The sequence below is a fragment of the Stutzerimonas tarimensis genome, from assembly GCF_042648805.1.
In the GTDB taxonomy this organism is placed as follows: Bacteria; Pseudomonadota; Gammaproteobacteria; order Pseudomonadales; family Pseudomonadaceae; genus Azomonas; species Azomonas tarimensis.
This window is the reverse complement of sequence record NZ_JBHRXZ010000022.1, coordinates 167568-513384: the sequence shown is the minus strand read 5'-3', so window position 1 is coordinate 513384 and position 345817 is coordinate 167568. Positions and strand designations below refer to the sequence as shown.

At 64.6% G+C, this 345817-nt stretch carries 321 protein-coding genes, 4 pseudogenes and 3 riboswitches (1 of these 328 running past the window's edge); of the genes and pseudogenes, 165 read left to right on the top strand and 160 right to left on the bottom strand.

Features of this window, described 5'->3' with window-relative positions; translation table 11 throughout:
* Positions 1–128: 128 nt before the first annotated feature.
* The 5 genes from ACFOMF_RS11550 to glnE all read right to left on the bottom strand — a co-directional run bounded on the left by ACFOMF_RS11550 (position 129) and on the right by glnE (position 7285).
* Entirely contained in the window at positions 129–1250 is a 1122-nt protein-coding gene (locus ACFOMF_RS11550) for a glycosyltransferase family 4 protein (RefSeq protein ID WP_386364933.1), read from the bottom strand.
* On the bottom strand, positions 1250–2251 hold the full coding sequence (gene waaC, locus ACFOMF_RS11545) for a lipopolysaccharide heptosyltransferase I (protein WP_386364931.1): 1002 nt from the start codon (positions 2249–2251) through the stop codon (positions 1250–1252). Before waaC ends, ACFOMF_RS11550 begins: the two co-directional genes overlap by 1 nt.
* Positions 2252–3286, bottom strand: coding sequence for a lipopolysaccharide heptosyltransferase II (gene waaF, locus ACFOMF_RS11540; RefSeq protein ID WP_386364930.1), 1035 nt, complete (start codon positions 3284–3286; stop codon positions 2252–2254).
* 84 nt (positions 3287–3370) lie between these two features.
* Entirely contained in the window at positions 3371–4294 is a 924-nt protein-coding gene (gene ilvE / locus ACFOMF_RS11535) for a branched-chain-amino-acid transaminase (protein WP_386364928.1), read from the bottom strand.
* Positions 4295–4342: 48 nt separating this feature from the next.
* A complete protein-coding gene (gene glnE / locus ACFOMF_RS11530; protein WP_386364926.1) occupies positions 4343–7285 on the bottom strand; it encodes a bifunctional [glutamate--ammonia ligase]-adenylyl-L-tyrosine phosphorylase/[glutamate--ammonia-ligase] adenylyltransferase in 2943 nt (980 codons plus the stop codon).
* A gap of 256 nt (positions 7286–7541) precedes the next feature.
* On the opposite strand from glnE, the gene aceE reads away from it, so the two are divergent.
* From aceE to msrA, 4 genes are all read left to right on the top strand, one after another.
* Positions 7542–10190 carry a pyruvate dehydrogenase (acetyl-transferring), homodimeric type gene (gene aceE, locus ACFOMF_RS11525; protein ID WP_386364924.1) on the top strand — a complete coding sequence of 883 codons (2649 nt, stop codon included), beginning with the start codon at positions 7542–7544 and terminating at the stop codon, positions 10188–10190.
* Positions 10191–10201: 11 nt separating this feature from the next.
* Complete coding sequence (gene aceF / locus ACFOMF_RS11520; protein ID WP_386364922.1) at positions 10202–11869, top strand: dihydrolipoyllysine-residue acetyltransferase; 1668 nt, start codon at positions 10202–10204, stop codon at positions 11867–11869.
* Positions 11870–12108: 239 nt separating this feature from the next.
* The gene (locus ACFOMF_RS11515) at positions 12109–14775 is read left to right on the top strand and encodes a putative bifunctional diguanylate cyclase/phosphodiesterase (protein WP_386365820.1); all 2667 of its coding nucleotides are present in this window, start codon (positions 12109–12111) and stop codon (positions 14773–14775) included.
* Between the two features lie 82 nt (positions 14776–14857).
* A complete protein-coding gene (gene msrA / locus ACFOMF_RS11510) occupies positions 14858–15505 on the top strand; it encodes a peptide-methionine (S)-S-oxide reductase MsrA (protein WP_386364920.1) in 648 nt (215 codons plus the stop codon).
* A gap of 41 nt (positions 15506–15546) precedes the next feature.
* On the opposite strand, the gene ACFOMF_RS11505 is transcribed toward msrA, so the two are convergent.
* Together ACFOMF_RS11505 and ACFOMF_RS11500 are read right to left on the bottom strand one after the other, a co-directional pair.
* Positions 15547–16062 carry a hypothetical protein gene (locus tag ACFOMF_RS11505; protein ID WP_386364918.1) on the bottom strand — a complete coding sequence of 172 codons (516 nt, stop codon included), beginning with the start codon at positions 16060–16062 and terminating at the stop codon, positions 15547–15549.
* A 182-nt stretch (positions 16063–16244) separates the two neighbouring features.
* Positions 16245–16778 carry a glycine cleavage system protein R gene (locus ACFOMF_RS11500; RefSeq protein ID WP_386364916.1) on the bottom strand — a complete coding sequence of 178 codons (534 nt, stop codon included), beginning with the start codon at positions 16776–16778 and terminating at the stop codon, positions 16245–16247.
* Positions 16779–17052: 274 nt separating this feature from the next.
* Here ACFOMF_RS11500 and ACFOMF_RS11495 point away from each other — a divergent pair, with 274 nt between their 5' ends.
* The 3 genes from ACFOMF_RS11495 (at position 17053) to ACFOMF_RS11485 (ending at position 22069) form a co-directional block, all read left to right on the top strand.
* On the top strand, positions 17053–19230 hold the full coding sequence (locus tag ACFOMF_RS11495; RefSeq protein ID WP_386364914.1) for a malate synthase G: 2178 nt from the start codon (positions 17053–17055) through the stop codon (positions 19228–19230).
* Between the two features lie 197 nt (positions 19231–19427).
* Positions 19428–21365 (top strand): putative nucleotidyltransferase substrate binding domain-containing protein, encoded by a 1938-nt coding sequence (locus ACFOMF_RS11490; RefSeq protein ID WP_386364912.1) that lies wholly within the window; start codon positions 19428–19430, stop codon positions 21363–21365.
* Positions 21362–22069 (top strand): 3'-5' exonuclease, encoded by a 708-nt coding sequence (locus tag ACFOMF_RS11485; protein ID WP_386364910.1) that lies wholly within the window; start codon positions 21362–21364, stop codon positions 22067–22069. Before ACFOMF_RS11490 ends, ACFOMF_RS11485 begins: the two co-directional genes overlap by 4 nt.
* Before the next feature lie 245 nt (positions 22070–22314).
* Here ACFOMF_RS11485 and ACFOMF_RS11480 read toward each other — a convergent pair whose 3' ends face one another.
* The 4 genes from ACFOMF_RS11480 to rloA2 all read right to left on the bottom strand — a co-directional run bounded on the left by ACFOMF_RS11480 (position 22315) and on the right by rloA2 (position 26275).
* The gene (locus ACFOMF_RS11480) at positions 22315–22833 is read right to left on the bottom strand and encodes a hypothetical protein (protein ID WP_386364908.1); all 519 of its coding nucleotides are present in this window, start codon (positions 22831–22833) and stop codon (positions 22315–22317) included.
* 101 nt (positions 22834–22934) lie between these two features.
* Positions 22935–24704 (bottom strand): sodium:solute symporter family protein, encoded by a 1770-nt coding sequence (locus ACFOMF_RS11475; protein ID WP_386364906.1) that lies wholly within the window; start codon positions 24702–24704, stop codon positions 22935–22937.
* Between the two features lie 6 nt (positions 24705–24710).
* Complete coding sequence (locus ACFOMF_RS11470) at positions 24711–24971, bottom strand: DUF4212 domain-containing protein (RefSeq protein ID WP_386364903.1); 261 nt, start codon at positions 24969–24971, stop codon at positions 24711–24713.
* Between the two features lie 767 nt (positions 24972–25738).
* Positions 25739–26275 (bottom strand): retropepsin-like aspartic peptidase RloA2, encoded by a 537-nt coding sequence (gene rloA2, locus ACFOMF_RS11465; protein ID WP_386364901.1) that lies wholly within the window; start codon positions 26273–26275, stop codon positions 25739–25741.
* A gap of 129 nt (positions 26276–26404) precedes the next feature.
* Between rloA2 and ACFOMF_RS11460 the strand changes: the two genes are divergently transcribed.
* The 3 genes from ACFOMF_RS11460 (at position 26405) to yccS (ending at position 31180) form a co-directional block, all read left to right on the top strand.
* Complete coding sequence (locus tag ACFOMF_RS11460; protein ID WP_386364899.1) at positions 26405–27304, top strand: acyltransferase; 900 nt, start codon at positions 26405–26407, stop codon at positions 27302–27304.
* Positions 27305–27376: 72 nt separating this feature from the next.
* Positions 27377–28756 (top strand): ATP-dependent RNA helicase DbpA, encoded by a 1380-nt coding sequence (dbpA, locus tag ACFOMF_RS11455; protein ID WP_386364896.1) that lies wholly within the window; start codon positions 27377–27379, stop codon positions 28754–28756.
* A 246-nt stretch (positions 28757–29002) separates the two neighbouring features.
* On the top strand, positions 29003–31180 hold the full coding sequence (gene yccS, locus ACFOMF_RS11450) for a YccS family putative transporter (protein WP_386364894.1): 2178 nt from the start codon (positions 29003–29005) through the stop codon (positions 31178–31180).
* Between the two features lie 17 nt (positions 31181–31197).
* Here the strand turns inward: yccS and ACFOMF_RS11445 are convergent, their stop codons facing one another.
* From ACFOMF_RS11445 to ACFOMF_RS11430, 4 genes are all read right to left on the bottom strand, one after another.
* Positions 31198–31380 (bottom strand): hypothetical protein, encoded by a 183-nt coding sequence (locus tag ACFOMF_RS11445; protein WP_386364892.1) that lies wholly within the window; start codon positions 31378–31380, stop codon positions 31198–31200.
* 64 nt (positions 31381–31444) lie between these two features.
* Positions 31445–31786: a hypothetical protein gene (locus ACFOMF_RS11440; RefSeq protein ID WP_386364890.1), complete on the bottom strand. Its 342-nt coding sequence runs from the start codon at positions 31784–31786 to the stop codon at positions 31445–31447.
* Between the two features lie 193 nt (positions 31787–31979).
* Positions 31980–32444 carry a hemerythrin domain-containing protein gene (locus ACFOMF_RS11435; RefSeq protein WP_386364888.1) on the bottom strand — a complete coding sequence of 155 codons (465 nt, stop codon included), beginning with the start codon at positions 32442–32444 and terminating at the stop codon, positions 31980–31982.
* Positions 32445–32485: 41 nt separating this feature from the next.
* Positions 32486–32764 carry a DUF3509 domain-containing protein gene (locus ACFOMF_RS11430; RefSeq protein WP_386364886.1) on the bottom strand — a complete coding sequence of 93 codons (279 nt, stop codon included), beginning with the start codon at positions 32762–32764 and terminating at the stop codon, positions 32486–32488.
* Positions 32765–33143: 379 nt separating this feature from the next.
* Between ACFOMF_RS11430 and ACFOMF_RS11425 the strand changes: the two genes are divergently transcribed.
* On the top strand, positions 33144–33518 hold the full coding sequence (locus tag ACFOMF_RS11425) for a response regulator (RefSeq protein ID WP_386364884.1): 375 nt from the start codon (positions 33144–33146) through the stop codon (positions 33516–33518).
* A gap of 46 nt (positions 33519–33564) precedes the next feature.
* Here the strand turns inward: ACFOMF_RS11425 and fba are convergent, their stop codons facing one another.
* The 6 genes from fba to tkt form a co-directional block, all read right to left on the bottom strand.
* Entirely contained in the window at positions 33565–34629 is a 1065-nt protein-coding gene (gene fba, locus ACFOMF_RS11420) for a class II fructose-bisphosphate aldolase (protein WP_386364881.1), read from the bottom strand.
* A gap of 114 nt (positions 34630–34743) precedes the next feature.
* Entirely contained in the window at positions 34744–35085 is a 342-nt protein-coding gene (locus ACFOMF_RS11415; protein ID WP_386364879.1) for a hypothetical protein, read from the bottom strand.
* A complete protein-coding gene (locus ACFOMF_RS11410) occupies positions 35082–35270 on the bottom strand; it encodes a hypothetical protein (RefSeq protein WP_386364877.1) in 189 nt (62 codons plus the stop codon). Before ACFOMF_RS11410 ends, ACFOMF_RS11415 begins: the two co-directional genes overlap by 4 nt.
* 32 nt (positions 35271–35302) lie before the next feature.
* Positions 35303–36466, bottom strand: coding sequence for a phosphoglycerate kinase (locus ACFOMF_RS11405; RefSeq protein WP_386364875.1), 1164 nt, complete (start codon positions 36464–36466; stop codon positions 35303–35305).
* 45 nt (positions 36467–36511) lie between these two features.
* Positions 36512–37558, bottom strand: a complete 1047-nt coding sequence (gene epd / locus ACFOMF_RS11400; RefSeq protein ID WP_386364873.1) for an erythrose-4-phosphate dehydrogenase — start codon at positions 37556–37558, stop codon at positions 36512–36514.
* Positions 37559–37647: 89 nt separating this feature from the next.
* The gene (gene tkt / locus ACFOMF_RS11395; RefSeq protein WP_386364871.1) at positions 37648–39645 is read right to left on the bottom strand and encodes a transketolase; all 1998 of its coding nucleotides are present in this window, start codon (positions 39643–39645) and stop codon (positions 37648–37650) included.
* Between the two features lie 259 nt (positions 39646–39904).
* Here tkt and ACFOMF_RS11390 point away from each other — a divergent pair, with 259 nt between their 5' ends.
* Together ACFOMF_RS11390 and metK are read left to right on the top strand one after the other, a co-directional pair.
* Complete coding sequence (locus ACFOMF_RS11390) at positions 39905–40921, top strand: ArsR/SmtB family transcription factor (RefSeq protein ID WP_386364868.1); 1017 nt, start codon at positions 39905–39907, stop codon at positions 40919–40921.
* Positions 40918–42108 carry a methionine adenosyltransferase gene (gene metK, locus ACFOMF_RS11385; RefSeq protein WP_386364866.1) on the top strand — a complete coding sequence of 397 codons (1191 nt, stop codon included), beginning with the start codon at positions 40918–40920 and terminating at the stop codon, positions 42106–42108. The genes ACFOMF_RS11390 and metK overlap by 4 nt, the downstream gene beginning before the upstream one ends.
* Positions 42109–42221: 113 nt before the next feature.
* On the opposite strand, the gene ACFOMF_RS11380 is transcribed toward metK, so the two are convergent.
* Together ACFOMF_RS11380 and ACFOMF_RS11375 are read right to left on the bottom strand one after the other, a co-directional pair.
* Entirely contained in the window at positions 42222–42983 is a 762-nt protein-coding gene (locus tag ACFOMF_RS11380) for an ABC transporter permease (protein ID WP_386364864.1), read from the bottom strand.
* A 2-nt stretch (positions 42984–42985) separates the two neighbouring features.
* On the bottom strand, positions 42986–43909 hold the full coding sequence (locus tag ACFOMF_RS11375) for an ABC transporter ATP-binding protein (RefSeq protein ID WP_386364862.1): 924 nt from the start codon (positions 43907–43909) through the stop codon (positions 42986–42988).
* Positions 43910–44041: 132 nt separating this feature from the next.
* Here ACFOMF_RS11375 and ligB point away from each other — a divergent pair.
* Positions 44042–45708, top strand: a pseudogene (gene ligB / locus ACFOMF_RS11370) (NAD-dependent DNA ligase LigB).
* Between the two features lie 16 nt (positions 45709–45724).
* On the opposite strand, the gene ACFOMF_RS11365 reads toward ligB, so the two are convergent.
* Positions 45725–46171, bottom strand: coding sequence for a c-type cytochrome (locus ACFOMF_RS11365; RefSeq protein ID WP_386364859.1), 447 nt, complete (start codon positions 46169–46171; stop codon positions 45725–45727).
* 165 nt (positions 46172–46336) lie between these two features.
* Positions 46337–46434: riboswitch (S-adenosyl-L-homocysteine riboswitch) on the top strand.
* A gap of 24 nt (positions 46435–46458) precedes the next feature.
* On the opposite strand from ACFOMF_RS11365, the gene ahcY reads away from it, so the two are divergent.
* Both ahcY and metF read left to right on the top strand, forming a co-directional pair.
* Positions 46459–47865, top strand: coding sequence for an adenosylhomocysteinase (gene ahcY / locus ACFOMF_RS11360; protein WP_386364857.1), 1407 nt, complete (start codon positions 46459–46461; stop codon positions 47863–47865).
* Positions 47866–48086: 221 nt separating this feature from the next.
* A complete protein-coding gene (gene metF / locus ACFOMF_RS11355; RefSeq protein WP_386364855.1) occupies positions 48087–48938 on the top strand; it encodes a methylenetetrahydrofolate reductase [NAD(P)H] in 852 nt (283 codons plus the stop codon).
* 21 nt (positions 48939–48959) lie between these two features.
* Here metF and ACFOMF_RS11350 read toward each other — a convergent pair whose 3' ends face one another.
* Positions 48960–49088, bottom strand: a complete 129-nt coding sequence (locus tag ACFOMF_RS11350; protein WP_386364853.1) for a hypothetical protein — start codon at positions 49086–49088, stop codon at positions 48960–48962.
* Between the two features lie 156 nt (positions 49089–49244).
* Here ACFOMF_RS11350 and ACFOMF_RS11345 point away from each other — a divergent pair, with 156 nt between their 5' ends.
* Positions 49245–51161 carry a DEAD/DEAH box helicase gene (locus ACFOMF_RS11345; RefSeq protein WP_386364850.1) on the top strand — a complete coding sequence of 639 codons (1917 nt, stop codon included), beginning with the start codon at positions 49245–49247 and terminating at the stop codon, positions 51159–51161.
* A 310-nt stretch (positions 51162–51471) separates the two neighbouring features.
* On the opposite strand, the gene ACFOMF_RS11340 is transcribed toward ACFOMF_RS11345, so the two are convergent.
* The 11 genes from ACFOMF_RS11340 to ACFOMF_RS11290 form a co-directional block, all read right to left on the bottom strand.
* Positions 51472–52014, bottom strand: coding sequence for a flavodoxin (locus ACFOMF_RS11340; RefSeq protein ID WP_386364848.1), 543 nt, complete (start codon positions 52012–52014; stop codon positions 51472–51474).
* 185 nt (positions 52015–52199) lie between these two features.
* A complete protein-coding gene (gene clpX, locus ACFOMF_RS11335; RefSeq protein ID WP_386364846.1) occupies positions 52200–53540 on the bottom strand; it encodes an ATP-dependent Clp protease ATP-binding subunit ClpX in 1341 nt (446 codons plus the stop codon).
* Entirely contained in the window at positions 53533–54411 is an 879-nt protein-coding gene (gene nifM, locus ACFOMF_RS11330) for a nitrogen fixation protein NifM (protein ID WP_386364844.1), read from the bottom strand. Before nifM ends, clpX begins: the two co-directional genes overlap by 8 nt.
* Entirely contained in the window at positions 54404–54874 is a 471-nt protein-coding gene (locus ACFOMF_RS11325; protein WP_386364842.1) for a nitrogen fixation protein NifZ, read from the bottom strand. The genes nifM and ACFOMF_RS11325 overlap by 8 nt, the downstream gene beginning before the upstream one ends.
* A 14-nt stretch (positions 54875–54888) precedes the next feature.
* Positions 54889–55236: a nitrogenase-stabilizing/protective protein NifW gene (gene nifW / locus ACFOMF_RS11320; RefSeq protein WP_386364840.1), complete on the bottom strand. Its 348-nt coding sequence runs from the start codon at positions 55234–55236 to the stop codon at positions 54889–54891.
* Complete coding sequence (locus ACFOMF_RS11315; protein ID WP_386364837.1) at positions 55233–55772, bottom strand: hypothetical protein; 540 nt, start codon at positions 55770–55772, stop codon at positions 55233–55235. Before ACFOMF_RS11315 ends, nifW begins: the two co-directional genes overlap by 4 nt.
* An 11-nt stretch (positions 55773–55783) precedes the next feature.
* Positions 55784–56569, bottom strand: a complete 786-nt coding sequence (cysE, locus tag ACFOMF_RS11310) for a serine O-acetyltransferase (RefSeq protein ID WP_386364835.1) — start codon at positions 56567–56569, stop codon at positions 55784–55786.
* Positions 56566–57723: a homocitrate synthase gene (gene nifV / locus ACFOMF_RS11305; protein ID WP_386364833.1), complete on the bottom strand. Its 1158-nt coding sequence runs from the start codon at positions 57721–57723 to the stop codon at positions 56566–56568. Before nifV ends, cysE begins: the two co-directional genes overlap by 4 nt.
* A gap of 29 nt (positions 57724–57752) precedes the next feature.
* Positions 57753–58961 carry a cysteine desulfurase NifS gene (nifS, locus tag ACFOMF_RS11300; RefSeq protein ID WP_386364831.1) on the bottom strand — a complete coding sequence of 403 codons (1209 nt, stop codon included), beginning with the start codon at positions 58959–58961 and terminating at the stop codon, positions 57753–57755.
* Between the two features lies 1 nt (position 58962).
* The gene (gene nifU, locus ACFOMF_RS11295; protein ID WP_386364828.1) at positions 58963–59928 is read right to left on the bottom strand and encodes a Fe-S cluster assembly protein NifU; all 966 of its coding nucleotides are present in this window, start codon (positions 59926–59928) and stop codon (positions 58963–58965) included.
* Between the two features lie 60 nt (positions 59929–59988).
* On the bottom strand, positions 59989–60312 hold the full coding sequence (locus ACFOMF_RS11290; protein ID WP_386364826.1) for a HesB/IscA family protein: 324 nt from the start codon (positions 60310–60312) through the stop codon (positions 59989–59991).
* Positions 60313–60865: 553 nt separating this feature from the next.
* Between ACFOMF_RS11290 and ACFOMF_RS11285 the strand changes: the two genes are divergently transcribed.
* Entirely contained in the window at positions 60866–61084 is a 219-nt protein-coding gene (locus ACFOMF_RS11285) for a Nif11-like leader peptide family natural product precursor (RefSeq protein ID WP_386364824.1), read from the top strand.
* 44 nt (positions 61085–61128) lie between these two features.
* Here ACFOMF_RS11285 and ACFOMF_RS11280 read toward each other — a convergent pair whose 3' ends face one another.
* The 18 genes from ACFOMF_RS11280 to nifH all read right to left on the bottom strand — a co-directional run bounded on the left by ACFOMF_RS11280 (position 61129) and on the right by nifH (position 74475).
* Positions 61129–61551, bottom strand: coding sequence for a hypothetical protein (locus ACFOMF_RS11280; protein ID WP_386364822.1), 423 nt, complete (start codon positions 61549–61551; stop codon positions 61129–61131).
* Positions 61548–62294, bottom strand: a complete 747-nt coding sequence (locus ACFOMF_RS11275) for a Rossmann-like domain-containing protein (RefSeq protein WP_386364820.1) — start codon at positions 62292–62294, stop codon at positions 61548–61550. Before ACFOMF_RS11275 ends, ACFOMF_RS11280 begins: the two co-directional genes overlap by 4 nt.
* Positions 62291–62662: a hypothetical protein gene (locus ACFOMF_RS11270; protein WP_386364818.1), complete on the bottom strand. Its 372-nt coding sequence runs from the start codon at positions 62660–62662 to the stop codon at positions 62291–62293. Before ACFOMF_RS11270 ends, ACFOMF_RS11275 begins: the two co-directional genes overlap by 4 nt.
* A complete protein-coding gene (locus ACFOMF_RS11265; RefSeq protein WP_386364816.1) occupies positions 62662–63162 on the bottom strand; it encodes a hypothetical protein in 501 nt (166 codons plus the stop codon). The genes ACFOMF_RS11270 and ACFOMF_RS11265 overlap by 1 nt, the downstream gene beginning before the upstream one ends.
* A 5-nt stretch (positions 63163–63167) precedes the next feature.
* Entirely contained in the window at positions 63168–63488 is a 321-nt protein-coding gene (locus tag ACFOMF_RS11260; RefSeq protein WP_386364814.1) for a (2Fe-2S) ferredoxin domain-containing protein, read from the bottom strand.
* Between the two features lie 10 nt (positions 63489–63498).
* Positions 63499–63804 (bottom strand): ferredoxin III, nif-specific, encoded by a 306-nt coding sequence (gene fdxB, locus ACFOMF_RS11255; RefSeq protein WP_386364812.1) that lies wholly within the window; start codon positions 63802–63804, stop codon positions 63499–63501.
* A 109-nt stretch (positions 63805–63913) separates the two neighbouring features.
* Positions 63914–64123, bottom strand: coding sequence for a CCE_0567 family metalloprotein (locus tag ACFOMF_RS11250; RefSeq protein ID WP_386364809.1), 210 nt, complete (start codon positions 64121–64123; stop codon positions 63914–63916).
* A 17-nt stretch (positions 64124–64140) separates the two neighbouring features.
* On the bottom strand, positions 64141–64620 hold the full coding sequence (locus ACFOMF_RS11245) for a NifX-associated nitrogen fixation protein (RefSeq protein WP_386364807.1): 480 nt from the start codon (positions 64618–64620) through the stop codon (positions 64141–64143).
* Positions 64621–64674: 54 nt separating this feature from the next.
* Positions 64675–65151: a NifB/NifX family molybdenum-iron cluster-binding protein gene (locus ACFOMF_RS11240; protein WP_386364805.1), complete on the bottom strand. Its 477-nt coding sequence runs from the start codon at positions 65149–65151 to the stop codon at positions 64675–64677.
* Positions 65152–65154: 3 nt separating this feature from the next.
* On the bottom strand, positions 65155–66531 hold the full coding sequence (gene nifN, locus ACFOMF_RS11235) for a nitrogenase iron-molybdenum cofactor biosynthesis protein NifN (RefSeq protein ID WP_386364803.1): 1377 nt from the start codon (positions 66529–66531) through the stop codon (positions 65155–65157).
* A 10-nt stretch (positions 66532–66541) separates the two neighbouring features.
* Positions 66542–67963, bottom strand: a complete 1422-nt coding sequence (gene nifE / locus ACFOMF_RS11230; RefSeq protein ID WP_386365818.1) for a nitrogenase iron-molybdenum cofactor biosynthesis protein NifE — start codon at positions 67961–67963, stop codon at positions 66542–66544.
* 222 nt (positions 67964–68185) lie between these two features.
* Positions 68186–68920 carry a 4Fe4S-binding leucine-rich repeat protein gene (locus ACFOMF_RS11225; protein WP_386364801.1) on the bottom strand — a complete coding sequence of 245 codons (735 nt, stop codon included), beginning with the start codon at positions 68918–68920 and terminating at the stop codon, positions 68186–68188.
* Between the two features lie 6 nt (positions 68921–68926).
* A complete protein-coding gene (locus tag ACFOMF_RS11220) occupies positions 68927–69196 on the bottom strand; it encodes a DUF6129 family protein (RefSeq protein WP_386364799.1) in 270 nt (89 codons plus the stop codon).
* A gap of 9 nt (positions 69197–69205) precedes the next feature.
* Positions 69206–69961 (bottom strand): dinitrogenase iron-molybdenum cofactor N-terminal domain-containing protein, encoded by a 756-nt coding sequence (locus ACFOMF_RS11215; protein ID WP_386364797.1) that lies wholly within the window; start codon positions 69959–69961, stop codon positions 69206–69208.
* Positions 69962–69997: 36 nt separating this feature from the next.
* A complete protein-coding gene (gene nifT, locus ACFOMF_RS11210) occupies positions 69998–70216 on the bottom strand; it encodes a putative nitrogen fixation protein NifT (protein WP_386364795.1) in 219 nt (72 codons plus the stop codon).
* A gap of 103 nt (positions 70217–70319) precedes the next feature.
* A complete protein-coding gene (nifK, locus tag ACFOMF_RS11205; protein ID WP_386364793.1) occupies positions 70320–71891 on the bottom strand; it encodes a nitrogenase molybdenum-iron protein subunit beta in 1572 nt (523 codons plus the stop codon).
* A gap of 101 nt (positions 71892–71992) precedes the next feature.
* Positions 71993–73474 carry a nitrogenase molybdenum-iron protein alpha chain gene (nifD, locus tag ACFOMF_RS11200; RefSeq protein ID WP_386364791.1) on the bottom strand — a complete coding sequence of 494 codons (1482 nt, stop codon included), beginning with the start codon at positions 73472–73474 and terminating at the stop codon, positions 71993–71995.
* Between the two features lie 119 nt (positions 73475–73593).
* Entirely contained in the window at positions 73594–74475 is an 882-nt protein-coding gene (gene nifH / locus ACFOMF_RS11195; RefSeq protein ID WP_386364789.1) for a nitrogenase iron protein, read from the bottom strand.
* Positions 74476–74904: 429 nt separating this feature from the next.
* Here nifH and ACFOMF_RS11190 point away from each other — a divergent pair, with 429 nt between their 5' ends.
* Together ACFOMF_RS11190 and ACFOMF_RS11185 are read left to right on the top strand one after the other, a co-directional pair.
* The gene (locus tag ACFOMF_RS11190) at positions 74905–75750 is read left to right on the top strand and encodes an SIR2 family protein (protein ID WP_386364787.1); all 846 of its coding nucleotides are present in this window, start codon (positions 74905–74907) and stop codon (positions 75748–75750) included.
* 24 nt (positions 75751–75774) lie between these two features.
* Positions 75775–76338, top strand: a complete 564-nt coding sequence (locus ACFOMF_RS11185) for a hypothetical protein (RefSeq protein ID WP_386364785.1) — start codon at positions 75775–75777, stop codon at positions 76336–76338.
* Positions 76339–76432: 94 nt separating this feature from the next.
* On the opposite strand, the gene ACFOMF_RS11180 is transcribed toward ACFOMF_RS11185, so the two are convergent.
* The 9 genes from ACFOMF_RS11180 to rsxA are packed head-to-tail and all read right to left on the bottom strand — an operon-like array spanning position 76433 to position 82938.
* Entirely contained in the window at positions 76433–76828 is a 396-nt protein-coding gene (locus ACFOMF_RS11180) for a NifB/NifX family molybdenum-iron cluster-binding protein (RefSeq protein ID WP_386364783.1), read from the bottom strand.
* Entirely contained in the window at positions 76825–77556 is a 732-nt protein-coding gene (locus tag ACFOMF_RS11175) for a dinitrogenase iron-molybdenum cofactor biosynthesis protein (RefSeq protein ID WP_386364781.1), read from the bottom strand. The genes ACFOMF_RS11180 and ACFOMF_RS11175 overlap by 4 nt, the downstream gene beginning before the upstream one ends.
* An 18-nt stretch (positions 77557–77574) precedes the next feature.
* Positions 77575–77838 (bottom strand): RnfH family protein, encoded by a 264-nt coding sequence (locus ACFOMF_RS11170; protein WP_386364779.1) that lies wholly within the window; start codon positions 77836–77838, stop codon positions 77575–77577.
* A gap of 28 nt (positions 77839–77866) precedes the next feature.
* Positions 77867–78553 (bottom strand): electron transport complex subunit E, encoded by a 687-nt coding sequence (locus ACFOMF_RS11165; protein ID WP_386364777.1) that lies wholly within the window; start codon positions 78551–78553, stop codon positions 77867–77869.
* A complete protein-coding gene (gene rsxG / locus ACFOMF_RS11160; RefSeq protein WP_386364775.1) occupies positions 78550–79233 on the bottom strand; it encodes an electron transport complex subunit RsxG in 684 nt (227 codons plus the stop codon). Before rsxG ends, ACFOMF_RS11165 begins: the two co-directional genes overlap by 4 nt.
* Positions 79230–80330 carry an RnfABCDGE type electron transport complex subunit D gene (locus ACFOMF_RS11155; protein WP_386364773.1) on the bottom strand — a complete coding sequence of 367 codons (1101 nt, stop codon included), beginning with the start codon at positions 80328–80330 and terminating at the stop codon, positions 79230–79232. Before ACFOMF_RS11155 ends, rsxG begins: the two co-directional genes overlap by 4 nt.
* Entirely contained in the window at positions 80327–81784 is a 1458-nt protein-coding gene (gene rsxC / locus ACFOMF_RS11150; RefSeq protein WP_386364771.1) for an electron transport complex subunit RsxC, read from the bottom strand. Before rsxC ends, ACFOMF_RS11155 begins: the two co-directional genes overlap by 4 nt.
* Positions 81785–81803: 19 nt before the next feature.
* On the bottom strand, positions 81804–82328 hold the full coding sequence (locus ACFOMF_RS11145) for an RnfABCDGE type electron transport complex subunit B (protein ID WP_386364769.1): 525 nt from the start codon (positions 82326–82328) through the stop codon (positions 81804–81806).
* A gap of 37 nt (positions 82329–82365) precedes the next feature.
* On the bottom strand, positions 82366–82938 hold the full coding sequence (gene rsxA, locus ACFOMF_RS11140; protein WP_386364767.1) for an electron transport complex subunit RsxA: 573 nt from the start codon (positions 82936–82938) through the stop codon (positions 82366–82368).
* 437 nt (positions 82939–83375) lie between these two features.
* Here rsxA and nifL point away from each other — a divergent pair, with 437 nt between their 5' ends.
* The 8 genes from nifL to grxD all read left to right on the top strand — a co-directional run bounded on the left by nifL (position 83376) and on the right by grxD (position 90289).
* The gene (nifL, locus tag ACFOMF_RS11135; RefSeq protein WP_386364765.1) at positions 83376–84935 is read left to right on the top strand and encodes a nitrogen fixation negative regulator NifL; all 1560 of its coding nucleotides are present in this window, start codon (positions 83376–83378) and stop codon (positions 84933–84935) included.
* 18 nt (positions 84936–84953) lie between these two features.
* Entirely contained in the window at positions 84954–86525 is a 1572-nt protein-coding gene (gene nifA / locus ACFOMF_RS11130) for a nif-specific transcriptional activator NifA (RefSeq protein WP_386364763.1), read from the top strand.
* A gap of 221 nt (positions 86526–86746) precedes the next feature.
* Positions 86747–88258, top strand: a complete 1512-nt coding sequence (nifB, locus tag ACFOMF_RS11125) for a nitrogenase cofactor biosynthesis protein NifB (protein WP_386364762.1) — start codon at positions 86747–86749, stop codon at positions 88256–88258.
* A 37-nt stretch (positions 88259–88295) separates the two neighbouring features.
* The gene (locus tag ACFOMF_RS11120) at positions 88296–88574 is read left to right on the top strand and encodes a 4Fe-4S binding protein (protein ID WP_386364761.1); all 279 of its coding nucleotides are present in this window, start codon (positions 88296–88298) and stop codon (positions 88572–88574) included.
* Positions 88575–88584: 10 nt separating this feature from the next.
* Positions 88585–89025: an ArsC/Spx/MgsR family protein gene (locus tag ACFOMF_RS11115; RefSeq protein ID WP_386364759.1), complete on the top strand. Its 441-nt coding sequence runs from the start codon at positions 88585–88587 to the stop codon at positions 89023–89025.
* Positions 89026–89595, top strand: a complete 570-nt coding sequence (locus ACFOMF_RS11110; protein ID WP_386364758.1) for a nitrogen fixation protein NifQ — start codon at positions 89026–89028, stop codon at positions 89593–89595. It begins immediately after the preceding gene.
* Positions 89592–89948, top strand: a complete 357-nt coding sequence (locus tag ACFOMF_RS11105) for a thiosulfate sulfurtransferase GlpE (RefSeq protein WP_386364756.1) — start codon at positions 89592–89594, stop codon at positions 89946–89948. Before ACFOMF_RS11110 ends, ACFOMF_RS11105 begins: the two co-directional genes overlap by 4 nt.
* 14 nt (positions 89949–89962) lie before the next feature.
* The gene (gene grxD, locus ACFOMF_RS11100; protein WP_386364754.1) at positions 89963–90289 is read left to right on the top strand and encodes a Grx4 family monothiol glutaredoxin; all 327 of its coding nucleotides are present in this window, start codon (positions 89963–89965) and stop codon (positions 90287–90289) included.
* Between the two features lie 67 nt (positions 90290–90356).
* On the opposite strand, the gene ACFOMF_RS11095 is transcribed toward grxD, so the two are convergent.
* The 5 genes from ACFOMF_RS11095 to ACFOMF_RS11075 form a co-directional block, all read right to left on the bottom strand.
* A complete protein-coding gene (locus ACFOMF_RS11095) occupies positions 90357–91754 on the bottom strand; it encodes an efflux transporter outer membrane subunit (RefSeq protein ID WP_386364752.1) in 1398 nt (465 codons plus the stop codon).
* Positions 91751–94879, bottom strand: a complete 3129-nt coding sequence (locus tag ACFOMF_RS11090) for an efflux RND transporter permease subunit (RefSeq protein ID WP_386364749.1) — start codon at positions 94877–94879, stop codon at positions 91751–91753. The genes ACFOMF_RS11095 and ACFOMF_RS11090 overlap by 4 nt, the downstream gene beginning before the upstream one ends.
* Before the next feature lie 12 nt (positions 94880–94891).
* Positions 94892–96043 carry an efflux RND transporter periplasmic adaptor subunit gene (locus tag ACFOMF_RS11085; RefSeq protein WP_386364747.1) on the bottom strand — a complete coding sequence of 384 codons (1152 nt, stop codon included), beginning with the start codon at positions 96041–96043 and terminating at the stop codon, positions 94892–94894.
* A 192-nt stretch (positions 96044–96235) separates the two neighbouring features.
* Positions 96236–96811: a YceI family protein gene (locus ACFOMF_RS11080; RefSeq protein WP_386364745.1), complete on the bottom strand. Its 576-nt coding sequence runs from the start codon at positions 96809–96811 to the stop codon at positions 96236–96238.
* 17 nt (positions 96812–96828) lie between these two features.
* Positions 96829–97383: a cytochrome b gene (locus ACFOMF_RS11075; RefSeq protein ID WP_386364743.1), complete on the bottom strand. Its 555-nt coding sequence runs from the start codon at positions 97381–97383 to the stop codon at positions 96829–96831.
* Between the two features lie 154 nt (positions 97384–97537).
* Here ACFOMF_RS11075 and ACFOMF_RS11070 point away from each other — a divergent pair, with 154 nt between their 5' ends.
* Both ACFOMF_RS11070 and ACFOMF_RS11065 read left to right on the top strand, forming a co-directional pair.
* Positions 97538–98944, top strand: a complete 1407-nt coding sequence (locus ACFOMF_RS11070; protein ID WP_386364741.1) for an adenosylmethionine--8-amino-7-oxononanoate transaminase — start codon at positions 97538–97540, stop codon at positions 98942–98944.
* Between the two features lie 83 nt (positions 98945–99027).
* Entirely contained in the window at positions 99028–99747 is a 720-nt protein-coding gene (locus ACFOMF_RS11065) for a 16S rRNA (uracil(1498)-N(3))-methyltransferase (RefSeq protein WP_386364739.1), read from the top strand.
* A 43-nt stretch (positions 99748–99790) separates the two neighbouring features.
* On the opposite strand, the gene ACFOMF_RS11060 is transcribed toward ACFOMF_RS11065, so the two are convergent.
* The 8 genes from ACFOMF_RS11060 to pilG all read right to left on the bottom strand — a co-directional run bounded on the left by ACFOMF_RS11060 (position 99791) and on the right by pilG (position 112165).
* On the bottom strand, positions 99791–100261 hold the full coding sequence (locus ACFOMF_RS11060; protein WP_386364737.1) for a chemotaxis protein CheW: 471 nt from the start codon (positions 100259–100261) through the stop codon (positions 99791–99793).
* Positions 100258–101310: a chemotaxis protein CheB gene (locus tag ACFOMF_RS11055; protein WP_386364735.1), complete on the bottom strand. Its 1053-nt coding sequence runs from the start codon at positions 101308–101310 to the stop codon at positions 100258–100260. Before ACFOMF_RS11055 ends, ACFOMF_RS11060 begins: the two co-directional genes overlap by 4 nt.
* Positions 101303–107734 (bottom strand): Hpt domain-containing protein, encoded by a 6432-nt coding sequence (locus ACFOMF_RS11050; protein WP_386365816.1) that lies wholly within the window; start codon positions 107732–107734, stop codon positions 101303–101305. The genes ACFOMF_RS11055 and ACFOMF_RS11050 overlap by 8 nt, the downstream gene beginning before the upstream one ends.
* A gap of 11 nt (positions 107735–107745) precedes the next feature.
* Positions 107746–108615 (bottom strand): CheR family methyltransferase, encoded by an 870-nt coding sequence (locus ACFOMF_RS11045; protein WP_386364733.1) that lies wholly within the window; start codon positions 108613–108615, stop codon positions 107746–107748.
* A gap of 56 nt (positions 108616–108671) precedes the next feature.
* Positions 108672–110723 (bottom strand): methyl-accepting chemotaxis protein, encoded by a 2052-nt coding sequence (locus ACFOMF_RS11040; RefSeq protein WP_386364731.1) that lies wholly within the window; start codon positions 110721–110723, stop codon positions 108672–108674.
* Positions 110724–110792: 69 nt separating this feature from the next.
* Positions 110793–111329 carry a chemotaxis protein CheW gene (locus ACFOMF_RS11035; RefSeq protein ID WP_386364729.1) on the bottom strand — a complete coding sequence of 179 codons (537 nt, stop codon included), beginning with the start codon at positions 111327–111329 and terminating at the stop codon, positions 110793–110795.
* Positions 111330–111349: 20 nt separating this feature from the next.
* Entirely contained in the window at positions 111350–111715 is a 366-nt protein-coding gene (gene pilH / locus ACFOMF_RS11030; RefSeq protein WP_386364727.1) for a twitching motility response regulator PilH, read from the bottom strand.
* A gap of 42 nt (positions 111716–111757) precedes the next feature.
* Positions 111758–112165, bottom strand: coding sequence for a twitching motility response regulator PilG (gene pilG / locus ACFOMF_RS11025; RefSeq protein ID WP_386364725.1), 408 nt, complete (start codon positions 112163–112165; stop codon positions 111758–111760).
* A 236-nt stretch (positions 112166–112401) separates the two neighbouring features.
* Here pilG and gshB point away from each other — a divergent pair, with 236 nt between their 5' ends.
* The 7 genes from gshB to ACFOMF_RS10990 all read left to right on the top strand — a co-directional run bounded on the left by gshB (position 112402) and on the right by ACFOMF_RS10990 (position 118258).
* Positions 112402–113352, top strand: a complete 951-nt coding sequence (gshB, locus tag ACFOMF_RS11020; RefSeq protein WP_386364723.1) for a glutathione synthase — start codon at positions 112402–112404, stop codon at positions 113350–113352.
* Between the two features lie 154 nt (positions 113353–113506).
* Positions 113507–114403, top strand: a complete 897-nt coding sequence (locus ACFOMF_RS11015; protein ID WP_386364721.1) for an energy transducer TonB — start codon at positions 113507–113509, stop codon at positions 114401–114403.
* A 50-nt stretch (positions 114404–114453) separates the two neighbouring features.
* Positions 114454–115023: a YqgE/AlgH family protein gene (locus ACFOMF_RS11010; protein ID WP_386364720.1), complete on the top strand. Its 570-nt coding sequence runs from the start codon at positions 114454–114456 to the stop codon at positions 115021–115023.
* The gene (gene ruvX / locus ACFOMF_RS11005; protein ID WP_386364717.1) at positions 115020–115445 is read left to right on the top strand and encodes a Holliday junction resolvase RuvX; all 426 of its coding nucleotides are present in this window, start codon (positions 115020–115022) and stop codon (positions 115443–115445) included. The genes ACFOMF_RS11010 and ruvX overlap by 4 nt, the downstream gene beginning before the upstream one ends.
* Positions 115446–115455: 10 nt before the next feature.
* Positions 115456–115965: a bifunctional pyr operon transcriptional regulator/uracil phosphoribosyltransferase PyrR gene (gene pyrR, locus ACFOMF_RS11000; protein WP_386364715.1), complete on the top strand. Its 510-nt coding sequence runs from the start codon at positions 115456–115458 to the stop codon at positions 115963–115965.
* An 11-nt stretch (positions 115966–115976) separates the two neighbouring features.
* Complete coding sequence (locus ACFOMF_RS10995; RefSeq protein WP_386364713.1) at positions 115977–116987, top strand: aspartate carbamoyltransferase catalytic subunit; 1011 nt, start codon at positions 115977–115979, stop codon at positions 116985–116987.
* The gene (locus tag ACFOMF_RS10990; RefSeq protein WP_386365815.1) at positions 116984–118258 is read left to right on the top strand and encodes a dihydroorotase; all 1275 of its coding nucleotides are present in this window, start codon (positions 116984–116986) and stop codon (positions 118256–118258) included. The genes ACFOMF_RS10995 and ACFOMF_RS10990 overlap by 4 nt, the downstream gene beginning before the upstream one ends.
* Positions 118259–118293: 35 nt before the next feature.
* Here the strand turns inward: ACFOMF_RS10990 and ACFOMF_RS10985 are convergent, their stop codons facing one another.
* The gene (locus tag ACFOMF_RS10985; protein WP_386364711.1) at positions 118294–118701 is read right to left on the bottom strand and encodes an NINE protein; all 408 of its coding nucleotides are present in this window, start codon (positions 118699–118701) and stop codon (positions 118294–118296) included.
* A gap of 104 nt (positions 118702–118805) precedes the next feature.
* Between ACFOMF_RS10985 and ACFOMF_RS10980 the strand changes: the two genes are divergently transcribed.
* Both ACFOMF_RS10980 and ACFOMF_RS10975 read left to right on the top strand, forming a co-directional pair.
* Positions 118806–120020 (top strand): putative DNA modification/repair radical SAM protein, encoded by a 1215-nt coding sequence (locus ACFOMF_RS10980; protein WP_386364709.1) that lies wholly within the window; start codon positions 118806–118808, stop codon positions 120018–120020.
* On the top strand, positions 120020–120913 hold the full coding sequence (locus ACFOMF_RS10975) for a TIGR03915 family putative DNA repair protein (protein ID WP_386364707.1): 894 nt from the start codon (positions 120020–120022) through the stop codon (positions 120911–120913). The genes ACFOMF_RS10980 and ACFOMF_RS10975 overlap by 1 nt, the downstream gene beginning before the upstream one ends.
* Here ACFOMF_RS10975 and ACFOMF_RS10970 read toward each other — a convergent pair.
* Positions 120867–122012 (bottom strand): PilT/PilU family type 4a pilus ATPase, encoded by a 1146-nt coding sequence (locus tag ACFOMF_RS10970; RefSeq protein WP_386364705.1) that lies wholly within the window; start codon positions 122010–122012, stop codon positions 120867–120869. The genes ACFOMF_RS10975 and ACFOMF_RS10970 overlap by 47 nt on opposite strands.
* A 39-nt stretch (positions 122013–122051) precedes the next feature.
* Positions 122052–123086, bottom strand: coding sequence for a type IV pilus twitching motility protein PilT (locus ACFOMF_RS10965; RefSeq protein ID WP_386364704.1), 1035 nt, complete (start codon positions 123084–123086; stop codon positions 122052–122054).
* A gap of 65 nt (positions 123087–123151) precedes the next feature.
* On the opposite strand from ACFOMF_RS10965, the gene ACFOMF_RS10960 reads away from it, so the two are divergent.
* The 10 genes from ACFOMF_RS10960 to ACFOMF_RS10915 all read left to right on the top strand — a co-directional run bounded on the left by ACFOMF_RS10960 (position 123152) and on the right by ACFOMF_RS10915 (position 130895).
* Positions 123152–123865 carry a YggS family pyridoxal phosphate-dependent enzyme gene (locus tag ACFOMF_RS10960; protein ID WP_386364702.1) on the top strand — a complete coding sequence of 238 codons (714 nt, stop codon included), beginning with the start codon at positions 123152–123154 and terminating at the stop codon, positions 123863–123865.
* Positions 123862–124680, top strand: a complete 819-nt coding sequence (proC, locus tag ACFOMF_RS10955) for a pyrroline-5-carboxylate reductase (RefSeq protein ID WP_386364700.1) — start codon at positions 123862–123864, stop codon at positions 124678–124680. Before ACFOMF_RS10960 ends, proC begins: the two co-directional genes overlap by 4 nt.
* Positions 124681–124692: 12 nt before the next feature.
* Positions 124693–125283, top strand: coding sequence for a YggT family protein (locus ACFOMF_RS10950; RefSeq protein WP_386364698.1), 591 nt, complete (start codon positions 124693–124695; stop codon positions 125281–125283).
* Between the two features lie 107 nt (positions 125284–125390).
* Positions 125391–126530 (top strand): homoserine O-succinyltransferase MetX, encoded by a 1140-nt coding sequence (gene metX, locus ACFOMF_RS10945; RefSeq protein ID WP_386364696.1) that lies wholly within the window; start codon positions 125391–125393, stop codon positions 126528–126530.
* Between the two features lie 9 nt (positions 126531–126539).
* Positions 126540–127148 carry a methionine biosynthesis protein MetW gene (gene metW / locus ACFOMF_RS10940; protein ID WP_386364695.1) on the top strand — a complete coding sequence of 203 codons (609 nt, stop codon included), beginning with the start codon at positions 126540–126542 and terminating at the stop codon, positions 127146–127148.
* Between the two features lie 26 nt (positions 127149–127174).
* A complete protein-coding gene (locus ACFOMF_RS10935) occupies positions 127175–127591 on the top strand; it encodes a DUF4426 domain-containing protein (protein WP_386364693.1) in 417 nt (138 codons plus the stop codon).
* The gene (rdgB, locus tag ACFOMF_RS10930; protein ID WP_386364691.1) at positions 127588–128187 is read left to right on the top strand and encodes an RdgB/HAM1 family non-canonical purine NTP pyrophosphatase; all 600 of its coding nucleotides are present in this window, start codon (positions 127588–127590) and stop codon (positions 128185–128187) included. Before ACFOMF_RS10935 ends, rdgB begins: the two co-directional genes overlap by 4 nt.
* Positions 128188–128261: 74 nt before the next feature.
* Positions 128262–129398, top strand: coding sequence for a radical SAM family heme chaperone HemW (gene hemW / locus ACFOMF_RS10925; protein ID WP_386364689.1), 1137 nt, complete (start codon positions 128262–128264; stop codon positions 129396–129398).
* Positions 129399–129407: 9 nt separating this feature from the next.
* Positions 129408–129731, top strand: a complete 324-nt coding sequence (locus ACFOMF_RS10920; protein WP_386364687.1) for a DUF3392 domain-containing protein — start codon at positions 129408–129410, stop codon at positions 129729–129731.
* A gap of 69 nt (positions 129732–129800) precedes the next feature.
* Entirely contained in the window at positions 129801–130895 is a 1095-nt protein-coding gene (locus tag ACFOMF_RS10915) for a PilT/PilU family type 4a pilus ATPase (RefSeq protein WP_386364685.1), read from the top strand.
* Between the two features lie 8 nt (positions 130896–130903).
* Here the strand turns inward: ACFOMF_RS10915 and ACFOMF_RS10910 are convergent, their stop codons facing one another.
* The 3 genes from ACFOMF_RS10910 to ACFOMF_RS10900 form a co-directional block, all read right to left on the bottom strand.
* Positions 130904–131083 (bottom strand): oxidoreductase-like domain-containing protein, encoded by a 180-nt coding sequence (locus tag ACFOMF_RS10910; RefSeq protein ID WP_386364683.1) that lies wholly within the window; start codon positions 131081–131083, stop codon positions 130904–130906.
* Complete coding sequence (locus tag ACFOMF_RS10905) at positions 131080–133656, bottom strand: TRAP transporter permease (protein ID WP_386364682.1); 2577 nt, start codon at positions 133654–133656, stop codon at positions 131080–131082. Before ACFOMF_RS10905 ends, ACFOMF_RS10910 begins: the two co-directional genes overlap by 4 nt.
* A 122-nt stretch (positions 133657–133778) precedes the next feature.
* Entirely contained in the window at positions 133779–134744 is a 966-nt protein-coding gene (locus ACFOMF_RS10900; RefSeq protein WP_386364680.1) for a TAXI family TRAP transporter solute-binding subunit, read from the bottom strand.
* A 588-nt stretch (positions 134745–135332) separates the two neighbouring features.
* Here ACFOMF_RS10900 and ACFOMF_RS10895 point away from each other — a divergent pair.
* The 3 genes from ACFOMF_RS10895 (at position 135333) to ACFOMF_RS10885 (ending at position 141584) form a co-directional block, all read left to right on the top strand.
* On the top strand, positions 135333–137570 hold the full coding sequence (locus tag ACFOMF_RS10895) for an EAL domain-containing protein (RefSeq protein ID WP_386364678.1): 2238 nt from the start codon (positions 135333–135335) through the stop codon (positions 137568–137570).
* Positions 137571–137590: 20 nt separating this feature from the next.
* Positions 137591–139225, top strand: coding sequence for a methyl-accepting chemotaxis protein (locus tag ACFOMF_RS10890; RefSeq protein WP_386364676.1), 1635 nt, complete (start codon positions 137591–137593; stop codon positions 139223–139225).
* 127 nt (positions 139226–139352) lie between these two features.
* Complete coding sequence (locus ACFOMF_RS10885; protein WP_386364674.1) at positions 139353–141584, top strand: putative bifunctional diguanylate cyclase/phosphodiesterase; 2232 nt, start codon at positions 139353–139355, stop codon at positions 141582–141584.
* Here the strand turns inward: ACFOMF_RS10885 and ACFOMF_RS10880 are convergent.
* A complete protein-coding gene (locus ACFOMF_RS10880; protein WP_386364672.1) occupies positions 141581–142810 on the bottom strand; it encodes a nucleoside recognition domain-containing protein in 1230 nt (409 codons plus the stop codon). The genes ACFOMF_RS10885 and ACFOMF_RS10880 overlap by 4 nt on opposite strands.
* Positions 142811–142997: 187 nt before the next feature.
* On the opposite strand from ACFOMF_RS10880, the gene ACFOMF_RS10875 reads away from it, so the two are divergent.
* Together ACFOMF_RS10875 and ACFOMF_RS10870 are read left to right on the top strand one after the other, a co-directional pair.
* On the top strand, positions 142998–144404 hold the full coding sequence (locus ACFOMF_RS10875) for an iron-containing redox enzyme family protein (RefSeq protein ID WP_386364670.1): 1407 nt from the start codon (positions 142998–143000) through the stop codon (positions 144402–144404).
* Complete coding sequence (locus ACFOMF_RS10870) at positions 144397–145332, top strand: methyltransferase (protein ID WP_386364668.1); 936 nt, start codon at positions 144397–144399, stop codon at positions 145330–145332. Before ACFOMF_RS10875 ends, ACFOMF_RS10870 begins: the two co-directional genes overlap by 8 nt.
* Positions 145333–145369: 37 nt before the next feature.
* Here ACFOMF_RS10870 and ACFOMF_RS10865 read toward each other — a convergent pair whose 3' ends face one another.
* The 3 genes from ACFOMF_RS10865 to ACFOMF_RS10855 form a co-directional block, all read right to left on the bottom strand.
* Complete coding sequence (locus ACFOMF_RS10865) at positions 145370–145900, bottom strand: transcriptional regulator (RefSeq protein WP_386364666.1); 531 nt, start codon at positions 145898–145900, stop codon at positions 145370–145372.
* Between the two features lie 10 nt (positions 145901–145910).
* On the bottom strand, positions 145911–147083 hold the full coding sequence (locus tag ACFOMF_RS10860) for a zinc-dependent alcohol dehydrogenase (RefSeq protein ID WP_386364664.1): 1173 nt from the start codon (positions 147081–147083) through the stop codon (positions 145911–145913).
* 153 nt (positions 147084–147236) lie between these two features.
* Positions 147237–148103, bottom strand: coding sequence for an NAD-dependent epimerase/dehydratase family protein (locus tag ACFOMF_RS10855; protein WP_386364663.1), 867 nt, complete (start codon positions 148101–148103; stop codon positions 147237–147239).
* A gap of 81 nt (positions 148104–148184) precedes the next feature.
* Between ACFOMF_RS10855 and ACFOMF_RS10850 the strand changes: the two genes are divergently transcribed.
* The 3 genes from ACFOMF_RS10850 to ACFOMF_RS10840 all read left to right on the top strand — a co-directional run bounded on the left by ACFOMF_RS10850 (position 148185) and on the right by ACFOMF_RS10840 (position 152676).
* Positions 148185–149114 (top strand): hydrogen peroxide-inducible genes activator, encoded by a 930-nt coding sequence (locus ACFOMF_RS10850; RefSeq protein ID WP_386364661.1) that lies wholly within the window; start codon positions 148185–148187, stop codon positions 149112–149114.
* A gap of 1 nt (position 149115) precedes the next feature.
* Positions 149116–151191, top strand: coding sequence for an ATP-dependent DNA helicase RecG (gene recG / locus ACFOMF_RS10845; protein WP_386364659.1), 2076 nt, complete (start codon positions 149116–149118; stop codon positions 151189–151191).
* A gap of 78 nt (positions 151192–151269) precedes the next feature.
* The gene (locus tag ACFOMF_RS10840) at positions 151270–152676 is read left to right on the top strand and encodes an aminoacyl-tRNA deacylase and HDOD domain-containing protein (protein ID WP_386364657.1); all 1407 of its coding nucleotides are present in this window, start codon (positions 151270–151272) and stop codon (positions 152674–152676) included.
* A 51-nt stretch (positions 152677–152727) separates the two neighbouring features.
* Here ACFOMF_RS10840 and ACFOMF_RS10835 read toward each other — a convergent pair whose 3' ends face one another.
* The 3 genes from ACFOMF_RS10835 to ACFOMF_RS10825 all read right to left on the bottom strand — a co-directional run bounded on the left by ACFOMF_RS10835 (position 152728) and on the right by ACFOMF_RS10825 (position 153867).
* On the bottom strand, positions 152728–152898 hold the full coding sequence (locus ACFOMF_RS10835) for a DUF1328 domain-containing protein (RefSeq protein WP_386364655.1): 171 nt from the start codon (positions 152896–152898) through the stop codon (positions 152728–152730).
* 142 nt (positions 152899–153040) lie between these two features.
* Entirely contained in the window at positions 153041–153280 is a 240-nt protein-coding gene (locus tag ACFOMF_RS10830; protein ID WP_386364653.1) for a hypothetical protein, read from the bottom strand.
* Between the two features lie 155 nt (positions 153281–153435).
* Complete coding sequence (locus ACFOMF_RS10825; RefSeq protein ID WP_386364651.1) at positions 153436–153867, bottom strand: ferritin-like domain-containing protein; 432 nt, start codon at positions 153865–153867, stop codon at positions 153436–153438.
* 362 nt (positions 153868–154229) lie between these two features.
* Here ACFOMF_RS10825 and algB point away from each other — a divergent pair, with 362 nt between their 5' ends.
* Together algB and ACFOMF_RS10815 are read left to right on the top strand one after the other, a co-directional pair.
* Positions 154230–155576 carry a sigma-54-dependent response regulator transcription factor AlgB gene (algB, locus tag ACFOMF_RS10820; protein WP_386364649.1) on the top strand — a complete coding sequence of 449 codons (1347 nt, stop codon included), beginning with the start codon at positions 154230–154232 and terminating at the stop codon, positions 155574–155576.
* Positions 155573–157360: an ATP-binding protein gene (locus tag ACFOMF_RS10815; protein WP_386364647.1), complete on the top strand. Its 1788-nt coding sequence runs from the start codon at positions 155573–155575 to the stop codon at positions 157358–157360. Before algB ends, ACFOMF_RS10815 begins: the two co-directional genes overlap by 4 nt.
* Before the next feature lie 27 nt (positions 157361–157387).
* Here ACFOMF_RS10815 and ACFOMF_RS10810 read toward each other — a convergent pair whose 3' ends face one another.
* The 5 genes from ACFOMF_RS10810 to ACFOMF_RS10790 all read right to left on the bottom strand — a co-directional run bounded on the left by ACFOMF_RS10810 (position 157388) and on the right by ACFOMF_RS10790 (position 162343).
* Entirely contained in the window at positions 157388–158164 is a 777-nt protein-coding gene (locus ACFOMF_RS10810; protein ID WP_386364646.1) for an N-acetylmuramoyl-L-alanine amidase, read from the bottom strand.
* Positions 158165–158258: 94 nt separating this feature from the next.
* Positions 158259–160052, bottom strand: coding sequence for a GGDEF domain-containing protein (locus ACFOMF_RS10805; protein WP_386364644.1), 1794 nt, complete (start codon positions 160050–160052; stop codon positions 158259–158261).
* Complete coding sequence (locus tag ACFOMF_RS10800; protein WP_386364642.1) at positions 160049–160912, bottom strand: endonuclease/exonuclease/phosphatase family protein; 864 nt, start codon at positions 160910–160912, stop codon at positions 160049–160051. Before ACFOMF_RS10800 ends, ACFOMF_RS10805 begins: the two co-directional genes overlap by 4 nt.
* A 7-nt stretch (positions 160913–160919) precedes the next feature.
* Positions 160920–161549, bottom strand: a complete 630-nt coding sequence (locus ACFOMF_RS10795) for a thiol:disulfide interchange protein DsbA/DsbL (protein WP_386364640.1) — start codon at positions 161547–161549, stop codon at positions 160920–160922.
* A gap of 161 nt (positions 161550–161710) precedes the next feature.
* Positions 161711–162343, bottom strand: a complete 633-nt coding sequence (locus ACFOMF_RS10790) for a c-type cytochrome (RefSeq protein ID WP_386364638.1) — start codon at positions 162341–162343, stop codon at positions 161711–161713.
* A gap of 208 nt (positions 162344–162551) precedes the next feature.
* Between ACFOMF_RS10790 and yihA the strand changes: the two genes are divergently transcribed.
* Positions 162552–163196 (top strand): ribosome biogenesis GTP-binding protein YihA/YsxC, encoded by a 645-nt coding sequence (gene yihA, locus ACFOMF_RS10785; protein ID WP_386364636.1) that lies wholly within the window; start codon positions 162552–162554, stop codon positions 163194–163196.
* 110 nt (positions 163197–163306) lie between these two features.
* Here the strand turns inward: yihA and rpoH are convergent, their stop codons facing one another.
* The 4 genes from rpoH to ftsY form a co-directional block, all read right to left on the bottom strand.
* Positions 163307–164161, bottom strand: coding sequence for an RNA polymerase sigma factor RpoH (rpoH, locus tag ACFOMF_RS10780; RefSeq protein ID WP_386364634.1), 855 nt, complete (start codon positions 164159–164161; stop codon positions 163307–163309).
* Between the two features lie 112 nt (positions 164162–164273).
* A complete protein-coding gene (gene ftsX, locus ACFOMF_RS10775; RefSeq protein WP_386364632.1) occupies positions 164274–165281 on the bottom strand; it encodes a permease-like cell division protein FtsX in 1008 nt (335 codons plus the stop codon).
* Positions 165278–165949 (bottom strand): cell division ATP-binding protein FtsE, encoded by a 672-nt coding sequence (ftsE, locus tag ACFOMF_RS10770; RefSeq protein WP_386364630.1) that lies wholly within the window; start codon positions 165947–165949, stop codon positions 165278–165280. Before ftsE ends, ftsX begins: the two co-directional genes overlap by 4 nt.
* 60 nt (positions 165950–166009) lie before the next feature.
* Complete coding sequence (gene ftsY, locus ACFOMF_RS10765; RefSeq protein WP_386364628.1) at positions 166010–167275, bottom strand: signal recognition particle-docking protein FtsY; 1266 nt, start codon at positions 167273–167275, stop codon at positions 166010–166012.
* A gap of 187 nt (positions 167276–167462) precedes the next feature.
* Here ftsY and ACFOMF_RS10760 point away from each other — a divergent pair, with 187 nt between their 5' ends.
* From ACFOMF_RS10760 to ggt, 6 genes are all read left to right on the top strand, one after another.
* Entirely contained in the window at positions 167463–168806 is a 1344-nt protein-coding gene (locus ACFOMF_RS10760) for a M16 family metallopeptidase (protein WP_386364625.1), read from the top strand.
* Positions 168799–170262, top strand: coding sequence for a M16 family metallopeptidase (locus ACFOMF_RS10755; RefSeq protein WP_386364623.1), 1464 nt, complete (start codon positions 168799–168801; stop codon positions 170260–170262). Before ACFOMF_RS10760 ends, ACFOMF_RS10755 begins: the two co-directional genes overlap by 8 nt.
* Positions 170262–170867, top strand: a complete 606-nt coding sequence (gene rsmD / locus ACFOMF_RS10750) for a 16S rRNA (guanine(966)-N(2))-methyltransferase RsmD (protein WP_386364622.1) — start codon at positions 170262–170264, stop codon at positions 170865–170867. Before ACFOMF_RS10755 ends, rsmD begins: the two co-directional genes overlap by 1 nt.
* Positions 170868–170934: 67 nt before the next feature.
* A complete protein-coding gene (gene coaD / locus ACFOMF_RS10745) occupies positions 170935–171420 on the top strand; it encodes a pantetheine-phosphate adenylyltransferase (protein WP_386364620.1) in 486 nt (161 codons plus the stop codon).
* 108 nt (positions 171421–171528) lie between these two features.
* On the top strand, positions 171529–171780 hold the full coding sequence (locus ACFOMF_RS10740; RefSeq protein WP_386364618.1) for a YfhL family 4Fe-4S dicluster ferredoxin: 252 nt from the start codon (positions 171529–171531) through the stop codon (positions 171778–171780).
* Positions 171780–173477, top strand: coding sequence for a gamma-glutamyltransferase (gene ggt, locus ACFOMF_RS10735; RefSeq protein WP_386364616.1), 1698 nt, complete (start codon positions 171780–171782; stop codon positions 173475–173477). Before ACFOMF_RS10740 ends, ggt begins: the two co-directional genes overlap by 1 nt.
* A gap of 2 nt (positions 173478–173479) precedes the next feature.
* On the opposite strand, the gene ACFOMF_RS10730 is transcribed toward ggt, so the two are convergent.
* The 3 genes from ACFOMF_RS10730 to mutM form a co-directional block, all read right to left on the bottom strand.
* Positions 173480–175342, bottom strand: coding sequence for a Na/Pi cotransporter family protein (locus ACFOMF_RS10730; protein ID WP_386365813.1), 1863 nt, complete (start codon positions 175340–175342; stop codon positions 173480–173482).
* Between the two features lie 46 nt (positions 175343–175388).
* Positions 175389–175733, bottom strand: coding sequence for a multidrug transporter (locus ACFOMF_RS10725; RefSeq protein ID WP_386364614.1), 345 nt, complete (start codon positions 175731–175733; stop codon positions 175389–175391).
* A gap of 87 nt (positions 175734–175820) precedes the next feature.
* Positions 175821–176633: a bifunctional DNA-formamidopyrimidine glycosylase/DNA-(apurinic or apyrimidinic site) lyase gene (mutM, locus tag ACFOMF_RS10720; protein WP_386364612.1), complete on the bottom strand. Its 813-nt coding sequence runs from the start codon at positions 176631–176633 to the stop codon at positions 175821–175823.
* A 167-nt stretch (positions 176634–176800) separates the two neighbouring features.
* Here mutM and ACFOMF_RS10715 point away from each other — a divergent pair, with 167 nt between their 5' ends.
* The 4 genes from ACFOMF_RS10715 (at position 176801) to ACFOMF_RS10700 (ending at position 180919) form a co-directional block, all read left to right on the top strand.
* On the top strand, positions 176801–177343 hold the full coding sequence (locus ACFOMF_RS10715) for a type 1 glutamine amidotransferase domain-containing protein (RefSeq protein WP_386364610.1): 543 nt from the start codon (positions 176801–176803) through the stop codon (positions 177341–177343).
* 131 nt (positions 177344–177474) lie between these two features.
* Positions 177475–178164 (top strand): phosphate regulon transcriptional regulator PhoB, encoded by a 690-nt coding sequence (gene phoB, locus ACFOMF_RS10710; protein WP_386364608.1) that lies wholly within the window; start codon positions 177475–177477, stop codon positions 178162–178164.
* 54 nt (positions 178165–178218) lie between these two features.
* Positions 178219–179559, top strand: a complete 1341-nt coding sequence (phoR, locus tag ACFOMF_RS10705; protein WP_386365806.1) for a phosphate regulon sensor histidine kinase PhoR — start codon at positions 178219–178221, stop codon at positions 179557–179559.
* A 70-nt stretch (positions 179560–179629) separates the two neighbouring features.
* Complete coding sequence (locus ACFOMF_RS10700; protein ID WP_386364606.1) at positions 179630–180919, top strand: hemolysin family protein; 1290 nt, start codon at positions 179630–179632, stop codon at positions 180917–180919.
* Positions 180920–180924: 5 nt separating this feature from the next.
* Here ACFOMF_RS10700 and ACFOMF_RS10695 read toward each other — a convergent pair whose 3' ends face one another.
* Positions 180925–181377 (bottom strand): bacteriohemerythrin, encoded by a 453-nt coding sequence (locus tag ACFOMF_RS10695; RefSeq protein ID WP_386364604.1) that lies wholly within the window; start codon positions 181375–181377, stop codon positions 180925–180927.
* Positions 181378–181624: 247 nt separating this feature from the next.
* Here ACFOMF_RS10695 and ACFOMF_RS10690 point away from each other — a divergent pair, with 247 nt between their 5' ends.
* The 4 genes from ACFOMF_RS10690 (at position 181625) to ACFOMF_RS10675 (ending at position 189223) form a co-directional block, all read left to right on the top strand.
* Positions 181625–183367, top strand: a complete 1743-nt coding sequence (locus ACFOMF_RS10690) for an alpha-amylase family glycosyl hydrolase (protein ID WP_386364602.1) — start codon at positions 181625–181627, stop codon at positions 183365–183367.
* Positions 183368–183397: 30 nt separating this feature from the next.
* Complete coding sequence (locus tag ACFOMF_RS10685; RefSeq protein ID WP_386364600.1) at positions 183398–185050, top strand: alpha-glucosidase; 1653 nt, start codon at positions 183398–183400, stop codon at positions 185048–185050.
* Between the two features lie 645 nt (positions 185051–185695).
* Positions 185696–186376: a response regulator transcription factor gene (locus ACFOMF_RS10680; RefSeq protein WP_386364598.1), complete on the top strand. Its 681-nt coding sequence runs from the start codon at positions 185696–185698 to the stop codon at positions 186374–186376.
* Between the two features lie 78 nt (positions 186377–186454).
* Positions 186455–189223, top strand: a complete 2769-nt coding sequence (locus ACFOMF_RS10675; protein WP_386364596.1) for a putative bifunctional diguanylate cyclase/phosphodiesterase — start codon at positions 186455–186457, stop codon at positions 189221–189223.
* Between the two features lie 226 nt (positions 189224–189449).
* On the opposite strand, the gene ACFOMF_RS10670 is transcribed toward ACFOMF_RS10675, so the two are convergent.
* Both ACFOMF_RS10670 and ACFOMF_RS10665 read right to left on the bottom strand, forming a co-directional pair.
* The gene (locus tag ACFOMF_RS10670) at positions 189450–189593 is read right to left on the bottom strand and encodes a hypothetical protein (protein ID WP_386364595.1); all 144 of its coding nucleotides are present in this window, start codon (positions 189591–189593) and stop codon (positions 189450–189452) included.
* 141 nt (positions 189594–189734) lie between these two features.
* A complete protein-coding gene (locus tag ACFOMF_RS10665) occupies positions 189735–190490 on the bottom strand; it encodes an SDR family NAD(P)-dependent oxidoreductase (protein WP_386364593.1) in 756 nt (251 codons plus the stop codon).
* Positions 190491–190757: 267 nt separating this feature from the next.
* Positions 190758–190858: riboswitch (guanidine-I (ykkC/yxkD leader) on the top strand.
* 166 nt (positions 190859–191024) lie between these two features.
* On the opposite strand from ACFOMF_RS10665, the gene ACFOMF_RS10660 reads away from it, so the two are divergent.
* From ACFOMF_RS10660 to ACFOMF_RS10580, 17 genes are all read left to right on the top strand, one after another.
* Positions 191025–191840: an ABC transporter permease gene (locus tag ACFOMF_RS10660; RefSeq protein WP_386364592.1), complete on the top strand. Its 816-nt coding sequence runs from the start codon at positions 191025–191027 to the stop codon at positions 191838–191840.
* A complete protein-coding gene (locus ACFOMF_RS10655; protein WP_386364590.1) occupies positions 191837–192667 on the top strand; it encodes an ABC transporter ATP-binding protein in 831 nt (276 codons plus the stop codon). The genes ACFOMF_RS10660 and ACFOMF_RS10655 overlap by 4 nt, the downstream gene beginning before the upstream one ends.
* The gene (locus ACFOMF_RS10650) at positions 192667–193398 is read left to right on the top strand and encodes an urea amidolyase associated protein UAAP1 (protein WP_386364588.1); all 732 of its coding nucleotides are present in this window, start codon (positions 192667–192669) and stop codon (positions 193396–193398) included. The genes ACFOMF_RS10655 and ACFOMF_RS10650 overlap by 1 nt, the downstream gene beginning before the upstream one ends.
* Positions 193399–193538: 140 nt before the next feature.
* Positions 193539–194174, top strand: a complete 636-nt coding sequence (locus ACFOMF_RS10645) for an urea amidolyase associated protein UAAP2 (protein ID WP_386364586.1) — start codon at positions 193539–193541, stop codon at positions 194172–194174.
* Positions 194175–194346: 172 nt separating this feature from the next.
* Positions 194347–198144 carry an urea carboxylase gene (locus tag ACFOMF_RS10640; RefSeq protein ID WP_386364584.1) on the top strand — a complete coding sequence of 1266 codons (3798 nt, stop codon included), beginning with the start codon at positions 194347–194349 and terminating at the stop codon, positions 198142–198144.
* A 134-nt stretch (positions 198145–198278) separates the two neighbouring features.
* Positions 198279–200084 (top strand): allophanate hydrolase, encoded by a 1806-nt coding sequence (gene atzF / locus ACFOMF_RS10635; RefSeq protein ID WP_386364582.1) that lies wholly within the window; start codon positions 198279–198281, stop codon positions 200082–200084.
* 523 nt (positions 200085–200607) lie between these two features.
* Positions 200608–200711, top strand: a riboswitch (guanidine-I (ykkC/yxkD leader).
* 47 nt (positions 200712–200758) lie between these two features.
* The gene (locus tag ACFOMF_RS10630; RefSeq protein WP_386364580.1) at positions 200759–201760 is read left to right on the top strand and encodes an ABC transporter substrate-binding protein; all 1002 of its coding nucleotides are present in this window, start codon (positions 200759–200761) and stop codon (positions 201758–201760) included.
* Between the two features lie 48 nt (positions 201761–201808).
* Entirely contained in the window at positions 201809–202834 is a 1026-nt protein-coding gene (locus ACFOMF_RS10625; RefSeq protein WP_386364578.1) for a fatty acid desaturase family protein, read from the top strand.
* Positions 202835–202836: 2 nt separating this feature from the next.
* Positions 202837–203622 (top strand): SDR family NAD(P)-dependent oxidoreductase, encoded by a 786-nt coding sequence (locus ACFOMF_RS10620; protein ID WP_386364576.1) that lies wholly within the window; start codon positions 202837–202839, stop codon positions 203620–203622.
* Complete coding sequence (locus tag ACFOMF_RS10615) at positions 203622–204377, top strand: SDR family NAD(P)-dependent oxidoreductase (RefSeq protein ID WP_386364574.1); 756 nt, start codon at positions 203622–203624, stop codon at positions 204375–204377. Before ACFOMF_RS10620 ends, ACFOMF_RS10615 begins: the two co-directional genes overlap by 1 nt.
* Complete coding sequence (locus tag ACFOMF_RS10610) at positions 204374–205255, top strand: DMT family transporter (protein WP_386364572.1); 882 nt, start codon at positions 204374–204376, stop codon at positions 205253–205255. Before ACFOMF_RS10615 ends, ACFOMF_RS10610 begins: the two co-directional genes overlap by 4 nt.
* Positions 205252–206034, top strand: a complete 783-nt coding sequence (locus tag ACFOMF_RS10605; RefSeq protein WP_386364570.1) for a creatininase — start codon at positions 205252–205254, stop codon at positions 206032–206034. The genes ACFOMF_RS10610 and ACFOMF_RS10605 overlap by 4 nt, the downstream gene beginning before the upstream one ends.
* Positions 206031–206687, top strand: coding sequence for a cysteine hydrolase family protein (locus ACFOMF_RS10600; RefSeq protein WP_386364568.1), 657 nt, complete (start codon positions 206031–206033; stop codon positions 206685–206687). Before ACFOMF_RS10605 ends, ACFOMF_RS10600 begins: the two co-directional genes overlap by 4 nt.
* On the top strand, positions 206684–207460 hold the full coding sequence (locus ACFOMF_RS10595; protein ID WP_386364567.1) for an N-acyl homoserine lactonase family protein: 777 nt from the start codon (positions 206684–206686) through the stop codon (positions 207458–207460). Before ACFOMF_RS10600 ends, ACFOMF_RS10595 begins: the two co-directional genes overlap by 4 nt.
* Entirely contained in the window at positions 207457–208260 is an 804-nt protein-coding gene (locus ACFOMF_RS10590) for a hypothetical protein (RefSeq protein WP_386364565.1), read from the top strand. Before ACFOMF_RS10595 ends, ACFOMF_RS10590 begins: the two co-directional genes overlap by 4 nt.
* Positions 208257–209141, top strand: a complete 885-nt coding sequence (locus tag ACFOMF_RS10585) for an ABC transporter permease (RefSeq protein ID WP_386364563.1) — start codon at positions 208257–208259, stop codon at positions 209139–209141. The genes ACFOMF_RS10590 and ACFOMF_RS10585 overlap by 4 nt, the downstream gene beginning before the upstream one ends.
* A gap of 3 nt (positions 209142–209144) precedes the next feature.
* Positions 209145–209987 (top strand): ABC transporter ATP-binding protein, encoded by an 843-nt coding sequence (locus ACFOMF_RS10580; RefSeq protein WP_386364561.1) that lies wholly within the window; start codon positions 209145–209147, stop codon positions 209985–209987.
* Positions 209988–210091: 104 nt separating this feature from the next.
* Here ACFOMF_RS10580 and ACFOMF_RS10575 read toward each other — a convergent pair whose 3' ends face one another.
* Positions 210092–210550 (bottom strand): ATPase, encoded by a 459-nt coding sequence (locus tag ACFOMF_RS10575; protein WP_386364559.1) that lies wholly within the window; start codon positions 210548–210550, stop codon positions 210092–210094.
* Between the two features lie 392 nt (positions 210551–210942).
* Here ACFOMF_RS10575 and ACFOMF_RS10570 point away from each other — a divergent pair, with 392 nt between their 5' ends.
* Positions 210943–211149: a hypothetical protein gene (locus ACFOMF_RS10570; RefSeq protein ID WP_386364557.1), complete on the top strand. Its 207-nt coding sequence runs from the start codon at positions 210943–210945 to the stop codon at positions 211147–211149.
* Positions 211150–211344: 195 nt separating this feature from the next.
* Here ACFOMF_RS10570 and amt read toward each other — a convergent pair whose 3' ends face one another.
* Positions 211345–214746: an ammonium transporter gene (amt, locus tag ACFOMF_RS10565; RefSeq protein WP_386364555.1), complete on the bottom strand. Its 3402-nt coding sequence runs from the start codon at positions 214744–214746 to the stop codon at positions 211345–211347.
* Between the two features lie 334 nt (positions 214747–215080).
* Here amt and ACFOMF_RS10560 point away from each other — a divergent pair, with 334 nt between their 5' ends.
* Positions 215081–215533 carry a PAS domain S-box protein gene (locus ACFOMF_RS10560; protein ID WP_386364553.1) on the top strand — a complete coding sequence of 151 codons (453 nt, stop codon included), beginning with the start codon at positions 215081–215083 and terminating at the stop codon, positions 215531–215533.
* Here the strand turns inward: ACFOMF_RS10560 and ACFOMF_RS10555 are convergent, their stop codons facing one another.
* The 3 genes and pseudogenes from ACFOMF_RS10555 to ACFOMF_RS10545 form a co-directional block, all read right to left on the bottom strand.
* A complete protein-coding gene (locus ACFOMF_RS10555; protein WP_386364551.1) occupies positions 215534–216490 on the bottom strand; it encodes a MerR family transcriptional regulator in 957 nt (318 codons plus the stop codon). It lies immediately after the preceding gene.
* A 61-nt stretch (positions 216491–216551) separates the two neighbouring features.
* Entirely contained in the window at positions 216552–217577 is a 1026-nt protein-coding gene (hemH, locus tag ACFOMF_RS10550; RefSeq protein ID WP_386364549.1) for a ferrochelatase, read from the bottom strand.
* A 30-nt stretch (positions 217578–217607) separates the two neighbouring features.
* A pseudogene (locus ACFOMF_RS10545) lies at positions 217608–217980 on the bottom strand (DUF1731 domain-containing protein); the annotation flags it as partial.
* A gap of 251 nt (positions 217981–218231) precedes the next feature.
* On the opposite strand from ACFOMF_RS10545, the gene ACFOMF_RS10540 reads away from it, so the two are divergent.
* The 7 genes from ACFOMF_RS10540 (at position 218232) to ACFOMF_RS10510 (ending at position 225741) form a co-directional block, all read left to right on the top strand.
* A complete protein-coding gene (locus ACFOMF_RS10540) occupies positions 218232–219224 on the top strand; it encodes an NAD(P)/FAD-dependent oxidoreductase (protein WP_386364547.1) in 993 nt (330 codons plus the stop codon).
* A 124-nt stretch (positions 219225–219348) separates the two neighbouring features.
* Complete coding sequence (locus ACFOMF_RS10535; RefSeq protein WP_386364545.1) at positions 219349–220311, top strand: YbgA family protein; 963 nt, start codon at positions 219349–219351, stop codon at positions 220309–220311.
* Between the two features lie 2 nt (positions 220312–220313).
* Positions 220314–221246, top strand: coding sequence for a MerR family transcriptional regulator (locus ACFOMF_RS10530; protein WP_386364543.1), 933 nt, complete (start codon positions 220314–220316; stop codon positions 221244–221246).
* Between the two features lie 95 nt (positions 221247–221341).
* Complete coding sequence (locus ACFOMF_RS10525; RefSeq protein WP_386364541.1) at positions 221342–222637, top strand: NAD(P)/FAD-dependent oxidoreductase; 1296 nt, start codon at positions 221342–221344, stop codon at positions 222635–222637.
* Positions 222638–222670: 33 nt separating this feature from the next.
* Complete coding sequence (locus ACFOMF_RS10520; protein WP_386365804.1) at positions 222671–223828, top strand: efflux RND transporter periplasmic adaptor subunit; 1158 nt, start codon at positions 222671–222673, stop codon at positions 223826–223828.
* Between the two features lies 1 nt (position 223829).
* Entirely contained in the window at positions 223830–225056 is a 1227-nt protein-coding gene (locus tag ACFOMF_RS10515; protein ID WP_386364539.1) for an ABC transporter permease, read from the top strand.
* Positions 225049–225741, top strand: a complete 693-nt coding sequence (locus tag ACFOMF_RS10510; protein ID WP_386364537.1) for an ABC transporter ATP-binding protein — start codon at positions 225049–225051, stop codon at positions 225739–225741. The genes ACFOMF_RS10515 and ACFOMF_RS10510 overlap by 8 nt, the downstream gene beginning before the upstream one ends.
* Positions 225742–225747: 6 nt before the next feature.
* Here ACFOMF_RS10510 and ACFOMF_RS10505 read toward each other — a convergent pair whose 3' ends face one another.
* Complete coding sequence (locus ACFOMF_RS10505) at positions 225748–226671, bottom strand: LysR substrate-binding domain-containing protein (RefSeq protein WP_386364535.1); 924 nt, start codon at positions 226669–226671, stop codon at positions 225748–225750.
* A 166-nt stretch (positions 226672–226837) separates the two neighbouring features.
* On the opposite strand from ACFOMF_RS10505, the gene ACFOMF_RS10500 reads away from it, so the two are divergent.
* The 22 genes from ACFOMF_RS10500 (at position 226838) to ACFOMF_RS10395 (ending at position 247264) form a co-directional block, all read left to right on the top strand.
* A complete protein-coding gene (locus ACFOMF_RS10500) occupies positions 226838–228262 on the top strand; it encodes an aspartate ammonia-lyase (protein WP_386364533.1) in 1425 nt (474 codons plus the stop codon).
* Between the two features lie 368 nt (positions 228263–228630).
* Positions 228631–229482 (top strand): ABC transporter ATP-binding protein, encoded by an 852-nt coding sequence (locus ACFOMF_RS10495; protein WP_386364531.1) that lies wholly within the window; start codon positions 228631–228633, stop codon positions 229480–229482.
* A 26-nt stretch (positions 229483–229508) separates the two neighbouring features.
* Positions 229509–230516, top strand: a complete 1008-nt coding sequence (locus ACFOMF_RS10490) for an ABC transporter substrate-binding protein (RefSeq protein WP_386364529.1) — start codon at positions 229509–229511, stop codon at positions 230514–230516.
* A 30-nt stretch (positions 230517–230546) separates the two neighbouring features.
* Positions 230547–231323, top strand: coding sequence for an ABC transporter permease (locus tag ACFOMF_RS10485; RefSeq protein WP_386364527.1), 777 nt, complete (start codon positions 230547–230549; stop codon positions 231321–231323).
* Positions 231324–231333: 10 nt separating this feature from the next.
* Positions 231334–232089: an SDR family oxidoreductase gene (locus ACFOMF_RS10480; protein WP_386364525.1), complete on the top strand. Its 756-nt coding sequence runs from the start codon at positions 231334–231336 to the stop codon at positions 232087–232089.
* Positions 232090–232103: 14 nt separating this feature from the next.
* A complete protein-coding gene (locus tag ACFOMF_RS10475; RefSeq protein ID WP_386364523.1) occupies positions 232104–232640 on the top strand; it encodes a cupin domain-containing protein in 537 nt (178 codons plus the stop codon).
* A 5-nt stretch (positions 232641–232645) separates the two neighbouring features.
* Positions 232646–233530 carry an alpha/beta fold hydrolase gene (locus tag ACFOMF_RS10470; RefSeq protein WP_386364521.1) on the top strand — a complete coding sequence of 295 codons (885 nt, stop codon included), beginning with the start codon at positions 232646–232648 and terminating at the stop codon, positions 233528–233530.
* The gene (locus ACFOMF_RS10465) at positions 233527–234348 is read left to right on the top strand and encodes an IclR family transcriptional regulator (protein WP_386364519.1); all 822 of its coding nucleotides are present in this window, start codon (positions 233527–233529) and stop codon (positions 234346–234348) included. The genes ACFOMF_RS10470 and ACFOMF_RS10465 overlap by 4 nt, the downstream gene beginning before the upstream one ends.
* Positions 234349–234350: 2 nt before the next feature.
* Positions 234351–235148 carry an SDR family oxidoreductase gene (locus tag ACFOMF_RS10460; RefSeq protein WP_386364517.1) on the top strand — a complete coding sequence of 266 codons (798 nt, stop codon included), beginning with the start codon at positions 234351–234353 and terminating at the stop codon, positions 235146–235148.
* Positions 235141–236838 (top strand): thiamine pyrophosphate-binding protein, encoded by a 1698-nt coding sequence (locus ACFOMF_RS10455; protein WP_386364515.1) that lies wholly within the window; start codon positions 235141–235143, stop codon positions 236836–236838. Before ACFOMF_RS10460 ends, ACFOMF_RS10455 begins: the two co-directional genes overlap by 8 nt.
* A gap of 11 nt (positions 236839–236849) precedes the next feature.
* Positions 236850–237653, top strand: a complete 804-nt coding sequence (locus ACFOMF_RS10450; protein WP_386364513.1) for an aspartate dehydrogenase — start codon at positions 236850–236852, stop codon at positions 237651–237653.
* Positions 237654–237661: 8 nt separating this feature from the next.
* Positions 237662–239146 (top strand): aldehyde dehydrogenase, encoded by a 1485-nt coding sequence (locus tag ACFOMF_RS10445; RefSeq protein ID WP_386364512.1) that lies wholly within the window; start codon positions 237662–237664, stop codon positions 239144–239146.
* Positions 239143–240123, top strand: a complete 981-nt coding sequence (locus ACFOMF_RS10440; protein WP_386364510.1) for a VOC family protein — start codon at positions 239143–239145, stop codon at positions 240121–240123. The genes ACFOMF_RS10445 and ACFOMF_RS10440 overlap by 4 nt, the downstream gene beginning before the upstream one ends.
* Positions 240120–240437: a hypothetical protein gene (locus ACFOMF_RS10435; RefSeq protein WP_386364508.1), complete on the top strand. Its 318-nt coding sequence runs from the start codon at positions 240120–240122 to the stop codon at positions 240435–240437. The genes ACFOMF_RS10440 and ACFOMF_RS10435 overlap by 4 nt, the downstream gene beginning before the upstream one ends.
* Position 240438: 1 nt before the next feature.
* Positions 240439–240660 (top strand): recombinase-like helix-turn-helix domain-containing protein, encoded by a 222-nt coding sequence (locus tag ACFOMF_RS10430; RefSeq protein ID WP_386364507.1) that lies wholly within the window; start codon positions 240439–240441, stop codon positions 240658–240660.
* Positions 240661–240670: 10 nt separating this feature from the next.
* Positions 240671–241702, top strand: coding sequence for a Rieske 2Fe-2S domain-containing protein (locus ACFOMF_RS10425; RefSeq protein ID WP_386364505.1), 1032 nt, complete (start codon positions 240671–240673; stop codon positions 241700–241702).
* A complete protein-coding gene (locus ACFOMF_RS10420; protein ID WP_386364503.1) occupies positions 241699–242133 on the top strand; it encodes a Rid family hydrolase in 435 nt (144 codons plus the stop codon). The genes ACFOMF_RS10425 and ACFOMF_RS10420 overlap by 4 nt, the downstream gene beginning before the upstream one ends.
* Before the next feature lie 11 nt (positions 242134–242144).
* Positions 242145–243101, top strand: a complete 957-nt coding sequence (locus tag ACFOMF_RS10415; protein ID WP_386364501.1) for a PDR/VanB family oxidoreductase — start codon at positions 242145–242147, stop codon at positions 243099–243101.
* Positions 243102–243626: 525 nt separating this feature from the next.
* Positions 243627–244892, top strand: coding sequence for a hypothetical protein (locus ACFOMF_RS10410; protein WP_386364499.1), 1266 nt, complete (start codon positions 243627–243629; stop codon positions 244890–244892).
* 207 nt (positions 244893–245099) lie between these two features.
* Positions 245100–246050 (top strand): LysR family transcriptional regulator, encoded by a 951-nt coding sequence (locus ACFOMF_RS10405; RefSeq protein WP_386364497.1) that lies wholly within the window; start codon positions 245100–245102, stop codon positions 246048–246050.
* A gap of 17 nt (positions 246051–246067) precedes the next feature.
* Positions 246068–246742 carry a DUF1028 domain-containing protein gene (locus ACFOMF_RS10400; protein ID WP_386364495.1) on the top strand — a complete coding sequence of 225 codons (675 nt, stop codon included), beginning with the start codon at positions 246068–246070 and terminating at the stop codon, positions 246740–246742.
* Positions 246743–246832: 90 nt separating this feature from the next.
* Positions 246833–247264, top strand: coding sequence for an HPF/RaiA family ribosome-associated protein (locus ACFOMF_RS10395; RefSeq protein WP_386364493.1), 432 nt, complete (start codon positions 246833–246835; stop codon positions 247262–247264).
* Positions 247265–247268: 4 nt separating this feature from the next.
* Here the strand turns inward: ACFOMF_RS10395 and ACFOMF_RS10390 are convergent, their stop codons facing one another.
* Positions 247269–247721, bottom strand: a complete 453-nt coding sequence (locus ACFOMF_RS10390) for a DUF1810 domain-containing protein (RefSeq protein WP_386364491.1) — start codon at positions 247719–247721, stop codon at positions 247269–247271.
* A 103-nt stretch (positions 247722–247824) separates the two neighbouring features.
* Here ACFOMF_RS10390 and ACFOMF_RS10385 point away from each other — a divergent pair, with 103 nt between their 5' ends.
* The 5 genes from ACFOMF_RS10385 (at position 247825) to ACFOMF_RS10365 (ending at position 253891) form a co-directional block, all read left to right on the top strand.
* A complete protein-coding gene (locus tag ACFOMF_RS10385; protein ID WP_386364489.1) occupies positions 247825–250245 on the top strand; it encodes a membrane-bound PQQ-dependent dehydrogenase, glucose/quinate/shikimate family in 2421 nt (806 codons plus the stop codon).
* Between the two features lie 150 nt (positions 250246–250395).
* Entirely contained in the window at positions 250396–251751 is a 1356-nt protein-coding gene (locus ACFOMF_RS10380) for an NfeD family protein (RefSeq protein WP_386364487.1), read from the top strand.
* The gene (locus ACFOMF_RS10375) at positions 251751–252506 is read left to right on the top strand and encodes a slipin family protein (RefSeq protein WP_386365801.1); all 756 of its coding nucleotides are present in this window, start codon (positions 251751–251753) and stop codon (positions 252504–252506) included. Before ACFOMF_RS10380 ends, ACFOMF_RS10375 begins: the two co-directional genes overlap by 1 nt.
* A gap of 70 nt (positions 252507–252576) precedes the next feature.
* On the top strand, positions 252577–253596 hold the full coding sequence (locus ACFOMF_RS10370) for an SDR family oxidoreductase (RefSeq protein WP_386364485.1): 1020 nt from the start codon (positions 252577–252579) through the stop codon (positions 253594–253596).
* Positions 253597–253639: 43 nt separating this feature from the next.
* Complete coding sequence (locus tag ACFOMF_RS10365; protein WP_386364483.1) at positions 253640–253891, top strand: hypothetical protein; 252 nt, start codon at positions 253640–253642, stop codon at positions 253889–253891.
* On the opposite strand, the gene ACFOMF_RS10360 is transcribed toward ACFOMF_RS10365, so the two are convergent.
* On the bottom strand, positions 253888–256275 hold the full coding sequence (locus ACFOMF_RS10360) for a hybrid sensor histidine kinase/response regulator (protein WP_386364481.1): 2388 nt from the start codon (positions 256273–256275) through the stop codon (positions 253888–253890). The genes ACFOMF_RS10365 and ACFOMF_RS10360 overlap by 4 nt on opposite strands.
* A gap of 201 nt (positions 256276–256476) precedes the next feature.
* On the opposite strand from ACFOMF_RS10360, the gene cls reads away from it, so the two are divergent.
* Positions 256477–257916: a cardiolipin synthase gene (cls, locus tag ACFOMF_RS10355; RefSeq protein ID WP_386364479.1), complete on the top strand. Its 1440-nt coding sequence runs from the start codon at positions 256477–256479 to the stop codon at positions 257914–257916.
* A gap of 35 nt (positions 257917–257951) precedes the next feature.
* Here the strand turns inward: cls and ACFOMF_RS10350 are convergent, their stop codons facing one another.
* The 4 genes from ACFOMF_RS10350 to ACFOMF_RS10335 all read right to left on the bottom strand — a co-directional run bounded on the left by ACFOMF_RS10350 (position 257952) and on the right by ACFOMF_RS10335 (position 262693).
* Positions 257952–258482, bottom strand: coding sequence for a Dps family protein (locus tag ACFOMF_RS10350; RefSeq protein WP_386364477.1), 531 nt, complete (start codon positions 258480–258482; stop codon positions 257952–257954).
* Between the two features lie 229 nt (positions 258483–258711).
* The gene (gene rep, locus ACFOMF_RS10345) at positions 258712–260721 is read right to left on the bottom strand and encodes a DNA helicase Rep (RefSeq protein ID WP_386364475.1); all 2010 of its coding nucleotides are present in this window, start codon (positions 260719–260721) and stop codon (positions 258712–258714) included.
* A 157-nt stretch (positions 260722–260878) separates the two neighbouring features.
* Positions 260879–262372 (bottom strand): YifB family Mg chelatase-like AAA ATPase, encoded by a 1494-nt coding sequence (locus tag ACFOMF_RS10340; RefSeq protein WP_386364473.1) that lies wholly within the window; start codon positions 262370–262372, stop codon positions 260879–260881.
* A 39-nt stretch (positions 262373–262411) separates the two neighbouring features.
* A complete protein-coding gene (locus tag ACFOMF_RS10335) occupies positions 262412–262693 on the bottom strand; it encodes an accessory factor UbiK family protein (RefSeq protein WP_386364471.1) in 282 nt (93 codons plus the stop codon).
* A 400-nt stretch (positions 262694–263093) separates the two neighbouring features.
* On the opposite strand from ACFOMF_RS10335, the gene glnK reads away from it, so the two are divergent.
* From glnK to sutA, 4 genes are all read left to right on the top strand, one after another.
* On the top strand, positions 263094–263432 hold the full coding sequence (gene glnK / locus ACFOMF_RS10330; RefSeq protein ID WP_386364469.1) for a P-II family nitrogen regulator: 339 nt from the start codon (positions 263094–263096) through the stop codon (positions 263430–263432).
* A gap of 543 nt (positions 263433–263975) precedes the next feature.
* Entirely contained in the window at positions 263976–265232 is a 1257-nt protein-coding gene (locus tag ACFOMF_RS10325; protein WP_386364467.1) for an ammonium transporter, read from the top strand.
* A 98-nt stretch (positions 265233–265330) separates the two neighbouring features.
* On the top strand, positions 265331–265753 hold the full coding sequence (locus tag ACFOMF_RS10320) for a secondary thiamine-phosphate synthase enzyme YjbQ (protein WP_386364465.1): 423 nt from the start codon (positions 265331–265333) through the stop codon (positions 265751–265753).
* A gap of 67 nt (positions 265754–265820) precedes the next feature.
* Positions 265821–266144, top strand: a complete 324-nt coding sequence (gene sutA, locus ACFOMF_RS10315; protein ID WP_386364463.1) for a transcriptional regulator SutA — start codon at positions 265821–265823, stop codon at positions 266142–266144.
* Positions 266145–266249: 105 nt separating this feature from the next.
* On the opposite strand, the gene ACFOMF_RS10310 is transcribed toward sutA, so the two are convergent.
* From ACFOMF_RS10310 to lptM, 6 genes are all read right to left on the bottom strand, one after another.
* Complete coding sequence (locus ACFOMF_RS10310; RefSeq protein ID WP_386364461.1) at positions 266250–266945, bottom strand: HAD family hydrolase; 696 nt, start codon at positions 266943–266945, stop codon at positions 266250–266252.
* Positions 266946–267016: 71 nt separating this feature from the next.
* A complete protein-coding gene (gene xerC, locus ACFOMF_RS10305) occupies positions 267017–267910 on the bottom strand; it encodes a tyrosine recombinase XerC (protein WP_386364459.1) in 894 nt (297 codons plus the stop codon).
* Positions 267911–268020: 110 nt separating this feature from the next.
* Positions 268021–268701, bottom strand: a complete 681-nt coding sequence (locus ACFOMF_RS10300; RefSeq protein ID WP_386364457.1) for a DUF484 family protein — start codon at positions 268699–268701, stop codon at positions 268021–268023.
* Positions 268698–269528: a diaminopimelate epimerase gene (gene dapF, locus ACFOMF_RS10295; RefSeq protein WP_386364455.1), complete on the bottom strand. Its 831-nt coding sequence runs from the start codon at positions 269526–269528 to the stop codon at positions 268698–268700. Before dapF ends, ACFOMF_RS10300 begins: the two co-directional genes overlap by 4 nt.
* A gap of 4 nt (positions 269529–269532) precedes the next feature.
* Positions 269533–270780 carry a diaminopimelate decarboxylase gene (lysA, locus tag ACFOMF_RS10290; RefSeq protein WP_386364453.1) on the bottom strand — a complete coding sequence of 416 codons (1248 nt, stop codon included), beginning with the start codon at positions 270778–270780 and terminating at the stop codon, positions 269533–269535.
* Positions 270781–270789: 9 nt separating this feature from the next.
* Entirely contained in the window at positions 270790–270915 is a 126-nt protein-coding gene (gene lptM / locus ACFOMF_RS10285) for an LPS translocon maturation chaperone LptM (RefSeq protein WP_386364451.1), read from the bottom strand.
* A gap of 158 nt (positions 270916–271073) precedes the next feature.
* Between lptM and cyaY the strand changes: the two genes are divergently transcribed.
* Together cyaY and rnk are read left to right on the top strand one after the other, a co-directional pair.
* Entirely contained in the window at positions 271074–271406 is a 333-nt protein-coding gene (cyaY, locus tag ACFOMF_RS10280; protein ID WP_386364449.1) for an iron donor protein CyaY, read from the top strand.
* 157 nt (positions 271407–271563) lie between these two features.
* Positions 271564–271965, top strand: coding sequence for a nucleoside diphosphate kinase regulator (rnk, locus tag ACFOMF_RS10275; protein WP_386364447.1), 402 nt, complete (start codon positions 271564–271566; stop codon positions 271963–271965).
* Here rnk and ACFOMF_RS10270 read toward each other — a convergent pair.
* Complete coding sequence (locus tag ACFOMF_RS10270; RefSeq protein ID WP_386364445.1) at positions 271959–274763, bottom strand: class I adenylate cyclase; 2805 nt, start codon at positions 274761–274763, stop codon at positions 271959–271961. The genes rnk and ACFOMF_RS10270 overlap by 7 nt on opposite strands.
* A gap of 577 nt (positions 274764–275340) precedes the next feature.
* Between ACFOMF_RS10270 and ectA the strand changes: the two are divergent.
* The 6 genes and pseudogenes from ectA to ACFOMF_RS10240 all read left to right on the top strand — a co-directional run.
* Positions 275341–275847: pseudogene (gene ectA, locus ACFOMF_RS10265) on the top strand (diaminobutyrate acetyltransferase); the annotation flags it as partial.
* Positions 275848–276165: 318 nt separating this feature from the next.
* Positions 276166–277446, top strand: a complete 1281-nt coding sequence (gene ectB / locus ACFOMF_RS10260; RefSeq protein WP_386364443.1) for a diaminobutyrate--2-oxoglutarate transaminase — start codon at positions 276166–276168, stop codon at positions 277444–277446.
* A gap of 26 nt (positions 277447–277472) precedes the next feature.
* The gene (locus ACFOMF_RS10255) at positions 277473–277865 is read left to right on the top strand and encodes an ectoine synthase (RefSeq protein ID WP_386364441.1); all 393 of its coding nucleotides are present in this window, start codon (positions 277473–277475) and stop codon (positions 277863–277865) included.
* Positions 277866–277974: 109 nt separating this feature from the next.
* Positions 277975–278883 carry an ectoine hydroxylase gene (thpD, locus tag ACFOMF_RS10250; RefSeq protein WP_386365799.1) on the top strand — a complete coding sequence of 303 codons (909 nt, stop codon included), beginning with the start codon at positions 277975–277977 and terminating at the stop codon, positions 278881–278883.
* 69 nt (positions 278884–278952) lie between these two features.
* Positions 278953–280380: an aspartate kinase gene (locus ACFOMF_RS10245; RefSeq protein WP_386364440.1), complete on the top strand. Its 1428-nt coding sequence runs from the start codon at positions 278953–278955 to the stop codon at positions 280378–280380.
* A gap of 116 nt (positions 280381–280496) precedes the next feature.
* On the top strand, positions 280497–280712 hold the full coding sequence (locus ACFOMF_RS10240) for a dodecin (RefSeq protein WP_386364438.1): 216 nt from the start codon (positions 280497–280499) through the stop codon (positions 280710–280712).
* 52 nt (positions 280713–280764) lie between these two features.
* On the opposite strand, the gene ACFOMF_RS10235 is transcribed toward ACFOMF_RS10240, so the two are convergent.
* A complete protein-coding gene (locus tag ACFOMF_RS10235; RefSeq protein ID WP_386364436.1) occupies positions 280765–282093 on the bottom strand; it encodes an MFS transporter in 1329 nt (442 codons plus the stop codon).
* 196 nt (positions 282094–282289) lie between these two features.
* On the opposite strand from ACFOMF_RS10235, the gene uvrD reads away from it, so the two are divergent.
* The 9 genes from uvrD to ACFOMF_RS10190 all read left to right on the top strand — a co-directional run bounded on the left by uvrD (position 282290) and on the right by ACFOMF_RS10190 (position 294357).
* On the top strand, positions 282290–284473 hold the full coding sequence (gene uvrD, locus ACFOMF_RS10230) for a DNA helicase II (protein WP_386364434.1): 2184 nt from the start codon (positions 282290–282292) through the stop codon (positions 284471–284473).
* A gap of 61 nt (positions 284474–284534) precedes the next feature.
* Entirely contained in the window at positions 284535–285620 is a 1086-nt protein-coding gene (locus ACFOMF_RS10225) for a TRAP transporter substrate-binding protein (protein WP_386364432.1), read from the top strand.
* Positions 285621–285726: 106 nt separating this feature from the next.
* Positions 285727–286575: a Tim44 domain-containing protein gene (locus ACFOMF_RS10220; protein WP_386364430.1), complete on the top strand. Its 849-nt coding sequence runs from the start codon at positions 285727–285729 to the stop codon at positions 286573–286575.
* Between the two features lie 174 nt (positions 286576–286749).
* Entirely contained in the window at positions 286750–288543 is a 1794-nt protein-coding gene (locus tag ACFOMF_RS10215; protein ID WP_386364428.1) for a sensor histidine kinase, read from the top strand.
* 86 nt (positions 288544–288629) lie between these two features.
* On the top strand, positions 288630–289967 hold the full coding sequence (locus ACFOMF_RS10210; RefSeq protein WP_386364426.1) for a sigma-54-dependent transcriptional regulator: 1338 nt from the start codon (positions 288630–288632) through the stop codon (positions 289965–289967).
* 368 nt (positions 289968–290335) lie between these two features.
* On the top strand, positions 290336–291289 hold the full coding sequence (locus tag ACFOMF_RS10205; RefSeq protein WP_386364424.1) for a TAXI family TRAP transporter solute-binding subunit: 954 nt from the start codon (positions 290336–290338) through the stop codon (positions 291287–291289).
* 64 nt (positions 291290–291353) lie between these two features.
* Positions 291354–293381 carry a TRAP transporter permease gene (locus ACFOMF_RS10200; RefSeq protein WP_386364422.1) on the top strand — a complete coding sequence of 676 codons (2028 nt, stop codon included), beginning with the start codon at positions 291354–291356 and terminating at the stop codon, positions 293379–293381.
* Positions 293378–293761 (top strand): DUF1850 domain-containing protein, encoded by a 384-nt coding sequence (locus ACFOMF_RS10195; protein ID WP_386364420.1) that lies wholly within the window; start codon positions 293378–293380, stop codon positions 293759–293761. The genes ACFOMF_RS10200 and ACFOMF_RS10195 overlap by 4 nt, the downstream gene beginning before the upstream one ends.
* 77 nt (positions 293762–293838) lie before the next feature.
* Positions 293839–294357 carry a DUF3617 domain-containing protein gene (locus ACFOMF_RS10190; RefSeq protein ID WP_386364419.1) on the top strand — a complete coding sequence of 173 codons (519 nt, stop codon included), beginning with the start codon at positions 293839–293841 and terminating at the stop codon, positions 294355–294357.
* 22 nt (positions 294358–294379) lie between these two features.
* Here ACFOMF_RS10190 and ACFOMF_RS10185 read toward each other — a convergent pair whose 3' ends face one another.
* Positions 294380–294736, bottom strand: coding sequence for an NADH:ubiquinone oxidoreductase (locus ACFOMF_RS10185; RefSeq protein ID WP_386364417.1), 357 nt, complete (start codon positions 294734–294736; stop codon positions 294380–294382).
* A gap of 62 nt (positions 294737–294798) precedes the next feature.
* Between ACFOMF_RS10185 and ACFOMF_RS10180 the strand changes: the two are divergent.
* Positions 294799–295746, top strand: a pseudogene (locus ACFOMF_RS10180) (CobW family GTP-binding protein); the annotation flags it as partial.
* A 10-nt stretch (positions 295747–295756) separates the two neighbouring features.
* Here the strand turns inward: ACFOMF_RS10180 and ACFOMF_RS10175 are convergent.
* Both ACFOMF_RS10175 and ACFOMF_RS10170 read right to left on the bottom strand, forming a co-directional pair.
* Entirely contained in the window at positions 295757–296161 is a 405-nt protein-coding gene (locus tag ACFOMF_RS10175) for a DUF3301 domain-containing protein (protein ID WP_386364415.1), read from the bottom strand.
* 37 nt (positions 296162–296198) lie between these two features.
* Positions 296199–296606: an SMI1/KNR4 family protein gene (locus ACFOMF_RS10170; protein ID WP_386364413.1), complete on the bottom strand. Its 408-nt coding sequence runs from the start codon at positions 296604–296606 to the stop codon at positions 296199–296201.
* A gap of 343 nt (positions 296607–296949) precedes the next feature.
* Here ACFOMF_RS10170 and ACFOMF_RS10165 point away from each other — a divergent pair, with 343 nt between their 5' ends.
* On the top strand, positions 296950–297807 hold the full coding sequence (locus ACFOMF_RS10165; protein ID WP_386364411.1) for a hypothetical protein: 858 nt from the start codon (positions 296950–296952) through the stop codon (positions 297805–297807).
* Between the two features lie 3 nt (positions 297808–297810).
* Here the strand turns inward: ACFOMF_RS10165 and glmS are convergent, their stop codons facing one another.
* The 28 genes from glmS to rpmH all read right to left on the bottom strand — a co-directional run bounded on the left by glmS (position 297811) and on the right by rpmH (position 323852).
* Positions 297811–299646, bottom strand: a complete 1836-nt coding sequence (glmS, locus tag ACFOMF_RS10160; RefSeq protein ID WP_386364409.1) for a glutamine--fructose-6-phosphate transaminase (isomerizing) — start codon at positions 299644–299646, stop codon at positions 297811–297813.
* Positions 299647–299656: 10 nt separating this feature from the next.
* On the bottom strand, positions 299657–300433 hold the full coding sequence (locus ACFOMF_RS10155) for a DeoR/GlpR family DNA-binding transcription regulator (protein WP_386364407.1): 777 nt from the start codon (positions 300431–300433) through the stop codon (positions 299657–299659).
* A 138-nt stretch (positions 300434–300571) separates the two neighbouring features.
* Positions 300572–301933 carry a bifunctional UDP-N-acetylglucosamine diphosphorylase/glucosamine-1-phosphate N-acetyltransferase GlmU gene (gene glmU, locus ACFOMF_RS10150; protein ID WP_386364405.1) on the bottom strand — a complete coding sequence of 454 codons (1362 nt, stop codon included), beginning with the start codon at positions 301931–301933 and terminating at the stop codon, positions 300572–300574.
* 165 nt (positions 301934–302098) lie between these two features.
* Complete coding sequence (locus ACFOMF_RS10145; RefSeq protein WP_386365797.1) at positions 302099–302521, bottom strand: F0F1 ATP synthase subunit epsilon; 423 nt, start codon at positions 302519–302521, stop codon at positions 302099–302101.
* Positions 302522–302603: 82 nt separating this feature from the next.
* Entirely contained in the window at positions 302604–303980 is a 1377-nt protein-coding gene (gene atpD, locus ACFOMF_RS10140; RefSeq protein WP_386364403.1) for a F0F1 ATP synthase subunit beta, read from the bottom strand.
* Between the two features lie 30 nt (positions 303981–304010).
* Complete coding sequence (gene atpG / locus ACFOMF_RS10135) at positions 304011–304871, bottom strand: F0F1 ATP synthase subunit gamma (RefSeq protein ID WP_386364401.1); 861 nt, start codon at positions 304869–304871, stop codon at positions 304011–304013.
* A 50-nt stretch (positions 304872–304921) separates the two neighbouring features.
* Positions 304922–306466, bottom strand: a complete 1545-nt coding sequence (gene atpA, locus ACFOMF_RS10130; protein ID WP_386364399.1) for a F0F1 ATP synthase subunit alpha — start codon at positions 306464–306466, stop codon at positions 304922–304924.
* Between the two features lie 15 nt (positions 306467–306481).
* On the bottom strand, positions 306482–307015 hold the full coding sequence (locus ACFOMF_RS10125) for a F0F1 ATP synthase subunit delta (RefSeq protein ID WP_386364397.1): 534 nt from the start codon (positions 307013–307015) through the stop codon (positions 306482–306484).
* Between the two features lie 15 nt (positions 307016–307030).
* A complete protein-coding gene (locus ACFOMF_RS10120) occupies positions 307031–307501 on the bottom strand; it encodes a F0F1 ATP synthase subunit B (RefSeq protein ID WP_386364395.1) in 471 nt (156 codons plus the stop codon).
* An 87-nt stretch (positions 307502–307588) separates the two neighbouring features.
* Positions 307589–307825, bottom strand: a complete 237-nt coding sequence (atpE, locus tag ACFOMF_RS10115) for a F0F1 ATP synthase subunit C (RefSeq protein WP_377812835.1) — start codon at positions 307823–307825, stop codon at positions 307589–307591.
* A gap of 72 nt (positions 307826–307897) precedes the next feature.
* Complete coding sequence (atpB, locus tag ACFOMF_RS10110; RefSeq protein WP_386364393.1) at positions 307898–308734, bottom strand: F0F1 ATP synthase subunit A; 837 nt, start codon at positions 308732–308734, stop codon at positions 307898–307900.
* Between the two features lie 16 nt (positions 308735–308750).
* Positions 308751–309149, bottom strand: a complete 399-nt coding sequence (locus tag ACFOMF_RS10105; RefSeq protein WP_386365795.1) for a F0F1 ATP synthase subunit I — start codon at positions 309147–309149, stop codon at positions 308751–308753.
* A gap of 130 nt (positions 309150–309279) precedes the next feature.
* A complete protein-coding gene (locus tag ACFOMF_RS10100; protein WP_386364391.1) occupies positions 309280–310152 on the bottom strand; it encodes a ParB/RepB/Spo0J family partition protein in 873 nt (290 codons plus the stop codon).
* A gap of 8 nt (positions 310153–310160) precedes the next feature.
* Positions 310161–310946 carry a ParA family protein gene (locus tag ACFOMF_RS10095; RefSeq protein ID WP_386364389.1) on the bottom strand — a complete coding sequence of 262 codons (786 nt, stop codon included), beginning with the start codon at positions 310944–310946 and terminating at the stop codon, positions 310161–310163.
* An 18-nt stretch (positions 310947–310964) separates the two neighbouring features.
* A complete protein-coding gene (gene rsmG, locus ACFOMF_RS10090; protein ID WP_386364387.1) occupies positions 310965–311606 on the bottom strand; it encodes a 16S rRNA (guanine(527)-N(7))-methyltransferase RsmG in 642 nt (213 codons plus the stop codon).
* Entirely contained in the window at positions 311606–313498 is a 1893-nt protein-coding gene (mnmG, locus tag ACFOMF_RS10085) for a tRNA uridine-5-carboxymethylaminomethyl(34) synthesis enzyme MnmG (protein WP_386365793.1), read from the bottom strand. The genes rsmG and mnmG overlap by 1 nt, the downstream gene beginning before the upstream one ends.
* A gap of 518 nt (positions 313499–314016) precedes the next feature.
* Positions 314017–314436 (bottom strand): monovalent cation/H(+) antiporter subunit G, encoded by a 420-nt coding sequence (gene mnhG, locus ACFOMF_RS10080; RefSeq protein ID WP_386364385.1) that lies wholly within the window; start codon positions 314434–314436, stop codon positions 314017–314019.
* Positions 314433–314726: a monovalent cation/H+ antiporter complex subunit F gene (locus tag ACFOMF_RS10075; RefSeq protein WP_386364383.1), complete on the bottom strand. Its 294-nt coding sequence runs from the start codon at positions 314724–314726 to the stop codon at positions 314433–314435. The genes mnhG and ACFOMF_RS10075 overlap by 4 nt, the downstream gene beginning before the upstream one ends.
* Positions 314720–315067 carry a Na+/H+ antiporter subunit E gene (locus ACFOMF_RS10070; protein ID WP_386364381.1) on the bottom strand — a complete coding sequence of 116 codons (348 nt, stop codon included), beginning with the start codon at positions 315065–315067 and terminating at the stop codon, positions 314720–314722. The genes ACFOMF_RS10075 and ACFOMF_RS10070 overlap by 7 nt, the downstream gene beginning before the upstream one ends.
* Positions 315067–316584, bottom strand: a complete 1518-nt coding sequence (locus ACFOMF_RS10065; protein ID WP_386364379.1) for a Na+/H+ antiporter subunit D — start codon at positions 316582–316584, stop codon at positions 315067–315069. Before ACFOMF_RS10065 ends, ACFOMF_RS10070 begins: the two co-directional genes overlap by 1 nt.
* The gene (locus ACFOMF_RS10060; protein ID WP_386364377.1) at positions 316581–316964 is read right to left on the bottom strand and encodes an NADH-quinone oxidoreductase subunit K; all 384 of its coding nucleotides are present in this window, start codon (positions 316962–316964) and stop codon (positions 316581–316583) included. The genes ACFOMF_RS10065 and ACFOMF_RS10060 overlap by 4 nt, the downstream gene beginning before the upstream one ends.
* Before the next feature lies 1 nt (position 316965).
* A complete protein-coding gene (locus tag ACFOMF_RS10055; RefSeq protein ID WP_386365791.1) occupies positions 316966–317355 on the bottom strand; it encodes an MnhB domain-containing protein in 390 nt (129 codons plus the stop codon).
* 8 nt (positions 317356–317363) lie between these two features.
* Positions 317364–319670 (bottom strand): hydrogen gas-evolving membrane-bound hydrogenase subunit E, encoded by a 2307-nt coding sequence (gene mbhE, locus ACFOMF_RS10050; protein ID WP_386364376.1) that lies wholly within the window; start codon positions 319668–319670, stop codon positions 317364–317366.
* 289 nt (positions 319671–319959) lie between these two features.
* Positions 319960–321327: a tRNA uridine-5-carboxymethylaminomethyl(34) synthesis GTPase MnmE gene (mnmE, locus tag ACFOMF_RS10045; RefSeq protein WP_386364374.1), complete on the bottom strand. Its 1368-nt coding sequence runs from the start codon at positions 321325–321327 to the stop codon at positions 319960–319962.
* Between the two features lie 64 nt (positions 321328–321391).
* Positions 321392–323062 (bottom strand): membrane protein insertase YidC, encoded by a 1671-nt coding sequence (yidC, locus tag ACFOMF_RS10040; protein WP_386364372.1) that lies wholly within the window; start codon positions 323060–323062, stop codon positions 321392–321394.
* 4 nt (positions 323063–323066) lie between these two features.
* Positions 323067–323312 (bottom strand): membrane protein insertion efficiency factor YidD, encoded by a 246-nt coding sequence (gene yidD, locus ACFOMF_RS10035; RefSeq protein WP_386364370.1) that lies wholly within the window; start codon positions 323310–323312, stop codon positions 323067–323069.
* Positions 323305–323700 (bottom strand): ribonuclease P protein component, encoded by a 396-nt coding sequence (rnpA, locus tag ACFOMF_RS10030; protein ID WP_386364368.1) that lies wholly within the window; start codon positions 323698–323700, stop codon positions 323305–323307. The genes yidD and rnpA overlap by 8 nt, the downstream gene beginning before the upstream one ends.
* 17 nt (positions 323701–323717) lie before the next feature.
* Positions 323718–323852: a 50S ribosomal protein L34 gene (gene rpmH / locus ACFOMF_RS10025; protein WP_144572581.1), complete on the bottom strand. Its 135-nt coding sequence runs from the start codon at positions 323850–323852 to the stop codon at positions 323718–323720.
* 554 nt (positions 323853–324406) lie between these two features.
* On the opposite strand from rpmH, the gene dnaA reads away from it, so the two are divergent.
* The 4 genes from dnaA to gyrB are packed head-to-tail and all read left to right on the top strand — an operon-like array spanning position 324407 to position 330567.
* Positions 324407–325894 carry a chromosomal replication initiator protein DnaA gene (gene dnaA, locus ACFOMF_RS10020; protein ID WP_386364365.1) on the top strand — a complete coding sequence of 496 codons (1488 nt, stop codon included), beginning with the start codon at positions 324407–324409 and terminating at the stop codon, positions 325892–325894.
* 32 nt (positions 325895–325926) lie between these two features.
* On the top strand, positions 325927–327030 hold the full coding sequence (dnaN, locus tag ACFOMF_RS10015; protein ID WP_386364363.1) for a DNA polymerase III subunit beta: 1104 nt from the start codon (positions 325927–325929) through the stop codon (positions 327028–327030).
* A 10-nt stretch (positions 327031–327040) separates the two neighbouring features.
* Positions 327041–328153, top strand: a complete 1113-nt coding sequence (recF, locus tag ACFOMF_RS10010; protein WP_386364361.1) for a DNA replication/repair protein RecF — start codon at positions 327041–327043, stop codon at positions 328151–328153.
* The gene (gene gyrB, locus ACFOMF_RS10005; protein ID WP_386364359.1) at positions 328150–330567 is read left to right on the top strand and encodes a DNA topoisomerase (ATP-hydrolyzing) subunit B; all 2418 of its coding nucleotides are present in this window, start codon (positions 328150–328152) and stop codon (positions 330565–330567) included. Before recF ends, gyrB begins: the two co-directional genes overlap by 4 nt.
* A 55-nt stretch (positions 330568–330622) precedes the next feature.
* Here gyrB and ACFOMF_RS10000 read toward each other — a convergent pair whose 3' ends face one another.
* Together ACFOMF_RS10000 and ACFOMF_RS09995 are read right to left on the bottom strand one after the other, a co-directional pair.
* Positions 330623–332020 (bottom strand): sensor histidine kinase, encoded by a 1398-nt coding sequence (locus tag ACFOMF_RS10000; protein WP_386364357.1) that lies wholly within the window; start codon positions 332018–332020, stop codon positions 330623–330625.
* Positions 332010–332684, bottom strand: a complete 675-nt coding sequence (locus tag ACFOMF_RS09995; RefSeq protein ID WP_386364355.1) for a response regulator — start codon at positions 332682–332684, stop codon at positions 332010–332012. Before ACFOMF_RS09995 ends, ACFOMF_RS10000 begins: the two co-directional genes overlap by 11 nt.
* A 182-nt stretch (positions 332685–332866) precedes the next feature.
* Between ACFOMF_RS09995 and ACFOMF_RS09990 the strand changes: the two genes are divergently transcribed.
* The 5 genes from ACFOMF_RS09990 to ACFOMF_RS09970 all read left to right on the top strand — a co-directional run bounded on the left by ACFOMF_RS09990 (position 332867) and on the right by ACFOMF_RS09970 (position 338200).
* A complete protein-coding gene (locus ACFOMF_RS09990; protein WP_386364353.1) occupies positions 332867–334135 on the top strand; it encodes an OprD family porin in 1269 nt (422 codons plus the stop codon).
* Positions 334136–334168: 33 nt separating this feature from the next.
* Positions 334169–335143, top strand: a complete 975-nt coding sequence (locus ACFOMF_RS09985; protein WP_386364351.1) for a tripartite tricarboxylate transporter substrate binding protein — start codon at positions 334169–334171, stop codon at positions 335141–335143.
* 74 nt (positions 335144–335217) lie between these two features.
* A complete protein-coding gene (locus tag ACFOMF_RS09980) occupies positions 335218–335661 on the top strand; it encodes a tripartite tricarboxylate transporter TctB family protein (RefSeq protein ID WP_386364349.1) in 444 nt (147 codons plus the stop codon).
* A 1-nt stretch (position 335662) separates the two neighbouring features.
* On the top strand, positions 335663–337180 hold the full coding sequence (locus ACFOMF_RS09975) for a tripartite tricarboxylate transporter permease (RefSeq protein WP_386364348.1): 1518 nt from the start codon (positions 335663–335665) through the stop codon (positions 337178–337180).
* A 3-nt stretch (positions 337181–337183) separates the two neighbouring features.
* Entirely contained in the window at positions 337184–338200 is a 1017-nt protein-coding gene (locus tag ACFOMF_RS09970) for an AbrB family transcriptional regulator (protein WP_386364346.1), read from the top strand.
* On the opposite strand, the gene ACFOMF_RS09965 is transcribed toward ACFOMF_RS09970, so the two are convergent.
* Positions 338194–338751, bottom strand: a complete 558-nt coding sequence (locus ACFOMF_RS09965) for a YfaZ family outer membrane protein (protein ID WP_386364344.1) — start codon at positions 338749–338751, stop codon at positions 338194–338196. The two genes, ACFOMF_RS09970 and ACFOMF_RS09965, sit on opposite strands and share 7 nt — an antisense overlap.
* A gap of 91 nt (positions 338752–338842) precedes the next feature.
* Positions 338843–339802 (bottom strand): zinc ABC transporter substrate-binding protein, encoded by a 960-nt coding sequence (locus ACFOMF_RS09960; RefSeq protein ID WP_386364342.1) that lies wholly within the window; start codon positions 339800–339802, stop codon positions 338843–338845.
* Between the two features lie 96 nt (positions 339803–339898).
* On the opposite strand from ACFOMF_RS09960, the gene ACFOMF_RS09955 reads away from it, so the two are divergent.
* The 3 genes from ACFOMF_RS09955 to znuB are packed head-to-tail and all read left to right on the top strand — an operon-like array spanning position 339899 to position 341935.
* Entirely contained in the window at positions 339899–340384 is a 486-nt protein-coding gene (locus ACFOMF_RS09955) for a Fur family transcriptional regulator (protein WP_386364340.1), read from the top strand.
* Positions 340381–341157, top strand: coding sequence for a zinc ABC transporter ATP-binding protein ZnuC (znuC, locus tag ACFOMF_RS09950; RefSeq protein WP_386364338.1), 777 nt, complete (start codon positions 340381–340383; stop codon positions 341155–341157). The genes ACFOMF_RS09955 and znuC overlap by 4 nt, the downstream gene beginning before the upstream one ends.
* Positions 341150–341935, top strand: coding sequence for a zinc ABC transporter permease subunit ZnuB (gene znuB, locus ACFOMF_RS09945; RefSeq protein ID WP_386365789.1), 786 nt, complete (start codon positions 341150–341152; stop codon positions 341933–341935). Before znuC ends, znuB begins: the two co-directional genes overlap by 8 nt.
* A gap of 41 nt (positions 341936–341976) precedes the next feature.
* Here znuB and katE read toward each other — a convergent pair whose 3' ends face one another.
* Positions 341977–344145 (bottom strand): catalase HPII, encoded by a 2169-nt coding sequence (gene katE, locus ACFOMF_RS09940; RefSeq protein WP_386364336.1) that lies wholly within the window; start codon positions 344143–344145, stop codon positions 341977–341979.
* 188 nt (positions 344146–344333) lie between these two features.
* On the opposite strand from katE, the gene ACFOMF_RS09935 reads away from it, so the two are divergent.
* Positions 344334–345341, top strand: a complete 1008-nt coding sequence (locus ACFOMF_RS09935) for a methionine ABC transporter ATP-binding protein (RefSeq protein WP_386365787.1) — start codon at positions 344334–344336, stop codon at positions 345339–345341.
* Positions 345341–345817, top strand: the 5' portion of a protein-coding gene (locus tag ACFOMF_RS09930; protein ID WP_386364334.1) for a methionine ABC transporter permease. Its footprint extends 189 nt past the window's final position; 477 of the gene's 666 nt are visible here — the first part of the coding sequence; it begins with the start codon at positions 345341–345343; its stop codon lies beyond the right edge, outside the window. The genes ACFOMF_RS09935 and ACFOMF_RS09930 overlap by 1 nt, the downstream gene beginning before the upstream one ends.

Genomic DNA, 345817 nt, shown 5'->3' with positions numbered 1-345817 from the left:
GCGTAATCCGACAACGGAGGTAATGGCCAGGCGCATGGGCGTCGGGTTACGCCTGCGGCTAACCCGACCTACAAGAGCAGTGCAGGTCGGATTAGCGAAGCGTAATCCGACGGCAGCAGCTGCCGGCCTCATGCCCCCTCCCCCAGGATCACGTCAGCCGCGCGCTCGGGCATGGAGTACAAATCGGCGCTCTCGGCATAGGCCAGCCCGCTGTGCGACCAGGCGGCACGTGCGCCGTCATCGGCAAGCATCTCGGCCAGCATCCGGTCCAGGGTCTCCTGGCGGAACGGGCTGGGCACCACCCGGCCGCACGGGGCCTCATCGATGTAATGCGCGTAGCCGCAGACCTCGCTGGTGAGCACCGGCAGCCCCGCCACCAGGGCTTCCAGCAGCACGGTCCCGGTGTTCTCGTTGTAGGCCGGATGAATCAGCAGGTCCGCCCCCAGCAGAAAGCGCGGCACATCGCTGCGACCCCTGAGGATCTCGACCCGATCGCCGATGCCCAGCGAGCGGATCTGCAGCAAGAAGGGCTTGGGGTCGTCCTGGCCGATGACGATCAATCGGGTACGCTTCTTCAACTCCCGCGGCAGCGCGGCGATGGCCTTCAGCGTGCGATCCAGTCCTTTGGTCTTGAAGCCTGAGCCGATCTGCACGACCAGGAGGTCATCGTCGGCGAGGCCGAATTCGCGGCGAAACTCGCTACGAATGTCCGCCGCGTTGTCCGGGGCCCGCCGGTCGAGGGCGATGCCTGGCGGCAACAGGTGAAAGCGCTCGGCGGGGGTCGCGTAGTGCTTGACGAACAGGGGCTGCTGGACTTCGGAGATCATCAGGACGTCGGTGCCGGCTTCCGGCGCGAACACCGCCCGCTCGTAGGCGGCGAAATGCTTGTAGCGCCCCCACTTGCGGTACAGCGGGTGCCGCAGGGTCTGGGCCTTGTCCTCGAAGCAGGGGTCGGCGGCGTAGTAAACGTCCAGCCCCGGCATCTTGTTGAAGCCCACCACCCGATCCACCGGCCGTTCGGCCAGATCGGCCTCGACCCAGGCAGTGAAGCGCTCGTTGCGGGTGTGGTTGAAGATGGCCTTGACCGGCGCGATCAGCACCTCGAAGCCATCCGGCACCTCGCCTTCCCAGATCATCGCGTAGACGCGGATAGCGTGCCCGCGACGCTGGCACTCCTGGGCGATGCGCATGAAGTCGCGCTGCAGCCCGCCGAACGGGAAGTACTTGTAGAGAACGAAGGCCAGCTGCATCAGGGCAGATCCGGTGCGCGCAGCAGCAGCTTGAGCTCACCGGCCACCTGCTCGGCCAGGAGAGTCTCGAAACACGGCTTCTGGCGATCGCCGGAGCCCGCGTTGGGGCCGCTGGCGCACAGGTGGACCTGCGAGCGTCCATAGGCACCGACCCGCGTCGGCACTGTCGGGCCGTACAGCGACACCGTGGGCACATCCAGCGCGGCGGCCAGATGCCCGAGGCCGGTATCTACCGCGACACAGGCTCGGGCGCTGGCGATGACCTTGGCGATGCCGGCGAGGCTCAGCCTGGGCAGCACCGAGACCAGCTCCAGACCTTCGGCGACGCGCTCGGCGCGGGCTCTCTCCTCGTCGCTGCTCCAGGGCAGGCGGATCGGCCAGCCAAAGGCGCACATGCGCTCGGCGAGGTCGCGCCATTGCGCTTCCGGCCAGTGCTTGCTGGGCCAGGTGGTTCCATGCAGGAACAAGAGGTAAGGCTCGCTTTCGCGATCGGCCAGTTGCTCGCGATCCAGGCCGTAGTCGCCCAGCTCGGCGGACGGCTGGTAACCCAGTGCCTGACCGAACAATTGGCGTACCCGCTCGATGGCGTGCTGCTCGCGGGAGACGAAATAGGTCTGGTCATAGAAGCGGCAGGCCAGCGGCTCGCGCACCGAATCTCGGTTGAACCCGGCCACTGGCGCGCGGCCGTAACGGGTCAGCCAGGCGCTCTTGAGCAGGCCCTGGGCATCGATCACCAGATCATAGTGGCTATCCTGGAGGCGCTCGCGAAAGCGTTTCCACTCATCCGAAAAGAGGCTTCTGAGGGGCTGCTTGCGCCAACGCCGGATGGCCACCGGCAGCACGTTGGCCACCGCCGGATGCCAGGCGGGAATCTCCGCGAAGCCTTCCTCGACTACCCAGTCGAAGCGAATGTCCGGCAGCGCCCGCAGGGCGTCGGTAAGTGCCGGCAGGGTATGAATCACATCGCCCAGGGACGACGTCTTGATCAGCAGTACTCTCAATCAGCGAACCTCAATCGTTTGCGGCAACAGGCGATCCAGGGCCATGGACACCTGTTCGGGCCGAAGGTCGCGCAAACAATTGTAGTGACCGAAGCGGCAGGTGCGGTCGAAACAGGGGCTGCAGTCCAGGCCCAGCCGGACCACTTCGACCTGCTCGGCCAGCGGCGGGGTAAAGCCGGGCGAGGTGGAGCCATAGACCGCCACCAGGGGTCGGCCAAGCGCGGCGGCCACATGCATCAGCCCTGAATCGTTGGAAACCACCGCATCGGCGCAGGACAACAGGTCGATCGCCTCGGCCAGGCTGGTTTCTCCCGCCAGGTTGTAGCTTTCCTCGCGCAGGCCGGGAATCAGCCGCTCGCGGATCTGCTCGCCGACCGGATGATCGCTCTTGGAGCCGAACAACCAGACCTGCCAGCCGTCGCGAATGCGCTGCTCGGCAACTTCGGCATAATGCTCGGCCGGCCAGCGCTTGGCCTCGCCGAATTCGGCACCCGGGCAGAGCGCCAGCACCGGCCGGTCCAGGGCCAGACCAAAGCGCGCCAGGGTGGCCTCGCGACCGGCCGGCTCGACCACCAGATTCGGCCGGGGATAGGGTTTGGCCAGCACCGCGCCGGGCTCGTAGGCGAGCGCCATGAAGCGCTCGATCATCAATGGATAGCGCGTCTTGCTCAGCAGACGGATGTCGTTTAGCAGCACGTAGCGCATCTCGCCGCGCCAGCCGGTGCGTGTGGGAATGCCTGCGAGAAACGGCACCAGGGCCGACTTCAGCGAATTGGGTAGCACGATGGCCTGGTCGTAGCGGCCACGCAGGTCGCTGGCGATCCGGCGCCGGGTATCCAGGTCGAGCACGCCATGGCCCACCGGAAAACCAATGGCCTCGCGCACCTCGGGCATCCGCTCGAGGATCGGCCGACTCCAGTCCGGCGCCAGTACGTCGATTGCACAGCCAGGATGGCGCTGTTTGAGGCAGACGAACAGGGTCTGCGCCATCACCATGTCGCCTACCCAGCTGGGACCTACGATAAGAATCTTCATAAAGGCAGCTTCATGCTGCAAGCCTCAAGCTGCAAGCAAAAGCAGCTCGGGACCGCTTGCAGCTTGCAGCCTGTGGCTCGCAGCTTACCTGACCAGGGTCCGCCATTCGGGATGCGAGTCCGTCTTGCCGGTCACGAGGTCGAAGTAGGCCTTCTGCAGCTTCTCGGTCACAGGTCCACGGCGGCCGGGCCCGATCAGGCGGCCGTCGACTTCACGGATCGGGGTCACTTCAGCGGCAGTGCCGGTGAAGAAGGCCTCGTCCGAAATGTAGACTTCATCGCGGGTGATGCGTTTCTCGACCACCTTGATTCCGTGCTCGGCCGCCAGGGTAAGCACTGTGTCGCGGGTGATGCCGTTGAGGCAGGAGGTGACTTCCGGGGTGTAGATCACGCCGTTCTTCACCAGGAAGATGTTCTCGCCCGAGCCCTCGGCCACGTAGCCTTCCGGATCGAGCATCAGCGCCTCGTCGGCACCGCCCGAAATGGCTTCCTGCAGCGCCAGCATCGAGTTGATGTAGGCACCGTTGGACTTGGCACGGGTCATGCTGATGTTGACGTGGTGCCGGGTAAAGGAGCTGGTGCGGACCTTGATGCCCAGCTCCAGCGCTTCGTCGCCCATGTAGGCGCCCCAGTGCCAGGCGGCGACGATCACGTGGACCTTCAGCCCGCTGGCGCGCAGGCCCATGCCTTCGGATCCGTAGAACACCATGGGGCGGATGTAGGCGCTTTCCAGGTCGTTCTCGCGAACGGCGGCGCGGGTGGCCTCGTTGATCTCCTCGCGGGTGAACGGCATCTTCATGTTCATGATGTGCGCCGAATCGAACAGGCGATCGGTGTGCGCCTGCAGGCGGAAGATCGCCGTCCCGGCCGGGGTGTTGTAGGCACGCACCCCTTCGAACACACCCATGCCGTAATGCAGGGTGTGGGTCAGCACATGGGTGGTCGCGTCGCGCCACTGCACCAGTTCACCGTCATACCAGATGACGCCATCGCGGTCGGCCATCGACATTTTCTTGCCCGCTCCTCAAAAATTCTCTTTGTCAGGTTAGCGCCGGGGCTAGCAGAGCCCCAGCTTGCGCCAGATGCGCATGACCGCCTGACGCTCGTCGTGGAATTGGTCCCCGCTCACCACCCCGGGCTGTTTCTGCAGCGATAGCCTGTGGGCAGCGGCCCGGTAGGCCTTGTAGGCCTCCTGCAGCAACCGCACCTCTTCGCCGGGAAGTAGCCCGACCTGTTCGAGGCCGTCGAGGATGCGGATGTTGTCGGTGTAGCGCAGTAGCTCCGGATGCTGGTGCGACCACGCGAGAGCCGCGTATTGCACCATAAATTCGATATCGACGATACCACCGGCATCGTGCTTCAGGTTGAACGGGACGTCCGCGCTGAAGGCGTTGGCGCCCATGCCCGCCGCCGTGATCCGGGTACCCAGATTGTCGCGCATCTTGGCGCGCATCTCGCACACTTCCCGGCGCAACTTGCCGTTGTCGTGCGGGTGGCGCAGCACCGCATCGCGGACCTGCTTGAAGTCCTCTCCCAGTCGGGCACAGCCAGCCAGCATCCGGGCACGGACCAGCGCCTGATGCTCCCAGGTCCAGGCCTTCTCGTTCTGGTACTCGCGGTAGGCGCTGAGCGAGGTGACCAGCAGCCCGGAGGCCCCGGAAGGCCGCAGGCGCATGTCCACTTCGTAGAGCTGCCCGGAAGTGGTGTGGGTGGTCAGCAGGTGGATGATGCGCTGACCCAGCCGCATGAAGAACTGGGCGCCGTCGATCGCCTTGGGACCGTCGGTTTCAGCGACCGGATCGCCATCGTGGATGAACACCAGGTCAAGGTCCGAGCCATGCCCGAGCTCGATGCCACCGACCTTGCCGTAGCCAACGATGATGAAGGCATTGTCGCACAGGCTGCCGTCGCGATGACGAGGCCGACCGTAGCGCGCCACCACGTTGCGCCAGGCCAGCGACAGCACCTGGCCGAGAATCGCTTCGGCCAGCCTGGTGAGGTAGTCGCTGACCTTCATCAGCGGCAGGGTTCCGACGATTTCCGAAGCAGCCACCCGCAGGCTGTGCGCCAGCTTGAAGTGCCGCAAGGCTTCCATCTGCTGCTCGAGGTCGTCTTCGGGGATGCGCATCAGGCGCTCGTTCAATTCGGCGAACAGCTCCGGCGCTTCCGGCGGGTTGTACAGCTTGCCCTCGTTCAACAGCTCATCGAGCAGTAGCGGGTAACGAGCGATCTGCTCGGCGATCCAGGGGCTGCCACCGCACAGCGTCAACAACCGCTGCAGCGCGCCCGGGTTCTCGGTCAGCAGCACCAGATAGGCCGAGCGGCGGGCCACCGCCTCGACCAGCGGCAACACCCGCTCGAGCACCAGATCCGGGTCTGACTGCTCCACCAGCAGCGCCAGCAGGCGCGGCGCAAAGGTGTCCAGGCGCTCGCGCCCCAGGCGCTGCATGCTGCGCACATGGCTGCCGTTGCGCAGTCCCTGGAGCCGCTCGCAGGCCTTGCGGGCATCACGGAAACCGGCCTCGGCCAGCTCCCGGCACGCCGTCTCGTCGTCCAGCTCGCCCTGCCACAGCGGCAGCCAGCCGGCAGTCTGCTCCTGTTCCGGCGCCTGGGCAGCGTCGTCGGGATCGGCGATGACCTGCTGGAAATGCCAGTCGATCCGGCCGCGCCAATAGCCCAGTTGCTGCATGAAAGCGCCCCAGTCGGGATAGCCCATCATGAAGGCGACACGCTGACGATCGAGCTCGCCATCGGGCAGCATCTGCGTCTGGCGGTCGGCGATGGCCTGCAGCGCGTGCTCGACGTAACGCAGAAAGCGGTAACCGGCGGCCAGCTCGGCCACTGCCTGGGCCGGGATATAGCCCTGCCCTTCCAGCGTCGTCAGTACGCCCAGCAACGGCCGCTGCTGCAGGCTGAGGTCGCGTCCGCCATGGATGAGCTGGAAGGCCTGGGCGATGAATTCCACCTCGCGGATACCGCCGGCGCCGAGCTTGATGTTCTCCGACATCCCCTTGCGCCGCACCTCCTGCTGGATTAGCTGCTTCATGTTGCGCAGCGCCTCGATGGCGGAAAAATCCAGGTAGCGCCGATAGACGAAGGGCCGCAGCATCTCCAGCAAGACCCGCCCCGCCTCCGGATCGCCGCCGACCACCCGTGCCTTGATCATCGCGTAGCGTTCCCAGTCGCGCCCCTGATCCTGGTAGTACTGCTCCAGCGCATTGAAGCTGAACACCAAGGGCCCGGACGAGCCGTAAGGACGCAGGCGCATGTCCACCCTGAACACGAAACCGTCCGGGGTCACCGCGTCCAGCGCCTTGATCAGCTTCTGGCCGAGCCGGATGAAGAATTCCTGGTTATCCAGCGAGCGCCGCGCTCCTTCGGTTTCTCCACCCTCGGGGTAGCCGAAGATGAGGTCGATGTCCGAGGAGAGATTCAGCTCGTGGGCGCCGAGCTTGCCCATGCCGAGCACCACCATGTGCTGCGCCTCGCCGCTGCGCCGCCCGATCGGTGTGCCGTACTGCTGGCACAGGCGTGGGTAGAGCCAGCCATAGGTCAGGTCGATGCAGCAGTCGGCCAGGTCGGTGAGGTCCCGACAGGTTTCCGCCAGGTCAGCCTGGCGACTGAGGTCGCGCCAGACGATGCGCAGCTGATGACGGTTACGAAAACGCCGCAACGCCTGCGCCAGTCCGTCCTCGTCAGCGCAGGCATCGAGCGCCTGGCGCAGCGCCTCGCGCAGCTCGCCAGGGACCAGGCTGCGCTCGAGCAACCCCTGCTCGGCAAGCGCCAACACCATCCGGGGATCTCGGCTAACCTGATCCAGAGCGAAATCGCTGGCGGCACAGACCCGCGCAAAGCTTTCCCGCCGCGCCGACGGCCAGGCCTCGAAGCGAGCCTGCAAGGTCTCCGTCGGACCAGCCGCATCGGCAAGGAACACCTCTTCGGCACGGCTGACAAAAGGCAGTAGCGCCGTCGGCAAGTCGATCAGCGAAGGCAGGGTCATCGGATCATCCTCGATTGGCCGCTCTGCGGCGGTCTGAAGGGGCTGGGACAGGACCCCGAGCATTGAAAGCCGGCGCCATCGTGTAGTTTCACTACGGAGGAGGTGGCGAGAGGGCTGAAATCAGCCGAGTTTTGTAGTAAAACTACAGAGCTGGTCACACGCCGGCATTTCGCCAAGAACATATCCGCACGGCTCACAAAGCCGCACGCGAATCCAGGCTTTCGATTCTGTAAGCCTTTCTGCCCTGGAGCAAGCCATGCAAGACCTCGATCCCGTCGAAACCCAGGAATGGCTGGACGCCCTCGAATCCGTCCTCGACCGTGAAGGTGAGGACCGCGCTCATTACCTGCTGACCCGCATGAGTGAACTGGCGACCCGTAGCGGTACGCCGCTGCCTTATGGGATTACCACGCCCTACCGCAACACCATCCCCGTGACTCACGAGGCACGGATGCCCGGCGACCTGTTCATGGAGCGACGCATTCGCTCGCTGGTCCGCTGGAACGCCTTGGCAATGGTGATGCGCGCGAACATGCAGGACCCGGACCTGGGTGGGCATATCTCCACCTTCGCCTCCAGCGCCACCCTGTACGACATCGGCTTCAACTACTTCTTCCAGGCGCCAACCGAAGAGCATGGCGGCGACCTGATCTACTACCAGGGCCACGCCTCGCCCGGCATCTACGCCCGCGCCTTCCTTGAAGGCCGGCTGACCGAAGAGCAGATGAACAACTTCCGCCAGGAAGTGGACGGCAAGGGTCTCTCGTCCTATCCGCACCCCTACCTGATGCCGGACTTCTGGCAGTTCCCCACCGTCTCCATGGGCCTTGGTCCGATCCAGGCGATCTACCAGGCACGCTTCATGAAGTACCTGGAGAACCGCGGCTTCATCCCTGCCGGCAAGCAGCGGGTGTGGTGCTTCATCGGCGACGGCGAGTGCGACGAGCCGGAAACCCTCGGCGCGATTTCCCTGGCCGGCCGCGAGAACCTCGACAACCTGGTGTTCGTCATCAACTGCAACCTTCAGCGCCTCGACGGCCCGGTCCGCGGCAACAGCAAGATCATCCAGGAACTGGAAGGCGTGTTCAAAGGCGCCAACTGGAACGTCAACAAGGTGATCTGGGGCCGCCTGTGGGATTCGCTGTTCGCCATAGACGATGACGGCCGCATGCAGCGCCGCATGGACGAGGCCATCGACGGCGAATACCAGAACTACAAGGCCAAGGACGGCGCCTATGTGCGCAAGCACTTCTTCGGCAAGGACCCCGAGCTGCTAAAGCGCGTGGAAGACCTGTCCGACGAAGAGATCTGGAAGCTCAACCGCGGCGGCCATGACCCCTACAAGGTCTATGCGGCCTATCACCAGGCGGTCAATCACAAGGGCCAGCCGACGGTCATCCTGGCACACACCATCAAGGGCTACGGCACCGGAGCGGGTGAGGCGAAGAATACCGCGCACAACACCAAGAAGGTCGATATCGACAGCCTCAAGCTGTTCCGCGACCGTTTCAACATCCCGCTCAACGACTCCGAGCTGGGTGAGCTGCCGTTCTACCGTCCGGCCGAAGACAGCGCCGAGATGAAATACCTTCGCAAGTGCCGGGACAAACTCGGCGGCTCGCTGCCTCAGCGTCGCAGCAAGAGCATCAGCATCCCGACGCCGCCGCTGGAGACCCTCAAGGCCGTGCTCGACGGCTCCGGTGATCGTGAGATCTCCACCACCATGGCCTTCGGCCGCATCCTCGGTTCGCTGGTCAAGGACAAGGACCTGGGCAAGCGCATCGTCCCGATCCTGGCAGACGAGGCGCGCACCTTCGGCATGGAGGGCATGTTCCGCCAGCTGGGGATCTATTCCCCGGTGGGTCAGCTGTACGAGCCGGTCGACCGTGACCAGGTGATGTACTACCGCGAGGCGAAAGACGGCCAGATCCTCCAGGAGGGGCTCAACGAGGCCGGTGCCATGTCCAGCTGGATCGCCGCGGGCACCGCCTACAGCAACTACAACACCCCGATGCTGCCGGTCTACATCTTCTATTCGATGTTCGGCTTCCAGCGTATCGGCGACCTGGCCTGGGCGGCCGGAGACAGCCAGGCGCGCGGCTTCCTGCTGGGCGGCACCTCCGGGCGCACCACCCTCAACGGCGAGGGTCTGCAGCACGAGGACGGCCACAGCCACATCCTCGCCAGCACCATTCCCAACGTGCGCAGCTACGACCCGACCTACGCCTACGAGCTGGCGGTGATCATGCGTCAGGGCATCCTCGAGATGATGGAGCAGCAGAAGAGCGTCTACTACTACATCACCGTGATGAACGAGAACTACCAGCAGCCGGCCATGCCCGAGGGTGTCGAGGAAGGCATCATCAAGGGCATGTACCTGCTGGAGGAAGACAAGCGCGACGCCGCCCATCATGTGCAGCTGCTCGGCTGCGGCTCCATCCTGCGCGAAGTGCGCGAAGCGGCGAAGATCCTCCGCGAGGACTACAACATCGCCGCGGATATCTGGAGCGTGCCCAGCTTCAACGAGCTGCGCCGCGATGGCCTGGCGGTGGACCGCTGGAACCGTCTGCATCCGGGCGAAAAGCCACGCAAGAGCTACGTGGAGCAGTGTCTGTCAGGCCGCCAGGGCCCGGTGATCGCCTCCACCGACTACATGAAGTTGTTTGCCGACCAGATCCGCCAGTGGGTCCCGGTCCGCGAGTACAAGGTGCTCGGCACCGACGGCTTCGGCCGCAGCGACACCCGCCGCAAGCTGCGCCACTTCTTCGAGGTGGATCGTCAATGGGTGGTGCTTGCCGCGCTGGAAGCGCTCGTCGACCGCGGCGACATCGAAGCCAGGGTGCTGGGTGAAGCCATCACCCGTTTCGGCATCGACCCTGACAAGACCAACCCCCTGGACTGCTGAGGAGACGCACCATGAGCGAAATGATACGCGTACCCGATATCGGCAGCGGCGAGGGCGAGGTCATCGAGATCTTCGTCAAGGTCGGCGACACCCTGGCCGCAGACCAGAGCATCCTGACCCTCGAATCGGACAAGGCCAGCATGGAGATCCCGGCCCCCAAGGCCGGCGTGGTGAAGAGCCTCAAGGTCAAGCTTGGCGACCGCCTGAAGGAAGGCGACGAACTGCTCGAACTCGAGATCGAGGGCGACGAGGCCGCTGCGCCGTCGGCGGCCGAGCCGTCCGGCGCAGCCAGTGGCGGGCCCGCCGACGAGGTCGAAGCGCCCACTCCGCCCGGCGACACCAACCCCTCGGCCTCGGCCGAAGAGGAACAGCCGCAAGGCGGTGAGTCGCAGGAGATTCGCATCCCGGATATCGGCTCCTCGGGCGAGGCCAACGTCATCGAGATCTCGGTCAAGCCTGGCGACAGCATCGACGCCGAACAGTCGCTGATCACCCTCGAGTCCGACAAGGCCAGCATGGAGATTCCCGCGCCCAGGGCCGGTGTGGTGGAGAAGGTGGCGCTCAAGGTTGGCGACAAGGCCAGCACTGGCGACCTGATCCTAACCCTCAAGGTCAGCGGCAGCGCCCCGGCCCCCGCGCCGCAGGCCCCGGCCGAGGCGCCGGCCGAGGCGCCGCAGCAGCAGGTCGCGCCGAACAAGCAGGGCGTCAGCGAGAGCAAGGCAGCCCCGGCTCAGCCCCCGGCCGCCGCGCCCCGCGGTGACGGCCGCAAGGTGCATGCCGGACCGGCTGTACGCATGACCGCGAGGGAGTTTGGCGTCGACCTCGCCGATGTCCAGGGCACCGGCCCCAAGGGCCGTATCCTCAAGGAAGACGTGCAGGCGCACGTACAGGCGATGATGAAGCAGGCCAAGGCGGCCCCTGCCTCCGGTGCCAGCGGCGGTGCCGGCATCCCGCCGGTGCCGGAGGTGGACTTCAGCAAGTTCGGCGAAGTCGAAGAGGTCAAGATGACCCGCCTGATGCAGGTCGGCGCCGCCAATCTGCACCGCAGCTGGCTCAACGTGCCCCACGTGACCCAGTTCGATTCGGCCGACATCACCGAGATGGAAGCCTTCCGCGTGGCGCAGAAGGCCGTTGCCGAAAAGGCCGGGGTCAAGCTGACCGTGCTGCCGATCCTGCTCAAGGCCTGCGCGCACCTGCTCAGGGAAATGCCGGACTTCAACAGCTCGCTGGCTCCCGGCGGCCAGGCGCTGATCCGCAAGAAGTACGTGCACCTGGGCTTTGCCGTGGATACCCCGGAGGGCCTGCTGGTCCCGGTGATTCGCGACGTCGACAAGAAAAGCCTGCTGCAGCTGGCAGCCGAGGCAGCGGAGCTGGCCGACAAGGCACGCAACAAGAAGCTGTCGGGCGACGCCATGCAGGGTGCCTGCTTTACCATCTCCAGCCTCGGACATATCGGCGGCACCGGCTTTACGCCGATCGTCAATGCCCCTGAAGTGGCCATCCTCGGAGTATCCAAGGCCACGATGCAGCCGGTCTGGGACGGCAAGGCCTTCGCGCCACGCCTGATGCTGCCCCTGTCACTGTCCTATGATCACCGAGTGATCAACGGAGCGGCGGCGGCGCGCTTCACCAAACGGCTCGGAGAGCTGCTGGAGGACATCCGCACCCTCCTGCTCTGATAGAGCACTGGATCAACCCCGCTTTGGCGGGGTTTTCCTTGCCCGACGGGCTGACCGCGACAACCGCTTCGATCCCCTTCGCCAGGCTTTTCCGGCATCCGCCCCGAAAGCGGAAAAATGATGGTCATCAGTTATTTGCGCCGCTTGTCAGGGTTTGGCTCATGAGGCAACCTTGGCCGCCGATATACGGAACTCAAGGCACCGGACCTTTCGGGAAAACCGTGGAAAGCAACCACTCGATCAAAGCCCATCCCGACTCCATCGCCGTGAAGGTGGCCGAGGTCGCGCCCCATGAGCCCGTTCCGTCCCGGCTCGGCATGCTGCGCTTCGAGCGGCTGAACGATGCCAGCTGGGCCATGCTTTTCCTCGACCCCGAATGCGAGTCCCAGCTGGGATTGCCGGCCAGCGAGCTCTGCTCGCTCACAGGCTTCGTCTTTGCCAGCCTGATGGAACCGGCCGCCCGCTATGACCTGCATGACGAGATCCAGGCGCAGCTGGCCGCCTCGGCCTGCTATCGCATCCGCTATCGGCTGCATGGCACGGCTGGGATCATGGACATCGTCGAGGCCGGCGAGCAGATCCTGCAATACGGCCGTTCCATGCTGCACGGATACCTGATGGTCTGTGCGCGCGAGCCGGAACACTCGATCGCCAGTGCCGGTCTGCAACAGACCACCGTCGCCTTCGAGCTGCCGCACCTGCAAGACGACTACCTGCGCCACCTCAGCCGCTCCCGTGCGCAGCAGAACCTGATCGCCCGACTCGCGCGTCATCGCTACGGTGAGGATCCGCTGCGCGAGGCCGCCGCGCTGATCACCGAAGCCGCCAGCGAAGCCTATGCCGTCGCCTATGCCAGCATCTGGCTTATCGAAGACTGGAAGTTCCATGCGGTGAATCACCACCGCCGCGACGGCGAAATCGACGGCGGGCCTGACAGCTTCGACGGTGCTGACTGCCCCGGCTATGTGCGGGCCTTGCAGGATTCGCGAGTGGTCGAGGTCCGCGACGTGCACAATGACCCGCGCACCCGCGAGTTCACCGCCGGCCTGCAGATGCGCAATGTCGGCGCCACCCTCGAAGCCGGCATCCGCAACGGCGGCGAGCTGGTCGGCGTGCTGCGTCTGGAGCACATCGGCACGCCGCGCGACTGGCACATCGATGAAATCGCCTTTGCCGGCGAGCTGGCCGACCACTTCGCCCAGGTCATGGCCAACCGGCAGCGCAGCGACGCCACCCACTCGCTGCACCTGTTCCAGCGCGCCGTGGAGCAGACCTCCAGCGCCTTTCTACTGGTCGACCGCGACGGGCGCATCGAGTACGCCAATCCGAGCTTCACCAGCATCACCCAGTACAGCCCCGACGAGGTCCAGGGCTGCAATCTGAGCGAACTGCCCGCATTGGAGAGCCTTGGCGACATCCTTCGCGAGGCAGGCTCCACCCTGGCTCGCAACAGCAACTGGCAGGGCGAGTTTCACGGACGACGCAAGAACCACGATCCCTACTGGGGGCGGCTTTCGATCTCCAAGGTATTCGATGAAAACGACCGGCTCTCGCACTTCATCGTCATCTACGAGGACATCACCGAAAACAAGCTGGCCCAGCAGCGCATCGAGCGCTTGTCCTACACCGACAACCTCACCGGGCTGGTCAACCGCACCTGCTTCATCCATAACCTCGAGCAGCGTTTCGCCGAGACGACCGAGCCCAGGCTACTGCTCCTGCTCGTGGACATCGACAACTTCAAGCGCATCAACGACAGTCTCGGCCACCGCATCGGCGACAAGCTGCTGGCCAAGCTGGCCCGACGGCTGAGCAACTGCCTGGACATGCAGGGCGTGGTCGCCCGCTTCGCCAGCAACGAATTCGCCGTACTGCTCGACGACCTGGACCCCGAAGGCAGCCTGCATCTGGCCCAGCACGTCCTGCGCACCCTGGACAAGCCGCTGTACATCGAGAACCACCTGATCAGTGTCAGCGGCTCGGTGGGCCTCGCCTGCGCGCCCCACCACGGTCCCGACCCGCAGACCCTGATGAAGCACGCCGGCCTCGCCCTGCACAAAGCCAAGGCCAACGGCAAGAACCAGGTGCAGGTCTTCACCGAGGCGTTGAACGCCGAAGCCGATTTCAAGCTCTTCCTGGAAAACAGCCTGCGCCGGGCGCTGGCCCAGGACGAGCTGGAAGTCTTCTACCAGCCCAAGATCTGCCTGCGCAGCGGTCGGCTGCTGGGGCTCGAAGCCCTGCTGCGCTGGAACCATCCGGAAAAGGGCAGGATCCGCCCGGACGAGTTCATTGGCGTAGCCGAGGAGACCGGGCTGATCATCCCGATCGGCAAATGGGCTGCCCGCCAGGCCTGTCGCATGGCGCGCGCGCTGATGAGCCATGACCTCGGCGAGTTGCAGATGGCGATCAACCTTTCGCCTCGCCAGTTCGCCGACCCCAGCCTGGTCAGCTCGCTTGCCGACATCCTCCATGAAGAAGGCCTGCCCCCTGCGCTGCTGGAGATCGAGCTCACCGAAAGCCTTCTGCTCGACGCCACCGAAACCACACGACAGCAGCTCAACGAGCTCAAGGCCATGGGCCTGAGCCTGGCGATGGACGACTTCGGCACGGGCTACTCGTCGCTGAGCTACCTGAAAAAATTCCCCATCGACGTGATCAAGATCGATCGCAGCTTCATCAAGGACATTCCCGGTAACCAGGACGACATGGAGATCACCTCGGCGGTGATCGCCATGGCCCGCAACCTCAAGCTCCGGGTGGTCGCCGAAGGTATAGAGACAAGCCAGCAGCTGGTCTTTCTGCGCAAGCACCGCTGCGATATCGGCCAGGGCTACCTGTTCGACAAGCCTATTCCCAGCGGCGAGCTGATCGAAGGGCTGCGCCGGTATCAGCGTGCCGGGCGATAGCAGGGAGGCTGGAACCGTATCTGCCCGGCCTACTCGAAACTGCTCCAGGCTTCTGTCACCGCAACCTGATCCCGAGGTCCCCATGGTTCTCCGTTCACAGATTCTCGTTCACAAGCAGTCGTTGCCCACGCCCGAGCAGGCACTGCCGGGGCGGGAGACGCCGATGGCGGTTCCCGAGCGCCATTACCTCAACGGCAATCCTCTGCAACCGCCATTCCCGGCAGGCCTGCAGCAGGCGATCTTTGCCCTGGGCTGCTTCTGGGGTGCCGAGCGACGCTTCTGGGAACAGCCAGGCGTCTGGACCACCGCGGTCGGCTATGCCGGTGGCCACACACCCAACCCCACCTATGACGAAGTCTGCTCCGGGCTCACCGGGCACACCGAGGCGGTGCTCGTGGTGTTCGATCCGCAACAGATCAGTTACGAGACGCTGCTGAAGGTATTCTGGGAAGCGCACAACCCGACCCAGGGCATGCGCCAGGGCAACGACATCGGAACTCAGTACCGTTCGGCAGTCTATTGGCTCGACGAGACGCAACGCGAGCAGGCCGAAAACAGCCGGCTCCGCTTTCAGCAGGCGCTGGATGGAGAAGGTCTTGGAGAGATCACCACGGAAGTCGCCGAAGCGCCGCGGTTCTACTATGCCGAGGCCTATCACCAGCAATACCTGGTGAAAAACCCGGGGGGTTACTGCGGACTGGGTGGCACCGGCGTCTGCCTGCCAGCTTAGAAGGCACAACGCGGTGCCAGGTGGCACCGCGTTGCCTCAGGTCAGAAGTTGTAGCCCAGACCCACGCTGTAGAAGAACATGCCATCGTCATAGCGGTCACGCGCATCGCTGCCGCTGCGGAACAGGAACTGGTATTCCACCAGACCCTGGATGAATACGTTATCCATGACCCAGTGCTTGACACCCAGCTCCGGCCCGGCCGCCATGGTGTTGCGTACGCCCTCGCCATAGATGGCACCAAGGCTCACACCCACTACCGGGCGAGTGTTACCCGTGCCGAAGTGATAGGAGTAGAAGAACCGGGTCGAACCGTCGAACTTGACGCTCTCGCCGCTCTGGTCACGTGCGTTGATGGTTTGACGAACACCCCACATGTTGGCGTCGTCCATGTAGGTACCCCAGCTGCCCTGCAGGGCCATGGTGGTATCGTTGAAGTCGTGGTCGCTGCTACCCGAACCGCTCAGGGTAATCTCCTGCTGGCCAGCCACGGGAACGGCAAGCGCAACGGCAGGGCACAGGGCGGCGAGGAGTAGGGAAGATTTGAACAGCTTGTTCATGGACTATGCCTCTTGTCGCTGAAGGGAAACGCAAAATCACAATGCGTGTTTCAAGGGACAAGAGAGCCTCCAAGCTGTTCACACTTTTTTCATGAATGTTGCCTATCTAATTGATGAACAAGCGCAACAGCAAAAAAGTGCCATCATTATTGCCGCTCGGTTTTCGCAATAATGACAGGCAGTTACGGCGCTCCGCGGTATTCCGAGGGCTGCAGCTGCAGTTCGACCATCAGGTCGTCGGCCAGCGTTTCCAGATGCGTCTGCAGCTCCCCCAGAGAGACTTCTGAAGGCACCGCCAGCCTGGCCCTGGCATGAAACAACGGCTCGCCCGACATGGGTGCGGGCAGGACGTCGGTGTCCAGGCTTTCGAGGTTGACCCGGTGCTCGGCCAACAGCCGCGTAATCTCGCGAATGATGCCCGGACGGTCATTGCCGACCAGCTCCAGCAGGATCGCCTGGGCCTGGGCGGGCGTACTCGGCCCGGCGCCGGCCAGCAGGACGCGGATGCCCTGTTGCTCCAGCTCCTTGAGGCCGTCGATCAGTCCAGGCTGACGATCCGGCATGACACCGATGCGCAGGATGCCGGCGAACTGCCCAGCCATATGGGCCATGCGACTATCGAGCCAGTTGCCGCCGTGTTCGGTGATGCACTTGGCGATGCGTTCGACCAGGCCCGGCTGGTCTTCGGCGATTACGGTCACTACCAGATGGTCCATGCTGTACTCCCGGAATTCAACGTTTCAGGTATAGCTCAGATCTCCTGACGGCGCCGGGCAGAGGGGCTTCGACCATCGGATGAGGACCAAAGGCGGCTCCTGTTTTTCCGACACTGTTCATGTAGTATTCCCCGCCGAGCACTACAAAAAGCGCTCCGCACCGCCCTTGGGGCGACCGTGACGGCAAGCTGCCTGCCTGCTTCATGGTGGATGCGGAACCTTCCGGGGCTGGCCGCCAGGCCTGCCACAAGTCGAAGCACAAGTGAGGCAATAGATGACTGAGCGCGTTCAAGTCGGTGGCCTGCAGGTCGCCAAAGTCCTGTTCGACTTCGTGAACAACGAAGCCATACCCGGCACCGGCCTGACCGCCGACGCCTTCTGGGCCGGCGCAGCAGCGGTGATCCATGATCTCGCCCCGAAGAACCGCGCACTGCTGGCCAAGCGGGACGACATCCAGGCGCAGATCGATGCCTGGCACCAGGCGCGCGCCAGCCAGGCTCACGACCCGGTCGCCTACAAGGCCTTCCTGCAGGACATCGGATACCTGCTGCCGGAACCGGAAGACTTCAGCGCCACCACGGAGAACGTCGACGAGGAAATCGCGCGCATGGCCGGCCCACAGCTGGTGGTGCCGGTGATGAACGCCCGCTTCGCCCTGAACGCCGCCAACGCCCGCTGGGGTTCCCTTTATGACGCGCTCTACGGCACCGACGCCATCCCCGAAGAAGGCGGCGCACAGAAGGGCCCGGGCTACAACGAAGTACGCGGCGCCAAGGTCATTGCCTATGGCCGCGACTTCCTCGATCAGGCCGCTGCACTGGAAGGCGCGTCGCACAAGGACGCTGCCGGCTACCGCGTCGAAGACGGCAAGCTGGTCGTGGCACTGACCAGCGGCCCCATCACCGGCCTGCAGAACCCGGCGCAGTTCGTCGGCTTCCAGGGCGACGCCGGTGCACCCAGGGCGGTGCTGCTCAAGCACAACGGCCTGCACTTCGAAATCCAGATCGACCGCAGCAACATGATCGGCCAGACCGATGCGGCCGGGGTCAAGGACATCCTGATGGAAGCCGCGTTGACCACCATCATGGATTGCGAGGATTCCATCGCCGCCGTGGACGCCGACGACAAGGTCGTGGTCTACAAGAACTGGCTGGGCCTGATGAAAGGCGACCTGTCCGAACAGGTCAGCAAGGGTGGCAGCAGCTTTACCCGGACCATGAACCCGGACCGCGAGTACACCGCGGCTGACGGCGGCGGCCTGACCCTGCACGGTCGCTCGCTGCTGTTCGTACGCAACGTCGGTCACCTGATGACCAACGACGCCATCATCGACAAGGATGGCAATGAGGTGCCGGAAGGCATCATGGACGGCCTGTGCACCAGCCTGGTCGCGATGCACAACCTCAACGGCAACAGCAGCCGCAAGAACAGCCGCACCGGCTCGGTGTACATCGTCAAGCCAAAGATGCACGGCCCTGAAGAAGTCGCTTTCACCAACGAACTGTTCGGCCGCGTCGAAGAGGCGCTCGGCCTGCCGCGCAACACCCTGAAGGTCGGCATCATGGACGAGGAGCGCCGCACCACGGTCAACCTCAAGGCTTGCATCAAGGCCGCCCGCGAGCGCGTGGTGTTCATCAACACCGGCTTCCTCGACCGCACCGGCGACGAGCTGCACACCTCCATGGAAGCCGGCCCGATGATCCGCAAGGGCGAGATGAAGAACGCCGCCTGGATCAAGGCCTACGAAAACTGGAACGTCGATAACGGCCTGGCTTGCGGCCTGCAGGGTCGCGCGCAGATCGGCAAGGGCATGTGGGCCATGCCGGACCTGATGGCAGCGATGCTCGAGCAGAAGATCGGTCACCCCATGGCCGGCGCCAACACCGCCTGGGTCCCCTCGCCCACCGCTGCTGCGCTGCATGCCCTGCACTACCATCAGGTCGACGTGTTCGCCCGTCAGCAGGAACTGGCCAAGCGCGAACGTGCCTCGCTGGACGACATCCTCAGCATCCCGCTGGCCGCCGATAGCAACTGGTCGGCAGGCGAGATCCAGCAAGAGCTGGACAACAACGCCCAGGGCATCCTCGGCTATGTGGTGCGCTGGATCGACCAGGGCGTCGGCTGCTCCAAGGTGCCTGACATCAACGACATCGGCTTGATGGAAGACCGCGCTACCCTGCGCATCTCCAGCCAGCACATCGCCAACTGGCTGCGCCATGGCATCTGCTCCAGGGAGCAGGTGATGGAAACACTCCAGCGCATGGCTGCCGTGGTGGACCGCCAGAACGACGGCGACCCGCTGTATCGTCCGATGGCGCCGAACTTCGACGACAGCGTGGCCTTCCAGGCCGCCGTGGAACTCGTGGTCGAGGGCACCAGGCAGCCCAACGGCTACACCGAGCCGGTCCTGCACCGCCGCCGCCGCGAAGCCAAGGCCAAGTACGGCTGCTGAGTTCGCCAAGGCCTGCATGAGGGCCGCCCCGGTAAACCGGGGCGGCCCTTTTCGTTTGCAAGGTACTCCGACCGTCGCCTTGACGCTCATGGCGCCCGGCTTTTCAGCTTGTCGTCGCCCCCATCTAGACTTACGTCGAATGGGCGCTATCTCCCAGCCCGGAGACCATTGGCCACTAACCATAAGGAAGGCGAGCCATGAGCAAAGCCAACGCTTTCGCCGAGGCCGGAAAGACTGCGGTCCTGCAGAACATTCACGGCACCATGGATTTCTTGCAGAAGTATCCGCCCTTCAATCAGATGGAGAAGACCCAGCTCGCCTTCCTGGTAGAGAATTGCCAGCTCCGCTTCTATGCCCAGGGTGACTGCATCGTGTCTCCCGAGGACGGCCCGGTAGAACACTTCTACATCGTCAAGCAGGGACGGGTGCATGGGCAGCGCCCGCATTCCAGCAAGCGCGGCACGGAAACCACCTTTGAAGTCATTGTTGGCGAATGCTTTCCGATGGCCGCCCTGATGGGCGAGCGCGCCACGCGGACCGCGCACCTGGCCGCCGAAGACACCTTCTGCCTGGCGCTGAACAAGACAGCCTTCGTCAAGCTGGTATCGATTTCCAGCGCCTTCCGCGAATTTGCCATCCGCGGCGTCAGCAGCCTGCTCGACCTGGTCAACCAGCAGGCGCAGATGCGCGCCGTGGAAAGCCTCGGCGAACAGTATTCGCTCGAGACCAAGATCGGCGAGCTCGCGCTTCATCACCCGGTCTCCTGTTCGCCCGAGTTGCCGCTGGCCACCGCCATCGGCCTGATGCACGAGCAAAACGTGGGCAGCATCGTCATCGTCGTGGAAGACGACCATCCGCGGGGCATCTTCACCCTGCGCGACCTGCGCAGGGTCATCGGCACCGGTGTCACCGACCTGACCACGCCGATCAGCGAGTTCATGACCCGCGAGCCTTTCTGGCTACCACCAGACGCCACCGCCTTCGACGCCGCCATCGCCATGACCGAGCGTCATATCGCCCATGTCTGCGTGGTGGCCAATGGGCGATTGAGCGGCGTCATTTCCGAGCGTGACCTGTTCTCCCTGCAGCGGGTCGACCTCGTCCATCTGGCGCAGACCATACGCCATGCCGAACGGGTCGACGCGCTGGTGACGCTACGGACGAGGATTCGGCAACTGGTGGACAACATGCTGGCCCACGGCGCGTCGTCCACCCAGATCACCCACATCGTGACGGTACTCAACGATCACACCGTGTACCGAGTGATCGAGCTGGCCATCCGGGACATGGGTGATCCCGGCGTGCCTTTTACCTGGCTGTGCTTTGGCAGCGAGGGCCGTAGCGAGCAGACACTGTTTACCGATCAGGACAACGGCATTCTCTTCGAGGCCAGGGATGGCGCCGAAGCCGCCGCCATCCGAGGCCGTCTGCTACCGCTGGCCGAGCGTATCAACCGGGACCTGGATACCTGCGGCTTCTCGCTGTGCAAGGGTAACGTCATGGCCAGCAACCCCGAGCTGTGCCTGTCCCGCCGCGAGTGGTCCCGGCGCTTTCGCTCGATGGTCGAGGAGACCACGCCGGAGAATCTGCTGGGGAGCAACATATACTTCGACCTGCGCCCGATCTGGGGACCGCCCGAGGGCTGCGAGCAATTGCGCCAGGAAATTCTCGAGAACGTCGAGACCACCAGTATCTTCCAGCGCCTGATGGCGGAGAATGCCCTGCGCAACCGCCCACCCGTAGGCCGCTTCCGTGACTTCGTGGTTTCGCGCAAGGGTAACGACAAGGCCGCCACCCTGGATCTCAAGGTTCAGGGCCTGACGCCCTTCGTCGACGGTGCCCGGGTGCTTTCGCTGGCCAACGGCATCGAGGCGACCAACACCCTCGATCGCCTGCGCCAGCTGTCCGCTGCCGGCGTCATCGGCGCCAAGGACGGCTCAGCCTATGAAGAGGCCTATCAGTTCATCCAGCAGACCCGCATGCAGCATCACCAGCAACAGGCGCGCGATGGTCAGCCCTTCTCCAATCGCCTGGATCCGGATACGCTCAACGTGCTCGATCGGCGCATCCTGCGCGAATCCTTTCGCCAGGCCCAGCGCCTCCAGGCCAGCCTGGCCCTGCGCTATCAACTATGAACATGTCCTGGTTCAGCCCACGCGGTCCCAAGCTCACGCCCGAGCAGCAGCAACGCGTCGCCGAGCTGCCACGGCCCGACCGGTTGGACACGGCCAAGCTGCGCGACCGACGGCTGGTGGTCCTCGACCTCGAAACCACTGGCCTGCACCTCAAGCGTGACCTGGTCATATCAATCGGCGCCGTCACCATCGAAGACGGCGCAATCGATTTCTCCCAGCAGTTCGAGTGCACCCTGTGCCGCCAGGTCAAGTTCACCGAGAGCGTGCTGATCCACGGCATCGCACCGAGCGCACTGGCAGACGGCCTGCCACCTGCGGAGGCGCTGCTCAGCTTCATGGAATTCGCCGGCGACTGCGTCTTTCTTGCCTTCCATTCGCCGTTCGATCAGCGCATGCTGGCCCGCGCCCTGAAGAGCGAATTGGGCTACAACCTCGAACACAGCTTTCTCGACGTCGCCGACCTGGCACCGATGCTGTTCCCGGAAGCCCTGATTCATCGGGGCGGCCTGGATCACTGGCTCGATCATTTCAAGATCCACATACCGCAACGCCATAACGCCTCCGCAGATGCAATGGCCACCGCGGAAATCGCCCTGATCCTGATGAATCGAGCCCAGCGCATGGGGCTGGATCGGGTAGACGAAATGGCTCAGCGACTCAGATGCTGGCAACGCGCCCGCAAGGCCTCTCTCAGCTCGATCTGAGTACATTCGGTCTCGGCAGTACACAGGCCAGGCCTTGGCAACTGCGGGAACGGACACCTCACCTCAACGGCAGGCGCCTGAACCCGCCGCCCTATTGCAGGAGCCCTATCCTGGGCTCTGCCTTGCACTGTCTGCCTCAAGTCCACCTGCACCCACGCCAAACACCGACCGCCACGCTTCGGGCGAGGCTCGCACCTGGTCCAACAACTGGGCCACCGGAGAAGCGGCCCGCGTGGGTCCGCTAGCTAGCGATCAGTAAGACAAAGGGCCTGATAAAGCGGGTCGTTCTCGTCCAGCTCGGTCAAGGTGCTGAACCGTGCCTGGCCTTCCTCGTTGAGCCTGAACATGGCCTTCTCGTCGCAGAGCAGCTGATAGGGGCTGCTGGTAACCGTCGAGATCAGGTGCTGCTTTTCGAAACGGTAGAGGACAAACCGGGCCATACGGCCATTCTCGGTATCAGTGATTTGCGCATTCGCACCGTCGAGCACCGTGTAGGCCATGGGCATGGGAAGCGCCATGGTCCATGGACGCCAGAGCATCTCGCCCTCCTCGCTTGAAACCACCATGGAGTCTGCCGGTAGGCGCGCTTGCTTGGTTTCAAACCAAGTGTATTCGTAGTGGATCGTATAGAAGAGCATCCCCAGGCCGGCAAAGGCCGGGATGATCCATTTTGGCAGGCGTTTGCGCGTCAGGGAGCGCAGTATCAGCGCAATACCTGCCCCCGCAAGCGCGGCGCAGAACGCGGCAATCAGGTGCCAGATCATATTCGACTTCCTTAAAAAAATCGGGCTTCCAAATGGAAGCCCGATTTTTGTCTCAACCGTCGGGCCAGATTTCTGGATCTGGCTTCAGGCCATATTATCGCTTAGTGATCAAGCGCGATACCAGCACCTTTCGGGGTACGTACGCTTTCGACCAGGTCTTGGATCTCCTGCGGCGGAGCCTCGGTAGCCATCGATACGGCGTAAGCCACGGCGAAGTTCAGCATTGCACCCACGGCACCGAAGGCCTGCGGGGAGATACCGAACATCCAGTTGTCAGGCGTGTTGACGAGAGTCGCAGTGCCCGGAATGAAGAACCAGCCGAGATACAGGAAGATGTACACGGCGGTGCTCACCACACCAACCAGCATTCCCGCGACCGCACCCTTGCTGTTCACGCGCTTGGAGAAGATCCCCATCATCAGCGCCGGGAACAGGCTCGCTGCGGCAAGACCGAACGCCAGTGCCACCACCTGGGCCGCGAAGCCCGGCGGATTCAGACCCAGATAGGTAGCGAGAATGATTGCAGCCGTCATGGACAGACGCGCCGCCAGCATCTCGTTTTTCTCGCTGATCTTCGGATTGATGAGGGTCTTGATCAGGTCATGACTGATGGCCGAGGAGATGGCCAGCAGAAGGCCGGCAGCCGTGGACAGCGCCGCCGCGATGGCACCGGCCGCGATCAGACCGATGACCCAGGACGGCAGGTTGGCGATTTCCGGGTTGGCCAGCACGATGATGTCGTTATTGACGGTCAGCTCGTTGCCGTTCCAGCCACGTTCCTGCGCAGTGGGGGCGAAGGCGGCGTTGGCGTCGTTGTACATCTGGATACGACCATCGCCGTTCTTGTCTTCCCAGGAGATCAGACCGGTCTCTTCCCAGGTCTGGATCCAGCCCGGACGCTCGTCGTACAGCAGCGCTTCGGCCTGGGTGCCTTCCGGATAGATGGTAGTCACCAGGTTCAGGCGAGCCATGGAGGCAACGGCCGGAGCGGTCAGGTACAGCATGGCGATGAAGACCAAGGTCCAGCCAGCCGACCAGCGAGCGTCAGCCACTTTCGGTACGGTGAAGAAGCGAATGATGACGTGCGGAAGGCCGGCGGTACCGATCATCAGCGACAGGGTGAACAGGAACATGTTCAGCTTGTTGTCGACATCGGCAGTGTACTCGGCGAAGCCCAGGTCACGCACGACGGTATCCAGCCTTTCCAGCAGCGGCATACCGGATTCGACGTGGGTGCCGAACATGCCGAACATCGGGATCGGATTGCCAGTCAGTTGCATGGCGATGAACACCGCCGGAATGGTGTAGGCAATGATCAGTACGATGTACTGCGCCACCTGGGTGTATGTGATGCCCTTCATGCCGCCGAATACCGCATAGGCGAACACGATCGCGGCAGCGATCCAGATACCGGCGGAGTTGCTCACTTCGAGGAAGCGGGAGAAGGCCACGCCGGCACCGGACATCTGGCCGATCACGTAGGTCACGGAGATGAGGATCAGACAGATCACCGCAACCAGGCGCGCACCACGGCTGTAGAAACGGTCACCGATGAAATCCGGCACGGTGAACTTGCCGAACTTGCGGAGGTAGGGCGCCAGCAGCATGGCCAGCAGCACGTAGCCGCCAGTCCAGCCCATCAGGTAGACCGAGGTGCCATAGCCACCGGCCGCGATGATACCCGCCATGGAAATGAAGGACGCTGCGGACATCCAGTCCGCCGCCGTAGCCATACCGTTGGTTACCGGGTGCACGCCCCCACCGGCTACGTAGAACTCCTTGGTCGATCCAGCTCGGGCCCAGACCGCGATCCCGATATAGAGCACGAAGGAGGCGCCCACGAACAACATGTTGATCCAATACTGACTCATGCTGGCTTACTCCTCGACCCCGAATTCCTTGTCCAGTTTGTTCAGCCGCCACGCATAGTGGAAGATGATCGCAATGAACGTGATGATGGAACCCTGTTGAGCGAACCAGAACCCCAGATCTGTTCCGCCTACCGGTATACCGGATAGCAACGGGCGCAAGAGGATGCCAAAGCCATATGAGACAAGAGCCCAGACCACCAGGCTCCATGTTATGAGACGAACATTCGCCTTCCAGTACGCAGCAGCATTGTTCTTATCGTCGGCCATCGCCGTTCTCCGCCTTTATTGTAATTGCGAGTGAAGGAAACCCACACATTGAATGTAACAAAGATCTCAAGCCAAATGAAAGCCCCGACTTTAGTCTGACGGAGGCCCTAAGACGCGTCTGAGCCGTTGAAGAACGGCCTTACGCCATCAACCTTGTTGACTATTCCTTGGAGGCTTCAAGGCCATTCAGCGAATGTATTCAGAGGTCGCAGCGCCCGGGATTAGCGGCGAGGGACCGACTCACTCACCCAACGGTCAATAATTGACCAGCCAGCCGAGCGTAAGCCGCCGGCTGGCATAGAATGGATTTTCCGCGAGTAGTTATTGATATGACAGGCCATCGATTTATGGATATCAATGTAAACTTCATGACAAATAGTGCACCCTGATAAAGCAACCCTGAACAATTAATAACGATTGGACAACTTCTTCACGGATAATCATCGCCACGATAATTACATGAATGACCCTTCGTTAAAATTTGATGATCAGAGAGATGAGACTACCCACGACCGAATATGCCTTTCAGGACTAATTCCACCTGCAGGCATTGGCGGGAGTATTCCCGGTCGCAGAGGTCAGCAATGCCGCCAGGATCAGCGAGACATCTCAGGCGAGGGAAAAGCGAATGCTTCATCGGGTACGACCCGAGCGCGCCTTGCTGACGCAGACACCGCAGACGACAAGCCAGCCAAGAGAATGGCGAAGAGCGATTTTCAGCAAGCTCCCGGCCGGCCAGCATGGGCAGGGTGGCGGCCGGGGTCCGTTCAGCAGTCGGGCCGGCCGGCGGTATACTTCTGCGTGGAATAGACCGCGGCGTCCAGCTGGCGCAGCGCGGTAGCGCCGACCAGCAGCGGATAGGTGAAGCGTGAGCGATCGGTGAGGTTGACTTCGGTCTCGATCAGGCGGTCGCCAATGCACAGCTCCATCTCGATCACCGGACGCTCAGCCATGTCCGCGCCACGCTCGATGTCGGTGTCATCCTCGGGGTCGCTGCGCTCCTCGGCGCGGGTCTTGATCTGGCTGATGCGCACCATGGGCTGCTCGTAGAGGGTGTCGTCCATTCCCTCGATGGCCAGGCGAAAGCGCACCCAGTCTTCCCCGTCGCGCTCGAAGCGTTCGATGTCGCGTGCCGACAGCGAGGCCGTCATGGCGCCAGTGTCCATCTTGGCCTTCAGGGTCTTGCCCAGCTGGTCCAGGCGGATGTTCTCGTAGCGCCCATACAGGTGCGGTTGGGTTTGCGCGACCGTGGTGGTCGCGACGGCCAGGCTCAAGAGCCCCAGCAAAGCGGACGTACGTAGCAAGACAGCCTCCTCGAATGCAATTGGCTGCCCATGCGACCGGCGGCAGGCCGCGGCGGTTCGATTCGGGTTGCGGACGGCGGCTGCAAAAGTGTTGCTATTATGTGCGGCCGTGTCGTTCCCGGAGGTTCCATGCGCCGCCTGGCCACAGGACTCGCCGTCTTGCTGCTGCTGTCGCTCAATACGTTGATCCTGGTCTGCCCTCTGCTGGTGCTGGGACTGCTCAAGCTCCTGCCCTGGCCGCCCCTGCGGCGGCGCTGCAGCGAGGCGGTGACGCATGTCGCGGAAACCTGGGCCGCCATTGGTCAACGCATCTTCGCCTGGCTGACGCCTACCCGCTGGGAGATACGCGGCAGTGTCGAGCTGCGCTCCGATCGGGGCTATCTGCTGGTCTGCAATCACCAGTCCTGGGTCGACATCCCGGCGCTGATCGAGGCGTTCAACCGCCAGATCCCGTTCTTTCGCTTCTTCCTCAAACAGGAACTGGTATGGGTACCCTTCCTTGGCCCGGCCTTCTGGGCGCTGGATTACCCTTTCATGAAGCGGCACTCCAAGAGGGTACTCGAGCGCAATCCGCACCTGCGCGGGGCCGACCTCGCAGCGGCCCGGCGCGCCTGCCAGAAATTTCGCGACCATCCGGTCACAGTGGTCAACTATCTCGAAGGGACCCGCTTCACGCCGGCCAAGCATCAGCAGCAGGCCTCGCCATACCGCCACCTGCTCAAGCCCAAGGCCGGTGGCGTGGCCTATGTGCTGGCCACCCTCGGTGACCAGCTCGACGCCATTCTGGACGTGACCCTGGTGTACCCCGAGGGCCGGATCCCCGGGTTCTGGGCGCTGCTCAGTGGCCAGGTTTCGCATGTGGTCATCGATGTGCGTCAGCGCAAGCTGGATCCGTCGCTCTGGCAGGGCGACTACGGCAACGACCCGGCCTTTCGCGCACGCATGCAGGAGTGGGTGAGCCAGTTGTGGCATGAGAAGGACGAGCGGATCGCGGCCATCCTCGCCGAGCAGCGCAAAACCTCGCCCTGACGCCGACGGCCGGCCGCGGGGGCGTGGCAGGCCTGCTAAACTTCGCGGCCATCTCCCGCCGAAGACTCTGCCGTGGCCAGCCCAGCCTTTTCCTCGCTCTCCATTTCCCCCGCCATGCTCGTCAACCTCGAGACGCTCGGCTATCTGGCGATGACCCCGATCCAGGCGCAGAGCCTGCCGCTGGCACTGGCCGGCCGCGACCTGATCGCCCAGGCCAAGACTGGCAGCGGCAAGACGGTGGCCTTCGGCATTGCCCTGCTGGCCCCACTGAACCCCAGGTTCTTTGGTTGTCAGGCGCTGGTGCTGTGCCCAACCCGCGAACTGGCCGATCAGGTGGCCAAGGAAATCCGCCGCCTGGCGCGGGCCGCAGACAACATCAAGGTGCTCACACTGTCCGGCGGGGTGCCCATCGGCCCGCAGATCGGTTCGCTGGAGCACGGCGCGCACGTGGTGGTCGGCACGCCGGGGCGGATTCAGGAACACCTGCGCAAGGGCACCCTGGTGCTCGACGGACTGAACAGCCTGGTACTGGACGAAGCCGACCGCATGCTCGACATGGGCTTCTACGACAGCATTGCCGAGATCATCGAGCAGACGCCCGCGAGGCGTCAGACGCTGCTGTTCTCCGCCACCTATCCGGCCGGCATCGAACAGCTGGCGGCTCGCTTCATGCGTCAGCCGCAGCGGATCGAGGTGGCCTCGCAGCATGACGACAGCCAGATCGAACAGCGCTTCTACGAAATCGAGCCGGCGCAACGGCTGGAAAGCGTGGCGCGGCTGTTGCGGCATTTCCGCCCCGCTTCCAGCGTCGCGTTCTGCCACACCCGGCAACAATGCCAGGAGCTGGTGGACTACCTTCAAGGCCAAAGAATCAGCGCCGCGCCGTTGCACGGCGACCTGGAACAGCGCGAGCGCGACCAGGTGCTGGCAATGTTCGCCAATCGCAGCCTGAGCGTACTGGTCGCCACTGACGTGGCGGCGCGCGGGCTGGACATCGCCGGCCTCGAAGCGGTGATCAATGTCGAACTCTCCCGTGACCCGGAAGTGCATGTGCATCGAATCGGCCGTAGTGGCCGGGCCGGCGAAAAGGGGCTGGCGCTGTCACTGGTCGCCCCGGCCGAAGCCGCCCGGGCGCAGGCGGTGGAACGCCTGCAGGGTGCCCCGCTGCGTTGGTGCGACCCGGCCTCGCTCCAGCCTGCCGACAGCGGACCGCTGCTGCCGCCGATGACCACCCTGTGCATTGGCGCCGGGCGCAAGGAAAAACTGCGTCCGGGCGACATTCTCGGCGCGCTCACGGGTGAGGCCGGCCTCGTCGGGGCTCAGGTGGGCAAGATCGCTCTGTTCGACCACCAGGCCTATGTCGCGGTGGAGCGTGGCGTGGCACGTCAGGCGCTGAAGCGGCTCAGCGAGGGAAAGGTCAAGGGGCGGTCGTTGCGGGTGCGCGAGGTCTGAGCCAACGCTGAAAAGCCGACGCGCGAGTGCTTCGCAAGAAAGGCCGGGCTAGAGGTCGCCCAGTCTTTCGCAGGGGTGACATCTGGATGGTTTGCTTGGTGCCGGGCCATTGATGCCCACCGCAGACGGCATTCCGATTAACGAACCATGGCAATCCTGTGATGCGGGGCCGATGCGACGCCCAGCGAGACGATTCGGCTGCGCTGTGACATGCTCAGGACTCCAGTCACTTCCCCCGACCTGTACATGCCAGCCCCTTCGTTTCGCCAGTCCCTGCGCCGCCTGTGGGCGCTGGAAAAGTTCGGATACAGCCTGCGCGTATTCATCGCCCTGGCCTGCAGCATGGGCCTGTCCTGGCACCTGGCGCAGCCGGGGCTGGTGATACCGCTGTTTCTCGGCATCATCGCCAGCGCCCTGGCGGAAACCGATGACAGCTGGCGCGGACGCCTGCAGGCCCTGCTGGTGACCCTGGTGTGCTTTTCGGTCGCAGCGGTATCGGTGGAGCTGCTCTTCCCCTACCCGCTCCTGTTTGCCCTGGGACTGGCCTGCGCGACCTTCTCCCTGGTGATGCTCGGGGCGCTCGGCGAGCGCTATGCGACCATCGCCCAGGCCACCCTGATCCTCTCGGTTTACAGCATGATCGCGGTGGATCAGCGCGGCGGCGTAACCCCGCAGCTATGGCTGGAGCCGTTGCTGCTGGTGGCCGGTGCTGCCTGGTACGGGCTGTTGTCGGTGGTGTGGAATGCGCTGTTTTCCCATCAGCCGGTGCAGCAAAGCCTGGCCAAGGTCTATCGCGAGCTGTCGCGCTACCTGCGGCTCAAGGCAGCCCTGTTCGAGCCCCTGCGTCAGCTCAATGTCAGCGAGCGGCGCCTGGAGCTGGCGCGGCAGAACGGCCGGGTGGTGGCCGCGATGAACGGGGCGAAGGAAACCCTCCTGCACCGGATAGGCCAGTCGCGCGGAAGCGCTGAGCTGAACCATTACCTCAAGCTGTATTTTCTCGCCCAGGACCTGCACGAGCGGGCCAGCTCCTCGCACTACCCCTACCAGGCACTGGCCGAAGCCTTCTTTCACAGCGACGTGCTGTTTCGCTGCCAGCAGTTGCTGCGGGTGCAATCGAACAGCTGCAGCGCGCTCGCCGAAGCCATTCGCCTGCATCAGCCGTTCCACCATACGGGCGATGCCGGCAATGCGGCGATGGAAGACCTGCAGGCCTCGCTCGACTACCTCCGCGCGCAGCAGAACCCGGCCTGGCGCGGACTGCTGCGCTCGCTACGGGCGCTGGCAGGCAATCTCCAGGCGGTGCAGGCCCAACTGGCCAGCGCCAGCGACCCGGAAGGGCTCAGCGGCGAGCAAGACAGCAGTCTGCTGGACCGCCAGCCGCACAGCCTGCGCGAAGGGGCACGGCGCATCCGTGAGCAGCTCACACCCACATCGCTGCTGTTTCGCCATGCCCTGCGCATGACCCTGGCGCTGCTCTGCGGTTACGCCGTCCTGCATGCGATCCACCCCGAGCAGGGTTACTGGGTGCTGCTGACCACAGTGTTTGTCTGCCAACCGAACTACGGGGCCACACGAATCAAGCTGGTGCAGCGCATCAGCGGCACGGTAATGGGCCTGATTACCGGCTGGGCCCTGTTCAACCTGTTTCCCGCCGCGCAGATCCAGGCGCTGTTCGCCGTGGTCGCCGGGGTGGTGTTTTTCGCCACACGCAGCACGCGCTACACCCTGGCGACGGCTGCGATCACCCTGATGGTGCTGTTCTGCTTCAACCAGGTCGGAGACGGTTATGGCCTGATCTGGCCAAGACTGGTGGACACCCTGCTCGGCAGCCTGATCGCCGCCGCCGCGGTCTTCCTGGTCCTGCCTGACTGGCAGGGCCGGCGGCTGAACCGGGTGCTGGGTGCCACGCTGGGCTGCAGTGCCGGCTACCTGCGCCAGATCATGGGTCAGTACGACACCGGCAAGCGCGATGACCTGGCCTATCGCCTGGCCCGACGCAATGCCCACAACGCTGACGCCGCGCTGTCCACCACCCTGTCGAACATGCTGCTCGAGCCTGGGCATTTCCGTCGCGACGCAGAGGCCGGGTTTCGCTTTCTGACGCATTCCAATGCGCTGCTGAGCTACCTGTCAGCCTTGGGTGCGCACCGTGAAAGCCTGGCCGACGATGCCAGCGACGCCCTGCTCGATGAGACGGCGGCGCAGCTGGCGGCCAGCCTGGACGGGTTGGCGGTCGCCTTGCAGGAGAACCGACCGATCGACAGTGAGAGCGCCGAGGACGAAGCCCTGGCAACGCGCCTGGAACAGATGCCGGAGGACACCGATGACGGCCACCGGCTGGTGCAGACGCAGCTGTTACTGATCGCCCGCCAGTTGCAGGCCCTCCGCCACGCGGTGCAGCCGCTGATCAAGGCACACGCCTGATCGCCGACGGCTGTGGATCACTCGTTGGGCTGGCTGGCGGGAGAATGGTGGTCGCGAGGGCCGGCGGGCTCAGCGGTGGTGTCATAGTACTGCTGGGGATTGTCAGTCACGTTGTCCATGGCCGATTCCTCTTCTTCCCGACCGCAGCCGGCGAGGGCCAGCCCCAGGCCTGCGCATAACACAAGCATCGTGGCTTTCATCAGACATCTCCAAAATGATGCGGGCCGCAGAAGCGGCCCGCCCGTGGCTCGAAACAGCTACGCCTCAGTTGGCGGGCGTGCCGGTCCCAGTAGTGTTCGGCGCAGTGCCCTCGCCCGAGGCGGTGCCCAGACCACTGCCACTGTCGTCGGTCGGCGGGTTCATGGTAGCTCCAGTACCTGCGCCAGTATCCAGGCCGGTCCCGGTGCCGGTACCAGTGCCCGGTGCGGGCTCGTACTCGGTGGCGCCAGTATCATCAGCCGGTGGCATCGCTGGGTCGGCCGACTGGGGCGAGCCCGGCTCCATCGTCGTGGCTGGAGGCGGTGTCACTTCATCGGGCTCGTCGTTACCACAACCAACCAGGACGAGACTGAGTACCGCAGGTGCAACGAAATAGGCAAGACGCATAGATTCTTCTCCTTTGTAGCGAGGGACGCCGTTATTGTCGGCAACTCAATGACACTCAGGAAGATGGACCCTTTCCCGCGGCCAGAGTGCCCCAGCGGCACCAAAACCGGCACCCTGGGCAGAACAGGGGGAGAAAACCGCAGAGAGGTGACCCAGAGGTGCAGGGGGGCGATCGGCCACCCCACACGGATGGTCAATGGGTGGTGTAACCCTTGCGAAGATCCTTCTTCAGCGCCAGCATCTGCGCGCCGAGGGCTTCGAGGCGCTGCTCGTCGAACAGCTCCTGCGCCTGGGGGAAGAGTTTTTCCTCCTCTTCCTCGATATGGTGCTCGAGCAGCTCCTTGCACACCTTCACCCGGCCAGCGAATTCAAGACTGCCTGGCTCGGTTTCCTTGAGGTCCGGCAACACCAGTGAATCCACTGTCCGGTGTTCTTCCTTGGCCTCGTGGTACATCACTTCCTGTTCCTTCCGGCCAGCCTGCTTGAACGCCGGATAGAGGATTTCTTCTTCCAGGCGGGTGTGGATCACGAGTTCCATTTCGAGCTTCTGCAGCAATTCCGTGCGAGTCTTGACTGCTCGCTCGGTCGTATCAGAGAGGCGGTTGAGGATGTCCTTGACCCGCTCATGATCTTCGACCAGCAGTTCTATCGCATTCATGTCGGTTTACCTCATCGGCTAGACGGAGGCCCGCAGGAGGTTCAGCGGTACTCGTAGGTGGGCAAGGCAGTGCGGCTCTGGCTTTGCAGGTGTGCAATGGCAGGCGACATGCCTGCTTCCAGTGCCAGGTCACGGCGGATCGAACTGATGACCCACTCGAGCTGAAGCGCGGAGCTGGCCTGGCCCGGCGAAATGGCACGGCGCACAATGTCCTGACCGTCGTGGCGAAGCGTCAGCAATATGCCACTATCGGGGCGCTTGTCGGTGACCACATCAAACTCGGGGAAGGCGGCAGTGAGCATGTTCGTAACGTTAGGCATTTATGATTCTCCAGTACAGGGTGACGCTGTCCTGCCTGATACAGCAGTGTTCATGCCAACTTTCTAAATAAATAATTATCCATTTAAATCAATGACTTACTTTACCTCACATACTCCGCTTATCGTGCAAAACGCATGACACCCGACCTGTTGGCATGCAATCTGCCGAAAAATTCAGCCATCTTGGCCAAGGTTAACCCGTCGCCTGGAGAGGACCGATCCAGAGCAGATGTCACGACCTCTCCGCAAGCTGCATTCAGATGCAGACCCCTGGACCCCAGGCATTCAGCATGAAACTTGCTACAGCGCGCCAACTCAAACATTTGGCGACACCTCGTTACGAGCCGAATGCCGCCTTGCACCCCCTTGAGATGACCCTATGACAGCTGCAGCAAAAGTCGTCCTGATCGTCGAGGATGAACCACCCATCCTGACCCTGCTCGCGGACTACCTGGCCGCCGAGGGGTATCAGGTTCTGGAGGCCGAGAGCTCGACCCGCGCCTTCGAGATCCTTGCCACCAAGCCGCATCTCGACCTGCTGGTGACCGACTTCCGGTTGCCCGACGGGGTGACGGGAGTAATGATTGCTGAGCCTGCTCTCAAGCTCCGACCGGATCTCAAGGTGATCTTCATCAGTGGTTATCCGATCGAGATCTACGAAAGCGGTAGCCCGATCGCGCACTCGGCGCCGGTGCTGTCCAAGCCCTTTTCTCTGGAAACCTTGCGCAATCAGATTCAGAAATTGCTCGCCTGAAACGCGACGCGGGCGCCTGGGCGCCCGCGTCGGTCCGGCTCAGGGCTCAGTTGACCTTTGGATCAAGCTCGCCGCTGGCGTAGCGCATGGACATGGCGTCCAGTGAGATGGGCTTGATCTTGCTGGCATTGCCGGCGGTACCGAAAGCCTCGTAACGAGCGATGCATACGTCGCGCATGGCGCTGACCGTCTTTGCCAGATACTTGCGCGGGTCGAATTCGGCTGGGTGCTTGGCCATGAATTCGCGGATCGCCCCGGTGGAGGCCAGCCGCAGATCAGTATCGATGTTCACCTTGCGCACGCCGTACTTGATCCCTTCTACGATTTCCTCGACCGGCACGCCGTAGGTCTCACCGATGTCGCCACCGTACTCGTTGATGATCTGCAACCACTCCTGAGGAACCGAAGAGGAGCCATGCATGACCAGGTGAGTACCGGGAATACGCGCGTGGATCTCCTTGATGCGCTGGATCGACAGGGTGTCGCCAGTTGGCGGCTTGCTGAACTTGTAGGCGCCGTGGCTGGTGCCGATGGCGATGGCCAGCGCGTCCACGCCGGTCTTGGCGACGAAATCGGCGGCTTCTTCCGGATCGGTCAGCAACTGACTGTGATCGAGAACGCCTTCGGCACCGACACCGTCTTCTTCACCGGCCATGCCGGTTTCCAGGCTGCCCAGGCAACCCAGCTCGCCCTCCACCGACACGCCGCAGGCATGGGCCATCTCGACGGTCTGACGGGTGACGCGCACGTTGTATTCGTAGTCGGCGGGCGTCTTGCCGTCTTCGCCCAGCGAGCCGTCCATCATCACCGAGGAAAAGCCAAGCTGGATCGAGCGCTGGCAGATCGCTGGGCTGGTGCCGTGATCCTGGTGCATGACCACCGGAATGTGCGGCCATTCTTCCACCGCAGCGAGAATCAGGTGGCGCAGGAAAGGTGCGCCGGCATATTTGCGCGCCCCGGCCGAGGCCTGGACGATCACCGGAGAATCGGTCTTGTCAGCCGCTTCCATGATTGCGCGCATCTGCTCGAGGTTGTTGACGTTGAAGGCCGGCACGCCGTAGCCGAATTCGGCGGCGTGATCGAGCAACTGGCGCATGCTGATGAGTGCCATGATTTCCTTTCTCCCGGTTGGGTCGTGTATCAAATAAAGCCTGCCCCAAGGGCCGGCACTGTTCAAGCACCGCGCCGGTCGGCGCGGCATGGGGCCGGGGAATCGCGATTGCGGTCAAAAGTTGAACAGCGAAGCCCTGCAGCCCCGAGCGATCACGCGATCATCCGACAGCCGAAACACCAGGGCGTCGGTCCCCCGGTCGTGGAAGGCAATGATGCCATCACTATAGAAAGTTCCCTGGATGGCAGGTTCCTTTTGCAGGCGTTGAATCTGGCCCTCGGCACCGACCCGCAACTCGATGAACTGCCGCTCGGCGTCGGGGTGACGCCATTCGATGAAGTCCGGCTGTTCACAGACCCAACGGGTGAAGCGAGCGTCCGGCCCGGCGTCCCAATGAGAACAACCAGCAAGCACGGACACGGCGCCCCCGAGAAGCAGTCCTTTGAGCAGGCTCAACAGTCGAAATCCTCCACAACGGGTAATTCGGGATCGGCTGTGCTGCGCACACCAGGCGTCTGTCCGTCCTGCACGGAGGGATCGGCCGCCACTGGCGGCACGAAGACTTCACAGGCGCTATCCGGGGTCCGCCCCCCGGCACAGCCAGCGACCGCGACAACGGCCAGCAGCAGGGCGATACGCATGCTGTCTCTCCCGGAGCGAGCGACGAAGGCGCTCATTGCGCGGCGCGCTGTTCCAGCATCTCGACCGCCGGCAACACCTTGCCCTCGACGAACTCGAGGAAGGCGCCACCTCCGGTGGAGATGTAGGAGATCTGCTCGGCCACGCCGTATTTGTCGATCGCCGCCAGGGTGTCGCCACCGCCCGCGATGGAAAACGCCGGGCTATCGGCGATTGCCTTGGCCAGGGTCTGGGTGCCGGCGCCGAACTGTTCGAATTCGAACACGCCCACTGGGCCGTTCCAGAGGATGGTCTTGCTCGACTTGAGCAGCTCGGCAAACTGCGCCGCAGTCTCCGGGCCGATGTCGAGGATCATGTCGTCATCCTCCACGTCGTCGATGGCCTTGACCGTGGCCACGGCGTCTTCGGCGAAGGCCTTGGCCACCACCACGTCCATCGGCAACGGAACACTGACCTTGGCCGCGATGGCCTTGGCGGTGTCGACCAGATCGGCTTCGTAAAGCGACTTGCCGACCTTGTGCCCGGCTGCGGCAAGGAAAGTGTTGGCGATGCCGCCGCCCACGATCAGTTGATCGCAGATCTCCGACAGGGAGGTCAGGACATCAAGCTTGGTCGACACCTTGGAACCGGCCACGATGGCCGCCATGGGCTTGGCCGGATTGCCCAGCGCCTTGCCCAGGGCCTCCAGCTCGGCCGCCAGCAGAGGACCCGCGCAGGCCACCTTGGCGAACTTGCCAACCCCATGGGTGGAGCCCTGGGCGCGATGCGCGGTACCGAAGGCGTCCATCACGAACACGTCGCACAGCGCCGCGTACTGCTGTGCCAGGTCATCGGTGTTCTTTTTCTCTCCCTTGTTGAAGCGCACGTTCTCCAGCAGCACCAGATCGCCTGCCTTCACCTCCACGCCGCCCAGGTAGTCCTTGACCAGCGGCACCTCGCGGCCGAGCGCCTTGGCCAGGTAGTCGGCCACCGGCTGCAGGCTGTCCGCCTCGCTGTAGATGCCCTCTTCCGGACGACCCAGGTGCGAGCAGACCAGCACCGCCGCGCCCTTTTCCAGCGCCAGCTTGATGGTCGGCAGCGAGGCCAGGATGCGCGCATCGCTCTTCACCACGCCATCCTTCACCGGCACGTTGAGATCCTCGCGGATCAGCACGCGCTTGCCCTGGAGGTCGAGGTCGGTCATTTTCAGTACGGTCATCTTGATTTCCTTATTTTCCCTAATCGAAATGCGGTGATATCCAGCTCAGCGACGGCGGTGGGCGACCTGCAGGTAGTGCTCCGCCACTTCCAGCATGCGGTTGGCGAAGCCCCATTCGTTATCGAACCAGGCCAGCAGGTTCACCAGCCTCGGCCCGACCACATGGGTGAGGCTGCCATCGACGATGGCCGAATGCGGGTCGTGGTTGAAGTCACAACTGGCGTGGGGCAGCTCGGTGTAGGCGACAAGGCCCTGAAGCGGCCCCGCTTCGGCGGCTTCACGCAGGATCCGGTTGACCTCTTGCGCGTCGGTGTCACGTGCGGTCTGCAGGGTGATGTCCAGGCAGGACACATTAACCGTGGGCACCCGCACGGCTTTGGCCCGAATCCGTCCCGAGAGTTCCGGCAGCAGTCGTTCAATGCCTCTCGCCAGACCGGTGGATACCGGAATCACCGACTGGAACGCCGAGCGCGTACGGCGGAGGTCTTCATGGTGATAGGCATCGATCACCGGCTGATCATTCATCGCCGAGTGGATGGTGGTGATGGAAACGTGTTCGAGACCCAGGGCACCATCGAGCAGCTTGAGCAGCGGCACGCCGCAGTTGGTGGTACAGGACGCGTTGGACACCAGCCGCTCGCAGCCCTCCAGGCGCTGCTGGTTGATGCCCATCACCACCGTGGCATCCACATCCGCCTCGCTGGCCATCGGCTGGGAGAACAGCACCCGCGGCGCCCCGGCCGCCAGGAAGCGCTCACCGTCGGCACGGGTGTGATACACGCCGGAGCATTCCAGCACCAAGTCGATCGCCAATGCCCGCCAGTCGATCGACTCGGGTTCCGCCTCGCGTAGTACCCGCACGCATCGCCCGTTCAGGTGCAGGCTATCGCCGGCTACCCTCACATCGCCGGGGAAACGGCCATGGGTAGAGTCGAAACGGGTGAGGTATTCGAGACTGGCCATGTCGGCAAGATCGTTCAGCGCAACGATCTCGAACGGAAATCCCGCCCCGCGCTCGTGATAGGCACGCAGCACGCAGCGGCCGATGCGGCCGTAGCCGTTGAGGGCAACGCGGTAGGGGGGGGAAATCATAAAAGCAGCTCCAAGCTGCAAGCCTCAAGCTGCAAGCCGGTCCGTGCCGCTTTTACTTGCAGCTTGTGGCTTGCAGCTTGCCGCTTGACCTAGTCCTCTAGCAGCTCGTCCGCCACCGCGAGGATGTTGTCGAGGGTAAAGCCGAAGTGCTCGAACAGCTGCGCGGCCGGGGCCGACTCGCCGTAGGTGGTCATGCCGATCACGCGACCTTCGAGGCCGACGTACTTGTACCAATAATCGGCATGGGCTGCCTCGATGGCGATCCGCGCGCTGACTTCCAGGGGCAGTACGTGCTGCTTCCAGGCCGCGTCCTGGACTTCGAACAGACTGGTGCAGGGCATCGACACCACGCGGACCTGGCGACCCTCGGCGGTCAGCTTATCGTAGGCCTGTACCGCCAGCCCTACTTCGGAGCCGGTCGCGATGAGGATCAGCTCGGGTTCTCCGGCGCAGCCCTTGAGGATATAGCCGCCGCGGGCGATGGCCGCCTCGGTCTCGTTGTCGCGGATGTGGTATGGCAGGTTCTGGCGCGAGAAGATCAGCGCGCTGGGGCCGTCCTTGCGCTCCACGGCGTGTTTCCAGGCGACGGCGGATTCCACGGTGTCGGCCGGGCGCCAGGTGTCCAGATTCGGAGTCATGCGCAGGCTGGCCAGCTGCTCGACCGGCTGGTGGGTGGGGCCGTCTTCGCCCAGACCGATGGAGTCGTGGGTGAAGACATAGATCACCCGCTGCCTCATCAAGGCCGACATGCGCACCGCGTTGCGGGCGTATTCCATGAACATCAGGAAGGTGGCGCCATAGGGAATCAGGCCGCCGTGCAAGGCGATACCGTTCATCATGGCACTCATGCCGAACTCGCGGACGCCGTAGTACATGTAGTTGCCGGACGCATCCTCGGCGACTACCGGCTTGACGCCCTTCCACAGGGTCAGGTTGGAGCCGGCCAGGTCCGCCGAGCCGCCCAGCAGTTCCGGAAGCAGCGGGCCGAAGGCGTTCAGGCAGTTCTGGCTGGCCTTGCGACTGGCGATGGTTTCGCCCTTGCCGGCGACTTCACGGATGAAGGCCGAGGCCTTTTCAGAAAAATCGGCCGGCAGCTCGCCGGCCATGCGCCGCTTGAACTCGGCGGCCAGTTCCGGATAAGCCTCGGCGTAGGCGGCAAAGCGGACATTCCACTGGTCCTGTGCCTGGGCACCAGCGGGGCGGGCATCCCATTCGGCATAGATATCGGCCGGGATCTCGAACGGGCCATGGCTCCAGTTCAGCGCGGCGCGAGTCAGGGCGATCTCTTCCTCGCCCAGAGCGGAACCGTGGCTTTCTTCCTTGCCCTGCTTGTTCGGCGAGCCGAAGCCGATCACGGTCTTGCAGCAGATCAGCGTTGGCTGGTCGCTCTTGCGGGCGGTTTCCAGGGCCATCTTGATCTCTTCGGCATCGTGGCCGTCGACGTTGCGGATCACCTGCCAGCCGTAGGCCTCGAAACGCTTGGGGGTGTCATCGGTAAACCAGCCATGGACCTCGCCATCGATGGAGATGCCGTTGTCATCGTAGAAGGCGATCAGCTTGTTCAGTCCCAGAGTGCCCGCAAGCGAGCATACCTCATGGGAAAGACCTTCCATCATGCAGCCATCGCCGAGGAACACGTAGGTGAAGTGGTCGACGATGCTGTGGCCGTCGCGGTTGAACTGGGCTGCCATGATCTTTTCCGCGACCGCCATGCCCACCGCGTTGGCGATGCCCTGCCCCAGCGGACCGGTGGTGGTCTCGACGCCTGGCGCATAGCCGAGCTCGGGATGGCCAGGGGTCTTGCTGTGCAGCTGGCGGAAGCTCTTCAGGTCATCGATGGAGAGGTCGTAGCCGGTCAGGTGCAACAGTGAATAGATCAGCATCGATCCATGGCCGTTGGACAGGACGAAACGGTCGCGATCCGCCCACTGAGGGTCGCTCGGGTTGTGCTTGAGGTAGTCGCACCAGAGCACCTCGGCGATATCCGCCATGCCCATGGGGGCGCCGGGATGGCCACTGTTGGCTTTCTGCACGGCGTCCATGCTCAGTGCGCGGATGGCATTGGCTCGCTCACGACGGCTGGGCATCGAGAATCTCCTGCGGGGGAAGGCTGAATCGAAAAGGGGCGGTATTTTCGCCCATGCACCCCTGGCGGGGCAACAAAAGCGCAAAGACGCAAAAGCCGGGGGAAAGCGCTGGAGGCTGAAGGCTGAACGAAGGCCTTGCCGCAATCGTCCAGTCTCCGGCTCCAGCACCCTCGTCGCGCGGCCCGACGGGCTGGCGTATATCAAAACTTTTTGATACAGCCATTGCTGCGTCCGCAGCGCGAGTCTAGACTTCGCCCCCATGAGCCTGCGTGCCCCCCAGCTTCGTTTCGAGCCCTCAGATCAGCTCGCCGCCCTGTGCAAGGCCGGCGGCGATCCGTTGCGGCTGAACATCCTGCGGGCGCTGGCCAGCGATTCGTTCGGCGTGCTGGAACTGGCGCAGATTTTCGACATCAGCCAGTCGGGGATGAGCCACCACCTCAAGGTGCTGGCCCAGGCGGGGCTGGTGGCGACTCGGCGGGAAGGCAACGCGATCTTCTATCGCCGCGAGCTGGCGGCAGCCGAGGGGACAGGTAGTGCCCTGCATGCCGGCCTGCTGGCAGACGTCGATCGACTGCCCCTGCCGGAGCCCCTTCGCGGCCGTATCGGCCAGGTGCATGCCCGGCGCAGCGCGGCCAGCGAAGACTTCTTCGCACGCATGGCCGGCAGTTTCCAGGCCCGCCAGGACCTGATCGCCGGACTCCCGCAGTACCGCGACAGCTTGCTGGCGCTGCTCGATGCGCTGGACCTGGGCGCTGGCGCCTCGGCGCTGGAGGTCGGCCCGGGCGATGGTGCGCTGCTGCCGGAGCTGTCTCGCCGCTTTGCCAGCGTCACCGCGGTGGACAACAGCCCGGCGATGCTCGATCTGGCCCGGCAACATTGCGCCAGCCAGCAGCTGGACAACGTGCAACTGCAGCTTGCCGATGCCCTGCTGGACGATTGCCCACGGGCAGACTGCGTGGTGCTGAACATGGTGCTGCACCACCTGCCGGCGCCGGGCGAGGCGATGAGACAACTGGCGCGGCTGGTCAAGCCAGGCGGAAGCCTGCTGGTCACCGAGCTGTGCCGCCACAACCAGAGTTGGGCCAGGGAGGCCTGCGGCGATGTCTGGTTGGGGTTCGAACAGGACGATCTGGCCCGATGGGCCGATGCCGCGGGGCTCACGCCCGGCGAGAGCCTCTACATTGGCTTGAAGAACGGTTTTCAGATCCAGGCGCGGCACTTTTCCCGACCACTGACGACCCCCTCACCCACCGGTAAACAGGAAACCGATAGATGAGCGAATACTCGATTTTCACCTCCGAGTCCGTGTCCGAAGGGCACCCGGACAAGATCGCCGACCAGATCTCCGATGCGGTGCTCGACGCCATCATCGCCGAGGACAAGCACGCCCGCGTGGCCTGCGAAACGCTGGTCAAGACCGGCGTGGCCATCGTCGCCGGTGAAGTCAGCACCAGCGCCTGGGTCGACCTGGAGCAGCTGGTGCGCGATGTCATCATCGACATCGGCTACAACAGCTCGGAAGTGGGCTTCGACGGCGCCACCTGCGGCATGATCAACATCATCGGCAAGCAGTCGGTGGACATCGCCCAGGGCGTCGACCGCAGCAAGCCGGAAGACCAGGGCGCCGGCGACCAGGGCCTGATGTTCGGCTACGCCAGCAACGAAACCGACGTGCTGATGCCGGCGCCGATCTGCTTCTCCCACCGTCTGGTCGAGCGCCAGGCCGAGGCGCGCAAGTCCGGCCTGCTGCCCTGGCTGCGCCCGGATGCCAAGAGCCAGGTCACCTGCCGCTACGAGAACGGCAAGGTGGTCGGCATCGACGCGGTGGTACTTTCCACCCAGCACGGTCCCGAGGTGCAGCAGGCCGACCTGCGCGAAGCGGTGATGGAGCTGATCGTCAAGCACACCCTGCCGGCCGAGCTGCTGCACAAGGACACCCAGTACCACATCAACCCGACCGGCCAGTTCATCATCGGTGGCCCGGTGGGCGACTGCGGACTGACCGGGCGCAAGATCATCGTCGACACCTACGGCGGCATGGCCCGCCACGGCGGTGGCGCCTTCTCCGGCAAGGACCCGTCCAAGGTCGACCGCTCGGCGGCCTACGCCGGTCGCTACGTGGCCAAGAACATCGTCGCCGCCGGTCTCGCCGACCGCTGCGAGATCCAGGTCTCCTACGCCATCGGCGTGGCCCAGCCCACCTCCATCTCGCTGAACACCTTCGGCACCGGCAAGATCAGCGACGAACAGATCATCGGGCTGGTCCGCGAGCACTTCGACCTGCGCCCGTACGCCATCACCCGCATGCTCGACCTGCTGCACCCGATGTACAAGGCCACCGCCGCCTATGGCCACTTCGGCCGCCACCCCTATGAAATGACGGTGGGGGACGACACCTTCACCGCCTTCACCTGGGAGCGCACCGACAAGGCTGACGCCCTGCGCGACGCCGCCGGACTGTAAAAGCGGCCGCAAGCGAAAGCCCCGCCGACGTATGTCGAGCGGGGCTTTCTGCATTTCGTGGTCGGGCGGCCACTGAAGAGTGGCTGGGCGTTGCTGCCCAGGGGTTGAAGCGGCTATTGCTTCAAGCGATAACCCGTGCGGAAGATCCAGCCGATGATCACCAGACACAAGACCATGAATCCCAGGGTCATACCCAGGCTGATCGCCGGGTTGACGTCGGATACCCCATAGAAGCTCCAGCGAAACCCGCTGATCAGGTAGACTACCGGGTTGAGCAGAGCAATCTTCTGCCACATCTCAGGCAGCATTTCGATCGAATAGAAGCTTCCGCCAAGAAACGCCAGCGGCGTGACGATCAGTGCCGGGACGATCTGCAGCTTCTCCCAGCCATTGGCCCAGATGCCGATGATGAAGCCGAACAGGCTGAAGGTGACCGCGGTAAGTATCAGAAACAGCGCCATCCACAGGGGGTGCTGGATCTCGTAGGCCACGAACAGCCGCGCCGTTACCAGAATCAGCAGCCCCAGGATCACCGACTTGGTGGCCGCGGCACCGACATAGCCGATAAGGATCTCGAACCAGGACACAGGAGCCGACAGTACCTCGTAGATGGTCCCGGCGTAGCGCGGCATGTAGATGCCGAACGAGGCGTTGGAAATACTCTCGCTGAGCAACATCATCATGATCAGCCCCGGCACGATGAAGGCGCCGTAGCTGACTCCGTGCACCGCGTTCATGTTGGCGCCGATGGCCGCGCCGAAGACCACGAAATACAGCGACGTCGAGATGATCGGGGTAGCGATGCTCTGCGCCAGGGTGCGCCAGGCGCGGGACAGCTCGAACAGGTAGATGGCGCGGACAGCGTAACGGTTCATGGTCAGTCGTTCCTCACCAGGCTGACGAAGATTTCCTCCAGCGAGCTTTCCCTGGTCTGAAGGTCGCGGTAGTCGATGTCGTGTTCGGCGAGGCGGCGCAGCAGCTCGGCGATACCCGTCTGCTCACGCTGGGTGTCGAAGGTGAACACCAGCGACTGCCCATCCTCGATCAGCTCCAGCGGTTCGTCGGCCAGCTCCGCCGGAATGCTCGCCAGCGGCCGCTGCAGATGGAGGATGAGCTGCTTGCGGCCGAGCTGCTTCATCAGCCGGTCCTTGTCTTCCACCAGAATGATCTGGCCTTGGCGGATCACCCCGATGCGGTCGGCCATCTCTTCGGCCTCCTCGATGTAGTGGGTGGTGAGGATGATGGTCACCCCGCGCTCGCGCAGCCTCCGCACCATGGCCCACATGTCGCGGCGCAGCTCCACGTCCACCCCGGCGGTGGGCTCGTCGAGAAACAGCACGGTAGGCTCGTGGGACAGCGCCTTGGCGATCATCACCCGACGCTTCATGCCGCCCGACAGCTCGTTGATGCGTGCGCCGCGCTTCTCCCACAGCGACAGGTCGCGCAACAGCTGTTCGAGATAGGCATCGTCCGGGGCCTTGCCGAACAGCCCGCGGGAAAAGCGCACCGTCGCCCAGACGCTCTCGAAGCCTTCATTGAAGAGTTCCTGTGGGACCAGGCCGATCCGCGAGCGCGCCGCACGGTAGTCACGGATGATGTCGTGACCATCCACCAGAACCCGGCCGCCGCCTGGATTGACGATGCCGCAGACGATGCTGATCAGGGTGGTCTTGCCGGCCCCGTTGGGGCCGAGCAGCGCGAAGATCTCGCCCTGGCGGATCTCCAGGTCGATCTGCTTCAGGGCGGGATGACCCGAAGCGTAGGTCTTGGTGAGCTGTTCGATGGTAATGATGGGACGCAAGAAAGGACGACCTCCGGTAAGGATCCCGCAAGGGATGGCGCGGGCAGCATGGCGGAGCTTGCGGCGCGACACAGTCGCCCCGCCCAAAGCTCGTCAGAATACTCCTCCCAGTCGAGCAAGGATGCTCCTGAGATGCGCCATCTGATACTTCTGCCGCTGCTACTGTTCCATTCATCGTTGGCGCTCGCCATTTGCCCGGACTGGAGCGACGCCCACGCCGAGGCCGAGATCGGCCGCCTGGCGAAGCAGATCGCTGCCTGGGACCAAGCCTACCACCGCGACGGACTTTCGCCGGTGGCCGATGAACTCTACGACGGCGCCCGCGCCCGCCTCGGCGGTTGGCAAGCCTGCCATCCGGGGGTTCAAATCCCCCCGCCCGACCCACTCGTCTCGGTGGGCGGCAAGACGCGGCATCCCGTCGTGCAGACCGGCCTGGCCAAGCTGTCCGGCGCCGAGGCCGCCCGGCACTGGATGGCGAGCCGGGACGACCTGTGGATCCAGCCCAAGGTGGACGGCGTGGCCGTGACCCTCGAATACCACGAGGGACGCCTGCAGCGGGTGATCAGCCGGGGCGACGGCGAGCGCGGCCAGGACTGGACTGCCAACGCCCGCGCGGTTCCGGCTATCCCGCAGCGCCTTGCGCAGGCTCGATCGGTGGTGCTGCAGGGCGAGCTGTACTGGAGACTGCAAAGTCATGTCCAGGCTGCAGGAGGCGGTGCCGGCGCGCGCAGCCGCGTCGCCGGGGCAATGATGCGCCAGGCACTCGACGGCGTGACCGGCGCCGGTATCGGCCTGTTCGTCTGGGACTGGCCCGACGGCCCGGAGGAGATGCCGGCACGCCTGAGCGGGCTGGCCGCGCTGGGGCTGGGCGAAGGTCTGAGCTACACCCAGTCGATCACCAGCCTCGAGCAGGCACAGCGCTGGCGAGAACACTGGTACCGCTCGCCGTTGCCCTTCGCCAGCGACGGCGTGGTGCTGCGACAGGGCAAGCGTCCGCCCGGCCACCACTGGCAGGCCGCGCCACCGGCCTGGGCGGCAGCCTGGAAATATCCGCCACGCACGGCACTGGCCGAGGTACGCGGCGTCGACTTCAGCATTGGCCGCAGCGGGCGAATCACGCCCGTGCTCGAGTTGGCGCCGGTGCAGCTCGACGACCGCCGCGTCACCCGGATCAGCCTGGGCTCGCTGCGCCGCTGGCAGGAACTGGACGTGGGCCCGGGTGATCAGGTCGCCATCAGCCTTGCCGGGCAGACCATACCGCGGCTGGATTCGGTGATCTGGCGAACGTCACAGCGCAAGGCGGTCATGGCCCCGGACGCGAGCGCCTATCACCGCCTCAGTTGTCTGACGCCCCGCGCCGGCTGCGAACAACAGTACCTGGCCCGCCTGACCTGGCTCAGCGATCGTCAGGCACTGGACCTGCCGGGGCTCGGCCGCGGCACCTGGCAGGCACTCATGGAGGCGGGGCTCGCGGGCGGACTGGTGGACTGGCTGTCACTCGAGCCCGAGCAATTGACCGAGGCGCTGGGGCCGGCGCGCGGGCAGAGCCTGACAGAAAATCTGCAACTGGCCCGCCAACGCCCCTTCGCCCGCTGGCTGAGCGCTCTCGGCGTTCCCCTGGAGCTTCGTCTGGCAGCCGATGACAATTGGCAGGCCCTGGCCGCCGCAGCCAGGACGACTGGCAACGCCAGCCCGGGGTGGGTGCGGTACGCGCCGCTGGGCTACACGCCTTCTTCAATCACCCGGAGCTCAGCCGCCTGAGCCTCAAGCTGGCTGCCGCCGGCATCGATGGATTCTGAAGGCCCAGGGGCACCGTCAGTAGACGCGGAATTCCTGATGGCAGCGCTCACAGCTGTCCTCGACCCTCTGGAAGGCCGGCGCCACCACCCGTGGCGCCGGCCGCTGGGCCTGGGTCAGCTCGCGCAGGGCAGCGGTGGTGGCCTCCAGCTCGCGGGCCAGCTCGGTAAAGCGCTCCTGGCGCTGCCAGACCTCATCGCGGGCATCGCTCTGCGCCTCGCGAACCTCCGGGTAATGCTGCCAGGGCTGGCGAGAAACGTCGTCCAGTCGCACCGCACCGGAGGCAAAGGCCTCGGCGCTGAAGGCCAGGCGTCCACGCAACATCCCGCCCATGTCCTCCTTGACCTCGAGCATCTCCTGGAAAATCGCCTTGCGCTGGCCCAGGGGCGAGTCGGGGTCGACGCGGTCACAGCCTGCCAGCGTCAGCGCAACGGCCACCAACGCACCGGAAAACAAGCCTTTCATAGTCCCTCACTCATCTCGGCGGAAGCGGGATTATCCTCGCAGGCTGGCCAGGGGCAAAGCGCCCATGTGCAACATCAGAAGACGCCAGCGCTTGGGTCCGCCGCACAGTCCCGCTATACTTGGCAGGCTTCACATGGACGGCTCCGCCCGCGCCATGCCCGCCACCCATCCGAGGGGCGCTGCAGCAGGCCCTGTGCTACACAGAGCGCTTGTCAGGCTCGGATGGGGCGTTTCCCAGAACGCATCAACGGCGCCCATTCGCACTTTACGAATGGAGACACTCTTCAATGAGCGCTGTCATGACGCCTGCCGATTTCACCGACTACAAGGTCGCCGACATCTCCCTGGCCGCCTGGGGTCGCCGCGAGATCATCATCGCCGAGTCGGAAATGCCCGCGCTGATGGGCCTGCGCCAGAAGTACGCCGCCGAGCAGCCGCTGGCCGGGGCGAAGATCCTCGGCTGCATCCACATGACCATCCAGACCGCCGTACTGATCGAGACCCTGATCGCCCTGGGCGCCGAAGTCCGCTGGTCCAGCTGCAATATCTTCTCCACCCAGGATCAGGCCGCCGCCGCCATCGCCGCGGCCGGTGTCCCGGTGTTCGCCTGGAAGGGCGAGACCGAAGAAGAGTACGAGTGGTGCATCGAGCAGACCATCCTCAAGGGTGGCCAGCCGTGGGACGCCAATATGATCCTCGACGACGGCGGCGACCTGACCCAGATCCTGCATGACAAGTATCCGCAGGCCCTCGAGCGCATCCACGGCGTCACCGAGGAAACCACCACTGGCGTGCATCGCCTGATGGACATGTTGAAGGACGGCACCCTGAAAGTGCCGGCGATCAACGTCAATGACTCGGTCACCAAGAGCAAGAACGACAACAAGTACGGCTGCCGCCACAGCCTCAACGACGCCATCAAGCGCGCCACCGACCACCTGCTGTCCGGCAAGCAGGCGCTGGTGATCGGCTATGGCGACGTGGGCAAGGGCTCGGCGCAGTCCCTGCGCCAGGAAGGCATGATCGTCAAGGTCAGCGAAGTCGACCCGATCTGCGCCATGCAGGCCTGCATGGACGGCTTCGAGCTGGTGTCCCCGTACAAGGACGGCCTGAACGACGGCACCGACGGCTGCGTCGACACTGCCCTGCTGGGCAAGATCGACCTGATCGTCACCACCACCGGCAACGTCAACGTCTGTGATGCGCCCATGCTCAAAGGGCTGAAGAAGCGCGCCGTGGTGTGCAACATCGGTCACTTCGACAACGAGATCGACACCGCCTTCATGCGCGCCAGCTGGGGCTGGGAAGAGGTCAAGCCGCAGGTGCACAAGATCCACCGCACCGGCAAGACTGTCGACCCGGCCAATGACGACTACCTGATCCTGCTCGCCGAAGGCCGGCTGGTGAACCTGGGCAACGCCACCGGCCACCCCAGCCGGATCATGGACGGCTCCTTCGCCAACCAGGTGCTGGCGCAGATCCACCTCTACAACGAGAAATTCGCCGACCTGCCGGTATCCGAGAAGAGCGTCCACGTCACCGTCATGGTCTTGCCGAAAAAGCTCGACGAAGAAGTCGCGGCCGAGATGGTCAAGGGCTTCGGGGGCGTCCTGACCCGCCTGACCCCGAAGCAGGCCGACTACATCGGCGTCGAGGTGGAAGGGCCGTTCAAGCCCGACAGCTATCGCTATTGATGCGTAGGATGGAAAACGCAAAGCGCTTTTCCACCTGGCCGAGCGTCTGGTGGAAAGGGCCTGCAGCCGTTTCCACCCTACCCAAGCCGCAGGCGGCCAGAGGCTGAAGCGGGACGACAGGGCAGCGCCATGCTGCCGTCTCGTTCCCTCCTGGTCTCTGGCCGCCCGCGATAAGAAGGTTACGGGCAGACTTTCGCCCGACTGCTTCTCTGGATTCGCCCATGAGCACATCCCCTCGCCCTTCCATCAGCTTCGAGTTCTTTCCGACCAAGACCGAAGCCGGGCATGAAAAACTGATTGCCACGGCCCGTCGGCTGGCCGAGCACCAACCGGATTTCTTCTCCTGCACCTATGGTGCCGGAGGGTCCACGCGCGACCGTACCCTCAACACCGTGCTCCAGCTCGATGGGGAGGTGAAGGTTCCCACCGCGCCGCATCTGTCCTGTGTCGGAGACACCCGCGAGGAGTTGCGCCAGCTGCTCGAAACCTATCGCCAGGCCGGCATACGCCGCATCGTTGCCCTGCGCGGCGACCTGCCTTCTGGCATGGGCATGGCAAGCGGCGAGCTGCGCTACGCCAACGAGCTGGTGGAGTTCATCCGCAGCGAAACCGGGGATCACTTCCACATCGAGGTCGCCGCCTATCCGGAAATGCATCCCCAGGCCCGCAACCTCGAGCAGGACCTGGCCAACTTCGCCCGCAAGGCGAACGCCGGGGCCGACAGCGCGATCACCCAGTACTTCTTCAATGCCGACAGCTACTTCTACTTTGTCGAGCGCGTGCGCAAGCTGGGCGTGGAGATCCCGGTGGTACCAGGCATCATGCCGATCACCAACTACAGCAAGCTCGCCCGGTTTTCCGACGCCTGCGGCGCCGAACTGCCGCGCTGGGTACGCAAGCAGCTGGAGGCCTACGCCGATGATATCGACAGCATCCAGGCGTTCGGCGAACAAGTGATCACCGAGATGTGCGAACGCCTGCTGGCCGGCGGCGCGCCAGGACTGCACTTCTATACGCTGAACCAGGCCGAAGCTAGCCTGGCGATCTGGAACAACCTGGGCCTCTCGCGCTGAAACCTTTTGCCGGGTTTTCATTCAGTGCTTGGCAAAGCGGGCATAGCCGTGCAGTATCAGCGCCTTCACTCCTTGTGCGGCTGCCGGCCCGCTACCCTTGCGGTTGAACCAGGCAGCCCGGGGAGTGTCGTAATATCGCGGGGTTGACACACTCTGTTATACTCCGCACTCCCGCCAGGCTTGCGCCCGGATGCCGCCAATTCTTGAGTCAGCGGCACGACCGGACGGGACAGTGCCCAGAGGCACGCACATCCAGCCAGGCATGATCGTCCCTGGGCCCAACGCCCCCATAAGACAGGATCTCGCATGTCCTTTGCTTCCCTCGGTCTCTCCGAGGCTTTAGCCGGTGCCGTCGAGGCTGCCGGCTACACCCAGCCTACCCCTGTGCAACAGCGGGCCATTCCCGCCGTGTTGCAACGACGCGACCTCATGGTCGCCGCCCAGACGGGCACCGGCAAGACCGGTGGCTTCGCGCTGCCCGTCCTCGAATTACTGTTTCCCGGCGGTCACCCTGACCGGGCCCAGCGCCATGGCCCTCGCCAGGCGCGGGTCCTGGTGCTGACCCCGACCCGCGAGCTGGCCGCCCAGGTACACGACAGTTTCCAGCTCTATGCCCGTGACCTGCCACTGGCCAGCGCCTGCATCTTCGGCGGCGTGGGCGTCAACCCACAGGTGCAACTGCTCTCCAAGGGCGTCGACGTGCTGGTCGCCTGCCCAGGCCGCCTGCTGGATCTGGCCGGCCAAGGCGCCGTGGATCTCTCCCATGTAGAGATCCTGGTGCTCGATGAAGCCGACCGTATGCTCGACATGGGTTTCATTCACGATGTGAAGAAGGTACTGGCGAAACTGCCGGCCAAGCGCCAGAACCTGTTGTTCTCCGCCACCTTCTCCCAGGACATCATCAATCTTGCCGGCAAGCTCCTGCACGAGCCCGAGCGCATCGAGGTGACCCCGGCCAATACCACGGTGGAGCGCATCGAGCAGCGCGTCTATCGCCTGCCCGCCGCCCACAAACGCGCCCTGCTGGCTCATCTGGTGACCCAGGGTGCATGGGAACAGGTGCTGGTCTTCACCCGTACCAAACACGGTGCCAACCGCCTCGCCGAGTATCTCGAGAAGCAAGGCCTGACCGCCGCGGCCATCCATGGCAACAAGAGCCAGAATGCCCGGACACGTGCCCTGGCAGACTTCAAGGACGGTAGCGTTCGGGTACTCGTAGCCACCGACATCGCCGCTCGCGGGCTGGATATCGACCAGTTGCCCCACGTGGTCAACTACGAACTTCCGAACGTCGAGGAAGACTATGTCCACCGTATCGGCCGTACCGGTCGGGCCGGACGCAGCGGCGAAGCCATTTCGCTGGTGGCGCCGGACGAGGAGAAACTGCTGCGCAACATCGAGCGCCTGACTCGCCAGCAGATCGCCGATGGCGACTCGCTGGGCTTCGACCCAACCACCCTGGAAGCCGAGCCCAAGGAAAATCGCCCGCCGCGTGGCGAAACCAGCGTACCGAGAGAAAGCCGCGAGCGCCGCCCCAACGGGCGACAGGGAAAGCCGGCAGCCAAGTCCAAGCCTGCCAGCGAAGCCGCTGGCGAGAGCGGGGGCGAACCAGGCGCGAAAAGCAAACGCCGCAATCGCCGGGGCAAAAGCAAGGGCGCCCAGGCCTCCGGGGCCACAGATGCACCCCTCTTGAAGGTGAGCGAAACGTTGTCGCCTGCTATTCCGCTCGATCGCGCGCCTGACGAGTTTCTCGATGACGAAGTGGATAACTTCGGCAACAGCGTCGATTACGTCAGCCCTTATCAGAACCAGAAAGGCAAGGACCGTGGCCGCCGTCCCGCCGCTGGCGCCACCCCTGCCGCCAGTGCCGCGGTACCGACGCGACGCCGCAACGGACAGGCGCAAGCTCAGGGCCAGGCTCAGGGAGCGGCCAATGGCAAGCGTCCAGCCAAGGCCCGCAACGGCCAGTCGCAGGCTGGCGGCCAGGGTCGCTCCGGAGGTCCGCGGCGCCCGCGTGGCGAAGAGCGTCAGCTGACCCCCTTCGAGTCCACCGGACGCAAGGACACGGCAGCACCCAGCACGCGCCAGCCTGTGATCGTGCGCAAGGAGTCCAAGCTGGACCGGCTGCCCAGCCTGGAGCAACTGGAGCAACTCGAACAGCTGGACCGTCAGCCCGGACGCAATCGCAGTGAAAAACCCGCGTTGCTGACGCGCAACCACTGATGTCCTCGACGGTCCGCCCCGGGCCGTCACTGTCGCCAGCGGCCAGGCTTCATCCGGAAGGATGGTCGGGCCGCAAGCGGCACCTCTCTGCTTGAACGCCTCCGACAGGGCTCCGGCACGGAGCGGTCGGAACAGTCTCGAGCACTACCCTTTACCTGCGCGTTCCTGAGCCGCCTTGGCCACGTTCGGCCTGCGGATTGCTAGTGGGCAGTGCGTAGTAGAAGACGGAAAAGATGAAGGATGCCGTTGACCGCGTGGCTGCGCACGCCGGAAGAGGGGCCCCCGGGTATGGCCCGGGGCCGGGTGCAGCTCAGACGGTAAGGTCGAAATCCGCGGCGATCAGCTTCAGCCAGGCGCTCAAGCGCTCTTCGGTCAGGTTGCTCTGGTTGTCCAGATCCAGCGCCAGTCCGACGAACTTGCCATCGACCACAGCTTCGGAATGTTCGAACTCGTAGCCCTCGGTGGGCCAGGCACCCACGACCTTGCCACCGCGCTCGACAACGAAATCATGAAGCTCTTTCATTGCGTCGAGAAACTCATCGGGGTAACCCACCTGGTCGCCCAGGCCATACAGGGCGACGGTCTTGCCGGAAAAGTCGGCACTTTCCAGCTGGGGCAGAAACTCTTCCCAGCTTTCGTTCTCGCAATCGGCCGACAGGCCAGGGAGCTCACCCTCGCCGAGGGTCGGGGTGCCGAGTATCAGGAACTGGTACTTGGCGATGTCGTCGGGCGTGGCCTTGTTGACGTTCATCGGGTCCGCGATCGTTTCTTCGTCGAAGCGCTTCTTGATCATCTTCGCGACTTTGCGGGTTTTACCGGTGTTGGTGCCGAAGAAAAGTCCAATCCTGGCCATAATCAACCTCTGGCTGCGTGTAGTCGTAGTCGGGTTGCCAGCGGCTTGCGCCAGGCTGGCTCCTGAGGGTAGAGCAAGAGGCAGGCCACCCGCGAATGGCTAGTTAACCTATTGTTTTACAAAGACTATTCTTGTAGCGACGACCAAGCTGTCGCAAAACGGACAGCTGACACCGTCGATTGATGTCATCTTTGCGACAGCTCGGCGGTCAGCTTGGCCTGGGCAGTACTCTCCTCCGGGGACGGCATGGAGAAAGACGCATCGTCCTCATCACCGGGCTCGGCGATACGAGTCGCCACCGTCAGGCGCTGCACACCGCCTTCCTGCTCAGCCAGATCCAGTGTGCAGGCCCGCAGGCCAGGCATCGACGGCATATCGAACATGGTCTTTTGCAGCGCGCCTTCGAGCACCGCTCGCAGCCCCCGCGCACCCGTCTTGCGCGTCAACGCCTGGTCGGCGATGTAGTCCAGCGCCGCATCGGTGATTTCCAGGGTCACGCCCTGGTAAGCGAACAGTTGCTTGTACTGCTTCACCAGCGCGTTGCGCGGCTCGGTGAGAATCCGCAGCAAGGTGGCGTGATCCAGTTCCTGAAGAAAGGTAATGATCGGGAAGCGACCGATGAATTCGGGAATCAGGCCGAATTCATGCAGGTCGTCAGGCAACAGCGAGGACAGCAGTTCGTTGATGCTGGGAGCTTTCTGTTTTGGCGCGGTATGGAAACCGATGCTGGTGTCCTTGGGTTGCAGACGTGACGAAACCAGCGCCTCAAGACCCGGAAAGGCTCCGCCGGCGATGAACAGGATGTTGCGGGTGTCGATCACCTGCTCCTCGTTCTGCTCGTTGCGCCGCCCGGACTTGCTGATGCGCATCTCGCTGCCTTCGACCATCTTCAGCAACGCCTGCTGGACGCCCTCGCCGGAGATGTCCCGCACCGCGGTACCTCCCCCGCTGCGGCGGGCAAGCTTGTCCACCTCGTCGATGTAAACGATACCCCACTGGGCCTGCTGGACATCGCCGTCGGCCGCATCGAGCAATCGGGCGATGATGCTGTCCACATCGTCGCCAACGTAGCCGGCCTGGGTCAGGGTGGTCGCATCCGCCGAGGCAAAGGGCACCCCGAGGATCCTGGCCAGGGTGCGCACCAGCAGCGTCTTGCCGGTGCCCGAAGGGCCCGCCATGAGGATGTTTGATTTCTCCAGCTCAACCTCTTCGCTCAGGTGGCACACCGGATCGCGATCGCAGTTGAGCAGGCGCAGGTAATGGTTGTACACGGCGACCGACAGGGTCTCCTTGGCCTCCTCCTGGCCGATGACCGATTCGTCCAGATGTTTCTTGTACTCGGCCGGAGTACGCAACTGCGGGGCGAGCTCCTGGCTTTTGCGCCGCTGGCCCCAACTGTTGACCACCTGATGGGCGAGTTTTACGCAGGCTTCGCAGATGCGACCGTCATTGCCGGCGATCAGCGGTACCGTTGCGCTTTTTTCCGCGCCACAGAACGAGCAGCAGGGGTTCTCGGTATCAGCCATGGGCCAGTTCCTCCAAAGGTGCGGATTTTTCCAGCAGGGTTTCCAGCCATTGCCGCTGGCGTGCCTGGCGCTGCCGCGACTGCAGCCAGTCCCGTAGCCGCGGCAGTACCTCTTCGAGCGGCATGCGCCCGCTCGGGGTAATGGCCTCGCAGAGCATCAGGTGAAAGCCCATCGGCGACTCGACCGTCGGGCTGATCTCGCCCTCTTTGAGTCCGAACAGACAATCTTCCAGCTGCGGGTAAAGGGTCCCCCGCTTGACGTCCCCCAGGGTCCCGCCCTGCAACGACGTAGGGCATTCCGAATGCTTCATTGCCTGCTCGGCGAAACGTTCGGGCTTGTTGCCCAGTCGGTGGGCGATGGCCTGGATACGGGTACGGGACGCCTCGCGGGTGTTCTCGGGAAATTCCGGGTTGATCGTCAGCAGGATATGCCGGGCGCGACGGGTTTCCGGCCGATCGAACTGCTCGATGTGGCTGAAGTAGTAGAGGCTGACATCGGTATCGCTGATTTCGGGTGCCCCGGTGCTGATGCGCTCCAGCACTGCCTCGACCTTGAGCTCGCGAGCCAGCAGGTTGCTGACCCCTTCGACATCCAGCCCCTGGTGCTCCAGGGCCATGGACAGGGCTGCCTCGTCCTCGTAGCGTTCTCCGATGCTCTTCCAGGCATGGCGGACCTGCGACTCGGGAATGACCACCCCGATGGCCTCGGGGCTGCGCAACACCGCCTCTTCGATCTCGAGCTGGCGGGCCACGATGCGTTCGGCCTGTTTCTGCTGTTTATCGTCTAGCGCCCGAGGTTCGCAGCCGAAGCGGTCAAGCGATACCCGCAGCAGCCGGTAGCGGCGTTCCGGACCTGCCGTCTGCTCACTCATGGTCTACCCCCGCCGCTGCCGCATCGACCATCGCCAGGCTCGGCTCGGGAATCTGCAGGATACGTCCGTCACTGAAGTGCACGTGGTATTGCACACCGTCGGGCAGATCACGCAGGACCTTCTCGATGGTGCCGACCTGGCCTCGTTCGACCACCACCTCGCCCCCGATGGCGAAACTGCGCAGCGCAACGACCTTGTCACGAAACTCGAACAGGTTGGGCACCCAGGGATCGGAAGCCAGGATCAGCTCCTCCTCCCTGCAGCCAACCGTGCGAGCGTCATCGATGAAATGAACGCGATAGATCAATTGGTCCTGAAGATAGGTACCGACGTCGTAAACACACCCCACCGCGCCGCGCCGGATGAGCAACTCCCCGACTTCCTTTCCCGGATAGGTGCCGTCGTTACGTACGTTGCGGATCAGTCGAACCGACTCGCCATACTCGAATTGCGGCTGGGTCATCTGTTACCTCCCGCTCAGCCAAGCAGTTGGTCAAGGGGCACGAAGGTGCTCTGCGGATCATTGCGCTTGAACACCTTCAGGACCTTTTCCGTTTGCGCGTCGGAGTTGACGAAGTCGCTGTAGGCGCGCACCAGCAGTTGTCGGTAGACCGCGGCGCGCGGCTCGTCGGCGAGCTCTTCAAGGTCAGGCGCCTGGCTCAGATAGTCGTGGTACCGCTGCATGATGTGGAGCCGATTGATATGCACCACGGTCTGGTCGAACGGCACATCGAAGAACTCGAGAAAGTCCTCGGCCGAGACCAGATCCTCCATGGCGTCATCCAGAGACAGGTCGGATTCCGGGGAAAAGCGTTGTACGGTCATGGTCGTATCTCCGCGGTAGCCGCAGTTGGGAAGGTAAAGATTTGCGCGTTGTGGCCCGCCAGCACTTCTAGAAGCAACCTGGCACCGAGCCGGTTGTCCGCGTCCAGCTCGACCACTTTCAACAGCATGGTCTTGCCCTGTTCGAAGCGGCCCATGCGCAGGCTCAGGTAGCCCCCGCCCTTGAGCGCCAGCAGATAGAAGCGCAACAGGCCGAAGCCGCGCTCGGCCGCATCCACCAGATGATCACCGGTGATGTCTCCCCAGTACGGCGGCAAGCCGATCCGCGGGGCGACGATGTCCATCACTCGCTGCGCGACGCCAAGTGCATCGGCGTAACGGTGCTGGTAGTAGTAAAAGCGATACAGCCCGACCAGTACCGTGAGGTTTTCAGGTGCAAGGGCCTGCGCCTGGAGCAGTGGCGCTTCTGCGGTACCCTGGCTGTACTGGTCGCTGGCAGTATCGAGGCAGGCGGCCACCTCGGGAGCCAGAGGCTCATCGAAATAGAGGCCGCTGCCGTCGAAATCCTGTAGATCCATGTCCGGTCTCCTCAGTCCAGCAGGTTGCCGACACGCCGCGGTTCGACTGAGCCTGAGGAAGCGGCTCCGCCCGAGCAGTCGGTTTCACAGATGCTGTTGTCGACGCTGCAGCCGAGAAAGTACTGTTGCTGGCTACCGGCCGGGACCAGGCCACCCGCCTCCAGCTTCTTTTCCAGACCGTCGATGCGATCGAGCAGGCAGGCGATGGCCTTGCCTACGGGATCGGGGATCAGGTGATGATCGAGGTCGATGCCATAGGGGTTGACCGTGCCGGCCTCCCGCAGCTTGACCACCTTGCCGGGAATGCCCACCACCGTGCAGCTGTCCGGCACATCGGCCACCACCACGGAATTGGCCCCGACCCGTGCGTTGTTGCCTACTGTGATAGGTCCGAGCACCTTGGCCCCCGCGCCGACCAGAACGCCGTCACCCAGCGTCGGGTGGCGCTTGCCCTTGCGCCAGCTGGTGCCGCCCAACGTTACCCCGTGGTAAAGGGTCACGTCCCGCCCGACCTCGGCGGTTTCGCCGATCACCACGCAGGCACCGTGATCGATAAAGAAACGCGGTCCGATCGTTGCCCCGGGGTGGATGTCGACATTGCTCACCAGGCGCGCGATGAAGGACAGCAACCGGGCGGCGTAGCGCCATTGCCGCCGCCAGAGCCGGTTACTCAGGCGATAGAGGAGGATTGCATGCACGCCCGGGTAGGTGGTCAGCACCTCGAAGGTGGTCCTTGCCGCTGGGTCACGCTCGAACACGCAGCGGATGTCGTCACGCCATTCCGATAGAAGACTCATGCAATACCTCCTGCAGCCAGCGCGTGGGGCGAGGTCTGCTCGCACAACTGGCGGTAGAAATCCTGCAAATCGGCGGACTGCGGACTGCGCTTGTTACAGGTCGAAAAGAGACGAATACGGCCCAGCAGTAGCTGGCTCTGCACCTCGTCCAGCTCGATCCCCAGCGCCAGGTAGCTCGATCGCACCATATGCGCACCCGAGTGCTTGCCCAGGACGAGGCTGTGACTGCGCCCGACCTCATCGGGATTGAGGCCTTCGTAGTTGCCGCGGTACTTGAGCAAGCCATCGACGTGGATGCCCGCCTCGTGGGTGAAAACACCCGCCCCGACAACGCTTTTCTGCCAGGCCACCTGGCGGCCCGAGGCTTTTTCCACCAGAGCCGAGATGGCCGGAATACCCAGCGTATCGATGCCGGTGTCGATGCCGTGGAGTTGCTTCAGGGCCAGGACGCATTCTTCCAGCGGCGCGTTGCCGGCTCGCTCGCCGAGCCCGTTGACCGTGGTATTGATATGGCTGGCGCCCCCCTTCACCGCAGCCAAGGTATTGGCCGTGGCGAGACCGAAATCGTCGTGGGCATGGACTTCCAGCTCCATGTCCAGACGCTGGCGCAAGAAGCTGAACCGGTCGAACATGGCGAACGGTTCCATGATGCCCACCGTGTCGGCGAAGCGCAGGCGGCGTGCCCCGGCCGCCTGGGCCACTTCCGCCACCCGCACGACAAACTCCAGGTCGGCCCGCGAGGCATCCTCGCAGCCCAGGCACACCTCGAAGCCCGCCATGCGCGCCTCGCTGACCAAGCGCGCCACTTCGAGCAGGGCCCAGTCGCGATCCTTGGCCAGCTTGTGGCGCAGCATCAGATCCGACACCGGCAGCGAGAGGTCCAGCATGTGTGCCCCTGAAGCCCGTGCCGCCTGCAGATCGATGTCACACAGACGACACCAGGCCAGGAGTCGCGAGGGGAGTTTCAGCGAGGCGATGGCGCGCATCACCTCCTGCTCTTCGTCCCCCATGCTGGGAATACCGATCTCCAGCTCCGGCACGCCCAGCGCCGCCAGGGCACGAGCGATGGCGATCTTTTCATCCGCGTTGAAGGCGACGCCGGCACTCTGTTCGCCGTCGCGCAGGGTCGTGTCGTCGATGGTCACCGTGCTCATGTTTGATCCCCCATGCGGGTTGGAGAGACTCAGGCGTAGACCGGGGCGAACTCCTTGCCAGGCTCCTCGACGGGGCCGTCGCCTTTCCAGTACGGCGACATCTTGCGCAGCTGCGCGACGATCGGCGGCACTTCGCGGATCACGTGGTCGACCTCTTCTTCGGTGGTGTAGCGCGACAGCGAGAAGCGAACCGTGCCGTGAGCGGCGGTGTAGGGAATGTCCATGGCCCGCATCACGTGGGAAGGCTCGAGCGAACCGGAGGTGCAGGCCGACCCGCTGGAGGCGGCAATGCCCACCTTGTTCAGCAGCAGCAGGATGGCCTCGCCTTCGATGTATTCGAAGGCAATGTTCGCCGTGTTCGGCAGGCGGTTGTCGGGGTCACCGGTCACGAAGGCGTAAGGCACGGCGGCGAGGATGCCGGCTTCGAGCTTGTCACGCAGGCGCTTGACCTCGGTGTTCTCATGTTCCATGAACTGCATCGCGCGCTCGCAAGCCACACCGAGGCCGACGACAGAGGCGGCATTCTCGGTACCGGCACGACGACCGCGCTCCTGGTGACCACCGCGCAGCAGCGGACGGAAGCGCGTACCCCGGCGCAGGTAGAGCACGCCGATGCCCTTGGGCGCGTGCAACTTGTGGCCCGACAGCGAAAGCATATGAATCGAGCTGTTCTTCAGATCGATCGGCACCTTGCCCACCGCCTGCACCGCGTCGGTATGGAACTGGATACCGGCCTCATCGGCCATCCGCGCCATCTCTTCCACCGGGAACAGCGTGCCGGTCTCGTTGTTCGCCCACATCACCGACACCAGTGCCACGTCGTCGGTCAGCAGGGCGGCATAGGCTTCCAGGTCGAGTCGGCCCTTCTTGTCCACTTCCAGCTTGTGGATGGTGTAACCCTCGCCCGCGAGATAATCGCAGAGGGTCAGCACGGCCGGATGCTCGACCGTGGTGGTGATCACCGTCTTGCGCTCAGGTTGAGCCTTGAGCGCCGAGAGGATCGCGGTCGAGTCCGCCTCGGTGCCGCAGGAGGTAAAGATGATCTCGGAGTCATGCTCGGCACCGAGCAGTTTCTGCACACTCTGGCGGGCCTTCTTCAAAGCACCGCCAACCTTGCTGCCAAAGCTGTGCAGCGAGGAGGGGTTGCCGAACTGCTCGGTGAAGAAAGGAAGCATGGCCTCGACGACTTCGTCATCGACGCGGGTGGTGGCGTTGTTGTCGAGATATACGTTCAGCATGTCACACCCCTGCGAGTTGTGCGTGGGCTGGAGAGCTCACCGGAATGACCTTGACGAATTCACCGAGCTCCTCGATGAGCCGTTGCTGGATACCGCTGAGGGTCATGCTGGCCATCTGGCACCCGGTGCAGGCACCGGTCAGCTTGACGTAGACGTTCTTGCCATCGACATCCAGCAGCTCGACGTCACCGTTGTCGCGCTGCAGGGTTGGCCTGATCGACTCGAGCACGGTTTCGATGCGGCGGATACGCTGCAGGTTGGTCATCTTCGGCGCAGCGGCGACAGCTGGCGCGGGCGCAGCCTCGGGCGCCGACGCGGCAGGAGCGGACGCATCAAGCGGCACGATCTTCTTCTTTGCCGCCTTGGCCTTAGTGCCAGCAGGGACAAAGATCTCGCCGCGCGCGGCCAGCTCCTCGGTGAGCACTTCTTCGATCTTCTCGTGGCAGGCCGAACAGCCGCCACCCGCCTTGGTGAAGTTGGTCACATCTTCGATGCTGGACAGCCGGTTGGCGCGTATGGTCTCGCGAACCATCACGTCGTCGATGGCGAAGCACTTGCAGATCAGCGCGCCCTCTTCGTGATCGTCTTCGATCTCTTCGCCACGGTAGTTGGCCACGGCGGCCTGCAGCGCTTCACGTCCCATGACCGAGCAGTGCATCTTTTCCGGAGGCAGGCCGTCGAGAAAGTCGGCAATATCCTGATTACTGATCTTCAGCGCCTCATCGACAGTAAGCCCCTTGACCATCTCGGTCAGTGCCGAAGACGACGCGATGGCCGAGCCACAGCCAAAGGTCTGGAAACCCGCGTCGAGAATGATGTCGGTGGCCGGGTCGACTTTAAGGGTCAGCCGCAACGCATCGCCGCAGCTCAGCGAGCCCACGTCGCCGACGGCATTGGCCTCCTCCACTGCCCCAGCGTTCTTGGGGTTGTAGAAATGTTCCTTAACTTTTTCCGAGTAATCCCACATGACGGCTTGTCTCCCGATAAGTCTGAAGGGGGTGCCGGGCGCTCCGGCAACCTCAGGGTGCTAGCAGGCGAAGGACTTGCCGCAGCCGCAGCTGTTGCTGGCGTTAGGGTTGGTAAAGGTGAAGCCGCTGCCTTCCATGCTTTCGACGAAGTCCATGGTCACGCCGGTCAGCAGGGGAGCGCTGGTCTCATCCACCAGCAGGGTGATCCCGCCGCAGTCGACAGACTGGTCGCCATCGCTGCCGGCTTCTTCAAGCTTGAGGCTGTACTTGAGGCCGGAGCAGCCGCCGCCCTCGACCCGGATCCGCAAGCCTGCGACCGGCTTGTCCAGGCTGGTCATGAAGCGGTTGACGGCCGCCATTGCACTGTCTGTCAGGGTAATCATCGGCATGTCTCCTAGGCTGGTGGCTGCTGAGCAACCTGTGACTAGGCTGGTGCAACCGCCATGCCACACCCTCCCTTCATGACAAACCGCCCGGAGATCAACGGGTTGGGACTATCCACTGGCTGTAGTAGCTGTCATGAACGAGACCTGCCTGGGTTCAATGTCGCCTTTAGTACAAAGTCGGGGCCCGACCGCGGCGACAAAGTCAGGCGCTCGGCCTGTCCAGCCCGGACGACTCGCTAATTGACGAGGTCCCTTTGCCCTTCTCCTAGGTGCAAGGGGCCTGACCGCCTGTCAGCTTTGTACCTCCAGTCGGGCATTTGTCGGCTTCCGAACAATTAGATTCTATCTAACTAGTTGATAGTTAAGCTTTTTTATTGGCACCGAGGTTGCACGTAGGCTTGGCCAGGCCTAACGAGGCGGTACGCACGGAACGGGATGACCCAGGCAGGCAAGCGGGACGGCGAAGCTATGCCCAGCGTCCTCCTGCGTTATCCGAGAGCCTGCGGATGTCCTCCGGCCCGGCATTCCCTAACAGATAGAGACCAGCCGCATGTCCATTAAAGAAATCAAAGCCTTTTCGGAAAAGGCCCGCGCCGATGAAGCCCTGGGTGAGCAACTGAAAGCGTGCCAGAAGGTACGGGAGATGATCGGTCTCGCCCGTGACCAGGGATTCGAGATCCAGGAGGACTCGCTCTATCCGCCGAACGAGCCTCAGTTCACCGAGGACCAGCTGTCAGAGCGCCTGATCAAGGCTTTGCTGCGCGCCTGATCCACTGCGGGAGCCGCCACAGACGTGCCGGCTTCCGACCTGACTCAGCCGATCAGCACCTCATAGGCCCGGCGCAGGACTTCCCGGTCGAGCCAGGGCATGCCAACGCTCTGCGGCAGCTGAATCCAGCGGGTCCGCGGCGGCGGTTCGACAAGATCGTAGCCAGGTAATGCCGCCAGGTAGATGGCAACGAGTTCCCCCGGCGTTTCCATATGCAGGTGAAAGGCGTCGACCCATTCCAGGTCGACGTTGACCCCAAGCATTCCCTGCAATTCACGCAGGGCCATCGCAGGGTGGCTCTGGACGACCGGCCCCTGTTCGGATTCCGACACGACCGCCAAGCGCGGTAACGCCCGTGGCAGCAGGACACCGCCTTGCTCCGGCACCAGAAAGTGCAGGCGCGCACTGACAGGATGTTTGTGACAAAGCAGCACGCGCCAGGCGGCCGCCGGATCGTTACGGGTCATGCCGTGAACTCCAGCAAGGCATATTCGACAGGGCCTTGGAACAGTCGTGTTCCACCGCCCTCGGCAATAACCTGGCGCGCCGCAACGGGATCGAGTACGCGGACGCCGGCCAGGTAATCGACGCCATAGGCTTGCCAACCGGCAAGCCAAGGCAGGCTCGGCCCCATCAGTACCACCTGAGCATGGGCGGACAGTTCGAGGAGCCGGGGCAATGTCTTGTTCAGCAGGCTGCTGGCAGTGAGAAACACCCAGTCGGCCTGGGGAAGCAGGTACTCGGCTGCCGTGTCAGGCAAATCCTGTTCCCCCGGACGGCGTTCCAGGCAGGAATAGGGCAGGTCATGCCACAGCCTGTCCAGGCCAGGGTACCGGCCTATGACTACCACCCTTCTGCCCTGCAGGCGCGAGCGGAAATGGGCGAAAACCGCCAACTGTCCGGGTACGTCCAGCTGCAGCGCGCGCGCCTCGTCGAGACAGCCCGCCATGCGGTGGCTGGCATTGAAGACCGCCAACCCCACGGCAGCCTCGGCTTCGTTCCAAGAGAGGAGCCAGGGCCGCAGCCTGTCGCTGCCCTGCCCCCTGAGCGTCCCAGACCAGGGCAGCGTCCGGGGTGCCTGACTCGGACTGAAGGCAAAGCCCATACGCCCTGCCACAACCGCCGAGGTCCAGGAGAGCCCCATGGTTACCTCATCGACAGGGGCAACCGAGCTGGCCTCGGCCAGCAGCCAGTCGTACAGCGGCGTCATTCGGCGAGCGCCGGTAGCAAACGAAGCTCGCTTTTCAAGGCGCCGGGGTTGCCCCATGCGGTCACCGCCTCGACCACCCACCCGGCCTTGCCCGGGTGCGCCGCGAGCACGTCGAATTCCGCGAAGAGCATGTCGCTGGCATAGACCAGCACCGTTCCCAGCAACCCGCCCGATCCGCTGCGCCACTCGAGATACAGCCCGAGGCTGTGATCGAAGGGATCTTCGCGCAACTCGCTCCGCGTAGGTTCGATCCGATCCGGCAACGGGGAACTGAGCCCGGCCTGCCGCAGGCAGGCATCCATTTCGTCCCAGAGTTCTTCCATGAGTCCCTGCGTCTGCTCGAGACGCACTTGCAGTGTCGAGCGCATCAGGCTGCATCCTCGAAAAACGAACGGGCGATGTAGAGGAAGGCGCCACCGCCAATCTCATCGGACGGATCGAGCTCGTGCAATTTTTCAAGCACGCTGCGCGCTTGAAGGACCTTTTCCCGACGCAACCGGATCACACCAAGGGCCTTGAGGCTGAACAGAAAAAGCCGTTCTGCACCCTGCCGCCTGCTCCAGTCGGCCGACCCGGGTCCCAGCCGCCGGTAGTTCCGCTCGAATCCGCCCACGCGAGCCGCCGATCGCATCGCCTGCCAGACCGCCGCCTCCGCTTCAGGGTAGCGCTTGGCCACAAAGTAGAACTTGTAGAGCCCGATATGCGCATCAGGCTGCTCCGGCCACCGCTCCCTGGCCTCCAGCAGCAACGCCTCCACCGACTCGGGGGTTTCGGCACACAGGGCGTTATTCAACAGATAGCGCAGCGCCGCCGGTGTGTCACCGGAAAAGAACGCACGCCCCGAATCGAACAGCAGCACTTCTGCCATGGCTGTTACCAGAGCTCCGCAGGCGTGGCTTTGTCGGCAAAGATCTCACCGGCAAGCATGCTCTTGACGATGGCCACTGCATCCTCGTTCTCCACCCAGCTGTACATCTGTGAGCCAGGATAGATCAGCACGTTGGCGCCGGCCTGGCAGGGGCCGATGCAGCCCGTGCGGGTCAGTGCCACCCGGTTGTTCAGGTTGTTCTGGATCAGCACCTGGGCAAAGGCGTCAAACAGCCGGTCGGCGCCCTTGGCACCACAGCTGCCCCGTGGGTGACCCTCCGGACGATGCTGACCGCAGACGAAGATATGAAATTCGGGCTTGGCCATGATGTTCTCCTCAGCCCGCCAGGGCTTCATGGGTGTGGCACTGCTTGGGGCAGACCCTGGCGCAGGACACACATCCGATGCAGTCAAGTCCGTCATCCTTGATGGTCATCACCATCATTTCGTCGTCCTCGTCGTAGAAATCATCTTCGTCCGGGTCGATGAGGCTCGCGCGCTCCACCAGGGTGAAGACGTCACGCGGACAGACCTTGTAGCAGCGACCGCAGCCGATGCAGCTCTGCGGATCCAGCGCGGTGACGAATTCGGGGATCCATTCGGCTCCCCCTCGGGTAAGCCCGGTTATCTTGGCATTGGCCATGGGTTTTCTCCTTCGCACCACCTACGGCGTGGCGCAGCGCTAACGGTATGTGTCGGCGGGCTTGAAGCCCGCTCTCTTTGATCCTGTCGCCTCGCCAGGCCAGTGCCCGTCAGGCGCCCCCCGCTTCTTCCAGCCGTGCCTTGGCGCTGGCCCAGTCGCGGCAGGCCTGGTGGGTCTGGCGCGCCAGCTCCGGCAGGGTGTCGTAATCAGTCAGGAGACGATCCTCCACAAGGTCATGAATCTGCGATGCCCACTCGGTGGCAATGCGCTTCTTCTGGCTGACGTCCTTTTTCAGTGCCTTCAGTTCGTCTTCGCTCATGATTCCCCCCTCTTGCCTCAGATCTCTGCGACGAGACGATGCTCGTTGACCAATGCAGTGGCCTTGCCCATCAGTTTCTGCGCCTCTGCGCTCATGGCCTCGAGCGACTCGAAGCCGAAGCGATGGACGTCACGCAAGGTCTTGTCCAGGGCGACCAGCTTGCCGACCACGATCAGGGCGCGACCGAAGCCTTCGTGACCAATGTTGATCACCGGCACCGCCATCAGCCCGGTTTCCCGCTCGATCAGTTGCGCCAGCGCGTTGTAGAAGGCCTTGACGCGCGACAGGGTGGTCTCGTCCGGGTCGCCCACAACGGGGATGGCGCGACGGCGCTCCTTGGTCAACACCAGGGGATCCAGCACCTTGGCATCGCTCCAGGTGTCGTAGGTGCCATAGCCATCCATGGCCCGCAGCTGGATGATCATCTGCCGGACGATCGGATCCTGAAGGGCCTTGTCGTCATCCTGGACAACCTGTTGGATTTGCTCTTCGTACATGTCGTAGCCCTCGTTGAGAATTTGTGGATGTCTGAGTAGCTGGCAGTCGAGGCGTCACTCTTCCCAGCAGTCGGAAGCCATGCTGTCGAAACGACGGCTGTCGGGACCCTGGCTGCGCCTGATCGCCTTGGCTAGCCAGGTCGACGGGCCCTCGTTGAGCTCGGCCTGGAGGGTCTCGATCAGCTCATCGATCCGCACGGCCTCGACCACCTTCACCGGCTGCACCCCGATGGCCAGCAGCTGGCGCACCGCCGAGGCGCCACAGGCGCGGCAGTACACGGCGATGCAGCCTTCAAGCAGCGCGAGCTTGTGAGCCAGCTTGTCTTCATCGCCGTCCTGGTCGAGCTCACCAAACTCGATGACCGATAGCAGCAGGGCACGCTCGGGATTCACGCCATAGATCGAAAAGGACCGGGACGAACCGAAATGCTGGTCCACCGATTCGCGGTCCGAGCTTGCGAAGGCGACTTTCAGCAGCGTGCCGTCGTCGCCGTCGGCCATGACCTGAAGTTGTCGGGTCGGGCTGGGCATTGACTAGTGCCTCCGTAGCGGCTGTTCATCAACCGGCTTCTGCGCATAGATCGAGTGATAGGCCTGGATACCCTGGTGGTGCTCGACCAGCAGGTTGGCCATGTCGAACAGTGCCTGCCTGGTGGCGCGGTACCCGCACCAGCAGCGCTGGAAACCGCCGAGCAGGTCGTATTGGGGAAAGCCCATGCGCAGCAGCGGAACACCCATGCGCTGGGCACAGGCCAGGGCGTGGCTGTTGCCCAGTATCAGTTGTGCCTGGCCGGTCCCCGCGGCGGCTTCCAGATCCTCGAGATCGCCAATCTGTATGCAGTCGAGCGGCGACTCGGCGAGCGACGTGGCGCGGGCGGGCACCACCGCGGCGACGGTTTTCGCGCCCATGCCTCGCAACAGGCTGTCGAACCCCAGCAGCAGATCGGGATCCGCCGCAATCGCGACCCGCGAATCGCCGAGCATGAAGTGCGTGTCGAGCATGGCGTCCTGCAGTTGCCGACGCTGACGCTGCCAGCGCTCGGGGACCGCCTGGCCGCTGATTTCCGCCAGCGCCATCATCCAGGCGTCCACCGCATCGAGGCCGATCAGCAGGCCAAAACGACGGTCGGGTACACCGGTACGCGCCGCCAGGGCGTCAGCCGCCGCCGCCAGGCTCTGACCAACCACCAGGGTAGCCGCGCTCTGGCCGGCACAGCGCAACTCTTCAACCTCCAGGCCGCCGGTGGTGAGAGGGTTGAACCGGGCGTCATCCAGATGCCCGTCGAGCGATCCGGACAGGTCAGGGATGAGCAAGGGCCTGAGGCCGAAGCTCTCGATACTTTCGGCGATGAACTCCAGGTCGCCGGGGGTGAGGTTGGCGCCACAGAGGACATTGACCTGGCGAGGGCGCTGGCCGACACGGGTACGATCCTCAGGCACCAGCGTGTCGATGATCGCCTTGACCGTGGTGGCGAAGCCGCTCTCGAAACTGCCGGAGAAATCCGGGGTGTGGACCGGGACGATGGCCACGTGGTCGAACTCGTCGTACTCCCGGCGAAAATCGTGGATCGCCCGGGCCATGTCGCATCCCTGGGTCTCGGCCAGTCCGGTGCTGACCAGCCCGATCACTGCCGGCTCCTGCTTTTCACAGATGGTCTTGAGCGCCTCGACAATATTGTCATCGGCGCCCATCACCGAACTCACCTGGTCCATGGCAGTGGTCTGCAGCGGCACGGGCTCGCGGAAGTGACGCACGAAGAACACCTTGGCAAAGGCCGTGCAGCCCGCTGAACCATGCATCAGCGGCATCGCCCGGCGCATGCCCAGAAAGGCCAGCGCACCCCCCATGGTCTGGCTGGCCTTCAGCGGGCTGACAGCCAGAGCCTTCTTGCGATTGAGTATCTCGGCCATGCGCGTCTCCTCAACCCCGGGCAGCTTGCAGCGGATGGGCGACCGAGGCGTCGGCCCTGACCTCCCAGGGCGCCGGCCGGCGCACGGCTTCCCACACCGGGCTCTCCAGCGTCAGGCAAAGCTGGCGCACCAGCTCGAGCATGCCGTCATAGCCGGCGTAGCCGAATTCCCGCTCCTGGTTGATATCGAGAAAGGGAATCCGTCCCTTGAGCGCGGTGTACATGTTGCGCCCCCCCGCGATGAGGATGTCGGCGCGGTACTCCTCTACGGTCTTCAGCAGCACCCGCGGATTACCCTCGTCGAGCATCTTGACGTCGTCGCCCATCAGTTCGCGGATGCGCGCCTTGTCTTCCTCGGTCGACTTCTTGGTACCGGTGGCCACCACCTTCATGCCCAGATCCTGCAGGGCGGAGATCACTGACCAGGATTTCACCCCCCCGGTATAGAGCAGTACGCGCTTGCCCTGGAGGCGCTCGCGCCACGGCTCGAGCGCCTGCCGGATACGGCTTTCCTCTCGTTCGATCAACGCCTCGGTGCGCGTGGTCAGGTCGTCGTCACCGATCAGCCGGGCGAAATCCCGGAGCGACTGGGAGGTATCTGTGATGCCGTAGAAGCTGCCCTCGAACCAGGGCGTGCCGAAGCGCTCCTGCAACTTGCGCGCGACGTTCAGCATGGCCTTGGAACACACCATCATGTTCACCTCGGCGGCGTGCATGGACTGCACCTCGCGGAACCGCGCATCCCCGGAGAGTGTGCAGAGCACTCGCAGGCCCAGCTCGTCAAGCAGTGGCAGGACGTGCCAGAACTCGCCAGCGATGTTGTATTCGCCGATCAGGTTGACGTCATGCACGCGAATGCCTTCTCGCTCGCTGCTCGACGGCAGCGGATCAGGGTCGCGGGTACCTATCACATGCTTGACCATGGCGTCGCCGGCAATGCGGTTACCCAGGTTCTTGGTCCCGTAGAAGCCGGCAGCGTCCACCGGCACCACAGGCGTATCGAAGTGTTCGCTGGCCGCCTTGCAGATGGCATCGATATCGTCGCCAATCAGCGCCGGCACGCAGGTGTTGTAGACAAATACCGCGGGCGGCGAATAGGACGCAATTGCCTGCTTGATGGCATGAAACAGACGTTTTTCGGCCTGCCCCATGATCACGTCCTGTTCGGTGAGATCGGTGGTCATCCCGATCCGGTACAACTCCGGCCCGCTGGAACGAGTGCCGCGGTTGTCCCAGGAGCTACCGGCGCAGGCGATGGGCCCGTGAACGATATGGGCGACGTCTGCAATAGGCAGCAAGGCGATCTGCGCACCGTCGAAGGCGCAACCGCCGTCAGTGGCGCCGGGCTTGGGCTTGGCACAACCGGATTTCTCCTTCTTGTTGTGTTCGCAGGCCGGCTCGTCCATCAGCTCGGCAATTTCCTTGGCTTTCATCGCGTACCCCTCTCGTTCGTCGGTGTCGCATACGATGAGCAGCTGCAAGGCCTATACCATCGACCAATACATTGATTTAAAAGGCCTTTCTAACCGAACGGATTGTCGTAAAGCGCTCGCCCTGTCAGCTTTAGGACATGGACTTGCGCAAGGGCGAGGGACGCCGCGATATCCACGCAGCAAAAAGCCGCCCGCAGGCGGCCTTGTGAAACCTCTCTGGGCTCAGCCGAGCGCGAGTCGCTCCTCAATGGCCCGGCGCACCTCGGGGTCTGGGTCGTCCAGCCGCGTGATGGCCTCTAGCGGCGCGTTTTCCACGGCGGCCAGGCGCACCGTCCAGTCCGGATCGGTCAAGAGCTGCACAACGTCCTCGCCCTGCAGCCTGGAAGCGACAATGCGGCGGATTTCGGGCTCTGGGTCATGCGCCATGAGGCCGAGGCTTTCCTCGGGCAGCCGCTTGGCAACGAATTTGCGGACCTGGCGATCCTCATCGCGCATGAAGCGGAACAAGCGTCCCGGCGCGATGCGCTGGACCACGTAGGCGCGCACCAGATAGTCACGGTCGCTTGCCATCTGTTCAAGCTGCTCGAGCGGCAGCCGATCGGCAACGGTGATCCGCACCTCGCGATCCTCATCGAACATCAGCGGTGACAGTTGCTCACGGGGCAACCGGTAGGCGACGGCGCGCCGGACCACCTCGTCGGGGTCGCGGATCAGCGCCGTCAAGGTATCGACCGGAGCGTAGCGCACGGCGATCGCGCGGCGTTCCCAGAACGGATCGGCCAGGTACTGAACGGCGAGCTGAGGATTGTTACGGAAGAATCGGTCGATCTGCCTGCCGCTTTCTACCCGGACACAGCTATCGGCCGGCGTACAGCGCCCCGCCAGCAGCAGGTTGATCCGGTACGCGCATTTGCGGCAATCGCCTACCGGGGTGGTATCCTCGCCTCGATCTTGCATGGTACCTCAATCCTCGATGATTTCGGCCAGGACCACCCCTGACGCGATGTCGGGGTCATTGGTCAGTGTCGAGCAATGGTTGGCGGAGTTGACCAGATAGACGTTGAACCCGGCTCGCTCCGCGTAGGGCTTGGCGTTGACCGACACATCGTCGTCCATGCAGGTGTTGAAGTGGACACCTGGGTAGGCGGCACGAAGCCTGGTCAGCAATGTCTCGTCCAGGGACGCCTGCTCGACCGTACGGATGACTTCATCGAGTTGCGCTTGGTTGATCATGGCGGTTCCTCATGAGCAGTGATTACTGGTGAAACGGACACGCTCGTCTGGCTTGACGCCCATGGCCTTGGCCAGCCAGGGCGGCGGGGCGGTGGCGAGTACGCGCTGCAACTCGCCGACGATCTCGCGGGCAAAAAGCGGTGCAGGAAGTTTGACTGGGTGCACACCCGCACGAATGACCTTGGCGGCGGCAGGCCCGCCGATGCTCAGCGTATAGAGCAGTTGGCAGTCGGCAATCAGCAGCGCCCGGCAACCGTGGCGATCGCCATCCTCGGGACAGGGCCCAGGCTCGCGGATGTCGATGAGCCGGCTTTCGCGAGGAGATATCTGGTAGATCAGAAAGCGTGCGCAAGTGCTGAAGATCCCATCGAGGCTCTCGCCATTGTCGGATGAGCAGGCAATCCTCACCGAGTCGGGCAACTCGCCATCACGATAGGGTACAGGGGTGGGCAGGGGCGCCTCGGGCATGCTGACCCCCCTCCCCTTTAGCAGTCCGAGGGCACTCTGCAGCTGTCGCTCGGTCAGCGCGAGGGGCAAGTCTTCGCCGGCGGCGTCGAGCAGCCGAGCCCTGAGTCTCGACGCGCGTAGCTTGGCCAGGCGCGTTTCGGTTATGGGCTCACCAACCGCCGCGATGACTGCACGTAGCAGCCTGGCGGTATCGACGTCACGCAACGCGCGTGCTGCCAGGGCGATGCGCAATGCCAGGTGGGCAGGCAGACGCGCCTGCCGGTGGGTTGATCGGGTGGCCGCGGAAGGGCGAGACATGTGCGATCCCTCCTAAGTGCGTTGCACCTTCTACATTCAGGCTTCGCTGACTCGCTTGGCGCGGAGCGTAATGGGCAGATGCGGCTCGGGGACAGGCTCGAGAAAATAGATCGAACCATCGGCCAGGGTCACTTCACCGCCCCATTGCTCCGGCGAATCGTGCTCCATGGAAACGATGATTTCTTCCAGATCCTTTTTCGGCACGTAGAAGGTCAGCTGACCCTGTGGGTTACGGCGGATCATCACGCTGGGCATGGGAATCTCTCCAAACGGGTGCGCCGGTGATCAAGACGCTGACCACCAAGCGTAATGCCGGAGCGGCAGGAGCCGCTCCGGCGAGTACCAACAACAGCTGGACTTAGCGAACCAGGTCGTAGTTGTAGTCGGTGGTCTGCATGCCGCGGGTTTCTTCGTCGAGGCGCTCGAGGATCGCGTTGACGATGGTGGTCAGCATCTGCATGGCGCCTTCGTAGCCCAGGGTGGTCTGGCGGTGCAGGTGGTGACGGTCGAAGATCGGGAAACCGAGACGGATCAGCGGTACCTCGAACTCCTTGCCCTTGTGCAAAGTGTCGCGCTGGATGAACTTGCCGTAGCTGTTGCCGATCATGAAGTCCGGCTTGTTGGTGAACACCAGCGAACGCATGTGCCAGAGGTCCTTGCCGATATAGACAGTGCAGTTCTGACCATACGGAGACTCGGCGAGGATCGCGTCCAGAGCTTTCTTCCAGCGCTTGTTGCCGTTGTTGGCGAGGATGTGGGTCGGCTCGGCACCCAGCTCCAGCAGGAACTTGGCCATGCCCATGACGAAGTCAGGATCGCCCCAAAGGGCAAACTTCTTGCCATGCATCCAGGTGTGGGAGTCGGTCATCATGTCGACCAGGCGACCACGTTCCTTGGTCAGGCTCTCGGGGATCGGCCGACCGCTGACTTCGCTGACTTTCATCAGGAATTCGTCGGTCCAGTCCAGGCCCATCGGGATGCTGAGCTTCGGTACTTCCTGCTTCCAGGTGCCTTCGACCAGTTTCTTGGTCTTTTCCAGCTGCCAGGGTTGCAGCAGGAGGGTGGTGATGGCGTTCGGCGCGTCCTTCATCTCTTCCTGAGTGGTGCCGCCCGAATACATGCGGAAGTGGCCGTCAGCCGGGGTATCCAGCACTTCTTCCGGATCGGAGAGGAAGCTGTAGTCGACACCCATTTCCGACATCATGCGCTTGATGACGCGGAAGTTGCCCAGGTAAGTCTCAAAACCTGGAACCACGTTCACCTTCTTGTTGCTGCCCACTACCTTGCTGTCCATGTCTTTCAAGGTGAAGTAACGGGCGATACCTTCGAACATGTTGTCCCAGCCAGTCACATGGCTGCCGACAAAGCTCGGAGTATGGGCGAAGGGCACCGGGTACTCGTCGGGAATGTACCCATCTTTCTTGGTGTTGTTGATGAACGCGTTGAGGTCGTCACCGATGACCTCGGCCATGCAGGTGGTGGACACGGCGATCATGTCGGGCTTGTAGGTTTCCCGGCAGTTCTGCAGGCCGTCCTTCATGTTCTGCTGGCCACCGAATACCGCGGCGTCTTCAGTCATGGAGTCCGAAACACAGGAGATCGGCTCTTTGAAGTGACGGTTGAAGTAGGTACGGAAGTACGCCACGCAACCTTGCGACCCGTGCACATAGGGCATGGTGTTCTCGAAGCCCAGGGCGCAGAGCACCGAGCCCAGCGGCTGGCAGGCCTTGGCCGGGTTGACGGTCAGGGCCTCGCGCTGGAAGTTCAGCTCCTGATATTCCAGGGTAGTGGTCCACTGGAAGACTTCGTCGATCTTTTCCTGGGAATGCTTTTCCTCGAAGCCATCGCGCTTCTTGGCAAGCATCTCCTTGTATTCATCGTCGCGGAACAGCGGGTAGCTCGGCTTGATATTATCGACTTGCTGGCTCATGACTTTCTCCTTCGCCTCACTTATCTGTGAACGGCGATAACGGATGTCGGCAGCGACCGGCCAGGCCGGCCGCCGCGGACGTTACGTGAACGACACTGCTATCAGGCGCTGGCGGCCACTTTCTCGACTGCTTCTTCAGTCTTCTTCCAGGGCGCCTGCAGCTTGTTCCAGCACGGATTGTTCAGGGTCATGTCCATGTCACGGGCAAAGATGGCGAAGCCATCGAAGCCGTGGTACGGGCCCGAATAATCCCAGGAGTGCATCTGGCGGAAAGGCACGCCCATCTTCTGGAAGATGTACTTTTCCTTGATGCCGGAGCCGATCAGGTCAGGCTTGATCTTCTTCACGAACTCTTCGAATTCGTAGCCAGTGACATCGTCGTACAGCAGGGTGGCCGAGCCCATTTCCTTCATCGTACGGTCGTAGTCGTCGTTATGGCCGAACTCATAACCGGTACCGACCACTTCCATGCCCAGGTCCTCGTAGGAACCAATGACGTGGCGCGGGCGCAGGCCGCCGATGTACAGCATGACGCGCTTGCCTTCCAGGCGCGGACGGTACTTGGCGATGACCGCGTCCCACTCCGGCTTGTACTTGGCGATGACTTCTTCACACTTGGCCTTGATGCTGTCGTCGAAGTGCGCAGCGATGGCGCGCAGGGACTCGACGGTCTTGGTCGGGCCGAAGAAGTTGTATTCCATCCATGGGATACCGTACTTCTCTTCCATGTGACGGGAGATGTAGTTCATCGAGCGGTAGCAGTGAACCAGGTTCAGCTTGACCTTGGGGGTCAGCTCCATCTCGGAGATGGTGCCGTCACCGGACCACTGAGCCACGACGCGCAGGCCCATTTCTTCGAGCAGGATGCGCGACGACCAGGCGTCACCACCGATGTTGTAGTCGCCGATCACGGCTACGTCGTAAGGGGTCACGGCAAAGCTGTTGTCGTCGTCGCGCTTGTCGAGGACCCAGTCACGCACGGCGTCGTTGGCGATGTGGTGACCCAGCGACTGGGAAACGCCACGGAAGCCTTCGCAACGAACCGGAACGACGGTGGTTTCGTGCTCGGCAGCCTTTTTCTTGGCCACGGCTTCGATGTCGTCACCGATCAGGCCGATCGGGCACTCGGACTGGATGGAGATGCCCTTGTTCAGCGGGAACAGGCCTTCGATCTCGTCGATCAGCTTGGCCAGCTTCTTGTCGCCGCCGAATACGATGTCCTTCTCCTGGAAGTCCGAGGTGAAGTTCATGGTGACGAAAGCGTTCACACCGGTAGTGCCGATGTAATAGTTACGACGGCCGGCACGCGAATACTGGCCGCAACCCACCGGACCATGGGAGATGTGGATCATGTCCTTGATCGGACCCCAGACCACACCCTTGGAGCCTGCATAGGCGCAACCACGGATGGTCATCAGACCCGGCTGGGACTTCTTGTTGGACGTGATGCACTTCTTCGATTGTTCCAGGGTCGGATCATTCGGTGCCAGGTGCTTGGCACGGTCCTTACGGGCTTTCTCGGGATAAACTTCCAGGACTTCCTGGATGAGGGATTCGACCTCTTCGCGCGACATACCGGACATGGGTATGACTCCTCTAACCTAGCGTTCAATTGCGGGAAACGGGTGTCGCACTGCAGGGGGACAGCGCGACACTCCGGCAGGGCCCATCTGCCCTGCCCCGTCCTTCTGAAGCGGTGCGATCAGCCCACTGCTTCGTCAGCAGCGGTCTTGCCGACGATGCTCATGTCTTCCTCATCCATGATGCCGAACTCCATCAGCAGAGCTTCGAGCTCGTCCATGGTGATAGGCGTCGGGATGATGAGCTTCTTGTTGTCGACGATCTTGCTGGCGAGTGCACGGTACTCGTCGGCCTGCTTGGCAGCCGGGTCGTACTCGATCACGGTCATGCGGCGGATTTCAGCGCGCTGCACGACATTGTCACGCGGAACGAAGTGGATCATCTGAGTGCCCAGCTTTTCAGCCAGCGCCATGATCAGCTCGTCTTCACGATCGGTGTTACGGCTGTTGCAGATCAGCCCGGCCAGACGCACGCTACCGGAGTTGGCGTACTTCACGATGCCCTTGGAAATGTTGTTGGCCGCGTACATGGCCATCATTTCGCCGGAGCAGACGATGTAGATTTCCTGAGCCTTGTTTTCGCGGATCGGCATGGCGAAGCCGCCGCAGACCACGTCGCCCAGTACGTCGTAGAACACGAAGTCGAGGTCTTCTTCGTAGGCGCCTTCTTCCTCGAGGAAGTTGATGGCGGTGATTACGCCGCGGCCGGCGCAGCCAACACCCGGCTCAGGGCCGCCCGACTCGACGCAACGAACGCCGCCGTAACCGCTCTTGAGCACGTCTTCGAGCTCGAGATCTTCAACGGTGCCGGCCTCAGCAGCCATCTCCATGATGGTGTTCTGAGCCTTGGAGTGCAGAATCAGGCGAGTCGAGTCGGCTTTGGGGTCACAGCCGACGATCATCACTTTCTTGCCGGATTCGGCGAGAGCTGCGACGAGGTTCTGAGTGGTAGTCGACTTACCGATCCCACCCTTGCCGTAGATAGCGCATTGACGCATTGCCATAATTGAGTTCCTCAGGTTTCGTTGCCACTTCATCAGTGGGCCGTAGGCACAAACAAGCCCGCGCCTTTCCAGAAGTGCAGCGTTCGTGCCACGCCTTGGCGAGGAACCTTAACCTGCTGATTTGTGTGGACTTATAACCCCCTCTCGGTCTCTGGCAGGCAGTGCGATACATAACAATCCGCGCCTGCTGTACGCCGCAATGGCGACAAAACAACAATGGACATGTCAGCCGACGGGCCTTATTGACACCGCCATTGGAGTGATGTGGCAAACCCGACAATTTGTCGCGATTGGCAGTACTGCTGATCGACTCAACAATCGAGGTCATCCAAAAAAACATTTCATAACAATGGGTTAACTGTTATTTGTGACTGGCTTACATATTGCGTAGTGCTCCTGCCGAATCACGCCTTCGAGCAGGAGAGACCAGTGAGCACTAGTTACGAGGAAATCCTCGCCGGGCTGGAAGCCGGCAATGTCGTTCCCTATCTGGGACCGGGTGTTTTGAAAGGGGTATTGCGCCCATCCAGCGGCGAGCAGGTTCCCGCTGACAATGAAAGCCTCATCCTGGCGATGACCGGGGGGCAGCCTATGTCGCCCCGGCTTATGTACGAGTTCCCCCGGGCGGCCATGCACCTGGAGAACAAGAAGGGGCGCAGTTTCATCGAGCGCTTTCTCAGCGACATCTATGGCGGAGCAGGCTGGACACCGGGGCCGGCGCATCGCTGGCTTGCCAGTCTGCAACTGCCCTATCTGATCGACTGCAACCGCGACACCCTGATGCAGCAGTGTTATGCGGATCGCCGGCACGTTCTGGTGGTGGGCTGCGCACGCTTGACGGGAACCCACTACCGGTTCGAGCTGTACGAATGGGACCTCGAGCAGTATCGGCCGATCACCCATGAAACTGCCGACCCCAGCCTACCAGTGCTTTTCAAGCCACACGGCACTCCCCTGCCCAAACCCACCTTCGTGGCCAGCGATGCCGACTTCGTCGACTACATCACCGAGCTCATGGGCGGCTTCGCCGTGCCCGCCTGGATCAAGGCCAAGCGCCGGGGGCTTCGCTACCTATTCCTGGGCATGCACTTCAACCGTGACACCGAACGCATGGTCATGAGCGATCTCATTCACGACGCGGCGGACACGGCCGGCTGGGCGCTGATACCCGATGCCACGCCCAAGGAACATAAGGTTTGCAACCGCAAATCCCTGGAGCTGATCGACGCCGACTGGCCGAAGCTGCTCGAAACCGCAACCCAGGCGGTAGCCTGAATACCATCAACCGAGGAAGTACCCATGCTGCTCAAATCTTATGAATCCAAGTCGCTGCTCTGCAACGTCAGTGTCAACGGTGCCACCACCCAACCCGAGGTGGACGCATTCCGTGGTGATCTGGTGCTTGAAGAAGGCGAAGTCGCCGACGCTTCCGGACGCCGCCTGCCGCCCACCGCGGTCGTCAAACAGGCCTCGGTACTGATCCGGCAGGACAAGATCGCCATGGTCAGCGGCATTCTGGTGAGCGTTGCCCATTTCCCGCTGTTCGTGGAACGCTACAGCAGTGATCTGGCCGCCGCGCCGAGCCTGCTGTTCTATGTCGAAAACCTGACCAAGCCGGTGGTGACCGAAGTCGGTGGCGTCAGCGCCGTTCTCTATCCGCATGCCGAAGGTGCGGCCTGGAACACCCTGATGGACGATCTCCGTCTGGACAAGGAAGACTTCAAGGGACAGACCGCCGAGGACAAGGTCATCACCATGGCCGACGCCCTGGCCGACTTCAAACCGAAAGCGGAAAGCTGCAGTTTCGAGCAGGCCCTGGGCTTGGTGATGACTCATCAGCGCGAGCACCGTGGACCGGTCTGATCGGACCGAAGATGAAAAACCCCACCTCAAGGTGGGGTTTTTTTGTCAGACCGCTCACAGGCTGCGGCTGTCGACTGAGCATTTTCCGTTTCGGCTAGTGCTGATGCCCCTCGCCACCGCAGCCGGGGTCCTCATGAGGCAGACCGGGAGACAGCTCACCTGCCAGCCAGGCTCGCACGGCCACGGCCGGCTCGACCTCGTCCGTGCAGAGCAACTCGACGCCACGCTCGGCGAGCCGCCGAATCACCCCATCACCCGCGCTGGCGGCAATGGCGACATCAATGGCATGCAGCGGATGCCGTTCGGGGAAATCGCAGACATGCCATTCATGCAGGCAGGCGTGCTCGGCCAGCACCAGTGAATAAGCGCTTTCCGGCGCCTCGCCGGGCCAGACGTCGAATACTTCCCAGCGATGTGCGCGGCCGGCGTGGGAGGCAATCTTGCCCTGGCGATCGGTGGCGACCGCCACCAGGCGTCGGGATTCGTTCATGGCAGTGCGGCCTCATCGCCGGACAGGGCGAAGCGAACCCGCTCCTCGGCCGAGGCTCCGAGTGCCTTGGCCAGCCAGGGTGGCGGGGAACCGGCCATGACCTGCTGCAGTTCGCCAATGACCCCCCGCGCGGTACCGCCCTGGATCTTTTTCATCGGATAGATGCCGGCGCGAACCACCTTGGCCGCTGCCGGGCCGCCCACCGACACGACGTAGAGCACCTGACAGTCCTTGATCAGGTCGACCCGGAAGGCATTTCGATCCTCGGAGAAATCGGCTTCGAAGGCAGAGCGCACGTCAACCAGATGGATCTCTTCGGCGCTCACCTGATAGACCAGGAAGCGCAGGCATGAGCCGAAGTGACCATCAAGACTTTCTCCCGAATTGGAGGCTACCGCCACGCGGATCGAGCGCGGGGGAAGCTCGGCGAGCTCGACAGGTTGCGGCAGGTCCTCGCCCTTGCTTTCCCCCCAGAGAATGCGGACCGCCTCCTTGATGGCGGGCAAACCAATACCGATGTCTTCACCGTCCTCTTCACCGTCGGCACTGGCGAAGCCGGTCTTCAGATCGGTGACGGTGACCGTCTGCAAGCTCTCCTCGGTCAGCGGACCGACGATGCGCTGCTGCAACATATCAAGCAACTGGGCCAGACTGATGCCGGGCAATGCCCGGGCAGCCAGTGCGATGCGCAGGGCGGTCTCGCGGCTCAGTGTTTCAGGGGTGTCCATCAGCGGCCTCCTCGGCGACTAGTCGTCATCGTCATCATCATCGTCATCGAGCACCCGCGTGATGCGCTGGTAGACCTCCACGCGGTCGCCTTCCTTCAACAGGCTGTCGAGCTTCACGAATTTGCCGTAGACACCCACCTTCTGTTTTTTCAGGTCGATGTCCGGGCAGTAACGCAGCAGCCCGGATTGCTCGATGGCCTGCTCCACACTGCAGCCGTCGTCCACCCGGCAATTAAGCAGCACCGGTTGGTGTGCCGCGGCATACACCACGGAAATCTTCATGATTCACTCCTTGCTCGGGCCGCGGCCGTCACTGCAGCACCACCAGCTCTCCATGGCTCCTGCTGCGACGCTCGGCACGTCGGCGATCGACCACGCGCTTGAAGGCCAGCAGGAAGCCGAGAACGATAAAGGCGCCTGGCGGCAGGATGGCCAGCAGGATGCCCTGAAAGTCAGGCAGCAGGGTCAGTTCCATCCAGTGAAAGTGCTCACCCAGGAGCAACGACGCACCGGCGAACAGGGTGCCGCTGCCGAGGATTTCACGAACCCCGCCGATCACAATCAGCACCCAGGTAAAGCCGAGCCCCATGCCCAGTCCATCGATCATTGAGGGCAGCACCGGGTTCTTGCTGCAAAAGGACTCGGCCCGGCCTAGAACCGCGCAGTTGGTGACGATCAGTGCGATGAACAGCCCGAGCACCTTGTACATCTCGTGCATCCAGGCGTTCATGGCCATGTCGATCATCGTCACGACGCCGGCGATGATGCCGATCATCAAGGGGTTGCGCACCGCCGGTGAAATCGTGTGACGGAGCGAAGAAATGATCGCGTTGGTGATGATCAGCACCAGCGTGGTCGCCAGGCCCATGCCGAGCCCGTTGGTGGCCGTGGTGGTCACCGCCAGTGCCGGGCAGAGCGCCAACAGCTGGACCAACGCGACGTTGTAGCTCCACAGCGCCTCGGTGAAATAGCGCCAGTGACTCTTTTGTTCGCTCATGGCCGTACCTCCTCCTGCGAAATGGCCTCGGCCTGCCGAGCCTGGAACTGAAGTGCCTGCAAGACGCCGCGGACAACCGCTCGCGGGGTAATGGTTGCGCCGGCGAACTGATCGAAGCGGCCACCGTCCTTTTTCACCGCCCACTCATTCAGCGGGGTGTTGCTCAGGGACAAACCGTCGAAACCGGTCATCCAGTCGCTGCGGCTGATCTCGATGCGATCGGCGAGGCCCGGAGTTTCCTTGTGGCTGAGCACCCTGACGCCGAGCACCCGGCCTTCGGTATCGATCGCGATGAGCTGGTCGATGGCGCCGCCGTAGCCCGGTGTGCTCACCTGAAAGGCTATGGCGGTCAACATTCCATCCAGACGCGCCGGATACACCTCCAGCCTGCCAAGTTCCGGATCGTCAAGGGTCAGTGACTCTTCCAGCGGGTGGTTGTCATACAGCGCATCGGGTAGCACCTGACGCATCACCGCCATGCGGTCCTGCAGGCGCTCGTAGGCAATCCGCTCATGGGTCACCTGATTGCCCAGCAGCAGCAACAAGGCCACAAGTGCGCAGACCAGCCCGAGGGACATGGCCTGGTATTCGATCCTCCCCCGCCACTGTTCGAACCGGGAGGTACGAGGCTCGCTGGGCTGCTCGGCAGCCGCCTCTGCGGGGTTGCTCATCTCGCTCATGTGCGGTCGACCTCTTTCACCGTGTTGGTCCACTTCGCCGGTACCAGTGGCTTGCCACGCGCGGTGCGACCGTACACGCGAGGCCGACAGTAACGGTCGATCAGCGGTGTGAAGGCATTCATGAACAGCACCGCGAAGGCCACGGCTTCCGGAAAGGCTCCCCAGCTGCGGATCACGAAAACCACCGTGCCACAGCCGATGCCGAAGATCAGGCGGCCGGCACGGCTGATCGGCGAAGTCACAGGGTCGGTCGCGATGAACAGCGCCCCGAGCAGCAGGCCGCCACTGATCAGGTGGAACATACCGCCAGGGTAACGGTCCGGGTTGACTTGGTGAGCAATGGCCGACAGCACCACGGTGGACAGGAGCATGCTCACCGGGATTTCCCAGTGGATGATCCGCAGCACCAGAAGCCACAGCCCGCCTAGCAGGATCAGCAGACCCGAGGTCTCGCCCAGGCTGCCAGCCGTGGAACCGAGCAAGGCCTGCAGCAGCGAAAACCCATCGGCAAGAATCTCCGGCACCACGCGCTCCAGCGTGAGTTCGGTCTGCAGGTGCCCGAGCGCGGTGGCACCCGTCATGCCGTCGGCGAGTTCCGCGCCGGCAAAAGTGATACGCAGCCCCTCGAGAAAACCGGGCGCGCCGTCGCTACCAAGCGGCGCCGGCAGTGCCCAGGTGGTCATCTGCAGGGGAAAGGCGATGAGCAAGGCCACCCGCGCCAGCATGGCCGGATTGAAAATGTTCTGGCCGACGCCGCCATACAGATGCTTGCCTACACCGATGGCGAACACGCTGCCGCCCACAGCGATCCACCAGGGTGCCCACGGCGGCAGAGAGAGCGCCAGCAACCAGCCAGTGAGCAGCGCCGTGCCATCGAGCAGACGCCGCATGGGTTGCCCCAGCAGGCGCAGGCAGACTGCCTCGGTCGCCAGGGCGCTCAGGCAGGTGACCAGCCAGAGGTTGATGGCTGGCCAGCCAAACAGGTAGAGGCCCCACAGGGTCGCCGGAGTCAGGGCCAGGCAGACATGCAGCATGATCCGGTCGACCGAGGATCGGTCATGGGCAAAGGGCCCCGCAGCGATGGGTTGCACGCTCATGATTCCACCTCGTTGGCTGGCTTCGCCTTGCGCTTCTTCGCTGCCTTGGCGGCGGCCTTCGCCGCTTCCTCTTCGGCCAGGCGGGCCGCGCGTGCTTCGCTCATCTGCTTGATATGCTCGGTCTTGCGGGCCGCGGCCCTGCGCTCGTCGAGCTGGCCGCTGGCGTACTGGAAGTACTGCACCAGGGGGATGTGGGAGGGGCAGACGTAGGAGCAGCATCCACAGAGGATGCAGTCCTTGAGACCGCTCTGACTGGCACCGTCGAAATCGTCGACCCGCGCATGGGCCGCCATTTCCAGCGGTGTCAGCCCCATCGGGCAAGCATCTACGCAGCGCGCACAGCGGATGCAGGGTGAACTCTCGGCACGAGGGAGCTCGTGCTTGCCCAGAGCCAATAGCCCGGTTGCACCCTTGATCACCGGAACCTGGGCCGATGGCAGCACCACCCCCATCATCGGCCCGCCGAGCAACAGTTGCTCCGGTGGCCGGACCAGCCCGCCACAGGCGTCGAGCAGCTGCTGCGCCGGGGTGCCGATCAATGCCTCGATGTTGCGTGGGCCGCTGACGCAGCTGCCGGCCACGGTAATCACCCTGGATATCAGCGGACGGCCATGGCGCAAGGCCTGCTGGATGGCATACACCGTGCCCGCGTTGTGCACCAGTACGCCGACATCGGTGCTACGCCCGCCGGCCGGCACCTCACGGCCGGTGACCTCACGTATCAGTTGCTTGGCCGAGCCCATCGGGTAGAGCGCTGGAACCGCCTGGACCTCCACGGCGCCAAAGGGCTCCGCGGCGGCGCGCATCGCGGCGAGTGCGGCGGGCTTGTTGTCCTCGATGGCGATGACGATGCCGTAGGCGCGCAGGATATGCTGGATCAGCCGCGCCCCGTCGACGATGGCGGCGGCGCGCTCGCGCATCAGCCGGTCGTCGCAGGTCAGGTAGGGCTCGCACTCGCTACCGTTGACCAGCACGGTCTTGATTTCATGCTTGGCGCCCTGCCTGAGCTTCACCGCTGCCGGAAATATCGCTCCGCCGAGACCGACCACACCCGCTTCGGCGACACGGTTGGCCAGCACCTCCGGCGCCACCGCGAAGGGATCTTCGGGCGGGTCGAGATCGATCCAGCGGTCTTCGCCATCGCACTCGAGGACAAAGCCATTGGCCAACAGCCCGGAGGGATGGGGCGCGGCGATCGGCCCAAGCTCGAGGATCCGCCCGGAGCTGGGTGCATGCACCGGCGCGGAAACCTCCGAGGGCGATGCGGCGAGCAACTGGCCCTTGAGCACATAGTCACCCGGCCTGACCAATGGTAGCGCTTCGGCCCCGGCATGCTGGCGCAACGGCAGGAACAGCCGCGGCGCCAAGGGCAACTGGGCGATACTCAGCGCAGCCGAGCGGTCCTTGTGGCCAGCGGGGTGGACACCGCCACGGATACGGGAGAGGTTGAACATGACAGACTCCGTGGTCGGCTCAGGCGGCCTGGGGCTTGGCCCAGCGCCAGTTGTCCAGGCTCTTTTCCTGGGGCGACAGCGAGATGCAGTCTTCCGGACAGGCGTCCAGGCACTTGCTGCAACCGGTACAGGCGCTGTTCAGCACCAGATGGATCTGGCCGCTGGCTCCCACGATCGCGTCCGTCGGGCAGGCGCGGTAGCAGCGAGTACAGCCGGTGCACTCCGCCGCATTGATGCGGGCCAGCATGGGTTCGCCCATGGCACTGGCATCCAGGGAAACGCCCAGCAGGCCAGCGAGCTTCTCGGCCAGAACCACGCCCCCAGGCGGGCAGCAGGTGACTGCGGCGCTACCCTCGACCAGTGCCGTGGCTGCCGGCCCGCAGCCTGGAAAACCGCACTGTCCGCACTGACTGCCGGGCATCAAGGCCTCGACTTCCTTTATCAAGGGATTTTCATCAGTGACCGCGAAGCAGCGGGCCGCAAAGCCCAGACCCGCCCCGAGCAGGATGCCCATCGCTGCCAGCACCAGGATCGCCGTAAGCATTTCGCCTCCTCGCCAGCCTGGGGCCGGCTCTTGGTTTCTAGATCAGGCCGCTAAAGCCCATGAATGCCATGGCCAGCAGGCCAGCAGTGACAAACGCGATGGGGGGACCGGAAAAGGCCGCCGGTACCTGCGCCAGTGCCAGGCGCTCGCGCAGCCCGGCAAAGATGACCATTACCAGCGAAAACCCCATGGCCGAGCCCAGGCCGAACAACGCCGCCTCGCCCAGGCTGTGCTGGTCGCGGAAGCTGATCAGGGGCACGCCCAGCACGGCACAATTGGTGGTGATCAGGGGAAGGAAGATGCCCAGTGAGCGATAGAGGGGCGGGCTCAGCTTGCGAATCGCCATCTCGATGAACTGCACCAGGGTCGCGATGACGAGGATGTAGGAAAGGATGCGCAGGAATCCTATGCCCAGCGGGTCGAGCACATAGTTCTCGAGAAGCCAGGCGCAGACCGCGCCAAGGGTCATCACCAGCGTGGTCGCGGCGCTCATCCCTACCGAGGGGTCCAGCTTGTTGGACACCCCCATGAAGGGGCATAGCCCCAGGAAGTAGACCAGCACCACGTTGTTCACCAGCACGGTGGCGATCAAGAACAGCACATATTCCATGGTGCCCCACCCTCTTGGCTCGACCAGGTTGGTGCGTCGCCTTCGGGACGCCGCACGCTTTGAGTGAGTGCATCAAGCATGCCATGGCTTATAACGCCTCCACCGCCGACGGCCCGGCGCGAAAAACTTGATCTGGATCAAGGAAGGCGGTGAAAAACAAGGCCGATTGAGGGACAACTGCCCGGCGGTTGTCCGCTTTACGACAACCACTGGAGGATGACCCGGCGTTAATTGTGGGATTTAGCACAGATTTCCCTCCACACCGCCCCGGCAGCGGTTCGTAGAAGGCGTTAGCGCGGCTCGGGAGCGAATAACCGGGTCTCCGAAGCGAGGCACATTACTTGCAACTGCCCGTTTTGCCTGCACCGCCCTCGACTGCGCCTCGCGCAGGTGCGATTTCGCGTTCGCCGGTACCCGTGAATAGACGAGGCTAGAGCATGACCCAGGCCAAACCGACCCTGAGCAAGGACGACGAACCGCCCCGCGGTGCCAATGACCAGCTTCTCCCCGAGGTCTTTCGCCAGACGGTGGAGCACGCCCCCATCGCCATCTCCATCACCGATCTCAAAGCCAACATTCTTTATGCCAATCGCGCCTTCAGTCAGATCACGGGCTACACCCCGGAGGAGGTGGTCGGCAAGAACGAGGCTGTGCTGTCCAACGGCACCACTCCGCGCCTCGTATACCAGGCCCTGTGGGGCCGCCTTGGCCAGCGCAAGGCCTGGTCCGGCGTGCTGGTCAACAGACGCAAGGATGAAAGCCTCTACCTTGCCGAGCTGACCGTCGCCCCGGTGCTCAGCGAGGCGGGCGAGCCGGTCTACTACCTGGGCATGCACCGCGACACCAGCGACCTGCACGAGCTCGAGCAGCGCGTGCACAACCAGCGGCTGATGATCGAGGCGGTGGTCAACGCGGCGCCGGCCGCCATGGTCGTCCTTGATTGCAGCTACCGGGTGGTCCTGTCCAACCCGAGTTTCTGCCGGCTCGCCGAGGACCTGGTGGAGGACCGCGCCAGCGACAGCCTGGTGGCCCTGCTCAAGGAAAACCTAAGTACCCACTTCGAAGCACTGGAGACCCGCGGACGTCCGTTTTCCGGCAAGGAGATCAGCTTCGACCTGGGCGGTCGCTCATCGCGCTGGCTGTCATGCCATGGCATGGCCATTCACATCGAGGACGAGCAGGCCCATGTGTTCTTTGCACCCGGCGAGGAGCGCTACCTGCTCCTGACCATCAATGACATATCCGATCTGCGCCAGAAGCAGGAGGACTCCCGCCTGCATGCGCTCAAGGCGCTGCTGGCCGAGGAGGAGTTGCTCGATGGAATGCGCGAGACGTTCAATGGCGCCATCCATCGCCTGCAGGGTCCGGTCAACCTGATCAGCGCGGCGACCCGCATGCTCGAGCGCCGGCTCGGCGACAAGGCCGATAACGATCCGGTGCTCAGCGCCATGCGCGAAGCGAGCGCGGCCGGGCTGGAAGCCCTGGAGAGCCTCAGCGGCTCGATCCCGGTTCGCATGGACGAGGCCAAGATGCCGGTCAACCTCAACCAGCTGATTCGGGAAGTGATCACCATGAACACCGACCAGCTGCTGGCCCAAGGGATTGTCGTCGACTGGCAGCCGGCCATGCGCCTGCCCTGGGTCATGGGCGCCGAGAGCGGCCTGCGCGGCATGCTCAAGCACCTGGTGGACAATGCCATCGATGCCATGAGCCACAGCGCCGGCAATCGCCGCGAACTCTTCATCAGCACCCGGGTGGACAACGGCAAACTCGTTCGTGTGGAGATCACCGACTCAGGTCCAGGCATTCCTCCCGAGTTGGAGCTCAAGGTCTTCGAGCCCTTCTTCAGCACCAAGCCCCCCCATCGCGGCGCACGAGGCATGGGCCTTTCGATGGTCCATGAAATCGTCAGCAAGCACGCCGGCATGGTGCATTTCGACAGCAGCTACACCGACGGTTGCCGCGTCATCGTCGAACTGCCGTTCTCGGCCACCTGATCAGCGCAAGGGAAGCTCATGACAGCATCGTCCCCGCAGTATTCGCCAAGACCGACCCAGGTCGAGCTCTATGACGGCCAGCTGCAGGCCTTGGCCAGCATCGCCCGCACTCTGGCCCGAGTGCAGCAGATCGAGGATGTGTTCGGCCAGATCCTCACCGTCCTGCACAACGATCTTGGCCTGCTCCATGGCATGGTGTCCATCGTCGACCCGAAGAACGGCTCCGTTCAGGTGGGCGCCATCCATACCGACTCCACCGCGCAGTCCTCGGCCAGCGAGGGCGCTCGCTACCGTAGCGGCGAAGGCATCATCGGCCATGTCCTCAAGCATGGTGACAGCGTCACCCTTGGCCGCATTTCATCAGACCCGCGCTTTCTCGACCGGCTCGCCATCTATGACCTGGAGCTGCCGTTCATAGCGGTGCCGATCAAGGATCAGCTAGGCCAGACCATCGGCGTGTTTGCCGCCCAGCCAGCCAATCGCGCCGACGAAACACTCCCCGACCGTACCCGCTTCATGGAGATCGTCGCCAACCTGCTGTCGCAAAACGTGCGCCTGCTGGTAAATATCGAGGACGGCCGAGAGGTCGCCGATGAGCGCGACGAGCTGCGCCGGGAGGTCCGCGCCAAGTACGGCTTCGAAAACATGGTGGTCGGACACACCGCCAGCATGCGTCGGGTGTTCGACCAGATCCGTCGCGTCGCCAAGTGGAACAGCACGGTACTCATCCTTGGCGAATCAGGCACCGGCAAGGAGCTGATCGCCAGCGCCATCCATTACAACTCGCCGCGCTCCCATCGACCGCTGGTACGCCTCAACTGCGCTGCGCTGCCCGAGACGCTGCTGGAATCCGAGCTCTTCGGCCATGAGAAAGGCGCCTTTACCGGGGCCGTCAAACAGCGCAAGGGCCGTTTCGAGCAGGCCGATGGCGGGACCCTGTTTCTCGACGAGATCGGTGAAATCTCCCCCATGTTCCAGGCCAAGCTCCTGCGTGTGCTCCAAGAAGGCGAGTTCGAGCGGGTCGGTGGCAACCAGACGGTCAGGGTCAATGTGCGGATCGTTGCCGCCACCAACCGCGACCTCGAGAGCGAAGTGGAGAAGGGCGCGTTTCGTGAAGACCTCTATTACCGCCTGAACGTCATGGCGATCCGCGTGCCGCCGTTGCGCGAGCGCACCGCGGACATTCCGGAGCTGGCCGATTTTCTGCTGAGCAAGATCTCTCAGCAGCAAGGTCGACCTGTCACCATCACCGACAGCGCCATCCGAGTGCTGATGGCCCACCGCTGGCCGGGCAACGTGCGCGAACTGGAGAATTGCCTGGAACGCTCGGCCATCATGAGCGAGGACGGGACCATCACCCGGGATGCCATTTCCCTCACTGGCGACGACCAGGAAAGCCAGCCGATGGTCCTCGCCCCGTTGCCGGATGTCGATCTTTCAGAAGGTGGTCTGGATGATCGCGAGCGCGTCATCGCGGCTCTGGAGCAGGCGGGCTGGGTCAAGGCCAAGGCCGCCCGGCTGCTCAACATGACCCCCCGCCAGATTGCCTACCGGATCCAGACCCTCAACATCAATATGCGCAAGATCTGAACCGCACGCCAGCACCCGGGTGCTGGCGATACGCGCATAACCTTACAATAAATGTGTGTTAATTACCCTACAGAGCCGACTTCGATAACTCGAAAGTTTGTCCATAGCACAACAAACCACCACTAAATCCATAGCTGTTCGCCTTTTAAATCAAAAACTTAAAAAACAGGCACGGTGATTGCTCTGGTTTATTCACCAGACTCTCTCATCGGAGAACGAACATGGAACTGAGCGTAATTGGGCAAAACGAAGCCGAGCATGCAGCCGCCAGCGGATGCTCCTCCGGCAGCTGTGGTAGCAGTGATGATCAGCTTTCTCACCTGCCTGACGACATCCGCGAGAAGGTGCACAACCATCCCTGCTACTCCGAGGACGCTCACCACTATTTCGCCCGTATGCACGTGGCGGTGGCGCCGGCCTGCAACATCCAGTGCCACTACTGCAACCGCAAATACGATTGCGCCAATGAGTCGCGCCCGGGCGTCGTGTCCGAGCTGATGACCCCCGACCAGGCCGTGAAGAAGGTCAAGGCCGTGGCCGCCACCATTCCGCAGATGACCGTGCTGGGCATCGCCGGGCCTGGTGACCCCCTGGCCAACCCCGAGCGCACCTTCGACACCTTCCGCCAGCTCAGCGAGCAGGCGCCGGACATCAAGCTCTGCGTGTCCACCAACGGCCTGGCCCTGCCCGACGCGGTCGAGGAACTGGCCAAGCACAACATCGACCATGTGACCATCACCATCAACTGCGTGGACCCCGAAGTCGGTGCCAAGATCTACCCCTGGATCTACTGGAACAACAAGCGCATTCGGGGAGCCAAGGCTGCCAAGATCCTCATCGAGCGCCAGCAGAAAGGTCTAGAGATGCTCGTCGAGCGCGGCATTCTGGTAAAGGTCAACTCGGTGCTGATCCCAGGCGTCAACGACGAACACCTCAAGGAGGTCAGCCGGATCGTCAAGGCCAAGGGCGCCTTCCTGCACAACGTCATGCCATTGATCGCCGAGGCCGAGCACGGCACCTTCTTTGGCGTGATGGGTCAGCGCAGCCCCGAGCCCGAGGAGCTGCAGGACCTGCAGGATGCCTGCGCCGGTGACATGAACATGATGCGCCATTGCCGGCAGTGCCGCGCCGACGCGGTCGGCCTGCTCGGCGAGGACCGGGGCGACGAATTCACCATGGACAAGATCGAGACAATGGAGATCGACTACGAAGCCGCCATGGTCAAGCGCGCCGCGATCCACGCGGCCATCAAGGAGGAACTCGACGAGAAAGCCGCGAAGAAGGCCCGCCTGGCCTCCCTTTCGGTTCCCTCCCATAACGGCGCGTCCGCCAGGAAGTACCGCCCGGTACTGATGGCCGTGGCAACCAGTGGCGGCGGCCTGATCAACCAGCACTTCGGTCATGCCAAGGAGTTTCTGGTGTACGAGGCCTCATCCGAAGGCGTGCGTTTCATCAGCCATCGCAAGGTCGACCAGTTCTGTGTCGGCAATGACACCTGCGGCGAAAAGGAGAGCGCGCTGTCCGGCAGCATCCGCTCGCTCAAGGGTTGCGAGGCGGTGCTCTGCTCGAAGATCGGTTACGAGCCCTGGGGCGACCTCGAGGCCGCCGGCATCCAGCCCAATGGCGAACATGCCATGGAGCCCATCGAGGAAGCGGTGATGGCGGTGTATCAGGAAATGATCGCAGCCGGTCAGCTCGACGAAGACAAACCCCTGATGAAGGCCAACGCCTGAGCGGGCAACCTGAATGATCGACACCGGGAGGTGCAACATGGCACTGAAGATTGTGGACGCCTGCGTAAGCTGCCACGCCTGCGCGGCGGTTTGCCCCAGCGAAGCGATCTACAAGGGTGAAAGCCACTTCAAGATCAACCCGCGCAAGTGTACCGAGTGCGAGGACGACTACGCCGAGCAGCAATGCGCAAGCATCTGCCCGATCGAAGGCGCCATCCTGCTCTCCAGCGGGGAGTGGGCCAACCCGCAGGGCTCGCTTACCGGCATCCCGCCCGAGCGGCTGGCCGAGGCCATGCGCGAAATCCAGGCTCGCTGAGGGCGCCATCATGTGTTGCATCGTCTTCTACGAAAAACCCGGCTGCGCCACCAATCGCTTGCAAAAGCAGCTGTTGCGCGCCACCGGGCTGCAGTTGGACGTGAAGGATCTGCTCAGCGAGCCCTGGACGGGCGAACGGCTGCGACCCTTCTTCGGGGAAAAGCCGGTCGCGGAGTGGTTCAACCCCTCGGCGCCAGCCATCAAGTATGGCGAGCTCGACCCCAGCGCGCTGACTGCCGAGCAGGCGATCGACCTGATGCTCGACCAGCCCATTCTCATCCGCCGGCCGCTCATCCGCTACGGCGAGCATTTCATGGTGGGCTTCGACCTTGCCACCATGAGCCGCGAGCTGCCTTGCAAAGGCAAGTTTCCTTCCGAGCCCGACCACCTCGATAGCTGTTCGATGGGACACGGAACCCGGGTTGGTTGCCTGATCGTGGACGGCGAGTAAATGAGTGGGCAAGCGCTGGTCCGAGGGGATGCGATGCCTGTCGAAGGCAGGCAGGGCGTCAATGCAGCCTGGCTGGGCGAGATTCTCCAGGCCCAGCGCCAGGGGCGCACCTGTCTTCCCTTGCTGTTGGGGCTGAGCCAGGAAGAATTTGACTCGCGGGTCGGCCCGCTGGCCTGCACATCGACCGCGCTAGCGCCTGACCGCGAAAAGGACGTGCTGCGCCAGGAACTGCTGGACCTGCGCCGGGACGAATGGAGCGAGCTTCGAGCCCTGCTGCTTGCCGGACGGGCCGGTAATGACCCGGACGAAGCCGTGATGGCCTCGGTCGTGTCGGCGGCCTGCCTGGGAGGCGATCACCTCTGGCGCGACCTGGGCCTTCCGTCGCGGCTCGAACTGCATGCCTTGTTGACCCATAACTTCCCGCTGCTGGCCAGCCGCAACCTGAACAACATGCGCTGGAAGAAATTTTTCTACAAGCAGCTATGCGAACAGGACGGCGGTTATGTCTGCCGCTCCCCCAGCTGCGAACAATGTCCCACTTATCACGACTGTTTCGGAGAAGAATCATGAGCGGGTACAAACGCATCAGCGTGGCAGAAGCCGAGCTGCTTCTGTCCGAACACGACAATGTCATGCTGCTGGACATGCGCGACGCGCTGACCTACTGCCAGAACCATGACCCGCGGGCGATCCACCTGAGCGACCTGAACCTGCGGACCATGCTCAAGAGCACTCCCAGGGACATGCACTTGGTGATCTGCTGCTATCACGGTCATGCCAGCCAGGACATGGCCGCCCTGTTCGCCGAGTTCGATTTCGACAACATCTACAGCCTCGACGGAGGCTATGCCGCCTGGCAGGCCCGCCCTGGCCAACGCTACCGAACCCCGGCCGAGCGCATCCCTGCCTCGATCTACCACTGAAAGGAGTTGCCGCCATGCAGGTACTGGACACCGCAGCCCGCATCAACCAGCAGATCGCCGAGAACCCGGTGATCCTGTACATGAAAGGGACCCCAGAAGCACCGGAATGCGGCTTCTCACGTCAGGTCGTGGAAACGCTGAAACAGATCGGCCAGCCCTACGCCTTCGTAAACGTGCTCGCCGCTCCGCACATTCGCGAGAAGCTGCCGCAGATTTCCCAGTGGCCGACCTTTCCCCAACTGTTCGTCAAGGGTGAACTGGTCGGCGGCTGCGACATCGTACTCGGCCTGCACAGCGAAGGCAGCCTCAAGGAGCTGCTCGAATCCGCCAACGCAGCCTGACGCCGCTTAATGATCCGCACTCTGGTGTGCGCGAAAGAGCCGGCGCCCTGCCGGCTCTTCCGCCAACTCAAAGTGCCGGATCCGCTTCGGCGTACCAGCCACCGCCCAACGCCTTGAACAACTCCACCTCGCTGCTCAGTTGGGCCAGCTGATCGAGAATCAGTTGCTGCTGGGCATCGAAGAGCTGACGCTGGGCGTCTAGCAGTAGCAGATAGCTGTCCACACCGGTGCGATAGCGGCGTTCGGCGAGCCGGTAGTAGTCCTGGCTGGTTTCCACCAGGGCGCGCTGCGCCTGCACCTGACGGGCATAGGTTACTCGTGCGGCTAGGCCATCGCTGACCTCGCGGAAGGCGACCTGTATCGCCTGCTCGTAGCGGGCAATCTGGGCGTCCCGACTGAGTTCGGCGTAGTCGACGCTCGCCCGCAGTTGCCCAGCGGTAAAGATCGGCACGCTGATGCTGGGCAGGAACGACCAGTAACCCGAGCCGCCGTCGAACAGGCCCGACAGTTCGTTGCTGGCGGTGCCGGCCGCACCGGTCAAACCGATACGCGGGAAGAACGCGGCGCGTGCGGCACCGATGTTGGCGTTGGCGGCCTTGAGCGCATGCTCGGCCTGGAGGATGTCCGGCCGCTGGGTCAGCAGCGTCGAGGACAGCCCCACCGGAAGGTCCGCCAGTTGCAGACGCTCCTGATCCCAACCTGGCTCGATATCTTCCGGAATGCCGCGCCCAAGCAGCAGCACCAGAGCGTTGCGATCCAGCGCGACCTGCCGGCTGTAGCGCTCGAAAGCCACCCGTGCACTGTCCACTGCGCTGCGCGCCTGGCTGAGGTCGAGCGCCGAGGCGACGCCGACGTCAAAGCTGCGCTGTGTCAGGCGCAGGCTGTGCTCGTAGGCATCCAGGGTCTCGCGCGTCAGGCGCAGCAGCGTCTGGTCGGCCTGCCAGGTGAGCCAGGCGTTGGCTACGCTCGCCACCAGCGCCACCTGGGTGCTGCGCTGCGCCGCCTCGCTGGCAAAGTACTGCTCCAGCGCCTGCTCGCGCAGGCTGGCGATGCGGCCAAACAGATCGAGTTCCCACGACACACCCAGGGTCGCGCTGTACTGGTTGCCTACGGTGGCCTCGCCGGAAGGGCTCAACGACCCGGGGGTACGGCTGCGACTGCCCGCCGCGTCGGCACTGATCAGCGGCCAGCGATCCGCCCGCTGGATCCGGTACAACGCCTGATAGGCCTGCAGATTCAGCGCAGCGACCCGCAGGTCACGATTTTCTGCCAGGGCGATCTCCACCAGACGGTGCAACGCCGGATCCTGGAAGAAATCGCGCCAGCCCGGAACCGCCTCAGTCGTGGCGGCGGCCTGCTCAGTCGGCAGCTCCACCGGCAGCGTCGGACGCTGGTACTCGGGAATCATCGAACAGCCGCCCAGCGCTACCGCCAGCAGCGAAAGGGCCATGACCGAAGCTTTCACTGCGGATCCTCCTTGCTCGCGCCCTTTGGTCGCTTGCGGATTGAATTGACCAGGACAAAGAACAGCGGCACCCAGAAGATGGCCAGCAGCGTGGCCGTGACCATACCGCCGATGACGCCGGTTCCGATGGCATGGGCGCTGCCGGCGCCGGCCCCGCTGGCCAGGGTCAGCGGCAGGACGCCCAGGCTGAAGGCGAGCGAGGTCATCAGGATCGGTCGCAGACGCATCCGGCAGGCGCGCACGGCCGCATCGAACAGGCTCATGCCCTGCTGGTGCAGGTCTTTGGCGAACTCCACGATCAGGATGCCGTTCTTGGCGGTCAGGCCGATGGTGGTCAGCAGGCCGACCTGGAAGAACACGTCATTGGACAGGCCCCTGCCAAGGGTCGCGATGAGCGCACCGATAACGCCGAGCGGCACCGCCAGCATGACCGCGAAGGGAATAGACCAGCTCTCGTAGAGCGCCGCCAGGCAGAGAAACACCACCAGCAGCGACAGCGCGTAGAGTGCCGGCGCCTGGTTGCCGGACAGCCGCTCCTCGAACGACAACCCGGTCCAGGAAAAGCCGATGCCAGGCGGCAGTTTCGCGGCGATCTCCTCGACCGCGGCCATGGCATCGCCGGTGCTGCGCCCTGGCGCCGCCTCGCCAAGGATCTCCTGGGCCGGCACGCCATTGTAGCGCGCCAGCTTTGGCGGGCCGTAGATCCACTCTCCGCTGGCGAAGGCTGTGAAAGGCACCATCTGTCCGGCATCGTTGCGCACGTACCACTTGGCGAAATCTTCCGGATTCATGCGCGAATCGGCCTCGCCCTGCATGAACACCCGCTTCACTCGGCCACGGTCGATGAAGTCATTGACATAGGTCGAGGCCCAACCAGCGGCAAGGGTCTCGTTGATCGAACTCAGCGGCACCCCGAGGATGCGCGCCTGCTCATCATCGATGATCAGACGGAACTGCGGCTCGTCGTTGAGGCCGTTGGGCCGTACGCCGGCCAGCGCCGGATGCTGGGCGGCCATGCCGAGGAACTGGTTGCGTGCGTTCATCAGGGCTTCGTGGCCGAGCCCGGCGCGGTCCTCGATGAACAGGTTGAAGCCTGTCGCGTTGCCCAGCTCGATCACTGCCGGCGGCGCGAAGGCAAAGACCATGGCGTCGCGGAAGTCGCCGAAGCGCGCCTGGGCCCGCTGAGCCAGGGCGAACACGCTGTCCTCGGGTCGGGTGCGCTCCTCCCAGGGTTTCAGGCCAACGAAAGCCATTCCCGAATTCTGCCCGCGGCCGGCGAAGTTGAAGCCGGTGATGGTGAATACCGAGCGCACCACGTCGCTCTCCTCGGTCAGCAGATAGTCACGCACCGCATCCACGGTCTGCTTGGTACGCTCGGCGGTCGAGCCCGGCGGCGTCTGGATCTGGGTGAACAGCACGCCCTGATCCTCGTTTGGCAGAAAGGCCCCCGGCAAACGCGTGAAAAGCACTGCCAGCAGCGCAACGATGGCGACATAGACCAGCAGGAAGGGCACCTTGCGTCGCAACATGCCGCCGACGCCGCGCTCATAGAGGCTCGCACCCCGATCAAAGCTGCGGTTGAACCAGCCGAAGAAACCCCGCTTGGCCGCGTGATGACCCTTGGGGATCGGCTTTAGCAGGGTGGCGCAGAGCGCCGGGGTGAAGATCAGTGCCACCAGCACCGACAGGGTCATGGCCGAGGCGATGGTGATGGCGAACTGCCGATAGATGATGCCGGTTGAGCCGGAAAAGAACGCCATGGGGACAAACACTGCCGACAGCACCAGGCCGATGCCCACCAGGGCACCCTGGATCTGCCCCATGGACTTGCGGGTGGCCTCCAGCGGCGAGAGCCCCTCTTCGGCCATGACCCGCTCGACGTTCTCCACTACCACGATGGCATCGTCCACCAGCAGGCCGATCGCCAGCACCATGGCGAACATGGTGAGGGTGTTGACGCTGAAACCAAAAGCGGCAAGCACGGCAAAGGTGCCCAACAGCACCACCGGAACCGCCAGTGTCGGGATCAGGGTCGCGCGGAAGTTCTGCAGGAACAGGTACATGACCAGGAACACCAGCACGATCGCCTCGAACAGCGTGTACACCACTGTCATGATCGAGGCAGACACCACGGGCGAGGTGTCATAGGGGTACATCACCTCGACCCCGGCCGGCATGAAGGGGGTGATATCAGCCATGGTCGCCCGGATCGCGCGGGCGGTGTCCAGTGCATTGGCGCCCGTGGCCAGACGGATGCCGATACCGGCGGCGGGCATGCCGTTGTACTCGGACACGATGCTGGCGTTCTGCTCGCCCAGTTCCACCCGGGCGACATCGCCGAGGCGCACCTGGGAGCCGTCGGGCTGCACCTTGAGCAGGATGTCGCGAAACTCTTCGGGGGTCTGCAGCCGGGTCTTGCCGATGATGGTGGCGGTCAGCTGCTGTCCGGGCGAGGCCGGCAGCCCGCCCAGTTGCCCGGACGATACCTGCACGTTCTGCGCGCGGATGGCGTTGCCCACATCGGTGGTGGTCAGCTGATAGTTGTTCAGCTTCAGCGGATCCAGCCAGATGCGCATGGCGTAGGGCGCACCGAAGACCTGGAAGTCCCCCACCCCACTGGTACGCGAGATGGGGTCCTGTACCGAGGACACGATGAAGTCGCCGAGATCGGCGCGGGTCAGGCTGCCATCGCTGGATACCAGCGCCAGCACCATCAGAAAGCCCGAGGCGGCCTTGGTGACGCGGATGCCCTGCTGCTGGACCTCCTGGGGAAGCAGGGGCGTCGCCAGCTGCAGCTTGTTCTGCACCTGAACCTGGGCGATATCCGGGTTGGTGCCCTGCTCGAAGGTGACGGTGATGCTCATGCTGCCATCGCTGTTGCTCTGCGAGGAGATGTAGCGCAAGCCGTCGATACCGCTCATCTGCTGCTCGATCACCTGTACCACGGTGTCCTGCACCGTCTGCGCCGAGGCGCCGGGGTACTGGACCGAGATGGCCACCGCCGGCGCGGCGATGCTGGGGTACTGGTTGACCGGCAGATTGAGGATGGAAAGGCCGCCGATGAGCATGACCAGCAGCGCGAGAACCCAGGCAAAGATCGGCCTGTCGATGAAATACCCTGGCATTGACGAGGCCTCTTAGTCTTGGTCTTGCCCCAGGGGCTCGACGCCCCCGGCGCTGGGGCCGACATTGCGGGCCGGGACAGCCCTGACCTCAACGCCTGGCTGGATGAACTGCAACCCCTCGGTGATCAGCCGATCACCGGCGGCAAGGCCTTCGCTGATCAGCCAGCGGTTGCCCAGGGCGCGCTCGGTCCTGACTTGGCGAAGCTCGACCTGCTCGCTGGCGTTCACCACCAAGGCGGTCGCATCGCCCGTGGGCGTCCGGGTGATGCCCTGCTGCGGCGCCAGAATCGCCCCGTCGCGGATGCCTTCGATCAGTTGGGCCCGCACGAACATGCCTGGCAGCAACTGGCGATCCGGATTGGGGAACACGGCGCGCAAGGTCACCGAGCCGGTGCCCTCGTCCACCGATACCTCGGAGAACTCGAGTCGCCCCTGCTGGCTGTAGCGACTGCCGTCGTCGAACAGCAGGGTAACCGCGGCGGCATTCTCACCGGCCTTCTGCAGACGCCCCTCGGCCAGGTCACGACGCATGCGCATCAGCTCGCGGGCGGGCTGGGTGACGTCCACATAGATGGGGTCGAGCTGGCGGATGGTGGCCAGCGGGCCCGCCTGGCCATTGCTGACCAGCGCACCCTCGCTCACTTCCGAGCGGCCAATAGTGCCGTCGATCGGCGCCCGCACCTGGGTGTAGCGCAGATCGATGCGTGCTCGCTCCAGGCTTGCCTCGGCCTGCAGCCGGGCGGCGGTCGCCTCGTCGTAGGCCTGGCGGCTGACGGCCTGCTCACGCACCAGCAACTCGTAGCGCTCGGCCAGCGACCTGCTCGAGGCCAGGGTCGCCTCGGCGGTCTTCAGCGCGGACTCGTAGATGGCCTGATCGATCTGGTACAGCTGCTCGCCGGCGGCCACCTCGGCGCCCTCGGTGAACAGCCGCTTCTGGATGATCCCGTCGACCTGCGGACGGACCTCGGCAATCCGGTACGGGCGGGTACGGCCAGGCAGCTCGGTGGTCAGTTCCAGTTGCTCGGCCTGCAGGGTGACGACGCCCACCTGCGGAGCCTGTTGCTGCTGGGCGGGTTGCGGGGCTTCCTGCTCCTGACAGCCACCGAGCATGGCAGCCACGGCCAATAGAAACAGGGCAGCGGATGCTGACTTGACAGAATGCATGGAAACCTCATGACAGGCGCGCGAAGCCGTGGGAAAGCCTCGCCAGATACGAACGGAAGCGCGAATATACTTACATCCAAGCCTGTTTGTAAACGATCTTTTCAGGCTGAATGCGCATTGTTTGCACTTTGCGTGTGCGCTCAAACGAAAGACGCCGGTCAGGGACCGGCGTCAGGCGAAACGCGCGAGCAGCTACTGACGAATACCCTCGACCGAAATGATCAGTTCGACGCTCTGCGCAGCCGGACCAAGATCACCCTTGATGTCGAAATCCTTCAGTACGAGCGTGGTGTGTCCTTCGAATCCGGCACGGTAGCCACCCCAGGGATCCTGCCCTTCACCAATGAAGCGGGCCGCGATGGTCACCGGGCGGGTAACGCCGTTAAGGGTCAGATCGCCGGTGATGTCGGCGGTGCCTTCCCCGGTCGGCTCGACGCCAGTGGACTTGAAGGTGGCGGTGGGGTGCTGGCTGGCGTTGAGGAAATCCGCGCTGCGCAGGTGACGATCACGCTCGGCGTGGTTGCTGTCGATGCTCGCGGTATTCAGCGTGACCTGCACGCTGCTCGCCTCGGGTTGCTCGGCATCGAAGCTGAAGGCGCCGTCGAAGTCGCGGAAGGTGCCGTACAGCCAGCTGTAGCCCAGGTGGCTGATCTTGAAATTGACGAAAGCATGCTGACCTTCCTTGTCGATGATGTAATCGGCAGCCATTGCCTGACCGGCAAAAAGTGCAGAACCCAGCGCAAGCGCGGCGATTGATTTCTTGAACATGATTTTCTCTTCTGTAGTTAACGAAGGGTGTCGCGCCCGAGCATGCGGACCAGTGTCGGGTCGCGATCGATGAAGTGATGTTTCAGCGCCGCCAGCGCATGCAATCCCACCAGCAGCAACAGCGCCCAGGCCAGGATTTCGTGAATGCTGCCGGCGAGATCGGCCTGGCCAGGCAGCCCCGATACCAGGGCAGGCACTTCGAACCAGCCGAACACGCTGACCGGGCGCCCGTTGGCCGTGGAGATCAGGTAGCCGGAAATCATCAGGGCAAACAGTCCCAGGTAGAGCCCGCCGTGCACCGCGCGGGTCAGCAACCTGATGCCGGGCGGTGCAGGCAGCGGGGCCGGACCCGTACTGAGCAGGCGCCACAGCAGTCGCAGCAGCATGAGCGCGAACAGCAGCATGCCGACGCTTTTGTGCCAGTGCGGCGCCGTCTGGTACCAATCGCTGTAGTAGTTCAGGCCGACCATCCAGTATCCGAGCGCGAAGAGCCCCAGGAACGCAACTGCGATCGACCAGTGAAGGATGATGCTGGTCAGGCCATATCTACCTTCTGAATTGCACCACTGCATTAGTACTGTTCCTGATTGGTGGACCCAGCGTAGCGGGCCGGCTTATCGAGAAGAATGGAAAATCACGCTCGAATAGATCGACCCAGCCGATCGGATTCGGGTCAGCGGTGTGTCCGTCTGCTAGTCTGTCCCGCTGTTGAAAAGGAGCTGCGCCATGAGCCAAAACCAAGCCTGGATGCAACGCGATCTGGATGTTCTCTGGCATCCCTGTACCCAGATGAAGGACCACGAGCAGCTGCCGCTGGTCCCGATCCGTCGCGCCGAAGGTGTCTGGCTGGAGGATTTCGATGGCAAGCGCTACCTCGATGCGGTCAGCTCCTGGTGGGTCAACGTGTTCGGCCATGCCAACCCGCGGATCAATGCCCGCGTGCGCGAGCAGCTCGACAGCCTCGAGCACGTGATGCTGGCCGGCTTCAGCCATGCCCCGGTGATCGAACTGTCCGAACGCCTGGTGCAGCTCACCCCGCCCGGACTGGAGCGAGTGTTCTATGCCGACAACGGCTCGGCCGGCATAGAAGTGTCATTGAAGATGAGTTTTCACTACTGGCGCAACTGCGGCAGGCCGGAAAAGAAGCGCTTCGTCACCCTGAGCAACAGCTACCACGGCGAGACCATGGCAGCCATGGCCGTCGGCGACGTCGCGCTCTTCACCGAAACCTACAAGCCGCTGCTGATGGATACCTTCAAGGTTCCGAGTCCCGACTGCTACTACCGCGCCGAAGGGGTGAGCTGGGCCGAGCATTCGCGGCAGATGTTCAGCTACATGGAGCAGTGCCTTGCGGCGCATCATGGAGAAATTTCCGCGGTGATCGTGGAGCCCTTGATCCAGGGCGCCGGCGGCATGCGCATGTACGATCCGGTGTACCTGACGCTGTTGCGCGAAGCCTGCGATCGCTACTCGGTTCATCTGATCCTTGACGAGATCGCCGTCGGTTTCGGCCGCACCGGCACCCTGTTCGCCTGCGAGCAGGCCGGGATCACGCCGGACTTCCTGGTACTGTCCAAGGCGCTGACCGGCGGCTACCTGCCCATGGCCGCGGTGCTCACCACCGATCGTGTCTACCAGGCGTTCTACGACGACTACACCTCGCTGCGCGCCTTTCTCCACTCACACACCTACACCGGCAACCCGCTGGCCTGCGCCGCGGCGCTGGCGACCCTCGACATCTTCGAAACCGACGATGTCATCGAGTCCAACCGGCAACTGGCGGTACACATGGGCCGCGCCTGCGCGCACCTGGCCGAGCATCCACATGTGGCCGAGGTTCGGCAGACCGGCATGGCGCTGGCCATCGAGATGGTGCAGGACAAACAGGGCAAGGTCGCCTACCCCTGGCAGGAGCGACGCGGGCTGAGCGTCTACCGCCACGCACTCGATCGCGGGGCCCTGTTGCGCCCGCTGGGTAGCGTGGTCTATCTGCTGCCTCCCTATGTCATCACCCCCGAGGAAATCAGTTTTCTCGCCGAGGTGGCCACCGAAGGCATCGACCTGGCGACCCGGCAGACCCTGAGCGTCAGTGTGCCAGCCAGCGCGCCCTTGCATTTTCGCGACCCGGGCTGAGCTCGCCAGAGCAGGCCCTGGCTGGACAGAGGCTGCTGCCCTCGGCACCATCCCCGGGCCTTTCACCACCGGTAGCTCCAGCCATGCGCCTGTCCCGTCTGTTCATCGATGCCCCCCTAGCCCTCGGCGAGCTCAGCCTGCCGGAGCCGCAAGCGCATTACCTTGCCCGGGTTCTGCGTCTGAACGCCGGTGCCCCCCTGCAATGCTTTGACGGCAGCGGCCGGGAATTTCGCGGGGAGGTGGTCGAGGTGGGCAAGAAGCAGGTCAGGGCGGTCCTGGTCGAAGCGTTCGCCGGCTTGCCCGAGTCACCGCTGAAGATCCATCTGGGCCAGGGTCTGTCCCGCGGCGAGCGCATGGACTGGGCGATCCAGAAGGCCACTGAGCTGGGGGTCACACAGATCACACCGTTGTTCAGCGAGCGCTGCGAGGTGCGCCTGAAGGATGAGCGAGGCGAAAAGCGGCTCGCCCACTGGCGCCAGGTGGCCATCAGCGCCTGCGAACAATGCGGACGCTCGGTGCTGCCGGAGATTCACCCTCCGCAGGTCCTGGGCGAATGGCAGCGGCAGGTGGAGGCCGATCTCAAGCTCGTGCTGCACCCGGTTGCCGAGCCCCTGAGCGGGCAGCCCAGGCCCACCCGGCTGGCTTTTCTCATAGGCCCCGAAGGAGGGCTTTCCGAAGCCGAAGTGCAGCAGGCGGTGGCAGCAGGCTTCAGTCCTGCACGGCTTGGCCCGCGTGTATTGCGTACCGAAACTGCGCCCGTGGTTGCGCTGAGTGTGGCGCAGCAGCTCTGGGGAGATTTCTGACCGTCCGGACTGAGTCCGTGGTCGGCCCCAGGTGCGTCCGCCTCTATAGCAGACCCGCTTGTGCCAGCTTCTCCTCGAGGCCGACCAGATCTGGAATCCGCGCCTCGATCTCGCCCACCTGCACTGCGTCGAGCTCCAGCGGATGCAACGCACCAGTCGAACGCGCCAGGTCGGTATCCAGGCGGACCGAACGCGGAATACCCTGCACCAGCAAGGCGATGAACTTGACCTGCGCACGCCCGCCGAGGGCATTGAGCACCGCGATGCGCGGTGCAGCGCCAAGCACAGGCCGCCCGCCACAGACTGCCTCGAACGACAGCAGGGGCAGGCGCAGCTCACGCCAGGCCACCTGGCCAAGCACCCAGCCTGGCATGCCCTCGAAGGGCGTGGGCGCGCGGTAAGGGATCAGCTCCGCGACCACCACGTTGGGCAAAAGCAGGTTGCGGTCGGCCAACGGCAGAAGCAATCCGGTGAGGCTGTCCGCGGCTTCGCGTCGTACGCGGCTCTGGCTCATGGTTCGTTCTCCAGCAGGGAAACGCCGGTTTCCGCCTGTTCGGCGAACAGGTCGACCAGCGCCTGGGCGAGTTCACGCGGCGCCGCGCTCAGACTGCTGTAGCCGCCTTCGCGCAGGCTGTCGGACATGCTCGAGCAGACGCAGCTGTCGGCCCTCTGGGTCCAAATGATCCCGCCCTGGCGCCGGACATAGGCGGCTGCGGCGCTGCCATCGCTGCCCATGCCGCTGAAGGCGATGACACCGCAGCGGGCGCCGAAGCGCTGGGCAAGGTTGAGCATCAGCTGGTCCACCGAAGGGCTGTAGGGTTCTGGCCAGGGCCGGCCGGTCAGCACCATCAGGTCCCGCTCGGCAAAATCCAGCTCCTGGGTGATGGGTGCTACCACGACTTCACCACAGCGCACCGCCTCGCCGGGCCGGGCTAGGCCGACCTGCCACTGGCTGTGCCGTCCAACCGCCTGCGGCAGGCGCTCCTCGAAAGCTGCGTCGATATGCTGGGCATAGACGAAACCCACCGGCAGGCCGGCCGGTAGCGCATCGAGAAAGGCCTTCACCGCCTCGGGACCGCCCATCGAGGCCGCCAGCAGCCAGACCCGCGGCGCCGGCTCGCCCTGCGCCCGGGGCGCCTCTGCCAGGGCGAGCGGCAACGCCAGGCGGGTCGGCGCCGACTGGTCGCCGAGCAGTACATCAAGGCTCGGCCCCACCGCCTGGGCGGGATCCCCGACCAGGCGCTTGACCTTGCCGATCAGCCGCCGCTCCCAGCGCGGGTAATGCTCCGAATGCCGCTCGGGCGCATGTCCTTCGCCGAAAAGCACCGGAACCCCGGTGTGTTCCAGCAGGGCATCGACGACCGGCAACTCTTCGGTGTGGGCCAGCTCCACCAGCCAGAGGTCGGTGGCGCAATCGGCCAGGTCGCCTTCCTCCAACCGGGATGGATCGCTGTTGAAGACCACGGTGTAACCGTTCGCGCCGAGCGCTTGCTGCAGCACATGGCGCTGCAGAGAGGTGTCGGCAATAACCGCAATGCGGGCAACAGAGGTATGTTCAGTCATGTTTTTCAGCGACCAGCCGGTGGATGGCCTCGAGCAGCACGCTTTCCTGGTAGGGCTTGCCGAGGTATTCGTTGACACCCAGACCCATCGCCCGCTCGCGGTGCTTTTCGCCGGTGCGGGAGGTGATCATGATGATCGGCAGGTCCTTCAGGCGCTCGTCGTGCCTTACCAGGGTCGCCACCTCGAAGCCGTCCATGCGCGGCATCTCGATGTCGAGCAGCATGATATCGGGACGATGCTCCTGGAGCTGGCTGATCGCATCGGCGCCGTCCTTGGCGGTCAGCACGTTCATTCCCTGGCGCTCCAGCAGGCGACCGGTCACCTTGCGCACCGTGACCGAGTCGTCGACCACCATCACCAGGGTCGGCCGCTCGCCTTCGGCCTCGTCATCGGCGTCGTCGCCATCCAGCCAATGGCGGTCGGTGAGTACCTGCCGCGCCTGCTGGGCACGGATGGTCGCCACCAGATCGAGAATGACCACCACCCGGCCGTCACCGAGGATGGTCGCACCGGAAATCCCGGGAACGGCCGCAAATTGCGGCCCGAGCCCCTTGACCACGATTTCACGCGAGCCGGCCAGGCTGTCCACCTGAACGGCAATGCTGTACTCGCCGGAGCGCAGCAGGACCACCGGCAGCGGCAGGGTCTGACCCACCAGTTTGGGCTGTTGCCCTGTCCCCAGCAGGTCACCGAGATAACGCAGCTCATAAGCGCGATCGGCATATTCGAAGCGCGGCGCACCGGGCTGGTAGAGCGTCTGTAGCCGCTGCGGCGAGATCCGCACGATGCCTTCGATGGTGCTCAAGGGAATGGCATAGAGGTCTTCCCCGGCATTCACCATCAGTGCCCGGTTAACCGAAACGGTAAACGGCAGGCGAATCAGGAAACGCGTGCCCTGGCCCAGGCGCGACTCGATGGACATCGAGCCGCCGAGCTGCTTGACCTCGGAATTCACCACGTCGAGCCCGACGCCGCGTCCGGAAATCTGCGTGACCTTTTTCGCGGTGGAAAAGCCTGCCGCGAGAATGAACTGCAGGACCTCCTCGTCGGCCAGCGCCCGATCGGCCGGCAGCAGGCAGCGCTCGCGGGCCTTGCGGCGGACCGCTTCCAGGTCGATGCCACCGCCATCGTCGGAGAGGCTGAGAAGGATGTCAGCGCCTTCGCGCTGCAGATCCAGGCGGATCGAGCCTTGCTCCGGCTTGCCGGCTCCCCGGCGCTGTTCCCGCGACTCGATCCCGTGATCGACTGCATTGCGCAACATGTGTTCGAGCGGCGCGATGATGCGCTCCAGCACGCTGCGATCCATCTCGCCCTCGGCGTTCCCGGCGACAAATTCCACCTGTTTGCCCAGCTCGGCGGACACCTGCCGCACGAGACGGCGCAGACGCGGCACGACCCGGTCGAAGGGAACCATGCGGGTGCGCATGAGGCCCTCCTGCAACTCGGTGTTGACCCTCGCCTGCTGCAGCAGCAGGGTTTCCGCGTCGCGACTGCGCGCCGCCAGGGTTTCCTTCAGGTCCAGGAGGTCCGATGCCGATTCGAACAAGGCGCGCGACAACTGCTGCAACTGGGAATGGCGGTCCATTTCCAGCGGATCGAAGTCCTCGTAGCCTGCCCGCTCACCCTCGGCGTGGTAGCGGCTGAGGATCTGCGCCTGGGTTTCGGTGTCCAGTCGGCGCAACTGGTCGCGAACCCGCTCGATGGTGGCGTCCATTTCACTGAGGGTGAAACTGAAATCGCTGACCTGCTGCTCGACCCGACCACGGAAGATCGATGTTTCCCCCGCCAGGTTGACCAGCCCTTCGAGCAGGTCCGCGGGCACCCGGACCATTTCCTGCGGCGCGCGACTCGCCGCCGCCTGCTCGGCAGCCTGTTGAGCGAGCCGTACGAAGGGCAATACCTTGGCCACCTGGGCCTGAACCTCCTGGGCAGGCGCCATGAGCGGCTGCAAGCCTGCCGCCGCATCTGCCTCTGCACCCGCAGTTGCCTCCGGAGCCTGGGCCTGAGCCTGGGCCGTACCGGCGTCAGTCGAGTCAGGCTCGACCGCAGCCGACCTTCTGCTGACGGGCTCCTGCGCCTGCTCAAGCTGTACTGGGGCGGTCGGTTCTCGCTCGACCGTCGTCGCCAGCGCGGACTCGCCACCGCTGCGAAACGCACGGATTGCCAGCAGCTCGGCATGACCATCCGGCACGGCCTGTCGCAGCCGCAGGCAATCGAGCATGTCGATCAGGCGATCGTGGCTGGCCTGCAGCAGGCCACACAGTGCCGAGCCGGGCGGGTGCTGCCGGTTGTACAGCCCCTCGTAGACGAATTCGAGCTCGTGGGCGAGATCGCCGATGGCCGTGATTTCGGCCATGCGCGCGCCGCCCTTGAGCGTGTGCAGGTCACGCTGAAGCGAGTGCAGTTCGCCCAGAACCTCAGGTGCCTCTATCCAGCGCTGCAAAGCCTGGCCGGCACTGTCGAGGATGTCGAAGGCCTCCTCCAGGAAAACCTCGACGAGCTCCTGGTCTCCCTCATCTTTCTGCTGGGGCCCGGACACTGCGTCCTGGACTGCCGCCGCCGGCTCGGCCGGTTCGGCTTCGTCGACACGGAAGAAATCCGGAACCGGGACGGCCTGCGCTGCCGGGACCGCGACGGTACCCCGGCGATAGGCCTCGATCGCCGTTACGAGACTGCGGTCCTGGCCGGGCATCCGCCCTGCCTGCAGTGATTCGATCTGGGCTGCCAGACGATCGTGCGCTTGCTGCAACAGCAGGTTCAGGTCGGCCGAGCCGGCGTAGCGGCCGTCAAGCAAGCCTTCGTAAAGGAATTCGAGTTCGTGGGCGAGGTCGCCCACCGACACGATCCCTGCCATGCGCGCGCCGCCCTTGAGGGTGTGAAGATCGCGTTGCAGTGATGCGAGAGGCGATTTCTCCTCGGGTTCGCCGAGCCAGTACTCAAGGCTCTGGCCTGCGGATTCCAACAGGTCGACCGCCTCTTCGAGGAAGATCTCGACCATCTCCTGATCGAGGTCCGCGGCTTCGGCTTCTGCACCTGCACCTGCACCTGCACCTGCGGGCGACTCCGCCGGCAGCACAAGTAGTTCCAGCAACTCTTCCGCTGGCGCTGGCGTTTGCGCGTGGAAGTCCTCCAGGCGACGCAGCAGTTCCTCCTGGACACTGGCCTGCAGGCCGGCTGCGACCTCGTCCATCATGCCAGCCAAGGCCTCATGCCCCGCCTCGGCCAGGTCGAGGAACTGCGCACCTGGCCGAACCCCGCGTTCGCCCACGGCGGCATAGTGCTGCTGCAGGGCATGGCACAGCGACTCGATCTGCGGCAGCTCGGCGACCTGTGCGCCGCGTTCCAGCGAGGCCAGCTCACCCACCAGATCGGTCAACTCGGCGGCTTCGGCCGGCCGCTGGCGCCAGCGCTGCAGCACGTCCTCGACATCCAGGGAGCTATTCATCGCCGCCATGAGAAAGCGCGACACCCGGCCGACCTCACGCTGCTGATCCCCTGTCGAGCGTGGCTCGGCGCTCAGCTCCCCCAGGCGGGACAGGTGCAGCGCCTGAATCCTTGCCTTGAGTTCCTCGGCCAGGGTTTTCGGCAACAACGGCTGGACATCGAGGCGCTCGAGAGCCTGACGCAACAGGCTGGCCGCGTCGCGCAGCAGCTCCACATCGATCAGGTCGAAACGAATCAGGTTGTTCTTGTATTCCTTGGCCAGTTTTTCGAGCGGGGTGACGATCTCGGCGATCGGCAGGATGCCCGCCATGTGCGCGCTGCCCTTGAGCGTGTGCAAGGCTCGCTGCAGGCCATCGCTGACCGGCTGTGGCAACTGTTGGTCGCACTGCGCGAGGAAGGCGTCGACCGCATCGAGGTGGGCCTCGGCCTCATTGCGGAAGATCTCTACGAGCTGGGGATCCAGCGCCTCAACAACTGGCCGGCCGTGTGGCTGCCGGGTCTCGGAATCCTGCCCATCTGCCTGCTGAAGCTCCAGCGCTACCGCCCTGTCTGGCTCGAACTCGACCGGAAGTTCCGCCCCTGGCACATCTGACGGGCTGCTGGGCGTCTCGCCGGCCAGTGCGATCGTCTCGCCCCGCGCCAGGGCGTGGGCCGCCTCGGCGAGGGCGTCGACATCGGCGCGCTGGCACTGCTGGCGAGCGGCGAATTCGTCCACCAGCGATGACAACAGATCCACCACGCGCTGCAGCAGTACCCGCAAGGGCTCGTTGGGCTGGACGCTCTTGTCCAGAACCCTATTGAGCAGATTCTCCACCGACCAGGAGAGTTCGCCGATAATCAGCGCACGCACCATGCGGCCACTACCCTTGAGGGTATGGAAGGCTCGCCGCACCTCGGTAAGCGCCTCGCCATCGCCAGGCTCGGCGAACCAGGCGGGGAGGTACTCGTTGATCGTCTCGAGGACCTCACCGGCCTCTTCGATGAAGACTTCCAGCAACTCCTCGTCCACAGGCTCCTCGCCACCGGGAGGCGGAAGGATCGCGGGCGGGGTCGAAATCGCCGGGGGATTGATCGCCGGCTCAGACACAGCCAGTACAGCGGCCAGAACGAGCTCGGCTTCGGCTTCGGCTTCGGCTTCGGTATGGTGAGGCGACGCGGCCGCGATAGCCAGCTCGGCCAGTTCTGGACTCGGCACCTCCACGGGCGCCATGGCACCCTCGGCCTCGATGGTCGCAGACGCCGCCAGCGGCGCTTCAGACAGACTGCCGGTCGCCATCATGGCGGGGCCGAACGCGGCCAGGCCGTAGCCCAGCGCAGCCAGGCTTTCTTCAGCCACGTCGAGAATGTGGTCACCCTGGCTGGAACGGTCGTCGTTCAGGCGCTCCAGGTAGTACTCGACGCTGGTAATGGCATCGGCGAGGGTGTCCAGATTCTGCCAACTGGGTATTGCGCGACGCGCCAGTATCTCTTCGAGTATGTATCGCTGCGAGGCGTCCAGCAGGGCAGCGGCGCGCTCAAGCGGGATCATCCCCAGCCCGCCGCGGGCTTGCCCAAGCAGACCCGGCACCTTTTCCAGATGCTCATGGTTCCATTGCGAGGCGATGAACTCGATGATCGCGTCCTTGGCGTCACTCAGGGCACTGCGTGCCTCTTTCACCACCAACTGGTGGATCTGCCCCACGTCGGTGGTGGGCAGCCGGTTTTCCGCGCCGCCCTCTTCGCTGCCCGGCCCGCCGGCCATCCCGGCAAGCGTCGCCTCGACATAGAGCAGGGCGCCGGCGATATCCATCAGAATCGCGTCGCCGACCTCGCGCTGGCCGCTGGCCAGCGCCTGGACCAACGCGTACTGATCCAGGATGATCTTGCGCGGCTGACCGAAACTGAGAATCGCCAGGGTATCGCTGATCTGCTTCAACGGCTGCTGCAGGGCAGCCAGTTCGGACAGGCTCTGGCGATCGCCGCGCACGAACAGATCGAGGCTGTCCTTGACGCGCACGAGCTCCTCGCAGAGTACCCCGACCACCGAACGCAGGGTCTCGCGGTCGGGACCTGCGAGCTGAGCCCGCTGTTCGTTTACCGCACTGCTGTCGAACAGGGCGTCGTCCAGGCGATAGCGCTCCTTGAGGGCCCCCAATCTGGGCGTGGCAGCAGGCGCCTTGGCTACGTAGAAGAGCAGGTTGCGCACAAGCCCGTCCGGGGGCCTGCGGTTGAAGCCCTCCACCCCCAGCTCACTGAGCAGCTTGAGTTCCCTGTCCACCTCCCGGAGAAGATTGCGCACCGAGCTGCTGAGCGTCACGCAACCGTCGATCATGCCCTCCACCAGACCTGCCGAGGCGGCCCAGAGCAACCCCAGAGGCGCGTTCTGCGACAGATTCTCCAGGCGATTGAATACTTTGGACATGTAGCCGAGATTGACCGCCACCTCCTGATTGCGGATGACCGCGACCAGCGCGACCTGCAGCATCTGGCGCATTTTTCGCAGCAGCGTCGGTAGCTCGCCTGCCTCTAGCCGGAGCAGGGCATCCGCCGCCAGTGGCAGGGGTAGATCACCCAGGTCCGGCGTGAACAGACTGGTTTCCGAGAGCAACCTTTCCCCACGTACGGCGCGCAGGTCGTTGAGCAAGGGCATGACGATCAGCGGCAGATCTCGGCGCGCGGCCTGGATATGGTCGAGATAGAGCGGCAGCTGCAGGATGGCCTGCATCAGCAGTTCCAGCGCCTCGCTGCGGTTGGCCACGCGCTCATCCAGCAGAGCCCGGGCCAGCCGCTCGATTTCCTCGGCCAGCAGTGCCGCACCGTAGAACTCGACCATCTGCAGGGTGCCGTGGACTTGGTGGGCATAGGTCAGGCAGAAGCGCATGCGCGTCACATCCTGCGGGTTGTCCACATAGGCTTCGAGCGCCTGGCGCGCCTGTGTCAGTGTCTCGGCAATTTCGCCTTTCACCCATTCCAGGGCGACATAATCATGCCGATCACCCATAGCGACTCCGCTCATTGTTTCTTCCGGGTAAAGGCCAGGACCTGATCGTCCGCCACTGGCAGCATCGTCTCATGCTGCCAGTCGACCGCCTCGCCGACGCCTATGACCAGCAACCCGCCCGGCGCAAGCCGCTCGGCCAGATGGTTGAGGATTTCGTGACGGCGCCAGCGGTGGAAATAGATCAACAGGTTCTGACAAAAAATGACGTCCATGCCAGCCATTGGCGCCTTCGCCAGGTCCAGCACGTTCAGACGCGCAAAGCAGAGCCGCTCGGCCAGGCTGTCGACTACTTGCAGTCGGCCGTCGGCCTGCGGATTGAAATAGGTTTCCAGCATCGACGGCTCGACCTGAGTCAGGCGCGATGGCGGGTATAGCCCTTTGCGCGCGCGGCTCAGGGCACTGAGACTGATGTCGGTTGCGGTCACACCGAAGCGTGGCTCCTGCCCCCGTGCCCGCAGCAGGCTATCGGCCTGCATCGCCAGCGAATATGCCTCCTCGCCCGTGGCGCAGCCGACGCTCCAGAGCGACCAGGGGCGCGGTACGCCCTGATCCTGCTCGAGCCGGTCCTCCAGATAGCGTGCCAGCCGCGCGAATGACGATGAATGACGAAAGCAGCGGGTCTCCTGCACGGTCAGGCGATCCAGCAGGGTCACCCACTCGACCGCCCCCCGCGGCCCTTCGGTGACCTGTCGGTAATAGCTGGCGTAGTCCTCGATACCCAGCTCACGCATACGCGCCGTGAGATTGGTGAGCAGGAAGCTACGCCGCTGCGGCGACACGACGATGCCAGTGCGCCGCTCGAGCAGCTCCTGCCAGTCGTTGAAGTCCGCGGATGACATGTCGGCCAGGGGTTTGATCGCCCAGGCATCGCGTGTGTGCATGCCAAGCCCCTTTCGCATGAGTCACAGGCGGCAGCGCTTGGGCTGCCGCCGCCAAGTCAGGCCTGGTCCTGGCTGTTGGGAAGGGCGAAACCCGAAACCGAGCGACGCATGTCGGTAGCCAGCTTCGCCAGGTTCCCGATGCTTCGGGCGGTCGCTGTGGTGCCGGCCGAGGTCTGCGAGGTGATTTCCTGGATGACGTTCATGGTGTTGGAGATGTGACCGGCTGACGACGCCTGCTGGCGCGCCGCATTGGAGATGTTCTGGATCAACGCTGCCAGGGTACGCGAGACCTTTTCGATGTCTTCGAGCGCCACGCCCGCGTCCTGCGCCAGGCGCGCTCCGCGTACCACCTCCGAAGTGGTCTGCTCCATGGAGAAGACCGCCTCGTTGGTGTCGTTCTGAATCGCCTTGACCAGCGACTCGATCTGCTTGGTTGCTGCGGAAGAGCGCTCAGCGAGACGCTGAACCTCGTCGGCGACCACCGCGAAGCCGCGGCCGGCGTCTCCGGCCATGGAAGCCTGGATCGCCGCATTCAGTGCGAGAATGTTGGTCTGGTCAGCAATGTCATTGATCAGGCTGACGATGTCGCCGATCTCCTGGGAAGATTCGCCGAGACGCTTGATCCGCTTGGACGTGTCCTGGATCTGCTCACGGATGTTGTCCATGCCGGTAATGGTGTTGTGCACCACTTCGTTGCCCTTGTTGGCGATCGCTACCGACCGCTCGGCTACCGCGGAAGATTCCGAGGCGTTGGCCGACACCTGGTCAATGGAGACCGCCATTTCGTTGATCGCCGCGGAAGCTCCGGCGATTTCCTGGGCCTGGTGCTCGGACGCCTCGGCGAGATGCATCGCGGTCGCCTGGCTTTCCTGTGCCGCGCCTGCCACCTGCACAGCGGTCTGGTTGATCGTCTGTACCAGGTCTCGCAGTTGGTCGATGGAGTAGTTGATCGAGTCGGCGATGGCACCGGTGAAGTCTTCGGTCACGGTGGCGGTCACGGTCAGGTCGCCGTCGGCGAGGTCGGCGATCTCGTCGAGCAGACGAAGGATCGCGGCCTGGTTCCGCTCGTTCTTCTCGGCGGTCTCCTGCAAGCGGCGCCGAGCTTCGCGAACGAACACCAGACCAATGAGGATCACCGAGCCCAGCGCCAGGGCACCCAGGGCATAGCCGGCAATCACGTTCAGGTTACGACCCTGGGCACGGGCTTCGAAACCCTGGTTGAGGGCCGAAGTGCTCTGCAGCAGCGCGTCCGAAACGCCAAAGATCGCATTGGCCGACTCCCGGACCCGCAGTAGTTCGGCCGAAGTCCCGAGGATCTCGTCCACTGACTCGGACACGAAGCGGAACAACCGGCCCACTTCTTCGAGCCGCGCGCGGGCTTCGGCGTTCACGACCCGGGCGATACCCATGGATTCGCTGCCTTCGTTCATCGCCAGGGCGACCCGCCCGAACTGCTGGGCATCACGGCCGAACATGTCCGCAGCCTGAAGTGCGTCATGGTCACCGGCCAGGACACGGTTGACCGAGGCAAGAATACGCTCGGCCAGCAGCGACTGACGCTGAGCCACGGCGACCTGGCTACCCGGTGCGCCGCTCTCGACGAGGATGTCGACGATCTCTTCGTACTCGAGCTGCAGTTGCGGCACGGTTTCGGCCATGGTTTCTGCCAGGGCCTGCAGCGAAAGCAGCGCGGCCTGGTTGGCGAGGATGGATTCGGCATTGGTACGCAGCACGTCCCAGTTCCGCTGCACCGCGTCCAGCTGTGGGCGCAGCGATTCCGGCGCGGCGGGCAGGCCGATGGCCGGGTTGCCGTTGAGGATTGCGTTCCAGCGCGTCTGGAACTCGCCGCGCGCAGCGCTCAGGGCTGCGAAGGCGCCCTGGGTACCACCAGCGGCCTCGACTGCGTTCGAAGCGATCTGCTGGGAAATCACCCGCAGCTCGCCGGCGTTGGCAATGTACTCGTTGTCGTAGTTCGTCTGAGTACTGATGTAGGCGAAGTTCGCGAACAGGAGCACCATCGAGGCAATAAGGGTGATGAACAGCACGGCGACGAGCGAGTTGCTCTTCATCCCCGCCAAAAGCGCATTTGCATCCAGCTTCTTATTCATAACCGGCCCCCGCCTGGACCTTATAACTATCCATCGAACTACAAACCGGCCAGCAGGCCGGCCACCAGATCAGATCGCTACGCCGAGAAACCCGGAGTGCTTGGCCAGCGCGTGTGGGCTGAACACCAGCCAGGGCCGCTCACGCTGGAAAACGCCGTGCAGAAACGGCCGGATCGCCCCCTCCACATGGGGGAGCAACTCCGAAAACGCCTCTACCGGAAAATGTTGCATGCCGAACACCTCGTCCACCGTCAGCCCGGCGAACACTTCCTGGTGGTCCACCACCAGGACGCGCCGCTGCTTACGCAGCGGTGACAGCTCCAACCCGAAATATCCGCAGAGGTCGATGACCGGCAGCAGGCGCCCCCGCACGTTGGAAACACCCTTGACCCAGGTCTTCACGCCCGGCAGCTGGGTGTATCGCGGTTCATGCAGGACCTCGCCGACCTCCCCCATCGGCGCGACATAGCAACGCCCGCCCATGCGAAACCCGATACCGGACCAGGTCTGCACCGTTTCCTGCTGCGAGGGCAAGCCCACCGCCAGAGAGCGACAGCGGCTGTCGATTGCGAGCAGCCGCTGGAAAGGCGTCGATGTGTCGGACATACAGCTCCCTTGCCGGCCCGTCAGCCTGCCAGTACGGACCCCAGCGTCTTCAGCAGGGTCACTTCGTCGACCGGCTTGGTCAGGTAATCCTTCGCGCCCTGGCGCTTGCCCCAGACCTTGTCGGTTTCCTGATCCTTCGTGGTCACGATGATCACCGGAATATGGCTGGTATCTGCATCCTTGGTCAGCTGGCGCGTCGCCTGAAAGCCGTTAAGGCCCGGCATGACGATATCCATGAGCACCGCATCGGGCTTTTCCTGGCGAGCCAGGGCAACGCCGTCCGCCCCGTTCTCGGCTTTCAATACCTGATGGCCATGCTTTTCAAGCATGGCGCTCAGCTTGTACATCTCCGTCGGAGAGTCATCAACAATCAGAACGCGAGCCATTTTTTCTCCGCTTTAGCGCATCACCGGCGACCGGCCTAAACTTCAGGATACGGGCTCGACCGGCGCAAAATCCGGTACATGAGCCTTGATGGCGCCGAGCAACTCTTCCTTGCTGAACGGCTTGGTAAGGTATTGATCCGAACCGACGATACGTCCCTTGGCCTTGTCGAAAAGACCGTCCTTGGACGAGAGCATGATCACCGGCGTGGATTTGAATGCGCTGTTGTTCTTGATCAGCGCGCAGGTCTGATAGCCGTCGAGTCGCGGCATCATGATGTCGACAAAGATGATTCGGGGATGGGTATCGGCGATCTTGGCCAGCGCATCGAAGCCGTCCACAGCCGTCACCACGTCACAACCTACCTTCTTCAACAGTGTTTCCGCGGTGCGACGAATCGTTTTCGAGTCATCGATCACCATGACTTTCAAGCCTTGGGAGTGCTGTTCCATTTCGCCCTGCCATCGCCTCGGTGAGTAGTACTTCTTGATCGCTATCACAGTGCGCCAAAGGCCCGCCGCTAGTGGGCTACACTCAAATGCGAGGCCTTTGTAGCACACTCTCATGATGCAGGCTATCTACCCTGAAACGGCCTGTAATTTTCCTTGACCGAGCGCAAAGCCAGCGCCAATCTTCGGCAACTTTTTCATTTTCGGCGGACATCCGGACCGCCTCAGGGAGGCCTTCCATGACCGTTCGCGTCGGGGTCATCATGGACCCAATCGCACAAATCTCTTTCAAGAAGGACAGCACGCTCGCCATGCTGCTGGCCGCTCAGGAGAAGGGCTGGTCCGTCCATTACATGGAGCAGCGCGACCTCTATCAACTCGGCGGTGAAGTGCGTGCCCGCATGCGCCAGCTGGAGGTCTTCAACGACCCTGCGCGCTGGTTCGAGCTGGGCACCGAGATCGATGGCGCCCTGAGCGAGCTGGACGTCATCCTCATGCGCAAGGACCCCCCATTCAACAGCGAGTACATCTACGCCACCTACCTGCTTGAACTGGCCGAGCAGGCAGGAGTACTGGTGGTCAACCGGCCGCAAAGCCTGCGTGACTGCAACGAGAAACTGTTTGCCACCCGTTTCCCCGACTGCATGCCGCCTACCCTGGTGAGCCGCCGAGCCGATATCTTGCGCGACTTCGCCCTGGTCCATCGTGACGTCATTCTCAAACCTCTGGATGAAATGGGCGGTGCGTCGATTTTTCGCCATCGCGAGGGTGATCCCAACCTCTCGGTGATCCTGGAAACCCTGACCCTCCATGGCAGCCGGCAGATCATGGCGCAACGCTACGTGCCGGCGATCAGCGCCGGCGACAAGCGCATCCTGATGATCGATGGCGAGCCCGTGCCCTACTGTCTGGCGCGGATTCCTGCAGCCGGCGAAACCCGTGGAAACCTGGCTGCCGGCGGGCGCGGCGTGGCGCAACCGCTTTCCGAGCGCGACCGCGAGATCGCCGCGATCGTCGGCCCGGAACTGCGCCGGCGTGGCTTGCTGTTCGTCGGTCTCGACGTCATCGGCGACTACCTCACCGAGATCAACGTGACCAGCCCGACCTGCATCCGCGAGATCGACAATGCCTTCGGCACCGGCATCGGCGAGCGCCTCATGCAGGCCATCGAGGCACGACTCCAGCGCTAGGGCTTCAGGGTGCGGCGGCAGGCCCCAGCGCCCGCTGCCGCCTCGATAGTTCCCAGGTGATCTCGTCGGTTTTCCTGCCGTACCGGACCTGATTCATGGACTTGCCCCTGGCGCTCGGGCAGACTTCGCCGCTGATCAGCCCACTCGATTTCGCATGAACGCAGCCCCTATCCCCTCTGCCGTCACACCTGCCGCCGTCAGCTCGGGGAGCCGGCTCGGTTTCACCCTGTTCATGGCCGCCGTGCTGCACCTGGTGGTGATCCTGGGCGTCGGCTTCACCTTCGAGCAGCCCGCCTCGGTCAGCCGCACCCTGGAAATCACGCTATCCACGTTCCGCAGCGAGGAAAAGCCGCGCGAAGCCGATTACCTGGCTCAGGACAACCAGCTGGGCAGCGGTCAGCTGGAAGAAAAGGCTTCACCGAAGACGACCGAACAGGCGCCTTTCCAGGACACCGAGGTACGTCGCGTCACGCCCGACGGCGCGCCGCCGCAGCGTACCGAGCCGGAGACGCCGCGCGCCGCGGTGACCACCCAGGCACGCCAGCCGCAACAGGCACCCAGTCGTACGGAGCAGGCGCCACCGACACCGCAGAGCCAACCCCAGCCATCGTTCGACAGCTCGCAGTTGAGCGCCGAAATCTCCAGCCTCGAGGCGGAGCTGGCCCAGGAGCGCGAACGCTACGCCAAGCGCCCACGAGTCAGCCGGCAGAACAGCGCAGCGACCATGCGCGATGTCAGCGCCTGGTACCGCGACGAGTGGCGCAAGAAAGTCGAGCGGATCGGCAACCTGAACTACCCCGACGAGGCCCGTCGCCAGCAGATTCATGGCAGCCTGCGGCTGCTGGTGAGTATCAAGAGTGACGGTACCGTCGCCGAGTTGCAGATCCTCGAATCCTCGGGCCACCCGGTGCTCGACGCCGCGGCGATGCGTATCGTGCGGCTAGCCTCGCCCTTCGCTCCTTTTACCGGCGAGCTGGCCAGTACTTTCGACCAGGTGGAGATCATCCGGACCTGGCGCTTCGAGCGCGGCGATCGCCTGTCGAGCCAGTGATCGGCGCGTGGCCTGTAGCCTGCAGGCGGCGCAGGCCTTAAGCTAGCCCGATGAAAAACACCGAGCCCCGCTATCTCAGGCACCACTTCCTGATCGCCATGCCGCAGATGGCTGATTCGAACTTCGCGCAGACGCTGATCTATCTCGTCGAGCACGGCGCAGAAGGCGCAATGGGCCTGATCGTCAACCGGCCGAGCGGTCTGAATCTGGCCGAGGTGCTCGAGCAATTGCGTCCGGATGACGAATATTCCCCCTTGTGCCGCAGCCTGCCGATTTTCTCCGGCGGCCCGGTTCACACCGACCGCGGCTTTGTCCTGCACCCCGCCGGCCCTTCTTTTCTCGCCACCCTGGAGCTCGGTGCGCTGAGCCTGTCCACTTCCCAGGACGTGCTGTTCTCCATCGCCGACGGCCTCGGCCCGGAACGCCACCTGATCGCCCTCGGCTACGCTGGCTGGGAAGCTGGCCAGCTCGATGCCGAACTGGCCGGGAATGCCTGGCTGACCTGCCCGGTGGACGAAGAAATCCTTTTCGAACTGCCCTACGACAGGCGTCTCGATGCGGCGGCCCGCTCGCTTGGCGTCGACCTCAGCCTGCTCAGCCCCCAGGCAGGGCATGCATGAGCAAGCCACGATTGCTGCTGGGGTTCGATTACGGTACTCGCCAGATCGGCGTGGCCGTGGGGCAGGCGGTCACGGGGCAGGCCCGCGAACTCTGCACCTTGAGGGCACAGAACGGCGTTCCCGACTGGTCCCGCCTGGAAGGTCTGCTGCGCGAATGGCAGCCCGACGCCCTGGTGGTGGGCCTGCCGCTGAACATGGACGGTACGGCCAGCGAGATGAGCGAGCGTGCGCAGAAATTCGCACGGCGCCTCGCCGGCCGCTTCAACCTGCCCGTGCACACCCAGGACGAGCGCCTGACTACCTACGAAGCCAAGGGCGAACGCATGCGCCAGGGCCAGCACGGCGGCTACCGGGAACGCCCGGTTGACGCGCTTGCCGCGGCCCTGCTGCTGGAAAGCTGGCTGGCTGAACATTCCTCCTGAGGAGCCCCGCATGACCCTGCCCAATCCCGAGCAACTGCTCCCCGACATGGCGAGGGCGCTCATTCGCCACCTCGATACCCGTGGCATCGCCGATGCGCGCTTCATCGGCATCCACACCGGCGGCGTATGGGTGGCGCAGGCGCTGCTTGCCACGCTCGAGCGTGACGATCCGCTGGGCATGCTCGACGTCTCGTTCTATCGCGACGACTTCACCCAGAATGGGCTACATCCCCAGGTGCGGCCTTCGGCTCTGCCGTTCGAGATCGAGGGCCAGCACCTGGTGCTTATCGACGACGTACTGATGAGCGGCCGAACCATACGCGCGGCCCTGAACGAGCTGTTCGATTATGGCCGTCCCGCCAGCGTGACCCTGGTCTGCCTGCTCGACCTGGACTCGCGGGAATTGCCCATCCGTCCTGACGTGGTCGGGGCGACCCTGTCGCTGGCAGCCGACGAGCGGGTAAAATTGCTGGGCCCTGCCCCCCTCGCCCTTGAACTCAAACACCTCACCCGCCAATGAGGCCCCTCGCGATGTCGCCGATCGACACCCAGCGTCCGCTGCAACTGAACGACCAAGGCCAGCTGCGCCATTTTCTTTCGCTCGACGGGCTGCCGCGAGCTCTGCTCACCGAGATTCTCGACACCGCCGACTCCTTTCTCGAAGTCGGCTCGCGCGCGGTGAAGAAGGTTCCGCTGCTGCGCGGCAAGACGGTGTGCAATGTATTCTTCGAGAACTCGACGCGCACCCGCACCACCTTCGAGCTGGCCGCGCAGCGGCTTTCCGCGGATGTCATCAGCCTGAACGTCTCGACATCCTCGACCAGCAAGGGCGAGACCCTGTTCGATACGCTGCGCAACCTGGAGGCAATGGCCGCCGACATGTTCGTGGTGCGCCACAGCGACTCCGGCGCGGCGCACTTCATCGCCGAGCATGTGTGCCCTGAGGTGGCGATCATCAATGGCGGCGACGGCCGCCATGCCCACCCCACCCAGGGCATGCTCGACATGCTGACCATTCGCCGTCACAAGGGGAATTTCGAGCAGCTTTCAGTGGCCATCGTTGGCGATATCCTGCACTCGCGGGTGGCGCGCTCGAACATGCTGGCGCTCAAGGGACTCGGTTGCCCCGACATCCGGGTCATCGCGCCCAGGACCCTCCTGCCGATCGGCCTGGAGCAATACGGGGTGCGGGTCTTCCATGACGCCAACGAAGGGCTCAAGGACGTCGACGTGGTGATCATGCTGCGTCTGCAGCGCGAGCGCATGCAGGGCGGACTGCTGCCCAGCCAGGGCGAGTTCTACCGCCTCTACGGACTCACCACCCAGCGTCTGGCGCTGGCCAAGCCGGACGCCATCGTCATGCACCCTGGCCCGATCAACCGGGGCGTGGAGATCGAGTCGGCGGTGGCCGACGGCAGCCAGTCGGTGATTCTCAATCAGGTCACCTACGGCATCGCCATCCGCATGGCGGTCATGTCCATGGCCATGAGCGGCCAGGCTACCCAGCGGCAGATCAATCAGGAAGTCGAGGAGCAGAACTGATGCGTACCCGAATCCTCGGTGGCCGGGTCATCGATCCCGCCAGCGGCCTGGACCAGTGCAGCGATCTATACCTGCAGGATGGACGCATTGTCGGCCTCGGCGAGGCACCCGCCGGGTTCGAGGCTGAGCAGAGCCTCGACGCGTCCGGGCTGGTGGTGGCACCAGGCCTGGTGGACCTGGCCGTGGCGCTGCGTGAACCGGGCTATACCCGCAAGGGCAATATCGCCAGCGAAACCCTGGCCGCCGCCGCCGGCGGCGTAACCAGCCTGTGCTGCCTGCCGTTTACCCGGCCGGTACTGGACACCCCGGCGGTGGTCGACCTGATCCTCGAGCGCGCCGAAGCCTGTGGCTACGCACGGGTACTTCCCATCGGCGCGCTGAGCAAGGGGCTCGAGGGCGAGCAACTGGCAGAGCTGGTGACCTTGCGCGACGCCGGCTGCGTGGCCTTCGGCAACGGACTGGTGCCGTTCGGTAGCAACCGCAACCTCAAGCGCGCGCTCGAATATGCCGCCACCTTCGACCTCAGGGTGATCCTGCACTCCCAGGACAGCGACCTGGCCGCTGGCGGCCTCGCCCACGATGGCGCCGCCGCGAGTTTCTGCGGCCTTGCCGGTATTCCAGAAAGCGCCGAAACCGTTGCCCTGGCGCGCCATCTTCTGCTCGCCGAGGAAGCCGGTACGCGGGTCCACTTCAGCCAGATCACCAGCGCCCGCGGTGCCGAAATGATCGCCGCAGCCCAGGCCCGCGGCCTGCCGGTCAGCGCCGACGTCGCCATGTACCAGCTCATCCTCACCGACGAGGCGCTGCACGGGTTTTCCAGTCTCTACCACGTGCAGCCACCGCTGCGCACCCGGGCCGACCGGGACGGTCTGCGCGAAGCCGTCAAGGCCGGAGTCATCTCGGCGATATCCAGTCACCACCAGCCCCACGAGGCCGACGCCAAGCTTGCGCCGTTCGGCGAGACCGAGCCCGGGATCAGCAGCGTGGAGATCCTTCTGCCCCTGGCCATGACCCTGGTAGAAGACGGCCTGCTCGACCTCCCCACCCTGCTGGCGCGCCTGACCTCGGGACCGGCCGCTGCGCTGGGACTTCCCGCTGGCCAACTGGCGGTCGGCGCGCCCGCCGACCTGGTCCTGTTCGACCCGGCGGCCTCCACCCTGGTCGGTGAGCGCTGGCTATCCCGGGGTCGCAACTGCCCCTTCCTCGACCACTGCCTGCCAGGTGCCGTGCGCCACACCCTGCTCGCCGGCCGCACCACCTACGCCGGCTGAGGAATCCGGGCGTCCTGGACAGGGCGCCCGAGTCCTCAACCCAGGCGCTGGACGTTGCGCTCGGAAAGCTGGTTGTTCAGCGTCCAGAAATCATAGAGCACGCCCAAAAAGAACAGCCCGCCGGTAAACAGGTAGAGGATCCCGGTGATCCACTTGCCCTGGTACATCCGATGCACCCCGAATACGCCGAGAAAGGTGAGCAGAATCCAGGCGATGTTGTAGTCGATCGGTCCGGAAAAGAAGCGCTCGTCAGCTTCCCGGTTCATTGCCGGAATCAGGAACAGATCGATGATCCAGCCAATGAACAGCAGACCCAGGGTGAAAAACCAGATCGTGCCCGTGATCGGCTTGCCGTAGTAGAAACGGTGAGCACCGAGAAAGCCGAAAATCCACAACAGGTAACCCATGATCTTGCTGTGTGTGTCCTGGGTCTGCAGTTGCATAGCGAATCCTTCTGAGGGTGACGGGCGACAGTCGGTTCCGACTTTGACTTGTCAGCGGCGGCAAGGATCCTGATACTGTAGATATATACAGTACGAGAAACTCGATGCAGCTCGCCGACAAGCTCATGGTGCTGGCCGATGCCGCCAAGTATGACGCCTCCTGCGCCAGCAGTGGTGCGCCGCGCCGCAGTTCCCGTGGCCGCAGCGGTCTGGGCGCCACCAATGGCACCGGCATCTGCCATAGTTTCACCCCCGACGGCCGCTGCATATCGCTACTCAAGGTGCTGCTGACCAATTTCTGCCTGTACGACTGCCAGTACTGCATCAACCGCCGCAGCAGCAGCGTACCGAGGGCCCGCTTCCTGCCGGAAGAGGTCGTCACCCTTACACTGGACTTCTATCGGCGAAACCTGATCAGTGGCCTGTTTCTCAGCTCCGGGATCATCCGCTCGGCGGACTACACCATGGAGCAACTGGTGCAGGTGGCGCGCCTGCTGCGCGAAACCCATGAATTTCGCGGCTATATCCACCTCAAGACCATTCCCGATGCTGATCCGGGATTGATCGCCCTGGCCGGCCGCTACGCCGACCGTCTCAGCGTCAACGTCGAGCTTCCTACCGAAGCCGGGCTTGGCCGCCTCGCTCCGGAAAAGGACGGACGCAGCATCCGCCAGGCCATGCGGCAGATCCACCTCGGCGGGAAGGAAGCCGCCGCCGAAACCCGGGCGCCGCGTTTCGCCCCGGCTGGACAAAGCACCCAGATGATCGTCGGCGCCGACGACGCCAGCGACCGCATCATTCTCACCAGCGCCGAGCAGCTGTACCGAGGCTATGGGCTCAAGCGCGTCTATTACTCGGCGTTCAGCCCGATCCCGGGCAGCCCTGATTCAGTACCCTTGCAACCCCCTCCGCTGCTGCGCGAGCACCGCCTGTACCAGGCCGACTTCCTGATGCGAGGCTATGGCTTCGAAGCGTCCGAGCTTCTCGGCGAGACCCACGAGCTGGCCTTGGACATCGACCCGAAACTGGGCTGGGCCCTGCGCAACCGCGATCAGTTCCCGGTCGACCTCAATCGCGCCGAGCCCAGGCTGATCGCCCGGGTGCCAGGCATTGGCGTACGCAACGCCAAGCGCCTCACCGAGCTGCGTCGGCTGCGGCAAATTCGCTACGATGATCTGGTTCGCCTGCGCTGCTCGATGGACAAGCTCAAGCCCTTCGTGGTGGTTCAGGACTATCGCCCGCGCACGTTGGACGGGGCCGAGTCGAGTCGTCTGCACCTGCGCCTGCGAGAACCCTCCGGGCAGCTGGGGCTGTGGTGATGCGGCGGATAAGGGTCGACGGTCACTTCGATGCCTGGCGGGACCAGGCGCGCCTGCTGCTGGCCGAGCGGGTGCCACCCGAGGCGCTATGCTGGCAGTCCAGGGAGGACGCCGACGATATCTTTGCCGGCCTGGCCAGCAGTGTGGCACAGACGTCACCCGCCGCCGGGATCCGGCTGCCGCGCGCAGTGCTGGCGCGGTTGCAGGAGGCGGCACGCTACCGCGCCGAGGACCGCTGGGCCTTTCTCTACCGGGTGCTCTGGCGCTATCTGGAAGGTGATCACAGCGTGTTGCTGCCCGGCGACGTCGACGGCTCGCGGCTTGAGCAGCGCATTCGCAACGTACGCCGCGAAGCGCACCAGATGCAGGCTTTCGTGCGTTTCGAGCGGCGCGCGTGGCCCGACGGCAGCGAGCAGTACGTCGCCTGGTACGAGCCTCGTCATGACGTGCTGGACCTGCTCGGCGAGCACATGAGCGCCCGCCTCGGCCGCACCTCCTGGCTGATCGCCACGCCCGACGCCGGGTTGCGCGGCGTAGGCGGCGCCTGGGACTATCGCGCGCCATGCCCGGAGCCCTGGCGCGCGCTGGCGCAGGACAAATCTTTACCCGAGCCCAGCGGTGACCTGTGGCTGGCCTATTACGCAAGCACCTTCAATCCTGCGCGGGTCAACGAAAAGCTGCTGGCCAGCCACCTGCCGCGCCAGCTCTGGCGCCATCTGCCGGAGGGCGTGTTGATCGGCGGCCTGATCCGTCAGGCTCGATTGGGAGGGCAGCGCGACGGACAGAGCGCCGCAGTGGGCGCCAGACCCGGACGCACCATACCGGCAGCGCCTCCGGGCAAAGGCTCTAGCGGAAGTGCCGGCCGTTGTCGGTGTCCGAGGCTTCCAGGCTGAGCTGATCGGCAATGCCGGAGAGGTGCTCGCCGTCGGTTTCCGAGCCCAGCTTGATCATCAGGCGCAGGTCGTTGGCCGAGTCGGCATGGGCCAGAGCATCCTCGTAAGTGATCTCGCCCTGGTTGTAGAGGTTGTACAGCGCCATGTCGAAGGTCTGCATGCCATGTTCGGCCGAGCGCTTCATCAGGCCCTTGAGCTCATGGACTTCGCCCTTGCGGATGAGATCGGCGACGAGCGGGGTGTTGATCAGCACTTCGATCACCCCGCGCCGACCCTTGCCATCGGGCGTCGGCACCAGCTGCTGCGCGACGATCGCCTTGAGGTTGAGTGACAGGTCCATCCAAACCTGATTCTGCCGGTCGGCCGGAAAGAAATTGATGATCCGGTCCAGCGCCTGGTTGGCGTTGTTGGCATGTAGGGTGGCAAGGCACAGATGGCCGGTCTCGGCAAAGGCGACGGCGTAGTCCATGGTTTCGCGGGCCCGAACCTCGCCGATCATGATCACATCGGGGGCCTGACGCAGGGTATTCTTCAGCGCCACCTCGAAGGACTCGGTATCGAGGCCGACCTCGCGCTGGGTGACGATGCAGCTCTGGTGCTGGTGGAGGAACTCGATGGGGTCTTCGATGGTGATGATGTGGCCGCTGGTGTTGCGGTTGCGATAACCGATCATCGCCGCCAGGGAGGTCGACTTGCCGGTGCCGGTGGCGCCGACGAACAGCACGAGGCCGCGCTTGGTCAGTGAAAGCGCCTTGAGCACCTCGGGCAGCTTGAGCTCCTCGAGGGTCGGGATACTGGTCTCGATCCGCCGCAGGACCATGCCCACCAGGTTGCGCTGGTAGAAGGCGCTGACCCGGAAGCGGCCGATACCGCGCGCACTGATGGCGAAGTTGCACTCGTGATGTTCGGCGAATTCCCGCCGCTGCTGCTCACTCATGATGCCCAGCACGGTCTCACGGGTCATTTCCGGCGACATCGAGGTCTTGCTGACAGGCAGCACCGTGCCGTTCACCTTCATCGAGGGCGGCACGCCGGCGGTGATGAACAGGTCGGACCCGCCCTTTTCCACCATCAGGCGCAGCAGTTTTTCAAATTCCATGCGATGCTCTCACCTGCCAGGGCGTATGGCCCGTTGCAATTAGAAGTTTTCAGGAGTCTTGGCTTTTTCGCGGGCGCTTTCCTTGCTGATCAGGCCCTTGCTCAGCAGTCCCTTGAGGCAGGAGTCGAGCGTCTGCATGCCCAGCGCGCCGCCAGTCTGGATCGCCGAGTACATCTGCGCGACCTTGTCCTCGCGGATCAGGTTACGAATGGCCGGGGTCCCGATCATGATCTCATGGGCCGCCACGCGGCCGCCGCCGACCTTTTTCACCAGGGTCTGGGAAATCACCGCCTGCAGGGATTCGGACAGCATCGAGCGGACCATGGATTTTTCCGTCGCCGGGAAGACGTCGACCACCCGGTCGATGGTCTTGGCCGCGGAAGTGGTATGCAGGGTGCCGAACACCAGGTGACCGGTTTCCGCGGCAGTCAGCGCCAAGCGGATGGTTTCGAGATCACGCATCTCACCGACGAGGATGATGTCAGGGTCTTCCCGCAGGGCTGAACGCAGGGCCTCGGCAAAGCCCAGGGTGTCGCGGTGCACCTCGCGCTGGTTGACCAGGCACTTCTTCGACTCGTGGACGAATTCGATCGGATCCTCGATGGTGAGGATGTGGTGGTACTTGTTGCTGTTGATGTAGTCGAGCATCGCCGCCAGCGTGGTGGACTTGCCCGAGCCGGTAGGTCCGGTCATCAGCACCAGCCCGCGAGGCACGTCGGAAACCTTGCGAAACACCTCGCCCATGCCCAGGTCGTCCATGCTCAGGACCCTGGAGGGAATGGTCCGGAACACCGCGCCTGCGCCACGGTTATGGTTGAACGCGTTGACCCGGAAGCGAGCCACGCCCGGTATTTCAAAGGAGAAGTCGGTCTCCAGAAACTCCTCGAAGCCCTTGCGCTGCTTGTCATTCATGATGTCGTAGATCAACGCGTGCACCTGCTTGTGCTCCAGCGGCGGCAGGTTGATCCGACGCACGTCGCCGTCGACCCGAATCATGGGCGGTAGCCCGGCAGAGAGGTGCAGATCCGACGCACCCTGCTTGGCGCTGAAGGCCAGCAGCTCAGTGATATCCATGGGACTCCCCAATTACAAGCAAGCAGGTAGAATGCCGCGCAGACCTTGGCGGCAGGGCGGGATTAATGTCCACGATAGTGATGAATTTTGCAAAGGTCGTCACACGGATCCGTGAGGCGGAGCAAGCTGAGGCACGGCAAAGCGGATCAACGGCCTTGCTGGCGGTCAGCAAGACCCAGCCCGCCGCGGCGATTCGCGCGGCGCATGCGGCCGGGCAGCTGGACTTCGGCGAGAACTACCTGCAGGAGGCCCTGGACAAACAGGTCGAACTGCGCGACCTGCCGCTGACCTGGCACTTCATCGGCCCTCTGCAATCGAACAAGACCCGCGCCGTCGCCGAGCATTTTGCCTGGGTCCATTCGCTGGATCGGCTGAAGATCGCCGAACGCCTGTCCGCCCAGCGCCCGGCGGACCTGCCGCCGTTGAATGTCTGCCTGCAGGTCAACCTCAGTGACGAACACAGCAAGTCAGGCTGCCGAACCGACGAGACGGCCGCCCTGGCCCGCCAGATCGCGGCACTGCCGCGGCTGAAGCTGCGCGGCCTGATGGCCATCCCGGCACCGAGCGAGGATCCGCTCGAGCAGCGCGCCGCCTTCGCCCGCCTGCGCCAGCTGAAGGAATCGCTGCCCCCCGAACTGTCGCTGGATACGCTGTCGATGGGCATGAGCCAGGACCTCGAAGCGGCCATCGCCGAAGGCGCCACCTGGGTTCGTGTCGGTACCGCCCTGTTCGGCGCCCGTGAGTACGGGCAACCCTCCCCAACCAAGGAATCTCCATGAGCCAACCCCGCATCACCTTTATCGGCGCCGGCAACATGGCCGCCAGCCTGATCGGTGGCCTGCGCGCCCAGGGCGTGCCCGCCGAGCGCATCCAGGCCAGCGACCCCGGCGCCGAGTGCCGCGAACGGATCGCCGCCGAGCACGGTATCGCCACCTTCGAGAGCAACCACGAGGCCGTGAGCGGTGCCGACATCGTGGTGCTTTCGGTCAAGCCCCAGGTCATGAAAGCGGTTTGCCAGGACCTCGCCGGCTCGCTGCCCGAGCAGGCCCTGATCGTATCCATCGCTGCCGGCATCAGCTGCGCCAGCCTTGAAAACTGGCTGGGCCCGCGCGCCCTTGTACGCTGCATGCCCAATACCCCATCGCTCGTGCGCCAGGGCGTCAGCGGGCTGTATGCCAACCCCCAGGTCAGCACAGAGCAGCGCCAGCAGACCGAGCAACTACTATCTGCCGTGGGCCTGGCCCTGTGGCTGGACGAGGAAGTCCTGATCGACGCAGTCACTGCAGTTTCCGGCAGCGGCCCGGCCTACTTTTTCCTCATGATGCAAGCCATGACCAGTGCCGGCGAGGCCCTGGGCCTGCCCCGCGAAACCGCCGCCCTACTGGCCGCGCATACCGCCCTTGGCGCCGGACGCATGGCCTGCGAAAGCGGCGTGGCGCCCGACGAGTTGCGTCGTCGCGTCACCTCGCCGAACGGAACGACCGAAGCGGCGATCAAAGCTTTTCAGGCCGGAGGCTTCGAACCCCTGGTGGAACAAGCCGTGCGAGCCGCCGCGCAGCGCTCGGCCGAGCTGGCCCAGCAGTTGGGTCAATAAAAGGAGAGATAGATGAATGGTTTGAACAGTGCCGGCATTCTCATCGTACAGACGCTTGGTAGCCTGTACCTGATCATCGTGCTGCTGCGCTTCATCCTGCAGCTGGTGCGTGCCGACTTCTACAATCCGCTGAGTCAGTTCATCGTGCGCGCGACGCACCCGCTGCTGCGGCCCCTGCGGCGGATCATCCCGAGCGTGGGCGGCCTGGATCTGGCGACCCTGGTACTCGCGCTGCTGGTTCAGATGGTGCTCATGGGTGCCCTGCTGATGCTGGCCTACGGCACCATTGGCAATCCACTGCAGCTGCTGGTCTGGTCTCTGATCGGTATCACCGGCACCTTCCTCAAGATCTTCTTCTTCGCCCTGATCATCAGCGTGATTCTCTCCTGGGTAGCCCAGGGCAGTCACAACCCAGGGGCGCTGCTGGTACATCAGATCTGCGAGCCGGTACTGGTGCCTTTCCGGCGCTTCCTGCCGAGCCTGGGCGGGCTCGACCTGTCGCCGATCTTCGCTTTCCTCGCCCTGCGCCTGCTGGACATGCTGGTGGTGAACAACCTGGCGGTGATGGCCAACATGCCGCCGCTGCTGCAACGGCTGATCTAGACCCCGGGCTTTCCCCGGCCCACAGGGCGGGGAAAGCGATTTCCGGGTGAATTGCGCCGCGCCAGACAGTAGACTCTGCCGCCTTCCCATTGCCTCGAGCAGGATCGATGCCCACTGCATTTGCCGCCGATTCGGTCGGTCTGGTGAGCCCGCAAACCGCCTCCTTCGACGAACCCCTCGCGCTGGCCTGCGGTCGCCTGCTCGGCAGCTACGAGCTGATCTACGAAACCTACGGCCAACTCAATGCCAGCCGCAGCAATGCCGTGCTGATCTGCCACGCTCTGTCCGGCCACCATCACGCCGCCGGCTACCACAGCCCTCAAGACCGCAAACCCGGCTGGTGGGACAGTTGCATCGGGCCTGGCAAGCCGATCGACACGAACCGCTTTTTCGTCGTCGCGCTGAACAATCTGGGCGGCTGCAACGGCTCGACCGGCCCGAGCAGCCTCAATCCAGCGACCGGCAAACCCTACGGCGCCGACTTTCCCATGGTCACCGTGGAGGATTGGGTGCACAGCCAGGCCCGGCTCGCCGATCGCCTGGGTATCAGCCAGTGGGCTGCAGTGGTGGGGGGCAGCCTCGGCGGCATGCAGGCGCTGCAGTGGACCATCAGCTATCCCGAGCGGGTTCGCCACTGCCTGGCCATTGCTACCGCGCCGCGGCTATCGGCACAGAACATCGCCTTCAACGAGGTGGCGCGCCAGGCGATCCTGTCGGACCCCGAGTTTCATGGCGGGCACTTCCAGGAGAGGGGAGTGATTCCGCGCCGCGGGTTGATGCTGGCGCGCATGGTGGGACACATCACCTACCTGTCCGATGACGCCATGGGCAGCAAGTTCGGTCGCGACCTGAAGAACGACAAGCTCAACTACGACTTCACCAATGTCGAGTTCCAGGTGGAAAGCTACCTGCGTTATCAGGGCGAAGAGTTTTCCGCACGTTTCGACGCCAACACCTACCTGCTTATGACCAAGGCGCTGGACTATTTCGACCCGGCACAGGCCCACGACGGCGACCTGGCAGCGACTCTGGCCCCCGCCCAGGCGGATTTCCTGCTGCTGTCCTTCACCACCGACTGGCGATTCTCGCCGGCTCGCTCGCGGGAAATCGTCGATGCCCTGGTCGCAGCGGGCAAGAACGTCAGCTACCTTGAAATTGAGGCGGCCCACGGTCACGACGCCTTCCTGTTGCCGATTCCTCGCTACCTGCAGGCGTTCACCCGCTACATGAACCGCATTGTCGTATAGGAATCTGCCATGCGCGCCGATCTAGACATCATTCAGGACTGGATTCCGGCCGGCAGCCGCGTTCTCGACCTCGGCTGCGGCAACGGCGAGCTGCTGGCCTGGCTGCACGACCACAAGGAGGTCAAGGGTTACGGCCTGGAGATCGATTCGGACAACATCGCCCGCTGCATCGAGCGAGGGGTCAATGTGATCGAGCAGGATCTCGACAAGGGCCTCGGCAACTTCGCCAGTGACAGTTTCGACGTCGTGGTGATGAGCCAAGCCCTGCAGGCGGTACATTTTCCCGACCAGCTCCTGCGCGAGATGCTCAGGGTCGGCCGTGAGTGCGTCATCACCTTTCCCAATTTCGGCCACTGGCGCTGCCGCTCTCACCTCACCGTCAAGGGCCGGATGCCGGTCTCGGATTTCCTGCCCTATACCTGGTACAACACGCCGAACATCCATTTCTGCACGTTCAGGGACTTCGAGAACCTGTGCCGCTCATTGAGCATCGAGGTCAAGGATCGACTGGCGGTGGACCGCAAGCATCGTCACGGGTGGGCCAGCAGACTCTGGCCCAACCTGCTTGGCGAGATCGGCATCTACCGTATCGCGGGGGCCATCGCGGTTCGCCCCTGAAACGACAACAACCGGAGGATTTCCTCATGAAAAGCGCTCTTATCGCTCTGTTCGCCCTGTTCATGGCGCTGCCCGCCTTCGCCGAACGCAAACAGACCTTTGGTGACTACGACATCCACTACATCGCCTTCCATTCGAGCTTTCTGACACCCGAGATCGCGTCGGCCGCAGGACTGGTCCGCAGCCGCACCCAGGGCGTGCTCAACGTTGCGGTGCAGGAAAGCGGCAAACCCGTTACCGCCCAGGTAAGCGGCACCATGACCAACCTGCTCGGCCAGCAGCGCAACCTCAACTTCCGCCAGGTCCGTGAAGACGAGGCGGTCTACTACCTGACCCAGTTCCCCATCGACACCCAGGAACTGCTGCGCTTTCAGCTCAACGTCCACCCTTCCGGTGGCCGTCCGATCAACATTCAGTTCGAACAGGAAGTCTTCCCCGAGTGAGTCGCCCCATCAGCGAACTGGTTCTGGCCAGTCATAACAAGGGCAAGCTGCGTGAACTGCAGGCCATGCTCGGCTCCGCCATCCGCGTCCGACCGGTCAGCGAGTTCAGTGACATCGAGCCGGAAGAGACCGGCCTGAGCTTTGTCGAGAACGCCATCCTCAAGGCCCGCCATGCGGCCAGGGTATCCGGACTGCCGGCCCTGGCCGATGACTCGGGCCTGGCGGTGGACGCCCTCGGCGGCGCGCCCGGTATCTACTCGGCACGTTATGCCGATGGCGGGGGCGATGCGGCAAACAACGCCAAGCTGCTCGACGCGCTCCGCGAGGTGCCCGACGCCGAGCGCGGCGCCCAGTTCGTCTGCGCCCTGGCCCTGCTGCTGCACCCCGAAGACCCGCTGCCGATCCTCTGTGAAGGGCTCTGGCACGGCAGCATCCTCCATGCGCCGCGCGGTGAGCAGGGTTTCGGCTATGACCCGCTGTTTCTGGTAGCAGAACTGGGCTGTTCCAGCGCCGAACTGCCGGCCGCGGAAAAGAACCGGATCAGTCATCGAGCGCGGGCGATGGAGCAGTTGAAGGCGCGGCTGGGAATCGCGTGAAAACAGCCGCAAGCCACAAGCCACAAACCACAAGTAAAAGCAGCGAGAACCGCTCGAGGCCTGAGGCTTGTAGCTTGCTGCTCCCTCCGCTGGCGGCCTACGTGCACATCCCCTGGTGCGTGCGCAAGTGCCCGTACTGCGACTTCAACTCCCACGCCGCCGGCCCGTCGCTGCCCGAAGAGGAGTACGTCGCCGCCGTTCTCGCTGACCTGGGCGAAGAGCTGGAAGCTGCACAGGATCGCAAGCTCGTCTCGATCTTCTTTGGTGGCGGCACCCCCAGTCTATTTTCTCCGCGGGCGCTGGGGCAGATATTGGACGGGCTTGAGCGCCGGATCGGCTTCGTCGATGACATCGAAATCACCCTGGAGGCCAACCCCGGCACCTTCGAGCAGGCCAAGTTTCGCGACTACCGGGCGCTAGGCATCAATCGGCTGTCGATCGGCGTGCAGAGCTTCCAGGCCGACAAGCTCAAGGCACTGGGGCGCATTCATGACGGCGAGGAAGCCATCCGCGCCGCCGACATGGCCCGCGCCGCCGGCTTCCACAACTTCAACCTCGACCTCATGCACGGTTTGCCCGACCAGTCGCTGGACGATGCGCTAGGCGACCTGGCCATCGCCATCGCCCAGGAGCCGACGCATCTGTCGTGGTACCAACTGACGCTCGAGCCCAACACCCTGTTCTGGAGCCAGCCGCCGGTGCTCCCCGAAGACGACATCCTGTGGGACATTCAGGAGGCCGGCCAGGCCCTGCTCGCCGGGCACGGCTATGCCCAGTACGAAACCTCGGCCTATGCCCAGCCCGGCCGGCAGGCGCGGCACAACCGGAATTACTGGACCTTCGGCGATTTCCTCGGACTCGGCGCCGGTGCCCACGGCAAGCTGACCGGTGTCGATGGGCTGATTCGCCGTCGCTGGAAGACCCGCCTGCCGAAGGACTACCTTGACCCAACCAAGGCCTTCTGTGCCGGAGGCAAGGTGCTGGAGGCGCACGAGCTGCCATTCGAGTTTCTGATGAACGCGTTGCGCCTCACCGAAGGCGTGGCGGCCACGCTGTTCATCGAACGTACCGGCTTGCCGCTGGAGGCGCTGGCGGAGGGCCGGCAGCGGGCCGAACGCCAGGGATTGCTCGAGCCCGACCCGCAGCGTCTGGCCGCCACGCCACGCGGACAGCTTTTTCTCAACGACCTGTTACAACACTTCTTGTCCTAAGGACCCGGCATGGATCTGCTGCTTGAACTCATCGTTTCCCTGTCGCGCTGGAGCCGCGGCCACCTCTACGACATCTCCCTGGCCATCATGGCTTCGCTGCTGGTGATCTTCGGTCCCGCCATCAATCAATGGGTGCAGCGGCAGGTCGGAGGCTTCAACTTCGTGTTCCGCACCCTGGTATTCATCCTGCTGTGCGCGGCAGGTTACGGCCTGGCGATGATCTACCTGACCCCCTGGCTGATGCGCGGGCTCGGCCAGTTCAACAACTACACCCTGTCGCCGGTGCTGCTGCTGGTCTTCATCGTCATCGGCGTGCTCGCGGACCGGCGCTGAGCGCCTCGCCGTTGCCGCCGGACGCCGGCTGCACCATGATCGCCGGACAATGGAACAAGAGGCCCGACCATGGCAGGTGTACCCGACCTTTCTCCGCTGCTGCGCCTGCTCGTCGAGCAGGGCGGCTCCGACCTGTTCCTGAGCGTGGGAGCGCCGCCCTTCATCAGGCGCGAGGGAGCATCCCGGCCGGTAGACATGCCTCCCTTGCCGCCCGAGGCAGTGCGCCAGTTGGTCTACCCCTTGCTCAGCGAGGCTCAACGCGCCGAATTCGAGCGCGAGCTCGAGCTCAACCTGGCGATCAGTCTTGCTGGCATCGGCCGCTTTCGCTTCAACCTCTACTACCAGCGGGGCGAGGTCACGCTGGTCGCCCGGCACGTCAAGGACCGGATCCCCAGCGCTGCCGAACTCGGCTTGCCCCAGACGCTGGAAAAGCTCGCCCTGCGCGATCGCGGGCTGATCCTCGTGGTCGGCGCGGCGGGCTCGGGCAAGTCCACCACCCTCGCCTCAATGATCGATCACCGCAACCGTCACAAGTACGGTCACATCCTCTGTATCGAGGACCCCATCGAGTTCATGCATACGCACCAGCGCTGTATCGTCGATCAGCGCGAGGTGGGTCTCGACACCCACAGCTTCGAGGCAGCCCTGCGCAACGTCCTGCGTGAAACACCGGACGTCATCATGCTGGGCGAGGTGCGTGACCAGCAGACCATGCAGCAGGCGCTGCATTACGCCGAGACCGGCCATCTGTGCCTGGCCACGCTGCACGCCACCGGTTCGCTGCAGGCCATCGAACGGGTGGTGCATTTCTTTCCCGAGCATGCGCGCGGCCAGATGCTCGCGGACCTCGCGCAGAACCTGCTTGCCATCGTTGCCCAGCGGCTGGTGCCTGGGCGCCAGAAGGGGCGAGTGGCCGCGGTGGAGCTGCTGCTGAGCACCCCTTACCTGCGTGACCTGATCAAGCGCGACAGGCTGCACGAGTTGCGCGAGGCGATCGCCAATGCGCCGGAGCCCGGCCTGCAGACATTCGACCAGCATCTGTTCCGCCTGCTCGAAGCCGAACGCATCAGTCCGGAACAGGCCCTGCGTCATGCCGACTCACGCACCGATCTGGGCCTGCGCATGCAGCTGGAGCTGGGCATCCTTGCCAGGACAGAGCCCTAGCCAGACCGCTATTGCTCTCGCTGGCGCGCCCGCCACTCGGCCAGCGCCTGCTCGTAGCGGGCACGGGCTTCGTAGTAGTCGGTCCAGATGCAGGCGTCACCGCATTCACTTTCACAGCATTCGCCGTCCGCGGGCGGCGAGGGAGGCGACGGAGGCTCGGCCCTCGGGTCGTCGCAAAGCGTCTTCATCTCATCTCCACTGGTTCGCCAGTCGGCACGGCACGCCGGCGCCGCTGCAGCCAGACCACCAGGCACAGCAGCAAGAAGCCCGGGATCCACATCAGTTCCTTGGTCCAGCGGTCGGTGGGGGCGCGCACCGCCAGGATCTCTTGATCGAAGGCGAGCCCGGCCTGCTCGGCAGGGCTGCCGAAGGCAACGTTGTCGATCAGCTGCCGACCGTCCTCTTCATAGAGCTGGATACCCAGCCGTTCCAGGCGTTCCTCGCCGGTCTCGCCCTGCGGTATCGGCAGCAGCAGGGTGAACTCCCGCGGGTCGCCCACCTCGTTCTCGCCAAGCACCCTGAGCCGCAGCTGGCTGTCGGCATCCACTGCAGCCAGGGCCTGGGCCAGTTCGGTGGGCGGGATGTCCCGGTAGGGATCGTGCAGCATGTCCATCCAGAATCCCGGACGGAACAGGGTAAAGGCGACAAGCAACAGCACCAGGCTCTCATACCAGCGGCTACGCACCAGGAAGTATCCCTGGGTGGCCGCCGTGAAGATCAGCAAGGCCAGGGTCGCGACCACGAAGATCAACACGCCATGCCAGAAATCCACCTCGATCAGCAGAAGATCGGTGTTGAAGATGAACAGGAATGGCAGTACCGCGGTACGCAGGCTGTAGTAGAAGGCGGCAAAGCCAGTACGGATGGGGTCGCCCTTGGAGACCGCCGCCGCAGCGAAGGAGGCCAAACCCACCGGCGGCGTCACATCGGCCATGATGCCGAAGTAGAAGACGAACAGGTGCACCGCGATCAGCGGGACGATCAGTCCGTTCTGCTGCCCGAGGGCCACCACCACCGGCGCCAGCAGGCTGGACACCACGATGTAGTTGGCGGTGGTTGGCAGGCCCATGCCCAGGATCAGGCTGAGCAGCGCGGTCAGGATCAGCATCAGCAGCAGGTTGCCCATCGACAGCAGCTCGACCAGATCGGCGAGCACCAGCCCTACCCCCGTCTGCGATACCGCGCCGACGATGATCCCCGCCGCGGCGGTGGCGATGCCGATACCGATCATGTTGCGCGCGCCGGCGATCAGCCCTTCGCGCAGATCGACCAGGCCGTCGACCACCCCACCGTGGGTCTTGCCGCCATCGCCACGCAACAGGCTGAGCAGCGGGCGCTGGGTGACGAGAATGAACACCAGCATTACCGTGCCATAGAAGGCTGAAAGACCAGGGGACAGCCGCTCGACCATCAGGCACCAGACCAGCACCACCACCGGCAGCAGGAAGTGAAGGCCCGACAGGAGTACCGGCCGCGCCTGGGGCAAGTCGTCCAGGGGTTTATCGGGATCCTCCGCCGGCAGCGGCGGGTTACTGGCGGCCACCTTCAGCAAGACCAGATAGGTCAGCGCCAGCAGCCCGCCGATGACCCAGATCGCTGCGCTGCCAAGGGCGGGCTTGAGCCAACCCAGGCCATAGTAGACCGCCAGCGACAAACCGCAGATCAGCGCCGCGCCAAAGGCAAAGCCGGCCAGGCGGGTCAGCCACGGCTTGGGCACGCGCTGTCCGATCGGCTGCAGGCCCAGCTTGAGGGACTCCAGATGGACAATGTAGAGCAGCGCGATATAGGAAATCGCCGCGGGCAGGAAGGCGTGCTTGATGATCTCCACATAGGGCAGCCCGACGTACTCGACCATGAGAAAGGCGGCGGCTCCCATCACTGGCGGCATGATCTGTCCGTTAACCGACGAGGCGACCTCCACCGCCCCGGCCTTTTCCTTGCTGAAGCCTGTTCGTTTCATCATCGGGATGGTGAAGGTGCCGGTGGTCACCACGTTGGCGATCGAGGATCCGGAGATCAGTCCGGTCATCCCCGACGCCACGACCGCCGCCTTGGCCGGGCCCCCGCGATAATGCCCGAGCAGGCTGAATGCCAGCTGGATGAAATAGTGGCCTGCGCCGGCTCGCTCGAGCAGCGCACCAAAGAGCACGAACAGGAAGACAAAACTTGTGGACACGCCCAGGGCAATACCGAACACACCTTCGGTGGTGATCCACTGATGGTTGGCCAGGGCGTTCAGGCTGACCCCACGATGGGCCAGTATGCCAGGCATGTAGGGGCCTGCCAGGCTGTAGAGCAGGAAGACCAGTGCGATGATCGCCAGCGGCGGGCCAAGCGCCCGGCGCGTGGCCTCCAGCAGCAGGGGAATGCCGACGCAGGCGGTGACCAGATCAGAGGTGGTCAGGCTGCCGGGACGCTGGGCGAGCTGCTGGTAGAAGATGAACAGGTAGGCCGCAGTGGCCGCCGCCACCAGCCCGAGCGCGATATCCGTCAGTGGCACCCGGTTGCGAGGCGAGCGACGAAACGCGGGATAGACCAGAAAGGCGAGAAACAGGGCAAAGGCCAGGTGAATCGAGCGGGTTTCGGTATCGTTCAGCACCCCGAAACGAAAGATGAACGGCAGCGGCGAGGCGATCCACAACTGGAACAGTGACCAGGCCAGCGCCACCATGGCGATCACCTGGGCCATCGCACCTTCTGGAAGGCGCGCGCCCACATCCTTGGCGATGAGTTCCTCAGTGGAGAGGTGCTTGTCTGTCATGCGAATCTACCCGACGGCATTTGAACACGGCAAAGCTCGCACTGCGCCGGTCGCGGCGGGCGAGCTTTTCGTGGCAGAGGAAAAAGCAGGGGCCGCCCCGCTGGAGGCGGCCACCGGCTGACTCAGAGCCAGCCGCGTTCCTTGTAATAGCGCTCGGCACCTTCGTGCAGCGGGGCGGTGAGCCCCACCTGGATCATGTCTTCAGGCTCGAGCTCGGCAAACGCCGGGTGCAGCCGCTTGAAGCGGTCAATGTTCTCGAACACGGCCTTGACCAGCTGATAGACGGTTTCGGCGTCGACCGCTTCGGTGGTCGAAAGCACCGCCTTGCCACCGATCGACGGGGTAGGCTGGTCATTGCCGCGGTACAGCCCGCCGGGAATTTCCGCCTGGGTGTAGTAGGTCTTGTCTTCGAGCAGCTTGTCGATGTCCGGACCGGTGACCGGCACCAGCACGGCGTCGACCGTGGTGCTCGCTTCCTGCAGGGCGCCGTTCGGGTGGCCGACAAAGTAGGTCATCGCGTCGATGTTGTTGTCGCTGAGGGCGCTGGCCTGCTCGGCCGGACGCAACTCGGCAGCCAGGGCGAACGCTGAGCGGTCCCAGCCCTTGACGCGCATGATCTCTTCCAGCGTGTCGCGCTGACCGGAGCCCGGATTACCGATGTTGACGCGCTTGCCACGCAAGTCATCGAAGGAGCGGATATTGGCGTCGCGCCGGGCGAGAATGGTGAACACCTCGCTCTGCAACGAGAACACCGCGCGCAGATTGTCCATCGCACCCGCCGCGGCGAAAGGCTCGACCCCCTCCTTGGCTTTGTACTGATGGTCGGACTGCATGATGCCGAAGGTGAATTCGCCGCTACGCAGCCCGTTCACGTTGGCGACGCCGCCACCGCTGGCCGGTGCGTTGCACTTGAGGTTTTCGGCATTACGGTTGACGAACCGGCAGATCGACTGGCCCGCCACGTAGTACACACCGGTCTGCCCGCCGGTACCTATGGTCACGAAACGTTCCTGGGCCTGCGCTGCGCCGCCCATTACCGCACCCGCCAGAGTGGCGGAAAGAATCCATGCCAGGGATTTGGCTTTCATCGAGGGGTGACTCCTTCTGTTCAAAAAGCGATTCCTCCGCGCGCCCGACGCACCACGGAGCGGCGTTTCCCAAGACGAAAACTCCGCGGTTAGCGCCGAGTTTTCACTGTTGAACTGCGCGTTAGCATAGACCCATTTCTCATTTTGTAAGCAGAAACGGCGCTTGGAAGCCTGCGATTGGTCAGCGCTTTTGAGCTCAGGTCCGAAAGGCATGCATGTTGCTTTCATCTCTTCATCCCATGCTGACAAGATCATGCACTTCCGGCTCTCATCCATCATAGCTTTTGTCTTACAAATGTTCGCTTTCCGACAACCACGGCACCAGCTGTGAATCACGCCGCATAGTTGGACAGAGGAAACTACCGTTCAGTGGATAAAGATTAAAAAAGCGCTTTCACTGTACGGATAGCGAGGTTTAAATTAGACATAACATGTACATATAGAGCGACCTGTATAAGCCAAGGTGTTACCCGATCATGCGAGCAGGCTGGCATTCAGCTTGCTGTAATAGCCAAGCGCCAGCTCAATGCGCAGTCTCTTGACTGCCGAGCAGCAATGACCGACGGAGTGTGTCGGAAGGGGTTTCACATGAAAGGGCTTGCGCCTGAACTGGACGAGCTGATTGCACGGATCGGCCTGGATGACGATGACGTCAGGCTTCGCAGCCGCTTCCTGGATATGCAGCCGCAAGACCTGGAGCGGATGAATCAGGCGTCCGCCATGCTTGAGGACAGCCACAGGGATTTTATTGACCGCCTCTACCGGCACCTTGAGCACTTCGAGCCCATGGCGCGCATCCTGCGCGACCCGACCACGCTGCAGCGCCTCAAAACCCGTCAGCAAGAGTATTACCAACAGCTCTGGAGCGGTCCTTACGGCAATGACTACCTGCGCGACCGGTTGCACATCGGCTTGGTACACCAGCGCGTCGGCATCGGTCTGAAGTGGTATCTCGGCGCCTATCGCCTGTATCTGGATCACATGCTCGAACTGCTCGGCGGGGGCGAGTCGCTGGACACCTTCCGTAGCCTGCTCAAGGCCGTGTTCTTCGACATCAGCCTGGCCGCCGATACCTACACCGCCGCCCAGCATCGCGCCCTGGAGCAGAGCGAGGCACGCTTTGCCCGGGCACTGCGCGGTGCCAACGACGGCATCTGGGACTGGGATGTGGCGCACGACCGGCTCTATCTGTCGAGTCGCTGGACCGACATGCTCGGCTTCGACCACGACAGCTTCGGCGACAGCAGCGCCTGCTGGTTCAGCCGCGTCCACCAGGACGACCTGCCAGGCCTGCACCAAGCCATCCAGGCGCATCTGGCGGGCGAGAGCAGCTCGCTCCACTACGAGTACCGCATCCGCAAGCACAACGGTCAGTATCTCTGGGTACTCGTGCGCGGCGTGCTGGAACCGGGCAGCCAGCGCATGGCCGGCTCGCAGACGGACATCAGCCAGAACAAGGAAGTGGAGCAGCAACTGCGCCACGCCGCTCGTCACGACCCGCTCACTGGCCTGGCCAACAGGACGCGCCTGGAAGAACTGCTCGGCCAGAGCCTGCAACGCCAGCGCATGAACCATGCACGTCACAGCGCGGTGCTCTTTGTCGACCTGGACCGCTTCAAGCTGATCAACGACAGCCTCGGTCATGCCATCGGCGACGAGGTACTGGTCGAGGTCGCCCATCGGCTCAAGCGCTGCCTGCGCGTTGGCGACCACCTGATCCGCTTCGGCGGCGACGAGTTTGTCGCCCTGCTCAATGACCTGTCCTGCCTGGAGGACGCCGACCGGATCGCCCAGCGCATGCTCGACGCCCTCTACCAGCCACTGCACGTCCAGGAAAAGCCATTGATGGTGTCGGCGAGCATCGGCATCGCTCTGCTCGACGCCGACGCCCAATCCAACGTACTGCAGGCCGCCGACCTGGCGCTCTACCGCGCCAAGGCCTCCGGCAAGGCGCAGTTTGCCCGCTACAGCGACGAGCTGCGCAGCCATGCCGACCATCGACTGCGCCTCGAGAGCGCGCTGGGCCTGGCGCTGCGTAACGGGGAGTTCGAACTGCACTATCAGCCGATCTGCCACATCGACGGGGTGCCGCGGGTGGTCGGTGTGGAAGCCCTGTTGCGCTGGCACAGCGATTCCGGCCTGGTCCCTCCCACGGAGTTCATCCCCATTCTCGAAGAGTCGGGATTGATCGTACCGGTCGGAGAATGGGTCCTTCGCGAGAGTTGTCGACAGACCCGCGCCTGGCAGCTCACCGGCCACGAGCCCTTGTACTGCTCGGTCAATCTGTCCAGCCGGCAGCTGCACCAGCCGGAATTCGCCAGATGCCTGGCATCCATTCTCGAGGAAACCGGCCTGCCACCAACCTCGCTGATCCTGGAGATCACCGAGAGCCTGCTCATGCAGGACACCGCCGACACCCTCATGAGCCTGCGCGAGATCGCCGCTTTGGGCGTGCGCCTGGCCCTGGACGACTTCGGCACCGGCTATTGCTCGCTGGGCTATCTCACCCGATTTCCACTGCACATCCTCAAGGTGGATCGCAGCTTCATCGATGGCGCACCCAGCAATCCGGAGCTCGGCACCATCAGCCGGGCAATCATAGGCCTGGGTACCAACCTCGGCCTGCAGGTCATCGCCGAAGGCGTCGAAGACACGCCACATCTGGATTTTCTGCGCACGGAGGGCTGCTCCTACGCCCAGGGGTTCTGGTTCAGCCGACCGCGCCCGGCAAAGGAGCTGCAAGGGCTCCTGGACGGCAATGAGCGCCCTCACGGCGGCAACCTTAACGGGGAGACGCCCTGCAAGCTGGCTGCAGGCAACCACTAGTCTTACGGGAGCACCATGCGATGAGAAGCAAGCGTTCAGTCACCGGGCGCGCGGTCAGGGTCGCGGCCGACGCCAACATCCTCTCCACCACCGACCTGCAGGGCAACATTACCTATATCAATCGCGACTTCATCGAGATCAGCGGCTTCGAGGAACAGGAGCTGCTGGGTGCCAGCCACAATATCGTGCGTCATCCGGACATGCCGCCGGCGGCCTTTGCCGACATGTGGCGCGCGCTGCGTTCCGGCCGCTCGTGGATGGGCCTGGTGAAGAACCGCTGCAAGAACGGCGATCACTACTGGGTGAGCGCCTACGCCACGCCCGTGGTCCGCGACGGCCAGACGGTCGAGTACCAGTCGGTCAGGACCCAGGCCAGCCCGATGCTGACCGAACGTGCGGAAAAACTCTATGCCGAACTTCGCCAAGGCAAACAACCCCGAGGCATCAGGCGGGCTCGCCTGAGCCTGGCGCAGCGGCTCAGCCTCTGCTGTGCGCTGCCGCCGCTCGTCGGCGGCGCCCTGCTCGGGCTGAGCGGCGCCGTGCCGCTGCTCGCTGCCACTGTTGGCGGACTGGGACTTGCGGCTCTGCTGGCGGCGATCATCGGCCTCGCCCTGCGGCCGTTGCAGCAGCTCACACGCCAGGCGCTGAAGATCAGCGACAACCCGCTCTGCCAGTTCGCCTATACCGGCCGCAACGATGAGTTCGGCACCCTCTCCTTCGCCCTGCTCAGCCAGCAGGCCGAAGCCGGGGCCATGGTCGGGCGCATTGCCGACTCGGCCAGCCAGCTGAACCGCAGCGCCACCGAACTGGTGGCCGCGGTGGATAGCAGCGGCGAGGCCAACCTACGCCAGCAGAGCGAGACCGACATGGTCGCCAGTGCCATTGAACAGATGGCCGCCAGCGTCCAGGAGGTCGCGCGCCATGCTCAGCTCAGCGCGTCCGCAGCCAGCGAGGCCGACAGCGAAACCGACAGCGGCCTGCGCCTGGTGGAGGAAAACCGCCGAGCGATCGCCTCGCTGGCCGGTGAGGTGCAACGCAGCAATGAGGTGATTCACCAGCTCGACCAGCACAGCCAGGAGATCAACAGGGTGCTGGAAGTGATCCAGAGCATTGCCGAGCAGACCAACCTGCTGGCCCTCAACGCGGCAATCGAGGCGGCCCGGGCCGGCGAGGCCGGACGCGGCTTCGCCGTGGTGGCTGACGAAGTCCGTGGTCTCGCCTCGCGCACCCAGCAGTCCACCGCCGAGATCCACACCATCATCAGCAGCCTGCAGCAGGGCACCGGCAATGCGGTGATCGCCATGCAGCGCAGCCAGCAGCAGGCCGAGGCCAGCGTCGAGCAAGCGCTGAAGGCGGCCCGCGCGCTGGAGGGCATCAACCAGCGGGTCGGCCAGATCAGCGAGATGAACGTGCAGATCGCCACGGCGGTGGAAGAACAGAGCGCGGTGGGCGACGACATCCAGCGCAACCTCTGCGGAATTCGCCAGGCCACCGAGTGCAATGTCGCCGCCGGCAGCCAGAGCCGCGGCAGCGCCAGCGAGGTGGCGGTGATGGCCGAGCGCCTGCAATTGTTGGTCGATCAGTTCCGCGGCCTGGCCGCGGCGGAGACCATGGTTGCGTCTGCTGCGAAACCGGTCACCGAACCTAGGCTTTAGACCAATAGCGCCGCGACGGGAATGTGCAAGGATGAGCAGGATGGGTCGCCCTGGACAGCTGCGGCCCGGCAGCGGTACGACAACAATAACAAGGTCAGGCTGCGTGGAAGCAGCCTCTGGGGTACCTATGGAAATCCAATCCCAACTGGACGAACTCGTCTCGCGCATCGGCCTGGACGAGAGCGACCTCGCCACCCGACGCCGCTTTCTGGAAATGCAGGATGCCGATCAGAAGCGCATGAACCAAGCCGCCGACGGGCTCGAAGACAGTCACGCGAGCTTCGTCGAGCGACTCTACCGGCACCTCGAAGACTTCGAACCGATGGCTGGCGTGCTGCGCGACCCGGCAACCCTGCAGCGGCTCAAGAAGCGTCAGGAAGAGTACTACCGGCAGCTTTGGTCCGGGCCCTATGGCGAAGCCTACCTGCGCGACCGGCTGCACATCGGGCTGGTCCACCAGCGGGTCGGCATCGGCCTGAAATGGTACCTGGGCGCCTATCGCCTCTACCTTGACCACATGATCGAGCAACTGCTGCCAGCGGGCGAGAAGGGCGAGCTCCTGCGCAGCCTGCTCAAGTCGGTGTTCTTCGACATGAGCCTGGCCGCCGATACCTACACCGCCGCGCAACATCGCGCCCTGGAGCAGAGCGAGGCTCGCTTCTCACGTGCCCTGCGCGGCGCCAACGATGGCATCTGGGACTGGGACGTCGACAACGACCGTCTCTACGTCTCGCGCCGCTGGACCGACATGCTGGGGTGCGAGCGCGACAGTTTCGGCGACGGCAGCGCCAGTTGGTTCAGCCGGGTGCACCAGGACGACCTGCCCGGCCTGCGCCAGGCCATCGAGGCCCACCTGCGTGGCGACAGTGCCTCGCTTCATCATGAATACCGCATCCGCAAGCACAACGGGCAATACCTCTGGGTGCTGGTGCGCGGCGTCGCCGAGGAGTCCGACGGTTCGCGGCGCATGGCCGGCTCGCAGACCGACATCAGTCACAGCAAGCGCGTCGAGCAGCAACTGCGCCATGCCGCCCGCCACGACCCCCTGACTGGCCTGGCCAACCGCACCCGTCTCGACGAGTTGCTGCAGCGCCAGCACAGCAAGCCGTCTGATGACCGGGTCGCCGCCCTGCTGTTTGTCGATCTCGATCGTTTCAAGCTCATCAACGACAGCCTCGGCCACGCCGTGGGTGACCAGGTGCTGGTGGAGGTGGCACAACGTCTGGAAGGCTGCCTGCGCCAGGGCGACCATCTGATCCGCTTTGGCGGCGACGAGTTCGTCGCGGTACTCAACGACCTCGGCACCCTGGAAGATGCCGAGGGCGTGGCCCAGCGCATGCTTGATTGCCTACGCCAGCCTCTGTGCGCCGGCGGCCGGTCGCTGGCGGTAACCATCAGCATCGGCATCGCCCCGCTGGAAGAACAGGACGCCACTGCGCTCGCCGCCGCCGACCTCGCGCTGTACCGCGCCAAGGCTTCAGGCAAGGCCCAGTTCGCCCGCTACAGCCACGACTTGAGCAGCCAGGCACAACGACAGCTGGCGATGCAGAGCGACCTCTACCAGGCGCTCGAGCAAGGCGAGTTCGATCTGCACTTTCAGCCCATCTTTCGCATCGGCGACGAGGCCCCGCACATGGTCGGGTTCGAGAGCCTGCTGCGCTGGCCGCATGGCCAGCGTCAGATGATACCGACCGAGTTCATCCCGAGCCTGGAAGAGTCCGGGCTGATCGTACCGGTGGGCGAATGGGTGCTGCGGGAAAGCTGCCGACAGGCCCGCGCCTGGCAGCTTTCCGGGCATCCGCGGCTGTACTGCTCGGTCAACCTGTCGAGCCGACAGTTGCAGCAGCCTGAATTCGCCTCGCGCCTGGCCGGGATCCTGCGCCAGACCGGCCTGGCGCCGGCCTCGCTAATTCTCGAGATCACCGAGCGGCTGCTGATGCAAAACAGCCCGGAAACCCAGGCCAACCTGAGCAAGCTGGCCAGCCTGGGCGTACGCCTGGCGCTTGACGACTTTGGTACTGGCTACTGTTCGCTGGGATATCTGAGCCGCTTTCCGCTGCATATCCTCAAGGTCGACCGCAGCTTCATCGGGGGCGCCACCCACCAGCCCGAACTCACCGCCATCAGCCGGGCGATCATTGGCCTGGGCCACGATCTGGGGCTCGAGGTCATTGCCGAGGGCGTCGAGGAGGAGGCCCAGCTGGCGTTTCTCCGCGAGGAGGGCTGCCGGCTGGCCCAGGGTTTCTGGCTGAGTCATCCGCTGACCGCGGCAGACATGCAACAGTTGCTGCAACAACCCAATGGCGAACCGGCACGGGCGCCCCGCTTCCATGCGGGCTCGGCGCAGGGACGAGGCTAGCCGAAAAACCAGTAGCAGACGCCGATGGCTGCAACGATGCCGCTAAGGTCGGCCACCAGCGCGCAGCCCACTGCATGACGGGCGCGCTGGATGCCCACCGCGCCAAAGTACACCGCCAGCACATAGAAGGTGGTTTCGGTGCTTCCCTGAACGGTGGCGGCCACCAGCGCCGGAAAGCTGTCGACCCCAAAGTTCTGCATGGTCTCGATGAGCATCGCCCGCGCACCACTGCCGGAGAACGGCTTGACCATCGCCGTGGGCAATGCGTCGACGAAGCGGGTGTCCCAGCCCAGCGCCTCGACCGCGACGCGGATCGCGTCCAGCCCGAAGTCCAGTGCTCCGGACGCGCGCAGCACGCCGATGGCGCAGAGCATGGCCACCAGATAGGGCAACAGGCTTTTCGCCACGTCGAAGCCCTCTCGGGCGCCCTCGACGAAGCTGTCGAACACCTGCACCTTGCGCAACGCGCCCACCAGCACGAAGGTCAGGATCAGGCCGAACAGTGTCAGGTTGCCGAGCAACGAGGAAAGCGACGCCAGGGCGGTGGCCGAGAGCGTCGCCAGCAGCGCCATGAAGCCGGCCAGCAGCAGCACGCCTGGAACCAGATAGGCCAGCACCACCGGGTCCCACAGGCGCAGCCGCTGCATCAGCGCCACCGACAGCAGCCCGGCCGTGGAGGAGGCGAAGGTGGCCAGCAGGATCGGCAGGAAAACCAGGGTCGGGTCTTCGGCGCCCTGCTGCACCCGGTACATGAAGATCGATACCGGCAGCAGCGTCAGCGACGAGGTGTTGAGCACCAGGAAGAGAATCTGCGCATTGCTTGCCGTGGTGCTGCTGCCGTTGAGGTCCTGCAACGCGCGCATCGCCTTGAGCCCGATGGGCGTGGCGGCGTTGTCCAGCCCGAGACCGTTGGCGGCGAAGTTCAGGGTGATCAGGCCGAGCGCCGGATGGCCCGGCGGCACCTCGGGCATCAGGCGGCGGAACAGCGGTCCCAGCAGGCGCGCCAGCACTTCGATCATCCCGGCCTTTTCGGCGATGCGCAGAAAGCCCAGCCACAGGGTCAAGGTGCCGAACAGGAGGATCATCACCTCCACCGACAGCTTGGCCATGGCGAACAGGCTTTCCACCATGGCGGCGAATACTTCCGCCTCGCCGCCCACCAGCCAGCGCGCCAGCGCTGCCACGGCCGCGACCACGAAAAACCCCAGCCAGAGGCCGTTAAGCATGGACTACTCCTGTCGGCGATGCGCAAATTGCCGGCGATGATAAAGGCCCCAGCCCCATCCGCACAGACGAAACGGCCGCTACGCACTCCGCCTGGCCGATGGCCGCTCGGCAGGACTGGATGAACTTACCCGCCGCCGCAAGCGCCCAACAGGTAATGGGAATTCGCCCTGACGACCGCCAAGAACGATGCCGACCACTCTTTACAGCCTGCCGTCCCATGCCGTGCCCCTGCGAGGCGCGGAAGATCCCAGAGCCCTGTACTTCGACCTGCTGCAGCCAGCGCCGGACAACCGCGCCCGCGACCGCGCTGCGGATTTTCTCGATGCCCAGCTGGCCCTCGGCCAATGCCAGCCCTGCGACCTGCCGGAGGATCCTGCCGAGCTGGATGCCTGGGTGGAGCGCAACACCCGTGAAGTGGGCCGCCAGTATCGTGCCTATCTGGAAGGTCGGCGGGCAGGCCAGCCACGCCGCTTCTTCAGTACCCGGGCCCACGCGCAGCATTTTCTGCAGGGGGTAGCCCCTACCAAGCTGGTGGATGGCGCCTGGCTATACGGCCTGCTGGGGCACTGGCGCGACGGACGTTTTACCGGGCTGATCCAGACCTACCTCGAAGAGCTCGGCGAAGGCGACCCGGCACTCAACCATGTGGTGCTCTACCGCCAGTTGCTGGCGAGGCTGGGCGGTGAGCACTGGCGAAACCTGGACGCCACCCACTTCATCCAGGGTGTGATCCAGCTGGCCCTGGCCGAGCACGCCGGGCAGTACCTGCCGGAGGTGATCGGCTTCAATCTCGGTTACGAACAGTTGCCCCTGCACCTGCTGATCACTGCCTACGAGTTGAACGAGCTGGGGATCGACCCCTACTACTTCACCCTGCATGTCACAGTCGACAACGCCCATACCGGTCATGCCCAAAAGGCCCTGCAGGCGGTACGCGACGCCTGGCCGCAGATGGGTGACGGCGCGGCGTTCTACCAGCGGGTTCGCAATGGCTACAACCTGAACGCACTGGGGGCCAGCACAGTGTCGGTGATCGCCGCCTTCGACCCTTTCGAGGAAGTGGTCAGGCTGCTGCAAGCCAAATGCCCGGTAGGCAGTCTGCTACATTCGGACTATTGCCGCTTCGACGGCCGTACCGTCAACCAGTGGCTGGCCGAACCCGAGCTGATTCCCCAGTTTCTTGACCAGCTGCAACGGCGCGGCTGGATCAAACGCCACCAGGACCCGGCCGAGAGTCGTTTCTGGCAGTTGTTCGAAGGCGAGCGGGCGCCGATGTTCGGGGTTTTCGATGCCCATGAACGCCAGCTCATCCATGACTGGATCGCCGGTGACTGGCTTCCGGACCAGGGCAAGCGTTGCCCGCCACGGCTGGGTGTGCCCCGGGCGGAAGGAGCGAAGGGCAAGCCGTCCGCTGACGACTTCGACGAAGAGGCGCGACTGCTGCAGCAGGAAGTGGCTCGCCTGAAGAGCCGCGAGGCACGCCTGCAGCGGCTGCTGCCGTTGCTTGCCCCCCGTCACCATCATCGCCCCGCCGGCTTGCTCGCTACACAGCTGTTCGCCCGCGCCTTCAACGGACTGGAGACTCATGGATAATCAGGATCAGGCGCTGCTCGAACTGGCACAGGCGCTACGCGGGCAAGACTACCAGTTCGTCACCCCCTCGCCGCTGACCCATGCCCGGGTCAACCAGCGGCCGGAGAACCAGCTCGCCCGTGATCTGGCCGGCGTGTTCGGCTGGAGCCGCCCCTTCTACCCCGACCTGCTGCCGGCGGATCTCTATACGCTGATGCGCCAGGCCGAAGCGATCGAGCCCTGCGGCGAGCTTTTTCGCGCGCGGTATCGGCTCTCCAGCCTGGCTGGCGAACTGCTCTGGCATTCCGCCTACCCGACCCACCAGGTGGATGCGGTGTTCTTCGGGCCCGACACCTATCGCTTCGCCCAGGCCATCGAGACCTGCCTGCGGACGGGGAGGCCGATGCGCCGAGTGGCCGACGTCGGCTGCGGGTCCGGGGCCGGCGCCATTCTTGCCGCCCGCGCCCTCCCGGACGCCGAGGTGCTGGCGCTGGACATCAATCCCGAGGCCTTGCGCCTGACCCGCATCAATGCCCGGCTGGCCGGTGTGTCGAACCTCCAGGCACGGCACAGCGACCTGCTGCAGGACGTGCCCGGCGAGTTCGACCTGTTGCTGGCGAACCCACCTTATCTGGTGGACCCGGACCAGCGCGCCTACCGCCACGGTGGCGGGCCGCTGGGGGCAGGCCTGTCGCTGGCCATCGTCGAGGCCGCGCAGCAGCGCCTGTCCCCAGGCGGATCGCTGCTGCTCTACACCGGTGTGGCAATGCGTGACAACGGCGACCCGTTCCGCGAGGCAGTTCGAAGGCTTTGCGAAAACCAGCCGGTCCGCTGGAGTTATCGGGAAGTCGATCCGGACGTATTTGGAGAGGAACTGCTGGCTGGAGCCTACGTCGATTGCGACCGCATCGCCGCGGTGGTACTGACACTCGGGCGCAGCCCCGATTAGGCTCTGACGGGGCACCCTGCCTCGCCAGAGCCTTGGATCAGTGCCGTGTTTCACTCAGGGGTATCTGGTAGCCATTGGGATGCGCGCGATCGGTACCGAAGGCTGGCTCCACCAGCCCGCGCATGCTGTCTGCTGCGTCGGGAAAACCGCTACGGTCGCTGTAATCCCACTCCTCCACCGGCCGCCGTTCGGCACGCAGGTCAGCCGCGCACTTGAGATCGATCGCAGCCACCCCGGCCACTGTTCCAGCGGCGATCAGCGCATTGGTAGGCTTGTCGCCATACGCGGAGCTCCAGCCCAGCACCGCAAGGTCCAGCGCGTCGCCGCCCAGGCGGCCATACATCCAGGGCTTGGGATCGCGACTGTAGAGCAGCCCCACCCCGGTCGCAATTTCGCGAATGCCACAGGCGCGAATCAGCCCGCGTTGCTCGGGGATGCCCAGCAGGCGGGAGATCGGGCCGGGCATCAACAGCTCGGCCAGTCCCAGCCCGAGGCTGAACCAGCCCAGGCCACGCGCGGTGTGGTGGGCACTCATGTCATGGTGGGTTACGTGTCGGGTCGTGCTCATGGCGCTGTCCTCACGGCTTGAGAACGACTTTGATGCAGCCGTCCTGCTTTTCACGGAAGATTTTGTACATCTCGGGCCCCTGCTCCAGGCTGACGGTATGGGTGATCACGAAACTCGGATCGATCTGCCCTTCCTGAATGCGTTCGAGCAGGTCATCGGTCCAGCGATTGACGTGGGTCTGGCCCATGCGAAAGGTCAGCCCCTTGTTCATCGCCGCACCGAAGGGAATCTTGTCCAGCAGCCCGCCATAGACTCCGGGTATCGACAGGATGCCGCCGGGCCGGCAGACATAGATCATTTCCCGCAGGACATGCGGCCGGTCGGTCTCCATCATCGCGGCCTGCTTGACCCGGTCGTACATGGAATCGAGCGAGCGCGAAGCGTGTGCCTCCATGCCCACCGCGTCGATGCACTTCTCCGGCCCCTTGCCCTTGGTCAGCTCCTGCAGCCGCTCGATGACGCTTTCCTCATCGAAGTTGATCGGTATCGCACCACCGGCCTGGGCCATGGACAGCCGCTCCGGCACGTTGTCGATGCAGACCACCTGGCGTGCGCCCATCAGCACGGCGCTGCGCACGCAGAACTGCCCGACCGGGCCGGCACCCCAGACCACGACGGTGTCGCTGGGCTCGATCTCGCACTGCGCGGCGGCCTGCCAGCCGGTCGGCAGGATGTCGCCGAGAAACAGCACCTGCTCATCGCTGAGTCCGTCGGGGATCACCACCGGTCCCACATCGGCATAGGGCACCCGCACATACTCGGCCTGGCCGCCGGCGTAGCCGCCGGTGAGATGGGTGTAGCCGTAGAGCCCGGCGGTGGAGTGACCGAACACCTTGTCCGCCACGCTCTTGTTGCGGTTGCTGCGCTCGCAGACCGAGAAGTTGCCCTTGCGGCACTGGTCGCAGTCGCCGCAGACGATGGTGAAGGGCACCACCACCCGGTCACCCACCTTGAGCTTCTTGTTGTCCTTGCCGACCTCCATCACCTCGCCCATGAACTCGTGGCCCATGATGTCGCCGTGCTTCATGCCCGGCATGAAGCCATCATAAAGGTGCAGGTCGGAGCCGCAGATGGCGCAGGAACTGACCTTGACGATAGCGTCGCGGCCATCCTCGATGGTCGGATCGGGAAGGTGGTTGTCGCAGCGGATGTCTTTCTTGCCATGCCAGCGGAGGGCTTTCATTAGAGGGGAGTCTCCTGTCGGTGAGTCCACACGCCGCGAATATCCTTCGTGCGATCCATCCCCTGTCGGCCGTGGCCGAACGCGGCGCATGCGATACCTTTTTAGTACCCCACCGGCGAAGCAGAGTTGCAGCACACCGACCAGCCGGCCCCTTCAGTCCGGCGCAAGCGCGTCGATAAGCCCGCCATAGCCCTCTCGGTAGCTCGGATAGCGTGGTGTCCAGCCCGCATCCCGGGCCAGGTCGTTGCGGCAACGCTTGCTGCCGACACGGCGCAGCGGTCGCGGCTCGACGGCCTCGCTGACCCCCAGCCGCTCGCGCAGCCAGTCGACCACTTCGTGCAGCGGAGCCGGTGCGTCGTCCACCCCCAGGTAGACCGGCGCCAGCGCCTGACCGGCCGCGTCGGCTTGCAGCAGCAGTGCCAGCAGGGCGGCGGCGTCATCGACATGGATGCGATTGCCATACAAGGGCGGCTGCTGCGCCACCCGATAACCCTGGCGCACCTGGTCGATCAGACGTCGCCGGCCCGGTCCGTAGAGGCCACTCAGGCGTACCACGCTGGCGGGCAGGCCACTGCCCAGTGCCAACTGCTCGGCCTCCAGCATCACCTGTCCGGAAAAGCCCTGGGGCTCGGTGGGCGACGACTCGTCGACCCATTCCCCGTCCTGCTGGCCATAGACGCCCGTGCTTGAGACGAACAGCAGACGCGCCGGGCGCTGACCTCTCTGCTCCAGCCAGCCCAGCACATGGCGCAATCCGTCCACATAGGCCTGGTGGTAACCGGCTTCGTCGTGCTGGCTGGCCGCGGCGGCATACACCAGATAATCCAGCCTGCCCGCAGGCCAGCCCGATGGGCACAGGTGATCCTGGAGATCGCCGGCCACGGCGGCAATCGGCACGGAGATCTGCGCGGCCTGGCGACGCAGGCCCAGCACTTCCCAGCCGGCGGCGCAGAGCCGTCCACCGAGGCGGCTGCCGACATCTCCACAGCCGGCGATCATCAGACGGGGGGACGCGCTCATGGGGTTCCTCGAGGTCGGCCCGACGGTTGGTTCCGCCAGTGCTAAAGGCTATGCTTGCGGCGAAGCTAATGGATACTCGCTATGACACTGACAGAACTGCGCTATATAGTCACGCTCGCCCAGGAGCAGCACTTCGGGCGGGCAGCCGAACGTTGCCATGTCAGCCAGCCCACCTTGTCGGTGGGCGTCAAGAAGCTCGAGGACGAACTCGGCATACTGATCTTCGAACGCACCAAGAGTGCCGTGCGCCTGACGCCCGTCGGCGAAGGCATCGTTACCCAGGCACAAAAGGTCTTGGAACAGGCACAGAGCATTCGCGAGCTGGCCCAGGCCGGCAAGAACCAGCTGGCCACGCCGCTCAAGCTCGGCGCGATCTATACCATCGGGCCCTACCTGTTCCCCCATCTGATTCCGCAACTGCACCGGGTCGCCCCGGACATGCCGTTGTACATCGAGGAAAACTTCACCCACGTGCTGCGTGACAAGCTGCGCACCGGCGAGCTGGACGCGATCATCATCGCCCTGCCGTTCCAGGAAGCCGACGTGCTGACGCTGCCACTGTATGACGAGCCGTTCTGCGTACTGATGCCCTCCGGACATCCCTGGACGCGCCTCGAGGCCGTCCCCAGCGAAATGCTCAACGACAAGAGCCTGCTGCTGCTTGGCGAAGGACACTGTTTTCGCGACCAGGTGCTTGAAGCCTGCCCCGCCGGCCGCAAGGGCGACCAGGCCCAGCACACCACGGTCGAGTCCAGCTCGCTGGAAACCATCCGTCACATGGTCGCCTCCGGCCTTGGCGTTTCGGTGTTGCCGCTGTCGGCGGTCGACAGCCACCATTACTCGCCGGGGGTCATCGAAATACGGCCGATGGCCGCGCCGGTGCCCTTCCGCACCGTGGCCATCGCCTGGCGCGCCAGCTTCCCGCGACCCAAGGCGATCGAGATCCTGGCCGATTCGCTGCGCCTCTGTTCGATCGGCAAGCCTCCGGCCGCCGCGGTAAAAAAGAGCTGAAATGTCAGACCTCTCGGTCGTGCCGGTCACCGCGCTCAAGGGCGTCGGCGCGGCCCTGGCGGAAAAACTCGCGCGGGTCGGCCTGGAGACCTTGCAGGACGTGCTCTTCCACCTGCCGTTGCGCTATCAGGACCGCACCCGGATCAGCCCCATCGGCGCCCTGCGGCCGGGTGAGGACGCGGTGGTGGAAGGCATTGTCGGCGGTGCGGATATCGTCATGGGACGGCGCCGCAGTCTGCTGGTACGCCTGCAGGATGGCAGCGGCACCCTGAGCCTGCGTTTCTATTATTTCAATCAGGCTCAGAAGGAAGCGCTCAAGCGCGGCACCTCGCTACGCTGCTACGGCGAAGTGCGCCCTGGGGCTTCCGGACTGGAGATCTATCATCCGGAATACCGGGTACTCAGCGGCGACGAGCCCTTGCCGGTGGCGCAGACCCTGACGCCCATCTATCCCACCACCGAAGGCCTCACCCAGCAGCGCCTGCGCGACCTGAGCGATCAGGCGCTGGCACGGCTCGGCCCGCAGAGCCTGCCCGACTGGCTACCGGCCGAGCTGGCCGACCAGTATCGACTCGGCCCGCTGGACCAGGCGATTCGTTACCTGCACCGGCCGCCGCCGGACGCCGACCTCGAGGAACTGGCCGAAGGTCGTCACTGGGCCCAGCACCGCCTGGCTTTCGAAGAGCTGCTCACCCATCAACTGTCGTTGCAACGATTGCGCGACAGCGTACGCGCCCAGGAGGCGCCGGTGCTGCCGCTGCCCAGCCGTCTGCCGTCGCGCTTTCTGGCCAATCTCGGCTTTTCTCCTACCGGTGCGCAGCAGCGGGTCGGGGCGGAAATCGCCTATGACCTCAGCCAGCCGCGGCCGATGTTGCGGTTGGTGCAGGGCGACGTGGGGGCGGGCAAGACGGTGGTCGCGGCACTCGCCGCCCTGCAGGCGCTGGAAGCGGGCTATCAGGTGGCCCTGATGGCACCCACCGAGCTTCTCGCCGAGCAACATTTCCTCAATTTCAGCCGCTGGCTGGAGCCGCTGGGTATCGACATCGCCTGGCTCGCCGGCAAGCTCAAGGGCAAGGCCCGAGCGGCTTCGCTGGAGCGGATCGCCGGGGGCTGCCCGATGGTGGTCGGCACCCATGCGCTGTTCCAGAACGAGGTGCGCTTTCGCAATCTGGCACTGGTGATCATCGACGAACAGCATCGCTTTGGGGTGCAGCAGCGGCTGGCGCTGCGACAAAAAGGTATCGAGGGCCGACTTTGCCCACATCAGTTGATCATGACGGCCACACCGATTCCGCGCACCCTGGCGATGAGCGCCTATGCTGACCTCGACACCTCCATCCTCGACGAACTGCCCCCTGGGAGGACCCCTGTCAACACCCTGGCGATCGCCGATAGCCGGCGCCTGGAAGTGGTCGAGCGGGTCCGCGCCGCCTGCGCCGAGGGCCGCCAGGCCTACTGGGTCTGCACCCTGATCGAAGAGTCCGAGGAGTTGACCTGCCAGGCCGCGGAGACCACTTTCGAAGAGCTCTCCAGCGCCCTGGGTGAACTCTCGGTAGGGCTGATCCACGGCCGCCTGAAGCCGGCCGAAAAAGCCGAGCTCATGGAGCGCTTCAAGCAGAACCAGATCCAGCTGCTGGTGGCCACCACGGTGATCGAAGTCGGCGTCGATGTGCCCAACGCCAGCCTGATGATCCTCGAGAACCCCGAACGCCTCGGACTGGCGCAGCTGCACCAGTTGCGTGGGCGGGTCGGCCGCGGCAGCACCGCCAGTCATTGCGTGCTGCTCTACCACGCTCCGCTGTCGCAGATGGGCCGGGAGCGGCTGGCGATCATGCGGGAAACCTGCGACGGCTTCGTCATTGCCGAAAAGGATCTCGAACTGCGTGGCCCCGGTGAAATGCTCGGCACCCGTCAGACCGGCCTGCTGCAGTTCAAAGTGGCCGACCTCATGCGTGACGCTGCGCTCCTGCCGGAGGTGCGCGACGCAGCCGAGCATCTACTGCACCGCTGGCCCGCGCATGCCAGCCCACTACTGGCCCGCTGGCTGCGTCACGGACAGCAATACGGGCAGGTATGACGTTCCGTCGGGTTTGCAGCGCCAGGCCAATGGCGGCCGGTATACTCGGCCCTGCACCCCACCCGTGGACGCCGCCCCATGAATCTTGCCCTCGATAGCCAGTCGCCAGCGGATATCCCCCAGCTGGTCCAGCAGATCCTTGACCAGCTCGGACTGAACAAACAGATCCGTACCGATGAGGTTGGCCTTGCGAATGGGCAGAAGGTTCAGAGCGCACTGCTGGGCGACGCCATTGGAACGCTTCTGGTGCTCTATCCCCGGGACAGCCTGCTCGATCTCGCCCGGCTGGCCGAGCTGACCGGCCGGCAGCTCACGCCGGTAGGCCCCGAACAACTGCGCCAGTTGCTTGGCCGCCATGGCCTCGAGGTCCTGCCGAGCCTGCCGCTGCCCAACGGCTCGCCCTGCCTGTACGAGGCTCGCCTCGCCGAGCAGTCGGTTCTGTGGCTGGCTTCCGGTCAGCGCGACCTTCTACTGGAAACCACTGGAGACGGCTTCAGGCGGCTGCTCGACAAAGGCAGTGCCGGCCGTTTCGGCGTGCCGCTGAGCAGCATACGTCCCAACCTCGACCGTCCCCACGATGACCGGCAGGAAATCACCCGCGCAGTGGAGACCTTCACCGCCCGACGGATTCGCCAGCGCCTTGAAGAAACCCTGGAAATCCCGCCGCTGCCTCAGACCGCCAACCGCATCATCAAGCTACGGGTCGACCCCAAGGCCTCGGTGGACGACGTGACCGACGTGGTGGAGACCGACCCGGCGCTGGCGGCGCAGGTGGTCAGCTGGGCCGCATCGCCCTATTACGGCGCCCCCGGCAAGATCCGCTCGGTGGAAGACGCCATCGTCCGCGTGCTCGGCTTCGACTTGGTGATCAACCTGGCGCTGGGCCTGGCCCTGGGCAAGAGGCTGAGCCTGCCCAAGGACGAGCCGCAGCAGGCGACGCCGTACTGGCAACAGGCAATCTACACCGCTGCGGTGGTCGACGGGCTGCTGCGGAGCATGCCGCGGGCCCTGCGACCCGAGCCCGGCCTGGGTTACCTGGGAGGCTTGCTGCACAACTTCGGATATCTGGTGCTCGCACATGTGTTTCCGCCGCATTTCGCCTTGTTTCGCCAGCACCGCGAGGTCAATCCGCACCTGCATCACAGCCTGATCGAACAGCACCTGCTGGGAATCAGCCGCGAGCAGATCGGCAGTTGGTTGATGCGCCACTGGGGCATGCCGGAAGAACTTTGCGTGGCCCTGCGCTTCCAGCAGGACCCCCATTACCAGGGCGAGCATGCGGCCTACGCCAACCTGATCTGCCTGGCAGTGCGCCTACTGGGCAAGCGAGGAATTGGAAGTGACCCGGTTGGCGAGATCCCCGGCGAACTCTATGCACGCCTGGGTATCGATCCGGAGAAGGCGGAGAATGCGTTGGACAAGGTTCTGGATGCAGAAGCAGCCTTGCGCGAGATGGCTCGCCAGATGAATGGTCCGTCGCGCTGATCCAAGGTAAAGCTGCCCCTCCTTGGGGAGGGGCCAGGTGTCGACCCACCGCTACGGACGCGGACCTCGGCCACGGCCCATGATCAGCGACACGACGAACAGGACCAGGAACAGCACGAACAATACCTGGGCGATGCCCGAAGCCGTACCGGCAATGCCACCAAAACCCAATACTGCTGCAATGATCGCGATGATCAGAAAGGTGATAGCCCAACTCAACATGGTGTCTCTCCTCTTCGGTTCGAACGTTCGGCAGCGCGGACTGGCCTGCCTGTCTAATGCGTCCTTGCCCGGTCAGAGGTTTCCGACTGGATCAGCGTCTGCCCTGCGGCTCCGCTCGACTGGCCTGGCCAGCCTCCTTCAATCAGAACACCCAGCGCTGCGAGGCCTCATTGACTCGTGTTTCCTCGAGCCGGTAATCGTCCACGCTTAACTGGTTGATCTGCATCGGTTGAGCATCGTGAAGACGATTTCGTTCCACCCTTTCGCCCGACATCTGCTCCAACGGCTGCGCTACCGGATCACCGGCCACGAGCAACAGGCCCACCACGGCTGCGGTGAAAAAACCCTGACTGGCTAGAGAAGTGCGGATCTGGCGTTTCATGGCGGCGCGCCTCCAAAATGCTTTGGTCATATCCAAGCAGGCTTCGTGCCAATCTATCATTCCCTTTAAAATCAACAACTTAAATCTTATTTCTGATAACAATCGGTGGAATCTGCACGACTGGTGTTTTTATCACCGGGCGTTCTGCATGATTCCTAATGGAGGCTGTGCTTGAGCTGCTGCATGCGCGAGTGGCATGCGCGCAGCCGCGGCAGTTCGGTAGCCAGCAGGGCCCGCACATCCGGCTCGGCGCCTTCCAGCGCATCCTCGAAGGCGTGCAGGATCCGGTCTTCCACTTCCTCGAGCTGGTCGACATAGGCCACTCGGGGGTCGCCGCCGAGCTTGGTCTTGGTATCCATATAGAGTTCGCGCAGCTTGCCTACCATGGTTCCGCCCTGGGACACCTTCTTGTGGTCTGCTGCCAGCTTGACCGACAGGGCCTGAATCACCTGGGTCTTCGCCTGGGCCATGTCACGGAACAGATGCTGCAACTCAACGTCCTTCACCTCCTCGCAGGCGTGCTGGTAGAAGCGCTGGCCGTCGCGGGTGATCTCGATGAGCTCGTTCAATTCGCTGGTGGAAGTCATGGCAGTTCTCCGTCTTGGCTGGATAATCCGGAACGGGTCCGGCTCCCGATGCGTTACACCTCGCAAGTCACGTGCCATCGAGCCGGCGAACCGCGCTACGCCCGCCTGATGCGCCCGCACGCCCACCTACCGCTTCGCTGAGATTTTGCAGGCTGCAGGATCGGCCCGCACGGGTCGTGCAACTTGCAAGAAAATTCGGAGACTAAGTGCAGCGGACAGCGCAACGGTGGCCAGGTGCCTGTGCCTCCCATGGTCCTGCCGCCTGATCGGCCGCCGCCCCCCCGACGACCGTTCGGAGGTAAGATGTCCTGTTTTTCGAGGGCATCCATTCGGGCCCTTCCCTTGGCACATTTGGAGCATTCATGGAGCAATCGACGGATATCGGCGGCCGGATACTGCTGGTGGATGACGAGGCCGCCATCCTGCGCACGTTCCGCTACTGCCTGGAGGATCGCGGCTACAGCGTGGCGACTGCCGCCAGTGCCGCGCAGGCTGATGCGCTGCTGCAGCGGCAGGTGTTCGATCTGTGTTTTCTCGACCTGCGCCTGGGAGACGAGAACGGGCTCGACGTGTTGCAGCAGATGATGGTCGTGGCCCCCTGGATGCGGGTGGTGATCGTGACCGCCCATTCGGCGGTGGACACCGCGGTCGACGCCATCCAGGCCGGCGCGGCGGACTATCTGGTCAAGCCCTGCAGCCCCGAACAGCTGCGCCTGGCGGCAGCCAAGCAACTCGAGGTCCGCCACATGGCGGCACGGCTCGAAGCGCTGGAAGACGAGATCCGCAAGCGCAACGACGTGATCGGATCGAACAGCCCGGCCATGATGGCCGTACTGGAAACCGCCCGGCAGGTGGCCGACACCGACGCCAACATTCTCATCCTGGGTGAATCGGGCACCGGCAAGGGCGAGCTTGCCCACGCCATCCACAATTGGAGTCGTCGGGCGAAAAAGACCTTCGTGACCATCAACTGCCCCTCGCTGTCGGCGGACCTGATGGAGAGCGAGCTCTTTGGCCACAACCGTGGCGCTTTTACCGGGGCGACGGAAAACACCCTGGGGCGGGTCAACCAGGCCGACGGCGGTACGCTCTTTCTCGACGAGATCGGCGACTTTCCCCTGGCTCTACAGCCCAAGCTGCTGCGTTTCATTCAGGACAAGGAGTACGAGCGCATCGGCGACCCGGTCACCCGCCGCGCCGATGTGCGGATCCTTGCAGCAACCAACCTGAAACTCGAGGACATGGTCCGCGAGGGCCGCTTTCGCGAAGACCTGCTGTATCGCCTGAACGTGATCACCCTCACCGTGCCGCCCCTGCGCGAGCGCCCGGAAGACGTGATCGCCCTGGCCGAGCGCTTTCTGGCACACTTCGTGAAGAACTACGGCCGCCCCGCGCGCGGCTTTGGCGAGGCGGCAGTCGCCGCACTGAAGGCCTACCGCTGGACCGGAAACGTGCGCGAACTACGCAACGTGATCGAGCGCGCCAGCATCATCTGTCCGCAACAGGTCATCGAGGTCAGCCATCTCGGCCTGGGTGAGCAAGTGGTCAACAATGCGCCCCGCGTCGGAGAGGCACTAAGCCTCGAGGAGCTTGAAAAGGCCCATATCGCTGGGGTCCTGGCCGCTGCCGAGACGCTCGAGCAGGCAGCCCGGACCCTTGGCATCGATGCGTCCACCCTGTATCGGAAACGCAAGCAGTACGGTCTATGAAGTTGCAGATGAAACTGAGGACCCGCCTGTTCCTGGGGTTCTCGGCACTGATGACGGTTGCTCTGCTCGGCCTGACGCTGGCCCTGGTCAGCGTCCTGCAGATGGCCAAGAGCCAGGAACGGTTGATCAATGACAGTTTCGGCATCATCGAAATCAACCAGAACCTGCGCCAGTCCCTGGAGCAACACATCACCCTGCTGATTCGCCGACAGAACGACCGCCCACAGGACAAGGCGGTGCAGCAGAATTTTCTCAATACCCTCACCCAGGGGCTGAGCGAAGCCCATGACGAGAGTGAGCGGCGAGCCTACCGGGCAATCGGCGATGCCTATTCGGACTTCATCCATCAGCTCAGCTTTCCCCGCACCACCACCTGGCAACTGGGGCAGGACGACGAGCTGACCCTGTCACTGCAGCGCGTCCGCGACCTGATGCGCGACATGCAGAGCGACGCCTACGAGCGCATCCGCCACACCGAGAGCGCCGGCCGGGACCGCGCGCTGCTGGTGGCCAGCGTCCTGGGCCTTACTGGAGTGGCAGTACTGCTGGTCGGCTTCGTGACGGCCCATGGCTTCGCCCGCCGCTTCGGCGATCCCATCGAACGCCTCTCCGGGGCTGCCGACCGAATCGGCAGAGGCGATTTCGACATTACCCTGCCCAATTCGCCGATCGCCGAGCTGTCATCGCTGATCCGCCGCTTCGGCCTCATGGCCCAGGCCCTGCATCAGTTCCAGCAAACCAACGTGGAGGCTCTGGTCAACGGCCAGCAGCGTCTGCAGGCGCTGCTCGACAGCATCGATGACGGCCTGCTGATCATCGATCGCCAGGGTCGGCTGGAGCATGCCAACCCCGTGGCCCAGCGCCAACTCGCCTGGGAAAACGAATACCTGGGCTCGACCCTCGGGCAGGCGCTGGGCTACCCGGAACTCGACGAGGCCGCCCAGCAGGTCCTGCATGACCGCCCACTGGCTCAGCCACCACGCGACCTGGACATCGAGGCCGACGGCGAGCGGCGCCTGCTGAGCTGGCGATTGAGCCCAGTCAGTCATCATGATGGCCGCATCAGCGGCGCGGTGATGGTGCTGCACGATGTCACCGATCAGCGCAACTTCGAACGGGTACGCAACGAGTTCGTGCTGCGCGCCTCGCATGAGTTGCGCACTCCGGTCACCGGCATCCAGATGGCCTTCAGCCTGTTGCGCGAGCGCCTGAAATTTCCTCCTGACAGCCGCGAATCCGACCTGCTGCTCACCGTACACGATGAAATGCAGCGGCTGGTGCGGTTGATCAATGACCTGCTGGACTTCTCCCGCTACCAGAGCGGTCAGCAGAAGCTGGAGCTGATGCCTTGCGATATCCCTGCACTGCTCACCGAGGCCCGCGAGCGTTTCGAGTCGCAGGCGGCCGAACGCGGCATCGAACTGGACCTGGAGATTCAGCCCGAACTACCCAACCTGCTTCTCGACCGGGGCCAGATGGAGCGAGTTCTCGACAACCTGCTGACCAATGCCCTGCGCCATACCCCTGACGATGGCGTGGTGCGACTGCAGGCGCGGCGGCATGGCGACCGCCTGATCATGAGCGTCGAGGACAATGGTGAAGGCATTCCCTACAGCCAGCAGGCGCGCATCTTCGAGCCCTTCGTGCAGATCGGTCGGCGCCACGGCGGCGCCGGGCTGGGGCTGGCGTTATGCAAGGAAATCGCCCAGCTCCATGGTGGCCGCATCGGCGTGCATTCGCGCATTGGCCACGGCACCATTTTCTATATCGCCCTGCCCATCTAGGGCGTCCTGGAACCGACGCGGAGCGCCTCAGCGCCCCGCGTTGAGTACGGCCAGCATCGCCGCGGTCTGGGCGTCGGGCTGGCCATCGAAGCGTTCGGGCCGAAAGCGCATCTGGAACGCGGCGATCACACTGCGCGTCTCCTCATCGAACTCGCCGTGACGCGGCACCCGGTAACCAAAGGCCGCCAGTTGCTCCTGATACCAGGCGATCGTCGGCGGCTCGGCGGCAAAGCCTGGCTGCGCTGCGGCCACCTGCTGCGCGTCCGGCCATAGCGCCAGACCCGCCTCGGCCAGCCGCTGCCAGGGAAACAGCGGACCGGGATCGACCTTGCGCTGCGGCGCGATGTCGCTGTGACCGACCACGGCGCCAGGCTCGAGACCGTGACGGGTCAGAATGTCACGCAACAGCACGATGAGGTTGTCGATCTGCTGCTCGGAGTAGGGATACCAGAGACGTCCTTCAGGGGTATCGACGAACCCCGGGTTGACCAACTCGATGCCGATGGATGTGGCATTCAGCCAGGTACGACCGTTCCACTCACTGTCGCCGGCATGCCAGGCCCGGCGATCCTCCTCCACCAGCCTGTAGACGGTGGCCGGGGAGGAACCGATCAAGTAGTGGCTGCTCACGCCGTTCCCCGTCAGGATCGCCAGCGAGCGCTCGAGGTCGGCGGAGGTATAGTGCATGATGACAAACTGCACGCGGCTGTCGTGCCCGACAGAGGGATGGCTGGTGTCGATGCGCAGGCCACTGGCGCAGCCGGTCAACAACAGCAGGGCCAAGGCCAGGGCAACAGCTTTCATCGGACGACCTCCGGTAGGACTAGACGGCAACTCGAAGGGCGCGAGTATACCTGCAGTGCCGGCGACTCAGCCGGTGGCTGCGTGAGGAGATCTTTCAGCCATCCTCGATCCGGTTGCGTCCGCCATGCTTGGCCCGGTAAAGCGCCTGATCGGCTCGCTCGAAGGCGGTCTCGGCATCGTCCGCCCCGGCGAAGGCGGTCAACCCGACCGATACGGTGATCCGCAGGCGCTCACCCTTGAAATGGAAGGGACACTCCTCGATGGCGCCCCGAAGAGCCTCCAGCAGTTGGCAGCCGGCCTCCAGGGGGGTCGAAGGCATCAGCAGGACGAATTCCTCACCGCCAAAGCGGGCAAGAAAGTCGCTCTTGCGCAACCGCTGTTGCCAGGTGCTGGCAATGATCTTGAGCACCCGATCGCCGGCCATGTGACCGAAGGAATCATTGATCCGCTTGAAGTGGTCCACATCCAGCACTGCCAGCAGCAAGTCGCCACCGTAGCGCTGCCAGCGCACAAGCTCGATATCCAGCCGCTCGTTCCAGGCGGCGCGGTTGGGCAGTCCGGTGAGGCTGTCGAGCAGGGCCTTGCGTCGTTGTTCGTCGAGATTGCCCTGCAGCACCTGGGTGGTGCGTTCCATGCTCGACAGGCGCTCGCTCATCTGGCGCAGGCGTGAGCCGAGCAGTTGCTCGTGTTCGAGCCGCTGGCGCTGGTAGCTGTCGATGGTAGTCAGCAGGCCATCGAGGCGTGCCTCCGCGACCTCCTGCAGCGCCGCCAGGCTGGTCGCCTGGGACACCGAGGCCTGCAGACCGCCCATCTGCTGCCGCAACTCCACATCCAGCGAAGCGCCCATCTCCCGGCCTTTGGCATGGCCGTCGTCCAGATCGGACAGGCTGTGCTGCATGGTCGAGAGCCGCTCGTTGAGCTGACGCAGGTAATTCTGAAAATCCTGCTGCCCAAGGGCATTAAGTGCACGAAACAGAACCGCCAGGTCGTCGAGCACAGGAATCAGCTCGTACCAGTTCAACCGTGCCTGGATCCTTTCACGCAGTGCCTCGGCCTGTGCCTGATACTGCTCCGGCAGGCGCAGGTCTTCGAGCATACCGGACAGGGTGGCCTGGATGCGCTCGGCCACCTGACTGTACGGCGGTTCGGCAACGAGCGAAGGAGGCACGGCGGAGGCCAAATCCTCGCGCAGCGGGGTAGCCAGCCAGGCCACCGGGAATGGCAAGGTATCGAGAAACACCGCTGCCGGTTGAGAGAGATTGACCGGGGTTGGCGCCCGAGCCAGGGGGAAGTCAGGCTGAACAGCGGGCGCGCCTGGCGCAGGCGATACCTCCAGATCAGGGGCAGCTTCACCTTCGGCAAGCAGGTTGCGTGTGCCGAACAGCCGCTGCAGGAAACTGCTGCGTGCCGGATCGGCGTCCTCCGACTGGCTCAGCGCCCGTCCCTGCAACTCGCTCAGCTCGTGCAGCAAGAGTTGCAGCTCGGCAGACTGCGTCACCCCATTGTCGATACGTTTGTCGAGCGCCTTCAGGGCCCGCCGCTCGTGCCCTTGCAAGGCCCGCTGGCGCAGCTGTTCGACCAGGCGATGCAGCGACTGCGCCATCTGTCCGGCGCGGTCCTGGCGACGCCGCTCGGCGGTCAATACCGCTTTCTCCAGACGCGGTACAAGCTCGGCCAGAGCCGAGTCGAGCGCGCCCTGGCGCAGCAGTTCGCGTAACTCCTCGAGGCAACCGTCCACACCCTGGTCCCGGCCTTCCGCTGCCATGCTGGCGCGAACCAGGCTACGCCGCATCAGGTCGACCCTGGTGGCCCAAAGGGCTTCGAGCTGCTCGAGCTGTTCCAGCGTCTGCAGGTATTTGCCTTTCCAGGAGGTGGTTTCGTCGCTCATCCGTGAGACACCGTGGTGAGGGGTTGGGCATGTCTTGCAGTTACATCGGGCAAGCGGATCTCAACGGCCACCGGGAGGTGGTCAGAGATCGGCTGCGCCAGCACCTCGACTCGCTCGAGCGCGAGGCTCGGGCTGAGCAATATGTGGTCCAGGCAGCGCTGAGGCTGCCAGCTGGGAAAGGTGGCTTCGACCTGAGGCGCGAGCAGGCCGAGGTCGCGCAACGGTGAATGTTCGATCAGATCGGTGGCATGGGTGTTCATGTCGCCCATCAACACCACATGCGGGCAGTCGCCGAGCAGCTCGCGGATGTAGGCCAGTTGCCGGGTGCGGGTACGAGGTCCGAGGGCCAGATGCATCATCACCACCATCAGCGCGTCCGTGCTCCGGCCAAAGCGCATGACGATCGCACCTCGTCCCGCCGGCCCCGGCAGCGGATGGTCTTCGAGCCCGCAGGGCTCGAGACGGCTGAGCACGCCGTTGCTGTGCTGGGCGAACTGGCCGAGGTTGCGGTTGAGCTGCTGGTACCAGTAGGGGAAGGCACCGAGCTGGGCGAGATGCTCCACCTGATTGAGATAGCCGGAGCGCAGGCTACCGCCGTCGACTTCCTGCAGCGCCACCAGGTCGTAGCCCGTGAGCACTTCGCCGATGCGCTGAAGGTTCGTCGCCCGTCCCGCATGGGGCAGCAGGTGCTGCCAGCTGCGGGTCAGGTAGTGGTGGTAACCCTGGGTGCTGATGCCGACCTGGATGTTGAAGCTCAGCAGGCGCAGATGTCCATTGGCTGGCAGGCCGCTCGCGTCCAGGGGCAGGCAGTTGACCCTGCCCTGGCGAACCTGACGAGGCGTACTCCACCGGCGCAGCATGGGCGGATCACCGCGCCGCGCGTTCTTTATCGATCAGATAGTCGGCCACTTCCAGGGTCCGCTGGGGGCCGCCGGCCGATCCCAGGTCGAAACGGTACTTGCCATTCACCACCATCACCGGCACCCCGGTGATCTGGTAGGCCATGCCTTGACGCTTGGCTTTTTCCGTTGCGCTCCTGACGCCGAAGGAATTGAAGGTCTTGAGGAAAGCCTCGCGCTCGACCCCGTGATCGACCAGCAAATCGGCCATCGCCTCGGGAGTAGCGAGTTTCTTGCCGTCACGGTGCATGGCGGCGAATACAGCCTGGTGCACTTCCTCACCGACGTTCATCGCCTCCAGGGCGATGAACAGCTGGCCGTGCAGGTTCCAGACGCCACCGAACATCGCGGGGATGCGGCGGAATATCACGTCTTCGGGCAGTTGTTCGGCCCAGGGATGGACCACTGGCTCGAACTGGTAGCAATGCGGGCAGCCGTACCAGAACAGCTCCACCACCTCGATCTTGTCGGCATCGATGGTCGGAACCGGATTACGCAGTTCGACGTACTCCTTGCCGGCCTGGAATTCCTCGGCCTGGGCCAGTTGACCGATGAGACCGGCCGCCGCTAGCACGACACCAAGCATGAGTTTGCGCATGTCTGACTCCTGAGTGAAAAGGCACCCGTGGCATTGGGCAGGGTGTGAGCGATGGTAACCGCAGCCCACGGGCGCCGGGGCGCATCATTGTAACGAGGGCAGAAACAAAAAAGGCGACCCGGCTCACGGCCGGGTCGCCCTTTTTCAACCACTTGTCAGGATCAGTGCAGACCCTGGATGTAGCTCGACAGGGCCTCGATGTCGCGGTTGCTCAACTTGGCGGCAATGGTGCGCATGATCATGGCTTCGCCGTCGTTGTAGCGGTCGCCTTCACGGAAATCGGTGAGCTGCTTGGCGGTATAGGCCGCATGCTGACCGGCCAGGCGCGGATAGGCCGCCAGGGTGTTGCCGGCACCGTCAGGCGCGTGGCAGCCAATGCAGGCCGGCATGCCCAGTTCGAGGTTGCCGCCACGGAACAGCTGCTCGCCATGGGCGACCAGCTCAGGGTCGGCAAAGCCGGTGGTTGCCGCCTGACTGGCATAGAAGGCAGCGATGTCGGCCAGGTCCTGGTCGCTCATCGGGTCGAGCATGCCGGTCATTTCCAGCACGGTACGACCTACGCCAGGCTGGGCACCCGGCGTGCTGCCCGCCTTGATGTCCTGCAGTTGCTTGAGCAGATAACGCTCGCCCTGGCCAGCCAGTTTGGGGAAGTTCGGTGCGGGACTGTTGCCATCCATGCCATGGCAGGCGGAGCATACCGCGACCTTGTTCTGACCGGCTTCGGCGTCTCCAGCCGCGTGGGCCATACCGGTGATTCCCAGGGTCAACAGCAGACTCACGAGTACTTTGTTCATCAGCTCATCCAACGGCTAAGGTTTTGAAAGGATAAGTGCGTCCTGAGCGGTCGCCGCGCAAGAGGGCGGCAGGTCCAGACGACCGACCGCAACGCTGGCTGTCGCCTGGCGGACCAAAGCGCACATAAAAACTGCGGCATTATATACTGATAGTGCCAAAACGGAAATGAACCGTTGACGCACCCTGCGCACCCCACCGGAATGTCCGATGCCTCCGAAAAATCCCATACTGGGCCTGTGCCAACAGGCCTCCTTTGTCATCAGCGCTGCCAAGGTCGATCAGTGTCCGCCGGACGAAGGCCTGGAAATCGCCTTCGCCGGCCGTTCCAACGCCGGCAAGTCCAGCGCGATGAACACCCTTACCCATGCCAACCTGGCGCGAACCTCCAAGACCCCGGGCCGCACTCAGTTGCTCAATTTCTTTCGCCTCGACGATCAGCGACGCCTGGTGGATCTCCCGGGCTACGGCTTCGCCAAGGTACCCATTCCGTTGAAACAGCACTGGCAGCGGCACCTGGAAGCCTATCTGGGAAGCCGCGAGAGCCTTGCCGGGGTGTTTCTGATGATGGATGTCAGGCATCCGCTGACCGACTTCGACCGGATGATGCTGGACTGGGCGCAGGCAAGTGAAATGCCCCTGCATATCCTGCTGACCAAGGCCGACAAGCTGGCCTTCGGCGCCGCCAAGAATGCACTGCTCAAGGTGCAGCGCGAATTGCACCAGCAATGGGGCGACACGGCCAGCGTGCAACTGTTTTCCGCGCCGAAGCGCCAGGGTATCGAAGAGGCTCAGGCAGTCATGGCCACCTGGCTCGGACTCATGGACGACACTGGGAGCCTGGAAGAGAGCTGAACCGCCTGAGGTCAGACTTGCCTGGCGCGAAGGCCGGTCGAGCACTCAATGACAAAAGGCCCGGTGTCTCCACCACACCGAGCCTTTTGTCAGCTACCGGCCGCAGCTGCTCAGGCCGCCAATGAGCCCTTGAGCTTGTTCAAGGCGTTCTTTTCAAGCTGCCGGATACGCTCGGCCGAGACTTTGTATTTGGCCGCCAGCTCATGCAAGGTGGCCTTGTCATCACTCAACCAGCGCTGCTGGAGAATGTCGCGACTGCGCTCGTCCAGCGCGTCCAGCGCTTCCTGCAGGTTGCCGGTGGAATTCTCGCTCCAGTCGGCGTCCTCCAGCTGACGCGCCGGGTCGTAGCGATGGTCCTCCAGGTAATGTGCGGGCGACTGGTAGGCACTGTCGTCGTCGGCTTCCGCGGCCGGATCGAAGGCCATGTCCTGGCCGGTCAGACGGCTTTCCATCTCGCGCACTTCGTGGGGTTCGACACCCAGGCTGTCCGCCACGGCGTTCACTTCGTCATTGTTGAGCCAGGCGAGGCGCTTCTTCTGGCTGCGCAGATTGAAGAACAGCTTGCGCTGCGCCTTGGTGGTGGCGACCTTGACGATGCGCCAGTTGCGCAGGACGAACTCGTGAATCTCGGCGCGGATCCAGTGCACGGCAAAGGACACCAGGCGCACGCCCATCTCCGGATTGAAGCGCTTGACCGCCTTCATGAGACCGACATTGCCTTCCTGGATCAGATCGGCCTGGGCCAGCCCATAGCCGGAATAACTGCGTGCGATGTGGACCACGAAGCGCAGGTGCGCGAGCACCAGTTGGCGGGCTGCATCCAGATCCTGCTGATAATACAGCCGGTCGGCGAGCTCCCGCTCCTGCTCCACGGTCAGCAAGGGCAGGCTGTTGACCGTCTGTACATAGGCCTCGAGATTGCCCCCGGGGACCAGCGCCTGAACAGGTTGCAAAGACGTTGTCATGCAATTCCTCCTACTGACGAACTGCGGCAGTTTAGCATTGGCCCATGAGACTTCAAGGCTGTGGATAAGTTCCCCCAGCCCGCGGCTTCCCGGCCCAAGCAGAAGCGCCCAATCACCGCGGGGCCAGCTCGCGCAGGTGTCTCGCCACTGCCAGCCAGGCGCCGATGTAACCCAGTAGGATGGCACCGACCACCAGCGATACGCCGTCGTCCACCGGCACCCCGAACAGGCCGAAATCGCTCCCGTACAGCCCTGCCAGATCGATCACCGCCTCATCCAGCCAGGCCATGCCGTAAGCGAGGAGCAGCCAGGCCAGCAAGCCGGCCCCCAGGCCATAGAGCGCGCCCATGTAGAGAAAGGGGCGGCGCACGTAGCCATCGGTACCGCCCACGAGCTTGACCACTTCGATCTCCGTACGGCGATTCTCGATGTGCAAGCGGATGGTGTTGCCGATCACCAACAGCAAGGTGGCGATAAGGAGCAGGCTGAGGCCGAACACAAAGCGGTCGCCCAGACGCAGGATGGCGGTCAGCCGCTCGACCCAGAGCAAGTCGAGCTGCGCCAGCTCGACGTCCGGCAGTTCCGCCAGCTCTGCGCGCAGCGCTTCCAGCTGTGCTCGGTCCACCTCATGCGGGGTGACCAGCACCACGCCTGGCAAGGGGTTTTCCGGCAGTTCGCGCAGCACCTCGCCAAGACCTGCCAACTGCTGAAATTCCTCGAGCGCCTGGTCGCGGCTGATCCACTGCGCCTCGGCCACCTCGGGCATCTCGGCGATGCGCTCGCGCAATGCCGCCCCCTCCAGAGCCTCGGCGTCCATACTGAGAAACAGCGAAATCTGCGCGGCACGCTGCCAGGAGCCGCCCAGCCGCTCGACGTTGTCCAGCAGCAGCGCCAGGCCCATGGGCAGGCTCAGCGCCACGGCCATCACCAGGCAGGTGAACAGACTGCCGATGGGGTGCTTGCCCAGGCGCTTGAGGCTGTCCACCAGGCTTGCCCGATGGCTCTCCAGCCAGGCACGCAGCAGGCCACGAAAATCCAATTCGTCGTCGGGCCGGTCCGGCTCCGGCTGCGAGCCAGCGCCGATTCGCTCGGCTACCCGCGGCGTACGCGTCGCGCTCATTGCCCTGCCTCCCCATCTGCGATCAGGCGCCCGCGCTGCAGCGTCAGCATCCGGTGCCGCATGCGTGCGATCAGCGCCAGGTCGTGGCTGGCGATCAGCACCGTAGTACCCAGCCGGTTGATGTCCTCGAACACACCCATGATCTCTGCAGCCAGCCGTGGGTCGAGGTTGCCCGTGGGCTCATCGGCCAGCAGCAGGGCCGGGCGATGCACCACGGCGCGGGCGATACCGACCCGCTGCTGCTGCCCCGTGGAAAGGTCCGCCGGGTACTGGTCGGCCTTGTCGTGCAGGCTGACGCGATCCAGCGCGGCCATCACGCGCTTGGCGATCTCATCCTTGGACAAGCCGAGGATCTGCAGCGGCAGCGCGGCGTTATCGAACACCGTGCGATCAAACAGCAACTGGTGGTTCTGGAAGACCACTCCGATCTGCCGGCGCAGGAAGGGAATCTGCGAACTGGTGATGCGCGACAGATCCTGTCCCGCCAGCAGCAGCTGACCGGTGGTGGGCCGCTCCATGGCCAGCAGCAGCCGCAACAGGGTGCTTTTGCCGGCGCCGGAATGGCCGGTGACGAACAGGAATTCGCCCCGCGGAACGTGGAACGACAACTCATGAATCCCGACATGGCCATTTGGATAGCGCTTGCCGACCTGTTCGAAGCGAATCATCCGCAAGGGGTCCTTGTGCTCAGGTTTCGGGGCACGCCTGCCAGAAGGCTTCTGACCTGCTCACACCGACTCCTTGTCAGCGAACAGCGCCTTGACGAAGGCATCCGCCTGGAAGGTGCGCAGATCGTCGATGCCTTCGCCGACGCCAATGTAGCGGATCGGCAGGCCAAACTGCTTGGCCAGCGCGAAGATCACACCGCCCTTGGCCGTGCCGTCCAGCTTGGTCAGGGCCAGGCCGGTCAGTTCGACGGCCTGGTTGAATTGCCGGGTCTGGTTGATGGCGTTCTGTCCGGTCCCGGCGTCGAGCACCAGCAGGACTTCGTGAGGGGCGCTGCCGTCGAGCTTGCCGATCACCCGGCGCACTTTCTTGAGCTCCTCCATGAGGTTGTCCTTGGTGTGCAGCCGGCCGGCGGTATCGGCGATCAGCACGTCGGCGCCGCGCGCCTTGGCCGCCTGCACGGCATCGAAGATCACCGAGGCAGAATCGGCACCGGTGTGCTGGGCGATCACCGGAATGCGGTTACGCTCGCCCCACACCTGCAACTGCTCCACGGCAGCGGCGCGAAAGGTATCGCCCGCCGCGAGCATCACCTTGTTGCCTTCGTTCTGCAGCTTTTTCGCCAATTTGCCAATGGTGGTGGTCTTGCCAACGCCGTTGACCCCCACCACCAGGATGACGTACGGCTGCTTGTCCGACTCGACCTCCAAAGGCTCCTCGACCGGACGCAACAGCTCGGTGAGCTCCTCCTGCAGCGCCTTGTACAGGGCCCCGCTGTCGGCCAGTTCCTTGCGGGCGATGCGCCGGGTCAGGTTGCCGACGATGGCCGTGGTCGCCTCGACGCCGACATCCGCCAGCAGCAGGCGCGTCTCCAGTTCGTCCAGCAGGTCGTCGTCGATGGCCTTCTTGCCGAGGAACAGGCCGGCCATGCCCTCGCCGATGCTGGCGCTGGTCTTGGACAGTCCCTGGCGCAGCCTGGCAAAGAAGCCTTGTCGCACCGGCTCTTCCTGCACGGGCGCCGGCTCCGGCGCGGCGGGAACGGCCGCCTCGAATGGCGTCCACGCGGCACGCGCGGGCTCGGGTTCTGGTACCGGCTCGGGCTCGGGCTCGGGCTCGGGCTCGGGGATAGTGTCAGCAATCGTCTCGAAGAGCGGCTCGGCTTGTACGGCCGGCGCCTCATCGAGCGGGCGCTCCTCCGCCGCGGGTTCGCTACCCGCCTGTGGCTGCTCATCATTATCCTGTGGCTGACTTTTCCTGCGGAACCAGCCGAACAAGCCTTTCTTCTCGCCGGATTCCGGCGCCTTCTTGTCGTCGTTTGAACCAAACATGCAGGGGCTTTCTCAGAGGGCGATAGGCCGGCGAGAGGCCGCCGACAGATAGCCGTTATCCTAACATCTCTCCTGCGCAGGTGCGCTAAACGCAGCCCGCGCAGGAGAGACGCTTGCCAGATGCGCCTTCACCAGTACCATGAGGCCTGCCGCCTGCGGCAACCCACTGACAGAACAGGCTCTCAAGATGATCCAACTGCTACGCACGCTGGTCGCCGTTCTATGCCTGAGCGGGACAGCGATCGCGTCTGACCTGCAACCAACCCACGAATTCACTCTCGACAACGGCCTGAAGGTGATCGTGCGCGAGGACCACCGCGCCCCGGTGGTGGTGTCACAGCTCTGGTACAAGGTGGGCTCGAGCTATGAGACACCCGGGCGCACCGGCCTTTCGCACATGCTCGAACATATGATGTTCAAGGGCAGCGAAAAGCTGGGACCCGGCGAGGCTTCGCGGATCCTGCGCGAACTGGGCGCGCAGGAAAACGCCTTCACCAGCAATGACTTCACGGCCTATTACCAGGTCCTGGCGCGCGACCGGCTGGCAGTGGCCTTCGAACTCGAGGCCGACCGGCTGGCCAGCCTGCGGCTGAGCGAGGACGAATTCCTCCGTGAGCTGGAAGTGGTCAAGGAAGAACGCCGCCTGCGCACCGACGACCGCCCCAGCTCGCTGGCGTTCGAGCGCTTTCGCACGCTCGCCTACCCTGCCAGCGGCTACCGCAACCCCACCATCGGCTGGATGAGCGACCTCGAGCGCATGACCGTCGAGGACACTCGCGACTGGTTCCAGGCCTGGTACGCCCCCAACAATGCCACCCTGGTCGTCGTCGGTGACGTGACCCTTGCCGAGGTGCGTGGGCTTGCCGCGCGATACTTCGGCCCCATCGAGGCGCGCGCCCTGCAGCCGGCCAAACAGCCGGTGGAACTGGCCGAACCCGGTGAGCGGCGGCTGCGCATGCATGTGCGGACCCAGTTGCCGAGCCTGATGATGGCATTCAACGTGCCGGCGCTGGCGACCGGCGCGGACCCACGCCAGATTCATGCACTGCGGCTGCTGTCCGCCCTGCTCGACGGCGGCTCCAGCGCGCGCCTGGCGACACGACTGGAGCGCGGCGAGGAGCTGGTCACCGGAGCCTCGGCCTGGTACGACGCACATACCCGCGGCGACAGCCTGTTCGTGCTCAGCGCATCGCCCAACGTCCAGCGCGGGCACAGCCTGGAAGACGTCGAGGCAGGCCTGTGGCGCGAGCTCGACGCCCTTCGCCAGACGCCCCCTGACGCGGCGGAACTGGAGCGCGTCCGCGCCCAGGTCATCGCCGGCCTGGTATTCGAGCGCGACTCCATCACCCAGCAGGCCACCGCGATCGGTCGCCTGGAATCGGTGGGATTGTCCTGGCGCCTGATGGACGAGGAGCTGCAGGCCCTGGAAGCGATTACTCCGGAGGACATCCAGTCTGCCGCCCAGACCTTCTTTACCCGTTCCCGGATGACCGTCGCCCATGTCCTGCCGCTGGAGGCCGAGAATGAATAAGCGCCCCGCCCTGTTCCTGCTGGCCGCGGCCCTCCTGGCCCTCGCCGGCTGCCAGAGCCCCTCGCCGGTGGCGACCGACCCCGGCCTGAGCGAGCTGGCCGCGCGCCTGGAGAGTCTCGCCGGCCTCGGCGACCAGACCCTCGCCCGTCGCGATCTGGAGATCCACAGCTGGAAAACCGTCGAAGGCGCCCAAGTGCTCTTCGTCGAGGCTCGCGAGCTGCCGATGTTCGATCTGCGCCTGACCTTTGCCGCCGGCAGCAGCCAGGATGGCGGCGTGCCTGGCCTGGCGAGCCTCACCAACGCCATGCTCGACGAAGGCGTGCCCGGCCGTGACGCCACCGCCATCGCCCAGGGCTTCGAGGAGCTTGGCGCGAGCTTTGGCAAGGGCGCCTACCGCGACATGGGGGTGCTCAGTCTGCGCAGCCTGAGCGACCCGGCCAGACGCGAACCCGCCCTGGCGTTGTTCAGCCAGGTGGCCGGCCAGCCCAGCTTTCCTGCCGACTCGCTCGCGCGGATCAAGAACCAGCTCATGGCCGGCTTCGAGATGCAAAAGCAGAACCCGGGACGCCTGGCCAGCCTGGCTCTGTTCGAGAGTCTCTACGACGAGCACCCCTACGGCCATCCAAGCGAAGGCACTCCGGCCTCGGTCCCCGCCATCGCCGTCGAGCAGCTGCGCGCCTTCCACCGCCGCGCCTACAGCGCCGGCAACGCCGTCATTGCCCTGATCGGCGATCTCGATCGCGAAGAAGCGCAAGCCATCGCCAGCCAGGTGTCGGCTGCGCTGCCCCAGGACTCGCCGCCCGGACCGCTGGCACAGCCGCGCCGCCCGGAAGGCAGCCGCCAGCACATCGAGTTCCCCTCCCAGCAGACCCACCTGATGCTCGCCCAGCTCGGCGTGCCGCGCGGCCATCCCGATTACCCGGCGCTGTATCTGGGCAATCAGATCCTGGGCGGCGGCGGCTTTGGTACCCGGTTGATGGAAGAGGTAAGGGAAAAGCGCGGCCTCACCTATGGCATCTACTCGGGCTTCACCCCGATGCGGGCGGCCGGGCCGTTCATGATCAGCGTGCAGACCCGCGCCGACATGGCCGAGGGCACTCTCGAGCTGGTGCAGGCACTGGTCCGCGAGTTTCTTGCCGAAGGCCCCACCGAAGCCGAGCTGGAGCGTGCCAAACGGGAAACCGCGGGAAGCTTTCCGCTGTCCACCGCAAGCAACGCCGATATCGTCGGCCAGCTCGGCAGCATCGGCTTTTACGGGCTGCCCCTGGGTTACCTGGAGGACTTCATGCGAGACGTGCAGGCGGTATCCGCCGAGGACATCCGCGCCGCGATGAACCGCCACCTTTCAGCCGAGGACTTTACCGTGGTCAGCGTCGGACCAAGCGTGACGCAACTGCCGTTGCCGCCCCCAAGCAACGAGCCTCGCGAACTGCCCTCGGGCGTACCGGAGCATTGATGGTGGCCAAATCCTCGCTCTATCCTGATGCCCACGGCGGCACCGGCCAGCTGCGGATCATCGGCGGCAGCTGGCGCAGCCGGCGCTTCACCTTTCCCGACGCCGAAGGCCTGCGGCCGACCCCTGACCGGGTGCGCGAAACCCTGTTCAACTGGCTGGCCCCTTACCTCTCCGGCGCCAGGGTGCTCGACCCTTTCGTCGGCAGCGGCGCCCTTTATCTGGAAGCCCTGTCGCGCGGGGCGAGCATGGCCATGGCGCTGGATGTCAATGCCAATGCCATCGCCAGCCTGCGCAAGCACCTCGACACCCTGAGCTGTGGCAACGGCCAGCTGTTGCAGAGCGATGCCATGCGCTACCTGGAGAATCAATCGGCCAGCATCTTCGACCTGGTGTTTCTCGACCCGCCGTTCAACCGTAATCTGCTCGGGCCGGTCTGCGAACTGCTCGAGCGCAAGGGCTGGCTGGCCGAGCACGCGTGGATCTATACCGAAAGCGAGGCGCCCCCCTCAGGCCTAGGCCTGCCGGGCAACTGGCGGCTGCACCGGGAGAAGAAGGCCGGACAGGTGCACTACGCACTCTGGCAGCGCGGCCCGACGCCGGCCTGACCGCCCCTTTTTTGCGCATCGCCGCCCAAGCCGCTACCATCCCGCTCTCAAACGCCAGGACGTCGTGATGAACCGAGTGCTGTATCCAGGAACCTTCGATCCCATGACCCGGGGCCATGCCGACCTGGTCGAGCGCGCGTCGCGTCTGTTCGACCACGTAATCATCGCCGTCGCGGCCAGTCCGAAAAAGAATCCGCTGTTTCCGCTGGAGCAGCGGGTCGAGTTGGCACGAGCGGTTACCGGACACCTGCCAAACGTGGAAGTAGTCGGCTTCAGTACGCTTCTGGCGCATTTCGTCAAGGAAAAACAGGCCAACGTGCTTGTTCGTGGCCTGCGCGCGGTATCCGACTTCGAGTACGAGTTCCAGTTGGCGAACATGAACCGCCAGCTTGCGCCTGGCGTAGAGAGCCTGTTTCTGACACCGGCAGAGCAATATTCCTACATTTCCTCGACCATGGTGCGCGAGATCGCTTCGCTGGGCGGTGACGTCAGCAACTTCGTTCATCCGCTGGTCGCCGACGCCCTGACCGAACGTCTGCTCAAGCGCAGCTGAGTGCCTCCCCGCCGGGTGCGCAGGACGCCCGGTTACGGCACAATCAGCCGCCTTTTCTTGTCTGATCCTGTTGAGTAGTGCCGTGGCCCGACCACGGCTGGAGTAACCATGGCCCTGATCATCACCGATGATTGCATCAACTGCGACGTTTGCGAGCCCGAGTGCCCGAACGGCGCGATTTCCCAGGGAGAGGAGATCTATGTGATCGACCCCAACCTGTGCACAGAGTGCGTCGGTCACTACGACGAGCCACAGTGCCAGCAGGTTTGTCCGGTCGACTGCATTCCGCTGGACGAAACCCGAGTCGAGAGCCGCGACGAGCTCATGGAAAAGTACCTGATCATCACCGGCAAGGCCTGATGCCGCCACGCCTGTATCGGGTCTGCTGGCGGACATTCACCGCGCTGCTGGGCCTGGCCCTGCTGCTGCCTGCCCTGGCTGTTCGCGCCGAAGCGCCTGGTCAGGGTGCCGTGGCCACCGCCCACCCGCTCGCCAGCGAAGCCGGCCGCGAGATCCTCACCACCGGCGGCAATGCCTACGATGCCGCGATCGCCATCAGTGCCGCGCTGGCAGTGGTCGAGCCGTACGGCTCGGGGATCGGCGGCGGTGGTTTCTTTCTGCTGCGTGAGGCCGGCGAGTCACCGCGCTATCGCTTTCTCGATGCCCGCGAGCGCGCGCCACTGGCGGCCACGCCCGACACCTACTGGCGCGATGGTGAAGTCCGGCGCGACCTGCTGCTCAATGGCCCGCTCGCCGCGGCCATACCGGGCCTGCCTGCGGCACTGGTGGAGCTGGCCGAGCAGCATGGTCGCCTGCCGCTGGCGCAAAGCCTGGCTCCGGCGATACGCCTCGCGCACCAGGGGTTTATGGTCGACCCGGTGTATCGACAGCGCGCCGGCTGGCGCCTGGCGGCGCTGCGCGACGATGCCGAGAGCGCGCGCCTGTTCCTGCTCGACGGCGAGCTGCCGCCGGTTGGCCATCTACTGCGCCAGCCGGAGCTGGGCGAAACCCTGGCGCGCCTCGGCGCCGAAGGCCGCGCCGGTTTCTACGCCGGCCCGCTGGCCGAAGCCCTGGTGAATGGCGTGCGCAAGGCAGGTGGCATCTGGACCCTGGAAGACCTGGCGAGCTATCGCACCGTCGAGCGCGAGCCGCTGCAGTTCAAGCTGCGCAGTGGGCAGACGCTGATCAGTGCGCCTCCACCCTCTGCCGGCGGGTTGATCCTGGCCCAGAGCCTCGGTTTACTGGAGCGCCTGGACTGGCACCGGGCCGGGCCGCTGGAGGAAGCGCACCTGGTCATCGAAGCGCTGCGCCGCGCCTATCGCGATCGCAGCCTGCTGGGCGATCCGGATTTCGTCGAGGCGCCCCTGGAACGACTGCTGGCTCCTGACTACCTCGACAGGCTCGCCGCCAGCATCACCCGGCAGCGTGCCACGCCGAACGCCGAGCTGGCGCCGGGCGCGCCCTGGGAAGAGCCCGAGCACACCACCCACTTTACCGTCATGGACGGCGACGGCCATGCGGTGGCGGCCACCCTGTCGCTGAACTTCATGTTTGGCGCGGCCTTCAGCGTGCCGGGAACCGGCGTGGTGCTGAACAACGAGATGGACGACTTTGCCGCTGACATCAGCGCCAGCAATGCGTACGAGCTGCGCGGCAGCGCCGCCAACGCCATTGTCGGCGGCAAGCGCCCCCTGTCGAGCATGAGCCCCACCTTTGTCGAAGGCCCGGATGGCTTCGCCAGCTTCGGCACGCCTGGTGGCAGCCGCATACCGAGCATGGTGCTGTTGTCGGTGCTCTCGCACCTGCGCGGCGAGCCGCCCGAGCGCTGGGTCGCGGTCCCGCGCTACCACCACCAGTATCTGCCCGATCGGGTCGATCACGAAGCCGGCTCGTTCAGCGCCGAACAGGCCAGCGCGCTGGAGGCGCTGGGCCATGAGCTCAGACCCATGCAACGCGCCTATGGCAATCAGCAGGTCATCCACTGGGACAAGCGCAGCGGACAGGTCGAGGCGGCCAGCGATCCACGCCTGATAGGGCGGGCATTGGTGGTCGATTAATCCTACAGGCGGATCAGCGGCCCGTCCTCATCGGCCAGCGGCGTCCGCCACACCTCTGAGGCCTGATCAGCCGCGCCCTTGCCGACGGCTACCACGTTGCGCAGGCTCTGGATGATGCGGCTGGCATAACCGAGGTCGTTCATCAGCGAACTGGCCGCCAGGCCATCGAGACGACGCTCACGCACCTCGGCGAACAGCCGCGCGCGGAACCGGCGGTCGTATTCGGCAGCCTGGCCGTCGAGCCACTCCAGCCGGCTGGTCAGCAGATGCCCGGGCAGATCCAGGCGAGCCACCTCGCGGATTTCCCGTAGCGCCCAGAGCAACTGCCGACGCAGCTCGAGGTAATGCTCGTGAACGAGAGAATGCTCGTCGCCCAGGTAGTGGCCAAGGTTCTTCTGCAGGTGCTTGGCGTCCTTCACCGCATCCACCAGATGCAGCGCCACTACCTGGCAGGTGACCCAGAAACTCTGCTGCGCCTCCACCTGGGCCGCATCCAGGTGACTGATGAAACTCAGCAGGTCGGCATACACGCCCTTGATGTAACGCCGATAGAGCTGCTCGGCGTCCAGCGCCTCGGGTCCGGGCCGAGCCCGTAGCAGCGACTCGTCCACCTGCGCCCGGCTCAACTGATCGACCGGCTGATAGAGGGCATGACAGATCACCTCGAGACTCAGCCGCTCGAGATGACGCAACTCCAGCACCGCCGCCTGCGCCGCTGATTCCGCCGAGGCCAGTGCCGCCTCGTTGAGATAGCGCGCATGCACCACCTCGGCATCGAGAGCGGCACCGGCCAGGGTATCGCCAATCAGCACCTGGGGCTCCGGGCGGTCGGCCAGCAGGCGCTCGAGCAGGGCCGCCAGCCGCCGCTGCCAAGGCCAGAACAGCGAAACCCCAATGATGTTGAACAGGCTCTGGAACAGGGCCAGCTGGATCAGCTCGCTGCCGCCCAGGGTCGTCACCGAGGCCTCGACCAACCAACTGAGCGGGCGCAACAGGCTGAACACCACCAGCGCGGTGGTGACATTGAACAGCACATGCGCCAGGGCCAGGCGCTGGCCGCTGCGATTGCCGCCAAGCATGCCGACGATGGCGGTACTCACGCTGGTCCCCACATTGGCGCCGATCGCCAGGGTCAACGCTTGCCAGAGCTCGATCTGGCCGCTGGCGAGCGCCGCCAGCGTGAGCATGAGGGTGGCATGGCTGGACTGCAGCACCACGGTGGCCAGCAGACCGATGCCGACGAACAGCAACTGCCCCGAGCCGCCAGTCCAGTGCCCGCCACTGAGGTCGAAACCGCTGCCGAGGCCATCGAAACCGGCGCGCAACTGGTCGATGGCGAGAAAGATGAAGGCCACACCAAGCACGATCCGCCCGGCGGCCTTGCTTCGGGGGCCGAAGAAACCGGCCAGCACGCCGAGGACCAGCAAGGGCAGCGCCAGCGGAGAAAGACTGAAGTTCTGGCCGACCAGCGCCAGCAGCCAGATGCCGGTGGTCGAGCCCAGGTTGGCACCGAAGATGACGGCGATGCCTCCGGCGAGACCGATCAGGCCGGTGCTGATGAAGGCGATGGTCAACAGCGAAACCAGCGAGGAGGACTGCAGCAGGGTGGTGCCGACCAAGCCGAACAGCAGGCTCTTGAGCGGGCTGGCGGTGCTGCGTGCCAACAGTCGCTCCAGTTGCCCCCCGGCCATCTGCCGCAAGCCTTCTTCCAGGCACTGCATGCCGAACAGGAACAACGCCAGGCCGGCGCACAGCTGCAGCCAGTCGGCGCTGAACCAGAAGCTCGTCGCCAGGCCGACGAACAGCAGGGCCGGCACCACCAGCGCCAGTTGCTTGCGCAGCGAGGACTTCGAAACAGGTGGCATCAACGACACGGAGCTCAAGGTCCGCATCCTTCAAAGCCGCGAAGGATCACCGCGCGCCGGGTCCCGGATGGCTGCTGCTGCAGCCGAGGCAGCGAGCGAAGGCTTCGCGACCCGGCTCGGCGATCAGCGCTTCGGCAGCCTCGCCGACATTGCCACCCAGGGCGGTGAAGGGCAGGCTGACGATGAAGGCTCCGGTTCCGACCAGGGTCGCGGCGATCAACAGCGGACGCGCGATCAGCAGGTCGCCCATCATGGCGAAGCCACGGGGCGCTTCAGCCGTGTACAGGGGGTCGCCACTGACGTTGCTGGTGGTCGACTGGGCATGGGCAGGCAGCGACGCCAGCGCAGTGGTCATCGCCAGAGCGACGGCGGCGGAACGGAACAGATTCATGGTGCGGTCCTTCAGCGTGATCTGACAGAGGATTAACTATACCAGTGGCGCTTCGTTTGTCAGCGTGACCCCTATCAATCCCTTGTCTCAGCGCTGGCAGCGTCCGCAATAGACGCTGGCACGCTGGCCCAGGCGAATCTCCCGCAAGGTCGAGCCACACTGCTTGCAGAAGCCCCCCGCCCGCCCGTAGACGAACAGCTCCTGCTGAAAATAGCCTGGCTTGCCGTCCCCGCCGACAAAGTCGCGCAGGGTGGTGCCGCCGCGCTCGATGGCCTGGGCCAGCACCCGCCGGATCTCCTCGGCAAGCCTCGCGTAGCGCGCCCGGGAAATCGATCCGGCGGCGCGCCGGGGGTCGATGCCGGCGGCGAACAGTGCCTCGCTGGCGTAGATGTTGCCCACTCCGACCACCACGGCGTTGTCCATGATGAATGGCTTGACCGCCATGCGGCGCCCCCGGGACAACCGGTACAGACGCTCACCGTCGAAGTCGTCACCCAGCGGTTCGGGACCGAGCCCGGCCAGCAGCACATGCGCGAGCGGCTCCTCGCTCCACAGCCAGGCGCCGAACCGGCGAGGATCGGTGTAGCGCAGCCGCTTGCCGCCTTCCAGCAGCAGATCGACATGGTCGTGCTTGCCGACGGGCTGCTCGCTCGCCACCAGCCGCAGGCTGCCTGACATCCCCAGGTGGACGATCAGGCAACCCGTTTCGGCGCGAATCAGCAGGTATTTGGCACGTCGCTCCACCGCCAGGATGCGCTGACCGGAGAGCCTCGTATCAAGGTCCTCGGGAATCGGCCAGCGCAATCGCCGTTCGCGTATCAGGACCTGCTCGACGCGCTGGCCAAGCAGGTGGGACTCGATGCCCCGGCGGGTGGTTTCGACTTCTGGAAGTTCGGGCATGACGCATGAACGGGCAGCAAGGGGCCGCAAAACATAGCAGCAAGCTCTGGCAACCGCGAGCGTCCGTCGGATCGACCGGCAGCGCTGCCGAACTCTCCGGGCGCGATCATGATCCGAACTTCACCCTGCCCACCCCGGGCGACCCATCGGTACGGAGATACAGCTTCATGAGTAACGACCTCAGCGGTAAACGCGTGGCGATTCTGGTAACCGACGGCTTCGAGCAGGTCGAACTGACTGCCCCAAAGGAGGCCCTGGAGCAAGCCGGCGCGCAGACCGACATCATTTCCGCCGCGGGCGGCGAAGTGACGGGCTGGAACCACACCACGCCCGCCGACAGCTTCGCCGTGGACAAGACCTTCGACAGCGTGAATGCCGATCAATATGACGCCGTGCTGCTGCCAGGCGGCGTGGTCAACGGCGACACCATCCGCACCAACACTACGGCCCAGCAGCTGCTGCGCCATGTGGCTGCGGCCAACAAGCCGATCGCCGTGATCTGCCACGGCGCCTGGATCCTCAGCTCGGCCGGCCTGGTCAAGGGACGCAAGATGACCAGCTGGCCCTCGCTGGCCGACGACTTGCGCAACGCCGGCGCCCTCTGGGTGGATGAGCAGGTGGTGGTCGACGGCGGGCTGATCAGCAGCCGCAAGCCGGATGACCTGCCTGCCTTCAACGAAGCCCTGATCCGCGTGCTCGGCGCGGCCTGAATCCACACCTCATCCTCTGGAAGCGCCCCCGGGCGCCTCCAGCCTCGGCGGCACTCACGCTTGCTGTCACATCTCTGCAATAATTTCGTTATCTAATCCGGTCGACCAGAAAAGCGGACCGAGGATCGACCATGAACGGCAAGAGCATCCTGATCGTCGACGACGAAGCGCCGATTCGCGAGATGATCGCCGTTGCGCTGGAGATGGCAGGATATGAATGCCTCGAGGCGGACAACACCCAGCAGGCCCACGCCCTGGTGATCGACCGCCGTCCCGATCTCATCCTGCTTGACTGGATGCTCCCTGGCCTCAGTGGCATCGAACTGGCGCGCCGTCTCAAACGGGACGAGATGACCCAACACACCCCCATCATCATGCTTACCGCCAAGGCCGACGAGGACAACAAGATCCAGGGTCTGGAGGTGGGCGCGGACGATTACATCACCAAGCCGTTCTCCCCGCGCGAACTCGTGGCGCGGCTGAAAGCGGTACTGCGGCGCACCGGCGCAGTGGACAGCGAGTCGCCGATCGAGGTCAACGGCCTGGTGCTCGATCCGCTCAGCCACCGCGTGACCATTGACGGGCAGCCCGCCGAGATGGGGCCCACCGAGTACCGCCTGCTGCAGTTCTTCATGACCCATCAGGAACGTGCCTACACCCGCAGCCAACTGCTCGATCAGGTCTGGGGTGGCAATGTCTATGTCGAGGAGCGCACCGTGGATGTGCACATCCGCCGCCTGCGCAAGGCCCTTGGCGAAACCTACGAAAATCTCGTGCAGACGGTGCGGGGAACGGGCTATCGCTTTTCGACCAAGAACTGACGCCCGTTCATGTCGCTGCCGCCGACCGTGGACGCCGGGTCCGGGCTCGGGACGATGAACCGGGACTGGCGCGTCGTGCTCGCCCGCCGATTGCTGCTGGTCGCCGCCGGCGGCCTCTTGCTGGGTCTGGTCACGGGCTATTACGGCTGGTCCATGGCGCTGTGCGTGGCGCTCTATCTCGCCTGGGTGCTGGCCCAACTGGTCCGCCTGCATGCCTGGCTCAAGCGCCAGGACTTTCATGAGCCCCCGCCCGAGAGCAACGGACTCTGGGGCGAGGTGTTCGACAGTCTGTACCGGCAGCAACGCCAGCACCAGCAGGCCCGCGCCGCGCTGCAGGCGATCATCGATCGTGCACAGGAATCGACCGCAGCGTTGAAGGAGGCGGTGATCGTTATGGACCGTCACGGCAACCTGGAGTGGTGCAACAATGCGGCACAGCAGTTGCTCGGGCTGACCCAGGGCGACGCTGGCCAGCCGGTCACCAACCTGGTACGCCACCCGGCGTTCAAGGACTACTACGACCGCGGCCGTTACCAGGATCCGCTGGAGCTGGCATCACCCATCAACGCCCGCCTGCGCCTGCAGTTCACCCTGACCCGTTTTGGCAACAACGAGCACCTGATGCTGGTGCGCGACGTCACCCGGTTGCATCTGCTTGAGCAGATGCGCAAGGATTTCGTGGCCAACGTCTCCCATGAGCTGCGCACTCCCCTGACGGTGATCTCCGGTTATCTTGAAACCCTGCTCGCCCACAGCGACAGCCTGGAGCCGCGCTGGCTCAAGCCGCTGCAGCGGATGGAGCAGCAGAGCGAGCGCATGAAGCATCTGCTCGAAGACCTGCTGCTGCTGGCCAAGCTCGAAGCAACCGCGCATTCGGCAAACGCCCAGCCGGTGGCGGTTGCCCCACTGCTGCAGCTGATCCGGCGCGACGCGCAGTCGCTGTCGGCCGACAAGGCCCACCAGATCGAGCTGGAGGCCGATCCGCTGCTGTGGCTCAAGGGCAGTGAAGCCGAATTGCGCAGCGCTTTCTCCAACCTGGTGTTCAACGCCGTGAAGTACACCCCGGCCGGGGGGCATATCCAGATCCGCTGGTGGGGCGACGAGCACGGCGCGCATCTGAGCGTGCGCGACGACGGCATCGGCATCGAACCCAGGCACCTGCCGCGCCTGACCGAGCGCTTCTATCGGGTCGACTCCAGCCGGGCCAGCCACACCGGCGGAACCGGGCTCGGTCTGGCCATCGTCAAGCATGTCCTGCTGCGCCATCAGGGGCGTCTGGACGTGGAAAGCGCGCCGGGCGAGGGCAGCCGGTTCAGCTGTCACTTCCCACCGCACCAGCTGGCCGAACCGGGCATGCCCGCATGCGACACGCGCGAGGCCGATCCGACCAAATGAACATCCGAGGCTTGCATTCGCGCTCGCCGAGCCTCATCTTCGAAGCTTCTCCGGTCACCTGCCTCCGCCGATGGACCCCTACCCCGGTTACGCTGCTTCCTCCTTTTTCGGCCCCTCCGGGCTGATGCTCGCGGCCCTGCTCCTGCTGTCACTCAATGCCTTCTTCGTCGCCGCCGGCTTCGCACTGATCCGACTTCGCTCGGCAGACACTCCGGTCGACGAACACCGCTATGCACCGCTGCTGCGCAGTGTGCGGGCGCGCCTCGATACCTACCTCAGCGCCTGCCAGCTGGGCATCAGTCTCGCTTCCCTGGCCCTGGGCTGGATCGCCGCCCCGGCTCTGGCCGGCTTGTTCGAGCCCCTGCTGTCCGGCCTGGGCATCAGTTCGCCAGCGGTCGTTCATGGCGTTGCACTGGGGATCGCCTTTCTCAGCGTGGCCCTGCTGCACATCCTTCTCGGTGAGCGCTGGCCCCGCCTGCTGGCGATCAAGGCGCCGGCGCGCCTGTCGCTGTGGAGCCTGGCGCCGCTGTGGCTGTTCTACTGGCTCAGCTATCCGGCCCTGGCCCTGCTCAACCTGGGCAGCCGCCAGGCACAGACGCCCGCCGCCAACGGTCGCGGCGCGGAACTGAACCTCGCTGTCGAGCGCGATCCAGCCGACAGGGAAACGCGCGTGCTGGCTTCGGCCGCGGAAATGGCGCAGCTGGACGTGGTCGACTGGATCAACTCGCGGGAGGACCTGGTCTACCTTGAGCGCAAGGCACCATTGGAAGAGGTGTTCAGCCTGTTCCGGCGGCACAAGTACAGCCGCTATCCGATCTTTGACGAGAGCATCGGCGAGTTCACCGGCATCCTGCACATCAAGGACCTGCTGCTGCACCTCTCGCTGCTGGAGATGCTGCCTTCAGCGCTGAAACTCGACGACCTCGCCCACCCCATCGAGCGCATCTCCAAGCACATGCCGCTGGCCGCGCTGCTCGAGCAGTTCCGCCAGGGCCGCTCGCACTTCGCCCTGGTCGAGGAAGCCGACGGCAAGGTGATCGGCTACCTGACCATGGAGGACGTGCTCGAGGCGCTGGTGGGCGACATCCAGGACGAACACCGCAAGGCCGAACGTGGCGTGGTCGCCTATCAGCCCGGCAAGCTGCTGGTGCGTGGCGACACACCGCTGTTCAAGGTGGAGCGGCTGCTGGGGATCAATCTCGACCACATCGAGGCCGATACCCTGGCCGGCCTGATCTACGACAGCCTCAAGCGCATGCCCGAGGAAGACGAAGTGCTTGAAGTGGCAGGACTGCGCATCATCCTCAAGAAAATGCGCGGACCCAAGGTAGTCCTGGCCAAGGTACTCAGGGTCGCCTGACGCCTCTAGCGGAAGAAGCGGCTGAGCCAGCCGCGCCCCTTGCGCTCCTTCTCCTTGATGATGTGCTGCATGTTTTCCTTTACCGCACCCACGTAGTCGGCATCATCGCGCTTGATGTGATTGACCAGCCAGGCGCTGAGCATGCCGTGCACTTCTTCGGTCACGTCCTGGCCTGCCTCGAAATTCGCCACATACTCCTTGGCCCGCCGGGTGAAAAGCTCGTGCACCTTGCGATGCGGCTTGGCGAAGCGGTATCCCGCCTCCTCCTGGAGGTTTTCCTCGAAGGCGAAGTGGGAAATGGTGTAGTCGAGCAGCTCGTGGAGCACCTTGCCGACCCCGGCCCGGTCGCCGGAGCGGTCTACCTCTTCAAGCTGATTGATGTAGTCGACGATCTTTCGATGCTGCTGGTCGATCAGCTCGATGCCGGTATCGAGCTCCGCAGTCCACACGAGGGCCATGGTCGGATTCCTTGGCTGATTGGAAATACCGACCCTCCGGTCGCGGGCAGGCCGAACCGGGAGGGAGGTGATGGGAGAGAGAAAGAGCAGCGCTTATACCCCTGCGCTGAACTTGCTGGCAGCACGTCGGCCGAAAGGTTTGACCCAGATCAACGATGTGCGGATACAGAACGACAGTTACGCGACACGGGTCTCGTTTCAATCCCTGCGTCTGTAGCGCGCCTCCCCAAGAGGAGCCCCTCCGACAATGCCAGCCACAGCCCGCCCCTGGTGGCGTGACGCCTGTGTCACCCGCCGCGCCTCACTCACCCCCGCCAGTGACGCTACCCGGCGCAATGTGGAGTGGTGGGACAACGCGGTCATCTACCAGATTTCGCCTTGGAGCTTTCAGGACAGCAACGGCGACGGCATCGGTGACCTGCCCGGCATCATCGACCGCCTGGACTACATCGACTCGCTGGGCGTAGACGCCATCTGGCTGACGCCGATCTTCGCCTCGCCCATGGACGATCTGGGCTACGACATCACCGAACTGCGTGAAATTTCCCCACTGTTCGGCAGCATGAACGACTTCCAGCGATTGCTCGACCTGGTCCATGACCGTGGCATGCGGCTGGTGCTCGACATGGTCTGGAACCACACCTCCGAGGCCCACGCCTGGTTCAGGGAAAGCCGCTCGAGTCGCGACAACCCGAAAGCGGACTGGTACGTCTGGGCCGATCCGGCGGCAGATGGGGCCCCACCCAACAACTGGCTGTCATCTTTTTCCGGCGACACCGCCTGGCACTACGACGAAACCCGCCAGCAGTATTACCTGGCCAATTTCCTGCCGAGCCAACCGGATCTGAACTGGTACAACGAAGCCGTGCGCGCCGAGGTACTGGACTGCGCCCGCTTCTGGCTCGAGCTGGGCATCGACGGCATGCGTCTGGACGCGGTTAACTTCTTCTGCCACGACCCGAGCCTGAGCGACAACCCGCTGCGCGGTGACAGCGACCCCCTGCCCCACGGCATCGACCCGGACAACCCGCTGGCAAAACAGATTTTCTGCAACAGTTTCTGCCGCCCGGAAACCCTCGACCTGCTGGCTCCGCTGCGCGAGCTGGTGGACCAATACCCGGGGGTGATGCTGCTGGGCGAGGTGATCGAGGCGGATGATTCGATCGAGCTCGCCGCCCAATACACCCGTGGTGACAAGCGCCTGCACCTGGCCTACCACGGCGGCTTGCTGTTCCACGAGCGGATGAGCGCCGGACGCCTGCGTGAGGTGGTTGGCCATGCACTCGAGCGCTTTGGCGATGACGGTGCCTGCTGGATCGTCGGCAACCACGACTTCGGCCGGCTGCACTCGCAATGGCAGGCCAACGAGGCCAACTATCCCCAGGAGTTCTATCGGATGATGGCGGCGGTGCTGCTGGCGCTGCCCGGCGCATTCTGCCTCTGGCAAGGCGATGAGCTGGGCATGAACGAAGCGCGCATTCCCGAGGACATTTCCCCGCAGGCGCTCAGGGATCCATTCGGGCGCACCATGTATCCGCGTCTCAAGGGCCGCGATGGCTCGCGCACCCCCATGCCCTGGAGCGATGCCCAGCCCAACGCCGGCTTCACGGACGCCGAGGCGCCCTGGCTGCCTATCCCCGAAGCGCACCTGCGATGCGCCGCCAACGGTCAGCAGGCCAATCCCGAATCCATCCTCAGCCACTGGCGGCGCCTGCTGCACTGGCGTCGGCTGCAGCCGGCTCTGCAAACCGGAAGCACCCGTCTGCTCGACCTTGGCGACTCCTTGCTCACGCTGCTGCGCGAAGACAGCGAACAACGGCTGCTGTGCGTGTTCAACATTTCCGACGCGCCGGCCCGGGCCGACCTCGGCGGCTTCGGCGCGCTCGTACCGGCGCAGGGCCTGGGCTACCACGACCGCGCCGGGCCCGTGGTGGAGCTGCGCCCCTGGGGCGTGCTGCTCGCCGATCTGCCGCCCGGACCTTCTCTCTAGTACTCCATCCGACTCAAGCGAGGATTGCGCATGACTCAGGACTGGCGTAGCGACGTCGCCATCTACCAGATCTACCCCCGCAGCTTCCAGGATTCCGACGGTGATGGCATCGGCGATCTGGAAGGTATTCGCCAGCGCCTGCCTTATGTGGCGGCGCTGGGCGTCGACGCGGTGTGGATCAGCCCCTTCGTCCGCTCCCCGATGAAGGATTTCGGCTACGACGTGGAGGATTTTTGCGACATCGAACCGATGTTCGGCGATCTGGAAACCTTCGATGCCCTCGTCGCGGACGCCCACGCCCTCGGCCTGCGGGTGATCATGGATCAGGTCTGGAATCACACGTCCGACCGGCACCCCTGGTTCCAGGAGAGTCGCCGCAACCGCGACAACCCCAAGGCCGATTGGTACGTCTGGGAAGACCCGGCCGCCGATGGCGGTCCGCCGAACAACTGGCGCGCCACCTTTGGCGGCAGCGCCTGGGCTTTCGACGAAAGCCGTCGGCAGTACTACCTGCATAATTTTCTCGAATCCCAGCCCGACCTGAACTGGTACAACCCGGCGGTGCGCGACGCGATACGGGAGGTCGGTCGCTTCTGGCTGGATCGCGGCGTGGATGGCTTCCGCCTCGACGTGATCAACTTCATCTGCCACGATCGCAGCCTCGCCGACAACCCCGAGCGCCCCACCGGCATCCCGCGGCCGGCCGGCGCCGGACGGACCGACCCCTACTTCGACCGAATCAACCGCGGCACCGTCTGTCGGCCGGAAAACCTCGGCATGCTCAGTGAGATCCGCCAGATGGCCGACCACTACCCCGGCACCCTGCTGCTGGGCGAAATCTCCTCCGCCGAGGACAGCCTTGCCGACGCTGCCGGCTACGTAGCCAACGGCCGTCTGCACCTGGCCTACAACGCCTCGCTGATCAGCGACGAGCCCTTCACCGCCGAGGGTCTGTACCGCCTGCTCGGTCGCAGCCTCGAACTCTTCCCGCACAACCGCCTGTGCTGGACCTTCGGTACCCACGACTTCCCGCGCCTCAAGGGCCGCTGGTCACAGCACAGCCTGCTCGAGCCCGACCTCGCGCATCGCCTGGACGTACTGCTCGCCTCGCTGCTGGTGGGCCTGCCGGGCGCCTGCTGCATCTACCAGGGCGACGAACTGGGCCTGACCCAGGCGCAACTGGCCTTCGAAGACCTGCGCGACCCCTACGGCATCGCCAACTGGCCAAACATCCATGGCCGTGATGGCTGCCGCACGCCGATGCCCTGGAGTACCGGCCAGGCCCACGCCGGGTTCACCGAGGGCGCGCGCCCCTGGCTACCGATGCCCGCCGAGCACCTGCCATTGGCGGTGGACCGGCAGCAGGCCGAGGCCGGCTCGTTGCTCAACGAGTACCGCCGGCTGCTGCAATGGCGTCGCAACGTGCCGGCCATGCGCGGCGGCGAGACCCGGCTGTTTCCGGTTCAGGGCGATGTCCTGGCGCTGGAGCGCGGCGAGGGTGGCGAACGCATCCTTTGCGCTTACAACCTCAGCGACGAACCGGCCTCCCTGGCGCTGCACCGGCTGCATGACGAGGCCCGCCGTTACAGCCTCTGCGAGGAAATCTCCCCCGGAGTGGAACTGCACGAGCGGACCCTGCAACTGCCGCCCTTCGGCGCGGCCTTCGTACTGGCGCCAAGGTAGCGGCTCAGCCGCATCGACCAGCAGACTCATCCCCTGCCTCGGCAGATCCTGCAGGAGCCGCGGCGCCTCGAAGCAGGCCTGGCCGAGAGTGATCGGCCCCGGGGCGATGGAGAGAAAGCTTTCATGGAGCCTTCAGGGTAGGCAAGGTTGTCTGGCACAGAACCAGATCGGCTCGCCTGAGTTCGCCGACAGGCCGGATCCGGATGGGTGATCGACCGCCCGGCTTAATCCGTTCGGCGGATTCGTGGCCTGGCCATCTTTGGATTTACGTCACAAAAACCGCTCTATTTCGCGCATTCCGCTTCCCGGGCATAATCCACGACTTCCATAATCACCAACAACCAGACGAATGACATTGAGGCAACGGCCTCGCTCGGTAGAATTCTCTCCGGCCGCGCCCCTGGCTGGGTGTGACGACCGCAGCCTTAGAGCATTGCCGGTGCCTCGTGTTCTGAAAGCCATCCCGGATCGCCCGGACGATACCTCCCTTGGCGGCGACGTCCCGCGGCACGTGATCCTGTCCTCCTTCACATGTTGTCGACCGATCCCCCGTGATCGGCCGCTGCGCTGGTCATGCGCGACGGAGAGGCAACAACCGGGAGAGGGCAGGTAGAGACCCGGACCGGGCTGGCGAAACCCGCCGCAATGAAAGCGAGGTCTGATGTGGTAAAGCGAGTGGCACTGGTCGATGACCATGCCGTTGTACGAGCGGGGCTGAAAGCCCTGGTGGAAGATCAGCCCGGCTATCGGGTAGTGGCAGAGGGTATTGATGGTGCCGATGTGGAGTGCATCCTCAGCGAGGTGCGCCCGGACATCCTGCTGCTGGATCTCAGCATGGCACAGGTCAGCGGTCTCGACGCGCTGCGTCAGTGGCGCGACCTGCTGCCGGAGGTGCAGATTCTCGCCCTGTCGATGCATGCCTGCGCCGATTATGTGCTTGCCGCCCTGAAATTCGGCGCCCAGGGCTATTTGCTCAAGGACGCCGCTCCTCACGAATTGCCACTGGCACTGCGCGCACTCTCCCGGAACCAGGCCTACCTCAGCCCAGGCATCTCTCGAACGGTCATCCAGTCCGCGGTGATCGCGCCTGCGCCGGGCACGCCCCGACCGCCACCGCCGCCCAGCCCGCTGACCCCAAGGCAGACCGAGATCCTTCGACTCATCTGCCGCGGCTGCTCGACCCGCACCATTGCCGAAGGCCTCGGCCTCAGCGTGAAAACAGTGGATGCCCACCGGGCGCAGATGATGGAGCGCCTCGGCTTGCGCGACATACCCTCTCTGGTGCTCTATGCCCTGCGCCAGGGCCTGGTGAGTCTGGACGACTGAGGCTAGGGGTTTTCCCGATGGCCGCGCTCGTCCCTAGCACCGACACTTATAGCGTTGTCGATGAATACGAGCGATTGCATGACCCGGCCTGCAGCCGACACCTTTCTGGACCGCTATCTCGCTCGCCACCTGCCGCGCCGGCGGCCGGTGGAGGGCTCGTGGCTGAGTCTGCTTTGCCTGCTGGTCGGCGCCCTGCTCTGCCTGGCCAGCGGGACCTCTACCGCCCTGCTGCCGCTGTGGGTGTTCGCCCTTGCCCTCGCCGCTGGCCAGTATGCTTGGCCCATGCTGCTGGGCGGACTGATCCTTGGCGCGGCGGCCGTGCCCTGGGTGATGGCGCATGGGCTGTTGCCGATCCCCGAGGCTGAACACCTGGCGCTGACCTTTCTAGCCGGGGTCGCTGGCTTTGGCACCGGCGGAATGCTGCGACTGGGCCAGCGCCTCCGCGAAGTGAAAGTCGAAGCCTCTCTTCTGCGCCAGCACGCCAAGGCCTGGACCGCTGCTCCGGGCAGCCGCAGTGAAAATCTCGGGCTGGACGGCATCCGCCACGCCAGCTGCGAGGCCGGCCGAGACCTGGACGCCATCGCGGGTCATTGGCTGGACACCTGGCAAGGCGAATCGGCAGTACCCGCGCAGCGCGCCCTGGACCAGGCCCGGCGCGGCCAATGGAGCCGTTTCAGCGGGGACTGCGGATCACCCTCCGGGCCACCGAGACGCCGTGAGGTGCTGCTGGTTCCGGTGTTTGGCGCGGGCGAGCGAGTCGAATCGCTGCTGGCGCTCTCGCGGGACACCAGCGGGCCTGGCGAACGCGCAGACGGTGCGCTGTCCGAACTGGCGGAGCTGCTCGACCACCTGGACGAGGCCCTGGTGAGCCTGGACCCGCAGGGCCGGATCGTGGCACTGAATGCCTGCGCGGAAAGGCTGTTCGGCCAGCGGCAGCCCCAGTTGCACCAGCAGTCGCTATGGAACCTCTGTCCCGACATGATAGGCAGCGCCTGTTTCGAAGCCGTGCGCCAGGTACTGGAAGACCGCCAACCACGACGAATCCAGGCACGCCTGGACAGCCTCTCCGGCTGGTTCCGGGTGGCGATCCATCCCCGCCACGAGGGCGTCAGCCTGGCGTTCAGTGACATCAGCGACCAGGTCACCGCGCTGCAGCGTAGCCAGGCGAGCGAGGCCAGGCTGCGCGAGATTGTCGAACTGCTGCCGCACGTGTTCTGGGTTTTCGATCTGGCCGAGCAACGTCTCACCTATGTCAGCCCCGCGTTCGAAAAAATCTGGGGACTGGCGCCTGAGCACCTCTACCAGGAGCTGGGCGCCTGGCTGGCGTTGGTGCACCCGGATGACCGCCTGGCTGCTCAGGGCTTTTACAAGCAGGTGCTTTCCGGCTGCGAGCAGGCGGAAATCGAATACCGTTCCCAGGGTGCATCGGGTGAGACCCTGTGGATACGCAACCGCGCCTTTGCCCTGAAAGACGGCGAACGGCCGTCTGGCCGTATCGTCGGCATAGCCGAAAACGTCACCGAGGCGCTGTCCTACCGCGACCGCCTGCATACGCTGTCCTATTACGACCCCTTGAGCGGGCTACCCAACCGCCGCCAGTTCGCCCGTCACCTGGAACTGGCCTGCGTCCAGGCCAAACGTGACGAGCACGAGCTGCTGGTACTGGTCATCACCGTCGAGCGGATCCGCTGGATCCAGCAATGCCTGGGCCCCAGTGCCAAGGACGACTTGATCGTACAGCTCACCCAGCGTTTCACCAGCGCCCTGGGACCGCATGGCTACCTGGCGCGAATAGGCAGCGAGCTGTTTGGCGTCCTGCTGAGCAGTGATGAAGAGCGCGGGCTGGCACAGTCGCTGATCGAAGAACTGCTGCAGTCCCTGAACGCCCGTTTTCGCCTGCAGGGCGAGTCGATCAAGCTCAGCGCGTGCATCGGCGTCGCGCGTTTTCCTGGTGATGGCGAAAACGCCGAGGTGCTGGTAAAGAATGCCATTGCCACCGCCTTTGCCCTGCAGCATGCCGGCGGCGGCGGCTTCCAGTTCTCGCATCCGGATCAGATGCAGCAGAACCTCGATGCGCTCAAGCTTGAAGGAGAACTGGAGCGGGCAGTGGAGCAGGGTGAGTTCGTGCTCTTCTATCAGCCCAAGCTGGGACTGGCTGAACAGCGGCTGTGTGGTGCCGAGGCGCTGATCCGCTGGCAACACCCCGAGCACGGCCTGGTCTCGCCGTTGCGCTTCGTTCACCTGCTCGAGGACAGCGGGCTGATCGTGCCGGCTGGTATGTGGTGCATCGACCAGGCATTGGCGCAACTGGCCACCTGGCGCCGCCAGGGTGTGGGCTCCTTTGTCGTGGCGGTCAACGTGTCGATCCGGCAGCTGCAGCCGGAGCTGGTGGATCACGTACGGGCGTCGCTCACCAGGCACGGCATCGAACCCGACAGCCTGACCCTGGAACTCACCGAGTCGATCATGCATCAGGTCAACGGCGCCACCGCTACGGTGAATGCGCTCAAGGCCATGGGGGTCCGCATCGCGGTGGACGACTTCGGCACCGGCTACGCGACCCTCGGCAGTCTGCGCTCCTTCGTGCCCGACATCGTCAAGGTGGACAAGAGCTTTCTCGAAGGGATGATGACCGATGCCGCAGACCTGGCGATCGTGCGCAGCGTGATCGACATGGCTCATGCGCTGAACATGACGGTGGTTGCCGAAGGGGTGGAATGCGAAGAGCAGAAGGCCATGCTCGAACAACTCAACTGCGACCAGATCCAGGGCTACCTGCTCAGCCCGCCATTGCCGCCCCAGGCCTTTGCCGAGCGGTTCCTGGACCGAACCCCTACACCGGGCTGACTGAGCGCGACGCGCCTGTATCCACGGCTCAGGGGCCCGGCCCGGAAAAGCACGGTTCAGGCTGCGCCAATCCCGACGATCCGGATGCTGCTCGGACAGGTCGATCAGCAGAGAAACGGCAGCCTGGGTCGAGATGTAAAAAGGGGGCTGGTCGGCCTGGGTCCATGCCTCTGCTGCTAGAAGGTTGGAGTGGCCGATGAGCCCCCGAAAAGGGCAACGGACGGCTTCAGCGAGCCGAGGTGGTGAGTTGCGGCTGCGTATCGCTCTGGAGACGACCCGCGACGATCTCGACCTTCTGACCTACCGTGTATGCCTGCCGCGGAGAGCGGATGTAGCTGATGTTCTGTCGCAGATCAACATCAGGATCCATGCCAGCGCCACAGCCCCCGAAACTCAGGGCTTTAGTGATCCAGATCAATGAAATTGCCCGCTTTGCGACAAACCAGGCGCATCACCATGCGAACAATGTGGACTAGTGGCCACCACCGCTCGCCCACATCAGCAAGCCCTCTCAGTCCCGGTCCACTGCAAATCCTGCCCAGGCCTGGCGGGTCGGCATGATCTCCAGACGGTTGATGTTGATGTGCGCCGGCAGGGTCGCGACGTAGAAGATCTGCTCGGCGATGTCTTCGGCGGTCAGCGGGGTGGTGCTGCCATAGAGGGCATCGGACGCGGCCTGGTTGCCCTTGGTCCTCACCAGGGTGAATTCGGTCTCGGCCATGCCCGGCTCGATGTCGGTGACCCGCACGCCAGTGCCCAGCAGATCGCAGCGCAGGCTCAGCGAGAACTGCCGGACGAAGGCCTTGGTCGCCCCGTAGACATGGCTGCCCGGGTAAGGCCAGGAGCCCGCCACCGAGCCGATGTTGACGATGCTGGCGCCCTGGCCAATGGCGATCAGGCTGTTGATCAACGCGTGGGTCACATTCACCAGGCCGGTGCAATTGGTGTCGATCATGGTGTGCCAGTCAGCCAGATCGACATCCTGAGCCTTCTCCGGCGCCAGCGCGAGGCCCGCGTTGTTGACCAGGCAGGTCACCGCACGGAACGGCTCCGGTAGTTCGGCCACCGCCTGTTTAACCGCATCGGCGTCGCGCACGTCGAGGGTCACGATATGGGTAGGAACCCCGAGCTCACCCTGAAGCGCCTCGAGCCGCTCGGTGCGACGTCCGGTCAGGACCAGCGACCAGCCCGCCTCGGCGAAGCGGCGGGCAGCGGCGCGGCCGAATCCGGATGTCGCGCCAGTGATGAAGGCAATCTTGTCTGTCATTTCGATTTCTCTGCTCGAACTAATATACCGGCCAGGCTGGCCGGGGATCTTGGTAGGACCGCATGTTGCCGCGAACCGCTGCTTCAGGCCAGCGCGCCACAACTCGCCCCCTTTTGAGGCATCGATATTCTAGCCGCACCGATCAGGCGCACCCCCAGGTGTACAATTGCCACCAAAAGGTCGTCGCAGAAGGCTCGGGTGTTCTGGCACGGGCTCTGCATTGGAAAACGCGTAGGACGCTGCGGCTCATGGACGAGCCAAGAATCCGAAATGGCCGACTAGGGTTCCGGCTCGCCAGAGGCGAGTGACTGGTCCGAGAGTTGGCGACCTCCAGTGAGGTTACACGGCGGGATAAAAGCCCGGGAGATCTGCGTAGATGTGCGCGCAGCTCCTACTGCTTTGTCTGTCATCACTGGAGGGTCTGATCATGTCTCGTTCCGGCAGCCACCTGGCCCCAGCGCCATTGCATTGCCCGAACCTCCCTTGCCGCACCATTGCCATCAGCGCAATCGGATGCCTACCGGGGGTCATTCCATGCGCCTGATCAACCGCCGTCCCGGCCGCCCGGGCTGGCTGATGCTGGCCATCCTGCCGTTCGCCCTGCTGGCCTTTCTCTACCTCAGCGCCTCGGCTCAACGCCTGGCGGAGAACCCCCGCGACAAGCTGTTGCCCAGCGTGAGCCAGATGGCCGAGGCGGTGGACCGCATGGCCTTCACCCCCGACCGGCGCACCGGCGAGTACCTGATGTGGAACGACACGGCCGCCAGCCTCAAGCGCCTCGGCATGGGCCTGGGCATCGCCGCGCTGATCGGCCTGTGCGTCGGCATCATGGCCGGCACCCTGCCGCTGTTCAGCGCCTCGCTGTCGCCGCTGCTGACGGTGCTGTCGATGGTGCCGCCGCTGGCGATCCTTCCGATCCTGTTCATCGTCTTCGGCCTCGGCGAGCTGTCCAAGGTGATGCTCATCGTTATCGGCATCACCCCGGTATTGGCCCGCGACCTGGAACAGCGCGCCCGCGAACTGCCGCCCGAGCTGCTGATCAAGGCGCAGACCCTGGGCGCCAACACCTGGACGCTGATTCTGCGGGTGGTGTTGCCGCAACTGATGCCGCGCCTGCTGATCGCCCTGCGCCTGGTACTGGGGTCGGCCTGGCTGTTTCTGATCGCCGCCGAAGCGATCGCCTCCACCGACGGCCTCGGCTACCGCATCTTCTTGGTCCGCCGCTACATGTCGATGGACGTGATCCTGCCCTACGTGGCCTGGATCACCCTGCTGGCCTGGGCCATGGACTTCAGCCTGCGCCGTCTGACCCGGGCGCTGTTCCCCTGGTACGAAGGAGCCAAGGCATGAGCAAGCAGACCATGAGCACAGGCAAGCCCTTCATCCAGGTGAAGAATGTCTGGCAGGAATATGGCGACCAGACCGTGCTGGAGCGACTCGACCTGAACATCGCCGAGGGCGAGTTCTGCACCCTGGTGGGCGCCTCCGGCTGCGGCAAGTCCACCTTCCTGCGCATGCTGCTGGGCCAGGAACGCCCCAGCCGCGGCGAGATCCTGCTGGATGGCTCGCCCATTGCGGCCGAGCCGGACGCCAGCCGCGGCGTGGTGTTCCAGCGCTACTCGGTGTTTCCGCATCTCTCGGTGCTGGACAACGTGGCCATCGGCCTGGAACTGCCCAGAGCCCCGTTGCTCGGCCGCCTGCTCGGTGGCGCCAAGCGCCGCGCCCGGGAAGAAGCGGCGACGATGCTGGAAAAGGTCGGCCTCGGCCAGTCGCTGAAGAAATACCCCGAGCAGTTGTCCGGCGGCATGCAACAGCGCCTGGCCATCGCCCAGGCGCTGATCATGAAGCCGCGGGTGCTGCTGCTGGACGAGCCCTTCGGCGCGCTGGACCCGGGCATTCGCAAGGACATGCACGCACTCCTTCTCGACCTCTGGAACGAGAGCCGGCTGACGGTGTTCATGGTCACCCACGACCTCTCGGAGGGCTTCACCCTTGGCACCCGCCTGATGGTCTTCGACCGTCCCCGCATGGACCCCCATGCGCCCGGCGCCTATGGCGCCCGCATCACCTACGACATTCCCCTGAATGAAGACCGCCGCGCCGCCCGCGCCGCTGTCGAGAGCCTTCCGGCCACTGTGACCGACCATCTGAACAACCTTGCTCAAGGAGCCCGCTGATGAGTGCTTCCCTCGCCCTTCGCCCCACGCTTTACGAGGAAACCGTGCCTGGCGGCGGCCATACTTCCTTTGTCCTCAAGCGCGGCCAACTGCTGCGCCTGACCGATCTCCAGGGCGGCGCCAACGTCAGTCTGATGCTGCTCAACGCCCATGAAAAAAGCGAACGGCTGAACCTGCCAGACACACTCAAGGGCCAGCACACCGCGAAACTCAGCGCCGGCCACTGCCTGTATTCGGACATGGGCAGGGTATTGGCGGCCATCACAGCCGACACCTGTGGCTGGCACGACAGCTTCGGCGGCGTGCTGAACGCTGAAGAAGTCACAGAGAAGTATGGCGAAGGCCGCTACGGGGAATTGCGCAACGGCTTCTTCCGCAACGGCACGGACAACCTGCTGGTGGAAATGGGCAAGTGGAACCTGAACGTCCAGGACCTGCTGATGGTGCTCAACCTGTTCAGCAAGGTCACCGTGGATGAAGCCGGCGGCTTCGCCTTCCAGAACGGCAACAGCAAGGCCGGTGATTACGTCGAGTTCTATGCGCCGATGGACACGCTGGTGATTCTCACCGCCCTGCAGCACCCGATGGACCCGAACCCCGCCTACGCGCCGAAGCCGGTGCACCTCAGCTGGCACAAGGTGGAGAGCGATGGCATCAGCGTGCTCTGCCGCACCTCGCGCCCGGAAAACGGCCGCGCCTTCCACAACACCGAACGGCTTTATCTGGCATGAGCGGTTCATCCCTGAACCGCTCATGCGACGCCCGTCGCGGCGCATGTCCGCGACGGGCTCCCACCGAATCGCAGGCGATTCGCGTGCAGCACATCCTGCGCTGCCGGACCGCTGACGCAGCAGCCTGAAGGAGACCGACCATGACTATCGTAGAAAGCAGCCTGCACCCCGAAACCGCCAGCTTCCGCCATGTGATTCCGGCCGGTGAGCCCTATCTCTTCGAAGTGAAGGCCGGCCAGACCCTGCGCCTGCTCGATCTGGAAGGCAACCAGGCGGTGGACACCCTGTTCTTCAGCGCGACCAATCCCCGCGAACGCTACGACCCGCAGCGCACCCTGCGTCGGCAGAACAAGGTCTACCTCACCAGCGGCACGGTGCTCTATTCCAACCTCGGCAATCCGCTCTTGACCATCACCGCCGACTCCTGCGGCCGCCACGACACCCTCGGCGGCGCCTGCGCCCAGGAGAGCAACGTGGTGCGCTACGCAATGGACAAGCGTTACATGCACAGCTGCCGCGACAATTTCCTGCGTGCCAGCCTGCACGACGGCCGTTTGGAGAAGCGCGACATCGGCGCCAACATCAATTTCTTCATGAACGTGCCGGTGACCGTCGACGGCGGCCTGACCTTCGAAGATGGCATCTCCGCCCCCGGCAAGTACGTGGAATTGCGCGCAGAGATGGACGTGATCGTGCTGATCTCCAACTGCCCGCAGCTGAACAACCCGTGCAACGGGTGGAATCCGACGCCGGCGGAAGTGTTGGTCTGGGACTAGAACGCACTACCCCGTAGGAGCGAGCTTGCTCGCGAACTGGCTCGACACCGAAGCAAAAGGCTTCGCGAGCAAGCTCGCTCCTACAGTTCGGCATTGAGCTCAGCCACGGACGACCGTGGCGAAGAACGAATATAAGGCGGGACGGCCCGCCCAGCCCTTCGAGGGTACCGCAATGTTTGAAAAGCTCCTGATCGCCAACCGCGGCGCCATCGCCTGCCGCATCCTGCGCACCCTGAAGGCGCTGAACTGCCGGGGCGTGGCCGTGTATTCCGAGGCCGACGCCGCCAGCCTGCATATCCAGCAGGCCGACGAGGCCCACAGCCTGGGCGAAGGTCCGGCGTCGAGCACCTACTTGGTGGTGGAAAAGGTCCTCGGCATCGCCCGGGAGACCGGCGCGAAAGCGATCCACCCCGGCTACGGCTTTCTCTCGGAGAACGCCGCGTTCGCCGAGGCCTGCGAAGCCTCCGGCATCGCCTTCGTCGGCCCGACGCCGGAACAGCTGCGAGTGTTCGGCCTCAAGCACACCGCCCGTGCCCTGGCCAAACAGCACGGCGTACCGCTGCTCGAAGGCACCGAACTGCTGGAAAGCCTCGACGCCGCGCTGAAGGCCGGCGAGGCGGTTGGCTATCCCGTGATGCTGAAAAGCACCGCCGGCGGCGGCGGCATCGGCATGCGCGTGTGCCGCTCGGCCGAGGAACTGTCGGATGCCTTCGAGGCGGTCAAGCGGCTGGGGCAGAACAACTTCAGCGATGCCGGCGTGTTCATCGAGAAGTACATCGAACGGGCGCGCCATCTGGAAGTGCAGGTGTTCGGCGATGGCCAGGGCGGGGTGATCGCCCTCGGCGTGCGCGACTGCTCGGTGCAGCGGCGCAACCAGAAGGTGCTGGAGGAAACCCCGGCGCCCAACCTGCCGGCCGGCATGGCCGAGACGCTGTGCGAGGCGGCGATCAAGCTGGCCAGGGCGGTCAGCTACCGCAGCGCCGGCACCGTGGAGTTCGTCTACGACACCGAGGCCGAGCATTTCTATTTCCTCGAAGTGAATACCCGCCTGCAGGTCGAGCACGGCGTCACCGAACAGGTCTGGGGCGTCGATCTGGTGCGCTGGATGATCGAGCTGGCCGCCGGCGACCTGCCGCCACTGGCCGAACTGGCCAAGGGTTTGAGGCCCAGCGGCCATGCGATCCAGGCGCGCCTGTATGCCGAGGATCCGGGTCGCGACTTCCAGCCAAGCCCGGGTCTCTTGACCGCCGCGGCCTTCCCCGAAGCCGACGGCCGGGCCCTGCGCATCGACACCTGGGTGGAAGCGGGCTGCGAGATCCCGCCGTATTTCGACCCGATGATCGCCAAAGTCATCACCTGGGCACCGGAGCGCGAGGCGGCCCGCACGGCGCTGGATGAAGCCCTGGGCGATTCGCTGCTCTACGGCGTGGAGACCAACCGCGACTATCTGCGGCAAATCCTCGCCTATGCGCCCTTCGCCGAAGGCAACCCCTGGACCCGCTGCCTGGAAGGCCTGATTTATCGGGCGACCACTTTCGAGGTCATCGGCGCCGGCACCCAGACCACCGTGCAAGACTTCCCCGGCCGCCAGGGCTACTGGGCGGTCGGCGTGCCGCCCTCCGGCCCGATGGACAACCGCGCCCTGCGCCTGGGCAATGCCCTGCTGGGCAACCCGGCCGATGCGGCGGGGCTGGAAATCACCATGAGCGGGCCGACCCTGCGCTTCAACACCGATGCGGTGGTGGCAGTGACTGGTGCCGAGCTTCCGCTGAAGCTGGATGATGTCGAACAGCCAATGTGCACCGCACTGCTGGTCAAGGCCGGCAGCATCCTGACCATCGGCACCCTCTTCGGAGCCGGTGCGCGCAGCTATCTCTGCGTGCGTGGCGGCATTCAGGTGCCGAATTACCTTGGCAGCAAGAGCACCTTCACCCTCGGCCAGTTCGGCGGCCACGCCGGCCGCGCCCTGCGTGCTGGCGACGTGCTGCACCTGGCCCCGCTGACCGATGACTCGACGGGCGCCTCGCTGCCCGCCGAGCGGTGCAGTGAACTGCCCGCGGTTCGCACGCTACGGGTGATCTACGGCCCCCACGGCGCGCCGGAATATTTCACCGAAGGCTATATCGAGACCTTCTTCGCCACCGACTGGGAAGTGCACTTCAACTCCAGCCGCACCGGCGTGCGGCTGATCGGCCCGAAACCCGAATGGGTCCGGGAGAGCGGCGGCGAGGCCGGTCTGCACCCCTCGAACATCCACGACAACCCCTACGCCATCGGCGCGGTGGACTTCACCGGCGACATGCCGGTGATCCTCGGCCCGGACGGCCCGAGCCTGGGCGGCTTCGTCTGCCCGGTGACCATCATCGAGGCCGACCTCTGGCAGTTGGGTCAGCTCAAGGCCGGCGACAAGGTGCGCTTCGTGCCGGTGGATGTGGCGACTGCGCGGATGCTGGCGAAGGCGCTGGATGAGGAATGCACCACGTTTGCCCGTAGGAGCGAGGGCGGCGCCGTAGCCCTTGCTCGCGAACCGGTCAACCCCGGAGCGGAATCGTTCGCGAGCGAGCTCGCTCCTACAGCTCTCACCTCCCCTATCGTGCTCGACCTGGGCCAGGACGACACCCGTCTGGTCGCCCGTCTCTCCGGCGACACGCACCTTTTGCTGGAAATCGGCCAGCCGGAACTGGACCTGGTGCTGCGCTTCCGCGGTCACGCGCTGATGCAGGCTATGGAAAGAGCGTTCGGACTGGGTCAGGGCGTAGCGAGCGCAGGCGAGGCAAGGAAAAACTCGGCGAGGAAGCGGAGCTTGCATGTGGCAAATGAGCATTCCGAGTCGAGTTTTGACGCAGCATCGGCAAGCGCAGTAGCCATGGCGCAGTTCGAGTCAGGGGTGATCGATCTGACACCCGGCATCCGCTCCCTGCAGGTGCACTACCAGCCGGAAACCCTGCCGCTGGCGACCCTACTCGAATGCGTCGCCGGCCTCTGGGACGCGGTGTGCGCCGCGCAGGACCTCAAGGTCCCCTCGCGCATCGTCCACCTGCCGCTGTCCTGGGACGACCCGGCCTGCCAACTGGCGATCGAGAAGTACATGACCACGGTGCGCAAGGATGCCCCCTGGTGTCCGAGCAACCTGGAGTTCATCCGCCGCATCAACGATCTGGAAAACCTCGACGCCGTGTACCGCACGGTGTTCGAGGCCAGCTACCTGGTGATGGGCCTGGGCGACGTCTACCTCGGCGCACCGGTGGCCACCCCGCTGGACCCGCGGCACCGTCTGGTAACCACCAAGTACAACCCGGCGCGGACCTGGACGGCCGAAAACTCGGTCGGCATCGGCGGCGCCTACATGTGCGTCTACGGCATGGAAGGCCCGGGCGGCTACCAGTTCGTCGGCCGCACCCTGCAGATGTGGAACCGCTACCGCGCGGTCGACGCGTTCGGCGGGCAGCCCTGGCTGCTGCGCTTCTTCGACCAGATCCGCTTCTACCCGGTCTCGGCGGATGAATTGATGAAAATCCGCCGCGACTTCCCGCTGGGGCGTTATCCCCTGCGCATCGAAGAGACCGAGCTGCGCCTTTCCGACTATCAGGACTTCCTGGCCAGCGAGGCCGAAGGCATCGACGCCTTCCGCATCCAGCAGCGCGCGGCCTTCGACGCCGAGCGCCAGCGCTGGATCGAATCCGGCCAGGCGCATTTCGAGAGCGAGGAAGTTACCGTCGATCTCGGCGAGGACGCCCCGCTCGGGCATGGCCAGCACGGCATCGAAAGCCATATCGCCGGCAATCTCTGGCAGGTATCGGTGAGCGAAGGCGAGACGGTCAGCGCCGGCGACGTACTGGTCATTCTCGAAAGCATGAAGATGGAAATCCCCTTGACCGCGCCAGTCGGCGGCGTGGTGAAGGAAGTCCGCGTGCAACCCGGCTCGCCCGTGCGCGCCGGCCAGCGCGTGGTGGTGATCGAGGAAGCGTAGGGTGATCACGCCTCACCGATCCACCAACCGGCCCACCGGGCCGGTCCGAACACTTACGGTGGAAAAGGCTCCGCCGTTTTCCACCCTACGACGCCGGGGCGACCGAACGCCCGGCCAGAGACCAAGGACACGCCATGACCACGACTTTCGACTTGCGCCTCGACACCCTGCGCGCCGCCTATGGTGAAGGCACCACCACCCCGCGCCGGCTGATTCTCGACCTGCGTGAAAAGGCCTCCGAACTCAACGGCGAGTTCAACGCCTTCATCCATCTGCTAAGCGCCGCCGAGCTCGAGCCGTACCTCGCCGTACTCGATGGCAAATCCGCAAATGAGCTGCCGCTCTACGGCATCCCCTTCGCCATCAAGGACAACATCGACCTCGCCGGCATCCCGACCACGGCCGCCTGCCCGGCCTTCGCCTACACCCCGGACACCAGTGCCACCCTCGTCGAGCAACTGATCGCCCTGGGCGCGGTGCCTCTGGGCAAGGCCAACCTGGACCAGTTCGCCACCGGCCTCAACGGCACCCGCTCACCCTATGGCGAGTGCCGCAACAGCGTGCATCCAGACTACCCCTCCGGCGGTTCCAGCGCCGGTTCCTCGCTGGCCGTGGCGCTGGGGCTGTGCAGCTTCGCCCTGGGCACCGACACTGCCGGTTCCGGCCGCGTACCGGCCGCGCTGAACAACCTGGTGGGGCTCAAAGCCAGCAAGGGACTGATTTCCACCGCCGGCCTGGTTCCCGCCTGTCGCACCCTGGACTGCATCACTTATTTCACCGCCACCGCCGCCGAGGCGAGCCAGTTGCTGGCGCTGACGGCAAGACTCGACCCCAGGGACGAGTACAGCCGCGCCAATCCGCTGTGGAACGACGGCTCGGCCTTTGGTCAGGTGAAATCCTTCCGCTTCGGCGTGCCGAAGGGCTTGGAGTTCCTCGGCTGCCCGGAAAGCCCCGAGCTGTTCGCCGCCACGGTCGAACAGCTGAAGGCAGTCGGTGGCGAGCCGGTGGAGATCGACTTTTCGCCCTTCCTCGAAGCCGCGGGGCTGCTCTATGAGGGCCCATGGGTGGCCGAGCGCTACAGCGTCGCCGGCGAGCTGATCGAGCAGAACCCCGAGGCGGTGCTCCCGGTAATCCGCGCCGTGCTGGAAAAGGCACCGGGCACCACCGCCGTCGGGCTGTTCCGTGCCCAGTACCGCCTGCAGCAGCTCAAGGCCATCTGCGACCGGATCATGGCCGAGGTGGATTGCGTTCTGACCCCCGCCTACCCGCGCCCGGTCACCCTGGACGAATTGCATGCCGAACCGGTCAAGCGCAATTCGGATCTCGGCTACTACACCAACTTCATGAACATGCTGGACTACGCTGCGGTGGCGTTGCCGGCCGGCGTCATGGGCAACGGCCTGCCCTGGGGCGTGACCCTGTTCGGCCGGGTGTTCACCGACCAATACCTGTTGAGCCTGGCCGATGCCCTGCAGCGCCAGACCCAGCTTCCCCTCGTCGGCGGCAATGCGATCAACACCCCGGCGCCGAAAAACCCCGCGCGCAACGACAAGGCTCGCGTGGTGGTCTGCGGCGCGCATCTGGACGGCCTGCCGCTCAACTGGCAGCTCAGGCAGCGCGGCGGCCGGCTGCTGGAGGCGACTACCAGCAGCCTGGCCTATAAGCTCTATGCACTGGCCGGCGGCCCGCTGCTGCGCCCGGGCATGGTCCGTGTGGCCGAGGATGGCGCGGCCATCGCCGTGGAAGTCTGGGAGCTGCCAAGCAGTGAACTGGGCTCCTTCCTCACCGGCATCCCCGCGCCCTTGGGCCTGGGCAAGGTGGAACTGGCAGACGGGCGCTGGGAAACCGGCTTCATTTGCGATGCCTACGGCCTGGAAGGCGCCGAGGACATTACCCGCTTCGGCGGCTGGAAAGCCTGGCTGGAGCAGCGAAACGGGTAAGGCTTCTGTCGGATTACGCTTCGCTAATCCGACCTACGAGGTGCGGGGGGCGTCGGATTACGCTTCGCTAATCCGACCTACGAGGTGCGGGGGCGTCGGATTACGCTTCGCTAATCCGACCTACGGATCGGGCACCCTTTCGTAGGTCGGATTAGCCGCAGGCGTAATCCGACGGGCCGGGCATACCTTTCGTAGCCAGGTTAGCCGCAGGCGTAATCCGACGGGCCGGGCATACCTTTCGTAGCCAGGTTAGCCGCAGGTGTAACCCGACGAGGCCGCGCGTTCAGGCACCAGCAAGCGGCAGCATGCTCCATCCTGGTACAAGCGGCGGGCGCCTGGGCCTGAAGCGGGGCGGGTAAAATCCTGATGGCGACTGTCCCGCACCTTTAAATTTTTCCACAACATACTGATTTTAAAGAATAATCCTATTTTTACCGGCTGCTTGGCATGCTTGATGCTCAGTTCAAGCAAACGGGATGAGTCGCCTACAGGCGCTCATGACGCTTGGCACACTGGAGCAACACCAGAGGCGAACTAGGGTTCCGGCTTACATGGAGTAGGCGCTGGTCCGAGAGTTTTCCGGTTCCATGGAAAGGAACTACACGGCGGGATAAAAGCCCGGGAGACGCGATGTCATCCCGTGCCCGAAATTCCAACGTGTAGGAGTCACCGCCATGACGCTGTTCCGTTCCTTCAACAAGTCCCTGATGGCCGCCGGCCTCGCCGCTGCCGCCGTGTTCGCGCCCGTTGCCGCCCAGGCGGTGGAGAAGATGAGGGTCGCCACCGTCGTCTGGGCGGGCTATGGACCCTTCTACGTGGCCGACAAGCTGGACCTGTTCAAGCCCCACGGCCTCGAACTGGACCTGCAGTTCTTCAACGATCCGGCGCTCATCCCCACCGCCATGGCCAGCCGTTCGGTGGACGGTGGCATGCTGACCTACGACCAGGTGGTGAGCTCGGTGGCCCGAGGCCTCAAGCATCGGGTGGTGATGCCCATCGACTTCTCCAACGGCGGTGACGCCATTGTCGCGGACGCCTCGATCAATTCGATCGAGGACTTCAGGGGCAAGAAAGTGGGTTACAACCCGCTGTCGCCATCCGATTTCCTGCTCGCCTACGCCCTGCAGCAGAACGGCATGAGCAAGTCCGACATCGCCGAGATCAACATGACCCCCGAAGGCATTCCCGGCGCCATGGCGTCCGGCGGCCTGCCGGTGGGCGTGACCTACGAGCCCAACGTGTCGCAGATCCTTTCCATGGGTGGCGGCGACAAGTTCAAGGTGGTGTTCTCCTCCAGCGACGCCCCCGGCCTGATCACTGACGTGCTGGTGTTCGACGAGGCGGTGATCGCGAGGAAACCTGAAGCCATCAAGGCGATGATGAAGGGCTACCTGGACGGCCTGCAGTACATGCAGGACAACCCGGACAAGGCCGCCGAGATCGTCGGCGAAGTGCTCGGCGTTTCCGCCGAGGAAGCGAAAGAGCAGATGGCCGGCGCCTACAACATCCCGCTGGCGGAGATGGGCCAGAGCTTCGTCGAATCGGCCGACACCCACTCGTTCTACGGCAGCGGCGCGATCATCGCCAAGCTGCTGCTGGATAACGGTGAGATTCCGCGCGTTCCCGATTTTGGCGCGACCTACGACGCGCAGTTCGTCAACGCCCTTTCCGAGTAATACGCCAGGAGGCGCCGGCTCCAGGCCGGCCCTCACCGGAGGTTGTTCATGGCCATCGCTGCCAAAAAGAAACCCCTGTTCCGCTATGCCGATGGCCTGCTGCCCAACAGCCTGGCCATGGCCTACACCCTGACCGCCTGGTTCGGCGGCCTGGCGCTGCTGTTCGCCTCCAGCCCCTGGCTCAACGCCCTGGGCACCTTGCTCCTGGCCCACGGCATGATCATGGCCGCCTACTTCATCCATGAGTTCGCCCATGGCAGCATCTTCAGCAAACCCAGGCACAACGAATGGGCCGGCAATGTCTGCAGCTGGATGAGCGGCAGCTGCTATGCCCGGTTCGCCGACCTGCGCCACAAGCACATGCGCCACCACGTCGACCGCGCCGACGTCATCACCTTCGATTCCAAGGCCTTCCTCAAGGCCCGCCCGGTGTGGTTCCAGAAGCTCGTGCTGATGCTGGAATGGGCCTACGTGCCGGCGGTGGAGCTGATCATGCACTTCTACGTGATCCTCATGCCCTTCATCACCGACCATGAAAAGCACCGTGTCCGTCGCGGCCAGGTGGCCGCCGTGTTCGGCCTGCGCGCTTTCCTGTTCGCCCTGCTCGGCTGGTTCTCGCTCAAGGCGCTGCTGCTCTACGGCGTGGCCTGGATGATCATGCTCACGGTGCTGCGCTTCGCCGACGCCTACCAGCACACCTATGACGCCTTTGCCGTCCTCGGCGAGGGCAAGGTGCCCGACGACAAGCTCCGCGATCGCCGCTACGAGCAGCAGAACACTTTCACCAACGTGGTCTCGCTGCGCTGGCCAGCCCTGAATCTGCTGCTGCTGAATTTCAGCTACCACAACGTCCATCACGAGAAACCCGCCGAACCCTGGTACCGCCTGCCCGCGCTGCACGCGAAGCTCTACGGCAGCGCCTATGCCCAGGTGATCCCGATGCGCGCCTTGCTACCGAGCTTCCACAAGCACCGGCTGCGCCGGGTGCTGGATGACGACTACGGCGTGGTGGTCCAGGGACAGCCCGACCATTTCTATGGCGCCGTGGGCGTCTCCTTCCTGACGGCGGTGTGACCATGAGGGATGCGCTGGATTATCGCGGCCGCTGCGTGGTGCTCACCGGCGCCGCCGGCGGGATCGGCCGGGGCCTGGCCCAGGCGTTTGCCGAGGCCGGGGCCTTCCTTGAACTGCTCGACCGGAACGCCGAGGCGCTGGCCTCGCTGGCCGCCGAACTGGGCGAGGTGCCGCTGCGCACCACAGCGCTGGATCTGTCCGATTTCGCCGCGGTGAAGGCCTACGCCTTCGGGCTGGCCGAACGCGGAGTGACCGTGGACGTGCTGATCAACAACGCCGGGGTGGAATACCCCACCCCGCTGGCCGATGACGGTGCCGAAGCCGACGCCCGCTGGGGCAGCCTGCTGGCCAACAATGTCGAGACCATGATGCGCCTGACCCGCGCCCTGCTGCCCTGCATGACCGCCGGCAGCAGCGTGATCAATCAGTCCTCGATGTGGGGACTGGTCGGTATGCCTGCGTTCTCCGCCTATGCCGCCAGCAAGCACGCGGTGGTCGGCCTGACCCGCTCGCTGGCGCTGGAACTTGGCGCCCGGCGCATCCGGGTCAACGCAGTCTGCCCCGGCTGGGTCGCAACCGAGGCGGCCATGCGCTCGCTGCGGGCCATGGCCGCCGAGAGCGGGCGCAGCGAGGACGAAGAACTGGCCAGCATACTCTCCGCCCAGGCCGTACCGGAACTGATGACGCCCGCCGACCTGGCCGGCACCTTCCTCTTTCTCGGGTCGCCTCTGTCCCTGCCGCTCACCGGCCAGGCGCTCTCGGTCAGCCATGGCGAGGTGATGCACTGATGAATCCGCGACCGCTCGCCGGACTCACCGCGCTGGTCACCGGTGCCGCCACCGGGATCGGCCGGGCCACCACGTTGGCCCTGGCCGACGCTGGCGCCGGGGTCTGGATCAACCACTTCGGCCAGCCGCTGGAGGCCGAGTCGCTGCGCGCCGAGATCGACGCCAGTGGCGGCCGCGCGGCCACCGTCGAGGCCGACGTGCGCAGCCCACAGCAGGTCGCGGCCATGTTCGAGACGCTGTTGGCCACAGGCCCGCTGGATCTTCTGGTGAACAACGCCGGGATCATTCTCGAAAAGCCCTTCCTCGACACCGATGAAAGCGACTGGGAGGCGGTGCTCGGGGTCGACCTCAACGGTGTCTATCGCTGCTGCCGTGCGGCGCTCATGCACATGGCACCGCGGGGCAGCGGCGCCATCGTCAACGTCGCCTCGGATCTTGGCTTTCTCGGCCGCGGCGACTATGCCGCCTACTGCACGGCCAAGGCCGGGGTGATCGGCCTGACTCGCTCGCTGGCGCGGGAGTTCGCCCCGCAGGTCCGCATCAACGGCGTCGCGCCCGGCCCCATCGCCACCGCCATGGTCTCGCCGGAGAACATGAGCGAGGAATGGATGGCCAAGGAACTGGACATTCCCATGGCCCGGCTGGGCACCCCGGAAGAAGTCGCCTCCGCCATCGTCTTCCTGCTCTCGCCGCAGTCCAGCTATTTCACCGGCCAGATACTGGGGCCCAATGGCGGCTCCTGGATGGGCGCATGATGCTGCCGCAACTGTTATTGGTGTCTGGCGCCACGCTCTGGGGCCTGGGCTGGCTACCGCTGCAGTTTCTCTCCAACCAGGGGCTGGAAGGCATGCCTTTGGTGCTGCTGACCTACAGTCTGCTCAGCCTGATCGCCGTACCGGTGCTCTGGGCGCAACGACAGCACTGGCGTGCGCAATACCTGCATGTGGTCGCCATGGGCCTCGGCGGCGGCTGGGCCACCGCGGCGCTGATCACCGCCCTGGCCGATGGCCATGTGGTGCGGGTGATGCTGCTGTTCTATCTGGCGCCGGTATGGAGCGTACTCGGTGGCTGGTTGCTGCTGGGCGAACGCATGGGCGGTCTGCGCGTGCTGTCGCTGGCCCTGGCCATGGTCGGCATCGGCATGACCCTCGGCATCAGCAGCGACGCCCTGCGCCCGCTGGACGGCAACGACTGGCTGGCGCTCAGCGCGGGCCTGGCCTTCAGCCTGAACAACCTGGCCACGCGCGCCGCCGACCGGGTGCCGCTGGCGAGCAAGGCGGTGGTCAGTTTCGTCGGCAGCGCGCTGCTCGGCGGGCTGGTCTGCTCTCTGCTGCAGCAGACGCCGCCGCCGGTGACCGCCACCATTGCCTGGCAGGTCGGCCTGCTGGCGCTGGGCTGGCTGGTGGCGATGACCGCCGTCCAGTACGGACTGACCCATCTCGAAGCCGGCCGCGCCGCGCTGCTGGTGATCTTCGAGCTGATCGCCGCGGTGCTCTCTTCCGCCTGGCTGGGCGATCAGCAGATCCACAGCCGCGAATGGCTGGGCGCCGCGCTGATCACCGGCGCCGCGCTCATTGCCGCCTGGCCGGAACGCCAGGTCTCTCTTTCCCCCGCACGGAGTCCCCTCGCATGACCGCCACCGTTCACATGGATCGCCTGAGCTGGATCGAGTACGAAAGGCGAGTCGCCGAAGGTGCGGTGGTGTTCCTGCCCTGCGGCGCCACCGAACAGCACGGCCCGCACCTGCCGCTGGGCACCGATCATCTGCTCGCCAGCGCCATCAGCGCCGATGTCGCCGCGCGGATCGGTGGCCTGGTGGCCCCGGCGCTGGCCTATGGCTACAAGTCGCAGCCCAAGTGCGGCGGCGGCCAGCATTTCTGCGGCACCACCAGCGTCGACGGCGCGACCCTCTCGGCCATGGTCCGCGACGCCGTGCGCGAGTTTCATCGTCACGGTGTGAAGCGGCTGGTGCTGGTGGTGGGCCATTACGAGAACCAGTGGTTCGTCACCGAAGGCATCGAGCTGGCCATGCGCGAACTGGGCGGGGCGAAGTCGGGACTCGAAGTGATGCGTCTGGAGCACTGGGATTTCTGTCGTGAAGAGACCCTGGCCGATGTCTTCCCCGGCGGCTTCCCGGGCTTTGCCCTGGAGCACGCCGCGGTGATCGAGACCTCGCTGATGCTGCATTACCTGCCGGAGCTGGTGTCGCTGGACAAGATCCCGGACGACGGACCGGCCGATTTTCCGCCCTACGACATGTACCCGCCACGCACCGAGTGGGTGCCGCCCTCCGGCGTGCTCTCCTCGGCCAGGGGGTCGTCCGCCGAGAAGGGCGCGCGCCTGGCCGAAGACATCGCCGGCGGCATCGCCCGGGCGGTGCGCGCGGAATTCGCCATGGAGCATCGGGCGTGATCAGCCTCGACCCGCGCCGCTGCGCGCTGCTGGTGATCGACATGCAGCGCGACTTCTGCGCGCCCGGCGGCTATGCCGACCAGGCCGGGTTGGACATCGCCTGCCTGCGCGCGCCCATCGAGCCGATCCGGACGCTGCTGGATCAGGCCCGGGCGCTGGGGATGCTTGTCATCCACACCCGCGAAGGGCACCGCCCGGACCTGTCCGACCTGCCCGAGGCCAAGCGCCGCCGTGCCGAAGCGGCCGGTGCCACCATCGGCAGCCAGGGCCCGCTGGGCCGCCTGCTGGTGCGCGGCGAGCACGGCCACGACATCATCGACGAGCTGCAGCCGCTGGCCGGCGAGCCGGTGATCGACAAGCCGGGCTACAGTGCCTTCGCCCATACCGATCTCGATTTGCTGCTGCGCCAGCGTGGTATCTGCCAACTGATCCTCACTGGGGTGACCACCGAGGTCTGCGTGTCCTCGACCCTGCGTCAGGCCGTGGACCTGGGCTACGACTGCCTGACGGTGGGCGACGCCTGCGCCTCTGGCGCCCCGGCCCTGCACCAGGCTGCGCTGGCGATGATCAGGGTGGAAGGCGGCATCTTCGGCGAGATCTGCACCAGCCAGGCGCTGCTCGACCAGATGCTCGATCTGGAGAAGCAGGCATGACTCAAGTGCTGAAACTCTGGCCGCTGCTCACGGCGACCCATCGCTACGACAAGTCCATCTCCACCCGCAACCGTGGCCGCGGCACCCTGATCGACGCGCCCATCCTCGCCTACCTGATCGAGACCCGGCAGGGCCGGGTGTTGTTCGATGTGGGCTGTGACTACCGCAAGATCGCCGAACCCGAGGCCCGCCGGCAGTGGTACGACGAGGGCCTGTTTCCAGCGCCGACCATGCTCGAAGAGCAGCGCCTGCCGGCCCATTTCGCCCGCCTCGGGCTGACCCCGGCGGACATCGACCTGGTGTTTCTCAGCCATCTGCATTTCGACCACGCCGGCGGGCTCTGCGAGGTTTGCGGCGCCGAGGTGCATGTACATGTCGACGAATTGGCGGCTGCCCGCGAGCCGGCCGACGAGGCCTATTTCGCCGACGACTTCGGCGGAGACTACCGCTGGAAACCCCAGCGCGAGGAATACGACCTGCTCCCTGGTCTGCGCGCGATCAACACGCCCGGCCACACCGCCGGGCACATGTCGCTGCTGATCGAGCTTCCCGAGGGCCGGCCGGTGATCCTTGCCGGCGACGCGGCGGACCTGAGCGAAAACCTCACCGACGAGATCGCCCCCGGCACCTGCTGGCGCGACCGCGAGGATCTGGCGCTGGAGAGTATCCGCAAGCTCAAGCGTCTCGCCGGGGAGACCGGCGGCGAGGTCTGGCCCAATCACGACATGGCATTCTGGGAGACCCTCAAAGGTTTCCCGGAGTATCACGCATGAACTCAGTTCCGATCAGCTATCTGGGCGTCTGGCAACGTCGCCTGCTGACCACCGCCAAGGGCGCCCGCGACGACCGCAGCACAGTGTTCTGGCTGCAGACGCCGCTGCTCCACGGCGACCTGCGGCTGCCGGCGCTGGCCTATCCCGAGGTCGCCTCACTCGAAGAGTGCAGCAGCGAGCAGATGCTGTTGCTTTCCGAGCAGTCCGGTTTCGCCGGCCTGACCCAGGTGGAGGACGATCTCTGCTACTGGCACCGGCTGATCGACTACCAACCCGTCGGCGGCACCGCCGACATCGGCGAAATGCGCTTCGACGGGGCCGACCGGCTGATCGAGACCGCCCTCGATGGCAGCTACCAGGAGACCTGGGAACGCCTGCCCCATTCGCTGGGCATCAATTGGGGCCAGTGGCTGCGCCCGGCCGACGAGAGCGCCCGCAACGCCTGCCTGCTGGTGGCTGGCGACTGCTTTCTGTTCGCTGCCGGACGCCCGGTGGGCCTGCGCCGTGGCGGTCAGTTGCGCGAACACATCGCCGCCGCCAGCCCGGCCCGGCAGCTGGCACTGATGGCCTTCGAGCTGTCCTTCGGCCGAATCGCCGGCGCCGGGGAGCCTTGGCAGATCACCCATTCGAGCCTGCCCGGACGTGCCGGCCAGGCGCTGCTGCCAGCCAACTGCCGCGCCGACAGCGCAGAGACCATCGGCGCCGAACCCATTGCCCGTCTCGGCAGTTACCCGCCTGCCGGTGGCTGGGTCTGCGTACCCACTCCCGACTTCATCGCTCCGCAGGAGACACCTCCATGACCCTACAGGCTGCCCTTGTCCGCCGCGCCGAAAGCGCCGCTTCGCCCGCCGCGGCCCCTGCGCCGTCCCCTGCGCCACAGCAGCCTCCGCGACGCCGGCCGCGCTTCTGGGTGATTCGCGGTGAACTGCCGCAAGCCACGCTCTGGCTGCTGGCGGCGACCGGCCTGCTCACACCCTTCGTGCTCTGGTGGGCCTATACCGCGCTGGGCCTCGCCGACCCGCTGTTCATGCCCAGCCCGGGCGCGGTCATGGAGCGCCTGGTGCGCTGGTGGACCGCCGAGAACCTTCTGGGCGATATCGGCATCAGCGTCTGGCGGGTCATGGCTGGCTTTACCGCCTCGGCGTTGATCGCCCTGCCGCTGGGCCTCTACATCGGCACCTACCGCCCGGTGCAGGCGGCCCTGGAACCGCTCGCCGACTTCATCCGCTACATGCCCGCGGTCGCCTTCATCCCGTTGGTGATGCTCTGGGTGGGCATCGGTGAGGGTGCCAAGATCCTCATCATCTTTATCGGTACCTTCTTCCAGATGCTGCTGATGGTGGCCGAAGACGTCCGCCGGGTCCCCATGGCACAGATCGAGGCGGCCCAGACCATGGGCGCCAGCCGGGCCGAGATCATCCGCCTGGTGATCCTGCCGTCGTCCAAGCCGGCGTTGCTCGACACCCTGCGCATCACCTGCGGCTGGGCCTGGACCTATCTGGTGGTGGCCGAACTGGTGGCATCCAATTCCGGCATCGGCTACGCCATCCTGCGCGCCCAGCGTTACATGCACACCGACAAGATCTTCGCCGGCATCCTGCTGATCGGCCTGATCGGCCTGCTCACCGACCAGGCCTTCCGCTGGATCTCCCGCCGCGCCTTTCCCTGGCAGAGGAAGTAAGCCATGACCGCTCCCAAGATCCAGATTCGCCAGGTCGGCAAGACCTTTGTCGGCGACAAGCGCGAGGTCGAGGCCCTGCGCCAGATCGACCTGGACATCCAGCCCAACGAGTTCGTCACCTTTGTCGGCGCCTCGGGCTGCGGCAAGTCGACGCTGCTGCGCATCATCGCAGGGCTGGAAACACTCTCCCACGGCGAGATCCTGCTCGACGGCAAACCCATCGACGGTCCCGGCGTCGACCGCGCCATGGTGTTCCAGCACTACAGCCTCTATCCCTGGCTTTCGGTGATGAAGAACATCAAGTTCTGCCGCCAGCTGAAGGTCATCAGCGACACGGTGCGCGGCCCCGGCGACATGGAGAACGCTCGCGGCCGCGCCGACGCCCTGCTCAACCTGATGGGCCTGACGCCCTTTGCCGACGCCTACCCGAGCCAGCTCTCCGGCGGCATGCAGCAGCGCGTGGCCATCGCCCGGGCGCTCATGCCAAAGCCCGCGACGCTACTGATGGATGAGCCCTTTGGCGCCCTCGACGCCCAGACCCGCGAAGTGATGCACGACCTCATCCGCCATGTGCACAAGCTGGAAAAGAGCACCATCCTCTTCGTCACCCATGACGTCGAGGAAGCCATCTACCTGGGTACCCGCATCGTGCTCATGGCGCCGCGCCCCGGACGCATCGACTCGATCTACGAGGTGCCGCTGCCGGCGCAGCGCAATCAGGACATGAAGCTCTCGCCTGAATTCACCGAACTGAAACGGCAGATCCTCGCCCGCATTCGTGAAACCTCGGGCATGCAGACCGATCTCGACCAGCTGGCAAAGCTGACGGCGATGGCGGAGGGGTAAGGGACTGCAAGCTGCAAGCCTGGACCATCCGCGACATCGGGGCGGGCGGGCAACCATATCGTGGTCAGGACCCGCTCCCCGCTTACGACTCGCGGCTTGCGCCCTCAGATCTCGTTGATTCGCCCCACCTGCGTCGCCAGGCGCATGGTTTCGTGTTCTTCGAGTTTCAGCAGATCGTCAGCCAGGACACGGGCGCCCTCGATCTCCGCGCGGCGGGCCAGCGAGCGGTACAGCTCGATCACCTGATTGTGGATGTCGAAGACTTCGCGGGAGATGTCGTCCACGCTCATGCTGTCGTAGGCCTTGGCGCTGGGGCCGCTGAACAGGATGGGCTCGCGGATCAGGTAGTCATAGATGCAGGTGCGCAGGACATGCGGCTTGGCATGCTGCTCCATGCGACCGATGGTGCGCGCCAGCGCTTTCTCGTGATCGGCCAGGTAGGTGAGCAACCATTGCGCGCGCAGCTGCTCGTGCTTGCCGGCCGCGCGGCTCAGACAGGTCGAAAGGCGACCGTGGGTATGACGCGTCCAGTCGATCAGATCCTCGAATCGTTCGATCTTCATGCAGGAGTTCTCCGCTCTACTCGGGGCGGCTGGCGAACCGCCTGTGATGTCGGCGACCAGGGGCCGCGAACCGAGATGAAAGAGTACCCTCTATCGTAGTCGGCCCTCCCCCGTGCTGGCAGCGCGAATGGCAACAGCGGGTTTCCAGCTTCTTGGGCAGTGCCTCTGGACCGCGGCGACCTACGCCAGACTGCTCGCCGGAGCCGTCCCGGCGCTCGCACCGGCCGACGGACACTTTGGGGCTGACAGCTTTCCTGTAGGAGCGAGCTTGCTAGCGAACGAACCGGCGCCCCAGCCAGGTTCGTGAACGCGAGTCAGGCTCGCATTGCCCTTGGCGTTGTCTTCTTCTATGCCAGTGGGCATTACCGAGACTTTCAGTGGAGGATCGAAACATGAATGAAGTAGGCAAGCTCGTGGTAAGCGCGTCGGAGTACTCCTCGGATGAAGCGAAGGGCCGACGCGCTTATGCAGTGGCGGCAGCGCTCGAAGTGATTGCGGCGCGCGCAGCCGGACCCTCTGGGGAGGTCAGCCTCGAATACGAATTCGAGCAACTATCGAAGTACGCCGACCAGATTCAGGAGGCGCTGGCCAAGCAATAGAAGGCAAGCGCCGTCTGGCGGCGGCGCTTGTTCCACGCCGCCCACCCCTTTTCACCCGCCGCACGCCAGCGCTCCAACGGCATGCGCAGGCGGCATTGCCGTATCGAGCTTATTCGACATTGTCCCTTCTCCCCATTCAGGGCTAGACAACGCTTCCGTCATACCAAAATCAGCACGCCCATCGGCCCCTCCCCCTCACCTCGGCATCATCCGAACCCCGGACAGTTCGCTCAGGGGCTTGGGCATGCCGAGGTGATAGCCCTGGACGTAGTCCACGCCGATTGTCCGCAGCCGTTCGAGGATCTCCGCTGATTCGACGAATTCGGCGACGGTCTTGAGATTCATCTCATGGCCGATGGAATTAATGGAAGTGACCATGGCGCGGGCGATGGGGTCCTTGTCGAGATCACGAACGAAGCCGCCGTCGATCTTGAGGTAGTCCACCGGCAGGGTCTTGAGATAGCCAAAGGAGGACAACCCCGAACCGAAATCATCCAGCGCGAAGCTGCAGCCCACTGCCTTGAGCCGCTCCATGAAGCGGGTCGCGCGGCTCAGGTGGGAAATCGCGGCGGTTTCGGTGATCTCGAAACACAGGCACTCGGTGGGAATCTGGTGGCGCTCGATGGCGGCGAGGATGAAGTCGAGGAAGCTCTCCTCGTTCAGCGAGGCAGCCGAGAGATTGATTGAATAGTGTCCACGCGGCCCGCCGTGGCGACGGCAGTAGTCGCCGACCCAGGCGAGGAAATTGCCAGTGACCCAGCGATCCACCGCCGAGGCCATGTCGTAGCGCTCGGCCGCCGGCATGAAGGCGCCCGGCGGGATGGTGCCACCGTCCTCGTCGAGCATGCGCACCAGGACTTCGTAACGCCCACCGTCCTGCACGCTGCCATCGGCAGGCTCGATGCATTGCACGAACAACCGCAGGCGGTCGGTATCCAGCGCCTCGCGCAGGCGCTGGGTCCACTGCATCTCGCCACGACGTTCGAGCAGCTGGGCATCATCGGCCTGATAGATATGCACCCGGTTGCGCCCGCCCTCCTTGGCCGCATAGCAGGCGCTGTCGGCAGCGCTGAGCAGTGGCCCGAGGGCCTGGGTGGTATCGTCCACGGCAACCATGCCGATGCTCACGCCCACAGCGAAGGTCTTGCCTTCCCAGCTGAAGCGAAACTCGTCGACCAGTGCGCGCATGCTCTCGGCGATCTGCTGCGCACGGGGCATCGGGCAATCGAAGAACAGCACGCCGAACTCATCGCCGCCCAGGCGGGCAAGCACATCGCTATTGCGCACCCGGCTTTTGAACAGCCGCACCAGCTGGCGCAGCAGCTCATCGCCGGCAGCATGGCCGCAGGTGTCGTTCACCACTTTGAACTGGTCCAGATCCATGTAGCAGAGCACATGCTCGCCGCGCTCGGCGGGAGCCAGTTGCAACAGAGCCTCGACCCTCTGCTCGAAGGCAGCACGGTTGGACAACCCGGTCAGGGGGTCATGGGACGCCTGGAAGGACAGCTCGCGGGCCAGTTGGCGGGTCTCGGTGACGTCGCGGAAGGTCAGCACCACCCCGATAATGGCCCCGGCGGCGTCGCGGATCGGCGCGGCTGCGTCCTGCACTGCCACCAGCCTGCCGTCGCGCTGACGCAGCATGCCGGGGGCCATGTCGAAACGTTCACCGTCCTGACTGCGGCGGCGATGCAGCACCTTGCTCACCGGGCCAGGCAGCGGCACCCCGGTATCCTCGTCGTACAGGTGGTAGATCTCCGACAGAGACAGCCCCCGTGCCTGGTCACTGCTCCAGCCAGTGAGCGCTTCGGCGACCGGGTTGAGATACTGCACCCGGCCGGCGCGGTCGGTGGTGATGACCCCGTCGCCAATGGAGGCGAGGGTCACCTGCGCCAGCATCTTTTCCTGGAACAGCTGCTCTTCCACCAGACGCCGCTCGGTGATGTCACGCACCATGCAGGTGATGTCGTCGCCATCGGCAGCGCCCTGGCTGGCGGTGAGCTCGGCGGAGAAGTTGCGCCCGTCGTGGCCGCGCAGCAGCAGCTCGCAGCGGGCCTCGCCGCCAGCATCGGGCACCAGCGCCGTGGACCAGGCACCACTGGTGGCGACGAACTGGTGCAGCGGGCGCCCCACCAGTTGCTCGGCCGGCAGTCCGAACAGGCGTTCGGCCCCCGGATTGCAACTGGTCAGCACGCCTTCGCGGCTGTAGGTGATGATGCCGTCGCGAATATCGCGGACGATCGCCTGGGTCTTGGCCATGGCATTGTGCAGGGCGCGGATCACCTTGTTGTACTGCGCGGCGATCTGGCCCACCTCGGTGAAGGGTTCGACCTCCACCTCACGGCTGAACTGCCCCTGCCGCTGGTGTTCGGCCATGGCGTCGAGCAGCTCGATAAGCTCGGTGCGGGCACCATGCTCGCTGACGTTGAGCCCGCGCACCTCGTCGTCTGGGTCCACCCGCATGGGAAAGACGCGATTGATCAGGCGCAACGCGGTGTAGGTCGCGCCAAAGGCCCAGATCGCGCAGACCAGGATGCCCTGCACCTGAGCCAGCAACTGCTCGCTCCGGCTGAGGCCGGTGCCGAGCAATTCCAGATTGGCGAACAGCCCGACCGACAGGGTGCCCCATATGCCGGCGACCAGGTGCACAGGCACCGCGCTGATCGCGTCGTCGATTCCCCAGCGCAGCAGCAGGCGGTCGGCGAAGAACATCACCAGACTGCCGACAAAACCGATCAGCACCGCCGCGCCGGGGCTGATCGCATGGGCTGCTGCAGTGACCGCCACCAGCCCGGCAAGCATGCCGTTGAGCGGCAGGATCGGCTCGATGAGGCGGAAGCGCAGCCAAGACATCAGGGAGCCACCTGCGATGCCGGCCATGCCCGCGAGAGTGGTGTTGGCCACGATACCCGGCACCTGCACGTTGAACGCCAGGGTGCTGCCCCCGTTGAAGCCGAGCCAGCCGAACAGCAGCAGCAGGCCGCCCAGCATCGCCATTGGCAGGTTTGAGCCAGGCATGCTGCGCTCACGGCGACTGCCGTCGAAGCGCCCCAACCGCGGGCCGATGACCATGATCGCCGCCAGTGCGATCCAGCCCCCTACCCCGTGGACCACCGTCGACCCGGCGAAATCGACAAAGCCCTGGCCCGCCAGCCAGCCCTCGCCCTCGGCAAAGGCGCCACCCCAGGCCCAATGTCCGAATATCGGATAGATCAGCCCCGCGGCCAGCAGCGCCACCACCAGATAGGCACTGAAACGCATGCGCTCTGCCGCGGCGCCGGACACAATGGTTGCCGCGGTGGCACAGAACATGGCCTGGAACAGAAAGAACGCCATGGGCCAGGCGTCGCCATCGGCCTCAATGAGGAAATGGCTGTTTCCGAACAATCCACCGGCGCTGGAACCGAACATTAATGCGAAACCGTACAACCAGTAGAGGAGGATCGCGACGCTGAGGTCGGCCATATTCTTGATCGCAACGTTGATCGCATTCTTGCTGCGCGTCAGCCCGGACTCCAGACACAGAAAGCCGATCTGCATGTTGAACACCAGACCGGCGCATAACACGAGCCACAGGATATCTATCGAGGCTGATTGCATGATGCTTCCCTAACCATTGCATGAGGGCCCTGAACACGCGAGGGGTTTGCCTGCAGACGGAATGCGAGCGGCTCACTGCCTGCCATTCGCCTGGTCTTAATCTTGACGCCATAGGAATGACGGAGCGGGAGAACAGAAATCGCCAAGCGAGTTCCATGCCATGCACCGCCGCGATTTCATTGGCCTGTGGCAATGTGCCATGCGGTCCGATGCACCATATTACGCCGTAGCAGTTGTAACTTAGCGTTTCCTTGCACCAGTTGGCGATTTTGCTCGCTGTATCGGTCGAAGCGCCGCGCTGCACAGTAGAATCACGAAAAAACGGGGAGCACCGATGATCAACGGGCAACTGCTGCAACTGATGGTCGAAGCCAGCAACGATGGGATCGTGGTCACCGAGCAGGAGGGCGACGACAACATACTCATCTACGCCAATCCGGCATTCGAAGCGCTGACCGGCTATCGCGTCGATGACATCCTCTACCAGGACTGCCGCTTCCTGCAGAACAGCGATCGCGACCAGGCGGCGCTGGAGGTGATTCGCCAGGCGATACGCGAACGCAAGGCCTGCCGCCAGGTGCTACGCAATTACCGCCAGGACGGCAGCATGTTCTGGAGTGAACTGTCGCTGGCGCCGGTGTTCAACGAGCGCGACCAGCTGACCTACTTCATCGGCATCCAGAAGGACGTCACCCGCGAGGTCCAGGCGCGCGAGCGGGTGGCAGCCCTGGAAGCCGAGCTGGCCCGCCTGCAGGAGGAATTGGCAGCTCTCAGAAGAAACCTCTAGTCAGGTATCGAGGTGGCCATCGAGCAATTGTTTCAGACGTCCGGCCATGGCCCCGCTGGGCCGCCCCAGGCAGGCCACCGGGGTCCCGGCAAAGGCTTCTCCGGCGAGTTCCGCAGCCTCGCCGGCCAGCGCCAGCGGACAGCCCAGCGTCAGTACCATGCGACCCAGCTGACGCTGTAGATCGGCAGCCAGCGGGCGATTGGAAAACAGCACCAGCGCCTCCGGGCGGGCGCGCTCGCAGACCAGTGCCAGCTCATCCAGCGGCTGCCCCAGGGGCAACAGGGTCACTGCCTGCTGCTCGCCAGCGAGCAGCAGCGCGGCCACCAGCAATTCCAGGTCGCGACAATGCCCCGGCACCGCTGCCATCAGCACCCGCCGGCCATGCCGCGGGCGATTCATCTGCAGGCGCACGGCGATCCGGCTGCGCAGGAAGGCATCGAGAAACAGCCATTCGCTGGTGCGACCGAATTCTTCGGTGCGCAGCGCCAGCCCCTGCCAGACAGGCATCAGCACCTCCTCCAGGGCCAGCGCGACCGGCCAGGTTGCCAGAATCTGCCCGTATACCCGCTCCAGCTCGGACTCGTCGAAGCTCTGCAGGGCCTCTTCCAGGCGGCCCTGCCACTCCTGCCATTGACCCCACTCGCCACCGGCCGCCTCTGCCGCGGACGCGCCAGCACTGCCGGCAGCGGAGCGGGCCAGGATGTCGCCCACCTTGCTGACCGGAACACCGCGGCGGATCCAGGCCTGGATGCTGCGCACCGATTCGACGTCAGCCATGGAATAGAGCCGGTGCCCACTGTCGGTACGGGTTGGCTGTATCAGCCCGTAGCGCCGCTCCCAGGCACGCAGGGTCACCGGGTTGACGCCGGTCAGGCGCGCGACCTCGCGGATGGGAAACAGCTCGTCGCGCGCGGACAACGCCAGGGTAAGGCTGGAAACGCCGGTTGATTCATTCATGCACAGATTCGCGACGCCGGGAAAAGCCGGCATTGTAACCCTGTGCTGTAGGCATATCAGTCTACAGCTGCAGCGGAGCGCGCCGGCACAGCGTAGCCAGCGCCGGAAGCCAGGCTTCATGGGTATTCAGGCAGGGCACCAGGCGCAGCTCTTCGCCCCCGGCCTGGAGGAACTGCTCACGGGCGCGATCGCCGATCTCCTCGAGGGTCTCGATGCAGTCGGCGACAAACGCCGGGCACATCACCAGCAGCCGCTTCACGCCCTGCCCGGCGAGCTCGTCCAGACGCGCCTCGGTGTAGGGCTCGATCCATTTCGCCCGCCCTAGGCGTGACTGGAAGGACACCGACCACTTGGCCGGATCCAGGCCAGCACGGGCGGCGAGGCCTTCGCTGGTCCGGTAGCACTGCGCCCGATAGCAGGCTGCAAGCACCTCGCCCTCGGCGCGCTGGCAGCAGTCGGCGCCTCGCAGGCAATGCGCGCCGCTCGGGTCCGCCTTGTGCAGGTGCCGCTCGGGCAGCCCGTGGTAGCTCATCAGCAGGTGGTCGAAACCATCGTCGAGATAGGGCCGGGCGCTGGCGACCAGCGCATCGAGGTACTCGGGCTGGTCAAAGAAGGGCTGCAGCAGTCGCACCCGTAGCGACAGACCATGCTCGTGGATCACCCGCCGCGCCTCTTCCACCGCGGTGGTGGTGGTGCTGTCGGCAAAGTGCGGATACAGCGGCGCGAATACCACCTCGCCGATGCCCTGGCTGGCTAGGCGCACCAGGGCACCTTCGATGGACGGCTCGCCATAGCGCATCGCCAGCTCCACCGGCCCTTCGGGCCAATGGGCCGCCATCGCCTGCTGCAGGCGGCGGCTGATGACCACCAGGGGCGACCCTTCCGGCCACCAGATCGAGGCATAGGCGTGGGCCGACTGGGCCGGACGTCGGGCCAGGATCAACGAGACCAGCAGGCGCCGCATGGGCCAGGGCAGGTCGATCACGTAGGGGTCCATGAGAAATTGATTCAGATAGCGGCGGACGTCGGCCACCGACGTGGACGCCGGGGACCCCAGATTGACCAGCAGCAACGCCTGTTCAGACATTCGACATTCCTTGGATGAAACCACGACAACTCAACGACTGGCCGAGCCGAGCAGGTCGGCCAGAGCGGCGTCCAGCTCGCTGAAGCGAAAGCCGAAGCCCTTCGCAAGCAACCGCGCCGGCGTCACCCGCTGGCCACCAGGCAGCAGGCCGGACAATTCGCCCAACCCCAGCCGCAGCCGCAGCCGCAGCCGCAGCCGCAGCGGGGCGGTACGGCAACAGTGCCGGACGGCCTAGGCTGCGAGCCAGGGCCCGGCCGAACCCGGCGTTACGCACCGGCTCTGGCGCACACGCATTATAGGGACCGGTCGCCTCGGGACTGTGCAAAAGAAAATCAATGACCCTCATCTGGTCTTCCCGATGGATCCCGGGCATGAACTGGCGGGCAAGGTCAACCTTGCTGCCGCTCTATCGCCTGGGGCCCGGCGGGCCGCTGGGCAAATGGCGAGCCCGGTGCCGCCTGTCAGGCGGATGCGCATGGGGATATGCTCCTCAGCAATCGACTGATGGATCTTGTCCCGCGTGCCGCGTTCTGCATCTATAGAAGGTGCACTTTCCGGGCGCCGCAGGACTCTCGGCATAATCCTATACAAAAAAGAGGATTGTACAAGTTTAGGCTGCAGCATAGCCTGGACATCTGACTAGCGAGGTAACGCATGAGCTCTGTTTCGATCGCCATCATTGGCGCCGGGATCTCCGGCCTGTCGGCTGCCCAGGCGCTGCAGGAGGCCGGACTTCCTGTCCATCTCTTCGACAAGAGCCGCGGCAGCGGCGGCCGCATGGCCAGCAAGCGCACCGAAGCCGGCCGGCTCGACCTGGGCGCCGCCTATTTCACCGCCCGTGACCGGCGCTTCGCCGCCGCGGTGCGCGACTGGCAGGCCCGCGGCTGGGCCAGCGAATGGCGGCCAAGCCTCTATGAACTCCGCCAGGGCCAGCTTGGACCCTCCCAGGATGAACAGGAGCGCTACGTCGGCACGCCCAGCATGAGCGCCATCACCCGCGGCCTGCTTGGCGAAACGCCGGTAACCTTTGGCTGCCGCATCACCGAGATCTTTCGCGGCACCCGTCACTGGACCCTGCAGGATGCCGATGGCCAGTCCTACGGACCGTTCAGCCAGGTGGTCGTGGCCATCCCGGCGACCCAGGCCTGCAACCTCCTGACCGCCGCGCCGGTGCTGGCCGGCAAGGCGGCCAACGTGGCGATGGAGCCGACCTGGTCAGTGGCCCTGGGTTTCTCCACACCGCTGGAGACAGGCATGGACGGCTGCTTTGTGCGTAACGGCGCACTCGACTGGTTCAGCCGCGATCGCAGCAAGCCCGGACGCGACAACCCGCTCGATACCTGGGTCATGCATGCCACCAGTCAGTGGAGCCGCGAGCATCTGGATGCCAGCAAGGAAACGGTGATCGAGCATCTGCACGGCGCCTTTGCCGAACTGCTCGACTGCCCCCTGCCGGAACCCGCGTTCAGTATCGCCCATCGCTGGTTGTATGCCCGGCCCGCGCAGCCCCATCAGTGGGGCTCGCTGGCCGATGTGGACATGGGCATCCATGCCTGCGGTGACTGGTGCCTGAGCGGTCGGGTCGAAGGCGCCTGGCTCAGCGGGCGCGAAGCAGCACGGCGGATCATCGAGCATCTGGACAAGTAGATCCCGCATGGGCGGGTCAGGGAATCTTGTACAAGACCTCTTGACCCGTACAGCCAGGGCCTTATCATGCAGCTTAGTTGTACAGAACCCAGGATTTGTACAAATCGAGTAGCCGAGGCCCTCCATGCCGACCCACGACCAACGCCGTATCAGGATCGCCATCAGCGCCTGCCTGCTTGGCGCGACGGTGCGCTATAACGGCGGCCACAAAGAGTCGCGGCTGTGCAGCGAGACCCTGGCGCGGCATTTCGACTTTATCCCCGTATGCCCTGAAGTGGAAATCGGACTGGGCACCCCGCGTGAGCCCATCCGCCTGGTGGGTGACCCGCAGGCACCGCGCGCCCTCGGCACGGTGAATCGGGACCAGGACCACAGCGAGCCCCTGGCCGCCCATGGCCGCAAGATGGCCGCTGCCCTGGACGACATCAGCGGCTACATCCTCATGCAGAAATCCCCCTCCTGCGGCATGGAGCGGGTCAAGGTCTACCGCAGCGACGGCACCCTGGCCCTCGGCGGGGCTGCCGGCCTCTATGCCGCGGCCTTCATGAACGACCGCCCGGACCTGCCGGTGGAGGAAGACGGACGGCTGAACGACCCGGTGCTGCGGGAAAATTTCCTCACCCGCGTGTTCGCCTACGCGCGCTGGCAGAATCTGCACCGCAGCGGGCTCAGCGCCAAGGGCCTGCTCGATTACCACTCAAGCTACAAGTACCAGCTGATGGCGCACCATCCGCATCAGTACAGGGAGCTCGGCCGCCTGCTTGCTGACCTCGACGAACGGCCTCTGGAAACCATCGCCGACCTTTATTTCAGCGAGCTCATGGCCGCACTCAAGCGCCCGGCCACCCGCGGCAGCCACAGCAATGTGCTGCAGCATCTTTCGGGTTATCTGAAAAATCGGCTCGACAGCCAGGACCGCAGGGAGATCCAGAAGCTGATCAGCCAGTACCGGCAGGGCACCATCCCGCTGGTGGTCCCGCTGACGCTGCTCAAGCACCACCTGCGCAAGCACCCCGATCCCTACCTCGAACGGCAGGCCTACCTGCAACCCCATCCCGAAGACCTCAGCCTGCGAAACGCCATCTGACCATGAAGCAATCCGAACAGGGGCCGGACGGCGAGCGCGCCGGCTGGCTGCCGATCCGTGAAGTCGCCCGTCTCACCGGGGTCAATCCGGTGACCTTGCGCGCCTGGGAACGCCGCTATGGCCTGGTGGTGCCTCGCCGCACCGCCAAGGGTCACCGCCTGTATGACCAGGATCAGGTCCAGCGCATCCACGACATCCTTACCTGGCTCAACCGCGGCGCAGCGGTCAGCCAGGTGAAGGGGCTGCTCGACGCACCACAGCCCACCGCGACCGACGAGCACAGCCCCTGGAGCGGCCTGCGCGATACCCAGCTCGCAGCCGTCGCCAAGCTCGCCGAGCGAAGCCTCGACGAAAGCCTCAACGACGCCATGGCGCTTTACCCGCCCCGTACGCTGTGCGAGCACCTGCTGCTGCCCCTGCTCGATGCCCTCGAGCGGCGCTGGCAAGGCCAGTACGGGGCCCAGCTCGAGCGCGTGTTCTTCTACTCCTGGCTGCGCAGCAAGTTCGGCGCACGCCTCTATCACCACAACCGCCAGCAGCCTGGAGCGCCGCTGTTGCTGGTCAATCTGTCCGAGCGCCCCATGGAGCCCGGCCTCTGGCTGAGCGCCTGGCTGATCTCCAGCGTCGACTGCCCGGTGGAGGTACTCGACTGGCCGGTGCCGCTGGGCGAGCTGCGGCTGGCGCAGGAGCGCATCGCCCCTCGCGCGGTCCTGCTCTATTCGAGCCAGGCGCTCGAACTCGGCCTGCTGCGCCAGTTGCCGCGGGCGGTGGAACAGTCGCCGGTGCCAGTGGTGCTGGGTGGCGCGGCGGCACGCATCCATGGCAGCGAACTGGGCGACATCGAGTCGCTCGAGCTGGCCGATGATCCGCTGCAGGCCTTCGCCCTGCTGGACCGGCATGGCCTGTTCCAGCGTCATGCCGGTCCGGCGCCATGAACCAGTTGCTGTGGCTGCGCAGCGACCCCTTGTCGATCTGAAGGAAAGCCGTGCCCGCGCGCTGGCGGCTTTCCGAGACCTCACGGAGTAAGGGCATGAAGATTGCCATCATCGGTGGCGGAATCGCCGGCCTCACCGCCGCCCACCTGCTGCATCGCAGTCATCAGGTCGACCTGTTCGAGTCGCGCGACTGGCTCGGCGGGCACACCCGCACCCTCAGCGTACCGCTGCAGGGCACCGACTACGCCATCGACACCGGTTTCACCCTGTTCAACGACAGCGCCTACCCAAACTTCTTCAGGCTGCTGCAGCGCCTGCAGGTACCCATCCGCCCCACCGAGATGAGCTTCTCAGTCTACGATCCGCATCATGGCCGCGAGTATGCCCGGCAGGACCTCAACACCCTCTTCGCCCAGCGCCGCAATCTGGTTTCACCAAGCTTCTGGGGCATGCTGCGCGAGATCATCCGGTTCAACCGCGAGGCTGCCGAGGATCTGTATTACCAGCGCATCAGCGATACCCTGACGCTCGGCAATTACCTGCACCTGGGCAGCTACAGTCAGGAGTTCATCGAGCAGTACCTGATCCCCCTCGGGGCCTCGATCTGGTCATTGCCAAGGATCGATCTGCTGAGTTTCCCGCTGCTGCTGTTCATGCGCGTGCTGAGCAACCGTGGCCTGCTGTCGATCAACCAGCAACAACGCTGGTATGTGATCGAAGGCGGCTCGAACCGCTACGTGGCGCCCCTGGCCGCCGGCTTCCGCCAGCGCATCCGCCTGAACTGTCCGGTCTGGCGCGTCGACCGCGACGAAAGAGGCGTTACCTTGCGCAGCGCGGCGGGTCAGGAGCGCTACGACAAGGTGGTGTTTGCCTGCCACAGCGACCAGGCGCTGAAGCTGCTGACCCGCCCGAGCGCCACCGAGCGCGCCATTCTCGGCGCGCAGCGCTACGTCGAGAGCGAGGTGGTGCTGCACACCGATACCCGCCTGCTGCCGCGACAGCGGCGGGCCTGGTCAAGCTGGAACTACCGCCTGGGCGGCGGCGAGGAGAGTCCGGCCATGGTGACCTACAACATGAACCTGGTGCAGGGTCTGAACGCCCCGGAAACCTTCTGCGTGAGCCTCAACCAGACCGAGCTGATCGACCCTCGGCGGATCCTGGCGCGTTTTCATTATGCCCATCCACGCTTCAGCCTGGAGGGGATCGAGGCGCAGGCACGCTGTCGCGAGCTACTCGGCGCGCAGCACAGCTATTTCTGTGGCGCCTACTGGGGCAACGGCTTTCACGAGGACGGGGTGGTCAGCGCGCTGCGCGTGGCTGAAGCCCTCGGCGAGTCGCTCGAGGGGTCCTCAGCCGAGCGGCTGATATCCACGCCCCCGCTTTACTCGTAAGCTGGGGCTTTGCCTGCCGTCGAGGTTCCGTTGATCCGCGCTCGCCCGCTGTTCATTTTCCTGCTGCTGCCGCTACTGATCGCCGCCGGCCTCGCCTGGCGCACCTGGCAGGGGCCGGAACTGCCCGGCTATGAGGTCCAGGCGCGGCCCCTGGTCCAGCGCGTGGTCGCCAGCGGCGAAGTCGACAGCCGGTCGGTGGCGCAGATCGGCAGCGAGATCACCGGCGTGGTGGCCGCACGCTATGTACGCGAGGGCGATCAGGTGCGGGCTGGTGAACTGTTGCTGGAACTGCACGATAGAGAGTGGCGCGCGCGCCTGCAGGAAGCCCAGGCGCAACTCGACCAGCTCGTCGCCTCGACCCGGCCGCAAGCCCAGGCAGCGCTGCGCGAGGCGGAAAGCAATCTGGCCCAGGCGAGCCGCGAGCGCGAGCGGCGCGCCAGGCTGACCGAGCGCCAGCTGATCTCCGTCGAGCAGCGCGAACAGGCCCAGCGTGCCGAGACTGCAGCCCGCGCCGCGCGTGACCGGGCGCGCCTGGCGGCCGCCGCGGTGGCCGCCGACGGCAGCGAGACCCGGCTGCTGGAACAGCGGCTCGAGGCCGCGCATGTGGCCCTGGCGCGAACCCGCCTCCTCGCCCCGGTCGACGGCATCATCCAGTCGCGTCAGGTCGAACCGGGAGACCTGGTGCAGCCCGGGCGCACGCTGTTGACCCTGGCCCCGCTGGACAGCTTGGAGATCCGCCTGCCGCTGGATGAAAAGAGCCTGGCGCCGATCGAGCCGGGGCTTCCGGCCACGGTGATCGCCGACGCCTGGCCGGAGCGACCGTTGGCGGCCCGGGTGAGCTACCTGGCGCCGCGGGTCGAACCGACCACCGGCACCCTCGATGTGCACCTGCGATTCGAGCAACCGGCGGAATTCCTGCGCCAGGGCATGACCGTCTCGGTGAGCATCGAAACCGGCCGCCGCGAGCAGGCACTGGCGCTGCCCAACGACAGCCTGCGCCAGCGCGACGGCGCCCGGGCCGAAGTACTGCGCCTGGATCGCGACAACCGGGTCGAGCGGGTAACCGTGCGCCTGGGCCTGCGCGGTACCGGCCTGAGCGAGGTGACCGGGGGCCTGGCGGCCGGCGACCGGGTGCTCATCGGCGACGCCAGGCCAGGCCAGCGGGTCCGCCTGCGCCAGCAGGCCTATTGAGATGCGGCTGGCCGACTCGCTCTGGCTGGAATGGAAAATCGCCCTGCGCTTTCTCCTCGACAACTCCCTGCAGAGCCTGCTGATCAGCTTCGGCATCACCGTCGGCGCCGCGGTGATCGTGTTCATCACCGCGCTGATCACCGGGCTGCAGAGCAACGTGATTGAGCGCACCCTGGGTACCCAGGCGCACATCCGCCTCGAGCCGCCCGAGGCGGTCAACCTGCAGCCGACGGCGCCCGCCGATAGTCACCTGATCCTGCTGGAAAGCCCCCGCGCCCAGCGCCTGCAATCGATCCTCAACTGGAGCGAGGTGATCGAACTGCTCGACGAACAATCCGAACTGCTTGCCGTCTCGCCCCTGACCAGCGGCCCGGCCCTTGCCCGCCGCGGCGGCGCGCGGGCGTCGGTGTCGCTGATGGGCATCGAGGCCGAACGTTATCTGCAGGTGGTTCCCGTCCACCGGCACCTGCGTGCCGGTCGCTTCGAGGTCAATGCCGGACAGGCGGTGATCGGCCATGAGCTGGCTCGCGAGCTGGGCCTGGTGGTTGGCGACAAACTGCGCCTGGATGCCGGTGAAGGGCGTGAAACCGTCCTCGAGGTGGTGGGCATCTTTGATCTCGAGGTCCGTGAACTCGATGCCCGCTACGTCTACCTCGACCTTCGCCAGGCCCAGGCGCTGCTGGACCTGCCCGGTGCGGTGACGGTGACGGTGATCGACACCACGGTGGCCGACATCTTTGCCGCCGAGGACATCGCCCGGCAGCTGGCGCGGCGCACCGGCCTGAAGGTGGAGAGCTGGATGGAAACCAACGGCCAGCTGCTCAATGCCCTGCGTTCGCAAAGCATGACCACCCAGATGATCCGCATCTTCGTGGGGATCTCCGTGGCCTTCGGCATCGCCAGCGTCCTGGCTGTCAGTGTGGTCCAGCGCACCCGAGAAATCGGCATCCTGCGCGCCATGGGCAGCCCGCGCGGGCAGATCCTGCGGGTCTTCCTGCTTCAGGGCGGGCTGCTCGGGCTGGTCGGCTCGGCAGCTGGCGGGCTGGTCGGCTGGGGCCTGATCCAGGTGTTCAATGGCCTGGCCGGACAGCTGTTCGAGATTCGCCTGGAGCCGTCGCTGGTGCCCACCGCGATGGCGATAGCCACCGTCGCCGGGGTACTGGCCGCGGCCATGCCGGCACGCCGGGCGGCACGTTACGACCCGGCCGTGGCGATTCGCTATGTCTGAGGAGGTCCTGCGCCTAGAGGCGCTGCGCAAGGTCTACAAGCCCGGCACCCCGCTGGAGCAGGAGGTCCTGCACGGCATAGACATGCACCTGTGCCGGGGCGAGCTGTGCGCGCTGGTCGGCCCCTCGGGCTCGGGCAAGAGCACCCTGCTCAACCTCATCGGCCTGCTCGACGCCCCCACGGCGGGCGAGCTGTACCTGCTGGGCCGCCCTACCCGCGGCCTGCAGGACGCCGCGCGCACACGCCTGCGCAACGAGGCGATCGGCTTCGTCTTCCAGTTCCATCATCTGATCCCCGCCTTCAGCGTGCTCGACAACGTACTGATGCCGCTGATGATCCGCCAGGGCCGGCCTGCCGCCGAGCATGTCGAGCGGGCCCGGGGGCTGCTCGCCGAGGTCGGCCTCGAAGGCTTCGCCGCGCGCAAGGCCAGCGAACTCTCCGGCGGCCAGCAGCAGCGGGTCGCCATCGCCCGGGCGCTGGTCACCCATCCCGCCCTGCTGCTGGCCGACGAACCCACCGGTAACCTCGACAGCCGCACGGCGGATGCCGTGTTCGAGTTGTTCCGCCGCTTCAATGCCCGCTTCGGCTGCGCGGTGCTGGTGGTCACCCACGACCCGCGCCTGGCCGCCGGCTGCCAGCGGCAGATCGAACTGGTCGATGGTCGCCTCATTACATACAAGGCGTGAAAAATCTTATGTCAGGGATGTCTTCTGCGAGCGTTTCAAATCGGATTCCAACTTGCACCATAGTGCTCGCAGAGCCGCTTTGCGTATTAGCGCACAGCGATACAGTCGGATTTCCAGCGGCAGCTGCCAATGCGCACCACCGCATATAGCAAGCTCATTACGTGCCAACTCACCATCCACCGAAAGCAACGGAACCCAGGCTATGCCGAGCCCTTGTAACGCCATGCCCTTCAGACTATCCGCCATGTCTGTCTCGTACACGGTCGTTGAACGTAAAGCGCGCTCGCGAAGCAAATGATTTACCGAGCGGCCCAGCGAGGCGCCAGCGCTATAAGCCAACAAAGGTACGCTGCGCTCATTTTCCAGCAGGTACAAGGCTGTGCCGTCCGATCGGGTCGCACTTACCGGAACCATCCAGGTGCGCCCCAGTAGTTGGGAGGGAAACAAACCAGGGTCAAGCTGCAGTGCTGCTCCTGGCTCGTGATAGCCGAGCAGTACATCACAGGTACCCTCTCGCAAGGCACGCACCGCCTCACCGACATTGGCCGCCTCCAATCGGGTAGCCAGGCTCAGACCCTCTCCACGCAGCCGCGCCAACCAGGCGGGAAAAAAGCCAAGCGCCAACGAATGCGCAGCGGCCACTACCAGCGCCTCGCCCTGCTGACCTTCCGAATGGTGCAGATGGCGCACCACTTCCCTTAGCTGCTCGACTGTGTGCCGCGCGCTGATCAGAAACACCTGACCCGCCTCGGTCAATTCGACGGGGGTGCGCGAGCGGTTCACCAGGGTCAGGCCGAGCGCCTCCTCCAGTGCGCGGATCCGCCGGCTGAAGGCCGGCTGGGTGACGAAGCGCCGCTCGGCGGCCCGGGAGAAACTGCGGGTGGCGGCCAGGGCGACGAAGTCCTCCAGCCATTTCATTTCCAGATTCAAGCGGGCTCCACGTGGGGAACAGGCCCCCGGGCAGTTTGGAAGGCATGCGTGATTATGCCGTTTCGGCATGATCACGCAAACAACGGCATTGGCCAGCTGGACAGCAGGCACCTTAGTTTAGGGCTGCCTTGTGGCAATAACCGCCCCCTTCGAGAACACCAGACTCATGTCCGATCCTGCATCCTTTCGTTCCGAGCACGACCTGCTCGGCACCCTCGTCGTGCCCGCCGAAGCCTATTACGGCATCCAGACCCTGCGCGCCCGCCACAACTTCCGCCTCTCCGGCGTGCCGCTATCGCACTACCCCAGGCTGGTGGTGGCGCTGGCCATGGTCAAGCAGGCCGCGGCCGATGCCAACCACAGCCTGGGCCTGCTGCCATCCGCGCGTCATGCCTCGATCGTCGAGGCCTGCTCGCGGATCGTGCGCGGCGAGTTCCACGACCAGTTCGTGGTGGACATGATCCAGGGCGGCGCCGGCACCTCGACCAACATGAACGCCAACGAGGTGATCGCCAATATCGGCCTGGAGGCCATGGGTCACGCCCGGGGCGAGTACCGCTACCTGCACCCGAACAACGACGTGAACATGTCGCAGTCGACCAACGACGCCTACCCCACGGCGATTCGCCTGGGCCTGCTGCTCGGCCACGACACCCTGCTCGCCAGCCTCGACAGCCTGTGCCAGGCGCTGCGGCACAAGGGCAGCGAGTTCTCCGGGGTGCTGAAGATGGGCCGCACCCAGTTGCAGGACGCGGTGCCGATGACCCTCGGTCAGGAATTCAACGCCTTCGCCACCACCCTCGGCGAGGACCTGCACCACCTGCGCCGACTGGTGCCCGAGCTGCTCTGCGAGGTCAACCTGGGTGGCACCGCCATCGGCACCGGGATCAACTCGGACCCGCGCTACCAGGGCCTGGCCGTGCAGCGCCTGGCCGAGATCAGCGGCCAGCCGCTGGTGTCCGCCGCCGACCTGATCGAGGCGACCTCGGACATGGGCGCCTTCGTCATGCTGTCGGGCATGTTCAAGCGCCTGGCGGTGAAGCTGTCGAAGGTCTGCAACGACCTGCGCCTGCTCTCCAGCGGGCCGCGCACCGGGATCAACGAGATCAACCTGCCGCCGCGCCAGCCGGGCAGCTCGATCATGCCCGGCAAGGTCAACCCGGTGATCCCGGAGGCGGTCAATCAGGTGGCCTTCGAGGTGATCGGCAACGACCTGGCGCTGACCCTGGCGGCCGAGGCCGGCCAGCTGCAGCTCAACGTGATGGAGCCCCTGATCGTCTACAAGCTGTTCGACTCGGTGCGCCTGCTGCAGCGGGCCATGGACATGCTGCGCGAGCATTGCATCACCGGCATCACCGCCAACATCGAGCACTGCCGGGCGCTGGTCGAGAACAGCATCGGCCTGGCCACCGCGCTGAACCCCTTCATCGGCTACGAGAATGCCACCCGCATCGCCCGGCAGGCGCTGGCGCAGGGGCGTGGCGTGCTGGAGCTGGTGCGCGAGGAGCGGCTGCTGGACGAGCACCGCCTGGCCGAAATCCTGCGTCCGGACAACATGATCGCTCCGCGTCTGGCGCCGGCGCCGTCCTGAGACTGGTGCTTCGGCGGACGGTCCAGCCGTTCGCCCTCAAGAGGGACGACCATTGGCCGTCCCTTTTTCATGCCTGCTGTTTCCTTACCTTATTAGCAGCGTTCATTTGCGAGCCCGCCTGCTACCGCTGGTAACGCTTCTGCACAGACTTATGGCACGGCGGTATCGATATGTACCGCTCAGGTGCACATCCTGCCTCCTCCTCCACCCGGCTTGTTCCAGTCTCGAAACAAACGGGCCGTTTCATAAGCGGAATGGATAATCCATTGATTTTAAAGGTAATTTATTTCGCCAGCGATCTCCGGAATGACTGGCATTGTTCATGCTTAAGACAACGTACCGTATTTGAAACGACTTCGAGACTAACCATGCCCATTTCCGAGCTCCACGCCTACCGTACCCCGCCGGCCGCCGCTGCCAGCCGCGAGGTGTCCGCTCCCGTCGAGATCGAATTCCGCGCTGTCGCCAAGGCCTTTCCCAAGAAGGGCAGCCAGGACGCGATGCCGGTGGTTCGGGAGGTGAGCTTCAGCATCCGTCGCGGCGAGGTGGTGTCGATCATCGGCCCGTCCGGCTGCGGCAAGAGCACCATGCTCAACATGGGCTCGGGACTGTACATGCCGAGCGAGGGCGAGGTGTTCATCTCCGGCGAGAAGGTCAGCGGGCCGGTGCGCAAGGTGGCCTTCATGCTGCAGAAGGATCTGCTGATGCCCTGGCGAACCATTCGCCGCAACATCGAACTGGGCCTGGAAATCGAGGGCGTGCCGGCGGCGCGTCGTGCCGAGGTGGCCAACGAGCTGCTGGCCAAGTGTCACCTGGACGGCTTCGGCGACCACTACCCCTTCCAGCTCTCCGGCGGCATGCGCCAGCGCGCGGCACTGGCCCGCACCCTGGCCATCGACCCGCAGGTACTGTTCCTCGACGAGCCGTTCTCGGCCCTCGATGCGCAGACCAAGATGATCCTCCAGCAGGATCTGGCCCTGATGCTTCATGAACAGCGCAAAACCGCCCTGTTCATCACCCATGACCTCGTCGAAGCGATCGCCATGTCCGATCGCATCCTGGTCATGAGCGCCCGTCCCGGGACGCTCATCGAAGAAATCAAAGTGAATCTGCCGCTACGCGAGAACCCGCTCGAGCGCCGCAAGCTCCCGGAGATCGGCCCTCTGGCCGGCCGCCTGATGGAGCTGCTGAAGGTTGGCGAGAGCACCGACCTGCACTGAACACACACCCCCTTTCGGAGATGAGCATGAGCAATAAATTCGCTGCACGTGTCGCCAAAAGCGCCCTTCTGGCCGTGGCGCTGAGCACCGCCGTGAGTGTACAGGCGGCCGATCTGCAGAAGATCACCTACCTGCTGCCGGCACCCCCGAATTCGCCGGCCTTCGCGCCCTGGATCATTGCCCAGCACAAGGGCTACTACGGCGAGGAGGGCCTGCAGGTGAATTTCGTCGCCGGCAAGGGCGGCGTCGACGTAGCCAAGCAGATCGGCGCGGGCAATGCCCTGGTCGGTGGCGCGATCGGCGACACCCCCATCGTGGTGCGCGCCAACGGCGTTCCGGTCAAGGCCGTGGCGGTACTCGGTGCCGGCGGCGTGACCATGGTCGCCACCGATGCCGAGCAGAACATCAATTCCATCGCCGACCTGAAGGGCAAGACGATGACCGTGATGTCCTACTCGGATACCACCTACTACGCCCTGCTCGCCTCGCTGAAGAAGGCCGGCCTGTCGAAGAACGACGTGAATGTGCAGGCCGCCGGTCCCGCCGGCGTCTGGCAGCTGTTTACGGCGAAAAAGGCTGTGGCCATGGCCGGCGTGCCGGACTGGGTGGTGAATGCCGAGGATGCCGGGCTGAAGGTCAGCCTGGTCCCGCAGTCGGAGATCTTCGAGAGCATGGCCCAGGCGATCCTCGCCTCGGACAAGGCGATCGAGCAGCAGCCGGAGGTGATCGGCGGCGTGGTCCAGGCCACCCTGCGCGGCATGCGCGACATCATGCAGGACCCTGCCGCCGCGGCCGCCACCTTCGCCGAGGCCGTGCCCTCCTACAAGGGCAAGGAAGCCAGCCTCGAGAAGATCTTCAATCTCTACCGTGACCACGTCTACGCCAACCAGGCCACGCCCGGATACATCGATCCGCAGCGCCTGGAGAACGTCCGCCAGTTCTACGTCAGCGAGGGCATCGTCAACCGCGAGACGCCCCTGGACGAGCTCTACACCAACCAGTTCGTGGAGGCGGCCCAGGTCGCCACGAAATAACGCTCCCGCCGCTCGAAAGGTACATCGTCGATGAAAAGCCTCAACAACCCGGTAGCCGGCAGCCTGATCCTGCTGGTCGTGTTCCTCGCGCTCTGGCAGTGGGGACCGGGCCTGATGGGCATGCCCGAGTTCGTCATGCCCAACCTCACCCGCGTAATCGCCGAGTTCGGCGCGATGTGGCAGCACAGCAACCTGCTGGAGCACACCCTGATCACCGCGCTGGAAATCATCGTGGGCTTCGCGCTGGGGGCACTGCTGGGTATCGTCATCGGCGTCAGCCTCGGCCTCTCGCCGAATGCCGAGGCCATCCTTTCGCCCTACATCCTGGCGCTGCAGATCGCCCCGAAGGTCGCCTTCGCCCCGCTGTTCGTGATGTGGCTGGGCTACACCATCTACCCGAAGATCCTCATCGCCATCCTGATCGTGTTCTTCCCGGTGATGATCAACGTGCTCTCGGCAATCCGCACCGTCGACCCGGACATGATCAACCTGGTCCGCGCGATGAACGCCAATCGCTGGCAGATCTTCCGTCTGGTGGAGTTCCCCTCGGCCATGGCCGCGCTGTTCTCTGGCCTGCGCATCGCCTCCACCCTGGCGGTGATCGGGGTGACCGTGGGCGAGCTGGTCGGCGGCAACAAGGGCCTTGGCTTCCTGCTGGTGAATTCCGAGGGCCAGGGCAACACCGCCGGCGTGTTCGTCGCCATCGTCATGCTGACCCTGATCGGCGTGCTGGCCTACGCGGCGGTGGTCTGGGCCGAGAAGCGCGTCCTGCACTACCTGCCCAAAGCCAACCTGAGCACGGTCTGAGGAGCGCGCCATGCAGAACCTTCTGAACGGACGGCGGGTACTGGTCACCGGTGGCGCCCGCGGGCTGGGCCTGGCGTTCGCCGAGGCGATCGCCGGCGCCGGGGCCCGGGTGGTGATCGCCGACATCCTCGCCGAGCAGGTCGAGGCCTCGGCCGCCGCCCTGCGCCAGCGTGACCTCGATGTCCGCGCGCTGCGGCTCGATCTGGCCGACCCGGCCTCGATCGAGGCCTGCGCCCGACAGAGCGCCGAACTGCTGGGCGGGCTGGACGGGCTGGTCAACAACGCCTCGGTCACCAACTCCGGCGGCAGGAATCTCGAGGAACTGGAGATCGAGATGTTCGACCGGGTCCTGCAGGTCAATGTGCGCGGCACCTGGCTGATGACCCGCGCCTGCCTGCCGGCCCTGCGCGCGAGCGGCCAGGGGGCGGTGGTCAATCTGGCGTCCGACACCCCGCTGTGGGGCGCCCCGAACCTGCTGGCGTATGTCGCCAGCAAGGGCGCGGTCATCGCCATGACCCGCTCGCTCGCCCGGGAGCTCGGCCACGACGGCATCACCGTCAATGCCATCGCCCCCGGCCTGGTGGAGGTGGAAGCCACCGCCTACGTGCCCGAGGCACGCCACCAGCACTACAAGCAGCAACGAGCCATCCAGCGTGCACAACTGCCGGAGGACGTGAGCGGCGCCGTGCTGTTCGCCCTTTCCGACCTTTCCCGCTTCATCACTGGACAGACCCTGCCGGTAAACGGCGGGTTCGTGATGACCTGATCCCGGAGAAACCCATGACCGATCTCAATCAACAGGCTGCCCCGAAATCCTACGACCGCCCCGAAGGCGCCAGCTTCGCCGAATGGTGCGAATCGCGTATCGCCCGCTTTTCCACCCGTCGTTACGACTGGGACGCGCTGAAGTTCCAGGCCGACTACGATCCCAAGTACCGCCGCGCGCAGATGCGCTACATCGGCACCGGCGGCACCGGCGTGGCCAGCGACAACAACACCATTCCCTCCGAGCACTTCACCTTCTCCACCATGATCATCCCGGCCGGCAACATCGGCCCGTCGCACATCCATGTTGACGTCGAGGAAGTGTTCTTCGTCCTGCGCGGCAAGATGAAGGTGATCATGGAGAAGGACGGCGAGCGCTTCGAGGCGATCCTCACCGACCGCGACATCATCTCCGTGCCACCGGGCGTCTACCGCGAAGAGCACAACATCGGCGAAGAGGACGCGCTGATGTGCGTGATGCTCGGCGCCAAGAAGCCGATCACCCCCACCTACCCGCCGGAATCCCCGCTGGCGCGGATCAAGCGCGGTTGATCGCCATGACGCTCGCATCGTTTTCCGGTACCCCGCTTCTCGACCAGCCGCTGCTCGAACAGCTCGACGCCGATTTCCCGCAGCGTCACCTGGTGTTCTCCGACGGCCGCACGGCGATTCGCGAATGCGGCCAGGGGCCAGCAGTCGTATTGCTGCATGGCATCGGTTCCGGTGCGGCGTCCTGGCTGCAAGTGGCCCAGCGGCTGTCCGGGCAGGCCCGAGTGGTTGCCTGGGACGCGCCCGGCTATGGGCAGTCCTCGCCCCTGGCCGCGTCCCGGCCGCGTGCCGAAGCGTATGCCCGGCGCCTGGAGCGGATGCTCGATGCGCTGGGCATCGAACGCTGTCTGCTGGTCGGCCACTCGCTGGGCGCCATGACCGCCTTGGCCTGCGCCAGCGGCCCCGATGCATCGCGCATCGCCCGGGTGCTGCTGATCAGTCCGGCGCGCGGCTACGGCAGCCCGTCGCGTCAGGCACAGGGGCAGGCGGTTCGCGCCTCCCGCCTGGCCAACCTCGAGCGGTACGGCATCGAGGGCACGGCCAACCAGCGCAGCCACCATCTGCTGTCGGCCAACGCCTCGCCGGAGGCTCGGGAGTGGGTGCGCTGGAACATGGCGCGGCTCAATTCCCAAGGTTATCTGCAGGCCGTCGAATTGCTCTGCGGCGACGACCTGCTGCGCTTTCCGCTCCCGTCGATGCCCTGCGAAGTGCATTGCGGCGAGCACGACGGCATCACCGTTCCAGACGAATGCCACCTGATCGCCCATCACCTGCGCGCGCGCTTCGCCCTGATCCCCCGGGCCGGTCACGCCAGTCCGATCGAACAGCCCCAGGCGGTCGCCGAACGCATCGCCTACGCCCTCAAGGCCTCACTGGAAGGAGTACGTCCATGACCGATGTCGAGTCACTCAAAGAGACGCAGGAAAAATACATCGTCCCCGGTCTGGAACGCGGCCTGCTGCTGCTCTGCGAATTCAGCCGGCAGAACCGCACCCTGACGGCGCCGGAGCTGGCGCGCCGGCTGAAGCTGCCGCGTTCGACCATCTTCCGCCTGCTCACCACGCTCGAAGCCATGGGCTTCGTCACCCGTAGCGGCCACGAGTACCGGTTGGGCATGTCGGTGCTGCGCCTGGGCTTCGAGTACCTCGCCTCGCTGGAGCTGACCGAGCTCGGCCAGCCGCTGCTGACGCAGCTCAGCAACCGCATCAACTACCCGTGCAACCTGGTGGTGCGCGACGGCCGCTCGATCGTCTACGTCGCCAAGGTCTCCCCGCCCACCGTGTTCACCAGCGCGGTCAACGTCGGCACCCGCCTGCCGGCCCACGCCACCGTGCTCGGGCGCATCCTGCTCGAGGACCTGTCGCTGGCCAACCTGCGCGACCTCTACCCGGAGGAGGTGCTGGAGACCCATTCGCGCTGCACGCCCAGGACCGTGCTGGAACTGTTCGATCTGGTGCAGAGCGATCGCCAGCGCGGCTACGTGATGGGCGAGGGCTTCTTCGAGTCGACCATCTCCACCGTCGCCGCGCCGGTACGCGACCACAGCGGCAGGGTGGTCGCCGCCCTTGGCGCCACCATTCCTTCGGCCCATATCGGCGACGAACGCATCGAGGAACTGGTGCGGCAGGTCCGGCAGAGTGCCGACGAGCTGTCGCGGCTGCTCAACTACAACCCGAACGTGGCCCAGGCCGCGACGCTGATGAGGGGCTGAGCATGGGCATGTACGACCTGAGCGGAAAGGTCGCCGTGGTCACCGGCGGCACGTCGGGCATCGGCCTGGCCACCGTCGAGCTGCTGCTTGAGGCCGGCGCCGCCGTGGCCATCTGCGGGCGCGACCCGGATCGCCTGGCCAGCGCCGAGACCGATTTGCGTCGGCGCTTTCCCCGGGCGAAGCTGTTCGCTCAACGCTGCGACGTGCTCGACGCGGCGCAGGTCCAGGCCTTCGCCGACGCCAGCCGGGAGGCGCTCGGCGAGGCCGGAATGCTGGTATGCAACGCCGGCCAGGGCCGCGTCTCGACCTTCGCCGACACCAGCGACGAGGCCTGGCAGGAAGAACTCGGGCTCAAGTTCTTCTCGATCATCTACCCGATCCGCGCCTTCCTGCCGCAGCTGGAAAGCCAGCCGGACGCCGCCATCGCCTGCGCCAACTCGCTGCTGGCCAGCCAGCCTGAACCGCACATGGTCGCCACCTCGGCGGCCCGCGCCGGGGTGAAGAGCCTGGTGCGCTCGATGGCCACCGAATTCGCCCCCAAGGGCATCCGCGTCAACGGCATCCTCATCGGCCTGGTCGAGTCCGGCCAGTGGCGCCGCCGCTTCGAGGCCCGTGAAGAGCGCGACCTCGACTGGACGCAGTGGACGGCCCAGTTGGCCGTCAAAAAGCAGATTCCCCTGGCGCGACTCGGCCTGCCCCTCGAGGCGGCCCGTGCCCTTTTCTTCCTCGTGTCACCGCTGTCCGCCTACACCACGGGTAGCCACATCGATGTTTCCGGAGGGTTGTCCCGTCATGTCTGAACCAGTCCGCAACGACCAGCACAAGGTCACCGTCGGCGCCGCCATCACCGCCTTCCTCGAACAGTGCGGCGTGAAGGCCGCGTTCGGTGTGATCTCCATCCACAACATGCCGATCCTCGATGCCTTCGGCAGCCGCGGCAGGATCCGCTTCGTCATGGCTCGCGGCGAAGCCGGCGCGACCAACATGGCCGATGCCTACGCCCGCGCCGTCGGCGGTCTGGGCGTCTGCCTGACCTCCACCGGCACCGCCGCCGGCAATGCCGCCGGCGCGATGGTCGAGGCGCAGACCGCCGGCACGCCGTTGCTGCACCTGACCGGGCAGATCGAGACGCCGTACCTCGACCAGGACCTGGCGTACATCCACGAGGCGCGAGACCAGTTGACCATGCTCAAGGCGGTCTCCAAGGCAGCGTTCCGCGTGCGCAGCGCCGAGACCGCCATCAGCACCCTGAAGCTGGCCGTGCAGACCGCCCTGACCGCCCCCTCCGGCCCGGTCAGCGTGGAGATCCCGATCGACATCCAGTCCAGCTTCATCCCCATGCCGACCGACCTGGCCCCCCTGCCGATCCCGGTAGCCGTGCCTGCCGACGAAGCCCTGGACCGGGTCGCCGAGCGCCTGGTCAGCGCCAGACGTCCGCTGCTGTGGCTCGGCGGCGGTGCCCGCCACGCTGGCCCGCAGGTCAAGCGCCTGATGGACATGGGTGTCGGCGTGGTCACCTCGACCCAGGGGCGCGGGGTGGTCAACGAGGATGACGAGCGCTGTCTCGGCGCCTTCTCGCAGAACAAGCGCGTCGAGCAGTTCTTCCAGACCTGCGACGCGCTGCTGGTGGCCGGCTCGCGCCTGCGCAGCAACGAGACCTTCAAGTACGCGCTGAAGCTGCCCCACGCCACCTACCGGATCGACGCCAACCCGGCGATCGAGGGCCGCTGCTACCACAGCGACCTGTTCATCTGCGGCGACGCGGCGCTGGCCCTCGACGGCCTGGCCGACCGTCTGGAGGGCCGCCTGCGGGTCGAGCCGAACTTCCTCGCCGAACTGCGCGAAGTGCGCCGCCAGGCCCGTGCCCAACTGGTCGATGAGATCGGCCCCTACGCGGTGCAGGTCGAGAAACTGCAAGCGCTGGCCGGCCGCGACTTCACCTGGGTCCGCGACGTGACCCTGTCCAACAGTATCTGGGGCAACCGTCTGCTCAACCTGTTCCACCCGCGCGCCGGTATCCACGCGCTTGGCGGTGGCATCGGCCAGGGCCTGGCGATGGGCATCGGCGCCGCGGTGGCGGCGGCGGAAACCGCTCCCGAGCGGAGGGTGTTCGCCCTGGTCGGCGACGGCGGCTTCATCCTCAACCTGGGCGAGATGGCGACCATGGTCCAGGAGCGCGCCAACATGGTGATCATCCTGATGAACGACCAGCGCTACGGAGTCATCAGGAACATCCAGGACGCGATCTACGGCAGCCGCCACTGCTACGTCGAACTGCATACCCCCGACTACGCCAAGCTCTCCGAGTCGATGGGGCTGCGCCATGCCCTGGTGAGCGACCTGAAGGACTTCGCCGGGGTGCTCGATCGCGCCCTTGCCCAGCCCGGACCCTTCCTGCTGGAAATCGACATGCTCGCCGTCGGCCCCTTCAATACCCAGTTCGCCGGCCCGCCGAATAGCGCCACCCAATTCCAGAAGGCCAGTGCCTGAGGAGCGATGCCATGCTGAACATCACCATGATCGGCTGCGGCGCCATCGGCATTGGCGCCCTGGAGCTGCTGGAAAAGGACCCGGACCTGTGTGTCGACGCGGTCATCGTGCCGGAAAACTCCGAGGAGCTGGTGCGTCAGCGCCTGGCCGGCTTCGTCAGGCCGCCACGCGTGCTCACCGCCTTGCCGGCCGACGCCCGCCCCGACCTGCTGGTCGAGTGTGCCGGCCACCGCGCCATCGAGGAGCACGTGCTGCCGGCGCTGGAGCGCGGCATACCCTGCCTGGTGGTGTCGGTCGGCGCGCTCTCCGAGCTGGGCCTGGCCGAGCGCCTGGAGGCGGCAGCGCGCCGTGGCGGCACCTATATCGAGTTGCTCCCCGGCGCCATCGGCGGCATCGACGCGCTATCGGCAGCCAAGGTCGGTGGACTGGACGCGGTGCTCTACGTCGGGCGCAAGCCGGCCAGCGCCTGGAAGGGCACCCCGGCCGAGCAGGTCTGCGACCTGGACAGCATCAGCGAGGCGACCGTCATCTTCCAGGGCAGCGCCCGCGAGGCGGCCAGTCTCTATCCGAAGAACGCCAACGTCGCCGCCACCCTGTCGCTGGCCGGGCTCGGCCTGGATCGCACCGAGGTGCAACTGATCGCCGACCCGCACAGCAGCGAGAACGTGCATCGCGTGGAAGCCCGCGGCGCCTTCGGCGGCTTCGAGATGACCCTGCGCGGCAAGCCGCTGGCGGCCAACCCGAAGACCTCGGCGCTGACCGTGTACAGCGTCGTCCGTGCCCTGGGCAATCACGCCCACTCCCTTTCCATCTGAGGCCGACCATGAATCTCGATCAGATCCAGCCCATCTGCATCGCCGGCGAATGGCGCCTGGGCCAAGGCGACCTCTATGCCACTCACTATCCGGCCACCGGGGCCGCGGTGACCCGCCTGCATGCGGCCAGCCTCGACGATGTCGAGCAGGCCATCGTCGGTGCCCAGCGGGCCTTTGAAACCAGTGGCTGGGCCCAGCGCAAGCCCCACGAGCGGGCGGCGGTGCTCTACCGCATAGCCCAACTGATCCGCGAACGCAGCGAGGAGCTGGCGCAGCTGCAGCGCCTGGACAACGGCAAGCCGATCAAGGAAACCCGCAACCTGGTGGCCAGCGCCGCCGGCACCTTCCAGTTCTTCGCCGCCGCCTGCGAGACGCTCGAGGAGTCGATCACACCGTCGCGGGGCGACTACCTGACCATGAGCGTCTACGAGCCGATGGGCGTGGTCGCTGCGATCACGCCATGGAACTCGCCGATCGCCTCCGAGGCGCAGAAGATGGCGCCAGCCCTGGCCGCCGGCAACGCGGTGGTGGTCAAGCCGGCGGAAATCACCCCCCTGGCGGCGCTGGCGCTGGCGCGCATCTGCGACGAGGCCGGCCTGCCCCGCGGGCTGGTCAGCATCCTGCCGGGCAAGGGCTCGCTGATCGGTGACGCGCTGACCCGGCATCCCCTGGTCAAGCGCGTGTCCTTCACCGGCGGCACCCGCACCGGCAAGCACATCGCGCGCATCGCCGCGGACAAGATGATGCCGGTGTCCATGGAACTGGGCGGCAAGTCGCCGACCATCGTGCTGGAGGATGCCGACCTCGACCACGCCGTGGCCGGCGTGCTCTATGGCATCTTCAGCAGCTCGGGAGAATCCTGCATCGCGGGATCGCGGCTGTTCGTCGCCCGCCCGCTGTACGACGCCTTCATGGCGCGGCTGGTGGAGGGCGCCAAGGGCATCCGCATCGGCGATCCGGCCGACGAGGCCACACAGATGGGCCCGCTGATTTCCGCCGCCCACCGCGAAAGTGTGGAGCGTTACGTGGACATGGGCCTTTCCGAAGGCGGACGGCTGCTGACCGGCGGCGAGCGCCCGCAAGGGGCGGCGTTCGAACAGGGCTATTTCTACACCCCGACCATCATCGTAGGGCTGGGCAACGATGCGCGCCTGTGCCAGGAGGAGGTCTTCGGCCCGGTACTGGTCGCGCTGCCCTTCGACGACGAGGCTGCGCTGGTGCGCCAGGCCAACGACAGCCTCTACGCGCTGGCTGCCGGCATCTGGACCCGCGACTTCCAGAAAGCCTGGCGACTCGGCCGCGCCATCCAGGCCGGCACCGTGTGGATCAACACCTACAAGCAGTTTTCCATCTCGACGCCCTTCGGCGGCTGGCGCGACAGCGGCCTGGGACGCGAGAAGGGCCGCCTCGGCATCCTCCAGTACATGGAGCAGAAAGCCCTGTACTGGGGCCTGAACGAACAGCCCATCGCCTGGGCAGGAGTCAAAGCATGAGCGTACTCGGCATCGACGAGATTACCTATGGCGTGGACGATCTCCCGCGTTGCATCGCCTTCTTCAAGGACTGGGGCCTGACGCTGGTCAGCGAACAGCCCGACGAGGCCGTCTTCGAGACCCTCAACGGCTGTCGCGTCATCGTCGCCGATCTGCATAAGGCCGGCCTGCCGCCGGCCATCGAGGCCGGCCCGACCCTCCGCGAGGTCGTCTGGGGCGTCGAGAGCGCTGACGACCTGGCCCTCTATTCCGGGCGCATCGCCCAGGACCCCGGCTTCGTCGAAGGCAATGGCCGCATCGGCTGCATCGATCCCAACGGGCTGGCCATCCGCTTTCAGATTACCCGCAAGTGCGACCTTGATCTGGAGGAATGCGGGGCCCATAACACCTGGAACAGCAAGGGCCGGATCAACAGGCCGAGCCCGGTATACGAGCGCGCCACGCCAGTGGAAGTCGGCCACGTGGTGTTCTTCGTCAAGGACGTCAATGCCTGCGAGGCGTTCTACCATGAGCGTTTCGGCTTCCAGTCCTCGGATCGCTACCCCAATCGCGGCGCCTTCATGCGTACCGCCGAGGAGGGCGGGCATCATGACCTGTTCATGCTGCAATTGCCGGAGCCGCGAGCCGGCCTCAATCACGTCGCCTTCACCGTGCGCGATATCCACGAGGTCTTCGGCGGCGGCATGCACATCTCCCGCTGCGGCTGGGACACCGAGATCGGTCCCGGCCGGCACCCGGTGTCCTCGGCGTTCTTCTGGTACTTCAAGAATCCGGCCGGTGCGCTGGTGGAGTACTACTCGGACGAGGACCACCTCACCGCCGAGTGGCAGCCGCGTGAATTCGAGCCTGGCCCCACGGTATTCGCCGAATGGGCCATTGCCGGCGGTATCGACGGCGTCACCCGCCGACAGAAGCACGTCGAGGCGCCCCAGGGCAAATTCCTCACCGACAAACCCCGGGCGGAGAACAAGCCATGAGCGACAGCCTGCTGCTGACGGTGCTGCTCAGACACGACCAGTCGAAGAATCTCGATGACATCCAGGGCCACCTGAAAAAGATGGACTGGTGGGAGCGCTTCCCGGTCGAGGGCGTGGAGGTGGTTTCCTGGACCGTCGCCATGGGCCTGGGCCAGGTCGTGACCCTGAGGTTGCCCCCTGCGCTGCTACCCAAGATCAACGTGGAACTCGAACGCTCCGCCTGGGGCCTGTTCCGCACCGAATGCTATCCCACCTACGACTTCGTCCCGGTACGCGAAACGATCCGCGAGCGGGTCCGCAATGGAGGCCAATGAGATGAACGCGCCCTACAACGAAACCCACCAGGCCCGCACGCGCCCGAGCACACCCTTCGAGGACCTGCTCGGCGACTCCATCGAGCGCGCCTACGCGGCCGGCAAGCACGACCTGTCGAGCCTGCTGGCGCACCTGAACCTGGCCGGCCCGCCCTGCCCGCTCAACGCCGGCGAATGGGACGAGGAAAGCTACAAGACGCTGATGGCCCGGCTGGGCGAATGAGGATTCGAACATGAACATGCAAGCCAACGTCGACCCGCTCGAGCAACTGCTCGCCAATGGCCTGAAGAACCTCTGGTTCCCGATCCTGCCCTCCAGCCTGCTGGAAGAAAGGCCGGTGTCCATTCGCCGCCTGGGCTACAAGATCGCCCTCTGGCGCGACAATGACGGCAGCGTCCACGCCCTGGAAGACCACTGCCCGCACCGCGGCGCCCCGCTGTCGCTCGGCCCGGTGCTCGGCGACCGCCTGCAGTGCCCCTACCATGGCGTCGAGGTGCGCTGCGACGGCACCGTCACCAAGGTGCCCGGCAGCCCAGGCTGCAAGCTCGAAGGCAGCCGCCCCACGCGCATGTTCCACGTGCGCGAGGCGGCCGGCGCGATCTTCCTCTACAACGCCGCCGACCCGCACCTGGACGAGGCGCCGGAGCTGGTGCTGCCCGAGCAGCTGACCTCGCCGGAGTGGAGCCACTTCCTCTGCTACACCGAGTGGAAGGGCGACTACCGCTACGTCATCGACAACGTCATGGACCCGATGCACGGCACCTACCTGCACAAGATGTCGCACTCGATGAGCGAGGGCGAGAGCACCGCGAAATTCGTCACCCGCGACACCGACAACGGCTTCATCTTCGAGAAGGAAGGCCAGCGCGGCGTCAACTTCGACTGGACCGAATTCGTCGACAACGGCTGCCACTGGCTGCGCCTGGAAATTCCCTACCCCAAGACCGGCGGCCCGGGTGGCAATTTCACCATCATCGGCAGCTACACGCCGAGCAGCCCGGCAATGTGCGGCGTGTTCCACTGGCGCTGCCGCCCGCTGACCGGCTGGCAGCGCGATACATGGCGCTTTCTCTACAAGAACCGCCTGGAGGCCCGCCACTGGGCCGTGCTGGAGCAGGATCGCGTGCTGCTGGAACACATGGAGCCGGACGCCAACCAGCGTGAGAGCCTCTACCAGCACGACCTGGGTCTGGTACGCATCCGCCGCTATCTGAAGGGCAAGGCCAGGGAGCAACTGGAACTGATCGAGGCCAGACAGCTGTGAGCGCCATCACCGTGACGCGCGTCCGCGCGGAGGCGGTGGCCGAACTGGCCACCGCGACCTGGTCCAACGGACTGCTGATCGGCAATGAAGTGGTGATGTCCGGCATGACTGGACATCCCGCCACTCGCCAGGCCACCGAAAGGGGGGAGCCCCTGGGCGCCTATGCGCAGACTTTGGTAGTACTGAACAAGTGCAAGGCGCTGGTCGAAGCGGCTGGCGGGCACATCGGCAATATCTACCGGCTGAGGGTGTATCTCACCGATATCGCCAACAAGGACGAGGTGGGCCGCGCCCGCCGCGACTTCTTCGCCGGCCAGGCAACCTACCCGATCTCGACCCTGGTCGAGGTCGGCGGCCTGGTCTTTCCCGAACTCTGCGTGGAGATCGAAGCCAGCGCTCGGCTGGACATCGATCTGTCCGTTACAGCCTGAGGCCAGGTATCATGACCACAGCGACCACGACCGCCCTGGTGCACACGCTGCGCTACGAGGCGGAAGGCATCATCAGTGTCGAGTTGCGGCCCTGGGGCGACAATGTGTTCGCACCCTTCGAGGCTGGCTCGCACATCGATCTGCACCTGGCCAACGGGCTGGTGCGCAGCTATTCACTGCTCAACTCGCCGGACGAACGCAACCGCTATGTGGTCGGCATTCTCCGCGACCGCAAGAGCCGGGGCGGCTCCGAATACGTGCACAGCCAGCTGCGGGTCGGCATGCAACTTTCCATCTCGCAGCCGCGCAACAACTTCCACCTGGAAGCCGGCGCCGGCCACAGCGTGCTGGTGGCCGGTGGCATCGGCATCACGCCGATCTACTGCATGTACCGTCAGTTGCTGGCGCTCGGGCGCTCGGCCGAACTGATCTATTGCGCCCGTTCGCGCCGCGAGGCCGCTCTGCTGGAGGAAATTGCCGGGTTGCCGGGCAAGGTGGTCCTGCACTTCGACGACGAGAAGCGCACGCCGCCGGATCTTGCCGCTTACCTCGCCGGGCGTCCCTCCGACACGCACTTCTACTGTTGCGGTCCGACACCGATGCTCGATGCGTTCGAGGGCGCCTGTGAGCGACTCGGCTACCCCCATGCCCACATCGAGCGCTTCGCTGCCGCCGAGCTGCCGCCAGCTGTCGATGCCCAGGGCAGCTACAGCGTGGAGCTCAAGCGCTCCGGGAAAACCCTGCAGATGGAGCCGGGACAGAACCTGCTCGATGCGTTGCTGGAGGCCGGCTGCGACATCGACAACAGTTGCCGGGAAGGCGTCTGCGGTGCCTGCGAGACGCGGGTGCTGGAGGGACAGCCGGATCACCGCGATGGCGTATTGAGCAAGGCGGAGCGGGAAGCCGGCAAGTCGATGATGGTCTGCGTATCAGGTTGCCGGAGCGCACGTCTGGTGCTCGATGTATGAAAAAGGGCCGTCGCAGATGGCGAGCGGCTGTTCCGCAGTTTTAAGAAGTTGATGATTTACTTATTTCACATGGAAAACAAAACCCCGCATTCGCGGGGTTTTTTGTTACCGCTCCGCGTATTTAAGTTGCTTCATTGCACATAAATAAGACATTCGTTACTTATCTGCACTTCATGTGTGCAGCCTGGTGTCGTCCATTATAAGTCTGTTCCAGGGGTGGCACCAAACGCTGTGTTTCGCACTTAACACATTGAAAAATATATAAATTATGATATCTATCGGGACAGCAATCCACTGGCATGCTTCATGCAGAAAACAGCATGCCATATATGAAACAGCATCGGGAATGCTAACTGGCCAAGACACGGCTCGACTCGAAAAGCGTCTGAAACTAACCGGCGCTCCGTAGCGAAGAGTTCCTGAATCCGCTGCGAATCCCGTTTTATGCTCTTTCCCTATAATTAAGGGGAGCGGGTTTCTGTTGGCTGAAAACTTGTCACGGACTACAAATAGAGGCTGTTGCACATGAAAAGAACCCTGCTCGCAATCGCGCTGGCCAATATCCCGGCCCTGGCCCTGGCCCAGGCCTCGGGCACCCCGGAGCCCGCTTCGCTAGCCCAGCCGGAAGCCACCCAGGCGGCAACGCCGCCGCCCGGGCCACGCAAGCCGTTTCCGCATATCACCCTGAAGAGCGACGACGGGGCTACCAGCCTGGATCTCGGCGGCGCCCTGCGGATGAACTACCGCGACGAGGACTGGGAAACCACCGAGAACAACGGTCGTTTTCTGTTCGATACCTTCCGTGTCGATGTTCGGGCCAGGCACAAGGATTTCTTTGCCGACGTGAACTACTGGTTCCAGGACGAAGGCAAGCATGCCGTCGACCGGGGCTTTGTCGGCTATGACGTCAGCCCCAACGCCAGTATCCAGCTCGGCGCCCCGTTCAAGCCGTTCGGCCTGGAGCCCTATCCGCAGTTCGGCTGGAGCTTCCACATCCCGTTCTTTCTGGGCTATGGCGTCAATGCCGGCGCGGGTATCAAATACAACTACAAGGATGCCGACTGGGACCTGCAGGCCGGTTACTTCCCGCGCATGCTGCCGAGCAGTATCCGCTATGCGCCCGAGGTGGGCCGCTACAGCGACCTGAAGGAAAACGCCATTGCGTTCGTTCATGGCGCCCAGGACAACGAGAAGCGTGACCAGGTGAACCTGCGCCTGGCCCGCACCTTTACCAGTGGCGACTGGAAGTCGGAAATCGGCGGCTCGCTGGCCGGATCGCGCCTCTACAACGCCACCACCCGCGACGATGGCAGCTACTGGGCCGCCGGCCTGCACGGCGTGTTCAACAAGGGGCCCTGGACCCTGACCACACAGGGCATCCGCTATGAGTTCGATGCGAAGAATCCCGATGGAGTGGCCGACAACCAGATTCTCATGGGTGGCAACGGCCTGACCCCGGCGTTCATGATCGCTGCCGAAGGCACCATCGCTTCGCTGAACGTTGGCTACGACATCGCCACTCCCGGCATGGGCATGCTGAAGAAGATCAAGCTGTACAACGACTACAGCCGCCTGTTCAAGGACGAAAGCGGCTGGGCCGACTCGCAGATGTATACCGCCGGGGTGCAGTTCATCGCGCTGCCAATCATCGGCTGGCTGGACTTCACCTGGGGCAAGAATGCCAACCCCTTCGGGGGTGCTGAAAACGGAACGGGTTGGACCTCTGCCAGCTCCGTAGGCAGCGACGACTGGTATTTTCGAACCAACTTGAATCTGGGCTACTACTTCTAAAGTGGCGCTAGCGCCAGCCGTCCTCAGGCGGCTGGTGCTTGCTGCCTCGCATACTCAGTCACGTGAAAGCATTGATGATGATCTTCGCAGCGCTCTCGCGAGGCCAGCAGCAATTTACAATGGCCGATGGCCAGATTGCTGAGCACAGACCTTAGCCCAGCGGACCGGATTACCATGGCGTCTTGTCTTGCACCCGGGCGGATACCCATGAAGATCGACGAAGAACTCACTTTCAAGAAGCTGGAAATCTTCCTGGCCTTCATGCGCAGCGGCAATCTATCGCGTGCCGCCGAGGAACTCGGCACCAGCACGGTCAGTGTCCATCGCGCCCTGCATTCGCTGGAGAACGCCCTGCGCTGCCCGCTGTTTCGCCGCGACGGGCGCAAGCTGTCACCACTGGAAAGTGCCCATGTGCTGGAGGATCGCGCCCAGAAGCTGGTCGGCGACATGCTCGAAACCGTGCGAGTGACCCGAGAAGCAGCGGGGTTCTCGGCCGAGCGCTTTCGCCTGGGCGCGCTCTACTCGCTGACGGTAAAGACCGTGCCGCAGCTGATCATGGGTCTCAAGCTCAGGCGCAGCGCGCTCAATATCGACCTGGTGATGGGTTCGAACATCGACCTGCTGTACCGGCTGAAGAATCTGGAGCTGGACGCCATTCTGGTGTCGCTGAACGAAAGCGTGAACGACCCCGACTGCGAGTCCCTGCCGCTGTTTCGCGACGACATCTTCCTCGCCGTGCCGGCCGACTCGCCCTACGCCAATCAGAGCGAAGTGGACCTGGCCGACCTGCGCGATTCGACTTTTCTCACCCTCAGCCAGGGTTTCGCCACCCACCAGGACGGCGCCCGGGTGTTCCAGCAGGCCGGCTTCGAGCCCAAGGTGGCGATGCAGGTGAGCGACATCTTCACCCTGTTGAGCATGGTCAGTTCCGGTGTCGGCTACGCCCTGCTGCCCGGACGGATCGCCGCGGTCTACGAGAACCGTGTGCGGCTGATTCCGCTGCAGGAACGCTATCGCCTTCAGCAACAGATCGGCGTGGTCTTCCTGCGCGCCAAGGAGCGCGACCCCAACCTGCTGGCGCTGTTGGCCGAGTGCCGGTTGTACGCCGGCCGCGCGGAAAATGAACGAACCCCGGCGGCCGAGGGCCGAACAGGCTAAAGCCAGAGACCGCTCCCATGACCTTTTCGATCATCGCCCGCTGCCCCCGCACCGGCCAGTTCGGCGTGGCCGCCGCGACCGCCATGCCCGCGGTCGGCAAACTGCTGACCCATGCCGCCGCCGGGATCGGCGCCGTGGCGACCCAGGCGCGCATCAACCCCTATCTGGGCATCGACGGGCTGGCCTTTCTCCGCGAAGGCGCCCCGGCCGCCGAGGTGATCAGACGGCTGCAGGCGACCGATCCGTGCATGTCGCAGCGCCAGGTCGCGGTGATCGATGCCGAGGGCCGGTGCGAATGCTGGACCGGCGACAATTGCCTGCCCTGGAGCGGTTCGCTGCAGGGCGAAGCGTTCTCGGTGCAGGGCAACCGCCTGGGCGGACCCAAGGTGCTCGACGCGGTGGCCGAAGCCTTTCGCCGCCATGCCGAGCAGCCACTGGTGGAGCGCCTGATGGAAGCCATCGCCGCTGGCGATGCCATGGGCGGTGATCGTCACGGCGAGTCTTCGGCAACCATCTACGTGGTGGACCGCGAGGAATATCCGCTGTGGGACATTCGCGTCGACCACCACCACGACCCGGTGGCCGAACTGCGCCGGCTGCATGACGTGTTCGAGCGCGAGGTGCTGCCGGAAATCCGGATGATGTCGACCCGCGACAACCCCGCCGGGTCTGCCGAAGAGGATCCGATCTGACCCGCGCGGGCACAACAGCTGACAAATCGGCTGAACCCTCGGGGCCGCCGGAGCCTCGAACCTAGAGGCACGTCAACAGAGGTACGCTCCATGCAAGTTCAGGTGAACAGCAGCAACCAGATCGAGGGAGGCGTGGAACTCCAGGAATGGATCGGCTCGACCGTGGTAGACAGGGTGGATCGCTTCGAGGATCTGCTGACCCGGATCGAGGTGCATGTCAGCGACGAGAACGCCGACAAGGCCGGTGCTGACGACAAGCGCTGCCAGATCGAGTTTCGCCCCAAGGGACACCCCGCCATGTCGGTCAGCCACAAGGCCGAGTCACTCGACTTGGCGGTATCCGGCGCAGCGGACAAGATGCGCAATGCGCTGGAAAACCTCACCGGCAAGCTCGATGCGAAGGTAATGTCCACCGGCCAGCTGGAGGCGCCACTGGATGGCGTGGCCTCGACGGAGCGGGCCGACGCCCTGCTGGAAGAGGAATTTCTCACCCGCCAGGCCGCGCTGGACGAGAAGAAGTAGGCTACTACTGCCGCAGCCTGGACAGCGTCTGCTGGTCAGGCTTGCCGGCAAAGAAGCTGTCCAGCACCTCCCGGAATATCGGCTGATCAGGCGCAGCGACGGCAAACAGCGTCATGCAGGAACGCAGCTTGATGTCGTCCGGCGAACCGAACAGCTGCTGCGCCGAACGTCCGCTCCACTGCAGCACCGTGCGGGTCGCCTCCTCCAGCCTGGGGCCCAGGATCGGGTGCGCGAGATAGGCCCTGGCTTCATCCAGTCCGGCGATTGCGTAGCGATGCGCCATCTCGCTGTGGCCCAGTCCGGCCAACTGCGGAAACACGAACCACATCCAGTGGCTGCGCTTGCCGCCATCATTCAACTCGGCCAGCGCATTGCGGTAGGTATCGCGCTGGGCTTGGACGAAGCGCTGCAGATCATCTCCCATGGCGAACCCCTTGCGAACAAAAGCGTCTTTCATGTGATCGCCGGATATCTCCGCGGTGCCACAGACCTGCCGCCAATTCGTCGGACCATCGGCGAACTGCCACCCGCCAGCAGTCCAGGAGACGATTTCGATGGCCATGAATCCACGTAGAGGCCTGCTCGACCTGGTCCTGCTACTGCTCGCCGTAGTTGTCTTTCTTCTCGGGCTCGGCATGCTGCTTGGCGGCGGCTACCTGCTCTATCTCGGCGGTTCAGCCTATTTCCTGGTGGCCGGCGTGGCGCTGCTGGCAGCGGCGGTGCTGCTCTACCGTGACCGCCTGGCGGGGGTCTGGCTGCTGGCAGCGGTGCTGCTGGGTACCTTGCTCTGGTCGCTTGCCGAGATTGCCGGCAAGGGCTGGATGCCGGTCTGGCCGGTGGACCTGTTGACGCGCCTGGGATTGCTCGCCGGGCTGACGGTGCTCGCCCTGTTGCTGACTCCGCACCTGGCGCGCCGCGCGGGGCGGTCGACACGCCTGGCCGCCGCGCCTGTGCTGGGCTTGGTGCTCGCCGCCGGCGGGGTGGGCGCGCTGCTCTGGCTGCTGACGCCTGCCTACGTCAGCCACAGCGGCCAGGACGTGGCAGCTGTGGCGCCCGCCGATACCCCGGATTCCACGGACTGGATCGCCTACGGCGGCAGCAATCTGGCCCAGCGTTTTTCCGAGGCCGACCAGATCACCCCGGCCAACGTCGCCGGACTCGAGCAGGCCTGGGAGTTTCGCACCGGCGACCTGCCCACCAGCGACAGCATGCCCTACGCCTTCCAGAACACCCCCCTGAAGATCGGCGATACCCTCTATGTCTGCTCCCCGAGCAATCAGGTGTTTGCCCTCGACCCGGGCACGGGCGAGCAGAAGTGGCACTTCGATCCGGAGATCCTCGAGGAGTCCAAGGAGCACGTCTTCTCCACCACCTGCCGCTCGCTGGCCTGGTTCGAGGCGCCCGAACCGCGGGAGCAATGCCAGCGCCGGCTGCTGCTGGGCACCCTGGACGGCCGGCTGATCGCGCTGGACGCCGATGACGGCTCGCCCTGCAGCGACTTTGGCGACGACGGCACGGTCGACCTGACCGACCGCATGGACCCGCAGGCGCCGGGCTACCTTTCCAACACCTCCGGCCCGACGATGGTTCGCGGCGTGGTGGTGGTCGGCCATCAGGTAACCGACAACCAGCGCCGTGACGGTCCCTCCGGAGCGGTACGGGCCTACGACGCAGTCACCGGCGAGTGGCGCTGGACCTGGGACGCGGTGTGGCGTACGCCAGGCGAGCAACCGGCCGAGGGCGAAGTCTACCCGCGCGGCACGCCGAACGTCTGGACGGCCCTCTCCGCGGATGATGAGCTCGGGCTGGTCTTCCTGCCCACCGGCAGTCCGGCCAACGACCAGTACGGCGGCGACCGGCTGCCCGAGGAAGACGAGTTCACCGCCAGCCTGGTGGCAGTCGATGCCGCCAGCGGCGAGGTGCGCTGGCACTTCACCACGGTCAACCACGACCTCTGGGACTATGACCTTGGTGCGCAGCCTGCGCTGATCGACTTTCCCACCGCCGACGGCCCACGCCCCGCGGTGGTCCAGGCCACCAAGTTCGGCCAGGTGTTTGTCTTCGACCGCGCCACCGGCGAGCCGCTGCTGCCCATCGAGCAGCGTCCGGTGCCCCAGGGGGCCATCGAAGGCGACTGGACCGCGGCCACCCAGCCGTTTTCCCCGGCCATGCCGGACCTCGGCTCGCTGCCCGGCCAGGCCGTGGAAAGGCTCAGCGGCGCCCACACCTGGGGCCTGACCCCGCTGGACCACCTGTACTGCCGCATCCAGTTCGAGCGCCTGCGCTACGAGGGCATGTTCACCCCGCCCACCGACCAGGGCGACGGCTCGCTGCAGTTCCCCGGCATCCTCGGTGGGGTCAACTGGGGCAGCGCGGCCTTCGACAGCGAGCGCAACCTGATGATCGTCAACAACAACCGCATGCCGGTGCGGGTGAAGCTGTACCCGCGCGAGGAGGCCGAGGAAATGGACAACATCGCACCGATCGGCGCCGAGGAGGCCAGCTACATCGACCAGAACGCGCAGCCAATGCTTGGTTCCCCGGTGGCCGCTTTGCGCAGCGTCTGGCTGTCGCCACTGGACATGCCCTGCGCCGCGCCGCCATGGGGCTTTCTCAGCGCCACCGACCTCGGCAGTGGCGAACTGCTCTGGTCGCGGCCGATCGGCACCGGCTTCGACCAGGGCCCGCTGGGCATTCCGTCACGGATCAAGATGCCGATCGGTGCGCCCACCAGCGGCGGCCCGGTGGCCACCCGCAGCGGCCTGACCTTTATCGCTGCGACCATGGACGACTACATCCGCGGCTTCGACAACGCCACCGGCGAGATGCTCTGGGAGCGCCGGCTGCCGGCCGGGGGCCAGGCGACCCCGATGACCTATATGCACCAGGGCCGGCAGTATCTGGTGATCGCCGCCGGTGGCGCCTACCAGGCGGAAACCACCGGGGGCGACAGCGTGATTGCCTACGCCCTGCCGCAATAGCGCCGAGCGGCGCGACCCGGCCGGCCGTGCCGCTGCCGAGGTTCAGGACGGTGGTCGATCCACCGCACCGAACGCCCTGGATTGACTACGCTTGCAAGTGAGACCGCCAGCCCTGACCGGCATGCCGCTTTGCCCGACACACAGGTGACCATGTACGCATTCGCGCTCCGCCTCCTGATCTGCCTTGCCTGGCTGGCCGCGCTGACAGCGCCAGCGCTGGCGGCAGACCCTGTGCTGGTGATGCGGATCGAAGGCGCCATCGGCCCGGCAAGCACCGACTACATCAATCGGGGTCTGGAACGGGCCGAAGCCGAGGGCGCTCAGTTGGTGATCCTGCAACTCGACACTCCCGGCGGGCTGGACAGCGCCACCCGCGACATCAACAAGGCGATTCTCGCCAGCCCGGTGCCGCTCGCCTGCCATGTCGCGCCCAGCGGCGCCCGCGCCGCCAGCGCCGGCACCTACATCCTCTATGCCTGCCATCTGGCGGCGATGGCGCCGAGCACGACCCTTGGCGCGGCGACCCCGGTCAACCTCGGCGGCGGCGGTGGAATGCCCGCTGGCGAGGCGGAGGAGGAAGCCGATGGCGGGGCCATGGAGCGCAAAGTGGTCAACGACTCGGCCGCCTACATCCGCGGGCTGGCCGAGCTGCGTGGACGCAACGCCGAGTGGGCCGAGCAGGCAGTGCGCGAGGCGGTCAGCCTGTCAGCGCCGGAAGCGCTGGAGCTGAAGGTGATCGACTACCTGGCCGCCGACAGCGCGGACCTCCTGGCCCAGCTGGATGGCCGCACGCTGAGCACGATCCACGGCGAGCGCAGGCTGCAGACCGCCGGGGCCGAACAGATCGCCTACGACCCGGACTGGCGCACCCGCCTGCTGCAGGTGATCGCCAACCCCAGCGTGGCGCTGATCCTGATGATGATCGGCATCTATGGGCTGATCTTCGAGTTCTCGTCGCCCGGCACCGGTGGCGGCGGAGTGATCGGCGGCATCTGTCTGCTGCTGGCGCTGTACTCGCTGCAGATGCTGCCGGTCAGCTACGCCGGCGTGGCGCTGATCCTGCTCGGCATCGCCTTCATGGTGATGGAGGCCTTCATCCCCAGCTTCGGCATTCTCGGCGTCGGCGGCGCCGTGGCGTTCATCACCGGCGCGGTGATTCTCATGGACACCGACGCGCCCGGCTTCGGCATCCCACTGGCCTTGATCATCACCCTCGCCGCGACCAGCGCGCTGGCCATCGGCGCGACCTTGCAGATGGCCTTAAAGGCCCGCCAGCGGCAGGCGCTGGGTGGCGATAACGAGCTGGTGGGGCAGTGCGCGCCGGTGGTGTCGATCAATGCCCGCGATCCGCAAAGCGGCTGGGCGCTGCTGCGTGGGGAGAACTGGCAGATCCACAGCGATGTCCCCCTGCACCTTGGCCAGAAGGTCCGCGTGCTAGCCCGTCACGGGCTGCGCCTCGATGTTACCGCGGCTGATCTCCAGCCGCCCGAAGGAGAGCAACGATGATCGGTTTCGAAATCAGCTTTGTGTTCATTATCGCGGTCTTGATCGCGCTTCTGGTGTCGACCATCCGCATCCTGCGCGAATATGAGCGCGGCGTGGTGTTTCAGCTCGGCCGCTTCTGGAAGGTCAAGGGGCCGGGGCTGATCCTGCTGATCCCCGGCCTTCAGCAGATGGTCAAGGTGGAGCTGCGCACCCTGGTTCTCGACGTGCCGAGCCAGGACGTGATCTCCCGCGACAACGTGTCGGTAAAGGTCAACGCGGTGGTCTACTACCGCGTAGTGGACCCGCAAAGGGCCATCATTCAAGTCGAGGACTACCATTCGGCCACCAGCCAGCTGGCCCAGACCACACTGCGGGCGGTGCTCGGCAAGCACGACCTGGACGACATGCTGGCCGAGCGCGAACAGCTCAACGAGGACATTCAGCAGGTGCTGGATGCGCAGACCGACGCCTGGGGCATCAAGGTGGCCAACGTGGAGATCAAGCACGTCGACCTCGACGAATCCATGGTCCGGGCCATCGCCCGCCAAGCTGAAGCCGAGCGGGAGCGGCGGGCCAAGGTGATCCACGCCGAAGGCGAGCTGCAGGCCTCGGAAAAGCTCATGCAGGCGGCCGAAATGCTCGGTCGCCAGTCCGGCGCCATGCAGCTGCGCTACATGCAGACGCTGGCTGGCATCGCCGGCGAGAAGAACTCCACCATCGTCTTTCCGTTGCCGATCGAACTGCTGCAGGCGCTCAAGCCAAAGGACAAGGTGTGAGCGCAACTCCCTGCCCTGGCTCCGGTCACTACCTCTGGCAGCCTGGACCTGAACGCAGAGGAAATGTCCGATGACCGATATAGCACCCACCGTGGTCGTGACCGGCGGTACCGCCGGCGTCGGCCGTGCCAGCGCGCTGGCCTTTGCCCGTCAAGGCTACCGGGTCGCGGTGATCGCCCGCGGCCAGCAAGGCCTGGACGACACCTGCGCGGAGCTCGAGGCGATCGGGGTCAAGGCGCTCGGCATCGCCGCCGACGTCGCCGATGCCGACGCTGTGGAGCAGGCCGCCGAGCGCATCGAGGACGAGCTGGGGCCGATCGCCGTCTGGGTTAATTCAGCCATGGCCACGGTATTCGGCCCGACCGGCACCCTCACCGCCGAAGAATACAAGCGGGTCACCGAGGTCACCTACCTGGGCTCGGTGAACGGCACCCAATCCGCGCTGCGCCGCATGAAGCCGCGCGACAGCGGCACCATCGTGCAGGTGGGCTCGGCCTTGTCGTACCGGGCCATCCCCCTGCAGTCGGCCTATTGCGCGGCCAAGTTCGCCATCCGCGGCTTTACCGACTCGTTGCGCTGCGAGCTGATCCACGACAACTCCCGCGTGCGCCTGACCATGGTCCAGCTACCGGCGCACAACACCCCCCAGTTCGACTGGTCGCGCAACAAGATGGGCCGTCGGGCGCAACCGGTACCGCCGATTCACACCCCGGAGGTGGCCGCCCGTGCCATCGTCCGCGCCGCCCGGGAAGCGCCACGTGAGCTGTGGCTGGGCAAGGCATCCTTCCAGGCGATCCTCGGCAACATGCTGATGCCCGGTCTGCTCGACCGAATGATGGCCGAGCAGGCCTGGGACGGGCAGATGACCGACGAACCCGTGGCGGATGGACGACCGGACAACCTGCACGAGCCGGTGGAAGAGCTGCATGCCACATCCGGCCGCTTCGCTGCCCAGGCGCAGGAGTCGGCTTTGGGGCTGAGCAGCGAAACCGTGGGCAAATTGGCGGTGGGCGGGCTGGCCATTGCCGCGGTGGCGGCGGTGTCGCTGGTCGCCGGGGTGACCGCCGGGCTGAACCGGCGGTTGCGCTAGGCTCGCCGTTCAAAGGCTGCAAGGCTGCAAGGCTGCAATCGCGATGCTGGTCGATGAAACGCCTGTCGAGGTGATCTTTCCAGAGGTACCTCTGGTCCGCAAGTCGCGCAGGCAGGGTCGCTTCGCCTGCCTCGGGCGCGGGCTGGCGGTGGACCCACGCCGCTGGCAACGCGACGGCTGGTGGCGCCGCTCGCTGCGCAACCGACTGCTCGCCCTGGGCTTCGCGCTGGGGCTGTCGCCGTGGCGACTGGCTCGGCGCTATGGCGCTGGCGGCGCGCCTGAGCGAAAAGCCTAGCGGCTGTGGGTCAGGCCCTGGACCTTGGCGGTCAGGTCACCCATGTCGAACGGCTTGGTGATCAATTCCATGCCGGGACCGAGAAAACCACCGGACCCGACCGCGTCGTCGGCGTAACCGGTGATGAACAGCACCTTGAGCGCCGGCATCAGTTCGCGTGCCAGGTCGGCGAGTCTATGTCCATCGAACCCCGGCAAGCCGATGTCGCTGACCAATAGATCAAGCGGGCTGTCGCTTCGCAGGATTTCAAGTCCGGAGGGGCCGTCGGTGGCGGTCAGCGTGCGGTAACCGAGATCCTGCAATACTTCGGCGACCAGTTCGCGGATTACCGCATCGTCTTCGACAATCAGCACTGTCTTCCTTCCGTCGTGCCGCGCGGCTTCGATACGGGAGGTTGCCTGCTCTTCAGGCTCGCCGATGAAGCGCGGCAGGTAGAGGGTGACCCGGGTGCCATGGCCGGGTTCCGAGGCAAGTCGCAGATGACCCTGGCTCTGCTTGGCAAAGCCGTAGACCATGGGCAGGCCGAGCCCGGTGCCCTGCCCCGGCGCCTTGGTGGTGAAGAAGGGCTCGAGCACGCGCTCGAGAATTTCCCGGGACATGCCGATGCCGCTGTCCGAGACGCTGAGCCAGACGTAGTCACCGGGGTCGATGTCGGCCTTGCCCAGAGCGCCCGCCGCTACATTACCAGCCTCCAGGCGCAGCGTACCGCCACCGGGCATGGCGTCGCGGGCATTGATCACTAGGTTGAGCAGCGTGTTCTCCAACCCGTTCGGATCGCAGCGGGTGATCCACAGATCGGCTGCGGCGGCGATCTCCAGCCGATGCGCCGGGCCGAGGGTACGGCGCAGCAGATCGGCCATGTCCTCGAGCAACCGGGCCACGTCCACCGGATGCGGGTCCAGCGGCTGGCGGCGCGCGAAGGCGAGCAGCCGGTGAATCAGCGCGGCGGCCCGCTGGCCCGAGCCGATGGCCATCTTGCAGTAGCGCTCGGCCTGCTCCGTCCGGCCCTGGGCGATGCGCAACTGCAGCAGCTCCAGGGAGCCCAGGATGCCTCCCAGCAGGTTGTTGAAGTCGTGGGCGATGCCGCCGGTGAGCTGCCCCACCGCTTCCATTTTCTGCGCCTGGCGCAGCTGATCCTCCGCCTGGCGCAGCGCCAGGGCCTGCTCCTTCTCGGCAGTGACATCACGGCCATAGCCGTAGACGCAGTCGCCTTCGGTACTGGTGCTCCAAGAGATCCAGCGCAGGCTGCCGTCCTTGTGCCGGTAGCGCTTTTCCAGGTTGGTCAGTTGCAGGCTCGTCACTGCCCTGGCATGGGCGGCATGGGTCAGCTCCAGATCCTCGGGAACGATGAATTCATCGAAGCGATGCCCCACGACTTCCTCGGGCGCATAGCCCAGAATCGTCTGCCAGGCGGGGTTGGCGGCGCGGTAGATACCGTCCAGGCCGACCACGATGAGCAGGTCCCGGGAGTTGCGCCAGACCCGGTCATATTCGGCGGTACGAGCGGCAAAGCGTTGTTCCAGGCCGTCGGCAAGTTCACGAAGTTGCTCCTCCGCAAGCTTGAGCTCTTCGATATCGGTGTTGGCACCTACCCAGCGGATGACCTCGCCTCGCTCGCCGAGCAGTGGTACTCCACGCCCCAGATGGCAGCGGTAGACGCCATCGGCGCGGCGCAGGCGGGCCCGGCTCTGGTAAGGCTCGCGCCGCTCCAGGGCCTCATGCCAGTCACGCACCACGGCAGGCAGATCGTCCGGGTGCACCAGGTCGGCCCAGCCCTCGTCCAGAAGGCGTTCGCGCTCCAGGCCCGCATAGTCGCAGAAGCGGTCGTTGCACCAGCCCAGCAGCCCGTCTGCCGAGCAGGTCCAGACCAGCGCCGGAATCGCCTGCGCCAGCGCCTGGAACTGCCGCTCGCCGGCATCGATCATTGCCAGAGCGGACCGGACAGGCTCGAGCCGGGAACAGAAGAAACCCAGCACCCGCCCCTGCTCGTCGGGCACCGGATGGTAGGTCAGGTCGCAGGAGGTGGAAGACCGTGGGGAGTCGGCTGGTAGACCAACACGCGGTCTGAACCCGCTGCCCGCCTCGTCGTGGTCTAGCAGCGCCTGCTCGGCCTGGGACCAGACCTGTCCCAGCGGTGTGCCCAGCGCAGCCGGGTGCAGCGGGCCGAGCAGGCGCGCCTGGGCATCGTTGTAGAGCAGGATGCGCGACGCGCCCCAGACGATGTGCATGGCCTGCGACGAACCCAGCATCACTGACACCAGGGTTCCCAGCTGGGCCGGCCAGGCGGTTGCCGGCCCCAACGGGCTCTTGGTCCAGTCGCGGGCGCGCAACTGCTCGCCCGTCTCGCCCCCGCCTCTGAGAAACACTGGAGAACTGTCTTGCATGGTCACGCGGCTCCCTGGTTCCCTGGACAGGATTATTGTTCGGGCCTTCCTGGCGATAGGGCCTGCCGGTGCGCTCGTCTGGGGCGCCGCGACACGGCTTACTGTAGGAGCATAGCCCGCGCCTAACCGCCGACAAGAGTGGCACTTTGCTGCAGGTCGAAGGCAGTTGCAGGCGAGACGGGTTTCCGGTAAGTGACGAGCATGAATCCTCAAGAGATCTATCTACTGGGCTATGTGGTGGCGGGGCTGCAACTCTGCGGCCTGGTGGCCGCCGTGCATGCGGTATTCACCGTGCGGACCTCGCAGGGCGCCATCGCCTGGGCCATGTCACTGGTCTTCATGCCGGTGCTCACCCTGCTGCCGTATCTGGTGTTCGGACGCAGCAGTTTCGATGCCTATATCCGCGCCCGTCGCCAAGCCAACGTGGAGATGCACGCGGCGGTGGCGCAGCTGGATTGGCGCCCCTGGGTCGACGAAGCCCTGGCAGTGTCCGACTCCCCGACCCGGCCCAACCCGCTACAGCCGTTCGCCCGCCTGGCGCAGATGCCCAGCCTGGCGAGCAATCAGGCACGCCTGTTGATCGATGGCCAAGCCACCTTCGACGCCATCCTCGCGGCCATCGCCAGCGCGGAAAAGGTCGTGCTGGTCCAATTCTTCATCATCCGCGACGACGCCATCGGGCGTCGCCTGCAGCAAGTACTGATCGAGCGCGCCCGGGCTGGCGTACAGGTCTACCTGCTCTACGACTCCATCGGCAGCCACGCCCTGCCCCGCCGCTACACCCGCAGCCTGCGCCAGGCGGGGGTACAGGTACACGCTTTCGCCACCCGGGGCTTCATCAGCCGCTTTCAATGGAATTTCCGCAATCACCGCAAGATCGTTGTGGTGGACGGCCGGATCGGCTTTGTCGGCGGGCTGAATGTCGGCGACGACTACCTGGACCAAAAGCCACGCCTGTCGCCCTGGCGCGACACCCATCTGGAGCTGAGCGGCCCGGTGCTGGCGTGCCTGCAGGATTCATTCGCCGAGGACTGGTACTGGGCCAGCCACGAGCTGCCGCCACTGCTGCTGCCCGAGGGCTACGGCGAAGCCGACATGGTCTGCCAGGTGGTCTGCAGCGGCCCGGCGGACAAGGACGAAACGGCCTCCCTGTTCTTTGTCCAGGCCATCAACATGGCCAAGCGCCGAATCTGGCTGACCAGTCCTTATTTCGTCCCCGACGAAGCAGTGTATGCCGCCCTGCGCCTGGCGGTACTGCGTGGCGTGGAAGTTCGCCTGCTGCTGCCATCGCGGCCGGATCATCGGGTGGTATATGCAGCCTCGACGCTCTATGCCCGGTCGATCATGCGTGCAGGGGTGCGAGTGTTTCGCTATCAGCCCGGCTTCATGCACCAGAAGGTGCTGCTCATCGACGAGGATACCGCCGCGGTGGGCAGTGCCAATCTGGACAATCGTTCGTTCCGGCTGAACTTCGAGGTCATGGTGCTGGTGGCCAATCGCGAGTTCGCCGACGGAGTGGCGCGGATGCTCGAAGCGGACTTCGAGCTATCCCAGGAGCTCACCCCGGAAAACGAACCCAAGCCGCACCGCCTGCAACACCTCGGCATGCGAGTGGCTCGGCTGGTGGCGCCGGTGCTGTAGGAACGATCAAAGCCCGGCGCCTCCTGCCTGCGCCTTTAGCGGCCAAGGGTCTGCTGCAGAAACCAGGCGCGCTCTTCGGTCTGGTCGATCCACTCTTCCAGGAGGCTGGTGGTGGCCACATCGTTATTACCATCGGTCAGGCCATGAGTGCTGCGCATGAAGGCCGCCAGGCTGAGATTGTCCGCGTGCAGCTCGGCCAGCATCTGCTCGGCGCTCAGGCCTTCCACCTCACTGCTCACCAGACGTTTCCTGGCCACGATCTGCTCGACCGAACGCAGTGTGGGCTGGCCCAGCTTGCGGGCCCGCTCGGCAATGGGATCGGTCATGGCGAACAGCTCACCCGCCTGCTCATCGAGCATCAGGTGGTAGTCGCGAAAGTGCGGGCCGGAAATGTGCCAGTGGAAGTTCTTGGTTTTCAGGTACAGGCTGAACACATCGGCCAGCAGCACCGAAAGCGCCTCGCCGATCTCGGCACGGGCATCGATGCCTGCGTCGGGGCTCTGCTGGGCACGGTTGCGGATGTTCTCGACAGCACTGAACTCATGTCGGGCATTGGTCGAAGCCATGGAGGGAATCTCCTCTGTTGGGTTGTGGTCATGCCGCCGCGGCGGCAATGAAACCTCTCCTTTCAATGGACCACAGTCGGCCGACGCTGATCATCGGATGTGACTGTCGCGGCGATAGGACATGCCTATGACCCCGCTGTCTTCAGCGCCGATCCAACCGTGAAGAGCACCAGCCCACCGGCATCACGGCCTCCGGCAGGCTGGAGCGGGGCGTCCGACGCACTCTTGGTCAGCGCTTGAGCAGCGCCTTGATGCCCGCCAGGGCATCGTTGCCCCGAGCGGCCTTGACCTCGACCGGCGCTTCCTCCTGCCCTTCCCATTCCAGATCATCGGGCGGCAGCTCATCGAGAAAGCGGCTGGGCATGCACTCGATGATCTCGCCGTACTGCTTGCGCTTGGCGGCGTAGGTGAAGGCCAGTCTCTGCCGCGCCCGGGTGATGCCCACGTAGGCCAGGCGGCGCTCTTCCTCGATGGTATCGGCCTCGATGCTGGAGCGGTGCGGCAGGATCTCCTCCTCCATCCCCATGATGTAGACCGAGGGAAACTCCAGGCCCTTGGAAGCATGCAGAGTCATCATCTGCACGCCTTCGGCGCCCTCTTCTTCCTCCTGCTGGCGCTCGAGCATGTCGCGCAGGACCAGCTTGGCGATGGCCTCCTCGATGGTCATGCCACCCTCTTCATCCTTTTCGAGGGTGTTCTTCAGCGCGTCGATGAGAAACCAGACGTTGCCCATGCGAAAATCCGCGGCCTTGTCGCTGGAGCTGTTCTGGCGTACCCAGTTTTCGTAGTCGATGTCCATCACCATGCTGCGCAGAGCGGCGATGGGGTCGTTCTGCGCGCACTCCTGGCGCAGCTTGTCCATGTAGCGTTTGAAGCGCTGCAGGCGCTCGACGAAGCGGCCGTCCAGTCGCTCGGCCAGGCCCATCTCGTCGCAGGCGGCATACAGCGAGATGTGCCGCTCGCCGGCATAGTTGCCGAGTTTTTCCAGGGTGCTGGAGCCGATTTCCCGGCGCGGCACGTTGATCACCCGCAGGAAGGCGTTATCGTCGTCCGGGTTCACCAGGAGGCGGAAGTAGCTCATCAGGTCCTTTACCTCCTGGCGGGAAAAGAAGCTGGTGCCGCCGGACAGGCGATAGGGAATCTGGTGGTGTTGGAGCTTGAGCTCCATCAGCTTGGCCTGGTGGTTGCCCCGGTAGAGGATGGCGAAGTCGCTGTAGGGGCGGTCGGTCTTCAGGTGCTCGGTGAGGATCTCCAGGGCGATGCGCTCGGCCTCGGCCTCTTCGTTGCGGCAGCGGATCACGCGGATGGCGTCACCGTGGCCCATCTCGCTCCACAGCTGCTTCTCGAACACGTGGGGGTTGTTGGCGATGAGCACGTTGGCGCACTTGAGGATGCGGCTGGTGGAACGGTAGTTCTGCTCCAGCATCACCACCTTCAGCGAGGGGAAGTCGTCCTTGAGCTGCATCAGGTTTTCCGGCCGGGCGCCGCGCCAGGCGTAGATGGACTGGTCGTCGTCGCCGACCACGGTGAATTGCGCGCGGTCCTGCACCAGCAGCTTGACCAGCAGGTACTGGCTGGCATTGGTGTCCTGGTATTCGTCCACCAGCATGTAGCGCACCTTGTGCCGCCACTTCTCCAGTACCTCGGGATGGTTCTGGAAGAGCTTCACCGGTTGCAGGATCAGGTCGTCGAAATCCACCGCGTTGTACGCCTTGAGCGTGCGCTGGTAGTGCAGGTAGACGACCGCGGCGGTCTGCTCCCTGGGGTTGCGTGCCTTTTCCAGGGCCTCCTCGGGCAGGATGAGGTCGTTCTTCCAGCTGCCGATCTGCTGCATCACCTCGGCCACGCCGTCATCGCCGGCGTATTCCTTCTGCATGATGTCCGAGACCAGCGCCTTGATGTCGCCCTCGTCGAAGATAGAGAAGCCCGGCTTGTAGCCCAGGTGCCTGTGCTCCTTGCGGATGATGTTCAGCCCCAGATTGTGGAAGGTGGACACCGTCAGGCCCTTGCCCTCGCCGCCGCGCAGCAGGGTACTGACCCGCGCCTTCATCTCCCGCGCAGCCTTGTTGGTGAAGGTCACCGCGACGATGTACTGGGCGCGGATGCCGCACTGCTGGATCAGGTAGGCGATCTTGCGGGTGATCACGCTGGTCTTGCCGGAGCCGGCGCCGGCCAGCACCAGCAGGGGGCCGCCGACGAAGTGCACGGCTTCCTGCTGCCGGGGGTTGAGTCGGGACATGGCTTGGTCGAGTCTGGGAATGGACGGAGCGGGAGTTTAACAGGCCGGCGAGCACCGAGCCGGCAGGAGCGCCGGAAGGCAGCAAGCTGGACGAGCGAGGCGGCGCGCAGCCTGTCTTCCAGCTTCTGCGTCCTGGCTCATGGATCTGTTCATGTCTTCAGGACTGTGCCGGGCGATATTGCAGGGCCTCGCCCAAGTGGGCGCGACCGATTGCCTCGGCCTCTTCGAGGTCAGCCAGGGTACGCGCCACCTTGAGTATCCGGTGGGCGGCCCGCAACGACAGACCCAGCCGCTCGCAGGCGCCTTCCAGCCAGCGGCGGTCATCGTCCTGCAGCGCACAATGCTCGCGCATGGCGTGCAGATCCAGGGCAGCATTGGTGCAGCCCTGGCGCGCCAGCTGCCGGGCTCGGGCTGCCGCCACCCGAGCGGCTACCGCTGCGCTGTTTTCGCCCTGCCCAGGTGCAGCATTGAGCTGGGTCGCTTCCCGGGCGACGGTCAGGTGCAGGTCGATGCGGTCCAGCAGCGGCCCCGACAGCTTGGCGCGGTAGCGCTGGACCTGATCCGCCGAACAGCGGCAGCGCCCGCTGGGGTCACCCAGGTAGCCACAGGGACAGGGATTCATCGCCGCGACGAGCTGGAAGCGGGCCGGAAAGCGTACCTTGTCGCGCGCCCGGGCAATGACGATCTCGCCACTCTCCAGCGGCTCGCGCAGCACCTCCAGTACCTTGCGGTCGAACTCGGGGAGCTCGTCGAGAAACAGCACGCCCTGATGGGCCAGGGTGATCTCACCAGGCCGCGGCCGGCTGCCGCCACCCACCAGCGCCGGCCCCGAGGCGCTGTGGTGCGGCTGGCGAAACGGCCGTTGCGGCCAGTGCGCCAGGGGCCCCTGGCCTGCCACCGAATGGATCGCCGCCACCTGCAGCGCCTCCCGTTCGTCCAGTGGCGGCAACAGGCCGGGCAGGCGGCTGGCCAGCAGGGTCTTGCCGGTGCCGGGTGGCCCGCTGAGCAGGAGATTGTGCGATCCCGCCGCCGCTACCAGCAGTGCGCGCTTGGCGGCCGGCTGGCCCTGTACATCGGCGAGATCCGGATAGGGCAACACCTGGCGCAGCAAGCCTTCGGCCTGGTAGGGCGGCAGCGGTTGCTGGGCCGTCAGGTGTGCGGCTACCTCCAGCAGGTGATCGGCGCAGTAGACCGTCAAGCCGCTGGCCAGGCTGGCCTCTTCAGCGTTGGCGCGCGGGACCAGCAGCGCCCGACCCGCCTCCCGCGCAGCCAGGGCCGCCGGCAACACTCCTTGCACGGGACGCAGCGCGCCGGACAGCGCGAGCTCACCGAGACACTCCAGCGACGCCAGGGATTCGGCCGGTATCTGGGTACTGGCGGCGAGAATGCCCAGCGCGATGGCCAGGTCGAAACGTCCGCCGTCCTTGGGCAGGTCGGCGGGCGCCAGGTTGAGAGTGATGCGCCGTGCGGGGAATTCGAAACCGGCGGTCAGGATGGCGCTGCGCACCCGATCCTTGCTCTCCTTGACTGCAGTCTCCGGCAAACCCACCAGGGTCAGGGCCGGAAGGCCATTGGCCAGGTGGGTTTCCACGGTGACAGCTGGTGCTTCGACACCTACCTGGGCACGGCTGTGCACGATAGCCAGGGACATCTGATCACTCCTTGATCGGACGAAGGCATTGAACGGTGGTTATTCCACGATGGGCGAGGTATCTGGCGCGGGCGGCGCATCCTTGGCTTCGAGGGCGGCGACCTTGGCCTCCAGCGCCTCGAGGCGGGCACGGGTACGCGCCAGCACAGCCATCTGGCTGTCAAACTCCTCGCGGCTGATCACGTCCAGGCGGATCAGCGCGCCCTGTACCATGGACTTGAACTGGGCTTCGAACTCGTGGCGCGACAAGGGTGATTCCCCATTGAACAGCCTGGACGCCTGGGCGCTGATCGCATCGACAAAAGCTTTGGGCGGCAACATGGACGATTCCTGTGACGGGACTGCCGGTCAGTCTAACACCCACAGGGTCGCACGCCAGACGCACCCTTCAATGCACAAGTTCTGTGCAACACCGGTTCCGACATGGCTCTATTCTGGTGCAAAGCGATCTTTTGTTACCGAATCAGGCCTCTCCCTGAATCGTCTGAACCAGCAAGGGCACTGCAATTGACCAACCTGGCACCCTTTCTGCTTACTTCGCTCGACGCATGCACCATTGCAGTCAGGGTGCTGCGACAGAACAGACGAAGTTCGTCGCGAGATCGACGGTGTGTCGGATGGGCGGTGGTCCAACCAGCGCGTTACAAGAGCCAGACACTGAGCTTAGACTTGAGCCGGGTTCGTACTTCTGGGGCAAGTCCATCTATAACGGGAGATTCACATGAAACTAGTCACTGCCATCATCAAGCCGTTCAAGCTGGACGATGTCCGCGAGTCCCTGTCGGAAATCGGCGTGCAGGGCATCACCGTTACCGAGGTCAAGGGATTTGGCCGCCAGAAGGGCCATACCGAGCTCTACCGCGGCGCCGAATACGTCGTCGACTTCCTGCCCAAGGTCAAGATCGAGGTCGCCATTGCCGACGACCAGCTCGATCGCGTGATCGAGGCCATCAGCAAGGCTGCCAACACCGGCAAGATTGGTGACGGCAAGATTTTCGTAGTCAACCTGGAGCAGGCGATTCGCATCCGTACCGGCGAAACCGATACCGACGCGATCTAAGCGCCTCCGAACCCAACGCCCCAGGAGCTACAACCATGACACTGCGAATCCTCGCAGGGACAGGTGCTGCGCGGCTTGCACAAAATCCCAGGCCGGGCATGGTCCGGGATACCGCGAACGCACCGCATGCCGTGACACCGTGGCCGGTCACCGTCGCCGGTGATGCAGACCAGGCCATCGCCAGCGGCCCTTGTGCCGCCGCCGTCACCCCATCCCCGCTTCCTTCGTCTACCCGTCCGCGCTGGCGGCACGGTTGCTCATGGCTCCTGGCTCAGGTTCCGGCCTCCGCTACCGCGCTGCACGGACCTGTTCCGTTGCCGGCTCGCGAACACCGGACCAGGGCGTTCCCACGCAGGGCAGAAGGTCTCGACCGCCCGCATGGACCCAAACAGAACTGGCTTGCAGCCCGGCGCGCGCTCCGCGACCGGGCCGCGAGGCCCAAGGATACGCCCGGCGCCAACCCCGGGTGTAACACAGGCCAGGGCGAGCACTACGAGCCTGTGGCAGATACAGCGCAACAAGCGCGACAGCATGAGGTGATGTATGGATAGCGAAGCAATGCTTGGAGTCTCCTACGGACTCGACACGTTTTACTTTCTAATCTGTGGCGCACTGGTGATGTGGATGGCGGCTGGTTTCGCCATGCTCGAATCCGGCCTCGTTCGCGCCAAAAACACTGCCGAGATCCTGACCAAGAACATCGTGCTATACGGCGTGGCATCGATCATGTACCTGCTGGTCGGCTACTACATCATGTACTCAGGCACCGAAGGCGGCCTCTTCCCGAGCCTCGGTTTCCTGATCGGTGACGAGAACGCCGTCGACGCGGTAACGGCCGAGGGCCTTGCCGAGGGCGAGGGCTACTACTCCATGCGCGCGGACTTCTTCTTCCAGGTGGTCTTCGCCGCCGCGAGCATGTCCATCGTCTCCGGTGCCGTGGCCGAGCGGATGAAGCTGTGGGCCTTCATGGCCTTCGCCGTGGTCATGACCGGCTTTATCTACCCGATTCAGGGCTTCTGGAGCTGGGGTGGTGGCTTCCTCGACGAGCTGGGTTACTCCGACTTCGCCGGCTCCGGCATCGTCCACATGGCGGGCGCCACGGCGGCTCTGGCCGGTGTGATCCTGCTCGGCGCACGCAAGGGCAAATACGGCCCCAACGGCCAGATCAACGCCATCCCCGGCGCCAACCTGCCGCTGGCGACGCTCGGTGCCTTCATTCTGTGGATGGGTTGGTTCGGCTTCAACGGCGGTTCTCAGCTGCGCATGAGCACCGTGGAAGACGCCAATGCCGTGGCCCAGGTGTTCACCAACACCAACATGTCCGCTGCCGGCGGCCTGGTCGCCGCGCTGATCACCGCTCGCCTGCTGTTCGGCAAGTCCGACCTGACCATGGTCCTCAACGGTGCCCTGGCCGGCCTGGTGGCGATTACCGCCGAACCGCTCACTCCGAGCGCCCTGCAGGCTGCCCTGATCGGTGCCGTGGGCGGCGTGCTGGTGGTGTTCAGCATCCTGGCCCTGGACAAGCTGAAGCTCGACGACCCGGTCGGTGCCATCTCCGTACACGGTGTGGTCGGCATCTGGGCTGTGCTGGTGGTCCCGCTGACCAATGCCGACGCCTCGTTCGTCGCACAGCTCATCGGTATCGTCTGCATCTTCGCCTGGGTGTTCATCGCCAGTCTGATCGTCTGGAGCATCATCAAGGCGGTGATGGGCCTGCGCGTCAGTGAGGAAGAAGAGTACGAAGGCGTTGATATCGCCGAGTGCGGTCTGGAAGCCTATCCGGAGTTTGTCCGCAAGTAAGCTGACAGCTCAGGGTACGAGGGCGCCTTCGGGCGCCCTTTGCTTTTCCCGAAGGCGCGTTAGAATGCGCGCATTTTCGGCCCCACGGGAGGCGATGCATGTGGCAGCAGCGGTTCATCGAGCTCGGACCTCTTCCACGGGGCTTTCACCTGATCACCGACGAGGTGCTGGCGGAGCTGCCGGAACTGTCGCTCTGCAAGGTGGGTCTGTTACACCTGCTGTTACAGCACACGTCGGCGTCGCTGACGCTCAACGAGAACGCCGACCCCTCGGTCCGCCGCGATTTCGAGCGATTCTTCGATCGCCTGGTCCCCCGCGGTGAAGCGGGTTATGAACATGACTATGAAGGCCCTGACGACCTGCCCGCGCATTTCAAGGCGAGTCTGCTGGGCACCGAGCTGACCCTGCCAGTGCGTGAAGGCCGGCTGGCCATCGGCACCTGGCAAGGCGTCTATCTCGGCGAGCATCGCGATCGCGGAGGCGCCAGACGGATTCTGGCGACCCTGCACGGAGCCGATTGATGTTTTATCCGGTGCGCCTTGGGCTGCACCACCCTAGCAACCTGCGTTCAAGCCGTTGAGGTGGAACATGAGCGACGAAGAACTGGAACAGGACGATCTGGAAGTGACCGAGGAGGATGACGGCGAGGAGCTGAACGCCGCACCGGAAGAGGCCGAGGACAGCGAGGAGGAACAGGACTCCGCCGAGCGCACCACGCCAAAGAAAAAAGCCAAGGCCGTGGAGGTCGAGGAGCTGCCGAGCCTCGAAGCCAAACGCCGCGAGCGTGACGAACTCGAGCGGGCCATGGCCGAATTCCTTGCCCGCGGGGGCCAGGTTCAGGAGATCGAGCCGAACGTGGTGTCCGATCCGCCGAAAAAGCCGGACAGCAAGTACGGCAGCCGCCCCATCTGATCGATCGGCCTGTCTCCGGGATCATCCGGAGATCGCCCGGCTCGCTGTACGGCTCCCGATGATCTACCACGGGGGCCGTACACGCAGGACCGTCCAGACCCAGTTCTAGCGCCACCTCGTCAGCAGCCCGGGGATCTCTCGCAGGCTGCGGATCTCCGCGTCCGGATGTTCATCGCCGATCCAAGGCCTGGCCTGGGGGTTGAACCACACCGCCCGCATCCCGGCGCCGCGCGCGCCTCCGATATCGTCCAGCGGATGGTCACCCACGTGCACCGCCTCGGCAGCCGCTACCCCGGCACGCCGCAGGGCTTCCTCGAAGGGGTGCGGATCGGGTTTGCCGATGCCGAGTTCCTCGGCGCAGAGGGTAAAGTGGAAATAGTCGGCCAGTCCGAGCCGTCGCACATCCGCGTTCCCGTTGGTCAGCACCCCCAGCAGGTAATGGTTGGCGAGCACCTCCAGAGTCGGCTGCACCTCGGGAAAGACTTCGATCGCGTGGCGCGCGTCGAGAAACACCGTGAAAGCCTGCTCGGCCAGTTGCGCTGCTTCTAGCGGAGCGTAGCCCGCCTCGTCCAGGGCCCGTTGCAGGATTCGCCGGCGCAGCTCTCCGATGCGATGTCGCAAGGCCGGCTCAGTGGCGATCAGACGCTGGCGGATCGCCGCCAGCGTCTCGATGGGAAAGTCGCCCAGCAGTGGGGCGTGGCGCGCCAGCCAGGTGCGCAGCGCGGCCTCGGCAGCGTCGATGACCGGCGCGGTATCCCAGAAGGTGTCGTCCAGGTCGAAGGTGATCAGCCGAATGCTCATGAAAGCCCCGTGTAGGCGTGGACCTGCAGTGTACGCCGCGGTACGGGGCGATTTCGAGCCGTCGTCCGACCTCAGCGGTCGGGTTTGCGTCTGGCCCGTGGATGGGCCTGGTCGTAGACCTTGGCCAAGTGCTGGAAGTCGAGATGGGTGTAGATCTGCGTGGTGCCGATGTCGGCATGGCCCAGCAGCTCCTGGACCGCGCGCAGGTCCTGGGACGACTCCAGCAGGTGACTGGCGAAACTGTGGCGCAGCATGTGAGGATGCAGCTTGGCGCCTAGCTCCCGGGCGCCGGCCGCACGGACCCGCAACTGCACCGCCCGTGCGCCCAGCCGCCGGCCCTGGCGCGAGACGAACAGCGGGCCCTGCGCCGGCGCCACCAGGGCGCGCAGCGGCAGCCAGGCCGTCAGCGCCTCGCGGGCCTGGCGCCCGACTGGCAGCACCCGTGCCTTGCCGCCCTTGCCCCGCACCTCCACCAGCCCCTCGGCGAGATCGAGTCGCTCCAGGTCCAGCCCGACGAGCTCGGAGAGCCGCAGACCCGAGGAATAGAAAAGCTCGAGAATCGCCTGATCGCGGCGGGCGATGAAATCATCCTCCACGCCGCCTTCGAGCAGCTGCATGGCGCGATCGGCATCCAGCGCTCTGGGCAACCGCCGCTCGCCCCTGGGCGGGCACAACCCCGCCGCCGGGTCATGCCGGCACAGCCCCTGATCGGCGAGGTAGCGGTAGAAGCCCCGTACCGCCGACAGCAGCCGCGCCAGGCTGCGGCTCGATTGCCCCTTGCCGTGCAACCCTGCCACCAGCAGGCGCAATTGCGCCTGGTTCAGCGCATCCCAGCGGGTCACGCCCTGGACGCGGCAATGCTCCAGCAGCCGCTCCAGATCGCGGCGGTAGCCGTCCAGGGTATGCGCCGATACCTGCCGCTCGCAGCGCAGGTGATCGAGGTAGGCGTCCAGTTCGGATTGCATAGGGGCGTATTCCCAGGATCGAGCCGCAAGCCAGAATGAGGTCCGGTCTGGCACCGTGAAGCTTTTCGCTTCCACCTTAAGCTTGTGGCTTGCGGCCTTTCGACTGCCTCTTACCTCACCGAGCGCAGAGGCGCATTGAAACGCGGCAATACTCGCGACAGCACTTCGGTGATGTGCGTCAGAAACAGGGTGCCCAGGGTGCTCTTGTAGTGCTGCGGATCAGGGCTGCCGACGGCGAGCATACCCTGGTTACCAATGCTGGCCACCGCCGCCGAGCCGATCTGGCCGTCGTCCTCACCGAAGAGGAACGACAATTCCTGCGGACGCAGAGTGCCACAGGCGCTCTTGTCGCCGGAGAGCAGCCCACCCAGGGCTTTCTGCGCCTCGGCGAGGGTCACGCTGCGTCCAACCGGCAGCGGCGTGTCGCTGAACAGGATCAGGCTGACATAGGGCACCTGGAAGCGATGGCGCAGGCTGTCGTCGACAGCGCCGACGACCTCTTCGAGATTCGAGGCCTCCAGCACATCGAGGATCAGCCGGCGGGTCTTGTCGAACAGCCGGTCATTGTCCCGGGCCACGTCCATCAGGTGCGCAAGGCGCCCGCGCATCTCGTTGTTGCGCTCGCGCAACAGGCTGATCTGGCGCTCCACCAGGGACACCGCGCCGTTGGGGCCGTGGGGAATCTGCAGGGTGGTCAGCAGCTCGTCCCGCTCCATGAAGAACCGCGGGTGCTGTTCCAGCCAGGCGGCGACGCTCTCGGCGTCGAGCAATGCCTTGGTTTTCTCGCTCATAGACGGACCTGTCCTTCGAAAACGCGAACGGCGGGACCAATCATCATAACGGGGTGGCCGGTACCTGCCCATTCGATGGACAGACGGCCGCCAGGCAGTTCGATCTGCAAGGGCGAATCCATCCAGCCCTGACGGATCGCCGCCACCGCCGCGGCGCAGGCGCCGGTCCCGCAGGCCTGGGTTTCCCCGGCGCCGCGCTCCCAGACCCGCAGCCGGGCGCGCTGCCGATCGAGCACCTGCAGGAAGCCGACGTTGACCCGCCGGGGAAAACGCGGATGTGTCTCGATCTGTGGCCCCAGCTCATGCACCGCGGCCGTGTCGACGTCGTCCACCCGGATCACCGCATGGGGATTGCCCATGGACACCGCGGCGAGTTCGACGGTCTGGCCATCGACTTGCAAGGGATAGCTCAAGGCCTCTTCGGCAGCATCGAAAGGAATGTCGGCCGGCACCAGGCGTGGTGGCCCCATGTCGACGCGGACCTGGCCATCCTGGCGCAGCTCCAGTTCGATCACTCCACCCTTGGTCTCGACCCGCACCACACGCTTGGTGGTCAACCGCTTGTCGATGACGAAGCGGGCAAAACAGCGCGCGCCGTTGCCGCACTGCTCCACCTCGGAGCCGTCGGCATTGAAGATCCGGTAGCGAAAGTCCACGTCCGGGTTGAGTGGCGGCTCTACGATCAACAACTGGTCGAAGCCCACCCCGGTGTGCCGGTCGCCCCACTGCTTGGCGTGCTTGGGCTGGATGTGCGCATGCTGGCTGACCAGGTCGATGACCATGAAGTCGTTGCCGAGGCCATGCATCTTGGTGAAACGCAAAAGCATCGGCTTACTCCGGCAACAGGCTTTCGCCGGCGTACAGTTCCTCGAGCGTTTCGCGGCGCCGTACCTCGAAGGTGGCAGCGCCATCGACCAGCACCTCGGCTGCACGGCCGCGGGTGTTGTAGTTGCTGCTCATGACGAAACCATAGGCGCCGGCCGAACGCACCGCCAGCAGGTCGCCCTCGGCGAGGACCAGTTCACGATCCTTGCCGAGAAAGTCGCCGGTTTCGCAGATCGGACCCACCAGGTCGTAACAGCGAGGCTCGCCGGTGCGAGGCTGTACCGCCACCACGTCCATCCAGGCATCGTAGAGCGCCGGGCGGATGAGGTCGTTCATCGCCGCGTCGACGATGGCGAAATCCTTGTGTTCGGTGTGCTTGAGGTATTCCACCTTTGTCAGCAGCACCCCGGCGTTGGCGACGATGGAGCGGCCCGGCTCGAACACCAGGCCCAGTTCGCGGCCGGCCAGGCGTTCGCGCACAGCGCGGATGTAATCGCCCGGCTGCGGCGGCTGCTCGTCGCGGTAGCGCACCCCGAGTCCGCCGCCCAGGTCCAGGTGACGGATGCCGATGCCACGCTCGGCCAGCCGATCGATCAGGCCCAGCAGTCGATCCAGCGCGTCGAGAAAAGGCGCCATGCTGGTGAGCTGCGAGCCGATGTGGCAATCGACGCCGATCACTTCCAGGTTCGGCAGTTCGGCCGCACGTCCGTAGGCCGCCTCGGCCTCGGCGATGGCGATGCCGAACTTGTTTTCCTTCAGCCCGGTGGAGATGTAGGGGTGGGTGCCGGCATCCACGTCCGGGTTCACCCGCAGCGACACCGGCGCCCTGGCGCCAAGCTCGGCAGCCACCTGCTGCAGGCGCTCGAGCTCTTCGATGGACTCGACATTGAAGCAGTGCACACCGACCTCGAGCGCTCGGCGCATGTCATCGCGGGTCTTGCCGACGCCGGAGAAGACGATGCGCTCGGCCTTTCCACCCGCTGCCAGGACCCGCTCCAGCTCACCACGGGAGACGATGTCGAAGCCCGCACCCAGGCGGGCCAGCAGGTTCAACACGCCGAGGTTGGAGTTGGCCTTGACCGCAAAACAGACCAGATGCGGCATGCCCGCCAGGGCGTCGGCGTAGGCGCGGTAGCAGGCCTGGATATGGGCACGCGAATAGACGTAGGTCGGGGTACCGAAACGCTCGGCGATGGCGGACAGCGCCACGCCCTCCGCGAACAGCTGCCCGTCGCGGTAGTTGAAGGCTTCCATGGGTTCTCCTCAGAACTCGAAACGGTCTCTGGAGCGCTCTTGCGCGGCTTCGCTGTCGGGATGGTAAAGCGGGCCTTTCTGGCCGCAGCCAGCGAGCAGGGCGAGCGCGAGGAGGGGAAGCAGAAGACGCTTCATGGGTGCGAATCTCTTGGGAAATCGAATCGCCGGAGTATACCGGGCACCCGGTAGCTTGCCTATGCAGCCTCCGACGGTCACGCTGGGCTGCCGCGGCCGCACGCCGATGCTAAGCTGCCGTTCCTCAAGCCCGGTTCAAATGCAACAAGGAATTACCCATGCCCCTGAGCGAAGCCCGCTTCCATGATCTTGTCGACAGCACCCAGCAAGCGATCGAGGACGTCTTCGACGATAGCGACCTGGACGTCGACCTGGAGAATTCCGCCGGGGTACTGACCATCGAGTTCGACACTGGCAGCCAGCTCATCATCAGCCGCCAACCCGCTCTGCGTCAGCTCTGGCTGGCGGCCCGGGCCGGGGGTTTCCACTTCGACTACAACGACGAGAACGGCTGCTGGCTCTGCGAGGCCACCGACGAGACGCTTGGCGAAATGCTCACCCGCGCCTGCCGCGAACAGGGCGGCGAAGCGCTGGAATTCGAGGACATGTAAGCCCCTTGCGTCCCGCCTCTACTGTGTTAGGGTCAAAGGACTTCACGAAAACCCCGCCTCCCCCCGTTCGAAGCCGCCCGCCGCTGGCGGCTTCTCCCGATGGGTCTGGGCGGGGTTTTGCTTTTTTACCCGCCCGCACAGGAGGCCCCTGGCAGCCATGAGCAGTACGCCACCGATTACCCTGACCGCCAATGATGTCCAGCGCCTCGAGCGCCTGCTGGACGACATGAGTAGCTACGGCCCGGCTGCCGAAGCCCTGGAGCAGGAGATGGCCCGGGCCCAGGTGGTTGAGCGCAGCGCCCTGCCGCCGGGCGTGGTGAGCCTCAATTCCCGCGTGCACTGCCGCGAGGAGACCACCGGCAAGGATTATCACCTGACACTCGTCATGCCTCAGGACGCTCGCCAGGAAGGCACCGTCTCGGTACTGGCGCCGGTCGGTACGGCACTGCTGGGGCTGAGCGTCGGCCAGCACATAGACTGGCCGACACCGGGCGGGAAACTGCTGCGCCTTACCCTGCTTGAGGTCGAATACCAGCCCGAAGCCGACGGCGCTCAGTAGAGCCGTGCCAGGGCCTGGTTCAAGGCGACCTCCAGCCGCACCTTGTGGCGTAGCGACTGTACCGTGTGGGGCGCCTCGCCCGCCGACAGGTCGGTGAGGTAGCAGGGATAGCGTTCAGCGTGCCGGCGTCGCCCGAGGATGTCGCGGGCCACCTCGCTGTACAGCGCATCGCCGTATTCGAGACTGGAAAACTCGCGCCCGTTGCAATAGAGCGTGACCTGCGACCGGTCCCCGTCACCCGGCTCGATGATCGCCTGCACTTCATAGAAGGCATCCTCCGGACCGCTGCGTGGCGGCTGCCGCGACTCCAGTCGCAGGGCGCCGCCGCTTCCGCTGGCGACCAGCTCATGCAGACTGATCTCGAGTTCCGCCCCACGCTGCAGCGGCAGGTGCGCCGCGCGACGAAACAGTACGGCCTGGAGAAACCGCCAGAGCGGTGTGAGCAGGGTCTGAACGTCACGAAACGCCTGCCGCTGCCGCCACAGCGTGTTGCGCTCGTCGAGCACCGTCAGCTCCGCCTCTTCGTCCTCGACGCGATAGAACAGCTGCAGCCGCCCAGGCTTGCCCTGCGTCAGGATCAGTCGCAGCTCGTCGCCTGCCGGCAGCGCCTGATCGTCCAGCCGCAGCGGGCTCCAGACATGCCGGAGCTGGCCGAGGTGCTCCACCAGCGCCTGGCGGTCGGCCAGCTCATGCTGGCCGAGCTGCCCCGGTGTCAGGTCGAACAACTGGAAACGACCGCCCAGGTTGATCAGGTACCGACTGCCAGGCTGGCTCTGGAGCTGTTCGCGCAGCGCACCGAACAGCGCTTCGAGCCGCCTCGGGACCCTCGGATCACGATGGCGGCAGTGGCAGGCGGCCCGCAGCACCGGCGCCGGCCGCTCGTCTCGCAGGTAATCGAGCAGGCAGTCCGCCAGCGCCTGAGCCCCTTCGTAACGGAGGACCAGGAGCTCGTTCCAGCTGTTGAGCGTCACCTGGTCAAGCGTCGATACACGATTCTCCGCAGCAGCAGGGTTCTCGGTCAGGCTGTCGGCGCCCGGTAGCTCAGCAGGATCCAGCCCGGCGTTGGCCAGCAGCAGGATCCGCTGTGGTGTCGCCGGCAGCAACCAGGCCTCGTCCGGCACCCTTGGTAGCGGCAGGGGCAACACCTGCCGCAGGCTGCCGAGCAGGCCGGCAACTTCGCCCTCACTGAGCGCGCTGTCGCCCGGATGCAGCGACAGGCGGGTACCGCTGTCGATCAGCCCGTTGCGGTGACACCAGGCCAATAGCGCAACGGGCTCGCGGCCGCGCTTGAGCGGCGCGAAATCCTCGCACTGCCTGAGCGACAGGCTACCGCGATACAGGCTCCACAGGCGCTCACCGCCGGCCTCGGTGTGACACACCAGGGTCAGCGCCTCCTCGGCCATGTCCGGGGAGATGCCCGGATTGACCAGCTCCACCTTGCCCGGCTTACGTTCGAAGGCCGCGTAGAGCTTGCGCCCGATGATCGCCAGATCACGCCGCCCCAGCGAGCTGGCCACCTGCTGCTGGCGCGCGAACTGGGACAAGAAGCGGAAACTGTAGGTCAGTTCACTCACCAGCGCGCGGCGCTCGCGGCTCACCTCGGCGACCTTCCAGCCGCTGCGGCGATCGAGCCGTACCAGTTGAGCCTCGTCCCAGCCCCACTCCCCGGCCAACTGCTCGAAGAGCACCCGCTGCCAGCTTTTCTGGGCTCCGCTCGGTGGTCGGCTGAGCGGTTTGTCGACCTTGAAGTAGAGCGCGCGGCGGACCAGCTCGAGGCGTTCGGGCTCGGCTCGTCCACGCAGGTATTCCTCGATCAGTCGATAGACCTGCAAGTAGGGGTCGAGCGCATCCAGCTCGAGCCTGTTCTGGTAGACCGCCTGCTTGAAGCGCAGGCCCAGGCAGTCCACCCGGGGATGCTGGCTCGCGTAGACTTCGGTCAACAACAGCTTGAGCAAGGCCTTGTAGGGCGAGGCGATGCCCTTGTACAGCTGCCAGAGTCCGGCGCCGAGAAACTCGGCTGGCGGAATCCGCCCGAGATGACCGAGGTCGAGCAATTCCTCGGCACGGATGAAGCGACGCTCCAGCAGGATCCGTACGTAATCCTCGTAGCGGTGCTCTTCATAGGGAGGGACCAACCACCAGGTCAGCACCCGGCCCCCCAGCCAGATCGCCGAACGGTAGAACTCGTCAAGCAACAGATAATGCTGGCTGCTGCCGCAATGTTCGGCGCTCAGCGGCACATCGTCTTCGCCGCGACCGAAGCGCGCAGGATCGATGACAAAAAAATGCGCTTCGGTCCCCTGCTCTGCCGCCCAAGCGCTGATCAGCTCGCACTTGCGCTCCAGCTCGCATAGCGAGGCAGGGCTCAGCCCGGAGTCGTGACACACCCAGACATCCAGATCACTGTTCTCGGCATGGGCCAGGGAGCCCAGGCTGCCCATGAGAAACAGGCCATGGATCCGCGACGGCCCGATATTGCGGCCGCTGCGGGTACGGTTTTCCTTGTAGGCGAACGACCGGCACAGCGTCTGCGCCTCGGCCAACAGCTCCGCTTCGGGTTCGAACCCATGCAAGCCTGCCGGCGTGGCGGCGGAAACGTAACCGGGAAACAGCGGATGGTTGACGTGAAACAACAGTGGTAGCAGACGGAGCACCCGCTGCTGGCGGCTGGACATGGCTTCCAGGCAGCGAGCCAGCCGGCCCCGGTTGACCTCGAGAAAACGCTCCCGCAACTGCATCATGACCTTTCGATCGATGCCTTCTTCCAGCACGGGACGGATTTCTTGACTGCGCAACATGGGGGGCTCTATCAGGGATGGGCAAGGATACCAAGCCCCTGCATCGGCCGCAGTCGTCAGGGCTTGATACCGGTCGGCTGAGGAGCCACGCTTCGGCGACAATCATCACGCGTTGATTCAGACATGCGCGCCGCTGAGTAAAAGCTCGCAGGCAGATATAACAAATTACTCTGTTTCTTCATATTTCAATAACTAGCAAGTAAATTTTACTGGGCTGCATGAATCCCTGTTTCTATTTTCCCTGGCTTTGAGGGCATGTGCCATCGTAAGACAAGAGCCTGTTCAGAACCCTGATCCAGCGCACTTCCAGAAGCCCATCGATACCTCCGAAGGTCTTACAAACGCGAGCTCTAGCCAATAGAAAGGACACTCAGCCGAGACTGGTGAAACTTCTGGAACATCTCTACGTCTTGGTTAATTCGCATGTCCGGCCTGATAAGTAATTGCCTCGTTGAATCGTGGATATTAAGAATCATGCATGGCCGATATATCCGAGATCGTATAAGTCCTGCGGGTTGTGATCAGGCGCCCAATATGTTTAACCTGAAAAAGATCACTGCAAACAACAGGTAATGTTTTGACTTCCTTACCCGTCACCCTCCGTCGCCCAACCGACGGCGACGGATATCCGCTTCACCAGCTGGTGGCCCGCTGCAAGCCACTGGATGTCAACTCGGCGTACTGCAATCTGCTCCAGTGCTCCGACTTCGCCGATACCGGCATCGCCGCCGAGAATGCCAAGGGTCAATTGGTCGGCTTCATCTCCGGCTACCGGCCGCCGTCCCGCCCGGACACCCTGTTCGTCTGGCAGGTCGCGGTGGATAGCTCGATGCGCGGCCAGGGCCTGGCCCTGCGCATGCTGCTTGCGCTGACCGCCCGGGCCGCTGCCGAACACGGCGTGCGTTACATGGAAACCACCATCTCACCGGACAACAGCGCCTCCCAGGCGCTGTTCCGCAAGGCCTTTGCGCGGCTCGGGGTCACTGCCGACACCCGTGTGCTGTTCTCGCGCGAGGCGCATTTCGCTGGCGAACACGAGGACGAAGTCCTCTACCGCGCTGGCCCCTTCTCCAAAGCCTCACTAGGGTCTGTTGCCATTTCGTTCGCGGCCGCGCCGGAGCCTGTTTTTGCGCGAGGCAAGGCACGAGGAGCGAAGTTTGGTCATTCCAAATAAGCGACGAGTAACGCCGCATCGCGCAAAAACAGGCCCGGCCCTTTGGGTTGCGCGGCAAATGGCGCCATGCGGCGTTGCGGGACTTGGCAAGGGAGCGACCATTACCTGCGTCCGCGCCTGCGGAACGCCGCCCGACCTGGCGCCATTTGACGCTGCAACGCGGCTCGCGACGAAACGGCAACAGACCCTAGAAGAGCTCCAAGAAGATCAAGAACTCCAGGAGACCGCATGAACATCTTTGAACTGAACGAATCCGCCGTTCGCAGCTACTGCCGATCCTTCCCTGTCGTGTTCACCCAGGCGCGCGGCGCCGAGCTGGTGGATCGCGAGGGCAAGCGCTACATCGATTTTCTCGCCGGGGCCGGCACCCTGAACTACGGGCACAACCACCCGGTGCTGAAGCAGGCGCTGCTGGACTATATCGCCAGCGACGGCGTTACCCATGGCCTGGACATGTACACCGAGGCCAAGGAGCGTTTTCTCGAGACCTTCAACCGGCTGATCCTCGAGCCGCGCGGCATGGGCAGCTACCTCATGCAGTTCACCGGCCCCACCGGCACCAACGCCGTGGAAGCGGCGATGAAGCTGGCACGCAAGGTCACCGGCCGCGAGACCATCATCAGCTTCACCAACGGCTTCCACGGTTGCAGCCTGGGCGCCCTGGCGGCCACCGGCAACGGGCACCACCGCGGCGGTGCCGGCGTGGCCCTGGGCGGCGTCAATCGCATGCCCTACGCCAACTACTTCGGTGACAAGGCGAGCACCATCGCGATGATCGACAAGCTGCTCAGCGACCCGTCCAGCGGCATCGACAAGCCGGCGGCAGTGCTCGTCGAGGTGGTTCAGGGCGAAGGCGGCCTGAACGTGGCCTCCGCCGACTGGATGCGCAAGCTGGAAAAGCTCTGCCGCAAGCACGGGATGCTGCTGATCGTCGACGACATCCAGGCCGGCTGCGGCCGTACCGGCAGCTTCTTCAGCTTCGAGGAAATGGGCATCAGGCCGGACATGGTCACCCTGTCCAAGTCCCTCTCCGGCTACGGCCTGCCCTTCGCCATGCTGCTGCTCAAGGGCGAGCTGGACCAGTGGAAGCCAGGCGAGCACAACGGCACCTTTCGCGGCAACAACCACGCCTTCGTCACTGCCGCCGCGGCGGTCGAACACTTCTGGAAGGACGACAGCTTTGCCGCCAGCGTGGGCGCCAAGGGCCAGCGCATTGCCGAGCGCATGCAGCGCATCGTCCGCCGTCACGGCCCGGACTCGCTATTCGTCAAGGGTCGCGGAATGATGATCGGCATCTCCTGTCCCGATGGCGAGATCGCCGAAACCGTCTGCAGCCACGCCTTCGACAAGGGCCTGGTGATCGAGACCAGCGGCGCCCACAGCGAAGTGGTCAAGTGCCTCTGCCCGCTGGTGATCAGCGACGAGCAGATCGACCGCGCCATGGACATCCTCGACCAGGCTTTCGCCGCCGCCATGAAAGGCAGCACCGTGACCCAGGCGGCCGGCTGAGCCGCCCCTTTTCAGGAGAAACAGACGTGATCGTACGCACCCTGGCAGAAGCCGAGCAGTCGGGCCGCAAGGTCGTCACCGAGACCTGGGACAGCACCCGCATGCTGCTCAAGGACGACAACATGGGCTTCTCGTTCCACATCACCACCATCTACGCCAAGACCGAGACCCGCATCTGGTATCAGAACCACCTGGAATCGGTGTACTGCATCAGCGGCGAAGGCGAGATCGAGACCCTGGCCGACGGCAAGGTCTATCCCATCGCGCCCGGCACCCTGTACATCCTCGACAAGCACGACGAGCACCTCTTGCGTGGCTTCACCGAGATGAAGATGGCCTGTGTGTTCAACCCGCCGTTGAACGGCAAGGAAGTCCACGACGAGAACGGCGTCTACCCGCTGGAAGCCGAGGCCATCTGAGCCGGTGGCGGCGGAAAAGGCTTCGCCGTCCTTCACCCTGCGCCTGACCCGACACCACCTCCGGGCCGCCTCGCTCGGCCCGATCCACAAGGAGGCCAGCATGCCCGCCATGCAACCCGACCTGTATCCCTCCCGCCAGCAGGACCAGCCCTCCCGGCAGGCGCGCATCGACCCGGTGGTGCACCGCACCGACCTGGAGAATGCGCCGATCGCCGCGTCCCGGATCGAGCGCTTCGAGCGCGACGGCTACCTGGTGGTGCCCAGCCTGTTCAGCGCCGAGGAAGTCGCGGTGTTTCGCGCCGAGATGGAGCGCATCCTCGCCGACCCGGCGGTCGCCGAATCGCCCAAGTCGATCCTGGAGCCCGACAGCGGCGCGGTACGCTCGGTGTTCGAGATCCACAAGGACAACCCGCTGTTCGCCCGGGTCGCCCGGGACCAGCGCACCGCCGGCATCGCCCGCTTCATCCTCGGCGGCGACCTCTACATCCACCAGTCGCGGATGAACTTCAAGCCAGGCTTCACCGGCCGCGAGTTCTACTGGCACTCGGACTTCGAGACCTGGCATGTGGAAGACGGCATGCCGCGTATGCGCTGCCTGTCCTGCTCAATCCTGCTGACCGACAACGAAACCTGGAACGGCCCGTTGATGCTGGTGCCTGGCTCCCACAAGCAGTACATCCGCTGCGTGGGCGCCACGCCGGAGAACCATTACGAGAAATCCCTGCGCAAGCAGGAGTTCGGCGTACCGGACAACGCCAGCCTCACCGACCTGGTCGCACGCCATGGCATTGACGTGGCCACCGGCCCGGCGGGCAGCGTGGTGTTCTTCGACTGCAATGTGCTGCACGGATCGAACGGAAATATCACCCCAGCGGCGCGCAGCAATCTGTTCTTTGTCTACAACCACATGGACAATAGGCTCCAGGCACCCTTTTGCGAGCAACCCCCGCGCCCGGCCTTTGTCGCCGAGCGCACGGATTTCACCCCGCTGGACATCCAGCCACAGCACTATCTGTGAAATCCTCCGGCCCGCGCAGGCGGGCCCGTTGGCCGGGCGCTGCCGGCCGAATCTTCCGGACAGGACCCCATGCATACCGTAGAAAAGATCGGCGGCACCTCCATGAGCCGCTTTCAGGAAGTACTCGACAATATATTCCTCGGCCCACGCCAGGACGACTCGCTCTATCAGCGGGTGTTTGTCGTCTCGGCCTATGCCGGCATGACCAACCTGCTGCTCGAACACAAGAAGACCGGCGAACCGGGTGTCTACCAGCGCTTTGCCGATGCCAGCGGCGGCGATGCCTGGCTTGCCGCACTCGACGGCGTGCGCCAGCAGATGCTCGAGAAGAACGCCGAGCTGTTCGAGGGGTTCGAGCGCCAGCAGGCCAACGCCTTCATCAACAAGCGCATCGATGATGCCGGCGATTGCATGCACAGCCTCAAGCGCCTCTGTGCCTACGGCCACTTCCAGCTCAGCGAGCACCTGATGAAGGTGCGCGAGATGCTCGCTTCCCTCGGCGAAGCGCACAGCGCCTTCAACACCGTGCTGGCGCTGAAGCAGCGTGGCGTCGCCGCGCGCCTGGTGGACCTCACCGGCTGGCACCGCGACGAGCCCTTGCCCTTCGAAGACATGATCCGCGACAGCTTCGCCGGGGCCGACTTCGAGCGCGAGCTGATCGTCGCGCCGGGCTACGCCCATTGCAGCGAAGGGTTGATGAACACCTTCGACCGCGGCTACAGCGAGATCACCTTTGCCCAGATCGCCGCCGCCACCGGTGCGCGTGAAGCGATCATCCACAAGGAATTCCACCTCTCCAGCGCCGACCCGAACCTGGTCGGGGCGGACAAGGTGGTGCCCATCGGCCGTACCAATTACGACGTCGCCGACCAGCTGTCGAACCTCGGCATGGAAGCCATCCATCCTCGCGCCGCCCGGACCCTGCGCCGCGCTGGCGTGGAGCTGCGGATCAAGAACGCCTTCGAGCCGGAGCACGACGGCACCCTGATCAGCCAGGGCTACCAGAGCGAGAAGCCCTGCGTGGAGATCATTGCCGGTCGCCGTGATGTCTTCGGCATCGAGGTGTTCGACCAGGAGATGCTCGGCGACCCGAGCCACGACATGGAAATCTCGGGCCTGCTGCGTCAGCTGAAGCTCTACGTGATCAACAAGGACTCCGACGCCAACAGCATCACCTGGTACGCCTGCGGCTCGCGCAAGCTGATCAATCGCGCGGCGCGGCTGATCGAGGAACGCTACCCGGCCGCCGAGGTGACCGTGCATAACGTGGCGATCGTGTCCGCCATCGGCTCGGACCTCAAGGTCAAGGGCATCCTCGCGCGCACCGTGGCGGCACTCGCCGAGGCCGGGATCAACATCCAGGCGGTGCACCAGTCGATCCGGCAGGTCGAGATGCAGCTGGTGGTCAACGAGGACGACTACCAGGCAGCAGTCGCGGCACTGCACAAGGCCCTTATCGAGCCGCACAACCACGGTGACGTGATCGCCGCAGCCTGAGCCTACCTTTACCTCTCGACCTCTACGCCGACTCGTTGCCCGGGTCGGCTGAACTTCCCGACAGGTTTTCCGGCCCTAATGAACACGCCATGCGATTCATCCGAGGAGGAAAACCCATGTCCGATCACCACACCTACAAGAAGGTCGAGATTGTCGGCTCGTCGCGCAACAGCGTCGACGAAGCGATTCAGAACGGCATCGCCCAGGCCGCACAGAGCCTGCACAACCTCGAGTGGTTCGAGGTGAGCGAGATCCGCGGGCACATCGAGGATGGCAAGGTAGGGCACTTTCAGGTGGGGATGAAGGTGGGATTCCGTCTCAACGGAAGCTGACCTTCCACCGGCGCGGGCGTCCTGCCCGCTCCGGCTTCTTGCCGGCCAAGGCCTAGCCAGGCCGGGTCTCTGCGTCCTCTGCGTCCTCTGCAGCGCTCATCCCTTCAGGCCCGGATGGTTCCAAGTCCTGCATCTGGTCCTGCACCACCTGCTCGTCGACGCGCGGATCGAGGGCGGCACTGAGCGGCGATCCGGCCGTGCTGTCGGGTAGCGCCACGTGATTCAGGGGCGCGTCCTCGACCTGATGCAGATTGGTCACCGCTCCCGGGCGCACGCGCCAGAGCAGCAACAGCCCGCAGGCACAGAAGAATGCATAGAGCATGTTCGGACCGTAATACTTCATCAGCACACCGACCAGCAGCGGACCGACACTGGCACCCACCCCGAAGGTGACCAGCAGCATCGCGGTCAGCGACACCCGCCGCTCCGCTTCGACATGATCGTTGGAGAAGGCCACCGCCAGTGGATAGAGGCTGAACTGCAACAGGCTGACCACGAAGGCCAGCGGCATCAGCGCCGCCAGCGGCAGGTCCGGCACCAGTGCCAGCGGCAGCGCCGTGAGTGTCAACAGCAAGGCGCAACCGCGGATCAACACCGCCCGGTCGCTGCGATCGGACAGCCAGCCCAGCGGCCATTGCACCAGCAGGCCGGCCAGGATGCAGCCGCCCATGAACAGCCCCACCTGCTCGGTTGCCAGGCCCACGCGGGTGGCATACAGCGGCGCCAGGCCGTAGAAGGCGCCGACGATCAGCCCCGAGGCGAGGGTGGTGGTCAGCGACTGAGGCACCCGCTCCATGAAGAAACGCGGCTCCAGCGGCGCCGGGTGCAGGGGCGCCGGGTGCAGCTTGCCGGTCAGCGCCACTGGCACCAGGCACAGGGAAAAGCACAGCGCGACCAGCATCAGCAGCTCAGGGCCGAGGGTCGGGTAGACCACCAGCACCAGCTGGCCGAGGATCAGGCCCAGGTAAGAGGAAGCCATGTAGCCGCTGAATACCAGGCCGCGCTGGCTGGCCTCGGCCTGCTCGTTGAGCCAGCTCTCGATGACCATGTACTGGCACATCATGCTCAGGCCGATCAGCATGCGCAGCAGCAACCAGGCAGGCAGCCAGTCGATCAGTCCGTGGCCGAGTACCGCCGCGGTGACCACCCCGGCACAGGCGACATAACCGCGGATGTGCCCGACCCGGCCGATAAGCCGATGACCGACCTTGCCGCCAAGCACCAGGCCGAGATAATTGGCCGCCATCAGCGCACCCACCCACAAGCCGTCCACCGTGGCCGACAACCGCAGCGCCAGGTAAGTATTGAGCAGACCCGAGCCGAGCAGCATCAGCAGGGTAGCGAGGTACAGCGCGCGAAAGGATTTCCAGACTGGCGGCATGGGTAGCTCTGAATGTTCCGAGAGAAGACTGCCCGGCAGGGATGCGCCGCATGATACGCCGGCCCCGCCCCGCCGCGACGCCCCCCAGCGAAGCCCGATGTCACCGCAGCGACCTCTCCGGTGGGATTGCCTGCCGCTCTTCGGCCGGCGGCGGACGGCCGCGCCATCGGCGCTGGTGCCCTGATAGAATGCGCAGATGACTGAAGACGATCTCTCCCTCCTGCTCAACGCCCTCAACGATGCCCAGCGCCAGGCTGTGGCCGCGCCCCTTGGCCAGCAACTGGTGCTGGCAGGTGCCGGCTCGGGCAAGACCCGGGTGCTGGTGCACCGCATCGCCTGGCTGATCCAGGTCGAGCACGCCTCGCCGCACTCGATCCTGTCGGTGACCTTCACCAACAAGGCCGCGCACGAGATGCGCCACCGCATCGAGCATCTGCTGGGCATCAACCCACAGGGTATGTGGGTCGGTACCTTCCATGGTCTGGCGCATCGCTTGCTGCGTGCCCACTGGCAGGAGGCGGGCCTGGCGCAGAATTTCCAGATCCTCGACTCCGACGACCAACAGCGGCTGGTCAAGCGGGTGATCCGCGAGCTGGGCCTTGACGAGCAGCGCTGGCCGGCGCGCCAGGCGCAGTGGTGGATCAACGGGCAGAAGGACGAGGGCCTGCGGCCGCAACACATCCAGCCGGCGGGCGATCTGTTTCTCGCCACCCAGTTGAAGATCTACGAAGCCTATGAAGCCGCCTGCGCCCGCGCCGGGGTGATCGACTTCTCCGAGCTACTGTTGCGCGCACTGGACCTCTGGCGCGACAAGCCCGGCCTGCTCGAGCATTACCAGCGGCGCTTCCGCCATCTGCTGGTGGACGAATTCCAGGACACCAACGCCGTTCAGTACGCCTGGCTGAGGCTGCTCGCCAAGGGCGGCGACAGCCTGATGGTGGTGGGCGACGATGACCAGTCGATCTACGGCTGGCGCGGAGCGAAGATCGAGAACATCCAGCAGTTCTGTAGCGATTTCCCGGACGCCGAAACGATCCGCCTGGAGCAGAACTACCGCTCCACCGCCTGTATCCTCAAGGCCGCCAACGCCCTGATCGCCAACAACCAGGGCCGCCTCGGCAAGGAACTCTGGACCTCCGGTTGCGATGGCGAACCCATCTCCCTGTATGCGGCCTATAACGAGCACGACGAGGCGCGCTATGTGGTCGAGGGCATCCAGCGTGGCATAAAGGAAGGTCTGGCCCGCCAGGAAATCGCCATTCTCTACCGCTCCAATGCCCAGTCGCGGGTCTTGGAAGAGGCCTTGCTCAGGGAGCGCATTCCGTACCGTATCTACGGCGGCCAGCGCTTCTTCGAGCGCGCCGAGATCAAGAACGCCATGGCCTACCTGCGCCTGATCCACACCCGCCACAACGATGCCGCGCTGGAGCGGGTGATCAACCTGCCGGCGCGCGGCATCGGCGAGAAGACGGTGGAAACCCTGCGCAGTTTCGCCCGCGCCAACGAGCTCTCGCTGTGGGCTGCCCTGCATCAGGCGATCGGCACCAAGGTGATTTCCGGCCGCGCCGCCAGTGCGCTGAACGGCTTTGTCGAGCTGGTCGATACCCTGGCGCTGAAAGTCGAGAAGATGACCCTGTCCCTGGCCACCCAGACCCTGATCGAACAGTCGGGCCTGCTGGCCTACCACCGCGACGAAAAGGGCGAGAAGGCCCAGGCACGGGTCGAGAACCTCGAGGAATTGGTCAGCGCCGCACGCGCCTTCGAGTACGAGGACCTGGAAGAAGGCCAGACCACACTGGAAGCCTTCCTCGACCATGCCTCGCTGGAGGCCGGCGAGCAGCAGGCCGGCGACCATGAGGACAGTGTTCAGCTGATGACCCTGCACAGTGCCAAGGGCCTTGAGTTTCCACTGGTATTTCTTGTCGGCATGGAGGAAGGCCTGTTCCCGCACAAGATGAGCCTGGAGGAATCCGGCCGCCTTGAAGAGGAGCGCCGCCTGGCCTATGTCGGCATTACCCGCGCCATGCAACAGTTGGTGATCACCTACGCCGAGACCCGGCGCCTCTACGGCAGCGAGACCTATAACAAGGTGTCGCGCTTTGTCCGTGAGATTCCGCCGTCGCTGCTGCAGGAGGTCCGGCTGTCCAATACCGTCAGCCGTCCCTATGGCGGGGCGGCCCAGAGCGGGCCGAGCTTTGCTGGCGCCGCAGTGCCGGAAACCCCGTTTTCACTCGGCCAGCGGGTGCGTCATGCACTGTTCGGCGAAGGCACCATCCTCAATTTCGAAGGGGCTGGTGCCCATGCGCGCGTACAGGTGAATTTCGAAAGCGAGGGCAGCAAATGGCTGATGCTGAGCTACGCCAAGCTCGAAATCGCCTGACCCTACGCGGCGCCTGGCGCCGCGCTGATTCACTTCCCACCAAGCATTCCAAGGGAACCCGATGAACCGCCGTCCCTTCCTTGGCCTCGCCGCCGCCCTGCTGGCCGCCCTAGTCGCAGGCTGCAACGACGACCAGCCCACCGGCCAGACCGCCGAACCACAAGAGACCTTCCGCTGGAAGATGGTCACCGCGTGGCCAAAGAACCATCCCGGCCTGGGCATCGCGGCCGAACGCTTTGCCGAGCGGGTCAATGCCATGAGCAATGGCCAGCTGACCATCCGCACCTACGCCGCCGGCGAGCTGGTGCCAGCGATGGAAGTCTTCGATGCGGTGTCGCGCAACACCGCGGAAATGGGCCATGGCGCGTCCTATTACTGGAAGGGCAAGACCCCGACGGCGCAGTTCTTCACGTCGGTGCCGTTCGGCCTGTCGACCCTGGAGATGAACGCTTGGCTGAGCCAGGGCGGCGGCCAACAGCTGTGGGAAGAGGCCTATGCGCCGTTCGGCGTGAAACCCCTCGCCGCGGGCAACTCGACGATGCAGATGGGCGGCTGGTTCAACCGGGAGGTCAATTCCCTTGAAGACCTGCGCCGACTGAAGATCCGCACCCCCGGCCTCGGCGGCGAGGTGCTCAGCCGCCTGGGCGCCACCACCGTGACTCTGCCCGGCGGAGAGGTGTTCACGGCGCTACAGACCGGCGCCATCGACGCCACCGACTGGGTCAGCCCCTATGACGATCTGGCCTTCGGCCTGCACAAGGTGGCGCGCTATTACTACTACCCCGGCTGGCAGCAACCCCAGGCGGTGATCGAGGTGCTGATCAATGAGACGGCCTGGGACAGCCTGCCGCCGCACCTGCAGGCCATCGTCAGCGAGGCTGCGCGGGCTGCCAACCTGGCAATGATGGACGACTACGTGTGGAATAACGCCCTCGCCTTGGAAGAGCTGCAGCGCCAGGGTGTGGAGCTGCGCCGCTTCCCCGACGAGGTGCTCGATGCCCTGCGCGAGGAATCGGAAAAGGTCGTCGCCGAACTGGCGGCACAATCCGAACTCAACGGACGTATCTGGGCCTCGATGAAAGCTTTCCAGGCGCAGGTCACGCCCATGCATGCACTGTCGGAAAAAGAACTCTACAACTGGCGCTAGCGCCAGTTCTGGCGAAGCGGGGCAAAAGCCGGAAACTATTTTTTTCTGGTATTGGCACGCTTTGCTCTCCAACATGACCCGCGTAGACAATCTTCGGGAAATCCGCATGCAACGTACGCTCAGTTTCTTCATGGCGTTTTGCGTCGCCCTGACCCTCAGCTTCGACGCTCATGCCAAGCGGTTCGGCGGCGGCAAGAGCTTTGGCGCGGCGCCAAGCCACCAGACCCGCCAGGTCCAGCAGCAACGTACCGACCAGAGCGCTGCCCAGCAGCCCGGCCGCCAGCAGCAGGCCGCCGGTGGTGCATCGCGCTTCCTCGGCCCCCTGGCCGGCCTTGCCGCCGGTGGCCTGCTCGCCGCCATGTTCATGGGTGGCGCCTTCGAGGGCCTGCAGATCTTCGACATACTGATCTTTGGCGCCATCGCCTTCCTGCTGTTCCGCTTCCTGCGTAGCCGACGGCAGCAGCAGCAACCGGCCGTGGCCGGACCCGCCGGAATGCACCGCGAAGCGCCCCCTGCCGCACCGACGTCGATCTTTGGCGGCGGCGCAGCGCCTGTGGCCGCCGCCGCACCGGTGATCAACGCCCCGGCCTGGTTCGATCAGACACGTTTCATCGAGGCGGCGCGCGAGCACTTCCTCTCGCTGCAACAGCACTGGGATGCCAACGAGATGGACAAGGTGGCCGAGTTCGTCACCCCGCAACTGCTGGAGTTTCTCAAGCGTGAGCGGGCCGAGCTGGGCGAGGGCTACCAGTCCACCTACGTGGACAACCTCGAAGCGGTATTGGACGGTGTCGATGACACCCACGACAACACCATTGCCACCCTGACCTTCAGCGGCGTCGCCAAGAGCTCGCGCTTCGACGAAGGCGAGCCGTTCAGCGAGAGCTGGCGGATGGAGCGGGCCCAGGGCGAGAACCAGCCCTGGCTCATCGCCGGGATCCGCCAGAACGGCTGATCTTCGCGTCGAATCCGAAAGGCCGGCTGAGCGATCAGCCGGCCTTTTTGGTTTACCGCCTGGTATCGCGCCAACGCTGCTGCGGTTCCCAGGCCATGGCAAAGGCGCCGACGACGCTTGCAGGCTGCAGGCGCGATCACGGAAGCTAACGATCTCTCAGTCGAGTTTCCAGCCATGCCTGCTTCCACCCCTCGCCTGCCGATCATCGCGCTCGCCACACTGATGGTGCTCGGCCTGGTCTGCAGCCTCTGGCTGGCTGGTCACATGGCTGAGCGACGGCTACTGGAGGCGCGGGCGCAGGAAGCCCAGGGGCAACTGGACCTGTATGCCCAGGCCATCCACACGCAAGTTGAACGCTCTCGCGCGGTGCCGGCCCTGCTCGCGCTGGACGAGCCGATCCGAGATCTGCTGCAGCACCCGAACGATTCCTCGCTGCGCCAGGCACTCAACAGGCGTCTGGAGCAGCAGAATCGGGCAGCGGGTTCGACCGTCCTCTATCTCCTGGATCGTCAGGGAACCACCCTGGCCGCCAGCAACTGGCGGGAGCCGAGCAGTTTCGTTGGCAACAACTACGGCTTTCGTCCCTATTTCCAAGACGCGATCAGCCAGGGTTCGGGACGTTACTTCGCCGTCGGCGTGACCACCGGCGTCCCAGGCTATTTCCTGTCGCATCTGGTGGCCAATGCCGCCGGCGAGCTCCTCGGCGTACTGGTGGTGAAGCTGGAACTCGAAGCCATGCAGCGGGACTGGGCTGCCCAACCCGGCATCCTGCTGGTGGCCGACTCGCTGGATATCGTCATTCTCAGCAACCGGCCCTCCTGGCGCTTTCGCCATCTGCGCCCTCTCGACGACGATATCCTGGCACGCCTGGTCGCTGCCCGGCGCTATGCCGAACAGACCCTCAAGCCCTTGCCCACCCAGCGCCTGACGACCCTGGGAGACGGCAGCGAGCTCAAACGTGTCGAAGGGCCGGAGGGTCCTCAACGCTATCTCTGGCAATCTTTGCCCATGCCCGAGGAAGGCTGGACCCTCTATCTCCTGCAGGAGCCGCAGGGCGCGCAGAGCCAGCTGGCACCGCGGATGGCAGCCGCCGCCGTCTGGCTCGCCCTCTGCTTTCTGCTGCTGTTTCTCGCCCAGCGACGCAAGACCCACCGGCTAGAACAGTACAGCCGCAGCGAACTGGAGCGCCTGGTGGCAGTGCGCACCGCCGAATTGCGCACGACCCAGGACGAACTGGTGCATGCCGCGCGCATGGCCGCGCTCGGGCAGATGTCGGCAGCGCTGGCGCATGAGGTGAACCAGCCACTGACCGCACTGCGCATGCAGCTCGGCAGCCTGCATCTGCTGCTGGCCAGTGGGCGGACTGACGAGGCGCACGCCGGGCTCGACCAGGCCGAGCGGCTGATCGAGCGCATGGCCGCACTGACCTCGCATCTCAAGGCCTTTGCCCGCAAGAGCCCGGCCGGATTGCGCGAGCGCCTCGACCTGCTGCGGGTGCTCGATCAGGCCCTGCTACTGCTTTCAGCGCGCATCCGCAGCGAAGGCGTGGTAATCAGCCATGATCTGACACCCGGTCTGCTGGTCGGCGGCGACGCGATCCGCCTGGAGCAGGTACTGATCAACCTGCTGCAAAACGCTCTCGACGCCATGCAGGACTGCCCCGAGCGGCACCTGAACATTAATGCCTGGCGCGAAGGCGGACATTGCTACCTGAGCGTTGCCGACAGCGGCGCAGGCATCGCCAACGACGATCTGGATCGGGTGTTCGAGCCCTTTTTCACCACCAAGCCGGTGGGACAGGGCCTCGGGCTGGGCCTGGCGGTATCCTATGGCATCGTTCGCGACCTTGGCGGCAACCTTGAGGCACGCAACCGCAGCGAAGGCGGCGCCGCGTTCACCCTGCGCCTGCCGGCCGTGGAGCTGGACATCGCCCGGTCCGCCAGCCAGCCGACCCCGTCCGGCGCCTAGGCCGAACCTGCTGCGGGCAGCCTGGTTCAGCCTCCAGCAGTGGGCCGGCCTCGATCACTCACCATCAACAAACCAGAGACCCGACCATGCAGGCTCTTTTCATCGACGACGAAGCCGCCATTCGCCAGGCCGTTCAGCAATGGCTCGAACTCTCCGGCTGGCAGGTGCGCACCTGCGCCAGTGCCAGCGAAGCGCTGGGGCTGCTGACTCGTGATTACCCCGGGGTAGTGGTCAGCGATGTCCGCATGCCTGATCTCGACGGCCTGGCACTGCTGGACAGGCTCGTGGCGCTGGATGCGGAATTGCCGGTGGTCATGGTCACCGGTCATGGCGACGTGCCCATGGCGGTCCAGGCACTGCGTCAGGGTGCCTACGACTTCATCGAGAAACCCTTTACCCCCGAGCGCCTGCTCGACAGCCTCAGACGCGCCCAGGACAAACGCAAGCTGGTGATGGAAAACCGCCAGCTTCGTGAGCAGTACGCCCGCAAGGACCGCATCGAATCGCAGCTTCTTGGCGTCTCCCGGGCCATGGAGCAGTTGCGTCGGCAGGTATTGGAACTGGCGGGTACCAACGTCAACCTGCTCATCCGCGGCGAAACCGGCTGTGGCAAGGAGCGCGTCGCCCGCTGCCTGCACGACTTCAGCCCGCGCGCCGAGCGACCCTTCGTTGCACTCAACTGTGCGGCCATCCCGGACAGCATCTTCGAGAGCGAGCTGTTCGGTCACGAAAGCGGCGCCTTCACCGGGGCCCAGGGCAAGCGAATCGGGCGGATCGAGCACGCCAATGGTGGCAGCCTGTTTCTCGACGAGGTGGAAAGCCTGCCGCTGGCGCAACAGGCCAAGCTGCTGCGCGTGATCCAGGAGAAGACGCTGGAGCGGCTCGGTTCGAACCGCAGCATCCAGGTCGACCTGAGGGTCATCAGCGCGGTCAAGCCGGACCTCCACGATGAAGTGCGCGCTGGACGCTTTCGAGAGGATTTGCTGTATCGACTGAATGTCGCCGAGATCCAGATCCCCCCTTTGCGCGAGCGGCGCGAGGACATTCCGCTGCTGTTCGAGCATTTCGCCAGCCAGGCCGCCCAGCGCCACGGCCGCGAGCCGCGGCCGCTGCAGCCACGCGAACTGGCCGACCTGCTGGCCCACGACTGGCCAGGCAATGTGCGTGAATTGACCAACGCGGCCGAACGCCACGCTCTGGGCATCGGCAGCCGCGACACCGACGCGTCGGACGACCAGTCCCTGACAGCGCAGATGGAGCGCTTCGAGACGCAGTGCCTGCAACGCGCGCTGCAGCACTGTCGCGGCAACATCGCCGAAGTCATGACCCTGCTGCAGCTGCCGCGCCGGACGCTCAATGAAAAGATGCTGCGCCACGGCCTGAGCCGGGGTGACTTTCTGCCGGCCGGGCAGGATGAGGAATAGACTGGACGCTGGAGTCTCGTGCCGTACGGCTGCGCAGGCAATGGGCTCGGCTCCTGAGCGGGCCGGCAGCGCCTGAACACGGTGGGCCGAAGCCCACGCGACAGAACCGCATCGGCGGCATTCCGCGTATCGAATCACGGCCATTGGCAAGAATCCGCCGATTCCGCCCTCTCTAGAGCCTCTCCCTGAGGTAAAAACCGGCACGGCTTTTGCGAAGGTGATTGTCCACGTGGTTGTCAAAAGACAATGACAAGCGCAGCCACGCCCAGCGGTTCCCCGCTCCGTCCGCCGCGCTTGTCTGCCGCCCGTCCCGGCTTCGTCTATGGTCAGTCACGCGAGCTCATAACAACGAAACGGAGTGTTTCCCCATGAAACTGACCAAACGCCTGGGCCTTTTCGCCGCTGCGGCCGCCCTGACTGCCAGCACCGCGGCCGTCGCCGCTCCCACCTTCATCAACATCCTTACCGGGGGTACCAGCGGCGTCTACTATCCGATCGGGGTCGCCCTGTCGCAGTTCTATGACCGCATCGACGGCGCCCGCACCTCGGTCCAGGCGACCAAGGCTTCCGTGGAAAACCTCAACCTGCTGCAGGCCGGCCGGGGTGAACTGGCCTTCTCCATCGGCGACTCGGTGTCCGACGCCTGGGCCGGCGTGGAAGACGCCGGCTTCAAGCAGCCACTGACCAAGCTGCGCGCAATCGCCGGCATCTACCCGAACTACATCCAGGTAGTGGCCAGCCGCGAGTCGGGCATCAAGACCCTGGAAGACCTCAAGGGCAAGCGCATCTCCGTGGGCGCGCCGCGCTCGGGTACCGAACTCAACGCTCGCGCCATCTTTGCGGCTGCCGGCATGTCCTACAAGGACATGGGCCGGGTCGAATTCCTGCCCTATGCCGAGTCGGTGGAGCTGATCAAGAACCGCCAGCTCGATGCCACACTGCAGTCGTCCGGCCTGGGCATGGCAGCGATCCGCGACCTCGCCTCGACCATGCCGATCACCTTTGTGGAGATCCCCGCTGAAGTGGTGGAAAAGATCGGCAACCCCGTCTACCAGTCCATGGTCATCCCGGCCAATACCTATGACGGCCAGACCGCCGACGTGCCTACCGCCGCCATCACCAACATTCTGGTGACCCATGATGGCGTCTCGGAAGAAGTGGCCTACCAGATGACCAAGCTGATGTTCGACAACCTCGAGCGTCTGGGCACCTCGCATTCGGCTGCCCGCGACATCACGCTTGAAGATGCCCCGAAGAACCTCCCCATCCCGCTGCATCCGGGTGCTGAACGCTTCTACAAGGAAGCGGGCGTCCTGAACTGACCGAAAGGTCCTGCCGGCTCGCTCGACGAGCCGGTCCTTGCGCTGTACAAGAGGTCACCATCCCATGAGCGAACATCAGCAGGGACTGGGGGAGAACCCCGGTACTTGGCCGAAGGCGCTGTTTGCCGTCGCCCTTCTGTTTTCCACTTTCCAGATCATTACCGCCGCCTTTCACCCGGTGTCCTCGCAGGTCCTGCGCGCGACCCATGTGGGCTTCCTGCTGTTGGTAGTGTTTCTCAGCTTTCCCGTAGCGGGCAAGGGACGCCCCTGGCAACCCATGGCCTGGCTGCTGGGCCTCGCCGGCATGGCCACAGCGGTGTACCAGTGGTATTTCGAGGCCGACCTGATCCAGCGCTCCGGTGACCTGACGACGGGCGATTTCATCATCGGCATCGTGCTCACCGTGCTGATCTTCGAAGCCGCCCGCCGCGTGATGGGCTGGGCCCTGCCGGTCATCTGCGGGTTGTTTCTCGCCTACGCCATGTTCGGCCAGCATCTGCCGGGGGACCTGGCCCACCGGGGCTACTACTTCGACCAGATCATCAACCAGCTGGCCTTCGGCACCGAGGGCTTCTACGGCACACCGATCTATGTCTCGGCGACCTATATCTTCCTGTTCATCCTGTTCGGCGCCTTTCTCGAACAGGCCGGAATGATCAAGCTGTTCACCGACTTCGCCATGGGCCTGTTCGGCCACAAGACCGGCGGACCGGCCAAGGTCTCGGTGGTTTCCTCGGCGCTGATGGGCACCATCACCGGCTCCGGCGTGGCCAACGTGGTGACCACCGGCCAGTTCACCATCCCGCTGATGAAGCGCTTCGGCTATCGCGCTGCCTTTGCCGGTGGGGTGGAATCCACCGCCTCCATGGGCAGCCAGATGATGCCGCCGGTGATGGGCGCGGTGGCCTTCATCATGGCCGAGACCATCAACGTGCCCTTCCTCGAAGTGGCCAAGGCGGCCCTGCTACCAGCCCTGCTCTACTTCGGCTCGGTGTTCCTGATGGTCCATCTGGAAGCCAAGCGCGCCGGCCTCAGGGGCCTGCCGAAAGACGAATGCCCGAACCCCTGGGCGGCGGTGAAGCAGCGCTGGTTCCTGCTGCTCCCGCTGGGCGTGCTGATCTATCTGCTGTTCTCCGGACGCACGCCACTGTTCTCCGGCATGGTCGGCCTGTCGCTCACCGCCATCGTCATCCTCGGCTCGGCGATCATCCTCAGGTTTTCCTCGTTCTGGCTACGCATGGCCTTCTGGGTGGCGCTGGGCATTCTCTGCGCCGGTTTCTTCCAGGCGGGCATCGGAGTGATCTTCGGGGTCATCGGCCTGCTGGTGGCGGCCTGCTTCTTCGTCAAAGGTGGGCGGGAGACTTTGGTGCTGTGCCTGTACGCCATGGTCCAGGGCGCCCGCCATGCAGTGCCGGTGGGGATCGCCTGCGCCCTGGTGGGGGTGATCATCGGCGTGGTCTCGCTGACCGGCGTGGCCTCGACCTTTGCCGGTTACATTCTGGCCATCGGCGAGGAAAACCTGTTCCTCTCTCTGGTACTGACGATGCTGACCTGTCTGGTACTGGGGATGGGCATCCCGACCATCCCCAACTACATCATCACCAGTTCCATCGCCGCACCGGCCCTGCTCGACCTGGGCGTGCCGCTGATCGTCTCGCACATGTTCGTCTTCTACTTCGGCATCATGGCCGACCTGACTCCACCGGTGGCACTGGCCTGCTTTGCTGCCGCGCCGATCGCCAAGGAGAAGGGGCTGAAGATCAGCATGTGGGCAATCCGCATCGCCATTGCCGGCTTCCTCGTGCCCTTCATGGCGGTCTACAACCCGGCGCTGATGATGCAGGGCGACAGCCTGCTGGCTACCGCCTTCATGTTCGCCAAGGCGGCCTTCGCCATCGGCCTGTGGGGCGTGGTGTTCACCGGGTACCTTGCCCGCCATCTCGCCTGGTGGGAGCGGATCCTGGCCTTTGTCGCCGGTGGCACCATGATCCTGGCCATGCCGATCACCGACGAGATCGGCTTCGCCCTGGGCGCACTGTTCCTCGCCCAGCACTTCTGGCGTGCGCGCCGCGCCGCACCGGCGATCGCGTGATCGGCTTGTGTCTTGGCCTGGCAGGGGCGGTGTGGGCAATGTTGCCCCTGCCGGCCTTTACCCTGGCCTGGACACACAGCATCGAGAAGATCCGCTGGGAGGAGGATTACCAGGTCAGCCCGGCCGGGCTGGTCATCCTCTCGGCCCGGGTCAGGGGCACCGGTGCCGGCATGGAGATCCCCGAGGGTGCCATTCTGCGCGACGGCGCCTGGCACTACCCGGTCAGACTACCGCCACTGCAGCCTTTGCGGGTCGGCCGTACTCCGCAAGCCGGCGACTACGAGATCTGCATCGAGGGTGAATGTCATGCGCTGAGCCGGTGGCTGGGGCCGCCGGATGCGGCGCAGCCGTCGCTGGAGCTCTGGAGCTGCGAAACCTAGTCGCACCGGAGTCCTGCCGCAGGGGTGCCGATTCGCTGCTAGAGTTCTGCTCACCCCCGTCGAAAGGAGTCTTGCCCGTGAACGCTCGCACCCTTGCCGTCGCCCTGACGGCCAGTCTCTTCGCCACCGGCCTGGCAGCACAAACCGTGGAACCAGGCCTCTGGGAGTTCACCTCGAGCAACATGCAGGTCGATGGTCAGCCGCTGCCGGACCTGCAGGAGATGCTAGGCGCCATGGCGCCGGAACAGCGACAGATGATGGAGCAGATGATGCTCGATAGCGGCGTGCAGCTGGGCACCCAGGGCATTCGGGTGTGCCTGACCGAGGAGCAGGCCCAGGCCGATGAGCTGCCCCTGTATGACCCGGAGTCAGACTGCCGCCAGGAGATTACCGAACGGGGCGCCGACCACTGGGCGTTTCGCTTCGACTGCCCGGACGCCAAGGGGGAAGGCGAGGTGCGCTTCAGCGGGAGACGTGCCTTCACCACGCGCGTCGAATCCACCCTTGACGTTGGCAGCGAGACCCAGCGCGGCAGCATGGAAACCCATGCACGCTGGATTCAGGCCGATTGCGGTGACGTCCGACCGGTGGAATGAGCCCCTGGCGTTCCACGTGGAACTAGCGAAAGCCCGTCCAGACGCCTCCGCTCTGCTGCTCACAGGCGGGCTTGAGATAGCGCGCATCGCTGGGCACGCCGTAGTAGTAGATGTCCTGCTGGTAGGGCATGCCGCCAACCCGGGCATTGCGGCAGGCGCCAAAATAGCCAATGGGGCACTGTTCCACCCGGGTCACTTCCACCTTCTGCCCCTGCAGGCGTGGCTGGCAGAATCCCTTGTGGAACATCTCCGATGGAATGCTGCGGTTCTGCTGACAGACCTTCACCTCCACCCGCTCACCCTGACTGTGGATGATGCAGGCATCGGCGAGCGACTGGCTGCTCGCCAGCAGTAAAACAGACAGAATCAACAGACGCATGGGTCCCTTCCTCCACAAGGCCGCGCTACTCTACAGCGCCCGACGCAGCCATGGCTGAAAAGATGCTGAGCCAGATCCCCACGCACCTGATCGCCGGTTCACTGGGCGCCGGCAAGACCAGCCTGATCCGCGCCTTGCTGGCGCAGAAGCCAGCCGCCGAACGTTGGGCTGTACTGATCAACGAGTTCGGCTTGGTCGGCCTCGACGCTGCGCTGCTGCAGGGCAGCGACGCCAGCGTCGCCGAGATCCCCGGTGGCTGCCTCTGTTGTGTCAATGGCCTGCCCTTCCAGGTTGGACTCGGTCGTCTGCTGCGCCAGGCCAGGCCCGACCGGCTGCTGATCGAACCCTCCGGGCTGGGGCATCCGGACACCTTGCTGGCGCAATTGGCCGAGCCGCCCTGGCGTGGGGTGCTCGCCCTGCAACCGCCGGTCGTGGTGATGGATGCCACGGCCCTGGCAGCCGGAGAGCCCTTGCCCGAGCAGCAGACCGGTACCCTCGCCGCTGCCGGGCTATTGGTGCTGAACAAGAGCTGCCATCTGGACAGTCCCAGCCGCCAGGCACTGTTGCGCCAGCTGCCGGTCGTGCCGGCAGTCTGGACCGACCACGGCCAGTTGCCCTTGCAACACCTGCCTGGTCATGAATGTCAGCCGGCCGCGACAGCCGCAAGCCTCGCGGTTCCAGACAGCCAGCCGGCCCCCGGCATGCTCTGGAGCGACCCCGCCCAGGCGCTGTGCCAGGTGCAGGCTAGCGATGCCGGCTGGAGCATCGGCTGGCGCTGGCATCCGAGTCAGCGCTTCGACCTGCAACGGGTATCCGCCTGGCTGGACGGGCTGGACTGGCGGCGGGCCAAGCTGGTATTGCGCGACGACAGTCGCTGGTACTCGGCCAATGCCGTCGACGGGCAAAGGCTGGTCTTCAAGCCTAGCGAATGGCGAAAGGATTCAAGACTCGAGCTCATCTTCACCGAGGCGCGCGACGCGGCCAGTCTGACCGCCGGGCTGAGCGTCTGTGTGCGATCGCTCAGTCCCGACGCGGTGAGCGCTCGCGACGCCAGTCGGCCAGCACCACCACCTGGGCCCGCTCGGCCGGCGCCGGTTCGGCAGCGCACGGCTGATAGGGATGCGGTGCCAATTCGATGTAACCCACCCGCGGACCAAACATGACAATGGTACCGGGATGCCGCTGTTCACCGGTCACGGTGAACTCGAAGCCGTAGACGCGGGCCAGGCGTCGCTGACCCCGTGCATCATTGACCAGACCAAGCCGGCGGAAGGCGACATTGCCGTCGAGCAGCTCCACCGCCTCCTTGTCGCAATGTCGACGCACCGCCGCCAGGGCGCGCTCGCGTATGCCATAGGCGTGCCAGAGCCACGCACCAAGCGTGGCCAGCAGCAGGAACAGGGTCAGATTGCCGAACGTGATCATGGCGTTTCACTCACTTCAGTACGACAGGCGGGTCATCTCAGCTCTCCAGCCAGACATCACGCACCCAGTGCCAAACGGAATCCCAGGTTTCGTCGGTCATGGCTTCCTCGCCGCCGTCCCAACGCAACACCTGGCCTTCGACATCCACCAGGTAGTAATCGTCCCCGTCCTGGCACAGGGGCACGAGATCGCGGGGTACCCCCACGTCCCAGGCATTGGCGGCGACATCCGGCAGATAGGTATGCGACTGCGGATCGGTCGCCGTGACCGGTTCGAGCCGTCCGTACACCACATCGCTGACCATGAGCAGGAATTCGCGCAGGTCGAACGGCAGATTGATCAGCAGCTCTTCCTCGATTTCCACCAGCCGATCGTCATCGGGCAGCTCCAGCGGTACCGGTACCTTCTCGTTCTGCTCACGCAGCTGGTCAATCACCTCTTCCACAACTCATCTCCCCAAGACAACGACGCCATTTTACGGCGTTATGAGTCAACAAATCCGCCGCTGAAACCTTCTATCGAGCGATTCCTACAAAAAGTCTGGGGCTTCCAGTGATTAATTCGAGATTAGCAGCCGACATCACAAAAGCCATGAACCTGACCCTTGGAGCGGTCTCGCCTAGCTTTGCACTCGCCGTTAATGAAAGCGTCACCGATACCGAGGACAGAAAAATCTGATACAGCCGCGAAATTAATTCAGAGACCGTCGGTCGGAATGAAAACAGGGCAATGTGCCGCTACTAACATGGCTCAAATACACAAGGAGCGGGTCAAGGGCCCGACCGCAAATGGATTTCAGCACCGTTCTTTCGAGTATCGACGAGAGTGCATTGTTACACCTGGCCGAACGGATGGACCGCGAAGGTTACGCGGTTCTGGAACATGTTCTTAGTGACGACGAGCTGCAACGGGCACGGGATTATGTGGCCCAACAGGTGGCAGTGCATGGCCATCGATATTTTTCAGTGCATGGCGTGGAAGCGCTGGACGATACGCTGCTGGGAAGCTTTGCTCGCTTGCCCCTCTTTCACCGCTTGTTATCTGAGCTCTACCGGCAAGGCCTTGACCACAATCCCGACCCGGATGAGCGGATGTTTCCGGTCCTGCGCTGCCTGGCCGGTCATAATGGACGCAAGCAGGCGCACTTCTATCATTTTGACGCTACTGCAGTTACAGCCCTGCTACCGGTGGTCATCCCGGACGACGGGCCGTATCGTGGAGATCTGTTCATATTCCCCAACCTGCGTAGGTTCCGCCGCAATGTTCTGATCAACATGCTGGAAAAAAGCCTCCTGCAGAACACCTTTAGCCAGCGCCTGATCGCCCATGGAATAAGGCGCGGCCTGCTCCGCCCCATCACTGTCCGGCTCGTACCAGGGCATCTCTACCTTTTCTGGGGCTACCGGAGCCTGCATGGCAATGACGAGTGTGACCCTCGTCTGCTAAGAGCCACGGCGCTCTACCATTTCGGCGATGTCCACCGAAGCAGCGCCTTGGCACGCCGAGTGCTGGGCTCCAACAAGCGCGAGGCCAAACTCGATCACGACGGCCTGCGGCCATCGACCCTCCGCCCGGAAACCCCTTATCAGGCACAGGAGCCCCCTCCGCTGATCAGGCCCGAGCCATTGGACTCGGAGCCATCCTGATCATCACTCCACAGTCACGCTCTTGGCCAGGTTGCGTGGCTGATCGACATCGGTGCCCTTGAACACCGCCACGTGATAGGAGAGCAGCTGCAGCGGAATGGTGTAGAGGATCGGCGCCAGCGCATCACTGATGTGCGGCATGTTCACCAGGCGGATGCCCTCGCCGTTTTCCAGTCCGGCGCGCACGTCGGCGAACACGATCAGCTCGCCGCCGCGGGCGCGGACTTCTTGCAGATTGGACTTGAGCTTTTCCACCAACTCGTTGTTCGGCGCCACGGTCACCACCGGCATGTCGCTGTCCACCAGCGCCAGCGGGCCGTGCTTGAGCTCGCCGGCCGGATAGGCCTCGGCGTGAATATAGGAGATCTCCTTGAGCTTGAGGGCACCCTCCATGGCCACCGGGTACTGGGCGCCGCGACCGAGGAACAGCGTGTGATGCTTGTCGGCAAAGAATTCGGCGACCTGTTCGATGACCGCATCCATCGCCAGGGCCTCGCCAAGCCGCGTTGGCAGACAGCGCAGTTCGCTGACCAGCTCAGCCTCGACCCCTCTGTCCAACGTGGCACGTGCCTGCCCCAGTGACAGGGTGAGCAGCATCAATGCCACCAGCTGGGTGGTGAAGGCCTTGGTGGAAGCCACACCGATCTCGGGCCCGGCCTGGGTCAACAGGGTCAGGTCGGATTCACGCACCAGCGAGCTAATGGCCACATTGCAGATCGCCAGGCTGGCCAGGTAGCCGGCGTCCCGGGCATTGCGCAGCGCCGCCAGGGTGTCTGCCGTCTCGCCCGATTGGGAAATGCTGACGAACAGGCTGTCCGGCTGCACCGCCACCTTGCGATAACGGAATTCGCTGGCCACCTCGACCTGGCACGGCACCCCGGCCAGTTCTTCCAGCCAGTAGCGAGCCACCATGCCGGCATGGTAGCTGGTACCACAGGCGACGATCTGCACGTTGCGGACCCTGGCAAACAGCTCGGCGGCCCCTGGCCCGAAGGCCTCGACCAGCACCTGGCCATCGCCCAGCCGCCCTTCGAGGGTGCGCCGCACCACCCGCGGCTGCTCGTGGATTTCCTTGAGCATGAAGTGGCGGTACTCGCCCTTGTCGGCGGCCTCGGCGCCCTCGTGGTACTGCACCGTCTCGCGCTGCACCGCCTCGCCCGCAAGGTTCCAGATCTGCAGGCTGTCGCGACGGATTTCGGCGATGTCGCCCTCTTCCAGATAGACGAAGCGGTCGGTGACCTGGCGCAAGGCGAGCTGGTCGGAGGCGAGGAAGTTTTCTCCCAGGCCCAGACCAATCACCAGCGGGCTGCCGCTGCGGGCTGCCAGCAGGCGATCCGGCTGGGCGGCACTGACCACCGCCAGGCCATAGGCCCCATGCAGTTCAGGAATCGCCGCCTTCAGCGCGGCGGTCAGATCGCCGAGGGTGCTCAGCTTGTGGTGCAGCAGGTGGACGATGACTTCGGTGTCGGTGTCCGAGGTGAACACATACCCCAGGGCAGCGAGCTCGCGCCGCAGCGCCTCATGATTTTCGATGATGCCGTTGTGCACCACGGCCAGGCCATCGCCGGAGAAATGCGGATGGGCGTTACGCTCACTGGGTGCGCCGTGGGTGGCCCAGCGGGTGTGGGCGATGCCCAGGCGACCGCCGAGTCCGTTCACGCGCAGGGCCTGGTCGAGTTCGGCCACCTTGCCGTTGCGACGCAACCGCTTGAGCTGCCCCTGGGCGTCGAGCACCGCCACGCCAGCGCTGTCGTAGCCGCGATACTCGAGGCGTTTGAGACCTTCAAGCAGGATCGGACTGATGTTTCGTTCAGCAATGGCGCCCACGATGCCGCACATGCGATCTCTCCTAGGATAGGGATGACGGGCTGGCACAGATCACGCGCACGTCCCGTTGTTCGAGGCTCGCACGCACATCCGCGGGCAGCCTGTCGTCGGTGATGAAGGTGTGTACACGCTGCCAGGGCAGTTCCAGGTTCGGCATGCGCCGGCCGATCTTGTCCGACTCGGCCATGACAATGACCTCACGGGCGACCTCGGCCATGACCTGGGAGAGCCCCAGCAACTCGTTGAAGGTGGTGGTGCCTCGTTCCAGGTCGATGCCATCGGCACCGATGAACAGCTGGTCGAAGTCGTAGGAGCGCAGGACCTGCTCAGCCACCTTGCCCTGGAAGGACTCCGAATGCGGGTCCCAGGTGCCGCCGGTCATCAGTAGCACCGGCTCATGCTCCAGTTCACGCAGCGCATTGGCGACATGCAGGGAATTGGTCATGACCACCAGCCCGGCCTTGTGACCGATCTCCGGAATCATCGCCGCCGTGGTACTGCCACTGTCGATGATTACCCGGGCATGCTCGCGGATGCAGCCGGCGGCCGCACGAGCGATGGCCTGCTTGAACGGCGACACAGGGCCGAGGGGATCGCCCACGAGCTCCTGCGGAACGGGCACCGCCCCGCCGTAACGACGCAACAGCAAGCCATTGCGCTCCAGCGCGGTGAGATCCTTGCGAACGGTAACTTCCGAAGTTTCGAAGCGTTTCGCCAGCGCATCGACACTCACCTCGCCCTGCTCGGAGAGCAACGCGAGAATGGCGTGGCGACGCTGCGGGGTGTTGCGTTTCGACATAAGTTTCGATTCGGAAGATAATGCTGACGAATCAAAACATAAGCGCCTTGAAAGGCGCAAGTTGAAAGCTGCGCATGAGGGGCGTTCAGCCTTCTGCAAGGCCCTCCCTGGCTTTTGCTTGTAGCTGGTGGCTTCCTCTTAGCGCTGCTTTTTCGGCCTCTGCCATCCCTCGATGTTGCGTTGGCGCCCCCGCGCCACGGCGAGATTCCCGGCTGGCACATCCAGGGTGACGGTGGAACCCGCAGCGGTGGTGGCACCATCACCAAGGGTGACAGGAGCCACCAGAGCGCTGTTCGAGCCGATGAACACGTCCTCGCCCATCACGGTGCGGTGCTTGTTCGCACCGTCATAGTTGCAGGTGATGGTGCCCGCGCCAATGTTCGTGCGCGCCCCGATCAGCGCGTCGCCCAGGTAACTCAAGTGGCCGGCCTTGGCACCCTCGCCAAGCTCGGCGTTCTTCACCTCGACGAAGTTGCCCACATGGGCACCGGCCTTGAGCACTGCGCCTGGCCGCAGTCGTGCAAAGGGCCCGCAGTCGGCGCCCTCGCCCAACTCGGCGCCGTCGAGATGGCTGCTGGCCTTGACCTTCGCGCCACGACGCAGGTTGCTGTCCTTGATCACGCAATGTGGGCCAATCTCGACACCGTCCTCGATGACCACCCGACCCTCCAGGATCACGTTGATATCGATCATCACGTCCCGCCCTGCCTCGACCTGTCCCCGCACGTCCAGCCGGGAAGGATCCCGCAGCGTCACGCCCTGAGCCATCAGCTGCCGGGCGACGCGCTGCTGGTAGTGGCGTTCGAGCTGGGCAAGCTGAATGCGGTCGTTCGCCCCCTGCACTTCCATCTCCTCGGCGGGTTGCTCGGTGGCGACCCGCAAGCCATCGGCCACAGCCATGGCAATGACGTCGGTCAGGTAATACTCGCCCTGGGCATTGTCGTTGCCGAGCCGGCCCAGCCAGTCGGCCAGACGTCCGGCCGGTACCGCGAGAATTCCGGTATTGCCCTCCCGAACGGCGCGCTGCGCAGGCGTGGCGTCCTTGTGTTCGACGATCGCCTGAACCTCGCCCTTGGCGTCTCGGATGATGCGACCGTAGCCGGTCGGATCGGCAAGCTCCACGGTCAGCAGGGCAAGCTGCCGATCCTCGACCTTGAGCAACAGCCGCTCGAGCGTCGCGGCTTCGATCAGCGGCACGTCGCCGTAGAGGATCAGCACCCGTTCGGCACCGAGCGCTGGCAAGGCCTGGGCCACCGCGTGACCAGTACCCAGCTGTTCGGCCTGGAGCACGAAATTGACATCCTCGGCCGCCAGTCGACTCCGTACCTGCTCGGCGCCATGCCCGATCACCACGTGGATGCCCCCTGGCTGAAGCTGGCGCGCGGTCTCGATGACATGACCAAGCATCGATTGCCCGGCGATGGGGTGCAGCACCTTGGGAAGCGCCGAGCGCATGCGAGTGCCTTGGCCGGCGGCGAGGATGACGATATCGAGGGACATCAGGCTGATCCTAAAGCTGACATGTGAAGACAGGGCCCATTGTCATGATTGCAACCGGGGCCCTAACCGGACGACAGCATAACCGGCCACCCGGGGAAGTCGTGCCGTGGCGGAAAAAGAAAAGGGTAGCCGAGGCTACCCTTTTCCAGCGCGGCGAACCGCCGGTCAGTGACGACCGTACTTCTTGCGCAGGCTCTCGATGGTCCGCAGCTGGGCAGCGGCCTCGGCCAGACGCGCAGCGGCCGAACCGTAATCGAAGTCGGCGCCCTTCTCGTTGATCGCCTTTTCGGCGTCACGAACGGCCTGCTTCGCAGCGGCTTCGTCCAGGTCGCGAGCGCGGGTACCGGTGTCGGCCAGCACCTTCACCATATCCGGCTGGACCTCGATGAAGCCTCCGGAGATGTAGAAGATCTCTTCCTCGCCACCCTGCTTGATGACCCGCACCGGACCCGGCTTGAGGTCGGTCAGCAGCGGCGCGTGGCCCGGCAGGAAGCCCAGGTCACCGTTGTGACCATGGGCGACGACCATTTCCACCAACCCCGAGAACAGCTCTTCTTCCGCACTGACGATATCGCAATGCACTGACATAGCCATACAAATGCCTCGGTTGACAGGTCAGACGGAGCGGACCCCGCCTTTCCCGATCGGGCGCCCTCGCGGGCGCGCCACGTTACAGTTTCTTGGCTTTCTCGATGGCTTCTTCGATACCGCCGACCATGTAGAAGGCCTGTTCCGGCAGGTGATCGTAGTCGCCGTTGAGGATGCCTGCGAAGCCGCGGATGGTTTCCTTCAGCGACACGTACTTGCCCGGAGCACCGGTGAAGACTTCAGCCACGAAGAACGGCTGGGACAGGAAGCGCTGGATCTTGCGCGCGCGGGATACCAGCTGCTTGTCGGCTTCGGACAGTTCGTCCATGCCGAGGATCGCGATGATGTCCTTCAGCTCCTTGTAGCGCTGCAGCACGTACTGGACGCCGCGAGCGGTGTCGTAGTGCTCCTGGCCGATCACCAGCGGATCCAGCTGGCGCGAGGTGGAGTCGAGCGGATCGACCGCCGGGTAGATACCCAGGGAGGCGATGTCGCGGGACAGTACCACGGTGGCGTCCAGGTGGGCGAAGGTGGTCGCCGGGGACGGGTCGGTCAAGTCGTCCGCAGGTACGTAAACGGCCTGAACGGAAGTGATCGAGCCCTTCTTGGTCGACGTGATGCGCTCCTGCAGAACGCCCATCTCTTCGGCCAGGGTCGGCTGATAACCCACCGCGGACGGCATACGGCCCAGCAGTGCGGATACTTCGGTACCGGCGAGGGTGTAACGGTAGATGTTGTCGACGAACAACAGGACGTCACGGCCTTCGTCACGGAATTTCTCGGCCATGGTCAGGCCGGTCAATGCCACGCGCAGACGGTTGCCCGGCGGCTCGTTCATCTGGCCATAGACCAGGGCGACCTTGTCGAGAACGTTGGAGTCCTTCATCTCGTGGTAGAAGTCGTTCCCTTCACGGGTACGCTCACCCACGCCCGCGAACACGGAGTAACCGCTGTGTTCCATGGCGATGTTGCGGATCAGCTCCATCATGTTGACGGTCTTGCCCACGCCGGCACCGCCGAACAGGCCGACCTTACCACCCTTGGCGAACGGGCAGACCAGGTCGATTACCTTGATGCCGGTTTCCAGCAGGTCGTTGCCGCCAGCCTGCTCCGAATAGCTCGGTGCAGCGCGGTGAATCGTCCAGCGCTCTTCTTCACCGATGGGGCCGGCTTCGTCGATGGGGTTACCCAGTACGTCCATGATACGGCCGAGGGTGGCCACGCCGACCGGAACGGCAATACCGGTACCGGTGTTGTTCACGTCCAGGCCACGCTTGAGGCCCTCGGTGGAACCCATGGCGATGGTCCGGACAATGCCGTCGCCCAGCTGCTGCTGGACTTCCAGGGTGGTTTCCGCGCCGACGACTTTCAGCGCGTCGTAGACGTTCGGTACCTGATCGCGTGAAAACTCCACGTCGATGACGGCGCCGATGATTTGAACGATACGTCCGCTACTCATTTCTGGTTCCTCTGAATATTTGAACCGTTCTTAAACCGCGGCAGCGCCGCCGACGATTTCCGAAATTTCCTGGGTGATCGCAGCCTGACGAGCCTTGTTGTAGACGAGTTGCAGGTCGCCGATGAGATCGCCGGCGTTGTCCGTGGCGTTCTTCATCGCGATCATCCGCGCCGCCTGCTCGGCCGCGCCGTTCTCGACCACGGCCTGGTAGACCTGGGACTCCACGTAGCGCACCAGGAGACCGTCGAGCAGCGACTGGGCGTCGGGCTCGTACAGGTAATCCCAATGGCGCTTGGCGGTCTCGTCTTCGCTGGCCTCGAGGGGCAGCAGCTGCTCCACCGTCGGCTTCTGGGTCATGGTGTTGATGAACTTGTTCGACACCACGTAAAGACGGTCCAAACGGCCTTCGTTGAAGGCATCCAGCATCACCTTGACGCTACCGACCAGCTGATTGACGGTCGGCGCTTCACCGATGTTGCCCACCGCTGCAACGACGTTGCCGCCATAGCTGCGGAAAAAGCTTGCACCCTTGTTGCCGATTACACAGAGCTCGGCCTCGACCTTCTGGTCGTGCCACTCCTTCATGTTCTTGATCAGCGCCTTGAACAGGTTGATGTTCAGGCCGCCGCACAGGCCACGGTCGGAGGAAACCACGATGTAACCGACACGCTTGACCGGGCGCTCCACCATGAACGGATGGCGGTATTCCGGGTTGGCATTGGCCAGATGGCCAATCACCTGGCGGATCCGCTCCGCATAGGGACGGCTGGCAGACATGCGCATCTGGGCCTTGCGCATCTTGCTGACCGCCACTTTTTCCATGGCGCTGGTGATCTTCTGCGTGCTCTTGATGCTCGCAATCTTGCTGCGAATCTCTTTTGCGCCTGCCATTTGACACCTATAGCGTTAGCAGGCGGGAGCCTTGCGGCTCCCGCTGCGGCTTACCAGCTCTGGGAGGCCTTGAACGACTCGATGCCGGACTTGATGCCCGCGTCGATTTCATCGTTGAAGTCGCCCTTCTCGTTGATCTTCGCCAGCAGATCGGCTTTCTCACGCTGGAAGTAGGCGATCAACGCCTGCTCGAAAGCACCTACCTTGGCCACTTCGACGTCCTGCAGGAAGCCACGCTCGGCGGCATACAGGGAGATGGCCATTTCGCCGACCGACATCGGGGCGTACTGCTTCTGCTTCATCAGCTCGGTAACGCGCTGACCATGCTCGAGCTGCTTGCGGGTCGCTTCGTCGAGGTCCGAGGCGAACTGGGCAAAGGCTGCCAGTTCACGGTACTGCGCGAGCGCGGTACGGATGCCACCGGAGAGCTTCTTGATGATCTTGGTCTGGGCTGCACCACCTACGCGGGACACCGAGATACCGGCGTTGACCGCTGGACGGATGCCCGAGTTGAACATGGACGATTCCAGGAAGATCTGACCGTCGGTGATGGAGATCACGTTGGTCGGAACGAACGCAGAGACGTCACCCGCCTGGGTTTCGATCAGCGGCAGAGCGGTCAGCGAACCGGTCTTGCCCTTGACGGCGCCCTTGGTGAATTGCTCCACATACTCTTCGGAAACGCGGGAGGCGCGCTCCAGCAGGCGGCTGTGGAGATAGAAGACGTCACCCGGATAGGCTTCACGACCCGGCGGACGGCGTAGCAGCAGGGAGATCTGGCGGTAGGCCACGGCCTGCTTGGACAGATCGTCATAAACGATCAGCGCGTCTTCGCCGCGGTCGCGGAAGTATTCGCCCATGGTGCAACCGGCGTAAGGCGCCAGGTACTGCAGGGCAGCGGATTCGGACGCGGAGGCAGCCACCACGATGGTGTTGCTCAGCGCGCCGTGCTCTTCCAGCTTGCGCACGATGTTGGCAATGGTCGACTGCTTCTGACCGATGGCCACGTACACGCAGCGGATGCCGCTGTTCTTCTGGTTGATGATGGCGTCGATGGCCAGGGCGGTCTTGCCGATCTGGCGGTCGCCAATGATCAGCTCGCGCTGGCCACGACCAACCGGAATCATCGCGTCGACGGACTTGTAGCCGGTCTGCACCGGCTGGTCGACCGACTTACGCCAGATCACACCCGGAGCCACCTTCTCGACGGCGTCGGTTTCCTTGGCTTCGATCGGGCCCTTGCCATCGATCGGGTTACCCAGGGCATCGACCACGCGACCCAGCAGTTCCGGGCCAACCGGTACTTCCAGGATGCGGCCGGTGCACTTGGCGCTCATGCCTTCGGTCAGGCCCAGGTAGTTACCCAGTACCACGGCGCCTACGGAGTCCTGCTCCAGGTTGAGCGCCATACCAAAGACGCCACCGGGGAATTCGATCATCTCGCCGTACATCACGTCGGCGAGGCCGTAGATACGGACGATGCCGTCAGACACGCTGACGACGGTGCCCTCGTTACGGGCTTGGGCGGAAACATCAAGCTTGGCGATGCGCTGCTTGATGATTTCGCTTATTTCGGACGGATTCAATTGCTGCATGCCATGTCCCTCAAATCAGGATTTCAACGCTTCGGCCAACTGGCTCAGCTTGCCGCGGACCGAACCGTCGATCACTACGTCGCCGGCGCGGATAACAAGTCCGCCGATCAACGCAGGATTCACTACCTGCTGGGGAGTGACGGTACGATCGAGCCGCTTCGACAGGGAGGCAGCCAGGTTTTTTAGTTGCTCGGCGCTAAGCTCGTAGGCGGTCTCAACCTCGACGTCCACGGCGCGCTCGGATTCAAGCTTGAGAGTCCCGAACTGCTCATGGATGGTCGGAAGCAGCTCGAGGCGATCGTTATCGCCGAGGGCTACCAGAAAGTTGCGAAACGCTTCGTCGACGTCGGCGCCGAACAGGTCGCTCAGCGTCTGGATCTTGCTGGCGCGTGTCAGACGGGGGTTGCCGATCAACTCGGCGACTTCGCGTACCTGCACCAGTGCAGCGCCTTCGCTGAGCAGCTTCAGCCATGCGTCAGTACGCCCGGCTTCACTGGCCAGCTCGAAAGCGGCTCTGGCGTAGGGCCGGGCAAGCGTCTGGTTATTCATCTTCGCTTGCCTCGCTTAGAGTTGCGCAGCCAGTTTTTTGACCAGATCGTTGTGTACCTTGGCGTCCACCTGGGACTGCAGAATCTGCTCGGCACCGGCAACGGCGAGAGCCGCGACCTGAGCACGCAGCTGATCCTTGGCGCGGTTCACTTCCTGTTCGATCTCGGAGCGAGCACTGGCTACCAGACGCTCACCTTCGGCGCGAGCCTGGTGCTGAGCTTCTTCGATGATGGCGCTGGCGTGCTTGTTGGCCTGCTCGAGGATCTTGGCAGCCTGGTCCTTGGTATCTTTCAAGGTGCTGGATGCCTTTTCCTGGGCCAGTTGCAGATCTTTTTGCGCGCGGCCGGCAGCGTCCAGTCCATCGGCAATTTTCTTCTGGCGTTCCTGCATGGCCGCCGTCAGGGGTGGCCAAACGTACTTCATGCAGAACCAGACGAAAAAGGCGAAGGCGATCGTTTGACCAACTAGCGTCAAGTTTATGTTCAAAGCGATTTACCTCGTGCTATCTCGTTCGGCGTGCTCTGTCGTCTCCTCCACGACGGGACCTGGGGCCCCGTCACGGATCAGACCGACTCAAGCAGCAGCGGGAGCGACAACGAAGATGAGGTACATCGCGATACCAACACCGATCATCGGGACGGCGTCGAGCAGGCCGGCCATCAGGAAGGTCTTGGTCTGCAGCTGGGGAGCCAGCTCAGGCTGACGAGCGGTGGATTCCAGCAGCTTGCCGCCCAGCAGGGCGAAGCCGATGCCAGTGCTCAGAGCACCCAGACCGATCATGATGGAGGCAGCGATGATGACGAGTTCCATGTAAAGCTCCTGAAGCTAAGGGGTGGTTAGGGGTTTTAGTTGTGGATCAAACTTGACTGCGTTGCTTATCCGTCACGGCGAGTGAGCCGCATGTCCATGGTCTTCATGTGCCGAGCTGAGGTAGACGATGGTCAGCACCATGAAGATGAAGGCCTGAAGCGGGATCACCAGGATATGGAAGATCGCCCAGGGTACATACAGCGTCCACTGGGCCCAGAAGGGCAGCAGCGCGATGAGGATAAAGACGACTTCACCGGCATACATGTTGCCGAACAGTCGCAGTGCCAGCGTCAGCGGTTTGGTGAGCAGGCCCAGGATTTCAAGGAACAGGTTGAACGGGATCAGCAGCCAGTGGTTGAAGGGCTGCAGGGATAGTTCCCTGGTGAAACCACCCACGCCCTTGACCTTCAGGCTGTAGAAGATGATGAGGATGAAGACGCCGATGGAGATGCCGAAGGTACCGTTCGGGTCAGCAGTCGGAACGATCTTGAAGTAAGGCGCGCCAAGAGCATGGGCGATGCCCGGGATGTAGTCGACGGGCAGCCACTTCAGGCTGTTCATCAGCAGGATCCAGACGAAGATGGTCATGGCCAGCGGCGCGATGGTGGGGTTACGGCCGTGGAAAGTGTCACGGACCATGCCCTCGACAAACTCGACCGTCATCTCGACGACGTTCTGCAATTTGCCCGGCACGCCGGTGGTGGCATTTTTCGCCGCCATACGGAATAGCAGGATGAATACCAGGCCCATCAGGATCGACCAGCCCATGGTGTCGACGTTGATCGACATGAAGCCCATCTGGGCGACCTCTTCCGGGTTCTGGGCGATGATCCAACCTCGCTCCGGATGGGCACCAAAGACCAGATTCTGCAAGTGATGCTGGATATATTCCGCCGGGGTGTCCGCCATATACGCCTCTATGCTTTCAATGCCGCAGATTTTTTTTCATGAGCAGGAGTGCGCTCGCGCCGATGCCCAGCACCAGCAGGTATCCCGCAAACAGGGCTACTGGTTCGAGCGGTTTCACTCCCACGAACACCAGCGCAAACAGCACTGCTGTCAGAATCTGTTTACCCATCTCGCCCGACCACAGGGAGCGTACGATTGCCCCAGCCGAGCGCGCGCCGAAATATCGGAAGGCCTTCAGCGCGAAATACAGGTTCGCAGTGAAGGCGATCAGGCCTCCGATCAATCCGGAGTAGCCCGCAACGATACCAAAAACGCTCGCACAAACGATTGCCGTTATCAGCGTGACCAGCAATTGCATCTGCAGGACGCGAAACACCGGCTGGCGATGGAGGGGCGTCCTGTTACGGATGTTCACCATGTCCACTCGCCCCGAGCCGGCGCCAGAACGCCAACTCGTTCAAAAAATGCGCGGGGAGTATAGGAGCGGGCCCCCCGCCGTTCAACCTTCAGGTAGTAATTTCTCGGGGACGCTACAAGGATTCCGCTCACCGGATGTGCGCCAGTACGCCCTGCAACTCGTCCAGCGAGTTGTAGCGGATCACCAGCTGGCCTTTGCCTTTGTTCCCGTGTCGGATTTGTACCGGAGAGCCCAAACGCTCAGCCAGTCGCTGCTCCAGCCGGGTAATGTCGGGGTCGGGAGGCGTTTGTACGCTTTCAGCCTTGTCAGAGTTCAGCCACTGGCGCACCAGTGTCTCGGTCTGGCGCACGGTAAGACCTCGTGCGACAACATGTCGCGCCCCTTCTATCTGACGTTCGGCTGGTAATCCCAGCAATGCGCGCGCATGGCCCATTTCCAGGTCACCATGTGAGAGCATGATCTTCACTTCTTCCGGCAGGGCGATCAGCCGCAGCAGGTTGCTCACCGCGACCCGGGATTTACCCACCGCATCGGCGACCTGCTGCTGGGTAAGCTGGAATTCCTGCTGCAGACGCTGCAGCGCCATGGCTTCTTCGATCGGGTTGAGGTCCTCGCGCTGAATGTTCTCGATCAGCGCCATCGCGATCGCGGCCTCGTCAGGCACGTCGCGGACCATCGCCGGGATGCGTTCCAGGCCAGCCTGCTGGCTGGCCCGCCAGCGGCGCTCGCCAGCGATGATCTCGTAGCGGCCCGAGCCGATCGGTCGCACCACGATGGGCTGCATCACGCCCTGTGCGCGGATCGAGTTGGCCAGTTCTTCGAGCGCGCTCGGGTCCATGTCCCGACGGGGCTGGTAGCGGCCGCGCTGGATCACATCCAGGGGCAGCTGATGCAGTTGCTGCTGGTCGACCTGAATGGCTTCTTCCTGCAGCGCCTGTGGCGTCGCGCCGCCGAGCAGTGCATCGAGCCCGCGGCCCAGGCCTCGTTTCTTCGTTGCCATGGTTTTCCTTATGCGGTGGCGCGCGTGGCCCGGCGCTGCCTACGCGAGAGTTCGCCCGCAAGGGCCAGGTATGCCTGGGCCCCCTTGGATTGCTTGTCGTATTCGAGCGCCGGCATCCCGTGGCTGGGGGCTTCGGCCAGCCGCACGTTGCGCGGGATCACCGTGTCATACAGGCGATCGGCGAAATGTTCCTTGAGCTGGGCCGATACCTCGTTGGTCAGGCTGCTGCGCGGGTCGTACATGGTCCGCAGCAGGCCTTCGATGCGTAGCTCCGGATTCAGCGCGTTGGCGATGCGCTGGATCGAGTTGACCAGGTCGGTCAGCCCTTCGAGCGCGTAGTACTCGCACTGCATCGGAATGATCACCCCGTCGGAGGCAGCCAGGGCGTTCACTGTCAGCATCGACAGCGAAGGCGGACAGTCGATGAGGATGTAGTCGTAGTTTTCGCGCACCGGCGCCAGGGCTTCGCGCAAGCGCTTTTCCTTGGCCGGCAGGTTCAGCAGCGCCACTTCCGCCGCAGTGAGGTCGCGATTGGCCGGCAGCAGCTGGTAACCGCCATGTTCGGAGAACTGCATGGCGTCGACCAGGCTGCATTCGCCGATCAGTACGTCATAGACCGAGTGCTCGAGGTTGAGCTTGTCCACGCCACTGCCGGTGGTGGCGTTGCCCTGGGGGTCCAGGTCGATCAACAGCACGCGGCGCCGCGTGGCCACCAGCGAAGCGGCCAGGTTGACGCAGGTGGTGGTCTTGCCAACACCGCCCTTCTGGTTGGCGATAGCGAATACTCTAGCCATGGGCGATCGGGGTCCGGGTCATGAATTGCGGCGCAGTATCAACAGATGGCGTTGCCCTTGGCAACCGGGAACCCGCAGCAGGTGGCTGCGCTCGAGGCGAAAGTCGGCGGGAAGCGTCTGTAGCTCGTCGTCGGGATGCACACCCTTCATCGCCAGCCAACGGGTGCCTTCGTCGCCAAGGTGGCGGGTCCAGTCGGTGAAGTCGGCGAGCGAGCTGAATGCCCGTGAGACGATGCCCGAAAACGGCTGCGCTGGCCTGAAGGCCTCGACCCTGGCGTGCACCACTTCGAGGTTGTCCAGCCCGAGCTCGAGTTTGACCTGGGTGAGAAAGCGGGTCTTCTTGCCATTGGCGTCGAGCAGGGTGAACGAGCGCTGCGGAAACAGGATCGCCAGCGGAATGCCGGGCATGCCGCCGCCGCTACCCACATCCAGCCAGCGCTCACCGGCTTCGGCGACCTGGGACACGACGCTCAGGCTGTCGAGCAGGTGGCGCGAGACCATTTCGTCGGGGTCGCGTACTGCGGTCAGGTTGTAGGCCCTGTTCCATTTGATCAGCAGGGCCAGGTAGGCAAGCAACTGTGCCTGCTGGTCGTCTTCGAGCGGCACGTCCAGTTCCCGCGCCCCCCGGGCCAGTTCCTCGGCATGACGGTCGGACAGCATCAGGCGCTCTGCTCCAGTCGACGGCCCGAGGCGCGCTTTTTCAGGAAGATCATCAGTAGCGATACCGCCGCCGGAGTAACGCCGGGAATCCGCGATGCCTGGCCAAGCGTCTGCGGCCTGGCCTGGCTGAGCTTCAGCTGAATCTCGCGGGACAGGCCGGAAATCGCGCTGTAATCCAGATCAGCGGGCAAGGCGGTATCCTCACTGGCCCGCAGACGCTCGATCTCATCACGCTGGCGATCGATGTAGCCGGCGTACTTGGTCTGGATCTCGACCTGCTCGGCGACCTGCGGGTCGCTCACTCCCGAACCGCTCAGCCCGGCCAGGGCGGCGTAGTCGATTTCCGGACGCGCCAGCAGATTGAGCAGGTTGTACTCGCGGGTCAGGGCGCTGCCGAAGCGCTGACCGATTGCCTCGGCCAGGGTCGAGCCAGGCTGCACCCAGGTGGCCTTGAGCCGCTGGTGTTCCAGTTCGATCTGTTCACGCTTGGTTTCGAACAGCGCCCAACGCTGATCGTCGATCAGCCCCAGCGCTCGGCCCTGCTCGGTCAGACGCAGATCGGCATTGTCCTCGCGCAGCACCAGGCGGTACTCGGCGCGGGAAGTAAACATGCGGTATGGCTCCTGGGTGCCGAGGGTGATCAGGTCGTCCACGAGCACGCCGAGATAGGCTTCATCGCGGCGAGGGCACCAGCTGTCACGCCCCTGGGCTCGCAAAGCCGCATTGGTGCCGGCCAGCAGGCCCTGGGCACCCGCTTCTTCGTAGCCGGTGGTGCCATTGATCTGGCCGGCGAAGAACAGCCCGCCGATGACCTTGGTCTCCAGGCTGTACTTCAAGTCCCGGGGGTCGAAGAAGTCGTACTCGATGGCATATCCCGGACGCACGATGTGGGCCTGCTCCATGCCACGAATCGAGCGCACCAGCTCCAGCTGCACGTCGAACGGCAGCGAGGTGGAAATTCCGTTCGGATAGAGCTCGTGGGTGGTCAGGCCTTCCGGCTCGAGAAATACCTGATGGCTGTCCTTGTCGGCAAAGCGATGGATCTTGTCTTCGATCGAAGGGCAATAGCGCGGGCCGACGCCTTCGATCACGCCGGAATACATCGGCGAGCGATCGAGATTGGCGGCAATGATCTCGTGGGTCCGGGCATTGGTATGGGTGATCCAGCAACTCACCTGGCGCGGGTGCTGCTCGGCCGAACCGAGAAAGGACATGGTCGGGATCGGTGTATCCCCCGGCTGTTCGGTCATCACCGAGAAGTCCACGCTGCGCCCGTCGATGCGCGGTGGCGTCCCGGTTTTCAGTCGTCCGACGCGCAGCGGCAACTCGCGCAGTCGGCGAGCCAGGGCGGTGGCAGGCGGATCACCGGCGCGCCCGCCAGCGTGATTTTCCAGGCCGATGTGGATAAGTCCGGCAAGAAAGGTTCCCGCCGTGAGGACCACGTTGTCTGCCTGGAACTTCAATGCCATCTGGGTGACCACACCACGCACCTGTTCCCCTTCGACGATGAGGTCGTCACAGGCCTGCTGGAAAATCCACAGATTGGGCTGGTTCTCCAGGGTTTCGCGGATGGCCGCCTTGTACAGCACGCGATCGGCCTGGGCGCGGGTAGCTCGTACCGCCGGGCCCTTGCGGCTGTTGAGCACCCGGAACTGGATGCCGCCACGATCGGTGGCCTGCGCCATGGCGCCGCCGAGCGCATCGATCTCCTTGACCAGATGACTCTTGCCGATCCCTCCGATGGCCGGGTTGCAGCTCATCTGCCCCAGCGTTTCCACGTTGTGGGTCAGCAGGAGCGTCCGAACGCCCATGCGCGCCGCGGCCAGCGCAGCTTCGGTGCCGGCATGCCCGCCACCTATCACGATGACGTCGAAACGAGAGGGGAAGTCCACAGGCACCTCGTAGGAGAGAGTGGCGAGAAGAGAGCCGGCAAGTATAGGCACATCCCCTGCGCTAAAGAAGCGGCTCTGGACGAAAAGTGACCAGTCTGCGCAGAGCGCTCAACAGATAACAACAGAGAAGAATTTAAGAAAGCTTACAGATGTGTTTATAAATGGTCAGCTATGTATCTGTGGATAGTTTTCTGCAAGCCAGTGAATTCAGGCGTTACAGGCGCATGCAAGGCCTGTGGATTGGCTCGGTGCATCCGGTGTAGAGCCTGATCATGAGCTGTTGATATCTTGACTGGTTATCAACAGGGGAAATCACGAACGGCTTTTCCACCGACTTGTGAAGGGTGCTGAAGGCTGCTTTTCCACAGGGCTCAGTGGCTCGTTTCGCTACGAACGCAAGACGGCCGCAAGCGCGCCGCGGAGAACGCAGCGGTAGAGCATGAAGGGTTTGCGGGGCCGGCTTGGGCCCTTGGGTGTGAAGGAGGAAATGGAGCAGCTCGCAGGTGGAGCTGCTCGCCTCAGGCTTGTGGAGGGCGGCGGGAGGGGCCCTTGGCCTCGCTGAGGGCGTCGCTTTCAGCCTGTTCGAGAACCTCGTCGAGTGTCAGCGGGCTGCGCTCGAGGACGCCCTCGAGGGCGTTCTCGCCGCGCATTCCATCCAGGCGGGCGCCTGAGACGTAGGCCGCCTGGCCGAGCAGATGACCGGCGATGGGAATGGTCAGCATCAGGAAGATGACCGTGGCGATACCGATGGAGGCGACGTCCCAGCCGCCCATCTGGATCATCACGCCCATGAGGATCAACCCGGCACCCACGGTTCCCGCCTTGGTGGATGCGTGTATGCGCTGCAGCGGATCCGAGAAGCGCACCAGCCCGAATGTGGCGGCAAACAGGAAAATCACACCGCAGATCTTGAAGAGGATGGCGAGCAGATCGATCATTTGACTTTCCGTCCTTTACGCACGATGAAGGCGGCGAATGCACAGGTGCCGACAAAGCCGATGAGGCCAAGGCCAAAGCCCACGTCGAGAAACTCCCGCCGCCCGGTGGCGCCAGCGACCAGCGCGGCAATGGCCACGCCCACGCCCGTCAGCATGTCCAACGCCACCACGCGGTCGACCACGGTGGCGCCGACGATCATCCGCCACATGGTCACGGCCAGCGGCACCATCACATAGAGAAGAAGAATGCCGGAGATGTACGACTGGGCTTCGCTCAGAGTGGTCACCATTGTTCGATCCTCGCGATCCGCCGCTCGAACACCGTCTTGATCGAGTCGATGATCTCCTCGGGAGCCATGGCATCAAGGACGTGGACATACAGCAGCCGACGATCCTCGCTGACATGCAGAACGCAGGTGCCCGGGGTGAGCGACACCAGGCTGGAGAGCACGGCGATGCCCATGTCGGTTTCCAGGGCGATGGGAACGGCGATGATCGACGAGCGGATGCGTGGACGCGGCGAGAAGGCCGCACGGGCAACCGCGAAGGAGGAAATGAACAGCTCGTAGAGGTAGATGCCGAGCAGTTCGACGATATCCAGCACACGGCGGATGGGGGTGGCCTTGGGCATCAGGGGACTCCCGGCTGTTCGCCCGACGTAAACACCGATCCGATATAGGCAGAGGGATCGAGCAGCGCCGCGGCGGCTTGTTGGGAATAGACGATCAGGGCCTGGGGCATGAAGCCGATCGCCAGGGTCAGAAGGCTCAGCAGGGCGATGCCGAGCAGCATGGGCCCGGGCACCTTTCGGGCGGTCCGCCTTGGCAGCACGGGTGCCTTCCAGAACGCTTCCATCCAGATCTTGGTCATCGAGTAGAGGGTGAGGATGCCGACGAACAGCGCCAGCGCCGCGAGCCAGCCCTGGCCGACACGGAAGGTGGCATCGATCACCAGGAGCTTGGCCCAGAACCCCGACAGCGGCGGAATGCCGGCCAGTGACAGTGCCGGGATCAGGAACAGCGCTGCCAGCAAGGGGCTGCGGTACATCAGCCCGCCGCTCTTGCGCAGGTCGAAGGTTCCCGAGGCCCGGTGAATGGCCCCGGCGATCATGAACAGGTTCGCCTTCACGATGATGTGGTGAATGATGTAGAAGATCGCTCCGGCCAGCGCGGCCTGGGTGGAAATCGCCAGCCCCAGCAGCATGTAGCCGATCTGGCTGACGATGTGGAACGACAGGATACGGCGCACGTCCCACTGCACCGCTGCGCCGAACACCCCGAACAGCATGGTCCCGGCCGCGAGCACGGCGACGATCTCGCGAATGCCGCTGTCCTCGACGGTGAAGATCAGGGTGAACACGCGAAAGCAGGCGTACACCCCGACCTTGGTCAGCAGCCCGGCGAAGATCGCCGATACCGTGATCGAGGCGGTGTGATAGGAAGCCGGAAGCCAGAAGAACAGCGGGAAATAGCCCGCCTTGATGCCAAAGCCGGCCAGTAGCAGCAGCGAGGCGATGGTCAGGTTGATCGAAGGCTCCAGCTCCGGCAGCACCAGTGCCAGATCGGCCATGTTCAAGGTGCCGGTGGCTCCGTAGAGCAGAGCCACCCCACAGAGAAACAGCAGGGTCGAGAACAGGTTGAGGATCGCGTAGCGCACCGTGCCGTCGATTCTCGCCCGGGTCCGGCCGATGACCAGCAGACCCATGGCGGTGATCAGCATCACCTCGAACCAGACGTAGAGGTTGAAGATGTCGCCGGTCAGGAAGGCCCCGTTGACCCCGGCCAGCATGCCCAGGAACAACGGATGAAAGCCGGCCCGCTCCTCGCGCCGCCTTATGTCGGCGAGACCGAACAGCATCACTGCCGTGGCCAGGACACCGGTGATGGCCACCATCGCGGCACCGAGGCGGTCCGCGACAAAGACGATGCCAAAGGGCGCATCCCAGTTGCCGAAGCGGATCGCCTGCACACCCTGCCTGTCGATCTGCACCAGCAGCGACAGCGAGGCCAGCAGCAGCAGCCCGACCGTGGCATAGGCCACCCAGCGCTGGGCCATTCGCCTGTTCCATAGGCAGGCCGCGAGGCCGGCTCCGAAAATCGGCAGGAGAACAGGCCAGAGCGGCGCGTGCGCCATCAAAAAAGCGGTCATGGCTGTCCCTTACTGCGCGTGGCAGACGAGCCGAGTCGTTCAGCCGCATCGATCTCGCGGGTATCGACGCTTCCCAGTGAGCGGAACGCCTGCAGGGCTAGCGCGGCAAAGAAAGCGGTGAGCGCGAAGCCGATCACGATGGCGGTCAGCACCAGCGCCTGGGGCAGCGCGTTGGCGGCTTCGGCCGGCAACGTGGTTTCACCGGCGCGCATCACCGCGGGGGCGTCGGACAGGATCCGGCCGGCATAGAAGATCACCAGGTTTACCGCGGCGCCCAGCATGGCCATGCCCAGCACGATGCGTACGATGTGGCGGGACAGGATCAGGTAGACGCTGCAGCCGGCCACCAACGAGATGGCGAAGGCGAAGATCAGATGCATCTCAGAGTCCCTCGTAGAAACGCAGCACCAGCGACAGGATGCCGCCGAGGACGACCAGATAGACGCCGACATCGAACAGCAAGGTGGTGCCCAGGTGGAAATTCCCCAGGATCGCCCACTGATGGGTAAGGTAGGAATCCTCCAGCAGCAGACCCGGAAGTCCGCTGACTGCGGCGGCCAGCACACCGATGCCGATCACCACCATCGGTTGCAGGCGCAACGCCGAACGCGCGGCATCGATACCCTGGGCCAGGGCCAGGATGGCAAAGCCCGACGCCGCGATCAGGCCGCCGACGAAACCACCGCCAGGCTCGTTGTGCCCCCGATAGAGGACATAGAGCGAGACCGCCAGCATCAGCACGAAAAACACGCGCGAAAAGGCGGAAAAGATGATCGAGTTTATGATTCACCTCCTTTTTTCCAGACGCGCAGCAAGCCCCATACCGCGATCGCGGCAAAGGCGACGACCACCACCTCGCCGAGGGTATCGATGGCCCGGTAGTCCACCAGGACCACGTTCACCACGTTGCGGCCGTGGGCCTCCAGGTAGCTTGTTGCCGCGAAGAATTCGGTCAGCCGCAGGTCCAGCGGCTCGGTGACGGTGGCTGCGAGGCCGAGAAAGATGATCACGCCGATCCCTGCCGAGAGCAGGATGTCCCACTTCTTCTCGCGAGGCATTCGGGTCGAGGGCATCCGCTCGGGCACCCGCAACAGCAGGGCTACCAGGATGAGCACGATGAGCACCTCGACGGAGAACTGGGTCAGGGCCAGATCCGGCGCGCCGTTCATGAGAAACAGCAGCGCCGAGCCGAAGCCCACCACACCCACGGCAATCATGGCCCGCAGCAGTGAGGGCGTGCGGGTGGCGGCGAAGGCTCCAGCACAGATCAGCACCAGCACGATGGCCGAGGCAGCGTCGAAGCGTCCGCTCGCCGGCGCGAAGGCGGGCGTGGTACCGCTGGCATAGATGCCGTAGCCGACAATCAGGATGACCGAGGCCACCACGATCTTGGTGTAGCGATGCTGGTCGCCATTCTGCAGATAGGCCGTGCAGCGCTCGGCCAGTGCCAGGGTGCCGTAGAACAGCCAGTTGAAGCCGCCGGCGCCGAGCACCCGCTCCACGCTCTGGTTGGTCGACAGGCTGCGACGGATGTGGCGCCAGTAGGTGAGCAGGCCCGCCGCAAAGGCGACCACCGTGGCACTGAGCGCCAGCATCGGGGTGAAGCCGTGCCACAGCGAGAACGACAGGTCCACCGGATGCCCAACCAGCACGCTGCTCGCCGGCTGGATCAGCCCGTCGACGAGAACGCTCGGGAACAGCCCGAAGATCACCCCGAAGGCCCCGAGGATCAACGGACCTATATAGAGCCCGGGGGTTTCCGGGTGGTGCACATGGGAGCGCTCCGGCCCGGACCAGTAGGGGCGGATCGCCACGACCCCGGCGATGGCGGCAAACACCGCGTTCACCACCACCGCGACGGCGATCACCACCCAGCCATAGGAGGCGTTGAGCTGGCTCTCGAACAGGTACTCCTTGGTGATGAAGCCCAGCGTCGGAGGCAGTCCCGCCATGGAGATGGCGGCCATGCCCGCCGCCACCGCAGTCACCGGCAGGGCCTTGGCCAGCCCGCCCAGGCGATTGAGGCTGGACTCCTCGGCGGCGTGGATGGTGGTGCCGGCGCAAAAGAACAGCGCCGCCTTGTAGAAGGCATGCGCGAGGATGAAGGCGATCAGCGCGGTGATCGAGTAGTCGCCATCGAGACCGATCAGCATCACCAGCACGCCAAGCGATCCCACCGTCGAGTGAGCCAGTACTTCTTTGAACCCGTCCGAAGCCAGGGCTCGGACCGCCGCCACCAGCATGGTGATGCAGCCGACAGTCACCAGCGTGGTACTGAAGGCCGGCATTCCGGCAAATACCAGGTCGAAGCGCGCCAGCAGGTAGACGCCGAGCTTGACCATGGTCGCCGAATGCAGAAATGCCGAGGCCGGCGCGGGCGCCTCCATGGCAGCCGGTAGCCAGAAATGGAAGGGAAACTGGGCGGACTTGGTAAAGGCACCGAGCAGGATCAGCACCATCGCCGGAACCGCCACCGGACTGGCCAGCAGTTCATCGGAGCGCAAGGCGATCTCGCTGTAGGAATAGGTACCCAGTTCGATGCCGATCAGCAGTATCCCGGCGAACAGTGCCAAGCCACCGCCGCCGGTGACCACCAGGGACTGCAATGCCGCCTTGCGCGCTTCCGGGCGCGCCGAGTTGAAGCCGATCAGCATGAACGAGAGCATGCTGGTGGCTTCCCAGAAGACGAACATCGCGATGAGGTTGTCGGACAGCACCGTGCCCAGCATCGCCGTCATGAACAACAGGATGAGGGTGAGGAAGTTGGCGCCTTCTCGCGGCGGCGAATGCGAGAAGTAGGCACCGGCGAAGAGGGTGACCAGGGTGCCGATCCCGGTGATCAACAGCGCGAACAGCAGGGAAAAGCCGTCCAGCGTGAGGGTTAGCGAAATGCCCAGGGCCGGAACCCATTCCAGCGTTTCGCTGACGACCTGAGTGTCACGCAGGCCGAAGGAAAGATAGAGGAAGTACAGGAACAACCCGGCCGGCAAGGCAGCCATGACCCAGCCGCCATAGGGAAAGGCTCGCTGGGCAACAGAGCGGGTCAGTGCAGCTCCTAAAAATGAAACAAGCAATGCAATCAGCACGGCGCCGTCCTGTTCTCGTGTGGAAGGTCCAGTAATCCATGGCGGGGAAGCGCGCGGATCGTTCTAGGTTAGCCAATCGAAGCGGTGAAGGCTGTTACCGGCTGTGTCACTGCCGGCCGGCTCCAGGCGAAGGCCGGGCTTTTCGAGTGCGGCGAGCCGCTTGCCGTTGGCCAGAGTCATTCGCTGTTAAAGCTAATCATTTCCCGCACGATGGCCGAAGATCCTTGGCGAGTTGCTAGGATGAGACGGCTTGAACGGCAAAACGTTTCCATGGGGCCCGCGCTGGCGCTCACTTGCCGATGCAGAAACTTGAGAAGATCCGGCCGAGCAGATCGTCCGCGCTGAACGCGCCGGTGATTTCGCCAAGCGCCTGCTGCGCCAGACGCAGGTCTTCGGCGAGCAACTCCCCGGCATTGCTGCCAAGCAGTTGCGCCCGCCCGTGCTCGAGGCAGGCGGCCGCCCGGCGCAGGGCGTCGAGGTGGCGGCGGCGGGCGCTGAACCCGCTTTCGCTGGTCTGCTGGTAACCCATGCAGGTCTTCAGGTGTTCGCGCAGCAGGTCCAGACCTTGCCCATCACGGGCACAGAGGTAGAGCCGGGTCAGCCCCGAGTCGTTCTGCTCGAGGCGGACGGGCTCGGAGGTCAGGTCGGCCTTGTTCAACACCAGGGTGAGGCGTGCCGGATCGGGCGCCGCGTCCAGAAACTCCGCCCAGAGTCCAAGCGGGTCGGTCGCTTCCGGGGCCGAGCAATCGACCACCAGGAGGATCCGGTCAGCGTCGGTGATGGCCTTGACTGCCCGTTCGACGCCGATGCGCTCCACCTGATCGGTGGCTTCGCGCAAGCCCGCGGTATCCACCACATGCAGCGGCATGCCGTCGATGTGGATATGTTCGCGCAGGATGTCCCGGGTGGTGCCAGCGATGTCCGTCACGATCGCCGCGTCGCGACAGGCGAGCGCATTGAGCAGGCTCGACTTGCCTGCGTTGGGGCGGCCGGCGATGACCACTGTCATGCCTTCGCGCAACAGTGCGCCCTGCCCCGCTTCCTGCAGCACCAGCGCCAGGCGCTGGCGCACGCTGTCCAGCCGGCCCAGCACGTGACCATCGGCCAGGAAGTCGATCTCTTCCTCGGGAAAGTCGATCGCCGCTTCGACATAGATCCTCAGCTGAATCAGCGCCTCGGTCAGCCCATGCACCCGCCGGGAGAACTCCCCCTGCAGCGAGCGCAGCGCATTACGCGCCGCTTGCGCCGAACTGGCCTCGATCAGGTCGGCGATGGCCTCGGCCTGTGCCAGGTCGAGCTTCTCGTTGAGAAAGGCGCGTTCGCTGAACTCCCCGGGCCGAGCCTGGCGCGCGCCCAGTTCCAGACACCGCTGCAGCAGCATGTCGAGCACCACCGGCCCGCCGTGCCCCTGCAGTTCCAGCACATCCTCGCCGGTGAACGAATGCGGGCCGGGAAAGAACAACAGCAACCCCTGGTCGATCACTTCACCGTCGTCGGCGAAGAATTCGCGGTAATAGGCGTGGCGTGGCTCGGGTTCCAGCCCGCTGAGGCTGATGGCGATTGCCCGGGCGCGGCTGCCGGAGACCCGGACGATGCCGACCCCTCCCCGCCCCTGGGCCGTCGCAACCGCGGCAATGGTGTCTCGAGCGCTGGACATGACGTTTCCTCCGGCGAATAGCAAAACGCCCCGATCACGGGGCGTTTGCAGGCGGCTGGCGGGTTCAGCTGGCCTTGGCTTTGGCCGCCGCCTCGATCTTGCGGGTAATGTACCACTGCTGACCGATGGACAGGACGTTGTTGACCACCCAGTACAGGACCAGACCGGCCGGGAACCAGAGGAAGAAGAAGGTGAAGATGATCGGCATCAGCTTCATGATCTTCGCCTGCATCGGGTCCGGCGGCGTCGGGTTCAGCGCCATCTGGATGAACATGGTCGCACCCATGATCAGCGGCAGGATGAAGAAGGGATCCTTGATCGACAGATCGGTGATCCAGAACATCCAGGGCGCCTGGCGCATTTCGACGCTTTCCAGCAGTACCCAGTACAGTGCCAGGAACACCGGCATCTGCACCAGGATCGGCAGGCAGCCGCCCAGCGGATTGATCTTTTCCTTCTTGTACAGCTCCATCATCGCCTGGGACATCTTCTGGCGATCGTCGCCGTGCAGTTCCTTCAGCGACTGCATCTTCGGCGCAACGGCACGCATGCGCGCCATGGAGCGGTAGCTGGCGGCCGACAGCGGGAAGAACATCAGCTTGATCAGGATCGTCAGCACGATGATCGACCAGCCCCAGTTGCCCAGCACACTGTGGATAACCTGCAGCAGCCAGAAGATCGGCTGGGCGAGGAACCACAGGAAACCGTAGTCGACGGTCAGTTCCAGTCCCGGGGACAGCGCTTTCAGATCGTCCTGCAGTTTCGGACCGGCATACAGGGTAGCACCGACCTGGCCTTGCTGGCCGGCGGGCACGGTTACCGCATGGCCGGTATAGCCGATGATGTAATTGCCTTGGGAGTCGCGACGGGTCTGTACCTGGTTGGTGCTGTCGGCCGGCGGTACCCAGGCGGTGACAAAGTAGTGCTGCAGCCAGGCGACCCAGCCACCGACCACGGTTTCGCGAAGGTTGCGGCTTTCCATGTCGCCGCGTGAAACCTTGCGGTAGGGCTCGTCCGGAGTCCACATGGCTGCGCCGAGGTAGGTCGCGGTGCCGGTGGCGGTGGTCGAAGAGGGGTCGCCGCTGCCGTCACGCTTGAGCTGGGCGAACATGTAACCGGTCCAGGGCTGCTCGGTCTGGTTGTCGATCAGGTAATCGACCTGCAAGGCATGCTCGCCACGGCTGAGGGTGAAGCGCTTGATGTAGTCGACGCCGTTGTCGCTGAAATTCAGGTCGACCACCAGTTGCTGCTGGCCCTCGCCCAACTGGTATTGCTGCTGGGCGGTGGTGTACAGCGGCCGTCCGCCGGGCTGGTCCGGACCATCACCGATCAGGCCACTCTGGGCTTCATAGGTACGCTGGGGGCTGCGCTCGAACAGCTGGAACGGCACGTCCGGACGATCCTGCCGGCGTGGGTACTGCAACAGGTGCAGTTCGACGATGTCTCCACCACGCGGGTCTATGGCCAGGTCGAGGACGTCCGTGCGAACGCGGATCAGGTTCTGGCTTGGTGCGCTGGCAGGGATTGCCGCCGCCTGGTCGGTGGCGAGGGTCGGCACGTCGTCCGCCTGCCCTTCGAGGGCGGTGGGCGTCTCGGGCAGGGACGGCGCGTCGGTTCGTTGCTGCGCCGTTTCAGGCGGCATCTCCGGCTGACCGTAATCTGCGTTCCACTGGAGAATCATCAGGTAGGAAACGACTGCCAGGGCAACGAGCAGGATCGTGCGTTTGATATCCATTAGCTTAATCGGCCATCGAAGGAGAGGTTTTGGATGGGGAGCCCGGCACCGGGTCATAACCACCGGGATGCCAGGGATGACAGCGACCGAGGCGGCGTAGGCTCAGCCATCCACCGCGTAGCAGGCCATGGGTTTCCACGGCTTCATAGGCGTAGCAGGAACAGCTGGGGTAGAAACGGCAGTGGCTGGCCATCAAGGGGCTGATGGCGTAGCGATAAACCTGGATGGAGGCAAGCGCCAGCTTACGCATCGGATTTCGCTGAGGTTTCGTCATGGTGGCCTACGACAGGCTGTTGACGACCCAGGCGTTTCCATAACTTGCCAAATTGCCTGGCCAGTTCCGGGTTCGGCTGATCGCCCAGACCTTTGCGCGCGATGATCACGATGTCCCATCCCGCCAGATCCTGCTGATGCAGGCGGAAGGATTCACGAATCTGCCGCTTGATGCGGTTGCGCTCTACCGAGAGCTTGACGCTCTTCTTGCCGATGACCAGGCCTAGGCGGGGGTGCTCGAGCTCATTCTGGCGTGCCAGCAGCAACACCTGCCGACCGGGCACCTTGCCTGAAGGGGAGTCGAAGACTGATTTGAATTGCCGGGGTGTCAAAAGACGCTTTTCCCGACCGAAACTCCGACTCACCACCTGATCCGCTGTCTTCAGACGGTCAGACGCTTACGGCCTTTGGCACGACGACGGGACAGGACCTGACGACCATTCTTGGTGGCCATGCGGGCACGGAAGCCGTGGGTACGAGCGCGCTTCAGAACGCTGGGCTGGAAAGTACGTTTCATGATTGCTTACCTGGATGATCACACCAGGGACGGAATGACCCCGGCATAAAGAGACCGGCGATTGTAGAGAGGGCTGCGAGGCAGGTCAATTTCCAATCAGCATCTTTGCAAAGGCAGTTCGGACGGGAGCCGGCAGTGGATAACAGAAAGAAAGAGTTTAAAGAAAGCTTGTAACGTCAATTACTCTTAGGCGGCCACCTGTCTGTGGATAACTGCTTCGAGCCCGGCGCTGGTGCAGCTGACAAGGAGGTATAACCCACCGGGAAAGAGGGGGATGGGCGGTGGGGATCGCTGGGACAAGCTGAGGATAGAAAGGATATTTATCCACAGCCAGGATTATCCACGGTTTTGCCACTTCATCACCCCCAGGCCTCACCTTTAGTTATCCACAGACCTCCAGGAGGTGTCGGCATAAGCATCCGCAGCCCCCGACGAAAGCGCCATCAGGTAGGAAGTGCTTTGTGGATAAGCAGCTGGGGCAGTAGTACAATGCCGTGCTGCCCCGTCGCGCGCCGACCGGGTAGCAGCCCGTTGCGTTCCTTTGAGGTAAGTCCGTGTCGCTTGAACTATGGCAGCATTGTGTTGAGTTGTTGCGAGATGAACTGCCTGCCCAACAGTTCAACACCTGGATCCGGCCGCTGCAGGTGGAAGACGCGGGGCAAGAGCTACATATCTATGCGCCCAATCGATTCGTGCTCGATTGGGTCAATGAGAAGTACCTGACCCGCTTGATGGAGTTGATCAGCGAGCGAGCCACCGAGCATCCGCCGGTTCTGTCCTTGCGTATCGGTAGCCGCCGGTCGCCCACCTCGGCCCTGTCCTCCGCTTCGACGGCGCGTAACGCGACAGCCAGCAGCGCACCTCCTTCGGCAGCGGCTTCGGCAACTGAATCAGGCCAGGTTTCAATGGCAGCCCGGGCGAGTGAAGTGCAAGCCCAGGATGTAACCGCGGCTGGAGAGGTACCGCCGGTGCAGCCCTCGCGAGGCGAGCGGACTGTACAGGTCGAAGGTGGGCTCAAGCACACCAGCTATCTGAACCGCTCGTTCACTTTCGAGAATTTCGTCGAGGGCAAGTCTAACCAGCTCGCGCGAGCCGCCGCCTGGCAGGTGGCCGACAACATCAAGCATGGTTACAACCCGTTGTTTCTTTACGGCGGAGTCGGGCTGGGCAAGACCCACCTGATGCATGCAGTGGGTAACCATCTGCTGAAGAAGAACCCGAACGCCAAGGTCGTCTACCTGCATTCCGAGCGTTTCGTCGCCGACATGGTGAAGGCGCTGCAACTGAACGCCATCAACGAGTTCAAGCGCTTCTATCGTTCGGTGGACGCGCTGCTGATCGATGACATCCAGTTCTTTGCCAAGAAGGAGCGCTCGCAGGAAGAATTCTTTCACACCTTCAACGCACTGCTTGAAGGCGGACAGCAGGTCATCCTCACCAGCGACCGTTACCCGAAGGAGATCGATGGCCTCGAAGAGCGGCTCAAGTCCCGCTTTGGCTGGGGGCTGACGGTTGCGGTCGAGCCTCCAGAGTTGGAGACACGGGTGGCCATCCTGATGAAAAAAGCCGATCAGGCTCGGGTGGAATTGCCCCATGACGCGGCGTTCTTCATCGCGCAGCGAATCCGGTCGAACGTGCGCGAACTCGAAGGCGCGCTCAAGCGGGTGATTGCCCACGCTCACTTCATGGGACGCGACATCACCATCGAACTCATCCGCGAGTCGCTCAAGGATCTGCTGGCGCTGCAGGACAAGCTGGTCAGCGTCGACAACATCCAGCGCACCGTTGCCGAGTACTACAAGATCAAGATTTCCGATCTGCTCTCCAAGCGCCGCTCCCGTTCGGTCGCCCGCCCACGGCAGGTGGCCATGGCGTTGTCCAAGGAGCTGACCAACCACAGTCTGCCGGAAATCGGCGATGCCTTTGGCGGCCGCGATCACACCACCGTCCTGCACGCCTGCCGTAAGATCGCCGAACTGCGTGAGCTCGACGCGGATATCCGCGAAGACTACAAGAATCTGCTGCGTACCCTGACCACTTGATTAGCCACCCCTCTTAGCTTGGGAATCCGATCATGCATTTCACCATTCAGCGCGAAGCCTTGTTGAAACCCTTGCAGCTGGTGGCCGGCGTCGTCGAGCGGCGCCAGACCCTGCCAGTGCTTTCCAATGTCCTGCTGGTTATCGACGGGCAGCGGCTGTCGCTCACCGGCACCGACCTGGAAGTCGAGCTTGTTGGCCGGGTCGATCTCGAAGAGGCGGCCGACGCCGGCGAAATCACCGTGCCGGCGCGCAAGCTGATGGACATCTGCAAGAGCCTGCCGGCCGAAGCGATGATCGACATTCGCCTCGACGATCAGAAGGTGGTGGTCAAATCCGGCCGCTCCCGCTTCAGCCTGTCGACCCTGCCGGCCAGCGAGTTTCCCAGCGTTGAGGAAAGTCAGGGGTCGCTCACCTTTTCCCTGGCCCAGGGCAAGTTGCGGCGGCTGATCGAGCGCACCAGTTTCGCCATGGCACAACAGGATGTGCGCTATTACCTCAACGGCATGCTTCTCGAAGTGCATCAGGACCAGCTGCGCGCGGTGACCACCGATGGCCACCGCATGGCCCTGTGTTCGCTCAGCGCCGGCATCGGCCAGGGAGACCGCCACCAGATCATCGTGCCACGCAAGGGTATTCTGGAACTGGCGCGGCTGCTCACCGATCAGGACGGCGAGGTCAATATCGTCCTCGGTCAGCACCACATTCGCGCCACCACCGCTGATTTTACCTTTACCTCCAAGCTGGTGGACGGCAAGTTTCCTGACTACGAACGCGTGCTTCCCCGAGGCGGAGACAAGTTCGTCGTGGGTGATCGGCAACTGCTGCGCGAGGCCTTCAGCCGTACTGCCATCCTTTCCAACGAAAAATATCGTGGGGTACGCCTGCAGCTGCAGAGCGGTCTGCTCAAGATCCAGGCCAACAACCCCGAGCAGGAAGAAGCCGAAGAAGAGATCCTCGTCGAGTACGAGGGCAGCCCGCTGGAGATCGGCTTCAACGTGAGCTATCTGTTGGACGTGCTCGGCGTCATGGGCAGCGAGCAGGTCCGCCTGACCCTGTCGGACGCCAATAGCAGCGCACTCGTTCAGGAAGCCGACAACGGCGATTGCTCCTACGTCGTCATGCCGATGCGGCTCTGACCTACGCCCGATGTCGCTCAGCCGACTTTCGGTCACCGGCGTGCGCAACCTGCACCCGGTGACCCTCTCGCCCTCTCCTCGCATCAATATCCTTTTCGGCGCCAATGGCAGCGGCAAGACCAGCCTGCTTGAAGCCATCCACCTCCTTGGTATGGCGCGCTCCTTTCGCAGCAGCCGTGCTGCCCCTGTCATCGCTCACGAACAGGTCAGTTGCACCGTGTTCGGGCAGGTGGAAACGCCGTCCGGACAGACGCGTGCGCTAGGCATCGCACGTGAACGCAGTGGTGAGCTGCAGATCAGGATTGATGGGCAGTCCGTGCGCAGCGCGGCAGAACTGGCTGATGCCCTGCCCTTGCAACTGATAAACCCGGACAGTTTTCGGTTGCTCGAAGGTGCGCCGAAGCTCAGGCGGCAGTTTCTTGATTGGGGAGTGTTCCACGTGGAACGTCGCTTCCTGGGCGCCTGGCAGCGCCTCCAGCAGGCGCTGCGGCAACGTAACTCGTGGCTGCGGCATGGTACACTGGACGGCGCATCGCAGGCGGCGTGGAACCGTGAACTGGTGCTGGCCAGCGATGAGATCGACATGTACCGACAGGCCTATATTCAGGCGCTCAAGCCGGCGTTCGAGACGACGCTGGCCAGCCTGATTCAGCTGGATGATCTGAAACTGAGCTATTACCGCGGATGGGACAAGGACCGTCCGCTCGGTGAGGTACTACTCGGCTCGCTGGAACGTGATCGCCTGCTCGGGCATACCCAGGCCGGTCCGCAGCGAGCCGATTTGCGTATCCGAATCGGTCAGCACAGTGCGGCAGACATCCTTTCACGCGGCCAGCAGAAACTTGTGGTGGCTGCGCTGCGTATCGCACAGGGCCATCTGCTCAATGAAGTGAAGCGCGGTCGCTGCATCTATCTGGTGGATGACCTGCCTTCCGAGCTCGACGCGCAGCACCGGGGAGCGCTCTGCCAGTTGTTGGATGAGCTTGAGTGCCAGGTGTTCGTTACCTGTGTCGATCCGAACCTATTACGAGAAGGCTGGCGCAAACAGACGCCGGTTTCGATGTTTCACGTGGAACATGGTTGTATTGAAGAATCGGCCGATTCCCCAGGAGTGAAGGCATGAGCGAAAACCATACGTACGACTCCACCAGCATCAAGGTTCTGAAAGGCCTTGATGCCGTACGCAAGCGTCCCGGCATGTACATCGGCGACACCGATGATGGCACGGGCTTGCACCATATGGTCTTCGAGGTGGTGGACAACTCGATTGACGAAGCGCTGGCCGGCTACTGCAGCGAGATCAGCATCAGCATCCACCCCGACGAGTCGATTACCGTAAGGGACAACGGTCGCGGAATTCCGGTGGATATCCACAAGGAAGAAGGCGTTTCGGCGGCCGAAGTTATCATGACCGTCCTGCATGCCGGCGGTAAGTTCGACGATAATTCCTACAAGGTTTCCGGCGGTCTGCACGGTGTGGGCGTTTCGGTGGTTAACGCCTTGTCCGAAGAGCTGCAGATGACCATTCGCCGCGAAGGCAAGGTCTGGGAGCAGCTCTACCGTCACGGTGTGCCTCAGGCACCGCTGACTGCCGTCGGCGAGACCGACGGATCAGGCACCGAGGTCCACTTCAAGCCGTCCGCTGAAACCTTCGCCAATATTCATTTCAGTTGGGACATCCTGGCCAAGCGTCTACGGGAACTGTCGTTCCTCAATTCAGGCGTGGGCATCCTGCTGCGTGACGAGCGTAGCGGCAAGGAGGAACTGTTCAAGTACGAAGGCGGTCTGCGAGCCTTCGTCGAGTACCTGAACACCAACAAGACCATCGTCAACGAGGTGTTCCACTTCAATGTCCAGCGCGACGACGGTGTTGGCGTGGAAGTGGCGTTGCAGTGGAACGACAGCTTCAACGAAAACCTGCTGTGCTTTACCAACAACATTCCGCAGCGCGACGGCGGTACCCACCTGGCCGGTTTCCGTTCGGCGCTGACGCGCAACCTGAACCACTACATCGAGCAGGAAGGTCTGGCGAAGAAGTTCAAGGTCGCCACCACGGGTGACGACGCTCGCGAAGGCCTGACCGCGATCATTTCGGTCAAGGTACCGGATCCCAAGTTCAGCTCGCAGACCAAGGACAAGCTGGTCTCTTCCGAGGTGAAAACCGCCGTGGAACAGGAGATGGGCAAGCATTTCGCCGACTTCCTGCTGGAGCGTCCCAACGAAGCCAAGGCCGTCGTCGGCAAGATGATCGACGCGGCCCGCGCGCGTGAAGCAGCACGCAAGGCCCGCGAGATGACCCGTCGCAAGGGCGCGCTGGACATCGCCGGTCTGCCGGGCAAGCTCGCCGACTGCCAGGAAAAGGACCCTGCCCTCTCCGAACTCTACATCGTGGAGGGTGACTCTGCGGGTGGCTCGGCCAAGCAGGGCCGCAATCGCAAGACCCAGGCGATCCTGCCGCTCAAGGGCAAGATCCTCAATGTGGAGAAGGCCCGCTTCGACAAGATGCTGTCTTCCCAGGAAGTCGGCACCCTTATCACCGCGCTCGGTTGTGGCATCGGACGTGATGAATACAACGTCGACAAGCTGCGTTATCACAACATCATCATCATGACCGACGCCGACGTGGACGGCTCGCACATCCGCACCCTGTTGCTGACCTTCTTCTTCCGTCAGCTGCCGGAGTTGATCGAGCGGGGCTACGTCTACATCGCCCAGCCCCCGCTGTACAAGGTCAAGCGAGGCAAGCAGGAGCAGTACATCAAGGACGACGAGGCGATGGACGAGTACCTGACCCAGGCCGCACTCGAGGATGCCAGCCTGCATGTCAACGAGCACGCGCCGGGTATGGGAGGCGAATCGCTGGAACGCCTGGTCCACAAGTACCGCAGCGTACTCAAGACCCTCAAGCGACTCTCGCGGCTCTACCCCATGGAGCTTACCGAGCACCTGATCTACCTGCCTCGCATCGGTCTGGAGCAGCTGGGTGACGAGGCAGCCATGAACGAGTGGCTGGCGAATTTCGAAGCCAAGGTGAAGAGCACCGAGAAGTCCGGTCTGGTTTACCAGGTCAGCCTGCGCGAAGACCGCGAACGCCACCTGTGGCTACCTGAAGTGGAGATGACCGCCCATGGGCTGTCGAGCTACGTCACCTTCAACCGCGACTTCTTCGGCAGCAACGACTACCGCAACATCACCGCGCTGGGCGACGAGCTGAACAACCTGCTCGAGGAAGGCGCTTACGCCAAGCGTGGTGAGCGTCGCAAGCCCGTGTCCAGTTTCAAGGAGGCGTTGGACTGGCTGATGACCGAGGGTACCAAGCGTCACAGCTTGCAGCGCTACAAGGGTCTCGGCGAGATGAACCCTGACCAGCTCTGGGAAACCACCATGGATCCCAACGCCCGTCGCATGCTCAAGGTCACCATCGAAGATGCCATCGCGGCTGACCAGTTGTTCAACACGCTGATGGGCGACGCGGTGGAACCACGCCGCGAGTTCATCGAGAGCAATGCCCTGGCGGTGTCGAACCTGGATTTCTGATCCTTACCGCGTTTTACTTTGCCCCATCAAAACCCTGGCCCTGCGCCGGGGTTTTTCATTTCCGGCTCGACGCGGCGAAGCTGACCCTGACCAGCAGGCCACCCCCCTCGCTCTCGTCCAGCACTATGGAAGCGCGGTGGGCGCGGCAGATTTCGCCGACGATGGCCAGGCCCAGGCCTGCACCCGAGCGCTCGGTGTCCCGGCGGTAGAAGCGGGCGAAGACCCGATCGCGCTCTTCGGCGGGGATGCCCGGGCCGTCGTCGGTGACTTCCAGTACACCCTCGGGCAAGACTCTGATCACCACGTTACCCCCTCCGGGGGTATGCGCCAGGGCGTTGTCGACGAGGTTGGACAAGAGTTCGGTGAGCAGCGTGGGCTCGCCGACAATCCAGACCGGATGCCCTGCCTCCAGGGCCAGCGAGACGCCTCGCTTATGGGCCAGCGCCGCCATGGCCAGGCCCAGCTCGCGGGCGAGCACGGACAGGTCGAGTCGCTGGGCGCCGCCTTCGGCGATGGCCTGGGCGCCGCTTTCCACCCGTGCCAGCGACAGCAGCTGGTTGGCCAGGTGGATCAGGCGGTCGGTCGTGCTGGCAGCTTCTTCCAGGGTTTCTCGCCAGCGTTCGGGCTGCCTTTCGCGCAAGCCAAGTTCGAGGCGTGCTTTCAGCGCGGCCAGTGGTGTACGGAGTTCGTGGGAGGCATCGGCGATGAACCGCGCCTGGCGCTCGAACTGCTTGCGCAGTCGCCCGGTGAAGCCATTGAGGGCGCTGACCAGTGGAACGAGCTCGCGCTGTACGCTGACCATGGGCAGCGACCGGAGATCGTCGGGCTGGCGCTCGGCGACCGCCTCGCTCAGCCGTCCCAGTGGGCGCAGGCCCGCGCTGACCGCCAGCCACACCATCACCAGCGAGGCGAGTGCCAGCAGACCTGAGCGCCAAAGCGTATCGCTGAGCAGATCACGCGCGAGCCGCTCCCGGGCACCGAGGGTTTCGGCGACGCGTATCTCGGCGATACCGTTGAGTTGGGGCTCACTGACAGGCTGCAGCAGGCTGACCAGGCGAACGCCCTCCCCGGCATATTCCCCGTTGTAGAAGCGAGCCAGCGCGGGATAGTCGTCGGTGCGCGGGGTGCCTGGCGGCGGTGCGGGAAGGTCGGCGTAACCTGAAATCGATTCACCTTGCAGATCCAGCACCTGATAGTAGATGCGCCCGGCGCTGTCGTAGGCGAACATGTCCAGGGCCACATAAGGCACCAGGGCTTCGAGGCGCCCATCAGCCGTGAACAGACCATCGGCGATGGCCCGCGCCGAGGCCAGCAGGGTGCGGTCGTAGGCGGTATCGGCCGCCTCCCGGCCGTTCCAGTAGGCGCTCCAGCCGCCGATCAGGAGCAGTACCGCGAGCATCGCGGCCAGGCGCCGGAGCAGGCGCCCGCGCAGGCTGCCTTCGCTAGCCCCCATCCTGGGGCTCCAGCATGTAGCCAAGACCGCGGAAGGTGACGATGCGGATCGCCGCTCCGTCGAGCTTGCGTCTTAGCCGATGTACATAGATTTCCATGGAGTCGGCGCTGGCTTCCTCGTCCAGGCCGAATACCTGGGCGGCCAGCTGGTCCTTGCTCATCACCCGTCCGGGCCGGGTGATGAGCGCCTGGAGCACCGCCTGTTCACGGGATGTGAGACTCAGCGGCGCGCCGTCGAGGATGAAGCGCCGGGTGCCGAGATCGAATACCAAGGGCCCGCAGCGGTGCTGGTGCTCGCCACCGGCCAGGCTGCGGCGCAGCAGGGCCTTGACCCGCGCTTCGAGTTCGCTCAACTCGAAGGGTTTGGCCAGGTAATCGTCAGCGCCGAGATTGAGGCCATGCACGCGGTCCTGCACTTCGCCGCGGGCCGTCAGCATCAGCACCGGCAGGGTCTTGCCCCGCTCGCGCAGGCGCGACAGAACCTGAAAGCCATCCAGACGAGGCAGACCCACATCGAGAATCGCCAGGGCATAGTCCTCGCTGGCCAGGGCGAGATCGGCGGCGATGCCATCTTTCAGAAGATCCACCGTCCAGCCGGCCTGGCGCAACGTCTGGCCGACGCTGTCGGCCAACTGAGGGTGGTCTTCGACCAGCAGGATCCGCATCGGCTGTCTCCACATAGCTGTATCGAATGAGTTTAACCGGCCCGGAGGCAAGCTGCGCGAAGCGGTCGATCCCTGAAAGCTTGGCGAAAGCTTGACCCCCTAGCATCCACGCCTGACGACTCGATTCGTCCGTTTGGGCAGCCCTGCTGCCGTTCACAACAAAAACAAGAATGGAGAGTTCAATGCTGACATCCGTCAGACGTCCGTGCTCGCCCGCGCCCCTCGCGCTCGCCGTAGCCATTGTCGCCGCAGGCCTCGCCCCGCTCAGCCAGGCTGCTTTTCTCGAAGACAGCAACGCCACGCTGGAAGCTCGCAACGTCTATTTCAACCGCGACTTCCGCGAAGGGACTGGTCAGTCCAAGCGCGAAGAATGGGGCCAGGGTTTCATCCTCAACATCCAATCCGGCTACACCGAAGGCACCATTGGCGTGGGCCTGGACGCGCTCGGCATGCTCGGCCTCAAGCTCGATTCGAGCCCCGATCGCGCCGGCAGCGGTGTGCTGCCGGTGGGTGACAGCGGTCGCGCCGCCGACGAGTACAGCAAGCTTGGCCTGACCGGCAAGCTGAAGTGGTCGGAGACCGAGCTGAGGCTCGGCACTCTCATTCCGGAGCTGCCGACCCTGGCACCCAACGATGGTCGTCTGCTGCCGCAAAGCTTCGAAGGCGGGTTGCTGGTGTCCCAGGATATCGAAGGTCTGACCCTGACCGGCGGGCGCATCGACCGGACGAAACAGCGCGACTCGACCCATGCCGAGCGCCTGGCGCTGAACAACAAGAACAGCCGCTTCGCGGTCAAGGCCGAAGCCGATCACCTGACCATGCTGGGTTTCGACTATAGGATCAGCGAGACGCTGACCGGACGCTACCATGTGGCCGAGCTGGAAGACGTCTATCGCCAGCACTTCTTCGGCCTGCTTGTTGCCAAGCCAGCCGGTAGCGGGACGCTGTCGGCGGATCTGCGGTTTTCCATCAGTGACGATCAGGGTGCTTCCAACGCCGGTCAGATCGACAACCGGGCCCTCAACGGGTTGATCGGCTACAGCCTCGCGGGCCACAAGGTCAGCCTGGGCTATCAGCACTTGAGTGGTGACACCGGCTTCGCCTATGTCGATGGGACCAACCCCTTTCTGGTTAACTTCGTGCAGATCAACGATTTCGCCAACGCCGAACAGCGTTCGTGGCAGGCCCGCTACGACTACAACTTCGCGGCGGTCGGAATACCTGGGTTGAGTTTCATGACCCGCTATATCAGCGGCGACAACGCACGCATCACCGGCAGCGATGCCCGGGGTGATGAATGGGAACGCAACATCGAGCTTCGCTATGTCCTCCAGGATGGTCCTCTGAAGAACCTCGGCGTGCGCCTGCGCCATGCCAGCTTCCGGTCGGACTTCGCGCGTGACGCCGACGAGACCCGAGTCATTGTCAGTTACACCAAACCGATCTGGTAAATCCGTCCACAATAAGAATCAGAGAATATGCCCATGAAAACCGCACTCGCTCGTGTAGCGCTATTCACTTCCTGCCTGATGCTGTCCAGCCAGTTGCTGGCCGAGCCGAAGCGCCCTGAATGCATTGCTCCGGCCAAGCCCGGCGGCGGATTCGACCTGACCTGCAAGCTCGCCCAGAGCGGGTTCCAGGAATCCGAACTGCTCAAAGCGCCGATGCGCGTCACCTACATGCCAGGTGGCGTGGGGGCTGTCGCCTATAATGCCGTGGTCGCTCAGCGGGCGGATCAGCCCGGCACGATCACCGCTTTCTCCAGCGGTTCGCTGTTGAACCTCGCCCAGGGCAAGTTCGGCCGCTACGACGAAACCGCGGTGCGCTGGCTGGCGGCGATCGGCACCGACTACGGCGCCATCTCGGTCCGCGACGACTCGCCCTGGCAAACCCTGGATGACCTGGTCAACGCGATCAGGAAGAGTCCAGGCGGCGTGGTGTTCGGTGCCGGCGCAACCATTGGTGGTCAGGATTGGATGCAGACCGCGCTGATTGCCCGCGCCGCCGGGGTCGATCCGCAGAAGCTGCGCTACGTGGCTTTCGAAGGCGGCGGCGAGACCCTGACGGCGATGCTCGGCGGCCATGTGCAGGTCACCAGCAGCGGCCTGGGGGAAGTCACCCCCCAGCTGGAAGCCGGCAAGATCCGCATCCTCGCAGTGCTCTCCGACGAGCGCCTGCCGGGCAAGCTGGCCGACATCCCCACCGCCAGGGAACAGGGCTACGACATCAGTTGGCCGGTGATCCGTGGCTTCTACATGGGCCCCAAGGTCAGCGACGAAGAGTTCGACTGGTGGAAGACCCGTTTCGATGGCCTGCTGGCCGACCAGGACTTCGCCGCGCTGCGTGAGCGCCGGGATCTGTTCCCGCTGAGCCTGACCGGCCACGAGCTCGAGGCGTTCGTCCGTCAGCAGGTCGAACAATACAAGGCGCTCGCCGCGGAGTTCGGCCTGGTCAAGTAGTCCGCTTGTAGCCTGACAGGAGCTGGCGTCCGCCGGCTCCTGTCCCACCCTCCCGCGTCTCCGAGGAAACAACCATGTACGTTCGCGTCTTTGCGGCAGCCTGGCTGCTGCTCTGCGTCGGCCTGGCCGTGCTCGCCTGGGGCTTCCAGGCTCCCTTCGCCTACGACCCGGTGGGGCCTCGTGCCTATCCGCTGTTGCTTATCGTGCTGATGGCCGCCGGTTCGCTGTGGCTGATCTTCAAGCCGGGCAGCGACCCGGCACCTGTATTCGACAAGGCGATGGCGCACAAGGTGGTGCTTTGTGTCCTGGCACTGCTGGTCTACGCGCTGCTCTACGAGCTTCTCGGCTTTGTTCTCAGCACCTCGATCAGCGTGTTCGCCCTGGGCCTGCTGTTCGGTGGGCGGCCCCTGCCCTGCGCCATCAGCGCCGCGCTGATGGGGGGCCTGATGTTCGGCCTGTTCGACTACCTGCTCGACGTCCCGCTGCCGTTGGGCGTGCTTGGTCTCTTGGAGAACTGATATGGAAACGCTGAACTTCCTGATGCAGGGCTTCGATGTCGCCCTGCGCCCCTCCAACCTGCTGGTCGCGCTGTTTGGCGCCTTTGTCGGCACCATAGTGGGCCTGCTGCCCGGGCTGGGCCCGATCAACGGCGTGGCCCTGCTGCTGCCGATCGCCTTCGCCCTCGGCCTGCCGCCGGAAACCGCGCTGATCCTGCTGGCGGCCGTGTACCTGGGTTGTGAGTACGGCGGGCGCATCTCGGCAATCCTGCTCAACGTGCCGGGCGATGCCGCCGCCATCATGACTACTCTCGACGGCTACCCGCTGGCGCGCCAGGGCAAGGCGGGTATCGCGCTGTCACTGTCGGCGGTGTCGTCATTCATCGGCAGCGTCATTGCCACCTGCGGCGTGGTGCTGTTCGCCCCGCTGCTGGCGAAATGGGCGGTGGCCTTCGGTCCGGCCGAATATTTCGTGCTGATGGTGTTCGCCATCGCCTGCCTGGGCGGCATGGTCGGCAACAAGCCGGTCAAGACGCTGATGGCCGCGGCCATCGGCCTGGCGCTGGCCACGGTCGGGGTGGACTCCACCACCGGCGTATACCGCTTCACCTTCGGCAGCGTGAGTCTGTCCGATGGCATCCAGTTCGTCATCGTGGTGATCGGCTTCTTCAGCGTCAGCGAGATCCTGCTGATGCTGGAAAAGACCCACGCCGGGCAGAAGGCGGTCAAGGCCAGCGGGCGCATGCTGTTCAACGCCAGGGAGTTCGGTTCGACCCTCTGGACCACGATACGCAGCGGCGCCGCCGGTTTCGTCATCGGTACTCTGCCGGGTGCCGGTGCGACCATCGCCAGTGCCATGACCTACATGACCGAGAAACGCCTGGCCGGTGACTCTGGTCGCTTCGGTGAAGGTGACTTGCGCGGACTGGCGGCCCCCGAGGCGGCGAACAACGCCTCGGCCTGTGGTTCGCTGATACCTATGCTGACCCTCGGCGTGCCTGGCTCCGGTACCACGGCGGTGATGATCGGCGCCCTGACCCTCTACAACATCACCCCCGGCCCGCTGCTGTTCGAACAGCAACCGGACGTGGTCTGGGGCCTGATCGCGTCGCTGTTCATCGGCAACGTCATCCTGCTGATCATGAACATTCCCATGGTGGGCGTGTTCTCGCGAATGCTCAGCGTGCCCAACTGGGTGCTGGTACCGGCCATCACAGTGATCAGCCTGGTAGGCGTCTACGCGGTTCACAGCACCGTGTTCGATCTGGTACTGATGATCGGCCTGGGCGTGTTCGGCTACCTCCTGCGCAAGCTGGACTTCCCGCTCTCGGCATTGATCCTCGGCTTCGTACTGGGTGAAATGATGGAAGACAACCTGCGGCGTGCGCTGTCGATTTCCGGTGGCGACCTGGGTGTGCTCTGGGGCAGCTCCATCACCCTGATACTCTGGGCGCTGGTGGCGCTGATGCTGACCCTGCCGGGGCTGCGCTGGTGGCGTAGCCGCCGCAAGCTGGCCCTGGCCCGCGCGGCTGAGGCCTGAGCCATGCAGCGGCTGCCCGGCTGGTGGGCGACGCCGCTCATCGGCGCTCTGGGCGGCTGGCTGGCAACCCTCGCCGGCTGGCCGCTGCCCTGGATGATCGGCTCGCTGCTGGCGGTGATACTGGTGCGCTGCAGCGGATGGCGGGTCGGCGACCTGCCCCATGGTCGCAAGCTCGGCCAGGTGCTGGTCGCCACCGGCCTGGGTCTGCATTTCACCCGCGAGGTGCTGGAACAGGTCGTCAGTCATTTCGGGGTGATCTTCGCCGGTGCCCTGGGCACCCTCGGTCTCAGCCTGATCGGCATCCTGATCCTGCGCCGCGCCGGGGTCGATCGAGCCACTTCGTTCTTCGCCAGCATGCCGGGCGGCGCCAGCGAGATGGCCAACCTCGCCAGCCGCCACGGGGCCGACGTGCAGCGCGTCGCGGCTGCCCATAGCCTGCGTCTGCTGCTGGTGGTGCTGATCATTCCGGCGCTGTTCGCCTGGAAGCTGCCCGCGGCCGAGCCGCTGCCCTTGCCGGTGGACCTGCGCTGGCTGGCCGTCCTGCTGCCGGCTGGCCTGGCGGCGGCCCTGCTGCTGAGGCGCTGGCTTCCCAATCCCTGGATGTTCGGTCCGTTGCTGGTGTGCGGCCTGGCCAGCGCCAGCCTCGATTTGCACATCGCGCTGCCCGACGGGCTCGGCGCCATGGGCCAATGGTTGATCGGCTGTTCGCTGGGCAGCCATTTCGACCGACCGTTCTTTCGCAGCGCACCGGCATTCCTTGCCCGTGTCCTGCTTTTCACGCTACTGGCGATGCTGGCGGCGGCCGGGCTGGGCGAGGCACTCGGCTGGCTTGCCGAGATCGATCAGGTTTCGCTCATGCTGGGAATGATGCCCGGAGGCATTGCCGAGCTGAGCCTGACCGCCGAGGCGCTGCACCTGTCGGTGGCGCTGGTGACGGCCCTGCAGGTGCTGCGGCTGTTTCTCGTGTTGAGCCTGGCCGAGCCGCTCTATCGGCTCTGGCGCAGGCGCTGCGCTCAGTAGAGGCCGACGTTGAGCCCGAGCACCGGACCGCTGTGCAGGGTGCGGTTGCCGTCACCGGAAAAGTCCGAACGCAAATAGCGGTAGCCGGCGAACAGGTGGGTTTGGCCGAACAGCCGCAGGCGACCCTGTAGGCCGTACTCGATGCTCTCGTCGACATCCCCATGGGTCAGTCCCTGGGGAGTGAAGAAGCCGTAGCCGCCGACTCGCAGTGCCGGGATCGGCGTGGCACTGAACACCGAACCGCCTATACCGAGGCCGCCGCCGTTGCCGAGGTCGGTGTCCTGGTACTGGTAACGTCCGCCGACGGCGATGTCGAGTTCGATGATCGCCGGTGAGAACATCAGCGAGCCGCTGTAGATCTGCGCATCATGGCCACGGTCGTCGGTGTGCAGATAACCGATTCCGGCGCGTACCCCGGGGGTCACGACCTGGCTTGCATCGATACCAAAGGAATTGCTGCCGCCGGTAATGGTGAGATTCACCGCCAATGCCGACTGACTGGCCAGCAGCAGCCCCGAGGTCATGAGCAGCATGCCGAATGGCGTTTTCATTCTGTTGAGCTCCCTTGCCTGTTTGCCTGTGCGAACCTTCAGCGATCAGGGTCGCATGACGGCGGCGCCTGTCGAACCGCCGGGTTGCAACTCAAAGTTTCTCCAGGCAGCCGGCCAGGTCGTCGGCCAGTCCCTCGATAAACTGTTCGTAGCCCTGCGCTGTGGCCGGTGTTTCGGTGCCCAGTGGATCGAGTTCGGCGCTCTGCACCGGCAGGCCGGCGGTCAGGGTGTCCACCAGTCGCGGCCGCAGAGGCGGTTCGCTGAATACGCAACTCGGGCCGGTTTGCTCGAGGCGTTGACGCAGCTGGGCGACGTGACGGGCGCCCGGCTGTACTTCGCCGCTGAGGTTGAAGACGCCCTCATGCTGCAGACCGTAGGCGGCCTCGAGATAGTCGTAGGCTTGGTGGAAGACGAAGTAGGGCTTGCCCTGCACCGCCACGATCCGCTGGCGCAGGCGTTCGTCCAGGGCGTCGAGCCGTTCGCCGAAGGCCTGCAGGTTTTCCGCGTAGTGCTCGGCATTGGCCGGGTCGGCTTGGCCCAGGTCGGCGGCCATCCGCGCGGCGATCACCCGGGCGTTGGCCGGCAGCAGCCAGAGGTGCGCGTCGAGGCTGCCGGGCTTGTGGTCATGATCGTGGTCGTGGCCATGCGCCTGACCATGGCTTTGGCCCTGATGGCTCTGGCCGTGATCAGCCTCGGCCGGCTCGCGTTCGTGGAAGTAGCGCAGCTGCAGTCCGGGCAGCTCCTGGACCGCCAGTGCCGGCACCTGACGGGCCTTGAGTACGTCGATCAGGAAGCCCTCCATGTCCGGACCGATCCAGTAGAAAAGCTCGGCATTACCCAGGCGCCTGAGGTCAGACGGACGCAGCGAATGGTGGTGCGCCGAGGCGCCAGGAGGCAGCAATAGTCCGGGTTCGCCCATGCCGTCCTGCACGGCGGCGGCGATCAGCTGCAGCGGTTTGATGCTGGTCAGCAGCCTGACCTCCGCCTGTGCCGAGGCAGAGACTACCAGCAGTGCGCTCAAGCTCAGCGCCGAGACGAAAGAACGAAACATGAAGGACTCCAGGAAAAGCGACAAGAGACCAGGCGAACGCGGTAGTTCGCCATGGATTGTTATAGAATAACGTCTCTTTTGCCGAGCGTCGCCGCCATGAGCTCTCATCCCCTCGCCTGCAGGCCCCACGATCACCAGCGTTGCGTTCGTCATGCGCTGGCCGAAGCCGATCAGATCTGTGCCCGTCAGGGCGTCAGGCTCACGGCGTTGCGCCGGCGGGTACTGGAGCTGGTCTGGCAGAGTCACAAGCCGCTGGGCGCCTATGATCTGCTTGCTACCCTCAGCGAACAGGACGGCCGTCGGGCGGCACCGCCGACGGTGTACAGAGCGCTGGATTTCCTCCTGGAAAACCGCCTCGTTCATCGCATCGCCTCGCTGAATGCCTTCATCGGCTGCACCCATCCCGACCATCCGCATCAGGGCCAGTTTCTCATCTGCCGCCAGTGCCACAGTGCCATCGAGCTGCAGAGCCCGGGCATCAGCTCGGCCATTGGCGAGGCGGCTGCCGAGCAGGGCTTCGCCGTCGAAGGCGAGACGGTGGAAGTGGTGGGCCTGTGCGGCAGCTGTCGGAGCGGTACATGAGCGAACCCCTGATCCGCCTGGCGGGCGTCTCGGTCGGTTACCGTGGCGAGACGGTGCTCGAGGATGCGCGGCTGGAAGTCAGGCCCGGCGAAATCGTCACCCTGATCGGCCCCAACGGCGCCGGCAAGACCACCCTGGTGCGGACGGTGCTGGGGCTGCTCAAGCCGGACGCCGGCAGCGTCTGGCGTCAGCCGGGCCTGCGGATTGGCTACATGCCACAGAAGTTGCACGTGGATGTCACCCTGCCGCTGTCGGTGGAGCGCTTCCTGCGCCTGGTCCCTGGGGTCAGCCGGCGCGATGCGCTGGATGCGCTGCAGCAGGTTGGCGCGCCCAAGGTGATCGACGCGCCGCTGCAGAAGATCTCCGGCGGCGAAACCCAGCGGGTGCTGCTCGCCCGGGCCCTGCTCCGTGCCCCTGGCCTGCTGGTGCTCGACGAGCCGGTGCAGGGCGTGGACGTGGCCGGCCAGGCCGACCTGTACCGGCTGATCACCCAACTGCGCGATCGCCATGGCTGTGGCGTGCTGATGGTCTCTCACGACCTGCACCTGGTGATGAGCACCACCGATCAGGTGGTTTGCCTCAACCGTCATGTGTGCTGCTCCGGGCATCCCGAGCAGGTCAGCGGGGACCCGGCCTTCGTCGAGCTGTTCGGCAACGATGCCCGCAGTCTCGCCATCTATCACCACCATCACGACCACGCCCACGACCTGCACGGCAGTGTGCTGCGTCCGCACAAGCACGACGAGAACTGCGACCACAAGCATGATGCCTGACTTCCTGATCAACGCCCTGCTCGCCGGCCTCGGTCTGGCGCTGGTGGCCGGGCCGCTGGGATCCTTCGTGGTCTGGCGGCGCATGGCCTATTTCGGCGATACCCTGTCCCACGCCGCGCTGCTTGGTGTCGCCCTCGGGCTGATGCTCGACGTGGCGCCGATGCTGGCAGTGACCTTCTGCTGCGTGCTGCTGGCGGTCCTGCTGGTGACCCTGCAGCAGCGCCAGCCGCTGGCCTCCGACACTCTGCTGGGCATCCTGGCCCATAGCACCCTGTCGTTGGGACTGGTGGCGCTGAGCTTCATGACCGACGTGCGCATCGACCTGATGGCCTACCTGTTCGGCGACCTCCTGGCAGTGGACGGCAGCGATCTGGCCTGGCTGCTGGGTGGCAGCGCGCTGGTCATGGCGATACTGGTGCCCCTATGGCGGCCGCTGCTGGCGGTCACCGTGCATGAGGAACTGGCAAGGGTGGAGGGCCTGCCGGTGATGGCGATCCGCCTGGCGCTGATGCTGCTCATTGCGGTGGTGATCGCCGTGGCGATGAAGATCGTCGGTGTGCTGCTGATCACCTCGCTGCTGATCATCCCCGCTGCCGCCGCCCAGCGTCATGCCCGTACTCCGGAACAGATGGCGCTGGGCGCCAGCCTGCTGGGCATGCTCGCAGTGTGCGCCGGGCTGACGCTGTCCTGGTACCAGGACACGCCGGCCGGGCCTTCCATCGTGGTCAGCGCCGCGGCGCTGTTCCTGCTGAGCTTTGCCCTGCCAAAGCGGGCCTGATCGCCCGTAGGGTGGGCTTCAGCCCACCCACCCCCAGCGGGTCACGCCGGGATCGCCTTCGCCCTGGGCTCGCGCGCCCAGATGCGGTGCCTGGCCAGGGCGGCGAAGAAGTCCGCCTTGACCTGATCCAGCCCGCTGCCCACCAGCAGGCCCTCGTCGGGCTGCAGCTTGAGGCCGATGATCAGGTCCTTCGCCTCGCCCAGCACGGCGATGGGTTTGAGGTGCTTGTAGGCTTCCAGCAGGTAATGCAGCGCCTCGCCGTCCCCCATCATCGCCTGTACTGCGTCCGCTCCGCCGGGTACGAACACCGCGTCGAACATGATCGAAGGCTTGCCGCGCATCGGCGCATCGGGGGTCAACTCGTTGCCGTCGGCAGTCCTTACCGGTGCGGCGGAGGGGCCTACAAGCATGGTCATGGCGCCCTCCTCCATCAGCGCGGATTTCAGCGCCGCCACCGCCTGCCCGTCGCTGCCGTCGGCGATCATCACGGCCACCTTGCGTGACTTGATGTTGCCGCTGAGCAGGTTGGCCTCGCTCAACGCCGGCGAGATGGAAATCTGGCTCGGCCGCGGCGCCACGGTCGGCCCGGCAGGCGGCGCCACGCCGATCTTCTCGGCCACCCGGGTGGCCAGGGTCATGTCGATATTGGCGAGGATCTGGTAAACCTCTCGCTCGCGGATATGCATTCGGTCGACGCTGGACAGCTCGAAGGCATAGGCCGATATGATGTGCTCCTTCTCCGCCTCGCTCATGCTGTTCCAGAACAGCGTGGCCTGGGAGAAGTGATCGGAGAACGACTCGCTGCGCTGGCGGATCTTGTGCGCCTCGATGCGCTCCGGGTAGCTCTCGAAGCCACCGCCCTGCGCCGCCGGCGGGGTCTCCTTCGGCCAGCCGTTGTCGATGGAGTTGGGCTCGTAGGCGGCGCGGCCCTTGTCGATGGTCATGCGGTGCATGGCGTCGCGCTGGTTGTTGTGCAGCGGCGCCACCGGCCGGTTGATCGGCAGCTCATGGAAGTTCGGCCCGCCGAGGCGGCTGATCTGGGTGTCGGTGTAGGAGAACAGCCGGCCCTGCAACAGCGGGTCGTTGCTGAAGTCGATCCCCGGCACGATATGGCCCGGGTGAAAGCTGGACTGCTCGGTCTCGGAGAAGAAGTTGTCCGGGTTGCGGTTGAGGGTCATCCTGCCGAGCTTCTGCACCGGCACCAGTTCCTCGGGAATGATCTTGGTGGGGTCGAGCAGGTCGAAGTCGAACTTGTGCTCGCCCTCCTCCTCGACGATCTGCACCCCCAGCTCGTATTCGGGGTAGTCGCCGTTCTCGATGGCTTCCCAGAGGTCGCGGCGGTGGAAATCCGGGTCCTTGCCGGCGATCTTCTGCGCCTCGTCCCAGACCAGCGAATAGACACCCGACACTGGCTTCCAGTGAAACTTCACGAAGCGGCTGCGACCCTCGCCGTCTATCACGCGGAAGGTGTGTATGCCGAAGCCTTCCATCGCCCGGTAGCTGCGCGGGATGGCGCGGTCGGACATGGCCCACATCACCATGTGCGCCGACTCCGGAACCAGCGAGACGAAGTCCCAGAAGGTGTCGTGGTTGGTGGCGCCGGTGGGGATCTCGTTGTGCGGTTCGGGCTTAACCGCGTGGACGAAGTCGGGAAACTTGATCGCGTCCTGGATGAAGAACACCGGCATGTTGTTGCCGACCAGGTCGAAATTGCCCTCGTCGGTATAGAACTTGGTGGCGAAGCCGCGCACATCGCGCACGGTGTCGGCCGAGCCGCGCGGGCCCTGTACGGTGGAAAAACGCACGAACACCGGCGTTTCCTTGCCCGCTTCGGCGAGAAACGAGGCCTTGGTCAGCCAGCTGTGGTTGGCGTAGCTGACGAATACCCCGTGGGCGGCCGTGCCGCGGGCATGCACGATGCGCTCGGGGATGCGTTCATGGTCGAAGTGGGTGATCTTCTCGCGCATGAGAAAATCTTCCAGCAGAGACGGCCCGCGGGGCCCGGCTTTCAGGGTGTTCTGGTTGTCGGCGATCTTCACGCCCTGGTTGCTGGTCAGCGCTTGTCCGGTGGCATCGGAACGGAAGGTCTCGAGGCTGTCGGTCTTGGCGTTGCGGTTCTGCCGGTCGGTGGTATCGGTACCGGCCAGTTCGCTGGGGGTGGGCTTGTCATCTGCCATCGGGGTCTTCTCTCCATCAGTATCAAAGGGCAAGCGATTCACCTCCTGGTGTACGGCCTCCTCAAGCGAACCGCTCAGGCATGTGCTAGTTAGTGACCGGGGGCAGCGCCCAGCGTTCTTCGGGAGCCATGAGCCTTGTCTATGGGTCTCATGGTTTTCGCCTATCACGGCCGCTGCGGGTGGCCGCTGGCATGTCGCTCCCTATCAGACGCAGGCCCGATGTGATCGAATTCGACCAGGTATCCAAGCACTACCGCGCCGGCGGGCGGGACATCGCTGCCCTGCAGCCCACCAGCCTGTGCATCGATAGCGGCGAGGTGTTCGGCCTCGTTGGCCATTCCGGTGCCGGCAAGAGCACCCTGCTGCGGCTGATCAACCGGCTGGAGGCGCCGAGCAGCGGCCGCATCCTGGTCGACGGCGAGGAGGTCACCGCGCTGGATGCGGCTGCTCTGCGGCGCTTTCGCCAGCGGGTGGGGATGATCTTCCAGCACTTCAACCTGCTGGCTTCGAAGACCGTGGCGGACAACGTCGCCCTGCCCCTGCGCCTAGGTGACGACCGGCCGGCGCGGGATGTCAGAGCGCGGGTAGAAGAACTGCTGGCGCGGGTCGGGCTGGGCGACCAGGCCGACAAGTATCCGGCGCAGCTCTCCGGCGGGCAGAAACAGCGGGTCGGCATCGCCCGGGCGCTGGCCACCGGGCCGAAGGTGCTGCTCTGCGACGAGGCCACCAGCGCGCTGGACCCGCAGACCACCACCCAGGTGCTGGCGCTGCTGGACGAAATCAACCGCGAGCTGGGGCTGACCATCGTGCTGATCACCCATGAGATGGACGTGATCCGCCGGGTCTGCGACCGGGTCGCGGTGCTCGAGGCCGGCCGCATCGTCGAGCATGGGCCGGTGGCCGAAGTCTTCCTGCACCCGCAGCATCCCACCACCCGACGGTTCGTTCAGGAAGCCGAGCACATCGACGAGGCCGAACAGCGTGACGATTTCGCCCATGTGCCCGGACGCATCCTGCGCCTGACCTTTCGCGGCGAAGCCACCTTCACCCCGCTGCTGGGGCGCATCGCACGGGAGACCGGGGTCGACTACAGCATCCTGGCCGGACGCATCGACCGCATCCGCGCCACGCCCTACGGGCAGCTGACCCTGGCCCTGGTGGGCGGCGACCTGCCCGCCGCCACCGCCGCGCTGGAGGCGGCCGGCGTGCATCTGGAGGTACTGCGCTGATGGATGCCCTGCTCGCCAACGTGGACTGGTACGAGATCTGGCTGGCCACCCTCGATACCCTGCTGATGCTCGGCGGCTCGCTGCTGTTCACTGTTCTGTTCGGTCTGCCGCTGGGGGTGCTGCTGTTTCTCGCCGGGCCGCGCCAGTTGCTGGAGAACCGGCCGCTGTACGCCCTGCTCTCGCTGGTGGTCAACGTGCTGCGCTCGCTGCCGTTCATCATCCTGCTGATCGTGATGATCCCGCTGACGCTGCTGCTGGTGGGCACCTCGCTGGGGGTCGCCGGGGCCATCCCGCCGCTGGTGGCCGGGGCCACGCCGTTCTTTGCCCGGCTGATGGAAACCGCCCTGCGCGAAGTGGACCGCGGCATCATCGAAGCCATGCAGGCGATGGGCGCCAGCACCCGCCAGATCGTCTGGCGTGCCCTGCTGCCGGAGGCGCGCCCGGGGATCATCGCCGCGGTCACGGTCACCGCGATC

Coding starts and splice junctions, on each gene's coding strand:
- ACFOMF_RS11045 (WP_386364733.1), bottom strand. CDS start 108,615: ATGCACACACGCGATGCCTGGGCGATCAAACCCCTGGCCGACATGTCA.
- ACFOMF_RS11260 (WP_386364814.1), bottom strand. CDS start 63,488: ATGGCCAAGCCCGAATTTCATATCTTCGTCTGCGGTCAGCATCGTCCG.
- ACFOMF_RS10425 (WP_386364505.1), top strand. CDS start 240,671: ATGAACATGCAAGCCAACGTCGACCCGCTCGAGCAACTGCTCGCCAAT.
- ACFOMF_RS10855 (WP_386364663.1), bottom strand. CDS start 148,103: ATGAGCGCGTCCCCCCGTCTGATGATCGCCGGCTGTGGAGATGTCGGC.
- ACFOMF_RS10415 (WP_386364501.1), top strand. CDS start 242,145: ATGACCACAGCGACCACGACCGCCCTGGTGCACACGCTGCGCTACGAG.
- ACFOMF_RS11225 (WP_386364801.1), bottom strand. CDS start 68,920: ATGCAAGATCGAGGCGAGGATACCACCCCGGTAGGCGATTGCCGCAAA.
- ACFOMF_RS10460 (WP_386364517.1), top strand. CDS start 234,351: ATGGGCATGTACGACCTGAGCGGAAAGGTCGCCGTGGTCACCGGCGGC.
- ACFOMF_RS10540 (WP_386364547.1), top strand. CDS start 218,232: ATGAGCTCTGTTTCGATCGCCATCATTGGCGCCGGGATCTCCGGCCTG.
- ACFOMF_RS11010 (WP_386364720.1), top strand. CDS start 114,454: ATGAAAAACACCGAGCCCCGCTATCTCAGGCACCACTTCCTGATCGCC.
- ACFOMF_RS10065 (WP_386364379.1), bottom strand. CDS start 316,584: ATGACCGCTTTTTTGATGGCGCACGCGCCGCTCTGGCCTGTTCTCCTG.
- ACFOMF_RS11475 (WP_386364906.1), bottom strand. CDS start 24,704: ATGAGTCAGTATTGGATCAACATGTTGTTCGTGGGCGCCTCCTTCGTG.
- ACFOMF_RS10630 (WP_386364580.1), top strand. CDS start 200,759: ATGACGCTGTTCCGTTCCTTCAACAAGTCCCTGATGGCCGCCGGCCTC.
- ACFOMF_RS11425 (WP_386364884.1), top strand. CDS start 33,144: ATGACAGCTGCAGCAAAAGTCGTCCTGATCGTCGAGGATGAACCACCC.
- ACFOMF_RS10985 (WP_386364711.1), bottom strand. CDS start 118,701: ATGCAACTGCAGACCCAGGACACACACAGCAAGATCATGGGTTACCTG.
- ACFOMF_RS10585 (WP_386364563.1), top strand. CDS start 208,257: ATGACCCTACAGGCTGCCCTTGTCCGCCGCGCCGAAAGCGCCGCTTCG.
- yccS (WP_386364894.1), top strand. CDS start 29,003: ATGCCAGCCCCTTCGTTTCGCCAGTCCCTGCGCCGCCTGTGGGCGCTG.
- ACFOMF_RS11115 (WP_386364759.1), top strand. CDS start 88,585: ATGTGTTGCATCGTCTTCTACGAAAAACCCGGCTGCGCCACCAATCGC.
- ggt (WP_386364616.1), top strand. CDS start 171,780: ATGCCGCCACGCCTGTATCGGGTCTGCTGGCGGACATTCACCGCGCTG.
- glmS (WP_386364409.1), bottom strand. CDS start 299,646: ATGTGCGGCATCGTGGGCGCCATTGCTGAACGAAACATCAGTCCGATC.
- ACFOMF_RS11075 (WP_386364743.1), bottom strand. CDS start 97,383: ATGCAGTGGTGCAATTCAGAAGGTAGATATGGCCTGACCAGCATCATC.
- ACFOMF_RS10995 (WP_386364713.1), top strand. CDS start 115,977: ATGTCGCCGATCGACACCCAGCGTCCGCTGCAACTGAACGACCAAGGC.
- ACFOMF_RS11440 (WP_386364890.1), bottom strand. CDS start 31,786: ATGCGTCTTGCCTATTTCGTTGCACCTGCGGTACTCAGTCTCGTCCTG.
- ACFOMF_RS10470 (WP_386364521.1), top strand. CDS start 232,646: ATGACGCTCGCATCGTTTTCCGGTACCCCGCTTCTCGACCAGCCGCTG.
- ACFOMF_RS09990 (WP_386364353.1), top strand. CDS start 332,867: ATGCTGACATCCGTCAGACGTCCGTGCTCGCCCGCGCCCCTCGCGCTC.
- ACFOMF_RS10795 (WP_386364640.1), bottom strand. CDS start 161,549: ATGCGCAAACTCATGCTTGGTGTCGTGCTAGCGGCGGCCGGTCTCATC.
- ACFOMF_RS10960 (WP_386364702.1), top strand. CDS start 123,152: ATGTCCACGATAGTGATGAATTTTGCAAAGGTCGTCACACGGATCCGT.
- ACFOMF_RS10695 (WP_386364604.1), bottom strand. CDS start 181,377: ATGGCCCTCGTGTGGACTGCGGAGCTCGATACCGGCATCGAGCTGATC.
- mnmE (WP_386364374.1), bottom strand. CDS start 321,327: ATGTCCAGCGCTCGAGACACCATTGCCGCGGTTGCGACGGCCCAGGGG.
- msrA (WP_386364920.1), top strand. CDS start 14,858: ATGGTTCTCCGTTCACAGATTCTCGTTCACAAGCAGTCGTTGCCCACG.
- nifE (WP_386365818.1), bottom strand. CDS start 67,963: ATGAAAGCCAAGGAAATTGCCGAGCTGATGGACGAGCCGGCCTGCGAA.
- ACFOMF_RS10680 (WP_386364598.1), top strand. CDS start 185,696: ATGAAAGCGAGGTCTGATGTGGTAAAGCGAGTGGCACTGGTCGATGAC.
- ACFOMF_RS10440 (WP_386364510.1), top strand. CDS start 239,143: ATGAGCGTACTCGGCATCGACGAGATTACCTATGGCGTGGACGATCTC.
- ACFOMF_RS10435 (WP_386364508.1), top strand. CDS start 240,120: ATGAGCGACAGCCTGCTGCTGACGGTGCTGCTCAGACACGACCAGTCG.
- ACFOMF_RS10860 (WP_386364664.1), bottom strand. CDS start 147,083: ATGAAAGCCCTCCGCTGGCATGGCAAGAAAGACATCCGCTGCGACAAC.
- algB (WP_386364649.1), top strand. CDS start 154,230: ATGGAGCAATCGACGGATATCGGCGGCCGGATACTGCTGGTGGATGAC.
- ACFOMF_RS11480 (WP_386364908.1), bottom strand. CDS start 22,833: ATGATCTGGCACCTGATTGCCGCGTTCTGCGCCGCGCTTGCGGGGGCA.
- ACFOMF_RS10455 (WP_386364515.1), top strand. CDS start 235,141: ATGTCTGAACCAGTCCGCAACGACCAGCACAAGGTCACCGTCGGCGCC.
- nifH (WP_386364789.1), bottom strand. CDS start 74,475: ATGGCAATGCGTCAATGCGCTATCTACGGCAAGGGTGGGATCGGTAAG.
- ACFOMF_RS10100 (WP_386364391.1), bottom strand. CDS start 310,152: ATGGCAACGAAGAAACGAGGCCTGGGCCGCGGGCTCGATGCACTGCTC.
- ahcY (WP_386364857.1), top strand. CDS start 46,459: ATGAGCGCTGTCATGACGCCTGCCGATTTCACCGACTACAAGGTCGCC.
- ACFOMF_RS10125 (WP_386364397.1), bottom strand. CDS start 307,015: ATGAATAACCAGACGCTTGCCCGGCCCTACGCCAGAGCCGCTTTCGAG.
- nifM (WP_386364844.1), bottom strand. CDS start 54,411: ATGAGTGAGCAGACGGCAGGTCCGGAACGCCGCTACCGGCTGCTGCGG.
- rsmG (WP_386364387.1), bottom strand. CDS start 311,606: ATGCTGTCCGACCGTCATGCCGAGGAACTGGCCCGGGGGGCGCGGGAA.
- ACFOMF_RS11340 (WP_386364848.1), bottom strand. CDS start 52,014: ATGGCCAGGATTGGACTTTTCTTCGGCACCAACACCGGTAAAACCCGC.
- ACFOMF_RS11270 (WP_386364818.1), bottom strand. CDS start 62,662: ATGCGCTCGACACTGCAAGTGCGTCTCGAGCAGACGCAGGGACTCATG.
- glmU (WP_386364405.1), bottom strand. CDS start 301,933: ATGTCCCTCGATATCGTCATCCTCGCCGCCGGCCAAGGCACTCGCATG.
- metX (WP_386364696.1), top strand. CDS start 125,391: ATGCCCACTGCATTTGCCGCCGATTCGGTCGGTCTGGTGAGCCCGCAA.
- ACFOMF_RS10975 (WP_386364707.1), top strand. CDS start 120,020: ATGCGGCGGATAAGGGTCGACGGTCACTTCGATGCCTGGCGGGACCAG.
- ACFOMF_RS10175 (WP_386364415.1), bottom strand. CDS start 296,161: ATGATCACGTTCGGCAATCTGACCCTGTTCCTGCTGCTGGCCACGCTT.
- ACFOMF_RS11180 (WP_386364783.1), bottom strand. CDS start 76,828: ATGAACGAATCCCGACGCCTGGTGGCGGTCGCCACCGATCGCCAGGGC.
- ACFOMF_RS10450 (WP_386364513.1), top strand. CDS start 236,850: ATGCTGAACATCACCATGATCGGCTGCGGCGCCATCGGCATTGGCGCC.
- clpX (WP_386364846.1), bottom strand. CDS start 53,540: ATGGCTGATACCGAGAACCCCTGCTGCTCGTTCTGTGGCGCGGAAAAA.
- ACFOMF_RS10865 (WP_386364666.1), bottom strand. CDS start 145,900: ATGAGCACGACCCGACACGTAACCCACCATGACATGAGTGCCCACCAC.
- ACFOMF_RS10965 (WP_386364704.1), bottom strand. CDS start 123,086: ATGGATATCACTGAGCTGCTGGCCTTCAGCGCCAAGCAGGGTGCGTCG.
- ACFOMF_RS10225 (WP_386364432.1), top strand. CDS start 284,535: ATGAACCGCCGTCCCTTCCTTGGCCTCGCCGCCGCCCTGCTGGCCGCC.
- ACFOMF_RS11040 (WP_386364731.1), bottom strand. CDS start 110,723: ATGAATAAGAAGCTGGATGCAAATGCGCTTTTGGCGGGGATGAAGAGC.
- ACFOMF_RS10220 (WP_386364430.1), top strand. CDS start 285,727: ATGCAACGTACGCTCAGTTTCTTCATGGCGTTTTGCGTCGCCCTGACC.
- ACFOMF_RS10830 (WP_386364653.1), bottom strand. CDS start 153,280: ATGAAACGCCAGATCCGCACTTCTCTAGCCAGTCAGGGTTTTTTCACC.
- nifV (WP_386364833.1), bottom strand. CDS start 57,723: ATGAGCACGGTGACCATCGACGACACGACCCTGCGCGACGGCGAACAG.
- recF (WP_386364361.1), top strand. CDS start 327,041: ATGTCGCTCAGCCGACTTTCGGTCACCGGCGTGCGCAACCTGCACCCG.
- ACFOMF_RS11505 (WP_386364918.1), bottom strand. CDS start 16,062: ATGAACAAGCTGTTCAAATCTTCCCTACTCCTCGCCGCCCTGTGCCCT.
- ACFOMF_RS11220 (WP_386364799.1), bottom strand. CDS start 69,196: ATGATCAACCAAGCGCAACTCGATGAAGTCATCCGTACGGTCGAGCAG.
- ACFOMF_RS10890 (WP_386364676.1), top strand. CDS start 137,591: ATGAGAAGCAAGCGTTCAGTCACCGGGCGCGCGGTCAGGGTCGCGGCC.
- grxD (WP_386364754.1), top strand. CDS start 89,963: ATGCAGGTACTGGACACCGCAGCCCGCATCAACCAGCAGATCGCCGAG.
- glnK (WP_386364469.1), top strand. CDS start 263,094: ATGAAACTAGTCACTGCCATCATCAAGCCGTTCAAGCTGGACGATGTC.
- ACFOMF_RS10535 (WP_386364545.1), top strand. CDS start 219,349: ATGCCGACCCACGACCAACGCCGTATCAGGATCGCCATCAGCGCCTGC.
- yidD (WP_386364370.1), bottom strand. CDS start 323,312: ATGCGTAAGCTGGCGCTTGCCTCCATCCAGGTTTATCGCTACGCCATC.
- ACFOMF_RS10665 (WP_386364593.1), bottom strand. CDS start 190,490: ATGACAGACAAGATTGCCTTCATCACTGGCGCGACATCCGGATTCGGC.
- ACFOMF_RS10590 (WP_386364565.1), top strand. CDS start 207,457: ATGAACTCAGTTCCGATCAGCTATCTGGGCGTCTGGCAACGTCGCCTG.
- ACFOMF_RS09955 (WP_386364340.1), top strand. CDS start 339,899: ATGAGCTCTCATCCCCTCGCCTGCAGGCCCCACGATCACCAGCGTTGC.
- ACFOMF_RS10430 (WP_386364507.1), top strand. CDS start 240,439: ATGAACGCGCCCTACAACGAAACCCACCAGGCCCGCACGCGCCCGAGC.
- ACFOMF_RS10380 (WP_386364487.1), top strand. CDS start 250,396: ATGTACGCATTCGCGCTCCGCCTCCTGATCTGCCTTGCCTGGCTGGCC.
- ACFOMF_RS11165 (WP_386364777.1), bottom strand. CDS start 78,553: ATGAGCGAACAAAAGAGTCACTGGCGCTATTTCACCGAGGCGCTGTGG.
- lptM (WP_386364451.1), bottom strand. CDS start 270,915: ATGAAGCGTCTTCTGCTTCCCCTCCTCGCGCTCGCCCTGCTCGCTGGC.
- epd (WP_386364873.1), bottom strand. CDS start 37,558: ATGATTTCCCCCCCCTACCGCGTTGCCCTCAACGGCTACGGCCGCATC.
- rsxG (WP_386364775.1), bottom strand. CDS start 79,233: ATGAGCGAGATGAGCAACCCCGCAGAGGCGGCTGCCGAGCAGCCCAGC.
- nifD (WP_386364791.1), bottom strand. CDS start 73,474: ATGTCCGGTATGTCGCGCGAAGAGGTCGAATCCCTCATCCAGGAAGTC.
- ACFOMF_RS11495 (WP_386364914.1), top strand. CDS start 17,053: ATGACTGAGCGCGTTCAAGTCGGTGGCCTGCAGGTCGCCAAAGTCCTG.
- ACFOMF_RS10270 (WP_386364445.1), bottom strand. CDS start 274,763: ATGTTGCGCAGTCAAGAAATCCGTCCCGTGCTGGAAGAAGGCATCGAT.
- ACFOMF_RS10490 (WP_386364529.1), top strand. CDS start 229,509: ATGAGCAATAAATTCGCTGCACGTGTCGCCAAAAGCGCCCTTCTGGCC.
- ACFOMF_RS10725 (WP_386364614.1), bottom strand. CDS start 175,733: ATGAATCTGTTCCGTTCCGCCGCCGTCGCTCTGGCGATGACCACTGCG.
- dapF (WP_386364455.1), bottom strand. CDS start 269,528: ATGCTTTTGCGTTTCACCAAGATGCATGGCCTCGGCAACGACTTCATG.
- uvrD (WP_386364434.1), top strand. CDS start 282,290: ATGACTGAAGACGATCTCTCCCTCCTGCTCAACGCCCTCAACGATGCC.
- fdxB (WP_386364812.1), bottom strand. CDS start 63,804: ATGGCCAATGCCAAGATAACCGGGCTTACCCGAGGGGGAGCCGAATGG.
- ACFOMF_RS11065 (WP_386364739.1), top strand. CDS start 99,028: ATGCGCCTGTCCCGTCTGTTCATCGATGCCCCCCTAGCCCTCGGCGAG.
- ACFOMF_RS10495 (WP_386364531.1), top strand. CDS start 228,631: ATGCCCATTTCCGAGCTCCACGCCTACCGTACCCCGCCGGCCGCCGCT.
- ACFOMF_RS10075 (WP_386364383.1), bottom strand. CDS start 314,726: ATGGTGACCACTCTGAGCGAAGCCCAGTCGTACATCTCCGGCATTCTT.
- rpmH (WP_144572581.1), bottom strand. CDS start 323,852: ATGAAACGTACTTTCCAGCCCAGCGTTCTGAAGCGCGCTCGTACCCAC.
- mnhG (WP_386364385.1), bottom strand. CDS start 314,436: ATGATCGATCTGCTCGCCATCCTCTTCAAGATCTGCGGTGTGATTTTC.
- tkt (WP_386364871.1), bottom strand. CDS start 39,645: ATGCCCAGCCGTCGTGAGCGAGCCAATGCCATCCGCGCACTGAGCATG.
- ACFOMF_RS11035 (WP_386364729.1), bottom strand. CDS start 111,329: ATGTCCGACACATCGACGCCTTTCCAGCGGCTGCTCGCAATCGACAGC.
- rpoH (WP_386364634.1), bottom strand. CDS start 164,161: ATGACAACGTCTTTGCAACCTGTTCAGGCGCTGGTCCCCGGGGGCAAT.
- ACFOMF_RS10300 (WP_386364457.1), bottom strand. CDS start 268,701: ATGAGCGAGAAAACCAAGGCATTGCTCGACGCCGAGAGCGTCGCCGCC.
- rsmD (WP_386364622.1), top strand. CDS start 170,262: ATGGTGGCCAAATCCTCGCTCTATCCTGATGCCCACGGCGGCACCGGC.
- ACFOMF_RS10885 (WP_386364674.1), top strand. CDS start 139,353: ATGGAAATCCAATCCCAACTGGACGAACTCGTCTCGCGCATCGGCCTG.
- atpA (WP_386364399.1), bottom strand. CDS start 306,466: ATGCAGCAATTGAATCCGTCCGAAATAAGCGAAATCATCAAGCAGCGC.
- sutA (WP_386364463.1), top strand. CDS start 265,821: ATGAGCGACGAAGAACTGGAACAGGACGATCTGGAAGTGACCGAGGAG.
- nifW (WP_386364840.1), bottom strand. CDS start 55,236: ATGACCGTACAACGCTTTTCCCCGGAATCCGACCTGTCTCTGGATGAC.
- recG (WP_386364659.1), top strand. CDS start 149,116: ATGTCAGACCTCTCGGTCGTGCCGGTCACCGCGCTCAAGGGCGTCGGC.
- ACFOMF_RS10620 (WP_386364576.1), top strand. CDS start 202,837: ATGAGGGATGCGCTGGATTATCGCGGCCGCTGCGTGGTGCTCACCGGC.
- ACFOMF_RS11105 (WP_386364756.1), top strand. CDS start 89,592: ATGAGCGGGTACAAACGCATCAGCGTGGCAGAAGCCGAGCTGCTTCTG.
- ACFOMF_RS09985 (WP_386364351.1), top strand. CDS start 334,169: ATGAAAACCGCACTCGCTCGTGTAGCGCTATTCACTTCCTGCCTGATG.
- ACFOMF_RS10640 (WP_386364584.1), top strand. CDS start 194,347: ATGTTTGAAAAGCTCCTGATCGCCAACCGCGGCGCCATCGCCTGCCGC.
- rsxC (WP_386364771.1), bottom strand. CDS start 81,784: ATGTTCAACCTCTCCCGTATCCGTGGCGGTGTCCACCCCGCTGGCCAC.
- rnk (WP_386364447.1), top strand. CDS start 271,564: ATGAGCAGTACGCCACCGATTACCCTGACCGCCAATGATGTCCAGCGC.
- ACFOMF_RS10815 (WP_386364647.1), top strand. CDS start 155,573: ATGAAGTTGCAGATGAAACTGAGGACCCGCCTGTTCCTGGGGTTCTCG.
- ACFOMF_RS10475 (WP_386364523.1), top strand. CDS start 232,104: ATGACCGATCTCAATCAACAGGCTGCCCCGAAATCCTACGACCGCCCC.
- ACFOMF_RS11090 (WP_386364749.1), bottom strand. CDS start 94,879: ATGCCAGGGTATTTCATCGACAGGCCGATCTTTGCCTGGGTTCTCGCG.
- fba (WP_386364881.1), bottom strand. CDS start 34,629: ATGGCACTCATCAGCATGCGCCAGTTGCTCGATCACGCCGCCGAATTC.
- ACFOMF_RS11080 (WP_386364745.1), bottom strand. CDS start 96,811: ATGTTCAAGAAATCAATCGCCGCGCTTGCGCTGGGTTCTGCACTTTTT.
- ACFOMF_RS10835 (WP_386364655.1), bottom strand. CDS start 152,898: ATGTTGAGTTGGGCTATCACCTTTCTGATCATCGCGATCATTGCAGCA.
- ftsX (WP_386364632.1), bottom strand. CDS start 165,281: ATGAGCGCGACGCGTACGCCGCGGGTAGCCGAGCGAATCGGCGCTGGC.
- lysA (WP_386364453.1), bottom strand. CDS start 270,780: ATGGAAGCCTTCAACTACCGCGACGGGCAGCTGTTCGCGGAGGGCGTG.
- ACFOMF_RS10980 (WP_386364709.1), top strand. CDS start 118,806: ATGCAGCTCGCCGACAAGCTCATGGTGCTGGCCGATGCCGCCAAGTAT.
- ACFOMF_RS11490 (WP_386364912.1), top strand. CDS start 19,428: ATGAGCAAAGCCAACGCTTTCGCCGAGGCCGGAAAGACTGCGGTCCTG.
- ACFOMF_RS10580 (WP_386364561.1), top strand. CDS start 209,145: ATGACCGCTCCCAAGATCCAGATTCGCCAGGTCGGCAAGACCTTTGTC.
- ACFOMF_RS10480 (WP_386364525.1), top strand. CDS start 231,334: ATGCAGAACCTTCTGAACGGACGGCGGGTACTGGTCACCGGTGGCGCC.
- ACFOMF_RS10825 (WP_386364651.1), bottom strand. CDS start 153,867: ATGACTTCCACCAGCGAATTGAACGAGCTCATCGAGATCACCCGCGAC.
- ACFOMF_RS11325 (WP_386364842.1), bottom strand. CDS start 54,874: ATGACCCAGCCGCAATTCGAGTATGGCGAGTCGGTTCGACTGATCCGC.
- ACFOMF_RS10840 (WP_386364657.1), top strand. CDS start 151,270: ATGAATCTTGCCCTCGATAGCCAGTCGCCAGCGGATATCCCCCAGCTG.
- ACFOMF_RS10070 (WP_386364381.1), bottom strand. CDS start 315,067: ATGCCCAAGGCCACCCCCATCCGCCGTGTGCTGGATATCGTCGAACTG.
- ftsE (WP_386364630.1), bottom strand. CDS start 165,949: ATGATTCGCTTCGAACAGGTCGGCAAGCGCTATCCAAATGGCCATGTC.
- nifT (WP_386364795.1), bottom strand. CDS start 70,216: ATGCCCAGCGTGATGATCCGCCGTAACCCACAGGGTCAGCTGACCTTC.
- ACFOMF_RS11470 (WP_386364903.1), bottom strand. CDS start 24,971: ATGGCCGACGATAAGAACAATGCTGCTGCGTACTGGAAGGCGAATGTT.
- ACFOMF_RS11145 (WP_386364769.1), bottom strand. CDS start 82,328: ATGCTTACGGCGATCCTGGTGCTGGCAGCGATGGGCATCCTGCTCGGG.
- ACFOMF_RS09965 (WP_386364344.1), bottom strand. CDS start 338,751: ATGAAAACGCCATTCGGCATGCTGCTCATGACCTCGGGGCTGCTGCTG.
- pilG (WP_386364725.1), bottom strand. CDS start 112,165: ATGGAACAGCACTCCCAAGGCTTGAAAGTCATGGTGATCGATGACTCG.
- ACFOMF_RS10625 (WP_386364578.1), top strand. CDS start 201,809: ATGGCCATCGCTGCCAAAAAGAAACCCCTGTTCCGCTATGCCGATGGC.
- aceF (WP_386364922.1), top strand. CDS start 10,202: ATGAGCGAAATGATACGCGTACCCGATATCGGCAGCGGCGAGGGCGAG.
- glnE (WP_386364926.1), bottom strand. CDS start 7,285: ATGACCCTGCCTTCGCTGATCGACTTGCCGACGGCGCTACTGCCTTTT.
- ACFOMF_RS10675 (WP_386364596.1), top strand. CDS start 186,455: ATGACCCGGCCTGCAGCCGACACCTTTCTGGACCGCTATCTCGCTCGC.
- ACFOMF_RS11175 (WP_386364781.1), bottom strand. CDS start 77,556: ATGGACACCCCTGAAACACTGAGCCGCGAGACCGCCCTGCGCATCGCA.
- ACFOMF_RS10670 (WP_386364595.1), bottom strand. CDS start 189,593: ATGGATCCTGATGTTGATCTGCGACAGAACATCAGCTACATCCGCTCT.
- ACFOMF_RS10515 (WP_386364539.1), top strand. CDS start 223,830: ATGCGGCTGGCCGACTCGCTCTGGCTGGAATGGAAAATCGCCCTGCGC.
- ACFOMF_RS11070 (WP_386364741.1), top strand. CDS start 97,538: ATGAGCCAAAACCAAGCCTGGATGCAACGCGATCTGGATGTTCTCTGG.
- phoB (WP_386364608.1), top strand. CDS start 177,475: ATGAACGGCAAGAGCATCCTGATCGTCGACGACGAAGCGCCGATTCGC.
- ACFOMF_RS10245 (WP_386364440.1), top strand. CDS start 278,953: ATGCATACCGTAGAAAAGATCGGCGGCACCTCCATGAGCCGCTTTCAG.
- ACFOMF_RS11460 (WP_386364899.1), top strand. CDS start 26,405: ATGCGCCGCCTGGCCACAGGACTCGCCGTCTTGCTGCTGCTGTCGCTC.
- ACFOMF_RS11265 (WP_386364816.1), bottom strand. CDS start 63,162: ATGGCAGAAGTGCTGCTGTTCGATTCGGGGCGTGCGTTCTTTTCCGGT.
- ACFOMF_RS10920 (WP_386364687.1), top strand. CDS start 129,408: ATGGATCTGCTGCTTGAACTCATCGTTTCCCTGTCGCGCTGGAGCCGC.
- ACFOMF_RS11245 (WP_386364807.1), bottom strand. CDS start 64,620: ATGTACGAAGAGCAAATCCAACAGGTTGTCCAGGATGACGACAAGGCC.
- ACFOMF_RS11275 (WP_386364820.1), bottom strand. CDS start 62,294: ATGACGCCGCTGTACGACTGGCTGCTGGCCGAGGCCAGCTCGGTTGCC.
- ACFOMF_RS10740 (WP_386364618.1), top strand. CDS start 171,529: ATGGCCCTGATCATCACCGATGATTGCATCAACTGCGACGTTTGCGAG.
- ACFOMF_RS10615 (WP_386364574.1), top strand. CDS start 203,622: ATGAATCCGCGACCGCTCGCCGGACTCACCGCGCTGGTCACCGGTGCC.
- ACFOMF_RS09980 (WP_386364349.1), top strand. CDS start 335,218: ATGTACGTTCGCGTCTTTGCGGCAGCCTGGCTGCTGCTCTGCGTCGGC.
- ACFOMF_RS10690 (WP_386364602.1), top strand. CDS start 181,625: ATGCCAGCCACAGCCCGCCCCTGGTGGCGTGACGCCTGTGTCACCCGC.
- ACFOMF_RS11345 (WP_386364850.1), top strand. CDS start 49,245: ATGTCCTTTGCTTCCCTCGGTCTCTCCGAGGCTTTAGCCGGTGCCGTC.
- cyaY (WP_386364449.1), top strand. CDS start 271,074: ATGCCCCTGAGCGAAGCCCGCTTCCATGATCTTGTCGACAGCACCCAG.
- ACFOMF_RS10760 (WP_386364625.1), top strand. CDS start 167,463: ATGATCCAACTGCTACGCACGCTGGTCGCCGTTCTATGCCTGAGCGGG.
- ACFOMF_RS11050 (WP_386365816.1), bottom strand. CDS start 107,734: ATGGGTGATCGGCATGATTATGTCGCCCTGGAATGGGTGAAAGGCGAA.
- nifA (WP_386364763.1), top strand. CDS start 84,954: ATGACAGCATCGTCCCCGCAGTATTCGCCAAGACCGACCCAGGTCGAG.
- ACFOMF_RS10155 (WP_386364407.1), bottom strand. CDS start 300,433: ATGTCGAAACGCAACACCCCGCAGCGTCGCCACGCCATTCTCGCGTTG.
- ACFOMF_RS11280 (WP_386364822.1), bottom strand. CDS start 61,551: ATGACCCGTAACGATCCGGCGGCCGCCTGGCGCGTGCTGCTTTGTCAC.
- ACFOMF_RS10200 (WP_386364422.1), top strand. CDS start 291,354: ATGAGCGAACATCAGCAGGGACTGGGGGAGAACCCCGGTACTTGGCCG.
- amt (WP_386364555.1), bottom strand. CDS start 214,746: ATGCAATCAGCCTCGATAGATATCCTGTGGCTCGTGTTATGCGCCGGT.
- ilvE (WP_386364928.1), bottom strand. CDS start 4,294: ATGTCGATGGCCGACCGCGATGGCGTCATCTGGTATGACGGTGAACTG.
- ACFOMF_RS10605 (WP_386364570.1), top strand. CDS start 205,252: ATGACCGCCACCGTTCACATGGATCGCCTGAGCTGGATCGAGTACGAA.
- ACFOMF_RS10800 (WP_386364642.1), bottom strand. CDS start 160,912: ATGCTGCGCCGGTGGAGTACGCCTCGTCAGGTTCGCCAGGGCAGGGTC.
- phoR (WP_386365806.1), top strand. CDS start 178,219: ATGAACCGGGACTGGCGCGTCGTGCTCGCCCGCCGATTGCTGCTGGTC.
- ACFOMF_RS10370 (WP_386364485.1), top strand. CDS start 252,577: ATGACCGATATAGCACCCACCGTGGTCGTGACCGGCGGTACCGCCGGC.
- ACFOMF_RS11185 (WP_386364785.1), top strand. CDS start 75,775: ATGCTGCTCAAATCTTATGAATCCAAGTCGCTGCTCTGCAACGTCAGT.
- ACFOMF_RS10650 (WP_386364588.1), top strand. CDS start 192,667: ATGAGTGCTTCCCTCGCCCTTCGCCCCACGCTTTACGAGGAAACCGTG.
- ACFOMF_RS10970 (WP_386364705.1), bottom strand. CDS start 122,012: ATGGAATTTGAAAAACTGCTGCGCCTGATGGTGGAAAAGGGCGGGTCC.
- ACFOMF_RS10235 (WP_386364436.1), bottom strand. CDS start 282,093: ATGCCGCCAGTCTGGAAATCCTTTCGCGCGCTGTACCTCGCTACCCTG.
- dnaN (WP_386364363.1), top strand. CDS start 325,927: ATGCATTTCACCATTCAGCGCGAAGCCTTGTTGAAACCCTTGCAGCTG.
- ACFOMF_RS10575 (WP_386364559.1), bottom strand. CDS start 210,550: ATGAAGATCGAACGATTCGAGGATCTGATCGACTGGACGCGTCATACC.
- ACFOMF_RS10185 (WP_386364417.1), bottom strand. CDS start 294,736: ATGCGTCTGTTGATTCTGTCTGTTTTACTGCTGGCGAGCAGCCAGTCG.
- cls (WP_386364479.1), top strand. CDS start 256,477: ATGAATCCTCAAGAGATCTATCTACTGGGCTATGTGGTGGCGGGGCTG.
- ACFOMF_RS10385 (WP_386364489.1), top strand. CDS start 247,825: ATGAATCCACGTAGAGGCCTGCTCGACCTGGTCCTGCTACTGCTCGCC.
- ACFOMF_RS10510 (WP_386364537.1), top strand. CDS start 225,049: ATGTCTGAGGAGGTCCTGCGCCTAGAGGCGCTGCGCAAGGTCTACAAG.
- ACFOMF_RS10365 (WP_386364483.1), top strand. CDS start 253,640: ATGCTGGTCGATGAAACGCCTGTCGAGGTGATCTTTCCAGAGGTACCT.
- yihA (WP_386364636.1), top strand. CDS start 162,552: ATGCCTCCGAAAAATCCCATACTGGGCCTGTGCCAACAGGCCTCCTTT.
- ACFOMF_RS10145 (WP_386365797.1), bottom strand. CDS start 302,521: ATGTCAGTGCATTGCGATATCGTCAGTGCGGAAGAAGAGCTGTTCTCG.
- ACFOMF_RS11120 (WP_386364761.1), top strand. CDS start 88,296: ATGGCACTGAAGATTGTGGACGCCTGCGTAAGCTGCCACGCCTGCGCG.
- ACFOMF_RS10215 (WP_386364428.1), top strand. CDS start 286,750: ATGCCTGCTTCCACCCCTCGCCTGCCGATCATCGCGCTCGCCACACTG.
- ACFOMF_RS10790 (WP_386364638.1), bottom strand. CDS start 162,343: ATGAACAAAGTACTCGTGAGTCTGCTGTTGACCCTGGGAATCACCGGT.
- ACFOMF_RS11110 (WP_386364758.1), top strand. CDS start 89,026: ATGAGTGGGCAAGCGCTGGTCCGAGGGGATGCGATGCCTGTCGAAGGC.
- ACFOMF_RS10870 (WP_386364668.1), top strand. CDS start 144,397: ATGGATAATCAGGATCAGGCGCTGCTCGAACTGGCACAGGCGCTACGC.
- ACFOMF_RS10685 (WP_386364600.1), top strand. CDS start 183,398: ATGACTCAGGACTGGCGTAGCGACGTCGCCATCTACCAGATCTACCCC.
- ACFOMF_RS10555 (WP_386364551.1), bottom strand. CDS start 216,490: ATGAATGAATCAACCGGCGTTTCCAGCCTTACCCTGGCGTTGTCCGCG.
- ACFOMF_RS11060 (WP_386364737.1), bottom strand. CDS start 100,261: ATGAGCCAGAGCCGCGTACGACGCGAAGCCGCGGACAGCCTCACCGGA.
- ACFOMF_RS10875 (WP_386364670.1), top strand. CDS start 142,998: ATGCCGACCACTCTTTACAGCCTGCCGTCCCATGCCGTGCCCCTGCGA.
- ACFOMF_RS10645 (WP_386364586.1), top strand. CDS start 193,539: ATGACTATCGTAGAAAGCAGCCTGCACCCCGAAACCGCCAGCTTCCGC.
- ACFOMF_RS11550 (WP_386364933.1), bottom strand. CDS start 1,250: ATGCAGCTGGCCTTCGTTCTCTACAAGTACTTCCCGTTCGGCGGGCTG.
- ACFOMF_RS11485 (WP_386364910.1), top strand. CDS start 21,362: ATGAACATGTCCTGGTTCAGCCCACGCGGTCCCAAGCTCACGCCCGAG.
- ACFOMF_RS10610 (WP_386364572.1), top strand. CDS start 204,374: ATGATGCTGCCGCAACTGTTATTGGTGTCTGGCGCCACGCTCTGGGGC.
- ACFOMF_RS11155 (WP_386364773.1), bottom strand. CDS start 80,330: ATGAGCGTGCAACCCATCGCTGCGGGGCCCTTTGCCCATGACCGATCC.
- ACFOMF_RS10935 (WP_386364693.1), top strand. CDS start 127,175: ATGAAAAGCGCTCTTATCGCTCTGTTCGCCCTGTTCATGGCGCTGCCC.
- ACFOMF_RS10595 (WP_386364567.1), top strand. CDS start 206,684: ATGACTCAAGTGCTGAAACTCTGGCCGCTGCTCACGGCGACCCATCGC.
- ACFOMF_RS11285 (WP_386364824.1), top strand. CDS start 60,866: ATGTCCATTAAAGAAATCAAAGCCTTTTCGGAAAAGGCCCGCGCCGAT.
- ACFOMF_RS10445 (WP_386364512.1), top strand. CDS start 237,662: ATGAATCTCGATCAGATCCAGCCCATCTGCATCGCCGGCGAATGGCGC.
- ACFOMF_RS11435 (WP_386364888.1), bottom strand. CDS start 32,444: ATGAATGCGATAGAACTGCTGGTCGAAGATCATGAGCGGGTCAAGGAC.
- ACFOMF_RS11430 (WP_386364886.1), bottom strand. CDS start 32,764: ATGCCTAACGTTACGAACATGCTCACTGCCGCCTTCCCCGAGTTTGAT.
- nifS (WP_386364831.1), bottom strand. CDS start 58,961: ATGCTGAACGTATATCTCGACAACAACGCCACCACCCGCGTCGATGAC.
- ACFOMF_RS10400 (WP_386364495.1), top strand. CDS start 246,068: ATGACCTTTTCGATCATCGCCCGCTGCCCCCGCACCGGCCAGTTCGGC.
- ACFOMF_RS10660 (WP_386364592.1), top strand. CDS start 191,025: ATGCGCCTGATCAACCGCCGTCCCGGCCGCCCGGGCTGGCTGATGCTG.
- ACFOMF_RS10915 (WP_386364685.1), top strand. CDS start 129,801: ATGGCAGGTGTACCCGACCTTTCTCCGCTGCTGCGCCTGCTCGTCGAG.
- gshB (WP_386364723.1), top strand. CDS start 112,402: ATGACCGTTCGCGTCGGGGTCATCATGGACCCAATCGCACAAATCTCT.
- ACFOMF_RS10320 (WP_386364465.1), top strand. CDS start 265,331: ATGTGGCAGCAGCGGTTCATCGAGCTCGGACCTCTTCCACGGGGCTTT.
- ACFOMF_RS10405 (WP_386364497.1), top strand. CDS start 245,100: ATGAAGATCGACGAAGAACTCACTTTCAAGAAGCTGGAAATCTTCCTG.
- ACFOMF_RS10410 (WP_386364499.1), top strand. CDS start 243,627: ATGAAAAGAACCCTGCTCGCAATCGCGCTGGCCAATATCCCGGCCCTG.
- ACFOMF_RS10395 (WP_386364493.1), top strand. CDS start 246,833: ATGCAAGTTCAGGTGAACAGCAGCAACCAGATCGAGGGAGGCGTGGAA.
- ACFOMF_RS10910 (WP_386364683.1), bottom strand. CDS start 131,083: ATGAAGACGCTTTGCGACGACCCGAGGGCCGAGCCTCCGTCGCCTCCC.
- ACFOMF_RS11085 (WP_386364747.1), bottom strand. CDS start 96,043: ATGCATTCTGTCAAGTCAGCATCCGCTGCCCTGTTTCTATTGGCCGTG.
- ACFOMF_RS10715 (WP_386364610.1), top strand. CDS start 176,801: ATGAGTAACGACCTCAGCGGTAAACGCGTGGCGATTCTGGTAACCGAC.
- ACFOMF_RS10900 (WP_386364680.1), bottom strand. CDS start 134,744: ATGAAAGCCAAATCCCTGGCATGGATTCTTTCCGCCACTCTGGCGGGT.
- atzF (WP_386364582.1), top strand. CDS start 198,279: ATGACCACGACTTTCGACTTGCGCCTCGACACCCTGCGCGCCGCCTAT.
- metF (WP_386364855.1), top strand. CDS start 48,087: ATGAGCACATCCCCTCGCCCTTCCATCAGCTTCGAGTTCTTTCCGACC.
- ACFOMF_RS11390 (WP_386364868.1), top strand. CDS start 39,905: ATGAGCCTGCGTGCCCCCCAGCTTCGTTTCGAGCCCTCAGATCAGCTC.
- ectB (WP_386364443.1), top strand. CDS start 276,166: ATGAACATCTTTGAACTGAACGAATCCGCCGTTCGCAGCTACTGCCGA.
- ACFOMF_RS11315 (WP_386364837.1), bottom strand. CDS start 55,772: ATGGATCTACAGGATTTCGACGGCAGCGGCCTCTATTTCGATGAGCCT.
- ACFOMF_RS10895 (WP_386364678.1), top strand. CDS start 135,333: ATGAAAGGGCTTGCGCCTGAACTGGACGAGCTGATTGCACGGATCGGC.
- proC (WP_386364700.1), top strand. CDS start 123,862: ATGAGCCAACCCCGCATCACCTTTATCGGCGCCGGCAACATGGCCGCC.
- atpE (WP_377812835.1), bottom strand. CDS start 307,825: ATGGAACTCGTCATCATCGCTGCCTCCATCATGATCGGTCTGGGTGCT.
- atpG (WP_386364401.1), bottom strand. CDS start 304,871: ATGGCAGGCGCAAAAGAGATTCGCAGCAAGATTGCGAGCATCAAGAGC.
- metK (WP_386364866.1), top strand. CDS start 40,918: ATGAGCGAATACTCGATTTTCACCTCCGAGTCCGTGTCCGAAGGGCAC.
- ACFOMF_RS10950 (WP_386364698.1), top strand. CDS start 124,693: ATGAATGGTTTGAACAGTGCCGGCATTCTCATCGTACAGACGCTTGGT.
- nifB (WP_386364762.1), top strand. CDS start 86,747: ATGGAACTGAGCGTAATTGGGCAAAACGAAGCCGAGCATGCAGCCGCC.
- ACFOMF_RS10570 (WP_386364557.1), top strand. CDS start 210,943: ATGAATGAAGTAGGCAAGCTCGTGGTAAGCGCGTCGGAGTACTCCTCG.
- ACFOMF_RS10360 (WP_386364481.1), bottom strand. CDS start 256,275: ATGCAAGACAGTTCTCCAGTGTTTCTCAGAGGCGGGGGCGAGACGGGC.
- ACFOMF_RS09995 (WP_386364355.1), bottom strand. CDS start 332,684: ATGCGGATCCTGCTGGTCGAAGACCACCCTCAGTTGGCCGACAGCGTC.
- ACFOMF_RS10655 (WP_386364590.1), top strand. CDS start 191,837: ATGAGCAAGCAGACCATGAGCACAGGCAAGCCCTTCATCCAGGTGAAG.
- ACFOMF_RS10500 (WP_386364533.1), top strand. CDS start 226,838: ATGTCCGATCCTGCATCCTTTCGTTCCGAGCACGACCTGCTCGGCACC.
- ACFOMF_RS10340 (WP_386364473.1), bottom strand. CDS start 262,372: ATGTCCCTGGCTATCGTGCACAGCCGTGCCCAGGTAGGTGTCGAAGCA.
- ACFOMF_RS10805 (WP_386364644.1), bottom strand. CDS start 160,052: ATGAGCGACGAAACCACCTCCTGGAAAGGCAAATACCTGCAGACGCTG.
- ACFOMF_RS10350 (WP_386364477.1), bottom strand. CDS start 258,482: ATGGCTTCGACCAATGCCCGACATGAGTTCAGTGCTGTCGAGAACATC.
- znuC (WP_386364338.1), top strand. CDS start 340,381: ATGAGCGAACCCCTGATCCGCCTGGCGGGCGTCTCGGTCGGTTACCGT.
- ACFOMF_RS10205 (WP_386364424.1), top strand. CDS start 290,336: ATGAAACTGACCAAACGCCTGGGCCTTTTCGCCGCTGCGGCCGCCCTG.
- rsxA (WP_386364767.1), bottom strand. CDS start 82,938: ATGGAATATGTGCTGTTCTTGATCGCCACCGTGCTGGTGAACAACGTG.
- znuB (WP_386365789.1), top strand. CDS start 341,150: ATGCCTGACTTCCTGATCAACGCCCTGCTCGCCGGCCTCGGTCTGGCG.
- ACFOMF_RS10060 (WP_386364377.1), bottom strand. CDS start 316,964: ATGCATCTGATCTTCGCCTTCGCCATCTCGTTGGTGGCCGGCTGCAGC.
- ACFOMF_RS10465 (WP_386364519.1), top strand. CDS start 233,527: ATGACCGATGTCGAGTCACTCAAAGAGACGCAGGAAAAATACATCGTC.
- gyrB (WP_386364359.1), top strand. CDS start 328,150: ATGAGCGAAAACCATACGTACGACTCCACCAGCATCAAGGTTCTGAAA.
- ACFOMF_RS11500 (WP_386364916.1), bottom strand. CDS start 16,778: ATGGACCATCTGGTAGTGACCGTAATCGCCGAAGACCAGCCGGGCCTG.
- ACFOMF_RS10530 (WP_386364543.1), top strand. CDS start 220,314: ATGAAGCAATCCGAACAGGGGCCGGACGGCGAGCGCGCCGGCTGGCTG.
- atpD (WP_386364403.1), bottom strand. CDS start 303,980: ATGAGTAGCGGACGTATCGTTCAAATCATCGGCGCCGTCATCGACGTG.
- ACFOMF_RS10880 (WP_386364672.1), bottom strand. CDS start 142,810: ATGCTTAACGGCCTCTGGCTGGGGTTTTTCGTGGTCGCGGCCGTGGCA.
- ACFOMF_RS11445 (WP_386364892.1), bottom strand. CDS start 31,380: ATGAAAGCCACGATGCTTGTGTTATGCGCAGGCCTGGGGCTGGCCCTC.
- ACFOMF_RS10000 (WP_386364357.1), bottom strand. CDS start 332,020: ATGGGGGCTAGCGAAGGCAGCCTGCGCGGGCGCCTGCTCCGGCGCCTG.
- nifL (WP_386364765.1), top strand. CDS start 83,376: ATGACCCAGGCCAAACCGACCCTGAGCAAGGACGACGAACCGCCCCGC.
- ACFOMF_RS10850 (WP_386364661.1), top strand. CDS start 148,185: ATGACACTGACAGAACTGCGCTATATAGTCACGCTCGCCCAGGAGCAG.
- ACFOMF_RS11055 (WP_386364735.1), bottom strand. CDS start 101,310: ATGACTGAACATACCTCTGTTGCCCGCATTGCGGTTATTGCCGACACC.
- coaD (WP_386364620.1), top strand. CDS start 170,935: ATGAACCGAGTGCTGTATCCAGGAACCTTCGATCCCATGACCCGGGGC.
- ACFOMF_RS10390 (WP_386364491.1), bottom strand. CDS start 247,721: ATGAAAGACGCTTTTGTTCGCAAGGGGTTCGCCATGGGAGATGATCTG.
- ACFOMF_RS10325 (WP_386364467.1), top strand. CDS start 263,976: ATGGATAGCGAAGCAATGCTTGGAGTCTCCTACGGACTCGACACGTTT.
- ACFOMF_RS09975 (WP_386364348.1), top strand. CDS start 335,663: ATGGAAACGCTGAACTTCCTGATGCAGGGCTTCGATGTCGCCCTGCGC.
- ACFOMF_RS11215 (WP_386364797.1), bottom strand. CDS start 69,961: ATGTCTCGCCCTTCCGCGGCCACCCGATCAACCCACCGGCAGGCGCGT.
- ACFOMF_RS10210 (WP_386364426.1), top strand. CDS start 288,630: ATGCAGGCTCTTTTCATCGACGACGAAGCCGCCATTCGCCAGGCCGTT.
- ACFOMF_RS10810 (WP_386364646.1), bottom strand. CDS start 158,164: ATGAAAGCTGTTGCCCTGGCCTTGGCCCTGCTGTTGTTGACCGGCTGC.
- ACFOMF_RS10560 (WP_386364553.1), top strand. CDS start 215,081: ATGATCAACGGGCAACTGCTGCAACTGATGGTCGAAGCCAGCAACGAT.
- ACFOMF_RS10310 (WP_386364461.1), bottom strand. CDS start 266,945: ATGAGCATTCGGCTGATCACCTTCGACCTGGACGACACCTTCTGGGAT.
- ftsY (WP_386364628.1), bottom strand. CDS start 167,275: ATGTTTGGTTCAAACGACGACAAGAAGGCGCCGGAATCCGGCGAGAAG.
- thpD (WP_386365799.1), top strand. CDS start 277,975: ATGCAACCCGACCTGTATCCCTCCCGCCAGCAGGACCAGCCCTCCCGG.
- ACFOMF_RS10730 (WP_386365813.1), bottom strand. CDS start 175,342: ATGCCACCTGTTTCGAAGTCCTCGCTGCGCAAGCAACTGGCGCTGGTG.
- ACFOMF_RS10240 (WP_386364438.1), top strand. CDS start 280,497: ATGTCCGATCACCACACCTACAAGAAGGTCGAGATTGTCGGCTCGTCG.
- ACFOMF_RS09960 (WP_386364342.1), bottom strand. CDS start 339,802: ATGTTTCGTTCTTTCGTCTCGGCGCTGAGCTTGAGCGCACTGCTGGTA.
- ACFOMF_RS10165 (WP_386364411.1), top strand. CDS start 296,950: ATGGATTTCAGCACCGTTCTTTCGAGTATCGACGAGAGTGCATTGTTA.
- yidC (WP_386364372.1), bottom strand. CDS start 323,062: ATGGATATCAAACGCACGATCCTGCTCGTTGCCCTGGCAGTCGTTTCC.
- ACFOMF_RS11405 (WP_386364875.1), bottom strand. CDS start 36,466: ATGACCGTACTGAAAATGACCGACCTCGACCTCCAGGGCAAGCGCGTG.
- ACFOMF_RS11410 (WP_386364877.1), bottom strand. CDS start 35,270: ATGCGTATCGCCCTGCTGCTGGCCGTTGTCGCGGTCGCTGGCTGTGCC.
- pyrR (WP_386364715.1), top strand. CDS start 115,456: ATGACCCTGCCCAATCCCGAGCAACTGCTCCCCGACATGGCGAGGGCG.
- ACFOMF_RS11240 (WP_386364805.1), bottom strand. CDS start 65,151: ATGCCCAGCCCGACCCGACAACTTCAGGTCATGGCCGACGGCGACGAC.
- ACFOMF_RS11170 (WP_386364779.1), bottom strand. CDS start 77,838: ATGAAGATTTCCGTGGTGTATGCCGCGGCACACCAACCGGTGCTGCTT.
- ruvX (WP_386364717.1), top strand. CDS start 115,020: ATGAGCAAGCCACGATTGCTGCTGGGGTTCGATTACGGTACTCGCCAG.
- aceE (WP_386364924.1), top strand. CDS start 7,542: ATGCAAGACCTCGATCCCGTCGAAACCCAGGAATGGCTGGACGCCCTC.
- ACFOMF_RS10700 (WP_386364606.1), top strand. CDS start 179,630: ATGGACCCCTACCCCGGTTACGCTGCTTCCTCCTTTTTCGGCCCCTCC.
- xerC (WP_386364459.1), bottom strand. CDS start 267,910: ATGCAATCCGAACTGGACGCCTACCTCGATCACCTGCGCTGCGAGCGG.
- ACFOMF_RS10755 (WP_386364623.1), top strand. CDS start 168,799: ATGAATAAGCGCCCCGCCCTGTTCCTGCTGGCCGCGGCCCTCCTGGCC.
- nifN (WP_386364803.1), bottom strand. CDS start 66,531: ATGGCCGAGATACTCAATCGCAAGAAGGCTCTGGCTGTCAGCCCGCTG.
- ACFOMF_RS11290 (WP_386364826.1), bottom strand. CDS start 60,312: ATGATTACCCTGACAGACAGTGCAATGGCGGCCGTCAACCGCTTCATG.
- waaF (WP_386364930.1), bottom strand. CDS start 3,286: ATGAAGATTCTTATCGTAGGTCCCAGCTGGGTAGGCGACATGGTGATG.
- ACFOMF_RS10525 (WP_386364541.1), top strand. CDS start 221,342: ATGAAGATTGCCATCATCGGTGGCGGAATCGCCGGCCTCACCGCCGCC.
- nifK (WP_386364793.1), bottom strand. CDS start 71,891: ATGAGCCAGCAAGTCGATAATATCAAGCCGAGCTACCCGCTGTTCCGC.
- cysE (WP_386364835.1), bottom strand. CDS start 56,569: ATGAGTCTTCTATCGGAATGGCGTGACGACATCCGCTGCGTGTTCGAG.
- metW (WP_386364695.1), top strand. CDS start 126,540: ATGCGCGCCGATCTAGACATCATTCAGGACTGGATTCCGGCCGGCAGC.
- nifU (WP_386364828.1), bottom strand. CDS start 59,928: ATGTGGGATTACTCGGAAAAAGTTAAGGAACATTTCTACAACCCCAAG.
- ACFOMF_RS11365 (WP_386364859.1), bottom strand. CDS start 46,171: ATGAAAGGCTTGTTTTCCGGTGCGTTGGTGGCCGTTGCGCTGACGCTG.
- ACFOMF_RS10095 (WP_386364389.1), bottom strand. CDS start 310,946: ATGGCTAGAGTATTCGCTATCGCCAACCAGAAGGGCGGTGTTGGCAAG.
- hemH (WP_386364549.1), bottom strand. CDS start 217,577: ATGTCTGAACAGGCGTTGCTGCTGGTCAATCTGGGGTCCCCGGCGTCC.
- mutM (WP_386364612.1), bottom strand. CDS start 176,633: ATGCCCGAACTTCCAGAAGTCGAAACCACCCGCCGGGGCATCGAGTCC.
- ACFOMF_RS11250 (WP_386364809.1), bottom strand. CDS start 64,123: ATGAGCGAAGACGAACTGAAGGCACTGAAAAAGGACGTCAGCCAGAAG.
- atpB (WP_386364393.1), bottom strand. CDS start 308,734: ATGGCGGACACCCCGGCGGAATATATCCAGCATCACTTGCAGAATCTG.
- ACFOMF_RS10335 (WP_386364471.1), bottom strand. CDS start 262,693: ATGTTGCCGCCCAAAGCTTTTGTCGATGCGATCAGCGCCCAGGCGTCC.
- ACFOMF_RS10485 (WP_386364527.1), top strand. CDS start 230,547: ATGAAAAGCCTCAACAACCCGGTAGCCGGCAGCCTGATCCTGCTGGTC.
- ACFOMF_RS11015 (WP_386364721.1), top strand. CDS start 113,507: ATGAACGCAGCCCCTATCCCCTCTGCCGTCACACCTGCCGCCGTCAGC.
- ACFOMF_RS11380 (WP_386364864.1), bottom strand. CDS start 42,983: ATGAACCGTTACGCTGTCCGCGCCATCTACCTGTTCGAGCTGTCCCGC.
- ACFOMF_RS10905 (WP_386364682.1), bottom strand. CDS start 133,656: ATGACAGACAAGCACCTCTCCACTGAGGAACTCATCGCCAAGGATGTG.
- pilH (WP_386364727.1), bottom strand. CDS start 111,715: ATGGCTCGCGTTCTGATTGTTGATGACTCTCCGACGGAGATGTACAAG.
- ACFOMF_RS09970 (WP_386364346.1), top strand. CDS start 337,184: ATGCAGCGGCTGCCCGGCTGGTGGGCGACGCCGCTCATCGGCGCTCTG.
- rep (WP_386364475.1), bottom strand. CDS start 260,721: ATGTCCCGACTCAACCCCCGGCAGCAGGAAGCCGTGCACTTCGTCGGC.